The sequence below is a fragment of the Aquabacterium sp. genome, assembly GCF_049317225.1.
Taxonomy (GTDB): Bacteria; Pseudomonadota; Gammaproteobacteria; order Burkholderiales; family Burkholderiaceae_C; genus Aquabacterium.
Map to the genome: position 1 here is coordinate 115,344 of NZ_JBMOIR010000001.1, position 353,650 is coordinate 468,993.

Sequence of the window (353,650 nt, forward strand, 5' to 3'; positions counted from 1 at the left end):
TGCGTGTCAGCTTGCCGACCGCAAACTGGTGAGCCAGGCCTTCTGGATGAAGCAGGGCATCGGTGTAGTACTGGCGCGTCCGAAAATTGGTGCCGATGGCGTTGTGCACGGCCTCATAGCTGCTGTCGGCGACGGTGGTGCCATAGCGGTCGAGCAAAAACAGATGGCTGAGCTGGAAGTCCTGCGTGGTGTCCTGCAGCAGCTGGCTCATGGTGCGCACCGCTTGCTGGCGGGTGGCGGTGTCGCGTACAGCCGTACGCTGGCCCGGCGTGAGTTGCGCACTGTCGGCAATGTGGGTGTCTTGCAGGTAGCGGGAGATGGTGGCCTGACGCGACAGGGCTTTGGGCAAGGCCCCCAGTTGCTGAAAGCTCAGGGTCAGTGCGTTATGCAGTGTGTTGAGGCGTTGTTCGGCCAGGTTGAGTTGCTCGGCACGTGTGTCACGCAGATCGTGATCAATCAGCCAAGCCGTACCCAACCCGATCAGCAAGGTCCATAGGCCAACCACCAGCCACCAGTAGCCCACTTGAAGTTGGGGCAGCACATGGGGCCGGGTGTGGTGGAAAGCGTGGGGCTCTTCGGGCGCCTCGACCATGCGGTATCACTCCTCCTGCAAAGCCTGCGACAGACTTTGGTGAAGAGTGTGCCTGTTCGGCGCAGGATAAGCCAGCCGGGTGATTCCCAGCCGGTGAGTCATCTCACGGCTCAACCCTTGAGCAGCAAACGCTCGGCACGGGTCAGGTCGCGTGGGCGGCCGGACAGCACCAGCGTGTCACCCGCTTCCAGTATGCGGTCGGCGTCGGGCTGCAGCACCCGGCCGTTGGCGCAGCGCAGCGAGACCAAGGTGACCTCGGGGAGTTTGGTGTCCAGGCAATCGCTCAGGGAGGTGCCCACACACACGGCATCGGTCGACAGGGTGATGGAGGCCAGACGTTGCAGCTCGCCTTCGTCTTCGTTGTCGTCATCAGCGCCGTGGAAGTAACCACGCAACAAGCCGTAGCGCGCCACCCGCTGGTCTTGCACCAGGCGGATCACCCGGCGGATGGGAATGCCCACCAGTGCCAGCGTTTGCGAGGCCAGCATCAGCGAGCCTTCAATGGCCTCGGGCACCACGACGGTGGCCCCGGCGGCTTGCAGGGCGTCCAGGCGGGCATCGTCAATCGTGCGCACGGCCACCGGCACGGTGGGCGCGTGCTCGCGCACCAGGCGCAGGATCTTTTTGGCCGAGGCGGTGTCCGGGTAGGTGATGACCAGGGCCGACGCACGCGACAAGCCCGCCGCAACCAGGCTTTGCAGGCGGGTGGCATCGCCAAACACCACGTTCTGTCCGGCGATGGCGGCCTGGTGCACCCGGTCCGGATCCAGGTCCAGCGCCATGTAGGGGATGCCTTCCTGCTCCAGAAGGCGGGCCAGGTTCTGGCCGCATCGGCCGTAACCGCAAATCAGCACGTGGCGATCGGTGTTGATGGCCTTGGACGCGATCTTGGTCATGGCCAGCGATTGCATCAGCCAGTCGGTGGACGATACCCGCATCACGATGCGGTCGCTGTACTGGATGATCAGTGGTGTGATCAGCATGGACATCACCATGGCCGCCAGCAAGGGGCTCTCCACATGCTGGGGGATCAGGTGCTGTTCGGTGGCCAATGACAGTAGCACGAAGCCGAATTCACCGGCCTGCGCCAGGTACAGGCCGGTGCGCAAGGCCACGCCCGTGGTGGCCCCGAAGCCCTTGGCCAGGGACGTGACCAAGCCCAGTTTGAACAAGACGGGCAGGGTGCTCAGCAGCAGCACCAGCGCCCAGCTGTCGATCAGGCTGTGCCAGTCGAGCTTCATGCCGATGGTGATGAAGAACAGGCCCAGCAGCACGTCGTGGAATGGCCGGATGTCGGTTTCCACCTGGTGCTTGTATTCGGTCTCGGCAATCAGCATGCCGGCCACGAAGGCGCCCAACGCCAGCGACAGCCCGAAGTGCTCGGTCAGCCAGGCCAGCCCGAGCGTCACCAGCAACAGGTTGAGCATGAAGAGCTCGTCGCTCTTGCGGCGGGCCACCAGGGTCAGCCACCAATGCATCACTTTCTGGCCACCGGCCAGCAGCACGGTCAGCAAGGCACCGGCCTTCAAGGCAGCGAGACCCAACGTGCGGGTCAGCTCCGAGGCCGAGTCACCCAAGGCGGGGATCAGCACCAGCAGTGGCACCACGGCCAGATCCTGAAACAGCAAGATGCCCATCACGCGGCGGCCATGCTCGCTTTCCAGCTCCAGCCGGTCGGCCATCATCTTCACCACGATGGCGGTGGAGCTCATGGCCAATGCGCCACCCAGCGCGACGGCACCTTGCCAGTTGATGTTCCAGCCCAGCAATCCGCCGTCATGGCCCAGGTAGACCAAGCCTCCAGCCAGCGCCAGATGCCCCACCACGGTGGCCGCGATGGTGAGCCCGACCTGACTGAGCCCCAATCCGAACACCAGCGACTTCATGCTGCGCAGCTTGGGCAGGTTGAATTCCAGGCCAATCACGAACATCAGGAACACCACGCCGAATTCGGCCAGGTAACGCACGCCGGCCGAGTCCTTGGCCAGCGCCAAGGCATTGGGGCCAATCACCACGCCCACGGCCAGATAACCCAGCATCGGTGGGAGCTTCATGAGGCGGCACAACACCACACCGATCACAGCGGCGAACAAGTAAAGCAGCGTCAGGTCGAGCGTAGTGGCCATGTTGTCCCTAGAATCCCCCTGATCCTACCCGGCATGGCAGGGCACTTGTTTCAAAAACCCATTCCATGCCTTGATTACTTGGTTTCTCATGTCAGTCACTCCCTCTTCCCAAGCTACCACCGTGGCGCTGGCCCGTCAGGCCCTCGACATTGAAGCGCGTGCCATTCAAGGGCTGAACGAGCGTTTGCTGGGTGATGCCGGCGCATCCTTCACACAGGCTGTGCGGGCCATGCTGGCCTGCCGCGGTCGGGTGGTGGTGATGGGCATGGGCAAGAGTGGCCACGTGGGCCGCAAGATCACGGCCACGCTGGCATCCACCGGCACCCCTGCCATGTTCGTGCACCCTGCCGAAGCGCATCACGGTGACTTGGGCATGGTGCAACCGGGCGATGTGGTGCTGGCCATCTCCAATTCCGGCGAGAGCGAAGAGCTCACGGCCTTGCTGCCCGTGCTCAAGCGCCAAGGCGTGACCTTGCTGGCCATGACCGGCAAGCCCGCCTCGTCGCTGGCCCGCCATGCCGATGTCGTGCTCGACAGCGCCGTGGACCAGGAAGCCTGCCCGCTCAACCTGGCCCCCACGGCCAGCACCACCGTGCAAATGGCGCTGGGCGATGCCCTGGCCGTGGTGCTGCTGGAGTTGCGCGGCTTCAAGGCCGAAGACTTTGCCCGCTCGCACCCCGGTGGTGCCCTCGGCCGCAAATTGCTGACCCACCTGCGTGACGTGATGCGGGCAGGAGAGGCCGTGCCGCGTGTGGCCCCCGAGGCCAGCTTTGGCGACGTCATGCGCGAAATGAGCGCCAAGGGCCTGGGCGCCACGGCCGTGGTGGAGGCGTCCGGCCAGTTGGCCGGCGTGTTCACCGATGGTGACCTGCGTCGCAAGATCGAAGCGGGCGTGGACCTGCGCGCCTTGACGGCCCGCGAGCTGATGACCCCATCGCCGCGTACCATTCGCGATGACGTGCTGGCCGCCGAGGCCGTGTCGATCATGGAAGCCCATCGCATCAACACCCTGCTGGTGACCGATGCACAGGGCATCCTGGTCGGGGCCGTCAACACCAATGATCTGATGCGTGCCAAGGTGATCTGATGCGCCTCCTCGTTCCCACCCTGACCTTCCCGTCCAGCCTGAAACAACTGGGCAGCACGATCCGCGCGGCCATCTTTGATGTGGATGGGGTGCTCACCGATGGCACGCTGTTCATCAGCGAAGCGGGTGAGACCCTGAAGGCCTTTCATGCGCTGGATGGTCATGGCCTCAAATTGTTGGCGCAGGGGGGCATCACCCCCATCGTGATCACCGGGCGGGATTCGCCCTCTGTGCGTCGCCGCTTGAAGGACCTGGGCGTGACCCATGCTGTCTTTGGTGCGCACGACAAGCTCGCGGCCGCCGAACCCCTCATGGCCCAGTTGGGCGTGTCGTGGGCCGAGATGGCGGTGATGGGGGACGACTGGCCCGATTTGCCCTTGCTGGTGCGTGCAGGGCTGGCCGTGGCGCCCGCCAACGCCCATGCCGAAGTCAAGGCCGTGGCCCATCACGTCAGCGCGTTGCGCGGCGGGCAAGGTGCCGCACGCGAGTGCTGTGACCTGCTGCTGTGGGCCACCGGTCGCTATGAAGCGCTGTTGCAAGGCCATTTGCAGACGCTGGACACCACGGCGGCAGGAGCCACGCGGTGAACGCGCGCTGGTGGTTGGTGCTGGAGCGCGCGCAGGCCGCGCTGCCGGTCTTGGGCGCGGCAGCCCTGGCTGGCTTCACCTGGTGGTTGGTGCAGTCGTCGCCGCGTGAGGGGGGCGCCAGCGGGGCCAAGCCGGCCGCATCGGCGCCCGACTACGAGTTGCACCGTGCCCGCATCGTTCGGGTGGACCCGCAAGGACGCCTGGAAGCGGTGCTCGATGGCGACCGCATCCGACATTTCCCTGCCACCGAGCGCTTGCTGGTAGACGAATTGACCCTGGCAGCCCGCGATGCCAAAGGCCAGAGCCTGCACGCCCAGGCGCGCGAAGGCGAGGCCGACCAGCGCGCCGAAGTGGTGACGCTGCGGGGCCAGGTCCGCGCCAAGGCGGTGTCCTACTCAGAGCCCGGCAGCGGTTTGCGCCGTGACGCCGGCCCGGCTCACTTCAGCGGGGAAGGGTTGCGCATCGACACCTGTGCCCGCGTGGTGAGTTCCAGCACCCCGGTCAAGATGGAGCAAGACCACAGCGTGGTGCGCGCGCAAGGTTTGCGCTACGACCAGAACAGCGGCGTGGCACTCCTGCAGGGGCGTGTGGTCGGCCAGTACGACGCGCCCACCCGCTGAGCATGTCGTCTCCAAGCGGGCAGACCGCCCCCCTGTTGTTCATCACCGGGGCCTCCAGCGGCATTGGCCAGGCCTTGGCCGCGCGTTATGCCCAGGCGGGCTGGCGGTTGGCGCTGGTCGCCCGTCGGGGCCAGTTGCTGCAGCAATGGTGCACACAGCAGGGCTGGCCCGCCTCGCAATGGGTAGTTTACGAGGCCGATGTCCGTGACCTGGCGCAGATCCAGGCCGCCGCGCAGGCCTGCCTGCTGCAGCAAGGCGTGCCGGATGTGGTGGTGGCCAATGCGGGCATCAGTGTTGGCATCGATTTGAGCTACCAGGAAGATCTGGCCGTGCTCAAGGACCTGCTGGACACCAATGTGCTGGGGCTGGCGGCGACCTTTCAACCCTTCATGGACCCCATGAAGCAGCGGCGCTCAGGCTGTCTGGTGGGGATCGCCAGTGTGGCCTCGGTCCGTGGCTTGCCGGGGCATGCCGGTTATTGCGCGGCCAAAGGCGCCGTCGTGCAACTGTGCGAAACCTTGCGTGGCGAGTTGCAGGCCCATGGCGTCAAGGTGGTGACCTTGGCACCGGGCTACATCGACACGCCCTTGACGCGCGAGAACGACTACCCCATGCCCTTTTTGATGGACGCGGCCGAGTTTGCGGATCAGGCGTTCGAGGCCATTGCGCGAGGGGTACGCTGGCAGGTCATCCCGTGGCAGATGGGCGTGGTCGCCAGCATCATGCGCTGGCTGCCACGCGGTCTGTTTGACCGCATCGTGGGGGCGCAGCAGCATCGCAAAAAGCGGCGCCGCAGCGACCCCTGAGCCATCAGTGACGGCCGCCGTGGCCGTGTCCATGACCGGGAGGGCCACGACGGTCATCTTCCCAGCCACCGTGGCGATGCTCATCGTAGCGGCCTGCAGGGGGCGGCATGTCCCGCACGAAGTACACCGGCTGACCGCAGGCGTTGTAGTGGTTGCAGTAGCGTGCCCAATTCTTGGAGTGCCCGGGGGGCACACGCAGGTAGATGGGGCGTTGCTGCATGCCGTAAGGCTGCTGGCGAATGATCACCGGTTGGGGGTACACCAGCACAGGTTGCGTGTCACCAATGTCAACACGGCCGTAAAAGCCGGGTTGGTTCACGCTGACACTGACGCCCACATTGGTGGTGGCCTGTGCGGTCCCTGCCATCAACGTCGTGGCGGCGGCCAGCGCCAAGCCCATGCGGGTCAGGAAGGAAGCGGCTGAAAGAGACATGCTTGTGTGGTCCTGCAAAAGATGACCATGCCCTGCGCATGATCACGCGCCCCATATTAGGGCGTCTGAGACAAGCTGTGTGTCAGGATGTCTCTGAGTCTTTAACGCAGCAGCCATGAAAAAAGGCGACACCAGAGGTATCGCCTTTCCTGCTGATGATGGGAGCGCGACGCGGGGATACGGCGCTCAAACCATCACAAACGATCAGTAGCCGTAGCCACCGTCATTGCCGCCACGGCCACCGCCGTAACCGCCGCCGTTGCCACCACGGCCACCGCCGTAGCCGCCGCCGTTACCACGGCCACCGCCGTAGCCACCGCCGTTACCACGGTCGCCGCCGTAGCCGCCTTCGCTGCGGCCACCGCCGAAGCCACCTTCACGACGGCCGCCGCCGAAGCCGCCACCACTGTTGCCACCGCCGTAGGGGCTGCGGAAGCCAGCAGGACGCTCTTCACGAGGACGAGCTTCGTTCACAACGATGGCACGACCGGCAACGGGTTGACCGTTCAGGCCGTTGATCGCAGCTTGAGCTTCTGCATCGGAGCTCATTTCCACGAAACCGAAGCCCTTGGAGCGGCCGGTTTCACGATCCATCATGACCTTGGCAGAGGCCACGGTACCGAACTGGGAGAAAGCGTCGTTGAGTTCCTGATCACGCACGCTGTAGGCCAGATTGCCCACATAAAGTTTGTTGCCCACGAGAGAGCCCCTTTCAAAGTAACAAAGTAACCATGTGGAGCTTCAACCCATCCGGACCCATTCCAACGACGGTGCCGCTACCAGACACAGACAAAACCATTATGGGTGAAGCCAGCATATTCATCCAGCGTTTTCAACCCTTATTTTTAAGACTGTGTCAACCCGCCGGGCGAAATGTTGCCGCGAACCCTCAGATTTTTATTGGGGCTAGCCCCTATGATCGATTGATATTTGCCGGTTCGGCTCTCAATCGGCTCCCAAAACCGCTTTGACAGGGGTGTGATGGCTGACTCTGAAAGACATGAGCGAGAGGCAGGGATTGAGTTTCTCAATCCAGTGGTGCCATTTGATTGGTGGCGGGCGTTGATCCGTGTGCTGGCGAGCATCGAGGCCGTGCGCGATGGGCGCGCACTGTACGTATTGCTGGCCACTTTTTGTGGGGCGGGGCTGGCCATGGCGTGTGCGCAGGCTTCGCTGGCACGGGATGATTTGGTCTGGGCCATCGGGCAGGGGGCGGCGGCCTTGTTTGTGGCCTTCTATGGCGTGAATGCGGCGGGCTTGCTGCTGATGGATCGGGCGCTGGCACGGCCTGCGCGGGATGTGGTCGATGCGATGGAGGATGCCTTGGGTATCGGGCATCGTGTGTTGCTGACCCTGCTGTGCGCGGTCGTGGTGGGTGTGCTGCTCGCGGGGGGGCTGCTCGGCTTGTATTGGCTGAGCAGTCTGCCCAAGATCGGACCGTGGTTGTTCACACTGGTGGTGCCCCTCACGGTGGTGTGCATCAGCCTGTTTCTCATGGCAGTTGCTGTGGTGGTGGCACCGTTGACGGGCCCGACGGTGTGGGCGGGTGCTTCGGCGGTGGAGGCCATTTTCACGGTGGCCAGCATGATTCGCACCCACTTGTTGCAGGCTGCGGTACTGTCCGGGGGGCTGAGCTTGGTGACCGGCCTGGTGGGGGCCGTGAGCAGTCTGCTGGTCGTGATTGGAGGGCGGGTGATGGCCGAGGCATCGGTGTTGGTGTTGGGGGTCGACATTCCCCCCGAGGCCTTGATGGGCGGCTTGATCGGTCAAGGCATCCAGGTGCGCGATCCCAGTCATGTGGCGCCCGAAGTCCTTCAATACATTTCTGCCGCCACTGTGGGCGGCGGCGTGGTCTTTGCCATCGCGCTGGTGTTGCCAACCTTGGTGTACCTGCGCGGTGTGTGCGAGATCTATCTGACCCTGCAACGCGCGGCGTCGGACGAAGACTCGCTACGATGAGGGCTTGGATGACACAGGAGTGTGGCCCGGGCCACAGACAGATGGGTAAACCGCCGGTTTCTTCGACAGATCTTTGCCCCTGCGGATCGGGGCAGGCCTACACCGCGTGTTGCGGGCGTTATCACGAGGGGCCGCTGGCGCTGCAGGCGCCCACGCCTGAGGCGCTCATGCGTTCACGCTACAGCGCCTTTGTGCGCGATCTGCGTCCCTACCTGCTCGCCACCTGGCACCCCGATACCCGCCCGGCCGAGATCGAGCCCCCGGAAGCCGGCTTGAAGTGGCTGGGTCTGTCCGTCAAACGGGCCGAGATGACCGCCACGGATGCCGGCATGGTCGAGTTTGTGGCTCGCAGCAAGTTAGGGGGGCGCGCCTGGCGGCTGCACGAGGTCAGCCTATTTGTGCGGGAAGGCGGGCGTTGGTATTACGTGCGTGCCCAGGAGTAAGGGCTGCCACCTGAGGTACCGTGGCACGGATCAGCGGGTGGCCGCTTCCAGCGCACCCAGCCAGCGCATGGCCTGCTCTCGGCTGTTGCCGCACATCTCTTCCGAGGGTTGTAGAGACCCGCACACGGCGGGGCGTTCCGGGTGACCGAACAAGCGACAGCGCAGCGCGTCATCCAGATGGGGGCAGGGCATGCCCGCCGGCTTGCCGTGAGGCAAGCCCGGCATGGGGGAACTGATCGAAGGAGCGGTGCAGCAGGCGGCGCACCTGGGGCGGCAATCCATGGCGTGATTGTCGTGCAGTCGACGGGGTTTTGTCTGTGGGGTGGATCCCCTTGGGGTCCCCGAGACGCCCCTGCCTCGGTACAATGGAAGGTTGCCCAAAAATGAGGCAGTTTTCCAGAGGCTTTGCCCATGCTTTACCCCCAAGAATTTGATGTGATCGTGGTCGGCGGTGGCCACGCCGGTACCGAGGCCGCGTTGGCGGCTGCCCGCATGGGCTGTGCAACCCTGCTGCTGAGTCACAACATTGAGACCTTGGGGCAGATGAGTTGCAACCCGTCCATCGGTGGCATTGGCAAGGGGCATCTGGTCAAGGAGGTCGATGCGCTGGGCGGAGCCATGGCGCAGGCCACCGACGAGGGCGGCATCCAGTTCCGCATCCTCAATTCCAGCAAGGGGCCGGCCGTGCGAGCTACCCGTGCGCAGGCCGACCGTATCCTGTACAAGGCCGCGATCCGCCAGCGCCTGGAGAACCAGTCCAATCTGTGGCTCTTCCAACAGGCGGTCGATGACCTGATGGTCGAGGGCGATCGCGTGGTGGGTGCCGTGACGCAGGTGGGCATCCGTTTTCGGGCCCGCACCGTGGTGCTGACCGCCGGGACCTTCCTGGACGGCCGCATCCACGTGGGCCTGAATAACTACAGCGCGGGTCGTGCAGGGGACCCACCCGCGGTGTCGCTGTCGGCCCGACTCAAGGAGTTGCGCCTGCCGCAAGGCCGCCTGAAGACAGGTACCCCGCCGCGCATTGACGGGCGCAGCATCGACTTCAGCAAATTGAGCGAGCAGCCGGGCGATGGGGTCGGCTTGGTGGGGCAGTGGGGCGCATCGGCGGAGGCCACGCCCGATGTGCCGGTGTTCAGCTTCCTGGGCTCTTACACCCAGCACCCCCGTCAGTTGCCTTGCTGGATCACCCACACGAATCAACAAACCCACGACATCATCCGCTCCGGCTTTGACCGCAGCCCCATGTTCACCGGGGTGATCGAAGGGGTAGGGCCACGTTATTGCCCATCCATCGAGGACAAGATCAATCGGTTTGCCGACAAGGATTCGCACCAGATCTTCCTGGAGCCCGAAGGCCTGACGACCAACGAGTTCTACCCGAATGGCATCAGCACGTCCTTGCCGTTCGATATCCAGTTGAATGCCTTGCGTACGATGCCGGGTCTGGAGAATGCCTACATTCTGCGTCCGGGGTATGCCATCGAGTACGACTACTTCGATCCTCGCGAGCTGAAGTCCACCTTCGAGACCAAAGCCATCCAGGGGCTGTTTTTTGCCGGGCAGATCAATGGCACGACCGGTTACGAAGAGGCCGCCGCACAAGGTTTGTTTGCAGGCTTGAATGCGGCGCTGCAGGCCCAAGGGCGCGAGGGCTGGGTGCCACGTCGTGACCAGGCTTACCTGGGTGTGCTGGTGGATGACCTCATCACCAAGGGCGTGACCGAACCGTACCGCATGTTCACCAGCCGCGCCGAGTTCCGTTTGCAACTGCGCGAGGACAATGCCGACATGCGACTGACGGAGATCGGGCGCGAGTTGGGTTTGGTGGACGATGTGCGCTGGGGCGCCTTCAACCGCAAGCGCGACGCTGTTTCACGTGAAACAGAGCGACTGAAGTCGACGTGGGTGCGTCCCGCCACTTTGCCTGCCGCCGAGGCTGAGCGTTTGTTGGGCAAGGCCTTGGAGCGCGAATACAACTTGGGTGACCTGTTGCGTCGTCCCGGCGTGAGTTATGACAAGGTCAATGAAGTGGCTGAGATTGCTGCTGTGCGCCAGGCCAAGCTGTGGGCGGATGCGGGCAAGACGGCTGCCACGGAAGGCGTTGTTTCACGTGAAACAGTTGATCGCGGCACGCTGCGGCAAGAGATGGGTGAGACCCTGGCTGATGCCGTCATCGAGCAGGTGGAGATCAGCATCAAGTACGCGGGCTACATCGACAAGCAGAATGACGAGGTCAGCCGTGCCGCCTATTATGAGAACCTGAAGTTGCCGGCCGAGCTGGATTACATGCAGGTGTCGGCTTTGAGTTTCGAGGCGCGCCAGAAGTTGAGTAAGCACAAGCCGGAAACATTGGGTCAGGCCTCGCGCATTTCGGGCATCACGCCCGCGGCCATTTCCTTGCTGCTCATTCACCTCAAGAAGGGTCGCTTCAAGGGGTTCGTGCAGGACTCCACTGAGGCCTCGCCAGAAGTTTGATCTCACCCGTTCAAGGTTTCATGATGTCATTCAAAAAGAACGGGGCGGGGATGCGCCCCCAGAATTTCAAGCCAGCACCCCAGGTTGTGCCTTCCGTGGCGCGCGCCGTGCCCAGTCGCCCACCCGTGAGTTGGTCGCGGGAGCAGTGGCTGGCGGCATTGCCGCCGGTGCTGGCGAGTCTCAACCTGGTCTTGTCCGAGGCGCAGCAGGCGCAATTGGCAGACTACATGGTCATGCTCGCGCACTGGAACAGCACCTACAACCTGACTGCCCTGCGTGATGCGCAGGACATGCTGACCCACCACCTGACCGACTGCCTGACGGTGTTGGCACCCCTGAAACAGCACCTGACCGAGCGCGGCTTGCTGGATCGGACACCGCCTGCGCGCCTGCTGGATGTGGGCAGTGGGGGTGGTTTGCCGGGTGTCATCCTGGCCATTTGCTATCCAGGTGTGCAGGTGACCTGTGTTGACACCGTGGGCAAGAAGGCCGCTTTCATACGTCAGGTGGCGGCTGAACTGCGTTTGCCCAATCTGCGGGCCGAGCACGCACGGGTGGAGCAACTCAAGGGGCAATTCGACCTGATTACCTCGCGGGCGTTTGCGTCACTGGTTGACTTCGTGACCTTGACCCGCTCGCTGCGGGCCGAGAGCGCCGTCTGGATGGCCATGAAGGGCAAGGATCCGCTGGAAGAGAGAGACGCTTTGCCGGCGGATGTGAACGTGTTTCACGTGGAACAATTGCAGGTGCCGAATTTGGATGCCGAGCGTTGTCTGGTGTGGATGCGCTGAAGGTGGGCGACGGCAGGATGTGAACGTACGACAGGGTAGGTGAGCATGAAGTGGCAGACGTGGGTGGTATGGATGGGGTGTGCCGTCGCGACGGCATCGGCACAGGCTGCGCCAGAGGCGTCGGCCGCATCTTCGCCACGGGTGGTGCGCAGTCGTCCGGCGCCGGTCAAAGGGGCCATTCAGGATGAGGCTCGCCCCGCCGTCAGCCAGGCCCGACCGGTTCAGCCCGATCGCGGAGATCTGGGAGACATTGCGCATGACTGGACGAAGTCGGATGTGCCGACTGCCGCACCAGTGTTGACCTCGACCAAACCACCTGTGGTGACGCCTCCCGTTGTGCCGCCCGCGCCCCGGCCAGTCCCGGCGTCTCCGGTGGTGAGCAAATCGGCAGCGCCCGTCCCACCCAGTCGCGCCAAGTCCACAGCAGGGGCGGTCTCTGCATCAACACCCGTGGTACGTCAGGCGGCTCCCGCTGCATCGAAGCGGGTGGTCGCATCGGTGTCACCGCGCAAAGCATCGACGCGTGTGACCGCACCACCCGCTCGCGTGAAGCCCATTGCCCGCCTGCAGGATGCACCCAAGGCCGTGGGGAAGCGTCCAGCACATGTGGCGGTGGCTCGCGGCACCTCGCCCGTACAGGTCCAGAAGGGAAGGAAGGGGTCGATCACGACTGCCTCTCGTGTGCCAGCACGTTCGGTATCCGGCGGGAAGGCGCCCCAAAAATCAGCGGCGCCCGCCACCGTGGCCCGTGTGACCAAGTCGGTACCCGCCGTCCGGCGTCAAGGTCCGATGCCCATCGCCGGCAAGCCATCACCTCACGCCAAAGGCCCTGCCACGCATGCCGTGCATGGCATCCCGGCGCGGGCGAAAACCAAACTCGGCGTGTCTTCTGTTCAGTCGACCAAGGCCAAAGGCAAGACAGCGCCAGCGGCCAGCAAGCCTCAGAAGGCCACAGCCACGTCACGCACCCGCCCGGCACCCGCGCCATCGAAGTCACGACTCGCGCCGGCGCCGGTTCGCCGCCCTGCCCATAAGGGGCATTGATCGGTCGCGCACCGACTCAGGCCGTGCTCTCGCCCGCGGTGAGGGCCTGTTGAGCCAGACGATCCATGTTGTCGGTCACCGCACTCATGCGCGTGGCCACGACGTTGAAGGCGGCACCTGCTGGGCCGGCATGATGCGCGGCCACCATGGCGTTGAATGCCACCATCTTGGCCTCTCTGGCGACGTTGCGGATGTTGCCAATCAGGGTCTCATGCGCCAGTTGCTCGCGACGGGCGAGGAGCAGGGCCTCCTGCTCGAACACTTGGGTGATCTGATTGAGCAGTTGCAGCATCGGCGTGGCCTCTGCGACCAGCTCATCCAGTGCGGTGTCGATGTCGGTGGCCGCAGTGCCTTGACGGCGCTGCAGCAAGGCCTCTGCCTGTTTCATGAAGCGCTGGATGCGGGCGTCACCGTTGGCGGCACCAAAGAACACTTCTTGCAGCGCCGGGCTGAACAGGCCGGGCAGCTCCCTGTCGCCTTGTGTCAGCTGCAGGTGGCTGCGTCGCATCAGTTGAAGGGCTTCTTCCGCATGGGTGCGGGCCGTGCGTTGACGGGGCAGGCTGCCACCTTGCTGCAGCAGCACGATGTGCAGGATCAGTCGCTGTGACAGCATGCGCTGCCGCCCCGCCAGGTTGATCAGGACGGACATCTGGCTGGCAGAGGCCTGTCGCACGCGCTCGTCATTGGCCGAGCGTGGCGTGGGGGCAGCCGAGGGCATGAGGCGGAGGGCGGTGGCGGCTGGCGACATGGTGAGCTCCAGAGCATGAATGATGTCGGCATTCACGCAACAACCGTTCCATGTGGCAGAACGTGATGCCGGTCACGTTCCAGCAGGGGGCGCCAAGTCGATGCACCATCTTGTTCCCAACGGGGCACCGTGTACTGCCATCGAAGTGTGGGGCGAAACCTGCGGTGGCGCGCGTGGCGGGGGCACACTGCATTGATAATGCAGCCATGCCACACATCTTCTGCATCGCCAACCAAAAGGGTGGGGTGGGCAAGACCACCACCACTGTGAATCTGGCCGCTGGTCTCGCCCAGATCGGCCAGCGTGTGCTGATCGTGGACCTGGACCCGCAGGGGAATGCCACCATGGGCTCTGGCGTCGACAAGCGCACCATGGAGCGCAGTGTCTACGACGTCCTGCTGGAAGAGTCCACCATTGCGGAGGCCCGTTCACGCAGCCCCAAGGGCGGCTATGACGTCCTGGGAGCCAACCGTGAGTTGGCCGGTGCGGAAATTGAATTGGTGACCCTGGAGCGTCGGGACCGGCGCCTCAAGACCGCCATCGAGGCGGCTACGCAAGAGTACGACTTCGTGCTCATCGACTGCCCCCCATCATTGAGTTTGCTGACCCTCAACGGGCTCACGTGTGCGCACGGTGTCATCGTGCCCATGCAGTGCGAGTATTTTGCGCTGGAAGGCTTGACCGACCTGGTCAACACCGTCAAGCAGGTGCATGCCAATCTGAACCGGGAATTGCAACTCATCGGCTTGTTGCGCGTCATGTATGACCCGCGCATTACCCTGCAGCAGCAAGTGAGCGAGCAACTCAAAGTGCACTTCGGTGACAAGGTTTTCGATACCGTGATCCCGCGCAATGTGCGTTTGGCCGAAGCACCCAGCTATGGGGTGCCTGGTGTGGTGTTCGATCCGTCCAGCAAGGGCGCGCAGGCCTTTGTGGCGTTTGCCCAAGAGCTGGTTCAACGTGTGAGCCAGGGCCTGACCCAAGCTGGGTGACCTGCGCTACGCCTCCTGCCCCAGGATGCCGTCCAGGCAGCCGAGGAGGGCGGAGACGTCCAGCGGTTTGGTGATGTAGGCCACGAAGCCGCGGTCCTTGGCGGCGTGAATGCGGTCGGGCATGGCATCGGCGGACAGCGCCACCCGCGGCACGTCTTGCAGCGAGGGTTCGGCATCCAGCGCGTCGGCCAGATCAAAGCCACTCATGTCGCCGAGGTGCATGTCGATCAGCATCAGATCGGGCGTGTGCTGGCGAGCCAGTGCCAGTGCGTGCTGCCCATCGCGGCCGACGAGCAGGGTCCACTGCGGACGCAAGGTCATGACCTGTTGGAGCAAGATCACATTGATCTCGTTGTCCTCTGCGTAGAGGAGGGTGGCGGCTCGGGCGGTGGGTGCAGGCGCCACAACGACGGGGTCGGGGGCAGGTAAGGTCGGCTGCACGGCCGCAGGCAGCGTGATGCGGAACGTGCTGCCCACGCCCTTGAGGCTGAGCACGTCGATGTGGCCCTGCATCAAACGGATGAGTCGCTGCACGATGACCAGACCAATGCCGGTGCCATCCACATGGCTGCGTTCGGCGCCCAGGCGGTTGAAAGGCTCGAACAAATGGGCCTGCTGTTGCGGGGTCAAGCCGATGCCCGTGTCCTGAACGCTCACGACGACCTGACCTGCATTGAGGTGCGCGTCGATCCGCACGGTGCCGTCCGCCCGGTTGTATTTGATGGCGTTGCCAATCAGATTGACCAGGACCTGTCGCAGTCGAACACGATCAGCCTGCACGTGACAGCCCTCCGGCAGGTCCGCGATGTCGATGCTGACGTTGCGCTGGCGTGCCAGCTCGCGCAGCAGATCCACGGCGTCGTCCACGATGCATCGGACTTCCTGAGGCTCCAGTGAGAGGGGCAAGTTGCCCGCCTCGATCCGAGACAAGTCCAGCACATCGCCCAGCATGGACAGCAGGTGGTTGCCGGCCTTTTCAATCTGCGCCACATGCTGCTGCTGCGTCGGGCCAAAGACGCCGCCTGTGTCCATGCGCAGCAACTGTGCAAAGCCCAGGACGGCATTCAAGGGTGTTCGCAATTCATGGCTCATGCGTGACAGGAATTCGCTTTTCGCGCGATTGGCCTGCTCTGCAGCAGAAGCGGTGATGACCGCTTGCTCATACTGTTTGCGGTCCGTGATGTCAGCGGTGTAGCCGTACCAGGCCAGCATCCCGTTTTGCTCGCGAAAGGCCAGCCACCGGGTGCCCTTGCTGGGCAGTTGCACGCGGTACTCGTACACGATGGGGTGTTCGAGCTGGATGTTGTCCGGGCGGGTCAGCCCCTTCACGTAGTCAAGGTCCTCCGGATGGATGCGTGTGTAGTGCAGGGTCCAGTCGTAGGGGTCGATGTCGTCGCCCAGTTCGTACAGATGGCGTGCCAGGCTGCTGATGTACTGCAGCTGCGGCTCACCCTGGGCCGGGATGTTGATCTTGTAGAGCACCCCGGGGATGTTGCGGCTCAAGCTCTTGAGCAAGGCGTCTCGCTCGGCCAGCCGCAGGGCCAGTTCATGGCGTGCGGTGACGTCTTGCAGCATGCCGTACCAGACGCGGTGCCCGCGGTCGCTGTGTTGCACGCCCAGCTGAACGGCAATCCAGCGGCGCTGCCCATTGCGCAAAATGATCAGGCAGTCTCCGGCCAGCTCCTTGGCGCCCCCTTCTGCTTCCAGCTCCCACAGCCGAATTTTGTGGACGTGGTCGGGGTGCATGCGGGCCACCACCTGCATGAACAACCCTTCCGGGTCATGACGCAGGGCCGGGTCGATGTCGAACAGGGAAAACAATCGCTCGCTGGCCCAGGGAATGAAGCGGCGCCCATCGGGCAGGCGATCAAGCACCATCAGCCCGCCGGGCACGTGATGGCTCAGGCCGCGCAGGACCTCTTCATGCATCGATGCTTGCTGCCGGAGAACGGCAACTTCGGCGTGTGTGGCTTCGAGCGCTGACTGCAGGCTTTGCAAGTCAGGAGCCGACATGGGTGCGGGAGCTTGCATAGGGTTTGATTATCAAAGCCCGCGGATGTTTTGGGGTGTGTTCACAGGGGTCAGAAACAGAGGACAATCCCTGCCCTATGGCGACCAAGAAAACAAAGGGCCTCGGCATGGGCCTGGAGGCCCTGCTGGGCCCCAAAGTCAGCGACATCGCTCCTTCTGCTCCCGAAGGGGCGCCGACCACCTTGCGGCTCGATTTGATGCAGCCTGGCAAGTACCAGCCTCGTACCCGTATGGACGAGGGGTCGCTGTACGAGCTGGCCGAGAGCATCAAGGCCCAGGGCATCATGCAGCCGATCCTGGTGCGCCCGATCGGTGGTGGTCGCTACGAGATCATTGCCGGGGAACGTCGTTCGCGGGCCGCCAAGTTGGCCGGCCTGACCGATGTGCCGGTGCTGGTCAAGGAAGTGCCCGATGAAGCGGCCGCTGCCATGGCCCTGATCGAAAACATCCAGCGTGAAGACCTCAATCCGCTGGAGGAAGCGCAAGGCCTGCAACGGCTGACCAGCGAGTTTGGTCTGACGCATGAGCAAGCCGCCCAGGCCGTGGGTCGTTCGCGCAGTGCGGCGTCCAACCTCTTGCGTCTGCTGAATCTGGCTGAACCGGTGCAAAGCATGCTGATGGCCGGCGACATCGACATGGGGCATGCCCGTGCCTTGCTGCCCCTGGACAAGGCGCAGCAGATCACGACGGCCAATGAGGTCATCGCCAAAAAGCTCAATGTGCGTGAAGCCGAGAAGCTGGTCGCCAAGGTGCAGGGTGTGGCACGTCAGAAGCCCTTGCTGCGCGTGGCCGCAGACAAGTCGCGCGACGTGGTGCGCCTGGAAGAAGAGCTGTCGGACCTCCTGACGGCAGCCGTGCAGATCCGCATCAAGCGCAAGAGCCTGCGTGGCACCCAAGGCGAGGTCACGATTCAGTTCGGCAGCCTGGATGAGCTGGATGGCCTGATCGAGAAGCTGCGTGCGGGTCGCGGCGAGGCTGACGCCTGAGCGTGATGCCCCGCGTACTGGGCCGATTGCTGCAATGGCCTTTGCCGGCCTTGTGGACGTGGTCTGGGGCCTGGGCCTTGGCCATCGCCTTGCGGGCCTCTGAGGCCCCGTTATGGGCCACGCTGGGCCTGCCGATGGTGCTGGGTGTCTGCGTGACCTGGTTGCCGGGCGTGGCGGACACGTCGTGGCGACGGCTCTTCGTGGCGGGCGGGTTTCCGTTGAGCGTGCTGTTGATGGGGCAGGGCAGTGGGGTGCCGGCTTGGCTGTGGCTGTTGCCCTTACTCTTGTTGCTGGTGGCTTACCCGATGCATGCCTGGCGCGATGCACCGGTGTTCCCCACGCCAGAGGGGGCCTTGCGGACCTTGCCTGTGCATGCCCCCTTGCACGGCGCTTCGCCCAGGATTCTGGACGCGGGGTGCGGCATGGGCGATGCGCTGCGCGAGTTGCATCAGGCGTACCCACACGCCAACCTCGAAGGGGTGGAGTGGAGTTGGCTGTGGCGTGCGGTGGCCGCATGGCGTTGCCGAAGTGCGCGGGTGCGGCGGGGGGACATGTGGGCCGACGACTGGTCGGCCTTTGATCTGGTTTACCTCTTTCAGCGACCGGAGACCATGCCGCGTGCACTGGCCAAGGCGCGCGCCGAGATGCGGCCTGGATCGTGGCTGGTGAGTCTGGAGTTCGCGGCCGTGGACGAAGCCGGGCGCATCTGGCCTGCCGACGCGCACTTCACGCAAGAAGGCGGGCGTCCCGTGTGGGTCTATCGCATGGGGTCAGCACGCCAGGGGTGAGGCGTCTACACTTGCGCTTCCTTCTCGAAAGTTGACATGAGCCAGCCAAGTGACGCGGCGTTGCCGCCCTTTACCTCTGATGAGTTTCGCGCCGCTTTGGGCCAGTTCGCCACGGGCATCACCATCGTGACGGCGCGCGATGCAGAGGGCCGACTGGTGGGGCTCACGGCCAATTCGTTCAACTCGGTGTCGTTGTCGCCCCCCTTGGTGTTGTGGAGTCTGGCCAAGCAGTCGACCTCCATGCCGGGTTTCTTGTCGGCCACGCACTACGCCATCAACGTGTTGGCGGCCGACCAGCGTCTGCTGGCCGAGCGTTTTGCCAGCAAAGGCATTGATCGGTTTGAAGGCACCGCCTGGCACGCAGGTTTGTCGGGGGCGCCAGTCATTGATGGTGCGGTCGCCGTGTTTGAGTGCAGTCATCGCAGTCAGCACGACGAGGGTGACCACGTCATTTTCGTGGGCAAGGTCGAGCATTGCAGCCGCCGCATCGGGGTCGCGCCTTTGTTGTTCCACGGTGGCCGGTTTTTCAGCGATACGCTGAAGTGATCGCGGCCTGTAGCCTCACGCTGCTTCGGCGTCCTGTGCAAGCTTGTCCAGCAGTTTGAGTAGTCTCCCGACGTCCAGCGGTTTGGTCAGGTAGTCGATGAAGCCACGCTCTCGCGCTTCTCGGATCTGGTCGGGCATCACGTCGGCCGACAGGGCCACACGTGGGATGTCGGCCGTTTCAGGCTGACTGGACAGGGCATCGGACACATCCAGTCCGCTCATGTCGCCCAGGTGCATGTCGAGCAACAGCAAGTCGGGCGGGTTGTTCAGCGCGTTGGTGATGGCGTCCTGCCCACTGTGTGCCACTTCGAGTCGCCACTGGGGGCGCATGCGCATGACCTGTCGCACGAGTTCGATGTTGACCACGTTGTCTTCGGCGTACAGCACCACCCGTGCTTGATCGTTGGTGTCGCCGTGGTCGAGTGCGCCAAAGACGGACCGTCCCGTGCGAACGGCCGGTGCCGGCGCCACTTGGCTGACATGCCCCTGGGGCAGCCAGATTCTGAAACTGGTGCCGATGCCGGGTGTGCTGCTGACTTCGATGCGACCTTGCATCAGCTCCAGCAGGCGCTTGACGATGACCAGGCCGATGCCGGTCCCTTCGACGGTGGTTCGCTCTGCGCCGAGACGGTTGAAGGGCTCGAAAAGATGGCTGATCTGCTCCGCGCTCATGCCTTGTCCGGTGTCACTCACCGTGATCACGACATGGCGGTCCAGCGGCAGTGCTTCCAGCATGACACGTCCGCCACACCGGTTGTACTTGATGGCGTTGCTCAGCAGGTTGACCAGGATCTGGCGCAGGCGAACGGGGTCGGCCCGCACGCACAAACCGCTGGCCGGCGGGGCCCCCATGAGTTGCAGGCCCGCGTTGCGTGCCTGGTTCTGGATCAGGTTGAGGGCCTCATCGAACACCGGAGTCAGAGGATGTGCCCCGATGTTCATGGGCAGGCTGCCGGCCTCGATGCGAGACAGGTCCAGCACATCGGTGAGCATGGCCAGCAGATGGGAGCCGGCCTGTTCGATGTGCAGCACTTTTTCTCGCTGCGCGTCATCCAGCGGGTGTTCGGGGTCGACGCGCAGCAACTGTGCAAAACCCAGCATCGCATTGAGCGGTGTGCGCAACTCATGGCTCATGCGGGAGAGAAACTCGGTCTTCGCCTTGCTGGCACGTTCCGCGGCCTTGGCGGAATTCATGGCCTCCTGGGCACGCAGGCGGTCGCTGATGTCTTCGACGGCGGCCACATATTGCTGAGGGGTGCCGAGCTCGTCGCGCAGCAGCGTGACGTGCAGGGAGGTCCATACGGTTTGCCCGTTAGGGCGCACGTAACGCTTTTGCAGGGCGTACTGGCTTTGATAGCCCGCCAGCATGGCGTCCATCTGAGCCTGACTGATGGCGACATCGTCTGGATGGGTGATGTCGATGACGTGCAGGCCCGTCAGGTCATCGCGGCTGCGGCCGGTGATGTCTGCAAAGCACTGGTTGACCTCGATGATGTAGCCCTCCAGGTTCACGCGCGCCAAACCCACGCCGGCGAATTGGAATACGTGTCGGTAATCCAGATCGGAGGGCGATGGCGGTGGAGCGGCAGGGAACAAAGGCTCAGACATCAAGGCGCGCACGTGGAGAGCTTGACCAGAGCGGCAAGCATACTCTGCCTCAGTGCGCCGTGGCGGCCTCTTTATGGGGGGCGTCGGCTCCAGGGCCGTTCAGGTCGATGATGGTGCGATGCCGGCCTTGACGTTTGGCTTCATAGAGCGCGCGATCCGCACGTTCGATGCAGACATCAAGGGGTTCGATGTCCAGATAGGCGGTCAGCCCGGCTGAAAAGCTGACCTGGAGATCGGGCAGACTGGGGATCAGGGGGCCATCCGCCAGGGCGGCGCGGGCCCGCGCCAGCCCCATGTTGGCCAACTCCGGGGTGGTGTCGTTCATGAGCACCAGGAATTCTTCGCCTCCCCAGCGGGCCAGCACATCGGTCTCTCGCAGGGCGCTTTGCAAGATGGCAGCAAAGCGCTTGAGCACTTCATCGCCGATGCCGTGCCCGTGGGTGTCGTTGATGCGCTTGAAGTGATCCAGGTCGACCAGGGCCAGGCAGAAGCGGTGGTAGCCCGAGCGGGCCAGGCGCTTTTGGTGCTGGGCCATGACCTCGCGCATGTGCCGGCGGTTGTACAGGCCGGTGAGCTCGTCGCGTGTGGCCAGGATCTGAATGCGTGTGAGGGCGTGCGCCAGTTCGTTTTTTTGCGCTTGCAGTCGAGCACGCATGTCGCTCAGTTGCGCGGCCAAGGTGGAAATGGTGGGCAGGATGGCCGCGATCAGGATGAAATGCGCAATCTCCACCTGGTACGGGTAATTGGCGGGGTCGGTTGTCGTCTTGTAGATCATGGCGGCGCCCATCAGCGCCAGGGTGTAGGCCCCGGCCATGCGGGAGTCGCGCAGGTTCATGTTGAAAATGCCGAACACCTGCACGAGGGCCAGCAGCATCATCACCGAACCGTGGATGCGGCCCGTGACGGAGTACGCCCCCACGATGATGGTCAGCGCGGCTGCCACCTGGGGCAGGGTCAAAGCCGGGTCGCTGAAACGCAGGTTCAGACCTGAGCGCAGCACCACGTACCAAAACAGGATGTTGGCCAAGATGACCAGCGACAGGGGCCACGCCTGCGCCGGATCCATGAACCCAGATTCACAGGCATAGACCTGCAGGCCAATGCAGGCCAGAAAGACGTAAGCAGCCGTCAGCGAACGCGAGATGCGCACTTGCTGCTTGCGGTCCTTGCTCAGGACGAACTCTTTCAGGCGTTGGTACATGGTGACGTCTGGCAAAAAGGGCTGCCACTCAAGGGACATTTCGGCCTGGGTCCATGCGGCTTGAGTCGCTGTGGTGTGATCTGGTGCACGGCGCAGCCGTCATTGGGGGCCATGGATACCCTTGCATTCAAAAAAAGTGAATAAAGGCGTGAAGTCCGTGCAATCTCAAGCGTGATGCCCTTCTTTAACCTGACAGCTTGTCACGGGGCTGTGTGTTGCCACCCTCAACTGGAAGCAAAGACTCATGAAATCGTCCGCTCCTTCTTCTGCTCGTTACAGCTTCGTTGCCATCGTGCTGCACTGGGTCTTGGCTCTAGCCATCCTGAGTGCCTTCGTGGTCGGGGTTTACGTGGAGGACCTGCCCTTGTCACCCGCCAAGCTCAAGATCATCAATTGGCATAAATGGGCCGGTGTCACGATTTTGTTTTTGTCGGCCCTTCGCCTGGTGTGGCGACTGACCCACCGGCCGCCAGCCTTGCCCGCGTCCATCGAGCAGGCCATGCCGGGCTGGCAGCGCGCGGCTTATCACGGCACGCATCACCTGATGTACGCCTTGTTTTTCATCGTGCCGCTGATGGGCTGGGCTTACAGCTCCGCCAAGGGCTTCCCGATCGTGTGGTTTGGTGTGTGGCCCTTGCCTGACCTCGTTTCACCGAACCCGGATCTGGCCAAGGTGCTCAAAGAACTGCACGAGCTGTCGGCCTTGGGGCTGATGGGCCTGGTGGGTCTGCATGTGGCGGCCGCACTGAAGCATCAGTTTGTGGACCGTGATGGCTTGCTGGACCGGATGCGTCCAGGCCGTTGAACGCATTTTTTGTTGAAAGGAGCATCGCATGCTGTCTCGTCGAAATGCATGGTTGTCGGTCGCGGCCCTGGTGGGTGCGGTGCTGGCTGGGCCATCCGCGTGGGCTGCAGGCCAAGCCTTGATCCCGGCCCGCAGTGAGGTCACCTTTGTGGCCAAGCAGTTGGGCGTGCCCCTGCAGGGCCGCTTCAAGGTGTTTGCGGCGCAGACCAGTTTTGACCCCAAAGCCCTGGCCCAAAGCCAGATTGCGTTTCAGTTGGACCTGGGCAGTGTGGCGCTCAATGCCGATGCCGACACCGAGTTGCGCAAGCCGGACTGGTTCAACACCGTGAAGTTTCCGAAGGCGACCTTCCAGTCCTCAGCCATCAAGGCCGTGGGGGCGGGCAAGTTTGAAGTGGCCGGCAAGCTGGTCATCAAGGGCGTCAGCCGCGATGTGGTGATTCCCGTGCAATTGACGCAAGCGCAGGGCGTGAGCCTGGCCACGGGTGGCTTTGCGCTCAAGCGCCTGGATTTCAAGGTGGGGGAGGGCGATTGGGCCGACACCTCCATCGTGGCCAACGACGTGCAAGTGCAGTTCAAGCTGGCGCTGCAAGGCATCCCGGCACTCTGATTCGTTTTTCTGTCTGGCGCAACTCGCGCCTCTTTTCCCTCTTCAGGAGATTTCAATGAACCGTCATGTGATTGCTTCCGTTCTGGCTGCTTCGACCCTGGCCGCTGTGGGCGTGGCCCAAGCCGCTCCCGCAACCTATTCGATTGATCCCACACACACCTTCGTGACGTTCGAGGTCAAGCACTTTGGCACGTCGACCAACCGGGGCCGATTTGACAAAAAGGCCGGCACCGTCACACTGGACAAGGAAGCCAAGATCGGTTCGGTGGACATCACCATCGAAACAGGCTCGATCAACACCGGTACCGGTCCCTTCGATGCGCACCTGAAGAGCAAGGACTTCTTCAATGCGGAAGCCTTCCCCCAAGCCACGTTCAAGAGCACCAAGTTCATCTTCAATGGTGACAAGGTGAGCCAGGTGGTGGGTGACCTGACCCTGTTGGGCAAGACCCAGACGGTGGTGCTGTCGGCCAACAACTTTGGTTGCTATCAGAACCCCATGCTCAAGCGCGAAGTGTGCGGCGGCGACTTTGAAACCACCATCCAGCGCGCCAACTTCGGCATGGAGTACGGTATTGCCTACGGCATCCCCAACGACGTGAAGCTGATCATCCAGGTTGAAGCGGTCAAGCAGTAAGACCGGGTGACAAGAAGGCCTGCAGCACAGCGTGCAGGTCTTGTTGCTTGAACGGTTTGGGGAGATGGCCATCCATGCCCGCATCGCGGCATCGCGCCAGATCCCCTTCCAGCGCATTGGCCGTTAGCGCAATGACGGGCTTGGGCAGATGTTGCTGAGACTGCTCCCAGGCACGCAGACGTCGGGTGGCCTCCAGCCCATCGAGCTCCGGCATCTGGCAGTCCATCAGGACCATGTCGAATGCGCCGTGATCAGCCTGCAAGGCGCGCAAGGCGGCATGCCCGTTGTCCACCCGTGTGACCTGCATGCCGATTTGCACCAGCGCGGCTTCGGCCACGAGTGCGTTGACCGGGTTGTCTTCGGCCAGCAGCACATGACCTCGCAGCGTGCTGGGGTCGCTGGCGACAGGTGGTTGGGGGGGCGCGCTGCTGGGAGCCAGTTCCAGTGACGCGGTCGGCAGGGGCAGGGTCAGCGTGAAGGTGGAGCCCACGCCAGGGGTGCTGGTACAGGTGATGTCCCCGCCCATGGCGCGTGCCAGTTCACGGGAAATGGCCAAGCCCAGGCCCGTGCCTTGCTGGCGCTTGCCGGATTCGGCCTCGATCTGATGAAACGGCTCGAAGATCTTGTCCAGCTGGTCGGCTGCCATGCCGATCCCGCTGTCTTCCACCGTCAGCTGCATCATCGCGTCGGGCTGCTGCGAGGCGCGTTGTACGGTGAGCAGGACTTGCCCGGCCTCGGTGAACTTGATGGCGTTGCCCAGCAGGTTGTGCAGCAGTTGACTCAGGCGTGTGGGGTCGCCCTCGATCAGGCAGGGGCTGGGCAGATCAATGTGTGCGCCCAGCGTGAGACCTTTTTCCTTGGCCCGGACATCCTGCAAGGCCAGGACCTCGCGCAGCGTGGCCTGCGCATCGAAGCTGCGGTGGTCGATGCGAAGCTTGCCGGCCTCGATTCGGGCGAAGTCCAGCAAGTCGTTGATCAGGCCCAGCAGGTGTTCCCCGGTGTGCTCGATGAGTGACAACTGCCCCTCAGCTTCGCATCGCAGGGACTCAGGGGCCTGTGCCAGCTGCTGTTGGACCAGTTGGGTCACGCCCAAAATGCCGTGCAGCGGGGTGCGCATCTCGTGGCTCATGGTGGCCAGAAACTGGTCCTTGATGGCGCTGTGGTGCTGGGCGGCCTGCAACGCTTGTGCGCGCTCCTCGGCCAGATCGTCATAGGTGTAGCGCAGCCAGAGCAGTTCACTGATGCGGCGCTCGGTTCGGCGCGCTTCAATGGTCATCAGCAGGCCCAGGATCAGCACACCACCTCCGCCGAACAAGCCATAGGCATCTTGTCGGGCCAGCAGCATGATGATGGCCGGTGCCAGCAAGGGGATGTTCATGGCCAGGCTGGGCCATGCATGGGCTTGCAAGGTCAGGGTGTTGAGCGCGCAGGAGGTGGCCAGCACCGTGACGATGAGGCTGGAGGCCACCATGCTGTTCATGGGTTGCCACCAACCCGCCAGGCCCCAGGCCAAGCCCTGCAGTCCGCAGACCACCGTCAGGCTGATGAGCCAACCTTTGTGTGCAGGGGATGGCGCCCGACGCCACGCCAGGGTGTGCCCGACCCGGATGAGCGCACCTGCCGCGCACAGCAAGACCCAGATCGTGGCGTAGGGCCACTGCTCGGAGTGATGCAGCAGGGCCGCAAAGGCGATGGCCACGGCACATCCGGCCAGATTCAGGGGCAGGGCGGATGCCAGCAACAAACGCATCCGCTCGACGCGGATTTTGTCGCGCCAGGCGGGCAGGATCGCTCCTGTGGACTTCGCCTGGCCAGATCGATGATCAGAGGCTGCGGCATGGGTGGACAGCATCTGGCCTTTATCGCCGATTTCTGCCCTCCCCCATAAGAGGGTCTGTGGATCTTCCCCCTTAAGTCAGTGGGGGAGATTGAGGCAAAAGCACAACCGGGTCAGGCACCGTGACGCCGGCGGGCTAGCCCCAAGCCTAGTAGCCCCAGCCCCATCAACGCGTAGGTGGCCGGTTCGGGAATGCTGGGGATCGGGTCAACGGGGCCGGAGATGTCACCGTCGCCGGGTGGGGTGTAGGTACGGTAGGCATCTAGGCCGATGTACTCGTCCGTCGCCAGCCGAAGCGAGACCGTTCCTGTTCGACTGGCGTCGAGCAGATTGGTGAAGTCCAGGCGGAAGGCGTGGGAGAAGCTCTGGCTGAATGCGGTGCCTGTCGCGTCGGACGATGACATGTATTGTGTGCCGCCCAGCGAGGCCTCCACGTTGGACCCGGTCAGCGTGCTCCCGATGGGGTTGCCACTGTCGTCGCTGATGGCCGCGCCACTTGTCTCAACGAGTGCGATGCTGACCGAGGGCCCCCAGCCAGTGCGGCTGAATGTCCAACTGTCAAAACCTGCGGTTTGGAGCGCAGCATGGACCGCTGTGCTGTCCACACTGGTTTGGCCTGCAATCGTGCCCGTGAGGATCAGAGCGGTGTTGGGCGTCAGGGTGAATTGTCCTTCCCCATCCGTCCACGGTGCGAGCAGGGTGATGGCGCCATTGGGCATGGCCGATCTGTACACGGTGTAATCGCTGGCGGACGGCGTGCCCAACAACTGTGACAAGGTGACTTGCGTATGCAGCGTGAGGCCATCGGGCGAGCCTGAGGCGGTCAGCGTGCCGCCATTGATGTCATAGGTGCTGCTCAGTGCGGACGATGGCAGCAGGCTGTTGGTGTATTGGGGGCCAAGGTACGTGGGACCGCTCTCGGTCCATTCGGCATTCGTGGTACCCAGAATGCCCCGGGTCTCCCAGGTGACGCCAGCGGCCATGCCATCGTTGGGGGTCAGGTCGACCACCTGGACACGCAGATTGCTCACGCTGATCGAGCTACTGTAAACAACGCTGTCGCTGGATTGCGCTTGCGCGGCGCAAGACAGCGCGGCCAGCACGGTGCATACAAACGGACGGACGAGCCAAAACTGGCCCGCATGAACCCTACGCAACATGATCTCTCCTGAAATTGATGTTTGTCCCCCATGCTGCGGGAGGCAGCGAGGGGGCGTCAATCAACCGGATAGGGGGTGGATCGTGTAACGATGGTCGATATGCCGATCAGCCCTCAGTGGGGTTCAGGTTGAGGCGTTCACAGACGCGCATGGTGGCCATCTGGAACGATTGAAAATGCAAGCCAACCCGGTGAGCAATGGGGGCCAGCCCTTCCCAGATGTCTTCGGGATCCGGGATGCCGGCAGGATTGAGCAGCAATTGATCCACGGCGGCGCCGATGGCCAACAGCTTTTGGACATTTGGACGCTCCAGCATCCAATGGTCATCGCTGGCAGATCGTGCGCGCACCGTATCGGAGACATCGCGAGACAAACCCCAAGCCTGACAAAGGGCCGCGCCCAAGGCGGAGTGGCTGACGCCAAAGGCCTCGACTTCGGCCGAGCAGAGACGGGCTTCGTCCCCGTCATCGTTGTCCAGCGCGGCATAGCGCTCTCGGTCATAGGCAAACAGTACCGCGCGGCCGCTCTCGGCAAACAGGCCTGACGTGTGTGCCGCCCAGGGGTCGACATCCAGTTGGCGGGCGATGCGCCCCATGGCCAAGCCGCGCACACCGGCACGGTCCCAGATGAGTTGCAGCAGGGGGCTGGGCGGGAAGGCGCCTCGCAGGCCGATCTCGTAGGTCAGGCCGGCCACCTGTGACATGCCCAGATACCGGATGCCTTCGTGAACGGTTTCCACGCGTTTGAGCAGTCCGAACAGCGCCGAGTTGACGGTTCGCACCACGGCCGACGACAAGGCCATGTCCGTCTCGATCAAGGCGGCCAACTGGTCGATGGAGCTGTGCTCGTCAGCCATCAGCAGAGACAGGCGGACAAGCGTTTGCGGGCAAGCAGGCAGGTCGATGTTGAGGTTGCGCAGTTGCGGATCGATGCTCATGGCGGACGCCTGAAGAATGTGTTTCGCACAGAGTCTAGGCCCAGTCCTGCTTGCCGGAAAGCCAATACACCCTTGCGAGACGCGGCATTCTGCCGAATCTGACGCTCAGCGCATCAGACGCGGCATGGCCGACACAGGGTTTTAGCGAGGAATGAAACGGCGGCGTGTGCCGCGCCCCGTGACACCGCGTGCCAGGCCTTGCTCGCGGCGGAAGGCGCTGGGCGGCATGCCCTTCCAGCGACGGAAGGCTTCGATGAAGGTGGTGACATCGGCGTAGCCCAGGCGCGTGGCGATTTCGCCGTGCGTCAGGTCGGCGGTGGCCATCAATTCTTCGGTCAGGGTGGAGCGCACCTCTTCCAGCAGGCTGCGGAAGGTCACGCCTTCTGCGGTCAGGTGACGGCGCAAGGTGCGCGAGGTGACGCGCATCTCGGCGGCAATCTCTTCCATGTCCGGAATGTGGCCCGGGGTTCGCAACAGGCGGTTGCGCACCGTATCGGCCATGCCGCTTCGGATGCTGCGGGCTTCGACCAGCTTGCGGCACATGGCTTCACACATTTGTGCGGTGTGCTCGTTGGCCTGCGGCAGGGGGGAATGCATGACGGCGGCATCCAGCAGGCTGCGGTCATGAGACTGATCAAACAAGGGGCGGATGCCAAAGACCTGGGTGTACGCATCGACCAGCTCAGCCGTGGGCTCGGGCCTTTGCATCATGATCACGTTGTAAGGAACGGGCTTGCCCAGGAGTTCACGCTGCAGCGTGATGGCGGCTGAACGGTCGCGGTCCAGGATGAACTGGCGGACGTCTTCCGGCAAATGCTCGCTGGCGAGGGTAATTTGGACTTGGTTCCCCACCTGCTCGACCTTGTGTGTGGTGAGGCTGAAGGTCTGATTCAGCATGCGTGAGCCCATGCTGAACGCATCGCCCAAGGTCGGACTGCTCAGAACCGCATAGCCCCACAGGCCATAGGTGGTGATGTGATATCGCGTGCCGGCCTGCAGTCCCAGCGTCGGGACGTGGGGCAGGGCCTGCAGCAGATTGCGGATCAGCTGGATTTCCTGGCTGGCTTCGATTTCGCCTTCGCCCTGTTCCAGTTGCGCGGGCGAGATCTGTGTACCAGCCAGCAGCGCATCTAGCGAGGCGCCGTGATCACATCCCAATTGGACCAAGACTCTGGCGGTGGCAATGCCACGGCGGAAATCCCACTGGTTTTTGGCTGATGCACGCGATGGCATGACGCTCCCAAGATGTTCTTCGAAACTGACAATTGATTATGTCCGTCATCGACATCTGCAAGGCGTTCTTAACCCCAGAATCGCTACAAATTATGGGACTAATTCTGGATTTTGCGACATTCTGAGGAATCTTTACGGATGATGGCCAGCCCCTTGAGGTACTCGCCTTCCGGAAAGGTCAGTGTTGTTGGGTGATCGCTGGTGGCTTCCAGTCGGCGCAGCAGGTAGCCGTCGACGCCCGCATCCATGCCAGCCCCCGCCACGATCTTGTGGAACAACTCGCCGCCGATGCCACCCGAGCACGAGAAGGTCAGCAGCAGGCCACCTGGGTTGAGCAGGCGGAAGGCCAGTCGGTTGATGTCCTTGTACGCGCGGCTGGCGCGGTCGGCGTGCGCGGCGCTGGGCGCGAACTTGGGCGGGTCGAGCACGATGGCGTCAAAGGTGCGGCCCTCCTTGATGAAGTGACGCAGGGTGCCGTTGACGTCGGCGTCGAGCGCAGTGTGAGCGCTCGCTTCGTAGCCATTGAGCGTGACGTGGGCGCTGGCGCGGGCCAGGGCGGGACCCGAGGAGTCCACACTGGTCACGTCGGTGGCGCCCCCCTCCAGGGCCGCCACGCTGAAGCCGCCGGTGTAGCTGTAGCAGTTCAGCACGGTCTTGCAACCCAGTTGACGGACCAGCTTGGCAAACAGGCCGCGGTTGTCACGTTGGTCGAGGTAGTAGCCGGTTTTGTGGCCTTCGGCGACATCCAGGGTCAGCTTCCAGCCGTTTTCGTGGATGACGACTTCGGTGGCGCGGCGGCTGCCGTCAGCCGTGTCAGGGTGGCGCAGCCAGCCGGTCACGGCGGGCAGACCTTCGAGGTTGCGCACCCCCGAGTCAGAGCGCTCGTACAGATAAGGGCAACCGGTGGCCGCCACCAGCGCATCGGCGATGACGTCTTTCCAGCGCTCGGTGCCGGCGCTCAGGAACTGGGCCGACAGCACGTCGTCGTATTGGTCCACGATCAGGCCTGGCAGACCGTCGGCTTCGCCATGGATGAGGCGGATGCCGTTGGAGTCGATGCCCAGGCGACGGCGCATTTGCACCGCAGCCTCGACCTTGCGCTGGAAAAACTCGGCGTCGATGCGCTCGGCTTCATCAAAGCTCCAGGCGCGCACGCGGATCTGGGAGCTGGGGCTGTAGGCCGCCCAAGCCAGGAAGCGCCCGGCGGCGTCTTGCACGCGCACGGTTTCGCCCGGGTCTGCACTGCCCTTGGCGACGCTGCCCTGGAAGATCCAGGGGTGACGACGCAGCATGGAGCGCTCTTTGCCTTCGCGCAGGGTGATGACTTTCATGGCAGAACTCGGGAGAAAAAAGAAAGGGTCGATTGTCCCCGATGCCGTGGGCCTTGTCAGGACTTGCGGCGGGCGCGGGGATGGGCCGCGTCGTATACCTTGGCCAGGTGCTGGAAGTCCAGCTTGGTGTAGACCTGTGTGGTGGTGATGTGGGCATGGCCCAGCAGTTCTTGCACGGCACGGAGGTCGCCGCTGGATTGCAACAGGTGGCTGGCAAAGCTGTGGCGCAGCATGTGCGGGTGCACGTGGGTGGGCAAGCCGGCTTCTTGCGCGAGTTGCTTGAGTCGGTTGCGCAACTGGGCGGCGGTGAGGCGGCGCCCCTGCCGGCTGATGAACAAGGCGGGCACCAACGGGGCGATGAGGCTGGCGCGCACGTCCAGCCAGGCGTGCAGCGCCCTCAAGGCAGCGGCGCCCACGGGGACGGTGCGGCGTTTGTGGCCTTTGCCCAGCACGTGGGCCTCGGCCCCTGGGAGGTCGATCCAGCCAGCGGCTTGGGGGCCGCTGACCACGTCCAACCCCAGTAGTTCGGCGCTGCGCAGGCCGCTGCTGTAGAGCAGTTCGATCATGGCGCGATCGCGCGCGGCCAGCCAGGGCGCCTCACGCTCGGCGCGCGTGGCCGCTGCGGCTGAGCTGGCGGTGGCCACCGGATCCTGGGGTTGATGCTCGGCCAGGGTCACGGCCTGATCGACCGACAAAGCCTTGGGCAGAGGCTTGGGGGCTTTGGGGGGCTTGATGCCATCTGCCGGGTTCAGCGGCGCCAGGCCTTCACGCCCCAGCCATTTGAACAAGCCCCGCCAGGCCGCAAGGGTGATGGCCAGACTGCGGGGCCCCAGTCCTTGCGCATGCAGTCGGGCAATCCAGCCGCGCACGTGGTGGGGCTTGAGGGCCGCCAGTTCGAGCTGCTCTTTCTCGCAGAAGGCTTGGAGGCGCGCGAAGGCGTCGCCGTACATCGCCAGGGTGCGATCTGCCAGACGCCGTTGCACCCGGAGGTAGTCCAGGTGCTGGGCGATCAGGAGGTCGGGGTTGCGCATGCGTGGAGAAGTTGCCTGCGCAACAGACGTCAGGCCAGCAAACGGGCCAGCGCTGCACCGGCGATGTCGCCCACCTGCTGCAGGAAGTCCACGCCCATGTCGGCGGTGTAACGAGTGGGGTCGGGCGAACCCAGCACCAGCAAGCCAAAGCAATGGCCTTCGTGGTGCAGCGGGATCAGTGCCAGCGACGTGATGCTGGCGCTGTCGGGCAGCCATTTGCTGGCTTCAAAACCCGAGTTCAGCCCACAGTATGGCTGGCTCAGGCTGCTGGCGAAGCTGTGCACATCGTCACTGACGCTCAGGGTGCTGGTCAGGTCGGTCACGTCCTGGCGCAGGGGGTGCGTGGAAGTGCCCCACAGTCGCACCGCGGTTTGCGGGATCAGGAAAATGTCGCTCAACTCGGTTTGCAGCACGTCGGGTAGCGCACGGTCGTCATGGGCGAGCAACACGGCGCGTACCCACTGGTGCAGGCGGTGGGCGATGGCCTCGTTGTCCTGACCGTGACGAATCATCTCGATGATGCGCTTTTCCAGTCCGCGGATCTTGTCGCGCAGCATCTCCATCTGGCGCTCTTGCAGCGACACGGCGCGTTGGCCATGAGGGCTCACCAGCTGGATGGACGACAGCAACTGGGCGTTGCGTTCGAAAAAGCCCGGGGTGTGCACCAGGTAATTGGCAATCTCGTCTTCGGTGATGCCTTGCAGGGTCATGGGGGAATCGCTCACAGTTCAGGAACCTCGATCTCGCCTTCAAACACCGTGACGGCGGGACCGGTCATCCATACGGGGGTGCCGGGACCTGCCCAGCTGATGGTTAGGCGACCGCCGGGCATGTCGACATCGACCGTGCCATCCAGCCAGCCCAATCGGATGCCTGCCACCACGGCGGCGCAGGCGCCCGAGCCACAGGCCAGGGTTTCGCCAGAGCCGCGTTCGTACACGCGCAGGCGAATGTGGCTGCGGCTGACCACTTCCATGAAGCCGGCGTTGACGCGGCGGGGGAAACGGGCGTGCGCTTCCACTTGCGGCCCGAGCTCGTCGACCGGCGCGTGCTCGGTGCTGTCCACACGCATGACGGCATGCGGGTTGCCCATGGACACCACCGCCACATCCACCGGATGGTTGGCCAGTTGAATGGGCCACAGCTCGCAGCCGTTGACCAGCTTGGGCGTCAGGCCGGTGGCATCGAACGGCACCTCGGCGGGCACCAAGAAGGGCGCCCCCATGTCGACGGTGACCCGACCATCGGCTTGCAGACGTGGCTCGATGATGGCCTTCATGGTCTGCACGCGGATCAGGTCCTTCTGGGTCAGACCCTTGTCATGCACAAAGCGGGCAAAGCACCGGGCACCGTTGCCGCACTGTTCGACTTCACCACCGTCCGCATTGAAGATGCGGTAGGTGAAATCGGTGCCGCGCGCCGCATCACCGGGTTCGACGACCAGGATCTGGTCAGCCCCGATGCCAAAGCGCCGATCGGCGATGAAACGGTACTGGGCCGTGCTCAAGGGCAGGGGCTCGCGGGTGGCGTCGAGCACGACAAAGTCGTTGCCCGCACCATGCATCTTGGTGAAACGCAGCTTCATGGCGGGGATTATCCGTCGCAATCGCTGCGCGCGTGGCGCGCCCGGATCAATACAGGCCTGGCTCGCCGGGTGGGCGCGTCTTGAAACGCTTGTGAACCCACAGGTATTGCGCCGGCTGCTTGAGGATTTCGTTTTCGATGAAGCGGTTGAGGGCGGCCGTATCGGCTTCCACGTCTTTGGTGGGGAAGTCGTGCAGGGCAGGCATGAATCGCACGCGCCAGCCCTGGCCGTTGGGCAGCAACTCGGTGATGACCGGCTGCACCACCATGTTCAGCAGGCGCGCCATGCGGGACGGCGCCAGCAAGGTGGCGGCCTGCACGCCGAAGAAGGGCACAAAGGCGGCGTCCTGCATCCCGAAGTCCATGTCGGGAAGATTGAAGAAGCCGCGTCCATCCTTGATGGCGCGCAGCAGCGGCTTGATCGAGTCCTGACGAGGAAAGATCTCGGCATTGCCGAAACGCAGACGGCCCCGCTTCATCATCTTGTCCATCAGGGGATTGCTCTGCGATTGGTAGATCGAGGCCCCGGGGCGCTTCTGGCACAGCAGGATGGCTGCACCGGCCACGTCCAGACCGACGAAGTGCGGGCACAGCCACATGGTGGCGCGGCCCTCGGTCTGGTACACCCGTTCGGCCAGCTCGATGTCGCCCTCAATGTGGATCAGGCGCTGGATGCGAGCAGGTGAGGCCCACCACAGCACAGCCCGGTCCAACAGGCTTTGCGTGAGCCATTGGAAGTGCTGGCGCAGCAAGTGTTCGCGGTCGGCCAGCGGCATGTCGGGAAAGCACAGTTCGAGGTTGCGCAGGCCGACCTTGCGACGTGAACCCGCCAGCCGGTAGAGCACGGCGCCCAGTCCGCGAGCCATCGCGGCCAGAACAGGCAGGGGCAACCAGTGCAGCAGCCACAAAAAAGCCAGAGCCAGTCGGATACCGAGGTCGCTCATGATTGCCCCTCTCCGCTGGCCGAGGTCAGGATGTCGGCGCGAGGGCCCTTGTAGCGGTTGTAGCCCCACAGGTACTGCTCGGGTGCTTGCATGATCATTTCTTCCATGAGCCGGTTGATGGCGGCGGCGGATTGTGCCGCATCGCCTTGGGCCAGCAGGTGTTCGATGTCCGCCGGGACGCGGCGGGCGTGGACCACGTAGTCACAGCCTTGGCGCAGCCGGTTCAGCCAACTCAGGCGTTCGCCCCGCAGCAAGATCACTGCGCAGCCGGTCTGGGCCACCAGTTTGGCCGCCATGGTCATCGTGTAGGCATCGCGGCCGAAAAACGGCGCCCACGTCCCCATGCCCTCTGGTGGCACCTGATCGGGCAGGATGCCCACGGTGTCGCCCTTTTTGAGGGCGCGCAGCATCTGGCGCACGCCAGCCAGGGTGGCGGGGCTGGTCAGCATGCCGGGACGGTTGCGGGCACTTTTGAGCATCTCGGCCAGCCAGGGCTGCTTGGCAGGACGGTACAGCGCGGTGATGGGCTTTTCGGCGCCGAATCGATCGGCATAGGCCTGTGCCGTGATTTCAAAGCAGCCCAGATGCGGCGTGACCACCATCAGACCATGGCCTTCTGCCAAGGCTTGTTCGACCGCCTCGACATGCTCCCAGCGCACGCTGCGACCCAGGGCCTGGTCGCGCGGTCGGCCCCACAGGCGGGGCAATTCGCCCACCATCTTGCCGGCGTGGGCCACCGCCTGCCAGCGCTGCCAGCGTGTCAGGCCTGCCAAGCGCGCGTGAGCGACCAGGCGGTGCCGGTACGACGGGGACAGCAGGTAAGCCAGCCAGCCCATCACGCTGCCGATCAGGTGCAGCACAAACAGGGGCCAGCCAGACAGCAGGAAAAACAGTCGGGCCATGAAACGGGGTTGCCAAGCGCACGAGCGCGGGTAGGCCGCATTCTGCCCGAGACGTCGCGGACCTGTCTCCTGGCGTGGATCGGCCTTGATCTATGCCTAACTTGTCATAAAGCCACCATCTTCTTGAGGTTGTTTCGCTGACTGATTTGGCGCCGATCCACTACACTTGCATCCATCGCCGAGTTAACAGGACAACTTGCGGGGCGATTCACAAATGCCGCTAAAGCGTTCGCCGCTGCCCAGAGTGATGACTCCCAGCCCCGGCGACGCCGAGGTCAGTGAACTTTTTTCTGGAGCACACAGCGTGTCGAACGATTACCTCTTTACCTCCGAGTCGGTCTCGGAAGGCCACCCCGACAAGGTTGCCGACCAGATCTCCGATGCCATCCTCGACGCCATCCTGGCGCAGGACCCGCTCTCTCGTGTTGCCGCCGAAACCCTGACCAACACCGGTCTGGTCGTGCTGGCCGGTGAAATCACCACGCAAGCCAACGTCGACTACATCCAGGTGGCGCGTGACACCATCAAGCGCATCGGCTACGACAACACCGAGTACGGCATCGACTACAAGGGTTGCGCCGTGCTGGTGGCGTACGACAAGCAGTCGAACGACATCGCCCAAGGTGTGGACCGCGCCAGCGACGACTACCTGAACATCGGCGCCGGTGACCAAGGCCTGATGTTCGGTTACGCCTGCCAGGAAACACCGGAACTGATGCCGGCCGCCATCTATTACGCCCACCGTCTGGTGGAGCGTCAGGCTCAGTTGCGCAAGGATGGTCGGCTGCCTTTCCTGCGCCCGGACGCCAAGGCCCAGATCACCCTGCGTTATGTGGACGGCAAGCCCACGTCGATTGACACCGTGGTGCTGTCGACCCAGCACAGCCCCGATCAGTCGGAAACCGCCACCAAGATGAAGGACAGCTTCTATGAAGCCGTCCGCGAAGAGATCATCAAGCCCGTGCTGCCCCAAGAGTGGCTGACGGCGGACACCAAGTACCTGATCAACCCGACCGGTCGTTTCGTGATCGGTGGCCCGCAAGGTGACTGTGGTCTGACCGGCCGCAAGATCATCGTGGACACCTACGGCGGCGCCTGCCCGCATGGCGGCGGCGCCTTCTCGGGCAAGGATCCCACGAAGGTGGACCGTTCGGCTGCTTACGCCGCGCGCTATGTGGCCAAGAACGTGGTCGCTGCGGGCCTGGCCAAGCAGTGCCAGGTGCAGGTGGCGTACGCCATCGGTGTAGCGCGCCCCATGAACGTGACCATCAACACCTATGGCACCGGCGTCATCGCCGACGACGAGATCGCCAAGTTGGTGAACGCGCACTTCGACCTGCGTCCCAAGGGCATCATCCAGATGCTGGACCTGCTGCGCCCCATCTACTCCAAGACGGCGGCGTACGGCCACTTTGGTCGCGAAGAGCCCGAGTTCACCTGGGAGCGTACTGACAAGGCGCAAGCTCTGCGCGATGCGGCTGGCCTCCAGGGCTGACCGCGTTTCTGTGCACAATCAAAGGCCGCTTTCAGCGGCCTTTTTTTCATTGCGGGGAATCGACCATGATGACGCGAACACGGGGATGGGAAGTGGCCTGGCTGGCGGCGATGCTGGTGGGCCTGGGCTGGTCCTGGCACGGGGCCTTCGATCCAGGCGTCTGGGCCATGGAGGTGTTTCCGGTGTTCGTGGTGGTGCCCCTGCTGGCCTTCACGCGCACCCGCTTTCCATTGACGCCGTTGGTGTACGGCCTGATCCTGGTGCACGCCTTCATCCTCATGGTGGGGGGACATTACACCTACGCACGCGTGCCCCTGGGCTTTTGGGTGCAGGACTGGCTGGACCTGAGCCGCAATCACTACGACCGCTTGGGGCACCTGGCGCAAGGTTTTGTGCCCGCCATGGTGGCCCGAGAAATCCTGCTGCGGCGGACGCCTTTGAAGCCGGGCAAATGGCTGTTCTTCCTCGTGACCTGCGTGTGCCTGGCCATCAGTGCCTGCTACGAGTTCATCGAGTGGGGGGCGGCGCTGGCGCTGGGTCAGGGCGCCGACGAATTTCTGGCCACGCAAGGTGACCCCTTTGACACGCAGGCCGACATGTTCATGGCCTGGGTCGGGGCTATGGCCGCTCAGTTGCTGTTGTCACGCTGGCAAGCGCGGCAGCTTGGGGTCTTGGCGGGCCACGCGGTCGGTGTTTAGGCGAAACACGCTGACCACCTGGGTCAGGTGATCGGCCTGTTGACGCAGGCTGGCGGCCGCCGCGGCCGACTCTTCCACCAGGGCGGCGTTCTGCTGGGTCATGTTGTCCAGCTGGGTCACGGCTTGGTTGACTTGCGAGATGCCGTCGCTTTGCTCCGCTGCCGAGGTGCTGATTTCGGCCATCGTGTCGGTGACCCGCTGAATGGCCGTGACGATGTCTTGCATGGTCATCCCTGCGTCAGACACGAGCCGCGCTCCGGCATCGACCTTTTCGGTCGAATCCACGATCAGTGACTTGATCTCCTTGGCGGCCTCTGCCGAGCGTTGCGCCAAGCTGCGCACCTCTGAGGCCACCACGGCAAAGCCGCGACCTTGCTCGCCCGCACGGGCGGCTTCCACCGCAGCGTTCAGCGCCAGGATGTTGGTCTGGAAGGCAATGCCATCGATCACCCCAATGATGTCAGCGATCTTGCGGGATGCGTGGGCAATGCCATCCATGTTGGCGACCACCTGCGCCACCACCTCGCCGCCCCGCTGCGCTGCATCCGATGCAGAGGTGGCCAGCTGGTTGGCCACCCGGGCCGAGTCGGCCGTTTGCCGGACGGTGCCGGTCAGCTCCTCCATGGACGAAGCGGTTTGCTCCAGATTGGACGCCGTTTGCTCGGTGCGAGACGAGAGATCCTGGTTGCCCGAGGCAATTTCGGAGGATGCCGTGGCAATGCTGTCGGTGGAGTGCCGGATGTCACCCACCAGGTTCACCAGTGAAGCGGCCATGCCCTGCAGCGCCAGCAGCATTTGCCCCACCTCGTCTTCACGGTCGACGCGAACCTGTACGGTGAGGTCACCCTCGGCGATCCGCTGCGTCACTTCTGCCGCATGGGCCAGGGGCAACTTGATCGAGCGGATCAGCACATTGGCCCCCACGATCACCCCGATCAAGACCACCACGATCATGCCGGCCGCCATGGCCACCGTGCTGCGGCGCGCATCGGCGATCTGGGCTCGCAATGCTACGCCTTGCTCTTCCTGCATTGTGGCAAAGGCATACAAGGCCTTGGTGTACACGTCCACGGCAGGAACAAATACCTCGTTGAATTCTTTCTGTGCGCCCGCTTCGTCGCCAGCAGCCTTGAACTCGGACACCTTCTTGTGTGACCCGAGTACCTTGGCGCGCGCCTCCCCAATCAGTCGAATTTGCGTGCGATCGGCTTCGGTCAGGTCCATGGCTTCGATCTGCTTCTTGAGCCCGGTGATGTGCTCAATGATCTGATCGTTCATGGGTTTGAAGTGCGCCCCCACAGCTGGGTCTTTGCTCAGCACGGCGGCGGTGGCGCGCGCAATGGTCAGCTCAGACAGCCGGGCCCATTCCTGCACAGCCTTGAGCCGTTCAGCGGCTTGCGTCATTTGTACTTCAGCGACCTTTTGTGTGGATGCGGACCGCCAGCCCGCAAACAACACAATGCTGACCAAGGCCACGATCAAGAGGCCAACAGCCACCCACAGGCGGCGAGCGATAGAGAGTTGGTTGAAACGCATCACGATATCTCCGTAGGCTCCCTAAACGCACTGTGTTGTGTATGGATCAGTCGTTCAGTAGGCGAAACACATTGACGTGTTGCCGTAGCTGATCGGCCTGGCCGCGCAAACTCGCCGCGGTGGCGGCCGATTCTTCGACCAGTGCCGCATTTTGCTGCGTCATCTGATCGAGCAAGCCCACCGACTGGTTGATTTGGCCAATGCCGGCACTTTGCTCGGCTGCGGCCGAGGTGATTTGCCCGATGACATCGGTGACCCGCATCACGGAGGCCACGATGTCCTGCATGGTCTGTCCGGCGTTCTCGACCAAACGCGAACCTGATTCCACCTGTTCGACCGAGGCGCCAATCAGTGACTTGATCTCGCGAGCGGCTTCGGCTGAGCGCTGCGCCAACGAGCGCACTTCGCCGGCGACGACCGCGAAGCCGCGACCTTGCTCACCTGCGCGAGCGGCTTCCACCGCAGCGTTCAGAGCCAGGATGTTGGTCTGGAAGGCAATGCCGTCGATCACCCCGATGATGTCGCCAATCTTGCGAGAGGCTTGCGCGATGCTGTCCATGTTGGCCACCACCGCGTTCATGACTTCGCCGCCACGGCTGGCGGTTTCAGAGGCCGAGCCCACCAGCGCATGTGCCTGCTGGGCCGCTTGAGCGGATTCGTGCACGTTGTCGGTCAGTTGCACCATGGATGATGCAGTTTGCTGCAAGTTGGCCGACGTTTGTTCTGTTCGGTTGGACAGGTCCATGTTGCCCGCCGCAATCTCGCTGGAGGCGGTGTAAATGCCTTCCGAGGTCTGGCGAACATCCCCCACCAGGCGGTTGAGCGAGTCAGCCAGGTCTTGCAGGGAGCCCAGCAATTGACCGATTTCGTCGTAGTGACCCGGGTCAATCTTCACCGTCAGGTCGCCTGCAGCCAGGCACGAGGCGGTCTGCATGGCCAGATTCAGGCGTGCGCGGATGGATCGGATCAGCACAAACGCGCCAGCCACCATGATGCTGATCACGGTCAGACCCATGATGGCGGCCAGCGTGACGGTGCGGCTACGCTCGTCTGCGATCTGGTGGCGATAGTCGATGGCTTCTTGTGGCTGCATGGCCGCAAACGTGCGCAGCGTCTGAGCGTGGGCCTGCAAGGCCGCCATCACTTTGGGGCCATCACCCGACTTGATGGCCTGATCCAGCGCTTGCTTGGCCTGATCGGCCCGAGACAGGGCCTCGCGGTCATCGCTGTTGAGTGCCAAGGCATCCAATTGTTGGCGTAAACCGGCAATGTCCTTGTCCAGCGCGGCTTGCTCTGTCGCGAGCGTCGTGCTCAAGGGGCTGTCGCCGGCCAAGCCGGCGCTGACGGCACGGTTGGCGGCCACCTCGCTGAGGTTGGCCCATTTTTGCCCTGCGCTGAGCTTGGCGTCCAGTTCCTCAAAATGGGCCTCGGAGCGGGCCTTCAGCCCTGCCGTCCGCACACCCGAAAACCCGACAATGAACACGTTGCAGAAAATCAGGAAGGCAACGCCTGCCCACAATTTTTGAGCTGTGCTGAGATTCTTCAGGCTCATGACTTCTGAGGCTCCAGGTTTCATTCCGAGAAATGCACGGGTTTAGTGCATATCGGCTGCAACAGTGAGATCTTGAACAGGCAACAACCCTGAGAAAAAAATCGCGGGACACGGGCTTTTGAGGACGAGAACCCGCGCCGAAAGCCCTACGATGAGAGGCCTTGTCAGCTTATGCAGGCTGGCTTCTCACGTTCATGCTCAAGAAGATCTCTACTCAGCAACTGCGCGTCGGCATGTTCATCCACGAGGTTTGTGGCTCGTGGATGGATCATCCTTTCTGGCGTGGTTCGTTCAAAGTCTCCGATGCGCGCCAGATTGCGCAGCTCTCTGGTGTGTCCGAGGTGATCATCGACATCAGCAAAGGGCTGGATGTGGAGGATCCCCGCGTCGAAGTGGTGGACGATGTCGAGGTGGGTTCGGGCCAGGACCGCGCAGAGCCCAGTCCCGAAGCCGATCTGGACGATGCCCCCGCCGTGCAGCAATGCAGCCTCCAGCAGGAGGTGCAGCGTGCCGGACGTGTGATTGCGCAATCGCGCGCCGCCATGCGCTCCATGTTCCAGGACGTTCGCATGGGCAAGGCGGTCGATACCGAGCATTGCCTGCCGCTGGTGCAGGAGATCTCTGATTCGGTTGAGCGCAACCCGGGGGCCATCATCAGTCTGGCCCGTCTGAAAACCAGCGATGACTACACCTTCATGCACTCGGTGGCCGTGTGCGCGCTGATGGTGTCCCTGGCGCGTCAGTTGCATCTCAGTCCTGAAGAGTGCCGCGAAGCCGGCTTGGCGGGCTTGGTACATGACATTGGCAAAGCCATGATGCCGCTGGAGGTGCTCAACAAGCCCGGTGCCCTGACGGCGGAAGAATTCGCCATCATGAAGTCGCACCCGGAAGAAGGGCACAAGCTGCTGGTGGAAGGCAAGGGCGTGGGGCCAACGGCCTTGGACGTTTGCCTGCACCACCATGAAAAGGTCAACGGCAAAGGCTATCCGCATGGCCTCAAAGGCGACGAGATCAGCCTGTTTGCCAAGATGGGCGCGGTCTGCGACGTGTACGACGCCATCACCTCCAACCGGCCTTATAAGGCGGGCTGGGACCCGGCGGACTCCATCACCAAGATGGCCGCGTGGTCCAAGGAAGGCCATTTCGACGAGCGCATCTTCCAGGCTTTCGTCAAGAGCATTGGCATCTACCCCACCGGCTCACTGGTGAAGCTGCAGTCGGGTCGCCTGGCGGTGGTGGTGGAGCAGGGCACCACGTCCTTGCTCAATCCGGTCGTGAAGGTGTTCTTCTCGACCAAGGCCAATCAGCCCATCACGCCTGAATTGCTGGACCTCAGCAAGAGCGTGGATCAGATCGTGTCGCGCGAGTCGCCCTCTGCTTGGGGGTTCCGCAACCTCGATCAGCTCTGGATGCAGGCCTGAGCGCGATCCGGCCTGCCCGCAACAAAAAGGCACCCCACGGGGTGCCTTTTGATTTTGGACGGGGCCGAGATGCCCCAGCTTATTGCGTCGACAGGCTCAGGCCCGCGTGCTCGCGCAGCGGATGGAAGTGCACCAGTGGGTGGCGTTCTGCCGTCAGGCGCAGGTCGTAGGTCGAGGTCATCATGTAGGCCAGGGTGTCAGCCGCGTCGAGGGCCAGCTTGCTGGCGTTCTCGTCGGTGAACTTCTTCATGGCCTCGGGCGTGTCAGCCGTGATCCAGCGTGCGCCGGTGAAGCGGCAAGGCATCAGGCGGATGTCGACACCATATTCAGCCTTCAGACGGTGCTGCACCACTTCAAACTGCAGTTGACCTACGGCACCCAGCAGCATCGAGCCGCCAGCCTCGGGGCGGAAGACCTGAATGGCGCCTTCTTCTCCCAACTGCAGCAAACCAGCTTGCAATTGCTTCGATTTCATCGGGTTGGCCAGTTCCACAGTCTGGAACAGCTCGGGGGCGAAGAAGGGCAGGCCGGTGTATTGCAGGTTGATGCCATCGGTGATGGTGTCGCCCAGTTGCACGCCACCGTGCGTGGTGAAGCCGATGATGTCGCCGGCAAAGGCCTCGTCCACCGCTTCACGGCGTTGTGACAGGAAGGTCACCACCGAGGTGGGCCGCAGTTCCTTGCCCGAGCGTTGCACCTTGAGCTTCATGCCGGGCTCGTACTTGCCGGAGCACACGCGCACGAAGGCGATGCGGTCGCGGTGAGACGGGTCCATGTTGGCCTGCACCTTGAAGACCACGCCCGAGAAGTTTTCCATCTCGGGGGCGATTTCCTTGTGTGAACCGTCTTTTTCGGTGCTGAAACGGGGGCGGGGCGAGGGGGCCAGGTCCACCAGGGCGTCCAGCACTTCCTGCACACCGAAGTTGTTCACGGCCGAGCCGAAGAACACGGGGGTCTGCTTGGCGGCCAGGAACTGTTCGATGTCGAAGGTGGGGGCGGCTTCGGCCATCAGTTCCATGTTTTGCTCGGCCAGCTCCCAGTCGTGCCCGAAACGGGCGGCGAGCTTGTCACGCTCGTCCAGTGACACGACCTCGTCGTCTTCGCCGCGCTTGTCGGCGCCGGCATCAAACAGGCGCATGGACTTGGTGCGCAGGTTCACGATGCCGCCGAATTGCTTGCCCTGGCCCACGGGCCAGGTCATGGGCACACAGGGCATGCCCAGTTCTTGTTCGACTTCGTCCAGCAGCTCCAGCGGATCGCGGCCTTCGCGGTCCATCTTGTTGACGAAGGTGATGATGGGCGTGTCGCGTTGGCGGCAAACCTCAATCAGACGCTTGGTCTGGGCTTCCACACCGTTGGCCGCGTCAATCACCATCAAGGCCGAGTCCACGGCGGTCAGCACGCGGTAGGTGTCTTCCGAGAAGTCCTTGTGGCCCGGGGTGTCCAGCAGGTTGACCACGTGGTCGCGGTACAGCATCTGCATGACGGATGACGCCACCGAGATGCCGCGCTGCTTTTCGATTTCCATCCAGTCCGAGGTCGCGTGGCGTGAGGCTTTGCGGGCCTTGACCGAGCCGGCGATGTGGATCGCGCCAGAGAACAGCAGCAGCTTTTCCGTCAGCGTGGTCTTACCCGCATCAGGGTGGGAAATGATGGCGAAGGTGCGGCGGCGGCCGGTTTCGGGGGCGTAAGGAGAGGTGGACACGACAAGGGGCTCCGGGCGAAGCCCGACATGCTAGCCGATTCGCCCCTTCAGGTCACGCATTCGCCACACGTTGCGGTGCGGGCGCCAGACCGAGCAATGTCTCCAGCGGCTCGGGCTTGTGGCACAGATAGCCTTGCGCGTAATCCACCCCCAGTGCTTGCAGCTCTTGCAGCACGGCCATGCTGTCCACGAATTCGCCCACGGTTTTCAGGCCCATCACGTGGGCCACATCGCAGAAGCAGCGCACGGCGGCCCGGTCGAGCGGGTCATGGACCACGTCTTTGATGAACTGCCCGTCAATCTTCAGGTAGTCCACGGCCAAGGCCTTCAGATAGCCAAAAGATGACGACCCGGAGCCAAAGTCATCCAGGGCCAGTCGCACGCCCAGGCGCCGGATCTGCTCGATGAAATGACTGGCTTCTCCGAGCTTGGTGATGGCGGCCGTTTCGGTGATTTCGAAGCACAGCTTGTGGATGGCCAGTCCGGGGGTGGTCAGGTGGTTGATCAGGTACTGCTGGAAGCTGGGGTCGCCCAGCGATTGGCCGGACAGGTTGACCGAGAGGGAATGCACGTGACTCAGTTCACTGGCGCGGGTCTGCAGCAAATCCAGCACGTGTCGCACCACCCAGCGGTCGATGCGGGTGGCGAGATGGAACCGTTCCGCTGCGGGCAGGAAGGCCCCCGGCGGGATGATGCTGCCATCGGCATCCAGCAAGCGGATGAGTACTTCGCAGCGCATGCCTTCCTGATTGGGCAGGATGGGGTCAATGCGTTGACCGTACAGGACGAAGCGGTTTTCATCCAGCGCCTGTTCGATCCGTGTGGCCCACTGCATTTCGCCCTTGCGTGCCTGCATGGCCTGGTCGGTGTCAAACCAGGCATGGACACGGTTGCGACCGGCTTCCTTGGCGGCGTAGCAGGAGGTGTCCGCGGCCTGCATCATGGCGGCCGTCGTTGCCCAGCGCTTGTCCAGCGGAACCAGACCGATGCTGGTGCCAATGCGGAAGCGTCGTCCGTCGTGCACGAAGCGGAACTCTTCCATCTGGTCGCAGATCTTCTGGGCCACGCGTTGCGCTTGCTCGGCGGTGCAATGCTCCAGGATCACCCCAAACTCGTCGCCACCCAGGCGAGCCAGGGTGTCGCGCGAGCGTACGCAGTGCTGCAACAGGTCGGTCACCTGCTTGAGCAGCAGGTCGCCGATGGCATGGCCGCAGGCATCGTTGACGAGCTTGAACTGGTCGAGATCGATGTACATCAGCGCATGGGCGCTGTCGCGTTGCTGCGCATCTTCCAGGGCGCGGTGCAGGCGGTTCTCGAACTCGCTGCGGTTGACCAGTCCCGTAAGCGGATCGTGCGTGGCGCGGTAGCTCATTTCGTGGCCCATGCGACGCTGCTCGGTCACATCATGGAAGATCAGCACCATGCCTAGCACCAGTCCTGCTGCATCGCGAATCGGGGCGGTGGTGTCCTCGATCCCGTACTCTTGTCCGTTGCGCGAGATCAGCAGGGTCTGGCTGGGTGACTCCACCTCGTCCTCGCCGGACAGGCATCGGGTGATCGGGCAGGACTCGGGTTCGCGCGTTTCCTCGTCCACGATGTGGAAGACATCGATCAAGGGGCGTCCCTGCGCCTCCCCGGTGTGCCAGCCGGTCATGCGCTCGGCGGCAGGGTTGAGCCACTGCACCCGACCTTGCGCATCGGTCGTGATGACCGCATCGCCGATGGAGTGCAGGGTCACACGCAGCAGCTCATGCTTTTCTGCGAGTTCACGCGCCATGCGCTTGTGTTCGGTGATGTCGTAGATCGTGCCAATCAGTCGGGCGGGGCGACCTTGTCGGTCCTGGAACACCCGTGCGCGCCCATTGACCTCACGCACGCCACCGTTGGGCAGGTTGATGCGGAAGTCGATGTTGATCGGCTGGTTGGAGGTTACCGCCTCTTCGATGGCGCGCTGGATATGCGCCAGATCGTCGGGCGGGATCCGCTCGCGCCAGACCAGCGGCTCCGAGTTGGATGCGCGATTCGCTTCCCCGTAGATCTGGAACATCATGTCGTTCCAGGTTTCTCGCTGCGTGAGCAGATCGAATTCCCAGATGCCGATGCCGTTGGCCTGTGTCGCCAGAGCCAGTCGCTCCTGGTTGCTGCGCAGAGCGGCTTCCACGGCGTGCTTTTCGGTCACGTCTTCCAGCACCGCAAGCGATCGCAAGGGGTGGCCTTCTTCATCGCGCTCCATGGTGGCCGAGAGCAGCACGTCAATCAGAGAGCCATCTTTGCGCACCATCTGGTACTCGATGTTCTCGATGCGGCTGTCGCGCAGGTACTGTGGCAACACCACATTGCGCGCATAGTCATAAGACGCTTGCGTGAGGAACTCGGCCGAGTTGCGGCCAATGACCTCCCGGCGTGTGTAGCCAAGCTTGTTGAGCCAGACATCGCTCACGCTCAGCAATCGCCCGTGTGCGTCCAGCGAGTGCAGCATGGCTGGCGTGGACTCGTACAGCGAGCGCAGGCGCGCCTGGCTTTCCTTGAGCGATCGCTCGGTCAGTTTGCGCTCGGTGATGTCTCGGCCGACCGACTGCACCGCGATGACCTGACCTTGTGTGTCGTAGGTCGGGCTGTTGGTCCAGGCAATCCAGCTGACGCGGCCATGTTCGTCGACATACCGGGTCTCCAGCCCCAGGATCAGGCCGTGGGTGCACACCGTCTCGAAGTGTGAGGCGACCGCGTCCTGGTCTGCAGCCGGGACGATGTCAAAGACACTGCCACCGATCAGCGCCTCCGGGGTGCTTTCAAAATGCTCTGCATAGGCGGCGTTGACAAACAGCAGCGTGCCGTCGGGGGCGCACAGGCTGATCAGTTCGATCTGACCTTCGACGATGGCGCGATAGCATGTCTCCCCGCCCAGCACGATGTCGGGCAGCGCGGTGCGCACCTGGGTCAGCGCCAGTGCGGCAGAGGACGCCAGTGCATTGAGGACCTGGACGTCCTGATCGGCATCCGGCCGAGGCTGGTAATCCATGATGCACAGGGTCCCGATGGGCGAACCATCGTGATCCCGCAGTGCGATGCCGGCGTAATAGCGGATGGGCTGCTCGCCGTGGGCCAACCAGTCTGCCTGAAACACCGGGTCGGCATGGGTGTCGGCGACTTGCAGGACACCGTCGTGTTGCAGGGTGCGGATGGTCCAGTTCAGGTGCGGCAGTGCCCCGCGATAGATGGGCAACCCTTCATGCGCCAGGATTTCCTGCCGACTGGGGTCCACCATGCTGATCAAGGCAATGGGGGCCTGACACAACTGCGCTGCGCTCTGGTTCAAAGCCTTCACGGTGGCGTGCGCCAGCCACGACGGACCTTGCGTCGGGCTGTCGCCTGACGCAGGTTGTGTGATGGGCGAAACGGGAAAAGGCATTGGCAAATGTCTGGCCGCAGTGCAATCTTTGATTGTGCCGCTCTGAATCGGAGATGTCCCGAAAGAAAAAGCCCCCCCGAAGGGGCGAGGTGTGCGGTTTTCTGCGTTCAGGCCAATTTCATGAACCAAAAACCCGCGCGTTTTTTGGAAAACCTCTATTGCCCCTTGCGACGCTTGTGCCACCATAGGCTCAGCGATTTCTTGGATGCGATGGGGAGGCTTGTGACAGCAGTTCGTCCGTACACGGAGCCATCGGCTTTTGTGCGCATGATGTCTGTCATCTGCGTGGTGGCCAGTCTGGCGCACATCGCCTTTTTGTCGTTGCTGGTCTCGGCGGGGGCCACGTCACTGGCTTGGGTCAACGTCGGCAGTGTGTTTCTGTATGGCCTGGCTTACGTGCTGGTGCAGCGCCGTGTGCTGGTGTGGGCCCTGAATCTGATTGCCGGCGAGATCTTCCTGCATGGCGTCCTGGCGTCCTGGACCTTGGGGCTGGAGGCCGGATTCCAGTTCTACATCCTGCTGATCATCCCGGTGGGCATGCTCACCGACTTCATGCGACTGCGTCTGCGCGCCTTGACGGCGCTGGCGGCAGGGGTTGTCTACATGGCGCTGGATTACTGGCTCAAAGGGCATCAGCCGCCACACCCTTTGGCTGCCCAGACCGCCCAAGGTCTTTACTATTTCAATCTGGCTGTGACCTTGGTCATCCTAGGCTTTCTGGCGTTCATCTACCAGAGACTGGTGGGGCAAGCGCAGGCGCGTTTACAGCACCTGGCTTGCACCGATCCGCTGACGCAACTGCATAACCGACGTTTTGTAATGGATGTGGCCCACCGCGAGGCCGCTATTTTTGCCCGCTCGGGTCAGCCCCTGGCCCTGATCGTGGCCGATGTCGATCATTTCAAACGCATCAACGACGAACATGGTCACGAGGTGGGGGACGCGGTGTTGACGGCCATCGCGGCGGTCCTGCGCACCGAGGTCCGTGAGGTGGATCATGTGGCGCGCTGGGGGGGCGAAGAGTTCCTCGTTTTGCTGCCTGGCACTTCCGAACGTGAAGCGCAGGTCGTGGCCGACCGCCTGCGCCGGGCCATCGAACAGATTCGCCCGTCGGCAGACTGCGGACCCGGTGGGCTGAGCATGACCTTGGGCATGAGTGTGCTGCAGCCCGGTGAAACCATCGCACAGGCGCTGGCCCGCGCCGACAAGGCGCTCTATCAGGGTAAGCAATCTGGCCGAAATCGTGTGATTCTGGCTTCCCCCGCCTGAGCATCCGTTTTATACTGGCGGCCGCTTTCGAGGAGCGTTGCAAGGTTCGCCCGAACCCCAGGCTCGAAAGTCCTGTCTGATTTGCAACGGCGCTCACCCGCATGTGTCCCGCTGGGTGAGCTGTATCTTTAGCCATGGATTCCCGGCAGCGCACGGCGGCTTCTTCATCAAGGAGCTTTGTCCATGTCCGCTACCAACCTGATCACTGAACACAAGGGCGTGCCCTGCGTCGTCGCCGACATGTCTCTGGCCGACTGGGGTCGCAAAGAGATCAAGATCGCCGAGAGCGAAATGCCCGCGCTGATGGCCATCCGCAAGGAAAACGCCACCACGCAACCCCTGAAGGGCGCCCGCATCACCGGTTCGCTGCACATGACCATTCAAACGGCGGTGCTGGTCGAGACCCTGCAAGCCCTGGGCGCGGAAGTGCGCTGGGCCTCGTGCAACATCTATTCGACGCAAGACCACGCGGCTGCGGCACTGGTGGAAGCCGGCACGCCGGTGTTCGCCTACAAGGGCGAGTCGCTGGAAGATTACTGGGACTACACCCACCGCATCTTCGACTTCGGGCCCAAGGGCTCGGCCGGCGAAGGCCCCAACATGATCCTGGACGACGGCGGCGATGCCACGCTGCTGATGCACCTGGGCAAGAAGGCCGAGAAGGACCTGTCGGTGCTGGCCAACCCCGGTAGCGAAGAAGAGCGCATCCTGTTTGCGGCCATCAAGGCCAAGCTGGCCGAAGACAGCACCTGGTACTCGCGCAAGGCCGCCGAAATCATCGGCGTGACCGAAGAGACCACCACCGGGGTGCACCGTCTCAACGAAATGTCGGCCAAGGGCTCGCTGCTGTTCCGAGCCATCAACGTCAATGACTCGGTCACCAAGTCCAAGTTCGACAACCTGTATGGCTGCCGTGAGTCGCTGGTGGACGGCATCAAGCGCGCTACCGACGTCATGATTGCCGGCAAGGTGGCCGTGGTCTGCGGTTACGGTGACGTAGGCAAGGGCTCGGCCCAAGCGCTGCGCGCCCTGAGCGCTCAGGTGTGGGTCACCGAAATCGACCCCATCAACGCCCTGCAGGCCGCGATGGAAGGCTTCCGCGTGGTGACCATGGAGTGGGCTGCGTCTCAGGCCGACATCTTCGTGACCACCACCGGCAACCGTGACGTGATCACCTATGAGCACATGGCCGCGATGAAGAACAACGCCATCGTGTGCAACATCGGCCACTTCGACAACGAAATCCAGGTCGCCAAGCTGGAAGAGAAGTGCAAGTGGGAAGAGATCAAGCCCCAGGTGGACCACGTCATCTTTGAAGATGGCAAGCGCATCATCCTGCTGGCCAAGGGCCGCCTGGTGAACCTGGGTTGCGCCACCGGCCACCCCAGCTATGTGATGTCCTCGTCGTTTGCCAACCAGACGCTGGCGCAGATCGAGCTGTTCGCCCACAAGGACGCCTACGACATCGGCAAGGTCTACGTGCTGCCCAAGCACCTCGACGAGAAGGTGGCTCGCCTGCAACTGACCACGCTCAACGCCCAGCTGACCACGCTGACGGAAGAGCAGGCGGCCTACATCGGCGTGCCGGTGCAAGGCCCTTACAAGCCCGACACCTACCGTTACTGATCGGCGGTGCCCCCATGAGCTTCTTGCCTGAACTCACGCAGCGCGCCGATCAGCAGATCGTCTCCCAAGGACTGGCGCCGACCCGTTCGGCGGCACAGCGCCTGGTGGAGCAGGGCGCCGTCCAATGGAATGGCCCGAAGGGCTGGACCACGGTCCGCAAGGCGGGCGAATCCCTGCCCATCGGTGTGACGTTCAAGGTGGTGGACGACGCCGAGACCCGTTGGGTCTCGCGCGCCGGCCTGAAGCTGGAAGGGGCGTTGCAGCATTGCGCTGGCCGCAAGCCCACCTTGCCCCTCAAAGGCAAGGTCTGCCTCGACGTGGGACAAAGCACCGGTGGCTTCACCGAAGTGCTGTTGGCCCAGGGCGCCAAGCGCGTCGTCGGGGTGGATGTGGGCCACGGGCAGGTGCACAGCCGCATCCGCGAGCATGCGCAGGTCACCGTCATCGAGGGCGTCAATGCCCGTCACATGACGGCCGACGATCTGCAAGACAGCATGCCCAAGGGGGGCTTTGCGCTGATCGTGGGCGATCTGTCCTTCATCTCCCTGACCCTGGTGCTGCCCGCCCTGGTGCCTTTGCTGGCCACCAAGGGCGAGTTGCTCATGCTGGTCAAGCCGCAATTCGAATTGCAGCCCAGCCAGATTGGCAAGGGTGGCCTGGTGAAAGACCCGGCCAGCTATGCCGAGGTGGAGGCTCGTATTCAGACCGCTTGCGCCGAACAGGGCCTGCAGGTGGCCGAATACTTCGACAGCGCCATCGTGGGTGGCGACGGCAATCGCGAGTTCTTTGTCCGCGCACGTCGTGCTCCGGCCGGCGAGTGAGCGCTTACTTACAGAGTCTGTCCATGACGACCTCTTCTTCTACACAGGCTGATCTGCCGATCAGTCTGGAGTTCTTCCCGCCCAAGACACCGGAAGGTGCCGAGAAATTGGCAGCGGTACGCCAGCAGTTGTACGCACTGAAGCCCGAGTATTGCTCGGTGACCTACGGAGCCGGCGGCACCACCCAGGACGGTACCTTGCAAACGGTCAAGGCCATCTTGGCCGAAGGCTTTGATGCCGCGCCGCATTTCTCTTGCATTGGTGCCAGCAAGGCGTCGGTGCGCGAGCAACTGGCGCAATTCCAGTCCGAAGGCATTCGTCGGATTGTGGCCTTGCGGGGGGATCTGCCCAGTGGTTACGGTGGCTTCGGCGAGTTCCGCTACGCGAGCGATCTGGTGGCCTTCATCCGTGAGGAAACTGGCGATCATTTCCACATTGAAGTGGCCGCTTACCCCGAGATGCACCCCCAGGCGCGCAACCCCCAGGCGGACCTGAAGGCCTATGTGACCAAGGTGCAAGCCGGTGCCAACGTGGCCCTGACGCAGTACTTCTTCAATGCGGATGCCTATTTCCGCTTTGTGGAGGACGCGGAAGCCTTGGGCGCCTTCATCCCGGTGGTCCCCGGCATCATGCCCATCACCAACAGCAGCCAGCTCTTGCGCTTCTCGGACGCCTGTGGCGCAGAAGTGCCGCGCTGGATCCGCACGCGCCTGGAAGGCTTTGGCGATGACAAGGCCTCGATCCAGGCCTTTGGTCTGGATGTCGTGAGCGATTTGTGCGAGCAATTGCGTGCCGGTGGCGTGCCGGCGCTGCACTTCTACACGATGAACCAGGCCGCTCCGGTGCTGGCTATCTGCGAACGCCTGGGCTTGTAAAGCCCCCTGGCGGCCTGCGTTGCCGCCAGGCATCGGTTTTTCCTGATCTGGCTCAAATGGCCGGGGCTTAGGGGGCTCCTCGCGACAAATCCAGTCCCCGGTTTGATGCAGCACAAGTTTCTGGTGGGGCAATCTTGGTGCAATGGATTCATGGGATGCGCCACAAGGGTGCCAGTCCCGACAACCTATCTATTAAGAAGGACTCACCATGAAATCCATCTTCGCTCGTTCCTTGGTTGCTGTTGCTGCCTGCGCCGCTGTTGCTCCTGCCTTCGCTGGCGACTTCATGGTGCGTGCTCGCGCCCTGCAACTGGATCCCGCTAACGAAGCCACCGGCACTGTGGAAGCCATCGGCACGACCGTCAGCTCCAAGACCATCTGGGAAATCGACGCTTCGTATTTCTTCACGCCCAACTTCGCTGTGGAAGTGATCGCCACGACGCCTCAAAAGCATAGCGTGAACTCCACCGGTCTGGGCCCATTGGGTACCCTGCGTCACCTGCCTCCTACCGTGACCGCTCAGTACCACTTCGCGCCTGACAACGCATCGGTTCGTCCTTATGTCGGTCTGGGTCTGAACTACACCCACTTCTCCGCTGTGAACCTGGGTGGCGGCGACCTGACCGTGACCAAGCACAGCTGGGGTCTGGCTTACCAAATCGGTGCTGACTTCCCCATCACCAAGAACATCTCTCTGAACGTCGACTTCAAGAAGATCGACATCGCGACCGATGTCAAGGTGGTTGCCACTGGCGCCAAGCTGGGCAAGGTCAAGGTTGACCCCACCCTGTTCGGTATCGGTATCGGCTACCGCTTCTGATCCTTGGGATCAGCCGGGGTGTCGGCCCCGGCAGCATGAGACTTCTCGTTTTGAAGCCTCCCTTCACAGGGAGGCTTTTTTTATGCGCGTGACGACGGCCCCGCGCACCAGTACGCCACGCGATAGCTCACCGTGATGCCTTCAGGAAACTGGCGCAACACCCGGCCCAAGGGGGCGGGCTGGTGCCCGGGGCGCGGCGTCCCGGCGCCAATGCCCTTGATGGCGCGCACAAAGTCCTTGGCGTCGTCATAGCGTTCGCACAGGGTGTCGAATTCGACATGGGCATCTAACTCGGTGGCGAGTTCACGCAGGGCGCCCTCGCTCACGAAGGGGCGTACCCCGTCGGCCAGTCCCAGCTGGGCATGTGCGTCCTTCCATTCCTGAAAGGTGCCGTCCACCAGCGTGGCCACGGCGACCCGCGCCCCTTGTGCCCGCAAGCGTCGCAGGGTAGCGGGTGTGTCTTCGAACCACTGAAACACGAGACTGGACGCCACCAGATCGAAGCCGGTGGTGTCCAGCTGCTCGCCGTCAGCCGCTTTGAACTGCACGCGGGGGCGGTCTGCTGGGGGCAGCAGGGTCTGGCAGGTGGCTAACATGCTGGGCGCCAGATCGGTGGCGAGCAATTGAGCCTGTGGATAGGCCGTCAACAGGTGTCGGGTCAGGTTCCCGGTGCCGCAGCCAATTTCCAGGATGCGATGCGCCTCGGGCCACTGGTGCCGCATGCGCAGGGCCAATGCCGCCGCAGCATCGCGCTGCATGCGCGCATGCTGGTCGTAGGCCGAGGCCGCTTGGGCAAAATTGTGCTGAATTCGGTGCTTGTCCATGGGTCAGCGCCACGCTTGCACAAAGGTGAGAATGTACTGGGCACACGCGTCCGCGTGCACATGTCCCAAGGCGTGTCCGCCGTGATCGTGCCAGACCAGCTGTGTGTGAGGTGAGTTCGCAAAGCATTGCTCGGACAGGGCTGGTGACACGATGACATCGTCGCGCGCCGCCAGGGCCAGGGTGGGGCATGGCAGGGTCGAGAAGGCTTCCGTGATGTCCAGCGTCAACAAACTGGCGAGGTCGGCGCGCAGGGCGGCCACGTTCAAGGCCTGATCGGCCTCTGGGGCCAGATGGCCGAGGCCGCAGCGCTGCAAAAAATCGCTCAGCACGGCATGCGGGGCTGTGTCCAGTACTTTGAGCATGCGCTCGACCATGCGGGGCGCTTGCCCCGGTTCGCCGGCTTGGCGGGCACAAAAATGCGTGAAGCCGCACAGGCTGACCGTGCCGGACCAGGCCGGCGCAGGGGGGGCGTTGGGCGCGGTGATCCGTCCCTGCCAGGCATGGGCCCATCCGCGCGAGTGCCCGATCAGCACCCAGTGTTCTGCTTGAGACCTGTCGATGGGCTGCGCGGCATCACCAAAGTATCCTGCCTCGGTCACGACCTGCGGCAGGTCGGACAAGGCCGCCCGCAAGGGTTGCCAGAAGCGGTGGCTCAGACCCCAACCATGACAGAACACCAGCCCCACACTCATACGTCACGCAGCGCCTCGATCAGGGCGTCGATCTGCTCGCGCGTGTGGTGTGACCCGAAGGCCATGCGCAGGCGAGCGGTGTTGGGCGGGACCGTGGGGGGGCGCACCGCCGACACATTGATGCCTCGTGCTTGCAGCTTGTCCCGGGCCTGCAGTGTGCGGCGCTCGTCGCCCAGTATCACGGGCACGATGTGGGTGGTCGACAAGCCGGTGTCCAGCCCCATGGCGTGCAAGCGCGTACGCACCTCGGCGGCCATGGCTTGCAGGCGCTGGCGTTCGGCATCCAGCGCGGGCAACAAGGTCCAGGCCTTGTGCATGGCGGCCACCACCATGGGGGACAAGGCTGTGGAGTAGATGAAGCCCGTGCAGGTGTTGATGAGGTAGTCCTTCACCACCTGCTTGCAGGCGATGTAGGCCCCCGACCCACCCAAAGCCTTGCTAAAGGTGCCCATGGCCACATCCACCCGGCCGCCCTGGTCGGCGGTCAGGCCGTACCCCCGCTCACCCAGCACGCCGGTGGCATGGGCCTCATCGAGGTAGAGCATGGCCTGGTGGGCTTGGGCCAAAGACACCAGACCGGCTACGTCGATGCAGTCGCCATCCATGCCAAACACCGACTCGGCCACGATGAACTTGGGCTGATCGCTGTGGGCATGCTTGTCCAGCAGTTCCGCCAGATGGGGCAGGTCCGCATGTCGAAAGCGGATCTGCCGCACCTCGGCCACTTTGAATGCATGGTGCAGGCTTGCGTGATTGAGCCGGTCGGTGAACACCAGCGGCTCGGCACCCAGCACCTTGGCGTTGATCAGAGCGGCCAGTACCGTGGCGTTGGTCTGGTAGCCCGAGCCCAGAATCAGTGCGCTTTCCGCGTGCTTGTCTTGGGCGATGCGGGCCTCGAAGGACTCATACAGGTCCAGATTGCCCGATAGCAGGCGTGAGCCCGTGGCACCCGTGCCATATTGCGCGACTGCGTCGCGTGCGGCCGCCAGCACCTCCGGGTGGCGCGACAGTCCGAGGTAGTCGTTGCTGGAAAAATCGGCCAGCCACTGACCGGACGGAGGCGGCAGCCGGCGCTGAAGGCCTCGTGCCGCCAGGTCGGCCACATGGTCTGCGTAGGAGGAAAGAAAAGCCGTCATGCCAGAGGGGCGCCACCGTCAAAACCGAGGTCGAGGCATTCTACGCGCCCCGTCATCCCCAGATTTGCGAGGGGGTCACCACCGCCATCAGGCGGATGTCATGGGCTTGCGGGGCCAGCGCCTCGCGCGGCAGCAAGGCCTCATCCCAGGCCAGACCAATGGCCGTGACGCCAGGGTGATCCGCCAGAAAACGATCGAAATAGCCGCCGCCATAGCCCAGTCTATAGCCCTCGGCCGTGAAGCCGACGCAGGGCACCAGGACCACATCGGGGACGACAGGCTTGCCTTCCGTGCTGGGAATGCCGCAGGCATCGACAACCGTGGGGTCCTCGCCGGACCAGGGCCGAAAGTGCATGGCCACGGGCGTTTTGTCGGCATAGGGCAGGGCCAAGCGCGATCCCCACGCAGACTGGGCTGTCAGTGCAGCGTCCCTTGGGTTAAATTCCCCCTTCATGGGCCAGTACAGCCCCAGACAGTCCGGTTCCAGTTGTGCCAGGACCTCGGCCAGGCGCTTGTCCAAAGCGGCTTGTGCTGCCGGGGCTGTGGGGCCTTGGGCCCAGGTCTGTCGGGCACTCAGCAGGCGTTGTCGCAGTTCGGCGCGCGGTGAGGTTGGGGCGGTAGGGGTCATCACAGAGGCAAGACAATTGATTTTCAAAGACAAGTATGCCGTCCGCCGCGCCCGTCGCGTGTGGGCGGCCACATTGGCGGGGGCGCTGCTTTGCTTCGCTCAGCCCGGACAGGCGCAATGGGCAGATGGCGATGCCACGGTGGTGGCCGCCAAAGACGCCGCACGCACCCGTGACCGCGCGCGCCTGCTGGCCGCACGGGATGCCCTGATCGCTGCGCAGCATCCCCTGGCCCCGTGGGCCGATTACTGGTACTTCCAGATCCGTCAGGTCGAGTTGAGCCCGGCCGAGGTGGACGAGTTCCTGGCTCGTTGGCCCGAAAGCTATGTGGCCGACCGGGCCCGCAACGACTGGTTGCTGGAACTGGGGCGGCGTCAGAACTGGAGTGCCTTCCTGCGTGTGCAACCTGGTTTCCGCATGAACGATGACCGCGAGGTCGCTTGCTACGGCTTGTTGGCGCGCCAGCAAATGGGGGCGTGGGCCGGGTCGGCAGGCGACCAGCGTGAGCAGGCGCGTGCAGCCTGGTTTGCCCAAAAGGATGGCGACAACGGCTGTGACGCCATGGCCAAAACCTTGATCAGTGCCGGCATCCTGAAAAGCGATGACGTGTGGCGCAAGCTGCGCCTGGCGGTCGAGTCCGACAAGCCCAAGGCCGTGCAGCAGGCGGCGCGCCTGCTGGGAGATCCGGTGGCCCAGGCGGTGGCACGCCTGATGAGCCAACCCCAAGCCTTTCTGACCGGCGGCGATGCGGCGCAAGGCGGGGGCACCAGCGTGGCCAGCCGTTCACCCGGCGCTTCCATGGGGCCAGTCAAGGACAGCAAAGCCAAGCGGCAGGCGGCCAACAAGGCCGGCAAAGCCAAGCCCAGCCTGATGCTCTTGCCCATCGAAACGCCGCCCGAGGCGAAGGGGCCGCTGAACGTGCTGGCCTTCATCCGTTGGGCTGGCTCAGATCCCCAGGGGGCCGCGCAGGCCATCGGCGATCCGAGCGTGCGCACTCGCTGGGGCTGGCGTTCGGAAGAGGCTGCCTGGGCGTGGGCCCAGTTGGGTCGTTCGGCCGCCTGGCGCCTGCAACCTGATGCGGCGAGCTATTACGAGCGTGCCCTGACCGACCGGGCCTTGGCCGCAGCCGCCGGCGAGTTGCGCCTGGGCGCAGCGCGGGGGGATCTGGGCTGGTCCAACGAAACCCTGGCCTGGATGGCCCGTGTGGGTCTGCGCGGGGCGGTGACGGGCACACCCGCGCGCTGGACTCTGGTGGAGCAAGCGCTGGAGGCCATGCCGGCCGACATGCAGCAGGACGCCACCTGGCAATACTGGCGAGCCAAGATGCTGCAAGCCCGCGGCGGCGACGCCAACCGCCAGCACGCCCGCGAGTGGCTGGCCAAAGCGGCACACCCCTTGACCTTCTATGGGCAGTTGGCGGCTGAAGAGCTGCATGGCACCCCGGCCAAGACGCCGGTCCGTCCGCCGGCGCTGAGCGAGTCGGATCTGGCGCAGGCCCGTGCGCAGCCGGGGATCGACCGTGCCTTGCGCCTGCTCGACCTGGGCTGGCGGACCGAAGCGGTCAAGGAGTGGAACTACACGCTCAGCTACGGCAAACCCGGTGGCTTGAGTGATCGGGAGCTGCGCGCCATTGCCGAAGAGGCGTGCCGTCGGGAAATTTGGGACCGCTGCATCAACTCCAGCGACAAAACCCGGCAGGAAGTCGACCTGTCGCAGCGCTACCCCACGCCGTTCCGCGAGGACGTGCTGCGTGCGGCGCAAGACGTGGGGCTGGATCCCGCCTACATGTATGGCCTGATCCGTCAGGAGTCCCGCTTCATCGTGTCGGCCCGCTCGAATGTCGGGGCCTCGGGCCTGATGCAGGTGATGCCGGCCACGGCGGCCTGGACCGCACGCAAGCTGGGCATCGACTATCACCCGGGGCTGATCACGGACCGTTTGACCAACCTGCGCATCGGTGCGGGCTACCTCAAACTGGTGCTGGACGATCTGCAGGGCAGTCAGGCCATGGCGGCAGCGGCCTACAACGCGGGGCCCAGCCGCCCACGTCGTTGGCGGGAGGGCAACCGCATGGATGCCGCCGTGTGGGTGGAAAACATCCCGTTTTCGGAAACCCGTGACTACGTGAAAAAGGTGCTGGCCAATGCCACGGTGTACGCCGCGGTCTTGCACGGCACGCCGCTGTCTGTGCGCAACCGCTTGGGTGCGACCATCGGGCCTCGGGCCGACAGCGCGCCGCCACCCGAGATGGACCTGCCCTGATCAGCAGCGACTCAAAGCAAAAGGCCACCGTCGTCAGACCGTGGCCTTTTTTTTGCGCGCCAGACTGGCGCAGTGGTTGCGCCAGCGCTTCAGCCAGCCATCAGGCGGCGGTTAGCAGGGCGGCGGTGTCGAACACACTGCTCATGGGGGGCAGGTTCATGACCATGGGTTGAGGCGCATTCTTCGAGACCTTGACGGGCTTGGCGTTCGGGTCGTTTTGGGCCACATCGGCCTTGTCCCAGTTGCCGGCCGATTCCTTGCCCGACAGCGACATGGAATAGAACACGCGGAAGGGCACCTTGCGCTCGCCCCAGAAATCGGCGGCGTCGCGGAAGGCGTCGAGCAGTTGCTCGCGGGTTTCGCGGTCGCAGGCCGGATCGCCCGGAATCAGCTCCAGCACGACGACGAAGCCCGGCTGAGGACCCGACTTGTGAACCAGGTCGGTCATGCAGTCGTAGAGGGCGTCGAGGTTCTTGCCGAAATGATCGGGGAACAGGAAGTCACGGGCGATGATGTCCAGCACGTCCTGTTTGTCCTTGGCTTCACCCAAGTTGGTGTACAGGAAGTGCTGGCCAGATGCATTGGCCGCCTGTTGCAAGTCTTCCGGGCGGAATGCGCGGATGGATTGAACGATGTTGGGTCGAACGGATTGCAACAACATGATCGCTAGGGACCCTCGGTGCATCAAGCGGGTGCTTGCTGCCCGGTCGGGTTCAAAAGGAGGTCAAAGAACAAAGAACGAAAGGACAACTGAAGGCGTTAACGCCTCGGATCAATTTGCTGAAAACTGCTGTAGTGATCCTGGGTGTAGTAACAAGTTTCAGGTTCGCTCAAAACTTTTCCACCACAGACGATGCGCCGCGCACCGCGGTCGCGTTCACCTGGGGTTGGAACGGTGTATTCACGGTAGAAGCCGCGGGGCTGTCTGGGCAGCTGACGCTCCCGGTTGCCAAACACGCTGCCATCCTTGTCATAACGGAACGGGCCACCTGCCAGAATGCGGCGGTGCGTTTCGCGTGCCTGCGCGGGCAGACCAGACAAAGGGACGACATCGGTCGATGCAACCGTGGTGTAGTCAACCGGGTGGGTGCGACGTGCCTGCGCCTCGAAAGGCAAACAGGTGACCGCCACGCCCAGCAACCATCCCGCCAGGAAAGCCGCCGACCGCCTGGGTAAGCCTGATTTGGTCCGGCCTGACCCGATTGAGGTGGAATCCCTGTTGGAGATCTGATACAGCACAGCAGCTCTTCGTGAAAGCCGTGATGCTATAGAAATTACCTAAAAAGCTCAAGGCCCCGGCCCGCTGAAATGCGGTAAACCGGGGCCTTTTTCTGAGGCTTGGACGGCGTGTGCTATAAGCTCACGCGCTTTTCAGGTAAGCGATTAACGGCCAGCGTTGGCATCGGCCACGGTCATGGCGGTCATGTTGACGATGCGGCGCACGGTGGCCGACGGCGTGAGGATGCACACCGGCTTGGCCGCACCCAGCAGGACCGGGCCCAGGGCGATGTTGTTGCCTGCCGCCACCTTGAGCAGGTTGTAGGCGATGTTGGCTGCGTCCACGTTCGGGCAGACCAGCAGGTTGGCTTCCCCTGTGAGGGTGCTGCGTGGCATCAGTTGCTGGCGATAGGGTTCGTCCAGCGCGGTGTCACCGTGCATTTCGCCATCGATTTCCAACCAGGGTGCCTGTTGCTGGATCAGCCCCAGGGCTTCACGCATCTTGATGGCCGAAGGCTGGTTGCTCGATCCGAAGTTCGAGTGCGACAGCAGGGCGGCCTTCGGACGCTGACCAAAGCGAAGCATTTCCTCGGCGGCCATGATCGTGATCTCGGCCAATTGCTCGGCAGTCGGGTCATAGTTGATGTGCGTGTCGAGGATGTTGACCGTGCGCCCTGGCAGGATCAAGCCGGTCATGGCCGCGTAGGTCTTGACCCCTTCGCGCTTGCCAATCACCTGATCGATGTACTGCAGGTGCATGTTGGTCTGCCCCCAGGTCCCGCAAATCAGGCCGTCGACTTCGCCCTTGTGCAGCAGCATGGAGCTGATCAGCGTCAGGCGACGGCGCATTTCGATCTTGGCCATCTGCTCGGTCACGCCCTTGCGCTCGGTGAGTTGGTGGTAGGTCTGCCAGTAGTCGCGGTAGCGGGGATCGTTTTCGGTGCTGACGATGTCGTAGTCGATGCCGGCGCGCAGGCGCAGGCCGAACTTCTCGATGCGCTGGGTGATGACTTCGGCGCGACCGACCAGCGTGGGGCGGGCAATGTTTTCATCGACCACGATCTGGGCGGCACGCAGCACGCCTTCGTTTTCACCCTCGGCGTAGGCAATGCGCTTGTTTTTGGCGCGCTTGGCCACGCTGAAAATGGGCTTCATCGTGTGGCCCGAGGCGTAGACAAAGCTCTGCAGCTTCTCGCCGTAGGCCACGTAGTCGGTGATCGGGCGCAGGGCCACGCCGGAGTCGGCGGCCGCCTTGGCCACCGCCGGCGCGATCTTGATCATCAGGCGGGGGTCAAAGGGTTTGGGAATCAGGTATTCGGGGCCAAAGCTCAGGTTGGCGCCCACGTAGGCGGCTGCCACCACGTCACTTTGCTCAGCCTGCGCCAGCTCGGCAATCGCGTAAACGGCGGCAATCTCCATCTCATCGGTGATGGTGGTCGCGCCCGAGTCCAGCGCCCCACGGAAGATGTAGGGGAAGCACAGGACGTTGTTGACCTGGTTGGGGAAGTCCGAGCGACCGGTGGCCATGATGGCATCGTCGCGCACGGCCTTGACCTCGTCGGGCAGGATCTCGGGCGTGGGGTTGGCCAGCGCAAAGATGATCGGGGTGGCCGCCATCTTGGCGACCATGTCGGCTTTCAGTACACCGCCGGCGCTCAGGCCCAGGAAGATGTCGGCGCCTTCGATGACCTCGCTGAGCTTGCGTTGGTCGGTCTTTTGCGCGAAGAAGGCCTTGTCGGGGTCCATCAGTTCGGTGCGGCCTTCGTAGACCACGCCGGCCAGGTCGGTCACCCAGATGTTTTCGCGGGGCACACCCAGCTTGACCAGCAGGCCCAGGCAGGCCAGGGCGGCCGCACCGGCGCCGGAGGTCACCAGCTTGGCGGTCTTGATGTCCTTGCCCACCACCTTCAGTGCGTTGAGCAGGGCCGCGCCCACCACGATGGCGGTGCCGTGTTGGTCATCGTGGAAGACAGGGATCTTCATGCGCTCGCGCAGCTTGCGCTCGACGTAGAAGCAGTCGGGCGCCTTGATGTCTTCGAGGTTGATGCCGCCGAAGGTGGGCTCCAGCGAGGCGATGATCTCCACCAGCTTGTCCGGGTCTTTCTCATCGATCTCGATGTCGAACACATCGATGTCGGAGAACTTCTTGAACAGAACGGCCTTGCCTTCCATCACGGGCTTGGCGGCCAGAGGGCCGATGTTGCCCAGGCCCAGCACGGCGGTGCCGTTCGTGATCACCGCAACCAGATTGCCACGGCTGGTGTATTTGAAGGCAGCCGTCGGGTTCTCGACGATTTCTTCGCAGGGGGCGGCCACCCCCGGTGAGTAGGCCAGCGCCAGATCGCGCTGGTTGGTCAGCTGCTTGGTGGCCGTGACGGCGAGCTTGCCGGGGGTAGGGCGCTCATGGTATTCCAGCGCCGCCTTTTTGAGTTCAGCGCGTTTTTGTTCGGGTGTTGTCATCTTTGTTAGGCCTTTGGATACCGACGGACCTCGATTTTAGGAACTTCGCGCAGCACCTGCTCGGTGCGTGACGCAATCCGTTACGACTGGGAGGGTTCCGGCTCGGTCAGGGTTTCAATGATGGTCTGCAGCAAGACGGGCGCTGTCACAGGCTTGTGCAGCATCCGCAAGCCGGCTGCGTGGGCTTGTTGCAAACGATCCTGGGCGACATCGCCACTGATGAGCAGTGCGGGCAATCCAGGGTATTTGACGCGGAGTTGCTGAATGGCTTGCAGGCCACTGTCGTCGCCGCGAAGCCGGAAATCCGCCAGCACGATGTCTGGTGGCGTGGTGCTGGCCATCAGCAACGCAGCTTCCGTGCCATCGGCAAGCAAAGGTGTGCAGCCCATGGTGCGCAGCAGCGTTTGCATGGCCAGCCGAATGTCGGCTTCGTCATCCACGACCAGCACATTCAGTTCAGGCAAAGCCGATGGCAGCTCTGGTTCGTGGTACATGCGCGGCAAGCGCGCTTCGTCGCCCGCAGGCAGAGAGAGAACGACCCGGGTGCCCAGGCCGGGTTCTGACCACAATTCCATGTCGATCTGCAGCAGCGAGCACAGGCGCTTGACAATCGACAGGCCCAACCCCAGCCCCTTGCGTTGATCCCGCTCGGGATTGCTGACCTGAAAGAACTCCTCGAAGACATGCTGTTGCATGGCATGCGGGATGCCGCAGCCCTCATCCTTGATGGCCATGACCACCCGGTCGCCCTGTCGCTGGACGCTCACCGCAATGGTGCCGTGCTGGCTGTACTTGAAGGCGTTGTCCAGCAGATTGCGAATCACACGCCCCAGCAGCAACTTGTCACTGTCGATGCACAGGCTGTCGTCGCACTGAACCGTAAAACGCAATCCTCGGCTGTGCGCCTCGGTCGCATATTCCTGCGTCATGGGGCGCAAGACCTCGCTCAGTCGCAGCGTTTGCCGCCGTGCTTCCACAATCCCTGCATCGAGTTTGGACAGATCCAGCAAGCCGGAGAGTTGCTCACCCAGGTTGCGGATGGTGCGATCCATGTGTTGCGCGATCTCGCGCGCCGACGCTGGCAGCTCGGTGCTCTGCTGTAGGGCGGCACTGAATAACGTTAGCGTGTGCAGGGGTTGCCGGAGATCGTGACTGGCCGATGCCAGGAAGCGTGTCTTGGCCGCGTTGGCTTCCTCGGCTGTTTGCAAGGCCATGCGCAACTGCTCGTTGAGTTGCATCTGGGCGTTGCGCATGGCCACGGACTCGGACAATGAGCGGTATTGGTCGCGCGCCAGCCCGCTTTGCACGATCAGGAACGCCAGGCAAAGGAAGGACATGGTTGCGTCGATCCACCATACGGCGCCGGTGTGCGGCGACAACGCCCAACTGAGCGTCAGGCCCAGCATCACGGGGTAGGCGAAGGCGTTGTAGATGCGCGGATGCCCGTTGGTGGTGCCGATGGCGCCAGCGGTGATTCCGGACAGCAGGATGGACACGATGGCACGCTGCAAGTCGGTCATCGTGTAAAAAAACAGCACCGCGGAGCCCTGTGCCACACCGTTGACGCCGCTGAGCCAAATGGCTGTCCGCATGCGCGCGGCATGACTCATGACACGGGAGGGCAGGCTTGGCAGCACCGACCACCGCACGACCTGCATGCCGACGACAGTTGCGGTCCAGATCACTAAGGCCGGGTGCGGCACCTGATGCCAGGTGATGGCCAGCACGAAGAGTGCCGCCAAGCCGACAGGCCAAGGCACCTTGTGCGCCTGTCGTGCGATCAATTCCAGCACCTCGACTTCGGCATTCAGGGGGGCGCGATGCGCGGGCACCTGAAAGCGAGCGGGCTCGTGAGGTGTGGAAGTGGGCATGGACTTCACAACGTGGTGCGCTCAGACCCTAAGGCGCCAAACAGATTCAGTTCGTGTGCGCGGTACATGGCCTGCGCGCGATTTTGTACACCCAGCACCTGATAAACCGCCCACAAGTGCGCCTTGATCGTGCCTTCGGCCAAACCGAGGTCGGCGGCAATGACCTTGTTGGACTTGCCCTGAAGCAAGCCGCGCAACACGGCCCGCTGCCGTTCACTGAGTGGCTCAATGGGCGAGTTGGGCGGTGGCGGGGTATCTGCGGGCCTGACCAGCATGGCTTCGGGGGGCAGGTAGACCCCATGCGCCAAGACCAATTGCAGGGCCTGGATGGTCACATTGACATCGGTGCGCTTGGGCACATAGCCCGAGGCGCCTTGCTGAATCGCCGAACGAATCGTGACGGGCGACTCATCGCCCGAGATGATGACCACGGCTGCGGACTCGTAATGCGCCTTCATGCGCAAGAGACCATCCAGTCCCTCTGTGCCTGGCAGGTGCAGATCCATCAGCACCAGATCAAAACGGTCTGGGGCATGGGTCAAGGCATCGTCCAAGGACGAGGTCTGCGTCAGGCAGGCCTGAGGCGCCAGTCGCTTCAGCAGGCTGCACAGCCCCTCGCGAAACAGCGGGTGGTCATCAACAATCAGGACGCGCAGGCTGGGATTCATGTCGACATGTTAGCGACGGTTCGGTGAGGGGGTAAACCATCGTTTAAGGGAATTGAGGCCTTGGTTGATTGCATTCACGAATATTTCGCACAAAAATCAATGCTCCTATCATCAAAGGCAGCTGCTCAGGGTCTCTATCGCCCGTGCGTCGTGTGGCGCACGGGCGATTTGTTTTCCTGGGGCTATGTTGGCGCCTCTTGCCCGACAATCCCCTCATGAGCATTGGTGAATTCGACCTCATTGAGACCTTTTTCCGGCGCCCTCCAGGCGTCGGCCCGCACCGTTCGGTGGTGGGCAATGGCGACGATTGCGCCGTCATCGCCCCCGCGCCGGGCATGCAATTGGCCATCTCCACCGACACGCTGGTGGAGGGGCGCCACTTCTTGTCGACCGTCAGCCCGGCACGATTGGGGCACAAGGCGCTGGCCGTCAACCTCTCGGATCTGGCCGCCTGCGGGGCATCGCCCTTGGGTTTCACTCTGGCGTTGACCTTGCCGCGTGTCGAAGAAGCCTGGTTGCGCGGCTTTGCCAAGGGCCTGTTCGATCTGGCCGACGAGCACAATTGCGAACTCATCGGTGGCGACACCACGGCTGGTCCGCTGGCCGTTGGCATCACTGTTTTCGGTGAAGTCCCGGCGGGGCTGGCCTTGCTGCGCAGTGGCGCGCGTGCGGGGGACGATGTCTGGGTCAGTGGGCATCCCGGTGAAGCGCGGCTGGCGCTGGAGGCCTTTCGAGGCACCTTGCATCCCAGTCTGGATGCTGGTCAGTTTGACCAGGCGCGACTGGCCATGGAGCGTCCCGATCCACGCGTGGCCTTGGGTGTGGGCCTGCGCGGCGTGGCCAGTTCGGCCATCGACGTCTCGGATGGACTGCTCGGTGACCTGGGCCATGTGCTGCAACGCAGCCAAGTCGGTGCCGCCTTGTTTGTGGACGACTTTCCGGTCAGCCCCTGCTTGCAGGCGCGCTCGCGCGATGAGCAACTGGACTGCATCCTGGCTGGCGGTGACGACTATGAACTGGCCTTTACCGCACCGTCCTCGGTGCGTGAGCGCATCGAACAACTGGGCCGCAGCTTGGGGCTCTTGCTGACCCGCGTGGGGTGCATCGAGGCTGAGCCCGGCTTGCGCTTGTGGCGCGGCAGCGTGGATGCGGTGAGCGCCGTGCGTGAACCCGTGCCCAATCGCTGGACCTCGTTTGACCACTTCAAGGGAGCCGCAGCATGAGTCACGCACCGCGACACGCCACCGTCAGCATGTTGGTGCAGAACCCCGCGCATTTCATCGCGCTGGGGGCAGGCAGCGGCCTGAGCCCCAAGGCTCCCGGCACCGTGGGGACGCTGTGGGGCTGGGCCAGCTTTGTCGTCATTCAGCATGGTCTGGGGGCGGGCTTGCAGACCGATGTCATCTTGGCTGGCCTGCTGGCTGCGGGCTGGCTGGGGGGCATCTGGGCCTGCACGCACACGGCGCGCAGCCTGCATGTGGCCGATCCCGGCTCGGTGGTCTGGGACGAAATCTGGGCCTTCTGGCTGATCTTGTGGCTGATGGGGCCGGTGGACTGGGTGGGGCAGGCGCTGGCGTTTGCCGCTTTCCGTTTTTTCGATGCGGTCAAGCCGGGGCCGGTGGGCTGGGCGGACCGTTTGTTCAAGCTACGCCCGGGTGAGGCGATTGGCTGGCGCCAGGGGTTGGGCATCATGTTCGACGACCTGGTGGCCGCCTTGTGCACCTTGGTGCTGCTGGCGCTGGCGGTGGCCGTTCGCCAGGGTGGCGTCAGCGCGGGCTTGTTGAGTTGAGCAGGAGCACACCATGAGCACGGAGACCCCTTTGACCGAAGCCAGCTGGCTGGCCGAGCGTCTGCTCAGTCATGGTTGGCGGGTGGCCACGGCCGAGTCGTGCACCGGCGGGCTGATTGCGGCCACCTGCACCGAGTTGTCGGGCTCCAGCCAGTGGTTTGAGCGTGGGTTTGTCACCTACAGCAACGAGGCCAAGACGGAATTGCTGGGCGTGCCAGCTGCGTTGATCGCCGAACATGGTGCGGTCAGTCAGGCCGTGGCGCAAGCCATGGCGGTGGGGGCCTTGACCCATTCCCATGCCGACATCGCGGTGGCCGTGACCGGGGTGGCGGGCCCGACCGGCGGCACGCCCGACAAGCCCGTCGGGACGGTGTGGCTGGCGTGGGCACAGCGCAGTGGCGTGGTGCATGCCGAGTGCCTGCACCTCAGCGGCGATCGGGCAGCCATCCGTCAAGCCACGGTGGCGCATGCTTTGGCAGGCGTGCGCCTGCGTGCCACACCACTGTGAGCTTAGTGCCGAGAGTGTGCGCTCACATAGGTGGCTGCTGAGGCCAGCGTACCGACGGGAACATGCGCTCCAGGGCCGTGTCGATCACCAGTCCCCACAGGCTGTACAGCACCGAGCCCAGCAGCGCGCCCCAGAAGCTGGTGACCTGGAAGGTGTCCATCAGGCCGGATGCCATCTGAAAGGTGAGGGCGTTGATCACGAAGAGAAACAGCCCCATGCTCAACACGGTCACCGGCAAGGTCAACAGGATCAACAGAGGACGCACAAAGGCATTGAGCAGGCCAATGACCAGCGCAGCCAACATGGCTGAGCCGAAGTCCCGAACCGAAATGCCAACGTCCCATTGCGTGAGCACAACCAGGGCGCAGGCCAACAGCAACCAGCGGATGATCAGTTTCATGCGACAAGCATAGCCCAGTCGCTTGGCGGCTGCAGGCCCGCTGCGCTACAGTCGATCATCATGGTTGCAATCGAAAAATGGCCCGCCTTGTTGATCGCCCTGTTGTGCCTGGGCATGTTGCTCAGGATGGCCATGGGGCCCGTGCGTCGCGCGCGACTGGACGCCTGGTGGCGGCGTTTGGGCTCCCGCGTGCGGCCCGGCAAGCGGGTGTCGCCGGTTCGCCCCGATCTGGCGGCGCAACAGGCTCGTGAAGCGATCGAGCGGGCGCAGCGCATGAGTCGGGTGCAGCGCGAAGGCAATGTGCTCACGCCCGATGCCTTCAAGGGGCCCCGTAAGCCCCATTGAGCGGTCAGGCTGATGCGGCGGGTGGGGGCGCGCGGCGTGCCGCCACCAACTGACCGACGAGGGTGGCTGACGCAATGCCCAGTGCCAGGCAGGCCGCGGCTCCGGCAAAAATGCCCGCAGGGACATGGTGATCCATGAGCCAGCCAAACACGGGCGCCGACACGGCAAAGCCCAAATCCAGCCCGGAGTACACCGTCCCGTAGACCCGGCCCGTGGCGCCGGGGGGCGCAGCGCGCTTGATCAGCATGTCGCGTGACGGACCTGCCAGGCCCGTGCCAAAGCCGGCCAGCGCCACGCTGCCCGCAGCCACCCAGGCCGGCAGCACTTGCAAGGACGCCAGCAGCAACAAACTGGCCGCCAGCGCCATGGCCCAGCCGATGGTGCGTTCCAGCCGCTCCACCCGCGCGACCATGAAGCCACCGATCACCATGCCCACGGCGCCGCACAACATGTAGCCCGTGACCACGAAGGCGGTGGCCGCTCCTGGCAGGCCATACAGTTGTTGCAGGGCCGGACTGGCAAAGCTCTGGATGGCGCTCAGTGCCGAGGTGGTCCAGAAAAAGAACGAGAACGACAGCCACACGGCCGGTAGCGCGAGGAAGGCGAACGGGTGGGCCGTAGGCTGCCCTGCGGGGGGGCTCATGGCATGAGGCGCGTGATGGTCATTCACTGCCTCGCGCTGCCACAACAGGATGGTCAGCACCGTCAGTCCCAAGGCCGCCGTGCACAGATAGGCCAGACGCCAGTGCCCCAGGGCGCCGCTCAGCCCGATCAACACCACCGGTGCCAGGGCCCAGCCCAGGTTCCCGCTGATGCCATGCACCGAGAACGCATGACCCAGTCGGGCGGTGGATACCCGCCGGTTGAGGATGGTGAAGTCCACCGGGTGAAACGGCGCGTTGCCCAGGCCTGCCAGGATGGACGCCAGCATCAGCCCGGCATAGCTGTGCGCCGACGCTGCGGCCAGCGAGGCCCCCACAAAACAGGTGAGCGCGGCAAACAGAACGGGCCGCGCCCCCTTGCGGTCGACCAAAAAACCGGCCAGTGCCTGACCGATGCCCGACACGGCAAAAAACACCGACACCAGCAAACCCAATTGCGCGTAGCTCAGCCCGAAGTCTCGGATGAAGACCGGAAACAGCGGTGGCAGCAACATGTGATGAAAGTGCGAGGTGCCGTGGGCCAGGCCGATCAGACCGATGGTGCGGGCATCCTGCCCCGCAAGGCTGGCAGGGAAAGTGACGGGTTCGGTACGCATTAGCACACTTTACTTGCCATCACGTTATAATGCTCGGTTATCTGCAATAACCATTCGACCTCTTTCGACCCGGCTCTTGCGCACCCCTTGTCGCTGCGATGCGTCGACAAGGTGGCAGGGGGATGACCGGTGGCCTGGGGGCTCGATCCCCGTTGCTTATCTGGAGCAGCCTCATGGCCAAGGAAGAACTGATTGAAATGAATGGCGTGGTCGACGAAGTCCTGCCGGACTCGCGTTTCCGCGTCACCCTCGAAAACGGTCACCAGTTGATTGCCTACACCTCGGGCAAGATGAAAAAGCACCACATCCGCATCCTGGCGGGTGACAAGGTGTCGCTGGAGCTGTCGCCCTACGATCTGACCAAGGGCCGCATCACCTTCCGTCACATCGAGCGCAACGGCAGCTTCCAGGGTTCCGGCCCACGTCGCTGATCTGGTGCGGGTCAGGCCTTGGCGGCTTGACGCACCCGCTCAAACGGCACTCGCTCCATCAGGTAGCACAGGCAGTCCTGACGTACCACGCGGGCATCGAGTGTCAGCATGGCCGGCATCGCTGGCCGTTTCAGCCGCAGTTCCCCGTCGGCCGTGTCGAACATCGACGCGGCCACGTCCTCATTGGCCTCGTCCAAGGCTTGAAGGGGCTGCGCATGTCGCGTCTGCCCGAATGATGCCCCCGCCTGCAACTCCACAAAGTTCTTGTGATCGAGTTGGGGGTCGAAGTTCACCGCCCGATCCGGGGCGCCAAAGCCAAAGTCCACTTCCGGGGCCACCTTGACCAGCGCAAGCGTGTGGTACAGGTCCAGGTCCTGCTCACGGACCTCGTGGGGCGGGAATGCCGACAGATGCAGGCAGGCCTCTATGAACTGGGCCGCAGCGGCTTCGTTGGCCGGCACGCCGGGTTTGCCGCATTCCACCGTGACCGAAGGGCACAGCGGGCTGAAGGCCCCGGTCTGTGAGCCCGGCGGGCCCTTGAACCACACCACCGTGCGCGACATCAGCATGGCCAGGTGCAAGGTGGCGGGGTCCAGTCGGTTGACGACCCCATAGTGAGGGTTGAGGCCGGTGTTGTTGTGGATGTCGATGCTGGCGAACAGGCCGCGCTGCACCATGATGTCGTGCACCTCGGTCATGACCGCACATTCGGGCGTGCCTTCGTGTTGCACCGTGCCGGGCCACACCCGGTTGTAGTCCGGTTGCCCGTCCAGGCGTCGCACGCCCTCCTGGGCCGCCGTGACATTGCCGATCAGGATGGACAGGGCCCGCGGCAATTCACGGCCCATATGGGCCTTGAGTACCTGCTGGATGGCGACCAACCCCACATCTTCATTGCCGTGCAGCAGCACGGAGACGAACAACTCTGGCGTCCGCCGTCCCGGCAGGTGGATGAGCGTGGGGCCCGGCAGGATGCAGTGCAAATCGCGGGCGGGCGTGTCCAGAAAGCCCTCGGGCAGGGCGTGCAGGCGAGTCAGTTGAAGCGGTGCAATCGTCATGACGGAATGAGGTGAAGCCAATGGGATCACAGGGGCCACTCGTGCACGGGGGCGCCGCTGCGTTGGTGGGCCAGATAGTCAGCGGTGAGCTTGAAGAGGTCGTGATGCCGTGCATGGTGCGCCAGTTGCCAGGCGGCGCCGTTTTGCCCGGTGCGCAGACGCAGGGCCAACACGTCCAGATAGCGGTCGATGTCGGCGGCGGCAATGCCCAAGCGGTTCAAGCCTTCGCGTGCCAGCGGTAGCAGTTGGGTGAGCAGGTCTTGGGCCGACCACACCTTGCCGTCCAGCCAGGTCTGTGTGGCCTGCAGCCCTTCTCGCGCCGCAGTGTAAAAGTTGGTGCGTGCCGTGTCGAAGGGCACAAGCCGTTCGGGCGGCAAGGGTTGGGTGGCAAGCATGTGCACGGCGCCATAAAAGAAGGCGGCATTGGCCCACATGTCGATCAGGCTGGGGCCGGCTGGCATCACGCGCTGCTCCAGTCGCAAGTGGGGCTGTTGCTGCGCATCCCACCCGATCAGCAGCCGATTCCAACGCCACACCGTACCGTTGTGCAAACGCAAGTGCGCAAAGTCGTCGAGCGGCGCATTGCTGCACAAGGGCAGCAAAACGGGATAGCGAGACAGGTTGTCGTCAAACAGTTCGGTGACATCGGGGCCGACGTAGCCATGCCCGAACGTCACGCGATGCCCCGCATCGTCGTCGCCACAGGACACGGCTTGCTCGAACAGGGGGATGCGTGTCTCATGCCACAAGGCCTGACCGAACAGGAAGGGTGAGTTGGCTGAGAGCGCAATCAGGGGCCCGCTGAGGAGCGTGGCGGCGTTCAGGTAGCGATGCATGTGCTGCGCCGGCGCCTGCAGGTGGAGCTGAAACGAGGTGGTGCCCGCTTCGAGCATCACGTCGCGGTGTGTGGTGTCGAGCTGCGTCAGTCCGTCAATCTTCAGCGTCAGCGGGCGTCCACCCCGGGCCCGCAGCACCCGCTCGTTCAGCGCGCGGTAGCGACTCGCGGGCGTCATGCTGGCCAGGTTCAGGTCCACCTCACGCAACGTGGGCAAAGTCCCGATGGCCAACACCGAGCCTCCGTCTCCATGGGCCGTGTGGGCGCAGGCCGTCCAGGTCTCAGCCAGCGCTTGCGCCATGTGGCTCAGGCCCCGCTCGGTGAGGGGCTGCGGCAGACCATTGAGTTCGATGTTGAAGCGGGACAACTCCGGCACCACCAAGGGGCTGGCCAAGGCTTGGAGAAAGCGCTGGTTGCAAGGCTTGGGATAGAAGTTGCGGTCCAGCAACCACGCCTCCAGCTCGTACCCCGCCGTCATGCCGGTGCGTGCGAAGCCGCCTTGCTGAAACAACGTACGGGCCAAACGTGTTTCAGCGACCAAAGCGGATTCAAAGCGCGCTTGATCTTGTTCGGAGAAATGACAGGCGTGTATCTCTTGTCCCATGCCCCAACTCATGCAGCCGTGAGGCTTTCATGATGAACCGATTGGCTGGGGGCGTGGGCGCAGGGCGCGAGGGGCTTGATGGAGGTCAAGCGTGGTGGGTGCTGCAGCGTATTCCGTCAGCGATCAGGCTGATAGACCGCTTTGCATTGGTAAACGGGGCCGTTGTCCACACGCAGGGTGAAAAAACGCTGGCTGTCTGCTTTGGCTTGGACCGGCCAATGGGGTGTGGGGCCAAAACGTTCCAGTGTGAGGGGGGCGCCATTGTTCAGTTGGCCCAATAGCCTTTGATCTTGGGCCTCGAAAGACACCAATGGCCCAAAAGCGCGCGATGCCCTTGCCACCCGAATTGGGCGGCGGTCTGGAAAGTGCGCCGGCCAGGCTGGTCCGGAGCCATCACATTCACGAGCCATTCTTGTACGCCCATACCCATGGACTCCGATTGCTGCGTGGCCACGATCAAGCGTGAGCCATCTCGGCTTGAGCGAAAGGCGTGGATTTGCTGCAGGTAGCTGGGGTCGCCGCTCTCCGAGCATTTTTGAATCACCTGCCCCAAGCGCTAGACGACCACCTCGGTGGTCTGCTCGCCTGATTGCGATGCCGTCAGAAGGCGCCGGCAAACACGCATCCGATGGCCTGCCAGACAGACTACATCCTTGGCGGTGGGGCTGGGTGATTCGCTATGGAGTGGCTGGTAGTCGGTGCCGACACATGACGTGAGCCCACCGCCAGGGAGCGTGCCAGCCTGGACGCAGGCGATGGATGTCAAAAATGTCATGGCGATTGCCGCTCGAAGCATCATTTCGTTTTCCAGTGCCTGTTCTCAAGTCTTGCGAGATGAAACTTGCCAAAGCGGGAATGCCCAGTCACTGGGTGACGAGCAAAACGGCGGAATGATTTTGATTTGTGCTGTCGAGGTCGATGAGCGCATCTATCCCCGTCGCCAACCGAATCTTTATCAGCGCTGCTGCGGGTCAGTTTCAGATCCATCGCACTCAGCGTCTCGGGGTGGCAATGGTCAGCGTATGCGTAGCGGCGGAGCGCCGGCTGACTTCGAAACTGTTCCTATTGAATTCGCACGAATTCCCCAGATTCAATCAGCTGGAATTTGGGCTTTCCTCCTCCGCCGCTACATAGGTATGCCGCATCAAATGAGCAAGCTTCGTTGAGTTGGCCTGTCACGGTATCATTTTTGATGGCGATGTATGCTCCCCTTATTGGATCTCTGTTATTGGCCCGCTCCATATCATCCACTCTAACCAGTAGCACATCTCCCATTGGCGGGAAAATTAAAAAGACTGGGTGCAGATTATGTTGAATCGGGTTGTTGTAATCCTTGGACTCATTGTCTGCCCCGCCTGCCTGGTAGGCGTGGCTGCCAATGATCCGGGTTAGCTTGTCTTGGCTTTCGCTGGATGCGACATGAGGGAAATACAAGGGGGCACACTTCGACGTGGCCTGCGGCACTTGCTTGATGGTTTGAATTTTTGGTGCACATAGAGTCATATAGCTGGAGACACTAAATGGCAGCGGCGAAACATTCAGTCCATTTGTGATGGGGTTTTTTTTGTATTGTGTGCTTGTGCTGACATTTGTGGCGCGTGTGAAGCTGTGGAATAAGAATCCTCCATGAATGGCGATAAGTTGACGCTCGTTTACTAAGAAGCTTTGGCCCAAGTTGTTGCAGTCGCTCATCCTTGGGTCTGCTTGGTATAGCTTGGTTGATGCTTGCAGCTTAAAACCGAACTGATTGACCAAAAAGGCGCTGATGCTTGGCTCGTCTTCTCCTGATTTCAGGAGGGACTGAAAGGCACCTCCTGGGTGGTACGGCGAATGCCTAAGCTGGGTAATGCATCTTGGAGAGATGGGGGTGGCGCCGTCAAGGATTTGAAGTATTTTAGAAGGGGGGGATATGGGTGCGCTCATTGACTCGTAGTTTGCACTTCGGTCATGAAGCCATAAGCCGTCAATGGTGTCTGCCGCACAGGTGCATATATTGAATATGCAGAGCGACGCAATGAGTAATAGGTCTCTGATGTTCATCTTGTGGCTTTAGTGCGACGAGTTGTATGTGTTGTGGCGAAAAATGTTCATTTCCCCTGCTCTGCGATGGATCAGCCCGGGCACTCCGCCGTTTGTGATATTTTCAAACTCGTTGCAGCAGCCTGAATAGTCGAGTGTATTGAGTTTTGAGAGCAGCTTGGGGCATTTTTTGAAGCTGCCCATGTTGTATATTAGGCTTACAAGTGCGTCATATTCATGCTGAAAGAGAGGGGCTTGCACTCGACTTTTGATGATTTGTTCCGAAGTTTGAACATCTTGTATCAGCATAGAGTCTGCGGTGTTTTGAGTAATGCCGTGTCGGAATTCATTGAAGTAGTCGTCATCTTGGATGGATGCACAACTTTTTCTTGCAATCAAATGCCCCCAGCCGATGGTGCAAAAGTGAGCGGAATCATCGTAAGGAATCAGGCGACACTTTTCATAGCCTTTTATGAATTCAATGCCCATTTTCGAAATTGACAGTGCATTGACAGGTTTTCTCTCTTCAGATATCTGGCTCTTTGATCTGACAGGTGCATGGCCAATGCCGCCGCCGCATGCCACCAAAGCTAATCGGCCATCGCGCTTTGCGATATGGATCATCATGTCACCGTCGGCGACTGCCTGCGTCGCTGCGTAGTAGCGCGACGCTTTGTATCTCTCGTCGTAACTTCGGACGTCAACATGAACCCAACTCGTTGCACCCTGCGCCGTCGTTTCCAGGGATAGCATGTTTTTTTCTGGCCAACCCATCTGGGCACCCAATCTTCTGACAAAGATTTTCTTCCGTATTTCGTCAAGATCTCCCCCGGAGCATCTCGTAGGATTCGAGCCTCTCCTGAACTGCAAGTCGAGCGCATTCCCCATATGGTTTGTTGAAGTGCGCTGTTTGGACGTGAGGTGTCCATTTCTATAGCCTGCATTGTTGTGCCAACACCGATACCCGGACGACAGGGTGAGTAGTGAAAAGCCCAAATCCAAATCTTTTGCCCGTGTATAAAACATCGCGGCACGAAGGCTCCAAAATAGTGCGCGATGAATGCCGGGATGTTCTACCCCGTTGATGGGGGTGGTCCGATTTTTGTCCGCGAAAATGCCGACAGACGATGAGTCTTTGTGCCCGTTGCCGAATCCACTGCATTTCCCGCAGGGGCACTTCATGGCGTTGATGTGTACGGGATATTTGAGAAGAAAATCATCAAGAGCGAGAAGCAATGACCCGCACACCTTGCCTGTAGGGGCCGCGCCCATGTAGTCGGTTTGAAATTGTTTTACTGCTTCTTGAGTTGTCTCTGTAAACTCGTCGAGTGGACTGGGCGAAGATATGATTCCGCCAAATCCAGCCAGCCGGATATTTAACTCTTCTACTAACGGTCCGGTGTCACCGAGTTGGATGCATGCGCCTTGGCACGTCATCGATGCGACGGTTTTCGGTGTGCCGTTTTCGCCTCGCTCGCTCTTTAAATGAATGGTTGGGCTAGATGGTGAACGCCCGCTGATGGCTCTCGTGTGAGAGGGTGTTTTTAGTGTCTGGCCCGGGAAAATCGTCGCGTTTGTTTTGATGTTGTTGAGAGCCGCCAGCTCATCGGCCGTCGTTCCGGTTTTTTCTGCAATTTGACTGAGTGTGTCGCCTTTTTTTATCGTGTATGTCTTTCGCTGATAAAGACCTGGCGTACCTTTGTCTTCGGTCAGGGATGCATTTTCAAGTATCTTGCTGCTGGCTAACTTGACGGAGAAATTTTCAGTCCAAGGGGTGATTTCTCGGATTTTTTTCATGCCGTGCCCCACGAACCGCTCAACCTCTACCGTGAAAGGTTTCCCGATTTTGGCTTGGAATTCATGAATTCTGCCCTCGGCGTCTGTTGTGCCTTGGGAAATTATTTTGCTTCCGGCTGTTACGTGATAGCGTAGTCCACCGATGGTTCGGCCAATTGCGTCTAGGAGTTTAAGACGGATATTGCTCAGCGCACTCTCTTCGGGTTCGTCTTGCAAGGGGGGCATGGGTCAGGCTCGTGTGGTCATGTTTTTGGTGGGGGCGGGCTTTTATTGCTCACCATAGTCAAAGATCAAATCCCATTCGGCGACGGAGGGGCCAATTAATAGCGCCATCTTTTGAGCACTCTGCGCGTAGATTTTCCTAGACCGACCATGTTCGTCTAGCGTGCCGGAAACATATTGAGCGTCTTCCAGTCTGGCGTAGTAAGTGACTTCGCTAAATTTGTTTTTGGCAAAAAGATCGTATACATCCATCCGGCCGCTGTAGGTGTCTTGGAGCGTCAGCAAACTGTTTGGGGCAGGCATTCGGGGTTGTGTTTCAAGGGGGCTTCTCCCCCCACCCCCCAACTCCTTCATTGATGCCAAGAAGCTGGCCTTCCCGCTCGTGCCGATCTCGATGTTGCCGTCTTCGATCTTCACGTAGCCGCCGCTGCCGTTCAGCAAGATCCGTTGCGGAGCTGAGATCACGATGTCGGCGGCTGTGCTCTGCACGTCCACAGCTTGTGCGGCGGTCAGCGTGAACGACCCGCTTTGCGCTTGCAGGTTGACGTTGCCGGTGGCCGCGTGCAGCTTCATACCGGCGTCTTGCACGCCATGTTGCGGGTCTTTGACTTCCCCGCGCGTGAACAGGCTGATGCCGTCCTTGACTGCCCACGCATGGTGGCGCTGCGCCAGCAGACTGGCATCCTGGGCTGCAGTCAGGGTGAGGTGCTCACCCGCAGTGAGCACCGTATGGGCTGGGGTGAGGCCGGCTGCCGCGCCCGATGCGCTCAGCAGCAGGTCGGGGCGGGCGGTGGCTGCGGGGGCGCCTTGCTCGCTGTTCAGTCGATGCGCCAGACTCTGCTCGGTGTGCCGCAGGGCCTGCCATGCGGGCAAGGGCTCGTCAGCAGGCGCGGTGGGCAAATGGGCGCGGTGGGTGTGTGCATTCGTGTGCAAGGCCTGTACCAACTCGGCATGCTGGCGAAGCTGGGCTTGTGCTTCGTCACTTGCCATGGCTTGTCCTTGTCCCGATGCGGTGCCTCCGGCCTGACCGTGGGTGCTCAGGTGCAGGCCACGGCCCGCACGCAGCGCGCCTTGCGCCGCCGTGTGCAATTCCAGCCCGTGCCCCCGTGAGGCTAAGCGTTGGTTGTGATGCTGTTGCAGTAGGTGGCCCATCTGCAGCCAGGTCTGGGCCTGGGTGGTGTGCAGCAGGGTGCGCCCCTGCCCGGGGGTGTCGTCGAACACCAGTTGGTTATGGGCGCCCTGGCCGTTTTGAGAGCTGTCCAGACTCTGGCTTTTGAACCCGCTGAGCGTGGCCGGATGCGCATGGCCGGCCTGGGTGCCGGGAAACCAGGCGGGGGCATTGCCGGTGGCCCGGGCGGCGCCCGACCCGATGTCGTTGCCTTGCCCATCCGGCGTGCCTTGTCCGTTGTAGGCAGCGCCGATGACCACGGGGCGGTCGATGTCGCCCTCCAGAAAGGCCACGATGACTTCTTGCCCCACGCGTGGGATGAAGACACTGCCCCAGTTCGCCCCGGCCCAGCTTTGGGCGACACGCACCCACGTGCCAGCGGTGGCGTTGGCCGGCGCGTTGTCGTCAGCCGTGGGGCTCAGGCGGTGGCTGCTGTGTGCGCCTCGTTGCCAATGGAACTGCACCTTGATGCGGCCATCCCGGTCGGTATGCAGGGCGTCACCGTTGCCCACCACGAGGGCGGTCTGGGTGCCCCACGCCGTCGGCTTGGGGTGCAGCAGTCGCCCGTCCGGGCTGTGCTGCGCGGCACGCACCGGCACGTGCTTGCGCTGCGCTGTCAGGCTGGCCTGGTAAACCGGCTCGTCGTTGGGGTATTCAAGGCCCAGCAGGTGTTGCAGGCCCGCTTGGGCATCGGCGCTCAGGTTGTTGCGTGCGCGGTGCACCATCCCCAGCACCACAAAATCGGCGTCACCATCGTGTTCGGTGTGTGCAGCGTGATCCAATAGGGTGAAGGTCGTGCCGGGTTGCAAGGTGCGCACGGTCCCTTGGCCCTCGAAGCGCTTGCGGGCGCTGTCCAGTTGTTCGAGCTGAATGCGTGCACGGCGCTCAGCCTGCGCAGGGCTTTCGTAGGCGTACGCCCCGGGCTGATCCGTGTGGGTCAGTGAGATGGCCTGATCATGCGCCGCCGCTGAGTCCACGGTAGCCCCATGGCTGAGAACGGCGCGGTAGTCCCAACTTGCCGTGTGCAGGCGGCTGGGACCCAGTCGACGGTGGGCGTGCCATTGCGTCAGGCTGTCTTCTTTCAGCGTGGCACTGGCCTGTGTGAAGCGGATGCGGGGCTGTGCATTCGGGCGAAAGGCGCCAGCGTGGTCCGCCAGGACCAAGGTGTGCTGTCCCAGTGTGTCGGGGGCGCTCAGGTCGGCGGTGTGCTCGAACCAGCCGAACAAGCCTTCTTCGACCCACAGGCGCTGCAGAAATGCCAGGTCGCTTTCCTGGAATTGGATGCACAGCGAGCGGCGGGGGAATGCGGCGCGGTCAGCCACGTCCAGGCGCCACTGGGGCGCCAGCTTGCCCTGCGAGGCGTAGTCTTGAAAAATGGCCTCGGTGATCTCCAGCACGTTCTGGTCCTGAAACACCCATGCGTCGGTGCGGTGGGCCAGAACGGCCAGCCAGGGTTCGACGTGCAAGCGATAGCGCGCGTAGCCACCGTCGCCCCCCAGCAGCTCGAAGCGGGTCACATGGCCATGAAAGGGGCGCAACGCGCCATGGTGTGCGGTGAGCAACTCCAACAACACCGGCTGACCGATCAAGTCACCCCCCGACAGGTCAGCTCGGGTGCTCAGGGCCAGAATGGACAGGCCGAAGCCGGCGGTGGGAGCAGGGGTGCCGGGCTGCGGCGCCAGGTTGGGGCGCCATCCCTCGCCGGGCAGAAGCGTTTCGACGAGGGTGGCTCGCTCGGCCAGCAGGGCGTCAGCCCCCAGCGGGGTATGCAAGCGCAGCAGGCGGGTGTGTTGGTTCGGGCCCCACGAGGCCAGTTCGGCCAGCCAGTCGCCCAGCCGGTCTCGGACCGCGCCGCCCAGCGCCGTCTGAATGCCGGAAAGATCCGTCATGTGTCCATCCCTGATGTGTCTTTGTGGTGCGCACTCGGTGCTCACCCGACGGTGGCCTGATGCGGATGGCGGGACGGTAGCGGAAAACCCGCTTTGATGCGGCCGGTTTCCCCCGCATGGGGGCCGGTGTGCACCAGCAATGTGCAAGCAAATGTGAGCCGTGTATGCCGGTGTGGCGTCCGGCCGTGCAAAGCAGGCCTGATCCTTGCAGCGGGTTGATTTGCAACAATCGGTCAGACTTGGACTGGCGCGTTGGTGGCGCACCGATTTACAGTAGACGGCACTCACAGGAGATGGACACCATGACCATGCAGAAGACCTCAGCCTTTTCCTTGACCAAGCTGGCGGCTGCCGCCGTGTCGCTGCTGACCTTGGGTGTGGTGGCGACGCAGCCCGCACATGCCGAGGAAGAGAAGGTCCTCAACATTTACAACTGGTCGAACTACATTGCCCCGGACACCATCGCCAATTTCGAGAAGGAAACCGGCATCAAGGTCCGCTACGACAACTTCGACAGCAACGAAATCGTCCATGCCAAACTGGTAGCGGGCAAGACGGGCTACGACATCGTGGTGCCCTCGTCGTACTGGGCCAAGATGCAGGCCGATGGGGGTTTGCTGCAAAAGCTCGACAAGAGCAAATTGCCCAACCTGAAAAATCTGGATCCGGCCTTCCAGGCCCAACTGGGGATGATGGATCCCGGCAACCAGTACATGGTGGACTGGCTGTGGGGCTACACCACCGTGGGCATCAACGTGGACAAGGTCAAGGCTGCGCTGGGCAACATGCCCATGCCCGAGAACGCCTGGGATCTGATCTTCAAGCCCGAGTACATCAGCAAGCTCAAGACGTGTGGGGTCTCGATCCTCGACTCCCCCACCGAGCTGGTGCCGGCTGCGCTGCACTACCTGGGCAAACCGGCGTTCAGCAAGAACATTGCCGACTATCAGGCGGTGCCGGCTTTGCTCAAGAGCATCCGTCCCTATGTGACCTTGTTCAGCTCGTCGGGTTACATCAACGACATGGCCAACGGGTCGATCTGTGCGGCCTTCGGCTATTCGGGTGACATCAACATCGCCAAGAACCGGGCCATCGAAGGCAAGACGGGTCAGCACATCCAGACCCTGACGCCCAAGACCGGTGGGGTCGTGTTCATGGACGTGATGGTGATCCCGGCCGATGCGCCCCATCCGGAAAACGCGCACAAGTGGATGAACTACATCATGCGTCCTGAAGTGCATGCGGGTTTGACCAACAAGGTGTTCTACGCCAACCCCAATCTGGCGTCGCGCAAGTTCATCAAGCCTGAAATCGCCAATGACCCGGCGGTGTACCCGCCAGAGGCCGACATGAAGAAGATGGCGCAACCGACGGCGGTGAACAACGACATCCGCCGTCAGATGACGCGCATCTACACCTCGTTCAAGACAGGGCTGTGAGCATGGTGGGGCAGGCCGCAGACGGTTTTCTGAGCATCCGTCATCTCGTCAAGGAGTTTGTCAGCGACGATGGCGGGTCGTTCCGCGCGGTGGATGACATCTCGCTGGACATTCGCCAAGGCGAGATCTTTGCGTTGCTGGGGCCGTCTGGTTGCGGCAAGACCTCGCTGCTGCGGATGTTGGGTGGGTTTGACCTGCCCACGTCCGGCGCCATCATCCTGGGTGGGCAAGATCTGGCGCAGCTGGCGCCGTTCGAGCGGCCCATCAACATGATGTTCCAGAGCTATGCGCTGTTCCCGCACCTCTCGGTGTGGGAAAACATCGCGTTTGGCCTCAAGCGTGAAGGCTTGTCCAAGGACGTGGTGGCCGAGCGCGTGGAGGCCATGCTCAAGCTGGTGCAGTTGGGCAAGTTTGCGCAGCGCAAGCCCCACCAGATGTCCGGCGGACAACAGCAGCGTGTGGCCCTGGCCCGCTCGCTCGCCAAGCAGCCCAAGTTGCTGTTGCTGGACGAGCCGCTGGGTGCGCTGGACAAGAAGCTGCGCGAAGAAACCCAGATCGAGCTGGTGAACATCATCGAGTCGGTGGGCGTGACCTGCGTGATGGTGACCCACGATCAGGAAGAGGCCATGACCATGGCCAGCCGCATCGGGATCATGAGCGAGGGCTCGATCCTGCAGGTCGGCACCCCCAACGAGATTTACGAAACCCCCACCAGCCGCTTTGTGGCCGACTTCATCGGCAACGTGAACCTGATGGACGGTACCTTGGCGGTGGACGAGGCCAGCCACGTCGAGATCCAGTGCGACGATGTGCGCCATTGGGTCGGGCATGGCATCACCGGTCACGAAGGCATGCCGGTGACCGTGGCGTTGCGCCCCGAGAAAATCCGCATTTCGCCTCGCCCGCCCGTGCCCGGTGAAGAAGACCTGGCGCCTGCGCCGCTCAATCAGGTCAAGGGCAAGATCAAGGACATGGTCTACTTTGGCAGCGACACGCTGTATCACCTGCAGATGCCCAGTGGGGCCATCCTGAAGGTCAGCCAGAGCAACACCGAGCGCCATCCGGACGACCACCTGACTTGGGATGACGAGGCCTATGCGTGGTGGACGCCGTCGGCCCACGTGGTCCTGACGCAGTAAGAGGGCGCGATGAGTTCAGTCCGCCCCAAGCTCAAATGGTCTGAACGCCCCGTCGTGGGCGTGCCATACCTGTGGCTGCTGGTGTTCTTCCTGCTGCCCTTTTTGATCGTGTTGAAGATCAGCGTCTCTGAAATGGAGATGGTGAGCTTTGGTGACATCGTCACCTGGGCAGACGGGGTGCTGAACATCAAGATCAAGTTCAGCAATTACCTGTTCATCACCCAGGACGATCTTTATTTCAAGACCTATCTGGCCAGCCTGAAGTACGCCGCCATCACGACGGTGCTGTGCCTGATGATCGGCTACCCCTTCGCCTACTTCATGGCCCGCGCTGCGAAGGCTTGGCAGCCGGCCTTGCTGATGATGGTGATGTTGCCGTTCTGGACATCGTTCTTGCTGCGTGTGTATGCGTGGAAGGCGTTGTTGAGTGAGGGCGGTTGGGTGGCACGTGTGCTGGATGCCTTGCATGTGGATCAGGTCTTGATCCTGGCTGGGCTGATTCCGGGGCCGGGGCAGTACCTGAATACGGCGTTCTCTCTGGTGCTGGGCATGACCTACACCTACTTGCCCTTCATGATCCTGCCGCTGTATGCCAATCTGTCCAAGATGGACATGCGTTTGCTGGAGGCCGCATCCGATTTGGGGGCAACGCCGTGGACGGCCTTCTGGAAGGTGACCGTGCCCTTGTCTCGGGCGGGCATCGTCGCCGGTTCGATGCTGGTGTTCATTCCTTGTGTCGGGGAGTTCGTGATCCCCGAATTGCTGGGCGGACCGGAGACCTTGATGATCGGTCGCGTGCTGTGGGATGAGTTCTTCTCGAACAACGATTGGCCGATGGCCTCGGCCGTGGCCGTGGTCATGATCTTGCTGATCCTGGTGCCCTTGGCCTTGTTCAACAAGGCGCAGTCCGACTCGCAGGAGGGGCGGCGATGAGAAAGGCGCTGATTCCCTCTTGGCAGCGCGCGGGACGCTGGGCATCGCGGGTGTGGTTGACGGCAGGCTTTGCCTTCCTGTATCTGCCCATCGTGGCGCTGGTGGTGTACTCGTTCAACGATTCGCCGCTGCCGACCGTGTGGGGTGGTTTCACCCTGGAATGGTTCCGCAAGCTGGTGCATGACACCGAGTTGCTCGAAGGGCTGTGGCTGTCACTCAAGACGGCATTTTGTACCGCCACCGCAGCCGTCGTGCTGGGCACCTGTGCCGCCTGGGCGCTGAGCAAGCACAAGCGTTTTGGTGGCCGCACCTTGATGGTGGGCATGATCAATGCCCCGCTGGTGATGCCCGAGGTGATCATCGGCCTGTCTTTGCTGCTGATGTTGGTGTCGGTCCAGCGCGTGTTGGGCTTTCCGGAGCGCGGCATGTTGACCATCTGGATGGGCCATTTGCTGGTGGGCATGGCCTATGCCACGGTGGTCATCCAGGCCCGATTGCAGACCCTCAATCCCCAACTGGAAGAGGCAGCGCAGGATCTGGGGGCACGGCCCTTGCAAGTGTTCTTTCTGGTGACGCTCCCGATGATTGCGCAATCGCTGGCTTCGGCATGGTTGCTGACCTTCACTCTGTCGCTGGACGATGTGGTGCTGGCGGCGTTTCTGTCGGGGCCGGGCTCGACGACGATGCCGCTGGTCATCTTCTCGCGTGCACGACTGGGGCTGGATCCCAGCGTGAATGCCGTGGCGACCCTGGTCATTGCCGTGGTGGCCGTGGCCGTGGTCGGAGGCAGTTACCTGTTGGCGCGCGCTGAGCGTCGCCGTACCCAAGAGATGGCCCAGGCCGCACGGTCCTGAGCGAGAGCATGTCCATACACAAGGAGCACCGCACCATGAAGCGCACCCTGACCTGGTCCCTGATGCCGGTGGCATTGGCCATCTGTACGGCTTTTCCGGCCCCAGCCATGGCCCAGAGCAACCAGGAGTTGCTCAAGGAGTTGCGTGCGCTGAAGGCCCGAATGGCCGAGCTGGAAAAGAAACTGGAGGCGCAAGCGGCTGCCCCTGCCGCGGCACCTCAGGCGGCCGTTGCGGCGTCGACGGCTCCGGCAGGCATGACCGAGGAGCAGCAGCAAGAGTTCAACCGCATCGCGGTGAAGACCGAGGCGCTGGAAGACTCGCGGGACATGCTGGGCTTCAAGGGCTTGAAGGTTTCGGGCTACATGGACCCGACCTTCATCTACAACCGTCGTCAGGACCGGGCAGGCTTCCAGTTTTTGAACTCGGTGGGCGAAGGTGGCTACACCTATGACGACTCGTACATGGGTACGGTGGCGCTGGACTTCCTGAAGGAAACCGACAGTGGCGCGCGCTGGCACCTGACCTTGTCACCGCAGCGCAGCACGCAGGCGGTGTCCGAGGGCAGCAACTCCATCCTGCACGAGGCCTCGGTGTCGATTCCCTTGAGCGACCTGCAGACGCGTTTCATCGCCGGTCACATTCCTGACTGGTCAGGCTATGAGTATCTGCAGCCGACGCTGAACAAGCTGGTGACGCACAACCTGCTGTTTGATCTGACCTTGCCCACTGCCTACACAGGGGCAGGCATGGAGTTGACGCGCGACAAGTGGATCATCAAGAGCGTGCTGGCCAACATGAACGGCAGCAAGCGCAATGCCCGTGAGAAGACCCCCGTGCTGGCCTACCGTGTGGACTATGCCAAGGGCGAGTTCCAGGGCTTTGGCTTTGCGGGTGTGCATGGCATGGCAGCCAACAACACCGAGAACGTGTTGGATGGGTCGGGGGAGGTTGTTTCCCAGCGTGATTCCCGCGTGGATCTGTTCGAATTCGATGCGTATTTCATCCGGGGTGACTGGACGGTGCAAGGTCAGTTGAGCTTGGGGCGTCAGAAGAAGGCTTCGATCACCGCAGATCCGGACACCGGGGCGCTGCGTGATGCGTACTGGACCGGTTTCTCGACCTTGGCTGCGTACAAGTTCGAACCCTGGCTGGAAGGCATTGCCCGCTTCGATTACATCTTCAACAAGAAGAATGGCGGGGGCTTGCTGACGTATGCGACGCCGGATGGCATCAACGGCATCGGGCCGGATCAACTCAGTGGCGATGCCAACAAGGGTGTCAATCGCGGTGCCTTGACCTTGGGCTTGGGCTACAACTTCAACCTGAACACTACCTTCAAGTTCGAATACCGCTATGACTGGGCCACTGGTGCGGTGTTCGAAGATGCCAAATCAGGCGGCTACAAGAAGAACAACCAGTTGTTGAGCACGGCCGTGGTCGTCAGCTTCTGATGTGGCGACACGCATGAAAACGGGGCCCTTGCGGCCCCGTTTTGCATGGTGCGCCAGCCGGGCTCACACGCCCAGTTTGTCCCTCAAGTCGTAGTACATCGCGCCCATGGCGGTGAGGGGCACGCGCAGCAGTCGTCCACCAGGGAACGGGTAATGCGGCAGGTTGGCGAAGGCGTCGAAGCGGGTGGCTTGCCCGCGAATGGCTTCGCTCAGGACGCGCCCGATCAGGTGGGTGAAGGTGACGCCGTGGCCGGAGCATCCTTGCGAGAAATAGATGTTGGGCGAGAGGCGGCCCACCTCGGGCAATCGGGTCAGGGTGAGCAGGAAGTTGCCCGTCCAACCGTAGTCGATGCGCACATCCTTCAGTTGCGGGAAGGTCTTCAGCAGCTTGGGGCGGATGATGGCTTCGACGTGAGCGGGATCGCGTGCGCCGTAGATCACTCCGCCTCCGTACAGCAGGCGTCGATCGGCCGACAGGCGGAAGTAATCCAGCAGGAAGTTGCAGTCTTCCACACAGTGATCGGTGGGCAGGATTTCGGGGAAGCGGTCGCCCAGTGGTTCGGTCGCGATCACCTGTGTGCCGCAGGGCATGGAGCGTGAAGCCAGGCGTGGCTCCAGGTCACCAATGTAGGCATTGCAGGCCACGATGACGAAGCGAGCCTTGACTTGCCCGGACGCGGTGTGCACCACGGCCGGATCGCCTCGGTCGACGCGTGTCACGGGGGATTGTTCGAAGATGCGGCCACCCAGTGACTCCAGGGCCGCGGCTTCACCTTGTGCCAGACGCAAGGGATGGACGTGGCCCGCGCTGCGGTCGAGCAGCGCGGCCTTGTAGCGTCGCGAGCCGATGTGCCGTTCGGCTTCTGCCGCATCCAGCAAGTCAAGCTCACGGTGCCCCAGGCGCTCCCAAAGCGCCTTGTGGTGTTCCAGTTGATGCACCTGTTTGGCGCTCAGGGCCGTGAACATGCCGCCGGGCTTGAAGTGGCAATCGATCTGGTACTGGGCAATGCGCTCTTTGATGATGCGGGCGCCTTCGAACGCCATGCTGCCCAGCGAGGTGGCGGTGGCGGGGCCGTAACGGGCTTCGATGACATCAATGTCGCGGGAATAGCTGTGCACCAACTGGCCGCCGTTGCGGCCCGATGCGCCCCAACCCACGCGCGAGGCTTCGAGCACGATGACCTTGAAGCCGGCTTCGGCCAGATGCAAGGCGGAGGACAGGCCGGTGTAACCGGCACCGATGATGCAGACATCGGCGTCCAGGGCGCCGACCAGCGCCGGGCGGTCCGGTTGAGGCAAGCCGCTGGCGGCGTAGTACGAGGGGGCGTGCCGGCTCGGATCGTGGCTGGCACAAGGGGCGGTGGCGGTACGCATGGTGACGGGTCCTGTCAGACGTGCAAGAGCAGGTGCTCGCGCTCCCACGGCGAAATCACTTTCATGAATTCGCTGTGCTCGGTTTCCTTGACCTCGGTGTAGACGCTCACGAACTCGTGGCCCAGCACGTCGGCCAGATCGGTTTCGTTGCGCAACAGCTCGATCGCTTCACCCAGGCTGCGTGGCAGGGCGTAGTCGCCCAGGTACGCGTCGCCCCGGCATTCGGGCGTGGGCTCGATCTGCTTCATGATGCCCAGATAGCCGCATGCCAGGGTGGCGGCCAGCGCGACATAGGGGTTGGCATCGGCGCCGATCACGCGGTTTTCGATGCGGCGTGCGGCCGGGGGCGCCAGGGGCGAACGGAAGCCCACGGTGCGGTTGTCCATGCCCCACTGGATGTTGATGGGGGCGGCGGCAAAGCGCACCAGGCGGCGGTAGCTGTTGACATAGGGGGCCAGCAAGGCCATGGCTGCAGGGATGTAGCGCTGCAGACCACCGATGTACCAGTAAAACGCTTTGGAGGGGGTGCCGTCGGGGTTGCTGAAGATGTTGGCGCCCGTGACCTTGTCCACCACGCTTTGGTGCACATGCATGGCGCTGCCCGGCTCGTTGGCGATGGGCTTGGCCATGAAGGTGGCGTACATGTCGTGACGCAGGGCGGCTTCACGCACGGTGCGCTTGAAGAAGAACACTTCGTCGGCCAGCGACATCGGGTGGTCATGGAAGAAGTTGATCTCCATCTGCCCGGCACCGATTTCGTGGATCAGCGTGTCCACGTTGAGTTGCATGGCTTCGCAGTAGGCGTAGATGTCTTCAAACAGCGGGTCGAACTCGTTGACCGCATCGATCGAGTAGGCCTGGCGCGAGGTTTCCGCGCGGCCGCTGCGGCCCTTCGGCGGTTTCAGCGGCAGGTCGGGGTCCACGTTGCGCTCGACCAGATAGAACTCCAGTTCGGGCGCCACCACGGGGGACCAGCCTTGGGCGTCGAACAGATCACAGACCCGTTTGAGGACCGAGCGGGGGGCAAAGGGGATGAGCCGGCCATCCCGGTCGTAGCAATCGTGGATGACTTGCGCGGTGGGGTCGGCGGCCCAGGGCACGATGCGGGCGGTGGTGGGGTCGGCCCGCAGGTGCATGTCGTGGTCGGTGGCGCTGATGACGTCGTAGTAGGGGCCGGACTCGGGCATTTCGCCCGTGACGCCCATGGCGACCACGATTTCAGGCAGGCGCATGCCCCGGTCTTCGGTGAAACGGTCACGCGGCAGGATCTTGCCGCGGGCGACGCCGGTGAGGTCGGGCACCAGGCATTCCACCTCGGTGACACCTTGCTGATGGAACCATTGCTCCAGGTCGCTGAAGGAGCGACAGGGGGGCGTGTTGTGGGACATGGCAAACGCTCGCTTTCAGGCAGTGGATCGGGGCGGGCGGGCAGAGGGCTCGCGGCACAGCTTCGTGCGCTCAGCGCGAAGGTGGCCGGTGACGATCGCGCCAGTCCTGGCAAGCTTGACCAAAAGCCGTGAGAATGGCCATGGACACGGGGTTGGTGGCCGCTTGCCACTCGGGGTGCCATTGCACGCACAGGCTGAAGCCTGGGCTCTGAGAGATGGAGAACGCTTCGACCAGCCCGTCTGGGGCGAGGGCTTCGACGCGCAGGCCGGGTGCCAGGCGCTTGATGCCCTGCCCGTGCACGCTGTTGACCTGCACCGACGGGGTCTTCAGGATCTTGATCAGTTGGCCGTCGGGCGACAGGTGGACGGGGTGGGCCGGGCCGTATTGCACTGCCACGGGAACCTCGTCGCCGCCGGCGCGGTGGTCGTTCAGACCGGGCTGCTCGTGCACGGCCTGGTGCAAGGTGCCCCCCAGCGCGACATTCGCTTCCTGAAAGCCGCGGCAGACGCCCAGCAGGGGCAAGCCCCGCTCAACGGCCAGGCGAATCAGCGGCAAGGTCCATTGATCGCGGGCGGGGTCGAGCGGGAGCGAAGGGTCGTGCACCGGCTCGTCGAAGTGGCTGGGGTCCACATTGGAGGGCGAACCGGTCAGGAACAGGCCATCGGCCATGTCCAGCCAGTCGGCCAGCTCGTCAGGATGGGCCGCAGGCACCACCACGGGGAGGCAGCCAGCCAGACGCACCGCCGTGACGTACTTCTGGCCAACCATGTGGAAAGGGTGACGTCCCAGCGGGCGATTGCAGGCGGGGATCAGCACCCGGGGCGCGTGGCGGGGCAACGCCTGAGCCAACGGTGTAGCGTGAGCGGGGGGCTTGGCAGCTTCGATGTGAACCATGTGGGCTGTTGGAACCGCGATGACCAAACGATAGCCGGAAACGAATCCGACCGGAAGCCCTGGTAACCACGCAAGAACCGGTCCAGCCTATGTCAACGTGTGAGCCATTCCACAATCGGGCGCCATTGCGCCAGGTCTTTGTCGACCTTGTGGGGCGGGACGTCCCACAGACTCAGGCCATGGGCCGCCAGATGGGTGTAGTTCTGGGTGTCGCGCAACTGGGCCAGCCAAGGGATGTCGAGCGTACGCAGAAACGCTTGCAGGTGTTCGGCCGCCTTGGTGTGGTCTTTGACCCGGTTGGCCACCACCCCCAGTTGCAGCTTGCGGGCCCGTTTTTGCTGGTGCAGCGCCGACAGGAAGTCTTGCGTGGCGTAGATGTCGAAGACGCTGGCCTGCAGCGGCACGATCACCTTGTCTGCAATTTTGCAGACGGCTTCCAGGCGTTTGCCGTGCAGGCCGGCCGGTGTGTCCAGCACCACGTGGGTGATGCCTTTGGGCGGGCGCGCGATGTCGTCCTTGTCAATGTCCCAGCTGGCCACGGTGGGCAGATGGCTGGGGCGCAGTTGCAGCCACAGACGCGACGACTGCTGGCGGTCGATGTCGCCCAGCATGGTCGCGTGACCCTGGCGGGCAAAGTAGCCTGCAATGTTGCTTGACAGCGTGGACTTGCCCACGCCGCCCTTGGGGTTGGCGACCACGATCACCGGCATGCTGTTGACTCCTGTTGACGACAGGTGGAGGCGCTGAAGTGCGGCTCATTATCGGGGCTGACCGTGCGAACTGTGTGACGCTGGCACCTTTTTGGCTAGAGTGGAGAGGGGAGCCGCCGAATGGCTTCCGGGACAGGAGTGTGCAGATGACCGCTTTTTCTTCTCCCAGTGCCCAGGCACGCATCTGGCGCGATCGCGCCGACGCGCTCGTGGCCGAGCAGCGCCTGGATGGACGTGCATGGATCGACGGACAGCGGGTGGCTGCCCAGGGCGGGGCGACGTTCGATTGCGTGTCGCCCATCGACGGTCGGGTTCTGGGCCAGATTGCCCGTGGGCAGGCGGCCGATGTGGATGCGGCGGTGCAGGTGGCCCGCCGCACGTTTGAGGCAGGGGTTTGGTCTCGTCAGGCGCCGGTGGCTCGCAAAAAAGTGCTGCAGCGCTGGGCCGAGCTGATGGTTCAGCACAAGGACGAACTGGCTCTGCTGGAAACGCTGGACATGGGCAAACCCATTCAGTACAGCCTCAGTGTGGACGTGCCGCTGGCGGTGCGTTGCATCGCCTGGTATGCCGAAGCGATCGACAAGGTGTACGACGAGGTGGCCCCGACGGGCCCGGATGCCCTGGCCATGATCCAGCGCGAGGCGGTGGGGGTCGTGGGGGCCATCGTGCCCTGGAACTACCCGATGCTGATGGCCGCCTGGAAGCTGGGGCCAGCCTTGGCCACGGGCAACAGTGTGGTCATCAAACCCTCGGAAAAATCGTCTCTGACCGCCATGCGCATGGCCGAACTGGCGCACAAGGCGGGCTTGCCGGCCGGTGTGCTCAACGTGGTGCCGGGCTATGGCCATGAGGCGGGCGAGGCGCTGGCCTTGCACATGGACGTTGATGCGCTGGGCTTCACCGGGTCCACCCGTGTGGGGCGCAAGATGCTGACTTACGCCGCCGAGTCCAACCTCAAGCGCGTGTTCAACGAACTGGGTGGCAAGTCCGCCTTCGTGGTCTTTGACGACGTGGGCAGCGTTCAGCGTGCCGCCAAGGCGGTGGCCGGGTCCTTGTTTTTCAACCAGGGCGAGTCTTGCAATGCACCGTCTCGCCTGGTGGTGCACGAGGCCGTGGCCGATGCCGTGCTGGAGGAGGTGCTGGCCATGGCCCCGCACCACCAGCCGGCGGATCCGCTGGATCCCTCGACCGTGATGGGCGCCTTGGTCGATGCCGGGCAGTTGCGCACCGTGCTGGGTTACATCGACCAGGGCAAGGCGCAGGGTGCGCGTTGCGTGGCCGGTGGCGAACAAGTGCTGGCCGAAACCGGGGGCTACTACGTGCAGCCCACGGTGTTTGACGGTGTGCGCAACGACATGACCATTGCCCAAGAGGAAATCTTCGGGCCAGTCCTCAGCGTGATCCGCTTTCAGGATGAGGCCGAGGCCATTCAGATCGCCAATGGCACGCCCTACGGTCTGCAAGCCAGTGTGTGGAGCCAGGGGCTGGACCGGGCCCATCGCGTGGCGCGGGCCATCCGGGCTGGAACGGTGCATGTCAACCAATACGACGAGGATGACATGACCGTGCCGTTTGGAGGCTTCAAGCAGTCCGGCAACGGGCGCGACAAGTCCTTGCATGCCCTGGACAAGTACACCGAGCTCAAAACGACCTGGATTCGCATCAACCCGGCCTGACTTGGGGCGACAATTGCGGAATGTCCTCCGCCGTTCAGCTTGATATCGCCTGCTTGTGTGCCGATTGGTGCGGCACGTGTCGTGAATACGCCGACACCTTTGCTGCCCTTCAGCAAGCCTTGCCGGGACACCGCTATCGGTGGATCGACATCGAAGACGAATCGGACCTGGTTGGTGATGTGGACGTGGAAACCTTCCCGACGCTGCTGGTGGCGGCGCAAGGGCATGTCCTGTTTGCGGGTCCTGTTTTGCCGCGCTTGGCCGATGCACAGCGCCTGGTCGAGGTTCAGCAAAGCCGGGCCGCTGAAGCCATGACGTCAGGCCGCTGGCCCGCCGCGACCGCGCAAGGCGTACCGGCCGATCAGTGGGTGGCGTTCAGTGCGGTGGCGTTGTCGCTGGCGCGTGCCGAAGACTGATCCGCTTCGCCTTCATCCACCGCTTCGGACAACACCCAGGCCGCCATGGCCGAACGCAGCCAATCATCCACGGCGCGTGGCGCTCGTGCAGCGAGGGCGGAAGTCTTGACGGATGGGGTAAGGGTTAGCGAGTCCATGATCGTCGTCCTGGGCCATCTGAAGCGATGACGCCTTATTCCTATCGACCATGTTGGTGCATCTGTGAAGGCTGAGCCCGCGGATCAACGGGGCAAATGTCACGCATTTTTGTGGGCACTGCAGGACGTACCCCAAATCAGAGCAATCAGCGTGTGGCGCCGACTGGCTTGGCTGTTTGAGCCAGTTGGAGTGCCAAGCGGCGCAAGGCTTCCCAGGCGTCGTCCGGCCACTGCGGGTGGCGCAGGCCTTTGACGATGCCGTCCACGGTGCTGGCGTTGGCCACCAGGCGAGCCAGGGCGGTGGCCTTGGCTTGCGGCAAGATGCGTTCGAACAGGCGTTCGCGCGGGCCCCAGACACGTTGCTCGCGCAGCACCATGGGCAGCGGCTTGCCACCATCCAGGGCCGTGCGGGCGCGGTACAGCCCCAGGATGTCTTCGGCCAGGGCCCAGTGCACCAGCACGGCGGCCTCGCCTTCGGCCTGCAGACCGTCGATCATGCGCAGCGTGCGTTCAATCTGACCCGACAGCACGGCTTCGCTGAGCTTGAACACGTTGAAGCGCGCCACATCGACCACGGCCTCTTCGATCTGCTCGATGGTGAGGGTGCCGGGCGGGTGCAGCAGGCCCAGTTTGACGATTTCCTGATGGGCGGCGAGCAGATTGCCTTCGACCCGGTCGGCGAAAAACGCCAGGGTCCGCTGCCCGGCTTCGCCGGGTTCGACCTGCTGACCTTGCGCGGCCAGGCGTTGGGCGATCCACAAGGGCAGTTGCTGGCGCTCAATCGGGTCGCAGCGCACGCTCACGCCGACCCCATCCAGTGCGGTGAACCAGGCGCTGCTCAGTTGGGTCTTGTCGAGGCGAGGCAGCGTGACCAAGGTGATCACGCCGTCGTTGCCCACGGCCGCATCGCAATACTGTTGCAGGGCTTGAGAGCCCTCTTTGCCCGGCTTGCCGGACGGAATGCGGATGTCGATGAACTGGCGATCACCGAACAGCGACATCTCGCTGGCTGCCCCCAACAGACTGGACCAGTCGAAGTAGGCGCCGCTCACGGTGTGAATCTGCCGCTCGGTGTAGCCCGCCGCCTTGGCGGCTGCCCGGATGGCGTCGCCGGCCTCCTGTGCCAGCAGGGCTTCATCGCCGTGCAGGATGTAGATCGGCTTGAGCGCGCCACCCGATTTGCTCAGGTGGTTGGCAAGCTGGTCATGGCGCAGTTGCATGAGGCAGAGGCCGTCCTGAGCGGATCAGGGCCGAGCCAGCGAGCTGGCGCTGACCGATGAGGCGGCGCTGGCCGGGGTGGCTGGTGCGACCAGATCAACCTGGCGGATGGTGGCCAGACGGCGCAAGACCTGTCCGACGATGTCGGTCTGCATGGCCTTTTGCAAGGCGGCCGACTCGTCCTGCTTGGACAGCGCATCCTTTTCGTTGTAGCTCAGGTCGCGTGCCAGCCCCACTTCGGTGGAGGGCATCAGGATGCTGCCATCGGCGCGTTTGACCCGAAAGCGCACGCTGGTGCGCACGCTCATGACCCGCACCTGCCCATAGGCCGTTTTGGTCACGACCACCATGTCGCGGTTGTCGGCTTGCGCGTCAAACACCACGTGGCTGCTGGGCACGGTTGCGGCCGAGGCCGCTTGGGTGGCCGCGAGGGTGCTGTCCACCACGCGCACGCCACTGGCTTCCAGGGCGCGCGCCAACTCGTTGGCCAGAGGTGAGTTGCCGGCAAAGCCGGTGAGTTGAATGGTCTGGAACGCCATGGTTTGACCGCCACGGCGCAGCTGGAAGCCGCAACCGCTCAGGGTGCCCAGGAGCAGGCCGGCGCTCAGGCCAGCCACCAGGGTGCGTTGGAGCAGGGGGCGGCGCTGCATGATCAGACCACCAGGTTGACCAGACGACCCGGCACCACCACCACCTTCTTGGGCGGCTTGCCTTCGCTGAACTTGGCGAACTCTTCCGTGGCCAGCGCAGCGGCTTCGATCGTGGCCTTGTCGGCTTGTGGGCTGACCTTGATCGAACCACGCAGCTTGCCGTTGATCTGCAGCATCAGCTCGATCTCGTCTTGCACCAGGGCCGAGTCGTCGACCTTGGGCCAGGCGGCGTCGAGCAGGTCACCCATCTTGCCGGCGTAACCCAGCTGGCTCCACAAGCCGTGAGACAGGTGAGGCGTGGCCGGGTAGAGCGCGCGCAGCAAGATGCCAAAGCCTTCGATCAGGGCGATCTGGCCGTCGGCCGTGTCGGTGGCCTTGAAGCCTTCCAGCGCGTTGAGCATCTTCATCGCACCCGACACCACGGTGTTGTACTGCATGCGCTGGTAGTCGTAGTCCACCTGCTTGAGCACGGTGTGGATTTCCAGGCGCAGGGCCTTGGCATCCTTGCCGAACGCCACGTCAGCCAGCGAGGCAGCCTGTTCGGTCAGCGCGGCGGTGCCGGCATCCGTCAGGCCTTGCAGCTTCATGCCGAAGTTCCACACGCGGCGCAGGAAGCGGTAGCTGCCCTCCACGGCCGCGTCGTTCCACTCCAGCGTCAGCTCGGGCGGGGCGGTGAACATCGTGTAAATGCGGGCCGTGTCGGCGCCGTACTTCTCGATCAGTTCTTGCGGGTCGATGCCGTTGTTCTTTGACTTCGACATGGTGCCCACGCCTTCGTAGTCGATGGCGGTGCCCACCGGCAGCTTGCCGTCGGCGCTGTCGACTTCGTTGATCAGCTTGGCGCCAATGACCTTGCCAGCCTCGTCCATGACGTGCTCGACATCATGCGGCCAGAAGTACTCTTTGCCACCCTTGGCCGTGCGACGGCTGTAGATGTGGTTGAGCACCATGCCCTGCGTGAGCAGCTTCTTGAAGGGCTCATCGACCTTGACCAGACCCAGGTCACGCATGACCTTGGTCCAGAAGCGCGCGTACAGCAAGTGCAGGATGGCGTGTTCGATGCCACCGATGTACTGGTCCATGGGCATCCAGTAGTCGGTGCGCGCGTCCACCATCTGGCCGTGGTTGTCGGCGCAGGTGTAGCGCATGAAGTACCAGCTCGAGTCCACGAAGGTGTCCATCGTGTCGGTTTCGCGCTGGGCAGGCTTGCCGCACTTCGGGCAGCCGACGTTGAGGAAGTCGGGGCGCGACTTGAGCGGGTTGCCGCTGCCGTCCGGCACCACGTCTTCGGGCAGCACGACCGGCAGGTCCTTTTCAGGCACGGGCACAGGGCCGCAATCGGCGCAGTGGATGATGGGGATGGGGGTGCCCCAGTAGCGCTGGCGGCTGATGCCCCAGTCGCGCAGGCGCCAGGTGGTCTTCTTCTCGCCAATGCCCTTGGCGATCAGGATCTCGGCCACCTTGTTGACGGCGTCCTTGTAGCCCAGGCCATTCAAGACGTCGGAGTGGACGCACACGCCCTTTTGCTTGTCGCCGTACCACTCGGCCCAGGCGTCGGTGCTGAAGGTTTCGCCTTCCACGCCAATGACCTGCTGAATGGCGATGCCGTACTTCTTGGCAAAGGCGAAGTCACGCTCATCGTGGGCGGGCACGCCCATCACGGCGCCGTCGCCATAGGACATCAGCACATAGTTGCCCACCCAGACTTCGACCTGCTGGCCGGTGATGGGGTGGGTGACGAACAAGCCCGTGGGCACGCCCTTCTTCTCTTGCGTGGCCAGTTCGGCCTCGGTGGTGCCACCGTGCTTGCACTCGTCGATGAAGGCCTGCACCTCGGGCTTGGAGGCTGCGGCGTGCAGGGCCAGCGGGTGCTCGGCTGCCACGGCGCAGAAGGTCACGCCCATGATGGTGTCGGCGCGGGTGGTGAACACCCACAGCTGACCGTTGTTGATCTTCTGGCCGTCGGCGCCGGTGATGTCGTGGCTGAACGCAAAGCGCACGCCTTCGCTCTTGCCAATCCAGTTTTCCTGCATCAGGCGCACGCGCTCAGGCCAGCCCGACAGGTAGTTCTTGTCTTCAGGGTCCGCCACGGCACCCAGCAGCTCGTCGGCGTACTTGGTGATGTTCAGGTAGTAGCCGGGGATCTCGCGCTTTTCCACCAGGGCGCCTGAACGCCAGCCGCGGCCGTCGATCACCTGTTCGTTGGCCAGCACGGTCTGGTCGACCGGGTCCCAGTTGACGGTTTGCGTGCGGCGCTCGCAGATGCCGGCTTCCAGCATCTTGATGAACAGCCACTGGTTCCACTTGTAGTACTCGGGCTGGCAGGTGGCGATTTCGCGCGACCAGTCGATCGCCAGACCCATCGCCTTCATCTGCTTCTTCATGTAAGCGATGTTGTCGTAGGTCCACGCGGCGGGCGGCACCTTGTTCTTCAAGGCTGCGTTTTCAGCGGGCAGGCCGAAAGCATCCCAGCCCATGGGCATCAGCACGTTGTAGCCGTTCATGCGCAGGTAACGGGTCAACATGTCGTTGATCGTGTAGTTGCGCACGTGACCCATGTGCAGCTTGCCCGAAGGGTAGGGCAGCATGGAGCAGGCGTAGAACGACTTCTTGTCCTTGGTTTCGGTGACGCGGTAGGCGTCGTTGGCTTCCCAGTGCTGTTGGGCACGGGCTTCGACGGCACGCGGGTCGTAGGTCTGGTTATCGTTTTGTGCGCTCATAGGACGACTTGGTGAAAGGTCACCGCCAAGACAAGAGAGGCTGGCAGCCGGATTCCGGACAGGAATCCAGCTCCAGCCTGTGAAGGTGGAATCTGCTGATTATAGGAAGGTGTGGCTCAGGCGAGGCCTTCGGCCTTCAGCGCGGCCTGCACGGCCGGGCGCGCGGCCACGCGTGCCAGGAAAGCGGTGAGGTTCGTCCAGCCGCTCAGATCAAGCTGAATGAACTTGGCCCAGCCCAGCACGACGAAGAGGTAGGCGTCGGCCACGCTGAAGTGGTCGCCCAGCAAGAAGGGCTGACCCGCCAGTTGGGTGTCGGTGTAGGCCAGTCGGCGCTGCAGGTTGGCGCGGGCCATCTCTTTCATCTCCGGTGTGGCGGCCGGGTTGAAGAAAGGGCTGAAGTTCTTGTGCAGCTCGGTGCCGATGAAGGTCAGCCAGCTTTGCAGTTGGTAGCGGGCCAGGGTGCCGTTGGCGGGGGCCAGTTTCTTCTCGGGCACCAGGTCGGCCAGGTATTGCACGATGGCGGGCCCCTCGGTCAGCAAGGTGCCGTCGTCCAGTTGCAGGGCGGGCACATAGCCCTTGGGATTCAGGGCCGCGTAGTCGGCGCCGCTGGCGGTGACCTTGGTTTTCAGGTCCACCACTTCGGTTTCATAGGCCAGTCCGGCTTCTTCCAACACGATGTGGGGGGACAGGGAGCAGGCGCCGGGCTTCAGAAACAGCTTCATGGGGATCTCCGCAGGAAAAAAAGGGTGTTGCCGGATTGTGCGGCGAGTCCCTATTCCTTGTGCAACGGCAGGCCAAACACATGGTCAAACAGCCAGTTGAACCAGAAGGTGTAGACCAGAAACAGCAAGACCAGCCCCAGGTCGGCCACCAAGGCTTCCCACCAGGTCATGTGCAGCAGCCAGGCGATCACCGGGACGGTCATGATGACCAGTCCCCCTTCAAAGCCGATGGCATGCGCCAGGCGACGTCGCACGGTGCGGGCTGGGCTGGCTTGCCGGCGCTCCCAAGCTTCGAACAAGGTGTTGAACACCACATTCCAGATGAGTGCTTGCGCCGAGGTCAGCAAGCCCAGCGCCAGGCCTTGCTGGGCTGCTTGTCCGGTGACCAGGGGCACCAGCAGCGTGATCAGGCTGATGGCCAGGGCTTCGTACAGCAGGGCGTGCACGATTTTGCGCCGCGGTCCCCGCAGCGGAAACCACCACGCCATGTCAGTGCGTGCAGGCTTGTCGCACGGCGCGAGCCCACTGGTCCATCAATTGGTCGGCCCGATCCCGGGACAGGGTCGGGTAGAACGTGCGTTCGGCTTGCCACAGGCGTGCAATCACCTGGGTGTCGGCATAGATGCCGGTGGCCAGTCCTGCCAGATAGGCCGCGCCCAGGGCCGTGGTTTCGACCACGCGCGGGCGCACCACGGGGATGCCCAGCAAATCGGCCTGGAACTGCATGAGCAGGTTGTTGACGCAGGCGCCGCCGTCCACGCGCAACTCGGTGACGGGGCGTCCGCCCGTCGCGACCGCGTCGCGGCTCATGGCCTGAAGCAGGGCCGCGCTCTGGAATGCGATGGACTCCAGCGCTGCCCGGGCAATGTGCGCCACGGTGCTGCCACGCGTCAGGCCGACGATGGCACCCCGGGCCTCGCTGTCCCAGTAGGGCGCGCCCAGCCCGGTGAAGGCTGGCACGAACATGACGCCGCCGGCATCGGGCACGCTTTCGGCCAGGGACTGGACTTCGCTGGCCGCTCGAATGGCGTGCAGGCCGTCGCGCAACCACTGCACCACCGCGCCCCCGATGAACACACTGCCCTCCAGCGCGTAGGCGGGCTGTTGGGGCAACTGGGCCGCGGCGGTGGTGAGCATGCCGTTGGCGGAGTGGCTGGCGTGGGCCCCGGTGTGCATCAGCATGAAGCAACCGGTTCCGTAGGTGTTCTTGGCGAGCCCCGCCTCAAAGCCTGCCTGCCCAAAGAGGGCGGCTTGCTGGTCGCCGGCCATGCCGCCAATGGGCAGCGCCCCGAGGCCAGGCAGATCCAGATGGCTGCCCCAGATGCCGGGAGCCACCTCGCCATACAGGTGGCTGGATGGGTGGACGGTGGGTAGCACCTCGCGGGGGATGTCCAGCCGCTCGAGCAGGTCGTCGTCCCAGTCCTGGGTGTGGATGTTCCACAGCATGGTGCGCGAGGCGTTGCTCACGTCCGTGGCGTGGACCTGGCCGCCCGTGAGTTTCCACAGCAGCCAGCAGTCGACCGTGCCGAAAGCCAGTTCTCCGCGCTGAGCCGCCTCGCGGGCACCGGGCAGCGTGTCCAGCAGCCACTTGAGTTTGCTGCCCGAGAAATACGGGTCGATGACGAGGCCCGTGCGCGCACGGACCGTGTCGGCCCAGCCGGCTTCTCGCCATTGGGCGCATTGGGGTTCGGTGCGACGGTCTTGCCACACGATGGCGCGTGCCACGGGCTCGCCCGTGTCCCGACGCCACAGCACCGTGGTTTCACGCTGGTTGGTGATGCCCACGGCACGCACTTCGCGCAGATCGTGGCCCTGTGCGCGCAACTGCATGAGCGCGCTGTGGGCGGTGTCCCGCTGGGTTTGCCACAGCTCCAGCGGGTCGTGCTCGACCCATCCGGGTTGTGGGTAGTGCTGTCGGATTTCTTGCTGGGCGCTGGCCAGGATGTGGCCTTGCGCGTCAAACACGATGCTGCGGGAGCTGGAGGTGCCCTGGTCGAGCGCAAGGATCAAGGACATGTCATCAGGAGGCGATGGTCAGCAGGGTGCCCCATTCCTGCATCTGTTGGGCAAAAGGCGCAGGCGGCAAGGCCTCGGTGAACACCCGGCGGATGCCTGGCACCTTGCCGACTTCGGCGAGCGCGGGTTGGCCGAATTTGCTGACGTCGGCCACCAGCCAGGTTTCGCGGGCCTGATCACGCATGGCCTGGGCCACGGGCATTTCACGCTGGTCCCGGTCTCGGATGCTGCCATCGGCGTCGATGCCCAGGGCCGTCATGATGGTGATGTCCACCTTGAACTGTTTGAGGAAGTCCACGGTGCTGTCGCCTTCCAAGGCGCTGTCTCGGGAGCGCAAGACCCCGCCCGCCACGTGCACCTTGCAATCCGGGTGCTCGCTCAGCAGGCTGGCGACATGCAGGTTGTGGGTGATCACGCGCAGCCCGTTCTTCTTGAGCAGTTCGCGGGCCACGGCTTCCACAGTGGTCCCGATGCCGAGCATCAGCGTGCTGCCGTCCGGAATGGCGGCCGCCACCGAGCGGGCAATGCGGGCCTTGGCATCGGCCTTGAGGGCCTGGCGCTCTTTCCAGGCGCCGGCAGCCACGGCTTCACGCGGCAGACTGACCCCGCCGTGAAAGCGCAAGAGCAAGCCGGCTTCTGCCAGACGCTGCACATCCCGGCGCACGGTCTGCATGGTCACGTCCAGTCGCTGGGCCAGGCGCTCGACCGAGACCGCACCACGCGCACGGACTTCGTCAAGCAGCGCTTGCTGGCGCGGATTGGGGCTCCACGGGGAAACGGGCATGGACGAAGTCTCCTTGATCAATTAGGTTGCTTTTGTGTTGAGACAGGATTAAAAGCGAACGTATTCGATCACAAAGCTGCACCAGACAGCAATGACAAATTTCAGAGAGTGTGACCTGCGCATAAATCACGGTCAGCCGGGTTTCCTACCGGGTCGTCACGCTATTGCTTTCAGTCGAAATGAAAAAAGTGAAGCCCCTGAGCTAAGCTCTCAAAGTTGAAACAAATTGTGACAAACATCGTGGCCCCCATGTCTGAGTCGGCTGATCGCCCAGTGATCCTGGTGGTGGATGACACGCCAGAAAATCTGGTGGTCATCGGCGAGTGTTTGATGGCCGATTACCAGGTGCGGGTGGCCAATTCAGGGCAGCGTGCACTCGAGTTGGCGAACACCTTGCCTCGCCCGGATCTCATCTTGCTGGACATCATGATGCCGGGCATGGATGGCTACACCGTGCTGGGACGGTTGAAGGCGGATGTCAACACCAGTCAGATTCCGGTGATTTTTGTGACGGCCCTGGGCGCCACGGAAGACGAGGCGTATGGGTTGAACCAAGGCGCCGCAGACTACATCACCAAGCCCGTCAAACCGGCGATTGTCAAAGCACGCGTACAGACGCACCTGCAACTCAAACAGGCCCGCGACATCCTGCATGACAAGAATGCATGGCTTGAGCAGGAAGTGGAGCGGCGTGTCGAGCAGTACCACAAGCTGCAGGATGTGGTGCTGCGTGCTTTGGCCTGTCTGGCCGAGGTACGAGACAACGAAACCGGCAATCACATTCTGCGCACGCAGGCTTATGTGCGCGAATTGGCCATGGAGATGGCCACGCTGCCTCGCTACGCCGAGGTTCTTACCGCAGAAGTGATTGACGCCTATGCCAAAGCGGCTCCCCTGCACGACATTGGCAAGGTCGGCATTCCTGACAACATTCTTCTCAAGCCGGGCAAGCTCACACCTGAAGAGTGGGTGGTGATGATGACCCACGCCCAGATTGGGGCCGATGCGATCGTGCGCGCCATCCAACTCGAACCGGATCAGGAAGCCTTGAGTTTTCTGCATGACGCCATCGACATCGCTCGCCATCACCACGAAAAGTGGGATGGCTCGGGCTATCCCGATCACCTGAAGGGGGAAGCAATTCCGCTGTCGGCGCGGTTGATGGCCCTGGCGGACGTGTTTGATGCCCTCATCAGCAAGCGCACCTACAAGGACGCGTACAGTCTGGATCAAGCCGAAGCCATCCTGCTGCAAGGACGGGGGCAGCACTTCGATCCGGACGTGGTGGACGCCTATCTGCGTCGCCGTGAGGCCTTTGCGCGCATTGCAGCGAAGTTTGCCGAGAGGCCGCCCGAAGGTACGGCTGGAGCGCAATCATGAAGCGCAGTCGCTGGTTATTGGCGGTGGCCATCGTGTTGCTGGCGGGCGTATTGACGGTCGAGATGTTGACCTGGCTGGCTCACGATACCTGGCAGGAACTCTGGGTGGACCATCCGTGGATGCTGGAGATGGTGGTGTTGCTGGGCATGGGGTTGGCGGCTTTGCTGCTGCATGCCTGGTGGCGCAACAACCAGTTGCGTCAGGCGCGCACAGCGCTGACCGAACAAGTGGCGGCGCTGGACGCCGAACGCGCCCGATTGCGCACCCTGCTGCATGCCTTGCCCGATCTGGTCTGGATGAAGGATCCTGATGGGGTCTACATGTTCTGCAACCCGGGGTTTGAACCATTATGTGGTGCCCCCGAAGCGGCAGTGGTGGGGCGCCGCGATGAAGCCTTTGCGCCACCAGCGGTGGCCCAAGCCTTCCGCAAAGATGACCGCATCGCCATGGGCAGTGACAAGCCCCATGTGTTCGAAGAGTGGTTGACCTTCAAAGACGGCAGCTACACCGGGCTGTACCGGACGCACAAAGTGGCGGTGCGTGATGCACAGGGGCATGTGCTGGGTGTGTTGGGCGTGGCCCGAGACATCACCCGCGAGACCCAAGCCATTGACGAACTGCACGAGCGCGTGGCCGAACGCCAGTGCATGAATGAAGTGCTGCGCCTGACGGAAGACGAGGCACTGGATCCAGTGCAGATGTGGCAACAATTGGCGGCGGTGTTGCCACGTGGCTGGCATGACCCGGAGCGGTGTGCCGTGTCCATCGTGCTGGATGGAACGGTATATGGCGCGCCCATGCCAGAGGCGGAGGCGCATTGCCAGATCCGCTTCCCGTTTGGTGACGTGGTCCAGCCCGGCCTGATCGTTGGCCGCTGCCTCAAGCCCACGTGTGGTCCGTTGCCTCAAAAGCAAGCCTTGTTGCAAGCCGTGGCCGAGCGATTGACGCGCATGCTGTGGTTGCGCCGTGAGCGGGCTCTGGCACGCCGTCGTGAAGACATCTTTTCCGCCATTGTGTCGCTGGCAGAAGACGGCATTGCCTTGGTGGATGTCGAGACCTTGGGGTTCGTCGAATTCAACGATGCGGCGTGCCGTCTCATGGGCTACACCCGAGATGAAATGAGTGGCCTGGGCTTGCCCGATGTGCAAGGGGCCATGAACGAAGCCGAGATTCGGGACATGATCTCGCGCCACAAGCCCAACGAACATCAAGAGTTCGACACGCTGCGACGTCGCAAGGATGGCTCGTTGGTTCACATCCATGTGAGCGTGAAGTTGCTGACACTCGACGGTCGCCTTTATCTGTCTCAGATCTGGAGCGACATCACTCAGCGCATGGTGGCGCAGCGCGCCTTGATGGACGAACGGGCGAGACTGCAAAACATCCTGGATGCCACGCATGCTGGTGCGTGGGAATGGGTGATGGATCAGCCGGAGATTCACATCAATGCACGCTTTGCCGAGATGCTGGGCAGCACCTTGGCGAGCCTGACCCCCTTGACGCTGGCCCGCTTTTCGCCTCGAGTGCACCCCGACGATTTGCCGGAGTTGCGCCAGCGCTGGATTCAGCATCAGGAGGGTGTGACCAGCTACTTTGAGACCGAGTTCCGTGTGCGCCACGACGCCGGGCACTGGATTTGGGTGGCAGGGCGAGGACAACTGCTTCGTCAGGTTGATGAGCATCATCCCGGCGTCTTCAGCGGCATCTTGCTGGACATCACCGATGTGCGAGAGGCCGACGAGCGCCTGCGTCAAAGCGAAGAGCGCTTCCGCCGCTTGTTCAAGGAGTCTCGGCAACCTCAGTTTTTGGTCGAAGACGGGTGTTTTGTGGATGCCAACCAGGCCACGCTCGACATGTTGGGCTGCAGCAGCTTGGCGGACATTCTGGGTAAGCGGCCGGATGACTTCTCGCCGACCCATCAGCCTGACGGCAAGTTGTCACGCGATGAGGTTCCTCGCAAGGTCGAGCAAGCCATGTCGCAGGGCAGCTTGCGGTTTGAGTGGGTGCACACCAAGCTCGATGGCTCACCTTTTGATGCAGAGGTGCTGGTGACCATGATCGAGGTCGACGCAAAGCGCGTGCTTCACGTCGTGTGGACCGACATCACGGCGCGCAAGCATCTGGAAGCCCAGAGGCAGCAGTACGAACTGATTGTTCGATCATCCGAAGACGCCATCATCAGCACGGCGCTGGATGGCCGCATTCAGAGCTGGAACCCAGGGGCGGAGCGTATCTATGGCTACCAGGCCGAAGAAGTCATCGGGCAGCCGATGGCGCTGATGCTGCCGCCGGGTCGGGATCAGGAAGAGTCAGACATTCTGGCGCGCATTCGCCGAGGCGAGAAGGTCGAGCATCTCGAGTCTGAACGGGTGCGCAAGGATGGCCAGCACATCTTTGTTTCGGCCACGATTTCACCCATTCATGATTTACAGGGGCAAGTCATCGGCGCGTCCAAAATTGCGCGCGACATCACCGAAAAGCGAGAAATCGAAGAGACCATTCACAAGCTGTCTCTGGCGGTGGAGCAGAGCTCCAACGGCATCATGATCACCGACTTGGCGGGCCGCATCGAGTACGTCAACGAGTGCTTCTGTCAGACGACCGGTTACGGGCGGGCCGAGGCCATTGGCCGTTTTCCGCGCATGTTGCAGTCGGGGCGCACCGCCACGGCAACCTACGAAGACTTGTGGGCCACCTTGCTGCGTGGTGAGGTCTGGCACGGGGAGTTCATCAATCGTCGCAAGAATGGACAGGAATACGTCGAGGCCGCCAGCATCTCGCCGATGCGCAATCTGCAAGGGCAGGTGACGCACTATGTCGCCGTCAAAGAGGATGTGACGCAACGCAAGCGCGACGAGGCCGAACTGATCCTGCACCGTCAGCATCTGGAAGAGCTGGTGCAGACGCGGACGCTGGAGCTGGAGCAGGCCATGCAGGCGGCCGAAACCGCCAACCGCGCCAAGAGCACCTTCCTGGCCAACATGAGCCACGAAATCCGCACGCCCCTCAACGCCATCATTGGCTTTGCACACCTGCTCAAACCTCAGTTGCAGTCACCAGAGCAGTTGGCGCGGGTCGACAAGATCATGTTGTCGGGCAAGCATTTGCTGGGTGTCATCAATGACATCCTGGATTTGTCCAAGATCGAGGCTGAGCGCTTGCAACTGGAGCAGCATGCCTTCCTGATTCCAGCCACGATCGATCATGTGTTCAGCATGATGAGCGAGCGCTACCGTGCCAAGCATTTGACACTGCAGACCGACATCGATCCGCAGTTGTACGGCATGGCCGTGGAAGGCGATCCTCTGCGGCTGGGACAGATTTTGATCAACTATCTGGCCAACGCCGTGAAGTTCACTCACGAAGGCGGGGTCGTGTTGCGTGCGCAGTTGATTGCCCGCCAGTCGGATGAGATCCGTGTGCGGTTTGAAGTGCAAGACACCGGCATCGGCATCAGTGCCGATGACATGGAACGCCTGTTCTCTGCTTTTGAGCAGGCCGAGGCGTCGACCACGCGCAAATACGGCGGAACAGGACTTGGCCTGGCGATTTCGCGCAAGTTGGCACGCCTGATGGGCGGTGACGCCGGTGTGGACAGTGAGTTGGGCAAAGGCAGCCGCTTCTGGTTCACGGTTTGCCTGAAACCTGGTGACCGCGCCAAGCTTCCGCAAGTGACCCCGCGCGTGGCTGCCGAGTTGCGCGCGGGGGCCCATGTGCTGCTGGTGGAAGACAACCAGATCAATCAGGAAGTGGCCTCCGAGATCCTGAAGAGCTTTGGTTTGAGCGTGGATCTGGCAGGCAACGGACAGGAAGCCTTGACCCTGTTGCAGGATCACGCCTATGACCTGATCCTGATGGACATGCAGATGCCCGTGATGGATGGCGTGACCGCGACGCAGAAAATTCGTCTGCTGCCGAAGGGGGGTGATGTTCCCATCGTGGCCATGACGGCCAATGCGTTCACGGAAGACCGCTTGCGTTGCGAAGCCGCGGGCATGAATGGCTTTGTGGCCAAGCCGGTGGAGCCCGACATGTTGCGGCAGGTGCTGTCGCAGTGGCTGGCCGTGTCGGAGGCGCAGCGCGCCAGCGACCGAATGCCGCTGGCGGTCACTTGGCCGGCCGGCGTCATCGATACCGATGCCGGGGTGGCCTACCTCGGGGGTCGGCGAGAACGCTATTTGCAAATGCTCAAGACTTTCCGTACGGCCCATGCGCACGACATCCAGCGCATGGAAGCGCTGTTGCGTGATGAGCATTGGGGCGAGTTGCAGCGTGCAGCCCATTCGCTCAAGTCGGTGGCGGCCATTTTGGGCATGCGTGCGTTGCGTGATGCCGCTGAAACCCTGGAGTTGGCGTACCACGCTGATGTGGATGCCGTGGCGTGGCAGCCCTTGCTATCGGCTGTTGAGGCTGCGCTCCGTCCTGTGATGGCGCACATAGATCAGATTCTGTCCTTGTCTGACGAGTCACCAGTCATGCCGGCCACCTCGCCCGAGCTGGTGGCAGGCCTGAGAAGACTGCATCAAAGTCTGGTGCAAAACGACATGCAGGCCTATGTGACCTGGCGCGAGTTGGGGCCGCCCATGCGGGCCGCATGGCCCGACGAAACCTGGAATGAGTTGAATCGTGCGATTGAGGCGTTTGACTTCGCAGCCGCCTTGACCACGCTGGACACCGCATTGACGCTGGATCAGGGGTGGCAATGAGCGATACCAACAGTTTCCATCGCGCCAACAGTCTGCTGGGTTCGGATCAGAGCTGTGATGTGTTGGTGGTTGGCGGCGGGATCAACGGTACCGGCATCGCGCGTGATCTGGCCGGACGGGGGTGGCGTGTCGTCTTGTGTGAGCAAGACGATTTGGGCGCGCATACCTCGTCGGCGTCCTCCAAACTGATTCATGGCGGACTGCGCTACCTGGAGTACCGGGAATTTGGCCTGGTGCGCAAAGCCCTGCTCGAGCGGGAGCGACTGCTGCGCTCCGCTCCGCACATCATGTGGCCCATGCGGTTTGTGTTGCCGCACGATGCCCACATGCGCCCCGCATGGATGATTCGGCTGGGCCTATGGTTGTATGACCACTTGGCGCCCAGACGCTTCCTGCCGGGCTGTGAAACGGTGGATCTGAACCATTCTCCGTTGGGGGCACCGTTGCAGCCACAGTGGCAGCGTGGCTTTGTCTATTCTGATGGCTGGGTAGACGATGCCAGACTGGTCGTGCTGTGTGCGATGGATGCATCCGAGCTCGGGGCCAGCATCCTCACACGGACGCGCTGTACAGCCATCACACCCGATGGCGATGGATGGTGCGCCACCCTGCAGGCACAAGGTGCACGGGAGCCCACGACCTTGCGGGCCCGAGCCGTCGTCAATGCCGCAGGGCCTTGGGTGGAGCGCGTGTTGCGCGATGGCATGGGCGTGCGCAGCAACCCGACACACCTGCGGCTGGTCAAGGGCAGCCACATCGTGGTGCCGCGCTGCACAGCGCATGACCACGCCTACATCTTGCAGGGGGAGGATGGCCGCATCGTGTTCGTGATCCCTTACGAGCAGGACTTCACCCTCATCGGCACCACCGATGTGGCGTTCCAGGGCGATCCATCGGCCGTGCGCATTGACGACGATGAAGTTGCCTACCTTTGCCAAACGGTCAATCGCTATCTGAAGCAGGCCGTGACACCGCAAGACGTTCGGTGGAGCTACGCCGGGGTGCGCCCCTTGCTGGACGACGCGCAGAGCTCGGCCTCGGCGGTGACACGAGACTATCGACTGCAGGTGAGTAACGAACCTGCGCCCTGGCTCACCGTGTGGGGCGGCAAGATCACGACCTTTCGGGTACTGGCTGAGCAGGCGGCGACGCAGGTGGGGGAGTTGCTGGGCTCCCGTCGCTTGCCCTGGACCGCACACGCGTGGCTGCCGGGTGGCAACTTGCTGGAGCATGTGAACACCGAAGAGGTGTTGATTCATCCTCAGGCCGCCTTTGCCGGTTTACAGGCGCATCTGCTGCGCCAGTTGCCCTGGCTGGACGATGCCCTGGCATCCCGGTGGTGTCGCGCTTATGGTGGCCGGGTGTTTCGGATGCTGGCGCATGTCTCGCATCCTGATGCACTGGGGCGGGAGGTGTCGCCCGGCTTGCATGAGATCGAGCTGAGCTACCTCAGAAGGCATGAGTGGGCCAGAACGGCCGAAGACATCCTGTGGCGCCGCAGCAAGCTTGGCTTGCATTACTCCCCCAGTGAGCGGCAAGCCGTAGCAGACTGGCTGACCGCACAGGGGTGAGTACCCTCACTCCTCTTCGCGCGGCATCAGAAAGTGGCCGCGCGCATTGGCCACAGGGCGTTGTGGGTCATCCTGCCAGATGGACACTTGAGCCAGCGCCACGCGGTTGCCTTGACGCACGGTGGTGCATTGCGCAAAGGTGTCGACCGGCTTGGCCGAGCGCATGTACGCAATGGCAAAGTCGACGCTGCGCGGTACGCCAATGCCTGGATTGGTGTCGATCAGGTGCAGCAGCATGGCGGTTTCACCGAAACCGGCCAGCACGCCACCATGAATGGCGGGCAGCATCGGGTTGCCGACCAATTCAGACTTGAAGGGCAGGCGGAACACCGGCCCGGCATCAATTTGCGCTTGCTTGTGGATGTTCAGGAACTCCACGTAGGGCGAGCGGCCGCCAGCCAGGGCCGGGACCTCGGGGGTGTCGGCGGCCACGCTGGTGATGAAATGACTGGTCTCCACGCTGGTGGGGGCGATCAGGTTGGCGGCTGCTTCAGACGGCGTCGGGGTCGACTTCAGATCTTTGCGCCGCGTGTTGGCCGTGGCGCGCATGAAGGTGGCGTTCACCGTGGCGACCGGTTCAGACTGGCCCAACTGGAACAACTCACCTCGTACGAAGGCCACGCTGCGCGACAGTCGATGGCACTCGGCGCGGCAAATCGTGTTGATGTTGGCCACAGGCGGGCGCAGGTAGTCCATGCGCAGGTCCAGCGTGGCGAAGGGCTCCATCTCATCCAAAGCACAGCCCACGGCCACACCGCAGGCGGTGTCGGCCAAGACGCTGAGGCAACCCGGGTGGATCAGGTTGCGTGTCGTGTCACCTGTCCAGGTGTCGCGAGCGGGCAGCAGCAGGCTCGCGTGGCCTTTGCCCATGTCCACCACCTGCATGCCTGAATGGGCGGCATACGGGATGCCGGAGATGAAGGCCTGAACCCAGGTGGTGCGGGAGTCACCGCTGAAGATGCTCATGATGTGGACTGCCTCAGTGAAAACACGTAGAGGCGTCATTGTCCACAAACTCGACGGCCTTGTGTCTCGTTGCGGCAGAAATTGACAATCAAGGTCACATTTTCCGCATCTTCTGGCAGATTAGCGCAGCCTGAACTGGTCCACTGCGTCGACGAGCGCAGCGGTTTCCTGGCGCACCGCATCGACGGTTGCAGCAGATTCTTCGGCCAGGGCCGCGTTCTGCTGGGTGGCCTGATCCAGGTGCGACATGGCCTGGTCGATCTGACGGATGCCGCTGGCCTGTTCGCTCAGCGAGTGGGTAACCTGCGCGATCAGGTGCGAGACCTCCTGAACGGCCGCCACGACTTGCCCGATGGTCTGGCCGGCGTGATTGACCAGGTCGGAGCCGGCTTCCACCTTTTCCACCGAGGCACGAATCAGCGAGGCAATTTCCTTGGCTGCGGTGGCGCTGCGCTGGGCCAGCGTGCGGACCTCACCGGCCACCACGGCAAAGCCCCGCCCTTGTTCGCCGGCACGTGCGGCTTCCACGGCCGCATTCAGCGCCAGGATATTGGTCTGGAAGGCAATGCCATCGATCACCGAGATGATGTCTGCAATTTTTTGAGACGACTGCAGGATCTCGTTCATGCTGGCCACCACCTGCTTGACGGTTTCGCCGCCTTGCTCAGCCACGCTGGCAGCTGATGCGGCTTGCGCGTTGGCGGTCTGAACGTGGTGCACGCTTTCCTGCACCGAGCCATTGAGTTGTTCAACGCTCGAGGCGGTCTTCTGAATCGTCGCAGCCTGCTGCTCCGTGCGCTGCGACAAGTCCACGTGACCGCTGGCCACTTCGTTCATGCTGGAGGCCACGGCCTCGGATCGTTGGCGCACATCGTCCACCACACGAGCCAGACTGTCTTTCATGTCCGACAGCGCCTGCATCAACTGCCCCATCTCATCGCTTGAGTGCACATAAACGGGTGTGGCCAGATCACCCGTGGCAATTCGCTGTGCCGTTTGCAGGGCCTCGGTCAAGGGGGCCATGGTGGCGCGTCGGATCAGCAGGAAACTGGCACACAAGGCTGCCAGGCCGATCAGATTGAGCACGATGACCGTGGTACGGATGAAGCTCACGGCATCACTGACCAGCAGGACGAATTGGTTGCTGTTGTCCATGACCTGCGCCATGTCGCTGCTGAGCGCTTCGACCAGCGCCGCATCGACCGGTCCGTTGCTGGCTTGAATGGTCTGTCGCATGTGCCGCAGTTCGCCCACATCCTTGATCGGCAGATCAATGACGGGTGCAAAGCCAATGACGCGGAATGCCCAGATTTCAATGCCGAACAACTCTTTGTCGACACTGCTGGCGATATCGATGGCGCGGTCAATGTGTTTCAGCAGGTCGGCGCGCGTGGTCTGGCTCTTGTCGGGGGCCATGCGAGCCATCTCCAGTTGGTGCGACAAAGACAGCGCAGCACTGATGTGCTCACGTTCGAGGTAATGGAAAGTGGCAGCTTTGCTCAGCAAGCGGATGCCGAGCAAGACCACCGCTGAGACGGCCAGCACGATACTCAGGCCGACAATGAACTTCTGACGGAGAGTGAGATGGGAGGGCATCGAGAATGTCCGAAATACGCTGTAACAACGGTATATCGGTCACCGGCACGCGAGACTGAAGTTTGAGATCTCAGGGCTTGGGCTGCAGATGAATGGCCAGTCCGCTTGATGTCACTTGAATGTCTTTCACCTCATAGCCCAGGCGGTGGGCCGTTTGCAGGTCTTCGGGCTTGAACTGGTGGATCGTGTAGTCCTGCAGACGGTCTTCCGCCAGCAGGGCGCCAAGGCGCGTCAGACCACGCTGATAGGCCTCGGGGACGCCGGCAATCTGCACCTGGTCCACCTGGACCTGGGTGAGGCGGATGCTGTGATCCGTGGGCACATAGCGCAGGCCAAAGCTCACCTGAATTTGCCCTTGGTAAGACTGGCCCATCAAGCGGTCACGCGCCTGCACAGGGATGGCCGCACGCACCCGGTTGGTGTCGGCCTGCATGGTCAGGCTGGGGCGGGTGGCTTGCACCTCCAGCAGGTTCAGCACCCGTTGACTGACCGGGAAGCGTTTGTCGAGCTTCTCGGTCAGTTCCTGTTGCGAGATCTCGACCGTGCGGGGGCCCAGCAGACTGGCGCAGGCTGCCAAGCCCAGCACCGGCAAGCTCATCCACACCCAACGTCGCTGGCGGCACACTTCAGTCATCACGTGCATCTCCTGTTCAAACTGGCTGGGCTGTTGCGTCGGTCTCGTCTGGCGTCAGGCCTGTCCATTGCGGCAAACGCAGCACCGTCACCCCCGCCTGCTTGAAGGCCCGCTTGCCGAGTTTGAGCAGTGCGGCATCTTTGCTGAACAGCCAGCGTGCTCGCACCTGCATGGCCAGGTCGATGAAAACCTGATCGTCCGGGTCCTTGCAGCGCAAACCGCAGCGCGGTGGCTCAGCCACGAAGGTTGCGTGCTGGAACACGGTCAGCGTCAGCATGGGGTCTGGGGTCCAGGCCTTGAGGTAGCTGCGCGGCCAGACCTGGTGCCACTCCTGCTCCATGGACGGACAAGTCACCCACCGCACCTGTCCGGCCAGGATGGCTTCGACGATGGGCTGGGCGGACGGGTCCTTGAACACCCGCCAGTCCAGCAGCGCATTCGTGTCCAGGATGACGATGGGGCGCGGGTCCTGTGCCGCCAGCGACGCGCCGTCGGGCAGGCTGCCGGGTGGTGCGCTCATTCGGCGCGGCTGATCACGCCGCCACCCAGGCACACGTCGCCCTGGTAGAGCACCGCAGACTGGCCGGGCGTGACCGCCCATTGGGCCTGCGGGAAGCGCAAGGCGATTTCACTGCCGGTGGCCAGCAGGACGTCGCAGGGGGCATCGGCCTGGCGGTAGCGGGTCTTGGCACCCAGGGACTGTGTGCCCACAACAGGGCCGCGACCATCGACCCAGCTCAGGTCATCGGCCAGCAAGGTGTGTTGCTGCAGCCAGGGGTGGTCATGACCTTGCACCACGTACAAGGTGTTGGTGGCCATGTCCTTGCGGGCCACGAACCACGGATCGTGCTCCCCACCGCCGCGCGGTGCGCCCTTTTCCTTCACGCCACCAATGCCAATGCCTTTGCGTTGGCCCAGCGTGTAGAAACTCAGGCCCACGTGCTCGCCCAGCTTGCGGCCCCGGTCGTCCTTGATGGGGCCTGGCGTGTTCGACAGGTAACGGTTCAGGAACTCGCGGAAAGGGCGCTCACCAATGAAGCAGATCCCGGTGGAGTCCTTCTTCTTGGCGTTGGGCAGCTTGATCTCGTCGGCAATGCGGCGCACCTCGGTCTTGGGCAGCTCGCCCACCGGGAACATCGTCTTGCTCAACTGCGCCTGATTCAGGCGGTGCAGGAAGTAGCTCTGGTCCTTCAGCGGGTCCAGGCCTTTGAGCAGTTCGTAGCGCAGGCCGTTTTCGTACGCGGTGTCGGCCACCGAGCGCACCCTGGCGTAGTGGCCCGTGGCGATCTTTTCGGCGCCCAGGCGCATGGCGTGGTCCAGGAAGGCCTTGAACTTGATCTCGGCATTGCACAGCACATCCGGATTGGGCGTGCGACCGGCCTGGTATTCGCGCAGGAACTCGGCGAACACACGGTCCTTGTAGTCCGAGGCGAAGTTGACGTGCTCGATCTCGATGCCGATCACGTCGGCCACCGACGCCGCATCCAGGAAGTCCTGACGGCTGGAGCAGTACTCGCTGTCGTCATCATCTTCCCAGTTCTTCATGAAGATGCCGATGACCTCGTGGCCTTGCTGCTTGAGCAGCCAGGCACTGACGGCGGAATCCACGCCGCCACTCAGGCCCACGACGACGCGTTGCCTCTGTTGCATGTCAGATCAGAAAAAAGCTCAGGAAGCCCGATGGTACGACGGCGCCGAAAACACACTCTCGTGCACGGTCAGAATGTCGAGCGGGTAGCGCTGGCCGGCCAGGTAGCTTTCCATGCACTCCAGCACCAGCGGGCTGCGGTGGCGCTCGGGGCAGGCGCGGATTTCGTCGGCCGTCATCCACACGGCGCGCACGATGCCGTCGTCCAGCGACAGTGCGGGGTCGGTGTCACCCACCGAACCAAAAAAAGCCAGACGCAGATAGGTGATGTCTTCGCCGGTGCGCGTGCGACGGAATCGGGACATGTACATACCCAGAAAGCCTTCCGGGGTGAACTCGCGCGCGGTCTCTTCCAATGTTTCGCGGATCACGCCCTGGATGGGGGATTCACCCGGATCCAGGTGGCCCGCGGGGTTGTTGAGCAGCAGCCCGTCGGAGGTTTCTTCCTCGACCAGCAAAAAGCGGCCATCGCGCTCAATGAGCGCTGCAACAGTGACGTTGGGCTTCCAGCGCACCTTGGGGGTGGCGGGCGCATTGGCAGGCGGAATCGCCTTCAACAGATCGGCGGTGTTCATGAGCCAGACATTATCCGCCAATAGGGTGACGTTCGTGTGTCGGCGCTGCGAACGTGATTCCCCCTTGCTGGGGGGCATGCAAACTGACAACGAATGCCGTCAAATACGCCTTGTAACTCGGGCAAGTCAATGTGCCTTGACAGACCCTAAGGGGAGAAACCCCGATAAGTTTGTGTATGCTGGCACGTTTGGCATGTTCCTAGACGCCCGAAGCACGCGGCGCAACCCCCTTAGCAGGAGATACGGATGTTCATTGGCGTACCCTTGGAGACCACAGTCGGCGAGACCCGCGTGGCGGTGACCCCGGAGACCGTCAAGAAATTGAAGGCGCAAGGTCACACCCTGTTGGTGCAGTCCGGCGCGGGCGTGGCCGCCAGCGTGACGGATGAAGCCTATGTGGCCGCCGGCGCCGAGATCACGGATGCCGCCGGTGCCCTGGGCGCCGACATGGTGCTCAAGGTCCGCTCGCCGTTTGCAAACGAGCGTGCGTTGATGAAGCCCGGCGCGGTGTTGGTGGGCATGCTCAATCCGTTTGACAAGGATGGTCTGCAAGCCCTGACCGATGCCAAGTTGACGGCATTTGCCCTGGAGGCAGCCCCTCGCACCACCCGTGCGCAGAGCATGGATGTGTTGTCGTCGCAGGCCAACCTGGCGGGCTACAAGGCCGTCATGATTGCCGCCGACAAGTACCAGCGTCTGTTCCCCATGTTGATGACTGCTGCCGGGACCGTGAAGGCCGCGCGCGTCGTCATCCTGGGCGTGGGCGTGGCCGGTTTGCAGGCGATTGCCACGGCCAAACGTCTGGGCGCCGTGATCGAAGCCTCGGATGTTCGTCCCTCGGTGAAGGAACAGGTCGAGTCGCTGGGCGCCAAGTTCATCGACGTGCCGTATGAAACGGCCGAAGAGAAGGAGGCTGCCGAAGGCGTGGGCGGTTACGCCCGCCCGATGCCGCAATCCTGGCTGGACCGCCAGAAGGCCGAAGTGGCCAAGCGTGTCGCCCAAGCTGACATCGTGATCACCACGGCCCTGATCCCCGGTCGCGCCGCCCCCGTGCTGGTGACCGAAGAGATGGTCAAGTCCATGAAGCCCGGCTCGGTCATCGTGGACCTGGCCGCGCCTGCCGGCGGCAACTGCCCGCTGACCGAACCCGGTCAAACCGTCATCAAGCACGGTGTGACCCTGGTGGGCGAAACCAATTTGCCAGCGCTGGTGGCGGCTGACGCCTCTTCGCTGTACGCACGCAATGTGATCGACTTCTTGAAGCTGGTCATCAACAAGGAAGGTCAGTTCCACATTGACCTGGAAGACGACATCGTCAAGGCGTGCTTGATGTGTCGTGACGGCCAACTGCTGCGCGCTTAAGAAGTACCGCCGCACAGTCTGCATAGAGAAGGAGTACCCCATGCAACGCAACATGCTGCGCGCCAAGCTGCACCGCGCTACCGTCACCGAAGCCATTCTGGATTACGAAGGCTCTTGCGGGATTGACGAAGACCTGATGGATGCAGCTGACATGAAAGAGTTCGAGTACATCGAGCTCTACAACGTCAACAACGGCGAGCGTTTTGCCACCTACATCATCAAGGCGCCTCGTGGCACCGGCACGATTTCCCTCAACGGCGCGGCCGCTCGCAAGGCCACCGTGGGCGATCTGCTGATCATCTGCACCTACGCGCCCATGACCGAAGCCGAAGTGGCCAGCTACAAGCCCAAGGTGGTGCTGCTGGATGCCGGCAACAAGGTCAAGGAAATCCGCAAGTTCGATTGATTTCAACATCCTCCCAGGAGACAACGCGATGGAAGCCATTTCCCACGTCGTCATCAACCTGACCATCTTCGTGCTGGCCATTTATGTGGGCTATCACGTGGTCTGGAACGTGACCCCCGCTCTGCACACGCCCTTGATGGCGGTGACCAATGCCGTGTCGGCCATTGTGATTGTGGGCGCCATGCTGGCGGCCGCTCTCACCGTGACGACCTTGGGCAAGGTCATGGGTGTGCTGGCTGTGGCACTGGCAGCGGTCAATGTGTTCGGGGGCTTCCTCGTCACACGCCGCATGCTGGAAATGTTCAAGAAGAAGGACAAGAAGGCGGGGGCCAAGTAAATGAGCATGAACCTGATTGCACTGCTGTACCTGGTCGCCTCGGTGTTTTTCATTCAGGCCCTCAAGGGTCTGAGCCACCCCACGACCTCGATTCGCGGCAACCTGTTTGGCATGACCGGCATGACCATTGCCGTGCTGACCACCATCGGTCTGATCCATGGTCAGGTCCAGGCCTTGCAGCTGAACTTTGCCGAAGGCATTGGCTACGTCCTGGCGGGTCTCGTGATTGGCGGTGGCGCGGGCGCCGTGATGGCCAAGCGCGTCGAAATGACCAAGATGCCCGAGCTGGTGGCCTTCATGCACAGCATGATCGGTCTGGCTGCGGTGTTCATCGCCGTGGCGGTGGTGGCCGAGCCTTACGCCTTCCAGATCGTGGCCAAGCCGATTGGTGATGTCCTGGCTGAGATCCCGGTGGGTAACCGCCTGGAGCTGTCCTTGGGCGCGGCCATTGGTGCCATCACCTTCTCGGGTTCGGTCATTGCGTTCGGCAAGCTGAGCGGCAAGTACAAGTTCCGTCTGTTCCAGGGTGCCCCCGTCATCTTCAAGGGCCAGCACATGCTGAACCTGGTGCTGGGTCTGCTGGCGGTAGGCTTGATCGGTACCTTCATGGCCACGCAACGCATGGACGTGTTCGTGGCCCTGATCGCGCTGAGCTTCATCCTGGGTGTGCTGATCATCATCCCCATCGGCGGTGCAGACATGCCCGTGGTGGTGTCGATGCTCAACAGCTACTCGGGCTGGGCCGCAGCCGGGATCGGTTTCTCGCTGAACAACCCGATGCTGATCATTGCCGGTTCGCTGGTGGGCTCGTCCGGTGCCATCCTCTCGTACATCATGTGCAAGGCGATGAACCGTTCGTTCTTCAACGTGATCCTGGGTGGCTTCGGTGGTGATGCCGGTGCCGCCGCAGCCGGTGGTGCGCAACAGCAGCGCTCGGTGAAGAGCGGCTCGGCTGACGATGCTGCCTTCATCCTGGGCAATGCGGAAACCGTGATCATCGTGCCTGGCTACGGTCTGGCCGTGGCCCGTGCTCAGCACGCGGTCAAGGAACTGGCGGCCAAGCTGACCGAAAAGGGCGTGAGCGTGAAGTACGCGATTCACCCTGTGGCCGGTCGCATGCCTGGTCACATGAACGTGCTGCTGGCCGAGGCCGAGGTGCCTTACGACCAGGTGTTCGAGATGGAAGACATCAACGCCGAGTTCGGTCAGGCCGATGTGGCCATCATTCTGGGTGCAAACGACGTGGTCAACCCCGCGGCGCACGTGAAGGGCAGCCCGATCTACGGCATGCCCATCCTGGAAGCCTACAAGGCCAAGACCGTGATCGTGAACAAGCGTTCGATGGCCTCTGGCTATGCAGGTCTGGACAACGAACTGTTCTACATGGACAAGACCATGATGGTGTTCGGTGACGCCAAGAAGGTGGTCGAAGACATGGTCAAGGCCGTCGAATAAGGCGCCTTGCCAAGCCGAAAAAACCGGGCCATGTGCCCGGTTTTTTCATGGGCGTTTGACTCAGTCAGGTTCCAGCTCGGTGTGGGCGGCCACCGCGCAGTTGCGTCCCGCACGCTTGGCGGCATACAGGGCCCGGTCTGCGCGCTCCAGCAGGTGCTCGATGCGCTCTTGGCTTTGCCAGAAGGCGTAGCCTGCCGAGAAGGTGATGTGCAGGTCGGGCAGGGTCTCGACCGCGGTGGTCTGCGTGAGCGCGTTGCGCAGACGCTCAATGATCTGTTGCGCCTGGGTTTTGGCATCCGCGTCTGGTAGCAGCACCAGAAACTCTTCGCCCCCCCAGCGCCCGATCCAGTCGGTCTCACGGAGGGCCTCGCGTGCCACGCGCCCGAAGGCCATCAAGACCGCATCACCGACCTGATGACCGTGCTGGTCATTGATGGCTTTGAAATGGTCCAGATCGAGGAGGATCACGCCAAAAGAGCGGCCACTCAGCAGGGCTCGGCGGTGTTCTTGCTCCAGCAGGCTGTGCAAATAGGGGCGGCTGAACAAGCCGGTCAATCCATCGTGGTGCGTGACACGCTCCAACTCACGCTGGGCGGCAGCCAATTGGCGGCGCTCGATCGCCACGCGCTCCCTCAGCTTGGCAAACTTGCGTGACTGAACGGTGATCAAGCCCAGGATGAACGCCGCTGTCAGCACCTTGACGGTTTGGGAGGCCGGGTTGAACTGCGGCAGAGGCGTGAACGTGCCGACGAGCAACACGCACATCAGCATGCCGATGAGGGCCGCGCCGATGAAGACCACGACCCGAGAGCTCAGGTTGATGAAGCCAAAGACCAGAATCAAGCCAAGTGACAGGAGCAGTGGTGCGCGGGCTGTGGGCACGGTGGCGTAGCCCAGTGAGGCGATCATGCCGCCCCACAGGATCTGGGGCGCCACCAGGCCCGGGTCCTTGAGGTGGCGTGTGGCCCCCATGCGAACCAGTGGGTAGGTGACAAAGATGGCGGGAAACATCAGGGTCAGGAAAACCAAGCCCAGTTCGGCGCTCATACGCCCCTTGGGAATGGTGAACGTGAGCATGAGCACGGACCAGCACAAGTACACCAGCGAAGCCAGCAGGCACAGAAAGGTTCTGTCGCGCATGCGTGGGTCGGTGCCCAGCAGCCAGTCAGATAACCGAGAGGATGCGTGGCTCATGCGGGCTCGGCCTCCACGGTTCTGCCACGTCCTTCCGCCTTGGCCCGATACAGTGCGCGGTCTGCGAGTTCCAGTTGACGGTGCAAGGGGCCATCGCCCTGGGGCTGGCATAGGCCGGCTGAGAAGCTGACGGAGAGGTCGCTTGCCAGCGCAGACCAGTTGTGCAGACGCAAGCTGTCTTGCAGCAAGTCCAGACGCTTGCGGGCCACGCTCAGCGACGTCTCGGGCATCAGCAACAGGAATTCTTCCCCGCCCCAGCGCGCCAGCAGATCGGTAGCGGGCAGTTGTGTCGTGCTGATGTGTCCGAACGTGCGCAACACAGCGTCACCCACGGCATGGCCGTGCGCGTCATTGATGTGCTTGAAGTGATCCAGATCCAGAATGGCAAAGCAAAACGGTTGCCCCGTTCTGCGCAGACGCCGCCATTCGTTTTCGAGCAAATTCTGCATGTGGCGGCGGTTGATCAGTCCGGTCAAGGCATCTCGGACCGAGGCCTCGGCCAACTGCGTCACCGTTTCGGCCAGTTGGGTCCGCTGGGCGAGCATCTGGCTGCGCCAGTGGTAACTTTTCAGTGAGACCAGTCGCATCACCGGCATGATCACCGCCCCCATGCCCAGGCTGACCCATTCGGACACGGCGTCAATGCGGCCCTCATGCATGTGGTCGTGGAGGGCAGTGGCGAGTGCCATCAGGCTCAAGGACCCGAGCGAGGCCATCAGCAATTGCCTCACCGACAGCCGATTGATGTCGAAGAGCATGAGCAGGCACAGCCACAGCAGCGCCAGGCCCCGAGCCACATCAATGGCCGTGTAGGAAATGACCACGGCCACGCAGCCGCAGAGCACCTGTGGAAAGGTCAGTGAGGGGTCGGCGGACCCTAGCGTCGCGCGGCTTTTCAGCAAGACGTAAAGGGTGACCAGGCTCAGGGAGCACCATGCGCTGAGCAGGTAAGCGGCCCAAGGCTTGACGGCCCCCATCGCGAGACCGACGTAGGCCGCACTCAGCCCAATGGCGTAGGGCAAGACGGTGAGCCTCAAGCGCCGCAGGCCTTTGCTGCGTGCCAACGGGGCCGACGCACGGTCCAGCGCCAACAGGCGAGACGGCGTCTCGCCCAGATGGGGGGTCGCGGTGGACGCATTCGCCATGGACAAGTCGACTCATCAGTGCAGGGAATTCATCATGCCACCGAAGGTTTGCGCGAGCGGAGGCGCCTTGACGCTCCCGTCAATTCGTGCACAGATGCAAACCGGGTTTCAGGGAAAGTCCTGAGGGGATTCGACGGGGCAAGCGGCGCAATCCACGCCATTTAGGTGGTCGATTAGGGTGATTTTTCACTGCTTTGCATCGACAAAGCATTCACAATGAGTTCGGGGTCGCACTTGCGGGGGCCCCGAGGGTCGTAGTCGTCCGCAAGATCTTGTTCCAGATCGAGACCGTAGACCCATGAACCAGCTTGCCGCCAGCCAGCCAGCCGATGTGCCGACCGAGGGTGACCGGTACCGGTTCTTTCCGGTGCTGATACCGTTCGTTTTCAGCTTGTTGGCGTTGGCGTTCACAGATTTCACGCTACGCTGGCAGGAAGAGTTGAGCCGGCAATCCGAGTTTTCGTCCTATGCCGCCCGCCTGCACGAGCGGCTCCGAGAGCGCGTGCGGACCTATGACGAAATCCTGCGCGGTGCAGCGGGTCTGTTCCGGGCCTCCAGTGATGTCAGTCGTGCCGAGTGGCACGCCTACGTGGCCAGCCTGGCTTTGGACGAGGGCTATGTGGGCATTCAGGGCCTAGGCTATGCCAAGCATCTGAGTGCTGCCACGGCGCCGGACTATGTGAACGGTGTCCGGGCGGAGGGCTTTCCGGAGTTTGCGATCAGTCCTCCCGGGGCACGCGACACCTATGGCGTGATCACGTATCTGGAGCCGTTTTATGGGCGCAATATCCGTGCGTTCGGGTTTGACATGCTGTCCGAGCCGGTTCGCCGCGAGGCCATGCTGCGTGCCCGTGACAGCTCAGACATTGTCTACAGCGGTCGCGTGACCTTGAAGCAGGAAACCGATGTGGATGTGCAAGCTGGCTTCCTGGCTTACCTGCCGGTTTACCGTGGGGGGGCGCGTCCGCCCACGGTGGAGCAGCGGCGAGCGGTGTTGCAGGGGTGGGTGTATGCACCGTTTCGCCTCAAGGACCTGATCGATGCCGTGTTGCAGGGGGACCGGCAGGCCGTGTCCATCCGTTTGAGTGATCGCGGTCATGATGGGCGAGCCATTGAGTCCCTGCTGTTTGACAGCCGTGCCGGCATGGCCAGCAAGGATGACCCGTGGCTGCGAGACCTGGCGGTGACCTTGCCCATGGAGATCAATGGGCGAGTCTGGTCTGTGCGCTACGAGCCCGCGTCGGGCTATCAGCAGGCCGACCAGACCCGCTATCGGTGGCTGGCCATGCTGGGCGTGGGGGTCACGGGCTTGCTGTTGTGCGTGCTGACGTGGGTGTGGCTGAACACCCGCCTGCGCGCCGAAGCCTTGGCGGCGGGGATGACCCGTGTCATCTCCGATGGCGAGGAGCGTTTCAAGCTGCTGGTCGAGGGGCTGAAGGATTACGCCATCGTGATGCTGGATGATCGCGGCACCATCATGACGTGGAACGCCGGGGCGGAGCGCATCAAAGGTTGGTCGGCGGCAGAGGTGGTTGGCCGTCATTTCAGCATTTTCTTCACGGACGAAGACCGTGTCGCCGGTGTCGCCGAGAAGGCCTTGGCCACGGCGTTGATCACGGGGCGCTACAGCGAAGAGGGGTGGCGCATTCGCAAGGATGGATCGTTGTTTCGCGCCAGTGTGCTGATCACGGCGATGCGCGATGCGGCCGGCCAGATCACGGGGTTTGCCAAGGTCACTCGCGATGTCAGTGAGCGCTACAAGCAGGAAGAAGGCTTGCGGCTGGCCGCCACCGTGTTCCGGTCGACACAGGAGGGGGTCGTCATCACCGACGTCAGTGGCTGCGTGGTGGCAGTCAATCCGGCCTTCGAGCGCATCACCGAATACGCCGAGGCCGAGGTCATGGGGCAGCGCTTGAGTCTGCTGGCATCCGGGCGGCATCAACGTGAGTTCTTCCAGCGGATGTGGCGAGACATTCTGGACACGGGGGGCTGGCAAGGCGAGATCTGGAATCGCCGCAAGGGCGGGGAGATTTATCCCAGTTGGCTGGCCATCAGTGCGGTGCGCAATGAGCGCGGTGAACTGTCCAACTTTGTGGGTGTGTATGCAGACATGACACGCATCCCGCATGCAGAGACCCAGATCGAGCGCCTGGCCCACCATGACCCGCTGACTGGCTTGCCCAATCGCATGCTGTTGCAGTCACGATTGGGGCATACCTTGGAGCGCATGCACCGGACGCAGCACACCTGTGCCGTCATGTTCCTGGATCTGGACCGTTTCAAGGCGGTCAATGATCAATATGGGCACGAGGCAGGCGACGAATTGCTCAAAGAAGTGGCTCGCAGCTTGCGCCTGCACCTGCGTGAGAACGACACGGTGGCGCGTCTGGGGGGCGACGAGTTTGTGGTGGTCCTGGAGGACCTCACCAGCGCGGAAGGTGCCATCCTGGTGGCGCGTGCCATCGTCGATCGCTTGAACAAGCCCTTCCGTCTGTCATGTGGGCATGATGCCAACATCGGGTGCAGTGTGGGGATCAGCATCTATCCCAACGACGGGGATGATGTGGATGCGCTGATCCGGCAGGCGGATATTGCGATGTACAAGGCCAAACAGGCTGGCCGCGGCACCTGGTGTCTGTACCGCGGCGAGCCGTCTCACTGAGTCGGGTCAGGCCGCTTGTGCCTGTGTGCCGCTCAGCACGCCATGGGCCGAAGCGGGGTTGAGACCCAGAATCTGGCGAGCCTCGGCGGGTGAGGCCACTTCACGGCCAGCACGGCGCGCACACGCTGCCAAGGCTTCGATCAAGGGGCCGTTGCCGGTGGTGCGCTCGCCGCCGGGCAGGTAGAACGTGTCTTCCACGCCAGTGCGCAGCATGCCGCCCAGATCGGCGGTGGCCTGGTGCACCGGCCAGATTTCTTCACGGCCAATGAGGGTGGTTTGCCAGAAGGTGCCGGGCTCGCGGTACTTGACCAGCAGCTTGAGCAAGTCGGCATCCACCGGCATGCCCGAGGCGACGCCCATCACGAAGTTGTACTCCAGGTGGTCGGTCATGCCCGCCTTCTTGTACATGCCCACGGAGCGGACGATGCCCACGTCAAAGCATTCGAATTCGGGGCGAGTGCCGGTCTCGTGCATGACGTCGATCATGGCCTTGACCTTGTCGACCGTGTTGTCGAACAGCATGGGCGGCCAAGCCCATTGCCCGTTCTCTTTGATCTTGAGGTAGTTGAGGCTGCCCGCGTTGCAGGCGGCGATTTCAGGGCGCACAGCACGGATGCAGGCGGCCGGACCGGAGATGTCGGCGCCCACCACGCCCGTGGTCAGGTTGATGATGACGTCGGGGCAGGCTTCGCGGATGGCTGTGTCAATCTCGGATGCCACGGCGGGGTCCCAACTGGGGAAGCGCCCCATGCCGGGCTCCTGGCGACGCAGGTGCACGTGCATGATGGCCGCGCCGGCATCGTAGGCTTCGCGGGCAGCGGCGGCCATTTCCTTAGCCGTCACAGGCACAGGGTGCTGGGTGGGGTCGGTCAGCACGCCCGTGAGCGCGCAGGTCAGAATGGCCTTGTCCATCAGTCTTCCTTGGTGAGTTCGATGTCGATCAGCAGGGTTTTGGCCTGCACCTGTTCGCCCGGGGTGGCATAGACCGCCTTGACCACGCCCGGAGCCTGCGCGGACAGCCACATTTCCATTTTCATGGCCTCGATGCTGAGCAGCGCCTGGCCTTCCGTGACCTTGTCGCCGGCCTTCACCAGCACCTGGGCCACCGTGCCCGCCACCGGGGCCAGACCTCGGCTGGGATCCTGACCGGCGCCCTGATCGGGCCAGGCCGACACTTCGGTGAAGGTGAAGATCGCTGCGTCCTGCACCAGGTGCAGGGTGTCGGCGACCCACACCGCACGAAGGCGACGCTGGATGCCGTCCAATTCATAGCGTAGCCAGCCCGTCGCTGCATCGTGCGAGATCAGGCGCAGCGCGGTCGCTGGGGCCGTGGGGGTGGGGTGAACCAGATAGGTGTCGCCGCAGCCATGATGAACGCGCAGGGTGCGCCGGGCGTCGGCACACTGCAGGGGCAGGTCATAGGCTGCCACGCTGGCGGCGCGCAGGCCGGTGGCGTGCCCTTCGTGATGAACCGCGTGCAGGGCCGCCGCAATGAGCCAGCAGGTGTCGCTGGCCACCGGGCGTTGCAGCAGGGGCTCCCCGTCGATTTGCCACTGATCAATCAGGGTGGTCGTCATGCTGCCTTCGCGGAAGCGAGGGTGGTCTACCAAGTCCCGCAAAAAGCGCGCGTTGTGCTGCAAGCCCAGCAGCGGCGCATCGTCGAGCGTGGCGATCAGGCGGCGGATGGCGTCGTCACGGTCACGGCCATGCACGATGAGTTTGGCCACCATGGGGTCGTAATGCGGTGTGACCTCGCCGCCTTCGCGAATGCCTGCGTCAATGCGCACGCCGTCGTACAAAGCCTGCTCCGGACGCCACCAGGCAATGCGACCGGTTTGGGGTGCAAAGTTGGCATAGGGGTCTTCGGTGTACAGGCGGGCCTCGATGGCGTGTCCGCTCAGTGTGATCTGGTCTTGCGTCAGCGGCAGAGGCTGACCGGCAGCCACCCGCAGTTGCCACTCGACCAGATCCAAGCCCGAGATCATCTCGGTCACCGGGTGTTCGACCTGCAGGCGGGTGTTCATCTCCAGGAAGTAGTAGTTCAGGTCCTGGTCCACGATGTACTCGATGGTGCCCGCGCCACAGTAGTGGATGGCCTGGGCGGCCAGCACGGCATCGCGCCCCATGGCTGCACGCATCTCGGGACTCACCACCGGGGAGGGCGACTCCTCGATCACCTTCTGACGGCGGCGTTGGGCCGTGCAGTCACGTTCGCCGATGTACACCGCATTGCCGTGGCCGTCGGCAAACACCTGGATTTCAATGTGGCGGCCATTGAGGATCAGGCGTTCCAGCATGAGCGTGCCGTCGCCAAAGGCACTCTGGGCTTCACGGCGGGCACTGGTGATTGCCTGGGGCAACTCTTCTTTGTGATGCACCAGGCGCATGCCGCGGCCACCGCCGCCACTGACGGCCTTGACCAGCAAGGGAAAGCCCAGCCGTTCGGCTTCACCGATCAGGTGTTCGTCGTCTTGGTTGGCGCCCAGATAGCCGGGCGCGGTGGGGACGCCGGCTTTGATCATCTCGGCTTTCGCGCCGGCCTTGTCACCCATGACGCGGATGGCTTCCGGAGAGGGGCCGATGAATATCACGCCCGCATTGCGGCAGGCTTCGGCAAAGGCGGCGTTCTCCGACAGGAAGCCGTAGCCGGGGTGAATGGCGTTGGCGCCGGTGCGACGGCAGGCATCCAGCAGCACGTCTCCCTTCAAATAGGACTCGGCCGCAGGTGCCGGGCCAATGCAAACCGCTTCGTCAGCCAGACTCACATGCGGTGCCTGGGCATCGGCGTCGCTGTAGACAGCGACCGTGCGGTAGCCCAGCTTGCGGGCAGTGCGGATGACGCGGCAGGCAATTTCCCCGCGGTTGGCAATCAGGATCTTTTTCAGCATATGACTTGCATCCTCAAGCGGATGGGGGGACCCAGCGGGGCTTGCGCTTTTGCATGAAGGCCTGGGTGCCTTCCTGGCCTTCTTCACTCAGCACGGCTTGGGCAAACAAAGCAGCGGCGTCATCAATCAGGCTGTCAGCGGGTGACTGGCGGGCACGCTCCAGCAAGCGCTTGGTGGTGGCAATGGCCTGAGGGCCGCACGCCAGGATGCGTGCCAGGGTTTGTTGCAAGGCGTCTTGAAGGGCCGCCTCATCGGCATGCACTTCATGAACGAGTCGGATGGTCAGGGCTTCGCGGGCATCCACGCGTGCCCCCGTGACCGACAGGCGTTTGGCCTCGGCATAGCCCAGTCGCTCCACCAAGAAGGGGGCGATTTGGGCGGGGATGATGCCCAGCGAGGTCTCTGGCAGGCGAAAGCTCACGTTGTCTCGTGCCAGGCTGACGTCGGACACGCAGGCCAGACCAAAGCCACCACCCATCACGGTGCCTTCCAGCACGGTCACGATGGGCAGACTGGATCGGGCATACGCCAGGCACAACTGACCAAACGCGGCATTCACCACTTCGATCGGGTTGCGCTCGGTGACGGCCTGCCCGGCATCGACTTGGGCCTGCTGCGCGGCCAGCTTCATGCGGGCCTGGGCCATGTCGCCAATGTCGCCGCCGGCACAGAAATGGCCGCCCTGGCCGCGCAGCACCACCACACGGGTGTCGGGGTCCGCTTCGGCTGCTTTCAAGGCGGCGAGCAGTTCATGCACCATGGTGAGTGACATGGCATTGCGAACTTCCGGCCGGTTCAAAGAAATGGTGCAGACACCTTGGGTGGTCTGAACCTGAATGGTGGCGTGGCTCATGGGTGGACCTTGCGTGGGTGCAGTGAATCGGCGCGACTCAGCGAGCCTTCTTGGGCAAGGTGCCCTCCAGCTTGGCGATGATGCCGAGCATGATTTCGTCGGCACCGCCGCCAATGGAGACCAGGCGGCCATCACGGTAGGCGCGGGCCAGCGGGTTGTCCCAGGTGAAGCCCATGCCGCCCCAGTACTGCAGGCAGCTATCGGCCACTTCACGCACCAGGCGGCCGCACTTCAGCTTGGCCATGGAGGCCAGTCGGGTCACATCCTTGCCCGCCACGTATTCTTCGACCGCACGGTAGGTGAGCGAGCGCAGCAACTCGACTTCGGTACGCAACTCGGCCAGGCGGAAATGGATCACCTGGTTGTTGATCAGCGGCGTGCCGAAGGTGTGACGATCCTTGCAGTAGTCGATGGTCTGGTCGATCAGTCGGTCCATCATCAGCAGCGAATTGGCTGCGCCGTACAGACGCTCTTCCTGGAACTGCAGCATCTGCATCATGAAGCCCGTGCCTTCAACGCCAATCAGGTTGCGTTTGGGCACGCGCACGTTGTCGAAGAACAGCTGGGCAGTGTCAGAGGCTCGCATGCCGAGCTTGTCGATTTTTTGACGCTCGATGCCCTTGGCATCCATGGGCACGATGATGAGCGACTTGTTCTCATGCACCTTGCCTTCTGAGGTGTTGGCCAGCAGGCAGCACCAGTCGGCCTGCATGCCGTTGGTGATCCACATCTTCGAGCCATTGATGACGTAGTCGTCGCCATCGGACTTGGCTGTGGTCTTCAGTGCCGCCACATCCGAGCCACCACCCACTTCGCTCACGCCGATGCAACCCACCATGTCCCCGGCAATCGCCGGAGCCAGGTATTCCTTCTTCAAGGCTTCTGAGCCAAATCGGTGCAGGGCGGGGGTGCACATGTCGGTTTGCACACCAATCGCCAGGGGTACCCCGCCGCAATTGGCCACGCCAAAGGCTTCGGAGGCGACGGCGGCATACGAAAAATCCAGTCCCATGCCACCGTAAGCGGTGTCGTACTTGATGCCCAGCAGGCCCAGGTCGCCGGCCTTCTTGAACAGTTCGTGGGCCGGGAAGAAGCCGGCCTTTTCCCACTCGTCGCAGAAGGGGTTGATCTCGTTGTCGACAAAGCGCTTGACAGTATCGGCAATGGCGCGGTGCTCGGCCGTGAACAGCATGGTGGTCTCCTCGGTTCTCGTGGGGAAGGGTTCGCTTACAGGCGTGCGATGCCAAAGGTATTGGGGCGCAGGGGACGTTGCTCGGCCTCGGCGGCCATGTCCAGACACATCGCCAGGACGCGGCGGGTGTCGCGGGGGTCGATCACGCCGTCGTCCCACAGGCGGGCTGTGCCGAACAGCACGTTCGATTCGGCATCCAGGCGCTTGCGGATCTCGGCCGACATGCCTTCCAGCATGGCGTCGTTCACGGGCATGCCGGCACGTTCCATCTTGCCGCGCGTGACGATTTCCATCACCTTGGCCGCCTGGGCGCCGCCCATCACGGCCGTGCGGGCCGAGGGCCAGCTGAAAATGAACCGGGGGTCAAAGCCCCGGCCGCACATGCCGTAGTTGCCGGCGCCGAACGAACCGTTCAGGGTCACGGTGAACTTGGGCACGCGGGCATTGGCCACCGCCTGAATCATCTTGGAGCCGTGCTTGATGGCGCCGCCATGTTCGGCGGCCGAGCCCACCATGTAGCCGGTGGTGTTCTGCAGGAAGATCAGTGGCGTGCCCGACTGGTCGCACAGTTGGATGAACTGGGCTGCCTTGGTCGAGCCCGTGGGTTGAATCGGACCGTTGTTGCCCAGAATGCCCACCAGATGACCGTTGATGCGTGCGTGACCGCACAGGGTCTCGCTGCCGTATTCGCTTTTGAATTCCAGGAAGTCGGAACCATCGACGATGCGGGCGATGATCTCGCGGGTGTCGAAGGGCTCGCGGTCGTCGGCCGGGATGCAGCCCAGCAACTCCTGTTCGTCGTACAGGGGGGCGACGACATCCGGGCGTGGCGAGGTGGCGGTATCCCACTTCAGTTTGTCGACGAGGTCGCGGGTCAGGGCAATCGCGTGGGCGTCGTTGTCGGTCAGGTATTCGCCCAGGCCGGTCACGCTCGCGTGCATCTCGGCGCCGCCCAGGTCTTCGTCTGTGGCATCTTCGCCAATGGCGGCCTTCACCAGTGGCGGGCCGGCCAGGTAGATGCTCGAGCGCCCCTTCACCAGCACCACATAGTCCGACAGGCCGGGCAGGTAGGCGCCGCCTGCGGTGGACGAGCCATGCACCACGGCGATTTGCGGGATGCCCATGGCCGACAGGCGCGCCTGGTTGGCGAAGCTGCGCCCGCCGTCCACAAAGATCTCGCTCTGGTACATCAGGTTGGCGCCGCCACTCTCGACCAGCGTGATGACGGGCAGCTTGTTGTCCCGGGCGATCTCCTGGGCGCGCAGCCCTTTCTTCAGGCCCATGGGCGACACCGTGCCTCCCTTGAGGGCCGAATCGCTGGCCGTGACCAGGCAGCGCTTGCCGGCCACGATGCCGATGCCGATGATCGTTCCGCCCCCCAGGATGCTCTTCTTGCCGTCGTCGTCGTGCATGCCCAGGCCAGCCAGCGTCGACAACTCCAGGAAGGGCGTGCCACGATCCAGCAAACGGGCCACGCGTTCACGAGGCAGCAATTGCCCGCGCTTTTCAAACTTGTCTCGCTTGTCGGCCGAACCGTCACGCACCTGGGTCTCCAGGTTGCGAACCTGGTCCAGGCGCTCGGTCATCCGCGCGACGTTCGTGCGGTAGGCGTCCGATTTGATGTTGAGTGCAGATCGCAGGGCAGGCATCTTGAAACCAATCTTGATGAGTCCTGCCCAATGTAGATTTGGTTGACGTTAACGTCAACCGGATGCTTATCAGGTAAACTACCTATGCCGGTCAACTGGCCGGGTCGTTACGCTGCTTCCGTGTTCATGAAGTGCGTCAAGCGGCATGCGTCATGACTGTTCCAACTCCTGCCTGGGTGGCCCAAGTGAAAGCGAATACCGAAAACAAGCCAATGGTGGATGACGAAGTGCAACTGGGGTCCCAGCCGTCTTGGGCTTTTGACGAGGCAGACGATCACGAGGTGGATGCACTGATGGGCATCGCCGAGGTGTGCGAGCTCTACAAGGTGTCGCCGCGCGCCTTGCGTTTTTACGAAACCAAGGGCCTTCTGGCACCGCGCCGCATCAACGGGACGCGGGTGTACAACAAGGTGGATCGTGCGCGTCTGACGCGCATCCTGCGTGCCAAGTCACTGGGGACACCGCTGGCCGAGATCAAGCACTATCTCGATATGTACGGGCAGCACGGGGAAGGTCGCATCCAGCAGTTGCAGTTCGTCATCGACAAGACCGATGCTTCGATCGCTGAACTGGAGGCCAAGCGTGCGCAGATTGACGCCTCACTGGCGGAACTGCGGGCCATCAATGCACGCTGCCGCCAGACGCTGAACGACAAGAAAAAAAGCCACGCGTGATGCGTGGCTGTGAGCGCGTCAGCGCACGCCGCTGACGAACATTTTCCAGCGCTGTTCATTGAGGCGTTTGGCCTCATACAGCGCTTGCTCGGCCTGCTCTTGCAGCGCTTTCACCGACTCGGTGGCGTCGTTGTAGGCCGCCATACCGACGGAAATGCCCACGCCCACGGTGTCACCGCTGCTCAGCGTGATGGGGGTGGACACCGATTTGACGATGCGGCGTGCCAGGATTTCGGCCGATTCTTCGCCACCGTGACGCATGACCACGCCGAATTCGTCGCCGCCAAAACGGGCCAGTACGTCACCCAGACGCACCTGCTGACTCAGGCGATTGGCCACTTCGCGCAGCACCTCGTCACCTGCGCCATGGCCGAAACCATCGCTGATGTCCTTGAAGCCATCCAGATCCATGTAGACCACGGTGAACGGCTCGCCTGTCCGCATGGCATGGGCCAACTCCACTTCCAGCGCGCGGTTGAACTGGGCGCGATTTGCCAGGCCAGTCAAATGATCGGTGGACGCCAGATGTTGCAGTTCGCGGTGCTCCCGACGGCTTTGCAGCAGGTTGGACGCCACCTGGGCCAGGGCGTGTAGCGCCTCGGCCTGACCTTCGCTCAGGCCCGTGTGCGGGGAGGTGTCCAGCAAAGCCAGGGTGCCCACCGCCAGCCCCTCGGCATCCACCAGGGGGGCACCAGCGTAAAAGCGCAGATGCGGTTCGTCCACGACCAAGGGGTGTTTGGCAAACACCGGGTCTTGGGTGGTGTCGGGTACGACCAGGATCTGGTCGGGCGACATGATGGCGTGGGCGCAGGGGGACTCTTCTCGCGTCAACTCCGCCACGTCCACGCCCACACGGGCCAGGTAGCACTGGCGATCGACGTCAATCAGCGAGATGACGGCGGCGGGCACGCCAAAGGTGTGCGCGGCCACGCGGCACAAGGCGTCCAGATCCGCATCCGGCGGGCTGTCCATCAAGCCGAGCTTGTGCACCGCCTGCAGGCGCTGCACTTCGTTGTGAGGAACAGGATAGGAGAGCTCTTGATCCGCCATGGCATGACCCGGTGAGGAAAACTGAATCGGTTCGGTGATGGGTTATCGGCAGCCCCTACCAAAACCAAAGCCCCGGCGAACCCCTTGTTCAAAGGGGATCGCGAGCATCAAGCCTTCTTCAGGAATTCGGACTTCAGCGACATGTTGCCCACACCGTCGATCTTGCAGTCGATGTCGTGGTCGCCGCCAACCAGGCGGATGCTCTTGACCTTGGTGCCTTTCTTCAGCACCAGTGAGGAGCCTTTGACCTTCAGGTCCTTGATCAGGATCACTGCATCGCCGTCGGCCAGCGGAGTGCCATGGGCATCCTTGATCACCAGTTCGGTATCAGCTTCTTCGGCCTGAGCGGCCACCGGCCACTCGTGCGCACAGTCCGGGCACACGTAGTTGTCGCCGTCCTGATAGGTGTTCTCCATGGCGCAGACGGGGCAGGCGGGAATCGTGGACATTGCGGGCACTTTCTTCAGACCAAAACCCGTATTGTCGCAGGGGGAATGTGGGTGGAGGCACGTACACTGCGCGCATGCCTTTTGTTGCCCTTGGTCTCTCCTCCTCCCTGGCTGGCGTCGCTGCCGATCAGGGCTTTGTTCATCCCACGCCCATCCAGAGCGAAGCGATTCCGGTCATTCTGGCGGGGCAGGATGTCCTGGGCTTGGCGCAAACCGGTTCCGGCAAGACGGCTGCGTTTCTGTTGCCACTGTTGCAGCAGATGCTGCAGCGTCCCCGTAGCACGCCGCGCCGTTTGCAAACCCTGATCCTGGTGCCCACACGCGAGCTGGCCGTGCAGGTGGGCGACATTGCGCGCGAACTGATGCAGGGGCTGACCCCGGCCCTCAAGGTGGTGACGGCGTTTGGCGGGGTGTCCATCAACCCGCAGATGATGGCCTTGCGTGGTGGGGCCGATGTGGTGGTGGCCACCCCGGGGCGCTTGCTGGACCTGGTGGATCACAACGCGCTGTCTCTGGGGACAGTGGCTGCCCTGGTGCTGGACGAGGCCGATCGCTTGCTGGCGCTGGGCTTTGCGGATGAGTTGGCGCGCATCCTGGCGCTGTTGCCCGCGCGACGGCAGAACCTGTTTTTCTCGGCCACCTTCGCGCCAGAGGTGCAGGCGCTGGCTCAGACCCTGTTGCACAACCCGCTGCGCATCGAGATCGAGCAGGCGCCAGAACACCGTCCTGACATCACGCAACGCGCGATCGAAGTGGATGCGCCGCGTCGAGCGCAGCTGCTGCGTCACCTGATTCAGTCCAGCGACTGGGGCAGCACCTCGCGCGTTCTGGTGTTTGCGGCCACCAAATATGCTACGGAACTGGTGGCCCACAAGTTGCACCGTGCCGGTATCCATGCGGCGGCATTCCATGGCGATCTCAGCCAGGGGGCGCGCCGCCAGGTGCTGGAAGCGTTCAAGGCAAGCGAACTGCAGGTGGTGGTCGCCACCGACGTGGCCGCCCGAGGCATCGACATTGCCCAATTGCCGGTGGTGGTCAACTACGATCTGCCTCGCTCGCCGGACGACTACATCCATCGCATCGGTCGCACCGGGCGTGCGGGCGCCAGCGGCCTGGCCATCAGTTTCATCACCCCGGATGCCGAAGCGCATTTCCGCCTGATCGAAAAGCGGCAGGGCCTGCGCGTGTCCCGTGAGCGTCTGGAGGGTTTCGAGCCCACCGAGGCGCCGGTGACCGACGTCACGCCTGACGGCTCTCGAGGGCTGGATCCTCATGGCGGGATCAAGGGCCGTCGTCCCAGCAAGAAAGACAAGCTGCGCGCAGCTGCTGCCAAAGCGGGCAAGGCCTGATCGCCGGCGGAGCCACTCGGGACGAGGCTATGCATTCGACATCGCGCGCCACACAATGTCGAAAAAATCATCGAACTGCTCGATCAGGGGACGTTTCTCGCCCCGCACGATGTGCATCAGGATGACGCGACCAATGATGCCCATGAACACGTCCAGCAGCACCTTGGAGGACACCTTGTTGTTGAGCACGCCGCGCGCCTGACCATCTTTCAGCACGCCGCGGAAGGCACCCATCAACTCTGGGCTCTCGTAGATCCCGATCTGGTTGTGGCGGGATACCGGCACCGCCGTGAAAAACAGCTGGATCACGGCAGGGTGCTTGTCCATGTAGTCCACCGTCACCCAGCAGGTCTTGCGCAGGCGCTCACGCACGTCGTCAATGCCCTGAAGGTGGTCGAGCATGCGCTCGGCCAGTCGCCCCAGCATCACGTCCAGCATGGCGTAGACCAGCACCTCCTTGCTGCCGAAGTACTTGTAAATCGTCTGCAGGGAGACATGCGCGGTGCGGGCCACGTCGATCAGGCTGACAGCGTGGAAGTCCTTTTGCGAAAACAGGGTCAACACCGCCTGTTCAACCCGGTGAAGGGTGTCGGGGCGCATGGTGGCCAGCACAGCGCGGTGCGCGTCATGGCTGGCAGGGTGATCCTGAGGGGCTAATGCAGTCACGGGGAAACGAAGCTTTCCAAGTTGGTAATCAATATTACCAAATGAACGATCGTTCGCAAAAATCGGGGGACACCTCTTGCCGGTTTGGCTGCGCTTGTTCAAGATGTTCCAAACGCCAATGTCGCGATGCCTAATGGCATTGCGTGCGACAAAGTCAAAAGTTTTGTCGTGCTGGATGTCTTCTGTACGGGTTTCTACTAACGGTAATCAAGATTACCGATTTGTGTGTCTGCATGGTCGATGTCTCGCTCACTGGCGGTGCATTGAACACAACAGCTCACATCGCCCATACCGAGGAGACCGTCCATGCCCATCCACAACTTTGCATCCACCTGGATGACCGACGAGCACAAGATGCTGCTGGAGTCGGCGACCCGCTTCTTCAAAGAACAGTGGGGCCCCAAGGATGAGGCCTGGCGTGCTCAAGGCATGATGGACCGCGAAGCTTGGCTGGAAGCCGGTGCCAATGGCTTCCTGTGCGCATCCATGCCCGAGGAGTACGGTGGCGCGGGCGGTGATTTCGGCCACGAGGCCGCACTGATCCTGGCCCAAGGGGCGGCAGGCCAGTCCGGCTTTGGCGGCTCGCTGCATTCGGGCATCGTGGCACCTTACATCCTGCATTACGGCACCGAGGAGCAGAAACAGCGCTGGCTGCCCAAGCTGGCCACGGGTGAACTCATTGGCGCCATCGCCATGACCGAGCCTGGCACGGGCTCTGACCTGCAGGGTGTGCGCACCACCGCCATCCGTGAGGGGGACACCTACAAGATCAACGGCAGCAAGACCTTCATCACCAATGGTCAACTGGCCAACCTCATCGTGGTGGTGACCAAGACGGACAAGAGCAAGGGTGCGCAGGGCGTGTCGCTCGTGATCGTGGAAACCGACACCGTGACCGGCTTCCGTCGTGGGCGCAACCTCGACAAGATCGGCATGGATGCGCAGGACACCTCCGAACTGTTCTTTGACGATGTGGTAGTGCCGGCTGAAAACCTGCTGGGCATGCAGGAGGGCATGGGCTTCTTCCAGTTGATGCAAGAACTGCCCCAAGAGCGTCTGATCGTGGCGGTGGGCGGCGTGGCGGCCATGGAATTGGCCATGCAGGAAACACTGGCCTACACGAAAGACCGTCAGGCCTTCGGCAAGCCCATCTTCCAATTCCAGAACACCCGCTTCAAACTGGCCGAGTGCCAAGCGCTGCTGATGGCTTCACGGGCCATGGTGGATGCGGCCATGGTGGCGCATCTCAAGGGTGAGTTGGGCGTGGAGCGCGCCGCTTTGCTCAAGTACTGGATCACCGACCAGCAATGCAAGCTGATTGACGAGTGTCTGCAGCTCTTCGGTGGCTATGGCTACATGAAGGAATACGTGATCGCTCGCCTGTATGCCGATGCCCGCGTGCAGCGCATCTACGGTGGCACGAACGAGATCATGAAGGAACTCGCTTCGCGCTTCCTGTGACCCCTCATCCCTGAGATCCTCTTCCGGAAGGAACGTTCATGATCGAAGCCTACATTTACGACGCTGTGCGCACGCCGCGCGGCAAGGGCAAGAAAGACGGCAGCCTGCATCAGGCCACACCGGTCTGGCTGTTGAGAACGCTGCTGCAGGCATTGCAGCAACGCAGCAACCTCGATACCTCCCTGGTGGACGACGTGGTGCTGGGCTGTGTCACGCCCGTGGGTGAGCAGGGAGCTGACATCGCCCGTACCGCCGTGCTGGATGCCGGCTGGGCCGAATCGGTGGCCGGGGTGACCTTGTCCCGTTTCTGCGCCTCGGGGCTGGAGGCCGTGAACCTGGCGGCCGCCAAGATCATGTCGGGCATGGAAGACATGGTGGTGGCTGGCGGTGTCGAGTCCATGAGCCGTTGGCCCATGGGCAGCGACGGCGGCGCGTGGGCCATGGATCCGCGCGTCAATACCGCACTGAACTTCATTCCGCAAGGGGTGAGTGCCGACCTCATCGCCACGCTCGAAGGTTTCAGCCGTGCCGATCTGGATGCGTATGCGGCCGAGTCTCATCGCCGTGCGGCCGCTGCGCAGGCGGATGGGCGCTTTGACCGCTCCGTGGTGGCCGTGCAGGACCTTAATGGCTTGACGATGCTGTCCAAGGACGAAACCATTCGTCCCGGTACCTCTGTGGAATCGTTGGCCAAATTGATGCCTTCGTTCGAGATGATGGGCACCATGGGCTTTGATGCCACCGCGCTCGACAAGTACACCACCATCGAGCGCATCCAGCACGTGCACCATGCAGGCAACTCGTCCGGCATCGTGGACGGGGCTGCATTGGTCCTGCTGGGCAGCAAAGAAGCGGGCATCAAGGCGGGCCTGAAGCCCCGCGCCAAGGTGCGCATGTGTTCGGTGATCGGCTCCGAGCCCACCATCATGCTCACCGGTCCCACGCCGGCTTGCCTCAAGGCGCTGAACAAGGCACGCATGCAGGCCAGTGACATTGACCTATGGGAAATCAACGAAGCCTTTGCCACCGTGCCCATGAAAACAGCGCGTGATCTGGGTGTCTCGTTGGACCGTGTCAACGTCAATGGCGGGGCCATTGCCATGGGACACCCCTTGGGCGCCACCGGCGCCATCATCCTGGGCACGGCCCTGGATGAACTCGAGCGCAGCGGCAAATCGACGGCCATGGCCTCGCTGTGCATTGGTGCCGGCATGGGCATCGCCACCATCATCGAACGCGTCTGATTCGGGAGGACGACCCCATGACAGCATCTGTCGCCACCCAGGCATTCACGCTGGACATCGATGCCGACGGCATCGGTCTGGTCACCATCGACATGCCCGATCGGGCCATGAATGTCCTCAACCCCACCTTGACGGCACCGTTTGCAGAACTGGTGACGCGCCTGGAAACGGACGCGGCCCTCAAGGGACTGGTCATCACGTCGGCGAAGTCCACGTTCATCGTGGGCGCCGACATCGATCAGCTCACTCAGATCACCCGTGCTGACGAAGCCTACAAGCTGTGTGAAAGCCTCAAGGGCATGCTGCGCCGCATGGAGAAGTGCGGCAAGCCTGTGGTGGCCGCCATCAATGGCACGGCCTTGGGCGGAGGCTTGGAGCTGGCCCTTGCTTGCCATGCACGCATCGCGCTGGACAGCCCCAAGACCAAGCTCGGTCTGCCTGAGGTCAAGCTGGGCTTGCTGCCGGGCGGTGGTGGCACGCAGCGTGTGCCGCGCCTGATCGGCATCCAGAAGAGCTTCGAGTTGATCACCCAAGGTAAAGAGCTGACACCTGGCAAAGCCAAGGATCTGGGTCTGGTGACCGATCTGGCTGGCTCGCTGGATGAGCTGATTGCCAAGTCCAAGGCCTGGTGCCTGGCCAACCCCAAGGCCTCGGCCCCATGGGATAACAAGGGCTTCCGCATTCCTGGCGGCGACAGCAAGAGTCCTTCGGTCGTGCAGATGCTGGCGATTGCACCGTCCATGGCCAACGCCAAAGCGCATGGCAACTATCCGGCGCTGACGCACATCATGAGCTGCCTGTTCGAGGGTTGCCTGCTGGATTTTGATGCTGGCTCGCAAGTGGAGTCGCGCTACTTTGCCGCCTGTGTGGTGTCGCAAGTTTCCAAGAACATGATTGGCACCCTGTGGCACCAGCTCAATGCCATCAAGAAGGGGCAATCTCGCCCCAAGGGGCCGCCTCCCTCTCAGGTCAAGAAAGTCGGCATCTTGGGTGCCGGGATGATGGGGGCGGGCATTGCCTATGTGTCGGCCAAGGTTGGCATGGACGTGGTGCTGCTGGACACCAGCCTCGAGAATGCGCAAAAAGGTAAAGCCTACTCGCAAGGCTTGCTGGACAAGGCCATCAGCCGCGGCAGGAGCACGCCTGACAAGCGCGATGCCCTGCTGGCGCGCATCCACACGACCACGTCGTATGACGACTTGGCCGGTTGTGACCTGGTGATCGAGGCCGTGTTCGAGGACCGCGACATCAAGGCCGCATGCACGCAAAAGACCGAGGCGGTCATCGCGCCTGACGCAGTGTTTGCGTCCAACACCTCAACCTTGCCGATCACGGGGCTGGCCAAAGCCAGCGTGCGTCCGGCCCATTTCATTGGTCTGCACTTCTTCTCACCCGTGGACAAGATGCCCCTGGTGGAGATCATTGTCGGCGCGGAGACATCTGATGAAACCTTGGCGCGCGGTTTTGATTACGTGCTCCAAATCGGCAAGACGCCCATCGTGGTCAACGACAAGCGCGGTTTCTATACCTCGCGTGTGTTCGCCACGTATGTGATGGAAGGGCTGGCGATGGTGGCCGAGGGCGTCCATCCACGCTCGGTCGAAGTCGCTGGTTTGAAGGCGGGCATGCCCATGCCGCCGCTGGCCTTGCAAGATGAAGTGTCACTGAGCTTGTCGTTGCACATCTCCGAGCAGACCCGCAAGGACCTGGCCGCTGAGGGCAAGCCCTATCCGGCCCATCCGGGGGAGGCCGTCTTGCAGGAAGTGTGCGGTGTGCGCGGACGTGTGGGCAAGAAGAGTGGCCAAGGTCTGTACGACTACCAGGGCAAGGACAAGACACTGTGGCCCGGTCTGCTGGAGATCTATCCGCCCAAGGCCGACCAGCCCCCTCAGCAAGAGCTGGTGGACCGCCTGATGTTCATTCAGGCGAACGAGGCAGCGCGCTGCTACGAAGAAAACGTGGTGCGCTCGGTGGCGGATACCAACATCGGGTCCATCTTCGGCTGGGGCTTTGCGCCTCACCAGGGCGGTGCCTTGCAGTTCATCAATGCGATGGGGGCGCAGCGGTTCGTCGAGCGCTCGCGTGAGCTGGCCCACGCGCATGGCGCTCGATTCGAACCGGCAGCGGTGATCGTCAAAATGGCGCAAGAGGGCGGCCGCTTCGAGGACGTGCTGTGAGCCCTCTGGCGTCCTTGCTCAGTGGCTTGACCGTGGTGGACCTGACCCGCAACCTGCCGGGTCCGTTCAGCACGCGCATGCTGGCCGATCTGGGGGCCACCATCATCAAGGTGGAACCGCCGGAAGGCGACCCCACGCGCCCACTGGGCGCCATGTTCAAGGCATTGAACCATGGCAAGGAATGTCGGCAGATCGATTTTCGCCAGCAAGCCGATCTGGCTCGTCTGAGAGACTGGCTGGCCACTGCCGACGTCATGGTCGACAGCTTTCGGCCCGGCGTGTTGCAGGCTTTGGGGCTGGACTACCCCACCTTGCATGCCCTCAATCCGCGCCTGGTCATGGTGTCCATCACGGGCTATGGTCAGCAAGGGGAATGGGCGCAGAAGGCGGGCCATGATCTGAATTTCATGGCCATGTCGGGGGTCCTCGATCAAGTGCGGTCCACGGATGGCACCTTGGCCATCTCCAATGTGCAATGGGGAGATCTGGCGGGTGGATCGGCCATGGCGACGATTGCTGTCCTGGCTGGCGTGCTGGAAGCCCAGCGCGAAGGCCGGGGCCGCCATCTCGATGTCAGCATGACGCACGGGCTGTTTGCGCACCTCGTGGTGCCGCAATCCACTGCCACCTTGCTCGCCCCGATCCTGGGTCATCGACCACAGGCTGGGGAAGATCTGCTCAATGGCGGCTTGCCTTGCTACAACGTGTACCGCACCGCCGATGACCGCCATCTGGCTGTCGGTGCACTCGAACACAAGTTCTGGCGTGAGGCCTGCGAGGTCTTCGGGCGCCCGGACTGGGTGGATCGCCACTGGCAGCGCGGTGTCATGCCGGGTTCAAGCGATTGCGAAGCTCTGAAACAAGAGGTCGCGGCCCTGGTTGCCAGCCAGACCTTGTCGTGGTGGGTGGCCCATTTTGCGCATGCGGATGCGTGCGTCACCCCGGTGCTCACCATGGAGGAAGCGCGCGCTCATCCGCTGTTTGCCGGGCGAACCACTGTGCAGGCGTGGTCCGTCGTGCCCTGAGGGCGTTACGGGCCGTTGCACATTCACCCCATTGGAGGGGCGGGCAGCGCGTGCCCTGACTTCTAGACTCCCTGGCCAAATCATTTGAATCCCAGGGACATCATGAACTTGCCGGGCTCCTCAGGCTGGCTGGAGCGGCCGTCGCTGCGCGCCTTTGGCATCGACTGGCTGGCCCTGCTGCAGACTTGGCGAAGCGATGCACGCCTCTATCGCTTGGACAGTGTCAGCGATGCGCGTGCGTTGCCAACCGAGTTGATGGTCGAGCGCTTTGTGCTCGACGAAGCCGTGTCCGAGCCTTTCTCGCTCCACATCCAGGCCTTGGTGCTGGATGCGCATGTGGAACTCAAGCAGTTGTATGCGCGGCCCGTCACCCTGTGGACGACCTTGGCCGATGGGCGGCGCACCCGTCGCAGCGGCTACGTGACCGATGCCTGGTCGCTGGAGGCGGACGGTGGACTGGCGCGCAAAGCCTTGTTGGTGCGCCCCTGGATGGCCCTGCTGGGTCACACATTGAACAGCCGCGTCTGGCAAGACCAGACCGTCATGGACATCGTGGATGGGGTGCTCGCCGAGCATCCGGACATTGCCGCCTGGCGCTGGGATGACGACGTACGAGCCCACGTGGCGAACGGACTGTTTGCGCGCAATGAAGGCTTGCGCAGCTACTGTGTGCAATATCGCGAATCCGACCTCGCGTTCATCCAGCGTCTGCTGGCCGAGGAGGGGATTGCCTGGCGTGTGGTCGAAGACGATCAGGCGCCCGGCGGGCACACGGTGGTCTTCTTTGTATGCAGCGGTGCGCAGGATGAGGATGCCACCAGTGCCTCTGCCCTGGGCGGCCCCGGCATCCGCTTTCACGGCAGCAGCAGTCAGGAAGAGCAAGACAGCATCCAGGCGCTGATGGCCGTTCGGCAACTGGCGCCCACAGCCACGGTGCTGCAGGGATGGGACTACAAGGCGAACGCCGCCATCACCACCGAAGTGAGCACCGACCACGAATGGGCCAGCGATGAGGTGCGCAGTCTGCAAAACTGGTTGAGCGCCTACGATCCGACGGGGGACTTTCTCTGGAGCAATCAAGCCGAAGCGCAATTTGCTGCACGTTGCTTGCAAGAGGCGCACGAGGCCCGATACAAGACCTGGTTGGGACATGGCACCGTGCGCACCTTGCGAGCCGGGACCTGGGCAGCCGTCACCCAGTCGACGCAGGACCAAGCCTTCTTCTTCACCCGAGTGCGCGCCTTGGGCATCAACAACCTGCCCAAGGATGCACAAAACCAGATCGAGCGGTGTCTGGGCGAGGCGCCTTGGCCCGATGACAGTGTCTGGATGGCGGCGCAGGCCGGATCAGATTGGTCGCTCGATGATGCGACGTGGCGTCAGCGCGCGGTTGCCACGGGATTTGCCTGCCAGTTTGAAGCGGTGCGCCGAGAGGTGCCCTGGCGTCCTGTCTTGATGGATGAGACAGGCTTTCGCCCTCGTCCTCGCCCCACCGCACTGGGCATGCAAACCGCGATCGTGGTGGGGCCAGAGGGGGATGAGCGAGCCCATGGCGCAGACGAGGTGTACACCGATGCCCTAGGGCGTGTGCGTGTGCGCTTTCATTGGCAAGACGGTGAGCCGCGTGCGCGCAGTGCCCGTGACAGTTGCTGGTTGCGTGTGGTGCAGCGCTCGGCTGCGGCGGGGGGCGGACATCAGTTCATTCCGCGCGTGGGGCAGGAAGTGCTGGTGGGATTTTTGAATCACGACATGGACCGGCCGTTTGTGCTGGCCTCGCTGTACAACGGGCAAGGCGCCTCGGGCGAGCCGCCCACCCCCGGTGGCGAGGATGCCGTGGCAGATCGTCGTGCGCTGGCTGATTCAACCGACCATCAGCCTGCCAGTCAGATGAATGTGGTGGGACAGGGGTCGGGAGGGCACAGTCCTGCCTGGCATGGTGCAGCCCCAGGTGTGGCCGAGGAAGGGGCGCTCGCTCAGAACAACGCGGCAGCCATGAGTGGCGTGAAGAGCAAGGAGTGGGGCGGCTCTGGCTTTAATCAGTGGGTGATGGATGACACCCCAGGGCAGCTGCGCACGCAACTGCACAGCACGCAGCACCAAACCTGGCTGCAGATGGGGCACTTGCTGCATCAGGCCGACAACCACCGAGGCAGCTTCCGCGGCTTGGGGTTTGAGTTGCGGACCGATGCCTGGGGAGGGGTGCGCGCTGCACGTGGTGTCTTGCTGAGCACCTACGGCCTGAACAACGGCTTGGGCCAAACAGGTGAAGGCGCGGGCGACAATGCCGCCGGTATCGCGCTGGCCAAGCAGATGCAGCAGCTGGCCAGCACATTCCACCAGGCCGCCAGCACGCACCAGACCGTGGGCCTGGCCAGCGCGGCAGGTAGCAGCAAGGCCAACCAGAGTGCGCTTGAAGACGCACTGGCACCGGTAGCAGCCCTCACAAAGAGCCTGAGCGGCATGGTCAGCCACACCAGCTTGCCCAATGCCGTGGCACACGCGGCAGACAAGCACACTGGCACCGAGCCCGACAAAGTGCCCCACATGGCAGACCCTAACATCGCCATCGTTGGCAAGGCTGGCATTGGCATCACGGCTGGCCAGGATCTGCACATCAGCAGCAACGACACAACAACAGTTGGCTGCGGCCAGGACACCCACTTTGCCGTGGGAGGGCAGGCCAGAGTGCACACAGGCCAGGCCATCGGGATCCTGGCGGGTGCCATTCAGCCAGGCAGCGAAGCGGCAGGTAAAGGCCTCACCCTGATCGCCGCACAAGGGCCGATTGACATGCAAGCCCAGGCCGGGCCCGCGCAGATCGCGGCCAAGCAAACGTTGGAGCTGAAGACGGCCAATGGCGTGGTGAACATTGCTGCGGCCAAGAAGGTTGTGCTTGCAGTGAGCGGCGGCGCCAGCATCACGATGGAGTGCGGCAACCTCACGGTGCAGTGCCCTGGGAAGATCACGGTGAAGGCGGGAACCAAGTCAATGGTGGGGGGGGACCGTGTGAATCATATATTCCCAGATATGCCCGCAAACGAGATGTATGCAGCCGCCTTCGTCGTGAAGGATTCACAAGGTCATCCGGTGGCTGGGAAACGGTATGTAATGACCCTGCCCAGTGGCGAAATGCGAATGGGTCAGACCGACGCACACGGTCAAACCGTCAAGGCTTCCAGCAGCAGCCCGCAGCCCGTTGAGCTCGCACTGCTTGACGGTGATGAATGGCACCAGACAGAAGTCAACTCAGCGCATCAAGAGATGGATAAATATTGGAGCCAAGCCGAATGATGTCGAAATCAAGAAATTTGCTGTTTGCGGTTTCAACACCATTTTTATCCTTTGGCCTTGCGACGTCAGGCTGTGCCAGTTCAAGCATGGAGGAGTGGATAACAACTATTCCATGCGGAGGGGCTCAATACACAGTGACTTCTTATTGCAAGGCGTCAGGTGATACGTTTGAGCTCAATACGTGTCGGCCGGGTCAACAACTTGCCACCGGGAAAATGTCGATTGAAATTCCTTCTTCGTCACGTACGGTGAAGCATCCATCGCTTTTTGCCACCCATTGGCAGTGTGTAACGACCCCCACGGGCTCATATCTGTTGCTTGATTTCTCGTCAGGCACAGGCCGTACTGCCAAAGATGAATCCGTCGAGTTCTACGACGACCAGCTCCGTCGAGTCTCAGACCAAGCAATCATTCGCAGTATCAACAAGCATTCGGACAACGCGACCCAAGGCTATGTGAAATCGATCTACCCAGGGGAAGGCAACTGACGTGGCAACGATCTACGAATTCCTGCGTACTCAGAGGGGGAAAGCTTACAACGACAAGCAGATTGAAAGCCATTCGTGGCTTGTACTGAGCCCATATATTGAGAAGCAACCCAATGAAATTGCAGGCCAGTCGCGTGTTTGGGGAGACATTTCTGCCGGCAACCAGGCGTTGGTTATCGATCTCATCATTGAAATCTGCACACGCCACAAGCTTGCGTATAGAGAAATAGCCTTTGTATTGTTGATGGTCCGGGTAGAGTCTGGGTTTAATCCCGACGCGGCAGCTGGCACTACATCCGCAGCAGGCCTTGCGCAGTACACAAAGGCCACAGTGACCGAGGCGCGCAAACCCCACCTGTCAAAACATTTTCTGGGGTTTGAGCTGGATCTCACAGGCAAGAATGTTTTTGATGCGGAGCGAGGTGCGTATGGCGCCCTGCTGTCCTATTTGCTTTGCAAGCAAAGAGCCGCCAAATATTTCCCGGAGGCAATCGAGGAGAATATTTACCTCTTCCATCATGAAGGCTGGTACCTGAATCCAACAGGTAAAGATGCCGATGCCAACATAGTTGCCGTTCGCAAGATCATCAAGGCAGACATTCTTGGGCGGCTCGATGAGGCAGAGAAACTACTTCAGCAAAAGACAAAGGTGCAGTTCACACTCAATACGGCGGACAACAAGCCGTATGTGAATCAACCCTTTACGGTCGTGCTGCCAGTCCACAAAGGCGGGCAACAGCCTGCAGCGGTTCAACATCTGCATGCGGTGAAGGTGGTGACCGGTGTCACTGACGGACAAGGTCGCACCCCCACCTTTGAGGTGGCTGGACTTTCTGAAGTCGTGTTTTCCATCCTGAACGTCAACTATAAAAAATTGCTCCACTTGTTTCCAGGGAGAGGGACGGGGCAAATTACTTCATACAAAGTTGGCAAAGGTGATTCGCTGTCTTCCATTGCCAAATCGCACAAGACGACAGTTGATGCACTCGCCAAGGCCAATCGCATCAAAGATGTCAACCAACTCAGCTTGGGCCAAGTGTTGCGAATTCCAAGCTCTAGCGGTGGCTCTACTCCGGCATATTGGTGGCGTCGCCCAGAGATGGACTGGCTGGCTTCAGTCATCGCGTCTCATATTGGCGCAGAGGGCCTGGAGGACACCTCCGCCGTGATCGAGCACAAGCGTAGCCATGTGGCGCTTCCAACGGGCAACAAGGCGCATGACAGCGCGGTCCCGCACAACAACATCATGATTGCGGGAGGCAAGAACGAAGCGCAGCTTGCTTCGGCCAAGCGCAGCCAGAAGACTCCGCATGTAACCAATGAGGCACAGAGCGCTAAAGCCGTTTTCGTCGAAGGTAAGAGCAAAACAGAAAAGAAGGTCATAGAAGGACTGCTCTACCCTCTGGCGATCAAGGCTACTGCGGACTATCACGCCGACGCTCGGCGATTTGGCTCAAATCGTGCAAGCGGACGAAAGCATGCAGGCATTGACCTCTACGCTCCCTCAGGGACGGTCGTACGCGCAATGTCCGCTGGAAAAGTGCTGCGTGTTTACCCGTTTTACTGCGAGACCTACGCCATCGAAATTGATCACGGCAACTTCGTGGCTCGTTACGGCGAAGTCGACAAGCACAAGTCGAATATTTTCGTGAAGGCAGGTGATCAGGTGCAACGGGGCGAGCAAATCGGCCTGGTTGGACATCTGGTTGGCATCAAGGTTCCCAGCAACATGCTGCACTTGGAAATGTATGCATCTACGGGAGATTCGCCACTGACCGTCAAAGACAATCCACCCTATCAGCGTCGAAAGGATCTGATTGATCCGACTCCGTCGATTGACGTTGCATCAATGGAATAACTACATGCACCTCAGAGCTTCTTTTTGTTTGACGCTTTTAGTCTCGCTGTGGGGCTCAGCCTGCACAACCGCGACGGCTGCTGAGCCCAATATTGCACCTCTTGCATCGGCTACAACTGCTGTTGCGCCAGTTGTTCAAAGCTGGCAGACGCTTGTGACATCGCTGGCACTTCATCCTGAAGTATTGACTCAAAACTGGGCTGGTGTGCGCCGAGTATTGCCAGCGGGTTGCTTTCAAAACGCGGGCAGCCGTGATCTCAATTGCCCACCCTTGGAGGGTGTTGTCCGTGTATCAGTGGACCCTGGCCCTGCTGGCATGATCGACGTCGTTCTCAAAGCCCCCGCAGATTGCGATCAAATCTATGCCTTGATGAGTCGTCATCTTGGCAAAGGTGCATTGGAGAACAACGACAAGTGCAGCGCGGAGTGGAGCCTGAAACGCTGGGTCAAGCGAGCCAGCGCAAATCTTTCTAAAGGACGGAAAGACCCCTCGCAGCTGTACTTGCAATTTGCCGTAGAACAAGGACCATGATCTGAGGCTGAAGATCGAAAACCCGCAAGCGGAGAGCCGTCAACACAATCAACTGCTGGTCGGGGACTTGGCTGCATTGGCTTATCGCCAATCACGGGTGCAGGTTGATCGCCGATCTGTGGCGTATCGGCCTTTTTACGGACCGGAAGATCGCTTGCGCATCAACCAGTGGCAAGGCATTCGGGCCAACTCACGCACGGCGCTGGATGCGTGGGAGCAGTTTGCCCTCGGGCACTTTGAGCAGGTGGTGCCCCTCCCAGACGAGGCCGTCAGGTTCTTTGATGACTATGTGCATGACTCATTTGCATCGTTTTACCTGGCTGGAGAGACCTCTGAATACGACAAGCGCAAGCGCGTACAAGAGATCATGCGGAAAGATCCTGACGATCTGAATGCCTTCGAAACACGCGTGCGAAGCCTGACCTTGCGCGCGCATGCTGCGTTGGAGAAGCGGGGCCGGGGGGAGTCGTTGACGACGGAAGAGGCTCGACTGGCCGATGAGGCGCAATACGGAACGCCGTACCCCGTGATGAAGGACGCGGATGCGGGCGATCTGATCTGCGGCATCGACAAGCTGGCCGTTCGGACGCAAACGGCTACGCGCCGAGAAGGTGGTGGCTACATCCTGCGGCGGGGCTACTACCCGCACAGCGGCTTCTTCATCCGTCGCAGCATCCATGAAGACGAATTGATGACGCAGCCTAATGAGGATGGTGTGGCGGTGAATTACGTCTGGAGCGATAACCTGGCCGTCGATGTGCCGCGAGCCATGGTCAAACAGACCGCGATGGCCGCGGCCGCGTCGCGTCAGGACGCCCCTGAATTGATCTCTTGATCAGGCTTGTTGTCCCCCTCCGCCATCACCCCATACCACCTCGCTCAGGCTGCGCTGCATGAGCACTGCGCCGTGGCGCACCGATAGCAGCGCTTGTCCTTGCGTGCGCAGGACCTCGTAGTCGGTGTCGGCGGACAGCACGACGAAGTTGGCCGGGCGCCCCGCGGCCAGACCGTAGCCTGAGCCCAGGTGCATGGTGCGTGCGCTGTGTTCGGTCACGAAGTCGAGGCTGCGTTGCAGGTCGTCGTAGCCCAGCATGTGGCAGATGTGCAGGCCCGCGTCCAGGATGCGCAGGATGTTGCCATTGCCCAAGGGGTACCACGGGTCGACGATGGAGTCTTGCGCGAAGCACACATTCAGCCCGGCCCGGTCGAGCTCGGGCACGCGTGTCAGGCCCCGTCGCTTGGGATAGGTGTCGAATCGGCCCTGGAGATGGATGCTTTCGGTGGGGCAGCAGATGAAGCTCAGGTCTGCCTGCTTGAGCAGGCGGAACAGCTTGGAGCAGTAGGCGTTGTCATACGAGCCCATCGCGGTTGTGTGGCTGGCCGTGACCTGGGCACCCATGCCACGCACGCGGGTGGCTTCGGCCAGCACCTCCAGAAAGCGCGAGGCCGGGTCATCTGTTTCGTCGCAATGCACGTCGACCAGGCGGTCGTGGCGTTCGGCCAAGTCCATCAGAAAGTGAATGGACGACACGCCCTGGTCCCGCGTGTTTTCGAAGTGCGGAATGCCGCCGACCACGTCGACGCCCATGGCCACGGCCTCGGTCATCAAGGCGCGGCCATTCGCAAATGACTCGATGCCTTCTTGGGGGAAGGCGACGACCTGCAGGTCCACCCACGGGCGGGCCTCGTCGCGCACTTCGAGCATGGCACGCAGGGTGCCCAAGCCCGGTTCCGTCACATCGACATGGGTGCGGACGTGTTGAATGCCGTGGGTGGCAAGCATGCGGATGGCGCGGTGCGCGCGCGATTTGGTGTCTTCGTGGGTCACCAGGGCTTTGCGCTCGGACCAGCGCTCGATGCCTTCGAACAGGGTGCCACTGAGGTTCCACGCCGGCTCGCCAGCCGTCAGGGCCGCATCCAGGTGGATGTGCGGCTCGACCAGGGGCGGGATCACCAGGCGCGACTGCGCATCCAGCCCGTCTAGTCCGGGGGCGCATGTGTCGGGTTGCGGGGTGATGGCGGTGAAGACGCCGTTGCACCAGTGCAGGGTGAAGAGACCGGTTTGGTGGCGCAGTCGGGCATTGACGATGTGGTTCATGTCATGACTCCTGGTGATGTAGGCAAGGCATGCAAACGCCATGCCGCGTGGGGGCATCGCGTCATGCTCTGCATGTCAGCTTGACACAGAGTAAGCTGCGCTTCATTCAAGGAGAGCCGAGTCATGTTGCAAGGTGTGGTCCGGGCCCAGGCCCGAGGTGCTTGGGGTGTGCGTCAGTGGGGCGCGGCATGCGTGCTTGCGATGGCGTCGTGGGGTGTGCATGCGGCGGACAATGCGGCGTGTCCGTCTTTGCTGGACAAGACCTTCCCGCGCCTGCAGGATGAAAAGCCGCAGTCCTTGTGTCAGTACGCTGGCAAGGTGGTGCTAGTGGTCAACACGGCCAGCTATTGCGGCTTCACCGGGCAATACAAGGGACTGGAAGACCTGTATGCCCGCTACAAGGAGCAGGGTTTGGTGGTGCTGGGTTTCCCATCCAATGACTTTGGCCAGCAAGAGCCGGGCTCCAGCAAAGAGATTGCGGATTTTTGCGCCAACACGTTTGGCGTGAAGTTCCCGATGTTTGCCAAGAGCCACGTGACGGGCAAAGAGGCCAATCCGCTGTTCGCGGAGTTGACCAAGGTGTCGGGCACTCGCCCAAAGTGGAACTTCTACAAGTACCTGATTGCCCGTGATGGCAAGTCCGTCGAGGCGTACAACAGCCTGACCGGGCCAGACAGCAGCAACTTGATTGCAGACATTGAGAAGGCGCTGGCGGCGAAGTGATGCTCGGTGCGAATCGGCAAAAAAAAGCCTCACCGGGTGGTGAGGCTTTGCAAACCCTGAGTTGTTGTGCCGTTGTTCTGGTTCGCTCCCTTGATCTGACTTTTCGTGTGATGACAGCACTTGAGTCGGACTGTAATGAGTTTTGTGCAGAGCAGCATCCCCCTCTGGAGGGTGCGTTCCGGGTAAACCGCCTGTTCGCGGGGCGGTAATGACGTGCAATCCGACACGCGGAAGGCTTCCGTGTGAGGGCCGTCTATCAAGTGCGCTCCGGGCAAGACGAAGAAGTGGTCATCATGGGTTGACGTCTGGCATGTGGACCCCCACATCTGGAGCAAGCCCGACGACCGAGGAGTCTTTGTCCATGCACATGCTTTACAACTCTGACAGTTACGCTGTTGTCGAGATCGAAATGCCGACGACCGGTCTGCAGGCTGTGCATGATTCGCACGCCAGCCTCACCCGGGGTGGCTTTGAGATCGTGGACAAATTTGCGCGCAAGGAAATCTTCATCGAAGGGGCTCTGGCAGAGACTTTCAAGGAGGGGGTAGAGGCCTTGATCGAGAGCGCGCCCAGCATTGAAGAATTCGACGCCTATCTGGAGCGTTATGCCGGCATGGCCCAGCAGCCAGTGATCGTGCATTGACGGTAGATCATGAGTAGCGTCTGGATCGGGCTGCTGGCAGTGGGCGCATTGCTGGTGGGGGCGGCTGGTGCCTGGATTTGGCACCGGCGGTACAAGCCGCGAGCCAGTGAGACCACACAGCACCGTGCGGAGGTGGCGGCCGATGAGGCCGCGCGTGCGGTCACGCATGATCCGTTGACGGGCTTGGCCACGCGTTTGTTGCTGGAAGATCGATTGGCCGCCGCCGCCATGCGTGCGGACATCCGTGAGCAGCACATGGCACTGCTGTATGTCGATCTGGATGGATTCAAGGCCATCAACGATTCCATGGGGTACCGACGCGGCGATGAGCTGTTGTCCGAAGTCGGGCGCCGCTTGCTGTGCATCGGCCGGTCCACCGATGTCGTGGCACGCCTGGGGGCCGACGAGTTTTTGATGCTGCTGGATGGTGACCCGGATGCGTCGTCGTCTGCGCTGGTGGCCGATCGGGTTCGTCAGAGTTTGCAGGAGCCGTATCACGTCGGTGGCCGAGAGGTTCACTTGTCATGCTCGATCGGCATCGTGCTGTATCCGGACCATGGGCCCCGTGCGCGCTTGATTGCGCGGGCGGATGCGGCCATGTTGGCGGCCAAGCGCGCGGGCGGCAACATGCATTGCTTCTATGAGCGTCGCATGGAGGCCGATCAGGATGTGGCCATTGAGTTGCAACGCGATTTGCGGCGTGCGATCGAGACCAACCAGGGCTTGATGCTGCACTATCAGCCCAAGATCGACACGGTCAGCCAACAGGTGACGGGGGCCGAAGCCTTGCTGCGATGGCAGCACCCGACGCGTGGCATGGTCAGCCCGGTGGAGTTCATTCCGATTGCTGAACGCTTTGGCCTGATCGGTGCATTGGGGGCCTGGGTGATTGATGAGGCGTGTGGACAAATCAAGACCTGGCGCGGCATGGGCTTGAGCATGCGGGTGGCCATCAACCTGTCGATGCATCAGTTGCGGCAGTCGGATCTGGTCGAAAAAGTCGCTGAGGCGTTGCGACGACATCAGGTGCCGCCGGATCTGATCACGTTCGAAATCACCGAGTCGGCCGCGATGGAGGATGCGCAAGCCTCCATGCGGCTTTTTGAGCAGTTGGCCCAAATTGGCGTGTCCTTATCGATTGATGACTTTGGTACGGGCTATTCCAGCTTGAGCCATTTGCGCAAGCTGCCGGCCACGCAACTCAAGATCGATCGCAGCTTTGTGCAGGATCTTGGGGGCGAGGAAGACGCCCGGGCCATCGTCAAGGCGGTGATCAAACTGGCGCACGCCTTGGGGCTGGAGGTGGTGGCCGAAGGCGTGGAAACGCGCGACCAGCAAGACATCCTGACCGACTTCGGGTGCGATCAGTTGCAGGGCTATTTATATGCCCGACCCATGCCCGCCAAGCATCTCCAGTTGTGGGCCCTGGGGGATGACAAGAACACGGCACACCCGTCTTTCCGCGATTCCTTGTTCAATCAGGATGGGGAAGCGGATGCTTCCGGCAACGAGCATCCGCCTTATCACTAGGGGGTCGGGAGGTGTCGTCCTGCGCAGCGGCCTGACGACTCTCTAAAATAGCGGCATGAACACGTCAGCTTCCCCCATCGCGCCGGTCGAGCGCCGCCCCTACACCCGTGCCGCACAGCTGCCTGAGATCATGCGTCAGCGCATCGTGGTGCTGGATGGCGCCATGGGCACCATGATCCAGCGTTACAAGCTGACCGAAGCCGATTACCGCGGTGCCCGCTTCGCCGAGCACGCGACCGACCTCAAGGGCAACAATGAGTTGCTGCAGCTGACCAAGCCCGACGTCATCCGCGAGATCCATGAGCAGTATCTGGCGGCGGGGGCCGACCTGATCGAAACCAACACCTTCGGGGCGACCACGGTGGCGCAGGATGATTACCACCTGCCCGAGCTGGCCTATGAGATGAACGTGGCCGCCGCCAAACTGGCGCGGGCCTGCTGCGACAAGTACAGCACGCCCGACAAGCCCCGCTTTGTGGCCGGCGCCATTGGCCCAACCCCGAAAACCGCGAGCATCAGCCCGGACGTGAACGACCCCGGCGCACGCAACGTCGATTTCGACACGCTGCGCGCGGCGTATTACGAGCAAGCCAAGGCCTTGATGGAGGGTGGCTGTGACGTCTTCCTGGTCGAAACGATTTTCGACACCCTCAATGCCAAGGCGGCCATCTTCGCCATCGACGAGCTGTTCGAGGACACCGGTGAGCGTCTGCCCATCATCATCTCGGGCACGGTGACGGACGCCTCGGGGCGCATCCTGTCGGGGCAGACGGTCGGGGCGTTCTGGAATTCGGTGCGCCATGCGCATCCGCTGGCGATTGGCCTGAACTGCGCTTTGGGCGCCACCTTGATGCGGCCCTACATCGAGGAGTTGTCCAAGATCGCGGGCGATACCTTCATCAGCTGCTATCCCAATGCTGGTTTGCCCAATCCCATGAGCGACACCGGGTTTGACGAGACACCCGAGATCACAGGCGGGCTGGTGGAAGAGTTTGCCAAGGCAGGCTTCCTCAACATCGCCGGGGGCTGCTGCGGGACCACCCCGGATCACATCGCGGCGATTGCCCAGCGCGTGAGCGCCTGGAAGCCACGCTGCCTGCATGGCGGCACCACGGGCTTCCTCAGCGGTCTGGCTGCCTGATTGGGTCTGGCGTGTGGCTCAGTGGCGCTCGTGATGGCGCCGCAGGGCATTGAGGGCCTCGACCACCGCATGGGTGGCACTCATGAAGGCCGAGCCCCCATCGAGCATGCGCATGGCTTTGTCCTTGTCCCCGCGGTTGACCACTTCGGCCACGGCCCCGGCGGCCAGGTGAAACTCGCGGTGGCGTGCCACCAGGTTGGTGAAATCGGGGGCATTGCTCCAGCGTTGACCGCCTGGGCCGTGCACCCACTTGCCCACTGCGCAGCAGTCGTCGCGTGAGATCGCTGCGGCATCGAGTTGATCGCCGCTGCTGATGGCATTGCGCAAGGTCGTCTTCCATTTGCCATGGGCCGCAATGGCAGCGCGGAAGTCGAGGTTTTCTTCTGCCGTGATGCGGGCTTGCGCTTGCTTGCGCAGGTCCACCGCATCGGCCTCAGCCAAGGTGGCGTCCTCGGTGTGCAAGCGCAGCAGACCCAGGATCTTGCCGGCATGACCCACTTGGTTTTGCAGGTTTTCGGTGGAGGCGGCAATCTCTTCCACCATGGCCGCATTTTGCTGGGTGATGCGGTCCATGTTGCTGACGGAGTCGCTGATCATGGCCACACCGCGCTGCTGTTCTGTGGCGGTGTTGGCCAGTTCGCGCAACAAGGTGGTGACCTGCTCCACCGATTGCAGCGCCTCGGCCATGCGTTGTGTGGCGGTTTGCGTTTCGTTGTTGCCAGCAGCCACCCGCTCGACTGACTCGCCGATCAACTGACGGATTTCCCGCGCAGCGTCGGTGGTGCGTTGCGCCAGCGACCGCACTTCGGTGGCCACCACGGCAAAGCCCCGACCAGCATCGCCTGCTCGGGCAGCTTCGACGGCGGCGTTGAGCGCGAGGATGTTGGTCTGGAAGGCCACGCCTTCAATCACATGGATGATGTCGCCCACCCGCTGGGAGGACTGGTTGATTTCACTCATGGCTTGCGACACGCGCTGGACCGAGTCCTGACTGCGTTGCGCTTGTGCAGACATGTCGGCGGCCAGTTGAGCGGCCTGGCTGACCGATTCAGCCGCTTGGCTGGCGGTGCCATTGATTTCCTCGGTGGTGGACGCCGTTTGCTCCAGGCTGTTGGCTTGAACCTCGGTCCGCGCAGACAGATCGAGGTTGCCGGAGGTGATCTCCTGGATGGCGCCACGCAGGTTGTTGATCTCCATGGTGGTGTCGGCGATCACGGCACGGATGTTGACGCTGAGTTGTCTCAGGGACATCTGCAGTCGGCCCAGTAGCCCGTCTCCCGATGTGTCGACTTCGGTGCTCAGATCGCCAGCGGCCATGATGTCCAGATGGTCGCGCAGACTCAGATACGGGCGAAGGATCATCACGCGGCAGCCCCATGTGGCTGCCAGGCACAGCGCGGTGGCAGCAGCGGCCAGCCAGGGCAGCGGCAAGACGGTGCTCAGGCCGACGATGGTGGCGACCGTGGCCAATTGCAGCAGCGTGGACGGGCCGTGCCAGACCTGCTCCAGTGTGCCTCGCAAGCGGTGGGCGAGCCCCTTGTTCTGGACGCGGCCTTGGTACAGCGTGATGCGGCTGCGTCCCTGTTCTGCGTCGGCGTTGAGCTTGGCGTAAAGCGCTTCGGCGGCGGAGATTTCGTCTCGTGTCGGACAGTTGCGGACCGAGAGATAGCCTTGAATCTCGCCGGTGCCATTGCGGCGGATGGGGATGCTGCTGGCCTTGACCCAGTAGTGATCGCCATTCTTGCGACGGTTCTTGACGATGCCCACCCAAGGGCGCCCTGATTGGATGGTCTCCCACAGATCCCGAAAGGCTTCAGCAGGCATGTCTGGGTGGCGCACGACGTTGTGTGGCTGCCCTTGGAGTTCATCCATCGTGTAGCCACTGACCTTGATGAACGCCGCATTGCAGTAGGTGATGCGGCCTTTCAAGTCAGTGACGGACACCAGCGAGTAATCGTCTGAGAAGGTGAATTCCTTCTGGGTGACGGGCGTATTCAGACGCATGAGAACTCTCCGAATCATGCTGACGGCCTCGCATCCACTGCAATGCGGAAACGCCGGTCAGAGTTCGGAATATCGGTCTCACCCCTTGAATCTTGAGTCGTTGATGTGGTTTATTGATTTGTGATTGAGAAAAGATTGACGGAACTGATGTGAGTTAAAAAAACAAGGCGTGTTCACGCGCGCTCGTGGTGGCGCCGCAAGGTATCCAGCGCTTCCACAACCGCACTGGTGGCCTTCATGAAGGGCGATCCGTTTTGCAGCAAGCGCAAGGCTTCCGTGCGGTGGCCTCCGTTGACTGCCTCGGCCACTTCGCCCGCGCGTGCATGGAACTCCCGATGCCGCTGCACCAGATTGACGAAATCCGGCCTCGTGCCCCACTCGTGACCACCCGGACCATGCACCCATTTGCCCACGGTGCAGCAGTCATCCCGTGAAATGGTGGCAGCATCCAGCTGTTCACCGCTGTCAATGGCGTTGCGCAGCGTGGTTTTCCACTTGCTGTGTGCCGCGATGGCCGCACGGAAGTCCAGATGGGTGCTGTCACTCAGCCGCAGCTGAGCCTGCTTGCGCAGGTCCACGGCATCGACATCCGCCAAGGTCCCGTCATCAGGGCGCAGACGCATCAAGCCCAGCACCTTGCCGGCGTGTGCGATCTGGTTTTGAAGATCGGTGGTGGATGCGGCGATTTCTTCCACCATCGCTGCATTTTGTTGCGTGATGCGGTCCATGTCGTGCACGGACTCGCTGATGGAGGCCACACCCCGCTGTTGCTCGCTGGCCGTTTCAGCCAATTCGCGCAGCAAGGAGGCCACTTGTTCGACCGATTGCAGCGCCTCGGCCATGCGTTCGGTAGCAGTGTTGGTCTCCGCATTGCCGGCGGCCACGCGTTCGCCAGACTCGCCAATCAGCTGCCGAATTTCGCGCGCGGCTTCGGTGGTGCGCTGGGCCAATGAGCGGACCTCGGTTGCGACCACCGCAAAACCGCGGCCGGCTTCGCCCGCGCGTGCTGCTTCAACAGCGGCGTTGAGCGCGAGGATGTTGGTCTGGAATGCCACCCCCTCAATGACATGAATGATGTCGCCCACCCGTTGCGAGGACTGGTTGATGTCGTTCATGGCGGTGGACACCCGCTGCACCGAGTCCTGGCTCCGCTGAGCCTGTGCCGCCATATCGGATGCGAGCCGGGCGGCCTGACTGACGGAATCCGCTGCCTGGCTGGCCGATTGATGAATCTGGGAGGTGGTTGAGGCGGTCTGCTCGAGGCTGTTCGCCTGGATTTCGGTGCGAGACGACAGGTCCAGGTTGCCGGACGTGATTTCCTGAATGGCGCCGCGGAGGTTGTTGATCTCCATGTTGGTGTCAGCCGTCACCGCCCGAATGTTGGCGTGCAACTGGTTCAACGACATTTGCAAGCGGCCGAGCAAACCCTCTCCGGACGTGTCCACCTCGGTGCTCAGGTCGCCAGAGGCCATGGTGTCCAGGTGGTCGCGCAGGCTGAGAAAGGGCTTCAGGATCAGGACGCGGCTGAACCATGCCACCGCCAGGCACAGTGCCAACCCCATGGGAACCAACCATGCCAGCGGGACAGCCGTGCTCAGGACCATCAAGGCGCATGTGACCACCAACTGGACGAGTGTGGACGGGCCATGCCAGATGTGTTCCAGCGGCCGGGTCAGTCTGGCCAGCCAGCCATGCTTCACCACGCGACCTTGGTGCAGGGTGATCCCGCCGGCGCCGCGTTCTGCCTGCGCATTCAGCACGGCATACAACTGCTCCGCCCCTTGGATTTCTGCACGTGTCGGCGGGTTGCGCACCGACAGATAGCCCACGGTGGTGCCCGTCTGGTTCTGGCGAATGGGTATGGCGTTGGCTTTGACCCAGTAATAGTCGCCATTTTTGCGGCGGTTCTTGACGACGCCCACCCATGGGCGGCCGGACTCCAAGGTCGCCCACATGTCACGGAAAGCCTCGGCGGGCATGTCCGGATGACGGATCAGGTTGTGCGGCTGACCCAGAAGCTCATCAAGTGAGTAACCGCTTACTCTCACGAAAGCGGCGTTGCCATATGTGATGCGGCCCTTCAAGTCGGTCACGGAGACCAGGGAGAAGGACTCGGAGACGAGATATTCCTGATTGCTGACGGGCGTGTTCAGGCGCATGGTGACCCTCAGAAAAACCGAGTTGGCGTTGAACCGATCAGCGCCAGGGTGGTTTTCGGAAAATCGGCAGTTGCGCCTTAACCTTGAGCGTTAAACCTGATGCCGGTTAATTTCAGCCCGCGTACGGGTCGGCAAAGCCCAGCTTGGCCATGATTTCGCGCTCGCGCTGCTCCATGGCCTGGGCCTCATCTTCTTCGATGTGATCCCAGCCCTGTGCATGCAACGCGCCATGCACCAGCATGTGGGCGTAGTGTGCGATCAGGTCCTTGTTTTGCTCCTGGGCTTCGCGCTCGATCACGGGGGCACACAGGATCAGGTCGGCCATGACGACGGGTTCGTGCGCGTAATCGAAGGTCAGCACATTGGTGGCGTAGTCCTTTTGCCGATAGTCGCGATTGAGGGCCTGGCCTTCCTCGGCATCGACGATGCGCACGGCGAGTTCTGCATCGTTTTCCAGTGCGGCCTTCAGCCAGCGGGCCACTTTGTGGCGGGGCAGTTGGTCGCGGTGGCGCTTGTCTGCAAATTGCAGGCTCAGGGTCAGGTCGATGCTCATGGGGCGGACGATTCGTCGGAGTCGGGGCGCGCCGAAGCACGCGTGTTGCGGGAGGGGCGGCTGGCGCGCGGGACCTCGGTCGGGGCCGGCGGTGCGGGGGGCAAGCCCTCGTGGCCTTGGGCGGCCTGGGCCGCGTCATACGCTTCCACGATGCGGGCCACCAGAGGATGGCGCACCACGTCGGCGGCGGTGAAGCGGGTGAATGACACGCCTTTCACCCGTTTGAGGATGCGCTCGGCCTCGATCAGACCACTGCGTGCGCCGCGCGGCAAGTCAATCTGGCTGACGTCGCCGGTGACCACCGCCCGCGAGCCAAAGCCGATGCGGGTGAGGAACATCTTCATTTGCTCGGGCGTGGTGTTCTGGGCCTCGTCCAGGATGATGAAGGCGTGGTTCAGCGTGCGACCGCGCATGAAGGCCAGCGGGGCGATTTCGATGAGCCCCTTCTCGAAGGCCTTGGTCACCCTGTCAAAACCCATGAGGTCGTACAGCGCGTCGTACAGCGGGCGCAGATAGGGGTCGACCTTTTGGGTCAGGTCTCCGGGCAGGAAGCCCAGGCGCTCGCCCGCCTCGACCGCCGGACGGGTCAGGATGATGCGTTGCACCGCACTGCGCTCCAGCGCATCGACCGCGCAGGCCACGGCCAGGAAGGTCTTGCCGGTGCCGGCGGGGCCAATGCCAAAGCTCAGGTCATGCGACAGGATTTGGCGCAGGTAGTGAACCTGATTGGGCGTGCGGCCTTGCAGATCGGCGCGGCGTGTGTGCAGGGTGGGGCCGTCCGGGTCGGCGCCGGCATCGTGTGGTGCTGGCTCGTTGGTGTCGGATGGGGCCTTGCCTTGTTGGGCGCGCTGCTGGGCGGCCAGGCTGGACGTGATGGCCAGTTGCACCATCTCCGGACTGATCGCGCGATCGCTGCGGGCGTAGAGCGCCTCCAGCAACTCGACCACGCGCTGCGGCACGCCTTTGGCGCCTTCAATGCGGAATTGCTCGCCCCGGCGCGTCATGGTCACCCCGAAGGCGGCCTCGATGGTTCGCAGATGCTCGTCCAGCGGCCCGCACAGACGGGCGAGTCGGGAGTTATCCGGAGGAGAAAAGCTGTGGCGCAGTTGCATGGAGGTCCGATATGGGGTAATCGATATAAATTGTCGCTTGCCCTGCGCGTCAGCGGGTGACATCTATTGAGAAAATGACGACATGAATCTGGCGCGGGCATTACATGCGTCAGGACAAATGGGGTACGGAGTCGTCTTTGAGCATGCTGGGTCACGCGTGGCAATCCTGGGCCCGCTTTTTTAGCCAGGAGTGGGTCTCCGAAGGAGAGGGCGGCGTGGAAGCGACGGCGACGGAGCCTGCCCCCACCCCCTCGCGTCGTCGAGTCTGGCTCGTTGCATTGGCCGGCTTGCTGTTGGCCGCGCTGGCAGGTTGGGGTTTGCTGGTTCTCAACAGCGAGGCGGTGCGTCGCAGTCACCCGGCGGTGGCGGTCTTGCTGGATTCGCCCGTGAAGACCTTGTCTCAGCCTTGGGTGGTCGAGAGCCCATCGGCGCAGTTTCCCCTCAATGTGCCCGCTCGCGTCATCGCGCTGCCCGATGAGTGGTCCATCAATCACCCGGGCTACCAAGGCTCGGTCTGGTATCGCTTTCGATTTGATCCCAGTGCATCGGCTGCCCCCGATGAGTTACAGGCCCTCTATGTCGAGCGCGCCTGCTCGAATGTGGAAGTGTTTCTGAACGGGCAGTTGCTGTACCGCGGCGGGCGCATGAAGCTGCCCTATGCCCGCAACTGTTTCCGCTCGCACACCATTCCTTTGCCGGCGGCCTTGCTCAATGCTTCGGGCAACCTGGTCGACATCCGGGTGGTGGGCTATCCGATCGACGAGGTCACGGCCCGCCAGCGTGCGGGGGGGCTGGCTGCAGTGCGTGTGGGGCCCCTGCCCCATATCCGCCAGCTGGAAGCCGAGCAGGAGTTCTGGAGCTCTACCTTGTCGCAGGTGCTGGGTGGCATTCTGGCGGTGCTGGGCGTGTTTGCCTTGGGGATGGCGTGGGTGCGCCGCCTCGACTATCTGGTCTATTTCGGCTTGCTGACCATTGGCTGGGCCTTGATGACGGGGCGCTTCTGGCTGGGGGACTTGCCCATGCCGAATGCCACCAGCGAGATGCTGATGGCCTTGCTGTTTGCGCCGATGGCGGCCTTTGCGGTCAAGTTCTTGCTGAGCTATGCGGGGGCCCGCATCCAGAACGTGATCAGCGAGGCGTGGATGCGCCGCATCAATGCGGCCCTGTGGGCGCAGTGCGTGTTGCTGCCCATGAGCCTGCTGCTGGCGGGCACGCATCGCCTGTTTGCGGGGTCGCGCATCTGGTACTTGCTGTTTGCGGTCGAGGTGTTTTTCTCGGTGGTTTTCTTCTTGTGGCTGGCCGGCAAGAAGCGACGCCCGGAGTTCTGGTTGATGTGCGGGGCGCTGGGCATCGTCACCACGGTGATGGGCATCGAACTGGCCTACCAATATGGGTTGATCCGCCTGTGGGGCATCCATGTGACGCACTTCGTGATGCCGCTGCTGTATGCCTCGGTGGCCGTTCGCTTGATCCAGGTCTATGCCAAGGCCTTGCGGACCGCAGAGGGGGCGCGTGCGCAGTTGGAGCGCCGGGTCACCGAGATCAGCGATGAAATCGAGCGCAACTTCAGTCAGATTGCCGAGCTGCGTGCCGAGCAAGTGGCCGAGAAGGAGCGCAAGCGCATTGCTTCCGACCTGCATGACGACCTGGGCGCCAAGCTGCTGACCATTGTGCACACGGCCGACAACGACCGCATCTCGACGCTGGCGCGCGAAGCGCTGGAAGAAATGCGCCTGTCGGTGCGGGGTCTGACCGGGCGTGCCATGGTGCTGTCCGATGCGCTGGCCGACTGGCGTGCCGAGGTGGTGTCCCGCCTGCGTCAGGCCGGCATCGAGTGCGAGTGGCGCAACCCCAATGACATCATTGAGGAGCCGCTGTCGTCGCGCACCTATGTGCAGACCACGCGCATCCTGCGCGAGGCCGTGAGCAATGTGATCAAGCACAGCGAGGCGTCGCACGTCATCATTTCGGCCGAGGTGCATCTGGATCTGCACGACTTCGTGCTCGTCATCCAAGACAACGGCAAAGGCATCCCGATGGAGCTGGATGGCCGCCTGGATCGGGGGCACGGCATGACCAGCATGAAGCACCGTGCCAAACAGCTCAACGGGCAGTGTCTGGTGGAGTCGGGGCCAGGATTTGGCACCGTCATCCGACTGACCTTGCCGCTTGAAATCGCGACCATGCAACAGGCCCTGACCGGGGGAGGCTTGCCGTCTCCCGGCACTGCTAGCATGATCAACCAGAATCGCGCATTCTGAGGTGCGCACGAACAATGAGAAGTGAGGCTTAGAACACCATGAAACAAATCCTTTTGCTTGAAGACCTGCCCGAAATCCGTGCCTGGCTCAAGACCCTGGCTTTGCAGGTGTTTCCTGGTGCACACATCAGTGAAGCCTCGCGCGTGCACGATGCGCTGGAACTGGTCAATGCCGTGCGCTTTGACGTGGCCTTGTGCGATCTGGGCCTGCCCGATGGCTCGGGCGTGGAAGTCGTGCAAGCCTTGCGCGAAAAGCAGCCCGAAGTGCAGTCGGTCGTGGTGACCATCCACGAAGATGACGACCACCTCTTCCCCGCCTTGCAAGCGGGCGCGTTTGGCTACCTTCTCAAGGAACAACCCCGCGAGCAACTGGCCGAGCAACTGCACCGCATCAGCCAGGGTGAGCCCCCGCTGTCGCCCTCGATTGCGCGCCGCGTGATCCAGTACTTCACAGCGCAGGCCCGCATGAAGCCCGCCATGGCCGAGCCCGACAACGTCACGCCGCACGTGCAACTGACCGAGCGCGAGAACGAAGTGCTGCTGCGCGTGGCCAAGGGTTTCACGCTGCCCGAAATCGGTCAGCAGCTGAACCTGTCGCGTCACACCATTGCCGACTACGTCAAGCAGATCTATCGCAAGCTCAACGTGTCGTCGCGTGCCGAGGCCGCGCTGGAGGCGCAGCGTCTGGGCCTGTTCCGCCGCTAAACTGGCGGCATGATTGCCCGCCTGACCGGGGAGCTGGCTGCCAAGGCCCCTCCCTATGTGCTGGTCGACGTCCACGGCGTCGGCTACGAAGTCCAGGTGCCCATGAGCACCTTCTACAACCTCCCCGAACTGGGTGCCAAGGTCACCTTGCTCACCCAGTTCATCGTGCGTGAGGACGCGCAACTGCTGTTCGGTTTCCTGACCGCCGGCGAGCGCGAGTCCTTCCGCGAGCTGATCAAGATCAGCGGGGTGGGGCCACGCATTGCGCTGGCGCTGCTGTCTGGCCTCAATACCGAAGAGCTGGCACAGGCCGTGTCGGCGCAGGATGCCAGCCGCCTGGTCAAGGTGCCGGGGGTGGGCAAGAAAACCGCCGAGCGTTTGCTGCTGGAGCTCAAAGGCAAGCTCGCGCCGGTGCTGTCGGCGCCGGGATTCTCGGTGGCCAATGACGCGCAGGGGGACATCCTGCAAGCGTTGGTGGCCCTGGGCTATTCCGACAAGGAAGCCCAGGCGGCGCTCAAGGCCTTGCCGGCCGATGTGTCGGTGAGCGATGGCATCAAGCTGGCACTGAAGTCGCTGGCCCGCTGACAGCGGCCACGCGCTCTCGGTATCATCGTCGGCATCATGAAACGCACTGTCGTGAGGCGCTTAGCCGGCGCCGTTCTGGCCTGCGCTGCCGCGAGCGTGCAGGCCCACAAGCCTGATGTCATCCCGGCGCATGCGGCGGGCCGTCCCTTGTCTGCCTCGTCGTTTTGCGAGGTGATGACGCGTCGCTTGCCCAATGTGTCGCGGGCCGTGTGCGCACGCGCCCAACTGCAGGCCATGCCTGTTCGCTCTGTGAGCGGCAACCAGTTGGTGCAACGTGATGTGGTGTCACCCCATGCGCGCTTGCGCGTGCTGGTGGTGGGGGGCATTCATGGTGACGAGTTGTCGTCCACGGCGCTGGTGCTGCACTGGATTGGCGCAGCGATGGAAACGCCGTCCAACATTCACTGGCGTTTTGTGCCGCTGATGAATCCCGACGGCATGCTGCAAAGCCGGCCTTCACGGACCAACGCACGGGGCGTGGATCTCAATCGCAACTTTCCGACGCCCAATTGGGACAAGGAAGCACCCATGTACTGGAAAGAGCGCACGCGCAGCGATCCGCGACGCTTCCCGGGTGGCAAGCCCTTGTCCGAGCCCGAATCCAAGTGGCTGCATGACGAGATGGAGCGCTGGAAGCCTGACTTGATCGTGTCGGTGCATGCGCCCTATGGTGTGCTCGATTTTGACGGGCCGACGGTGCCGCCCAAGCGACTGGGTCGCCTCTATCTGGACCAGGTCGGCATCTTTCCCGGCAGTCTGGGCAATTACGGCGGCGTGTACAAGAAGGTGCCGGTGGTGACCATCGAGTTGCCCAATGCCCTGCGCACGCCGCAAGACGCGGAGATCCGCCAGATGTGGCTGGATCTCCTGCGCTGGACGGCTGACCGACTGGGCGCCGACTGATCTGGGCCGTCCGCGCGAGGGCTGTCAGGGGCGAGGGGGTGCGGCCTGCGTGCTGGGCATGTGTGCCAGGATGCCCAGCAAGCGCTGAATCTGCAGCGGTTTGACCAGATAGTGGTTGAAGCCGGTTTGCAGGGCGCGGGCAATGTGCTCGGGCAGGGCGTCGGCGCTCAGGGCAATCAGTGGCAGGGTTTTGAAATCGGCCTGCGCCCGCAGTCGGCGGCACAGATCCAGTCCGCTGCCATCGGGCAGGTTGATGTCGACCAGCGCCACATCCGGGCGAATGCTTTCAATGCTGGCGAGCCCTTCGCCGGCCGTTTCGGCCGAGTACAGGCGCACCTGCGGATAGGCCGCAAACATGGCTTCGACCAGACTGCGGTTGAGCGCGTTGTCTTCGATGTGCACCACCCGCAGGGGGGGCAGCATGATGGCCGGTTCGGCCCCGCGGGCATAGGTGGATCGCAAGGCGCCAGGCCCCTCGGCCAGCGGCAGTCTCAGCGTGAACACGCTGCCATGACCCAAGGTGCTGCTGACGTCGATGCGGCCATGCATCAGTTCAGCCAGACGCTGAGAGACGGCCAGACCCAGGCCATTGCCGTGGGCGCGCCCCGATGGTGAATCCAATCGCGCAAACGGCTGGAAGATGCGGCTCAGGTCGTCTTGCTCGATGCCAAAGCCCTGATCCTTGACCTCGATGATGGCCACGCGTTCGTCGGGGGCGGCCTTGGCCTGCATCCAGACCGTGGCACCGGGTGGGCTGTACTTGATGGCATTGCTCATCAAGTTCATCAGGATGGAGCGGGTGTGCTGGGCATCGGCCCAGACCGGCGGACACTGGCTGTCGACCACCACCGTGACGTCCTGAGACTGGTCTTCCAGTGCCGCCCGCACTTCGCGCAGCAACACGGTCAGCTCGACGCGTTGCGGTCGGATGCCCAGTGGCTTGTCTTCGAGGCGGGCATATTCCAGTGACTGGTCGAGCAGGTTGAGCAGTTGCTGCCCCGCGGCATGGATGTGGCCAACCTGACGGCGCTGCAAGTCGGGCAGTTCGTCGTCGCGGCTCATGTCGAGCAGTTGCGTGAACCCCAGGATGGCATTGAGCGACGAGCGCATGTTGTGACTCATGCGCGAAAGGAACTCGGCCTTGGTGGCCAGCGCCACTTCCAACTCCAGGCGCTTGGCGTGTTCGGCATCGGCACGCCGACGGTCGCTGATGTCGGTCAGCACTTCGATGTAGCGGTTGACCTGTCCGTCCGGGCCATGAATGGGCTGCACCGATCGGGTCACCCAGAACGGTTCACCGTCTTTGCGGTGGTGGCACACCTCCAGCTTTTCGATGCTGCTGCCTTGGGCCACGGCTTGGTTGATGCGGGTGATGGTGGCGTCGTCGGTGTGTGGGCCGCTCAGCAGTTCTTCGGGCAGCAGGCCATGGCACTCGGTCAAGGTGAAGCCGGTCAGGCGGGTGAAGGCGGGGTTGATCCAGGTGATGCAGCGGTGCGCATCGCAAATCAGGATGGCGTCGGTGACGCGATCCGCCACCAGCGCCAGTTCCTGGTTGGTGCCTTGTGCGCGCTGCAGGGCGATCTGAACCTGTCGCAGGATCTGGCCTTGCTGCTCGAAGGCGTCCTGACGCTGTCGCACTTCTTCAAGCAGTCGCTCGGGGTCGTCCGCCACGGATTCGGAAATGCCCGCAGGCAGGGATCGGCGTGATGCGGTCGTCTTGCGCGCCGTATCCGGCGGCACCACGGAGGTGAGTTCAGGCATGTCGGTCTCCTCGTTGTTCTGGGGTGAGGTGATGCAACGTCCCGCGCACGTGGTGGGCACGAGCGCGCTGACGACCGATCCTGCTTGGTTTCAGCGCCGGGAGTCCGAGTGTAGGCACTTCACCGGCACTTGACCATGCGGCAGACCCTGAGGGTGAAGGGGTTGCCCGTGTGTCGGCGCACGGGTCCCTTGCCTTGATCAGGTGCCGGGCTTGAGTTCGACGGTGTCGATCAGTCGCTCAGGCCCGCGACGCAGGCCGCCGCCGTCATAGTGGGTGACGTTCTGGCGCTCAAAGAATTGGACGGTGATGCCGTTCGCGTGGGCCTCGCTCATGGCTTGGCGGGCAGCCTGGATCAAGGTGTCACGGTCAGCCAGATCGGTCACCTCGTACACCACGAGCGTGGGCTTCTTGCCCGCGCCAGGGTGGGCGTACAACACCTTGCCGTGTCCTGTCTTGTCGGCCTCCGCGTGGGGCGGGAAGTGTCCGTAGGCCGTCGTCACGTCCTGAGCCACCTGGTTGGCCACATCCGCATCCGAGAAGTCGGGGATGTGGAACGCGGTCCAGAACAGAAACGAAAGAACGCAGGCACCCACCAGGGCGACTGCGCGAATGGCCATTTTGATCATGGTGGGCGGGGACGGCTAGGAAAGCTTTCAGCATAACCCGCTCAGCTTTCATATTCCTTTTACTCGGGATCAGGCATGCTGTGTCCATGAGCACCTTGCATGACCTTCAGGCTGCCGCCCGACAGACCTTGGTGTCGGTGGCCACACAGCCGATTGCCCAAGGACTGTCGAGCCTGCAGGCCTCGGCACAAGGATTGACGTCAGCCGAAGCACGAAGTCGCTTGGCACGAATCGGGCCCAATGTGGTGGTGGCTGATGCCCGGGTGGGTTTGCTGCGACAGTTGGCGCAGCGCATCGTGAATCCGCTGAACATCCTGCTGCTGGCGCTGGCGCTGGTCTCGGTGTTGACAGGTAATGTCGAGTCGGCCGTCATCATCACCCTGATGGTGGTGCTCAGCCTCACACTGGCGCTGGTGCAGGAGCGACGCTCAGGGCGGGCCGCGGAGGCCTTGCGGGCCATGGTGCACACCACGGCCACGGCGCTGCGCCCGGATGCCGGGGCAGATGCTCAGGCGGCGGGCGGGCAGGAAGTGCCCATGGAGGCGCTGGTGCCGGGTGATGTCGTGCGCCTGTCGGTGGGCGACCTGATTCCGGCCGATGTGCGCCTGCTGTCGGCTCGGGACTTCTTCGTCAACGAGTCGGCGCTGACGGGCGAGTCCATCCCGGTTGAGAAAACAGCCGAGGTGGCCGCATCGCAAACAGAGCTGCTGGCGCTGCGCAATGTGTGCTTCATGGGGACCCATGTGGCCAGTGGTGCCGCCACCGCGGTGGTGGTAAACACCGGGGCGCGTGCCATTTTTGGTGGCATCGCCCAGGCCATGGCGGGCGAGCACGTGCAGACCAGCTTTCAGATGGGCATCAACCGCTTCATCTGGCTGATGCTGCGCTTCATGGCAGTGATGGTGCCGCTGGTGTTCCTGATCAACGGGCTCACCAAAAGGGACTGGCTGGAGGCCTTGCTTTTCGCCTGTGCCGTGGCCGTTGGCCTGACGCCCGAGATGTTGCCCATGCTGGTCACGATGAACCTGGCCAAGGGTGCATTGACCATGTCGCGCAAGAAGGTCATCGTCAAACGCCTGGATGCCATCCAGAACTTCGGGGCCATGGACGTGCTGTGTACCGACAAGACGGGCACGCTCACCCAGGACCGTATCATTCTGGAAAAGTACATTGACCTGGATGGGCAGCCCAGCGAGCGGGTGCTGGAGTTGGCCTACCTCAACAGCTATTACCAGTCCGGCCTGCGCAACATGCTGGACGTGGCCGTGCTCAAGTACGTGGCGGTGCACGAGCGCCTGCATGCCGAAGGCGAGTACCAGAAGGTCGATGAGTTGCCGTTTGACTTTCAGCGCCGCCGGATGTCTGTGGTGGTGGCGCGAGGGGGTGAGCGCCTGCTGATCTGCAAGGGCGCCGTGGAAGAAGTGTTCAGCGTGTGCCGGGACGGCATCGTGGGAGGGCAGTCAGTGGCGCTGGATGACAGCCACCTGGCTGCGCTGCAGGCCGAAGCCCATCGTCTCAACGAAGATGGTTTTCGGGTGCTGGCTATAGCCTGCCGCCCCATGACGGCCGATACCCACACCATGTCTGTGGCCGATGAGTCGGGTCTGACCCTGCTGGGCTATGTCGCGTTTCTGGATCCGCCGAAAGAGTCCGCGCAACCCGCCTTGGCGGCGCTGAAGCGCCATGGCGTGGCCGTCAAGATCCTGACCGGTGACAACGAGGTGGTGACGCGCAAGGTGTGCCGGGAAGTGGGGCTGCACGTCGAGCGGGTGCTGCTGGGACACGAGGTCGAGGCCCTGAGCGACATCGCCTTGCAGGAAGCCGTGGGCGACACGCAGGTGTTTGCCAAGCTCTCGCCCGATCAGAAGGCGCGGGTCATTGCTGCCTTGCGCGCGTGCGGGCATGTGGTCGGCTACATGGGCGATGGCATCAACGATGGCCCGGCACTCAAGGCAGCCGATGTGGGCATTTCGGTCGACACGGCGGTGGACATTGCCAAGGAGTCAGCCGACATCATCTTGTTGGAAAAGAGCCTGCTTGTGCTGGACGACGGGGTGATGGAAGGCCGCAAGGTGTTTGCCAACCTGCTGAAGTACATCCGCATGGGGGCGAGCTCCAACTTCGGCAACATGTTCAGTGTGCTGGGGGCGAGCGCCTGGTTGCCGTTTCTGCCCATGGCGCCCATTCAAGTGCTGACCAACAACCTGCTGTATGACTTGTCACAGTCGGCCATTCCGACGGATCGAGTCGACTTGGAGGAGTTGCGCGGGCCCCGGCGGTGGGACATCGGGCACATCGCGCACTTCATGGTGTGGGTGGGGCCCGTCAGTTCGGTGTTTGACTACGTGGTCTTTTTGCTGATGTTCTATGTTTTCCAGGCGCAAACGCCTGAGCAGGCGGCTTTGTTCCATACCGGGTGGTTTGTGGAGTCCCTGCTGTCGCAGACCCTGGTGATCCACATCATTCGCACCGGGCGTTTGCCGTTCGTGCGCAGCCGGGCCAGCCGGCCCTTGCTGTGGACCACCCTGGCCGTGTGCGGGGTGGGGCTGAGCCTGCCATATTCGCCCTTGGCCCCGGCCTTGGGCTTGGTGGCGTTGCCAATGGCGTACTGGCCTTGCCTGGGGCTCATCTTGGTGAGCTACCTGGGCGCCACCTTCGCCATGAACACCTGGTTTCGGCGGCGTTTCAGTTTATGAGTTGGCGGCCTGACGCAGTTGCTGCAGGCGTGTCAGCAGGGCCTCGTCATCGACCTCGACAGTGTGGGCAGCGCCGCCGTAGATGCAGCCATCGTTGCCATCCAGTGTGAGGATCTCTCCCTCCTGAAAGGTACGCTCGCCCAGTTGGACGGTGCGGGCGCCTTCGTCGATGTGCAGGGCCGCACACCCGACCAGACACACTTTGCCCATCTGGCGTGCCACCACGGCGGCGTGTGAGGTGCGGGCGCCGCGTGCGGTGAGCAGGCCTTGGGCGTGTTCGAGTGCGGCCATGTCGCAGGTTTCGGCATCTCGGCGGACCAGGATGACGGCGGCGCCACTGGCGTGGCGGGCCTGCGCCCGTGCCGCGTCCAGTGCAATTTCGCCTGTGGCCACGCCATTGCAGGCCGTGGCGCCTTGACCCAAGGGTGTGAGGGGCTCCCCGCCGATGGCCACCACGCGGACTTGCCGCAGATCGGCCGCCTGCAGGGTGGCTGTGCGCTGTCGCGCCTCGTCCTGGTTGATGAGGCCTTCGGTCCACAGGTCCAGCGCAATGCGGGCTGCAGCTTGCGGGGTGCGCTTGCCGTGACGGGTCTGCAGCATGTACAGCTGGCCGTCTTGCACGGTGAACTCGAAGTCCTGCATGTCGCCCAGCGTGCGTTCCAGTTGCGCAGTCGCGGTGCACAGGGCATCCCAGGTGGCGGGCAGGACCGTGGCCAGTTCATCGTGGCCATGGGCGCTGCGGCGGCCGGACACCACGTCTTCGCCTTGCGCGTTGAACAGAAAGTCGACCCAAAGGCGGGGCTCGCCCGTGGCCGGATCGCGTGTGAAGCCCACGCCGGCGCCAGAGCGGCCGCCCGCGTTGCCAAACACCATGGCTTGCACGGTCACGGCGGTGCCCAGGTCATCGGGCAGTTCGTGCAGGTGGCGGTAGGCCACGGCTTTCTCGGATTGCCACGAGGCCAGCACGGCCCCGATGGCATCGGCGAGTTGCTGGGTGGGGTCCTGTGGAAATGGCTGGCCGTGTGCGCGGGCATAGGTGGCCAGATAGCGGCGGGTGAGTTCGCGCAGCTCGGTGAAGTCCAGGTCGCGCTCGTCGCGGCCGGCCGCGAGGTCGTGCAGGTCTTGCTCGAACAGGGCCGCATCCAGACCGGCCACCACTTCGCCATAGGTGGCGATCAGACGTCGGTAAGCGTCCCAGACCAAGCGCGGGTTGCCTGTTTGCCGGATGAGGCCATGCACCGTGGCATCGCACAGGCCGATGTTGAGCAGCGTTTCCATCATGCCGGGCATGGACACCGGTGCCCCCGAGCGCACCGCCAGCAGCAGGGGGCGGCGGGTGTCGCCGAGCACGGTGCCGCAGCGGGCTTGTAGCGCCTTGAGTCCTGGCATCCAGGTGCTGGCGTGCGTGGCGGAGGCGCGAGACGCCTCACTGTGACAAGCGGCGGTGGGGATCACGAAGGCGGGCGGGACGGTCAACCCCATCTGTGCCATGCGCAACAGGTTCCAGGCCTTGAAGCCCATGGTCTGGGCGCTGGCGGTGGGCGTGGCATCGGCTTGGGTGGCGGGGCTTCCGCAGCCAATCAAGTACAGCGACAGCTCGGGGGTGCTCATGGGCGCACCTCGGCCTGGCTGAGGACCACATCGCGCAGGCTGTAGGCGGCTGTCAGCAAGCGATCCGAAGCCAGCTCCAGCGTGCAGGCCAGGTCGTTGGCCAGCATCAGGCTGGGGGCGTCGTCGATGGCATGCAGCAAGGTGCGACGCGCCTGACGCAGCAGCTCGTCGCACCGCTTTTCGGCATGCAGCACGGCCCAGGTGGTCGACAAGAAGGCGTCGGTGTCGCTCGCATCCGATTCGGCACTCAGGGTGCGGGCCATGGCCAGGGCCTTGATGTGATCCTGCACGGCTTGCAGCACCGTTTGCGCCAGTCGGGTCAGGGCTTGTCGAACCTCGTGGCTCCAGCCTTGCTGATGATGGTCGGCGATCAGGTCCATCATGAAGGCAGCTTCCTCCAGGGCATCGGCCACATCGTCCGAGATGGCCAGCAGGTGGGCCACCGGGCGCCAGTGGGGTTGGCGGGCGGCTTGTTCACGCGCCTGCATCACGAGATGATCGGCATGGCGTTCCCAGACTTTGGCACGCGCGCTGAGTTCCCGGGCGGTGTCGTGCAGGCCGCCATGGCAGTGGGTGAGGGCATCGCTCACACCTTGCGCCAGTGCGTGGCAGTACGCGGCGTGCTCGTCCAGCAGGTCGAACGCCATCGTGCGGCGCTGGGCCTGACGGGCCAGCAGCAGTCGGGTTTCATCGGCCACCAGGGCCACGGGCTGCCCGCGCAGCAAGGCCTGTGTGGCCAGTCGCATCACGTCCAGCAAAAAGGCCTGGGCCGCTGGCTCACCCAGCACCGCATCTAGCCGGTCACCGATGCGGAACGCCCCTTCCAGGGCCTGCATGGCGCCAAACACCAGTTGCTCGCCGCCGGCCTTGAGCCAGGCCATGTGGCCGACCTCGGCATCGGCAGCCGCACGCAACACGGCCAGGGCCCCGGTTTTGCTGACAAAGTTCAGCAGACGTTTGCGGGCGCGGTTCCAGTCAATGAGGAAGACGATGCGGGCACCCAGCTCGGTGAGTGTGTGCTGCAGGTGCGCTTCGTCGGTGCAGTCAAAGGTGGCGGTGCCCACGGTGTAGGCCTCGCCACCATTCAGTTCAGAAGACAGGTGGGATTGCGGCGTGTGCCATTGCGCCCCCAGTGCGCCGAGCAGGCACTGAAAGAAGGTGAAGCGGGAGAGATGCAGGTCGGAATAGGTCAGCGTGACGCGCAGGGCTTCCACCTGGATGACCAGCACATGGGCATCGTTGGTACCGATGTCGTTTTGCACCAGCAGGCGCTCGCCGTCACGGGTGGCGGCGGTGTCCAGCCCGGGGTGGTCAAACTTGAGGGGCGCGGTGCGATGCAGGCCTTGCATGAAGGCTTGCACGCGGGGACGGTCGGTGTCGCTCAGGTGCCAGACGTGTGCCCCGTCGATCTCCTCGCTGGCCAGATCGGCCGCCAGATGGTTGATCTGCTTGTGCAGGTCCATCACCAGGATGTGCAGGCTGTCACCGTGCTGGCGCTGGCCATGGGTGAGGTGACGCAATTGCTCTGGGTCCAGCCGCTCGCCGTGCAAGGCGTCCAGCCAGTCTTGCCACTGGGGCACGCGGGTGGCCAGGTCGGCGGGCACCGCCGGGTCGGCCAGCACCGGGCGGGCCATGGTGACCAGGTCGTCGTGCAGGGCGGCTGCCAGCCGGTCCAGTTCGGGCACCAGCAACACACCGTCGACCAGGCTGGCGCCAGCGGGCAGTTCGTGCAGCCAGGCTTCTTGTTTGAGTCCGGCCGCAGCCAGTTCGTGGTGCAGGTCGGCCACATCGCCATGCGGGTGTTCGGCGTGGTGCGCGGCCATTTGCAGCACCGTCAGGTAGAGCTTGAGCCGATCGTTGGCCGCCAGCGCGGCCTTCACCCATACCGGCATGAGCAGACTCAACTGCCCCATCGATGCCACTGCCTGACTTTTCTGCATGACCTGCTCCGACCAAAGTGCAGCAGTCAGTCTGGCGTGCGTGTGTGACGCATTCGTGGCAAGTCGGATAATGCGAGCCCATGCCCGTCATGCCTGTCATGACCCATTGAGGAGCCTCCCGCATGTTCAAGCACGTTGACGCCTACCCCGGCGACCCCATCCTCACGCTCAATGAGGATTTCCAGAAAGACCCCCGCCAAGGCAAGATCAACCTCAGCATCGGCATCTACTTCGACGAAGAAGGCCGTTTGCCCGTGATGCAGGCCGTCCGCCAAGCGGAGTCGGCCCTGTTGTCCCACATCGGACCCAAGCCCTATCTGCCCATGACCGGCAACCCGGCCTACCGTCAGGCCGTGCAGGAGTTGTTGTTTGGCGCCCAGCATGAAGCCGTGACCAGCGGCCGCATCGCCACCATCCAGACCCTGGGTGGGTCGGGCGGCCTGAAAGTGGGCGCCGACTTCCTCAAGCGCTACTTCCCCAACTCGCAAGTGTGGGTGAGCGACCCCACTTGGGACAACCACAAGGCCATCTTTGAAGGTGCGGGCTTCCAGGTCAACACCTACCCGTATTACGACGCCGCGACCAAGGGCCTGAAGTTCGACGCCATGCTCTCGGCCATCGACAGCCTGCCGGCCCAAAGCATCGTGCTGCTGCACGCCTGCTGCCACAACCCCACGGGTGTGGACCTGAACCAGGCCCAATGGTCGCAGCTGATCGAGGTCATCAAGACGCGCGGCCTGCTGCCCTATCTGGATATTGCGTACCAAGGCTTTGGTGACGGCATCGACGAAGACGCCTTCGCCTTGCGTGCCCTGGCCGATGCCGGCGTGAGCTTCTTCGTGGCGAACTCGTTTTCCAAGAGCTTCTCGCTGTACGGTGAGCGCGTGGGCGGTCTGAGCGTGGTTTGCCCCGACAAGGCTCAGGCTCAGCTCGTCATTGGTCAGCTGATGTCGGCTGTGCGTCGCAACTATTCCAGCCCCCCCACCCACGGCAGCGTGCTGGTGGCCAAGGTGTTGCAGACGCCTGAATTGCGTCAGCAATGGGCCGACGAGCTCACCGCCATGCGCGAGCGCATCAAGATCATGCGTCAGCGTCTGTACGACGGTGTGGTGGCCAAATTGCCGGGCCGCGATGTGCGCTACTTCATCGACCAGCGTGGCATGTTCAGCTACACCGGCGTGAGCCCGGAACAAGCCGGGGCGCTGCGCACCGAGTACGGCGTGTACGTGCTGCGCTCGGGGCGCATGTGCGCCGCCGGGCTGAATGCCAACAACGTGGACCGCGTGGCCGAAGCCTTCGCGGCCGTGCTGGCTCAGGACTGAGCCAGCTTGAACCAGCCCACCGCTTCCGTCAGCTTGCTGGTTTGATCCTGCAGGCTCGCGGCGGCAGCGGCTGATTCTTCCACCAATGCCGCGTTCTGCTGCGTCATGGCATCCAGGTGCGTGACGGCCTGGTTGACGTTGCCGATGTCATTGGCCTGCTCTACCGCGCTGGCTGCGATGCGGGCAATGGTCTGGTCAACCTGCTCCACACTGGTCAGGATGGCACGCATCGATTCACCGGCGTTCTGAACCAGACGGGCACCGGTGTCCACCCGTTCGCCCGATGCGGCGATCAAGGACTTGATCTCGCGTGCGGCTTCGGCGCTGCGACCCGCCAGGGTGCGCACCTCGCTGGCCACCACGGCAAAGCCACGCCCTTGTTCACCTGCTCGCGCCGCTTCCACGGCCGCATTCAGCGCCAGGATGTTGGTCTGGAAAGCAATGCCGTCGATCACGCCGATGATGTCGCCAATCTTGCGTGAGCTGGCCTCGATGTCCTGCATGGTCTGCACCACCTCGCTGACCACCTGGCTGCCTTGCTCGGCGTTTTGACGAGCCGAGGTGGCCAGGGCATTGGCTGTGCGCGAGGCTTCGGTGTTTTCCTGCACCGCTTGCAGCAGCATCCCCACGGACGAATTGGTTTCCTGCAGACGTGCCGCCGTTTGCTCGGTGCGCTGACTCAGGTCATTGCCACCCGCGGCGATTTCCTGGCTGGCCGTGAGCATGCTGTCCACGCTGTTGCGGACCTGACCCACGGTCTGATTCAAGCCATCCGACAAGGTCTTCAGGGCCGACATCAGCTCCCCGATCTCATCGTCCACACGCCATCGAATGGCTTGGCTGATGTCGCCATTGGCCATCGCCAGGGTGTAGTCTCGCGCCTTGCTCAAGCGGGTGGTGATGGACTGACTCATGCTGTGCATGACGAACCACAGCACGGCCGCGGCAATCAGGCATACCGGCACGAAGATGGCCACGCGTTGCATGTACGCCGCTTGCAGGTCTTCCTGGTACACGCCGGAGCCGATCACCCAACCCCAAGCGGGGAAGGCCGCCATGTAGGTCTCCTTGACGGCAGGCTTGCCGGTGCTGGGCTTGACCCAACGGTAGGTGTGGATCCCGCCACCCGGTTGCAGCCCCGCAGCCAGGAGTTCTTTGAAGAGGGGGTTGCCGTCCGCGTCGGTGATGGCCGTCATGTCCTTGCCGTCCAGCTTGGGCTGATCGGCGTGCATGACCATGCGCACGTCTTTGTCCAGAATGAACAGATAGCCGTCTTGCCCCTCGCGCATGTTGCGCAGAATGGCTTTGGCCTGCTCCTGCGCCTGAGGGGGGCTCAGGCGACCGCCGTCCACCTCACCTTTGAGGTAGGTGAGCACCTTGATGCTGCTGTTGACGTGATCGCGAATGTTTTCACGATGGTCCGCCATGCTGAGGCGGTAGAGGTTGAACAGCAAGAAACAAGTGATGGTCATCACCACGGCCGCTGTACCAATCGTGGTGGCACGCAACTTGGCCGCCAGCGATGCTTTGTAAACCCATGACGCCATCCAGGGACTCCGATCCAAACCTATGTCTAGGACTTCATCGGAAACCCTGAGGAAGACTGGAGTCAGGGTTCACCCTCGGTGGGCGTGAATGATGCCAGATTGTTCAATTTTCTGGACCCATTAGCTTGATGGGGCAGAGTTCGATGTTCTCTTCGCCATCGTTGACCCAGATGGTGCCGTCCTGAACCGTCATCTGCAGTTGCATGCTGCGTTGGGCCAGTTTGGCCAGCGCCTGGGATTGCTCGGAGGGGACCTGCCAGACCGTCAGGTTGCTGGCACGGGTCAGCTTGGTGGCAATGCCATCCCACCAGATCGGCGTGCTGTTTTGAAAGGCGAACAGGGTGACGCGGCGGGCGCGACCCGCCGCCTTCATCAGTCGCTTGTCGTCAGGTTGGCCCACTTCCACCCAGTGCAGGATTTCATCCGAGAAGTTCTTGTGCCACAGCGCGGGCTCATCGGGCTCCCACATGTCCTTGGCCAACTCCAGTGTGCCTTCCGAGGTGTCTTCGGGCCAACCCAGCGCCAAAGCCAGCACGCGGATCATCATGCGCTCGTCGGCTTCGGAGGGATGGCGGGCAATGGTCACGCCAATGTCGGCGTACACATTGCGGTCCATGTCGGCCAGATTGATCTGGGCCTTGTAAATGGTGGCTTTCAGGGCCATGGGGGTACTTCTTTCAGAGAGGCAGTGTGTCGAGCCACTGCTGGAGGTCATCAAAGACGGTGCTTTGATCGGGTTCGTTGAAAATCTCGTGGAACATGTGCGCGTAGGCTTTGCTGCGCACCTTGTCGTGCGGCGCAAGTTGGGCAAAGCGCGCGCTGCCGGCAGGGTTGACGCAGCGGTCTGATCCGCCGTAGATCAGCAAGGTGGGCACTTGCCAGTGCGGTGCCTGCGCCATGACATGGCTGCCCCCGGCCAGCATGAAGTTGACCAGGCGGCCGCAGGCGCGGTCGTGCACCAGCGGGTCGTTGACGTAAGCCTTCACCACATTGGGGTCATGGCACACCCACTCGGGCTTCAAGCCGTTCGAAACGGCCAGGGTGGGGGCCAGTTTGCCCACCGAGCCCAGCAAGGCCTTCTGGAAACCATTCAGTCCCAAGTCCAGTGCAGGCGATGAGAGCACCAGTGCATCCACCGACTGGGCCCAATCGGCGTTTGGGGTGGGGGACAAGGTCTCAGACACATAGCGCGCGGCGATCAGCCCACCCATGCTGTGCCCGATGAGCAGCAGCTTTTGCGTTGGGTAAGCGCGTCGGACCTCGGTGAGCACTTGTCCCAGATCGGACAAGAAGGCCGAGTCGGTGGGGAGCAGGCCGCGCCCGCCACCCGACTGCCCATGGCCACGGTGGTCGTAAGACACCACGGGCCAGCCCCAGCGGTTCAGGTACGCGGCAACATGGTTGTAGCGCCCGCTGTGCTCGCCCAAGCCGTGCACGATCACCGCCACGCCCGCCGGCTGTGCTCGGTCTGCCAAAGGCCAGTGACGCAGCACGAGCTTGGTCTTGTCGGTGCTGGCCGTGAGGGAAGAAGGGATGCTGTAAGGCATGGGGTGCGTGCTCAAAGTGCGTCGTGATCAGGGAGGGTCAGGCCGCCTGCAAGGCGCGCCACCAACCCAGACCGGCAGACGTGCCGCCGGGGCCGGACTGCCGGGGCTTGTACTCGCAACCGATCCAGCCTTGCCAATTCAGGGCGGCCAGTTCGGCGAACACGTGAGGGTAATGCAACTCCCCGGCATTCGGCTCCCCTCGATCAGGGACCGCCGCGATTTGCAAGTGCCCCACGCGGCCCGTGGGCAACCACTGCCGCAGTTGCATGGTGAGGTCGCCCTCCATGATCTGGCAGTGGTACAGGTCCATCTGTACTTGAAGGTGGGGCGAGCCAATCGCTTGCACCACGTCGTGGGCCTGCCGTTGTTTGCTCAGCAGGTAGCAGGGCATGTCTCGTGTGTTGATGGGCTCGATCATCAAGGTGCGGCCGGCCTGTGCCGCGCGCTGAGCGGCCCAACTCAGGTTCGACTGATACCGCGTCCATGCCGCAGTTGATGAGGCCGGATCGCTCAAGCCTGCCATCACATGGATGCGAGGGCAGTCCAGTGCCGCAGCCAACTCCAGCGCTTGATCGACGCTGGCGCGAAACTCGTCTTCCCGGCCACTCAGGCAGGCCAAGCCTCGCTCACCTTGTGCCCACGAACCAGGTGCCGCATTGAACAGTACCAACTGCAGCCCGTTGTGGTGCAACCGGTCGCGCACTTCGGTCATGGGGTGCTCGTGCGGGAACAGGCACTCGACGCCTTGGAAGCCATCGTGTGCAGCGGCTTCAAAGCGGTCCAGAAAGGGCAGGTCGGTGTACAGCCACGACAAATTCGCGGCGAACTTCAGGGAAGAGGGCGCAGACATGGGCGCTAGGGTAGCCCAAAAAATAAAACCGGCAGGGAGTGCCTGCCGGTTGGGGGCGGCGCTGCGGACAGCGCCTGCGGGACGTTCGGTTGTTTAGAAGGTTTCCCAGTCGCCATCGTCGGCGGCGCTGGCCATCGACTTGCTGGCCGGTGCATCCAGTGCCGGGGTGTGGCGAGGTGCGGCCGATGCCTTGGGCTTGGCCGCCGTGCTGGGCTCCAGACGTGGCGCGGGCTTGCTGGCGGCGACCTTCGGTGCCGGTGCGGCAGGGGCCTTCGGTGCAGCAGCAGGTTGCTGCATGGGGGTCAAGTGGCTGAAGCTGCTGCTGGCAGTGCTTTGATGCGTCTCGTGACGACCACCGCCCAGCTTGAAGGCAGCGACGGCTTCGGCCAAGCGAACGGCCTGGTCCTTCAGGCTTTCGGCAGCGGCTGCAGATTCTTCCACCAGCGCGGCGTTTTGCTGCGTCATCTGATCCAGTTGCGTCACCGACATGTTGACCTGGCCGATGCCGGTGCTTTGTTCGGTCGATGCGGCGGTGATTTCGCCAATGATGTCCGACACGCGCTGCACGCTGGTCAGAATCTCTTGCATGGAACCGCCGGCATCCTTCACCAGACGAGAACCCGACTCCACCTTTTCGCTGGAGGCGTTGATCAGGGTCTTGATTTCCTTGGCGGCTTGCGCGCTGCGCTGAGCCAGGGTACGCACTTCACCGGCCACCACGGCAAAGCCGCGGCCTTGTTCGCCAGCACGGGCGGCTTCCACCGCGGCGTTCAGCGCCAGGATGTTGGTCTGGAAGGCGATGCCATCGATCACGGTGATGATGTCGGTGATCTTGCGGCTGGCAACGTCGATCTCCGACATATTGGCCACGACCTGCGACACGATCTCTTCACCACGGTGGGCTGCGGTGGCGGCGCCCGAAGCCAGCTGATTGGCCTGGCGAGCGGCGTCTGCACTCTGACGGACGGTGCCGGTCAGTTGTTCCATCGAACTGGCGGTCTGTTGCAGGTTCGATGCCGTGTGCTCGGTCCGCACCGACAGGTCATGGTTGCCGGTGGCAATTTCGGTCGAGGCGGTCGAGATCGAATCGGTGGCCTGGCGGATCACGCTCATGGTGTCACGCAGCTTCAGGGTCATGGTCACCACCGAGGCGCGCAGGGAATCGGTGTCACCCGGCTTGTGGTGCAGGTTCAGGTCCAGATCGCCCTCGGCGATGCGGCTCACCATTTTGCGCAGGAAGTCGGGCTCGTCACCCAGGTCATGCCAGACCGAGTTCACGATGGCGCCCGAGGCCACACCCAGCACGGTCAGCACGATCAAGCCGGTGATCACGATGACCCACAGGTTGGTGCGCACACCGCTGGCAGCCGTGTCTTCGGCCGACTTGATGGCCAGTTCGGCTTCCGACTTGCGTTGGTCCAGCAACTTTTGCAAGGTGCCCAGCGAGCTTTGCATCTTGGACACCAGATCGCCGGGGGGCTGGCTGGTCAGCAAAGCGCGGGTCGCACCGATGGACGCGGTCTGGTAAGCGTCAAACGCTTCGATCAGCTCGCGTGCAATTTGGGTTTTCTCTGGCAGTTTTTCCATGCCGGCCAAGGCATCGTGTGCGGCCGACACCATCACCTGGGTGTCCTTGAGCTTGTCTGCGTCACCTTCGGCCGCAGCGGCTTGCAGGGTCAGGCGCAGTTGTTCGGAGCTGCGATCCACCGTCTGGACAAAACTCGCATGAGGGTTATCCACCTCCTGCAGGTGTGCCAGAACGTTCGATGTGCGATTGCCCACGATGAAACTGACAGCCACGCCGACCATGAATACGGCGGCGGCGCTAGCGGGGAGCATCCAGATTTTTGTACGAAAGTTCATTGTGCCTCCTGGCCCGGTGACTGCCTTGACCTACTAATACAGACTGACCGTTACACGTTGTCGGCATCATCAGATGAAAACTGAAATGCAAATTTGAGAAAACTTGGCGTTTTCGGTCGCAAAACGTGTGAAATGACAGTGTTCCTACAATCTCGGCATGTCCTCCAGTAAAACCGACCAGGCGAAAGAGCCTGTCACTCGCCGCCTGCTGTTCTGGGTTTCCCTTCTGTATTTCTCAGAAGGATTACCCCTGGGGGTGTTTTACGACCTTTTTCCGGTCAACTTAAGACAAGCCGGGGTAAGCCCCTCGGACATTGGGCTGCTGAGTCTGCTGGGCTTGGCCTGGACCGTCAAGTTTCTCTGGGCACCACTGGTAGACGCCTGGCGGGGGCACCGCCTGTGGATCGCCGGGGCCAACTGGGGCATGGCCGTGGTGTTGTCCTTGCTGGCCTGGCAGCCTCAGGCGCTGGCGCAAGGGGCCACCTGGCCCTGGATGCTGCTGGCGGCCTTCACCATGCTGTCCGCCACCAACGACATTGCCACCGACGGCTACACCATCGAAATCCTGAGCAAAGGCCAACTGGGCGTGGCCAATGGCCTGCGCATCGGCTTCTACCGCGTCGGCATGCTGGCGGCAGGCGCCTTGCTGGTGGTGGCGGGGTGGTCGGGCACGCCCGAACTGCCCAACTGGTCGGCCGCGTACGGTCTGGGCGCCGTGTTGATGTTGTTCAACGGCTTGCTGATCTTGAGCGCACCGCCGCAGCCGCCTCGTCCCGTGCGTGACCCCTCGTCCACCTTCAGTGAATGGGCCGTGCTGCGCGAACAGCCGCTGTGGCTGGTGGCCCTGGGCCTGGTCATGCTGGGCTTGCTCTGGCCGGTGCTGGGCCCCTTGGGTAAAACCTTCGGTTGGGCCAGCATTCAGGCCATCAGCGGCACGTGGTGGTTCAAAGGCGCGGTGCCGGTCGGGCTGATGTTTGTGGGGGCCAGCCTGATGGTGCGCGCCGCCCGGGGGCCTCAGGCCCATGCCTTGGTCGAGGGGCCGGTGTTTGGCGCGTGGGTGGAATTGCTCTCGCGCCCCGGCATGCTGGCGGTGCTGCTCTTCATCCTGACCTTCAAGCTGGGTGACGCGGCCATGGGCTTCATGGTCAAACCCTTCTGGGTGGATGCCGGATTCACGCCGGCCCAAATCGGGCTGGTGAGCGTGAATGTGGGCTTGGGCTTGTCGATTGCGGGTGGCTTGGTCGGTGGCTGGTATGTGGACCGCGTGGGCATTTTCAAAGGCCTGTGGGTGCTGGGCATTGCGCAAGCCTTGTCCAACTTGGGCTACACGGCGGCAGCCTGGTATGTCCCGGTGGTGGCGCCTGGCGAGCAAGTGAGCGTTCACTATCAAATGGCGGTGTACACAGCCAGTGGCTTGGAGAGCTTCACCGGGGGCCTGGGTACCGGGGCCTTCATGGCGTTCTTGATGGGCATTACCAGCAAGGCACGCGCCACCACCGAATACGCCATCCTGTCGTCCATTTTTGCGTTTTCGCGGGCCGTGGCCGGTTGGGCGGGCGGTCTGGGCGTGGAGCACATGGGCTACGCGGCCTTCTTTTTCCTCACCTTCTGGCTGTCTTTCCCGTCCTATTTCTTGCTGCCCGCCGTTCGGCGTATGCTCGAGCGCCCTGAGGTGCGTTGATTCATCAACCTTGGTCTTTGCCATCTGAGTTGTCTATGCAAATTCGTCGTCTGTTTTCGCTGAGTACCGTCTCGCTGGCGCTGGTGGCCCAACTGGCTGTGGCGCCGGTCTGGGCGCGTGAAGGGGTGGATGTGCCCCGTCAGCAGTCGGGCTTTACCCGCTTGGTTTCCGCCGAGCAGGTCGAACAAGCGGCGACGGCGCAGTACCAGCAGATGGCCACCGAGGCGCGCAATCAGAACGCCTTGCTGCCCGACAACCACCCTCAGGTGGTGCGTCTGCGCGCCATCGCCAAACGCATCATTCCGTACAGCCTGGAGTGGAATCGACGCGCCAACCAGTGGCAGTGGCAGGTCATGGTGCTCAACAGCAAAGAGCTCAACGCTTTCTGCATGCCGGGGGGCAAGATCGCCTTCTACACCGGTATCCTCGATCAGTTGCAGCTGACCGATGACGAAGCCGCCATGGTCATGGGCCACGAAATTGCCCACGCCTTGCGTGAGCATGCCCGCGAGCGCATGGGCAAGACATCGGCCACCAAACTGGGCGCCAGCCTGATCTCGGGTCTGCTGGGTTTGGGCAGCGTGGGCGACAGTCTGCTGAACATGGGCGGGCAGTTGCTGACCCTGAAGTTCAGCCGCGAGAATGAAACCGAGGCCGATCTGGTCGGCATGGAACTGGCGGCCCGCGCGGGCTACGACCCGCGTGCGGGCATCAGCCTGTGGAAGAAGATGGCTGCCGCCAACAAGGGCGCACCGCCACAGTGGCTGTCCACCCACCCGGCCAGCGACACCCGCATCCAGGACATGGAAGAAGCCCTGCCGCAGGTGATGCCGCTGTACGAGCGAGCTGCCAAACCTGACCGGCGCTACGATGCGCCGAAGAAGACCGGGGCAGCCCACCTGAGCCAGGAACCCCTGGCGTATTGGGGTGTGGCTCAGTAAGCGGGTGTGATCAGAAGCGCTTGGCCACGCTGAGGATCAAGCCCATGCGGTCAATGCGCTTCACATCGCCGTCTTCATTGACGGTTTTGGCGTAATAGCTGTCACGCATCAGCCCGCCCACCACGTCGGCTTCAAACTCGAAGCCCCAGCGGTTGTGGATCACGCCAAATTTGTAGTCCACCGTGTTCAAGAACGAGAAGTTGTTGACGGCGGTGTAGCCAATGTGGGTCAGCACCTTGGTGTTGCTGGCCACGGGAATGCGTGCTTCCAGCTGAATCAGTTGGGACCCACGGCTGTGGTGGGTGCCGCGACCATAGCAGTCCATCGCCTTGGACAGGGTGGCATCGCCTTCGGCCATGGCGGTCATGGCTGCACTGCCGCACACCACCGACGTGTTGTTGCCGCGGAAGTCCTTGCTGGCGACCACCAGGTAGCGACCTTCGATGATGCCGTAGCCAAACTCGAAGATGCCAAAGGTGGTGTCAAAGCGGGTGTTGACCGTGTCGGCTGATTCCAGCGGGTTGCGTGGTGCGTCCTTCACCTTGGCGCGGGGGAAGGCTTCCAGCACCCCACCGACACCAAAGTGCCAGCCTGACGGGTTGCCCCAGCGGTAGCCAATGGCTCCCACTGCGGTGGTGCCGCCGTCAGGAAAACTCTCCTTGGCCACATTGCCCAATTGCAGGAAGCCCACCATGCCGCTTTCGTGCGCCACATTGAACGTCAGCTCCGCACCCGGGCCCAGGTAGGTGTCAGACAGGCCGTTGGTGCGACGGTCGCTCAGCACCTTGGCTTCGATGTCCAAGGCGTACGACGCGATCTGCGGTTCACCGGGTTCGGCTGCAACGGCGATGTGACTCGCCATGGACAGGGTCAGGGCAGCTGCCGCGGCAGCAAGGGGTCGGACGTGGGTCATGGTGGTGCTCCTCTTGGTCGGTAATCGGCAACTCAACGGGGTTTGCAGCCTGCGGGGATGCTGCTGGCGCGGGTCATCTCTTCGGTCTCACCCAGCAACTCCACACCCACGAAAGCGCGCAGCAGCAGGCTGCTCTTCTCGGTGCGAACGGTGGCCTTGTAGTACTTCTTGGTCCGTGGGTCGAAGGCCCAGCCTTCACGCCAGGCTTCGCCATCAAAGCGCTTGAGCTTGGCGATCGTCACACCGCAGGCATCGGCAGGCGTTCCGGCATCCTTGTCCCAAACGATGGTGCCGCACAGAGCCCCGGCCACATCGGTGCAGTCCTTGAACTCGATGATGGCGGCCTTGTCGCCACTGAGCCAAAGCCCCTTGGCCTCTTCGCCTGGCACCGATGCGTGGCTCACAGAGCCCAGTGTGGCCAAAGCCAGCACACCCATGCGCGTGCGCCATTGCAAGTGCTTCATGTCGATCTCCTCGTATGCAGAACAGGGATAGGGCCCACTCAGGCCATGGCCGGGAAAGCGGGCCACCGCGTGCTCAGGCGGCCTTGCTCCAGCACGGCGATGTCCCCAAATTGCTGTAGCACCGCTTCGCTTTGAGTGGGACGGAAAAACACGAAGTCATCCGGCTGCAGGCCTTGCAGGCCCGATCCCACCAGGATCTGCTGGTTGGATGACTTGCCGATCAGGCCGCTGTTGCTCAGTCCTTCCGGCGAGACTGGCTGCGCCAGCCAGTTGCCGCCATAGGTGAACACCGACGCCCGTTGGTTCGGATCCCACCACTGCAAGGCCTGGCTGGCCCACTCGGCACCGTAAGGAGCGGTGAAGTGGTCTGATGCTTTGATGACCGGCGTGGCGATGAACGCGGCGGGCAGCAGGTCATCCAGCAGCGGCGTGTCAAAGTCAGAGGGCTTGACCACGGCCGACCCAACAGCCAGCTCATTGGCTGCGCCAGTTCCGTCATGCAGTCGATAAGTGGGCGAGCCACCTGTATTGAAGGTCAGCGGCTCAATGGGGATCATCAGCCCGCTGCCCAGCATCACATCCAGAGATTCTTTGTAGCGCGCCTTGGCATGGTCGCGTGCGCGCTGGCGGTTGCCGGCGAGCGCGGGCACCTTTTCCGTGTGGGCGTCATAGCCCATCAGGCCCGCCCAGCGCAGCAAGGGCTCTTCCTTGATCTGCTGCGCCATGTGCCGCAAGGTGTCGTCACTGTTCACGCCACCGCGGTGCAGACCCACATCAATCTCGATGTTGACCTGAATGGGGGTGCGCAACTCGTGAGCAAGGTTGCGATACTGGGCCAGTCGCTCAGGTGTGTCGATCAGCCATTGCAGTTGTCGTGCGGGTTCAAAGCCATTGGCCGTGCGTTCGCGGTAATACGCAGCGGCGGCGGCCACGGGCAAAGGCTTGCCCAACAACACGTTCACATGGGGGCGCTCTTTGGTCAGAAGTTGCAGATACGGCAAGCTGAACACCATCTGCCGATTGGTGCCGCACTGCTTACTCAGTTCATCCAGCAATAGCAAGCAGGGAAGGGACTTGTTGACCAGTCGCAGTGCCATGCGGCCACCGATATGGGCCGAAATGCGCTGTGCGTTGGCGCGAACACGATCCAGGTCCAACACCAGCGTCGGGGTGCCAATGCCAGCGTCCTTCAGCACCTTGTTGAGATGGGCAAAGTAGGCCTGGTGAGGCGCTCCGTGCACGCCGGGCCGAACGGCCACCACGCCCGCTGCCACAGTCGCCGCACCGGCCCCGATCAGAAAGTGTCGTCGCGTTGTCGTCGCCATGAGCCGTTACGCCTTGAGAAAGAGCTTGCGCAGGTGCGCGTTGAGCATTTGCCCCTGTGGGTCGAACTGCTGACGCACACGCTGGAAGTCTTGCCAGCGGGGGTACATCGTGGACAACTCTGCGGCCCCCATCAGGTGCAACTTGCCCCAGTGAGGGCGACCCTGGTGCGCGCGGAACAAGGGGTTGATGTCAGACAACAGGTATTGGTAGGGCTCGTCGGCTGATGCATGAACGGCGATCGAGCAAGTCTCGCGCTGATAGAACGGACTCAGCCACGCATCGTCGGCCTTCACGAAGCGGAATTCCAGCGGGAAGTACACCTCGTTGCGCTGCTCCAGCGTGCGGATGACCTGACGCAGGCAGGGAATGCCTTGCTCGCGCGGCATGTGCCATTCCGACTCGTTGAACTTCATGGGGCGCACGGTCGACAGCAAGCGCCATGAACGATGGCGGGCTTCTTCCACCGTGTTGGGGTCGATCAGCTTTTGCGCCACCCACTGACGCACACTGGGGACGCGACCCAGCCAGTCGCGCAGCTTGCGCAAATCGGCCAGCGTCGAGTCATCCAGCGCGGGCGGAATGTGGAAGTCCTGCCCGTTGTAAATGTCATGCGTGATGCCCACCCCATAGCCGGTGAAGGGCAGGTAGTACATCTCGAAGTTGCGATGCTGGCGGGCCAGATCGGTGGCCACGCCCAGCAACGATTCAATGGGCTGGACCCACACGCGCTTGGCCAGGTTGTAGGCCGGCAGCACACGCATCGTCACTTGCGAGATCACGCCCAAGCTGCCCACCGACACGCGTGCCGCGGCCAGCAACTCGCCGGGTGATTTTTCGTTGATCTCCACCACCTCGCCACCGGGCTTGACGATGCGCAGCCCCACCACATCGGCATGGATGGGCGGCAAGGTCATGCCCGTGCCGTGTGTGGCGGTGGAAATGGCGCCCGAGATGGATTGCACATCGATGTCGGGCAGGTTGCGCAGCCCCAGACCGAAGCGATCCAGCTCGCGAGACAGCACGCCGAGGCGCGTCCCGCCGTGGATGGTGGCGGTCATGGCCGTTTTGTCCACCGAGATGACGCCCGACAAGCGATCCAGCGAGATGATGGTGCCCGTGGTGGGAACCAGCGCGGTGAACGAGTGGCCCGAGCCCACGGCGCGGATTTCGCCACGCGCCTTGCGCATCAACTCGATCAGCTCAGCCTCGTTCGCGGGGGTGGACATGGCCGCAGGGTTGGCCTGCTGCAAGCCCGACCAGTTGTGCCAAGTGGGCCGCGTGCCGGTGGCGGGCGCCTCGGCATGGGCTTCGTCTGCCGAGCCGATGAGGCCCAGTGCATGGGCCACAGCCAGGGCAGAGCCGCCTTGCAAGACCTGGCGGCGGGTAGGGTGAGCGTGATCAGTTGCCATGGGATGAGCTCATGAATGCAATGAGGGCTTGCAGATCGTCGTCCGTACAGTCGGCGCACAGGCCCTTGGCCGGCATGCCGTTGAAGCCTTCGCGAGCGTGTTGCAGCAACACCTGCGGACCTTGTTTCAGGCGGGGGCGCCATGCCGGCTCAAAGCCGGCCAGTGGTGCAGCGCTGCGTGTGCCGTGGCAGGTCACACACGAGCGGTCGTAGATGGCGGCCAGGCGTAAATCGGTGGGGCGCGCCTGCTCGGCGCGCTGCAAATCTTCAGCGCTGGGTTCAACGGGCTTGTCCTGACAGCCACCCAACAGGCCGACTGCCAACATGCCACTGAGCACGATTGCTCGAAAGCCACCAAAACGTTTCATTGCAAAACACTGTCAGAAAAAAATACACTGTTATCAGAATATTCTTCCAACTGACGCGGGTTTATTCAGATAAACCCTCGCGCCATAAAGCGCCTGGTCAGTGACACTGGGCGTGCTGAGGAGACTGGGTCGTGACCATGACAACCCGAGACGTGCGCAAGCAGCGTGAAGCTGAACAGCGCCGCAAAGCCATCATCAAAATCGTGCGCAAGCTGATCCGCAAAGGCGGCATCGGCGAAATCTCTCTGCGCAAAGTGGCAGAGATGGCCGGCTATTCAACGACCGTGGTCTATTCGCTGTTTGAAGACAAGGCCATGCTCATCACGCAGGCCATGGACGAAGACCTGCTGGAACTCACGCGGGTGCTGGATGCTGCCGCACGCGCCGAGGCCGACCCCGTGGCGCGCCTGCGGGCAGTGGGCCGGGCCTATGTGAAATTTGGCCTGGCACACCCCGACGAGTACGCCTTCGTGTTCATGCAGCGGCGCCCGCATGCGCCCACCAATCAGGCCCGCGTGCAGCACGGTGATCCGGCGCAAGACCCGTATGCCTTTGCGCGCGTGCTGTTTCAGGACCTGGCGCAGCATGGCCTGGTGTCCAGCCACCCTGATGACATCGACCTGATGACCCAACTGTTTTGGGAAGGTCTGCACGGCATGACCTCTCGCCACTTGGTGATGGGGGCGGATGACGAATGGTTCCCCAGCCTGCCCATGGACCACCACCTGGAGGCCATGATGGATGTGCTTTATCACGGCCTGTCACATCGCTTTGCCCCCAAGGCCAAGCGATGACCTGAGCGCGTTGCGCGCTCAGCCCGTCAACGCAAGAACGGGTTGTATTGGCGCTCTTCGCCCAGCGTGCTTTCGGGGCCGTGGCCGGGGGTGAAGGTCACATCGTCGCCCAAGGCAAACAAGCGTGTCTTGATGGCGTTGATCAGGTCGGCATGGTTGCCGCCCGGAAAGTCGGTGCGGCCAATGCTGCCGGCAAACAGCACATCGCCCACGAATGCGTGGCGCGTGCTGGGCTCGAAAAACACCACATGGCCAGGCGTGTGGCCGGGACAGTGCAGTACTTGCAGCGTGCAGTGGCCAATTTGCACCGAGTCACCCTGTTGCAGCCAGCGGGTGGGCGTGAAAGGCTCGGCTGGTGGAAAGCCAAACATCTTGCTTTGCTGCGGCAGGCCGTCAATCCAGTACTGGTCGCCAGTGTGCGGGCCAATGATGGGCAGGTCCAGTTCACGCGCCAGCGTGCCGGTGCCGCCCGCGTGGTCAATGTGGGCGTGGGTCAGCCACAAGGCCTTGAGCGTCAGTCCGCGCTCTTCCACGGCTTCCAGCAGTCGACCAATGTCGCCACCCGGGTCCACCAAAGCGGCCTCGTTCGTCTCATCACACCAGATGAGCGAGCAATTTTGTTCAAACGGTGTGACGGGGATGGTGAGGCGGTGGAACATGGTGGCGAGATCGAAATGATGCGGCGAGGTTTCGGTCCGCAGCAGAGATCATGCGCGGATCTGAAACGGATGCGCCGAGCGTAGCATTTTCGGGCGTGGTGACGCAGCGGGGCGCAAAAAGCAGGATGGCGGCTTTGCTGCGGTAGCTGCCCGTGATTCATCCAGATCGAACTTACGCTGACTGCCTCTATGCAGTCATTGAGTTTGACGTAGCTACGCAATTCACCTCCTCGGCCTCACAAAGCGATAGCCAATCCCTGCCTCAGTCAACAGATGCTGAGGCTTGGATGGATCAAGTTCGACCTTCTTGCGTAAATTGGCCATGTGCACTCTGACATAGTGCATGTCTTCGTCATGCCCTGGCCCCCAGACTGCTTTCAGCAGTTGATGATGTGTGACAACTCGATCTGGCTGCTTGGTGAGGTGGGTCAGCAACTTGTACTCGATGGGTGTCAGATGAATCGGCTCACCTTTTCGCTCGACAAGTCGGTTGAGCAGGTTCAAACGGATCTCACCAAACCGGATTTCCGTTTCTCCTGAGGGGGTCTGATGAAGATGACGCCTGAACTGAGCCCTCATGCGGGCCATCAATTCACCCGCACCAAAAGGTTTGACCAGGTAGTCGTCGGCGCCAGCATCCAGCGCCAGGATCTTGTCGCCCTCACTGCTTCTGGCAGACAGCACCACGATGGGTACGGGTGACCAAGTCCTGATCTCTCGGATCAGTTCCACGCCATCCCCATCCGGCAACCCCAGGTCCAGCACGATCACGTCTGGGCGCCGGGTGCCAGCTTCGATCAATGCGCGTTTTGCAGAATCAGCTTCGAAGACCTCGCAACCTTCCGACTCCAGCGTGAGGCGAACAAATCGACGGATATCGACCTCGTCTTCGACGATCAGAACTCGAGCGTGGATGTCACCCATGGAGATGCCCTGCATTCGCTTGTGTCAACAATTCGCTGCCGTCATCGGAGGGCGGCAGCCCCTGAGGCAGGGTAATGGTGAAGCGTGCGCCGCCTTCTTCGCGATTGGTTCCGGTGATCGCACCGCCATGGGCCTGCACGATTGCCCGACAGATAGCCAGGCCCAGGCCCACACCGGGGGTGGCACTCTCTTTGTTGCCTCGCTCGAATTTCTCGAAGATGGACGCCTCTTTGCCCGGTGGCAAGCCCGGGCCGCCATCCTCGACGTTGATCACGACCTGGCCACTCTCGACTCGCGCCCTGATCCCGACCGGCGTACCTTCTGGTGTGTACTTGGCTGCATTCTCCAGCAAGTTCACGAGAACACGCTCAAACAGCACCGCATCGAGGTGCAGCAATGGCAAGTTGCCGGCCAGATCTACGCTAACAGGCCTTTGGCCAAGCTGTGCGTCGCACAGAGCTAAAGCACTCCCCACAACCTCTTCCAGTGGCAGCCACTGCCTGTTCAGTTGAACAGCCCCGGCCTCAAGGCGAGCCATGTCCAGCAAGTTACTCACCAAGGCGCTCATGCGCACAGCAGATTGCCGGATCGCCCGGCCGATCAGCATTTGCTGTTCTGTTGGCGCCGGGGTGGTCAGCTCCAGCGTATCCGCCAGCCCGACCAAGGACGCCAGGGGGGTTCTCAAATCATGCGAAATGGCCGACAGCAATGAATTACGCAAGCGTTCAGATTCGATCTGAACGGTGCTGGCTTGCGCCACTTCTATGTAGTGAATACGTTCCAGGGAGATCGCCAACAAGGACGCACAAGTCTCCAGCAGTTGCCTCTGTTCCGGACTGGGCAAACGGTCTTTGACGGGCTCGATGATCAGGACACCTCGTGTCCGCATGATGGCCTTGAGCGGCACCACCATGCAAGGGCTTGCAGGCAGGGTATCCGTGCCTCTGCCTGCCAGGGTACTTCTGTCAAATGACCATTGGGCGATGCCCATGTCCACGGATGCCGTACCTCCGGAAATCTCGTGTAGATGCCCTGCATCGTCAGCCACCAGCAAGGTGGCAGGCACACCAAACTCGGCGCTGACGAATCGTTGCCCCAGCTCGGCCACCTGCTCCGGTAGGAGCGCTGAAGCCAGGTCCTTGGACATGGCATACAGGCTCCGCACGCGATGCTCTCTTTGCGTGGCAGCCTCAGCCTGGACTTTCAGGCCTGCCGTGAGTTGCCCAATGGCCAGCGCTACTGACAACATCACGGCAAACGTCACGAGGTACTGCACATCACTGACGGCAAACGAAAATCGCGGCGGCACAAAGAAGAAATCGAACAGCCCTACCCCCATGAACGCGGCCAGGACGGCTGGACCTCGCCCGAAACGCAGTCCCACGCCCACCACGACCAACAGAAAGATCATGACGATGTTGGACAACTCCAGCACAGACACCAAGGGGGTTGCCAGCAAGGCTGCGGCAATACAGGCCACGCCTGCTGCGGCGTAGCCGGGCCAGACGGCACTGGAAGGCGCCGAGTCCGGGGGCACCGATGATGCCGCCTCGCGAGAACCCCGGGGCAAGGAAACCTGCAGCACATCCAGGTCATCGGCCACGACCGCGACCTGATCGGCGAGCGCCTTGCGCCAGGGCAGGCGTCGTTCATGCCTGCCCATGACCAGACGGGACAAGTTGTGCTCCCGCGCATAGCGCACCAGTGCGGAGGCCGCATTTGGCGCAGACAAGGTGGCAATCGTGCCGCCCAGTTGTTCGGCCAATTGAAGTACCTTGAACGTGGCCTGCTGCACAGATCGGGCTTGCCTCAATTGGGAGGGCGTTTCAACGTGCACGGCATGCCACTGAACACCCAACTGCCCCGCCAACCTGGCGCAGCTTCGAATGATCTTCTCGCCACCATCACCCGGGCCGATGCACGCCAATAGCGCCTCGCGGTTTGGCCAGACTGCTTGAACCGAAGCAACCCGTCGATAAGCCTGCACTTCCCCATCTACACGATCGGCTGTGCGCCGCAAGGCCAGCTCACGCAGCGCAAGCAAATTGCCTTTCCTGAAAAAGCTGCCGGCAGCCCGCTCAGCCTGTTCCGGCAGGTAGACCTTGCCTGCTTTCAATCGCTCCAGCAGTTCATCGGGCGGCAGGTCCACCACCACAACCTCGTGTGCCTGGTCGAACAGGCGGTCAGGGACGGTTTCCCACACCTGGATGCCGGTGATACCGCTGACGATGTCGTTGAGGCTCTCCAGATGCTGGACGTTCATCGTCGTCCACACGTCAATGCCTGCAGCCAGCAACTCCTCTACATCCTGCCAGCGCTTGGGATGACGGGAGCCTGGCGCATTGCTGTGTGCCAGTTCATCCAGAAGTACCAGTGCATTCTCGTGTTCAGCGCCAAATGCCAGTGCGGCGTCGATGTCAAATTCGGTGAGCACCTTGCCCTTGTAGGGCACTTGTTTCAGTGCCAGACGGGGCAGCCCCGCCGCCATGGTTTCGGTGTCGGCTCGCCCATGCGTTTCAACCAAACCCACGATCAAAGGCGTGCCTTGCGCCAAAGCCGCTTTGGCGGACAAGAGCATGGCAAATGTTTTGCCCACACCCGCTGATGCGCCGAAGAAGATCTTCAACTGACCGCGTTGAGCCTTGACCTCGTCCTCGATGACGCGTCGGAGTAAGGTGTCAGGGTCCGGACGATCTGAATACGCTGCCATGGTGGTGTGCATGTGACGATAAGGCCACATCCATGTTAGGCGGCCACGCATCAAGATGACCGTAAGACTGGTGCTGCAGACATTAAGAAAATATAAAGATTTGGCGGAAGCACATGCCCCCAACCGTGCTGTTGCTGGCATTCTTTGCGGGTGTGCCCAGGGTTTGCGCTTGGATTGGCGGGCTGACCCGAGAAGATTTCCAGCGCGAAGACTCACCGAGTGCACGCGTAACTGACCATCGGCACCCTGGGTAGGCCGGCCGCCCAGTGCTGGTAGACGCGCCGGGCGAAGCGATGAACCTCAGGCAACGCCTGTGGCATCGCGGACAAGATGCATTGAGCCGACTGCACGGCAGGCCCTTTGGCTGAAGCCAGCTCGGACGCGCTTTGCGCACACCAAGTCTGAATGATGTCTTGTGTCACCTCGAAATGGCACTGAAACGCAAGATGCTTCCCAAGCCGAAACGCCTTGTTGATGCAATAAGGGCCAAACAGCAGGCGATCGGCGCGCGCAGGTATGCCAAAGGTGTCGTAGTGCCAATTGAAGGCAGGCACGAGATCAGCACCAAACAACTCCTTGGCAAACGGTGTGGTTCGCAATGTGCTCCAACCAATATTGGGCCAGGCATTGCGCCTAACCGGGGCGCCAAGCGTTTTGGCCATCAACTGGGCGCCGAAGCAATGCCCCAGCAAGGGCACATCGGCCTCCAGCGCAGACAGACACAGCAGCACCTCTCTGTTAATCCAGCGAAGAGGCTCGTTCACGCTGTGCTGGCTACCCAGGAACACAACGCCACTGTAGTCCTTGGCATGGATGGGCACATCGTCACCTTCGTCTGGCATGAAGGTCACAGTCGGAATATGCTGCTCGGTCAGATAGTCCAGAAGCCGGCCTGGTCCTTGCGTTCGTTCATGCTGGATAAGGGCCACGGGTCTCATATGAGCGTCTGCACACCAGTTTGCAGGCGTGCCTTGGTTGCGATGAATGCAATCTAGAAGGCCTACCGCCAAGGCGGTGTCCAGATTTCTCGCTTCGCTGTCAAGTTCGTGTCAAGACAGGTCGGCAAGGTGATGGCCTTGATGTTTCCTTGATGTCAGCCATTGAAAACTTGGCCACTTCTTGATGCGCCTATTTCTACGATGGCTTCATTCATCGTTAGGAGGCGTCCATGGATGTCGTTTTTATTGCGCTGAGCGCCGGCTTCTTGCTGATTCTTGTCGGCATGGCCAAGGGCTGCGCCCTCTTGGGAGGAGCTTCGAAATGAGCTGGCTCTATGTACTTTGCGGGGTGATCTCGGTGGGCCTGCTGGTCTACCTCATCGCCGCCTTGCTGAAACCGGAGAACTTCTCATGAGCACGCATGGTTGGACATTGCTCGCCGCCTACAGCGTTGTACTGCTGTTGCTGGCATTTCCACTTGGGCGCTATATCGCCACGGTGATGGAAGGGCGCCTGCCTTTGGCGGGCAGGATAGAGTCCGCGCTTTACCGGCTTTGCGGCGTCAAGGCCGATTCAGAAATGGGGTGGCTGCAATATGCCCTGGCCATCCTCGTTTTCAATGCCTTGGGTGTGCTCGCCGTTTACGCCTTGCAACGCCTGCAGATATGGCTACCTCTGAACCCTCAGGGCATGGCCAACGTTACGCCTGATTCGTCGTTCAACACCGCCATCAGTTTCGTGACCAACACGAACTGGCAGGGCTATGGCGGAGAAACCACCATGAGCTACCTGACGCAGATGCTGGGTCTGGCCGTGCAGAACTTTCTGTCTGCGGCAACCGGCATCGTGGTCGTCGTGGCACTCATTCGTGGGTTTGCCAGACACACCGCCAAGAGCATCGGCAACGCCTGGGTCGACCTTACCCGCGTCACGTTGTGGATCTTGCTACCCATTTCATTTGTCTATGGCTTGTTCCTGGTTCAACAAGGTGTCGTGCAAAACTTTAATGCCTACAAGGACGTCAAGACGCTGGAAGCAGTGCATTACCAAGAAGCCAAATCGGGCCCTGACGGGCAGCCCCTCAAGAACGAAAAGGGCGAACCGGTCATGGAGGACAAGAGCACGGATACCCAGACGCTGGCCATGGGGCCCGTGGCCTCCCAGGAAGCCATCAAGATGCTGGGCACCAATGGCGGGGGCTTCTTCAACGCCAACTCGGCCCACCCCTTCGAGAACCCGACGGCATTGAGCAACTTCGTTCAGATGCTGTCCATCTTCCTGATCCCCGCGGCCTTGTGCTTCACCTTTGGTCGCATGGTGCAAGACCAGCGCCAGGGTTGGAGCGTGCTCATTGCCATGTTCGTCTTATTCCTCGCCGGGGCGATTGGAGCCATGCATTTCGAGCAGATTGGCAACCCGCAGTTGAAGGCTTTGGGCGTTGATCAGGCGCCAAGCGCCCTACAAGCCGGCGGCAACATGGAAGGCAAGGAAGTTCGATTCGGGATAGCCGATTCCGCACTGTTCGCCACCATCACCACCGATGCATCGTGTGGCGCTGTCAATGCCATGCACGATTCGTTCACGCCGCTGGGCGGCATGATTCCAATGGTGAACATGCAACTAGGCGAGGTGGTGTTCGGTGGTGTCGGGACAGGGCTGTACGGGATGTTGGTCTTTGCCATCCTGGCGGTGTTCATCGCCGGCCTGATGATCGGGCGTACACCGGAGTACCTGGGCAAGAAGATCGAGTCGTACGAAATGAAGATGACCTCGATCGCCATCCTGGTCACGCCTCTGCTGGTTCTGGCAGGGACGGCGATTGCCGTGATGTCGGAGGCTGGCCGGGCAGGCATTGCCAATCCTGGCGTGCACGGGTTCTCTGAAGTCCTGTATGCGCTGACATCGGCGGCCAACAACAACGGCAGTGCCTTTGCTGGTCTGTCAGCCAACACGCCGTTCTACAACGTGCTGTTGGCCGTGGCCATGTGGTTTGGCCGCTTTGGCGTGATCGTACCCGTGCTGGCCATCGCTGGGTCCTTGGCTGCCAAGAAGCGCATCGCCGTCACGGAGGGAACTATGCCCACACACGGCCCGTTGTTTGTGGTGCTGCTTCTGGGCACTGTGCTGCTAGTGGGCTTATTGAACTACGTACCGGCCTTGGCGCTCGGCCCGATCGTTGAGCACCTGATGCTCTGGAAGTGAGGCAAAACATGACTCGCACAACATTCAATCTGTTTGACCCCACATTGGCCAAGCCGGCCGTGGCGGACGCGTTCAAGAAGCTGGATCCCAGGGTGCAGTGGCGCAACCCCGTGATGTTCGTCGTCTATGTGGGCAGCATCTTGACCTCGGTGCTGTTTGTTCAATCGCTTGGCGGAAAAGGCGAAGCCTCATCGGGCTTCATCCTGGCTATCGCCTTGTGGCTGTGGTTCACTGTGTTGTTTGCCAACTTTGCTGAAGCACTCGCTGAGGGCCGCAGCAAGGCACAAGCGGCTTCACTGCGTACCCTCAAGAAACAAACCTGGGCCAAGAAGCTGGAAGAGGCGCGCGCCGATGCCAAGTGGCACCCGATTGAATCTACCCAGTTGCGCAAGGGTGACCTGATCATGGTGCAGGCCGGGGACGTCATCCCGGCCGATGGCGAAGTCGTGGAAGGCGTGGCCTCTGTGGACGAAAGCGCGATAACCGGCGAGTCTGCACCGGTCATCCGCGAATCTGGTGGTGACTTTTCTGCTGTCACGGGTGGGACGCGCGTCCTGTCTGACTGGATCATGGTTCGCGTGTCCGTCAATCCCGGCGAGACCTTTGTGGACCGCATGATCGCGATGGTGGAAAGCGCCAAGCGCCAGAAGACGCCCAATGAAATCGCGCTGACGATTTTGCTGGTCGCGCTCACCATCGTCTTTCTGGCCGTGACCGTGACCTTGCTGCCCTACTCGATGTTTGGCGTGGACGCAGCCAAAGCTGGCACGCCGGTCTCAGTGACTGTTTTGATCTCGTTGCTGGTTTGCTTGATCCCGACCACCATCGCCGGCCTGCTTTCGGCCATTGGTGTGGCGGGCATGAGCCGCATGATGCAAGCCAATGTGATTGCCACGTCGGGCCGTGCGGTGGAAGCCGCAGGCGACGTGGATGTGCTGCTCATGGACAAGACCGGCACCATCACCCTGGGTAATCGGCAGGCATCGGCGTTCTTGCCTGCACCCGGTGTTGGCAAGGCGGATCTGGCAGACGTCGCACAGCTCGCGTCGCTGGCCGATGAAACGCCTGAAGGTCGCAGCATCGTGATCCTTGCCAAGCATCAGTTTGACCTCAGAGCACGGGACCTCCAGGCGCTGCAAGCCACGTTCGTGCACTTCTCTGCACAGACCCGTATGAGCGGCGTGGATCTTGGTACACGCCAAATCAGAAAGGGGTCCGCAGACGCCATTCGCAAGCACGTGATGTCACTTGGCGGACAGTTCCCTAAACAGATCGACAGCATCGTGGAGGAAGTGGCGCGCCGTGGCAGCACACCTCTGGTTGTGTCGGATGACGCGCGCGTGCTGGGCGTGATCGAACTCAAGGACATCGTCAAAGGCGGGATCAAGGAGCGCTTTGCCGAGTTGCGCCGCATGGGCATCAAGACGGTGATGATCACCGGGGACAACCGCCTGACGGCCGCCGCCATCGCCGCCGAGGCCGGCGTGGATGACTTCCTGGCTGAAGCGACGCCTGAACAGAAGCTGGCCCTGATTCGCCAGTACCAGGCAGAAGGCAAGCTCGTGGCCATGACCGGCGACGGCACCAATGACGCCCCAGCGCTGGCCCAGGCCGATGTGGCCGTGGCCATGAATTCGGGCACACAAGCAGCCAAGGAGGCCAGCAACATGGTGGACCTGGACAGCAACCCGACCAAGTTGATCGAGGTGGTGGAAACCGGCAAACAGATGCTGATGACCCGAGGTTCACTGACTACCTTCAGCATTGCCAACGATGTGGCCAAGTACTTCGCCATCATCCCTGCAGCCTTTGTCAGCACCTACCCCCAACTGGCGGCATTGAACGTGATGGACCTGGGCAGCCCAGCTTCTGCCGTGCTGTCTGCGGTGATTTTCAATGCCTTGATCATCATCGTGTTGATCCCGCTGGCTTTGAAGGGAGTGGCCTATCGCCCCTTGGGCGCGGCCATTCTGCTGCGACGCAACCTGCTGGTCTACGGCCTGGGCGGGGTGATCGTGCCCTTCATCGGCATCAAGGTGATTGACCTCATCCTCGTGGCCACTGGTCTGGTTTGAACTGGAGTTCAACATGAAAACACTCATTCGTCCGGCGGTCAGCCTGTTCGTGGTGCTCAGCGCCGTCACAGGCGTGCTTTACCCATTGGCCGTCACCGGTGCCGCGTCGGCCCTGTTCCCCCATCAGGCGCATGGCAGTCTGATCGTCAAAGATGGTGTGGCGGTGGGCTCATCGCTCATTGGCCAGAACTTCAGCGAGCCCAAATACTTCTGGTCTCGTCCATCGGCGACAGGCCCCATGCCCTACAACGCAAGCGCCTCATCTGGATCGAACCAGGGCCCCTTGAACCCGGCTTTTGTGGATGCGGTCAAGGGGCGCATTGCCGCATTGAAAGCGGCCGATCCTGACAACCATCTGCCTGTTCCCGTTGATCTGGTGACAGCCTCTGGCAGCGGTCTGGATCCACACATCAGTGTGGCAGCAGCTCGCTATCAGCTGGAGAGGGTGGCTCGCATTCGTCATGTATCGCCCGCCACGGTGAGTCAAGTCCTAAATCGCCACATCGAATCACCGCTCATGGGCATTTTTGGCGAGGAGCGCGTCAACGTACTGGAACTCAACCTCGACGTGGACCGACTCACCTCCATGTAATGGGCTGCTGCACGCAACGCTCATGTGCCACCGAAGTGTTCTGAGCCGTGAACGAAATCAAACCCAGCGTGCTGATCGTGGACAAGGCGCCAGAGATGCGGCGCCTTCTTCATCGGCTATTGGTTGCAGAAGGCCTTCACGCCATCGACGCAAGCGATATGGCGGCTGCGCGATACCAGGCTGGCAGCAAGTATCCCAACGCCATGATCCTGGACACGGATTTGCCAGACGGCCGTGGCATCGACTTGATTGCCGATATTCGCGCCCGTTCGGACATCCCTATCCTGATATTGACGGAGCGAGATCGTGAAGAGGACCGCCTCGCCGCATTCGAAGTTGGTGCCGACGACTATGTTCTGAAGCCCTTTAGCAGCAGAGAGTTGCTGGCCAGGCTGAAGGCTCAGTTGAGGCGACAGGCGGCTTGCATCAGAGTGGGAAGCAACCTCCTCAAGTTCGATAACCTAGAGATTGATCTGGCGCTTCGAGTCGTGAGCAGGTCGGGGCAGCCACTTCATCTCACGCCGCTTGAATATCACCTTCTGACCCTGCTTGCCCGCCACCCTGGTCGTGTGTTCCTGCACCAGGAGTTGTTGAATTTGATCTGGGGCGGCATGCATGACCAAGATACGCATTACCTGCGTGTGCACATGAGGAACTTGCGCAAGAAGGTCGAGCTTGATCCTTCAAACCCCAAGCACTTGTTGACCGAGACACATATTGGTTATCGCTTCGTGCCTTGACGTTCTGGCTGTTTATCACCCACCGAGTTGCATGGAAGGGATCGGGCTTTTCCCCAATTCACGCCACACACAACTGCACTCAACTTGGCAAAAGCCCACATGCCCTCCATCACCACGGACTCATCGACATGCGGTGACGGGATGGCACCACCAAGCCACGCGCAGATTGCGCCCAATGCGGAAAAAATGAAGCCAGCATTACTGTCGTACCAAGCCACCAGGGCCACGGGTACGGCATAGAGAATGACGTTTCGCAGTGCGCCATCCAGCGAAAGATTCAACACAGACAGAATCAGCAGCCAAGTGCCGGCCACGGCACACGCGTACCAAAGGCGCTGTCTATGTGAAGCCTGTCTGATGGGGTGCATGGTGTCCTACCGGCGTGAGCCGCTCGCCCACTGAACTTGGTTTGCGTACTGATTGGACATTAGGGAGCATAAATATCTTGCAAAGTTTTGGAGGGCCTGACCCTGTCCCAGGTATCCGTACCGTTCAGTAACAGAATGGACCGGCATGATGTGCCCTTCGAGGGCCTGGGAGTTCATGCCATGAGGAAGAGCAAGTTCACCGAGGAGCAGATGGCCTACGCGCTGAAGCAAGCGGAGTTGGGCATCAGCGTTGATGAGGTCTGTCGCAGGATGGGCATTAGCAGTGCCACGTTCTACAAGTGGCGCCAGAAATACGCGGGGGTTGGTCCATCTGAGTTGCGGCGCATGCGCCAGCTTGAGGAAGAAAACCGCAAGCTCAAACAGATCGTGGCCGACCTGAGCCTGGACAAGGCCATGCTGCAGCACATCGTCTCAAAAAAAGCCTAGGGCCTTCGCGGCGGCGCGAATTGGTGCCGGAGCTGATGCGATTGTTTGGCTGCAGCCAGCGCAACGCCATGCGCGTGGCCAATGTGTCGCAGGGCAGTTTCTTTTACAAGCCGGTCAAGAAGGACGAGACCGTGCTGCGAATGCGCATCAAAGAGATCACCAGCACGCGCGTGCACTATGGCTACCGCCGTGTGCATGTGCTCCTGCGCCGCGAAGGCCACCCTGACAACGTCAAACGGGTGTATCGCCTCTATCGGGATGAAGGGTTGTCGCTAAGGCTCAAACGGCCCAGGAGGAATAAGGCCGCTCAGTTGCGCCAGCCCAAACAGGTGGCACATGCCATCAACGAAATCTGGAGCATGGACTTCGTAGCCGACAACTTATTTGACGGACGCAAGCTGCGCATGCTCACGGTCGTGGACCTGTTTACCCGGGAGTGCCTGGCCATCGAGGTGGGGCAGAGCCTGAAGGGAGAGGATGTCGTGCATGTACTCAGCCGCATCGCAAGCCACCGAGGTCAACCTCGGACGATCAAGACAGACAACGGTAGTGAGTTCATATCCAAGACCATGGACAAGTGGGCATATGAGCGTGGCATTGAGCTGGACTTCAGCCGACCAGGCAAACCGACAGACAACGCCGCGGTCGAGAGCTTCAACGGACGGCTGCGCCAAGAATGCCTGAACGAGCATTGGTTCTTGTCACTAGCCGATGCAAGTGCCAAGATTGAAGCTTGGCGCAGGGATTACAACAAGAATCGTCCCCACTCTGCGCTGGAGTGGGCCACGCCAACCGAATTCGCCCGCCGTAGCCGCCTGCAGGCGGCTACGGCGATGTCAGAGGAGCCGGACAGTTCTACTTCTGATCGGTACTGATTCGGGGACAGGGTCAGTTGACGGACCTCACTTCCATTCAGTTGGTACGGCTACGAGGGAGCACGTCAGCCGCCAATCACCGCCACCGACACCACGGCAATCACCACGCTGGCCCCAGGCGGGCGCGCGAGAAGATCACCAGCGGCAAGGTGGTGGCCCCGGAGCACGCATCCTCAAAGTACCCTGATTGCTTGCGCTCTTCATGGATGGTTCGCAGATCTGTCCCGTACGCAGCATGAAGACAGTGCGAAACATTAGCAAATGCTAATCAACGAACTTGCACATTTAGAACCAACGAAGTCGTATGAGGATCGATGGCAACTTAATGCGCAGGCGTATAAGTCTTTGATAGATATGAACAAAGACAGAGTGCCAGGTCGCCAAGTTTTCTATAAGTGCTATAACAGTAGCCTTAAAAAGCAAATCAAAAAGCAAATCAGAAAAGAGGCGCTTTCTGGGCTATACCGGGTGTCAGGATGGCAAGCACGAAGATAGAAGAACTCACTCTCCGCATCGAAGTCTTGCTTCGTGGCCAAGCCGGGTTGACGGCACGGGACATGCGTGAGCGCCTTGATGTGCCACCGGCGACGCTGACGCGGGCGCTGCGAGAAATGCCTGATCTCTTGCGTCTGGGCGCTGGCCCAAGGATGCAATACGCCTTGCGCGATGAGGCAAGGCACCACATCGAGGCACCCATCTTCAGGGTCAGTCCAGAGGGGCGTGTTTCCCAGTTGGGGCAGTTGGTGCCTGTGCGGCCCGATGGTTTTGTTCTGATCCGAGAGGGCGAGCCCACTCGTCCGAGTTTCCACGAAGGGTTGCCCTGGTGGATGAATGACATGCGCCCGCAAGGCTTCATTGGAAGAATGTTTGGCCGCATGTACGCTCAAAACTTGGGTTTGGGCGCTGACATCAAGGCGTGGACGGATACCCAAGTGCTTCAGGCATTGCTGGTTCATGGCGGGGACAGCACCGGCAATTTGCTGGTTGGCCAGAAGGCGATCCAGGCATTCCTGTCGATGCCGCAAAGTCTTCCGCTTCAGGAGGTGGATAAGCCAACTCGCTACGTCGAGATGGCTGCCGATGCACTGAATGGCGAAGCCTATGGCTCATCGGCTGGCGGCGAGCAGCCGAAGTTCACGGCCTACGTTGAGTTTGCCGGTGCGCCTGCTCATGTTCTGGTCAAGTTCTCAGAAGCAGCAGACAACGACATCACGCGGCGGTGGCGGGATCTGCTTTGTGCCGAACACCTTGCACTGGAAACCTTGAGGGCCAACGGAGTGGAGGCTGCCCAAAGCCAGGTGTATGACTTTGACGGCCAGCGCTTTTTAGAGGTGAAGCGCTTTGACCGGGTGGGCGAGCGTGGGCGCAGGGCGATGTTTTCGCTTGAAAGCCTGGCGGCAGAGTTCTCTGGCAAGACGGACTGGATTCAGGCGGCCAAGGCCTTGAGGGAGCAAAAGGTCATCAGGCCCAAGGCCAGCGATGGCACCGAACTTCTTTGGGCATTTGGGCACTTGATCGGCAACACCGACATGCATCAGGGCAACGTATCGTTCATTTCCGACACGAGTCGCCCTTATGACCTGGCTCCGGCCTATGACATGTCACCCATGTGCTTTGCGCCCAGAACAGGTGGTGGCATGAGCCAAAACGCACCCGTGTTGAATTTCATGGCCGATGTGAGGCTGACCGTGTGGAAGCAAGCGCTTGCCATGGCAAGACAGTACATGGAACGTCTGCAGGCTGATGAGAGATTGTCAGAGGCCTTCAAGCCCTGCATCCATGCGCTCGGGCAGCATGTGCATCAAGCAGGTCAGTTGATCGACAACATTGGCTAGACGCAAGCGGCCTAACCTGTTTGATGGGGCGCCATCAAGTTGTAGCCCATCATTTGGCCGTTTGTCGATGACCCAAGGCCGGTTGCTTCGCCACCTCTGCCATCAGCCAATCTCTGAAGGCTTTCACGCGTGGCTTCGCCGCGCTCGACGCGCTGTACACAACGTAGTAAGCCATGGGGGATGCCATCCTGACCTCAGGCAGCAAACGAACCAGCCGGCCTGACACGAGGTCGTCTTGAGACATGACGCTGCGCGCCAGCGCAACGCCCAGCCCGTCAATGGCTGCTTGCAACACGGCGGCTGAGTTGTTGATCTTTAAACCTCGCCGTGTGGGCACGTCTTGGCCGCCGGCTGCGTGGAGCCAGGACGCCCAGCTTGGAAAGCCGCTTTGGCCATCCATCGAGAGATCGTGGATGAGCGTCACATGTGCCAGATCGCGTGCGTGCCTGATCCGAGGGATCTGCTTGAGCAGGACGGGTGAGCAGACGGGATACAACTCCTCTGTGAGCAGCTTCTCGGCCACCAGGCCGGGCCATTGTCCTGTGCCGTATCGGACGCCGATGTCGATGCCCTGAGAGGCGAAGTCGACGGGCTTGAGGCTGGTGTCAATCCGCACGTCGGTATCTGGGCAAGTCAGCTGAAACCGCTCCAGCCGGGGGAGTAACCATTTGGCGGCAAATGCCGGACTCACGGTCACGGTCAGCACACCGTTCATGGATGCTTCGCTGAGCTTTTCCAAGCCATCAGCCAAACGATCCAGCCCCGCACGGATGTCAGGGAGGGCGCGCTGCGCAGCCTCCGTCGGGATGAGGCGCGTGCGTCCACTGGGCTGTCGAACAAAGACGGGCGCTTGCAGCCAGTCCTCCAAGGTGCGAACCAATTGTCCGACCGCGGCGGGTGTGACATGCAGTTCATGGGCTGCCGCCGAAAAGCTTTGATGCCTTGCAGCAGCTTCGAAGGCCCGCAGGGCATTCAGGTGGGCGAGTGTCTTCATTCGATCAAGAAATTCTTTGTCGTGCAGAAAGTTCTTCTCGATTGCAACCCGTCGTCAGACATGCGTCAATGTGGCGCCACTGCTCTGGAGCCTTGGATGCGCATTCATGACGATTTTTCATGTACCGTTGAAGTTGTCCCCGATGAACACGTCTGGGTGCCTTCACCTCAGCCCGGTGTGTCGCGCATGATGCTGGACCGCATGGGTGCCGAACATGCACGTGCCACGTCCTTGGTGCGCTACGAACCTGGTGCGAGTTTTGCTGCACATTCTCACCCAGGCGGTGAAGAAATTCTGGTGCTGGATGGCACCTTCTCCGACGAGTCTGCCGACTATCCGGCAGGGTGGTATCTGCGTAATCCGGCCGGCTCGGCGCATCAGCCGCATAGCGCGACTGGCGCACTCATCTTTGTCAAACTCTGGCAGATGGACGCCGACGACGCAGCCTGTGTTCGGCTGGACACCCGGGTGCCGGCCAACTGGCACCTGCAGCATGGCCGCAAAGTGTGTGAGTTGCATGCGCATGGGCGCGAGCAGGTTCGCCTGATCCGCGTACCAGCCGGTGCTGCCTTGTTTGCCGAGGCCATACCCAGTGCCGAGGTGCTGGTGTTGAGCGGGGCCATTCAGGGGCTGCGCCGAACCTTGGGGCCCACAGGATGGCTGCGTCTGCCGCAAGGGCACTATCCCACGGTCTGTGCAGGGGAACAGGGGGCCACCGTCTGGGTCAAAACCGGCCATCTGACGCGTGAGGTCGGAGGCCGCGCATGACCGCACTGCGGGCCGATGTGGCCATCATTGGTGGAGGACTGGCCGGCTTGTGTGCAGCCCGGCGCTTGCGTGCTTTGGGTCAGCATGATGTCGTCATTCTGGAGGCCCGGTCACGTTTCGGTGGCCGCATTCAGTCGATGGGCCTGCCGAACAGCCCGGACCGCTTTGACGTGGGCGCGACCTGGTTCTGGCCTGACATGCAGCCCGAGGTGATGGCGCTGGTCATGCAACTGGGTTTGACCGTGGATGCGCAACATGAGCAGGGCCACTGGACGTTCGAGCGGCGCGCAGATTTGCCTGCCGTGCAAGCGGCCGGCTACGCGTTGTCACCACCGGCCATGCGATTGCGTGGCGGCATGATGGCTTTGGTCGATGCGCTGGTCGCAGAAACCCCCTTGGCTTCGCAGCGCCTGGGGCACGAGGTGACGGCCCTGTCGCGGCACGGCGACCGCGTGCATGTCCAGGCGATCCAGGTCAGTGGCGAGCGGGTGGACCTGGACGTGGGCAAGGTGCTGCTGGCGCTGCCACCTCGTCTGGTGGCTGAGCGAGTGAGCTTTTCGCCGCCCCTGCCGGCGGCCTTGCATCGCGCATGGCAGCAGTGCGCCACCTGGATGGCGCCCCATGCCAAATATGTGGCGGTGTACCCGACGCCGTTCTGGCGAGACCGTGGGCTCAGTGGTGCAGCACGAAGCGCGGCAGGGCCGATGGCGGAAATCCACGATGCCTCCGCATCCCAGCACGGGGCCTTGTTTGGTTTCTTGGGGGTGCCAGCCGTTTGGCGCGAAACGGTCGAGCAGGCGGACATGATTCGACTCTGTCGGGCGCAACTGTGCCGTCTATTCGGTGCGCAAGCGGAGCACCCCGTGGCGGAGTTCCTTCAGGACTGGGCACGAGACCCTCACACGGCGACGGATGCAGACCGGACGTCCACAGGTGAGCATCCTCAACGCCCCAAGGCCGAGTCGGATTCGGGCGAGTGGGTCGGGCGGCTGTTCGGGGCGGGCAGCGAATGGTCTCGCTCGCATGCAGGCTATCTTGCCGGCGCGGTTGACGCAGCCGAATCAGCGGTCGATGCGCTCTTGCGCAAACGGCTCGATCCCTGATGGTGGCGCGCTGTGCCATGTCAGCGTGGCCAGCGCAAGAATTCACTCAAGAATGGACGTGTTTCAGCCGAAATGACGTTGGGTGCGCAAGTCATCTTTGGTTTTGCCCGATGAACTCATAAGGCGCTGGGTATGCAACCCCTCACTCACTTGATCTACGCCAGTGCAGAGACCCGCCGTTTGTCCGAGCAGGATCTGGCGGCACTGCTGGAGGCATCCCGAGCGAGCAACGAGCGCATGGGCCTGACCGGGATGCTGCTGTATGCCGATGGCAGCTTTTTCCAAGTCTTGGAAGGTCCTGCCGATGTGGTCGCGGCGCTGTACAAGAGGATCGAGCGCGATTCGCGCCATACCCGTCTTACACGCATCATCAGCGAACCGATTCCGCGGCGAGCTTTCGGTGGTTGGAGCATGGGGTTCTCCAACTTGTCATCCACTGCGTCAGCGTATGCAGATGGCATGAACGATTTTTTCGGGGCAGCGCAGTCCTTCAATGACGTGAGCTACGGCCGAGCGAAAAAGCTGCTGGCAGCTTTTGCAGCCGGGCGCTGGCGATCTGCACAGAATGACTTCGATATCGCGGGGCGGTTTTACTCATGAGCGCGACCAGCAACCCTGTCGAACGTGGTCTGAATCTGGATGACTTTCCGGCGTTCAGTTATGCCTACCAGCCCATTGTGGATGGGTTGACGCGGGAAGTCTTTTCATACGAGGCACTGATTCGTGGACCGCGGGGCGAGTCGGCGAAAGACGTCCTGGATCGGGTGGGAGAGGGTATCAAGTACCAGTTCGATCAGGCAAGTCGGATCGCTGCGATCCAGTTGGCTGCGTCACTCGGCTTGACCGCCCACATCAACGTCAACATATTGCCCGGCAGCTTGTTTGCCGCAGATGTCTCGATCGACGCGACGCTCGAGGCCATCGCAGATCACACGAAGTTTGCAGGGCTGCTCAATGCCTATCGCGGGATGGGCTTGAAGGTGGCGATTGACGATTTCGGAGCAGGCATCTCGGGCCTGAATTTGTTGGCCGATTTCCAACCCGATCAGATCAAGATCGACATGAACCTGGTCAGGGGCATTGAAGGGGATGGGCCACGCCAGGCGATCGTCAGAGCCATCATGCAGGTCTGTTTCGACCTCGGCATTGATGTGATTGCCGAGGGCATCGAAACGCAATCCGAATACCTCTGGTTTTCGAATCAAGGTGTGAGGTTGTTTCAAGGCTATTTGTTCGCCAAGCCCGGGTTCCAACAATTCCCAACCTTGCGGTATGGCGGCTTGTGAGTCTTGCGAAGGCACGAGGCTCAGTAGCGCCCGCCGCCGTAGCCGCCCGAGCCATAGCCCACATCCGAACGCTTGGTTGCGGTGTAACCGGTGCTGCTGTATCCGCCTGACTGCTGACGATCTTCACGGGGACGGGCCATCGTCACGACAATCGCACGACCTTCGACCGACATGCCGTGCAAGGCCGCGATGGCTGCCTGGGCGAATGCAGCCGAGGACATCTCTACAAATCCAAAACCCTTGGATCGGCCGGTGTCACGATCCATCATGATCTTGGCGGAAGAGACATCGCCAAACTCGGCGAAGTTGCTGCGGAGGTGATGGTCGGTAACGGAATAGGGCAAGTTGCCCACGTAAATTTTGCTGCTCATGGAGAAGTCTTTCTGATGTGGGTGCGCTGTTCGAGCGCTGGTGCGCATGTGGATGCGCAGCAAATGTGGCGAGTCAAGTCTCTGTGAAACGCCGCGCTTTAGCACTTGGCCAAGGGCGGAAGGCATGTCTCCAGCCATCCCTGCGTGACTGCAAAGAGTCGAGCCGCCTCGCGCGATGCAAATGTCTTGTCAAAGCGGAACACGCGGCAGTAGCTTCCGTTGCCTTGAGCGCGCTGTACTGCGAAAGACGCTTGAAAGCGGCCGCAGTTGGTGGGGTGTGTCGCGGGCGAAACGACGTACTGGCCCATGGGAATGTTGACGTGTGAAATCGGTAGCAATCAATAAGCAGGGCGGAGGGCGCCTGCGTGAGCAACGAATGGCTCGGTGGCCGCAGATCGGCTGGCCAAGAGGGCGACAAAGGTCGCAAGAAAAAGGCGGCTGGCGACATACGAAACCCTGATTCTGTGGGGCAGTGTCGCTGCGCACTTTTTCTTTGTATCACTGTTTGAGCCTGTCCGTCAAGTCGCGCAGATTTGATCGGAACCACGGGACCTGTTGGGCGTACGTCCTTATGGACGTCGTCGCGGCCAGCCGCTTGCTGTTTTAGCGCCACGCCAAATATAAATACACACAACGCATGTTTCGGCGTACGATGAGTTCGCTGATATGCACAAGACCGTCCGCTCTTAGGTCTTTCTGCTCTCGCTGGTGTCCTTCCAGTCTCTGAGTCGAACCCCCCTTGAAGATTTTCTTGGCGTTTCTTCGCTAGGCGCGATCCTGCGCCTGATAACTTCAATAGGAATTCGATATGACGATGCAAACAGGTACTGTGAAGTGGTTCAACGAGGGCAAGGGTTTTGGCTTTATCGCCCCTGATGACGGCGGCAAGGATCTCTTTGCCCATTTCAAAGAGATTCAAGGGGGTGGTTTCAAGACCCTGAACGAGAACCAGCGGGTGCAATTCGAGGTGACCCAAGGTCAAAAAGGACCACAGGCGTCGAACATCCGTAGTTTGAGTTGATCTCTGCGGGAGCAAGGCTAGAGGCCGAGTTCTTCGACCTGATCGCGCGGCTTTGCCGCGCTTTTTTTTTTGCTATTTGGGGGCAGCGGTGAAGAATTTGCAAGAAGCTACTGAACGCATTTGCGAGCTGAAGGGGAGTCTGATCGCGCTTGATGCGCTATTGCCATCGGTGATTGATGCCTTGCCCGAAAGCGCCCTCGCCAACTTGGTGACATCTTTCGATGCGCATGCTGAAATCGCGCGCACCGCGATGCTGCATTCGGAAATGTCTGATGTGGTGCTCATGACGTTCGAGCAGGAAGTCGCGCGAAACCGTGCGCTGCTGCAGCGAAGCCAAAAGTCAGCCTCGCACGTGATGTGGACAGGCGCCGCAGATGCCTTGCTGCTGACGACCACGCAGATCACGACTTTCTTGGGTGGCCAGGCGCTTAGTTGCGCGAGTGGGTTCTTCTTTCGCCGTGACGGCAATCTGTTCCTGGTAAGTAACCGCCATGTCTTTGCCGATGCTGGAAACGGACATTTTCCCGATCGGGTTGAGATCGGTTTGCATACGGATGCACAGAACCTCACCTCACATACAGTGGTCTCGCTGCCGTTGTACAAAGATGGGTTATGCCTATGGCGTGAAGCGGTGGACACGGGTGGAGTGGTGGATGTGGCTGTCCTCTTGATGCCGGCATCCCTGCTGCCTATCGAGGCCATTTTTCTTGCGTTCGACGAAACCCATTTGGAACCCACCGGCAGCGACGTTGTCATCGGAGACGCTTTGACGATCGCAGGCTTCCCGCTCGGCTTTCATGACACGATTCATCATTTGCCCGTGGCGCGCAGTGCGTCCCTTGCATCGGCCTATGGCGTTCGGTTTCAGCAGCAGGGTTACTTTTTGACCGATGCGCGTACACACCGGGGGAGCAGTGGCTCACCTGTCGTTCGCCGTCGTCAGTTGAATTCGCCCATTTGCTGGCAGTTGCTCGGTGTGCATTCAACCCGGATGGACATGAAGGACAGAGATGTCGTCCGCGATGAATCGCTCGGGTTGAACTGCGCTTGGTACGCCGATGTCTTGTTGACGCTCACGGCGAACGCGTGATGGCACGGCGCTGGGGTCTGGCCAATTCTGGGTGAGCTTGTGACTTACTGAACCTGCAGCACTTCAAACTGCTGCCTGACTTGTGCGATCTGGATGAACACGTCATCGCCCTCGCATTTGCCCAGCATGGCCCGACCCAAGGGGGATGCACTGCTGATCACCTGAACGAGCTGGGCGCGGCAGACCAACTTCATGCTCCCCCCATCAGGGCCGAGAAAGAGACATTGCTGCTGCTCGTTGGCATCGACCAGACAGACCAGCGCACCGAGCTGTATGCCTTTGCTGGCGTCGTAGGGGAGTGGACGAAATTGGCGCCATTGGGCCATCGCCTGGCGAATGGCTTCAGCGCGCCGAGCCTGCCCTGTGGCCAGGTACGCGGCTTCGAGACCCAAGGTGTCGTATTTGTTTTCGGCAATGTTCTCTTCGTGCGTCGCTGTTTCATGGGCCACTCGCGCGGCCTGTTCGACTTGGAGCAGGTCTTCGGCGAGCTGCTCCAGCACCTGTTGTCGCAGCAAGAATTTATCCATGATGAAAGGTCGACAACTCGAAGATGCGGGGGCAAGTCTTGATTATGAAGGGCGATGCCAGCCACCGCTGTCGCCCATTGCCGGCACGTACTTTTTCACGCAGGCAGAGTTCTGCGGGGCTGAAACGCTTTTGATGCGGCGTTTCATTGCACACCATCACAAAAGAGAGGGCGGATATGTTGCGCAAGTTCATTCTGGGCGCAGCGATCAGTAATTGCAGGTCTACGTGATGGGCCACACCGACGGGCAGGGCGCACTGGAGCCAATGCGACCGAAGATGGGCGCGCGCGCAATCGGCGAGTGGAATGGGTGGTGCGCTGACGGCGATGACTGTGCGTCCACAGCCCAGCTTGGCTTTTGACAACGAAATCGCGTTTGCTTATGAATCCAGCAACTTGACGTTCATCGTGATTTGCGCCGTGAACACCGTCTTGCCCGCGGTGTCAAAAATTTCCACGGGCACCACCTTGTCACCGGGGGCGGCCCAGTCAATGGCGGAGCCGTCTGACACGGCTGTGAGGTCCGTCTTGGCTTTGGCCTGGTATGCCACGGTCATGCCGGATGGAATCCAGCGCGTCCCTTCCGGCAGGGACACGTCGGTCATGATCCCGCCCACCAGCTCGGCGGCGTTGCACAACGCAATTGCGTGAACGCAGCCCAGGTGGTTGGTGATCTCTTTGCGAAAGGGGATGTGCGCTTCAGCGCGGCCGGGCCGCAGGCTCAACAGCTTGGGCTCGATGGTGCTGAAGTAGGGCGCCATCTCACACACCATTTTGCTGAATTGCTCAGCCCCCACGGCTTGGAACACTTGAAGCGATTGACTCATGAATGGCTCCCCTTTGAATGAAGCCTCACCTTAGCAAACGCGTGTCGGCCCGAAACCCCGTCAAGCCCTATTGACGTGAGCGGTCATTTGCATCACATCGCTCAGCCGTGTGTTCAGCGCCGCCCACTGTGCGGTCTGCGCTTGCAGTTGGGCGGCGCTCAGTTCGCCAAACAACTGAGAAGCCACCAAAGCCTGGGCGTGCTCAAACGTGTGCAGCGCTTGCTGCCCCTGCGGGGTCAGCCACAGGCTGTAGCTGCGCTTGTCTTGGGGGTGGGGCTGGCGCTCCAGCAGGCCTTCTTCCAGCAGCATCTTCACCAGGCGGGTGATCTGGGCTTTGTCTCGTCCGCTGCCTTCGGCCAGCGCTTGCGGCGTGATGCCGGGCTGACGGGCACACAGTTGCAGCATGCGCAGGCCCATGGGCGGTGTCCTCGCCTGATCCGACAAGGTCTGAACAATGGCGGCCTTGACACTGCCGAACAGGGTCAGCAACTGTTCCAAGGCTTTCACCTGTGCGATGGCATGGTCTTTTTCCGGCATATGGTTGACGCTATCAACTAATTATCGAATAATGTTGACATTATCAACCATTTGCCAGATAAGGACAGACGATGACATCACATCGCTACAAGATCACCGTAGAAAAACTGGATGACCCCGATGCACCGACGGCGGCCCCACCAGCCCCGCTGCAGTTCGAGGCCGGCAGTCACGACGACATCTTTGTGGTGGCTGAGCGCCTTCGTGCGCACCAAGCCATCGATCCGCAAGAAGCGGCCCGAATGGCCGTCGGGATCAAGTTGTTTGGTGGCTTGCTGCTGGAAAAGCGAACCCAATCACCGTTCAAGGAACTGTTCCCCGCTTTTGGCGACTTCATGAAGCAGCTGAAAAAGGGTGTGAAGTGATCAGTGCTTGGGGTAGTGCGTGATGTGCCGAATCGATCGGTACAGCGGCGACAGCCGGTCGTACATCCTCAGGTAAACCTCTTTGTAGAGCCTGTCGTACAGATGAGCGGTGGCATCGTCAGGTTCAAACCGCGTGCCTCGGTGTGACATGGCCGATACAGCTGTTGCATGATCGGGGTAAGAGCCTGAGCCCACGGCGGCATTGATGGCCGCACCCAGACCAGACGCTTCGTAGGTGTGAATGCGCTCGGCCGGCAGGCCGAAAATATTGGCCGTGATCTGCATGATGCGATCACTTTGTGAGCCACCGCCGGCCACGCGCAACGCGGTGATGGTTTGGCCGTTGCGCTTCTGAAGCTGGTCTTTGCCATGTCTCAGGGCATAGGCCAAACCTTCGATGATTGAGCGATACAGGTGCGCGCGGGTGTGCACATCACCAAACCCGATGACCGCGCCCTTGGCCTCAGGCCCTGGGAATTTCACGCCGGGGTTCCAGAATGGTTGCAGCACCAGTCCCATCGATCCTGGTGGTGAGGCGTCCAGCAACTCATCAAACAGCAACTCGGGGGCAATGCCCCGCTCTTCGGCCTGACGCACTTCGTGTGCTGCAAATTCGCGTTTGAACCAGTTCACCATCCAGTAGCCACGCTGCACGATGATTTCGGAGTTGTACGCGTGGGGTACCGCAGCGGGGTAGGCCGGCAAGAAGGGCATGGGCTCGACATACTTCGCATTGCCCGTGTTGATGGTGGCTGTGGTGCCATAGCTGATGCAGGCCACATCAGGGCGGATACCGCCGCAGGCCAGTACCTCGCAAGCCTTGTCGGCACCGGCGGCGTAGAGGGGCAGGCCTTCGGGGATGCCGGTGTGCGCGGCGGCGCTCGCCGAGATGCGTCCCAGCGTTTGAGCTGCTTGCACCAGTGGCGGTAATTGCTCGGGCCGTACCGTCAGCGCTTTCCACTTCAGGTCGCCGGGGCGTGCCCAGGCTTGGCGTTTGTGATCAAACGGCACATAGCCCACTTGTGAGGACACGGCATCCTGCAACTGGCCGGTGAGCAGATGGCTCAAATACGCAGAGAGCTGCACAAAGTGACGCGTGCGCTGCCAGTCTTGAGGAAAGTCGGCCGCGAGCCAATTGCACTCGGCTTTGGAACGCAGTTGATACAGCATGTGTGACATGCCGGCAGCCGCGGCACCCCATTGCATCCAGAACGGCAGAGGCGGATAGCGGTCGGTGCGACGTGAGTCCAGCCAGATCGTGGCGGGGCGAACGGGCTGCAGGTCTTCGTCCAGGCAGATCATGGTGGCGCGCTGGCACGTCAGGGCCGCGGCGACCACGCGGTCGCGCAAGGTTGGGTGCTGTTGCCACAGGCCTTGGCAGGCCCGTCCCAGGTGGTGCCAGAAATAGTCGCCGTTTTGTTCGGCCCAGTTGGGCTGCTTCGAAAAGTAGGGCGTGATGTGTTGCTGTGCCTTGGCCACCAATTGACCGTGCTTGCTAAACAGCATGGCGCGCACACTTTGCGTGCCTTGATCGATTGCCAGGAAGAGCGGTTCGTCAGCCATGATGCCTCCTCTCTGTCTTGGCATGCACAGGTGGCCGGTAGTGATGCATCAGGATGTCCTGATAGCGCTGCCATTCTTGTTGCCATGTGGCATCGTGCCAGCCAAGCCAGCGTGCGCAGGCTTCTCGAACGGTGCTCAGTTGCGCGGGGCTCAGAGCGCCTTGCACATTGCCAACGCGCAGGCGTCGAAGCAACAGGTCATCCAGGTGCGCCACCATTTCGTGTTGCAGCGCCCAGTCCACGTGCGCTGCAAATTGCGCGCCGTGGGCAGTTGCCCGCAACGGGTGGTTGAGCCCGAGCGGCACGGTCACCTCATGGTTGAAGCAACGCTGGACGCGATCAACATGGGCTCGTTGATGGCTGCGTCGGTCGAGCAATCCGGCGGCCAACAGTGCATCAAGCGCAATTTGCCTGAAGGTGGTGAGCTTGCCGCCTGAGACCGAGATCACGCCATCGTGTTGCCACACCAGGTGGTCTCGACGTTCCTTGGAGGGATCGCGACCTCTGCCTGAGGCAATGATGGGTCTCACGCCGGCCATGGTGCTCAGCACGTCTGCGGTGTTCAGCGATGTGGCGGGCATCTCATGGCGAACGACTTCCAACAGGTAATCGATCTCTGCCTCGGTGGCCGTGGGCTCGACCAGGTCAGGGGCATGGTGATCCAGATCGGTGGTGCCGATGCAGGTCTGGCCTTTCCAGGGGAAGACAAACACAGGACGCTGGTCTCGCGGGTGCAGGAACGTCAGGCATGCCGACACGGGGAGCCTGGCGTGTGCGACGAACAGGTGTGTGCCACGCTGAGGGCGCACCACGGGCGGTGTGCCGGACAGCTGATCGGCCCACAAGCCCGTGGCGTTGAACACATGTCGCGCAGCGATGGCGGTGGCGCGACCGTCTACCTCGTCGTGTACCGACAGGGTGTGCAGCCCACCGGGGTGTGCACGATGGATTGATCGCACGGCGGTGTAGTTGCGCGCCTGCGCCCCTTCCAGGCAGGCTTCCTGCAGAACCCGGATCACCAGTCGGCTGTCATCGGTGAGGGCATCTGTGTAGCGCATGGCACCCAGCAAACCGTCTGGCTGCAGTTGAGGGTAGTGCGCCAGCAACGCTCGTCGAGGAACCCACTGATGGTCTCGGATGCCCGCGAGCCAGTCATACAGCTTGAGCACCAGGGTCAGCGGCCAGCGGCCCGGAAACTGGCCAGCCCGAACGGCAAACAGATAGGGCATGCGGACGACCAGATCTGGCAATTCGTCGAGCAGGCGCTCGCGTTCCTGCAGTGCGTGGCGGGTCAATCGAAGATCGCCTTGAGCGATGTAGCGCAGGCCACCATGAACCATTTTCGAGGAGCGACTGGAAGTGCCCCAGGCAAAGTCCTTTTGTTCCAGCAGCAAGGCCCGATGCCCCCGTCGTGCGGCTTCGAGCAGGATGCCCGCGCCGGTGATGCCGCCACCAATCACCACCACATCCCAAGGCTGATCTTGCCCTAGCGCCGACAGTGGGGGGCGTTGTGCCAGCAAGGTCGATGCGCGAGCCTCAATCATGAAAGTGCCCCAGGCAGCCCTTGTTGAGCAATTCATCCTGATCAAAGTAGCGCAGCACCTGCCCCACGGCCGCCATGCCGAGCGGGCCCTTTTCGGCGGGTAGCCAGGGCGCATGATCCCGGCCTACGCCGTGCTGGTGACTGATGGTGCCCCCCATTTGAACCACGGCATCCGATGCCGCGGACTTCATGGCCTGCCAACGCGCTTGTGTGGCCTCGTAGGTGTCCGAGTTGCGGAAGAAGTAGGTCGTGTAGATGCTGGAGCCCTGCGTGTACATGTGCGACAAATGGGTGAACACGTGGGCGCGTTCACCTTCTCCGCAATGACGCTGAATGGCTTGCTCGATGGCATGCGTGGTCTCGGTCACCTTGGACCAGTTCACCGCCGTTTCCAGGGTGTCCACCGAGTAACCGTGCTCCCAGAAGCCGTGCCGCAGGTGCGGTGAGCGGAAGCGGGCATGCTCCCAGCGCTTGCCCATGAAGGTGCCGGTGTACAGCGCCCCGCCCGCACGAACCCGGCGCTTGATCTCGCCAATCAGGTAGCGAGCGTGTCGCTGACTGCCCGTCACGCCCATGGTGATCATGCATTTGCCGTCCGGGCACCCTCTGAGGGCTGTGTAGCGATGCAGCAGCTTGGCTTGCCACGCATCGGCGCCGAGGACCAGATGGGTACGCGTTTCTTCCGGGTTGGACAGCCGCAGCATCGACAACGGCAATTTTTCCTGAACCATGTTTCGGACCAGTTCCAGCGCGGTGTCCCAGTTCGGGGCAAAGGCTACGTGGAAAGACTCATGCTCGGGCAGGCGCTGCACCCGCACGTCTACTTCGGTGATGACGCCCATGCGACCTTCGGTGCCCATGAAGATCTCGCGCAGGTCGGGGCCCGCGGATGACGCAGGCACGCTGGGGATGTTGAGCGTGCCGCGCAGGGTTTCAATGCGCCCGCCCGCAAACAACTGCTCGATGCGACCGTAGCGCATGGATTGCTGGCCCGACGAGCGACTGGCGACCCAACCACCCAAGGTGGACAACTCGAACGACTGAGGAAAATGCCCCAGTACGTAGCCGCGCTCGGCCAGTTGCCGCTCGATCTCGGGCCCCGGGGTGCCCGCGCCCAGGCGGGCGATCTGGCTCACCGGGTCGAGGGCCAGCAGCTTGTTCATGCGCGCCAGCGACAGTGTCAGGATCGGACGCTCCAACGCCTGCGGCGTGATGTGACCGGCTACCGAGGTGCCGCCGCCGTATGGGATGACGATCACGCCCTGAGCCTGCGCCCACTGTAGCAACTCGCGAACCTGGTCCGAGTGAATGGGTTGGGCCACCCCATCCGGGAAGGCGCCAAAGTGTCCAGACCGCATCGCATACCAGTCCGGCAGGCTTTGTCCGCGCGCATGACGGATGCGTGTCTCGGGGTCCTGAGCCACCAAGGGGTGCGCCGGTAGGCGGCTGGGCGGAACGGAGGCCATCACATCAGACAGTGTGGCATCGGGCAAGAGTCGGCCAGCCCCCAGCAGGCTCTGAATATGAGCCAAACCAGACGGTCGAAGCGGAAAGTGGTGTGCCTCATCTCCCCAGCCGTTCCATCGTCTTGCCATGTCTGCATCCTCTCAATTCATCGCGAACGAGTTGAATCCTAGGCAGGCGGGCGTGCGGCGTATTGACAAAACGTGCCATCTTGGTGGCGGCGTAGAACGCTGCTGGAACAGCGGCATACTTCGGTATGCCCCGTATAAAGTCTCCAGAAGCCACCCGGTCCCAGCCAGCGCAGATGCATGTTGTGGGGTTGGGCGCGTCGGCAGGTGGCCTGGATGCCTTACAGGCCTTTCTGCGCGCGATTCCTCCTGATAGCGGAATGGCGTATGTGGTGGTACAGCACATGGCGGCCCACCATGCAACGATGTTGGGCGTGCTGTTGCAGCGTGTGACCACCATGCCAGTCCAGGCGGCCACGCAATCGCAGCCTTTGGCTCCTGATCATGTCTATGTGATTGAGCCTGGCTGTGAACTCACGGTCCGTCAGGGCCAGCTTCATGTGGATCCGCCATCCTTGTCCGAAGGCGTTCACCTGCCCATCGATGCGCTGTTCCAATCCATGGCAGCAGATCTGGGAGCGTTCGCCGTGGGGGTGGTGCTGTCGGGCATGGGGGGCGATGGTACCGAGGGCTTGCGTGCCATCAAGATGTGCGGGGGCCTGACGCTGGCGCAGTTGCCAGAGTCGGCCCAGTTCGATGCCATGCCCCGGCGTGCCATCGAGTCCGCCTGTGTCGATGTTGTCGATGTGCCAGCGGAGATGCCGGCCCGCATCCTTCAATCCATTCGCGCCACCCTTCATCCCGCCAAGGTGTCGGTCCTGGCGCAGGACGCGGCCTTGGCCGTCATCCTTTCGCTGGTGCGAGAGCACTGCAAGCACGATCTCTCGTTGTACAAAGCCAGTACCCTGATTCGCCGGATCGAGAGGCGTTTGGCGGTGCATGGCTTGGCCTCGTTGGATGCCTATGCTGCGTTCCTGAGACAGAATGCGCAAGAACTCGACATCTTGTTTGCGGAGATGCTCATCGGGGTCACGAGCTTCTTTCGTGATCCGCCGCTGTGGAAGTCACTCCAAGACAAGGTGCTGCCTGATCTGATCGCACGGCGGGGGCATGATGCGCCGTTGCGTGCATGGATCGTGGGCTGCTCGACTGGGGAAGAAGCGTATTCGCTGGCCATGGTGTTTCAGGAGGTCAAAGAGGCCTTGCCGGATGCGGCAGCCTGTACCTTGCAGATATTCGCCACGGACTTGAACGCCGAGGCCATTTCGGTGGCGCGCAAAGGCATCTATCCGCTCAAAGCAGTCGAGCAACTGTCGGCGTCCCGTGTGGCACGGTTCTTCACGCAACAGGACGGCTGTGTTCAGATTGATCAGCGTATCCGTGACATGGTGCTGTTCGCTCAGCATGATGTGAGCCTGGATCCGCCCTTTACCAAGCTGGATCTGCTGTCTTGCCGGAATGTGCTGATTTACTTCAACAGTGAGTTGCAACAGCGGCTGATGCCGCTGTTCCATTACAGTCTGCGTCCCGGGGGCGTGCTGGTGCTGGGCAACTCTGAAACTGTGGGGCGCTCGAAAGACCTCTTCATGCCCCAATCTCCCAAAACCGGGGTGTATCTGCGTGGTGATCATGTCTTGCATGCTGGGGCTGTGGACTTCCCCGTCAACCGACATGCGCTGGCGCGTCGCCATCCTCAGGAGCACATTGTGTCCAACCCTCCCAAGCCGCATCTGACCAACCTGCAGTCTTTGGCCGATCAGTTGCTGTTGCAGACGCTGTCTCCCCCTGCGGTGCTGGTCAACCAGAGCGGAGACATCCTCTACATCAACGGGCGCACCGGCAAGTATCTGGAACCTGCGGCGGGCAAGGCCAACTGGAACATCCACGTCATGGCCCGACCGGAAATCCGGACCCAGTTGGCGGTGGCCATCCGGCAAACGCTGCATGAAGGCTTGCCGGTGGAGGTGCGGGGGCTGAAGCTGGAGGGCGATGCCCGCCACACCCTTCACATCACGGTCATGGCAGTTCGTGAGCCCAAGGCCCTCGAAGGATCCGTGATGGTCGTGTTCAAGGAACAGTTGGCGCCCCGTCGATCCAGATTGGGCAAGGCGGCGATGACCGATGGTGAGGATCCAGCCATCGCCAATGAGCTGGCGCGCGCCCGCGAAGAGATTCAGGCACTTCGACAGGAGATGCAAGCGTCCAAAGAGGAGTTGCAGGCCGCCAATGAAGCGTTGCAGTCTATCAATGAAGAGCTGCAGTCGGCCAACGAGGAGCTGACCACCTCCAAGGAGGAGGCGCAGTCCATGAACGAAGAGATGCAGACCATCAATGGCGAGTTGCAAGCCAAGCTGGATGACCTCGCGCTGGCGCAGAGCGACATGCAGAACCTGCTCAACAGCACCAACATCGCGACACTCTTTCTGGACAGTCAGCTCAATGTGCGCCGCTTCACGGAGCAGACCACGCACATTTTTCATCTCAGAGAGGGTGACATTGGCCGTCCCCTGACAGATCTGGCCAACACGCTGATCTACCCGGATCTTTATCAGGATGCCAAGGACACTGTGCGGACCTTGATCGCATGCGAGAAAGAAATTTCGACCCGGGATGGTCGGTGGTTCTCTGTGCGCATCATGCCCTACCGAACACTGACCAACATGATCCAGGGGGCGGTGCTGACATTCGTGGACATCACCGTTTCCAAAACGGTGGAGTCCCATCGGCGGAGTGACTGAGCAGTCGTTCGTATTCAAGACTGACGACGCGATAGCACTCGCAACTACGTGCCAGCAAGCTGTCACGATCCAGGACCTGTATGCGTCCTCTGGCGTAGCGGATGATGCCTGCACGCTGGAGTCTGAGGGCCGCATCGGTGACACCTTCTCTGCGAACACCCAGCATGTTGGCAATGATCTCCTGTGTCAGGAGGATGTCGTCTGGTCCTGTGCGGTCCATGACCATCAGGAGCCAGCGGCACAGTTGCTTTTCCAGTGTGTGTAGGCGATTGCACACGGCCGTCTGAGCCATCTGTGTCATGTAGGCTTGTGTGTAGCGAAGCAGGAGCAGTGTGACGGGCGAGGATCGAGAGAACTCTCGCATCAGGGTGTCGGTGCGCATCCGAAAGCCTGTGCCAGCCTTGAGCATGCGGGCCTGACCGAGATTGGTTCGTCCGCCCAGGATGGCGGCTGTACCGATGACCCCTTCTCGGCCAATGAGGGCCAGTTCCGAGGTGTCGCCATCCTGGGTGATGTAGCGCTTGGCGACGATGCCGCTGGTGAGAAAGTACGCATGCGTTAATGCATGGCCTGATTCATATAAGACCAACCCTTTGGGCAGGTCCAGACGTTCCAGGTGACTCGCCCAGCGTGCCTTGTCTTCTTCAGACAGGGCGTCGATGAGTCGGTTGCTGAGTTGATTTGCTGAGCCGACCATCGCACATCCAGTTCGGATCTTTCGGAAGGGCAGGATATCTGCTCCAGATACAAGAACGCAAGGGGTTGCCATGTGCGTGCGCTAACGCACAGACCGGACTTGGGTTGGAGGCTACCGTGAGCAATTGCGCCGGAATTCTCGTAGGAGCGAGTCATGACCGAGAGGGCCAACAAGCTGATCTATCTGGGCGATCTGCGCCGCCGTGCCCAAGCCAAGCTGGAGGCAGGCGGTCAGCAGTCCAGTATGGCTGACAGTGCATCCAGGGCACTGGGGGTGGTGCATCAGCTGGCTTTGTCGGCCAGCACGGCGCAGCATGCGCTCGCACTTTTGCATGAGTTGCAGGTGCACCAGGTCGAGATCGAGATGCAGTCGGACGAGCTGAGGGCGGCCCTGGCTCGCACCGAGTCTTTGTTAGCGCAGCAGCGCCAATGTCATGATCACTTGCCGGTTGCGTGTTGCACGGTGGATGAGGGATCGAGAATCATCGACATCAATCACACTGGGGCAGTATGGCTTGGCGGGACCCGAGAGACCTTGATCGGGCAGGCATTAATGACCTTCCTGTCGCCAGACAGTCAAACGATTTTGGGGGCGCAATGGCATGCGCTTGCGGTCGATGGCCACGGGTCGACGTGTGAGGTGACCCTGTTGCCACAAGGGGCGCTTGCCCGCCACGTGTTGAGCGTCATCAGCAAGGTGCCTTCCGACGAGGCTCGCTTCAATGTGGTCATGATGGCGCGACCGATCCGTTCTGGCGAGTAGGTCGTCCAGCTTGTCACTGGCGTCCCGAGCCGTTGGCGGCATGCCCATTGCCAGTGTGCGGGTCGGCGTAGAACGCGTATCCGGTGTGTTCGCGCTTGGCTTGATACATGGCCATGTCCGCTGCGCGAAGCAACATGTCGCTGGTCTGACCACACTGCGGGAAGCGAGCGATGCCGATGCTGGGTGGTACGCTGATGAACAGGTCGCCCAGCTTGACTGGGGAAGACACGGAGTCATACATCTTGCATGCGAGGCTGCTCAGTTGCGCGTGATCGCCCGCATCCAGCAGAAGGCATGCAAACTCGTCTCCGCCCAATCGTCCCACCATGTCCTCTGAGCGGACCGCGCGCATCAGGCGTGCTGCCACCACGCCGAGCAACTCATCACCCACGGCATGACCGTGGGTGTCATTGACGGCCTTGAACCCATCCAGATCAATGAAGAAGACGGCCAGCGAGGCGCCAGTTAGCGTGGCGTGAGTCAGTGCTTGCGTCAGCCTCTGGCAAAAGTAATGCCGATTGGGCAGCGCCGTCAGGCTGTCATGCAGAGCCTGATGGCGTGCCCTCGACTCGTCGGCCCGGCTGCCATCCAGTTCTGCGCGAAGCTGGTCAAAGTCTGTCCGCGCCTCAAAGGCTTTGATCTCGAGTTGCTGGCGTCGGGCGTGCTCGTGCTCCAGCGCACGCTGAAGTTGATCCAGCGCGGGCTCACAGGACTCCACCATCTTGGAGATCCAGTCCTGCACCTCGGTGTCCCACTGAGGATGCTGCCCTGCATCCTTTGCCGTACGCAGTCTGCATTTCACGGAATGGATCAAGCTCATCCAATCTGAATGTGGGTGAGGCGTTGACCAGCCGTTGCCCGTCACGGCACTCAGGCCTGACCACGTTGAGGGGGCAGAGAGGACGCGAGGCGGCTCTTTCGATCTGCCGTCATCCGGGTTGAGCATAAGCATCATCCTCATGAGTCATGGGGACCGTGCGCTGAGGCTCAGCGCTCCCTGTGTGTGAATGGGTTATATGCGAGCAGTGTGAGAGGGGTGACGTTTGCCGACTGTCTGCTATCGCACATAAGCACAAGATGTATGGGTGGGGGCTAGCTGGCCTGCTCACGCGGGAGCAGGCGGTCATACTCTTTTTTGACGACGCCATAGCATTCGCAGGTGCGTGCCTCGAGGCCGGCCCGACTGTGCACAACGATGTGCCCACGGGCGTAGCTGATCAGTCCCAGTTTTTGGAGTTTGATGGCGGCCTCGGTGACGCCTTCTCTGCGGACCCCCAGCATGTTGGCAATCAACTCTTGCGTCATCGAGAGTTCGTTGCTGCTCAGCCGGTCCAGGCTGAGCAGGAGCCAGCGGCACAACTGCTTCTCCAGAGAATGGTGCCGGTTGCAGACTGCTGTCTGAGCCATTTGCGTGATCAGGGCCTGCGTGTAGCGCAACAGCACGTGCATGATCGCGCCCCCGTGGTCGAAGGCCGCCTTGAGGTCGGGCGCTTTGAGCCTGTAGCCATATCCTGCACTCTGGACCACGGCTCGGCTGGGTGTCGAGTCGCCCCCCATGAAAAGGGAGATGCCGACGATGCCCTCGTGTCCGACCACGGCGATTTCGGCGGATGCACCGTCTTCCATGACGTAGAGCAGCGAGACGATCGACGTGCAAGGAAAGTAAACGTATTTCTGCGTGCTACCGGATTCATAGATGACTTGCCCCAGAGGCATCTCCACGTACTCGAGGTGATGCTGGATGCTCATCCAATCCGGTTCAGGCAACACGGACAGTAGTCCGTTTTTCAGAGGGTCCGGATTGACCGCCATCCATTTCCTCCTGTATGGGTTCGCCATGAGCGCACCACCACTATAGACAGCGACATCGTATCGGTATGTTCGCCATCGCACAGACATTTATCAGGGATTGATGAGGGCTGTGCACAGCCCCCTCAGTCGCAGGAGCGGGTTGTGTGCGCTACAGCACAGACCATGGAGAGGGGCAAGACCATATTGCCCTTCACAGAGGACGCATCACCATGGATGCGGATGCAAAAACAGTTACCGGGGAGCATACACATGAACTATTCACCCACGTCCATGGCGGGGGGGCGGCAGGCCCCATTTTCGCGGATGGAGTCTCTGCGACACGGATTTCTGGAGTGCCTGGAGATGATTGAGCAGCATCAGGAAATGTCGCTGCCATCAGGTTTCATCGCGGACTATCAGGCGCTGGGGTGGATCGAGATCAAGGATGGTGTGGTTCAGATCACGGACATGGGGATGAGCATCGTCCGGTTCATGAAGAAGCGGTCCCACAACGGAGGTCGCGCATGACTGCCATGCCTAGCATGATGTCTCAACAATCATTCCTGGATTGGGATGAACTTGCGTTGCAGCCTCAGCGGTTTTGCAGACACTCGCTGCAGCTTCGGTATGGCCGTGGCGGGGATGTGGACCTGCTCTCTGTCCAGCAGTGCGCAGCGCAAGTATTGGCGTCGACCGAACAGGACAGTGTTGCCTGGTACGCACGCTTCTTGTCCGCGCAGCAGCAAGGCTTTATTCCATCAGGGCGCGTGCTGTCCGGTGTCCTGGATACCTTGCATCAGACAGCGATCAGCTGCTTTGTTCTGCCCGTGTGCCGGGACAGCGGCGGGGATGGACATGCCACGGCAGGTCTGGAGATGGCGCTTACCGACGCAGTGCTGACCATGGGCGCAGGTGCTCGGGTTGGCTATGACTTTTCATCGATTGATCCGAGTCATCACGGGAGTGAGCTGGAGGAGACCGAGGTCGGGGGTGTCGTGCGGGTATTGCGGCAGTTCGCACAGGTCAGTCGGCTGATGGGGGCGCAGGGGCGCGAGGCACAGATGGCAATGTTGAGGTGTGATCATCCTGACATTGAGGCTTTCTTGCTCGAGCGTGTGTATGGCGGGCGCGGTGGCTTCAGATCAGCTATTGGTGTCAGCGATGCCTTCATGCATGCGGTGCAGGCTGGGATGGATATTGATTTGACGCCCCCGCGGGCTCGCAACGGAACGGATTGGGGGCGTCGCGATGCGCGGGCATTGTGGGCCAGTATCTTGCTATGTGCCTATGAGCGCGCAGAGCCAGGGTTGTGCTTTGTCGATCGGATGCGCGCGCATGACAATTTGTCTTACTGCGAGTCAATCTCGGCGAGCAGCCCATTGGGTGAACAGCCCTTGCCGCCGTATGGCGGCGGGTGTCTTGGCTCGATTGACTTGACACGCTGTGTGTTGAATCCCTTCACGTCGGAGGCTGAATGGGATGTGCCACGCTTGCGCAGCCTGGTTCCGGTCGCAGTTCGGATGCTGGACAACGTGCTGGATCTGACGCTGTGGCCATTGGAGGCGCAACGTCAGGAGGCCATGCATACGCGCAGAATCGGATTGGGCGTGACGGGCCTGGCGGACGCATTGGTCATGTTGGGGCTGCGTTACGGTTCGGTGGCATCGTGCCAATCTGCTGCCGGCGTGGTGTCACTCATTCGAGATTTGGCTTATGGCGCATCCTGTGCGCTCGCCAAAGAGAAGGGGGCCTTTGCGGCGCTGGATGTGTCCGCGTATTTGGCTGAGCCACACGCGGCATCTCGTCTGCCTGAGTCTCTGAAAGATGAGATTCGGCGGTCGGGTTTGCGCAATTCGCATTTGATGGCCATTGCGCCGGCCCGCTCCATCAGCGTGGCCTGTGCCGACAACACCAGCCCCGGGATCTCGCCCCCTGATCAGTTGGAGGGGATGCAGTACCTGACCTCAGAAGATGGCTCGCAGGGGGCCTATCAGTTGATCAACCATGTCCTGCGTCTGCTGCGGCAGCTACCGCTGTCGCAGTCAGGCAGATACTTGCGACTACTGGAACAGTCCCAAGAGGTAGAGCCAGAAGAGCAACTGGTCATGGTGGGCGCCTTGACGCCCTTTGTGGACGGCGGCATCGCCAAGACCTTGACGATCGGGCCTGCGGTCAGCTTCCAGCGATTCCAGGCCTTGGCGTGGCAAGCTTGGTCGTCGGGGCTCAAGAGCGTTCACTTTGGGGCGTCGGCCCCTGCTTAGCGACGTGGCATCAGCGTGGCGGCGACCTTGAGGCGATCACGAAGGACGTCCAGCGGGGACAGACCGCTGCCCGTGAGTTGGCGCGTGATGGCGGCCTTCAGAGGTGGCAGGTGTTTGGACACGCGCAGAATGGCGCCGCGTACCAGGTGCGCGGCCGGCAGATCGTTGGTGAACAATTTGACGATGGCGTTGGTACCCAGGTAGATGGGCAGCGTGACGCGTTGGTGCTCGCTGGCGTAGGTCTGCAAGGCACGGCTGTCGCCCAGATCCCGGCCAGACTGGCGTGCGGCCACGAGTTCGCGCGTCAGCGTTTCGATGCCATACAGGCCAAAGTTGTAGCCGTGCGCTGTCACCGGGTGCATGCCGACAGCGGCGTCGCCAATCAAGGCGAAGCGATCTGCCCAGAAGCGTTGGGCATAGACAGCCACCAACGGGTAAGCATGGCGCTGTCCGGCGGTGCGCATGTCACCCAGGCGATGACCGAATTCGCTGTCCACGGCTTGGGCAAAGGCCTCATCGCTCAATTGCATGATGGCTTCGGCGCCGTCGGTGCTGACGGTCCACACGGCTGAGGCTTGTCGGCCTGCCATCGGCAGAATCGCCAAGGTGTGGCCATGGAGGAAACACTCGTGGGCAATGCCATCGTGGTCGTGCTCATGTGCCATGCGGCAAACGATGGCCGTTCGCCCAAAGTCGAGCATGCGGGCGCCGATGCCGGCCATCTTGCGCACGGTCGAGAAGCGGCTGTCGGCAGCCACGACCAGGGGGGCGCTCAGCTGACTGCCGTCTGCCAGGGTGACCGTGGCACGGTCGGTGGTGCGATGCATGGCCGTCACGCGGGCATCGCCTTGCAGAGTGATCCAGTCGGCGCGTGCCATGGCGCCGGCGTAGCAGGCTTCACGGATGCGGTGATTGGGGACCAGCCAGCCCAAGGCCTCATGCCCTTCATCCTGGGCATCAAAGGGCAACACCAGAGGTGAGTTGCCGCTGGTGACCTGCGCCTTTTTGAGGGGGGCCACTTCGTCTGCAGGCAGGCGGTTCCACAGGCCCAGCACACTCAGCACGCGGCGGGCACGGTGGGTCAGGGCGATGTCGCGGCCATCTTCGGGGGGATGCGCCAGGCTGGACAGGGGAGCTTGCTCCAGCACCCGCGTGCGGATGCCAGCATCCGCCAACGAGCAAGCCAGGGCCAGACCGGCCGGGCCCGCGCCCACGATCAGAACATCGGTGTCCATTGACGCATTCATGACAAACCTTCTTGTATGACAAATCCCCGCCAGCAGGCGGGTGCGTCATCCTAGGGGGAGCGTCGTTTGGCGTCCTTGATCCGGGTCAGCTTGTTTTGATCCTGTGTGCCCTCACCTTCGCCCCCAGCGTGCAGTCGGCGCTCGCATCACGTTTGCCGTCGATCGTCATCGCCGATGTGTGACAGCGGCAGCGGACTCCTCCCTCAGACGTTTGGCAGCGGCCACCATGTTCTGCAATGCTGGGATCACTTCCTGCCATTGGCGTGTCTTGAGACCGCAGTCGGGGTTGACCCATAGACGCTCGGCGGGGATGCGGGATTGGGCTTTGCGCATCAGGTCCACGATCTGATCCTGGCTGGGAATGTTGGGTGAGTGGATGTCATACACCCCGGGGCCGATTTCATTGGGATAGGCAAAATGCTCAAACGCATCGAGCAACTCCATGTCTGATCGGGAGGTCTCGATGGTGATCACATCGGCATCCATGGCGGCAATGGCGTCCATGATGTCGTTGAACTCCGAATAGCACATGTGCGTGTGGATCTGGGTGTCATCGCGCACCCCGTTGGCCGTGATCCGGAAGGCCTCAATGGCCCAAGTCAGATACGTGGCCCACTGTGTGCGCCGCAAGGGCAACCCTTCGCGCAAGGCAGCCTCATCGATCTGAATGATGCTCACACCGGCGCGCTCCAGGTCCAGCACCTCTTCCCGAATGGCCAAAGCCAGTTGCAGACAGGTTTCCGAGCGTGGCTGATCGTCCCGAACAAAGGACCAGTTGAGCATCGTGACCGGCCCCGTCAGCATGCCTTTCATGGGGCGTTGCGTCAGTGATTGGGCAAAGCGTGTCCACGCCACCGTCATCGGTGCGGGGCGACAGATGTCTCCAAAGAGGATGGGGGGCTTGACGCAGCGCGAGCCGTAGGACTGCACCCAACCAAACTGGCTGAAGGCATAGCCTTCGAGTTGCTCGCCAAAGTATTCGACCATGTCGTTGCGCTCGGCTTCGCCGTGAACCAGCACGTCCAAGTCCAAGGCCTCCTGCTCGGCCACGCTGCGCGCAATCTCGGCCTGCATGGCGATTTGGTAGCGCGTGGCATCCAGCTCACCCGACTTGTAAGCGCGGCGCGCCTGACGTATTTCGGTGGTCTGCGGGAAAGAGCCGATCGTGGTGGTGGGGTAGGGCGGGAGGCGCAGCCGCTCGGCTTGCAGACGTGCCCGGACGGCATAAGGGTGTTGGCGTTGCCCCATGTCGGCGTGAATCTTGGCGACGGCCTCCTTGACTTCAGGCTGATGGACGCGGGGTGAGACTCGGCGGGATTGCACATCGGATGTGTTGGCTTGAAGTGCCGCGTGCACAGACTCGCGCCCGTGGTTCAAGGCCTGCGCCAGCGTTCGAAGCTCGGCCAGTTTTTGGGCGCCGAACGCGAGCCAGCGCTGCACGTCGGTGGGGAGGTGCTGCTCGCTGGACAAGTCAACCGGGACATGCAGCAAGGCACAGCTGGGGGCCAGCCACAGCCGATCGCCCAGTCGGTCATGGATGGGCGCCAACCAGTCGAGGGTGGCATTCAGGTCGGTCTTCCAGATGTTGCGGCCATTGATCACCCCCAGCGACAGGACCTTGTGGCTGGGCAGCAGGTTCAGCAGCGCAGGCACGTCTTCTCGACCGGTGATGGCATCCAGATGCAGGCCGGCAACGGGGAGGGTGGCTGCCAGATGCAGGTTGTCCTGCAAGGGGCCGAAGTAGGTGGTGAGCAACAGCTTGGCCCGGCAGGGTTTGAGCTGGTGGTACGCCGTTTGAAATGCATGCTTCCAGTCGGCGTCCAGTTCGGTCACGAGAATCGGTTCATCCATCTGGATCCAGGTGGCACCGTGCTGCACCAGCACCTCGATCAACTCCGCATACACATTCAGCAGTTGCGGCAGCAGACTCAGTTTGGACGTGCCATCTTTGGACTTGCCCAAGGCAAGGTAGGTCACGGGCCCGATCAGCACGGGCTTGGCAGCGTGACCTTGTGCGAGGGCCTCTTGCAATTGAGACACCAGCCTGTCGGCATGCAAGGCAAAGCGTGTGTGGGTATCAAACTCGGGGACGATGTAGTGGTAGTTGGTGTCGAACCATTTGGTCATTTCACCCGCGGCCACAGCATGTGCGGTGCAGCAAGCCTGGGCTTGGTGGTCGGGCGCCGAGCGTCCGCGTGCCACACGGAAGTAGGCGTCCAGTTCGGTGCCGTGGCCATGCAGCGCGCGCGCAGGCAGGTTGCCCAGTGTCTGGCTCATGTCCAGAACCTGGTCATAAAACGAGAAGTCGCCAACGGGCAGCCAGTCGAGGTCGGCTTGCAGGGCCCAGTGACGCTGACGCAAGGTGTGCCCCTGTGCGTGCAGGTCGGAGGCGGACGATTGCCCCTTCCAGTAAGACTCCAGGGCGAACTTCAATTCACGCTGGGCGCCAATGCGAGGAAAGCCCAGGTTGTGTGTCGTGATCATGGTGGGATCGTGCTCGATTCATTGCAGAAGCCGCGAGACTACGGATCACAATGCATGAAGTAAAATGGTATTAATTCAATCATCCATGAATTTGGCTCATTCAAGTGCTGGAGCGTATCCACCTGACCATCGTTCAGGAAGTTGAAAAACGAGGCTCGCTGACGGCGGCGGCGGATGTGTTGTGCCTGACGCAGTCGGCGCTCAGCCATGCGATCAAGAAGCTGGAGCAGCAACTCGGCACAGACATCTGGTTGAGAGAGGGGCGGCGGCTTCGCCTGACGCAGGCTGGGCAGCAGGTGCTGGCGCTGGCCAACCGCGTGTTGCCGCAACTGGTCTGGGCCGAAGAGCGCTTGCAACAGTTTGCCAAGGGGCAGCGCGGCACCTTGCGCATTGGGATGGAGTGTCATCCTTGCTACCAGTGGCTGCTGAAAGTGGTGTCGCCCTATTTGTCTGCGTGGCCAGATGTCGATGTGGACGTCAAACAGAAATTTCAGTTTGGCGGGATGGGGGCCTTGTTCGGCTATGAGATCGACCTGCTGGTGACCCCTGACCCCTTGTTCAAGCCAGGCTTGCACTTTGAGCCTGTGTTCGATTACGAGCAGGTGCTGGTGGTGGCAGCCTCGCATCCCTTGGCGGGCGCCCATCATGTGACCCCGCGTCAGGTGGCCAAAGAGGTGCTCATCACGTATCCGGTGTCCCCCGATCGTCTGGATGTGTACACACAGTTCCTGACCCCTGCCGGCGTGGCACCACGTCAGCACAAAACCATTGAGACGACGGACATCCTGCTGCAGATGGTGGCCAGTGGCAGAGGGGTATCCGCCTTGCCAAGATGGTTGGTGGCGCACTATGCGCAGACCATGCCTGTGGCGCCCGTTCAACTGGGTGCACGCGGCATTGCCAAGCAGATCTACCTGGGCGCGCGGGAGTCCGATGTGGACATCGACTATCTTCGCGCGTTCATCGACATCGCCCGTCAGACCGCGTCGGTCGCGTGAGCCTTTCGCCCGACATAGACCCGAATCGGCACGGTGTAGTGCACCTGCCCCTGGGCATCTCGACGCGCGTGAATGCCCAGTCGGTTGATGCCGATGTCATCGGTCACCATGTCCCGGATGCGAGGGACGTCCTCGTCAGCGGGAAAGGATGCCGCCAGTTGGGCTTCGAGTTCGATCTCGACCTCGTACGTCGCAAAGTGACAGTCCGTCAGCCCCGACGAGGCAAAGAGCGCAAGGCTCTCGCTGATGGACAGCGCATGCGTGTGAGAGGGGTCGCGTAAGGTCTCCAGTTCGTCATAGGCAGCAGTCTGCTCGTCTGGCATGACCACATCGGCGACCACAACGCGGCCACCGGGGGTGCACACGCGCATCATTTCACGCAGCGCTTGCTGGACATCGTGCAAGTGATGGAAGCTGTAGCGCGTTACCACGAGCGAGAACGAGTGGGCTGCAAAGGGCAACTGCAAGGCATTGGCCTCTTGCCATTGGAGGTTGCTCAGACCTTGTGCAAGCTGGCGCTGGCGAGCCTGCTGCAACATGCCGGGGGTGATGTCAACGCCGGTCACCGCTCGGGCGACCCGGGCCAGTTCGCAGGCGACGATGCCGGGGCCGCAGGCCACGTCCAGCACGGTGTCGTTCGCGGTGATGTCGCTCATGCGCAGCAAGGTGTCGATGGCACTGAAGTGCCCCGGGATCTGCGTAAACGGGATGGACTGTCGTGTGAATTGGTCGATGATGATGTCAAGATGATCGGGGGGCGAGGTGTGCATGCTCAACTCCTGAGGGGTGATGCCGCATCCTCCCGCGATCCATGACAAGGCGATTCAGCCAGCATGACAACCCATCAAGGAAAACTGACAAAACTCAGGCCGATCACGCTGGGATTCCGCGAGGAGCCCGAGCGCCCGGTCATGGGCTTGTGCATGACCGTTGACAACGCGGTCTGCCAGGCCCCGCATGCCCACCCGCGAGGGCAACTGCTGTATGCGAGTCATGGCCTGGTGCGCGTGAGCACCCCGGCAGGTGCCTGGTTGGTGCCGCCGTCTCAGGCGGTGTGGATCCCGCCGCATGTGCTGCATGAGGTGACCTTGCCCGGCGCGGTGACCTTGCACAGTTTGTTTGTGTCGGAAGCTGCCGCAGCCCATCTGTTTGGCAAGTGCTCGGTGATCCAGGTGTCTTCACTGTTCAGGGAGATGATCCTGCGTGCCGGCAGCCTGGGGGCAGACTATCAGCCAGACACGCCTGCGGATCGCTTCATGCGCGTGCTGCTCGATGAGATGGCACAAGCCACGGTGACGGAAATCGGACTGCCCATGAGCACGGAGCCGCGTGTCAAACGTGTGATGGACACCTTGGCCGAGCGGCCAGGCTTGGCATTCTCGATGGCTGAACTGGCGCAGGTGGCGTGTGCCAGTGAGCGCACCTTGGCGCGTCTGTTTGCCAAAGAGGTGGGGATGTCCGTGGGGGATTGGCATCGCCGTCTGATGGTGCAGTACGCCTTGACGTCGCTGGATGCGGGGCACAGTGTGCAGCGGGTAGCCCTCTCTCTGGGGTACACCGATTCCAGCAGCTTCATCGAAATGTTCCGGGGCGTGATGGGACGGGCGCCCGGGCAGTTTATCGGGCAGCGGGGCGCGCGTCACGGGGGCGCGAGCTGAAACTTTCTGCGATAGGCGGCGGGTTGCAGTCCGACTCGATTCTGGAACAGGCGCCGGAACGAATTGCTGTCTTCATAGCCCACCGCAAAGGTGATGCGGTCGAGCGCCATGCGTGTCGATTCCAGCAGGTGCTTGGCCTTTTCGAGGCGCAGGGTTTGCAGATAAGCCAATGGGGTATAGCCGGTGGCATCCTTGAAGCGTCGTTTGAAGTTGCGAACGCCAAAGCCAAATTGTTGAGCCAGATCGTCGATCAGGATGGGCTCGGCAAAGTGGGTGTCCAGCCAGTTCTGGACGCGCAGGATCTCCACGTCACCATGGCTCTTGGGCATTGACCACAGGACGTAGGGGGTCTGTTCGTGGCGTGTGTGATCAATCAGCAGGTAGCGGCTGCATTGCTGTGCCAACGCCAAAGAAGCAAAGCGCCGGATCAGATGCAGCATGACATCCATGCCTGCACTGGCGCCTCCGCTGGTCACCAGTCGGTTGTCTTCGCACAGGATCTGCTGGCAGTCGAGGTGTACTTGCGGGTATTGCCGCGCAAACAGTGATGCAAACGCCCAGTGCGTGGTGGCGCGCAGACCATCCAGCAAGCCGGACTCGGCCAGCAGAAATGTGGCCGTACACAGTGTCGCAATGGTGGCGCCCTGCCGATGCTGCTTGCGCAGCCAGGTCCGGTATGGCGCAAATGCGGGCATGGCCTCGCGCAGCGTGAACAGGAAGCCCGGGATGATGACCAGATCTGTTTGACGGATGTTGGACAGTGCTGTGTCCGCATGGAGGGTCTGGGTGCCCGTGGAACGAACCGGCTGGCCGGTCAGCGAGGCTGCTGTGACCTGAAAGGGCGGTTGATCACTGGTGCTGAAGGCATTGGCAGCGGCCAGCAGTTCAGCCGCCATGGTGGCACTGGCGGCCGAACAGTGCTCGGCAAGGAGCAGCGTGACATGCATGAGAGGCTTGTGCGTGTTTCGCATGAAATATGTCGTTTATGCATCTACCTTATCAGAGAGCGTATCGCTAGAGTGACGAAGGTTTTCACAAGCAGTCTCACCATGAATCTCTGGTTTCGCCTTTTCCTGATGTTGTGTCGTCGTCCTTGGCGACAGCCCGCCCATGGTCTGGATACCACGGTGGTACGCATGCGGGTTTGGCCGCTCGATCTCGACTTCAACCGCCATGTCACCAACGGGCGTTACTTCACGATGGCCGATGTGGGTCGCATGCACTACGTCTTGCGCACGGGGGCCTACAAAGTGGCCCTGCAGCACAAGGCCTTGCCGATCGTGGGTGACACGTGGGGCAAATTCCGGCGGGAGTTGCGGCTGTTCGAAGCCTTTGAAATTCACACACGCATGCTGGGCTGGGACGATAAATGGAGCTTTGTCGAGCATCGCTTTATCCGCCATGGCCGTGTGGTGGGCGTGGTGGTGATTCGCGGGCTGTTCCGCTCACCCAAGGGCACGGTGTCACCCGTGGCGTTTGTGCGCGGCATGGGGTTGCCTGAGCAGTCGCCGCCACTGCCAGCCTGGCTTCAGGCCTGGTCAGACAGTTGCGATGGCATGAGCCATCAGTTGCGAGAAGACGAAGCCAGGCTCAGGTGATGGTGTCCGTGTGCGGTCTCGACGCGGTTGCGACCCATGCGCTTGGCATGCAGCAGGGCATGGTCCGCAGACTCTGTCAGCGATGCGGCCGAATCAAACAAGGGGTAAGACGCCATGCCAGCGCTGAATGTGGCGTGCAGTGTGCCACCCGGATGCGCGTGGGGTAGGGCAGAGAAATCGCTGCGGATGCGATCAATCACCGTCTTGGCCTGTTCCGGGCAAACGCCTGGCAGGGCAATCAGAAACTCTTCCCCACCGTAGCGCCCGATCAGGTCGCCTGAGCGCAGGCGACCCTTCAGCAGCCACGCCAGCGAACGGATGACCTGATCGCCCACGGGGTGTCCGTAGGTGTCATTGATCGATTTGAAGTGATCGATGTCGATCATGGCCACCGTCAGCAGCGGTTGTTCGCTGTTCTCGGTTTGCGTGAGCAAGGCATTCAAGCGTGCCTTGGCGGCGGTGTGATTCAGCAGGCCTGTCAAACCGTCCAGGCGTGTCGAACGCTGCGTTTCACGAAAACGTTGAATCTTGGTCTTGACCACGGCCGCCAGCAACACTGGATTGAAGGGCTTGGTCAGGAACTGGTCGCCACCCAGTCGCAAGGCTTCCACTTGCATGCCGACATCGGTGGCGCCAGACAGGTAGACGATGGGGACCGTGCTGTATGCAGACATCTGGCGCAGGACACGAGTGGCCTCCACACCATTGAAGCGAGGCATGTACATGTCCATCAGCACCAGATCGGGCCGATAGGTCTCAAGTGCCTCGATCAGGGTGCCCGGATCGCGGATGACCAGGCTGTCGATGCCGTGCTGAGCCAAGGTGCGCTGAATCAGCGCGCCCGCCACGCGCGAATCTTCGACCACCAGCACGCGGTGCTTTTCCTGTTCCAGGTTTTGCACCAGATCCAGGATGCGGTCCAGCACCATGGCGGTTTGCTCATCTGCGGGGATGGCCACGTCGATGCCTGCGCGCATCAGGGCCACGATGGGCTCGATGGCCGACTGGGCGCCCAGGTAAAGCAGTTGGCTGGCAGGACAGGCTGCGCGCACCTGCGCGATGAAGTCGAAGTCGGACGCAGAGGTTTCGAGGTCGGCAGGAATGAAGAGAACCGCCAAGGGCATGTCCTCGGTGGGGAGCGCATCGCCCCACGCCATGTCCAGAACCTGAAATCCGAAGTAACGCAACTGCTTGCACAAGGCATCGGCCATGTCGCCATGCTCGGTCGGGCTGAAGAGCCACACGGATCGCGGCTTGATCCAGTCCACATCCGTGGGGGCGCCTGTGGCCGATTCATCGTGCCGACGATTCGGTTCCGGGACGTGCGGCTTGGCCGTGGCGACGGCCCCGAGCAGCGCGTCGAGTTGGCGCTGCAGGATGCTGATGTCCTGCTCCGTCAGCGGGTGCGAGCTTTCTGAGCCCAGGCGAGCAAGGACGACACCTTCCAGTCCTTCGCAGATGCGGACCAACCCGGGCAGGCGCATCCGATTGAGATGTTCGGCGAGGCTGTTGACCGCCACGGCGAACTCGATGAACTGCTCGAAACGCCCTTCCGAGACATAAAAACCCCACCGTGTCCGAAGGACATGGAGGCGATCGTCTAGGGAATTGGGCGGCACTGCGGTCATGGTTGGCGAACTAAATGCTATGACATTATCGATTCCGATGGAGGGGGCAATGTCCACTTCGTCACGTTCTCGCTCCGATTTTTGTGTGCGTGTTTTCCCGGTGTGTGAGGGACTGCGCATCAACATGGGGAAAGCGGCTTCAGTTTGCGGATCGTTTACCGACAAGCCTTGTATCGTGTGTGTACAGGGCGGCGACCTGAAGGTGGGCGCCGGCATGGTGATGTGGCTCAGACAATTCAGCTTCTTGCGCCGGCTTCAGGCTTTGGCGGTGTTCAACATCGCGGCTGTGATGCTGTGTGTCGCGGCAGGGGTTTACAGCGCCTCACAGTTGACCCGTATCGGCGAGGATGTGGGGCTGAGCAAGGATGCGGTGGCAGACATCCTCCCGCCGCCGATGTATTTGATTGAAATGCGCTTGGTGCTCTCTCAATTGGTGGAGGGCAGCATTTCGGTGTCGATCGGCAAAAGCGAAGTGGCGCGATTGGCCAAGGAGTACGACGACCGCGTGCTGTACTGGCAGCAGAAAGAAGGGGTCCCCCCTCCGGTGAAGGCGCGCTTGATGGGCGCGCAACATGACGCGGCAAAGGCGTTCATTGCCAAGGCCCGTTTGATTTCTGAGCAGGCTGAACACATGGGGTCGGAGGATCTGCGGATGATGGTGCCGGAGATCAACGCGCTGTATCTGGCCCAGCGGCACGAGGTTGACGAAACAGTCAAGGTGGCTTCTGGTGTGGCAGAGGCCAGCATGAGCGACTTCGTGTCCGTGATTCGGCTCAGCAAGGTGATTCTGGCCGTGGTGCTGGTGGTAAGCATCGTGCTGTCGGTGGTGCTCTTCAGCACCACCATCCGATCGATTTTGCGACCACTGCGGCAATCGGTGTCGGCCGTGGACCGGATGGCCCAAGGCGACCTCACGGAAGACATTCAGCCGGAAGGGCGCGATGAGATGACCGTGCTGTCAAGTGCCTTGCTGCGACTGCAGCAATCGCTGAAGCAGACCGTTCAGGTGGTGCAAGGCAATGCGATGGTGGTGGCAGAAAGCAGTCGTGGCATGGCCCAGCAGAATCAGGATTTGAGCGATCGTACGCACCAGCAGGCCGAGTCACTGCAGCAAACCAGCACCACGCTGGGTGCGTTGAGCCATGCGGTCGGGGACAACGCCTACCACTCGGCACAAGCCAGCGAGTTGGCGACGGGGGCATCCGAGGCTGCTGCGCGCAGCGGTGCCGTCATGGGGCAGGTGGTGGACAGTATTCGCGACATCCAGGCCAGCAGCCGGCAAATTGGCGAAATCATCGGGCTCATCGACAGCATTGCGTTTCAGACCAATATCCTGGCGCTCAATGCGGCCGTGGAGGCGGCGCGTGCAGGGGAGCAGGGGCGCGGGTTTGCGGTCGTGGCCAGTGAGGTCCGCATGCTGGCGCACCGCAGTGCCGAGGCCGCCAGAGAGATCAAGCAGTTGGTCACGACCAGCGGCGAGCAGGTGGAGCGCGGCACCTTGCTGGTGGACGAGGCGGGCGTGGCCATGCGCGAAACGGTCGAGGCCATCGTGAATGTGGCCCGGATTGTTCAGGACATCACGGTCTCGACGCAGCATCAGACGGAAGGCGTTGGGCAGGTGGAGGGCTCGCTGGCGCAAATCGATCACCACACCCAGCAAAACGCGGCACTGGTCCACGACCTCGTCGGCACGGCGGCGCAGTTGAGAGAGCAGGCGCAATCGCTGCTGGATGCCATTTCTGCATTCCGGGTTTAACGGAGTCGCACCGGGAGGTGCGTCATCATCTCGTCGCCATCTCTGCGCATCATGGCCAGATTTGCCGACAAGTAGGGTTGACTGGGTGTAACGGCCGGTTAGCAACGGTGATAATCAAACCGTGCCATGTGTATTTGTCTAACCGAAGTTGTCATCGATGTTGCGTATCCGGACTGTTTGCAAGTTGCTGGGCTTCTGTGCCGTGCTGGGTGGTGGGGCCTCACTCTCACTTGCACAGGGCGTTGATCGGGTTGCCTCCGAGGAGGATTACTTTGCCAACGTCCCGGTGGTGTTGACGGCCAGTCGCCTGGAGCAGCCGCTTAACGAGGCGCCCGGTGCCATGACCGTCATTGATCGCAACACCATTCGCTTGTCCGGTGCTCGGACGGTCGCGGATGTGCTGCGTCTGGTGCCGGGCTATTTTTCGGGTGGCTGGAATGGCGCCAACCCGGTGGCGGCGTATCACATCCCGGTCGATGACTACGGCACCCGGAATCTGGTCCTGATCGATGGTCGTTCGGTTTACTCGTCCGCGTACCTTGGCGACACCCACCGAGGCATGCTGGATGTGATGCTCGAAGACATCGAGCGCATTGAAGTGCTGCGCGGTGCCAACTCGGCAGCCTATGGCGCCAACGCGATGTTCGGGGTGATCAACATCATCACGCGCCACAGTGCTGACACGATCGGCGGTGAGGTGTCACTGACCTACGGGGACAGTGGCATTCAGGACAGGCGTGCGAGACTGGGCTTTGGCGATGAGCGGGCCAGTTTCAGGCTGTCTGTGGGCGATCAGCGGGACAGCGGCTATTTGAATGTCTTTGACGATCTGTCGTTGAGTCACTTGCACGGCCGGGCAGATTTCAAGCCCACGGTGCGAGACGATGTGATGCTGACCGCTGGGGTGACGTATCAGAGTGGCGGCGAGGGCTTTGCGGTCGATGCCTATAACCCCTTGCACACGGTGTACACCAATGACGTCTATTTGAATGGGCAATGGCGTCACCAACTGTCGGACGCCGATGAGCTGCAGTTCTCCATCAACTACATGGAGGACTGGCGCAAGGACGTGGCCTATTCCACCGATGCGTTTCATATCCTCATGGATTACGGCGGTATTGGCGAGCGCACCAACATGGAGGTTCAGCGCAAGACGACGCTGTCGCCCACCGTTCGCACGGTCGTTGGCGTGGGCTACAAAGACGAGAAGACGCGGTCCTTGCCTTTGTATGCCACAGACGACTGGCAGTCCTTCCATGAAGAGCGTGTGTTTGGGACGCTGGAGTGGCGCTTCACGCCAACGTGGCTGCTCAACGCGGCTTTGTTTGTGGGGCAACACAGTCAGGCCGGGCTTTATAAAGCGCCTCGCCTGATGCTGAACTGGCTGCCAACACCGGAGCACACCTTCCGAGCCGGGGTGACCGAGTCCATGCGGACCCCCAGTTTGTCGGAATTGAATGCCGATATCCGCTATTACTTGGGGGGCGTGTTGGTAGCGCAGGAATTTGCGGCCCGAGGACTGGCTCGACCAGAAAAGCTGCGGAGCCAGGAAATCGGCTACCTCGGACGTTTTCCCAACCAGAACCTGACATTGGACGTTCGCTTGTACAACGAGCGTTTGGTGGGGTTCATCGGTGTGGAAAAGTACGACAACGCCGCGACCGGCATCGATGATGTCAAGGACTACATGAACAAGCCTGGGTTCGAAATCCGTGGGCTGGAGTCCCAAATGCGCTGGAAGCCGTTTGAGGGCAGTGAAATCTGGTGGAACCAGAGTTTCTCGACATTGGATTGGGAGAATCCTGTGCTGAACGCCCGTCGTGAGCGTCGTCCGCCTCAGCATGCTTCGACGCTGGCGTGGTTTCAGCGTTTGCCAGGGCAATTCCAGTTGTCCGTCGTATATCAGTTCTTGGGCAGCATGACCTGGCGTGATCAGCGCGACTGGCTGGCCGCCGCGCACCGTACGGACGTACGGTTGGCTTACCCCTTCCGGGTGGGGCGAGCCAAAGCTGAGGCCTCATTGACTGTACAGTCCGCAGAGGGGAGTCGGCCCTTCTTCCTTCCAAGAAGAAATCTGGAAGTCGGGCGCCGCACATTCATGAATATCAGCATGGAGTATTGATCTGATTCGCAGACGTCATGCACTGGCTTTCGCTGCCGGCAGCTTGTTTGCTGCGGGGGCAGGCCGTGTGCTGGCTGCGTCAGACGCCATTTGGGTGCTGCTGTCAGATAACTCCTGGGCTTATGCCGAAGCTGCCTCGGCCATTCAGGCCGAGTGGCGCCAGAATGGTCGAGGCAAAGACCTGCTGGTTTTGAATGGGCGGGAGTTGCCGGTGGGATCCCCGCCTGCAGCTTTGGTGACCTTGGGCAGCTCGGCGTTGCGCATCGCCATGGAGCGGGCCGAGGCCCATGCAGACTGGGCACGCGTGCCCGTGGTGGCCGGCTTGTTGCCGCGGGATGGTTTTCAGACGGTCTGGAAGCATCCGCCTGCCTGGGTTTCTGCGGCCTATCTCGATCAGCCCGTGGAGCGCTACCTCGATCTGATCGCTCGTGCTTTTCCTCGTCTGCGCCGTGTTGGCGTGTTGATTGGTGCTGACGCGACCGCAACACGTGCTGCCCTGAGCAAAGCCGCCAGTGATCGGGGGCTGCATTTGGTGCTGGGCACGATCGCCAGGTCAGATACGGTATACGCCAGTTTGCGTGCGGTGCTGGCTGACTGTGATGTCTTGCTGGTCTTGCCTGACAGTGCCGTGGTGGATGCCTCTGCACTTCAGAATTTGTTGATTGCTGCGTATCGGCAGCGGGTGCCGGTGGTGGCGTATTCGCCGTCGTTGGTGAAAGCTGGCGCGACCTTGGGGTTGTATGCCAGTCCGGCACAGGTTGGAAAACAGGTGGCTGCCTTGTTGCGGCTTTCCGTGAGTTCGCAGAGTTGGCCTGCCCCCCGATTGGCCGATGGTTTCACCATTGCCGTGAATGAGCAGGTTTGTCGGTCAATGGGGTTGGATGTGCCAGATGCTGCCGAATTGACGGAAGCCATCAGGCGCCAGGAGGTTGGACGGTGACGCTGAAGTTGGGTGGTATCCGGGCGCGCCTGTGGATTGCAACGGCCTTGCCCGCCATGTTGGTGATTGGGCTGCTGGTTGTGGGTTTTGCCTCGCGCTATGGCGAGCGCATGGCCGATGCGCTGAAAGATCGCGCGATCGCGTCAGCCAGACAGTTGGGCAGTGCCGCAGAGTTCATGCTGTTTGCGGGAGACCGCGAAGGGCTGATCCGATTGGCCGAAGCCGCCATGCGCAGTGATGCACAGTTGCGTGCGGTCATCATTTACAACGCCCAAGGCCAGGTCCGCGCGTCGGTGGGGCAGCCCATGTCCCAGATGCCCCGCCTGGATGGCGCGCTGCAAGTGGTCACCGGCAAGAACCTGCTGGTGGCTCAACCCATCTACCCCACCGCCGTGCCGGTGGATGATCCTTACGCGCCGCCCATGGCAGGGGCTGCTCGCGTGGCCAAAGCGCAGGTGCTGGGGTATGCCGTGCTCGAAATGTCGATGCTGACGCTGGAGCAACAAAGGCGTGAGCTGTTGACATGGTCCTTGGCCACAGCAGCAGGGGGCCTGTTGCTCGCGGGCATTCTGGCTTCGGTGATTGCCTCAGTGGTGACGGCGCAGATCGGGCGCATCAACCGGGTGGTGGTTCAGGTGGGGCGTGGGCATCTGGATTCGCGCGTGGAAGCTGAGCGCGCGGGCATCTTGCGCCCTCTGGCGGTCGGGATCAATTTGATGATCGCGCGCATCGCCACCACGCAGGAAGAACTGCAGCAGCAAATTGAGCATGCAACACAGGAGTTGCGTGTTCAAAAAGATGCGGCTGAGCAAGCCGCTCGGACGGATGCCCTGACGGGGGTGGCCAGCCGCCGCGCCTTCACGGAGGCCGCCGAGGCCGAAATGCAGCGGGCCATTCGGTATCGCACGGAATTGTCTTTGCTCATCATGGACCTGGATCACTTCAAGGCTGTGAATGACACCTACGGCCACATGACGGGTGATGCTGTGTTGGTCAGCTTTGCGCAAACCGTGTTGCAGCAGGTGCGTTCTGTGGACTTGGTTGCGCGACTGGGCGGCGAAGAGTTCGTGGTGCTGTTGCCCAACATCAGTGCCGAGCGATCTCAGGCTTTGGCTGAGCGGATCCGTGAGGCCGTCGATGAGCACATGCTGATGGTGGACGGAAAGCCCTTGCGCTATACCGTCAGCGTGGGCGTGGCCCAATTTGATCCGCGTGAGTTGAGTTTGTCCGTGTGGCTGGCTCGGGCGGATTCAGCACTCTACCGTGCCAAGGCCGAGGGGCGTAACTGTGTGCGGATTGACGAAATTCCCATGGGGTAGCTCTCGACACATGTCGGGAAAACAGACGGATACATGTGGAGTATTTAACAGCATCGTGATGTCGAGCGGGCGCCTACACTCGACCGACTGTATGGTGTCCCACCGTGGTTGCACAAAACCGTTGCCTTATGAATTCCACACACATGCGTCGTGTTGCGATGGACGAGGATTTGCTCGACCAGACGCTCGGAGCCTGGCAAACGCAATGGCCTGATGTGGCCGTCATGGCCCTTTTGCCCGAGCGCGAGGTGGCGCGGTTGCCTGTGTTGCAAGGCATCTGTCGACGTCGCGGCATGTCGTTGTTTGGCGGGGTGTTTCCGCAGCTGATCGATGGCGATCAGCTGGTCAGTGATGGCGTGTGGTTGTTGGCGCACGAGCGTGGTGCCACCTACACGTTGGTGCCTGATTTGCCCGACGATGCAGCCGAGGCTGCTTTGCGCATTGCCAATGCCTTGTCCGCCGTGAGCGTGCCAGATGAGGGGCAAGGGCCGCCGACGCTGTACCTGATGTTTGACAGTGAGTTGCAGCACATCGCGTCCATCCTGGAGGGGCTGTATCAGCGGGTGGCGGATCGCTTCCGGTATGCCGGTGTCTGTACGGGATCTGAAACCTTTGAGCCCATTCCCTGTCTGTTTGACGGAGATCGGCTGATTGCGCGAGGCGTGCTGTGTGCGCTCTTGCCGGCAGCAGCTCAGACGGCGTTGGCACATTGTTACCCGGTGCCAGAGCACGTTTTGAGCGCCACAGCCACGCAAGGTAATCGCATCGTCAGCATTGACTGGCAGCCAGCGTTCGAGGTGTACAGAGACTTGGTCCGCAAACACTATGGTGTCGAGCTGACGAAAGAGAACTTTTATACGTATGCCGTGCACTTCCCCATTGGTTTGCTGCGAGCGAATGGCGATGTGCTGGTTCGGATTCCCGTGCAACTCAAGGAGGATGGTTCGCTGATCCTCAAAGGTGAAGTGCCTGAGCATGCCATGTTGGTGGTGCTGCGTGGGCCAGATGCCTTGGGTACGGCGTGCGTGGATGCCCTGGAGGTTGCGCTGGGCCCCCATGCCAAGGGCAAGAACGCTTGCCTGTTTTATTGCGCGGGGCGTCGCATGCACATGGGAGAAGCGGTTCATGGCGAACTTGCCGCCATGCAGGCTCGCCTGCATGCGCCGGTCATGGGGGGCGCACTGTCCCTTGGGGAAGTGGGGAATCCGGACGTGTGGGGGTATCCCATGTTTCACAACGCAGCCTTGGTCTGCACCACGTGGCAAGGGCGATGAAGCGCGAGCATGTTCTTCCTGTTCTGTATGACCTGACGCTGACCATCGGCAGTGAGGTGCATGTCCAGCCGCTGTTGGGGCGGGTCTTGCAGCGTTTGTTGTTTCACACGTCGTTTCCTGTCGGGGTCGTACTGTTGAGCGAACCGGGGCAAGGTGCGCTGCGGTGTGAGGTGGCGTTGGGCGATCAACTGTTGAGCGCGCAGCAAGGGCAAGTCTTGTCGTTGCCTGATGCTTACGCCGAACCTGCATCGGGGTGGTTGGGCGAATCCGATGTACGTGCCCTTGGCGGCGCCAGTCGCTTGGTCTGTGGTTTGCGGCTGCCGATTCCGGGCTGTGGCGTGATCGTGCTGTTGGCCCCCGAAATGCCACGGACCGAATTGCCGTTGGTGCAAGTGTTCAGCCCGGTGTTGCGCAACTTGGCGAGAACGGTTGAGTTGTGTCGTGGCAATGATCAGCTGACACAACGTCTTCAGGATGACCGAGACAAGGCTCGGCACGACTTGTTCGTGGCGTTGCGCCATTCGGAGGAACAGCGCCGTTTGCTGCGCCTGCTCACCGACACCCTGCCGGACTTGTTCTGGATGAAGTCGCCAGAGGGGCGCTATCTGTTTTGCAACAAGGGCTTCGAGGGCATGTTCGGCGTTACCGAAGCCCAGTTGCTCGGCCACTTCGACCGTGAATTCGTTGATGAGGCCAAGGCTGCGGCCTTTCGCTCGGACGATTTGATCGCGATGGAGGCCAGCAAGCCTCATGTGTTTGAAGAGTGGCTGGACTTTGCCGATGGCCGGCCCAGTGGTTTGTATGAAACGACCAAAGTGCCTGTCCGTACGGAGGATGGGAGTGTGCTCGGCATCATGGGCCTTGCGCGTGACATCACCGAGCGCCGCAAGACCGAGCAGCAACTCTTGCTGGCGGCGAGCGTGTTCACCCATGCGCGCGAAGGCATCATGATCACCCAGGCGGATGGCACCATCGTCGATGTGAATGAAACCTTCACGGACATCACGGGCTATCCTCGCGAAGAGGCCGTCGGGAAGACGCCGCGCATCCTGCAAAGTGGGCGGCAGACCCGTGAGTTTTATCAGTCCATGTGGAGTGATTTGGCCGCGCATGGGCACTGGAGTGGTGAGGTCTGGAACCGCCGACGCAGTGGCGAAATCTATGCAGAGCAAATCACCATCAGCGCGGTGACCGACGCCAAGGATCAGGTCACGCATTACGTGGCGCTGTTCTCGGACGTCAGCAAGCAGAAGGAGCATGAGCGCCAACTGGAGCGCATTGCGCATTACGACGCCCTGACGCTGCTGCCCAACCGGGTGCTGCTGGCCGATCGCTTGCAGCAAGCCATGCTGCAAGCCAAGCGTCGTGGTCTGCAGGTGGCCGTTGCCTACCTGGACCTGGATGGCTTCAAGGCCATCAATGACGAGCATGGTCACAGCGTGGGCGACAGTTTCTTGTCGGCGATTGCCGATCGCATGAAGCGCGAACTGCGCGAGAGCGATACCTTGGCCCGTCTGGGCGGGGACGAGTTCGTCGCCGTGCTCATTGATTTGCGCAACACGGCCGATGCCGAGCCCCTGTTGCAACGCCTGCAACAGGCCGCCTTTGAGCGGTGCGAAGTCGAGGGGCTGTCCTTGCAAGCCTCGGCCAGCATCGGGGTCACCTTCTATCGGGGGACGGACGACATCGATGCGGATCAGTTGCTGCGGCAAGCCGATCAGGCGATGTATCAGGCCAAGGTGGCGGGCAAGAACAGATGTTACATCTTTGATCCAGACAAGGATCGTGACGCCCGTGGCTTGCACGAGCACTTGCAGGACATCGCGCGGGCCTTGAAGGACGGCGAATTCGAGTTGTACTACCAGCCCAAGGTGCACCTGCGCTCAGGCCGTCTGATGGGAGCGGAAGCCCTGATTCGCTGGCGTCATCCCAAGCGTGGCATCTTGTCCCCAGCGGTCTTCTTGCCCGTCACGGAGAACCATCCCTTGGCCGTGGACATCGGCGAGTGGGTCATTGAGACGGCGCTGGTTCAGATCGGCGCTTGGCGTCAGGCTGGGCACGACATTCCGGTCAGCGTCAACATCGGGGCGCGCCATTTGCAACAAGACGATTTCATCGAGCGACTGGACATGATCCTGGCACGTCATCCCGACGTGCCGCCATCCTTCCTGCAAATCGAAATCGTCGAAACCAGCGCGTTGCAGGACATTTCCCAGATATCCCAATTGTTGGCGGCGTGTGCGTCGCGCGGGGTGCGCAGCGCGATCGATGACTTTGGGACGGGGTACTCGTCGCTGAGTTACCTCAAGCGCTTGCCGGCCCATCAACTCAAAATCGACCAGAGCTTTGTTCGGGACATGCTGGAGGATCCGGATGACCTGGCCATTTTGGAGGGGGTGATGGGCTTGGCCAAGGCCTTTGACCGAGAGGTCATCGCCGAAGGCATCGAGACCATTGACCACGGCGTCATGCTCTTGCAGTTGGGGTGTGAGTTGGGGCAGGGGTTCGGGATCTCTCGACCGCTGCCAGCTTCGGAGTTGTTGACGTGGTTGAGCCACTGGCAACTCCATCCCCGGTGGGTGGCCACGCAAACCTTGGGACCCATGGCGGTGTCGGTGCTGCGAGCCAGCATCGACGTGCGTGCATGGATCAATGCGCTCGATGCCTTTTTGGAGGGCCGCCGTGAGCAGCCGCCGGAGCTGGATCCCGGGCGCTGTCACTTTGGTCGCTGGCTGCAAAAGGCCGCGCAGCAAGCCGGCTTGAATGAGCATGACCTGCACGAAGCCGACCTGGATCACTTGCGCCTGCATGACCAGGCCACCGAATTGATGACCCTGAAGCGGGAGGGCCGCCTGGCGGAGTTGCGTGATCGCATTGTGCGGCTGCGTCAAGAGGGCGAGTCCTTGATCGGGCGCATCACAGACTGGGCTGAGCGTGGGCTGAACAAGCCGGCCTGAGCGAGCCCTCACGCGGCGATTTTTTTCGCAATCCAGCGTTGTAGCCGCCCGGGAACCATGCCACTCAGTGCGAACAAAGGTCCGGCCAGCGGGCCCACATGCCAGTGCACCGGGTAATGACTGTGGGCGCGTTTGGCTGCACGCACAATGTGCCGGGCGACGTCGTCTGGGCGAACATGCACACCCAGGCGCTCGATGCTGCGGGCGTCCATGCCCACCACCATGTCGGTTTGCACGAAGAGCGGCATCATGTCGATCACACGGATGTCGTGTCGCTGCCATTCGATGTTGAGGGCCTCGGTCAGGCCTCGTACCGCGAATTTGGTGGTGGAGTACGCCGCCAGACTGGGTTGGCCATAAGTGGCGGATGCGGACGACAGATTGATCACGGTGGCGCCGGGTGTCTGGCGCAGGTAAGGGAATGCGGCGTAGCAGCCCGTCATCACCCCCTTGATGTTGATGTCCACCAATCTGAGTTGGCGCGCCAAATCAATCGACTCGAAGTCGCCTGAGACCAGAATGCCTGCATTGTTGATCAAGAGATCCAGGCGCTGGCTGACCGTGTGAAATGATTGAAGCGCGGCTTGCCAGTCACTGATGCTGGCGACATCCAGCTTGTACGTGAGGCAGCGCGGAGACTGCGCTTCGGTCGCCAGTCGCTCCAGCCCGGCCGTGTCGACATCCGCCGCCCCCACCAGCCACCCTTCCTTGAGCAGCGCCAGAACGGTCGCGCGTCCAATGCCGTGTGCGGCGCCGGTGACGAAGGCACAGTGCGCGGAAGATGGATTGCGGGTGGGCGAAGGCGTGGTCATGGCTACTGCAAGAGATCGACGGGGGCGATCCGAACGTCGGAAAAACGCGGATCATTGCTGAGACGGGTGGCACAGCCAATGTGAGATTGGGCCGGCTGCTTTAGCTTGTGGGCCAAGCGGGCGCCTCTCAGGGTATGTCCTTGCGTGTTTGCTTGCGCCATTGCCCCGGGGCATGGCCCGTCCAGCGTTTGAAGGCTTGAGAGAACGAGGACTGGTCACTGAAGCCCAGTCGGCTGCCGATTTCGTCGAGTGACAGGGTGTCGTCCTGCAGGAGATCGCTGGCAAGTTGCTGGCGTGCGGTGGCCTGCAAATGACGGAAAGTCACGCCTTCGGCCTGCAGTCGGCGCTTCAGCGTTCGCTCGGTCGTGTAGAGCAGTCGAGCCATGCGGGGCAGGTCGGGCATGGCCTGCCCAGACGATGAGAGCAGATGCGTTTTCACCAATTCCGCCGTGCCATAGCGTCGGCGTCGCTTCTCGACCAGTGCGGCGCACAGTTGCTCGCACATGGAGGCCGTGAGCGGATTCGCATTGGGCAGTGGCCGAAGCAGATGTTGCGTGCTCAGGGAGAATGCATTCAGGTCGGATTGAAATTCAAAGGGGCAACCGAGCAGTCCGGGTGGCATGCCTCGGGTTTGCTCCGCACGTGGGGCAGGAATAGACAGCTTCAGGCTCGTGAGTTGAACCTGCTGCCCCATCAAGTCGGCGATGAGACGCGTGGCTGCGGCCAGATCCCGCAGCCCCAGGAAGGTGCGAACGGGTTCATCCACGGCCGGGGGGGCGAACTTGATGACAATCTGCTCGTCCAAGTGTGTGGTCGAAATCTGCGTGAAAGCGTAGGTCAGGGGCATGAAGCGCAACGCCAGGCTCAGCGCATCGCCCACAGTGGCGCTGCTGATCAGGCCGTACCCCCAGATGCCGTAAGTGGTGAATCCATACTGCAGGCCGACATCCAGGCCCAGCAAAGGTGGGTTTTTCAGGGCCTTGATCAGGTTGGCAATGACCAGCAACTCTTGCGTGGCCTGCACCTCGACATTGGGGTCCTGCAACTGCTCCTTGTGCAAGCCGGTACGCCTCAGCAAGGTGGGGGCACTCACGCCGTGCAGCTCGCCATAGTTGACGAGCAGGCGAATGCTGGAGGGGTCTCGAACAAAATCCCAAGTGCTCACCGTGTTTACCCTTGTTTAGGCCATATGGCCCAAATCATAAATAAGTAGACCTCGGTCAGCATTGGGGTTCTACCCGCACTGCCAGATCATTTCGACCAGTTGTTCGGACATGTCGGAGGTGAACGGTGGCATTGGATGCGTCAGATGTGCGATGGATCCTGGATGAGGTCGCAAGCTTTTGTGCCGGAGAGGTGGACAAGCGTGCCGCACGATGGGAGGAGGGGCTGACACCCCAAGCGTTGCACGCCTTGATGGGCATGCTCACGGACATGGGCGTGGTGCCGGTGGCATCTGATGCTGAGGTGCCGGGGCTGTGGTGCGATGTGTCGTCGGCATCTGGCATGACGCTCAGCCTGGGGGTGCTGACCACCATCGGTCGAAGCCATGCGGGGCTGGCGTTCGCTTGCCATCGTCGGGCCCTCGGGGCCTGGCTGCAAGCGCAATTGGGGGGCGCGTTTGTTGAACTGGATCTGACCGACGCCGCGCTGGTGACCACCGGCCATCACGGCTTGGCGAGAGGCAGCTTGGGGCGCTGGCTGACGAGGGGCGCCGTGACGGTGGAGGACGATGCCATGCTGGCTGACTGGCTTGGGCGTCCTGACGCTGCGTCCGTGGTGGTGGCCATGCCCGACTGGCGCGATGTGGTCTGGCCCGTTTGGCGGGATGGTGTGGTGCAGTGGGCGTGGGTCCGTCATGAAGGATTGCAGGTCAAGCAGGACGTGGCACCGCACGGCTTGTCGGACCTGACCCTGTCCAAGGTGCTGCTGCGTGAGAGCTGCGAGATGGTGGTCTCCAACTTGTCTGGCGATGTGGCGAGACAGGTGTTGTCAACGGTGCTGAAGGTGGATTGGTTGGGCTTGGTGGCCATTGGCCTGGGGGTGACGCAGCGCGGCGCTCTCTTGGCGAAGGACTTCGCCGGTTTGCGTCGACAAGGTGGCACCACGATTGAGCAGCATCCGGCGGTGCAAATCATGTTGGGCGAGATCCATGCCGCAGAAAGAATGGTGTCTGGCTTGCTGAGAACCTGCCAGGTGCCCGTTCACGAGGTGGATCTGCAGGATGTGGTGACGATCCGCATGCAGGCCTGCGAAGCCTTGGTGCACGCCAGTCATCAGGTGATCCAGGTGCATGGTGGTGTGGGCTACATGCGTGACGCTGGCCCCGAGCGCCTGCTGCGAGATCAAAACATGTTGCGGCAACTGAGTGGTGGCGTGTGGGGGCTGCCCATGGCCTTGCAGGCCTTGCAAGAGGAGGTCGCATGATGCGCGAACGCATTCATCTGGACGGGCATCTGGCCTTGAACCATGTGCTGTCCCCGCGCTGGCAATTTGAGCAATTGCCCGCTTTGAGTCGGTGGGCGACGGCCTATCCTCAACTGGATCTGTGGGAGACCGATACCCGGCACTTGCCAGCGGCCTTGCGTGCGCTGCGGCGTCGCGCCAAAGACTTTGCGGCGCAGCATCTGCAGCCCTTGTCCGCCGAGATGGATCTGGCGGCTCACCTGCCTGCCGGTGCGTGCCACCCGGAGTTGGCCGACCTGCTGTCCGAAGCCGGACGCCAGGGCTGGCTCAGCTATGTGTTGCCCGCACCTCTGGGGGCGATGTCGTGGCGAGCCATGCCGTACCCCATGATCTGGCAATGCAGCTTGGTGGTGGAGGAGTTCTCGGCCGCCTGCGGTGGGTTGATGCTGCTGTTGTCGGCCCATCACCTGGGCACCATGCCGATCCTGGTCTCGGGTGAGCTCAGCAAGATCTGGAAGTTCTTGCGCCCGGTCTACCAGTCGTGTCAGCGTGGTGAGCCGCACCTCATGGCCTTTGCCATCACCGAACCCGGTGCAGGTTCGGATGCCGAAGACGGGCATGGTGCTGCGCAGTACCGGCCGGGTGTGGTGGCGAGGCCGGTGCCAGGGGGCTGGTTGCTCAATGGACGCAAGTGCTACATCAGTGGAGGGGATCTGGCCAAGTCGTTGACGGTCTTTGCCGCGCTGGCGGGGGAGAACATGTCGTCGTGGACCTGCTTTCACGTTCGAGCCGACAGCCCGGGCTTCAAGGTGGTTCGCACCGAGCTCAAGATGGGCATGCGTGCTTCTGGTGCGGCCGAGCTGGAGTTCTCTGACGTGTTCGTGCCGGACGATGCGGTCATCGGGGGCTTGCGCCGCGGCTGGGTGCTCAATCGCGCCACGCTCAATGCCTCGCGCATTCCTGTGGCCGCCATGGGCGTGGGCTTTGCCCGTGCCGCCACCGAGGTCGCCATCGAGTTTGCGCGCACCTATCGTTTGGGCGGCAAGCCCCTCATCGATTACCAGGAAGTGCAATTGCACCTCGCCACCATGCTGGCAGAGACGCGTGCCCTGCGCAGCATGGTGTGGCAAGAGGCGCGTCATGGATGGACGCCACGCCAGTTGCAGGCGTCAGCGTGCAAGTTCCAGGCGACAGATCGGGCCCAGCGCATCTGTGAAATGGCGATGGACCTGTTGGGCGATCACGGTTGCGCGCACGAGGCACGCATCGAGCGGATCGCCCGCGATGTGCGACTCACGCGCATTTTTGAAGGCACGAACCAGATCAACCGGCTGTCCTTGATGGAGGACTGGCAGGCGCAGTTGCTGGACACCGAACACCCCGTAGGAGTATGAGATGACCCCTTCTCCCTGGAACCAAGACATTTTCTTTCAGTACCCCGTGACCCCCTTCCAGACCAGTTGCGGCGAGATCGACCTGCCCATCCTGTATTTCGATTGCTCGATTGCCATGGCGCTTTTTCTGGTCGATCTCGACAAGGCTGCGTCGCTGGTGCAGGACCCAGAACTGGATGTGGTGCCCTTTGCGGGCGGCAAAGCCATGGTGGGTGTGGCGTTTTACGAATACCGGCGCACCGCGATTGCGCCCTACAACGAGGCGGGCATCGCGATTGCCGTGGCGCCCAAGGGTGCCGCCGTGCCTGCAATGCCCCTGCTGTCTTACCTTCGTCCGTTGGACAAAAACCCGCTGGGTTTCCATGTGGTCGACCTCCCGGTGACCACCGATGCAGCGTGTGCCGCAGGCAAGGAAGTGTGGGGCTATCCCAAGTTTGTGACCCCCATTCTGTTCCAACGCCAGGGGCGGCAATTCACCGGCATCGTGACCGATCCGGCTGATCAATCTGACCTGGTCCGGGTCGACGGGTGTGCCGGTTTGGGCGTGGCAGGTCCGCTGCTGGACCTGGTCCTGTACTCCAGGCTGAACGGGCCGCTGTTGCGCACGCTGGTCAACACGCGTGGCGGAGCAGAAATGCGTTTGCCGGGCAGCCTGCGCCTGCATGTGTCGCCGACATCGCGCCACCCCATGGCACAGCGTCTGCGCGCGCTGGGGCTCGACGGCGCGAAGCCGATTTGCGCCAGCATGAGTGATCGCTTGCAGTTGCGGCTCAATGCAGGGGCCCCGGTGCCGTCACGCTGAATGCCCTGAGCGCAGGCTGGGACTTCAGCCTGCGTCATGTGCCTGTCATGGTCATCCATCAAGGTAGCGAGCCTTTGGCTTACTTGGTGTTACATCATGACAGTTCAGAATGCTCGGCGACAGTTTGTGATTCAACTGGGCGCACTGGCCGCCGTCGGGAGCAGCGGCATGGCGTTGACCGGCTGCGGTGGTGGCGACGATGCCCCCGAGTTCAACTACGGCGTGGCCAGCGGCGACCCATTGAGCGACCGTGTGATCTTGTGGACGCACGCCAAGTATCCCGACAGTGATGGCATGGTCGACCTGACCTGGGAGGTCGCGACGGACAACACCTTCAAGACGGTGGTGAGCCATGGCACGGCCCAGGCCACATCGGCAAAGGCTTTCACGGTCAAAGTGGATGCCACGGGTCTCAGTCCCGCGACGGAATATTTCTATCGCTTCCGTCAGGGAAGCCATCAGTCGGCCATTGGCCGCACGCGCACCCTGCCCACCGGATCGGTGGACGAAGTGGTGCTGGCGGTGTTCTCTTGTGCGAACTACCCGGCTGGCTACTTCAATGTCTACGCTGAGGCCGCAAAGTCCAACGCGCAGTTCGCCATTCATCTGGGCGACTACATCTATGAATACGGCGCCACCAATGCCGATGGCTCGCCCGCCTATGCCTCTGCGCAGGCCAAGAGCCTGGGGCGGGTGGTCGAGCCAATGTCCGAGTTGCTGACGCTCAACGACTACCGTCGTCGCCATGCGCAGTACAAGTCCGACCCCGACGCCAAGACCTTGCATGCCCGCATGCCGATGATTGCGGTGTGGGACGACCATGAAGTGGCCAACGACAGCTACAAGGATGGGGCTGAAAACCACGACGCCGCCACCGAAGGCTCTTTTGCGGTGCGCAAGCAGGCCGCCATGCAGGCGTATCACGAGTGGATGCCCATTCGCACCGGCAGCGACGCATCGGTGATCTTCCGTTCCTTCGACTTCGGCAACCTGCTCAGCCTGCACATGCTCGACACCCGTCTGTACGGCCGCGACAAGCAGGTGACGTTCAGCGAGTTGCTGGATCCGAGCAAGGCCGCTTCGGCCACGGCGACCTTGTCGTCGTCGACGCGCCAAATGATGGGTGCTTCGCAGGTGTCCTGGCTGCAAGGGCAGTTGGCCTCCTCGACGGCCACCTGGCAGGTGTTGGGCCAGCAAGTGCTGATGGCGCGCATGGCCTTCCCCTTGTCCATCCTGACCGCACTGAACCCTGAGAACACGTCGCCTGAAGCGCTGGCTGCGGCACAGGCCGCGATCACCGCGTACCTGACGGCCAAGGCCACCCCTGCGGCCTCTCGCACGCCCGAGCAGCAAGCCCTGATGGCGCAAACCAAACTGGGCTACAACCTGGATGCTTGGGACGGCTACCCCGCGGCGCGCGAGACTCTCTTGATGACGGCCTACAGCTTGGGCAAGCGCCTCGTTTGTCTGGCCGGTGACACCCACAACGCGTGGCATGCGGATTTGACCCTGGCTGGCTACGCGAATCCCGCACTGGCCGGCGTCAAGGTGGGCGAGGAATTTGCGACCAGCAGCGTCAGCTCTCCCGGTCTGGAAGAGTATCTGTCGGCATTGCCACCCGCGCAGATCAAAGGCATTTTTGAAGGTGTGGTGGATGACCTGCATTGGATGGACCCATCTCGCCGGGGCTTCCTCAAGATGACGTTCACACCGAGTGCGGCCACGGGGGCCTGGGTCTTCGTCAACAGCATCACCTCGCACACCTACAGCGTGGCCACGCCGACCACCGATGAGGTCCGCTCTTTCAGCCTGATGGCTTGAAGCGTCAGCAACATAGGGTAGTGGTATGACCGCTTTGCAGCGCAGTTGGGCTGTGTCGTCTTTTGCAGAGCCGCCCGTACATGCCATGCGCATGCGATCCGGGCGGTGGGCGGCCTGGTCCGCTCGCGTACGTTGGTGGCTGAGTGCGCCGTGGCGGCAATCATTGACGTCCGCGTTGATGATCGAACCGGCCTGGCAGGCCTTGGTGCTGGACAACCCCTTGTGCCTGCGCCCCGTGATGCGTTGCTATGTGGACCGACGTGTGCCGCTTTGGCGGCGGCCCGACTGGGCCGCAGCGGATTTCGCCGCGGCGGGTCAGCATTTTTCGACGCGCCAAAAGATGGATCTGGCGGCGGGCCGCGAGAGCATCTTGGTGGACCTGGGGGAGGGCTTCCGGCTTGAGATGGCCTTCAACAGCTTGTACCCCGAAGAAGGCTTGTGGGCCTTGCGTCTGGTGCACGGCGATGCCACGCACGTGTTCCAGTTGACTTTCAGCTTCTTGCCGCATGGCCGGATGTTGGTGGGCTCGGTACAAGGTGGCGCCTCGACCGAGACGACCCCTGTCCCGGAGGTGATCAAGCGGTTCACCAAGCACTTCCACGGACTGCGTCCGCAGGTCTTTCTGGTCGAAGCGCTGGGGGTGTTGGCGCAAAGATGGCGCCAGTCGGTTAGCTTCGTGTCACCCCGGTATCAGGCCAAGAGCCGGTGGTACCGGGTGCCGAAAGGCATCTCGTTTGACTACGAGGCCCTGTTTCGGGACTGCAGCATGGTGCCCAAAGGGGCAGGCCGCTGGGGCTTGCCGCTACCGATGCCCCGCCGCGAGATGAGCGACATCGATGCACGCAAACGCGCCATGTATCGTCGGCGCTATGCATGGCTGGACGATGTGGCGCAGCGCCTGCGTGTGGGCTCCGACGTGTGACAAGGCGGGATACCAATCAGGGATAAAGCGCGGCGAGGAGGGGGCGGCACCGGGATGGTGCGCTGTGCGATGGCACACAAATTGCGTGTGATTCGTCGTGCCCCAACGTGTTGTCGCGTCGTGGGGCGTCACGGATTCCGCTAACGGCGGCGGAAAGCAGTCCGGTGGTTCTGATTTGTAGAGCACCGATTCAGTTCTGCTTTCTCCGGATGTCGATCAAAGGACTGAGGCCAGATCGGCATGCACCGGAACGAAGCTGTCGTTTGTTTGCGCCCCGCGCACCTTAGTCGGAGTCCCTATGAAAATCGTCGTTGTTGGCCATGGCATGGTCGGGCACAAATTCCTGGAAAGCCTGGCAGAGACCGGCTTGAAGGGTGTGGAAGTCACGGTGCTGTGCGAAGAGCCGCGCCCCGCCTACGACCGCGTGCACCTGTCTGAATACTTCTCGGGCAAGACAGCGGATGACTTGTCGCTGGTCGAATCCGGCTTTTTTGAGCGCACGGGTTTCAAGCTGCGTCTGGCCGCCAAGGCGGTGGCCATTGAGCGACGCACCAACACGGTGACCACCGCCGACGGCGAAACCCTGCAGTACGATAAGCTGGTGTTGGCCACCGGCTCGACGCCCTTCGTGCCGCCCATCAACGGGCGTGATCGCGAGAAGTGCTTTGTGTACCGCACCATCGAAGACCTGGAGGGCATGAAGGCCGCAGGCGCCAAGGCCAAGAACGGCGTGGTGGTGGGCGGCGGGCTGCTGGGCCTGGAATGTGCCAAAGCCTTGCGTGACATGGGGTTGGACACCCATGTGGTCGAGTTTGCCCCGCGCCTGATGGCCGTGCAGGTGGACGAGGTCGGTGGCCGCGTGCTGCGCAACAAAATCGAAGCGCTGGGCGTACATGTGCTGACCAGCCACAGCACCGTCAAGATCGTCGATGGCGCCGAGCACAAGCACCGCATGATGTTTGAAGACGGCAGCTATCACGAGACCGACATGATCGTGTTCTCGGCCGGTATCCGCCCTCGTGATGAACTGGCCCGCCAGTGTGTGCTGGCCATTGGCCCGCGCGGTGGCGTGGTGATCGACGATCACTGCCGCACCAGTGACCATCACATCTACGCCATTGGCGAGTGCGCCTCCTGGAACGATCAGACTTTTGGCCTGGTCGCTCCGGGCTATGACATGGCCCGCGTGGTCGCCAAGCACATCGCAGGCGATGAGTCGGCCGCCTTCACGGGTGCCGACATGAGCACCAAGCTCAAGCTGATGGGGGTAGACGTGGCCTCGATTGGCGATGCCCATGCCAAGACCCCACACTGCCGCACCTTCCAGTACGTGGACGAGGTCAAGCAGGTCTACAAGAAGATGGTGGTCAGCCAGGACGGCAAGCAATTGCTGGGCGCCGTGTTGGTCGGCAATGCCGATGAGTACGGCACCTTGCTGCAGATGACCCTCAACCAGATCCCGCTGCCGGAGGATCCCGAGTTCCTGTTCCTGCCCGCCAGCGATGGCAAGGCCAAGCCCGGCCTGGGCCCTGACGCCTTGCCGGACAGCGCCCAGATCTGTTCGTGCAACAGTGTGAGCAAGGGCCAGATCTGCTCGGCCGTGGGCGAAGGCATCACCAGCATTGCGGACCTGAAGGCGTGCACCAAGGCTGGCGCCACCTGCGGCGGCTGCGTGCCCCTGGTGACCCAGGTCATGAAGGCCGAGATGAAAAGGCGCGGCATGGCGGTCAACAACCATGTCTGCGAACACTTTGCCTACTCGCGTCAGGAGCTGTACCACCTCATCCGCGTGGGCCAGATCAAGACCTATGACGAATTGCTGGCCAAGCACGGCAAAGGCCTGGGTTGCGACATCTGCAAGCCCACGGCGGCCAACATCCTGGCATCGGTCTGGAACGACTTTGTCCTCAAGAAGGACCTGGCCCGACTGCAAGACAGCAACGACTACTTCCTGGGCAACATCCAGAAGGATGGCACCTACTCGGTCGTGCCGCGCATGGCCGGCGGCGAAGTCACGCCCGACGGCTTGATCGCCGTGGGGCAGATCGCCAAGAAGTACGGCCTGTACACCAAGATCACAGGTGGCCAGCGTGTGGACATGTTTGGTGCGCGCGTGGAGCAACTGCCCCTGATCTGGGAAGAGCTGATCGCCGCTGGCTTCGAATCGGGTCATGCCTATGGCAAGTCGTTGCGCACCGTGAAGAGCTGCGTGGGCTCGACCTGGTGTCGCTATGGTGTGGACGACAGTGTCGGTTTGGCCGTGGAACTGGAAAACCGTTACAAGGGTCTGCGCGCACCACACAAGATCAAGTTTGGCGTGTCGGGCTGCACCCGCGAGTGTGCCGAAGCGCAGGGCAAGGACATCGGCGTCATCGCCACCGAAAAGGGCTGGAACCTGTACATCTGCGGCAACGGCGGCATGAAGCCCCGTCACGCCGAGCTGTTCGCCTCGGATCTCAGCAAGGCCGATCTGATCAAGCTGATCGACCGTGTGCTGATGTTCTATGTGCGCACCGCCGATCGCTTGCAGCGCACCAGCACCTGGCGCGAGAACCTGGAAGGGGGGCTGGACTACCTCAAGGGCGTCCTCCTTGATGACAGCCTGGGCCTCAATGCGGAGCTGGAAGCCCAGATGCAGCATGTGGTCGACACCTACCAGTGCGAGTGGAAGACGGCCATCACCGATCCGGAAACCCGCAAGCGCTTCCGCTCCTTCGTCAACAGCGACGTGAAGGACGAGCGCATCGTGTTTGTGAAGGAGCGCGGCCAGATCCGTCCGGCGCGTGCAGACGAACGTGCCGATGCATCGGCCGAGGCTGCGGTCTAAGCCGGGGAACAGGAGAGAGAGATGAATGCCGTCATGAAAATGAATGCGCCCGCTGTGGGCCTGTGGACCGACGTGTGTGGTGCCGACGAGATCTGGCCGGACACCGGGGTGTGCGCGTGGGTGGAGGGGCGCCACGTGGCGGTCTTCCGAGTGGGCCAGGAGCAGTACTTCGCCATTGACAACGTGGACCCCAAGTCCGGGGCCAGCGTGTTGTCGCGCGGGCTGGTCGGCAATCTGGGCGAGCGGGTGGTCGTGGCCTCGCCGCTCTACAAGAACCACATTGACCTGCGAACGGGCGAGTGCCTGGAAGACCCAAGTTGTAGCGTGGCCGCCTATTCACTGCGTGTCACGGGGGGGCGAATCGAGGTGGCCATCACCTGACTGGAGTTGATGAGCCCATCTCTGCGCGCAAATTGGCGACAATGGCCGCAGAGCGTCTTTGTGTTTTTGCCATGCCTGTGTCCGTGTCTCAATTCGTCTTACGTGCCCGACAGCTGGAGCTGGAAGCGTTGCAGCAACTGGCTGTGCGCATCGATCTGGTCGATCTGGTCGGGCAATTGATTCACGCGCTGCAGCATGAACGCGGCGCGACCAGCATTTATTTGGCCTCGTCGGGCGAGCGGTTTGTGCCGGAACGGCAGGCTGCCATGTCGGCATCCCAACAGATCGAGCAGGCGCTCCATGCCGGCTTGTCGGCCCAGTTGCTGCCGGAGCAGGGCGCGTCGGCCAAGATGCTGTCCTTGATGGCGTGGGTGGCACTGGATCTGGATGCGCTCACGGATTTGCGGTCTCGCGTGGCTCAGCGCAGTTGCTCTGCGCATGACGCGGTGGCCGCCTTCAGCGGTGTGATCGCGGGTTTGCTGGAATTGATCGTGTTGGTGGCCGATGCCGCTTCCAACCCGGCGATTTCCAGGTTGCTGGTAGCCTTTGTGCACCTTGTTCAAGGCAAGGAGGCTGCGGGGCAGGAGCGTGCCGTGGGCGCTCAGTTGTTCGCCTCGGGGCAGTGTGACGAGGCCGAACAGCAGCGCGTGGTCCAACTCATCGAAGCACAAGAGCGTGGCCTGAGCGTTTTTGAAGAGTTTGCCGACACGGCCCTGAAAGAGCGTTGGCAACGCTACCAACTGGTGCCCAACATGGCGCAGCTGGAGCGTTTGCGCCGCACCTTGTGCGTGACGCGTGACGGTGCGGCCTTGGACCAGTCCATGAGTGAGAACTGGTTTGCGGCCGCCACCGCCCGCATCACCGAGATGTGGCAAATTCAGTCCGAGCTGGTGGCGTGTTTGTCGGGCGCGTGCGCCACGCAGATCGAGCAGGCTCGACAAAGTTTGCAAGACTCCGAGAGCCTCGTCACGCAGCTGAAAGCCAATCCCCCTCAGCATGCCTTGGCCGTGGCGCGTTTCTTCCAGACCAAGTCAGGGCAGCAGGGCGTGCCCGCGTTGCCACTCAAGCTGGATTCGGAAACCAAACCTGTGCCGGCCAGCGCCGCGAACGACCCCTCCATGCACGTGTTGCTGGATGTGCTCAAAACGCAATCGGCTCGACTTGCCAGCATGGAGGTGGAGCTGGAGAGCGCACGACGTGCGTTACACGAGCGCAAGTTGATTGAGCGGGCCAAGGGGGTGCTCATGGCGCGATTGGGTTTGACGGAAGACGCCGCTTTCCGTGCCTTGCAAAAGGCCTCCATGGATCACAACCGCAAGCTGCTGGACGTGGCGCAGGCGACCTTGTCGCTGCCCGATGTGGTGTTTGGCGAACGAGCCGGAGATGCCACCAAGCGGTGAGCGACCTGACGTAACATGTGGCGCATGATCAAGGCGCGACAGACTCTTGCCAGTCTCCTGTGTGTGGCCAGCTTCACGGCGTGGGCGCAGGGGCAGCCCCCCGCCAAGCCTGCCGGGGATCCGTTTTACGCCGAGGCCTCGGATTGCACGGCAGCCTTGAAGGCGCGCGTGGTCGAGCGCCAGGCGCAGCCGCGCTCCGCAGCCCGAGATAAAGCCATCCTCTCGGACACCGAGTTGGGATTTGCTTTCATCGGGGTGGCCTACAAGAAAGGCCTGCGTAATCCGGAAGCGGATCAGATGCTGCAAGCCGCTGAAGCCCGATGGAAGGCGCTGCGCAAGGCGGATCAGCAAGTGCGCCAGCAAGCCTGCACCACCAAAGGGCAGCAACTCATGCGCGACCTGTCCGTGCTGGAGCGATTTGTGGTGCGCAACCGGGCGCAAGCGCGCGTGGACAAATTGCTGGACAAGGACAGCACATCAGCGGCGCCCAAGGCGCCGTGAGTCAGGCCCTGCTGTCGTGCGGGGTCAGAGCCAGCGCAACGCCAGGGCTGCAATCAAGGTGGGCGGCAGCGCAGCCAGCAGCAGGCCCAGGGGCTGAATGGCCTTGTCGGTGAACACGTCCTTCAGGATGGCCGCTCCCGCCGGATTCGGGGCGTTGGCAATCAGGGTGAGCCCCCCGCCGGTGACGGCACCTCCTACCAGAGCCAGCTTGAAGTCCAGGGGTAAGCCCTGCACCAAAGAGCCCAGATAGGTCAGCGCAGCGTTGTCGGTGATGGCCGTCAGCGCAGTAGCCCCCCAGTAAACCGTGTCGCTGCTCATGGACATCAGAACGGGCTCCAGCCACCACTGTTGCAAGCCGCCCAGCACCACCAGTCCGCCCAGGAAGAATGCCACGAGCAAGGCCTCACGCAGGATCAGTGGATTTTGATGGCGTGGATAAGCCTGCGCAATGCCCAGGAAAAACAGGAACAGCCCCATGAACACGGCGGGATGGTGCGCAAAGGCCACCACCAGCGCCAAAAAAGCCAGATGCGTGATCACCAATGTCCAGGGGGCCGACCCGGCTTCGGCCGCAGCAGGTGGGGGCGCTTGCCGCAGTTCTTGCTGGCACACCAAGGTGGCCAGTGCTGCGTTCAGTGCCACGGCGATCGCGGACTTCCAGCCGAAATGGGTCAACATGAAGATCAGATCCCAACCCCAGGTCCCTGCCACCATCAGCACGGGAGGCGCCGCAAAGTGGGTGAGGGTGCCGCCGATCGAAATGTTGACGAACAGCACCCCCAAGGTCACATATTGAAGGCGGGTGGAGGGCTTGTGTGCCAGCGAGGTGTCCCTCAGCATGAGGGCGGCCATCGTCATGGCGGCGGGCTCGGTGATGAACGAGCCCAGCAACGGCACCAGTGACAACAGCAGAAAGTACAGCGCAACGGGCTGCGGCAAGGGCAAGCCGCGGGCGATCAGCCTGACCAACCGGCCGGCCAGTTGCAGGATGGGGCGCGTGGCAGCGATCACCATGATGGCGAAAACAAACAGCGGCTCGGTGAAGTTGCGAGACTCGATGTAGTGAATGGCCGTTTCACCCCCGCTGCTGCCAAACATCACCAGCATCAGGACCAGCGCCCAGAAGCCGAAGACCACCTCGACTTCGCCCAACAGGTGCCAGATGCCAGCATGGCGAGGCTGACGGTGCGCCAGGCGCTCAAAGAACTTGGTCGAAAACGTGTGCAAGACGGCCAGACCAAACAGGAGGGCGCCCGTCAGTTGGATGAAGGTGGGTTGATTCATGTGACGAGTATCCGTGGTCGTCTCGTGGTTTGCGGCATGCAGGGAAATGATCGTGGCATAGTCTGCCATGCATCTTTTTGCAACGCTGCCGCGAGAAATCGTTCTCGGTGCAGTCGAGTTGGCAGGCCTGGTGTCACGTTGAGGCATGACGAGCAGGCACACTGAGGACGCACACAATTTCAGGATGGAGCACCCCAGTTCAGCGTGAATGGGGTGGAAGTTGCGATCAGCATGAGCTCTGCACGCGCACGCACGCCCTATTCACGCGGTCTGTTGATCGCGGTGGCTCTCTTTTTGTTTTTTGACCTCAGCGCCATCGCACTGAATTTCTGGCAGTCGCTGGAAGTGGAGCGTGGGGCAGTGGCCATCAACCTGGCAGGGCGGCAGCGGATGTTGTCGCAACGCATGGCAAAGTCCCTGCTCCAGCTGGAGCATGACCTGCAGTTCGGACTGTCGACCGACCGCGCGCAGCGCGAGTTGCGCGACGCTTATGAGCTGTTTGATGGCACCCTGAGTGGCTTTGCCGAGGGGCGCGACACGCTGGATGGATACGGCCGCCCGGTGTATCTGGAGCCGGTCCGCGCCAGCAGCGTGACGGTGGTGCTGCAGGAGGCCATGACCTCATGGGCACCCTGGCGCAGCCGCTTGCAGCGCGTGATGGATGCCCGCCCCGATCAGCTGCCACAGGTGATCGGCCCTGCGATGCCGTATGCACGGGCCGACAACTTGCTGTTGCTGGATCAGATGAACCGCCTGACCGGTGCCCTGGAGGCGTGGACACAGCAAGAAGCCGGGCGCATCCGATTGCTGCTGGGGGTCACCTTCTCTCTGGCGTTGGGCACCTTTTTCTTTTCCATGTGGCTGTACGCCAAGCGGATGCAGATGACCCGCTTGCAGCATGACCTGCTTGATGAGGTGCTGCACAAGGTGTCTGCGGCCGTGGTGGTGCTGGACACCGATGCGGACACGATTTTGCGCACCAATGACACCATGGCCCGCATGTTCGGCTATGGTGAAGAGGCCTTGGTGGGGCTGCGTGTGAGCACGTTGTTGCGGCCACAGGGCGAGGATCTGGTGGGGCATCGCTCGGATGGCAGTACCTTCATCGCCAGTACCGAACGTCATGAAGCGATGTGGGAATCGCGCAAGCTGTTCGTGGAAACGGTGATGGACGTGACCACCCAGCGCAGCACCGAGGCGCATCTGAGTGGCCTGGCCTACAACGATCCTTTGACCAACTTGCCCAATCGCCTGTTGTTTGATGATCGCCTGCAAGTTGGCATGGCCCGCGCACGTCGTGAGCAGGGCCGCCTGGGCTTGTTGTTCATTGATCTGGACGGGTTCAAGGCCGTCAATGACGCACATGGCCACGATGTGGGCGACCTCTTGCTCAAGGCCGTGGCGATGCGCCTGCAGCAAGCCCTCCGCGCCAGTGACACGGTATCTCGCCGGGGAGGCGACGAGTTCACGCTCATCCTGCACGACGTGGCGGATCGCGAGGCTTGCCAGCGCGTGGCCGATAGCCTGACGGAGCAACTCACTGCGCCATTTGTGCTGCAAGGGCAGTCCCTGCGCGTGGGCGCCAGCATCGGCATTGCCGTGTTTCCCGACGATGGTGCCGATGCCGACGCACTCATGGCCGTCGCCGATGCAGACATGTATCGCAGCAAGCGAGCGCGCACAGCGGTCGTACGTGCCTGAGCACGAGATGGTGTTTTCTCGCGGTTGCGGGATGGGCCAATGCGCGTACGCTTGGCGTATGGGCCCACAGCTTGGCGCGCCCTGAAAGAGGATGCTTGATGTCGCCGACGCCTGCTTTTGTCTCGGATGCCTTGTTTGACCTGGCACCCGTGCCGCTGTCATGGACGCCTATGTCCGCAGACGGCACCCCGATCGCCTCGTACTGGAACCGGGCCTGGTGTGACACGTTTGGCTATGCGTTGGCGCACATTCAGGGCAAGCAGGGCAATGCGTTCAACCTCTGGCGGGATGCGCGACTGCGTGAGTCTGTCCTGGCGCGGGCCCATGCAGAAGGCACCAAACAAGTGGTCGAGGCAGACATGCGAGTGGCCGATGGTCGATGGCTGCGTGTCATCGTCACGGTGCAGGCAGTCCATGTTCAGGGGCAATACAGCCTGTTGACGGCCTACCAGGACGTCACGGCACAACGAGAACTGGACGAGGAGCGTGCCCGAGCCGAATCCAGCCTGCGAGAGTTCCGCGAGATGGTGGAGAGTGCGAACGATGCCATGCTGCTCGTGGAAGACTTCCACATCATCGAGTGCAATCCTGCGGCAGAGCGGCTCTATGGTTTGCCCAGAGAACGGCTGATCGGCTCTCGGCCCCAGGATCTGTCCCCAGGGCATCAGCGTGACGGGGCCAGCTCCGATGAGGCGGCCGTGGCCTTGCTGACCAAGGCCTTGTCGGGCGAGCGCCAGCAGTTTCGGTGGCAGCACAAGCGACCGGATGGCAATGTGTTCACTGCCGAGGTGACGCTCAACCCGGCGCGCGCCATGCATTGGCCCGGCGAGTCGCCCCGCTTGCGAACGGTGGCTGTGTTGCGCGATGTGACCGATTCAGAGCGTGCGGCAAAGGCACTTCAGGCGAGTGAGCAACGTTTTCGACAGCTCTTCGAGCGTGCGCCCGTGGCGTTGGCGTTGCTCGAACCGACAGGGGCCGTGCATGCCGTCAATCGACGCTGGTGCGACCTCTTCGGATATCACGCTGACGAGATTCCGACGATTGATGACTGGTGGTCCAAGGCGTACCCCGATGAGGCTTACCGTTTGCAAGCGCAGTCGGCCTGGCAGTTGGGCTTGGACGCAGTGGATCAACCCGGCGGGGAAATTCGGTCCACGGAGTTCCGCATTTGCTGCAAGAGTGGGCAGTATCGCCATGTGCTCATTGGCGGCGCCATGATTGGCCGTGAGTTGATGACCAGCTTCTACGATGTCACCGACATTCGGCTGGCCCAGCAAGCGTTGGAAGAGCTGAACGCCACGCTCGAAAAGCGGGTGGATGAGCGCACGGAAGCCCTGCGCGCGGCCATTGACGATTTGAAGCGAACCCGTGATGACCTGGTCCGATCAGAAAAGCTGGCCAGTCTGGGGGCGTTGGTGGCCGGGGTGGCGCACGAGTTGAACACGCCCATTGGCAACGCGGTCATGGTGGCCAGCACTTTGGCCGATCACAACAAGCGATTTGCCGAGCAGGTGCAACAGGGGTTGCGCCGTTCGGTGCTGGAACAGTTCCTCGCGAACTGGCAAGAGTCCACGGAGGTCATCGAGCGCAATCTGCGCCGCGCCGCCGAGTTGATCGCCAGCTTCAAGCAGGTGGCCGTTGACCAGTCCAGTTACCAGCGTCGTCCGTTTGAACTGGCAGAGGTGATCCACGAGATGCGCCTGACGCTGAGCCCCACGTTGCGGCGCAGCCAGGTGGAACTGGACGAAGATGTGGCTGTTCATGTGCGGATGGACAGCTATCCCGGTCCGCTGACGCAGGTGCTCATGAATCTCGTGAACAACGCAGTGGCGCATGCCTTTGAGCACGTGACACACCCCAAGGTTGTGCGCATCGTGTGTCGGATGCTGGATGCGCAGCGTGTCCGCATTCAAGTGCAGGACAACGGCTGCGGCATCGACGAGGCCAATCTGGCGCGCATTTTTGATCCGTTCTTCACCACCAAAATGGGGCGGGGCGGCTCCGGGCTGGGTTTGCACATTGTGTACACCCTGGTGACGGATCTGCTGGGTGGCACCGTCCAGGCTCAGAGTCAAAAGGGGCAAGGCAGTTGCATCACCCTGGAGTTGCCCTTGGTCGCGCCAGACAAGAGCGCGGCACTGGGGTGAGCGCTCAACCGAACAGGTAGGCCAGAACCCACGCCACGACTTCAAAGCCGATCAACATGCTGAAGACGATGGACGACACCATGGCGCCCGCTGCTGCGCCACCGTAATTGCTGTGACGGGTTCGCAAGAACATGACCAGCGGTACCGCGCAGCACAGCACGGGGTATCCCAGCAGCGTCAGCCAGTACACCCATCCGGTTTGCGTGGCAAAAATCCAGGCCAAGCCGGCCGTGACGACCAGGCTCATCACCGGCAGGATGTGATCGAATAAATCCAGCTTGAACGCGCGTGACATCTCAGGTTCCCATGGCGGCCGACAGGCTCGCAAAGAGCCTAGCACCCGAGAGGCACGCGCGATCTGATTTACTTCAGGTCGATGACGAATTGATCGCGGGCGCGGCGCACCTTCTTCAGGTTGACGAGCCAGTCGCCCTCTGCGGCGCGGTAGCCCAACGGCAGGAGCACCACCGAGCGCAGGCCCCGCTCACGCAGGCCCAGGATGTCGTCCACCTTGGCGGGGTCGAAGCCTTCCATGGGCGTGCAGTCCACTTCCTCGTAAGCTGCGGCGATCAAGGCAGAGCCCAGGCCAATGTAGGCCTGACGCGCGGCATGCTGGTAATTGGTTTCTGCGTCGCGCTTGGGGTAGGTGTTGAGCAGCATCTGGCGATAGGCTTCCCAGCCTTCGTTCTTGAAGCCGCGTTCTTCGTTGACCAGGTCAAACATGCTGTTGATGCGCTCGGTGGTGTAGTTGTCCCAAGCCGCAAAGACCAGCAGGTGAGAGCCGTCGGTGATCTGCCCTTGGTTCCAGGCATGGGGCTTGATCTGCTCGCGCAAGGCTGGGTTGGTGACCACCAGAACCTGGTAGGGCTGCAAGCCGCTAGATGTGGCGGTCAGACGCACTGCTTCCAGAATGCGCTCAACCTTTTCTTCGGGTACAGCCTTGGCCGGGTCCATCTTCTTGGTGGCATAGCGCCATTGCAGTTTGTTCAGCAGATCAGACATGTCGACGGGTCTTTCAGGTGATGGGATGACAACGCGCCCTTCAGGGCACATGGGCGCCATGTTCGCAACTCTTTTCCGGGTCCGTGACCGTAGGGGCTTTGCACAGGTCGACTGACTGTGCTAATCCGTCCCTTGGACGAGGGAGGTTTCAGGCCGTCAGAGGGTAGTCCCCGTAGGCATTTGCCGCCAAGCCGTGGCAAAACATCACTTGCGACTGTTTGATGCATGCCGCTGGTTGAACCCCGGAGGGCGCCCATGAGCCACACACTGTTTCACGACCCTGACCCATTGAGCGTGGTGCGAGCCGGTCGCTGGTTTTCGCAGCTGACGCAGGCGCAGTCCGAAGTTCTGCTGGCGTGCTCGCAGGTACGGTATGCCGCAGCCGGTGAGGCGCTCTTTGTTCGGGGCGACGAATTCTGTGGCTTGTATTGCGTGTTGCAAGGGCGGGTGCGCCTGAGCATGCCCGATGCGCAGGACCACGACAAAGTCATCGGCTGGGTCCGGCCCTCCCAGTGGCTGGGCGAGTTGTCGCTGTTTGACCGCCAGCCCCGTGCATTGGATGCCATCGCAGACTTGCCGACGGCCCTTCTGCATCTGAGTGCCGCCGACATCGATGAGCTGCTCACGCAGGAGCCGACCATGGCGACCGCTTTTGGTCAGTTGCTGGCCAGCAAGTTGCGCGTGATCATTCACGGCCTGGCCAGTGATGAACCCTGGCCTCAGCACATTCGCAAGATCACCCAAACTGCGCGCCCAGTCGGTGCTCGTGTGTTGCCGTTTGCTCGACGGACCTCAAAGTGATGCCGGGGCTGCCAATGGCAGCGTGAACAGGAAGCGTGCACCTTCACCCGCCTGACTGTGCGCCCAGATGCGCCCGCCGTGCCGCTCCACGATGCGGCGCACAATGCTCAGCCCCACGCCATGACCTTCAAAGTCGCTGCCGTGCTGACGCTGGAAGGGCTGAAAGAGTTGTTCAGCCTGTTCTGTGCTGAACCCGACACCGTTGTCCTGGATGTAGATGACGATTTCTCCGTCCTGCCGCAGGCTACCGACCTCGACTTGCGGGCGTTCACGTGTTCGGCTGAATTTGATCGCGTTGCTGAGCAGGTTGATGAACACCTGGCTGAGCAAATCGGGGTCGGCCAGCACAACGGGGAGTGGGCGTCGGATGACCACTGGCGGTGGTGGCGCGGTTGGGTCGGCATCCCTCAGCCGATCCACCATCAAGGGCACGAACTCGTTCAGGGCCAGGGGCTGCTGGGCCAGTGGGGTGTTGTCGACGCGGGCCAGGGCCAGCAATGCCGACACCAGCCTGGCTGAAGACTCTGCCTGCGCCTGGATGGCCGCCAGCAAGCGCTCGGCTTTGTCAACATCCTGATGCCCCAATGCATCCCTTGCAATCTGCGCGATGCCTGCGATGCCACCTAGCGGGCCCCGCAAATCGTGCGACACGCTCCGGTTGAAGCTTTCGAGCCCCTCGACCATCTGCCGCAATTCAGCCGTACGGGCTGCGACCCGCAATTCGAGCGACTCATTGAGGTCTCGCAGCGCACGCTCCGCCGAGGTGCGTTGTGCCAGTTCGGCGCGCACCTGACGCTGGGCACGCATCAAGCCTGTGCTCAGCAGGGTGATGCCCACAATCGCTGTGGGAATGGCCGCCAGGTAGCGCAGCAGTGTGGCATCCAGCCAGCCCATCAAGGAAGCGCTCACGAAGGTCGGGAACAGAATCATCGTGATGAACACCCATCCGTGCCCCGAATAGGGTTCATGACTCGTGGCCCATGCCGCCATGATGGCCCAGCCCGTTACGAACACGGCAAAGACGACACCGGCCTGCATCACGCTCAGCCCGGGCACCGCCCCCCATAGCAGCGCGGCCACGGCACCTGTGATGGCGATCCAGCGCGCAGCATGCGCCGCGCGAGGGTTCAGACCGATGTAGTGGCTCATCCCCTCTGTCATGGCAATGAGCGAGGGTGTCAGAAACACCATGGCCCATGTGCTGGTCAAGCCATGTGACGGTTGGGTCAGGGGGTGCAGCGCATAGCGCAGCGTGTGAAAGAGAAAGGCAATCGCGAACCAGGCCGCCCAAGGCTGTTGGTTGTCGCGCCATTGCAAGGCATACAGCAAGGTGAGGGTGCCCAATGACAGGGACCCCACCAGGGCATACAGCTCATGAGGTGACATGGCTTCTCCCGCGCCCCTCTTGGTGAGGCGTGCCCGGACCATCTTACGCCGATGAAATTTCTGGTGTCAGTGGGCGTGTGGCGGGAGATACCCTGTGTACGGGGTGCGGGAGCACCCCGGCTTGAGGGGCTCAGAGGGCTTTGGCCTGGCTCGACTGGCTTTGTGACCAGAAGGTGTGCAGTTCGTCCTTGAACACCACGCTGGCCACCAGTGCAGTGATCAGCAAGGCGACGACCACGTAGGCCTTCCACGGCGACTTCTTGTCGCCATAGGGGTCGGTCAGGGCACGCTCGGCGCCAGCGGGCAACTGGGCCATGTGGGTCAACGCGGTGCCAAATGGAATGTTGATGCGCGCGCGGGTATTGACCGCCCAGCCATTGGCATCCAGGATCGGGCCCAGATTACGCTTGCGCAGCTTGAAGTAAGCCATGAGCATGGCAGGTCCTGAAATCAGCACCATCAAGCCCATCAGAGCCAGCGGCATCTGCCAAGCCTTCAATCCAATGAACCCGGTGACCACCGACGCCAGGGCCGTTCCGATGGCGCCCACAGCCAACCCGATGGCCGCAAAGATCCCCGCGAATTTCGCGACATCAAAGGGCGCAGGCTGTTGTGGGGCAGGGGTTGGCGCTGCGGCGTGCGCGGTGGTGACTTTGTCGCCTGCCTTGGTGATGGCCTGCGTGGTCAAGTCATCCGATGCCTTGGCGCGTGCGGCCGCGAATTTCTGGGCCTGTTCCGCCACCAGGCTGGCTGCCTTGCGATAGGGTGTCCAGAAGGCCTGACGGATGCTGATGGGGTGTTCGACGATGCGGGTGATCGTGGCATCCCAGTCGCGTCCCAGTCGGTCGTAGAACACGCCATTGCGCCCCACCATCAATTGCTCCGAATCGCCCGACGTGAAGGCGGCTGCAATCGTCATCTTCTCGCCCTGGCGGGTGCATTCACAATAAGCCAGGTACACGCCAGACAGGGTGGCCAACGCGGCATGGCGCCCCGGGTCCAGAACCTTCACGCACAACTCGCAACTGCGGCCGTCCAGGTACAGCGTACCGGCCTGGAAGCAGGCTTTGTCGCGTCGTGTGTAGAAGTCGGTGAACGACACAAAGTTGTTGGCGAGTCGGGACAGGTCGCGGGTGTAGCGCACCAGACGCTCCACGTCGCCAATCGATGCTGCCTCGTCTGCAGCTGCTTCGTCTTGGGCCAGCAGGTCCAGCAAGGCTTGTTGGGTGCCGGCAGCCAGATGCGTGTCCAGCATCGCGTCATCCAGGCTGTCCAGTGGGGTACTTGGCTTGGCAGACAACCACGTGGCGTATGCGGCAAAGCGCTGCTTCAGGGCCTGCCAGTCCGATTCGGTCAAGCTGCTCACAGCGCCCAGCAGCGGCGTGCTCACCAGCGACACGAACTGTGCCATCGCCCCCGACCAGGCCGGGTTCAGATTGGCCTGAAGTGGCAGGGCAGCATCGCGCGCCACGTAAGCCAGTGGCAGGGCGGCCATGTCGGCCTCCCCTCCGGCCGACAGCAACTGCGCCCCCAGTGCTTTGAGCGCGTCTTCGCTGCCGTTGAGCAGTTGGGCTGCGCGGGGATCGAACGCCGCCAGTTGGCAACGCATGAAGAAGTCGTCGATCTTGTCGCGTACCGCAGTCAGGGCACTGAAGGCGAGCTCGGTGTCTGCGCCCAATGGCAGGCAGTCAGGTTGACTGGCAGGGGTGCGTCGCCATGCCTGCAGCGCTTGACCTTCTGCGTAAAAGCGTTCCACCAGGGCGCGGTTGACACCCATGTCACCACTTCGGTCTGGCGTGCCGCCCAAGCCATCGATGATGGCGCCGATGGCCGCCTGCACGGCCGGCGACTGACCGGCGGCGGTGATCACGCCGTCGCCATTGAACGCCATGCCCGCAAAAATGCGGGCGTTGTCCCCACAGTCCTCGACCGTGATGTCGGTCGCATCGGGCTTGCCAAGACTGGCCAGAATGCGGCGGGCTGTCATCAGCAGGCGCCGCCCGGCATCGTGTCCGTCATCGAGGGCAGACAACGGCAACGGGCCTGCCTGCACCAAGGTGTCCGATGATTTCAGATGCGACACTGCCCAAGTGATGGCTTCGATCAGCTCGGGCGCGCGCACATGGCCGTCTCGATCACTGTCGATGAGTGCCAGGGTCTGCTGATCCAGCTCCAGCCCCTGTGTGGGGCACGACAGCGCCACCCACAGCTTTTGGTCCAACTGCGCCAGATTGGCGAGGTCTGCGCCCGTGTCCAAACGCACCTGGTCAAAACCGCCCGCACGGAAAAAACGCCAACGGTGGGTGGTGGAGGTCATGCGCTGCTCGCTTCCTAGTTTTGTTACAAGGTGAAATCGTAGTCCACAGTCAGGGGCGCGTGATCGCTAAACCACTGATCTTTGTAGACATTCGCTTGCCGTGCGGCACTGGCCAGGCCGGGGGTGGCCAAGTGATAGTCAATGCGCCACCCGACGTTCTTGGCGCGGGCCTGGCCTCGGTTGCTCCACCATGTGTAGCAGGTGTCCGTGGCGTCAGGATGCAGGGTGCGATACACATCCACCAGCCGGGTGGTGCCAGCGGGGTCCAGCAGCTTGGTCATCCATGCACGCTCCTCGGGCAGGAAGCCGCTGTTCTTCAAGTTGCCTTTCCAGTTTTTCAGATCAGCTTCCTGATGGGCGATGTTCACGTCGCCGATCAGGATGTATTCGCGCTCTCCGCGCAAGGCGGCCAGATGCGGCTCGATCATGTCCAGGAAGCGAAACTTGGCTTCCTGGCGGTCTTCGCTGCTGGACCCGCTGGGAAAATAGCAACTGATGAGTGACAGCTTGCGGCCGGGCTTGTCAAAGCGCAACTCCACATAGCGTCCCTCCGGGTCGAACTCGCCGCTTGGGTCGGCGCTGCCCAGGCCCACGATCACGTCCGAGGGCTCATGGCGGGTGTACAGCCCCACGCCCGAGTAGCCCTTCTTCTCGGCGTGATGAAAGTGGCCATTCATCCCGGCAAAGGCTTTCAAGGGCTCGGGCATGTCATCCACATGCACCTTGAGTTCCTGCACGCCCATACAATCGGCTGAAACACTTTCAGCCCAGGGCACCAGCCCCTTGGTCGCCGCCGAGCGGATGCCATTGACGTTGAGAGACACGAGACGAAACACAAGATACCCATCATCATGAGCAACACCTCTTCCAACGACTCCCTGGCTCAGGACTTTGTGGCCTTTGCCGTGCAATCCAAGGTGCTGCGGTTTGGAGAATTCAAGACCAAGGCCGGGCGTCTGTCGCCCTATTTCTTCAATGCCGGCTTGTTCGATGACGGCGCGAAGCTGGGCCGTCTGGCTGAATTCTATGCACGCCGCCTGATCGCCTCCGGTCTGGCGTTCGACATGCTGTTCGGCCCCGCCTACAAGGGCATCACCCTGGCTGCCGCCGTGTCGATCGAACTGGCCCGACTGGGGCACAACAAGCCCTTCGCCTACAACCGCAAGGAAGCCAAGGACCACGGCGAAGGCGGTACCCTGGTGGGCGCACCCGTGCAGGGTCGTGTGCTCATCATTGACGATGTGATTTCCGCAGGCACCTCGGTGCGTGAGTCCATTGACTTGATCGTCAAGGCGGGCGCCACCCCCGCTGGCGTCACCATCGCGCTGGATCGCCAGGAAAAAGCCACGGCGAACGGGCAGGACTCCGCTGAGAGCGCCGTCCAGCAGGTCGAGCAGCACTACAAACTGCCGGTTGTGGCCATCGCCACCCTGCGTGACCTGCTGCAATACCTTGAGACGCAGTCGGATCCTGCCTTGACGGCCTTCCACCCCGCCGTTTTGGCATACCGTCAACGTTACGGAGTCTGAGGCGTTCTATATGATGGTGGTCATGACACCTGCTGTGTGAAGGCCTCGGAGAGTTCATGCCTTTGTCCCTGATGCGTCGTCTTGTTCTTTGGCGTTTGCTGGTGCCGGCTGCTGCGGCAGGATGCGCCATGTCTGCCGCGGTTGCGGCAGAGCAGGGGATTTACAGCTGTGTGGACGCCTCCGGAAAACGCCTCACGTCTGACCGTCCGATTGCCGAGTGTCTGGACCGTGAGCAGCGTGTCCTCAACAAGGACGGGTCGCAGCGCCGCGTCTTGCCTCCGCGCATGAATGCGGAAGAGCGCGCGGCAGAGGAAGAGCGCCAGCGACAACGTGATCAGCAAGAGGCCGCGCGCAAGGACGCCGTCCGACGCGACCGCAACCTGATGATGCGCTTCCCCAACGAGGCGGCGCACGGCAAGGCGCGCGAGTCGGCCATGGATGATTTGCGCAAAGCCATCCGCAACAGTGAGTTGCACTTGCGCGAACTGCAGACCGATCGTGAGCCCCTGGACGCCGAAGCGGAGTTCTACAAAGGCAAGCGTTTGCCCGGCAAGCTGCGCACGCAACTCGAAGCCAATGACGCACAGCAGCAGGCCCAGCGCGACATCATCCAGCAGCAACGCGCCGAGATGGTTCGCCTTAATGCGCTGTATGACGCGGAGTTGGCGCGCCTGAAGAAACTGTGGGCCGGTGCGGCGCCGGGCAGTGTGCCCGCCGATGAGGCCCTGCCGACCCGCTGAGTTCTGGACTCCCCTTCAGCATGAAAAAAGGCCGGTGGTGACACCGGCCTTTTTGCTGGAGCGTGAGCCGATCAGCCCGCCAGCTTCTTCTTCAACAGCTCGTTGACGGAGGCGGGATTGGCTTTGCCCTTGGTGGCCTTCATGGCCTGACCCACGAGGGCGTTGAACGCCTTTTCCTTGCCTGCTCGGAACTCGTCGACCGACTTCGCATTGGCTGCCAGGATGTCGTCGAGGATCTTCTCCAACTCGCCCGTGTCACTCATCTGCTTGAGGCCCTTGGCTTCGATGACCGCGTCCACGCGCGCCAGATCGTCACCGTGGCCTTCGCCGCTCCACAAGGCTTCAAACACCTGCTTGGCGCCGTTGTTCGAAATGGTGCCATCGGCAATGCGTGAAATCATCGCGGCCAGCAGCGCGGCGCTGATGGGCGATTGCTCGATGGTCTGCTCGGCCGCATTCAGGCGGCGAGACACCTCGCCCATCAGCCAGTTCGACACCAACTTGGGCTGCTGACACGCCTGCGCCGCGGTTTCGAAGAAGGCGGCAAACGCCTTCGACTGCGTCATCATCGTCGCGTCGTACGCGGGCAGGCCGTAGTCCTTCACGAAGCGCTCGGCCATCACACGTGGCAACTCAGGCATGCGGCCCTTCACGCGCTCGATCCACTCGGGCGCGATCACCAGCGGGGGCAGGTCGGGGTCGGGGAAGTAGCGGTAGTCGTGCGCGTCTTCCTTGGTACGCATCGCGCGCGTCTCGCCCGTGTCCGGGTTGAACAAGATGGTGGCCTGCTCGATGGCCCGGCCGTCTTCGATCTCGTCGATCTGCCAGTTGATCTCGTAGTCAGCCGCCTGCACGATGTGCTTGAAGCTGTTGAGGTTCTTGATCTCGCGGCGCGTGCCCAGCGGCGCACCGGGGCGGCGCACCGACACGTTCACGTCGCAGCGGAAGGAGCCTTCCTGCATGTTGCCGTCGCAGATGCCCAGCCACACCACCAGGGTGTGCAGCGCGCGTGCGTACTCGGCCGCTTCCTTGCTGGAGCGGATGTCCGGCTCGGTCACGATCTCCAGCAGCGGGGTGCCGGCGCGGTTCAGGTCAATGCCTGACGACTTCTCGCCGTTGAAGCCCGCGAAGTCATCGTGCAGCGATTTGCCCGCATCTTCTTCCAAATGGGCGCGCACCAGGCGCACCGTGAACGGCTTGTCGTCCACGAAGAAGCTCACCGAGCCGCCTTGCACGACGGGGATCTCGTACTGGCTGATCTGGTAGCCCTTGGGCAGGTCGGGGTAGAAGTAGTTCTTGCGCGCAAAGATCGAGCGCGGGGCCACGTGGGCGCCCACGGCCAGACCGAACTCGATGGCACGGTCGACCGCACCTTCGTTCATGACGGGCAGGGTGCCGGGCAGGGCCAGGTCCACGGGGCACGATTGGGTGTTCGGCTCGGCGCCGAACTGGGTGGACGCGCCCGAGAAGATCTTCGATGCGGTGGACAGTTGCACGTGGGTTTCCAGGCCGATGACGACCTCGTAGCCACGGATCAGGGGGGAACTCATGGTGTGTGTCTCGTCTCGGTGGATCAAGCCAGGGCAGCCGGGGCGCGCTGGTGCCAGTCGGTGGCCTGCTGGAAGGCGTGCGCGGTGTGCAGCAGTTGCGCCTCTTGCCAGTAGTTGCCGATCAACTGCAGGCCCACGGGCAGGCCGTGTTCACCCAGGCCGCAGGGCACGCTCATGCCGGGCAGACCGGCCAGCGACGCCGGCAGGGTGAAGATGTCGGCCAGGTATTCCTGCACCGGGTCGGTGGACGAACCAATCGGGCGCGCCACCGTGGGCGAGACCGGACCGGCAATCACGTCGCAGACCTGGAACGCGGCCTGGAAGTCGTCCGCAATCATGCGGCGCAGCTTTTGCGCCTGCAGGTAGTAGGCATCGTAATAGCCGTGCGACAGCACATAGGTGCCGATCATGATCCGGCGCTTGACCTCGGCGCCGAAGCCTTCGGCGCGGGTCTTGCGGTACATGTCGTTCAGATCGCCGTACTTGGCAGCGCGGTGGCCAAACTTGACGCCGTCGTAGCGGCTCAGGTTGGACGAGGCCTCAGCGGGGGCAATGATGTAGTACACCGGGATCGACAACTCGGTGCGCGGCAGACTGATGTCCACCAGGGTGGCGCCCAGGCTCTCGAGTTGAGCCAGTGCGGCGCGGTTGGCGGCCAGCACATCGGCGCTCACGCCTTCACCAAAAAACTCCTTGGGCACGCCCACGCGCAAGCCGGTCAGCGGCTTGTCGGCGGTCGCGCCTGCGCGCTGCGCGCTCAGTGCGGCCACGAAATCGGGCACGGGCTGCTGGGCGCTGGTGGCATCGCGCTCGTCAAAGCCGCTCATGGCTTGCAGCAGCAAGGCGCAGTCTTCGGCGGTGCGAGCCATGGGGCCAGCCTGGTCCAGCGACGAGGCAAACGCGATCATGCCGAAGCGTGAACAGCGGCCATAAGTGGGCTTGATGCCAGTGATGCCGGTCAGCGCCGCGGGTTGGCGGATCGAGCCACCGGTGTCGGTGCCGGTGGTCGCAGCAACCAGGCGGGCGGCGACAGCCACAGCCGATGCGCCGGACGATCCCCCTGGAATGCGGGTGGTGTCCCAGGGGTTGCGGGCCACGCCGTAGGCGGAGTTCTCGTTGGCGCCGCCCATGGCGAATTCGTCGCAGTTGAGTTTGCCCACCGAAACCACACCAGCGGCCTTCAGTTTGGCCACGACGGTGGCGTCAAACGGGCTTTGGTAGCCCTTGAGCATCTTGGATGCGGCGGTGGTGGGTTGGCCCTGCGTCACAAAAATGTCCTTGTGCGCGATGGGCACGCCATCCAGGGCGCCCAAGGACTGGCCGGCCGTACGGCGGGCATCCGAAGCCGCGGCCGCAGCCAGTGCGCCTTCGGCGTCCACGTGCAGGAAGGCGCCCAGCTTGGTGTGGGCCGCGATGCGGTCCAGCACATGCTGGGTCAGGGCGACAGAGGTGGTCTGGCCGGAGGCCAGGGCCTGGCTCTGCTGGGCCAGGGTCAGGTCGTGCAATGCGCTCATTCGATCACCTTCGGCACCAGGAACAGGCCACCGTCTTGAGCGGGGGCGTTGGCCATGTTGGCCTCACGGTTGTTGGCTTCGGTGACGGCATCGGCGCGCAGGCGCAGCGTCACGTCCTCGATGGCCGACAGCGGGGTGTAGAGCGGTTCGACGCCGGAGGTATCGACGGCACGCATTTTCTCGACGATGTCGAAAAACTCGTTGAGTTGGGTCAGCATCGCAGCCTGCTCATCGTCGCGCAATTCGAGGCGCGCGAGTTGGGCAATGCGACTGACGTCTTGAGAGGTCAGGGCCATGGCAATTCCAGGGGTAACAGACGGTTGCACTGCCAAGTAAATGGCAGGCCATGGGGTATTATCCTAGGTTATCCACAAACCCTTTTGCCTCCTTGTGTGGTCAGCTGGGTGCGATTGGATAAACCCCAAGATTTTCGGACGTTCGGCCAGGAGCGTCGCGGACCTCACGCAGGCCGCCTCCGGGTCGGGTGTCTCCACTTTTTCAGCAGGTCTTGTCGCGTGTTTGCGCAGCGAGGGCGTGAGTGTTTCCGCCCCAGTCCGCAGGATAGGACAAGACCTCACCCGGAGTTCTGTGCATGTACGGCATGTTTCGCAAGTATTTCTCGACCGACCTGGCCATTGACCTGGGTACGGCCAACACGCTGATCTATGTGCGTGACAAGGGCATCGTCCTGGACGAGCCCTCGGTGGTGTCGATTCGCCACGAAGGCGGCCCCAACGGCAAGAAGACCATTCAGGCCGTGGGTCACGAAGCCAAGGCCATGCTGGGCAAAGTGCCTGGCAACATCGAGGCCATCCGCCCGATGAAGGACGGCGTGATCGCCGACTTCACCGTCACCGAGCAAATGCTCAAGCAGTTCATCAAGATGGTGCACCCCCGCTCGGTCCTCAAGCCGTCGCCTCGCATCATCATCTGCGTCCCCTGTGGTTCGACCCAGGTCGAGCGCCGCGCCATCCGTGAGTCGGCGCTGGGCGCCGGCGCCTCCGAGGTGTACCTGATCGAAGAACCCATGGCCGCCGCCATCGGTGCCGGCCTGCCTGTCTCCGAGGCCTCCGGCTCCATGGTGGTGGACATCGGTGGCGGCACCACCGAAGTGGGCGTCATCTCGCTGGGCGGCATGGTCTACAAGGGCTCGGTCCGCGTCGGTGGTGACAAGTTCGACGAAGCCATCATCAGCTACATCCGCCGCAACTACGGCATGCTGATCGGTGAGCCTACTGCCGAGGCCATCAAGAAGGAAATCGGTTCGGCTTTTCCCGGCTCCGAAGTCAAGGAAATGGAAGTCAAGGGCCGTAACCTGTCTGAAGGCGTGCCACGCAGCTTCACCATTTCGTCCAACGAGATCCTCGAAGCCCTGACCGACCCGCTCAACCAGATCGTGTCGGCCGTGAAGAACGCGCTGGAGCAAACCCCTCCCGAACTGGGCGCCGACATCGCCGAGCGCGGCATGATGCTGACCGGTGGTGGCGCGTTGCTGCGTGATCTGGATCGCCTGCTGGCCGAAGAAACCGGTCTGCCCGTGCACGTGGCCGAAGACCCGCTGACCTGCGTGGTCCGTGGCTGCGGCATGGCCCTGGAGCGCATGGAGCGCCTGGGCAGCATCTTCACTTCCGAGTAAGTCACCCCTTCCGAGACGAGGGCCCCGGTGCATGCTGAGGCCCTCGTTGTTGTTTGTGGAGCCTGAAAGCCGCCCTCATGCCGCTGGCCACACTCGAACGATCGCCGCCGCCCTTCTTCAAGCAAGGGCCATCGGCGTTCACCCGTCTGATGTTTTATGCGGCCCTGGCAGTGCTTCTGATGGTGGCGGACAGCCGCTGGAAGATGACGCAGCCGTTGCGTGCAGCCATCGCCACGGGGTTGCAGCCCATTCAGTTTGCGCTGCTGGCGCCCGTGCGAGCCTGGGACAACGTGGTGCACTACTTCTCTGGCATGGACGAGGCTCGCGCCTTGCAAGCGCGGGCGCAACTGCAACTGACGCAGCAGGCCGAGCGCGTGGTGCGCATGAGTCAGCTGGAGCGAGAGAATGCGCGCCTGCGCGCCTTGCTGGGTTTGCGCCCGCGCATCGAGGTGCAGACCGAGGCGGCGGAAATCCTCTTTGACGCCCCCGACCCGTTCACGCGCAAAGTGGTCATCGATCGCGGTAGCAGCCATGGCGTGGCGCTGGGCTCACCGGTGATCGACGAAACCGGTGTGCTGGGGCAAGTCACGCAAGTGTTCCCGCTGACCTCTGAAGTCACGCTGGTCACGGACAAGGATGCGGCCGTGCCGGTCATCAATGTGCGCACGCAGCAGCGAGGGGTGGCCTACGGCCAGCCTCAGTCACGCGGCATGGAGTTGCGCTTCATGGCGGGTAATGCCGATGTGCAAGCCGGCGACGAGTTGCAGACGTCGGGCCTCGACGGCATCTACCCAAGTGGCCTGCCGGTGGCCAAAGTCCTGCATGTCGAGCGACGTGCCGATTCGGCTTTTGCGCGCATCAGCCTGAAGCCCTTGTCCAGTCCGGACAGCACCCACCACGTGCTCCTGCTGGCGCCAGCCTCGACGCAGATGCCCGAGCGTCCACTTGGTGCCGCCTCGTCGGCCTCGCTGCCTGTCGGTGGGCAGAGCAAAGGCGGTTTGCGTGCGGCCAGTTCCGTGAGCGTGTCGCGATCAGGAGAGCAGCCATGATGCGTCGTGGCAGCGAACTGCTGCTGCCGGTGAACCCGGTCTTCGTCTGGTTTTCTTTGTTGCTGGCGACCTTGCTCAACATGCTGCCCTGGGGGCGCTGGGCAGGCATGCCCGACTTCCTGGCCGTGGCGTTGGTGTTCTGGAATGTGCACCAGCCGCGTCGCGTCGGCGTGGGGGCTGCGTTCTTGTTCGGCGTGATCATGGATGTGCATCAAGGCGCCTTGCTGGGGCAGCACGCCTTGGCCTACACCTTGTTGAGCTTCTTCGCCATCACGGTGCATCGTCGCTTGCTGTGGTTCTCGGTCAGCGGTCAGGCCGCGCAGATTCTGCCCTTGTTTGTCGCCGCTCATGCGGTGTCCTTGGTGGTGCGCTTGATGGCCGGGGCCAGCTTCCCCGGCTGGGCCTTGACCCTGGCGCCGTTGTTCGAAGGGCTCTTGTGGCCTGTGGCTGCGTTCGTGCTGTTGGCGCCCCAGCGCCGCCCGCCCGATCGTGACAAGAACCGCCCGCTCTGAGGGCGGGCACCGAACACCGCGTCGCGCATGACCGAACTCAAGAACGTCGAGGCCGAACTCAGCCGCTTCCGCATCCGTTTGTGGGCGGCCGCGGGCTTCGTCCTGTTCTGCTTCGGCTTGTTGCTCTACCGGTTGGTGGTGCTCCAAGTGGTGCGGCACGATGACCTGGCTGCGCAGGCCGAGAACAACCGCATCGCGGTGGTGCCGATCGTGCCCAATCGGGGCTTGATTGTGGACCGCCATGGCGTGGTCTTGGCCAACAACTATTCGGCCTACACGCTGGAAATCACCCCGTCCAAGGTAGATGATCTGGAGGGGACGATCGATGCCTTGTCCCACATTGTGGACATCCAGCCCCGCGATCGTCGCCGCTTCAAGCGCTTGCGGGAAGAGTCTCGCAGTTTCGAGTCCATCCCGATCCGCACACGCCTGACGGACGCCGAAGTGGCTCGCTTCACCGCGCAACGCTTCCGTTTTCCGGGGGTGGATATCCAGGCACGTTTGTTCCGCCACTATCCCTATGGCGAGTTGGCCAGCCACGTGTTGGGCTACATCGGTCGCATCAACCAGCGCGAAGCCGAGGCCATGGAAGACTGGCCGGACGAAGACCGTGCCAACTACCGCGGCACCGAGTACATCGGCAAGTTGGGCGTCGAGCAAAGCTACGAGCGCGAACTGCACGGTATCACCGGCTTTGAAGAGGTGGAAACCAGTGCAGGCGGTCGGGCTGTTCGTCGCTTGCGCTCCAACCCGGCCACGCCGGGTAACACCATCCATCTGTCGATTGACATCAAGCTCCAGGCCCTCATCGAGCGTCTGTTCGGCAGCCGTCGCGGCGCCCTGGTGGCGATCGACCCGCGCAACGGGGATGTGCTGGCCTTCGTGTCCAAACCCACCTTTGATCCCAACCTGTTTGTGGACGGGATTGACGTGGACAACTGGAAGGACCTGAACGAGTCCGCCGACAAGCCCTTGCTGAACCGGGCCTTGCGTGGCACCTACCCCCCCGGCTCGACCTACAAGCCCTTCATGGCGCTGGCGGCCTTGAATACGGCCAAGCGTGATCCGCGCACCATCATCATGGACACCGGGGTGTTCAACTTTGGTGGCCATGCTTTCCGCAGCCCGGAGAACGAGCGCGGCGGCGCCATGGACATGCGTCGCGCCATCGTTGAGTCCAGCAATGTGTACTTCTACTCGCTGGCCAATGAAATGGGCGTGGATCTGATCCACGATCAGATGTCGCCTCTGGGCTTCGGTCGCCAGACTGGCATTGACCTCAAGGGCGAGGTTTCGGGAATCCTGCCGTCCACCGACTGGAAGCGCAAGGCCTACCGTCGGCCCGAGCAGCGCAAATGGTATGCCGGGGAAACCATCTCGCTGGGCATTGGCCAAGGCTACAACAGCTTCACGATGCTGCAGATTGCCACAGCCTTGTCGACCGTGGTGACGAATGGTCAGCGGTATGAGCCTCGCCTCGTGAGTCACATTGAAGATGTGGTGACCCGCGAGCGCCGGCAAGCCGAGCGCGCCACCTTGGATCCGGTGCCGTACAAGCCCGAGCACACGGCGCTCATCAAGGATGCCATGTACGGGGTGACCCAGCAGGGCACTTCAACGCGTGTGTTCATGGGGGCAGGCTATGCCAGCGGCGGCAAGACCGGGACCGCGCAGGCGGTGGGGCTGCGGCAAGGCGAAAAATATGTGGCCTCCCGCATGGACGAATACCGGCGGGACCACTCGCTTTACGAGGCTTTCGCGCCCGTGGATGCGCCCCGCGTGGCCATGGCCGTGATTGTTGAAAATGCCGGTTTCGGTGCCGCAGCGGCGGCGCCCATTGCGCGTCGTGTGCTGGACTACTTGCTGCTAGGTATCTATCCGAGCGAAGAGGACATCCTGGCGGTCCAGCAAGGTCGCGGCGTGGCGCCCACTGGCCAACCTCGCAAGGTGTCTGATGTGCCTTTGCCGCTGGGGCGAGATGCCTTCGGTGGCACGGTGACCGGCCTGACTGCAGATGCTTTGTCGGCCAATGGCATTCCAGTGCCACGTGCAACGCCGGCAGCCTCTGCGCCGGGCTCCGCCCCATCCAGCCCTGAGCCCGCTCACCCGCTGCCGGTGGTGCCCACCGCCCCCGCTTCGGCCGCGTCTGTCGTGATGCCTGCAGCCTCGAAGGAATCGCCATGAAAGTCGCCTTTGACAAGCCTTCCTGGCTGCAGCGCCTCAAACCCATTTTTCAAGGGTTTGATCTGCCGTTGATTTTCATCGTGTTGTGCATGTGCGCGCTGGGGCTGGTGAACATGTACTCGGTCGGGTTTGACCACGGCACACGGTTCATGGATCAGTTGCGCAACATCCTGCTTGCGGGTTTCCTGTTGTTCCTGGTGGCGCAAGTGCCGCCGCAGCGTTTGATGTCTCTGGCGGTCCCCATCTACACATTCGGGGTGTTTTTGTTGATTGCCACAGCGGTGTTTGGCATCACGAAGAAGGGGGCGACACGGTGGTTGAACGTTGGCGTCGTCATCCAGCCCTCTGAAATCTTGAAGATCGGCGCCCCCCTGATGCTGGCTTGGTGGTTTCAGCGTCGGGAGGGACAGTTGCGTCCGCTGGATTTTGCGGCCGCGGGCGGGCTGTTGCTCATGCCTGTGGCGTTGGTGCTCAAGCAGCCGGACTTGGGGACGGCCTTGCTGATCCTGTCGGGGGGCTTGTATGTGATCTTTTTTGCCGGCTTGAGTTGGCGTCTGATTTTGCCGGTGCTGGCCGCCGGGGCCATTGGCATCAGCCTCATCGTGGGCTACCAGACGGATCTGTGTCAGCCCGACGTGAAATGGATGGGACTGCACGATTATCAGAAGAACCGGGTTTGCACCTTGCTGGACCCGACGACCGACCCGCTGGGTAAAGGCTTCCACATCATCCAGGGCATGATCGCCATCGGGTCGGGTGGGGTCAGCGGCAAGGGGTTCATGAAGGGCACCCAGACCCACTTGGAGTTCATCCCCGAGCGCACCACGGACTTTGCCTTTGCCGCCTATTCCGAAGAGCAGGGGTTGATCGGGGGGCTGGCCTTGATGGTCGGATTCTTGGCGCTGATCTTCCGGGGGCTGGTGATTGCCTCGCAGGCGCCCACCCTGTTTGCCCGACTGATGGCGGGCAGCATTTCGCTGAGCTTCTTCACCTATGCTTTTGTCAACATGGGCATGGTGAGCGGCATCTTGCCCGTGGTGGGGGTGCCCTTGCCCTTCATCAGCTATGGCGGTACGGCCATGGTGACCCTGGGGCTGGCGCTGGGCATTTTGATGTCGATCGCGCGCAGTCGTGGCCTGATGCAGCGTTGACGCTGTCTGAGTACCATTCACGTATGAGCACGCTCCGATCTTCCCCCCTTCGCCACGACGCCTTGGATCGCCTGATCATGTCGGTGGACACGGCGATGCGCACGGCCTTGGCCACGCACTCGGCGGCACGGCCTCTGCCGGAAGCCGCCGAGCCGGATGGCGAACTGTCGGCCGAAGACAAGCGCTTGTCGGCGGCGCTGATGCGGGTCAATCATGTGGGCGAGGTGTGTGCGCAGGCCTTGTACGCCTCACAGGCCTGGGGCACGAACGATCCCGCGTTGAAAGCCCAGTTCGAGGAAGCGGCGCGCGAAGAGAACGATCACCTGGCGTGGACCGAGGCGCGTTTGAGTGAGTTGGGCGGACGCACCAGTCTGCTCAACCCGCTCTGGTATGCCGGCGCGTTTGGCATCGGCTTGTTGGCCGCCAAGGCGGGGGATGCCATCAGCCTGGGCTTTGTGGTCGAGACCGAACGACAAGTCGAGGCCCACCTCAACAGTCACATGGACAGTTTGCCCGCAGGCGATCACCGCTCGCGCGCCATCGTGGCGCAAATGCGCGACGACGAGGTGGCGCACGCTGATGCAGCCCTTCAGGCCGGTGGCGCCCCGCTGCCTGCGCCGGTCAAAGGGCTGATGCGGTTGGCGGCCAAGGTCATGACCACCGTCGCCCACCGCATCTGACGACCTGACGAAATCAGGCTGAGACGATCTCGAAGCTGGTCGTGATCTCGGCGGTCTTGCCGATCATGATGGATGCCGAGCAGTACTTCTCGTGCGACATCTGGATGGCGCGGGCCACGGCGGTTTCCGTCAGGTTCACGCCCGTGACGATGAAATGCATGTTGATCTTGGTGAACACCTTGGGGTCGGTGTCGGCGCGATCGGCCGTCAACTTCACTTGGCAACCGCGCACATCGTGGCGACCGCGCTTGAGGATCAGCACCACGTCATAGGCGGTGCAACCGCCGGTGCCGGCCAGCACGGTTTCCATCGGGCGAGGCGCCAGATTGCGTCCGCCGCCTTCGGGGGCGCCGTCCATGTTGATGATGTGGCCGCTACCGGTTTCGGCCATGAAGGCCATGCCCGAGGCGGGTTGCCAGTTGATCGTGCATTCCATGCTTGAGTCCTGTTGACGCGTGCGTCAGGGACGCTATTGCGTCAATCCTGCACACTTGATACACTTTGTAGCAGCAGTAAGGAACTTTTTGCAAACCGCAGAGTCCCAACACTGCTTTGTTTTTTTGTCTCCTCCACTTTACCGTTCAAACGGCAATTCCAACCCGAGATGCATGTCTCGGGTTTTTTTTTGTCTGTACGGTACGAGCCAGTGAAGAAAGTGAGCGCTCGCTAATCTCGGTGGGCGCGTGCGGCCTCGGCTGAGGCTTTGGCCTTTGCGGCCATTTCTTCACGCAGACGCTTGAGTTTCTCCCGGGGGTCTTCCTTGGGACCGCCGCCTTCACCCAGTTTCATTTCGGCAATGAAGCGGCTGGGCATGGCCTGCACATACTCGCGGCCTTTCTTGCGTCGTTTGAGCACGCTCACGGCCAATGTCAGGCGGGCCCGTGTGATGCCCACGTACATCAGCCGGCGCTCTTCTTCGACCTGTTGCGGCGTGATGTCACCTTCCTCCCGCGAGAAGGGCAGGGAGCCTTCGTTGACGCCAGCCAGCACCACATGGGGCCACTCCAGACCTTTCGAGGCGTGCAGGGTCGACAGGGTGACTTGCTTCTGATCGCTCTCGCGCTCGGCCAGGCTGGTGATCAGCGAAATCAGCTGTGCCACCTCCAGCACGCTCTTCTTCTCGGTCTCGACGGTCATGCCACCGTCGTTCTCGATGGCCCCGCCGCATCGCTTGGCCACCCAGTCCACAAAGTCCAGTACGTTGGTCCAGCGGGCGGCCGCCACCTTTTCGTTTTCTTCGTTGTCGTACAGGTGCTGCTCGTAGCCAATGTCCTTGAGCCAGTCGAGCAGCCAGACCTTCGCGGCTTCGGAACCATAGGTCTGGCGCGCGCGGTATTCCAGGTCGTTGATGAATCGGCCAAACTCGTGCAGCCCTTCCAGCGCGCGCTTGTTCAGGCTGGCGTGCAGCGAGTCGGCAAACAGGGCCTCGAACAGGCTGACCTTCCACTTGCCGGCAAACTCGCCGAGGGCGCCCAAGGTCTGGTGACCAATGCCGCGTTTGGGGGTGGTCACAGCGCGCAGGAAGGCGGGGTCGTCGTCGTTGTTCAGCAGCAGGCGCAGCCAGGCGCACAGGTCCTTGATTTCGGCCTTGTCGAAAAAGCTCTGCCCACCAGACACCTTGTAGGGAATGTTGGCCTTGCGCAGTGCCTGTTCAAACGGGCGGGCCTGGTGGTTGGCGCGGTACAGGATGGCAAAGTTGTTCCAGTCCGTTTTGCTCGGGTCACCGGGGTGCAGTTCCAGCAAGCGGTTGCGCAGGGTGACAAAGTGGGCCACGGCGCGCTCGGCTTCGTGCTCTTCGTTGTCGCACTCCATCAGCTTGACCGGCTCGCCTTCCCCCAGGTCCGACCACAGCGTTTTCTGGAACAGCTTGGGGTTGGTGGCGATCACATGGTTGGCCGCCCGCAGGATGGCCGACGTGGAGCGGTAGTTCTGCTCCAGCGGGATCACCTTCAAATTGGGGAAATCTTGCGGCAGGCGCTTGAGGTTGTCCAGCGTGGCACCCCGCCAGCCGTAAATGGACTGGTCGTCGTCGCCCACAGCGGTGAAGATGCCTTCCGGACCCACCAGTAACTTCAGCAATTCGTATTGCGTGGCGTTGGTGTCCTGATATTCATCGACCAGCACATGGCGCAACTGACGCTGCCACTTGCTGCGCACCGCTTCGTGCTCTTGCAGCAGCTTCATGGGCAAGCCGATCAGGTCATCGAAATCCACCGCCTGGTACGCCAGCAAGCGCTCCTCATAGAGCTTCATCACCCGGGCGGCGATTTGTTCGTCATCGTCCTGGGCTTGGGCGAGGGCCTGCTCGCTGTTGAGCCCCATGTTCTTCCACAGGCTGATGGTCCATTGCCAGTGGCGCGCCAGTTTGGCGTCGGTGGTGCTGCCGGCGTCTCGCAGGATGGACGTCACGTCGTCGCTGTCCAGGATCGAAAACGCGGGTTTGAGCCCCAGCGCCGCGCCATCTTCGCGCAGCAGCTTCACGCCCAGCGAGTGGAAGGTGCACACCAGCAGCTTGCCCGCGGCTTTCGGCCCGATCAGGCTCTTGACGCGCTCGCGCATTTCCGCGGCGGCCTTGTTCGTGAAGGTGATGGCCCCGATCTGCGAGGGGGCCAAACCGGCTCCCGGCCCGGGCTGGAGCAGGCGGGCGATTTTGTGGGTGATCACGCGGGTCTTGCCGGACCCCGCGCCCGCCAGCACCAGGCAGGGGCTATCGAGGTGGTGCACAGCAGCCATTTGGGCCGGATTCATAGAGGGCGGGGCGTACGAAGGAGACGAAGACATCGGGCAAGCACTACGAGCTTACCTACTCAACGGGGCGCGTGAGCGCATCCGCAGCAGGCAAGGGTGCCAAGGATAGTGCAAGCAGCCCCTTGAATGCGTGTCGGGATGTGATCCCCGACTCAGGTGGTTGGGGTGGGTAACCAAGGGTGAACCCGTGACACGAGCAGCATGCTCGCTCATACCATCAATCATCATGCCGGGCTTGCCTCCAAGATGCTTAGTCTGGCGGCCGTGGGTGAATACACCCGGAGATGACGATGATCCATCCGTTAAAGAAGTGTTTGGCGCTAGGGAGCTTGTTGGCCGGCTGCGCTGTGACGACCACAGTGCAGGCTGCTGCATACACCTACGAATTCAAAACGTTCTTTGACACCTCCACCACTGACAACGTGGTTGACACCAAGACACTGAACTACTCGGTGGCAACCCTGCAGGTCAGCGATGTGTCAGGTGGTGTGGTGTTGACTCTGAAGCAGAACACCAGCGCTTTTCCCGCATTGATGACCTCCGGGACGTTCGTGGAAGCACTTTGGCTGAACGCTTCGTCGGGCGGGGTCAATAGCTTGTCGGGGATCGGTCTGACAAGTTCGTCTGGATACGTGTCGTCGGGCTTGACGCAAGACGCCGGGTATACCTACAAATGGAATCTGGACTTCCAGGACGGCACGTTCTCGGAAGGATCGTCTACATCAGTCCAACTGACTGGTGCAGGCATCACGGCAGACAGCATCGTGGCAGCCAAGGCACCCATCATGCTGGATTTGGCAAATGTGGGTGGGGTGTACGGTAGCGCAGCCAACAGTCACGTTCACTTCGTGGTGGGGAAAGCGGTTGCGGCAGTGCCAGAGCCTGGGACGGCTGTGTTGATGGGCTTGGGCGTCTTCGCCATGGCGGGGCTGAAGCGCCGTCGAGCTTGAATGAACGGCCTGAAAAAAACCCGCCGAGGCGGGTTTTTTGATTCTGGTGGGCCGGGCTTCACAGACTGGCCACGAACTCCCCCAGCACCTCGGCAAAGGCCCCCGGTTGTTCGACGGCGCTCAGGTGCGCGCACCCCTGCAGGGTCACCATTTGCGCATGGGGCACGCTGCGCGCCATGACCTGCATGTGCTGGGGGGGCGTGCTTTCGTCTTCGCTGCCGGCAATCAGCAGGGTCGGCACCTTGATCTGACTGAGTTGCGCCGCATAGTCCGCGCTGCACAGAGCGGCTGCGCATGCGGCATAGCCTTCAGGGTCGGTTGCCTCCAACAGGCGTTGGTGACGTGTCACGGTTGCCCCCTTCATTTCGCGGAAGGCGGAGCTGAAAAAGCGCTGCATGGCCCCAGTGCTGACGGCTTGGATGCCGTGAGCCTCAACCGCTGCGATGCGTTGCCCCAATGCTTCCCGACCGGCTTGGTCATAACCTGAGGTCGTGTTGGCGAGCACCAGTGCCTTGATTTTCTCTGGGTGGCGCAGAGCCAGTTCTTGACCAATCATGCCCCCCATCGACAGGCCAACCCAGATGACGGGCTCACCGCCTGCGACTTCGTCAATCAGGCGTGCCGCATCGGCAGCCAACTCTGCCAGGGTCACGCCATCGTGTGGCATGGCGGAGCGTCCGTGTCCCCGCGTGTCGGGGCAAATGACGCGACAGGTCGACGCCGCTTCGTTCGCGACGAGATCCCACATGGAGCTGTCTTGGCCCAGTGCATGACTGAACACAATCGTGTGCTGCGGCTGGCCGTTGCGCGCGTCGCGTACGGTGGCGTGCAGCTTGGGGCGTGTGCTGGTAAAGACTGAGCGACCGACACCGGGGTGCCATGACAGATCCGCTGGATGCGGAGGGGGCTCCATGCCCAACTCTCGCATGATGCCCAGTGCCTTGGCAAAGCCTGTGTTGGCCGCGGGGACCCCGGCATAGATGGCAATCTGGATCAGCGCCTCGCGAACCTCCTCGGGGGTCAGTGTGTGGGCGTTGCCAGGCGTCAGCGAGCCACGCATGTGAATTTCGAACTCGTCCCAGCGGCCCAGCGCGCAGGTCACCGCCATCACAATGATGCGACGGGTCTTCCAGTCCAAGCCTGGACGCCCCCACACACCGTGCCAGGCGTAGTCCGTGATGAAGTGTTGAAAGCCTGCGTTGAAAGCGTTCGCTTTGGCGACGGATTTATCAACCCAGGCATCGCCCAGTGCCGCACGGCGGTTGCGCATGCCGCGCTCAAAAGGGTGGTCGAACGGGTACTCGAGGTGATCGGACATAACTTGCGCGCAAAAATGAAGCGAGATAGCCGCCATTGTGCAGGCTGGGTGGCCGTTTGACGGGCGTTGGTGCAGTGAACCGTGCAGGATCGGTTATGGTGCGGGGCATGAACCACGTTGCTTTTGCTCAGCGCATCGTGCGTCGCATCGGCGGCGTACTGGGCGTGTTGTTACTTGTCGCCGGGTGTGCGTCGGGCCCTGGGCCCGATCGTCGGCCTGTTCCTGGCGTGCCGGGGAGCTTCCCGGACAAAGATGGTGCGCCCATTGACGCACCGCCTAACCTGGCCAGCCTGCCTGACCCCGTTCCTCGAATCGAGCCGATCAGGTCCGGAGGTCCCAACAAGCCCTATACCGTGTTGGGGCAATCGTATGAACCGGTTGTGGGTGACATCCCCTGGAAAGAAACTGGGACCGCGTCTTGGTACGGTACCAAGTTTCACGGGCGCCGCACGGCCAGTGGTGAGCTCTACAGCGTTTATGGACTGACTGCCGCGCATCGAACCCTGCCGATTCCCAGTTATGCGCGTGTCAAAAGTTTGAAAACGGGCAAGTCGGTCATTGTCCGCATCAACGATCGCGGGCCGTTTCATTCAAGTCGGGTGATTGATCTCAGCTACGCGGCAGCGGTCAAGCTGGGCATTGAGCGTCACGGCAACTCTCAGGTCGAGGTTGAGCGGCTGACCTTCGACGATATTCGGGCAGGATCCTGGCAGCCTGACGCGCGCGCGGTTGATCCGGTTGTGGCATTTGCCCCGTCAGGTGCGTTGGGTGAGTCCGCGCCCACCCCCGTTCGGGAGCCGATGGCGCCCGAGACAAAAACGTTGCCGCCTCCATCTGATGTGAGCAGGGCAGCAGAGGCTGCAGGCAGGGCGCATACTGTGGCAGCGCGGGGCTTCTGGGTGCAGTTGGCCGCCTTGGCACGCCAGGAGGGCGTAGATCGCATGCACAAGCGTGTGTCAACAGACCTCAGCAGTTTGTTGCCCATGCTGGCTGTTTTTCACGAGGCCCCGTACTACAAGCTTCAGGTCGGGCCTTACGCCACGCGCTCTGAAGCGCATGCTGCGGCAGAGCGGGCGCGACACATGCTGCAGATTGTTCCGATGGTCATTGAGCGCCGCTGATTCTCTGATGCCGTACCTTGGTTTGTTGTTGAATGCCTTCGTCTGGGGGCTGTCGTGGTGGCCATTGAGGCAATTGCAGAGCATGGGGCTGCACGCCATCTGGGCCACCCTTGTCTTCTTTCTGTTGGGCACCCTCCTGATCAGTGCCTGGCAGCCTCAGGCGTGGCGGACACTGCGCCAGACACCGACGCTGTGGTGGCTGGCGCTCGCTGCAGGCGGAACCAACGCGGCGTTCAACTGGGGCATCTCCACGGGCGAGGTGGTCCGTGTGGTGCTTTTGTTCTATCTCATGCCCCTGTGGGCGGTGGGGCTGGCTTGGTGGCTCTTGGGCGAGCGGGTCACCCTCTCGGCGCTCGTGCGCATCGCGTTGGCCTTGATCGGGGCTTTGTTGGTGCTCAAGCCGGAGTCAGGTGGGTGGCCTCGCTTCAATGGCCTGGCCGACTGGCTGGGTTTGGCGGGTGGCGCAGGCTTCGCCTTGACGAACGTACTGTTGCGTCGTCACGCAGAAACCCCATCCTCGGCACGAGCCCTCAGCATGTTCCTGGGCGGCATCGCACTGCCCGGGTTGTTGGGCATGCTGCTGATGCCCCAAGGACTGGTCACCCCGTGGCCGGCGCTTGAAACCGGGTGGTTGCCCGCCGCTTTGGCCATGGGGGCCGTGTTCTTTTGTTCCAACCTGGCCATGCAATACGGCGCGGCCAATGTGCCCGTTCACATCACCTCAGTGGTGATGTTGACCGAGGTGGTGTTTGCCGCATCGTCCGCAGTCTTGATCGGTGGGGAAACCTTGCGCCCCATGGAGTTGCTGGGGGGGGCATTCATCTTGGTGGCCGCATTGTTGGCCACGCGTGATGAAGCCTGAGTCGCGCTGCTGCAGGCGACCCAGGCGCCGAGGTCGGCTTAGCCGCGCTGTTTGCGACTGTGGTTGTGGACTGTGTCCACAAGGACTTGCACGTTTTCAGGTGGGGTGAACTGGCTGATGCCATGTCCCAGGTTGAAAACGTGGCCCGACGTTGCGCTGGGCTTGCCAAAGCTGTCCAGCGTACGGATGACCTCAGCTTGGACCTGCTCCGGCTGAGCGAACAGAACATTGGGGTCCAGGTTGCCCTGCAGTGCCACACGGTCGCCGACCTTGGCGCGTGCTTGCCCCAAGTTCATGGTCCAGTCCAGGCCAACGACGTCGCAGCCACTGTCGGCGATTTCATCAATCCAGATGCCGCCACCCTTGGTGAACACAATGTGCGGGATGCGGTAGCCGTTGTGTTCCTTCTTCAGTTGTCCCAGCACACGCTTGGTGTAGGCCAGACTGAATTGCTGGAACGCGCCATCTGCCAAGACGCCGCCCCACGAGTCGAAAATCATGGCGGCTTGCGCGCCTGCTTCGATTTGCGTGTTCAAGTACAGTGCCACGGCATCGGCGTTGACGGCCAAGATGCGGTGCATCAGATCCGGGCGCTGGTACATCAGCGTCTTGACCAGTCGGTAGTCATCCGAGCCGCCGCCTTCCACCATGTAGCAGGCCAGGGTCCAGGGGCTGCCCGAGAACCCGATCAGGGGCACCTTGCCCACACCATTTTCATCGGCCAGGGCCTTGCGGATGGTGCCCACCGCGTCAAAGACGTAGCGCAGTTTCTCCATGTCCGGCACGGCCAATTCGGCCACGGCAGCCTCGTCTCGCACCACTTTGGCGAACTTGGGTCCCTCGCCTGCGGCAAAACTCAAGCCCAGCCCCATGGCGTCGGGCACAGTCAGGATGTCGGAAAAGAGGATGGCGGCATCAAGGTCATAACGACGCAGGGGCTGCAGCGTGACCTCACAAGCCAATTCTGGATTGGTGGCCAAACCCATGAAACTGCCGGCGACATCGCGCGTGGCGCGGTATTCGGGCAGATAGCGGCCAGCTTGCCGCATCAGCCAGACGGGGGTGTAGTCCGTCGGCATGCGCAGACAGGCGCGCAAGAAACGATCATTGGCCAGCGGTGGCAGCGAAATGGAGTGAGGGGTTGCAGCAGTCATCCCGCAATTGTAGGTGGGGGGTCACTGATACATATTGATATGCCACGGGGGTATCGTCACTTCGCTGCCTAAATATGCAGGAAGTCCCGCCAGGCTGCGCTCCGATTGGGGCTGCTTGGCGAGCTGCCGGTGGATGGCCTCCAGTGTTGCGATGGGGGCCTGTGTCGAGACGAAATTGGCAAGCCACGCCGGCACCTGCCCGCCGAGGTCCACCCGGGTTCGGAATTCGATCCGAGTCCAACCCCCCTTCAGTGGTGTCAATCTGAATTGGTTGCGAAGGTGAGGGATGCGGATCACACCAGCCTGAACGGGGTAGTCGCTGACCTCCCGGCTGTCCACCACGATGCTGCCATCGCTGTCTTGGCGGATCCTGGCCCGAGCCAGCAGGTCACGGTCTGCGGTTGGCCATGCACCTTTGAACCTCAGATAGACATGGTCTGCCGGGCGGTCGGACGGTTGTGTCGCGGATGCGCATTGGAAGATCCAGGCGCACATTTGGCGGGGATCTGTGATCAATGCTAGGGTGCTCAACACGGAGTAATGCGCCTCGGTTTGTCCTCTGAACTCTTTGACGGGGCTGCCATCTACTTCGCGCACCCACGCTTGCACGGCGTCCCGCCGGTTTGCACCCGACTGGATGTTCTGCCACTCACCGGCGGCCTGCGCGGGCGCAGTGGTGAGCGCCCACAGGCAGAGCGCCCCCAAACAACCACTGACTGCGCGAAACATGTTGCCCCCTGATCTGGTTGAATCGGCGTCTACGGCGCCTTCGGAGCGGCGCAGATTCGCATGTCGGCGTTGTTTTGAAAGTAGGGGAATCGATGACGACAGGCATCAAAACCCGCAGATCGGTGGTGACCTCAGCCCCGGTTCGCCTGCAATCGCGCAAAACACTTGGATGATTCCGGGTAAGTGCGTATAATCTTTAGGTTTTGCCGACATCTGGGTCGGTGTTTTTGCGCCAGAGAGTGACAAGCCATGCCTGCTAACCAGGATTCTGACTTCGAACTATCCGACTGGTCCAAAGACATCGATCCGCCCGTGGAAGCGCTGACGCGAGAGGAGGCTCAAGCCCTGATCGCTCGCAATCCTTCAATGTCTGTGTGGCAGGTTGTTGCTGCGCAGGCTCTGTTTGGGTTGTCAGTGGCGCTGTTGTGGGGGGGCTTGTCGCGCAGTGTGTCTGCTCTGCTGTCGTCGCTTTATGCGGTGGCTGTGGTGGTGGTGCCCAGTTTGCTCATGGCGCGCGGGGTGTTTGGACGCAATGCGAGGCGAGGGGTTGGGCGCCTCCTGGTGTGGGAGGTGCTCAAGCTAGGGCTGATCTGTGCCTTGCTGGCGCTGGCTCCCAAGCTGATCAGGCCACTGGACTGGGTGGCCTTGATGGTGACCTTGGTGTTGGTGTTGAAAGTTGTTGGGGTGGTGCTGTTGATCGGACGGCGCCACGAAAAGAAATCTTGATTTAACGAGAGTTGCTGATGTCTGACGCTGTCGCTGCTACGGCCGAACACGCGGCCCACCACGGCCCCACCGCTCCGGAATACATCGGGCACCACCTGCGCCACCTGCAGAACTTCACTGAGAAGCAGGCCATCGTTGACTGGAACTACATCAACCTGGACTCCGTGTTCTGGTCTGTGGCTCTGGGTCTGCTGGGTGTGTTCCTGCTGTGGAAAGCTGCCCGCAAGGCTACTTCTGGCGTTCCTGGTCGCTTCCAGGCTGCGGTGGAAATGCTGGTCGAGCTGGTGGACACCCAAGCCAAGGGCATCGTTCCCAATGAAACCTCTCGCAAGGCTGTTGCGCCTGTGGCGCTGACCGTGTTCGTGTGGATCTTCTTCATGAACGCGATGGACTTGCTGCCTGTCGATCTCTTGCCCCGTATTTGGGAAGAGTATTACAAGGTGGCCGGTCATGATCCGCATCACGCTTTCATGCGTAGCGTTCCGACCGCCGACTTGTCCATCACCTTGGGCATGTCGATCTCCGTCCTGCTGATCTGCTTGTACTACAACATGAAGATCAAGGGCATCGGCGGCTTCATCAAAGAATTGTTCACTGCCCCCTTCCACGCTCACAGCGTGGGTGGCACCATCGCCCTGGCCCTGCCAAACTTCTTCCTGAACCTGGTTGAATTTGGCGCCAAGACGATCTCTCACGGTATGCGACTGTGGGGCAACATGTATGCTGGCGAATTGGTGTTCATGCTGATCGCTTTGCTGGGTGGTGCCATTGGCGCAGCGCTCACCTTCGGTGGTGCGGGCCTCTGGATCCTGGGTGTGCTGGCAGGTTCGGCCTGGGCCATCTTCCACATCCTGATCATTGCGCTCCAGGCCTTCATCTTCATGATGTTGACCCTGGTGTACATCGGTCAGGCACATCAAGGTCACTGATCCCCTTCGGTCACCTGAAATACGTTTCTTTCTTTTTTCTTTACTTAACCTACCTTTCTTTTAGGAGCAATCATGGAACTGGTGTTGGCTAACGTCGCTATCGCTTGTGGTCTGATCATCGCACTGGGCGCCATCGGTGCTTGTATCGGTATCGCCCTGATGGGTGGCAAGTATTTCGAAGCCACCGCTCGTCAGCCTGAGCTGATGAACGAACTGCAAACCAAGATGTTCCTGCTGGCTGGTCTGATCGACGCGGCTTTCCTGATCGGTGTTGGTATCGCCATGCTGTTCGCTTTCGCGAACCCCTTCATCGCCGCTCTGGCCAAGTAATCGGTCCCTTCTCGACTGAACATCCCAATTAACCGAGAAAGGTCCGAGCCGTGAATCTGAACGCAACGCTGTTCGCGCAGATCGTGGTTTTCGGGATCCTGTGGTGGTTCACGATGAAATTCGTGTGGCCCCCGATCACGAAGGCTCTCGACGAGCGCGCAAGCAAGATCGCTGCAGGTCTGGCTGCTGCCGACAAGGCTAAGCTTGAACTGGCGAACGCCAACAAGAGCGTCCAGGAGCAGCTCGCCCAATCCCGCGACGAAATCGCTCAACGTATCTCTGACGCTGAAAAGCGCGCAGCAGTCATCGTTGACGAGGCCAAGAAGCGTGCTTCTGACGAAGCAGCCAAGATTGTTGCTGACGCCAAGGCTGAAGCCGATCAACTGGCGGTGCAAGCCCGTGAAGCCCTGCGTGAGCAGGTCGCTGGTCTGGCCGTCAAGGGTGCCGAGCAGATTCTGCGTCGCGAGGTGTCGGCTGAGGTCCACGCGGACCTGCTGAACCGCCTGAAGTCGGAGCTGTGATCATGGCCGAGCTTGCCACCATTGCCCGTCCTTACGCCGAAGCACTGTTCAAGGCTGCTCCCGAGGCAGAGCAATCTGCCTGGGTGGCTCAAGTCACTGCACTGGGTCAAGTCGCTCGCGACGCCCAACTGCAGAGCTTCGCCGACAACCCTCGTGCCACGCAGGAGCAAGTCTTCAGCGTGATCACTGAGGCTGCCAAGGTGGCTTTGGCTCCGGCCGTGGCCAACTTCCTGCGTACCGTTCTGGAAAACGGTCGTCTGCCGGCTCTGCCGGTGATGGCCGAGCAGTTCCAAGCCCTCGTGCAAGCCCGCCAGGGTGTGTCCGAAGCACGCATCTACAGCGCCTACCAAATCAGCGACGCGCAAGTTGCTGACATTCTGGTGCCGCTGGAAAAGCGCTTTGGTCGCAAGCTGGAAGCCAAGGTTGAGGTCGAATCCGATCTCATCGGTGGCGTGCGCGTGGTGGTCGGCGACGAAGTGCTCGACACTTCGATCAAGGCCCGCCTGGAACGCATGAAGTCGGCACTCCTGGCCTGATCCGGAGCCCGGCCTCACAACGAATAGTCGCTCAACCCCACCGGTGGTCCTTGCGCCACCGGTTGTCGTCAACGAGGTTTGCCTTCGAGCAGCCCTTGACCAGCCTGGGAGCAAAGCAATGCAACTGAATCCCGCAGAAATTTCCGAACTGATCAAGAGCCGCATCGATGGTCTCGGCGCGGCTGCCGACATTCGCAACCAGGGTACCGTCATCTCCGTGACCGACGGTATCGTCCGCGTGCACGGCCTGTCCGATGCCATGCAAGGCGAAATGTTGGAGTTCCCCGCAGACGCCTCCGGCGTCCCCACCTACGGCCTGGCCCTGAACCTCGAGCGCGACTCCGTCGGCGCCGTGATTCTGGGTGGCTACGAGCACATCTCCGAAGGCGACGTGGTCAAGACGACCGGCCGCATTCTGGAAGTGCCCGTGGGCCCCGAGCTGGTTGGTCGCGTGGTGAACGCTTTGGGTCAGCCTATCGACGGTAAGGGCCCCATCAACGCCAAGCTGTCTTCTCCCATCGAGAAGATCGCCCCTGGTGTGATCGCGCGCCAATCCGTTGACCAACCCCTGCAAACCGGTATCAAGTCGATCGACTCGATGGTGCCGGTTGGTCGTGGTCAGCGCGAGCTGATCATCGGTGACCGTCAGACTGGTAAGACCGCTGTCGCCATCGACGCCATCATCAACCAGAAGGGTCAAGGCGTGACCTGTATCTACGTTGCCATCGGTCAGAAGGCATCGTCGATCAAGAACGTCGTGCGCTCGCTGGAACAAGCTGGCGCCATGGAATACACCATCGTGGTGGCTGCCTCGGCCTCTGACTCGGCTGCCATGCAGTTCGTGTCGGCCTACTCTGGCTGCGCCATGGGTGAATACTTCCGCGATCGTGGCCAAGACGCCCTGATCGTTTATGACGACCTGTCCAAGCAAGCTGTGGCTTATCGTCAAGTGTCGCTGCTGCTGCGTCGTCCTCCCGGGCGCGAAGCTTTCCCAGGCGACGTGTTCTACATCCACTCCCGCCTGCTGGAGCGTGCCGCTCGCGTGAACGCCGACTACGTCGAAGCGTTCACCAACGGTGAAGTGAAGGGCAAGACCGGTTCTTTGACCGCCCTGCCGATCATTGAAACGCAAGCCGGTGACGTGTCCGCTTTCGTTCCGACCAACGTGATCTCGATCACCGACGGTCAGATCTTCCTGGAAACCAACCTGTTCAACGCTGGTATCCGTCCTGCGATCAACGCCGGTATCTCGGTGTCTCGCGTGGGTGGCTCCGCTCAGACCAAGGTCATCAAGAGCTTGTCCGGTGGTATCCGTACCGACTTGGCTCAGTATCGTGAACTGGCCGCCTTCGCGCAGTTCGCTTCCGATCTGGACGCTGCGACCCGCAAGCAGCTGGACCGCGGTGCCCGCGTGACCGAACTGCTGAAGCAGGCTCAGTACGCACCTCTGTCGGTCTCCCTGATGGGTGCCACTTTGTTCGCCGTGAACAAGGGCTACATGGATGACGTGGATGTCAAGAAGATTCTGGCCTTTGAAGCTGGTCTGCACCAGTTCCTGAAGACCAGTCACGCTGCTCTGCTCGCCAAGATCGAAGAGAAGAAGGCCCTGGACAAGGACGGCGAAGCCGAACTGCAATCGGCCATCGTCGCGTTCAAGAAGACCTTCGCCTAAAGGAGCGCACCATGGCCGTAGGCAAGGAAATTCGCAACAAGATCAAGAGCGTCGAGAACACCAAGAAGATCACCAAGGCCATGGAAATGGTCGCGGCTTCGAAGATGCGCAAGGCGCAAGATCGCATGCTTGCGGCTCGCCCCTACGCTGAAAAGGTGCGCAGCATCACGGCCAACCTGGCTCACGCCAACCCCGAGTACGTCCATCCCTTCATGCAGCAAAACGCTGGCGCGAAGAAGGTGGGTCTGATCGTGGTGAGCACAGACAAGGGTCTGTGCGGTGGTTTGAACACGAACGTTCTGCGTGCCGTAACCAACAAGCTCAAAGAGCTCGAAGGTCATGGCGTGCAGGCGGACGTGGTCGCCATCGGTAACAAGGCTTCCGGCTTTTTCAACCGCATGGGTGCCAACGTGGTGGCCAGCGTGGTCGGCATGGGGGATACCCCCCATCTGGAAAAGCTCATCGGCCCGGTCAAGGTTCTGCTCGACGCTTACACCGCTGGTCAACTCGACGCGGTTTACCTGTGCTACACCCGCTTCATCAACACGATGAAGCAGGAGCCCATGGTTGACCAACTGCTGCCTTTGGCAGGCGACGAGTTCGCAGGCGAACCGACTCATGCATGGGAATACATCTATGAGCCGGACGCCAAGGTGGTCATCGACGAGCTGATGGTCCGTTACGTTGAGGCGCTGGTTTACCAGGCTGTGGCAGAGAACATGGCTTCGGAGCAGTCGGCCCGCATGGTGGCCATGAAGGCCGCTACCGACAATGCCGGCAATGTGATCAAGGAACTGAAGCTGGTCTACAACAAGACCCGCCAGGCCGCGATCACGACCGAACTGTCCGAGATCGTTGCCGGTGCGGCGGCGGTCTGATCCGAAGATTTTGAATTGATTGAAGGAACGAAAAATGGCTGACACGCAACAAGCAGTGGGCAAGATCGTTCAGTGCATTGGCGCCGTGGTGGACGTGGAATTCCCACGCAACCAAATGCCCAAGGTGTACGACGCCCTGAAGATGGAAGGCTCCGCGCTGACCCTCGAAGTGCAACAGCAAATGGGCGACGGCATTGTCCGTACCATCGCGCTGGGTTCGTCCGACGGCCTGCGCCGCGGCATGCAGGTGTTCAACACCAATGCTCAGATCACCGTCCCCGTGGGCCAGGCTACCCTGGGCCGCATCATGGACGTGCTGGGTAACCCCATCGACGAACGTGGCCCCGTGGACCAAGCCCTGACGGCTCCGATCCACCGCAAGGCTCCTGCTTACGAGGAACTGTCGCCCTCGACCGAGTTGCTGGAAACCGGCATCAAGGTGATCGACTTGATCTCGCCTTTCGCCAAGGGCGGCAAGGTGGGTCTGTTCGGTGGCGCCGGTGTGGGCAAGACCGTGAACATGATGGAACTCATCAACAACATCGCGAAGGGCCACGGCGGTCTGTCGGTGTTCGCTGGTGTGGGTGAGCGTACCCGTGAAGGTAACGACTTCTATCATGAAATGTCGGACGCTGGCGTGGTGAAGCAGGACAACCTGTCTGAATCCAAGGTCGCCATGGTGTACGGCCAGATGAACGAGCCTCCAGGAAACCGTCTGCGCGTTGCGTTGACTGGTCTGACCATGGCCGAAGCCTTCCGTGACGAAGGCAAGGATGTGCTGTTCTTCGTGGACAACATCTACCGTTACACCTTGGCCGGTACCGAAGTGTCCGCTCTGCTGGGTCGTATGCCTTCCGCCGTGGGTTACCAACCTACGCTGGCTGAAGAAATGGGCCGTCTGCAAGAGCGTATTACGTCGACCAAGGTCGGCTCGATCACCTCGATCCAAGCCGTGTACGTCCCTGCGGATGACTTGACCGACCCGTCGCCTGCGACGACTTTCGCTCACTTGGACTCCACCGTCGTGCTGTCTCGTGACATCGCTTCGCTGGGTATCTACCCTGCGATCGATCCGCTGGATTCGACCTCGCGTCAGCTGGACCCCAACGTGGTGGGCGAAGAGCACTACGGCGTCGCCCGTGCTGTGCAGAACACGCTGCAGCGCTACAAGGAACTGCGCGACATCATCGCGATTCTGGGTATGGACGAACTGGCTCCGGAAGACAAGCTCACCGTTGCCCGCGCTCGTAAGATCCAACGCTTCCTGTCGCAGCCGTTCCACGTCGCTGAAGTGTTCACCGGCGCGCCTGGCAAGTACGTGTCCCTGAAGGAAACCATCCGCGGCTTCAAGATGATTGTGGCTGGCGAATGCGATGCTCTGCCTGAGCAAGCCTTCTACATGGTGGGTACGATCGACGAAGCCTTCGAAAAGGCCAAGACGATGCAATAAGCATTGCACTCGGATCGGGTCCGGCCTCGTGTCAGATTCGATCCGGTTGCCTGCTTTCGCGCCGTCCGGAGTCGAGCTCCTGCCCTGCGCCTGACGGTGCAAATCGTTGAACCCATTTTGAAAGCTCAATATGTCCACCATTCACGTTGACGTTGTTTCCGCCGAAGAGTCGATCTTTTCGGGCGAAGCCACGCTGGTGTCCCTGCCGGGTGAGGTGGGTGAGCTTGGCATCCTGCCGCGTCACACCCCGCTGATCACCCGCATCAAGCCGGGCGCCGTGCGCATTCAGCGCGCCGACAACAACGAAGAAGAATTCGTCTTCGTGGCTGGCGGCATTCTGGAAGTGCAACCTCACTGCGTGACCGTGCTGGCCGATACGGCCATCCGTGGTCATGATCTGGATGAGGCCAAGGCCACTGAAGCCAAGCGTTTGGCTGAAGAGGCTGTGCAGAATGCCCAGAGCGATCTGGACTTGGCACGCGCCCAAAGCGAACTGGCCGAGATGGTTGCTCAACTGGCTGCTATCCGCCGCTTCCGCAAGAAGTGATCTTTGCCGCGGTGCTTCGGCACCGTGTCGCATCCCAAAGGCCCACCGCGCAAGCTGTGGGCTTTTTTCTTTGGCGCTGCGCTTTCGTGCAGTCTTAGACGCACCAAGCCGATCAGGCTTCACCTTGTTCGACGGTTGCAATGCCGGGGACGAGTAGACTGTGAGGCTCTTTCTGCCCTTTTCGGTTTTCGGAGTTTCTGATGTCCACCGCGCGTACCGCCGCCAAACCCACCGCCAAGCGTGCGGCTGCCAAGCAGCAGCCCGGCAAGGCTCCTCGCAAGGCCGCGAAAGCACCTGTTCTGACCGTGCAGGACTATCTTCAGAAAATCTTGACCAGCCGTGTGTACGACGTGGCGGTGGAGAGTTCTCTGGACGAGGCTCGGAATCTGTCGCGGCGGTTGGGGCATCAGGTCTACCTCAAGCGTGAAGACCAGCAACCGGTGTTCAGCTTCAAGCTGCGCGGCGCCTACAACAAGATGGCGAAGCTCAGCAAGCAGCAGTTGGCCAAGGGGGTGATCTGCGCTTCCGCCGGCAATCACGCCCAAGGGGTGGCGCTGGGGGCCAAACGACTGGGGTGCCAGGCCACGATCGTGATGCCGACGACCACGCCGCAGGTGAAGATCGACGCGGTGCGTGCGTTTGGCGGAGAGAACGTTCAGATCGTGCTGCACGGCGACAGCTACTCTGATGCGGCAGGCCACGCGAAAGAGCTGGAAAAGAAGAAGGGGATGACCTTTGTCCATCCCTTTGATGACCCAGATGTGATCGCGGGGCAGGGCACCATCGCCATGGAAATCCTGCGCCAGCATTCCGGCCCGATCGATGCGGTGTTTGTTGCCATCGGGGGCGGCGGGCTGATCAGCGGCGTCGCGGCGTACATTAAAGCGGTTCGCCCCGAGATCAAGGTCATCGGGGTCCAGATGAGCGACTCGGATGCCATGGCCCGGTCGGTCAAGGCGGGCAAGCGCGTGACGCTGGATGACGTGGGCTTGTTCTCCGATGGGACGGCCGTGAAGCTGGTCGGTGAAGAAACCATGCGCTTGGCCAAGGACCTGGTGGACGACTTCGTGATCGTCAACACCGATGCGGTGTGCGCGGCCATCAAGGACATCTATCAAGACACCCGCTCCATCGTAGAGCCCGCCGGGGCGCTGGGGGTGGCGGCGCTGAAGCAGTACGCTGAGCGTCATGGCGGACAAGGGAAGACCTACATCGCGATCAATTGCGGTGCCAACATGAACTTTGACCGCTTGCGCTTTGTGGCCGAGCGGGCCGAAGTCGGTGAAGAGCGCGAGGCCTTGTTGGCGGTCAGCATCCCTGAAGAGCGGGGTTCTTTCAAACGATTCTGCGAGACGATTGGTCCACGCAGTGTCACCGAGTTCAACTACCGTATCTCCGACGAGAAGCAAGCTCACGTGTTTGTGGGGCTGACCACGAAGGAGAAGGGCGAGTCCAAGAAGATCGCCCGTCAGTTCGAGCAGCAAGGGTTCAACACCGTGGATTTGACCCACGATGAGTTGGCCAAGACCCACATCCGTCACATGGTGGGGGGGCGTTCATCCCTTGCAGAAGGGGAGCGCCTGTTCAGCTTCGTGTTCCCCGAGCGGCCGGGCGCCTTGATGACCTTCCTGACCAGTTTGCCGCCGGGCTGGAACATCAGCCTGTTCCACTATCGCAACCAGGGGGCCGACTACGGTCGCATTCTGGTGGGCCTGCAAGTGCCCAAGGCAGAGACCAAGTCCATCAAGTCGTTCCTGGACAACTTGGGCTACATCTGGGTCGATGAATCTCGCAATCCGGTGTACCGCTTGTTCTTACGCTGACAGGGATCAGTCTCGGTTGGTGTGACCAGCCGGGTGCTGGGGTGGCGGCGGCATGCCGCCCCCCGCTTGCACGGTAGGCTGCGCGCCCATGGGCCCAGCCTGTGCATAGGCCGAGCCTGCATTGCGCACCACCCCGGTGGGGGCTGGCAGTGTTCCGGTTGCGGCCATCGGCAAGGTTGGCAACGTCAAAGTGATGGATGGCGCGGCATCGGAGCGGCCGATTTGCGCCTGACGCTGAGACACACTTTGCAGGACCAGATCGCCATCCACTGTGCCGCCGATTCGGACGGCCCGTGCTGGCTTGCCGTCCACGGAGATCAGTGCCACGCCACCGCTTTGTTCGGATCCACGCGGTGCCACGGCACCAATCAGCCGAATGCGACCCGCCAACTGTGATGCAGCGTTGGGCTCGACGCTGGATGCTGCTTTTGCAGGACCTGCGAGCAGTCGCTGGAAGTCGCCCCGTACATCGCTCTCCAGTGACACGCGATGGGCGTGAGGAGGAACGGCGGCAGGGTGCGCCAGCCAGCGCAGGCCCCAGTACGCCAAACTGGCTGCGACTGCGGCCCAAGTGATGAGTGCAAAGATGCGTGACGCCATGATCTGACCATTATGATGGGTGTTCATTGCGCCAGCCTGGCTAAACGACGCATCAAACCTCGGGTTCATCCCGCATCATGGGGGCTGTGCGCTCGGGCATGCTGGCGCGCCGGGATGCTTCAAGGGAGATGCGAAGCACCTGTGGACCGTTCAAGTCTGTTTAGGATCGACACATGAAGTTTGTGCAAATGCCGCAAGGGGGGCAGAAGGCCATGCGCGCCCTGCAACGAGGTTTCACACTGATCGAGCTGATGGTGGTGCTGGTGATCATCGGGCTGCTGGCCGCGCTGATCGTGCCCAACGTGCTGGATCGTGCCGATGATGCACGCGTGACCGCCGCACGCACTGACGTGAGCAACATCATGCAGGCGCTGAAGCTCTACAAGCTGGACAATCAGCGATTCCCGAGCGGTGAGCAAGGCTTGCAGGCGCTGGTGACCAAGCCGACGGCCGCGCCGATTCCGCCGAACTGGAAGTCGTATCTGGAAAAGCTGCCGAATGATCCATGGGGGCGCCCTTATCAGTACGTGAACCCAGGTGTGAAGGGCGCAGTCGACGTGTTCAGCTTTGGTGCAGATGGTCAAAGCGGTGGTGAAGGCCGCGATGCCGATATCGGCTCCTGGCAGTAAGCGCGGGCGCGCCCGCGGCTTCACGCTACTGGAGTTGATGGTGGTGGTGGCCATGCTGGCCATTGCCACGGCCGTGGTGAGTTTTGCGGTGCCGGATCCGTCTTCGACGCGTTTGGAGCGCGAGGCCGCTCGGCTCATTGCTTTGCTGGAGTCGGCTCGTACGCAGGCGCGGGCCGGGGCCATGACCGTGTTGTGGGTGCCGCAGGCCAAGGGCAGCGAGGCAGACTATCAGTTTCTGGGGCTGCCAGCGGCGTTGATGCCGCCGTTGAAATGGCTGGAGCCCGAGGTGCGCGCCGAAGTCGTCGGTGCGCGCAGCATTGTGCTGGGGCCTGAGCCCGTGATTGGGGCGCAGAGTGTGCTGCTCCGCCTGGATGACAAGCAAATCATCGTGGGAACCAAGGGACTCGGCCCATTCGAGGTGCTGAATGGTCAATCCACCGAGGACAGCTTGCCCGGAGAGGAAGGGAGCGCCAATGCAACGTCACCTTGAATGGGGTCGCGGAATGACCTTGATTGAGGTGTTGGTGGCCCTGGCCATTGTGGCCATGGCCTTGTCTGCCGGCATCAAGGCGGCCGGCGGCTTGAGCATCAATGCGCAACGCATGAGCGATTTGACGCTGGGTCAGTGGTGCGCTGAAAACCAGTTGACCGGGCTGAAGCTGGCGAAGACCTTTCCGCCTGAGGGGGACAGTGATTTTCAATGTTCGCAACTTGGCCGGCGGCTGCCTGGGAAGATGATGGTTCGCGCCACGCCCAATCCGAATTTCCGGCGTGTCGATGCGCAAGTGCTGGATGAGCAGGGCGCACCGATCGTCAAGTTGTCGACGGTTTTGCCGCGATTCTGAGGCGATGTCCGTGAGCACTGTGCGTCGTCATCTCATCCCTCATCGGCAAGCCCTGGGTTTCACGCTGATCGAGGTGTTGGTGTCCATCTTGATCTTGTCCGTTCTGGCAGCATCCGCCTGGAAGGGCATGGATGCGATCACGCGGGCACGTGAGATCTCGGATGACAACCTGAAGCGAACCCTGAGACTGCAGGCGGTGATGACGCAACTGGAGACGGATCTGGCGCAGGTCACGGACACGCAGATCGTCAAGGGGCTTCAGTTTGATGGCGCGAATCTGATGATGACGCGCCGAACCGGTGCGGGTGTTCGTGTGGTGGTCTGGTCGGTGCGAGACGGACGCCTGCAGCGGTGGGCCAGTGCGGATACCACGCAGGTGGGGGCTTTGCAGAATCATTGGCGCGCAGCCGGGCAGTTGCAAGGGCGAGAGCCCGGCACCTTGGTTGCCCTGCGTGGGGTGCTGCAATGGCAGGTGTACTGCTTCCGGGGTGGCGCCGTCACCAACTGTCAATCCAGCGGCGATGTGGTCAAGAGCGGTGCCCCCTCGGGCGCGGTGGCGGCGCGAGAGCAGTTGCCCACCGCCGTCCGCGTGCAAGTCAGTTTGAGCGAGGGCAGCGGGTTTTCGGGTCTCTTGACGCGGGATCTGATGCTTGCGCCTCAGCCGGGCCAGAACTGAGGGATGGCATGACGGCAAGCAGGAATCTTCGATTGGTGCGGACCCCTTGGCGCGTGCGTGATGAGCGTGGCGCGGCCTTGTTGATGGCCATGGTGATCGTGACGCTGGTGGCCACGTTGTCAGCCTCCATGGTCTGGCAGCAGTGGCGAGCCGTTCAGGTCGAGGCGGCTGAGCGTGTACGGTCCCAGGCAGGTTGGGTGCTGAGTGGTGCGCAAGATTGGGCGCGCATGATCTTGCGGGAAGACCAGCGAAACGGCGGGCCGGATCACTTGGGGGAGCCTTGGGCCATTCCGTTGGCGGAAGCACGCTTGTCCACGTTCCTGGCCGCAGATGCGGCCAACAATGCGAGGGCCGGTGAGCAAGATGATGCCCCAGAGGCCTTCTTGTCGGGCAAGGTGGAGGATGCGTCCGCTCGGTACAACCTGCACAACCTGGTCAATGATCAGGGTGATGTGGTGCCTGAAGAGTTGGCGGTGTTTCGGCGCTTGTGCGAAGCGGCCGGTTTGTCGCCCGCGCTGGCGGACGGTGTGGCCAACTCTTTGCGTCAGGCGTCGTTGGCCACGAAGTCTGGTGATGCGTCTGCGCTGGACAAGCTGGGCGGTGACGAGGGGCGGAACAAAGCGCCACTCTTGCCCCGGAGTGTGAGTGAGCTCACCTGGCTGGGGCTGGACGCTGGCACCGTGGAGCGGCTGCGTCCTTTCATCACCCTGTTGCCCGACGCTTCTCGTGTGAATGTGAACACGGCCAGCAAAGAGGTGATTGCCGCTGCGGTGGATGGGCTGGATTTGGCGCGTGCATCGCGCATCGTGCAGGAGCGTCAGCGCAATCCGTTCAAAACTGTCGATGCGATCACGGCCATCCTTGGGGCGGGCCGATGGAATGTGGATCGTCTGGCGGTCACGTCTGACTTCTTCGAGGTGAGTGGTCGTCTGCGGATGGATGACAACGTGATCGAGCAGCGTCAGTTGCTGCAGCGTGTCGGTGCTGATGTGCTGGTGCGACAGCAGTCGCGGTTTTCGGGCTTGGAGTCATCATCCGGTATGACTGCGACCCCATGATCGGGGTGTGCAGGGTGCCAAGCAGGTATGAATCCTTAAAGGGACGCTGCGAAGGCACTTCTACAATCGTCGGGCGCGCCAACCGGTGCGTTTCAAGGAACATTGAACATCTGAACGTCCGGGCATGAGCATTCTCATCATTCAATTGCCTGCACGCGCGCGTTTGAGCGGCGATGCGGAGGCTGCGGACGTCGGTGCGTCGTCATGTGGCGCGGCGGAGTACAGCTTCGTGCTGACCGATGACGGCATCAACGCCGTCAGGCAGGGGCGTGCAACGCCTGCCATGCTGCCCAGTGCTGACAGTGTGATTGCGGTCATGCCTCCCACGGATGTCAGTTGGCATCGCTTGACCTTGCCGAAGGCGCCTCAGGCGCGCTTGCGTGCAGCGTTGGCGGGCTTGCTTGAAGAGTCGTTGCTGGATGATCCGGACAACCTGCATTTCGCGGTGGCACCGGAAGCCAAAGTCGGGCAGATGGCGTGGGTCGCGACCTGCGATCACACCTGGCTCACGGCACAACTGATGGCGCTGGAGAAGGCGCGGGTGAGAGTCGATCGGGTGGTTCCCGGTGTGGCGCCAGATGATCCGCCTGCTGCCTATTTTCACGAGCCCGGAGAGAGCGGGCCGGCGGCAGGGGATCCGAGCTCGCCAGTGTTGCTGACATGGTCGTCGCCCGAAGGGGTAGCAACGTGGCCCTTGGCGGGGAGCTTGTCCCGCCAATTGCTGCCAGATCCCTTGCCGGCGCAGGCCCGTTTTTACGCCACGCCTCCTGTGGCATCACAGTCAGAGCGGTGGCTGGGCCGTGCCGTCATGGTTCAGACGCAGCAGGCCTTCATGTTGGCTGCGGGGCGTTCGTTATGGAATCTCCTGCAGTTCGAGTTGACGCCTCGTAGCAAAGGACTGCAGGTCTTGTCAGACCGCTGGCGCCAGTTTCTCGGGCCGCAGTGGCGCCCGGTGCGGGTGGGCCTGGTGGCCTTTGTGGCGGTTCAACTGGTCGGGTTGAATCTGTGGGCCTGGCAGCAAAAATCGCAGATCAAGACGCGTCGTGCGCAGATGGTTCAGGTCCTCAAAGAGGCGCACCCACAGGTTCAGGTGGTGGTCGATGCGCCGGCGCAAATGCAGCGCGCGACGGAGACACTGCGTGCTCAGGCTGGACAGCCTGGTGGCAATGATCTGGAGGCGCTGATGGCCGCGTTGGCCAGTGTGTGGCCACCAGAAAAGCCCACGGCTCAGTTGCAGTACGACGGCAGTAGCCTGACCGTGGCGTTGCCCGCTGGGTGGCGCGCTGACGAGATGGCGCAGTTGCGGACACGCTTGTCTGCGCAAGGACTGGCCGTGAGCAGCGAGAGTGATGCGCTGGTCACGGTGCGTCGCGCGGTGCATCCTTGAGTTCGACAGGAAAGCAGATGGCTAAACAGTTTGTGCAACTCGAAGCGCTCCGTGCCCAGTGGCAGTCGACTTGGTCGGCCATGGCGCCTCGGGAGCGGCAGTTGTTGAGCGTGGCAGCAGCCTTGGCACTGCTCACGCTGGTGGTGATGGTGGGCGTGCGCCCGGCGGTCAAGTCGCTGGCGCAGACGCCGGCCCAGTTGCGTGAGCTGGATGCCCAGTTGGATCAGATGCGCCGTGAGGCCGAAGAGGCACGGGTGCTGAAGCAACGCCCCCCTGTGCCACCGGTGCAAGCTGAGGCGGCATTGAAGGCTGCCACCGAGCGTTTGGGCGATGGTGCCCGGCTGATGACGCAGGGTGATCGTGTAACGGTCAACTTGACGGGCGTGTCGGGCAAGGCTTTGGCATCGTGGTTGGACGAAGTTCGCTCTGGTGCGCGCGCGCGTCCCGTCGAGGCCGCCTTGCAGCAAAGCGCAGTCGGGGTGTACAACGGCACCATCACACTGGCCTTGTCTGGCCAGGGGGAGCAGTGACCTTGCCTGCAAAGTCACGCATGGCTGGGCTGCCGTCGCTCTTCGTTCGCCGGCCTCGTTGGTTGCAGGGTGCGGCTGCTGCCACCACGCGGGCTTTGGATTCGACGTTCGAGTCCGAGCGGTGGGAGAGCATGCGTCGTGCCGGGCGCCGTTGGGGCTGGCTGGGGGCGGGCCTGGGGGCTGTGGCGGGGCTGGTGATGTGCGCGCCTGCCAGTTGGCTGGCGAATGCGGTCACCGGCGTGACGTCTCAACGTCTGTTGTTGGCCGATGCCGATGGCACGGTGTGGCAAGGCAGTGCCGTGGCGGTGCTGAGTGGTGGGCCTGGTAGCCGAGATGCGCGTGTGTTGCCCGGGCGACTGCATTGGCAGTTGGGATGGCGCGAGCGGGGGCTGAGTCTGGTGCTGCAGCAGGACTGTTGCATGCCCGAGCCCGTTGCGATTCACATCAAGCCATCGTGGGGCCGCGTGGATGTGACGGTGGGGACTCGCCCAGATCCGCGATCGGCCGTGCAGGCGTCTGGTGAACTGGGGCATTGGCCGGCGGCATGGCTGGGAGGCTTGGGGACCCCTTGGAACACCTTGCAACTCAGCGGTGCGTTGCGGGTCTCATCGAACCAGTTGTCTGTGGCGTGGGCCAAGGGGCAGTTGCAGGTTTCTGGTCAGGTTGATATCTGGTTGGATCATGTGGCGTCACGTGTGACCACGTTGAACCAAATCGGGTCTTACAGACTCTTGCTGCAGGGCCATCCGCAAGGACCCGTGCAGATGTCCATGCGCACCCTGGAGGGGGCGCTGCAATTGTCTGGCGAGGGCCAGATTGGACCGCGAGGCGTGCAGTTTCGCGGCGAGGCCCGTGCGAGCGAGGCGGAGCGCGGTGCCTTGGACAATTTGTTGAACATCATCGGGCGCCGCGAAGGCGACCGTTCTGTCATTTCGATCGGATAAGTCATGAAGCACCAACTTCTGCTGACTCGCCCCCGTGCCACGGCGCTGGTGATGGCGCTGGCCTTGACCTTCGGGCCGGGTGGGCTGTTGCCTGCCGGGCTGGCCATGGCAGCGACCAAGTCGGCCGTTCGCAAAGAAGGGCCGACCGTCACCCTGAACTTTGTGAATGCCGAGATTGACGGCGTGGCCCGGGCGATGGCTGCCATCGTGGAACGCCAGATCCTGGTCGACCCGCGCGTCAAGGGCAACATCACGCTGTACAGCGATCAGCCGCTGACGCCGCGAGAGGCCTACCTGAATTTCCTGGCAGCCCTGCGCGGACAGGGGTTCACGGTGGTGGAAGTGTCGGGCCTGCTGAAGGTGGTGCCCGAGGCCGAGGCCAAGTTGCAGACAGGTACGGTGGATGTCGGGGCGGTGAAGCGCTCGGGTGATCAGGTCATCACGCAGATTTTCCGTGTGCAGTACGAAACCGCTAATAACCTGGTGACGGTGCTGCGCCCGCTGATCAGCCCGAACAACACGATCAATGCGAATGCCGCAACCAACACGCTGGTGATCACCGACTACGCGGACAACCTCAAGCGCATCGCGCAAATGATTGCGGCGCTGGATGTGCCGGTGGCCACGGACATGGAAGCGATTCCGCTGCAATACGCGATTGCATCGGATCTCGCGCCGGTGGTGCAAAAAATGGCCGATGGCAGCGGTTCGGCCGCCACGCCAGGCGGTGCCGCAGGGGGGAGCCCCAGTACCTTGGTGATGGCCGATGCACGCACGAACACGTTGTTGGTGCGTGCGCCCAATGCGGCGCGCATGGCCTTGGTTCGCACGCTGATTCAGCGATTGGATCGCCCCGGGACATCAGGGCTGGGCGGCAGCGGCATCCATGTGGTGTACTTGAAGAACGCTGACGCGGTCAAGCTGGCGCAGGTGTTGCGCGCTGCCTTCCCGAGTGCCAATGGTTCGACCAGTGGCGGTGCATCGGGTGCCAGCGGGGCGGGCGCTTCTTCGTCATTGAATACGGGCACCGGGGCGAGCACGGCTGCGGCCACGTCCACGCAGTCCGGGACCGCGTCTTCGCAGAGCTCGTCACCTGTGGCGGCTTCGGCGCAGCCGTCGACGGGGGGCTTCATTCAGGCTGATCCGGCCACCAATTCGCTCGTCATCACGGCGACCGATTCGATGTATCGCCAGTTGCGCGCGGTGATTGATCAACTGGATGGTCGTCGCGCGCAGATTTACATCGAGGCGATGATCGTGAAGGTCGACGCCGAGAAGGCCGCGCAACTGGGTGTTCAGTGGGCGGGGGCGGCAGGTAGCAACAAGATCGTTGGTGTGGGGACCAACCTGGGCACAACAGACATTTCGTCGTTGACCAGCGCCATCGCCACGGCCAAGAGTGGCGGCATTCCATCGGTGGGAGGCTTGACGGTGGCCCTGGCTCGTCGGTTGAGCGACGGTACGTACAGTCTGGGCGCTTTGGCCAACTTCCTGCAGACCGAAGCGGGCGGCAATATCCTGTCCACACCGAATCTGGTGACGCTGGACAACGAAGAGGCCAAGATCGTTGTGGGTGAGAACGTGCCCTTCGTCACGGGCAGCTACACGAACGCCGGCACGACCTCATCCGGAACGGTGAACCCTTTCCAGACCATCGAACGCAAGGACGTGGGTTTGACGCTGCGAGTGCGGCCGCAAGTGGGTGAGGGCGGTACGGTGCGCATGACCATCTTCCAGGAAGATGCGCGCGTGTCGTCCACCTCGACCACCAGTGGCCCCACCACGTCCAAGAGTTCGATCGAGAGCACCGTGGTGGTGGACGACGGGCAGGTGCTGGTGCTGGGCGGTCTGATGAAGGACGAGTACAGCGACGAGGCCTCGAAGGTGCCCTTGCTGGGCGACATCCCCGTGGTGGGCAACCTGTTCAAGAGCCAGGAACGCAGTCGCAAGAAGACCAATCTGATGGTGTTCTTGCGCCCGATCGTGATGCGCACACAGGAAGCGGCCAATGCCTTGACGATGGACCGTTACGACCTGATGCGCCAGCGTCAGGCCGACAGCAAGCCGGCGGAGCACCCGGTACTGGGCATCAACGAGGTGCCGATGCTGGATCCGCTCAAGCTCAGCAATCAGTTGAGCATGCCCTCGGTGCGTCAGCCACTCGATGAGCCCAATGGACCGACGCCGACGGTGGTGATGCCGGCCGACTCGCGTTATGCACCCAAGCTGATGCCGACGCCGTCGGTTCCGGCAGGCCAGTAAGCGGGGGCGCGCGTCATGGCTGTTCGCCACCCTTTGCCTTATGCGTTTGCGAAGACCCAGGGCGTTTTGCTGGAATGTGACGGGCCTCGCAGCACGCTGTGGGCCAGCCTCACCGTGTCGCCCTCGGCCTTGTCGGAGGTGATGCGCGTCCACGCGGTCGACGTGATCGAGCATGAGGCCCCTGATGCCTTGTCGCAGCGCATTGCGGCGGCCTATGCTGGCGGTGAAGGCAGTGCAGCGGCTGTGGTCGGAGAGGTGGAAAGTGCCGTCGACCTGTCTCGCATGATGCAAGACCTGCCTGCCGTGGAGGACCTGCTGGAGTCCAGCAACGATGCGCCCATCATTCGGATGCTCAATGCGTTGCTGACCCAGGCGGCCAAAGACGGCGCGTCGGACATCCACATCGAGCCCTATGAGCGCTCGTCGGCGGTGCGCTTCCGCGTCGATGGCACGCTGCGCGAAGTGGTGCAGCCCAACAAGGCGCTGCATGCGGCGCTCATCTCGCGCCTGAAGATCATGGCCGAGCTGGACATCTCCGAGAAGCGCTTGCCGCAAGACGGGCGCATCAGCTTGCGCATTGGCGGCCGCGCAGTGGATGTGCGGGTGTCGACCTTGCCGTCGGCCCATGGCGAGCGCGCGGTGCTGCGGATTCTGGACAAGGGCGACACCAGCAAGTTCACCCTCGAATCCTTGGGCATGAGTGGCGACACGCTGGAGCGCTTCAAGCGGTTGCTGCGTCAGCCGCACGGCATCGTGCTGGTCACCGGTCCGACGGGCTCGGGCAAGACCACCACCCTGTATGCTGGCTTGAGCACGGTGGATGCCGCCACCACCAATGTGCTGACGGTGGAAGACCCGGTCGAATACGAGTTGCCCGGTATCGGTCAGACACAGGTGAATGCGAAGATCGACCTGACCTTCGCGAAGGCCCTGCGTGCCATCTTGCGCCAGGACCCGGACGTCATCATGATTGGTGAAATCCGTGACTTCGAAACCGCACAGATTGCCGTGCAGGCCTCTCTGACCGGTCACTTGGTCTTGGCTACCTTGCACACCAACGATGCACCCAGTGCCGTCACCCGTTTGACCGACATGGGCATCGAGCCCTTCCTGCTGTCGTCGTCCTTGCTGGGGGTGCTGGGACAGCGCCTGGTTCGCAAGCTGTGTCCGCATTGCAAGCGTCAGGATGGTCATGGCAAGTGGCACCCGGTGGGCTGCAGCGAGTGCGGCATGAGCGGCTACAAGGGCCGAACCGGTGTCTACGAGTTGATGGTGGCCGATGACGAGATTCGCGAGCTCATCCACAGCCGTGCCGCCGAGGCCCGTCTGGCCGAGGTGGCTCAGGCGGCTGGCATGAAAACCATGCGAGACGATGGCGATCGTCTGGTGGCCGAAGGCGTGACCTCTCTGGAAGAGGTCTTGCGCGTCACACGCGAATAAGCAAGGCGAGGTTTTCAACATGCCAGCCTTCCGTTTTGAAGCCCTCGACGCGTCGGGCAAGACCGTCAACGGGCTGGTTGAGGCCGATAACCCCAAGGCGGCGCGCACGCAATTGCGCGCCCAGCAACTGGTTCCCTTGAAGGTGGATGTGGTGGTCATGGCCGCCGAGGGGGCTGCGCAGGGGGCCACCCAGCTGTTCGCGCGCCGGGTGTTCAACCCGACCGCCTTGGCCATCTGGACCCGACAACTGTCGGGTTTGGTGGTGGCAGGCCTGCCGCTGGAGCGTGCCTTGACCGCCTTGGCGGACGAGGCCGAAGACCCGCGTCAGCGTGAGCTGGTGGCGCACTTGCGTGCCGAGGTGAATGCCGGTGCGCCCTTTGCCCAAGCCTTGTCGGGTTCGCCCCGCGAGTTCGACGATGTCTACCGTGGTGTGGTGGCTGCCGGTGAGCAAAGCGGTCAGTTGGGCCAGGTGCTCGAGAAGCTCGCCACCGATCTGGAAGAACAGCAAGCCTTGCGCAGCAAGCTGATTGGGGCCACCCTGTATCCGGCCATCGTGTCGGTGTTCGCCGTGGTGATCGTGGTGGCCTTGCTGGTGTTTGTGGTGCCGCAGGTGGCGCAGGTGTTTTCCAGCAGCAAGCGGGCTTTGCCCATGCTGACGCAATTCATGCTGGGGTTGAGTGCCTTCATGCGCAACTGGGGATGGTTGCTGGCGCTGGCGCTGATCGGTGGGGGCGCTGGCCTCATGGTCGCGCGCCGTGACGAAGGATTTCGCGAGCGATTCGATGCGGCTTGGTTGGGGCTGCCCATCATCGGTCGGCTGGCGCGGGGGTACAACGCCGCGCGCTTTGCCGGCACCCTGGCCATGCTGGCCGGATCCGGCGTGCCGATTCTGAAAGCCCTGCAAGCGGCGGCGGAGACTTTGTCCAATCGTGCCATGCGGGCTGATGCCATGGATTGCCTGGTTCAGGTGCGCGAAGGCGCGCCGCTGGCTTCGGCCTTGGCCGCCAAAAAGCGGTTTCCGGGCTTGCTTGCCATGTTCGCGCGACTGGGAGAGCAGACCGGGCAATTGCCCGTGATGCTGCAGCGTGCGGCCAACCAACTGGGTGCGGAGGTGCAGCGCAAGGCGCTGGCCATCGCCACGGTGCTGGAGCCCCTGTTGATCGTGGCCATGGGCCTGATCGTGATGCTGATCGTGATGTCGGTGATGATGCCGATCATGCAGATGAACACCTGGGTGAAGTGAGCCATGCCAGCCAGTCTCAACGGTCGCCTGGTGGTGGCCATTTCCTCGCGCGCGCTGTTTGACTTTGAAGAGGAGAACCACCTCTTTGAAGGCAGCGATGACCGCGCCTACATGGCCTTGCAGCAGCAAAAGCTCGATGAGCCTGCCAAGCCAGGTGTCGCGTTTTCGCTGGTGCGCAAGCTGTTGGCCTTCAACACGCCGGAGCAGTCGCGGGTCGAGGTGGTGATCCTGTCTCGCAATGACCCGGTGTCGGGCATGCGGGTGTTCCGGTCGGCCCATCACTATGGCTTGCCGATTGAGCGTGGTGTGTTCACCCGAGGCGAAAGCCCCTGGCGATACCTGCGCCCCTTGCAGGCGCACTTGTTCTTGTCCGCCAATGACGCCGATGTGCGTTCGGCATTGGCGGTCGGCGTGCCGGCCGCTCGGGTCTTACCCCATGCGGCGCGGGCAGCCGAGGGCCATCCGAACGAAGTGCGCATTGCGTTTGACGGCGACGCAGTGCTGTTTTCCGATGAGGCCGAGCAGGTTTACCAGCAAGGCGGCCTGGAGGCCTTTCAGGCGCACGAAGTGGCCCTGGCCCGCCAGCCCTTGCCGGATGGCCCGTTCAAGCCCTTGCTCGAAGCCCTGCATGTGCTGCAGCAAGCCGAGGCACAAGGCGCCACTGGTGGCATGCGCCTGCGAACCGCATTGGTGACCGCGCGCGGGGCGCCGGCCCATGAGCGCGCCATCCGCACCCTGATGAATTGGGGCATTGACGTGCACGAGGCGCTGTTTTTGGGTGGGTTGCCCAAAGGCGAATTTCTGCGGGAGTTCGAACCCGACTTCTTCTTTGATGACCAGGCGGGGCATGTCGAGAATGCCGCGCCGCATGTGCCATCGGGCCATGTGGCAGCCGGGGTGACCAATGCACGGAAAGGGTGATCATGGCCGATGAGCTGTCAGATTTTTTTGCCCCGCCCCCGTTCAAGATCGACGAGGCCTTGGTGAGCTTGCGCAGCAAGGTGCGAGACATCAAGCCGTTGACGGAGAAGGTCAGTGGTGCCGTGGTGACGTTCAGCCTGCGGCAGATGCCCGTGGTTGAAATGAGCCTGACACCAGGCGTGTCTGCGTCGGGCCAGCCTGCGATGGTGCTCAAACAGGCCAAGCGGCCCAGCCCGCGCCCGGAGTGGCAAACCCACACACTGGCGTCCAGCGCCGAGGTGCGCAAATGGCTGGATCAGCTCCAGCTCAGCGTGAAGCGCTGGGACGACGAAGACTGAGCGGGATCCCGCTGTGACACCGGTCAGTCGGTGTGGCGGCGGTTCATCTTGGCGCGGAACAGTTCGGCGATGCTCACTTCGCGACGTCCAGGGATGACCTCGTAGCTTTCGCCTGCGCGGATCGCGCCATCCTGAATGACGGACAGGTAGAAGCCGCAGTAGCCGGATTGCGCCATCATCTTCGTGGCTTGTTTAAAGCCCATGATGGCGTCGAACTTGAAGCACGGCTTGCGAGGTTCGCTGATGGCCAGCACGCAATTGGCAAAGCGCAACTGATCGCCGACAAAGGCATCCGCTTCCAGCAGGCCGGTCAAGGTCAGGTTCTCACCCATCATGCCGTGGGGCATGGGTTCGTTCCAGTCCTGGACTTTGGCCTGTGCCCGCACCGTTTGCCAGAACGCATAGTGCTCGTGCGGGTAGGCATACAACGCCTTGCTCAAGCCGCCGTGCACGCTGAGGTCCGCCTGTTCATCGCCGGCCAAACCCAGTGGGCGAACGTCCACTGCATGGGGCGCGTCGAGCGTGCTGACGGCACGCTTGCGGATGCCCGTGAGGATTTTGCGGCCGTCAATCTCGATCGGGGTGGCGACCGCTGTGTTCACGGACAGCAGGTGGCGCGGAAGCAGGCTGGGCATGGCGGGCAAATCAGACAGCAGTCGACAGGGCGACAGTATGCGCCACTCAGTGCCAGGCGGTGACCTGTGTGGCCATGGCCTTGAATCCCACCACGCAGGGATGCCCCGGGGCCCAGCCCATTTGCTGAATGGCCTTGCGGGTCAGCATGGCCCACACGTGAACCGGTGGACGTGACTGATCGCCGCTGAAGTCCAGCGCATGGTCCAGCGCCACCACCACGGCGCCATAGCTACCGTGTTCGCCAGCCAGCATCACCTGTGTCACGATGCCCCTCAGGTGATTGCTGCTGCTGGTGTCCGCTGGCATCTCTTGGTGCAAGCTGAGGTCACGCGCGCGCAATTTCAGCCGTACCTTGCTGCCCACCGGGAACAAAATGGCTGGGACCGCGACGCGTTGCCCGCAGACCTCGAGCTCACTGAGCAGCCATTCGATGTCATGTCGCTTGACCTCGCCCTCCAGCACGCTGCCGGCCTGCTCGCCGTCCAGGAACGTGCCGAACGACACATCGGACAGAATTTGCGCCACGGCGCCTGCGCTGGCCGTGCGGCCCTCGTGGATAACCACCATGTCATCCGCCATGGCGATGACCTCGTCCATGCGCGTGCTGACCAGCACGACCGGAAGTTGGCATCGACGCGGGACTTCTGCCAGCAAGCTCAACAGCGGTGCGCGGTCGGCTGCGGGCAGTGCTGAGAGGGGATCATCCAGCAGCAAAGCATGAGGGGCGGACAGCAAGGCTCGCCCAAGTGCCACGCGAAAGCGCTGTGCGTGGGTGAGTTGCGTGGGAACGTGGTCCAGCACGTGCGCAATGTCCAGCCAGCGAGCGAGGTCATGGACATCGGTGCGGGGTGTGTGCGAGGCGGCTCGGTAGCGGAATGTCAGGTTGCCTTTGGCCGACAGGTGCGGCAGCAGAGGGGCTTGCGCGCTGAGCCACGCCAAGTGGCGCTTGTGTGGGGGGCAGTTCACCTTGGCGGCTGAGTCGTAAATCACTTCGTTGCCCAAGGCAATGCGCCCACCACGTGCCGGGATCAGCCCCGCTGCTGTCTGCAGTACTGCACTCAGGCTGGAGGCCTCGTGCCCGACCAATGCGCAGGTGCGGCCCGGCAGAACGCGAAACTGAGTGCGCACGTCCAGCCCCGGGAGTTGCAGGCGCAACTCCACGCTGAGGCTGCGGGGGAGGGGGCGTGCCGTCATGGTCGATGTGCTCGCGAGGCCTGTGTGCGCCAATGCCTGCGTGTCCATTCACTCAGCGCCACAGCCATCATGGCGAGCGCGACAGAGCAGGTTGCCAGGGGCCATGCCTGCGAGGGCGTTTCGCGCCAAAGCGCCAAGGGCACGGTGGCAGCGCGTGTGGCGTCTGGCAGCAGCGTGGCCAACATGATGGTGGCCCCAGACTCACCCCAGGCCGCAGCAAAGCCGAGCGCCCAGGCTGAGGCCACGGCTGGCCATCGGGGGCGCCACCAGGCAGACCACCAGGATTGCCAGGGCGAGGCACCCAAGGTGCGCACCGTCGCCAGCAGTTCGGGGCATTGCGCCTCAAAGGCTGGCCGCAGCATGCGGATCATCATGGGTGTGACCATGACGCTGGCGACCAGCACGGCGCCATCCGGGACGAGGCGCAGCGTCCAGCCCAACCACTCATGGAGCAGCTGGCCGCCCGCGCCGTGGGCGGAGAATGCCGACCACAGCAGAAATCCGACGACGACGGGCGGCAGACCGACGGGGAGCAAGATCAGGCTGTTCATAAAAGGGTGATCGGCCCGCTGGCTTTGGCTCATCCAGCCCGCCAAGGCCACCGCCAAAGGGCCGGAGACCAGCAGGGACCACAAGGCCACCTGCCCGCTGAGCATCAAGGCATCCAGGCTACTCGGGGACACCGCCTCAGCCCTTGGGCGCGGCAGCCGGCTGCCAGCCTGCACCCGCGCGCTTCATGACGCCTTGGGCCAAAGGCCATTGCAGCCAGCTGACCAACAGCTTGGCACCAGGATGCCGCACGCGAAACGAGCACGCTACCTGAACGGCCAGCTGCATCGAGGCCCCACCTTGCATCCAGACCTTCAGCTTTTCCCCCTTGGGTGGCAGCTTTTGCCATTGGGCTTGCGTGATCAGCCGATAAGCGGGGGGGCGAGAGCGACCCGGCGTGGGCGTCACCGCCGGCAGCTTGGCGATCTGGCCTTGCGTCCAACGGTCGGCCAGTGCGCTCAGGGCGGAACCGGGTTCCGTGGGGCGCCATTGCGCGGCACCCGCGGCACAGGCCGCCATGATTTGACGCAAGGCACGGCCGGGGTCGGTTTCTCCGCGGATGCCAGCGACATCATCTTCCGGGCCCACGATCAGGACGTCGGTGCGCGCAATGGTCTGACGGCTGTGGATGAGGCCTTGCTTGTCGAGTTCGTCGGCGCGTGGGTGGTGCAGGAACAGCCCCGCGTCCACATGGCCTTGTTCAAGCTGGTCCAGCAGCACGCGCGTTTCCATGGCTTGCCATCGCGCCGACCAGCCCAAGTCCTGCCGCATGGCCGCTTGCCACTGCGAGGTCAGGCCCGTGCTGATCAGAATGGGGTCGGTGCCCACCAAGGGACTTTCTGCGCGGGGGGCGACCCGAGGATTCGCCCAGAGTGGCGTCGAGCCCAAGGCCAGCGAAGTCGAGGCCCATTGAATGACAGTTCGGCGATCCAGTTCAGACATGCGATGACACAAGAGAGAGCGAGGTGAGCAGGGCACCACAGGTGTCCAGCATACAAAAATCAGAACGCGGTGTGATCGAGTTCTCACCCCGCACAGAGGGGCAGGGCATCCCCCCATCCAGCAGGGGGACCCCAAAACGCTCCAGATGTTTTAGAATACGCGGTTACCAACTCAGCAACCGTAGGCGCCATGCGTGCCCGTGTTGGTAGTGCTGGACGGGGTGTCGATAACGTTGCAAGTGCTTGATTCTGATCAAAAAAAGCATGTCAGCAGCGTTGCCGAGACCCTGTTTTTTATTTTTTGGAGTTTGTCATGACTGCTGCTGTTCAGGTGAATGCACCTGCATACGTCAAGAACCAGAAGCTGATTGCCTGGGTGGCCGAGATCGCCGCTCTGACACAGCCCAAGGACATTGTCTGGTGCGATGGCACCACCGAAGAGTACGACCGCCTGTGCGCCCAACTGGTGGCTGCCGGCTCGTTCAAGAAGCTGAACCCTGAAAAGCGCCCCAACTCCTACCTGGCCTGGACCCACCCGTCCGACGTGGCCCGCGTGGAAGACCGCACCTTCATCTGCTCTGAGCGCAAGGAAGACGCCGGCCCCACCAACAACTGGTGTGAGCCTGCGGAAATGCGCGCCAAGCTGCAAACCGGCGAAAATGCCCTGTTCAAGGGCGCCATGAAGGGCCGCACCATGTACGTGGTGCCCTTCTCCATGGGTCCTCTGGGTTCCAACATCGCCCACATCGGCGTGGAACTGTCTGACAGCGCCTACGTGGCCGTCAACATGAAGCTCATGACCCGCATGGGCAAGGGCGTGATCGACGTGCTGGGTGCGGACGGTGAATTCGTGCCTTGCGTGCACACCGTGGGCGCACCGCTGGCCGAAGGTCAACAAGATGTGGCGTGGCCTTGCAACCCCGACACCAAGTACATCGTCCACTACCCCACGACCCGCGAAATCTGGTCGTACGGTTCGGGCTACGGCGGCAACGCGCTGCTGGGCAAGAAGTGCTTTGCCCTGCGTATCGCTTCGACCATGGGCCGTGACCAAGGCTGGCTGGCCGAGCACATGCTGCTGCTGGGCGTGACCAACCCCGAAGGCCAGAAGTACCACGTGGCGGCTGCATTCCCATCGGCTTGCGGCAAGACCAACTTCTCCATGCTGATCCCGCCAGAGGGTTACAACGGCTGGAAGGTCACCACCATCGGTGACGACATCGCCTGGATCAAGCCTGCTGCCGACGGCAAGCTGTACGCCATCAACCCTGAAGCCGGTTACTTCGGCGTGGCTCCTGGCACCAACACCCTGACCAACTTCAACTGCATGAAGTCGCTGGACCGTGACGTGATCTTCACGAACGTGGCCCTGACCGACGACGGCGACGTGTGGTGGGAGTCGATGACCGACGAGGCCCCGGCTCACCTGATCGACTGGCAAGGTAACGACTGGACCCCTGCCATTGCCAAGGAAAAGGGCACCAAGGCGGCTCACCCCAACGCCCGCTTCACCGTGGCTGCCACCAACAACCCTGCGCTGGACAGCGAGTGGGACAACCCCGCTGGCGTGCCCATCGACGCGTTCATCTTCGGTGGCCGTCGTTCGACCACCGTGCCGCTGGTGACCGAAGCCCGTGACTGGACCGAAGGCGTCTACATGGCTGCCACCATGGGTTCGGAAACCACCGCTGCGGCCTTCGGCGCTCAAGGCGTGGTCCGTCGCGACCCGTTCGCCATGTTGCCTTTCATGGGCTACAACATGAGCGACTACTTCCAGCACTGGCTGAGCCTGGGCGCCAAGCTGCAAGCCGCTGGTCACGCTCTGCCCAAGATCTACTGCGTGAACTGGTTCCGCAAGGGCGCCGACGGCAAGTTCGTGTGGCCTGGCTACAGCGAAAACATGCGCGTTCTGGAGTGGATGCTGGGCCGTCTGCAAGGCAAGGCCAATGGCGTGGAAAACGCTTTCGGCATCAGCCCCACGTACGAAGACATCAACTGGAATGGCCTGAACTTCACCAAGGAACAGTTCCAGTCCGTCATCGGCATCGACAAGGCCGCGTGGCAGCAAGAACTGAAGTTGCACGACGAGCTGTTCACTCAGCTGTCGTACAACCTGCCTGCTGAAATGCCTGCCACCAAGGCCAAGCTGGAACAGCGCTTCGCAGCCTGATGGGTGCGTTTCGCTGAATGAAAACAGGCCCTTCGGGGCCTGTTTTGCTTTTGGGGACGCAAGGGATTCCCCCGGCTGAGGGGAGTTCCGTGTAACCCACCTGTTTGCGGGGTGATGTTATCCGGGGGGCGTGTGCTTCAATGCATTCACGACCTCGCGATTTTCGTTGTCTGATCTCTCCCGGTTTGGTGGACGTCAGCAGTTGTCTGCGAGTCGCTTAACTTCTGGGAGATCAATCATGAAATTGAAGCACGTTGTAGCTGCGGTTGCGTTGGCCGCATCTGGCGCGTCGATGGCGGCCACGAACCTGACACTGAGTGTCTACGATGGTACGAACTACGGGGCATTCTTGTCCGGCGAAGGGGACACCACCTTCAAGTTCACACTGGACGATGTCTATGATGCCACCGCCATTTTGTCCATCAGCCTGACCGGTGCTGGTGTGTCCAATCCAGTGGTCTCGATCAAGCTGGATGGCGCAAACTTTGTCCAAGACGTGGATGTAACCAGTGCTTATTTCGGGTACTACGTTTACAGCAAGACCCAGGGAAGCTTGGTGTCTGGGGATCACTTCATCACGGTTGACCTGCTGGACCCCGCCCCCGGTAAGCCCAGCGTGCCGTTCAGTGGTTCGTTGACACTGGACTACGTTGGCGGCAGCGATCCGACTCCGGTCCCTGAGCCAGAGTCCTACGCCTTGGCCTTGGCCGGTTTGGGCGTGGTCGGCATGCTGTCGCGTCGTCGCAAGGCCGCTTGATCGACCGAACCGCTGACCGCTGATGAAAACCGGGCTCTGGCCCGGTTTTTTTATGTCCGTGCGCACGCTGCTTGCCGAAGTGGTGCGATGCGGCATGGTGCTGACGAGGGTTATCCATTCGGGGCTTGAGCCGATGGCCTCGGCGCGGCGGCTTCCTACACTGGCTGGCACAGCTTAATCCTGTGGGAGCCAGCATGACAGCGATGACATTCCCCCCGGCCGCCGCGAGCGTACGGCGGCTCGGGTGGTGGCAATATCTGACGGTGTTTGCGGCGTTGCCGGCGCCGCAGGCCATCCCTCAGCATGTCGATTTTCTGGCGGAGTTTGTGGGGCCGGCCTGGCTGCGCTGGAGTGCCGGACCGTCCCTGCGTCTCACGGCGCTGGCGGGGTGGTCTGGCAAGCGCTTTGATCATGGCCGTACGGTCAACCTGGTACGCGACGGGGCGGACGGTCCCGTGCGAGAGTCTCTCCCCATGCAGTCGGCCTTGGCGCTCTCGTCGTTAGACGGGCGCATGGCCGTGCGCTTGCAATACCCCCACGATGCCGGCGTGCCTTGGTGCTGGGCAGTCGACGAGTTGCGCCCGCTGAGCGACGGCTGCTGGCTGGGCATGATGCATGTCGCCTTACCCGGTCTGCGGCATTTGCGGCTTCCGTTTTTGTTGACGCCTGTCCAGCGAGGATGAGATGCACGACGTGGATTGCGTGGTGATCGGATCGGGCTTTGGTGGGGCGGTCAGTGCCTTGCGGATGGCCGAAAAAGGCTATTCGGTGGTGGTGCTGGAGCAGGGACGCCGCTTGCAGCGTGACGATGTGGTAGCGGGGGGGCGCAGTGTGCTGCGCCTGATCTGGGCGCCAGCACTGGGTTTGCGGGGCTACTTTCGCCAGTGGATTTTCCCGGATGTGGCCGTGGTGGGCGGGGTGGCTGTGGGCGGTGGCAGCCAGGTGTTTGCCGGCGTGCTGTTGCGTCCTTCGGAGACCACGTTTGCGTCACCGGATTGGCCGCGCACCGTGCGGGACTGGCATCAGGCCTTGCGCACCCATTACGACACGGCCGAACGGATGCTCGGCGGCGCCCCCAATCCGGGGCGTGGGCTTCAGGACGCCTTGTTGCGCAACACCGCGCAGGCCATGCAAGCCGAGGGCAGCTTTGGGGGCATCGCATCGCAGGCGATTTACTTTGGGCAGCATGGCGAGGGGGTTGACCCGTTTTTTGGTGGCGAGGGCCCCCGGCGGGAGGGGTGCCGACATTGCGGTGAATGCTTGTCGGCCTGCCAGCATGGTGCCAAAAACAGCCTGGATCTGAACTACCTGCATCTGGCCGAGCAGAAGGGCGTGCGCATCGTACCGAACACTCGGGTGACGAACATCGTGCCACAGGCCGATGGGCGATACCGTGTGGCGGTGCAGGGCCCTGCGGGGGGCGCAGCCTATGTCGCCAGCAAGGTGATCGTCTCGGCGGGCGTGGTCGGCACGGTGTCGCTGCTGTCGCATTGTCGGGATGTGTCGCGGACCTTGCCGGCGCTACCGCGTGCGCTGGGTCAGCGTGTGCGCACCAACAGTGAATCCATCGTGGGCGTGCTGTTGCCCAAGGGCCAGATCGCCAATCAGGACGGGGCCGCCATCACCACCCATTTCTACCCTGATGCGCGCACCCACATCACGCAAAACCGATTCCCGTCGAGCTTCGCATACATGCGATGGACCTGTGGTCCGCTGGTGGCGGCCGACACGCCGCGTGCGCGCCGCTGGAAAACCTTGCTGGCGATGGCGCGGCAGCCCGGGCGGGTGTGGCGCAACTGGGCGGCGACAGACTGGCCTGCGCGGGCCGTGATGCTGACGGTCATGCAGAACGTGGATACGCAACTGGCGCTGGTGCGCAAGCGGCATCCGCTGATGCCGTGGCGTACGCGGCTCACCACCCAGCGGGACGCCGGGACACCGCATTCGCTGGCCTTCATTCCGCAGGCCCTGAAGGCGGCCCAGCATCTGGCGCAAGTCAGCGGGGGCGAGGCCATTTGTCCTTTGCTGGAAAGCGTGGGCAACAAAGCCGTGACGGCCCACATCCTCGGCGGTGCGGTGGTGGCCGATGGCCCGGATCAGGGCGTGATCGACGCACGCCACGAGGTGTTCGGCTACCCCGGTCTGTATGTGGTCGATGGCTCAGCGGTGCCGGCCAATCTGGGCGTCAATCCCAGCCTGACCATCACGGCCATGGCCGAACGGGCCATGAGCCTGATGCCCGCCAAGGCGCCTTCACAGGGGCACGCCTGCCCCTGAGTCGGGCATCAGATGACGTCGGCAGGCGGGCGACGCTGCAGCACGCCGATCGGGGGCGCCCAGCGTGCGCCCTTGGGCTTCTTGGCTGTGACCAGGGTGACATCGGCCGGCTCGAACACTTCGACGTTGTGCGTGATGGGCGTGGTCAGCACGTACTGTGCACGCGTGGAGCGCAGGAAGTGCCCGACCAACTGGATGTTGCGCACGTCCAGATGGGCGAAGGGTTCGTCAATGAAGACGAAGCCGCCCGGCGTTTCGTCGTCCTTCATCAGGCCCACGAGGAGGATCAGGGACTTGATGACCTGCTGACCGCCCGAGGCTTCGCCGTCGTTGAGGCCAATGCTGCCCTTGCCATCGAAGTTGAAGTGCACCTTCAACTCGGCCTGTCGCAGCACCGTGTCATCGCCATCGAGGTGCGGCAACTCGGCGTTGACTTCGACGCCCGCCAGATGGCCCAGTTCGGTGATGTTCTTGCGGTAGCGACGCACGGTGACCTTGAGCACGTCGGTGTAGCGTGCCCGGGCGTTGTCCACGGCGATGGCGGCGGCCACGTTGGCGGCTTTGCGCTGGTTGAGCTCGTCTTCCTGGCGCAGCACGTTGGCATTCATCAGCGTGAGCTGCTCGATGACAGTGGGATCGGTTTCCCACTGGCCTTCGGTCAGCTCACGTTCGACGGCTTCGGCGCGCAGGCGGGCCTGCGTGACGTTGCCGTACTTGCCTTGCATCTCGGTGATGCGGGTGGGTTCACGCCAGCGGCGGGGCAGCTGCAACTTCACTTCGCGTGACATCAGGGCTTGCGCCATGATGTCGTCGAATCGGATCTGCCATTCGCGTTCGTGCTGGGCGCTTCGACTCTCCAGATGAGCCAGTCGCTCTTGCGCCTGCTTGTACGCATGCTGCGCATTGGTCTGTTCCACCAGGGCGCGCTTGAGTTGGGTCTCGGCCTGTTGCCAGCGCTCGCCGGCGTCCACGCGGGCTTGCTTGAGCACGGGCAACTGACGGCGTGCTTCGCCAAATTCGGCTTCGCGTTCGGCCAGTTCGGCCGCCGCGGTGAAGCCCTTGGCGGCTTGGCGGGCATCTTGCAACTGGCGATCGAAGAAGGCCTGATCGCGCACCAGTCGGGTCATCTCTTCATCGAGCTGCGCCAGACGGTTTTCGATGGACTGGCGTCGTGTCGCGATGGCGGTGGCGCCGAACTGATGCTGGCTGGGGTCCACCCAGACCGAACGACCACCACGGTTGTCCCGGTGGTAGGCCTCGGGGGTGATCCATTCACCACCGGCCTTCACGCCGGCGTCGGTGTTGGCCACGCGTCGGATGTTGCCGAGCTGGCGCAGCAGCCAGTGCGGGGCCGGGGCAGAGAAGTTCAGCACCGCCAGCAGGCTGTCGGCGTCGGGCTTGGCGGGCGCGTCGTCGGCATCGGCCACGATGTAGTGGCGGAAACGTTCCTTCTCGGCCAGGGCCATGGCCTGCGCTTCTTGGCCGGATTGGGCCAGCACCACGACCCATCGGCTGCCTCGCAGCACGCCTTCGGCGGCCGCGCGCCATTTTTCATCGGTGATCTCGATGATGTCGGCGATCAGGTGATGGGCGATGCCGGCTTCGTCCAGCACACGGCGGAAGCGTTGCACCTCGGGGGGCGGGGGCGCCTGGCGCTGGCCCTTGAGGGCATCGTAGGCGCGCTGAGCGTCGTCGCGCTGGTCTTTCAGGCGCTGCCATTGTGTGGACAGCTTCTGTTTGTGTTCGCTCAGTTCGGCAATGCGCAGCGTGAGTTTCTCGCCGTCGCCTTCGACCACGGCCAGACCTTGCAGTTCGTCCGCACGCTTGACCAGGGCCTCGACCGGACGCTCGGCGTCACGGGCTTCTTCTTGCAGGCGACGCGCGGTGCGGACCTGAGCTTCCAGTTCTTCGACCCGCGCAGCGGTATCGGTCTGGTCTTGCAGGCGCTGCAGCAGGTCTGACTTGACCTGGCTGTGCTGGCGGCGGTCGTCGGCGGACTGCAGGCGTTGGCGATGCAGTTCGCGCAGCTTGTTCGCGAGGGACTTGCGCGTTTCGTGGCTGGCCAGCACCGGCACGACTTCGGTCGCCAGGGTTTCACGCTCCTGGCATTTGAGTTCGTACTGGCGATAGAGATTGACGCGCGACTCGAGTTCGGCGCGCTGGGCCTTGCCGTGGGAGAGTTCGCGCTCGGCACCTTCCACTTCCTGCAGCAGTTGCTTTTGGTGGGTGCGAGCTTCGTCGTAGCGATCGAGCACGTCCTGGTCGCCGAACACGTCGAAGACCAGGCGCAGCAATTCCTTCGGGCTGTATTCGCACAGGCGGTCGGTCTGACCTTGTTCAAGGGCGAGCACCTTGGCGATGGCGCGCGACAGGCCTGCACCTTCCAGCCGCTTGCGCCAGTTGTCGATGCCGAGCCACTCGCGGTCGCCCCGCTCGATCAGTTGTTCGATGCTGACGTCACCTTCCACCATGAGGTAGCGGCGCGTCCAGTCACCCCCGTTGCGGTCGATGCGGCAGGCCAGGGTCACCACATCGCTGTACAGCAGGCAGCGGGCAAAGGGCCGGTTGGAGGACTGGCGGTTGCGGGGACGGTTGTCGACGGTGGCACGCAGCCAGGCGCTGTCGGCGTTGGCGTGGCGGGCGTAGGTCTTGTAGTTGCGTCCCCCCGAGCAGTCCAGGCCCAGCAGGGTGCGCATGGCATCGAGCAGGGTGGTCTTGCCCGAGCCATTGGGGCCGGCGACGGTGATGATGGACCCGTCCAGGGGCAGGGTCAGGCGCTGGCAGTAGTCCCAGTGCAGCAGTTCGAGGCTTTGCAGGTGAAACATCGGGATCAGGCCTCGCGGGGGGCGTCAGGGGCAGGGGGCTCAGTGTCGCTGGCCAGCAGCGCGGCGTCTTCGGCCAGTTCGTCGTCGTCGGGCAGTTCTTCCAGCGGGGGCTGGGTCAGGGCCAGGGGCAGGTTGTCGGCGAGTTGCTTGGCCTGGGCCAGCACGTCACCCAGGGCGCCTTGCAGGATGCGTTGGGACAGCGCGTCGTAGTCCAGCAGCAGGTCGAGCAGCGGGCCTTCTGCAATGTCCTCGCCCTTGCGGACGATGAAACCATGGTTTTCGAGCCGCTTGAGGTTGGCGTCCATGCGGGTCTTTTTGCCCAGTTGCACGCCGAAGTCGGCCAACAAGGCGCGGTACGACACCAGTGGGCTGACGCTGGCGGCCGTGGGCAGCGGCTTGTCTTTGCCGAACATGTCGTTTTGCTCGCTGCCGTGGGCACTGGCCGCGCGGGCTTGCTGGCGTTCGCGCTTGGGCAGCACGATGAGCGACCACAGCACGACCAACAGGGAGACCGCATCGCGCGGCAGGTCGATGTTGTTGTGGCTGTTGAGGCCCGATTCACCGAACACGGCGGTTTCAGCCGGACGCAGCAGGGCGACGCTGACGTGGTCGGCGTAGAGGTTGTCGATCAGGCGCAGACCCACCTGAGCCAGACGGTCCTGTGTGGCGGCCCAGAGGTCGGCGTCGATCAGTGCGCGTTTGACCTTGGGGTGCTGGCGGGGCAGCCAGCGGCGTGCCAAGAGTTCGGCGGCCAGCAGGGCCGCGTCATCCATGTGTGAGCTCATGCGTCGGAAGCGGTGTCTTCAACGGGGCGGGGACTGATCAAGCCTTCGCTGATCAGGGCCACGGCCTCGTCGGTGGTCGGTACGTGGCGGGGGGTGAGTTGCCATTGCCAAGGTGCACGGGCGAGATCGCCCGTGGTGCCTTTGAGCGTTTGGGCCTGCGCATCGCCCAGCAAGGGCATGAGTTGCAGGCGGTACGCGGCTTGGGCAAAACGTCCCCCCAGGATGGCTTCGTGCAAGGGGCGGCTGCCCGGGGGCGGGGCCGCTTCGTCGGTGGGGTCGGTTTGGGGCGGCAGTTCTGCCAGGTGCTGGGTCCAGTTGCCCAGCAGGTCGATCAGCGCCGAGAGTTCGCCGGGCAGGCTCAGGGTGTCGAGTTGGCCGGCGGCCGCTTCACTGGGCGGTGGCAGGCCGACGCTGCGCTCGGGGTCGGGCCGGTCGCGCTCGAATTCGCCTTCGGTGACGTCGATCAGGTCGTGCTGACTGACGAAGACTGGGCGCACGGGCACCGACAGGGCGTTGCCCAGCAGTTCGTACAGCGCGGGGTGGGTTTGTAGCCAGGATCGCACATCGGACGTGGTCAGACCGGTGGAGCCCAGCGTGACACGCTGGCGGTCGGCTTGCTGCAGGGCGCGGGTGAACTGGCTGGCCATGGCCAGCAGGCGGGCCTGTTCTTGGCCGATGGCGCGGGCTTCGCGCTCCAGTCGGGGGTCTTCGTGCTCGGCGCGGATCAGCGCAGTCAGGGCCTGACCGGCGCGGTCGACCAGTTGCAGCGCCCGGTCAAAGCGCGGTTGTGCGGCACGCAGGCGGGCTTCGGAGCCGCTGGCAATGGCTTCGGCGAATTCGTCGTGCAGTCGCGCCAGGGATGCATGCAGGTGCCGCAACTGGTTGGCGTTGACCAACCCCAGTTGCTGGGCGCCGGCCACTTGTGCCAGCAGCGGGGCCAGGTCGTCTTCAGCGTCGTCGGCCGGGGGCGGGGTGGTCAGCGGCGTCAGCAGGCTGTGCACCTGCTGGGCCAGGGGCGTGAGTTGGTAGTCGAGGGCCGAGGCGTCCCAGCTCAGCAGGTTGAGGTCGCGCAGGCGCTTGAGCACGGTTTCGAGCGCATCCGGCCAGACGGCATGAAACAACTGGTGGATGTCTTCACGCGACAGGCGGGCTTGCGGCTGGCAGGCCAGTTCCATGAAACACCACAGGCGCAACTGCACCATGGCCGCCGGGCCATGGAAAAGACCCCGCAAGGCTTCGAGCAGCTCGGCGCGACGGGTCAATGCCCAGGCCAGCGCTTGCAGGGGGGCAAATTCGGGGTCGCGGAAGTAGCTGTCGAAGCTGGGGCTGTCGGGCGACTCGACAGGCGCGGCGTGGCTGGCGTCCAGGCGCGGCGTGTCGGAGGGGAACGCTTCGGTCATCCCGCCATTTTGCCGGATGCCACCGGCTCCGGACGCCCCCTGACGGACGGTTTGCACAGGGGGATGTCCGGAGCGCCGATTTCAGCGGTCCATGATTTGCGTTTCGAGCTTCAATCGGGCAGCCAGGGCTACGGGGTCGAGCAACTGGATGAGCAATTTGCCGGCATTGGCGCGAATGAGGTGGCTGACCAGACCTTGTGCCGCCCCCATGGCGGGTGCGGACGAGAGTTGGTTGTTCTCAAAGGCGGGCACGGCGTGCAGGTCGCCGACCAGCAGCCCCACCTCCATGTCGCCTTGCCGCAGCACGATGACCTGGGCGCCGCGGTCTTCGCAGCGAGGCAGCCCCATCAGCGTGAACAGGTCAAACACCCACAGGTATTTGACGATGCGGCCTTCGCGCTGACGGGCCAGCATGCCGATGCGGTGTTGCGAGCCCTCCAGCGTCAGGCGCTTGAGCTCGGTGGCGGGCAGGGCCTCGACCACGGAGGCTGCGGGCAAGGCAAACAGACTGTCGTCCACAAAGAAGGTGGCGTACTGATCACAGTGCGACAGCATCTTGCGCTCCAGCTGGGCGGCTTCGCGGCGGCGCGCGGGCGTCAGTTGGGCGGTTCGAACCTCGCCGAGCGGCCAGTAGCAGACGGCCAGGACGTCGTTGTGATACCCGTCGGTGACCTTGTATTCGCGGTAACCGTTGGAGACGCAGGCGGCCATGACGACGTACTGATCGTCGCGGATCACAACACGGGCCAGGCTGTGGCCCTTTTCCAGCTTGAGCAAGTCGGGAGGCAGGGCGAAGCGTGAGCCAATCGGCAGCGTTGCATCGGTGCTGGACAGCACGGCGCCATTGCGATCCAGGTAGACCGCTTGAGAGGCCGCTTGCTGCGGCAGGCCGTCTTTCAGCATGGCCTTGAATTCGATCTCTGCATCGAACACGATGCCGATGCCGCCAACCACTTGCTGGTCGTGTGGGTCACGGATGGCCGCGTGGTACACGTAGGTGGGGCGATCGCCATACAGGGCGCAGGGCTCGAAGGCGCTCACGTGGTAGTCCTGCTGGTCTCTCAGCGCCAAGGTGCTGGCCAGCGCCGCATCGTCGATGCGTTGGCCCACGACGGATACGCCTTCCACATCGGCGGGCTTGGAGGCAGCCACGATCTGTCCGTGGCGGTCGTAGACCACCAACTGGGTGTACACGGTGTAGAGCCCGTTGATGTAGGCCAGAATCTGCTGGATATGCTGGGCGTCGGCTGAGCTCAGCGCGGGCGCGGACAGGGCTTGTTGCAGCGTGGGGGTCATGGCCCACCAGCGGCAGTCGTTGGCGCGCTCGTACAGGTTGCGATCGAGCAGGTCGACCATCAGTCGAGCGGTGAAATCGGCCGACTCCAGGTTGGATGCCAGGGCGGCGTCGTACAAGTCGCGAATGGACTGGGCAAACACCGCATTGCTGCGTGCACCGTTGTCGCTGATCTGGCCGAGCACCGACTTCAAGGCGCGCAGGTCGCGTTGATCGCCGGCTGCCATGACTTCGCCGTTCCACACCACCCGACGCACGGTTTCGGCGGTCTGAATGATCTCGAACAGAGGGGGGCAGAACGTGGCGGCGTGCGACAACAGGCCTTCGGCAATGACTTCGTCGAGTTGCGCCAAGATGCCAGGGCCTTCCCGGTCGAAGGCCACCTCCAGCGGCACCATCACTTGCCCCTGCCAGCCTGTGGGCCCCGGGTAGCCTTGGTAGCCCTTGGCAGCAAAGGTCTGGGTCAGGTACTTGCGGCCCGCGTGGATGCACAGGTCCGCTTGACCCGATCGGTTCACCGGCACTTTGGTGCCACGGGGCACCCAGCCCTCGTCCGCACTGGCCAGCACACGGTTATGTTCATCCAGCAGCAGGATGTTGCAGCGGCCTTCTTCACGGTGTCGGGCGGCGAAGATGCCTTCCATTTCGGTGTTGAAGCCGAAGACCAGGCACAGCACGCCCACCACCGTGCCGGTGTGCGGGTGCAGCATGCGGTGAGAGTAGATCAGGGCCGGTTGTCCGCCGGGGCGCAGGTCGCTGGGGCGGAAGGTCTCGACATAGCCTTCGCTGTCCATTGTGGCTCGGATCAGCGGGTCATGACTGCCCTCGATGGGCGATTGCGGGTCGATGTGCGCCAGCACGGCCCCTTTGGGGTCCAGCAGGATGATCTCGTCGTAGACGGTGTACTTGTCGCGGTAGGCTCGCAGACGGTCCACGGCGGCCGCGCGGTCGGTGCGCAGGCCTGCGGCGTATTCACACAATTCGTGGTCGGTGGCGAGGAAGCCCACATCGGCCGTGCGTTCGTACAGGTTGCGCACCACGATGTCGATCACGTCGCGCGCCTGGGTGCCGACTTCGGCCATGACGTTGTCGACGCGCTGGCGCACCAGACTCACCACGAGGTCTTTTTCCAAGCTCTCAAAACCCTGGCGGGTGGCGGCAATCATGGGCAGCAGACCGCTGGCATCGTCGCCGCAATTCATTTCAGCCATGGCTTCGATGACGCGCCACATCAAATTGAGCTCTCTGAGGGAGCTTTCGCAGCGCACCACGTCGCGCATGTATGGGAGAAAGTTGTCGATGTTCATGGCGGGAGCCCGGTGGTTCATGCAACCCTATCGAGCAAGAGCCGCGCCCGCTTGATGGCATTCATTCACGAAAAATGGGATGGAGTGTGGTCTAGTACCGAAGATTGCAGAATGCGTGCAATCGTTGTGCGTGAAGACCGGGCCGCCATTCGTCTTAGGATGTGCTCATCCTCACGTTTTGAGTTGGTATGAGCCAGATCCTGACCCTGACCATGAACCCGGCGCTGGACATCTCCACGTCGATTGACCGTGTGCGGCCTGTGCACAAACTGCGCTGTGGGGAGGCGCAATGGCATCCGGGCGGTGGCGGGATCAATGTCGCACGTGTCTTGCACCGTCTTGGTGCGGATGTCCGGGCCATCTATCCAGCGGGTGGTGCCATCGGTCAGACCCTGAGCCGTTTGCTGGCCGAAGAGGGTGTGTCGGCCGAGGTGGTTCCCATTGCTGGCGACACCCGCGAGAGCTTTTCGGCGCATGAGACTGCATCCGGGCAGGATTTCCGTTTCGTGTTGCCCGGCCCGACCTTGAGCGAAGCCGAATGGCAGCAGTGCCTGGATGCCGTCACTGCCCGCGTGACTGCCGGGGGCTGGGTGGTGCTCAGCGGCGGGCTGCCACCGGGCGTGCCGGCGGATTTTTATGCCCAGGTGGCCCACCATGTGCGGCGCGTGGGCGGGTGTCTGGTGCTGGATTCCAACGGCGCAGCGCTGGCGCAAACGCTGGCCCAAGGGGTGTACCTGGTCAAACCCAGTCTGCGGGAGCTCTCTGAGTTGACGGGGGCCCCCTTGCCGGACGAGTCGGCGCAAGTGGCGGCGGCCCGGGCCGTGATCGACGCCGGGCAAGCCCAGATCGTGGCCGTGTCCTTGGGTGAAGAGGGCGCCATGCTGATCACCGCGGACTACGCCCTGCGCGCACCTGCCTTGACCGTGAAGGTGGCCAGCACCATTGGTGCGGGGGACAGCTTTGTGGGCGGGCTGGTGTGGGCCCTGTCGCAGGGGCACCCTGTGGCCGAGGCCTTCCGCTATGCCATGGCCACCAGCGCAGCGGCCTTGCTGTCGAGTGGCACCGCCCTGTGTGATCCGGGGGATGTCGCACGCCTGCACGAGCAGGTTCAGATCCGGATGATCTGATCGCCCACAGGCGGAGGGCGCTAACATGCGCGTCTGATGAGCGCATTCCCCACCCTCCACTGGTCCGTCGACGGCCAGGATTGTTCGGCCCGTTGGCGCAGTGAGTCGGGGGTGCCCGCACCCCGGCGCGTCATGCGCGTCGACGACCAGACCCCGGCCGACACGGCCTACCGCCTGGCCTGCGAAGGCACGGCCTTGCTGTGGCAGGGCGACTTTCACAACGGGCGGCAGTTGCTGCAGGCCTTGGCACGGCGCATGGACAAGCGCGCAGCCACGGGGCGCCGCACGCCATCGCGTGAGGCTGCCACAGGGCCGGCGCAGGCATTTCACCTGCATCGCAAGCGGCAGGCCGAGCGTGCGCGCACATTGGGCATGCTGTTGATCCCGGTGTCTGCGGGTCACCAGATTCCCTTGCGTCGTGCACCGGATGTCGCCCAGGCCTGCCAGGAAGCCTATGGCGATGCCCAGGAAGACTACGTCATCGCCCTGCGTGAGTTGCAGGGCCTCATCGGGGCGCACGAGTGGCGCAAAAAGGGTGTGCCGGTGCCTGCACTGGGCGCCGCGATCCATCCGCATTACGGTGTGTTTTCGCCCGTACGCGGCGAGTACCTCGATCTGGTGAAGCAGGCCCCGCTGCCAGCGGCCGTGGCGCAAGACAGCCGCGCCTACGACATCGGCACGGGCACCGGCGTGCTCGCGGCCATCCTGGCCCAACGCGGGGTGCAGCATGTGGTGGCGACCGACATGGCGCCGCGGGCCCTGGCCTGCGCGCACGACAACCTGTCGCGATTGGGGCTGACTGCGCAGGTGACCTTGCAGCAAACCGACTTGTTCCCGCCGGGGCAGGCGCCCTTGATCGTTTGCAATCCGCCATGGGTGCCTGCGCGGCCCAACTCATCGGTCGAGCAGGCGGTGTACGACCCCGACAGCCAGATGCTCAAGGGCTTCCTGGCCGGGCTGGCATCGCACCTCAGCGTGGGCGGCGAGGGGTGGCTGATCCTGTCGGATCTGGCGGAGCACCTGGGCTTGCGCAGTCGTGCGGACCTGCTGCAGTGGATCGACCAGGCCGGGCTGCAAGTGGCGGGCCGACTGGACATCCGGCCTCGTCACGGGAAGGCGTACGATCCAAAAGATCCCTTGCATGCGGCACGTGCCGCAGAAGTCACCTCTTTGTGGCGACTGGTGCCCCAAACCGCCGCCGCAAGCTGAGCGGCTCGTGCCAGAATCCGCCCCCTTGATCCTGATTTGGACTCGGTTGCGAGTCCCTCTTACCCGCTCAACTGTGAGCAGAAAGCGTTTGCCGTGGACCTGAAAGTGCCCATCACCATCATCGACGAACTCAGCGAGGACGAGATCCAGTCCACGGGCCTGCTGGACATGGCCAGTGGCGACATCTCGAAGGTCGATTACGAAGACTACAACGTGGCCACCGAAGACCTGCCTGCCCGCCGCTCGGACTATGAGTTCACCAGCGGCATCCTGAGCAACCGTGGCAAGGACGTCGAGTTCCGCATCGACGTGAACCGCACCACCGGCCAGTACTCGGTAAGCGCCAACGAGCTCGAAGAAATCAAGACGCGCGCGGCCTCCTTGTTCGCCGCCAAGCCCAACTGATCTGACGATCGGAGGCGCCGAATTGCCCAGCCTGCGCAGTCATCTTCTGGTTGCCCTGCTCAAGCTGATTCGGCGCAAGCGCATCTATGCCTCCGTTGAAGGCTTGATGCGCGGCATTGCAGACGTGCGCGCCGAAGGCCCGCACCGTCCCTCTGCGACCCTGCAGACCCGGTTGTCGATTCAACTGGGTTCGCACCAGGGGCATGACGTGTACACCGTGTCCCCGCGCGAGGCTGCGCCCTCATCGGCCGCGCCCGTGCTGTACTGGCATGGCGGGGCCTATGTGCGCCCCATCAACCGCTACCACTGGGACCTCATTGCCGACCTGGTGACCCAAACCGGGCGGACCTTTGTGGTGCCTTTCTACCCGCTGGCCCCCGAACACCCGGCCCCTCATGTGATCGCATGGGCGATGTCGCTCTGCGCCGCGTGGCAGGCGCACCGGCCCACGCAGCCCTTGGCGTTCATGGGGGATTCGGCGGGCGGTGGTCTGGCCTTGGCGCTGACCTTGGCCCTGCGCGACGACGACCTGCCCTTGCCCTCCTCGCTGGCGCTGATTTGCCCCTGGGTGGATGTGCGGGTGCCGCACCCACAGGCCGAACAGACGGCCCGGATCGACCCCATGCTGGCGCTGGCGGGCGCCCGGGAAGCCGGACGGCTGTATGCCGGCGAATGGGGCACGGCCCACCCCTATGTCAGCCCCTTGCAGGCCGACTTGCGGGGCCTGCCGCCTGTGACCTTGCTCGTGGGTGCACGAGACATCCTCTCGCACGATGCCTTGGCGCTGGCCGATCGTTTGCGCGACGCGCAGGTGCCTTTGCACCTGTCGGTGGCGCCCGGCATGGTGCACGTCTGGCCGGTGCTGCCGATTCCCGAGGCGCATCAGGCCCGAAGCTTGCTGGTGCAAAGATTGAACGATGACACCAACGCATCATCCAGCCCGTCGGCTTGATGTCACACCACGCAGCCCCCAGCTGTGCGATAGTGAAGTCGTTCTCCCAGCCACAGGAGGCCGTATGCTGTTGCTCGACGAGATGCTTGACCTGCAACTTCTGACCGCGGACCAGCACCGTGACATCGGTGCGTGGGTGCGTCAGGCCCGTACGCCCGAGCGCATCCTGCAGATGCCGGCGCATTTGTGGCGCGTGCTGGAAAACGCCAGCCTGCTGATGGATTTCGAACCCGACGGCGCGACGCGGCACTGAAGCCGCATCGCAGACCGCATCAGCGAGGGCTTACAGAATGTGGGTGACCAGACGGAAGTCTGGGTCATCCGGGTAGGCCTTCACCGAGAAGCCCAGGCTGCGCATCAATTTGAGCATGCTCGAGTTGTTGGTCAGCACCAGCCCGATGATTTCATGCAGGCCCTTTTCACGGGCCACGTCCATGATGGCTTCCATCAGGCGTGAACCAATGCCCTTGCCGGCCAGATCGTCGGCCACCAGCAGCGAGAACTCGCAACTGGTCTGGTCCGGGTTGGTGATGTAGCGCGACACACCGATGATGCGCTCGGTTTCCGTGATCTCGCCTTCGTCGTTGGCGTGGCGCTCTTTCACCACGGCCACCAGGGCCATCTCTCGGTCGTAGTCGATTAGCGTGAAGCGGGCCAGCATGGGGGCGGGCAACTCGTTCATGGCCGACGCAAAGCGGAAATAGCGGCTTTCGGACGACAAGCCCTGCACCAGCGCCTGCAGCATCTGCGCATCGTCTGGGTGAATCGGGCGAATCGTGTACTCGCCACCCCCGCGCATGGGCAGCAACTGCTCATAGCGCGCCGGGTAGGGCAAGATGGCCAGGTGGTTGTAATTGCTGTGGCGACCGCTGACGGCCTGTGGCGCGTTGTCGATCACGATGCGGGCATCCACCGACACAGCCCCATGCTCGTCCACGATGATGGGGTTGATGTCCATCTCGCGCAGTTGCGGCAGCTCGCACACCATTTCGGAGACGCGCAGCAGCAGCTGTTCCAAGGCCTCCATGTTGACGGCATGGGCGCCGCGCCATTCCCCCAAGGTCTCGGCGACGCGAGAACGGTCGATCAGTCGTCGCGCCAGGAACTGGTTGAGCGGCGGCAACTCCATCGCCCGGTCATTGATCAGCTCGATCATGGTGCCGCCGGCGCCAAACACGATCACCGGGCCGAACGGCTCGTCGGTGACCATGCCGATGTAGATCTCGCGGCCACGCCGCGTGCGCGCCATCTTCTGCACCGTGACGCCGTTGATGCGGGCATCGGGCTGCAGGCGTTTGACGCGCTCGATCATGTCGTTGAAGTTGTCACGCACGGCCGTGCCGTTCATGAGGTTGAGCACCACGCCCTGCACGTCGGACTTGTGGCTGATGTCGGGCGAGTCGATCTTGAGTGCCACCGGGAAGCCCAGTTGCATGGCGATCATCATGGCCTCGCTGGCACTGCGGGCCAGAATGGTTTCGGTCACCGGGATGTGGAAGGCCGACAGCAGTGTCTTCGACTCCATCTCCGTGAGCACCTTGCGGCGCTCCGTCAGCACGCTTTCGATGACTAGGCGCGCGCCTTCAATGTCTGGTTGAGCCAGTGCAGACAGGGGAGGGGGCGTCTGCTGCAGCAGCAACTGGTTTTGCGCGAAGTTGGCAATGTTGCCAAACGCGCCCACGGCGGCTTCGGGTGTGCGGAAGGTGGGGATGGATGCTTCTTTGAGCACGGCTCGTCCGCCACTCACCGAGGCATCGCCCATCCAGCACGTCAGCAAAGGCTTGCCCAAACTGCGGTTGGCCTCGGCCAGTGCCTTGGCCACCTCGGCCGAGTCCACGCCGGCACGTGGCGAGAAAATCGCCAGCACACCGTCAATGTGTTTGTCCTTGGCGGCAGCGGCCACGGCCAGCCTGAAGTGCTCGGGCGTGGCGTCAATCGAGAGGTCAATCAAATCGGTCAGCGATGCCAACTCGGGCAGTTGAGGCTTCAGCCCCTCGGCCAATTCGGGCGACAGCCGACCCAGCTGCAGCGAAATTTCGTTGACCCAGTCGGCGGCCAGTACGCCCGGCCCGCCGCCGTTGGTGATGACGGCCAGGCGCTTGCCCACAGGGCGGTAGCGCGAAGCCAGGCACTTGGCGGCCGAGAACAGTTGCACGAAGGACTTCACACGCACGGCACCGGCGCGGCGCAGGGCGGCATCGAACACATCGTCGCTGCCGACGATGGCACTGCTGTGCGTCTGCGCTGCCTGATTGCCCTCTGGCTTGCGCCCGGCTTTGAGGATCACCACCGGCTTGGCGGTGGCGGCCGAGCGCAGCGAACTCATGAAGCGGCGGGCGTTCTGAATGCCTTCCACGTAGATGATGATGCTGTGCGTCTGGCGGTCGGCGGCCAGGAAGTCCAGCACGTCGGCGATGTCCATGTCGGTGTGCGGCCCGATGGATACCACCGAGGAGAAGCCCACCGCATTGTTGGCAGCCCAGTCCAGCATGGAGGCCGTGAGGGCCCCGGATTGCGACACCAGGGCCAGTGAGCCCTTGCCGGCCAGCGGGCCGGAGATGCTGGCGTTGAGCAGCGAGGGGGGGCGCTGGATGCCGGCGCAGTTGGGGCCGAGCAGGTAAATGCCGGCTTCGCGCGCCACCTTTTTCATCTCTTCGGCCTGCTCGGCGGTCACGCCGTTGGACAGCACCATTGCGGCCTTGCAGCCGACGCGTCCGGCCAGCTCAATGGCGGGACCCACGTCGGCCAGCGGCAGGGCGATCACGGCCAGGTCAGCGCGGACTTGTGCCAAGTCAGCCAAGGTGCCGCTGGTTTCACGGATGTCGATGAAACGGTAGGTGCCGGTGTAGCGCTGGGCACGCAAAGCGGGGTGCAGCAGCACGGCTTGGGGCGTCAGGCTTTCAGGGTGATCCGGAGAGCCGGCAAAGATGGCGACCGACCTCGGATCGAACAGTGGGGTGAGGTAATGCTTGTCCATGGCTTCAATCTGCTCCAATCAGGGCGCGAACGTGGGCTGCGGTGCTGCGAGCCAGCGGGCTCATCACGTACCCGCCTTCCAGGCAGGAGACCACACGTCCCTTGCAGTGGCGCCAGGCCACCTCCATGAGTTGCTGGGTGACCCAGGCATAGTCGGCTTCGACCAACCCCAAGTTGCCCATGTCATCTTCGCGGTGGGCATCAAAGCCTGCCGAGATGTAGATCAACTCCGGCCGGAATTGATCCAGCGCTGGCAGCCACTGTGTGGTCACCGCCTCACGGAACGCTTCACTGCCCGATCGCGTGGGCAGGCCCACATTGACCATGTTGGGCCCGGTCGCATCTTCGCCATTGAAGGGGTAAAGGCCCTTCTCGAAGATGGAGCACATCAGCACGCGTTCGTCACCGCGGAAGATGTCTTCGCTGCCGTTGCCATGGTGGACATCGAAATCGATCAGGGCCACGCGCTGCAGGCCGTGAACGTCCAGGGCATGCCGGATGCCCACGGCGACGTTATTGAAGAAGCAAAAACCCATGGTGGCGGCACGCTCGGCGTGGTGCCCGGGCGGGCGCACGCAGCAGAAGGCGCTGGCAGCCTCGCCTTTGATCACCAGGTCGGTGGCCATGACGGCCGCACCTGCCGCCCGCAGTGCCGCAGGCAAGGTGAACGGGTTCATGGCGGTGTCCGGGTCCAGTTGGTGATAGCCCTCTTTGGGTGCAGAAGCAATCAGTTCCTGAACGTACAGGGCTGAATGGGCGCGCGAAAGCTGTTCTTCCGTGGCCAGTGGTGCGTCATAGGGCACCATGTAATCCAACAGCCCTTTGGTCAGCAGCATGTCATTGATGGCGGCCAGACGTTCTGGGCATTCGGGGTGCTGAGGGCCCATCTCGTGGCGGGCACAGTCTGCGTGGGTGATGTACGCGGAGAGCAAGTCCAACTCCTGGTGGGAATAGGTCAAAAGTGCTCCGAACAGTCTACGCCTTTGCCGCTTGCGAGCCTATCCAGAGTCCCCCCTGTTGCGCAATGGTGCGTGATACATGACTGGCCGCGTCAGTCATTGTGCGCACAGCGGCAACTTCGTATAGTTAAACGGAGAGAAGAACGAGAGGAGGACGCCATGCGGATGCGTTGGTGGTTGCACACGGGCGTGGTCAGCTTGCTGGCCCTGCTGGCCGTGGTCATATTCAAAGTGTCATCTCAGCCATTGAGTGACGATCAGTTGCGCGACGTGCAGGCGCGCGAAAGCATTTTCGTGATGCCGGAGCCCTCACTGTCGACCGATGTGGTGACGCAGTCCCTCATGCGTTTTTTTGACGGCCGGGTGTTTGCCTTGGATCTGTCGGCAGAGAGCTTTCAGTCCGTCTGGTTACAAGCTGCGGGGGCCACGCTGGACACCTCGCTGTATGACGGGCGTGGTGTGACCCAGTTGATGGTGGTGGCCCCCCCTTCTGACTACACCTTCTCCGTGAACCAGGTGCTGCAGCAAGTAGGCGGGCATTACAACGGCGGCAATGTGGGCGAGTTGTCCATCAACCGTCTGGACATGAGTGGTGCCCGTATCTGGGTCTGGAGTCACTGAGTGCTGACACCCAGCTCCACCATGCCGTACATGGGCGTAGAGATCCATGGGCGCCAGAGCGCCTCTGTGGCTTGCCCTGTCAGGCCATAGCACTCTGACACGCTGCGTGAGGACAGCAGGCGCAGCCGTGGATGCGGCGCCGTCAACTCATCCATGCTGCGCAGGCCCCACCGAAATTCGGCACCCGTGCGACTGACACTGGGGTGGTACTTGGCCATGCCAATCGCGACATGCGACATGGTGTCGAGGACGAAGCGGGAGCCCGCCGGGGCGTGCTCGCCGAATTCCCGCAGCACGTTGGCGACCTGATCGGGCGTCAGGTACATCAACACCCCTTCACACAGCAGAAAGACGGGCTTGGCCTGCGGGCCGCTGGGCAGGCCCAGTCGCTGCCACCATCCTGGCTCCTTCAGGCAACTGCTGCCTTGGGTCTGCCGGCGCGAGTGCATGGGAATCAAGGGTTGGCGCAGGACCATCACGGCCGGCAGGTCCACATCCATCCAATGGTTGCGACCTTGATCGAACCACTGGAAATGATCGGACAAGCCGCACCCCAGACAGACGCCCAGGCTCTCGGGGTGATGCGCAAAGAAGTCTTGGCCCGCCTGTTTTAGCACCTGTGTGCGCCACAAGATGTTGAGCACGGTGGCGCGGTCAGACAGGTAGGTGCTGACATCCACGTTCAGCTCGGACAGGGTGGCGGCTGCCTGCCGGTCCTGACAGGCCATCCACGGGAAACTCGCGCCGCCCTGGGCACGCGCGGCCAGCGGAATCAGCAAGGTGCTGGATACCGCATCCAGTGTGATGTCCATGGTCTCCTCCTGCCTCGTTCGGGCGGTAGGGCGCGACGCAGAATCGCCCTCATGTCCGTTTATGTCTGTGGTGCATATGCGTCGCGTCCATTGTCATCCATGTAACGAGCGCCACCATCCCGGGTAATACTTGCCGCGTCAAGTTTTTTCCGTTTGTTGCAATCCATGATGCCGCCGAATGCCTCAGAACAAGTTGATCTACTTCTGGCTTTGATGCAGTTGGAGGAGATCGGGCCCGATCGGTTCCAGGCGCAAAGCGACGACATCGGAACGCCTGCCGTGTTTGGCGGGCAGGTGTTGGGCCAAGCCTTGATGGCGGCCAGTCGCACGGCCCCGGAAGGTCGTGCCATCCATTCCTTGCACGCGTATTTCCTGCTGCCGGGCGAACACATGCCCATTCAGTACGAGGTGGACCGTGTGCGCGATGGGGGCAGTTTCAGCATGCGTCGGGTGACGGCGCGTCAGCGTGACAAGATCATCTTTGAATTGACCGCCTCCTTCCAGACGGCTGACACTGGCCCGGAGCATCAGTTCCCCATGGTCCAGGTGGCCGGACCCGAGGGTTTGGCCAGTGAATACGCCCAACGCCAGGCCATCTTGCCGATGCTGCCGGCTTTTTTGCGCGAGAAAGCGCTGGCCCCTCGCGGGCTGGAGTTCCGTCGTGTTCAGGACGTGGACATCTTGAATCCCAAACCGAGGCAGGGCGCCACCCAAATCTGGGTCAAAGCCATGGATGCGTTGCCTGATGACCCTCTGATCCATCGCGCTTTGCTGGCGTACGCCTCAGACCACGGCTTGCTGTTGGCAGCCATTGCGCCCCATGGCTTGAGCCTGCTGCGAGGTGACATCCGCTTGGCCAGCATCGACCACGCCATGTGGTTCCATCGCGATTTCCGCCTGGATGACTGGCTGCTGTACGACATCGATTCACCCAATGCGGGTGGTGCGCGCGGTTTATGCCGTGGACACTTCTACACCCGTGACGGGCGGCTGGTCGCCTCGACCGCGCAAGAGGGGATGATGCGGCCCTGGATCAAGAAGCCGACCGCTTGAGCCACGCGGACACGATCGCTTCGGGCGCTTGCTCTCCCCCCAACACCTCGGTGCACTCATCTGCATCCAATTGGTGTGGCGCGTGCCGCTGTTGAGCCAGGACGTGGATGTCGGCATCCGAGGGGTCTTGTCCTTGCGCCTGCCGTGCGATCAAGCGCCGTTCCAGTTCGGCGACCGGAGCCTCGCAATGCGCGATGGCAAAGGGTGCGTGCAGTTGCTGCGCCAAGGCCCGGAAAGCGTCGCGTTGCGCCCGCTTCAAAAAGCAGCCATCCACGATCACGCGCCAGCCGGCTTGCAGGGCCATCTGACTCAGGCTGCGCAGGTGCTGGTAGGTTTGCTCGGAGGCCATCGTGCTGTACAGCGATTGGGGCGAGGTGTGCGCAAACAGGCGCTTGCGTTCGACATCCGAGCGCAGGCGAACACACAAGGTGTGCCGCAGCAGTTGCCCGCTGAGGTGGCTTTTGCCTGAGCCTGACAGGCCGTGCATGATGAGCAGCCGTGCATCGCCGGCGGCCATCAGACGGTGCGCCAGACGCAGGTAGGGCTGTGCTTCGGCCGCGTGATCCTGGCCGCGCAGGTATGCGACCAGTGCACGCACCAATGCCCGGTACACCATGGCATGTCGCAGCAAGGGTAGACCGTCATGATCCCCGCTGGCGTCGAGGTAGGCGTTGAGCCACATGCAGGCCAGGTCGGCGCGATCATGAGCCATCAGATCCATGGTCAGGAAGGCCATGTCCTGCATGGCATCGATCCAGCGCAGTTCCAGATTGAAGTCAATCCCGTCAAAGGCCTGAAGTTGGTCTTCTTGCAGGATGAGATTGTCGAGGTGCAGGTCGCCATGAGCTTCCACCACGTGACCGTCGCGCTGGCGTTGCAGCCACAGCGGGTGCAAGCGCTGTGCTTGCTCGGCCAGCCAGGTGGTGATGGGCGCCAATGGTTCGGCGGGGTAAAACGCAGCCAGTTGGGCCACCACGGCATCCACCGTTCTGACCAGATTGTCGGGGGCGCCCAGATGCGGCGCCGGCAAGGGGCCGCGTGCGGCACGGTGAAAGCGCGCCAGGGTTTGGGCGAAATCTTCCAGGTGGCGGGCTTGCAGGCGTCCTTGCTTCAAGGCGGTGCTGGCCAATGCGTCGGCGGCAAAGGCCTGCATGTGCACGGCGTAGTCCAAGGTAGCGCCGGTGCCGCCGACGTAGGGCTGCGCCTCGGTGCCGGTGATGGCTTGCACGCCCAGGTACAAGGCAGGTGCCAGGCGTCGGTTCAGTCGCCATTCTTCTTCGCAGAGATGGCGGCGGGTGCTGAGCAGTCGGGCATCCACGAACGGCAGGCAGACCGGCTTTTTGATTTTCCAGGCGTGCTGCCCATGAATGAGCACCCACGAGATGTGGGTTTCGATCAACTGGGCGCCCCATTGCTGCTGCAGCGCCGTCACCATGGCCCGGCTGCGCGCCATGAGCGGGCTGGCATCGTCGGGTGGGGGGGCTGCGATGGGCATGCCGAGAACTTACCCCTTGCCGCAGGACTTGTCACGCGTTGGCGAGCAAGTCATCCTCAGGGTGCCAGCGCTGCCAGTAAGACAGGGCGATCCGGTAGGTGTGCAGTTGCACGCGGACGGTGCTGTGGATGTCGTGGCCGTAGCCGCCGGCCATGGTCAGCACCACAGGCAGGCGCCGCAGCCAGGCCCAATCCAGTACGGCGCGATCCCGCTCGGCCATGCCGTCGTCGCTGAGCTTGAGTCGCCCGAGGCGATCGCCCTCGTGTGGGTCGGCCCCCGCCAGGTAGATCACCACATCTGGCTGAAACCGCTGATCGAGTTGTTCCAGCGCGTGGTGCAGGGCGGGCAGGTAGTCACTGTCGGTGCAACCATCGGTCAGTGGCACATCGAGGTCGCTGGCTTCTTTGCGAAACGGGAAGTTCTTGTCGCCATGCAGGGAGAGCGTGAACACTGTGTCATCGCCCTGGAAGATGTTGGCCGTGCCATTGCCCTGGTGCACGTCCAGGTCCACGATGGCCACTTTCAGGCCTGGGCGCCGTGCCTGCATGGCCCGTGCCGCCACGGCAGCATCGTTGAAGACGCAAAAACCGCTGCCTTTGTCGGCATACGCGTGGTGCGTGCCGCCGGCCAGGTTGGCCGCCACCCCGGCACCGTTGAGCACGGCCTCGGCGGCCTGCAAGGTGGCCCCGACGGAACGCCGGGCGCGTTCGGCCATGGCCGGGCTCCATGGAAAGCCGATCTCACGTTGCTCGGCTGCGGTCAGGCTGCCCTGTGTGACGGCCTCGATGTAGCGCGCAGTGTGCACGCGGGCCAGGTCGGCATCGCAGGCGGCGGTGGCTTCGGCCAACTGCACAGCGGGCAGATGCTGGACCAAGGCGTCGCGCAGCAGGGCGTACTTGGCCATGGGGAAGCGGTGCCCCACTGGCAGGGGCAACACGAAATGATCGGCGTAAAAGGCTTGCATGGCGGCTGGCGATGGCCGTTCAGAAGAAGGCCTGGATGCCGGTCTGGGCCCGCCCCAGGATCAGCGCGTGGATGTCGTGGGTGCCCTCGTAGGTGTTGACCACTTCCAGGTTCACCAGGTGCCGGGCCACGCCGAATGTGTCGCTGATGCCGTTGCCACCCATCATGTCGCGGGCCATGCGGGCAATGTCCAGGGCCTTGCCGCAGTTGTTGCGTTTCATGATGGATGTGATCTCGACCGAGTCCGTGCCTTCCTCCTTCATGCGCCCCAGTCGCAACGCGCCTTGCAGTCCCAGCGTGATCTCGGTTTGCATGTCGGCCAGCTTTTTCTGCACCAGTTGATTGGCGGCCAGGGGGCGCCCGAACTGCTGACGGTCCAGCACGTACTGGCGGGCACGGAACCAGCAATCTTCGGCCGCGCCCAAGGCACCCCAGGCGATGCCGTAGCGGGCGCTGTTCAGGCAGGTGAACGGCCCCTTGAGTCCACGCACCGTGGGGAAGGCGTTGTCCTCGGGCACGAACACATCGTCCATCACGATCTCACCGGTCACCGAAGCCCGCAGGCCCACCTTGCCCTGGATGGCCGGGGCGCTCAGGCCCAGCCAGCCCTTTTCGAGCACAAAGCCCCGAATCTGATCTCGTCGCCCTTTGGGGCCCTCTTCTTCACACTGCGCCCACACCACGAACACATCCGCGATCGGCGCATTGGTGATCCACATCTTGCTGCCTCGCAAGGTGTAGCCGCCATCCACCTTGGTGGCGCGGGTCCGCATGTTGGCGGGGTCGGAACCGTGGTCGGGCTCGGTCAAGCCAAAGCAGCCAATCCACTCGCCCGACGCCAGTTTTGGCAGGTAGCGGCGGCGGGCACCTTCGGTCGCAAACTCATGGATGGGGACCATGACCAGCGAGGACTGCACGCTCATCATCGAGCGGTAGCCCGAGTCCACACGCTCGATTTCGCGGGCAATGAGGCCATAGCTCACCGCGTTAAGGCCCGCGCCGCCGTAGGCCTCCGGAATGGTCGCGCCCAGCAAACCTAGTGCGCCCATTTCCCGAAAGATGGCGGGGTCGGTGCGTTCGTGCCGGAAGGCGTCCACCACCTGCGGAGCCAGACGGCCTTGGGCGTAGTCTCGTGCCGCATCGCGGATCAGTCGCTCATCTTCTCGGAGTTGCTGGTCCAGCAGCAAGGGGTCGGCCCATTGGAAGGGCGTGGCAGAGGCGCTCATGAAAAACGGTCCTTGTGGCAAAGCGAGGGGCGGTGACGGGTCCGATCTTGCCTGAAAGTCGTGCTACCGTGCCCGCCTTGTCAGCCTCGTGAGACCCTCACCATGACCCTGCAATACCTTGAATTTGACTACGCCGAAGACACCGATGGCATCGGGACCTTCGAGGCCATGGCCAGCGTGGGCCCCGAGCATGTGCAGGCCGTTTTGGGTGAGATGACCCAGGTGCTGGCCTGGGCGTTCGAGCATTTTGGTGAAGCCCATGGCCCCTTGGAAGATGGCTTCGTCTGGGACCATGACCTGCAGGGGCAGCAAGAGTTCACGCTGGAAGAGGTGCTGCATTTCGACGAGCGCAACAGCCGGGTGGTGGTGCAACAGCACGCACCGGGCATGCCGCGTCACACCTACACCTTGTCGATCAGCGGCAGCCCCGATTTTTGTGACGCGCTGCGGACGCGATTCGACCTCGGCTGAGTTGGGTTTGTGGCAGGATGCCGGCCCCGTTCGTTGTGATCCCTGAATTGTTTGCCCATGACCATCACCGTCCTTGAAGAACTGCGCGCCTACATCGACCCGCTCACCCCGGAAGAGCACGAGGCGCTGGAGCGCAGCATCCTGGCCGAAGGCTGCCGTGACGCCCTGGTCTTGTGGGGTGACGTTCTGGTCGACGGGCACAATCGCTATGGCATCTGCCAAAAGCATGGCATCCCGTTTCAGACGGTGCAGAACCCGCGTTTCACCTGCATGGAAGACGTGCACCTGTGGATGATCGAGCAGCATCTGGGGCGGCGCAGCGTGTCGGACTTCCAGCGCGGCGTGCTGGCCTTGCGCAAGAAAGAGATCCTGGCGTCGCGGCGCGAGGCCTTGCAGGCAGCCTTGGCGGCGGCGCAGGCCGAAGCCGCTGCGGCAGCGGGCGAGACCCCTTCTGGGTCGGCACCCGAGATCAGCCCTGAGGCACGGCAAGAGCTCGAAACGCTGGAAACCCGCGAGGCACTGGCTCGCGCCGCACGTCTGAGCAGCACCACGGTCAGTCACATCGAAAAAATTCAGAAGCAGGCTGCCCCGGAGCTGGTCGAGGCCGTGAAGGCGGGCACCATTTCCATCAACGCCGCCGCTGCCGTGGCCACCTTGCCGGTGGACGAGCAAGTGGCTGCGGTCGCCGGTGGCAAAAAAGAATTGCAGCAAGCCGCTCGCCAGGTGCGAGAGGCCCGCGCGCGGCCCAAAGCGCCCGAAGCGAATGTGTCGCCCGACGACGCACCGGCTGCGGCGCACTCGGCCTCCGAAGGTGGGGACGGCCCGCGCCCCGGCGAGTCGCCTGAAGAAACAATTGCCCGACTGCTGCAGACCGTGGCCGCCCTGCGGGCCCAACTGGCACAGACGCGTGGCGAGACAGCGCCCTGGTGAGACAGATCAAAGCCCTGCAAGCGCCGTGCTGCAGGCTTCGTGGTAAGTTCATCGCACCCCACATATTTGCGTGCTGAACACATGACCGCGAGCTTTGATTTCTGGCCGGAGCGGGCCCCATGAGTGCATTGACGACGCCTTGGTGGCGCCAGCGCCGCGTTGCCTGGGCTGCGGCGGCGGTGCTGTGTCTCTCTGTGGTGGCTTGGGCGAAGTGGCGCCCCGTTGAGTCGGATGCCGTGCCGGTGGCGCGACAAGCCCTGATGCGGACGCTGCAGTTCACGGCGCGCGTCAAGACCCCTGCGCGTGTCGAGGTGGGCGCCACCGTGACCGGACGAGTGCAACACGTGCTGGTCAAAGAAGGAGACTGGGTTCAGGGCGGTGCTCCGCTGCTGCAACTCGAATCCGACGAATGGCGAGCGAACTGGGCGCAAGCCCAAGGTAACCTGCAGCAAGCGCAAGCGCGGTTGCAAGGGCAGCAAGCCTTGTCGTGGCCGAGTGCCAAAGCCGCACTGGCGCAGGCCGAAGCTAATTTACAAGTGGCGGAACGTGACTTGGCTCGGGTGCAAGACCTGGTGGCCTCGCAGTTCTACAGTCAGGCCCGACTGGATGAAGCGCGCCGGAATGTGGACGTGGCCCGCGCACAGCGTGATGTGGCTCGTTCGCAGGTGACAGCCAATGGCGTGACCGGCAGCGAGCAGCAGGCGGCTGCGGCGCAACTGGAGGCGGCCAAGGCCGCCGTGGACGTGGCCCGGGCGCGGCTGGATCAGGCCGTCATCCGAGCGCCCGGCGCCGGGCAAGTGCTCACGCGCATGGTCGAACCTGGCCAAATCGTTCAACCTGGAAAAGGTTTGCTGTCCTTGTCGGTCACGGGCCCCACAGAACTGGTAGCCCCTGTGGATGAGCGCTATCTGGGGCAGTTGATTGCTGGTCAGCGTGCTCGGGTGGTGGCCGATGCCTATCCACAGCAGGCCTTTCAGGCGCGGGTGGATCGCTTGTCTCCCACCGTCAATGCCCAGAGTGGCTCGGTGGAGGTGACCTTCGTGGTCGACGGGCCTCGTCCCAATTTCTTGCGGGAAGACATGACCTTGTCGGTCGAAGTGGTGACCGGCCAGAAAGCCGATGTGATGGCCGTGCCTTTACGGGCCGTGAGAGACGTCGTGCCGAGTGCGCAAGGCGAGCGGGGCGTGGTCATGGTGCTGGAAGGCGGGCGGGCGCACGCACGCAGCGTGACACTGGGGTTGCGCAGCTTGTCCCATGTTGAAGTCACGCAGGGATTGAAGGATGCCGAGGTGATCTTGTTGGATCCGACGGTCACCGAAGGAACGCGCGTGCGCGCGCACCGAATGTCGGCGCAAGCCATGAGCACAGCGCCGGTCGGGCTGTCCAAGGACGGGGCCGCCGGCATCTCGTCCACCTTTGCACGATAAGCATTGGCGCCCCTCATGCGGTTCAAGTCCTTCTCTCTTGGCTTCGAGTGGCAAGTGGCGCTTCGTTTCTTGAAGGAAGGCCGCTTTCAAAGCCTGCTCATGATCGTCGGGGTGGCTGCGGGCGTGGCCGTCGTCACCTACATTTCGGCGCTGATCAGTGGCCTGCAACGCAACACACTGGACAAGACTTTGGGCGCTCAAGCGCACATCACCCTGTCGCCACAGGACGAAAAGGTCACGCCAGCACTGCCCCCAGCGGCTGCGGGTGAAATCCGCTGGACGGACACGCAGGCCCGGGCTCAGCGCCTGCAAACCTTGACCAACTGGCAGGGTATGGTGACCCTGCTCTCTCAGCGTGAAGGGGTGTCGGCGGTGTCGCCCATGGTTGGGGGGGCGGCACTGGCGCGCAGGGGCGAAGCCACCCGTGCCGTGGCGTTGTCCGGGGTCGATTTGGCTCAGTACGACCGCATCGTCAGCTTGCGGCAAAAGCTGGTGACGGGACAGTTGGTCTTGTCTCCAGGTGACGCCATCATTGGTCAAACCCTGGCCGACGATCTGGGCGTCCGGGTGGGGGATCGCATCACCGTGTCGACGAACGACCGCAGCGAATCTCTGCGCTTGACCGGCTTGGTCGATCTGGGCATCAAGGACCTCAACCGGCGGGTGGTGATCGTGCCCTTGCGTTCGGCGCAGACCATGCTCAATTTGCCCGGCGGGGTCACGCAAATTGATCTGCGGGTCGACGATGTCTGGCAAGCCAAAGCTTTGGCCCAGACCCTGGCGCGCGAGTTGCCTACCAAAGTCGAAAGCTGGCAGGAAGCCAATGCGCAACTGGTGTCGGCCCTGAACGCCCAAAGTGTCAGCACCATGTTGATCCGATCGGTGGTGATGCTGGTGGTGGTGCTGGGCATTGCCAGTGTGTTGGTGGTGTCCGTGGTGCAGAAGCAGCGCGAGATCGGGATCCTGCGTGCCATGGGGAGCTCCCGCGCGCAGATTCAGCGGGTGTTCCTCCTGCAAGGCACGGTGGTGGCTGCACTTGGGTCCGTGTTGGGGGTGGTGTTGGCGGTGGCGCTGATCAAGGCCTTCACCACGTTTGTGAAGGGCTCAGATGGCCTGCCCTTGTTCTCCATCTCTCTGGCACCCGGCATGGCCATGCAGATCGTGGGCGTGACCTTGTTGGCTGGCGTGCTGGCTGCCGTCGCGCCTGCACGTCGCGCCGCGCAAATGGACCCTGCCCAAGCCATTCGCTTGTGAAAGACATGAGATGAGTGCGACGCCCCTGGTTCAATTGACGCAACTGCGCAAGTCCTACAACGTGGGGCAGGCCAACGAGGTCGAGGTGCTGCACGGTCTGAATGTGACCCTGCACGCGGGTGAGTTTGTGGCCCTCATCGGCCCATCGGGTTCCGGCAAGAGCACCTTGCTCAACATTCTGGGCTTGCTGGAGCGCAGCACCTCCGGGCAATACACACTGGCTGGGCAGCACACCCAGGACCTCGACGACGATGGCCTGACCCGGATGCGTCGAGACACCCTGGGCTTTGTCTTTCAGTTTCACCACCTTTTGCCGGCATTTTCTGCGCTGGAAAATGTCTGCTTGCCCGCCTTGTCCCGGGAGGGGCGGGTGTCGGATCGGGCGCGTGAGCGCGCCACGCAGTTGCTCGAAGCTGTCGGGCTGAGCCATGCTCTTCACCGCAAACCGGCCGAGTTGTCTGGCGGGATGCAGCAGCGCGTCGCCATGGCGCGGGCCCTCATGCTCGAGCCTCAACTGGTGCTGGCAGACGAGCCCACAGGGAACCTCGATACGCAGTCGTCTGCAGAGGTGTTTGCCTTGATGCGCCGCATTCACAGCGACGCCGGCACCACTTTCCTGATCGTGACCCACGATCCGCGCCTGGCCGCGCAATGTGACCGTGTCATTGACCTGGTCGATGGCCGCGTGGACCGGGATGAGTTCCGCCAAGTGTGACATCCTCACGCTAGGGTTGCCACTTATTCGAGGGGTAGAAGGCGCGCCCCGACGTGGATACAGTTGTTACGTCAGGGTTTGAAAAACAAAAAAACAGCGTCAAACCCCGGGGTGTGGGCATGCAACCGCCGCGCACCTGTTGTCACCTTGAGCAGTACGGTGACCGACACGGTTGTGGTGTCTTAACTTTGCAGGGGGCGCGTGGTGATCACGCGAAGCGACATGACAAGCATCAAGTCTGCTGTGGCATTGGCCGTGATGGCCGCAATGGGAACCGTGGCGCACGCCGAGCAAATTGCTTACGGTGGTATCGCGACTGGTTATGGGGAAACCGTCGACATCGAGTGGGATAGTTGGGGCGGTGTTGATCAGACCAAAGCGGGTTTGATGACACTGAAGGGCAGCACAGGAACTGCGCTGTATGAGGCGTTTTGTGTCGAGTTGGCCCAATACACTTCAACAAGCCTTAAGACGTACACATCTTCGACGTTCACTGGCCCCGCAGGGACGAACCTGACCAAGCTGTTTAGCTCAAGCTTTGGTTCGGTGGACACCGCGCGTGAGTATGCAGCGTTCCAGGTCGCCATCTGGGAAATCACGCATGAGTTCGAAGCCAACTCGTTCAGCGTCACCCCTCCCGGGGCGGGGCAGGACTTCAATATTGCAGGCGGGCAACACGACGGTGCGAAAACCAGCGAAGATGCAGCGGTAAGAGATTTGGCTAACGGTTATTTGTTGGCCGCGACCCACTATTCTGGTGTGGCGACTTATTCGCTGACCAAGCTGTCCCACAATTCCTATCAAGACTTCGTGACGTGGGAGTACACAGGTGGCGATCAGCCCAGCGTGCCTGAACCCAGCACGGTCAGTTTGATGTTGGCGGGCTTGGGCATTGCCGGCATTGCTGCACGCCGTCGTCGCCAAGACTGATCGGAAGTCACGACCTCCACACACAAAGGGGCCCCTTGGGGCCTCTTTGTTTTCAGCTTGACATCAACGTTGTCATTCGCTGGCCGGTGTGATGCCAGGATGCTCGCCCTGCTCGTACACCACGTTGGCTCGCCCCACCAGCAGCGGGTCAGGTTGCGGGATGTGGTCGATGTCGCGATTGGTGAACGGCAACTTGTGCAGCACGTAGCGCATGGCATTCAGGCGTGCGCGCTTCTTGCAATCGCTCTTGATCACCGTCCAGGGGGCGTCGGCCGTGTCGGTATGGAAGAACATGGCTTCCTTGGCGCGCGTGTAGTCATCCCACTTGTCCAGTGAAGCCTTGTCGATGGGGGACAGCTTCCACTGCTTGAGCGGATGGGTCTCGCGCTCCTTGAAACGGCGGCGCTGTTCCTTCTGACTCACAGAGAACCAGAACTTGATCAGATGCACGCCAGAGCGAACCAGATTGCGCTCGAACTCCGGCGCTTGGCGCATGAACTCCTTGTACTCGGCATCGGTACAGAATCCCATGACGCGCTCGACGCCCGCGCGGTTGTACCAACTGCGGTCAAACAGCACGATCTCGCCCGCCGTGGGCAGATGCTGCACATAGCGCTGGAAATACCACTGGCCCTTTTCGTGGTCGGATGGCTTTTCCAAGGCGACCACACGTGCACCCCGTGGATTCAAGTGCTCCATGAAGCGCTTGATGGCGCCGCCCTTGCCGGCCGCATCTCGGCCCTCAAACAAGATGACCACCTTTTGGCCAGTGGCTTTGGTCCAGGCCTGTAGCTTCAGCAGCTCGACTTGCAGACGGTATTTCTGCTTCTCATAGCTCTTGCGAGACATGAGGTTTTTGTAGGGGTAGGTCGAAGCATCACGCCAGTTCGGTGCCAGCACCTCGTCCGGATCCACGCGCACAGGCGGTTCAACCAGCGAGCCGCGCAGGGCATGGCGCAGTACCGCGGCATCGTCGGGGGAGGTGCCCTTCAGCACCGTGGTGATCACTTCCGCCAATGCTTCGGGGCGAGTGTGCGTCACGATGTCCTTCAGCGCGGCCACCTGATGCTGCTGGCTGGCCTCGGTAGCCTGTGCGGCCACAAACTGTTCGACACCTTCCGGTGTGTGCGACGGGCTGATGTCCCCAGAGCTGGCGCGACGCACCGCGGCATTGCGGGTCTTGGCGGCGGGTGTGCGCGTGGTTCGAGTCGTTTTGCGTGCCGTGGTGGATTTGGTGGCCATCGTCTGCGGTCTCCTGTGCTGATTCGGAAATATCAAACCGCCAGACTACGCCTGTGTACAAATGATGACAAACGAAAGTGTGAGCGTGTCGCTGGGTATTTCTTGCATTTGCGGCACTTTGACGCATCGGGCCAATCGATCGATGTGGCTTCAATGGGACGCGTTACCATGTCGATCATTCTTTGACCGCCTTTGACACTTTGCCCATGACCGCACCCAATCGCTTGGCTCGCACTGTTCGCCAATTTGACAAATTGCCCGCTCCGCTGCGTACTTGGGCGATCAGCAAAGTGCTGGGACGTGCGGTGCCGTTGGTGGGAACCGCAGGCTTGCGCTACGAAGCGATCGATACCGAGCGCGTGGTGGTCAGCATTCGCAACCAGCGCAAAGTGCAAAACCACATTCAGGGCGTGCACGCCGCCGCGATGGCCCTGCTGGCGGAAACCGCAACCGGCTTTTGTGTGGGGATGAACGTACCTGACGACAAACTGCCGCTGATCAAAACCATGAAGGTCGATTACCTCAAGCGCTCGCAAGGCGACATGCGTGCAGAGGCGCACTTGACCGAGGCCCAGATCAAGCAGATCCGTACCCAGGACAAGGGTGAGGTCACCGTGGCCGTGAAGATCACCGACGCGTCCGGGCAGGAGCCCATCCAGGCACAAATGGTGTGGGCCTGGGTTTCCAAGAAGCGTGACTAAGGCATGGCGGACGTGCTGTGGCTTGTGAAGACAAGCAAGTGTCCGCTTTTGTCATCAAACACCTTGTTTTCCCGAGGTGACGCCAACTATTCCTGATGGTCACAATCGGTTCCGTTGCGGGCAAACGTTCCGCCGAGGAGACGAGTGGTGAAAACAAGATTCATGTTGGCGGCGGTGTCTGCTGCTGTGCTGTTGAGTGCTTGCGGTGGCGGCGGCAACTCGGGTGATACCAAGACCCAGGCTTCGGCCGTCACAGTGGTGGGGGCCAGCCTGGCTGACTCCGGCACCTTTGGCTACAAGTTCACCGTTCAGGCGGCGGGCGGCACCAGCTACAAGGTGTATTCCGAGCGCATCGCCGCCACTTATGGCATCAACGGCTTTTGCAATGCCTACTCCGGCGTGAGCTTCACGCGTGTCACGGGGTGCACAAACTTTGCGGTGGCCGGGGCTCGTGTGAACTACACCGTCACCAGCGGCGGGACGACCACGGCCGTCGAGAGCGTGCCCATGTCGCAAATCAAGCAACTGGTCGATGCGGGCAACGCCGGCTTCTCCAGCAAAGACGTGCTGATCGTGGGCGAGGGCTCGGCCAATGACATGGCCACGGTGCTGACATCATTGAGTACACCTGCCACGTTCCAAGGGATCATGCTGACCTTGTTGTCTGGCAGCGCGTTCTCCACGGCCATGACGCAAGACCCCACCGGGGCGGCTGCTGGCGTGCTGTACTTCCAGGCCCTGGCGGACAAGCTGGTTGATTCTGTTGTGACCAATGCCTTGGACAAAGGCGCACAGCGTGTGGCCATCCTGAACATTCTGGATGTCACCCGAACCCCTCGCTTCCAGGCGGTCCTGGCGGGGCTCGACACAGCCAGCGCAACGGGGCTGAAAGCCATCGCCACCGCATGGATTCAGGCCTTCAACGCGCGCCTGGCTGCGAACGTGGCCAGCCATGCCGGCAAAGTGGTGATCGTGGACTTCTACACTAACTTCAACAGCGAGATGGACTCGCCGTCGCAGTATGGTTTGAGCAATGTCTCACAAACCGTCTGTGATCAGATCGTCAACCATGGTGGCACCCTGGCCCCTGGCGTGACCGGGTTGGATACCCCCTCCACGGTGGTCGCGTGTACCGATACCAATGCCTCTGCCATCACCCCGACAGCGGGTGCCGATGGCACCACCACCTGGTGGCAAAAGTACCTCTACGCTGACAGCTTCCACCCGACCCCGTACGGGCATCAGTTGCTGGCTCAGATGGTGGCCAAGCGTTTGACCGAAGCCGGCTGGCTCTGAGCAGGAGGACAAGATGACTCAGCAATTGCGTAATGTGTGCGTGGCCGTGCTGGCCTGTGTGGCAGGCATGCAAGGGGCCCAAGCGCAGTCCGCGGGCACCTGGATGCTGCGGGCGGGTCCCATGCTGATCTCCCCGCAGGTGAACAGCGGGGAGATGACGGCCCCGTCTTTGCCCGATACCCGCATCAAGGTGGACAGTGCGGTCACCCTGGGCGGCGGCATCAGCTACATGTGGTCCGACCACGTGTCGTTCGATGTGCCACTGGCCGTGCCGTTTACCCATCACATCAAGGGTGATGGCGCCATTGGCAATGTCGGTGAAATCGGCAAAGTCGATGTGGTGCCGGCCACCTTGTTCACCCAGTATCGTTTTTACGATGCCAAGTCGAAATGCCGGCCTTATGTGGGCTTGGGGCTGACCTATGTCTCGTTCATCAAGGAAACGGGCAATGGCACGCTGACGGCCATCACCGATCCAGGTGGCCGCACGACGATGCGTGTCAGTGACAAGTTTGCCCTGACGCCTCAGATTGGGTTCACATACGCAGTCAACGACAAGTTCTTTGTCGAGACCATGGTCGGTCAGACCTTGTTGAAGGTGACCGCCACGCTCAGCACGGGCCAAAAGATCGATGCAACGCTGAACCCCGTCATTGCGGGCGCCTACGTCGGCTATCGCTTCTGATCTGATTCAGGCCGCATGGCAGCCCCGTTGCCACCGAGCGTGGTGACGGGGCTGTTGTCTTTCAGGGGGCGTCGGCCTTGGCCGTCACGGCCTTGCCGCTGCGCAGTCCCAGCTTGGCCATCAGCGCCTGGTCCTTGTCGAACTCAGGGTTGCCGGTGGTCAGCAGCTTGTCGCCGTAAAAGATCGAGTTGGCGCCCGCCAGGAAGCACATGGCCTGCACGGCTTCGCTCATTTGCTGACGACCTGCCGACAAGCGAACACGGGCCTTCGGCATGGTGATGCGGGCCACCGCGATCGTGCGCACAAACTCCAGCGGATCCAGTTGCGGCGTCTCGGCCAGAGGCGTGCCAGGCACCCGCACCAAATCGTTGATGGGGACCGATTCCGGGTAGGTCGGCAGGTTGGCCAGCTGCGCGATCAAGCCTGCACGGCCTTCACGCGTTTCACCCATCCCGATGATGCCGCCGCTGCACACCTTGATGTTGGCGTTGCGGACGTGGCCCAGCGTGTCGAGGCGATCTTGCAGATCCCGCGTGGTGATGATGTCGCCGTACAGCTCGGGCGCGGTGTCGAGGTTGTGGTTGTAGTAATCCAGCCCCGCATCTTTCAGTGCCGAGGCTTGACTGTCGGTCAGCATGCCCAGGGTGCAGCAGGCTTCCAGTCCTTCGGCCTTGATCACGCCGATCAGCTCGGCCACCTTTTCGATGTCGCGGTCTTTCGGGGCACGCCAGGCCGCGCCCATGCAGAAGCGGCTCGCACCAGCATCACGCGCAGCCACCACGGCCTCGCGCACTTGCTCGGGCGACATCAGCTTGCTGGCTTCCACGCCGGTGTCATAGGACGCAGACTGAGGGCAGTAGCCGCAGTCTTCCGGGCAACCGCCCGTCTTGACGGACAACAGCGTCGCGTGTTCGATTTCGTTGGGGTCCCAGTGCTCACGGTGCACTTGCTGAGCCTGCCACAGCAAATCGTTGAAGGGCAGGTTGAACAACGCCAGCACTTCGGCGCGAGGCCAGCGGCCGTTCAGGAAGTCCGGGTCTGTGCAATCCCCTCCGCAGCCATGGCTGTTGAGAACGGATTTCTTGGGCACGAGCTGAATGGGCTTGGCAGCCTGATCAGCAGCAGGAACAGAAGTCGTGCACTGGGACATGAGCGAGGTCCGCGCCTGAACGCGGCTGGTGTTAAAACAGGAACGGGTGCCAGTGTAGCCCTCTTGTCGGGTGACATGCTTGACGTCAAAAGAAGCTGTTTGACGCATGCTGGTATTGCGTCAGGTTTAAGCTTGCGCCATGCGCTTTGAACACCTGATTGAAATTAATTCTCCGGCGAGCAACCTGCAAATGGTGACGCCCACCTTGACCCGATCCCAGCTCTGGCGGGGCTTGATGGCCCGTGCGCTGACGCCTCAGCGGTTTCCCATGGGGCCCGAGTCCTGCGAGTGGCAGGAAACCGAGCCAGGTGTGTACCGGCGCAAGCAGGTCTTTGGACCGCATCAGTTGGTGGACGAGGTCGTGGTCACGCCAGAAACGGAACTGGTCTTTACGCCCGAAGCACATGGCGACACTGCGCCCATCCGTCTTACCATGCGCATTGAAGAGCCACAGGCGGGCCAGATGGTGCTGCGCTTTGTGTATGAAGCCTTGGCCGAACAAACCGCCGAAGAGGCTTACTACAACGACTACCGTCACAACGCCTGGCTGCACAACGACCGCGACATGGTTCGTACCTTGAGACAGTGGCTGCTGGAAGACGGTCTCTGATTGCGGCGGATCCACTGAAGGCAACGGTGCCTTCAGCATGTCCTGTCCCCGAGGCAATGCGCTTGAACGGCTGAAAGCGTGTTCGCGCATTGCTCAACAGATAGACCGGCACCTGTCGAGTCGCTGGCTGTCAAACACGACCACAGCCCCGGGTTGCTCCCGCCAGTGCTTGGCATGGGAGGGCTCTTTGCGGGGCTTCGTAGGTGAAACTGCGGCCGCAGCAACTGAACGGCCAGCTGTGCCGAAGTTCGCCGGATATCGCTCAAATTCCCGAATTCGGCAAAACCGGGTGTGGCAACGGTGGGGCAGGCATGGGCGACAAAGCCAAGCCAGCTTGCCAGGCGGTGCGCAGGGCCTGCAAGGCCTGGCGCATGGCTGAGGGCGTGTTCCCCAGCCCGCGAACGATGCAGGCGGCAGCAGGGCGGCAGCGCGCCACATCCTGAACGTCATCAGGCCTCAGCAGGCCGCCAATGGCCACCACAGGGGCCGGGCTGTGGGCGACCCACCAACTCAGATTGTCAAGCCCTTGTGGGCGCCACGGCATGTCTTTGGTCGTCGTGGGGTGAACCGGTCCGCAAGCGATGACGCTGGCCCCGCAACCGGCCGCGCGTGCCAACTCCCACAAGCTGTGGGAGCTCAATCCCAGTGTGATGGCGTGACGTACCGACAGCAAGTGCGCGCGATCGTTTGCGGTGAGTGAGAGCAAGTCCTCCTGCCCCAAATGCAGCCCCCATCCAGGCATGAGTTCGTGGGCCATCCCGGCCTCCAGCGCGTCTTGCCAATGGTCATTGATGAAGAGCTGAACGCTGTGTCGCTGAACGGCCTGCAACGCTGCGTTGATGTGAGTCCGCGCACCCTCGTGCGACTTGTGTCGCAACTGTATGCATTGCAAGCCTGCATGGGCAGCATGCTGCACCTGATCGCTGTCCGGCACGATGCCATAGAGCCCGTTGCCGGGTGGCACGAAGGGCGCAAACGCGCGCGTGCCGTGGACGAGGGCCCAGGGTGGGTCTTCTGCCAGCCCCAGCCAGGGCAGTGGTACGCCGTCTGCCCGGGGTGATCGGGCAAAGCCGGCGCGTGCAATGACCGGGCCGGGGCCGCTGCCCGCCACACGTGCGTTTTGCAAGGCGTCTCGCGTCAGCAGATTGGCCAGCACTACCGCATCGGCTTCGACGTGCCCCAGCGCCAGAGCACTGGCTACGCCACTGGCAAAAGTGCAGCCTGTGCCGTGGGCGTGTTGGGTTGGAATGCGGGGGGCGACCATCCAACCTGATGCGTGGGGCGTGTCCAGCCAGTCCCGGCAATGTGGCCCGGTGCCGGCTGCGTCGCCACCCGTGATCACCACGCTACGCGGCCCCATGGCTTTGAGTCGTCGTGCCAATGCGGGCAACGCGTCATCACGCCCCTCGTGTGTGTGCGTCATGCCGAGCAGGACGCGCGCTTCGGCTCGATTGGGGGTGATCACCGTGGCTCGCGGGAGCAGCAGGTCTCGATAGGCCTGAACCAGGGGGGCGTCCGCAAACGAGGCCCCGCCTGCAGAGGCGCCCAGCACCGGATCGATCACCAGTGCCAGTTGCCGGTGTGGATCGACGTCAGGCGGTGCATGTGCGCGCCAGCGATCCACCCATGCCGCCACCTGTTCGATGGCTTGTACGCTGCCCAGCAGGCCGGTCTTGATCACCGATGGTGGCAGGTCTTGCGAGAGCGCTTCCAGCTGTGCCGCCAGCACCTCGGGGGGCGTGGGGCTCACGGCCTGAACCCCAAGAGAGTTTTGCGCCGTGGTGGCGGCGACCACCGGGCAGCCATGCACGCCCAGTGCATCGGCTGCGCGCTGATCGGCGCTCAGGCCTGCACCGCCTGCACTGTCGTGTCCGGCAATGCACCAGATCAAGGGTGAACGTGACATGACTCAATCCAGTAAAAAGGGCTGGCCGCTGACCGGCGTGGTGGCCACCGCCATGTCGCTGCAGGCCATCAAACCGGCCAAATGCCCCTCTCGCCCGCCCTCGATGGCCCGCTTGAACGCACGAGCCATGCGGACTGGGGCGCCAGACTGCGATACGGCCGAGTTCAGCAGCACCGCGTCCATGCCCAACTCCATGGCCGCTGCCGCATGAGAGGGGGCCCCCAGGCCGGCATCCACGATGAGGGTCACGCCTGGCAGGCGCGCACGCAGGGTCCGCAGTGCCCACGGATTCATCAAGCCCATGCCGGACCCGATGGGCGCTCCCCATGGCATCAGGACCTTGCAGCCGGCATCCAGCAGCCTGCGGGCGGTAACCAGATCGTCGGTGCAATAAGGCAGCACTTCAAAGCCTGCACGCACCAGTTGTGCGGCCGCCTGGACCAGCTCGAATGGGTCCGGCTGCAGGGTCTGCTCGTCGCCCACGACCTCCAGCTTGATCCAGTTCGTGTTGAGCAACTCTCTCGCCATGTGCGCAAGGGTCACGGCCTCGTGGGCGCTGCGGCAGCCTGCGGTATTGGGCAGCATGTGCGCACCGTGATCCCGTGCCGCCTCGCGGATGATTTGCATGAAGCCATTGTCTCCAACGCCTGGCACGCCCAGTGTGCGCTTGAGACCCAGTGTGAGTACTTGACTGCCTGATGCCTGAATGGCCTGGCGCAGGCTCTCGGGAGAGGGGTAGCCTGCCGTGCCCAGCAGGAAACGGCTGTGCAGGCAGGTGTCACCAATTTGCCAGGTGTCGATGGGGTGATCTGTGGGGTGAGTCATGTCATCAACCGCCGGTGATGGGTGCGAAGCACAGCACGGCATCGCCGTCCTGAAGAATGTGTTGTGCGCGTGCGTGTCGCGGAACAAAAGTGCCGTTGACGGCGGTGGCAACCTGCTCAGGTGTCAGAGACTTGGGGCTCAAAATGTGATGCAGTGCTTCATCCAGATGGGTCTGGGGCGGCAGTGACAGTGGGCCCGTGTCAGTGTGGATGGTGATGGTCGGTGTCATGCGATGAGTGCCTCCATGCGTGCGAGGGCTTGGTCGATCAGGGCTGGTGCCAGGAGCCAACCGTGGCGATAGAGTCCGTTGATGCGTGTCAGGCCGCTTTCGACGTGCACCAGCGGGCGGTTGTCGGGCAATGCCGGTCGGAGGTTGCTGTCCAGCTTCAGGATGCGAGCCTCAGCCAGAGAGGGAACAATGCTGTGTGCGGCCGCCAGCAATTCGACTGTGCTTCTCAGTGACGGTGGTGAGCGGTCTTCGCTCTCGATTTCACTGGCGCCCACGATGACCAGGTCGCCCGGTCGTGGCACCAGGTACACACGGTAGCGAGGGTGCAGCAGGCGGACAGGGCGATGCAGCGCCACCCCTGGCGCATGCAGCCAGATGACTTCGCCTCTGACGCCTCTCACGGGCAGGTCGGGACGCGCGCCTGCGCCTCGCACATCCATGACCCAATCGAAGCGCATGGTCTCTGACACGGTTTCCCCGGGGCGCAGTACGCACAGCGCCCCGGGGCGGACCGTGGTGACCCGGTGCCCCCAATGCCAGTGGGCAGTTTGGGCGCAGGACTGCAGTCGCTTGAGTGTGCCCACCGTGCAGATGGCGCCTTCGCCTGGTAGCAGCCAGGCGTGCAAGGGACCACTGCTGCCGTGCAGACTGGGCTCCAGTTCGCGCAGGGATTGGGCATGCAGTCGCTGAGGCTGATGCAGCCAGGGGCGGGCACCCGACTCGATGCGATCCAGCACCCGACGAGCCGAGCCCCAATCGCTGCCATGGGCCACCAGCAAGCTGCCGGCACGTGCGAAATGCAAGGGCGCTTCGTGTGACGCTGACAGTGTGGTCACGATCTGCTGCCAGCGTTCAATGGCGATCCAGCCCAGCTCGGCCACATCGGGGTCTGATGCGTCCAGCTCAGCCAGAGGGCTGAGCATGCCTGCCGCCGTGAAACCAGCAGCCCCCTGGCCATCGAAGCTGGGCGAGGACGTCGCAGCTGGATCGAACACGCTGACCTGATGCCCCTGCCGGGACAGTTGCCAGGTCAGCAGGCGCCCCAACAGGCCGGCACCTGCGACGCCAATGCGCAAGGGCTTCGCCATGTCACACCTCGTGGGCTGGGTGAACGGGCTGGATCGGGATGTACAGCTCGCCACCCACCTGCTTGAACTCTGTCGATTTGTGCGCCAAGCCGTGTGTCAGTGCATCGCCCTCCGCCATTCCTTGTGCCGCGGCGAAGTCCCGAACTTCCTGTGTGATCTTCATCGAGCAGAACTTGGGGCCACACATCGAGCAGAAATGCGCCACCTTGGCGGCATCCTTGGGCAGGGTCTCGTCGTGGAAGCCCCGTGCGGTGTCCGGGTCCAGGCCGAGGTTGAACTGGTCTTGCCAGCGGAACTCAAAGCGCGCCTGAGACAAGGCGTCATCGCGCGCACGGGCGCCGGGGTGACCCTTGGCAATGTCCGCCGCATGCGCGGCAATCTTGTAAGCGATCAGGCCTTGCTTGACGTCATCGCGGTTGGGCAAGCCCAGGTGCTCCTTCGGCGTCACGTAACAGAGCATGGCCGTGCCCATCCAGCCAATCATCGCGGCCCCAATGGCCGAGGCAATGTGGTCGTAGCCGGGCGCCACGTCAATGGTCAGCGGGCCCAGGGTGTAGAACGGTGCCTCGTGACAGCGCTTGAGTTGCTCGGTCATGTTGGCCTGGATCAGGTGCATGGGCACGTGGCCCGGGCCTTCGATGATGGTTTGCACATCGTGCTGCCAGGCAATCTGGGTCAGCTCACCCAGAGTCTTCAGTTCGGCAAACTGTGCTTCATCATTGGCATCACTGAGTGAGCCTGGTCGCAGACCATCCCCCAACGAGAAGGTCACGTCGTAGGCCTTCATGATTTCGCAGATCTCGTCGAAATGCGTGAACAGGAAGTTTTCCTGGTGGTGAGCCATGCACCACTTGGCCAGGATGGATCCGCCGCGCGACACGATCCCCGTGCGACGCTGGGCCGTCATCGGAATGAAGGGCAGGCGTACACCGGCATGGATGGTGAAGTAGTCCACCCCTTGCTCGGCTTGTTCGATCAGCGTGTCGCGGAAGATGGCCCAGGTGAGGTCTTCGGCCACGCCCCCCACCTTTTCCAGTGCCTGGTAGATGGGCACGGTGCCAATGGGCACGGGGCTGTTGCGCACAATCCAGTCGCGCGTGGTGTGGATGTGCTTGCCGGTCGACAGGTCCATCACGGTGTCGGCGCCCCATCGGATCGACCACACCAGCTTTTCCACCTCTTCCTCGATCGAGGAGGTGACCGCCGAGTTGCCGATGTTGGCGTTGATCTTCACCAGGAAGTTGCGCCCGATGATCATGG

General features: G+C 62.4%; 309 protein-coding genes, 1 pseudogene and 1 riboswitch (1 of these 311 running past the window's edge). Of the genes and pseudogenes, 164 read left to right on the plus strand and 146 right to left on the minus strand.

Going from position 1 to position 353,650, the window contains the following annotated elements; genetic code table 11:
* Both ACOYNB_RS00420 and ACOYNB_RS00425 read right to left on the minus strand, forming a co-directional pair.
* Positions 1-592: the 5' portion of a response regulator gene (locus ACOYNB_RS00420; protein WP_422837140.1), read on the minus strand. The gene continues 3,500 nt to the left of window position 1, outside the view; only the first 592 of its 4,092 coding nucleotides appear in the window; it begins with the start codon at positions 590-592; its stop codon lies beyond the left edge, outside the window.
* A 110-nt stretch (positions 593-702) separates the two neighbouring features.
* A complete protein-coding gene (locus ACOYNB_RS00425) occupies positions 703-2,718 on the minus strand; it encodes a cation:proton antiporter (protein ID WP_422837141.1) in 2,016 nt (671 codons plus the stop codon).
* Between the two features lie 88 nt (positions 2,719-2,806).
* Here ACOYNB_RS00425 and ACOYNB_RS00430 point away from each other — a divergent pair, with 88 nt between their 5' ends.
* Genes ACOYNB_RS00430 through ACOYNB_RS00445 form a run of 4 tightly spaced genes read left to right on the plus strand, consistent with a single transcriptional unit; the run spans position 2,807 to position 5,818 of the window.
* Positions 2,807-3,805: a KpsF/GutQ family sugar-phosphate isomerase gene (locus ACOYNB_RS00430; protein WP_422837142.1), complete on the plus strand. Its 999-nt coding sequence runs from the start codon at positions 2,807-2,809 to the stop codon at positions 3,803-3,805.
* Complete coding sequence (locus ACOYNB_RS00435) at positions 3,805-4,392, plus strand: KdsC family phosphatase (protein ID WP_422837144.1); 588 nt, start codon at positions 3,805-3,807, stop codon at positions 4,390-4,392. The genes ACOYNB_RS00430 and ACOYNB_RS00435 overlap by 1 nt, the downstream gene beginning before the upstream one ends.
* The gene (gene lptC, locus ACOYNB_RS00440) at positions 4,389-5,012 is read left to right on the plus strand and encodes an LPS export ABC transporter periplasmic protein LptC (protein ID WP_422837145.1); all 624 of its coding nucleotides are present in this window, start codon (positions 4,389-4,391) and stop codon (positions 5,010-5,012) included. The genes ACOYNB_RS00435 and lptC overlap by 4 nt, the downstream gene beginning before the upstream one ends.
* 2 nt (positions 5,013-5,014) lie before the next feature.
* The gene (locus ACOYNB_RS00445; RefSeq protein WP_422837146.1) at positions 5,015-5,818 is read left to right on the plus strand and encodes an SDR family oxidoreductase; all 804 of its coding nucleotides are present in this window, start codon (positions 5,015-5,017) and stop codon (positions 5,816-5,818) included.
* A gap of 4 nt (positions 5,819-5,822) precedes the next feature.
* Here ACOYNB_RS00445 and ACOYNB_RS00450 read toward each other — a convergent pair whose 3' ends face one another.
* Together ACOYNB_RS00450 and ACOYNB_RS00455 are read right to left on the minus strand one after the other, a co-directional pair.
* Positions 5,823-6,251, minus strand: coding sequence for a hypothetical protein (locus tag ACOYNB_RS00450; protein ID WP_422837147.1), 429 nt, complete (start codon positions 6,249-6,251; stop codon positions 5,823-5,825).
* Positions 6,252-6,455: 204 nt separating this feature from the next.
* A complete protein-coding gene (locus ACOYNB_RS00455) occupies positions 6,456-6,950 on the minus strand; it encodes an RNA recognition motif domain-containing protein (protein ID WP_422837148.1) in 495 nt (164 codons plus the stop codon).
* A gap of 282 nt (positions 6,951-7,232) precedes the next feature.
* Here ACOYNB_RS00455 and ACOYNB_RS00460 point away from each other — a divergent pair, with 282 nt between their 5' ends.
* Both ACOYNB_RS00460 and ACOYNB_RS00465 read left to right on the plus strand, forming a co-directional pair.
* Positions 7,233-8,210 (plus strand): hypothetical protein, encoded by a 978-nt coding sequence (locus ACOYNB_RS00460; protein ID WP_422837149.1) that lies wholly within the window; start codon positions 7,233-7,235, stop codon positions 8,208-8,210.
* Between the two features lie 41 nt (positions 8,211-8,251).
* The gene (locus ACOYNB_RS00465) at positions 8,252-8,653 is read left to right on the plus strand and encodes a YchJ family protein (RefSeq protein WP_422837438.1); all 402 of its coding nucleotides are present in this window, start codon (positions 8,252-8,254) and stop codon (positions 8,651-8,653) included.
* Positions 8,654-8,683: 30 nt separating this feature from the next.
* Here ACOYNB_RS00465 and ACOYNB_RS00470 read toward each other — a convergent pair whose 3' ends face one another.
* Positions 8,684-8,935, minus strand: a complete 252-nt coding sequence (locus ACOYNB_RS00470) for a YkgJ family cysteine cluster protein (RefSeq protein WP_422837150.1) — start codon at positions 8,933-8,935, stop codon at positions 8,684-8,686.
* Positions 8,936-9,064: 129 nt separating this feature from the next.
* Here ACOYNB_RS00470 and mnmG point away from each other — a divergent pair, with 129 nt between their 5' ends.
* From mnmG to ACOYNB_RS00485, 3 genes are read left to right on the plus strand one after another with little or no spacing between them, the layout of a single operon-like run.
* Positions 9,065-11,131 carry a tRNA uridine-5-carboxymethylaminomethyl(34) synthesis enzyme MnmG gene (gene mnmG / locus ACOYNB_RS00475; RefSeq protein ID WP_422837151.1) on the plus strand — a complete coding sequence of 689 codons (2,067 nt, stop codon included), beginning with the start codon at positions 9,065-9,067 and terminating at the stop codon, positions 11,129-11,131.
* A 20-nt stretch (positions 11,132-11,151) separates the two neighbouring features.
* A complete protein-coding gene (gene rsmG, locus ACOYNB_RS00480) occupies positions 11,152-11,922 on the plus strand; it encodes a 16S rRNA (guanine(527)-N(7))-methyltransferase RsmG (RefSeq protein WP_422837152.1) in 771 nt (256 codons plus the stop codon).
* A 45-nt stretch (positions 11,923-11,967) separates the two neighbouring features.
* Positions 11,968-12,966, plus strand: coding sequence for a hypothetical protein (locus tag ACOYNB_RS00485; RefSeq protein ID WP_422837153.1), 999 nt, complete (start codon positions 11,968-11,970; stop codon positions 12,964-12,966).
* A 16-nt stretch (positions 12,967-12,982) separates the two neighbouring features.
* Here the strand turns inward: ACOYNB_RS00485 and ACOYNB_RS00490 are convergent, their stop codons facing one another.
* Positions 12,983-13,714, minus strand: a complete 732-nt coding sequence (locus ACOYNB_RS00490; protein WP_422837154.1) for a type IV pili methyl-accepting chemotaxis transducer N-terminal domain-containing protein — start codon at positions 13,712-13,714, stop codon at positions 12,983-12,985.
* Positions 13,715-13,920: 206 nt separating this feature from the next.
* On the opposite strand from ACOYNB_RS00490, the gene ACOYNB_RS00495 reads away from it, so the two are divergent.
* Positions 13,921-14,706: a ParA family protein gene (locus tag ACOYNB_RS00495; protein WP_422837155.1), complete on the plus strand. Its 786-nt coding sequence runs from the start codon at positions 13,921-13,923 to the stop codon at positions 14,704-14,706.
* A gap of 6 nt (positions 14,707-14,712) precedes the next feature.
* On the opposite strand, the gene ACOYNB_RS00500 is transcribed toward ACOYNB_RS00495, so the two are convergent.
* Positions 14,713-16,737 carry an ATP-binding protein gene (locus tag ACOYNB_RS00500; protein WP_422837156.1) on the minus strand — a complete coding sequence of 675 codons (2,025 nt, stop codon included), beginning with the start codon at positions 16,735-16,737 and terminating at the stop codon, positions 14,713-14,715.
* 77 nt (positions 16,738-16,814) lie between these two features.
* Here ACOYNB_RS00500 and ACOYNB_RS00505 point away from each other — a divergent pair, with 77 nt between their 5' ends.
* From ACOYNB_RS00505 to ACOYNB_RS00515, 3 genes are read left to right on the plus strand one after another with little or no spacing between them, the layout of a single operon-like run.
* Positions 16,815-17,723: a ParB/RepB/Spo0J family partition protein gene (locus ACOYNB_RS00505; protein ID WP_422837157.1), complete on the plus strand. Its 909-nt coding sequence runs from the start codon at positions 16,815-16,817 to the stop codon at positions 17,721-17,723.
* 5 nt (positions 17,724-17,728) lie between these two features.
* Positions 17,729-18,511, plus strand: a complete 783-nt coding sequence (locus ACOYNB_RS00510; RefSeq protein ID WP_422837439.1) for a class I SAM-dependent methyltransferase — start codon at positions 17,729-17,731, stop codon at positions 18,509-18,511.
* Between the two features lie 36 nt (positions 18,512-18,547).
* Entirely contained in the window at positions 18,548-19,057 is a 510-nt protein-coding gene (locus ACOYNB_RS00515) for a flavin reductase family protein (protein WP_422837158.1), read from the plus strand.
* A 15-nt stretch (positions 19,058-19,072) separates the two neighbouring features.
* Here ACOYNB_RS00515 and ACOYNB_RS00520 read toward each other — a convergent pair whose 3' ends face one another.
* Positions 19,073-20,665 carry an ATP-binding protein gene (locus tag ACOYNB_RS00520; RefSeq protein WP_422837159.1) on the minus strand — a complete coding sequence of 531 codons (1,593 nt, stop codon included), beginning with the start codon at positions 20,663-20,665 and terminating at the stop codon, positions 19,073-19,075.
* 49 nt (positions 20,666-20,714) lie between these two features.
* A complete protein-coding gene (locus ACOYNB_RS00525; protein WP_422837160.1) occupies positions 20,715-21,866 on the minus strand; it encodes a GGDEF domain-containing protein in 1,152 nt (383 codons plus the stop codon).
* A gap of 244 nt (positions 21,867-22,110) precedes the next feature.
* Here ACOYNB_RS00525 and ACOYNB_RS00530 point away from each other — a divergent pair, with 244 nt between their 5' ends.
* Genes ACOYNB_RS00530 through ACOYNB_RS00540 form a run of 3 tightly spaced genes read left to right on the plus strand, consistent with a single transcriptional unit; the run spans position 22,111 to position 23,915 of the window.
* Positions 22,111-22,671: a cytochrome b gene (locus tag ACOYNB_RS00530; protein ID WP_374257085.1), complete on the plus strand. Its 561-nt coding sequence runs from the start codon at positions 22,111-22,113 to the stop codon at positions 22,669-22,671.
* A 28-nt stretch (positions 22,672-22,699) separates the two neighbouring features.
* Positions 22,700-23,278, plus strand: coding sequence for a YceI family protein (locus ACOYNB_RS00535; protein ID WP_422837161.1), 579 nt, complete (start codon positions 22,700-22,702; stop codon positions 23,276-23,278).
* A gap of 55 nt (positions 23,279-23,333) precedes the next feature.
* On the plus strand, positions 23,334-23,915 hold the full coding sequence (locus ACOYNB_RS00540; protein ID WP_422837162.1) for a YceI family protein: 582 nt from the start codon (positions 23,334-23,336) through the stop codon (positions 23,913-23,915).
* Here ACOYNB_RS00540 and ACOYNB_RS00545 read toward each other — a convergent pair.
* The 10 genes from ACOYNB_RS00545 to ACOYNB_RS00590 form a co-directional block, all read right to left on the minus strand.
* Positions 23,905-25,767 (minus strand): ATP-binding protein, encoded by a 1,863-nt coding sequence (locus tag ACOYNB_RS00545; RefSeq protein ID WP_422837163.1) that lies wholly within the window; start codon positions 25,765-25,767, stop codon positions 23,905-23,907. The two genes, ACOYNB_RS00540 and ACOYNB_RS00545, sit on opposite strands and share 11 nt — an antisense overlap.
* A 98-nt stretch (positions 25,768-25,865) precedes the next feature.
* A complete protein-coding gene (locus ACOYNB_RS00550) occupies positions 25,866-26,912 on the minus strand; it encodes a PEP-CTERM sorting domain-containing protein (protein WP_422837164.1) in 1,047 nt (348 codons plus the stop codon).
* A gap of 106 nt (positions 26,913-27,018) precedes the next feature.
* Entirely contained in the window at positions 27,019-27,849 is an 831-nt protein-coding gene (locus tag ACOYNB_RS00555) for an HDOD domain-containing protein (protein ID WP_422837165.1), read from the minus strand.
* A 141-nt stretch (positions 27,850-27,990) separates the two neighbouring features.
* The gene (locus ACOYNB_RS00560; RefSeq protein ID WP_422837166.1) at positions 27,991-29,082 is read right to left on the minus strand and encodes an AraC family transcriptional regulator; all 1,092 of its coding nucleotides are present in this window, start codon (positions 29,080-29,082) and stop codon (positions 27,991-27,993) included.
* Positions 29,083-29,180: 98 nt separating this feature from the next.
* Positions 29,181-30,413 (minus strand): class I SAM-dependent rRNA methyltransferase, encoded by a 1,233-nt coding sequence (locus tag ACOYNB_RS00565; protein WP_422837167.1) that lies wholly within the window; start codon positions 30,411-30,413, stop codon positions 29,181-29,183.
* Positions 30,414-30,469: 56 nt separating this feature from the next.
* Positions 30,470-31,444, minus strand: a complete 975-nt coding sequence (locus tag ACOYNB_RS00570) for a tyrosine recombinase XerC (RefSeq protein ID WP_422837168.1) — start codon at positions 31,442-31,444, stop codon at positions 30,470-30,472.
* Positions 31,445-31,473: 29 nt separating this feature from the next.
* Positions 31,474-32,154: a DUF484 family protein gene (locus tag ACOYNB_RS00575; RefSeq protein ID WP_422837169.1), complete on the minus strand. Its 681-nt coding sequence runs from the start codon at positions 32,152-32,154 to the stop codon at positions 31,474-31,476.
* 11 nt (positions 32,155-32,165) lie between these two features.
* Positions 32,166-33,029 carry a diaminopimelate epimerase gene (dapF, locus tag ACOYNB_RS00580; protein ID WP_422837170.1) on the minus strand — a complete coding sequence of 288 codons (864 nt, stop codon included), beginning with the start codon at positions 33,027-33,029 and terminating at the stop codon, positions 32,166-32,168.
* A gap of 46 nt (positions 33,030-33,075) precedes the next feature.
* Positions 33,076-33,972 (minus strand): lipid A biosynthesis acyltransferase, encoded by an 897-nt coding sequence (locus tag ACOYNB_RS00585; RefSeq protein ID WP_422837171.1) that lies wholly within the window; start codon positions 33,970-33,972, stop codon positions 33,076-33,078.
* A complete protein-coding gene (locus ACOYNB_RS00590; protein WP_422837172.1) occupies positions 33,969-34,874 on the minus strand; it encodes a lysophospholipid acyltransferase family protein in 906 nt (301 codons plus the stop codon). Before ACOYNB_RS00590 ends, ACOYNB_RS00585 begins: the two co-directional genes overlap by 4 nt.
* 304 nt (positions 34,875-35,178) lie before the next feature.
* On the opposite strand from ACOYNB_RS00590, the gene metK reads away from it, so the two are divergent.
* Both metK and ACOYNB_RS00600 read left to right on the plus strand, forming a co-directional pair.
* Positions 35,179-36,369: a methionine adenosyltransferase gene (gene metK, locus ACOYNB_RS00595; RefSeq protein WP_422837173.1), complete on the plus strand. Its 1,191-nt coding sequence runs from the start codon at positions 35,179-35,181 to the stop codon at positions 36,367-36,369.
* 65 nt (positions 36,370-36,434) lie between these two features.
* Positions 36,435-37,067: a DUF2238 domain-containing protein gene (locus tag ACOYNB_RS00600; protein ID WP_422837174.1), complete on the plus strand. Its 633-nt coding sequence runs from the start codon at positions 36,435-36,437 to the stop codon at positions 37,065-37,067.
* Here ACOYNB_RS00600 and ACOYNB_RS00605 read toward each other — a convergent pair.
* A complete protein-coding gene (locus tag ACOYNB_RS00605) occupies positions 37,011-38,603 on the minus strand; it encodes a methyl-accepting chemotaxis protein (RefSeq protein WP_422837440.1) in 1,593 nt (530 codons plus the stop codon). The genes ACOYNB_RS00600 and ACOYNB_RS00605 overlap by 57 nt on opposite strands.
* 46 nt (positions 38,604-38,649) lie before the next feature.
* Positions 38,650-40,155, minus strand: coding sequence for a methyl-accepting chemotaxis protein (locus ACOYNB_RS00610; protein ID WP_422837175.1), 1,506 nt, complete (start codon positions 40,153-40,155; stop codon positions 38,650-38,652).
* 194 nt (positions 40,156-40,349) lie between these two features.
* Here ACOYNB_RS00610 and ACOYNB_RS00615 point away from each other — a divergent pair, with 194 nt between their 5' ends.
* Entirely contained in the window at positions 40,350-41,576 is a 1,227-nt protein-coding gene (locus tag ACOYNB_RS00615; RefSeq protein WP_422837441.1) for an HD-GYP domain-containing protein, read from the plus strand.
* A 79-nt stretch (positions 41,577-41,655) separates the two neighbouring features.
* Here the strand turns inward: ACOYNB_RS00615 and ACOYNB_RS00620 are convergent, their stop codons facing one another.
* Together ACOYNB_RS00620 and ACOYNB_RS00625 are read right to left on the minus strand one after the other, a co-directional pair.
* A complete protein-coding gene (locus tag ACOYNB_RS00620) occupies positions 41,656-43,281 on the minus strand; it encodes a peptide chain release factor 3 (protein ID WP_422837176.1) in 1,626 nt (541 codons plus the stop codon).
* A 52-nt stretch (positions 43,282-43,333) separates the two neighbouring features.
* Complete coding sequence (locus ACOYNB_RS00625) at positions 43,334-46,690, minus strand: PAS domain S-box protein (protein WP_422837177.1); 3,357 nt, start codon at positions 46,688-46,690, stop codon at positions 43,334-43,336.
* A gap of 267 nt (positions 46,691-46,957) precedes the next feature.
* Here ACOYNB_RS00625 and ACOYNB_RS00630 point away from each other — a divergent pair, with 267 nt between their 5' ends.
* From ACOYNB_RS00630 to ACOYNB_RS00650, 5 genes are all read left to right on the plus strand, one after another.
* Complete coding sequence (locus ACOYNB_RS00630; protein ID WP_422837178.1) at positions 46,958-47,959, plus strand: GGDEF domain-containing protein; 1,002 nt, start codon at positions 46,958-46,960, stop codon at positions 47,957-47,959.
* Between the two features lie 23 nt (positions 47,960-47,982).
* Positions 47,983-48,061, plus strand: a riboswitch (S-adenosyl-L-homocysteine riboswitch).
* Positions 48,062-48,142: 81 nt separating this feature from the next.
* Positions 48,143-49,585 (plus strand): adenosylhomocysteinase, encoded by a 1,443-nt coding sequence (gene ahcY, locus ACOYNB_RS00635; protein WP_422837179.1) that lies wholly within the window; start codon positions 48,143-48,145, stop codon positions 49,583-49,585.
* A gap of 14 nt (positions 49,586-49,599) precedes the next feature.
* Positions 49,600-50,406, plus strand: a complete 807-nt coding sequence (locus ACOYNB_RS00640; protein WP_422837180.1) for a TlyA family RNA methyltransferase — start codon at positions 49,600-49,602, stop codon at positions 50,404-50,406.
* A gap of 23 nt (positions 50,407-50,429) precedes the next feature.
* Entirely contained in the window at positions 50,430-51,281 is an 852-nt protein-coding gene (gene metF, locus ACOYNB_RS00645) for a methylenetetrahydrofolate reductase [NAD(P)H] (protein ID WP_422837181.1), read from the plus strand.
* Positions 51,282-51,489: 208 nt separating this feature from the next.
* Entirely contained in the window at positions 51,490-52,101 is a 612-nt protein-coding gene (locus ACOYNB_RS00650) for an OmpW/AlkL family protein (protein ID WP_422837182.1), read from the plus strand.
* Positions 52,102-52,181: 80 nt separating this feature from the next.
* Here the strand turns inward: ACOYNB_RS00650 and ACOYNB_RS00655 are convergent, their stop codons facing one another.
* From ACOYNB_RS00655 to ACOYNB_RS00670, 4 genes are read right to left on the minus strand one after another with little or no spacing between them, the layout of a single operon-like run.
* Positions 52,182-52,925, minus strand: a complete 744-nt coding sequence (locus ACOYNB_RS00655) for a methyltransferase (RefSeq protein WP_422837183.1) — start codon at positions 52,923-52,925, stop codon at positions 52,182-52,184.
* 3 nt (positions 52,926-52,928) lie between these two features.
* On the minus strand, positions 52,929-53,618 hold the full coding sequence (locus ACOYNB_RS00660; protein WP_422837184.1) for an alpha/beta fold hydrolase: 690 nt from the start codon (positions 53,616-53,618) through the stop codon (positions 52,929-52,931).
* Complete coding sequence (locus ACOYNB_RS00665; protein ID WP_422837185.1) at positions 53,615-54,754, minus strand: aminotransferase class I/II-fold pyridoxal phosphate-dependent enzyme; 1,140 nt, start codon at positions 54,752-54,754, stop codon at positions 53,615-53,617. Before ACOYNB_RS00665 ends, ACOYNB_RS00660 begins: the two co-directional genes overlap by 4 nt.
* 52 nt (positions 54,755-54,806) lie before the next feature.
* On the minus strand, positions 54,807-55,382 hold the full coding sequence (locus ACOYNB_RS00670) for a 5-formyltetrahydrofolate cyclo-ligase (RefSeq protein ID WP_422837186.1): 576 nt from the start codon (positions 55,380-55,382) through the stop codon (positions 54,807-54,809).
* Positions 55,383-55,398: 16 nt separating this feature from the next.
* Here ACOYNB_RS00670 and ACOYNB_RS00675 point away from each other — a divergent pair, with 16 nt between their 5' ends.
* Complete coding sequence (locus tag ACOYNB_RS00675) at positions 55,399-57,642, plus strand: transglycosylase SLT domain-containing protein (RefSeq protein WP_422837187.1); 2,244 nt, start codon at positions 55,399-55,401, stop codon at positions 57,640-57,642.
* A gap of 274 nt (positions 57,643-57,916) precedes the next feature.
* Here the strand turns inward: ACOYNB_RS00675 and ACOYNB_RS00680 are convergent.
* The 5 genes and pseudogenes from ACOYNB_RS00680 to ACOYNB_RS00700 form a co-directional block, all read right to left on the minus strand.
* Positions 57,917-58,303, minus strand: a pseudogene (locus tag ACOYNB_RS00680) (barstar family protein); the annotation flags it as partial.
* A 98-nt stretch (positions 58,304-58,401) separates the two neighbouring features.
* Positions 58,402-58,782: a ribonuclease domain-containing protein gene (locus tag ACOYNB_RS00685; protein WP_422837188.1), complete on the minus strand. Its 381-nt coding sequence runs from the start codon at positions 58,780-58,782 to the stop codon at positions 58,402-58,404.
* 243 nt (positions 58,783-59,025) lie between these two features.
* On the minus strand, positions 59,026-61,320 hold the full coding sequence (locus tag ACOYNB_RS00690; protein WP_422837189.1) for an NADP-dependent malic enzyme: 2,295 nt from the start codon (positions 61,318-61,320) through the stop codon (positions 59,026-59,028).
* A gap of 80 nt (positions 61,321-61,400) precedes the next feature.
* Positions 61,401-63,191: a hybrid sensor histidine kinase/response regulator gene (locus tag ACOYNB_RS00695; RefSeq protein WP_422837190.1), complete on the minus strand. Its 1,791-nt coding sequence runs from the start codon at positions 63,189-63,191 to the stop codon at positions 61,401-61,403.
* A gap of 5 nt (positions 63,192-63,196) precedes the next feature.
* Positions 63,197-63,859, minus strand: coding sequence for a response regulator (locus ACOYNB_RS00700; RefSeq protein WP_422837191.1), 663 nt, complete (start codon positions 63,857-63,859; stop codon positions 63,197-63,199).
* Positions 63,860-64,080: 221 nt separating this feature from the next.
* Here ACOYNB_RS00700 and thiL point away from each other — a divergent pair, with 221 nt between their 5' ends.
* From thiL to ACOYNB_RS00715, 3 genes are read left to right on the plus strand one after another with little or no spacing between them, the layout of a single operon-like run.
* On the plus strand, positions 64,081-65,082 hold the full coding sequence (gene thiL, locus ACOYNB_RS00705; RefSeq protein ID WP_422837442.1) for a thiamine-phosphate kinase: 1,002 nt from the start codon (positions 64,081-64,083) through the stop codon (positions 65,080-65,082).
* On the plus strand, positions 65,079-65,648 hold the full coding sequence (locus ACOYNB_RS00710) for a phosphatidylglycerophosphatase A (RefSeq protein ID WP_422837193.1): 570 nt from the start codon (positions 65,079-65,081) through the stop codon (positions 65,646-65,648). Before thiL ends, ACOYNB_RS00710 begins: the two co-directional genes overlap by 4 nt.
* 13 nt (positions 65,649-65,661) lie before the next feature.
* Positions 65,662-66,156, plus strand: a complete 495-nt coding sequence (locus ACOYNB_RS00715; protein WP_422837194.1) for a CinA family protein — start codon at positions 65,662-65,664, stop codon at positions 66,154-66,156.
* A gap of 22 nt (positions 66,157-66,178) precedes the next feature.
* On the opposite strand, the gene ACOYNB_RS00720 is transcribed toward ACOYNB_RS00715, so the two are convergent.
* The gene (locus tag ACOYNB_RS00720; protein ID WP_374257964.1) at positions 66,179-66,556 is read right to left on the minus strand and encodes a phage holin family protein; all 378 of its coding nucleotides are present in this window, start codon (positions 66,554-66,556) and stop codon (positions 66,179-66,181) included.
* Between the two features lie 60 nt (positions 66,557-66,616).
* On the opposite strand from ACOYNB_RS00720, the gene ACOYNB_RS00725 reads away from it, so the two are divergent.
* Positions 66,617-66,901, plus strand: a complete 285-nt coding sequence (locus ACOYNB_RS00725; RefSeq protein WP_422837195.1) for a hypothetical protein — start codon at positions 66,617-66,619, stop codon at positions 66,899-66,901.
* A 4-nt stretch (positions 66,902-66,905) separates the two neighbouring features.
* On the opposite strand, the gene ACOYNB_RS00730 is transcribed toward ACOYNB_RS00725, so the two are convergent.
* Positions 66,906-68,159 carry an MFS transporter gene (locus ACOYNB_RS00730; RefSeq protein WP_422837196.1) on the minus strand — a complete coding sequence of 418 codons (1,254 nt, stop codon included), beginning with the start codon at positions 68,157-68,159 and terminating at the stop codon, positions 66,906-66,908.
* A 173-nt stretch (positions 68,160-68,332) separates the two neighbouring features.
* Here ACOYNB_RS00730 and infA point away from each other — a divergent pair, with 173 nt between their 5' ends.
* Positions 68,333-68,590, plus strand: coding sequence for a translation initiation factor IF-1 (gene infA, locus ACOYNB_RS00735; protein ID WP_374257959.1), 258 nt, complete (start codon positions 68,333-68,335; stop codon positions 68,588-68,590).
* A gap of 11 nt (positions 68,591-68,601) precedes the next feature.
* On the opposite strand, the gene ACOYNB_RS00740 is transcribed toward infA, so the two are convergent.
* From ACOYNB_RS00740 to ACOYNB_RS00760, 5 genes are all read right to left on the minus strand, one after another.
* On the minus strand, positions 68,602-69,648 hold the full coding sequence (locus tag ACOYNB_RS00740) for a M14 family metallopeptidase (RefSeq protein WP_422837197.1): 1,047 nt from the start codon (positions 69,646-69,648) through the stop codon (positions 68,602-68,604).
* A 26-nt stretch (positions 69,649-69,674) separates the two neighbouring features.
* Positions 69,675-71,087: a hypothetical protein gene (locus ACOYNB_RS00745; protein ID WP_422837198.1), complete on the minus strand. Its 1,413-nt coding sequence runs from the start codon at positions 71,085-71,087 to the stop codon at positions 69,675-69,677.
* 1,062 nt (positions 71,088-72,149) lie between these two features.
* On the minus strand, positions 72,150-73,127 hold the full coding sequence (locus tag ACOYNB_RS00750; protein ID WP_422837199.1) for a hypothetical protein: 978 nt from the start codon (positions 73,125-73,127) through the stop codon (positions 72,150-72,152).
* A 9-nt stretch (positions 73,128-73,136) separates the two neighbouring features.
* Positions 73,137-75,128, minus strand: coding sequence for a glycoside hydrolase family protein (locus tag ACOYNB_RS00755; protein ID WP_422837200.1), 1,992 nt, complete (start codon positions 75,126-75,128; stop codon positions 73,137-73,139).
* A 42-nt stretch (positions 75,129-75,170) separates the two neighbouring features.
* Complete coding sequence (locus ACOYNB_RS00760; protein WP_422837201.1) at positions 75,171-78,182, minus strand: type VI secretion system Vgr family protein; 3,012 nt, start codon at positions 78,180-78,182, stop codon at positions 75,171-75,173.
* A 308-nt stretch (positions 78,183-78,490) separates the two neighbouring features.
* Between ACOYNB_RS00760 and ACOYNB_RS00765 the strand changes: the two genes are divergently transcribed.
* From ACOYNB_RS00765 to ACOYNB_RS00785, 5 genes are read left to right on the plus strand one after another with little or no spacing between them, the layout of a single operon-like run.
* Complete coding sequence (locus ACOYNB_RS00765; protein ID WP_422837443.1) at positions 78,491-79,621, plus strand: polyamine ABC transporter substrate-binding protein; 1,131 nt, start codon at positions 78,491-78,493, stop codon at positions 79,619-79,621.
* A gap of 2 nt (positions 79,622-79,623) precedes the next feature.
* Entirely contained in the window at positions 79,624-80,760 is a 1,137-nt protein-coding gene (locus tag ACOYNB_RS00770; protein WP_422837444.1) for an ABC transporter ATP-binding protein, read from the plus strand.
* Between the two features lie 9 nt (positions 80,761-80,769).
* Complete coding sequence (locus ACOYNB_RS00775) at positions 80,770-81,693, plus strand: ABC transporter permease (protein WP_422837202.1); 924 nt, start codon at positions 80,770-80,772, stop codon at positions 81,691-81,693.
* Entirely contained in the window at positions 81,690-82,547 is an 858-nt protein-coding gene (locus tag ACOYNB_RS00780; protein ID WP_374259232.1) for an ABC transporter permease, read from the plus strand. The genes ACOYNB_RS00775 and ACOYNB_RS00780 overlap by 4 nt, the downstream gene beginning before the upstream one ends.
* 35 nt (positions 82,548-82,582) lie before the next feature.
* Positions 82,583-83,998, plus strand: a complete 1,416-nt coding sequence (locus ACOYNB_RS00785; protein ID WP_422837203.1) for a DUF3138 family protein — start codon at positions 82,583-82,585, stop codon at positions 83,996-83,998.
* Between the two features lie 63 nt (positions 83,999-84,061).
* Here the strand turns inward: ACOYNB_RS00785 and ACOYNB_RS00790 are convergent, their stop codons facing one another.
* From ACOYNB_RS00790 to ACOYNB_RS00805, 4 genes are all read right to left on the minus strand, one after another.
* Complete coding sequence (locus ACOYNB_RS00790) at positions 84,062-85,372, minus strand: NAD(P)/FAD-dependent oxidoreductase (RefSeq protein ID WP_422837204.1); 1,311 nt, start codon at positions 85,370-85,372, stop codon at positions 84,062-84,064.
* 14 nt (positions 85,373-85,386) lie between these two features.
* Positions 85,387-86,760: a glutamine synthetase family protein gene (locus ACOYNB_RS00795; RefSeq protein WP_422837205.1), complete on the minus strand. Its 1,374-nt coding sequence runs from the start codon at positions 86,758-86,760 to the stop codon at positions 85,387-85,389.
* Positions 86,761-86,830: 70 nt separating this feature from the next.
* A complete protein-coding gene (locus tag ACOYNB_RS00800; protein ID WP_422837206.1) occupies positions 86,831-87,655 on the minus strand; it encodes a gamma-glutamyl-gamma-aminobutyrate hydrolase family protein in 825 nt (274 codons plus the stop codon).
* Between the two features lie 92 nt (positions 87,656-87,747).
* Positions 87,748-88,365 (minus strand): ParA family protein, encoded by a 618-nt coding sequence (locus ACOYNB_RS00805; RefSeq protein WP_422837207.1) that lies wholly within the window; start codon positions 88,363-88,365, stop codon positions 87,748-87,750.
* Positions 88,366-88,511: 146 nt separating this feature from the next.
* On the opposite strand from ACOYNB_RS00805, the gene ACOYNB_RS00810 reads away from it, so the two are divergent.
* Positions 88,512-90,041 (plus strand): aldehyde dehydrogenase, encoded by a 1,530-nt coding sequence (locus tag ACOYNB_RS00810; protein WP_422837208.1) that lies wholly within the window; start codon positions 88,512-88,514, stop codon positions 90,039-90,041.
* Between the two features lie 20 nt (positions 90,042-90,061).
* Positions 90,062-90,457 carry a thioredoxin family protein gene (locus ACOYNB_RS00815; protein ID WP_422837209.1) on the plus strand — a complete coding sequence of 132 codons (396 nt, stop codon included), beginning with the start codon at positions 90,062-90,064 and terminating at the stop codon, positions 90,455-90,457.
* Here ACOYNB_RS00815 and ACOYNB_RS00820 read toward each other — a convergent pair.
* The 8 genes from ACOYNB_RS00820 to ACOYNB_RS00855 form a co-directional block, all read right to left on the minus strand.
* Positions 90,403-90,594 (minus strand): hypothetical protein, encoded by a 192-nt coding sequence (locus tag ACOYNB_RS00820; protein WP_422837210.1) that lies wholly within the window; start codon positions 90,592-90,594, stop codon positions 90,403-90,405. The genes ACOYNB_RS00815 and ACOYNB_RS00820 overlap by 55 nt on opposite strands.
* Before the next feature lie 146 nt (positions 90,595-90,740).
* Complete coding sequence (gene holA, locus ACOYNB_RS00825) at positions 90,741-91,814, minus strand: DNA polymerase III subunit delta (RefSeq protein WP_422837212.1); 1,074 nt, start codon at positions 91,812-91,814, stop codon at positions 90,741-90,743.
* A 24-nt stretch (positions 91,815-91,838) separates the two neighbouring features.
* Positions 91,839-92,462 (minus strand): LPS assembly lipoprotein LptE, encoded by a 624-nt coding sequence (gene lptE / locus ACOYNB_RS00830; protein WP_422837214.1) that lies wholly within the window; start codon positions 92,460-92,462, stop codon positions 91,839-91,841.
* A gap of 2 nt (positions 92,463-92,464) precedes the next feature.
* Positions 92,465-95,182, minus strand: coding sequence for a leucine--tRNA ligase (leuS, locus tag ACOYNB_RS00835; protein WP_422837215.1), 2,718 nt, complete (start codon positions 95,180-95,182; stop codon positions 92,465-92,467).
* Positions 95,183-95,298: 116 nt separating this feature from the next.
* Positions 95,299-95,904, minus strand: coding sequence for a glutathione transferase GstA (gene gstA, locus ACOYNB_RS00840; RefSeq protein WP_422837216.1), 606 nt, complete (start codon positions 95,902-95,904; stop codon positions 95,299-95,301).
* 50 nt (positions 95,905-95,954) lie between these two features.
* The gene (locus ACOYNB_RS00845) at positions 95,955-96,392 is read right to left on the minus strand and encodes a PACE efflux transporter (RefSeq protein WP_422837217.1); all 438 of its coding nucleotides are present in this window, start codon (positions 96,390-96,392) and stop codon (positions 95,955-95,957) included.
* A gap of 1 nt (position 96,393) precedes the next feature.
* Positions 96,394-97,920, minus strand: coding sequence for a glycerol kinase GlpK (gene glpK, locus ACOYNB_RS00850; RefSeq protein WP_422837218.1), 1,527 nt, complete (start codon positions 97,918-97,920; stop codon positions 96,394-96,396).
* 4 nt (positions 97,921-97,924) lie between these two features.
* A complete protein-coding gene (locus ACOYNB_RS00855) occupies positions 97,925-98,704 on the minus strand; it encodes a DeoR/GlpR family DNA-binding transcription regulator (RefSeq protein WP_422837219.1) in 780 nt (259 codons plus the stop codon).
* Between the two features lie 249 nt (positions 98,705-98,953).
* Between ACOYNB_RS00855 and ACOYNB_RS00860 the strand changes: the two genes are divergently transcribed.
* Genes ACOYNB_RS00860 through glpD form a run of 3 tightly spaced genes read left to right on the plus strand, consistent with a single transcriptional unit; the run spans position 98,954 to position 106,361 of the window.
* The gene (locus ACOYNB_RS00860) at positions 98,954-100,084 is read left to right on the plus strand and encodes an HD-GYP domain-containing protein (protein WP_422837220.1); all 1,131 of its coding nucleotides are present in this window, start codon (positions 98,954-98,956) and stop codon (positions 100,082-100,084) included.
* Entirely contained in the window at positions 100,081-104,790 is a 4,710-nt protein-coding gene (locus ACOYNB_RS00865) for a PAS domain S-box protein (RefSeq protein WP_422837221.1), read from the plus strand. The genes ACOYNB_RS00860 and ACOYNB_RS00865 overlap by 4 nt, the downstream gene beginning before the upstream one ends.
* Positions 104,787-106,361: a glycerol-3-phosphate dehydrogenase gene (gene glpD, locus ACOYNB_RS00870; RefSeq protein ID WP_422837222.1), complete on the plus strand. Its 1,575-nt coding sequence runs from the start codon at positions 104,787-104,789 to the stop codon at positions 106,359-106,361. Before ACOYNB_RS00865 ends, glpD begins: the two co-directional genes overlap by 4 nt.
* 6 nt (positions 106,362-106,367) lie before the next feature.
* Here the strand turns inward: glpD and ACOYNB_RS00875 are convergent, their stop codons facing one another.
* From ACOYNB_RS00875 to ACOYNB_RS00900, 6 genes are all read right to left on the minus strand, one after another.
* Positions 106,368-107,327 carry a PaaI family thioesterase gene (locus tag ACOYNB_RS00875; protein WP_422837223.1) on the minus strand — a complete coding sequence of 320 codons (960 nt, stop codon included), beginning with the start codon at positions 107,325-107,327 and terminating at the stop codon, positions 106,368-106,370.
* A 120-nt stretch (positions 107,328-107,447) separates the two neighbouring features.
* A complete protein-coding gene (locus ACOYNB_RS00880) occupies positions 107,448-108,923 on the minus strand; it encodes a methyl-accepting chemotaxis protein (protein WP_422837224.1) in 1,476 nt (491 codons plus the stop codon).
* Positions 108,924-108,993: 70 nt separating this feature from the next.
* A complete protein-coding gene (locus ACOYNB_RS00885; RefSeq protein WP_422837225.1) occupies positions 108,994-109,557 on the minus strand; it encodes a hypothetical protein in 564 nt (187 codons plus the stop codon).
* A 16-nt stretch (positions 109,558-109,573) separates the two neighbouring features.
* Positions 109,574-110,077: a PIN domain-containing protein gene (locus ACOYNB_RS00890; protein ID WP_422837226.1), complete on the minus strand. Its 504-nt coding sequence runs from the start codon at positions 110,075-110,077 to the stop codon at positions 109,574-109,576.
* Positions 110,074-111,207, minus strand: coding sequence for a tRNA 2-thiouridine(34) synthase MnmA (gene mnmA / locus ACOYNB_RS00895; protein WP_422837227.1), 1,134 nt, complete (start codon positions 111,205-111,207; stop codon positions 110,074-110,076). Before mnmA ends, ACOYNB_RS00890 begins: the two co-directional genes overlap by 4 nt.
* 18 nt (positions 111,208-111,225) lie before the next feature.
* Positions 111,226-111,780, minus strand: a complete 555-nt coding sequence (locus tag ACOYNB_RS00900) for an NUDIX hydrolase (protein ID WP_422837228.1) — start codon at positions 111,778-111,780, stop codon at positions 111,226-111,228.
* A gap of 246 nt (positions 111,781-112,026) precedes the next feature.
* Between ACOYNB_RS00900 and ACOYNB_RS00905 the strand changes: the two genes are divergently transcribed.
* The 4 genes from ACOYNB_RS00905 to ACOYNB_RS00920 are packed head-to-tail and all read left to right on the plus strand — an operon-like array spanning position 112,027 to position 115,340.
* Positions 112,027-113,142 (plus strand): Re/Si-specific NAD(P)(+) transhydrogenase subunit alpha, encoded by a 1,116-nt coding sequence (locus ACOYNB_RS00905; RefSeq protein ID WP_422837229.1) that lies wholly within the window; start codon positions 112,027-112,029, stop codon positions 113,140-113,142.
* A gap of 40 nt (positions 113,143-113,182) precedes the next feature.
* A complete protein-coding gene (gene panD / locus ACOYNB_RS00910) occupies positions 113,183-113,548 on the plus strand; it encodes an aspartate 1-decarboxylase (protein WP_422837230.1) in 366 nt (121 codons plus the stop codon).
* Between the two features lie 28 nt (positions 113,549-113,576).
* Positions 113,577-113,885: an NAD(P) transhydrogenase subunit alpha gene (locus ACOYNB_RS00915; protein WP_374255638.1), complete on the plus strand. Its 309-nt coding sequence runs from the start codon at positions 113,577-113,579 to the stop codon at positions 113,883-113,885.
* Complete coding sequence (locus ACOYNB_RS00920) at positions 113,886-115,340, plus strand: NAD(P)(+) transhydrogenase (Re/Si-specific) subunit beta (protein WP_374255640.1); 1,455 nt, start codon at positions 113,886-113,888, stop codon at positions 115,338-115,340. It begins immediately after the preceding gene.
* Positions 115,341-115,400: 60 nt separating this feature from the next.
* Here the strand turns inward: ACOYNB_RS00920 and ACOYNB_RS00925 are convergent, their stop codons facing one another.
* Positions 115,401-116,534: a GGDEF domain-containing protein gene (locus ACOYNB_RS00925; protein WP_422837231.1), complete on the minus strand. Its 1,134-nt coding sequence runs from the start codon at positions 116,532-116,534 to the stop codon at positions 115,401-115,403.
* Entirely contained in the window at positions 116,531-117,679 is a 1,149-nt protein-coding gene (locus ACOYNB_RS00930; protein WP_422837232.1) for a diguanylate cyclase, read from the minus strand. Before ACOYNB_RS00930 ends, ACOYNB_RS00925 begins: the two co-directional genes overlap by 4 nt.
* Before the next feature lie 298 nt (positions 117,680-117,977).
* Here ACOYNB_RS00930 and ACOYNB_RS00935 point away from each other — a divergent pair, with 298 nt between their 5' ends.
* A complete protein-coding gene (locus tag ACOYNB_RS00935; RefSeq protein ID WP_422837233.1) occupies positions 117,978-120,341 on the plus strand; it encodes a CHASE domain-containing protein in 2,364 nt (787 codons plus the stop codon).
* 6 nt (positions 120,342-120,347) lie between these two features.
* On the opposite strand, the gene ACOYNB_RS00940 is transcribed toward ACOYNB_RS00935, so the two are convergent.
* The 5 genes from ACOYNB_RS00940 to ACOYNB_RS00960 are packed head-to-tail and all read right to left on the minus strand — an operon-like array spanning position 120,348 to position 126,923.
* Positions 120,348-121,253: a 3-keto-5-aminohexanoate cleavage protein gene (locus ACOYNB_RS00940; protein WP_422837234.1), complete on the minus strand. Its 906-nt coding sequence runs from the start codon at positions 121,251-121,253 to the stop codon at positions 120,348-120,350.
* A complete protein-coding gene (locus ACOYNB_RS00945) occupies positions 121,253-123,229 on the minus strand; it encodes an acetyl/propionyl/methylcrotonyl-CoA carboxylase subunit alpha (RefSeq protein ID WP_422837235.1) in 1,977 nt (658 codons plus the stop codon). The genes ACOYNB_RS00940 and ACOYNB_RS00945 overlap by 1 nt, the downstream gene beginning before the upstream one ends.
* 13 nt (positions 123,230-123,242) lie before the next feature.
* Entirely contained in the window at positions 123,243-124,082 is an 840-nt protein-coding gene (locus ACOYNB_RS00950; RefSeq protein WP_422837236.1) for an enoyl-CoA hydratase/isomerase family protein, read from the minus strand.
* 37 nt (positions 124,083-124,119) lie between these two features.
* Entirely contained in the window at positions 124,120-125,274 is a 1,155-nt protein-coding gene (locus ACOYNB_RS00955; RefSeq protein ID WP_422837237.1) for an acyl-CoA dehydrogenase family protein, read from the minus strand.
* A 35-nt stretch (positions 125,275-125,309) separates the two neighbouring features.
* Positions 125,310-126,923: an acyl-CoA carboxylase subunit beta gene (locus tag ACOYNB_RS00960; protein ID WP_422837238.1), complete on the minus strand. Its 1,614-nt coding sequence runs from the start codon at positions 126,921-126,923 to the stop codon at positions 125,310-125,312.
* Between the two features lie 152 nt (positions 126,924-127,075).
* Here ACOYNB_RS00960 and ACOYNB_RS00965 point away from each other — a divergent pair, with 152 nt between their 5' ends.
* Positions 127,076-127,597 carry a MerR family transcriptional regulator gene (locus ACOYNB_RS00965; protein WP_422837239.1) on the plus strand — a complete coding sequence of 174 codons (522 nt, stop codon included), beginning with the start codon at positions 127,076-127,078 and terminating at the stop codon, positions 127,595-127,597.
* 18 nt (positions 127,598-127,615) lie between these two features.
* Here the strand turns inward: ACOYNB_RS00965 and ACOYNB_RS00970 are convergent, their stop codons facing one another.
* Both ACOYNB_RS00970 and ACOYNB_RS00975 read right to left on the minus strand, forming a co-directional pair.
* Positions 127,616-128,647 (minus strand): sensor domain-containing diguanylate cyclase, encoded by a 1,032-nt coding sequence (locus tag ACOYNB_RS00970; RefSeq protein WP_422837240.1) that lies wholly within the window; start codon positions 128,645-128,647, stop codon positions 127,616-127,618.
* Between the two features lie 107 nt (positions 128,648-128,754).
* Positions 128,755-129,096, minus strand: a complete 342-nt coding sequence (locus ACOYNB_RS00975) for a zinc ribbon domain-containing protein YjdM (protein ID WP_422837241.1) — start codon at positions 129,094-129,096, stop codon at positions 128,755-128,757.
* A 74-nt stretch (positions 129,097-129,170) separates the two neighbouring features.
* Between ACOYNB_RS00975 and ACOYNB_RS00980 the strand changes: the two genes are divergently transcribed.
* Positions 129,171-130,445: a DEAD/DEAH box helicase gene (locus ACOYNB_RS00980; RefSeq protein WP_422837242.1), complete on the plus strand. Its 1,275-nt coding sequence runs from the start codon at positions 129,171-129,173 to the stop codon at positions 130,443-130,445.
* A gap of 27 nt (positions 130,446-130,472) precedes the next feature.
* On the opposite strand, the gene ACOYNB_RS00985 is transcribed toward ACOYNB_RS00980, so the two are convergent.
* Complete coding sequence (locus tag ACOYNB_RS00985; protein ID WP_422837243.1) at positions 130,473-131,111, minus strand: TetR/AcrR family transcriptional regulator; 639 nt, start codon at positions 131,109-131,111, stop codon at positions 130,473-130,475.
* 306 nt (positions 131,112-131,417) lie between these two features.
* Between ACOYNB_RS00985 and ACOYNB_RS00990 the strand changes: the two genes are divergently transcribed.
* The 9 genes from ACOYNB_RS00990 to ACOYNB_RS01030 all read left to right on the plus strand — a co-directional run bounded on the left by ACOYNB_RS00990 (position 131,418) and on the right by ACOYNB_RS01030 (position 144,022).
* Positions 131,418-132,572, plus strand: a complete 1,155-nt coding sequence (locus ACOYNB_RS00990; RefSeq protein ID WP_422837244.1) for an acyl-CoA dehydrogenase family protein — start codon at positions 131,418-131,420, stop codon at positions 132,570-132,572.
* 38 nt (positions 132,573-132,610) lie between these two features.
* Positions 132,611-133,816: an acetyl-CoA C-acetyltransferase gene (locus tag ACOYNB_RS00995; RefSeq protein ID WP_422837245.1), complete on the plus strand. Its 1,206-nt coding sequence runs from the start codon at positions 132,611-132,613 to the stop codon at positions 133,814-133,816.
* 17 nt (positions 133,817-133,833) lie between these two features.
* Complete coding sequence (locus ACOYNB_RS01000) at positions 133,834-135,993, plus strand: 3-hydroxyacyl-CoA dehydrogenase NAD-binding domain-containing protein (protein ID WP_422837246.1); 2,160 nt, start codon at positions 133,834-133,836, stop codon at positions 135,991-135,993.
* Positions 135,990-137,018: a CaiB/BaiF CoA transferase family protein gene (locus ACOYNB_RS01005; protein WP_422837247.1), complete on the plus strand. Its 1,029-nt coding sequence runs from the start codon at positions 135,990-135,992 to the stop codon at positions 137,016-137,018. Before ACOYNB_RS01000 ends, ACOYNB_RS01005 begins: the two co-directional genes overlap by 4 nt.
* Before the next feature lie 102 nt (positions 137,019-137,120).
* Complete coding sequence (locus tag ACOYNB_RS01010) at positions 137,121-140,309, plus strand: type VI secretion system Vgr family protein (RefSeq protein ID WP_422837248.1); 3,189 nt, start codon at positions 137,121-137,123, stop codon at positions 140,307-140,309.
* On the plus strand, positions 140,306-140,797 hold the full coding sequence (locus ACOYNB_RS01015) for a hypothetical protein (protein WP_422837249.1): 492 nt from the start codon (positions 140,306-140,308) through the stop codon (positions 140,795-140,797). The genes ACOYNB_RS01010 and ACOYNB_RS01015 overlap by 4 nt, the downstream gene beginning before the upstream one ends.
* A gap of 1 nt (position 140,798) precedes the next feature.
* A complete protein-coding gene (locus ACOYNB_RS01020) occupies positions 140,799-142,655 on the plus strand; it encodes a LysM peptidoglycan-binding domain-containing protein (protein ID WP_422837250.1) in 1,857 nt (618 codons plus the stop codon).
* Positions 142,633-143,187, plus strand: a complete 555-nt coding sequence (locus ACOYNB_RS01025; RefSeq protein WP_422837251.1) for a hypothetical protein — start codon at positions 142,633-142,635, stop codon at positions 143,185-143,187. The genes ACOYNB_RS01020 and ACOYNB_RS01025 overlap by 23 nt, the downstream gene beginning before the upstream one ends.
* Before the next feature lie 67 nt (positions 143,188-143,254).
* Positions 143,255-144,022 carry a hypothetical protein gene (locus tag ACOYNB_RS01030; protein ID WP_422837252.1) on the plus strand — a complete coding sequence of 256 codons (768 nt, stop codon included), beginning with the start codon at positions 143,255-143,257 and terminating at the stop codon, positions 144,020-144,022.
* Here ACOYNB_RS01030 and codA read toward each other — a convergent pair whose 3' ends face one another.
* Positions 144,023-145,285, minus strand: coding sequence for a cytosine deaminase (gene codA / locus ACOYNB_RS01035; RefSeq protein WP_422837253.1), 1,263 nt, complete (start codon positions 145,283-145,285; stop codon positions 144,023-144,025). It lies immediately after the preceding gene.
* Between the two features lie 123 nt (positions 145,286-145,408).
* On the opposite strand from codA, the gene ACOYNB_RS01040 reads away from it, so the two are divergent.
* From ACOYNB_RS01040 to ACOYNB_RS01055, 4 genes are all read left to right on the plus strand, one after another.
* A complete protein-coding gene (locus tag ACOYNB_RS01040) occupies positions 145,409-146,008 on the plus strand; it encodes a glutathione peroxidase (RefSeq protein WP_422837254.1) in 600 nt (199 codons plus the stop codon).
* A gap of 361 nt (positions 146,009-146,369) precedes the next feature.
* Complete coding sequence (locus ACOYNB_RS01045; protein ID WP_422837255.1) at positions 146,370-146,651, plus strand: BTH_I0359 family protein; 282 nt, start codon at positions 146,370-146,372, stop codon at positions 146,649-146,651.
* A 9-nt stretch (positions 146,652-146,660) separates the two neighbouring features.
* Positions 146,661-148,181, plus strand: a complete 1,521-nt coding sequence (locus ACOYNB_RS01050; RefSeq protein ID WP_422837256.1) for a putative bifunctional diguanylate cyclase/phosphodiesterase — start codon at positions 146,661-146,663, stop codon at positions 148,179-148,181.
* Positions 148,182-148,236: 55 nt separating this feature from the next.
* The gene (locus ACOYNB_RS01055) at positions 148,237-149,322 is read left to right on the plus strand and encodes a homocysteine S-methyltransferase family protein (RefSeq protein WP_422837257.1); all 1,086 of its coding nucleotides are present in this window, start codon (positions 148,237-148,239) and stop codon (positions 149,320-149,322) included.
* Between the two features lie 18 nt (positions 149,323-149,340).
* On the opposite strand, the gene ACOYNB_RS01060 is transcribed toward ACOYNB_RS01055, so the two are convergent.
* The 4 genes from ACOYNB_RS01060 to ACOYNB_RS01075 all read right to left on the minus strand — a co-directional run bounded on the left by ACOYNB_RS01060 (position 149,341) and on the right by ACOYNB_RS01075 (position 155,150).
* Positions 149,341-151,326: a methyl-accepting chemotaxis protein gene (locus tag ACOYNB_RS01060; RefSeq protein ID WP_422837258.1), complete on the minus strand. Its 1,986-nt coding sequence runs from the start codon at positions 151,324-151,326 to the stop codon at positions 149,341-149,343.
* 173 nt (positions 151,327-151,499) lie between these two features.
* The gene (locus ACOYNB_RS01065) at positions 151,500-153,485 is read right to left on the minus strand and encodes a methyl-accepting chemotaxis protein (protein ID WP_422837259.1); all 1,986 of its coding nucleotides are present in this window, start codon (positions 153,483-153,485) and stop codon (positions 151,500-151,502) included.
* A 112-nt stretch (positions 153,486-153,597) separates the two neighbouring features.
* Positions 153,598-154,038, minus strand: coding sequence for an rRNA maturation RNase YbeY (gene ybeY / locus ACOYNB_RS01070; protein WP_422837260.1), 441 nt, complete (start codon positions 154,036-154,038; stop codon positions 153,598-153,600).
* A complete protein-coding gene (locus ACOYNB_RS01075) occupies positions 154,035-155,150 on the minus strand; it encodes a PhoH family protein (protein ID WP_422837261.1) in 1,116 nt (371 codons plus the stop codon). Before ACOYNB_RS01075 ends, ybeY begins: the two co-directional genes overlap by 4 nt.
* Positions 155,151-155,293: 143 nt before the next feature.
* Here ACOYNB_RS01075 and ACOYNB_RS01080 point away from each other — a divergent pair, with 143 nt between their 5' ends.
* Genes ACOYNB_RS01080 through ACOYNB_RS01095 form a run of 4 tightly spaced genes read left to right on the plus strand, consistent with a single transcriptional unit; the run spans position 155,294 to position 159,603 of the window.
* Positions 155,294-157,411 carry an ATP-binding protein gene (locus ACOYNB_RS01080; RefSeq protein WP_422837262.1) on the plus strand — a complete coding sequence of 706 codons (2,118 nt, stop codon included), beginning with the start codon at positions 155,294-155,296 and terminating at the stop codon, positions 157,409-157,411.
* 38 nt (positions 157,412-157,449) lie between these two features.
* Positions 157,450-158,115, plus strand: coding sequence for a response regulator (locus ACOYNB_RS01085; RefSeq protein ID WP_374255693.1), 666 nt, complete (start codon positions 157,450-157,452; stop codon positions 158,113-158,115).
* 9 nt (positions 158,116-158,124) lie between these two features.
* Positions 158,125-158,700 (plus strand): Holliday junction branch migration protein RuvA, encoded by a 576-nt coding sequence (gene ruvA, locus ACOYNB_RS01090; RefSeq protein ID WP_422837263.1) that lies wholly within the window; start codon positions 158,125-158,127, stop codon positions 158,698-158,700.
* 36 nt (positions 158,701-158,736) lie between these two features.
* On the plus strand, positions 158,737-159,603 hold the full coding sequence (locus ACOYNB_RS01095) for a M14 family zinc carboxypeptidase (RefSeq protein WP_422837264.1): 867 nt from the start codon (positions 158,737-158,739) through the stop codon (positions 159,601-159,603).
* Positions 159,604-159,627: 24 nt separating this feature from the next.
* Here the strand turns inward: ACOYNB_RS01095 and ACOYNB_RS01100 are convergent, their stop codons facing one another.
* Positions 159,628-161,364, minus strand: coding sequence for a PAS domain-containing hybrid sensor histidine kinase/response regulator (locus tag ACOYNB_RS01100; protein ID WP_422837265.1), 1,737 nt, complete (start codon positions 161,362-161,364; stop codon positions 159,628-159,630).
* Positions 161,365-161,562: 198 nt separating this feature from the next.
* On the minus strand, positions 161,563-161,982 hold the full coding sequence (locus ACOYNB_RS01105; RefSeq protein ID WP_422837266.1) for a hypothetical protein: 420 nt from the start codon (positions 161,980-161,982) through the stop codon (positions 161,563-161,565).
* A gap of 95 nt (positions 161,983-162,077) precedes the next feature.
* On the opposite strand from ACOYNB_RS01105, the gene mgtA reads away from it, so the two are divergent.
* Positions 162,078-164,687, plus strand: a complete 2,610-nt coding sequence (gene mgtA, locus ACOYNB_RS01110; protein WP_422837267.1) for a magnesium-translocating P-type ATPase — start codon at positions 162,078-162,080, stop codon at positions 164,685-164,687.
* Here the strand turns inward: mgtA and ACOYNB_RS01115 are convergent.
* Together ACOYNB_RS01115 and ACOYNB_RS01120 are read right to left on the minus strand one after the other, a co-directional pair.
* Positions 164,682-166,298 carry a PEP/pyruvate-binding domain-containing protein gene (locus ACOYNB_RS01115; RefSeq protein WP_422837268.1) on the minus strand — a complete coding sequence of 539 codons (1,617 nt, stop codon included), beginning with the start codon at positions 166,296-166,298 and terminating at the stop codon, positions 164,682-164,684. The genes mgtA and ACOYNB_RS01115 overlap by 6 nt on opposite strands.
* Entirely contained in the window at positions 166,295-168,238 is a 1,944-nt protein-coding gene (locus tag ACOYNB_RS01120; protein WP_422837269.1) for a DUF47 domain-containing protein, read from the minus strand. The genes ACOYNB_RS01115 and ACOYNB_RS01120 overlap by 4 nt, the downstream gene beginning before the upstream one ends.
* A gap of 122 nt (positions 168,239-168,360) precedes the next feature.
* Here ACOYNB_RS01120 and ACOYNB_RS01125 point away from each other — a divergent pair, with 122 nt between their 5' ends.
* Positions 168,361-169,560 (plus strand): aromatic amino acid transaminase, encoded by a 1,200-nt coding sequence (locus ACOYNB_RS01125; protein ID WP_422837270.1) that lies wholly within the window; start codon positions 168,361-168,363, stop codon positions 169,558-169,560.
* On the opposite strand, the gene ACOYNB_RS01130 is transcribed toward ACOYNB_RS01125, so the two are convergent.
* The 5 genes from ACOYNB_RS01130 to ACOYNB_RS01150 form a co-directional block, all read right to left on the minus strand.
* Entirely contained in the window at positions 169,551-171,107 is a 1,557-nt protein-coding gene (locus tag ACOYNB_RS01130; RefSeq protein ID WP_422837271.1) for a methyl-accepting chemotaxis protein, read from the minus strand. The genes ACOYNB_RS01125 and ACOYNB_RS01130 overlap by 10 nt on opposite strands.
* A 103-nt stretch (positions 171,108-171,210) precedes the next feature.
* Positions 171,211-171,771, minus strand: coding sequence for a YaeQ family protein (locus ACOYNB_RS01135; RefSeq protein ID WP_422837272.1), 561 nt, complete (start codon positions 171,769-171,771; stop codon positions 171,211-171,213).
* A 13-nt stretch (positions 171,772-171,784) separates the two neighbouring features.
* A complete protein-coding gene (locus ACOYNB_RS01140) occupies positions 171,785-172,654 on the minus strand; it encodes a lysophospholipase (protein ID WP_422837273.1) in 870 nt (289 codons plus the stop codon).
* Positions 172,655-172,691: 37 nt separating this feature from the next.
* Positions 172,692-173,504: a 2-oxo-tetronate isomerase gene (gene otnI / locus ACOYNB_RS01145; protein ID WP_422837274.1), complete on the minus strand. Its 813-nt coding sequence runs from the start codon at positions 173,502-173,504 to the stop codon at positions 172,692-172,694.
* A gap of 93 nt (positions 173,505-173,597) precedes the next feature.
* A complete protein-coding gene (locus tag ACOYNB_RS01150) occupies positions 173,598-175,367 on the minus strand; it encodes a methyl-accepting chemotaxis protein (RefSeq protein WP_422837275.1) in 1,770 nt (589 codons plus the stop codon).
* A 157-nt stretch (positions 175,368-175,524) separates the two neighbouring features.
* Here ACOYNB_RS01150 and ACOYNB_RS01155 point away from each other — a divergent pair, with 157 nt between their 5' ends.
* On the plus strand, positions 175,525-177,048 hold the full coding sequence (locus ACOYNB_RS01155) for an MFS transporter (protein WP_422837276.1): 1,524 nt from the start codon (positions 175,525-175,527) through the stop codon (positions 177,046-177,048).
* A 35-nt stretch (positions 177,049-177,083) separates the two neighbouring features.
* The gene (locus tag ACOYNB_RS01160) at positions 177,084-177,989 is read left to right on the plus strand and encodes a M48 family metallopeptidase (protein ID WP_422837277.1); all 906 of its coding nucleotides are present in this window, start codon (positions 177,084-177,086) and stop codon (positions 177,987-177,989) included.
* Positions 177,990-177,999: 10 nt separating this feature from the next.
* Here the strand turns inward: ACOYNB_RS01160 and ACOYNB_RS01165 are convergent, their stop codons facing one another.
* Genes ACOYNB_RS01165 through ACOYNB_RS01185 form a run of 5 tightly spaced genes read right to left on the minus strand, consistent with a single transcriptional unit; the run spans position 178,000 to position 182,468 of the window.
* A complete protein-coding gene (locus ACOYNB_RS01165) occupies positions 178,000-178,902 on the minus strand; it encodes a hypothetical protein (RefSeq protein WP_422837278.1) in 903 nt (300 codons plus the stop codon).
* A 32-nt stretch (positions 178,903-178,934) separates the two neighbouring features.
* Complete coding sequence (locus ACOYNB_RS01170) at positions 178,935-179,366, minus strand: DUF2147 domain-containing protein (RefSeq protein WP_422837279.1); 432 nt, start codon at positions 179,364-179,366, stop codon at positions 178,935-178,937.
* A gap of 38 nt (positions 179,367-179,404) precedes the next feature.
* Entirely contained in the window at positions 179,405-180,691 is a 1,287-nt protein-coding gene (locus ACOYNB_RS01175; RefSeq protein ID WP_422837280.1) for an alanine racemase, read from the minus strand.
* 6 nt (positions 180,692-180,697) lie between these two features.
* A complete protein-coding gene (locus ACOYNB_RS01180; protein WP_422837281.1) occupies positions 180,698-182,101 on the minus strand; it encodes a D-arabinono-1,4-lactone oxidase in 1,404 nt (467 codons plus the stop codon).
* Entirely contained in the window at positions 182,091-182,468 is a 378-nt protein-coding gene (locus ACOYNB_RS01185; RefSeq protein WP_422837282.1) for a c-type cytochrome, read from the minus strand. Before ACOYNB_RS01185 ends, ACOYNB_RS01180 begins: the two co-directional genes overlap by 11 nt.
* A gap of 137 nt (positions 182,469-182,605) precedes the next feature.
* Here ACOYNB_RS01185 and ACOYNB_RS01190 point away from each other — a divergent pair, with 137 nt between their 5' ends.
* Complete coding sequence (locus ACOYNB_RS01190) at positions 182,606-183,262, plus strand: TetR/AcrR family transcriptional regulator (protein WP_422837445.1); 657 nt, start codon at positions 182,606-182,608, stop codon at positions 183,260-183,262.
* Positions 183,263-183,288: 26 nt separating this feature from the next.
* Here ACOYNB_RS01190 and ACOYNB_RS01195 read toward each other — a convergent pair whose 3' ends face one another.
* The 4 genes from ACOYNB_RS01195 to ACOYNB_RS01210 all read right to left on the minus strand — a co-directional run bounded on the left by ACOYNB_RS01195 (position 183,289) and on the right by ACOYNB_RS01210 (position 188,493).
* Positions 183,289-183,921, minus strand: a complete 633-nt coding sequence (locus ACOYNB_RS01195; protein WP_422837283.1) for an MBL fold metallo-hydrolase — start codon at positions 183,919-183,921, stop codon at positions 183,289-183,291.
* Positions 183,922-184,143: 222 nt separating this feature from the next.
* A complete protein-coding gene (locus ACOYNB_RS01200) occupies positions 184,144-184,845 on the minus strand; it encodes a response regulator (RefSeq protein ID WP_422837284.1) in 702 nt (233 codons plus the stop codon).
* A complete protein-coding gene (locus tag ACOYNB_RS01205) occupies positions 184,838-187,555 on the minus strand; it encodes a DUF4118 domain-containing protein (protein ID WP_422837285.1) in 2,718 nt (905 codons plus the stop codon). The genes ACOYNB_RS01200 and ACOYNB_RS01205 overlap by 8 nt, the downstream gene beginning before the upstream one ends.
* Positions 187,556-187,767: 212 nt before the next feature.
* Positions 187,768-188,493, minus strand: coding sequence for a type 1 glutamine amidotransferase (locus tag ACOYNB_RS01210; RefSeq protein ID WP_422837286.1), 726 nt, complete (start codon positions 188,491-188,493; stop codon positions 187,768-187,770).
* A 322-nt stretch (positions 188,494-188,815) separates the two neighbouring features.
* On the opposite strand from ACOYNB_RS01210, the gene kdpF reads away from it, so the two are divergent.
* From kdpF to ACOYNB_RS01235, 5 genes are read left to right on the plus strand one after another with little or no spacing between them, the layout of a single operon-like run.
* Positions 188,816-188,908, plus strand: coding sequence for a K(+)-transporting ATPase subunit F (gene kdpF, locus ACOYNB_RS01215; protein ID WP_422837287.1), 93 nt, complete (start codon positions 188,816-188,818; stop codon positions 188,906-188,908).
* Positions 188,905-190,695 carry a potassium-transporting ATPase subunit KdpA gene (gene kdpA, locus ACOYNB_RS01220; protein ID WP_422837288.1) on the plus strand — a complete coding sequence of 597 codons (1,791 nt, stop codon included), beginning with the start codon at positions 188,905-188,907 and terminating at the stop codon, positions 190,693-190,695. The genes kdpF and kdpA overlap by 4 nt, the downstream gene beginning before the upstream one ends.
* Before the next feature lie 8 nt (positions 190,696-190,703).
* A complete protein-coding gene (kdpB, locus tag ACOYNB_RS01225; RefSeq protein WP_422837289.1) occupies positions 190,704-192,770 on the plus strand; it encodes a potassium-transporting ATPase subunit KdpB in 2,067 nt (688 codons plus the stop codon).
* A gap of 13 nt (positions 192,771-192,783) precedes the next feature.
* The gene (gene kdpC, locus ACOYNB_RS01230; protein WP_422837290.1) at positions 192,784-193,362 is read left to right on the plus strand and encodes a potassium-transporting ATPase subunit KdpC; all 579 of its coding nucleotides are present in this window, start codon (positions 192,784-192,786) and stop codon (positions 193,360-193,362) included.
* A 47-nt stretch (positions 193,363-193,409) separates the two neighbouring features.
* Positions 193,410-194,102, plus strand: a complete 693-nt coding sequence (locus ACOYNB_RS01235; protein ID WP_422837291.1) for a response regulator — start codon at positions 193,410-193,412, stop codon at positions 194,100-194,102.
* On the opposite strand, the gene ACOYNB_RS01240 is transcribed toward ACOYNB_RS01235, so the two are convergent.
* Positions 194,084-194,416, minus strand: coding sequence for a hypothetical protein (locus tag ACOYNB_RS01240; RefSeq protein WP_422837292.1), 333 nt, complete (start codon positions 194,414-194,416; stop codon positions 194,084-194,086). The genes ACOYNB_RS01235 and ACOYNB_RS01240 overlap by 19 nt on opposite strands.
* 234 nt (positions 194,417-194,650) lie before the next feature.
* Here ACOYNB_RS01240 and ACOYNB_RS01245 point away from each other — a divergent pair.
* A protein-coding gene (locus ACOYNB_RS01245) for an IS3 family transposase (protein ID WP_422837446.1) occupies positions 194,651-195,792 on the plus strand; the annotation gives its coding sequence in 2 pieces (ribosomal slippage) (positions 194,651-194,912 and positions 194,912-195,792; 1,143 coding nt in all).
* A gap of 476 nt (positions 195,793-196,268) precedes the next feature.
* The gene (yjjJ, locus tag ACOYNB_RS01250; protein WP_422837293.1) at positions 196,269-197,627 is read left to right on the plus strand and encodes a type II toxin-antitoxin system HipA family toxin YjjJ; all 1,359 of its coding nucleotides are present in this window, start codon (positions 196,269-196,271) and stop codon (positions 197,625-197,627) included.
* Between the two features lie 49 nt (positions 197,628-197,676).
* Here yjjJ and gcvA read toward each other — a convergent pair whose 3' ends face one another.
* A complete protein-coding gene (gcvA, locus tag ACOYNB_RS01255; RefSeq protein ID WP_422837294.1) occupies positions 197,677-198,621 on the minus strand; it encodes a transcriptional regulator GcvA in 945 nt (314 codons plus the stop codon).
* A 96-nt stretch (positions 198,622-198,717) separates the two neighbouring features.
* On the opposite strand from gcvA, the gene ACOYNB_RS01260 reads away from it, so the two are divergent.
* From ACOYNB_RS01260 to ACOYNB_RS01275, 4 genes are all read left to right on the plus strand, one after another.
* Positions 198,718-199,389: a cupin domain-containing protein gene (locus ACOYNB_RS01260; protein ID WP_422837295.1), complete on the plus strand. Its 672-nt coding sequence runs from the start codon at positions 198,718-198,720 to the stop codon at positions 199,387-199,389.
* A complete protein-coding gene (locus tag ACOYNB_RS01265; protein ID WP_422837296.1) occupies positions 199,386-200,492 on the plus strand; it encodes a flavin monoamine oxidase family protein in 1,107 nt (368 codons plus the stop codon). Before ACOYNB_RS01260 ends, ACOYNB_RS01265 begins: the two co-directional genes overlap by 4 nt.
* A gap of 132 nt (positions 200,493-200,624) precedes the next feature.
* Complete coding sequence (locus tag ACOYNB_RS01270) at positions 200,625-201,092, plus strand: BLUF domain-containing protein (RefSeq protein ID WP_422837297.1); 468 nt, start codon at positions 200,625-200,627, stop codon at positions 201,090-201,092.
* Positions 201,089-201,778 carry an EAL domain-containing protein gene (locus tag ACOYNB_RS01275; protein ID WP_422837298.1) on the plus strand — a complete coding sequence of 230 codons (690 nt, stop codon included), beginning with the start codon at positions 201,089-201,091 and terminating at the stop codon, positions 201,776-201,778. The genes ACOYNB_RS01270 and ACOYNB_RS01275 overlap by 4 nt, the downstream gene beginning before the upstream one ends.
* A 20-nt stretch (positions 201,779-201,798) precedes the next feature.
* Here ACOYNB_RS01275 and ACOYNB_RS01280 read toward each other — a convergent pair whose 3' ends face one another.
* On the minus strand, positions 201,799-202,149 hold the full coding sequence (locus tag ACOYNB_RS01280; protein WP_422837299.1) for an RNA recognition motif domain-containing protein: 351 nt from the start codon (positions 202,147-202,149) through the stop codon (positions 201,799-201,801).
* Between the two features lie 98 nt (positions 202,150-202,247).
* Entirely contained in the window at positions 202,248-202,457 is a 210-nt protein-coding gene (locus ACOYNB_RS01285; protein ID WP_422837300.1) for a hypothetical protein, read from the minus strand.
* A gap of 500 nt (positions 202,458-202,957) precedes the next feature.
* Between ACOYNB_RS01285 and cspE the strand changes: the two genes are divergently transcribed.
* Together cspE and ACOYNB_RS01295 are read left to right on the plus strand one after the other, a co-directional pair.
* The gene (gene cspE / locus ACOYNB_RS01290; protein WP_422837301.1) at positions 202,958-203,170 is read left to right on the plus strand and encodes a transcription antiterminator/RNA stability regulator CspE; all 213 of its coding nucleotides are present in this window, start codon (positions 202,958-202,960) and stop codon (positions 203,168-203,170) included.
* 52 nt (positions 203,171-203,222) lie between these two features.
* Positions 203,223-204,260: a S1 family peptidase gene (locus ACOYNB_RS01295; RefSeq protein WP_422837302.1), complete on the plus strand. Its 1,038-nt coding sequence runs from the start codon at positions 203,223-203,225 to the stop codon at positions 204,258-204,260.
* A gap of 44 nt (positions 204,261-204,304) precedes the next feature.
* Here ACOYNB_RS01295 and ACOYNB_RS01300 read toward each other — a convergent pair whose 3' ends face one another.
* Entirely contained in the window at positions 204,305-204,787 is a 483-nt protein-coding gene (locus ACOYNB_RS01300; protein WP_422837303.1) for a GreA/GreB family elongation factor, read from the minus strand.
* Between ACOYNB_RS01300 and ACOYNB_RS01305 the strand changes: the two genes are divergently transcribed.
* Positions 204,786-205,001, plus strand: a complete 216-nt coding sequence (locus ACOYNB_RS01305) for a hypothetical protein (protein WP_422837304.1) — start codon at positions 204,786-204,788, stop codon at positions 204,999-205,001. The two genes, ACOYNB_RS01300 and ACOYNB_RS01305, sit on opposite strands and share 2 nt — an antisense overlap.
* 165 nt (positions 205,002-205,166) lie before the next feature.
* Here ACOYNB_RS01305 and ACOYNB_RS01310 read toward each other — a convergent pair whose 3' ends face one another.
* Together ACOYNB_RS01310 and ACOYNB_RS01315 are read right to left on the minus strand one after the other, a co-directional pair.
* A complete protein-coding gene (locus tag ACOYNB_RS01310; RefSeq protein WP_422837305.1) occupies positions 205,167-205,613 on the minus strand; it encodes a hotdog fold domain-containing protein in 447 nt (148 codons plus the stop codon).
* A gap of 60 nt (positions 205,614-205,673) precedes the next feature.
* Positions 205,674-206,150, minus strand: coding sequence for a MarR family winged helix-turn-helix transcriptional regulator (locus ACOYNB_RS01315; protein WP_422837306.1), 477 nt, complete (start codon positions 206,148-206,150; stop codon positions 205,674-205,676).
* Between the two features lie 71 nt (positions 206,151-206,221).
* On the opposite strand from ACOYNB_RS01315, the gene ACOYNB_RS01320 reads away from it, so the two are divergent.
* The gene (locus ACOYNB_RS01320) at positions 206,222-206,515 is read left to right on the plus strand and encodes a DUF3861 domain-containing protein (RefSeq protein ID WP_422837307.1); all 294 of its coding nucleotides are present in this window, start codon (positions 206,222-206,224) and stop codon (positions 206,513-206,515) included.
* On the opposite strand, the gene ACOYNB_RS01325 is transcribed toward ACOYNB_RS01320, so the two are convergent.
* Genes ACOYNB_RS01325 through ACOYNB_RS01335 form a run of 3 tightly spaced genes read right to left on the minus strand, consistent with a single transcriptional unit; the run spans position 206,516 to position 211,215 of the window.
* The gene (locus tag ACOYNB_RS01325) at positions 206,516-208,078 is read right to left on the minus strand and encodes an FGGY-family carbohydrate kinase (protein ID WP_422837308.1); all 1,563 of its coding nucleotides are present in this window, start codon (positions 208,076-208,078) and stop codon (positions 206,516-206,518) included. It abuts the gene before it with no gap.
* Positions 208,071-209,621: a glycerol-3-phosphate dehydrogenase/oxidase gene (locus tag ACOYNB_RS01330; protein WP_422837309.1), complete on the minus strand. Its 1,551-nt coding sequence runs from the start codon at positions 209,619-209,621 to the stop codon at positions 208,071-208,073. The genes ACOYNB_RS01325 and ACOYNB_RS01330 overlap by 8 nt, the downstream gene beginning before the upstream one ends.
* Entirely contained in the window at positions 209,614-211,215 is a 1,602-nt protein-coding gene (locus ACOYNB_RS01335; RefSeq protein ID WP_422837310.1) for an FAD-binding oxidoreductase, read from the minus strand. The genes ACOYNB_RS01330 and ACOYNB_RS01335 overlap by 8 nt, the downstream gene beginning before the upstream one ends.
* 173 nt (positions 211,216-211,388) lie before the next feature.
* On the opposite strand from ACOYNB_RS01335, the gene ACOYNB_RS01340 reads away from it, so the two are divergent.
* Positions 211,389-213,890: a CheR family methyltransferase gene (locus tag ACOYNB_RS01340; RefSeq protein ID WP_422837311.1), complete on the plus strand. Its 2,502-nt coding sequence runs from the start codon at positions 211,389-211,391 to the stop codon at positions 213,888-213,890.
* Here the strand turns inward: ACOYNB_RS01340 and ACOYNB_RS01345 are convergent.
* Positions 213,847-214,587: a Crp/Fnr family transcriptional regulator gene (locus ACOYNB_RS01345; RefSeq protein WP_422837312.1), complete on the minus strand. Its 741-nt coding sequence runs from the start codon at positions 214,585-214,587 to the stop codon at positions 213,847-213,849. The two genes, ACOYNB_RS01340 and ACOYNB_RS01345, sit on opposite strands and share 44 nt — an antisense overlap.
* 153 nt (positions 214,588-214,740) lie before the next feature.
* Here ACOYNB_RS01345 and ACOYNB_RS01350 point away from each other — a divergent pair, with 153 nt between their 5' ends.
* Complete coding sequence (locus ACOYNB_RS01350; protein WP_422837313.1) at positions 214,741-215,349, plus strand: PAS domain-containing protein; 609 nt, start codon at positions 214,741-214,743, stop codon at positions 215,347-215,349.
* 13 nt (positions 215,350-215,362) lie between these two features.
* Here ACOYNB_RS01350 and ACOYNB_RS01355 read toward each other — a convergent pair whose 3' ends face one another.
* Positions 215,363-216,169, minus strand: a complete 807-nt coding sequence (locus ACOYNB_RS01355) for a diguanylate cyclase domain-containing protein (RefSeq protein WP_422837315.1) — start codon at positions 216,167-216,169, stop codon at positions 215,363-215,365.
* 272 nt (positions 216,170-216,441) lie between these two features.
* Positions 216,442-217,161, minus strand: coding sequence for a Crp/Fnr family transcriptional regulator (locus ACOYNB_RS01360; protein WP_422837316.1), 720 nt, complete (start codon positions 217,159-217,161; stop codon positions 216,442-216,444).
* 249 nt (positions 217,162-217,410) lie between these two features.
* On the opposite strand from ACOYNB_RS01360, the gene ACOYNB_RS01365 reads away from it, so the two are divergent.
* Positions 217,411-217,668, plus strand: a complete 258-nt coding sequence (locus tag ACOYNB_RS01365) for a hypothetical protein (protein ID WP_422837317.1) — start codon at positions 217,411-217,413, stop codon at positions 217,666-217,668.
* Positions 217,665-219,401: a ribonucleoside-diphosphate reductase, adenosylcobalamin-dependent gene (locus ACOYNB_RS01370; RefSeq protein WP_422837318.1), complete on the plus strand. Its 1,737-nt coding sequence runs from the start codon at positions 217,665-217,667 to the stop codon at positions 219,399-219,401. The genes ACOYNB_RS01365 and ACOYNB_RS01370 overlap by 4 nt, the downstream gene beginning before the upstream one ends.
* Here ACOYNB_RS01370 and ubiM read toward each other — a convergent pair.
* Together ubiM and metE are read right to left on the minus strand one after the other, a co-directional pair.
* On the minus strand, positions 219,398-220,648 hold the full coding sequence (gene ubiM, locus ACOYNB_RS01375) for a 5-demethoxyubiquinol-8 5-hydroxylase UbiM (protein WP_422837319.1): 1,251 nt from the start codon (positions 220,646-220,648) through the stop codon (positions 219,398-219,400). The genes ACOYNB_RS01370 and ubiM overlap by 4 nt on opposite strands.
* 165 nt (positions 220,649-220,813) lie before the next feature.
* Positions 220,814-223,132: a 5-methyltetrahydropteroyltriglutamate--homocysteine S-methyltransferase gene (gene metE, locus ACOYNB_RS01380; protein WP_422837320.1), complete on the minus strand. Its 2,319-nt coding sequence runs from the start codon at positions 223,130-223,132 to the stop codon at positions 220,814-220,816.
* 104 nt (positions 223,133-223,236) lie between these two features.
* Here metE and ACOYNB_RS01385 point away from each other — a divergent pair, with 104 nt between their 5' ends.
* The gene (locus tag ACOYNB_RS01385; RefSeq protein ID WP_422837321.1) at positions 223,237-224,130 is read left to right on the plus strand and encodes a LysR substrate-binding domain-containing protein; all 894 of its coding nucleotides are present in this window, start codon (positions 223,237-223,239) and stop codon (positions 224,128-224,130) included.
* On the opposite strand, the gene ACOYNB_RS01390 is transcribed toward ACOYNB_RS01385, so the two are convergent.
* Positions 224,109-224,900 carry a class I SAM-dependent methyltransferase gene (locus ACOYNB_RS01390; RefSeq protein WP_422837322.1) on the minus strand — a complete coding sequence of 264 codons (792 nt, stop codon included), beginning with the start codon at positions 224,898-224,900 and terminating at the stop codon, positions 224,109-224,111. The two genes, ACOYNB_RS01385 and ACOYNB_RS01390, sit on opposite strands and share 22 nt — an antisense overlap.
* Before the next feature lie 63 nt (positions 224,901-224,963).
* Between ACOYNB_RS01390 and ACOYNB_RS01395 the strand changes: the two genes are divergently transcribed.
* Entirely contained in the window at positions 224,964-225,788 is an 825-nt protein-coding gene (locus ACOYNB_RS01395; protein ID WP_422837323.1) for an AraC family transcriptional regulator, read from the plus strand.
* On the opposite strand, the gene ACOYNB_RS01400 is transcribed toward ACOYNB_RS01395, so the two are convergent.
* Positions 225,770-226,759: a GlxA family transcriptional regulator gene (locus tag ACOYNB_RS01400; protein WP_422837324.1), complete on the minus strand. Its 990-nt coding sequence runs from the start codon at positions 226,757-226,759 to the stop codon at positions 225,770-225,772. The two genes, ACOYNB_RS01395 and ACOYNB_RS01400, sit on opposite strands and share 19 nt — an antisense overlap.
* A 78-nt stretch (positions 226,760-226,837) precedes the next feature.
* Between ACOYNB_RS01400 and ACOYNB_RS01405 the strand changes: the two genes are divergently transcribed.
* On the plus strand, positions 226,838-227,386 hold the full coding sequence (locus tag ACOYNB_RS01405) for a thioesterase family protein (protein WP_422837325.1): 549 nt from the start codon (positions 226,838-226,840) through the stop codon (positions 227,384-227,386).
* On the opposite strand, the gene ACOYNB_RS01410 is transcribed toward ACOYNB_RS01405, so the two are convergent.
* Complete coding sequence (locus ACOYNB_RS01410; RefSeq protein WP_422837326.1) at positions 227,353-229,014, minus strand: diguanylate cyclase; 1,662 nt, start codon at positions 229,012-229,014, stop codon at positions 227,353-227,355. The two genes, ACOYNB_RS01405 and ACOYNB_RS01410, sit on opposite strands and share 34 nt — an antisense overlap.
* A 49-nt stretch (positions 229,015-229,063) precedes the next feature.
* Between ACOYNB_RS01410 and ACOYNB_RS01415 the strand changes: the two genes are divergently transcribed.
* From ACOYNB_RS01415 to ACOYNB_RS01440, 6 genes are all read left to right on the plus strand, one after another.
* Positions 229,064-230,770 carry a methyl-accepting chemotaxis protein gene (locus tag ACOYNB_RS01415; protein ID WP_422837327.1) on the plus strand — a complete coding sequence of 569 codons (1,707 nt, stop codon included), beginning with the start codon at positions 229,064-229,066 and terminating at the stop codon, positions 230,768-230,770.
* A gap of 157 nt (positions 230,771-230,927) precedes the next feature.
* Positions 230,928-232,892, plus strand: a complete 1,965-nt coding sequence (locus tag ACOYNB_RS01420; protein WP_422837328.1) for a TonB-dependent receptor plug domain-containing protein — start codon at positions 230,928-230,930, stop codon at positions 232,890-232,892.
* Between the two features lie 43 nt (positions 232,893-232,935).
* Positions 232,936-233,832, plus strand: a complete 897-nt coding sequence (locus ACOYNB_RS01425) for an ABC transporter substrate-binding protein (RefSeq protein WP_422837329.1) — start codon at positions 232,936-232,938, stop codon at positions 233,830-233,832.
* Entirely contained in the window at positions 233,829-235,151 is a 1,323-nt protein-coding gene (locus tag ACOYNB_RS01430) for a diguanylate cyclase (protein ID WP_422837330.1), read from the plus strand. Before ACOYNB_RS01425 ends, ACOYNB_RS01430 begins: the two co-directional genes overlap by 4 nt.
* 143 nt (positions 235,152-235,294) lie before the next feature.
* The gene (locus ACOYNB_RS01435) at positions 235,295-236,425 is read left to right on the plus strand and encodes an FIST signal transduction protein (RefSeq protein WP_422837331.1); all 1,131 of its coding nucleotides are present in this window, start codon (positions 235,295-235,297) and stop codon (positions 236,423-236,425) included.
* Positions 236,422-239,382, plus strand: a complete 2,961-nt coding sequence (locus ACOYNB_RS01440; protein WP_422837332.1) for an EAL domain-containing protein — start codon at positions 236,422-236,424, stop codon at positions 239,380-239,382. The genes ACOYNB_RS01435 and ACOYNB_RS01440 overlap by 4 nt, the downstream gene beginning before the upstream one ends.
* Positions 239,383-239,390: 8 nt before the next feature.
* On the opposite strand, the gene ACOYNB_RS01445 is transcribed toward ACOYNB_RS01440, so the two are convergent.
* Both ACOYNB_RS01445 and ACOYNB_RS01450 read right to left on the minus strand, forming a co-directional pair.
* The gene (locus ACOYNB_RS01445) at positions 239,391-240,194 is read right to left on the minus strand and encodes an SDR family oxidoreductase (protein WP_422837333.1); all 804 of its coding nucleotides are present in this window, start codon (positions 240,192-240,194) and stop codon (positions 239,391-239,393) included.
* Positions 240,195-240,321: 127 nt separating this feature from the next.
* Positions 240,322-241,359, minus strand: coding sequence for an AraC family transcriptional regulator (locus ACOYNB_RS01450; protein ID WP_422837334.1), 1,038 nt, complete (start codon positions 241,357-241,359; stop codon positions 240,322-240,324).
* A gap of 125 nt (positions 241,360-241,484) precedes the next feature.
* On the opposite strand from ACOYNB_RS01450, the gene ACOYNB_RS01455 reads away from it, so the two are divergent.
* The 9 genes from ACOYNB_RS01455 (at position 241,485) to ACOYNB_RS01495 (ending at position 252,648) form a co-directional block, all read left to right on the plus strand.
* Positions 241,485-242,621, plus strand: a complete 1,137-nt coding sequence (locus ACOYNB_RS01455) for an acyl-CoA dehydrogenase family protein (RefSeq protein WP_422837335.1) — start codon at positions 241,485-241,487, stop codon at positions 242,619-242,621.
* On the plus strand, positions 242,618-243,994 hold the full coding sequence (locus ACOYNB_RS01460) for an acyl-CoA dehydrogenase family protein (protein ID WP_422837336.1): 1,377 nt from the start codon (positions 242,618-242,620) through the stop codon (positions 243,992-243,994). Before ACOYNB_RS01455 ends, ACOYNB_RS01460 begins: the two co-directional genes overlap by 4 nt.
* A 1-nt stretch (position 243,995) precedes the next feature.
* Entirely contained in the window at positions 243,996-244,796 is an 801-nt protein-coding gene (locus tag ACOYNB_RS01465) for an acetoacetate decarboxylase family protein (RefSeq protein ID WP_422837337.1), read from the plus strand.
* Between the two features lie 96 nt (positions 244,797-244,892).
* Complete coding sequence (locus tag ACOYNB_RS01470; protein ID WP_422837338.1) at positions 244,893-246,617, plus strand: alkaline phosphatase D family protein; 1,725 nt, start codon at positions 244,893-244,895, stop codon at positions 246,615-246,617.
* Positions 246,618-246,642: 25 nt separating this feature from the next.
* Positions 246,643-247,539: a DUF535 family protein gene (locus tag ACOYNB_RS01475; RefSeq protein ID WP_422837339.1), complete on the plus strand. Its 897-nt coding sequence runs from the start codon at positions 246,643-246,645 to the stop codon at positions 247,537-247,539.
* Between the two features lie 298 nt (positions 247,540-247,837).
* Positions 247,838-250,366, plus strand: coding sequence for a nitrite reductase large subunit NirB (gene nirB, locus ACOYNB_RS01480; protein ID WP_422837340.1), 2,529 nt, complete (start codon positions 247,838-247,840; stop codon positions 250,364-250,366).
* A gap of 21 nt (positions 250,367-250,387) precedes the next feature.
* On the plus strand, positions 250,388-250,747 hold the full coding sequence (gene nirD / locus ACOYNB_RS01485) for a nitrite reductase small subunit NirD (protein WP_422837341.1): 360 nt from the start codon (positions 250,388-250,390) through the stop codon (positions 250,745-250,747).
* 71 nt (positions 250,748-250,818) lie between these two features.
* Complete coding sequence (locus ACOYNB_RS01490; RefSeq protein WP_422837342.1) at positions 250,819-252,147, plus strand: nitrate- and nitrite sensing domain-containing protein; 1,329 nt, start codon at positions 250,819-250,821, stop codon at positions 252,145-252,147.
* Between the two features lie 15 nt (positions 252,148-252,162).
* Positions 252,163-252,648: a hypothetical protein gene (locus ACOYNB_RS01495; protein WP_422837343.1), complete on the plus strand. Its 486-nt coding sequence runs from the start codon at positions 252,163-252,165 to the stop codon at positions 252,646-252,648.
* Positions 252,649-252,672: 24 nt separating this feature from the next.
* On the opposite strand, the gene ACOYNB_RS01500 is transcribed toward ACOYNB_RS01495, so the two are convergent.
* Entirely contained in the window at positions 252,673-253,932 is a 1,260-nt protein-coding gene (locus ACOYNB_RS01500) for a putative Na+/H+ antiporter (protein WP_422837344.1), read from the minus strand.
* A 231-nt stretch (positions 253,933-254,163) separates the two neighbouring features.
* Between ACOYNB_RS01500 and ACOYNB_RS01505 the strand changes: the two genes are divergently transcribed.
* Together ACOYNB_RS01505 and ACOYNB_RS01510 are read left to right on the plus strand one after the other, a co-directional pair.
* Positions 254,164-255,633: a diguanylate cyclase domain-containing protein gene (locus ACOYNB_RS01505; protein ID WP_422837345.1), complete on the plus strand. Its 1,470-nt coding sequence runs from the start codon at positions 254,164-254,166 to the stop codon at positions 255,631-255,633.
* Positions 255,634-255,731: 98 nt separating this feature from the next.
* Positions 255,732-257,780 carry a PAS domain S-box protein gene (locus ACOYNB_RS01510; protein ID WP_422837346.1) on the plus strand — a complete coding sequence of 683 codons (2,049 nt, stop codon included), beginning with the start codon at positions 255,732-255,734 and terminating at the stop codon, positions 257,778-257,780.
* A gap of 4 nt (positions 257,781-257,784) precedes the next feature.
* On the opposite strand, the gene ACOYNB_RS01515 is transcribed toward ACOYNB_RS01510, so the two are convergent.
* Together ACOYNB_RS01515 and ACOYNB_RS01520 are read right to left on the minus strand one after the other, a co-directional pair.
* Positions 257,785-258,075 carry a hypothetical protein gene (locus tag ACOYNB_RS01515; protein ID WP_422837347.1) on the minus strand — a complete coding sequence of 97 codons (291 nt, stop codon included), beginning with the start codon at positions 258,073-258,075 and terminating at the stop codon, positions 257,785-257,787.
* Positions 258,076-258,143: 68 nt separating this feature from the next.
* Positions 258,144-258,782 (minus strand): NAD(P)H-dependent oxidoreductase, encoded by a 639-nt coding sequence (locus ACOYNB_RS01520; protein WP_422837348.1) that lies wholly within the window; start codon positions 258,780-258,782, stop codon positions 258,144-258,146.
* Positions 258,783-259,037: 255 nt separating this feature from the next.
* Between ACOYNB_RS01520 and ACOYNB_RS01525 the strand changes: the two genes are divergently transcribed.
* Positions 259,038-259,583 (plus strand): Crp/Fnr family transcriptional regulator, encoded by a 546-nt coding sequence (locus ACOYNB_RS01525; protein ID WP_422837349.1) that lies wholly within the window; start codon positions 259,038-259,040, stop codon positions 259,581-259,583.
* Here ACOYNB_RS01525 and ACOYNB_RS01530 read toward each other — a convergent pair.
* The 3 genes from ACOYNB_RS01530 to ACOYNB_RS01540 form a co-directional block, all read right to left on the minus strand.
* A complete protein-coding gene (locus tag ACOYNB_RS01530) occupies positions 259,575-260,969 on the minus strand; it encodes a sensor histidine kinase (RefSeq protein WP_422837350.1) in 1,395 nt (464 codons plus the stop codon). The two genes, ACOYNB_RS01525 and ACOYNB_RS01530, sit on opposite strands and share 9 nt — an antisense overlap.
* Before the next feature lie 130 nt (positions 260,970-261,099).
* Entirely contained in the window at positions 261,100-263,286 is a 2,187-nt protein-coding gene (locus ACOYNB_RS01535) for a hypothetical protein (protein WP_422837351.1), read from the minus strand.
* Positions 263,287-263,309: 23 nt separating this feature from the next.
* The gene (locus ACOYNB_RS01540) at positions 263,310-264,122 is read right to left on the minus strand and encodes an exodeoxyribonuclease III (RefSeq protein WP_422837352.1); all 813 of its coding nucleotides are present in this window, start codon (positions 264,120-264,122) and stop codon (positions 263,310-263,312) included.
* A 15-nt stretch (positions 264,123-264,137) separates the two neighbouring features.
* Here ACOYNB_RS01540 and pyrE point away from each other — a divergent pair, with 15 nt between their 5' ends.
* Together pyrE and ACOYNB_RS01550 are read left to right on the plus strand one after the other, a co-directional pair.
* Entirely contained in the window at positions 264,138-264,815 is a 678-nt protein-coding gene (gene pyrE / locus ACOYNB_RS01545; RefSeq protein ID WP_422837353.1) for an orotate phosphoribosyltransferase, read from the plus strand.
* A 56-nt stretch (positions 264,816-264,871) separates the two neighbouring features.
* Positions 264,872-265,555, plus strand: coding sequence for a DUF4124 domain-containing protein (locus ACOYNB_RS01550; RefSeq protein WP_422837354.1), 684 nt, complete (start codon positions 264,872-264,874; stop codon positions 265,553-265,555).
* Between the two features lie 71 nt (positions 265,556-265,626).
* On the opposite strand, the gene gatB is transcribed toward ACOYNB_RS01550, so the two are convergent.
* From gatB to gatC, 3 genes are read right to left on the minus strand one after another with little or no spacing between them, the layout of a single operon-like run.
* On the minus strand, positions 265,627-267,105 hold the full coding sequence (gatB, locus tag ACOYNB_RS01555; protein WP_422837355.1) for an Asp-tRNA(Asn)/Glu-tRNA(Gln) amidotransferase subunit GatB: 1,479 nt from the start codon (positions 267,103-267,105) through the stop codon (positions 265,627-265,629).
* A 23-nt stretch (positions 267,106-267,128) separates the two neighbouring features.
* Positions 267,129-268,619 carry an Asp-tRNA(Asn)/Glu-tRNA(Gln) amidotransferase subunit GatA gene (gene gatA, locus ACOYNB_RS01560; protein ID WP_422837356.1) on the minus strand — a complete coding sequence of 497 codons (1,491 nt, stop codon included), beginning with the start codon at positions 268,617-268,619 and terminating at the stop codon, positions 267,129-267,131.
* The gene (gene gatC / locus ACOYNB_RS01565; protein ID WP_374257138.1) at positions 268,616-268,915 is read right to left on the minus strand and encodes an Asp-tRNA(Asn)/Glu-tRNA(Gln) amidotransferase subunit GatC; all 300 of its coding nucleotides are present in this window, start codon (positions 268,913-268,915) and stop codon (positions 268,616-268,618) included. Before gatC ends, gatA begins: the two co-directional genes overlap by 4 nt.
* Before the next feature lie 296 nt (positions 268,916-269,211).
* Between gatC and ACOYNB_RS01570 the strand changes: the two genes are divergently transcribed.
* From ACOYNB_RS01570 to coq7, 6 genes are all read left to right on the plus strand, one after another.
* On the plus strand, positions 269,212-270,255 hold the full coding sequence (locus ACOYNB_RS01570) for a rod shape-determining protein (RefSeq protein WP_374257139.1): 1,044 nt from the start codon (positions 269,212-269,214) through the stop codon (positions 270,253-270,255).
* A gap of 77 nt (positions 270,256-270,332) precedes the next feature.
* Positions 270,333-271,304, plus strand: coding sequence for a rod shape-determining protein MreC (gene mreC, locus ACOYNB_RS01575; RefSeq protein ID WP_422837358.1), 972 nt, complete (start codon positions 270,333-270,335; stop codon positions 271,302-271,304).
* Entirely contained in the window at positions 271,301-271,816 is a 516-nt protein-coding gene (mreD, locus tag ACOYNB_RS01580) for a rod shape-determining protein MreD (RefSeq protein WP_422837359.1), read from the plus strand. Before mreC ends, mreD begins: the two co-directional genes overlap by 4 nt.
* Before the next feature lie 27 nt (positions 271,817-271,843).
* Positions 271,844-274,000 carry a penicillin-binding protein 2 gene (gene mrdA / locus ACOYNB_RS01585; RefSeq protein ID WP_422837360.1) on the plus strand — a complete coding sequence of 719 codons (2,157 nt, stop codon included), beginning with the start codon at positions 271,844-271,846 and terminating at the stop codon, positions 273,998-274,000.
* The gene (gene rodA, locus ACOYNB_RS01590) at positions 273,997-275,151 is read left to right on the plus strand and encodes a rod shape-determining protein RodA (RefSeq protein WP_422837361.1); all 1,155 of its coding nucleotides are present in this window, start codon (positions 273,997-273,999) and stop codon (positions 275,149-275,151) included. The genes mrdA and rodA overlap by 4 nt, the downstream gene beginning before the upstream one ends.
* 23 nt (positions 275,152-275,174) lie before the next feature.
* Positions 275,175-275,831: a 2-polyprenyl-3-methyl-6-methoxy-1,4-benzoquinone monooxygenase gene (gene coq7, locus ACOYNB_RS01595; RefSeq protein ID WP_422837362.1), complete on the plus strand. Its 657-nt coding sequence runs from the start codon at positions 275,175-275,177 to the stop codon at positions 275,829-275,831.
* Positions 275,832-275,844: 13 nt separating this feature from the next.
* Here coq7 and ACOYNB_RS01600 read toward each other — a convergent pair whose 3' ends face one another.
* Positions 275,845-276,267, minus strand: coding sequence for an OsmC family protein (locus tag ACOYNB_RS01600; protein WP_422837363.1), 423 nt, complete (start codon positions 276,265-276,267; stop codon positions 275,845-275,847).
* A gap of 230 nt (positions 276,268-276,497) precedes the next feature.
* The gene (locus ACOYNB_RS01605; protein WP_422837364.1) at positions 276,498-278,612 is read right to left on the minus strand and encodes a UvrD-helicase domain-containing protein; all 2,115 of its coding nucleotides are present in this window, start codon (positions 278,610-278,612) and stop codon (positions 276,498-276,500) included.
* 257 nt (positions 278,613-278,869) lie between these two features.
* On the opposite strand from ACOYNB_RS01605, the gene ACOYNB_RS01610 reads away from it, so the two are divergent.
* Positions 278,870-279,529, plus strand: a complete 660-nt coding sequence (locus ACOYNB_RS01610; protein ID WP_422837365.1) for a PEP-CTERM sorting domain-containing protein — start codon at positions 278,870-278,872, stop codon at positions 279,527-279,529.
* A gap of 58 nt (positions 279,530-279,587) precedes the next feature.
* Here ACOYNB_RS01610 and ACOYNB_RS01615 read toward each other — a convergent pair whose 3' ends face one another.
* The gene (locus tag ACOYNB_RS01615) at positions 279,588-280,847 is read right to left on the minus strand and encodes an alpha/beta fold hydrolase (RefSeq protein WP_422837366.1); all 1,260 of its coding nucleotides are present in this window, start codon (positions 280,845-280,847) and stop codon (positions 279,588-279,590) included.
* Between the two features lie 107 nt (positions 280,848-280,954).
* Here ACOYNB_RS01615 and ACOYNB_RS01620 point away from each other — a divergent pair, with 107 nt between their 5' ends.
* Positions 280,955-281,968 carry a septal ring lytic transglycosylase RlpA family protein gene (locus ACOYNB_RS01620; RefSeq protein WP_422837367.1) on the plus strand — a complete coding sequence of 338 codons (1,014 nt, stop codon included), beginning with the start codon at positions 280,955-280,957 and terminating at the stop codon, positions 281,966-281,968.
* A 7-nt stretch (positions 281,969-281,975) separates the two neighbouring features.
* A complete protein-coding gene (locus ACOYNB_RS01625) occupies positions 281,976-282,830 on the plus strand; it encodes a DMT family transporter (protein WP_422837368.1) in 855 nt (284 codons plus the stop codon).
* Between the two features lie 38 nt (positions 282,831-282,868).
* Here the strand turns inward: ACOYNB_RS01625 and hemE are convergent, their stop codons facing one another.
* The gene (hemE, locus tag ACOYNB_RS01630; protein ID WP_422837369.1) at positions 282,869-283,984 is read right to left on the minus strand and encodes a uroporphyrinogen decarboxylase; all 1,116 of its coding nucleotides are present in this window, start codon (positions 283,982-283,984) and stop codon (positions 282,869-282,871) included.
* 21 nt (positions 283,985-284,005) lie between these two features.
* On the minus strand, positions 284,006-284,713 hold the full coding sequence (locus ACOYNB_RS01635) for an START domain-containing protein (protein WP_422837370.1): 708 nt from the start codon (positions 284,711-284,713) through the stop codon (positions 284,006-284,008).
* Positions 284,714-284,962: 249 nt separating this feature from the next.
* Here ACOYNB_RS01635 and ACOYNB_RS01640 point away from each other — a divergent pair, with 249 nt between their 5' ends.
* From ACOYNB_RS01640 to ilvA, 10 genes are all read left to right on the plus strand, one after another.
* Positions 284,963-285,439 carry an ATP synthase subunit I gene (locus ACOYNB_RS01640; RefSeq protein WP_422837371.1) on the plus strand — a complete coding sequence of 159 codons (477 nt, stop codon included), beginning with the start codon at positions 284,963-284,965 and terminating at the stop codon, positions 285,437-285,439.
* Positions 285,440-285,456: 17 nt separating this feature from the next.
* Positions 285,457-286,368: a F0F1 ATP synthase subunit A gene (gene atpB, locus ACOYNB_RS01645; RefSeq protein ID WP_374257161.1), complete on the plus strand. Its 912-nt coding sequence runs from the start codon at positions 285,457-285,459 to the stop codon at positions 286,366-286,368.
* A 72-nt stretch (positions 286,369-286,440) separates the two neighbouring features.
* A complete protein-coding gene (gene atpE, locus ACOYNB_RS01650) occupies positions 286,441-286,698 on the plus strand; it encodes a F0F1 ATP synthase subunit C (protein ID WP_339582213.1) in 258 nt (85 codons plus the stop codon).
* A gap of 50 nt (positions 286,699-286,748) precedes the next feature.
* Positions 286,749-287,219 carry a F0F1 ATP synthase subunit B gene (locus tag ACOYNB_RS01655; RefSeq protein ID WP_422837372.1) on the plus strand — a complete coding sequence of 157 codons (471 nt, stop codon included), beginning with the start codon at positions 286,749-286,751 and terminating at the stop codon, positions 287,217-287,219.
* A 2-nt stretch (positions 287,220-287,221) separates the two neighbouring features.
* Positions 287,222-287,755, plus strand: a complete 534-nt coding sequence (locus ACOYNB_RS01660; protein ID WP_422837373.1) for a F0F1 ATP synthase subunit delta — start codon at positions 287,222-287,224, stop codon at positions 287,753-287,755.
* Between the two features lie 118 nt (positions 287,756-287,873).
* The gene (gene atpA, locus ACOYNB_RS01665; protein WP_422837374.1) at positions 287,874-289,427 is read left to right on the plus strand and encodes a F0F1 ATP synthase subunit alpha; all 1,554 of its coding nucleotides are present in this window, start codon (positions 287,874-287,876) and stop codon (positions 289,425-289,427) included.
* Between the two features lie 11 nt (positions 289,428-289,438).
* Positions 289,439-290,305 (plus strand): F0F1 ATP synthase subunit gamma, encoded by an 867-nt coding sequence (gene atpG / locus ACOYNB_RS01670; protein WP_422837375.1) that lies wholly within the window; start codon positions 289,439-289,441, stop codon positions 290,303-290,305.
* A 34-nt stretch (positions 290,306-290,339) separates the two neighbouring features.
* The gene (atpD, locus tag ACOYNB_RS01675; protein ID WP_422837376.1) at positions 290,340-291,755 is read left to right on the plus strand and encodes a F0F1 ATP synthase subunit beta; all 1,416 of its coding nucleotides are present in this window, start codon (positions 290,340-290,342) and stop codon (positions 291,753-291,755) included.
* A gap of 130 nt (positions 291,756-291,885) precedes the next feature.
* Complete coding sequence (locus ACOYNB_RS01680; RefSeq protein WP_374257171.1) at positions 291,886-292,302, plus strand: F0F1 ATP synthase subunit epsilon; 417 nt, start codon at positions 291,886-291,888, stop codon at positions 292,300-292,302.
* 200 nt (positions 292,303-292,502) lie between these two features.
* On the plus strand, positions 292,503-294,125 hold the full coding sequence (ilvA, locus tag ACOYNB_RS01685) for a threonine ammonia-lyase, biosynthetic (RefSeq protein WP_422837378.1): 1,623 nt from the start codon (positions 292,503-292,505) through the stop codon (positions 294,123-294,125).
* A 6-nt stretch (positions 294,126-294,131) separates the two neighbouring features.
* Here ilvA and ACOYNB_RS01690 read toward each other — a convergent pair whose 3' ends face one another.
* The gene (locus ACOYNB_RS01690; protein WP_422837379.1) at positions 294,132-294,752 is read right to left on the minus strand and encodes a hypothetical protein; all 621 of its coding nucleotides are present in this window, start codon (positions 294,750-294,752) and stop codon (positions 294,132-294,134) included.
* Between the two features lie 146 nt (positions 294,753-294,898).
* Here ACOYNB_RS01690 and gspG point away from each other — a divergent pair, with 146 nt between their 5' ends.
* From gspG to ACOYNB_RS01755, 13 genes are all read left to right on the plus strand, one after another.
* Entirely contained in the window at positions 294,899-295,354 is a 456-nt protein-coding gene (gspG, locus tag ACOYNB_RS01695) for a type II secretion system major pseudopilin GspG (RefSeq protein WP_374257176.1), read from the plus strand.
* Complete coding sequence (locus ACOYNB_RS01700) at positions 295,329-295,844, plus strand: pilus assembly FimT family protein (protein ID WP_422837380.1); 516 nt, start codon at positions 295,329-295,331, stop codon at positions 295,842-295,844. Before gspG ends, ACOYNB_RS01700 begins: the two co-directional genes overlap by 26 nt.
* A complete protein-coding gene (gene gspI, locus ACOYNB_RS01705; RefSeq protein WP_422837381.1) occupies positions 295,828-296,199 on the plus strand; it encodes a type II secretion system minor pseudopilin GspI in 372 nt (123 codons plus the stop codon). The genes ACOYNB_RS01700 and gspI overlap by 17 nt, the downstream gene beginning before the upstream one ends.
* Positions 296,200-296,209: 10 nt before the next feature.
* Positions 296,210-296,875, plus strand: coding sequence for a PulJ/GspJ family protein (locus ACOYNB_RS01710; RefSeq protein WP_422837382.1), 666 nt, complete (start codon positions 296,210-296,212; stop codon positions 296,873-296,875).
* Between the two features lie 8 nt (positions 296,876-296,883).
* Entirely contained in the window at positions 296,884-297,933 is a 1,050-nt protein-coding gene (gene gspK, locus ACOYNB_RS01715; protein ID WP_422837384.1) for a type II secretion system minor pseudopilin GspK, read from the plus strand.
* Between the two features lie 124 nt (positions 297,934-298,057).
* Entirely contained in the window at positions 298,058-299,320 is a 1,263-nt protein-coding gene (gene gspL, locus ACOYNB_RS01720) for a type II secretion system protein GspL (protein ID WP_422837385.1), read from the plus strand.
* Between the two features lie 17 nt (positions 299,321-299,337).
* Positions 299,338-299,850 (plus strand): type II secretion system protein GspM, encoded by a 513-nt coding sequence (gene gspM / locus ACOYNB_RS01725; protein WP_422837386.1) that lies wholly within the window; start codon positions 299,338-299,340, stop codon positions 299,848-299,850.
* 20 nt (positions 299,851-299,870) lie between these two features.
* Positions 299,871-300,794 carry a type II secretion system protein N gene (gspN, locus tag ACOYNB_RS01730; protein ID WP_422837387.1) on the plus strand — a complete coding sequence of 308 codons (924 nt, stop codon included), beginning with the start codon at positions 299,871-299,873 and terminating at the stop codon, positions 300,792-300,794.
* Between the two features lie 3 nt (positions 300,795-300,797).
* Positions 300,798-303,056 (plus strand): type II secretion system secretin GspD, encoded by a 2,259-nt coding sequence (gspD, locus tag ACOYNB_RS01735; protein WP_422837388.1) that lies wholly within the window; start codon positions 300,798-300,800, stop codon positions 303,054-303,056.
* A 15-nt stretch (positions 303,057-303,071) separates the two neighbouring features.
* A complete protein-coding gene (gene gspE / locus ACOYNB_RS01740) occupies positions 303,072-304,496 on the plus strand; it encodes a type II secretion system ATPase GspE (RefSeq protein WP_422837389.1) in 1,425 nt (474 codons plus the stop codon).
* 19 nt (positions 304,497-304,515) lie between these two features.
* Complete coding sequence (gspF, locus tag ACOYNB_RS01745) at positions 304,516-305,739, plus strand: type II secretion system inner membrane protein GspF (protein WP_422837390.1); 1,224 nt, start codon at positions 304,516-304,518, stop codon at positions 305,737-305,739.
* Between the two features lie 3 nt (positions 305,740-305,742).
* Positions 305,743-306,660: a 5'-nucleotidase gene (locus ACOYNB_RS01750; RefSeq protein WP_422837392.1), complete on the plus strand. Its 918-nt coding sequence runs from the start codon at positions 305,743-305,745 to the stop codon at positions 306,658-306,660.
* A 2-nt stretch (positions 306,661-306,662) separates the two neighbouring features.
* Positions 306,663-306,998, plus strand: a complete 336-nt coding sequence (locus tag ACOYNB_RS01755; RefSeq protein WP_422837393.1) for a hypothetical protein — start codon at positions 306,663-306,665, stop codon at positions 306,996-306,998.
* Positions 306,999-307,021: 23 nt separating this feature from the next.
* Here ACOYNB_RS01755 and ACOYNB_RS01760 read toward each other — a convergent pair whose 3' ends face one another.
* The 4 genes from ACOYNB_RS01760 to ACOYNB_RS01775 are packed head-to-tail and all read right to left on the minus strand — an operon-like array spanning position 307,022 to position 310,319.
* Positions 307,022-307,633: an MOSC domain-containing protein gene (locus ACOYNB_RS01760; protein WP_422837394.1), complete on the minus strand. Its 612-nt coding sequence runs from the start codon at positions 307,631-307,633 to the stop codon at positions 307,022-307,024.
* A gap of 46 nt (positions 307,634-307,679) precedes the next feature.
* On the minus strand, positions 307,680-308,828 hold the full coding sequence (locus ACOYNB_RS01765) for an ATP-binding cassette domain-containing protein (protein WP_422837396.1): 1,149 nt from the start codon (positions 308,826-308,828) through the stop codon (positions 307,680-307,682).
* Entirely contained in the window at positions 308,825-309,511 is a 687-nt protein-coding gene (locus tag ACOYNB_RS01770) for a molybdate ABC transporter permease subunit (protein WP_422837397.1), read from the minus strand. The genes ACOYNB_RS01765 and ACOYNB_RS01770 overlap by 4 nt, the downstream gene beginning before the upstream one ends.
* Positions 309,512-309,515: 4 nt before the next feature.
* Positions 309,516-310,319 carry a hypothetical protein gene (locus ACOYNB_RS01775; RefSeq protein WP_422837398.1) on the minus strand — a complete coding sequence of 268 codons (804 nt, stop codon included), beginning with the start codon at positions 310,317-310,319 and terminating at the stop codon, positions 309,516-309,518.
* Between the two features lie 312 nt (positions 310,320-310,631).
* Between ACOYNB_RS01775 and ACOYNB_RS01780 the strand changes: the two genes are divergently transcribed.
* From ACOYNB_RS01780 to ACOYNB_RS01795, 4 genes are all read left to right on the plus strand, one after another.
* Positions 310,632-312,488 (plus strand): phosphoenolpyruvate carboxykinase (GTP), encoded by a 1,857-nt coding sequence (locus tag ACOYNB_RS01780; RefSeq protein ID WP_422837399.1) that lies wholly within the window; start codon positions 310,632-310,634, stop codon positions 312,486-312,488.
* 238 nt (positions 312,489-312,726) lie between these two features.
* On the plus strand, positions 312,727-313,245 hold the full coding sequence (locus ACOYNB_RS01785; protein ID WP_422837400.1) for an FxDxF family PEP-CTERM protein: 519 nt from the start codon (positions 312,727-312,729) through the stop codon (positions 313,243-313,245).
* 203 nt (positions 313,246-313,448) lie between these two features.
* Positions 313,449-313,928, plus strand: coding sequence for a hypothetical protein (locus tag ACOYNB_RS01790; RefSeq protein WP_422837401.1), 480 nt, complete (start codon positions 313,449-313,451; stop codon positions 313,926-313,928).
* A gap of 1 nt (position 313,929) precedes the next feature.
* Complete coding sequence (locus ACOYNB_RS01795; protein WP_422837402.1) at positions 313,930-315,522, plus strand: GMC oxidoreductase; 1,593 nt, start codon at positions 313,930-313,932, stop codon at positions 315,520-315,522.
* Positions 315,523-315,530: 8 nt separating this feature from the next.
* On the opposite strand, the gene ACOYNB_RS01800 is transcribed toward ACOYNB_RS01795, so the two are convergent.
* From ACOYNB_RS01800 to ACOYNB_RS01815, 4 genes are all read right to left on the minus strand, one after another.
* Positions 315,531-318,347 carry an ATP-binding protein gene (locus tag ACOYNB_RS01800; protein WP_422837403.1) on the minus strand — a complete coding sequence of 939 codons (2,817 nt, stop codon included), beginning with the start codon at positions 318,345-318,347 and terminating at the stop codon, positions 315,531-315,533.
* A gap of 5 nt (positions 318,348-318,352) precedes the next feature.
* Positions 318,353-319,132 (minus strand): hypothetical protein, encoded by a 780-nt coding sequence (locus tag ACOYNB_RS01805; RefSeq protein WP_422837404.1) that lies wholly within the window; start codon positions 319,130-319,132, stop codon positions 318,353-318,355.
* Positions 319,129-320,532, minus strand: a complete 1,404-nt coding sequence (locus ACOYNB_RS01810; RefSeq protein ID WP_422837447.1) for a hypothetical protein — start codon at positions 320,530-320,532, stop codon at positions 319,129-319,131. Before ACOYNB_RS01810 ends, ACOYNB_RS01805 begins: the two co-directional genes overlap by 4 nt.
* Positions 320,533-320,613: 81 nt before the next feature.
* Positions 320,614-323,133 carry a chemotaxis protein CheW gene (locus ACOYNB_RS01815; protein ID WP_422837406.1) on the minus strand — a complete coding sequence of 840 codons (2,520 nt, stop codon included), beginning with the start codon at positions 323,131-323,133 and terminating at the stop codon, positions 320,614-320,616.
* A gap of 188 nt (positions 323,134-323,321) precedes the next feature.
* Here ACOYNB_RS01815 and ACOYNB_RS01820 point away from each other — a divergent pair, with 188 nt between their 5' ends.
* The 5 genes from ACOYNB_RS01820 (at position 323,322) to ACOYNB_RS01840 (ending at position 327,079) form a co-directional block, all read left to right on the plus strand.
* On the plus strand, positions 323,322-324,260 hold the full coding sequence (locus tag ACOYNB_RS01820) for a 1-phosphofructokinase family hexose kinase (protein WP_422837407.1): 939 nt from the start codon (positions 323,322-323,324) through the stop codon (positions 324,258-324,260).
* 36 nt (positions 324,261-324,296) lie between these two features.
* Entirely contained in the window at positions 324,297-325,469 is a 1,173-nt protein-coding gene (locus ACOYNB_RS01825) for a methyltransferase (protein WP_422837408.1), read from the plus strand.
* A 36-nt stretch (positions 325,470-325,505) separates the two neighbouring features.
* Positions 325,506-325,874 (plus strand): hypothetical protein, encoded by a 369-nt coding sequence (locus tag ACOYNB_RS01830; RefSeq protein ID WP_422837409.1) that lies wholly within the window; start codon positions 325,506-325,508, stop codon positions 325,872-325,874.
* Between the two features lie 22 nt (positions 325,875-325,896).
* The gene (locus tag ACOYNB_RS01835; protein ID WP_422837410.1) at positions 325,897-326,826 is read left to right on the plus strand and encodes an alpha/beta hydrolase fold domain-containing protein; all 930 of its coding nucleotides are present in this window, start codon (positions 325,897-325,899) and stop codon (positions 326,824-326,826) included.
* 64 nt (positions 326,827-326,890) lie between these two features.
* A complete protein-coding gene (locus tag ACOYNB_RS01840) occupies positions 326,891-327,079 on the plus strand; it encodes a hypothetical protein (protein ID WP_422837411.1) in 189 nt (62 codons plus the stop codon).
* A 30-nt stretch (positions 327,080-327,109) separates the two neighbouring features.
* On the opposite strand, the gene ACOYNB_RS01845 is transcribed toward ACOYNB_RS01840, so the two are convergent.
* Together ACOYNB_RS01845 and ACOYNB_RS01850 are read right to left on the minus strand one after the other, a co-directional pair.
* Positions 327,110-329,803: a GNAT family N-acetyltransferase gene (locus ACOYNB_RS01845; RefSeq protein ID WP_422837412.1), complete on the minus strand. Its 2,694-nt coding sequence runs from the start codon at positions 329,801-329,803 to the stop codon at positions 327,110-327,112.
* A gap of 4 nt (positions 329,804-329,807) precedes the next feature.
* Positions 329,808-330,734 (minus strand): histone deacetylase family protein, encoded by a 927-nt coding sequence (locus ACOYNB_RS01850; protein WP_422837448.1) that lies wholly within the window; start codon positions 330,732-330,734, stop codon positions 329,808-329,810.
* A 186-nt stretch (positions 330,735-330,920) separates the two neighbouring features.
* On the opposite strand from ACOYNB_RS01850, the gene ACOYNB_RS01855 reads away from it, so the two are divergent.
* Positions 330,921-331,382: a hypothetical protein gene (locus tag ACOYNB_RS01855; protein ID WP_422837413.1), complete on the plus strand. Its 462-nt coding sequence runs from the start codon at positions 330,921-330,923 to the stop codon at positions 331,380-331,382.
* Here ACOYNB_RS01855 and ACOYNB_RS01860 read toward each other — a convergent pair.
* Positions 331,376-332,194, minus strand: coding sequence for a class I SAM-dependent methyltransferase (locus tag ACOYNB_RS01860; protein WP_422837414.1), 819 nt, complete (start codon positions 332,192-332,194; stop codon positions 331,376-331,378). The two genes, ACOYNB_RS01855 and ACOYNB_RS01860, sit on opposite strands and share 7 nt — an antisense overlap.
* A 165-nt stretch (positions 332,195-332,359) precedes the next feature.
* Here ACOYNB_RS01860 and ACOYNB_RS01865 point away from each other — a divergent pair, with 165 nt between their 5' ends.
* Positions 332,360-333,247, plus strand: a complete 888-nt coding sequence (locus ACOYNB_RS01865; RefSeq protein WP_422837415.1) for an acyl-CoA thioesterase — start codon at positions 332,360-332,362, stop codon at positions 333,245-333,247.
* Here the strand turns inward: ACOYNB_RS01865 and ACOYNB_RS01870 are convergent.
* From ACOYNB_RS01870 to ACOYNB_RS01880, 3 genes are read right to left on the minus strand one after another with little or no spacing between them, the layout of a single operon-like run.
* Positions 333,228-334,742, minus strand: coding sequence for an AAA family ATPase (locus tag ACOYNB_RS01870; RefSeq protein ID WP_422837416.1), 1,515 nt, complete (start codon positions 334,740-334,742; stop codon positions 333,228-333,230). The two genes, ACOYNB_RS01865 and ACOYNB_RS01870, sit on opposite strands and share 20 nt — an antisense overlap.
* Positions 334,743-334,773: 31 nt before the next feature.
* Positions 334,774-335,706: a histone deacetylase gene (locus ACOYNB_RS01875; protein ID WP_422837417.1), complete on the minus strand. Its 933-nt coding sequence runs from the start codon at positions 335,704-335,706 to the stop codon at positions 334,774-334,776.
* A 19-nt stretch (positions 335,707-335,725) separates the two neighbouring features.
* Positions 335,726-336,931, minus strand: a complete 1,206-nt coding sequence (locus ACOYNB_RS01880) for an acyl-CoA dehydrogenase (RefSeq protein ID WP_422837418.1) — start codon at positions 336,929-336,931, stop codon at positions 335,726-335,728.
* 102 nt (positions 336,932-337,033) lie between these two features.
* Here ACOYNB_RS01880 and ACOYNB_RS01885 point away from each other — a divergent pair, with 102 nt between their 5' ends.
* The 6 genes from ACOYNB_RS01885 to ACOYNB_RS01910 all read left to right on the plus strand — a co-directional run bounded on the left by ACOYNB_RS01885 (position 337,034) and on the right by ACOYNB_RS01910 (position 342,658).
* Complete coding sequence (locus ACOYNB_RS01885) at positions 337,034-337,402, plus strand: hypothetical protein (protein ID WP_422837419.1); 369 nt, start codon at positions 337,034-337,036, stop codon at positions 337,400-337,402.
* A gap of 57 nt (positions 337,403-337,459) precedes the next feature.
* Positions 337,460-338,332: a plasmid replication/partition related protein gene (locus tag ACOYNB_RS01890; RefSeq protein WP_422837420.1), complete on the plus strand. Its 873-nt coding sequence runs from the start codon at positions 337,460-337,462 to the stop codon at positions 338,330-338,332.
* A gap of 119 nt (positions 338,333-338,451) precedes the next feature.
* Positions 338,452-339,759 carry an efflux RND transporter periplasmic adaptor subunit gene (locus ACOYNB_RS01895; protein ID WP_422837421.1) on the plus strand — a complete coding sequence of 436 codons (1,308 nt, stop codon included), beginning with the start codon at positions 338,452-338,454 and terminating at the stop codon, positions 339,757-339,759.
* 15 nt (positions 339,760-339,774) lie between these two features.
* Entirely contained in the window at positions 339,775-341,013 is a 1,239-nt protein-coding gene (locus tag ACOYNB_RS01900) for an ABC transporter permease (RefSeq protein WP_422837422.1), read from the plus strand.
* Between the two features lie 10 nt (positions 341,014-341,023).
* Positions 341,024-341,728 (plus strand): ABC transporter ATP-binding protein, encoded by a 705-nt coding sequence (locus tag ACOYNB_RS01905; protein ID WP_422837423.1) that lies wholly within the window; start codon positions 341,024-341,026, stop codon positions 341,726-341,728.
* A gap of 222 nt (positions 341,729-341,950) precedes the next feature.
* On the plus strand, positions 341,951-342,658 hold the full coding sequence (locus tag ACOYNB_RS01910; RefSeq protein ID WP_422837424.1) for a PEP-CTERM sorting domain-containing protein: 708 nt from the start codon (positions 341,951-341,953) through the stop codon (positions 342,656-342,658).
* A 72-nt stretch (positions 342,659-342,730) separates the two neighbouring features.
* Here the strand turns inward: ACOYNB_RS01910 and ppk2 are convergent, their stop codons facing one another.
* Complete coding sequence (gene ppk2 / locus ACOYNB_RS01915) at positions 342,731-343,900, minus strand: polyphosphate kinase 2 (protein WP_422837425.1); 1,170 nt, start codon at positions 343,898-343,900, stop codon at positions 342,731-342,733.
* Positions 343,901-344,106: 206 nt separating this feature from the next.
* Between ppk2 and ACOYNB_RS01920 the strand changes: the two genes are divergently transcribed.
* The 3 genes from ACOYNB_RS01920 to ACOYNB_RS01930 all read left to right on the plus strand — a co-directional run bounded on the left by ACOYNB_RS01920 (position 344,107) and on the right by ACOYNB_RS01930 (position 346,582).
* Positions 344,107-344,601, plus strand: a complete 495-nt coding sequence (locus ACOYNB_RS01920; protein WP_420817359.1) for a DUF4442 domain-containing protein — start codon at positions 344,107-344,109, stop codon at positions 344,599-344,601.
* Positions 344,602-344,748: 147 nt separating this feature from the next.
* Positions 344,749-345,897: an SGNH/GDSL hydrolase family protein gene (locus tag ACOYNB_RS01925; protein WP_422837426.1), complete on the plus strand. Its 1,149-nt coding sequence runs from the start codon at positions 344,749-344,751 to the stop codon at positions 345,895-345,897.
* 13 nt (positions 345,898-345,910) lie between these two features.
* Positions 345,911-346,582: an OmpW/AlkL family protein gene (locus tag ACOYNB_RS01930; protein ID WP_422837427.1), complete on the plus strand. Its 672-nt coding sequence runs from the start codon at positions 345,911-345,913 to the stop codon at positions 346,580-346,582.
* Positions 346,583-346,643: 61 nt separating this feature from the next.
* On the opposite strand, the gene bioB is transcribed toward ACOYNB_RS01930, so the two are convergent.
* Entirely contained in the window at positions 346,644-347,732 is a 1,089-nt protein-coding gene (gene bioB / locus ACOYNB_RS01935; protein ID WP_422837428.1) for a biotin synthase BioB, read from the minus strand.
* A gap of 139 nt (positions 347,733-347,871) precedes the next feature.
* Between bioB and ACOYNB_RS01940 the strand changes: the two genes are divergently transcribed.
* Positions 347,872-348,342, plus strand: coding sequence for an AtaL-like protein (locus ACOYNB_RS01940; RefSeq protein ID WP_422837430.1), 471 nt, complete (start codon positions 347,872-347,874; stop codon positions 348,340-348,342).
* A 262-nt stretch (positions 348,343-348,604) separates the two neighbouring features.
* On the opposite strand, the gene ACOYNB_RS01945 is transcribed toward ACOYNB_RS01940, so the two are convergent.
* The 5 genes from ACOYNB_RS01945 to thiC all read right to left on the minus strand — a co-directional run.
* The gene (locus tag ACOYNB_RS01945; RefSeq protein WP_422837431.1) at positions 348,605-350,248 is read right to left on the minus strand and encodes a bifunctional hydroxymethylpyrimidine kinase/phosphomethylpyrimidine kinase; all 1,644 of its coding nucleotides are present in this window, start codon (positions 350,246-350,248) and stop codon (positions 348,605-348,607) included.
* 3 nt (positions 350,249-350,251) lie between these two features.
* Entirely contained in the window at positions 350,252-351,073 is an 822-nt protein-coding gene (locus ACOYNB_RS01950; RefSeq protein ID WP_422837432.1) for a thiazole synthase, read from the minus strand.
* A gap of 4 nt (positions 351,074-351,077) precedes the next feature.
* The gene (gene thiS / locus ACOYNB_RS01955; protein ID WP_422837433.1) at positions 351,078-351,302 is read right to left on the minus strand and encodes a sulfur carrier protein ThiS; all 225 of its coding nucleotides are present in this window, start codon (positions 351,300-351,302) and stop codon (positions 351,078-351,080) included.
* The gene (locus ACOYNB_RS01960) at positions 351,299-352,390 is read right to left on the minus strand and encodes an FAD-dependent oxidoreductase (protein WP_422837434.1); all 1,092 of its coding nucleotides are present in this window, start codon (positions 352,388-352,390) and stop codon (positions 351,299-351,301) included. Before ACOYNB_RS01960 ends, thiS begins: the two co-directional genes overlap by 4 nt.
* A gap of 1 nt (position 352,391) precedes the next feature.
* On the minus strand, positions 352,392-353,650 hold a 1,259-nt coding region (thiC, locus tag ACOYNB_RS01965; RefSeq protein ID WP_422837435.1), incomplete at its 5' end, for a phosphomethylpyrimidine synthase ThiC.

Excerpts from the sequence above, each read along its gene's own strand:
- ACOYNB_RS00425 (WP_422837141.1), bottom strand. The coding sequence starts at position 2,718 with ATGGCCACTACGCTCGACCTGACGCTGCTTTACTTGTTCGCCGCTGTG.
- ACOYNB_RS00430 (WP_422837142.1), top strand. The coding sequence starts at position 2,807 with ATGTCAGTCACTCCCTCTTCCCAAGCTACCACCGTGGCGCTGGCCCGT.
- ACOYNB_RS00435 (WP_422837144.1), top strand. The coding sequence starts at position 3,805 with ATGCGCCTCCTCGTTCCCACCCTGACCTTCCCGTCCAGCCTGAAACAA.
- ACOYNB_RS00445 (WP_422837146.1), top strand. The coding sequence starts at position 5,015 with ATGTCGTCTCCAAGCGGGCAGACCGCCCCCCTGTTGTTCATCACCGGG.
- ACOYNB_RS00450 (WP_422837147.1), bottom strand. The coding sequence starts at position 6,251 with ATGTCTCTTTCAGCCGCTTCCTTCCTGACCCGCATGGGCTTGGCGCTG.
- ACOYNB_RS00460 (WP_422837149.1), top strand. The coding sequence starts at position 7,233 with ATGGCTGACTCTGAAAGACATGAGCGAGAGGCAGGGATTGAGTTTCTC.
- ACOYNB_RS00465 (WP_422837438.1), top strand. The coding sequence starts at position 8,252 with ATGGGTAAACCGCCGGTTTCTTCGACAGATCTTTGCCCCTGCGGATCG.
- ACOYNB_RS00470 (WP_422837150.1), bottom strand. The coding sequence starts at position 8,935 with ATGGATTGCCGCCCCAGGTGCGCCGCCTGCTGCACCGCTCCTTCGATC.
- mnmG (WP_422837151.1), top strand. The coding sequence starts at position 9,065 with ATGCTTTACCCCCAAGAATTTGATGTGATCGTGGTCGGCGGTGGCCAC.
- rsmG (WP_422837152.1), top strand. The coding sequence starts at position 11,152 with ATGATGTCATTCAAAAAGAACGGGGCGGGGATGCGCCCCCAGAATTTC.
- ACOYNB_RS00485 (WP_422837153.1), top strand. The coding sequence starts at position 11,968 with ATGAAGTGGCAGACGTGGGTGGTATGGATGGGGTGTGCCGTCGCGACG.
- ACOYNB_RS00490 (WP_422837154.1), bottom strand. The coding sequence starts at position 13,714 with ATGTCGCCAGCCGCCACCGCCCTCCGCCTCATGCCCTCGGCTGCCCCC.
- ACOYNB_RS00495 (WP_422837155.1), top strand. The coding sequence starts at position 13,921 with ATGCCACACATCTTCTGCATCGCCAACCAAAAGGGTGGGGTGGGCAAG.
- ACOYNB_RS00500 (WP_422837156.1), bottom strand. The coding sequence starts at position 16,737 with ATGCAAGCTCCCGCACCCATGTCGGCTCCTGACTTGCAAAGCCTGCAG.
- ACOYNB_RS00505 (WP_422837157.1), top strand. The coding sequence starts at position 16,815 with ATGGCGACCAAGAAAACAAAGGGCCTCGGCATGGGCCTGGAGGCCCTG.
- ACOYNB_RS00510 (WP_422837439.1), top strand. The coding sequence starts at position 17,729 with ATGCCCCGCGTACTGGGCCGATTGCTGCAATGGCCTTTGCCGGCCTTG.
- ACOYNB_RS00515 (WP_422837158.1), top strand. The coding sequence starts at position 18,548 with ATGAGCCAGCCAAGTGACGCGGCGTTGCCGCCCTTTACCTCTGATGAG.
- ACOYNB_RS00520 (WP_422837159.1), bottom strand. The coding sequence starts at position 20,665 with ATGTCTGAGCCTTTGTTCCCTGCCGCTCCACCGCCATCGCCCTCCGAT.
- ACOYNB_RS00525 (WP_422837160.1), bottom strand. The coding sequence starts at position 21,866 with ATGTACCAACGCCTGAAAGAGTTCGTCCTGAGCAAGGACCGCAAGCAG.
- ACOYNB_RS00530 (WP_374257085.1), top strand. The coding sequence starts at position 22,111 with ATGAAATCGTCCGCTCCTTCTTCTGCTCGTTACAGCTTCGTTGCCATC.
- ACOYNB_RS00535 (WP_422837161.1), top strand. The coding sequence starts at position 22,700 with ATGCTGTCTCGTCGAAATGCATGGTTGTCGGTCGCGGCCCTGGTGGGT.
- ACOYNB_RS00540 (WP_422837162.1), top strand. The coding sequence starts at position 23,334 with ATGAACCGTCATGTGATTGCTTCCGTTCTGGCTGCTTCGACCCTGGCC.
- ACOYNB_RS00545 (WP_422837163.1), bottom strand. The coding sequence starts at position 25,767 with ATGCTGTCCACCCATGCCGCAGCCTCTGATCATCGATCTGGCCAGGCG.
- ACOYNB_RS00550 (WP_422837164.1), bottom strand. The coding sequence starts at position 26,912 with ATGTTGCGTAGGGTTCATGCGGGCCAGTTTTGGCTCGTCCGTCCGTTT.
- ACOYNB_RS00555 (WP_422837165.1), bottom strand. The coding sequence starts at position 27,849 with ATGAGCATCGATCCGCAACTGCGCAACCTCAACATCGACCTGCCTGCT.
- ACOYNB_RS00560 (WP_422837166.1), bottom strand. The coding sequence starts at position 29,082 with ATGCCATCGCGTGCATCAGCCAAAAACCAGTGGGATTTCCGCCGTGGC.
- ACOYNB_RS00565 (WP_422837167.1), bottom strand. The coding sequence starts at position 30,413 with ATGAAAGTCATCACCCTGCGCGAAGGCAAAGAGCGCTCCATGCTGCGT.
- ACOYNB_RS00570 (WP_422837168.1), bottom strand. The coding sequence starts at position 31,444 with ATGCGCAACCCCGACCTCCTGATCGCCCAGCACCTGGACTACCTCCGG.
- ACOYNB_RS00575 (WP_422837169.1), bottom strand. The coding sequence starts at position 32,154 with ATGACCCTGCAAGGCATCACCGAAGACGAGATTGCCAATTACCTGGTG.
- dapF (WP_422837170.1), bottom strand. The coding sequence starts at position 33,029 with ATGAAGCTGCGTTTCACCAAGATGCATGGTGCGGGCAACGACTTTGTC.
- ACOYNB_RS00585 (WP_422837171.1), bottom strand. The coding sequence starts at position 33,972 with ATGAGCGACCTCGGTATCCGACTGGCTCTGGCTTTTTTGTGGCTGCTG.
- ACOYNB_RS00590 (WP_422837172.1), bottom strand. The coding sequence starts at position 34,874 with ATGGCCCGACTGTTTTTCCTGCTGTCTGGCTGGCCCCTGTTTGTGCTG.
- ACOYNB_RS00600 (WP_422837174.1), top strand. The coding sequence starts at position 36,435 with ATGATGACGCGAACACGGGGATGGGAAGTGGCCTGGCTGGCGGCGATG.
- ACOYNB_RS00605 (WP_422837440.1), bottom strand. The coding sequence starts at position 38,603 with ATGCGTTTCAACCAACTCTCTATCGCTCGCCGCCTGTGGGTGGCTGTT.
- ACOYNB_RS00610 (WP_422837175.1), bottom strand. The coding sequence starts at position 40,155 with ATGAGCCTGAAGAATCTCAGCACAGCTCAAAAATTGTGGGCAGGCGTT.
- ACOYNB_RS00615 (WP_422837441.1), top strand. The coding sequence starts at position 40,350 with ATGCTCAAGAAGATCTCTACTCAGCAACTGCGCGTCGGCATGTTCATC.
- ACOYNB_RS00625 (WP_422837177.1), bottom strand. The coding sequence starts at position 46,690 with ATGCCTTTTCCCGTTTCGCCCATCACACAACCTGCGTCAGGCGACAGC.
- ACOYNB_RS00630 (WP_422837178.1), top strand. The coding sequence starts at position 46,958 with ATGATGTCTGTCATCTGCGTGGTGGCCAGTCTGGCGCACATCGCCTTT.
- ahcY (WP_422837179.1), top strand. The coding sequence starts at position 48,143 with ATGTCCGCTACCAACCTGATCACTGAACACAAGGGCGTGCCCTGCGTC.
- ACOYNB_RS00640 (WP_422837180.1), top strand. The coding sequence starts at position 49,600 with ATGAGCTTCTTGCCTGAACTCACGCAGCGCGCCGATCAGCAGATCGTC.
- metF (WP_422837181.1), top strand. The coding sequence starts at position 50,430 with ATGACGACCTCTTCTTCTACACAGGCTGATCTGCCGATCAGTCTGGAG.
- ACOYNB_RS00650 (WP_422837182.1), top strand. The coding sequence starts at position 51,490 with ATGAAATCCATCTTCGCTCGTTCCTTGGTTGCTGTTGCTGCCTGCGCC.
- ACOYNB_RS00655 (WP_422837183.1), bottom strand. The coding sequence starts at position 52,925 with ATGGACAAGCACCGAATTCAGCACAATTTTGCCCAAGCGGCCTCGGCC.
- ACOYNB_RS00660 (WP_422837184.1), bottom strand. The coding sequence starts at position 53,618 with ATGAGTGTGGGGCTGGTGTTCTGTCATGGTTGGGGTCTGAGCCACCGC.
- ACOYNB_RS00665 (WP_422837185.1), bottom strand. The coding sequence starts at position 54,754 with ATGACGGCTTTTCTTTCCTCCTACGCAGACCATGTGGCCGACCTGGCG.
- ACOYNB_RS00670 (WP_422837186.1), bottom strand. The coding sequence starts at position 55,382 with ATGACCCCTACCGCCCCAACCTCACCGCGCGCCGAACTGCGACAACGC.
- ACOYNB_RS00690 (WP_422837189.1), bottom strand. The coding sequence starts at position 61,320 with ATGACAACACCCGAACAAAAACGCGCTGAACTCAAAAAGGCGGCGCTG.
- ACOYNB_RS00695 (WP_422837190.1), bottom strand. The coding sequence starts at position 63,191 with ATGCCCACTTCCACACCTCACGAGCCCGCTCGCTTTCAGGTGCCCGCG.
- ACOYNB_RS00700 (WP_422837191.1), bottom strand. The coding sequence starts at position 63,859 with ATGAATCCCAGCCTGCGCGTCCTGATTGTTGATGACCACCCGCTGTTT.
- ACOYNB_RS00710 (WP_422837193.1), top strand. The coding sequence starts at position 65,079 with ATGAGTCACGCACCGCGACACGCCACCGTCAGCATGTTGGTGCAGAAC.
- ACOYNB_RS00715 (WP_422837194.1), top strand. The coding sequence starts at position 65,662 with ATGAGCACGGAGACCCCTTTGACCGAAGCCAGCTGGCTGGCCGAGCGT.
- ACOYNB_RS00720 (WP_374257964.1), bottom strand. The coding sequence starts at position 66,556 with ATGAAACTGATCATCCGCTGGTTGCTGTTGGCCTGCGCCCTGGTTGTG.
- ACOYNB_RS00725 (WP_422837195.1), top strand. The coding sequence starts at position 66,617 with ATGGTTGCAATCGAAAAATGGCCCGCCTTGTTGATCGCCCTGTTGTGC.
- ACOYNB_RS00730 (WP_422837196.1), bottom strand. The coding sequence starts at position 68,159 with ATGCGTACCGAACCCGTCACTTTCCCTGCCAGCCTTGCGGGGCAGGAT.
- infA (WP_374257959.1), top strand. The coding sequence starts at position 68,333 with ATGGCCAAGGAAGAACTGATTGAAATGAATGGCGTGGTCGACGAAGTC.
- ACOYNB_RS00740 (WP_422837197.1), bottom strand. The coding sequence starts at position 69,648 with ATGACGATTGCACCGCTTCAACTGACTCGCCTGCACGCCCTGCCCGAG.
- ACOYNB_RS00745 (WP_422837198.1), bottom strand. The coding sequence starts at position 71,087 with ATGGGACAAGAGATACACGCCTGTCATTTCTCCGAACAAGATCAAGCG.
- ACOYNB_RS00750 (WP_422837199.1), bottom strand. The coding sequence starts at position 73,127 with ATGAACATCAGAGACCTATTACTCATTGCGTCGCTCTGCATATTCAAT.
- ACOYNB_RS00755 (WP_422837200.1), bottom strand. The coding sequence starts at position 75,128 with ATGCCCCCCTTGCAAGACGAACCCGAAGAGAGTGCGCTGAGCAATATC.
- ACOYNB_RS00760 (WP_422837201.1), bottom strand. The coding sequence starts at position 78,182 with ATGACGGATCTTTCCGGCATTCAGACGGCGCTGGGCGGCGCGGTCCGA.
- ACOYNB_RS00765 (WP_422837443.1), top strand. The coding sequence starts at position 78,491 with ATGCAGAAGACCTCAGCCTTTTCCTTGACCAAGCTGGCGGCTGCCGCC.
- ACOYNB_RS00770 (WP_422837444.1), top strand. The coding sequence starts at position 79,624 with ATGGTGGGGCAGGCCGCAGACGGTTTTCTGAGCATCCGTCATCTCGTC.
- ACOYNB_RS00775 (WP_422837202.1), top strand. The coding sequence starts at position 80,770 with ATGAGTTCAGTCCGCCCCAAGCTCAAATGGTCTGAACGCCCCGTCGTG.
- ACOYNB_RS00780 (WP_374259232.1), top strand. The coding sequence starts at position 81,690 with ATGAGAAAGGCGCTGATTCCCTCTTGGCAGCGCGCGGGACGCTGGGCA.
- ACOYNB_RS00785 (WP_422837203.1), top strand. The coding sequence starts at position 82,583 with ATGAAGCGCACCCTGACCTGGTCCCTGATGCCGGTGGCATTGGCCATC.
- ACOYNB_RS00790 (WP_422837204.1), bottom strand. The coding sequence starts at position 85,372 with ATGCGTACCGCCACCGCCCCTTGTGCCAGCCACGATCCGAGCCGGCAC.
- ACOYNB_RS00795 (WP_422837205.1), bottom strand. The coding sequence starts at position 86,760 with ATGTCCCACAACACGCCCCCCTGTCGCTCCTTCAGCGACCTGGAGCAA.
- ACOYNB_RS00800 (WP_422837206.1), bottom strand. The coding sequence starts at position 87,655 with ATGGTTCACATCGAAGCTGCCAAGCCCCCCGCTCACGCTACACCGTTG.
- ACOYNB_RS00805 (WP_422837207.1), bottom strand. The coding sequence starts at position 88,365 with ATGCCGGTGATCGTGGTCGCCAACCCCAAGGGCGGCGTGGGCAAGTCC.
- ACOYNB_RS00810 (WP_422837208.1), top strand. The coding sequence starts at position 88,512 with ATGACCGCTTTTTCTTCTCCCAGTGCCCAGGCACGCATCTGGCGCGAT.
- ACOYNB_RS00815 (WP_422837209.1), top strand. The coding sequence starts at position 90,062 with ATGTCCTCCGCCGTTCAGCTTGATATCGCCTGCTTGTGTGCCGATTGG.
- ACOYNB_RS00820 (WP_422837210.1), bottom strand. The coding sequence starts at position 90,594 with ATGGACTCGCTAACCCTTACCCCATCCGTCAAGACTTCCGCCCTCGCT.
- holA (WP_422837212.1), bottom strand. The coding sequence starts at position 91,814 with ATGCAACTGCGCCATGACCAGCTTGCCAACCACCTGAGCAAATCGGGT.
- lptE (WP_422837214.1), bottom strand. The coding sequence starts at position 92,462 with ATGCAGCGCCGCCCCCTGCTCCAACGCACCCTGGTGGCTGGCCTGAGC.
- leuS (WP_422837215.1), bottom strand. The coding sequence starts at position 95,182 with ATGAGCGCACAAAACGATAACCAGACCTACGACCCGCGTGCCGTCGAA.
- gstA (WP_422837216.1), bottom strand. The coding sequence starts at position 95,904 with ATGAAGCTGTTTCTGAAGCCCGGCGCCTGCTCCCTGTCCCCCCACATC.
- ACOYNB_RS00845 (WP_422837217.1), bottom strand. The coding sequence starts at position 96,392 with ATGGCGTGGTGGTTTCCGCTGCGGGGACCGCGGCGCAAAATCGTGCAC.
- glpK (WP_422837218.1), bottom strand. The coding sequence starts at position 97,920 with ATGTCCTTGATCCTTGCGCTCGACCAGGGCACCTCCAGCTCCCGCAGC.
- ACOYNB_RS00855 (WP_422837219.1), bottom strand. The coding sequence starts at position 98,704 with ATGCCCGTTTCCCCGTGGAGCCCCAATCCGCGCCAGCAAGCGCTGCTT.
- ACOYNB_RS00860 (WP_422837220.1), top strand. The coding sequence starts at position 98,954 with ATGTCTGAGTCGGCTGATCGCCCAGTGATCCTGGTGGTGGATGACACG.
- ACOYNB_RS00865 (WP_422837221.1), top strand. The coding sequence starts at position 100,081 with ATGAAGCGCAGTCGCTGGTTATTGGCGGTGGCCATCGTGTTGCTGGCG.
- glpD (WP_422837222.1), top strand. The coding sequence starts at position 104,787 with ATGAGCGATACCAACAGTTTCCATCGCGCCAACAGTCTGCTGGGTTCG.
- ACOYNB_RS00875 (WP_422837223.1), bottom strand. The coding sequence starts at position 107,327 with ATGAGCATCTTCAGCGGTGACTCCCGCACCACCTGGGTTCAGGCCTTC.
- ACOYNB_RS00880 (WP_422837224.1), bottom strand. The coding sequence starts at position 108,923 with ATGCCCTCCCATCTCACTCTCCGTCAGAAGTTCATTGTCGGCCTGAGT.
- ACOYNB_RS00885 (WP_422837225.1), bottom strand. The coding sequence starts at position 109,557 with ATGACTGAAGTGTGCCGCCAGCGACGTTGGGTGTGGATGAGCTTGCCG.
- ACOYNB_RS00890 (WP_422837226.1), bottom strand. The coding sequence starts at position 110,077 with ATGAGCGCACCACCCGGCAGCCTGCCCGACGGCGCGTCGCTGGCGGCA.
- mnmA (WP_422837227.1), bottom strand. The coding sequence starts at position 111,207 with ATGCAACAGAGGCAACGCGTCGTCGTGGGCCTGAGTGGCGGCGTGGAT.
- ACOYNB_RS00900 (WP_422837228.1), bottom strand. The coding sequence starts at position 111,780 with ATGAACACCGCCGATCTGTTGAAGGCGATTCCGCCTGCCAATGCGCCC.
- ACOYNB_RS00905 (WP_422837229.1), top strand. The coding sequence starts at position 112,027 with ATGTTCATTGGCGTACCCTTGGAGACCACAGTCGGCGAGACCCGCGTG.
- panD (WP_422837230.1), top strand. The coding sequence starts at position 113,183 with ATGCAACGCAACATGCTGCGCGCCAAGCTGCACCGCGCTACCGTCACC.
- ACOYNB_RS00915 (WP_374255638.1), top strand. The coding sequence starts at position 113,577 with ATGGAAGCCATTTCCCACGTCGTCATCAACCTGACCATCTTCGTGCTG.
- ACOYNB_RS00920 (WP_374255640.1), top strand. The coding sequence starts at position 113,886 with ATGAGCATGAACCTGATTGCACTGCTGTACCTGGTCGCCTCGGTGTTT.
- ACOYNB_RS00925 (WP_422837231.1), bottom strand. The coding sequence starts at position 116,534 with ATGAGCCACGCATCCTCTCGGTTATCTGACTGGCTGCTGGGCACCGAC.
- ACOYNB_RS00930 (WP_422837232.1), bottom strand. The coding sequence starts at position 117,679 with ATGGCGAATGCGTCCACCGCGACCCCCCATCTGGGCGAGACGCCGTCT.
- ACOYNB_RS00935 (WP_422837233.1), top strand. The coding sequence starts at position 117,978 with ATGAACCAGCTTGCCGCCAGCCAGCCAGCCGATGTGCCGACCGAGGGT.
- ACOYNB_RS00940 (WP_422837234.1), bottom strand. The coding sequence starts at position 121,253 with ATGGACAAGGCCATTCTGACCTGCGCGCTCACGGGCGTGCTGACCGAC.
- ACOYNB_RS00945 (WP_422837235.1), bottom strand. The coding sequence starts at position 123,229 with ATGCTGAAAAAGATCCTGATTGCCAACCGCGGGGAAATTGCCTGCCGC.
- ACOYNB_RS00950 (WP_422837236.1), bottom strand. The coding sequence starts at position 124,082 with ATGAGCCACGCCACCATTCAGGTTCAGACCACCCAAGGTGTCTGCACC.
- ACOYNB_RS00955 (WP_422837237.1), bottom strand. The coding sequence starts at position 125,274 with ATGCTGTTCACGGCCGAGCACCGCGCCATTGCCGATACTGTCAAGCGC.
- ACOYNB_RS00960 (WP_422837238.1), bottom strand. The coding sequence starts at position 126,923 with ATGCCTGCCCTGCGATCTGCACTCAACATCAAATCGGACGCCTACCGC.
- ACOYNB_RS00965 (WP_422837239.1), top strand. The coding sequence starts at position 127,076 with ATGACTGTTCCAACTCCTGCCTGGGTGGCCCAAGTGAAAGCGAATACC.
- ACOYNB_RS00970 (WP_422837240.1), bottom strand. The coding sequence starts at position 128,647 with ATGGCGGATCAAGAGCTCTCCTATCCTGTTCCTCACAACGAAGTGCAG.
- ACOYNB_RS00975 (WP_422837241.1), bottom strand. The coding sequence starts at position 129,096 with ATGTCCACGATTCCCGCCTGCCCCGTCTGCGCCATGGAGAACACCTAT.
- ACOYNB_RS00980 (WP_422837242.1), top strand. The coding sequence starts at position 129,171 with ATGCCTTTTGTTGCCCTTGGTCTCTCCTCCTCCCTGGCTGGCGTCGCT.
- ACOYNB_RS00990 (WP_422837244.1), top strand. The coding sequence starts at position 131,418 with ATGCCCATCCACAACTTTGCATCCACCTGGATGACCGACGAGCACAAG.
- ACOYNB_RS00995 (WP_422837245.1), top strand. The coding sequence starts at position 132,611 with ATGATCGAAGCCTACATTTACGACGCTGTGCGCACGCCGCGCGGCAAG.
- ACOYNB_RS01000 (WP_422837246.1), top strand. The coding sequence starts at position 133,834 with ATGACAGCATCTGTCGCCACCCAGGCATTCACGCTGGACATCGATGCC.
- ACOYNB_RS01010 (WP_422837248.1), top strand. The coding sequence starts at position 137,121 with ATGAACTTGCCGGGCTCCTCAGGCTGGCTGGAGCGGCCGTCGCTGCGC.
- ACOYNB_RS01015 (WP_422837249.1), top strand. The coding sequence starts at position 140,306 with ATGATGTCGAAATCAAGAAATTTGCTGTTTGCGGTTTCAACACCATTT.
- codA (WP_422837253.1), bottom strand. The coding sequence starts at position 145,285 with ATGAACCACATCGTCAATGCCCGACTGCGCCACCAAACCGGTCTCTTC.
- ACOYNB_RS01040 (WP_422837254.1), top strand. The coding sequence starts at position 145,409 with ATGTTGCAAGGTGTGGTCCGGGCCCAGGCCCGAGGTGCTTGGGGTGTG.
- ACOYNB_RS01045 (WP_422837255.1), top strand. The coding sequence starts at position 146,370 with ATGCACATGCTTTACAACTCTGACAGTTACGCTGTTGTCGAGATCGAA.
- ACOYNB_RS01050 (WP_422837256.1), top strand. The coding sequence starts at position 146,661 with ATGAGTAGCGTCTGGATCGGGCTGCTGGCAGTGGGCGCATTGCTGGTG.
- ACOYNB_RS01055 (WP_422837257.1), top strand. The coding sequence starts at position 148,237 with ATGAACACGTCAGCTTCCCCCATCGCGCCGGTCGAGCGCCGCCCCTAC.
- ACOYNB_RS01060 (WP_422837258.1), bottom strand. The coding sequence starts at position 151,326 with ATGCGTCTGAATACGCCCGTCACCCAGAAGGAATTCACCTTCTCAGAC.
- ACOYNB_RS01065 (WP_422837259.1), bottom strand. The coding sequence starts at position 153,485 with ATGCGCCTGAACACGCCCGTCAGCAATCAGGAATATCTCGTCTCCGAG.
- ybeY (WP_422837260.1), bottom strand. The coding sequence starts at position 154,038 with ATGAGCATCGACCTGACCCTGAGCCTGCAATTTGCAGACAAGCGCCAC.
- ACOYNB_RS01075 (WP_422837261.1), bottom strand. The coding sequence starts at position 155,150 with ATGCAACTGCGCCACAGCTTTTCTCCTCCGGATAACTCCCGACTCGCC.
- ACOYNB_RS01080 (WP_422837262.1), top strand. The coding sequence starts at position 155,294 with ATGCTGGGTCACGCGTGGCAATCCTGGGCCCGCTTTTTTAGCCAGGAG.
- ACOYNB_RS01085 (WP_374255693.1), top strand. The coding sequence starts at position 157,450 with ATGAAACAAATCCTTTTGCTTGAAGACCTGCCCGAAATCCGTGCCTGG.
- ruvA (WP_422837263.1), top strand. The coding sequence starts at position 158,125 with ATGATTGCCCGCCTGACCGGGGAGCTGGCTGCCAAGGCCCCTCCCTAT.
- ACOYNB_RS01095 (WP_422837264.1), top strand. The coding sequence starts at position 158,737 with ATGAAACGCACTGTCGTGAGGCGCTTAGCCGGCGCCGTTCTGGCCTGC.
- ACOYNB_RS01100 (WP_422837265.1), bottom strand. The coding sequence starts at position 161,364 with ATGCCTGAACTCACCTCCGTGGTGCCGCCGGATACGGCGCGCAAGACG.
- ACOYNB_RS01105 (WP_422837266.1), bottom strand. The coding sequence starts at position 161,982 with ATGGCCATTCGCGCAGTCGCCCTGGTGGGTGCCTGCGTTCTTTCGTTT.
- mgtA (WP_422837267.1), top strand. The coding sequence starts at position 162,078 with ATGAGCACCTTGCATGACCTTCAGGCTGCCGCCCGACAGACCTTGGTG.
- ACOYNB_RS01115 (WP_422837268.1), bottom strand. The coding sequence starts at position 166,298 with ATGAGCACCCCCGAGCTGTCGCTGTACTTGATTGGCTGCGGAAGCCCC.
- ACOYNB_RS01120 (WP_422837269.1), bottom strand. The coding sequence starts at position 168,238 with ATGCAGAAAAGTCAGGCAGTGGCATCGATGGGGCAGTTGAGTCTGCTC.
- ACOYNB_RS01125 (WP_422837270.1), top strand. The coding sequence starts at position 168,361 with ATGTTCAAGCACGTTGACGCCTACCCCGGCGACCCCATCCTCACGCTC.
- ACOYNB_RS01130 (WP_422837271.1), bottom strand. The coding sequence starts at position 171,107 with ATGGCGTCATGGGTTTACAAAGCATCGCTGGCGGCCAAGTTGCGTGCC.
- ACOYNB_RS01135 (WP_422837272.1), bottom strand. The coding sequence starts at position 171,771 with ATGGCCCTGAAAGCCACCATTTACAAGGCCCAGATCAATCTGGCCGAC.
- ACOYNB_RS01140 (WP_422837273.1), bottom strand. The coding sequence starts at position 172,654 with ATGCCTTACAGCATCCCTTCTTCCCTCACGGCCAGCACCGACAAGACC.
- otnI (WP_422837274.1), bottom strand. The coding sequence starts at position 173,504 with ATGTCTGCGCCCTCTTCCCTGAAGTTCGCCGCGAATTTGTCGTGGCTG.
- ACOYNB_RS01150 (WP_422837275.1), bottom strand. The coding sequence starts at position 175,367 with ATGAACTTTCGTACAAAAATCTGGATGCTCCCCGCTAGCGCCGCCGCC.
- ACOYNB_RS01155 (WP_422837276.1), top strand. The coding sequence starts at position 175,525 with ATGTCCTCCAGTAAAACCGACCAGGCGAAAGAGCCTGTCACTCGCCGC.
- ACOYNB_RS01160 (WP_422837277.1), top strand. The coding sequence starts at position 177,084 with ATGCAAATTCGTCGTCTGTTTTCGCTGAGTACCGTCTCGCTGGCGCTG.
- ACOYNB_RS01165 (WP_422837278.1), bottom strand. The coding sequence starts at position 178,902 with ATGACCCACGTCCGACCCCTTGCTGCCGCGGCAGCTGCCCTGACCCTG.
- ACOYNB_RS01170 (WP_422837279.1), bottom strand. The coding sequence starts at position 179,366 with ATGAAGCACTTGCAATGGCGCACGCGCATGGGTGTGCTGGCTTTGGCC.
- ACOYNB_RS01175 (WP_422837280.1), bottom strand. The coding sequence starts at position 180,691 with ATGGCGACGACAACGCGACGACACTTTCTGATCGGGGCCGGTGCGGCG.
- ACOYNB_RS01180 (WP_422837281.1), bottom strand. The coding sequence starts at position 182,101 with ATGGCAACTGATCACGCTCACCCTACCCGCCGCCAGGTCTTGCAAGGC.
- ACOYNB_RS01185 (WP_422837282.1), bottom strand. The coding sequence starts at position 182,468 with ATGAAACGTTTTGGTGGCTTTCGAGCAATCGTGCTCAGTGGCATGTTG.
- ACOYNB_RS01190 (WP_422837445.1), top strand. The coding sequence starts at position 182,606 with ATGACAACCCGAGACGTGCGCAAGCAGCGTGAAGCTGAACAGCGCCGC.
- ACOYNB_RS01195 (WP_422837283.1), bottom strand. The coding sequence starts at position 183,921 with ATGTTCCACCGCCTCACCATCCCCGTCACACCGTTTGAACAAAATTGC.
- ACOYNB_RS01200 (WP_422837284.1), bottom strand. The coding sequence starts at position 184,845 with ATGGGTGACATCCACGCTCGAGTTCTGATCGTCGAAGACGAGGTCGAT.
- ACOYNB_RS01205 (WP_422837285.1), bottom strand. The coding sequence starts at position 187,555 with ATGGCAGCGTATTCAGATCGTCCGGACCCTGACACCTTACTCCGACGC.
- ACOYNB_RS01210 (WP_422837286.1), bottom strand. The coding sequence starts at position 188,493 with ATGAGACCCGTGGCCCTTATCCAGCATGAACGAACGCAAGGACCAGGC.
- kdpF (WP_422837287.1), top strand. The coding sequence starts at position 188,816 with ATGAGCTGGCTCTATGTACTTTGCGGGGTGATCTCGGTGGGCCTGCTG.
- kdpA (WP_422837288.1), top strand. The coding sequence starts at position 188,905 with ATGAGCACGCATGGTTGGACATTGCTCGCCGCCTACAGCGTTGTACTG.
- kdpB (WP_422837289.1), top strand. The coding sequence starts at position 190,704 with ATGACTCGCACAACATTCAATCTGTTTGACCCCACATTGGCCAAGCCG.
- kdpC (WP_422837290.1), top strand. The coding sequence starts at position 192,784 with ATGAAAACACTCATTCGTCCGGCGGTCAGCCTGTTCGTGGTGCTCAGC.
- yjjJ (WP_422837293.1), top strand. The coding sequence starts at position 196,269 with ATGGCAAGCACGAAGATAGAAGAACTCACTCTCCGCATCGAAGTCTTG.
- gcvA (WP_422837294.1), bottom strand. The coding sequence starts at position 198,621 with ATGAAGACACTCGCCCACCTGAATGCCCTGCGGGCCTTCGAAGCTGCT.
- ACOYNB_RS01260 (WP_422837295.1), top strand. The coding sequence starts at position 198,718 with ATGCGCATTCATGACGATTTTTCATGTACCGTTGAAGTTGTCCCCGAT.
- ACOYNB_RS01265 (WP_422837296.1), top strand. The coding sequence starts at position 199,386 with ATGACCGCACTGCGGGCCGATGTGGCCATCATTGGTGGAGGACTGGCC.
- ACOYNB_RS01270 (WP_422837297.1), top strand. The coding sequence starts at position 200,625 with ATGCAACCCCTCACTCACTTGATCTACGCCAGTGCAGAGACCCGCCGT.
- ACOYNB_RS01275 (WP_422837298.1), top strand. The coding sequence starts at position 201,089 with ATGAGCGCGACCAGCAACCCTGTCGAACGTGGTCTGAATCTGGATGAC.
- ACOYNB_RS01280 (WP_422837299.1), bottom strand. The coding sequence starts at position 202,149 with ATGAGCAGCAAAATTTACGTGGGCAACTTGCCCTATTCCGTTACCGAC.
- ACOYNB_RS01285 (WP_422837300.1), bottom strand. The coding sequence starts at position 202,457 with ATGGGCCAGTACGTCGTTTCGCCCGCGACACACCCCACCAACTGCGGC.
- cspE (WP_422837301.1), top strand. The coding sequence starts at position 202,958 with ATGACGATGCAAACAGGTACTGTGAAGTGGTTCAACGAGGGCAAGGGT.
- ACOYNB_RS01305 (WP_422837304.1), top strand. The coding sequence starts at position 204,786 with ATGATGAAAGGTCGACAACTCGAAGATGCGGGGGCAAGTCTTGATTAT.
- ACOYNB_RS01300 (WP_422837303.1), bottom strand. The coding sequence starts at position 204,787 with ATGGATAAATTCTTGCTGCGACAACAGGTGCTGGAGCAGCTCGCCGAA.
- ACOYNB_RS01310 (WP_422837305.1), bottom strand. The coding sequence starts at position 205,613 with ATGAGTCAATCGCTTCAAGTGTTCCAAGCCGTGGGGGCTGAGCAATTC.
- ACOYNB_RS01315 (WP_422837306.1), bottom strand. The coding sequence starts at position 206,150 with ATGCCGGAAAAAGACCATGCCATCGCACAGGTGAAAGCCTTGGAACAG.
- ACOYNB_RS01320 (WP_422837307.1), top strand. The coding sequence starts at position 206,222 with ATGACATCACATCGCTACAAGATCACCGTAGAAAAACTGGATGACCCC.
- ACOYNB_RS01325 (WP_422837308.1), bottom strand. The coding sequence starts at position 208,078 with ATGGCTGACGAACCGCTCTTCCTGGCAATCGATCAAGGCACGCAAAGT.
- ACOYNB_RS01330 (WP_422837309.1), bottom strand. The coding sequence starts at position 209,621 with ATGATTGAGGCTCGCGCATCGACCTTGCTGGCACAACGCCCCCCACTG.
- ACOYNB_RS01335 (WP_422837310.1), bottom strand. The coding sequence starts at position 211,215 with ATGGCAAGACGATGGAACGGCTGGGGAGATGAGGCACACCACTTTCCG.
- ACOYNB_RS01340 (WP_422837311.1), top strand. The coding sequence starts at position 211,389 with ATGCATGTTGTGGGGTTGGGCGCGTCGGCAGGTGGCCTGGATGCCTTA.
- ACOYNB_RS01345 (WP_422837312.1), bottom strand. The coding sequence starts at position 214,587 with ATGGTCGGCTCAGCAAATCAACTCAGCAACCGACTCATCGACGCCCTG.
- ACOYNB_RS01350 (WP_422837313.1), top strand. The coding sequence starts at position 214,741 with ATGACCGAGAGGGCCAACAAGCTGATCTATCTGGGCGATCTGCGCCGC.
- ACOYNB_RS01355 (WP_422837315.1), bottom strand. The coding sequence starts at position 216,169 with ATGAGCTTGATCCATTCCGTGAAATGCAGACTGCGTACGGCAAAGGAT.
- ACOYNB_RS01360 (WP_422837316.1), bottom strand. The coding sequence starts at position 217,161 with ATGGCGGTCAATCCGGACCCTCTGAAAAACGGACTACTGTCCGTGTTG.
- ACOYNB_RS01365 (WP_422837317.1), top strand. The coding sequence starts at position 217,411 with ATGAACTATTCACCCACGTCCATGGCGGGGGGGCGGCAGGCCCCATTT.
- ACOYNB_RS01370 (WP_422837318.1), top strand. The coding sequence starts at position 217,665 with ATGACTGCCATGCCTAGCATGATGTCTCAACAATCATTCCTGGATTGG.
- ubiM (WP_422837319.1), bottom strand. The coding sequence starts at position 220,648 with ATGAATGCGTCAATGGACACCGATGTTCTGATCGTGGGCGCGGGCCCG.
- metE (WP_422837320.1), bottom strand. The coding sequence starts at position 223,132 with ATGATCACGACACACAACCTGGGCTTTCCTCGCATTGGCGCCCAGCGT.
- ACOYNB_RS01390 (WP_422837322.1), bottom strand. The coding sequence starts at position 224,900 with ATGCACACCTCGCCCCCCGATCATCTTGACATCATCATCGACCAATTC.
- ACOYNB_RS01395 (WP_422837323.1), top strand. The coding sequence starts at position 224,964 with ATGACAACCCATCAAGGAAAACTGACAAAACTCAGGCCGATCACGCTG.
- ACOYNB_RS01400 (WP_422837324.1), bottom strand. The coding sequence starts at position 226,759 with ATGCGAAACACGCACAAGCCTCTCATGCATGTCACGCTGCTCCTTGCC.
- ACOYNB_RS01405 (WP_422837325.1), top strand. The coding sequence starts at position 226,838 with ATGAATCTCTGGTTTCGCCTTTTCCTGATGTTGTGTCGTCGTCCTTGG.
- ACOYNB_RS01410 (WP_422837326.1), bottom strand. The coding sequence starts at position 229,014 with ATGACCGCAGTGCCGCCCAATTCCCTAGACGATCGCCTCCATGTCCTT.
- ACOYNB_RS01415 (WP_422837327.1), top strand. The coding sequence starts at position 229,064 with ATGTCCACTTCGTCACGTTCTCGCTCCGATTTTTGTGTGCGTGTTTTC.
- ACOYNB_RS01420 (WP_422837328.1), top strand. The coding sequence starts at position 230,928 with ATGTTGCGTATCCGGACTGTTTGCAAGTTGCTGGGCTTCTGTGCCGTG.
- ACOYNB_RS01435 (WP_422837331.1), top strand. The coding sequence starts at position 235,295 with ATGCGTCGTGTTGCGATGGACGAGGATTTGCTCGACCAGACGCTCGGA.
- ACOYNB_RS01440 (WP_422837332.1), top strand. The coding sequence starts at position 236,422 with ATGAAGCGCGAGCATGTTCTTCCTGTTCTGTATGACCTGACGCTGACC.
- ACOYNB_RS01445 (WP_422837333.1), bottom strand. The coding sequence starts at position 240,194 with ATGACCACGCCTTCGCCCACCCGCAATCCATCTTCCGCGCACTGTGCC.
- ACOYNB_RS01460 (WP_422837336.1), top strand. The coding sequence starts at position 242,618 with ATGATGCGCGAACGCATTCATCTGGACGGGCATCTGGCCTTGAACCAT.
- ACOYNB_RS01465 (WP_422837337.1), top strand. The coding sequence starts at position 243,996 with ATGACCCCTTCTCCCTGGAACCAAGACATTTTCTTTCAGTACCCCGTG.
- ACOYNB_RS01470 (WP_422837338.1), top strand. The coding sequence starts at position 244,893 with ATGACAGTTCAGAATGCTCGGCGACAGTTTGTGATTCAACTGGGCGCA.
- ACOYNB_RS01475 (WP_422837339.1), top strand. The coding sequence starts at position 246,643 with ATGACCGCTTTGCAGCGCAGTTGGGCTGTGTCGTCTTTTGCAGAGCCG.
- nirB (WP_422837340.1), top strand. The coding sequence starts at position 247,838 with ATGAAAATCGTCGTTGTTGGCCATGGCATGGTCGGGCACAAATTCCTG.
- nirD (WP_422837341.1), top strand. The coding sequence starts at position 250,388 with ATGAATGCCGTCATGAAAATGAATGCGCCCGCTGTGGGCCTGTGGACC.
- ACOYNB_RS01490 (WP_422837342.1), top strand. The coding sequence starts at position 250,819 with ATGCCTGTGTCCGTGTCTCAATTCGTCTTACGTGCCCGACAGCTGGAG.
- ACOYNB_RS01495 (WP_422837343.1), top strand. The coding sequence starts at position 252,163 with ATGTGGCGCATGATCAAGGCGCGACAGACTCTTGCCAGTCTCCTGTGT.
- ACOYNB_RS01500 (WP_422837344.1), bottom strand. The coding sequence starts at position 253,932 with ATGAATCAACCCACCTTCATCCAACTGACGGGCGCCCTCCTGTTTGGT.
- ACOYNB_RS01505 (WP_422837345.1), top strand. The coding sequence starts at position 254,164 with ATGAGCTCTGCACGCGCACGCACGCCCTATTCACGCGGTCTGTTGATC.
- ACOYNB_RS01510 (WP_422837346.1), top strand. The coding sequence starts at position 255,732 with ATGTCGCCGACGCCTGCTTTTGTCTCGGATGCCTTGTTTGACCTGGCA.
- ACOYNB_RS01515 (WP_422837347.1), bottom strand. The coding sequence starts at position 258,075 with ATGTCACGCGCGTTCAAGCTGGATTTATTCGATCACATCCTGCCGGTG.
- ACOYNB_RS01520 (WP_422837348.1), bottom strand. The coding sequence starts at position 258,782 with ATGTCTGATCTGCTGAACAAACTGCAATGGCGCTATGCCACCAAGAAG.
- ACOYNB_RS01525 (WP_422837349.1), top strand. The coding sequence starts at position 259,038 with ATGAGCCACACACTGTTTCACGACCCTGACCCATTGAGCGTGGTGCGA.
- ACOYNB_RS01530 (WP_422837350.1), bottom strand. The coding sequence starts at position 260,969 with ATGTCACCTCATGAGCTGTATGCCCTGGTGGGGTCCCTGTCATTGGGC.
- ACOYNB_RS01535 (WP_422837351.1), bottom strand. The coding sequence starts at position 263,286 with ATGACCTCCACCACCCACCGTTGGCGTTTTTTCCGTGCGGGCGGTTTT.
- pyrE (WP_422837353.1), top strand. The coding sequence starts at position 264,138 with ATGAGCAACACCTCTTCCAACGACTCCCTGGCTCAGGACTTTGTGGCC.
- ACOYNB_RS01550 (WP_422837354.1), top strand. The coding sequence starts at position 264,872 with ATGCCTTTGTCCCTGATGCGTCGTCTTGTTCTTTGGCGTTTGCTGGTG.
- gatB (WP_422837355.1), bottom strand. The coding sequence starts at position 267,105 with ATGAGTTCCCCCCTGATCCGTGGCTACGAGGTCGTCATCGGCCTGGAA.
- gatA (WP_422837356.1), bottom strand. The coding sequence starts at position 268,619 with ATGAGCGCATTGCACGACCTGACCCTGGCCCAGCAGAGCCAGGCCCTG.
- gatC (WP_374257138.1), bottom strand. The coding sequence starts at position 268,915 with ATGGCCCTGACCTCTCAAGACGTCAGTCGCATTGCCCAACTCGCGCGC.
- ACOYNB_RS01570 (WP_374257139.1), top strand. The coding sequence starts at position 269,212 with ATGTACGGCATGTTTCGCAAGTATTTCTCGACCGACCTGGCCATTGAC.
- mreC (WP_422837358.1), top strand. The coding sequence starts at position 270,333 with ATGCCGCTGGCCACACTCGAACGATCGCCGCCGCCCTTCTTCAAGCAA.
- mreD (WP_422837359.1), top strand. The coding sequence starts at position 271,301 with ATGATGCGTCGTGGCAGCGAACTGCTGCTGCCGGTGAACCCGGTCTTC.
- mrdA (WP_422837360.1), top strand. The coding sequence starts at position 271,844 with ATGACCGAACTCAAGAACGTCGAGGCCGAACTCAGCCGCTTCCGCATC.
- rodA (WP_422837361.1), top strand. The coding sequence starts at position 273,997 with ATGAAAGTCGCCTTTGACAAGCCTTCCTGGCTGCAGCGCCTCAAACCC.
- coq7 (WP_422837362.1), top strand. The coding sequence starts at position 275,175 with ATGAGCACGCTCCGATCTTCCCCCCTTCGCCACGACGCCTTGGATCGC.
- ACOYNB_RS01600 (WP_422837363.1), bottom strand. The coding sequence starts at position 276,267 with ATGGAATGCACGATCAACTGGCAACCCGCCTCGGGCATGGCCTTCATG.
- ACOYNB_RS01605 (WP_422837364.1), bottom strand. The coding sequence starts at position 278,612 with ATGTCTTCGTCTCCTTCGTACGCCCCGCCCTCTATGAATCCGGCCCAA.
- ACOYNB_RS01610 (WP_422837365.1), top strand. The coding sequence starts at position 278,870 with ATGATCCATCCGTTAAAGAAGTGTTTGGCGCTAGGGAGCTTGTTGGCC.
- ACOYNB_RS01615 (WP_422837366.1), bottom strand. The coding sequence starts at position 280,847 with ATGTCCGATCACCTCGAGTACCCGTTCGACCACCCTTTTGAGCGCGGC.
- ACOYNB_RS01620 (WP_422837367.1), top strand. The coding sequence starts at position 280,955 with ATGAACCACGTTGCTTTTGCTCAGCGCATCGTGCGTCGCATCGGCGGC.
- ACOYNB_RS01625 (WP_422837368.1), top strand. The coding sequence starts at position 281,976 with ATGCCGTACCTTGGTTTGTTGTTGAATGCCTTCGTCTGGGGGCTGTCG.
- hemE (WP_422837369.1), bottom strand. The coding sequence starts at position 283,984 with ATGACTGCTGCAACCCCTCACTCCATTTCGCTGCCACCGCTGGCCAAT.
- ACOYNB_RS01635 (WP_422837370.1), bottom strand. The coding sequence starts at position 284,713 with ATGTTTCGCGCAGTCAGTGGTTGTTTGGGGGCGCTCTGCCTGTGGGCG.
- ACOYNB_RS01640 (WP_422837371.1), top strand. The coding sequence starts at position 284,963 with ATGCCTGCTAACCAGGATTCTGACTTCGAACTATCCGACTGGTCCAAA.
- atpB (WP_374257161.1), top strand. The coding sequence starts at position 285,457 with ATGTCTGACGCTGTCGCTGCTACGGCCGAACACGCGGCCCACCACGGC.
- atpE (WP_339582213.1), top strand. The coding sequence starts at position 286,441 with ATGGAACTGGTGTTGGCTAACGTCGCTATCGCTTGTGGTCTGATCATC.
- ACOYNB_RS01660 (WP_422837373.1), top strand. The coding sequence starts at position 287,222 with ATGGCCGAGCTTGCCACCATTGCCCGTCCTTACGCCGAAGCACTGTTC.
- atpA (WP_422837374.1), top strand. The coding sequence starts at position 287,874 with ATGCAACTGAATCCCGCAGAAATTTCCGAACTGATCAAGAGCCGCATC.
- atpG (WP_422837375.1), top strand. The coding sequence starts at position 289,439 with ATGGCCGTAGGCAAGGAAATTCGCAACAAGATCAAGAGCGTCGAGAAC.
- atpD (WP_422837376.1), top strand. The coding sequence starts at position 290,340 with ATGGCTGACACGCAACAAGCAGTGGGCAAGATCGTTCAGTGCATTGGC.
- ACOYNB_RS01680 (WP_374257171.1), top strand. The coding sequence starts at position 291,886 with ATGTCCACCATTCACGTTGACGTTGTTTCCGCCGAAGAGTCGATCTTT.
- ilvA (WP_422837378.1), top strand. The coding sequence starts at position 292,503 with ATGTCCACCGCGCGTACCGCCGCCAAACCCACCGCCAAGCGTGCGGCT.
- ACOYNB_RS01690 (WP_422837379.1), bottom strand. The coding sequence starts at position 294,752 with ATGAACACCCATCATAATGGTCAGATCATGGCGTCACGCATCTTTGCA.
- gspG (WP_374257176.1), top strand. The coding sequence starts at position 294,899 with ATGAAGTTTGTGCAAATGCCGCAAGGGGGGCAGAAGGCCATGCGCGCC.
- ACOYNB_RS01700 (WP_422837380.1), top strand. The coding sequence starts at position 295,329 with ATGCCGATATCGGCTCCTGGCAGTAAGCGCGGGCGCGCCCGCGGCTTC.
- gspI (WP_422837381.1), top strand. The coding sequence starts at position 295,828 with ATGCAACGTCACCTTGAATGGGGTCGCGGAATGACCTTGATTGAGGTG.
- gspK (WP_422837384.1), top strand. The coding sequence starts at position 296,884 with ATGACGGCAAGCAGGAATCTTCGATTGGTGCGGACCCCTTGGCGCGTG.
- gspL (WP_422837385.1), top strand. The coding sequence starts at position 298,058 with ATGAGCATTCTCATCATTCAATTGCCTGCACGCGCGCGTTTGAGCGGC.
- gspM (WP_422837386.1), top strand. The coding sequence starts at position 299,338 with ATGGCTAAACAGTTTGTGCAACTCGAAGCGCTCCGTGCCCAGTGGCAG.
- gspN (WP_422837387.1), top strand. The coding sequence starts at position 299,871 with ATGGCTGGGCTGCCGTCGCTCTTCGTTCGCCGGCCTCGTTGGTTGCAG.
- gspD (WP_422837388.1), top strand. The coding sequence starts at position 300,798 with ATGAAGCACCAACTTCTGCTGACTCGCCCCCGTGCCACGGCGCTGGTG.
- gspE (WP_422837389.1), top strand. The coding sequence starts at position 303,072 with ATGGCTGTTCGCCACCCTTTGCCTTATGCGTTTGCGAAGACCCAGGGC.
- gspF (WP_422837390.1), top strand. The coding sequence starts at position 304,516 with ATGCCAGCCTTCCGTTTTGAAGCCCTCGACGCGTCGGGCAAGACCGTC.
- ACOYNB_RS01750 (WP_422837392.1), top strand. The coding sequence starts at position 305,743 with ATGCCAGCCAGTCTCAACGGTCGCCTGGTGGTGGCCATTTCCTCGCGC.
- ACOYNB_RS01755 (WP_422837393.1), top strand. The coding sequence starts at position 306,663 with ATGGCCGATGAGCTGTCAGATTTTTTTGCCCCGCCCCCGTTCAAGATC.
- ACOYNB_RS01760 (WP_422837394.1), bottom strand. The coding sequence starts at position 307,633 with ATGCCCAGCCTGCTTCCGCGCCACCTGCTGTCCGTGAACACAGCGGTC.
- ACOYNB_RS01765 (WP_422837396.1), bottom strand. The coding sequence starts at position 308,828 with ATGACGGCACGCCCCCTCCCCCGCAGCCTCAGCGTGGAGTTGCGCCTG.
- ACOYNB_RS01775 (WP_422837398.1), bottom strand. The coding sequence starts at position 310,319 with ATGTCTGAACTGGATCGCCGAACTGTCATTCAATGGGCCTCGACTTCG.
- ACOYNB_RS01780 (WP_422837399.1), top strand. The coding sequence starts at position 310,632 with ATGACTGCTGCTGTTCAGGTGAATGCACCTGCATACGTCAAGAACCAG.
- ACOYNB_RS01785 (WP_422837400.1), top strand. The coding sequence starts at position 312,727 with ATGAAATTGAAGCACGTTGTAGCTGCGGTTGCGTTGGCCGCATCTGGC.
- ACOYNB_RS01790 (WP_422837401.1), top strand. The coding sequence starts at position 313,449 with ATGACATTCCCCCCGGCCGCCGCGAGCGTACGGCGGCTCGGGTGGTGG.
- ACOYNB_RS01795 (WP_422837402.1), top strand. The coding sequence starts at position 313,930 with ATGCACGACGTGGATTGCGTGGTGATCGGATCGGGCTTTGGTGGGGCG.
- ACOYNB_RS01800 (WP_422837403.1), bottom strand. The coding sequence starts at position 318,347 with ATGTTTCACCTGCAAAGCCTCGAACTGCTGCACTGGGACTACTGCCAG.
- ACOYNB_RS01805 (WP_422837404.1), bottom strand. The coding sequence starts at position 319,132 with ATGAGCTCACACATGGATGACGCGGCCCTGCTGGCCGCCGAACTCTTG.
- ACOYNB_RS01810 (WP_422837447.1), bottom strand. The coding sequence starts at position 320,532 with ATGACCGAAGCGTTCCCCTCCGACACGCCGCGCCTGGACGCCAGCCAC.
- ACOYNB_RS01815 (WP_422837406.1), bottom strand. The coding sequence starts at position 323,133 with ATGAACATCGACAACTTTCTCCCATACATGCGCGACGTGGTGCGCTGC.
- ACOYNB_RS01820 (WP_422837407.1), top strand. The coding sequence starts at position 323,322 with ATGAGCCAGATCCTGACCCTGACCATGAACCCGGCGCTGGACATCTCC.
- ACOYNB_RS01825 (WP_422837408.1), top strand. The coding sequence starts at position 324,297 with ATGAGCGCATTCCCCACCCTCCACTGGTCCGTCGACGGCCAGGATTGT.
- ACOYNB_RS01840 (WP_422837411.1), top strand. The coding sequence starts at position 326,891 with ATGCTGTTGCTCGACGAGATGCTTGACCTGCAACTTCTGACCGCGGAC.
- ACOYNB_RS01845 (WP_422837412.1), bottom strand. The coding sequence starts at position 329,803 with ATGGACAAGCATTACCTCACCCCACTGTTCGATCCGAGGTCGGTCGCC.
- ACOYNB_RS01855 (WP_422837413.1), top strand. The coding sequence starts at position 330,921 with ATGCGGATGCGTTGGTGGTTGCACACGGGCGTGGTCAGCTTGCTGGCC.
- ACOYNB_RS01860 (WP_422837414.1), bottom strand. The coding sequence starts at position 332,194 with ATGGACATCACACTGGATGCGGTATCCAGCACCTTGCTGATTCCGCTG.
- ACOYNB_RS01865 (WP_422837415.1), top strand. The coding sequence starts at position 332,360 with ATGATGCCGCCGAATGCCTCAGAACAAGTTGATCTACTTCTGGCTTTG.
- ACOYNB_RS01870 (WP_422837416.1), bottom strand. The coding sequence starts at position 334,742 with ATGCCCATCGCAGCCCCCCCACCCGACGATGCCAGCCCGCTCATGGCG.
- ACOYNB_RS01875 (WP_422837417.1), bottom strand. The coding sequence starts at position 335,706 with ATGCAAGCCTTTTACGCCGATCATTTCGTGTTGCCCCTGCCAGTGGGG.
- ACOYNB_RS01880 (WP_422837418.1), bottom strand. The coding sequence starts at position 336,931 with ATGAGCGCCTCTGCCACGCCCTTCCAATGGGCCGACCCCTTGCTGCTG.
- ACOYNB_RS01885 (WP_422837419.1), top strand. The coding sequence starts at position 337,034 with ATGACCCTGCAATACCTTGAATTTGACTACGCCGAAGACACCGATGGC.
- ACOYNB_RS01890 (WP_422837420.1), top strand. The coding sequence starts at position 337,460 with ATGACCATCACCGTCCTTGAAGAACTGCGCGCCTACATCGACCCGCTC.
- ACOYNB_RS01895 (WP_422837421.1), top strand. The coding sequence starts at position 338,452 with ATGAGTGCATTGACGACGCCTTGGTGGCGCCAGCGCCGCGTTGCCTGG.
- ACOYNB_RS01900 (WP_422837422.1), top strand. The coding sequence starts at position 339,775 with ATGCGGTTCAAGTCCTTCTCTCTTGGCTTCGAGTGGCAAGTGGCGCTT.
- ACOYNB_RS01905 (WP_422837423.1), top strand. The coding sequence starts at position 341,024 with ATGAGTGCGACGCCCCTGGTTCAATTGACGCAACTGCGCAAGTCCTAC.
- ACOYNB_RS01910 (WP_422837424.1), top strand. The coding sequence starts at position 341,951 with ATGACAAGCATCAAGTCTGCTGTGGCATTGGCCGTGATGGCCGCAATG.
- ppk2 (WP_422837425.1), bottom strand. The coding sequence starts at position 343,900 with ATGGCCACCAAATCCACCACGGCACGCAAAACGACTCGAACCACGCGC.
- ACOYNB_RS01920 (WP_420817359.1), top strand. The coding sequence starts at position 344,107 with ATGACCGCACCCAATCGCTTGGCTCGCACTGTTCGCCAATTTGACAAA.
- ACOYNB_RS01930 (WP_422837427.1), top strand. The coding sequence starts at position 345,911 with ATGACTCAGCAATTGCGTAATGTGTGCGTGGCCGTGCTGGCCTGTGTG.
- bioB (WP_422837428.1), bottom strand. The coding sequence starts at position 347,732 with ATGTCCCAGTGCACGACTTCTGTTCCTGCTGCTGATCAGGCTGCCAAG.
- ACOYNB_RS01940 (WP_422837430.1), top strand. The coding sequence starts at position 347,872 with ATGCGCTTTGAACACCTGATTGAAATTAATTCTCCGGCGAGCAACCTG.
- ACOYNB_RS01945 (WP_422837431.1), bottom strand. The coding sequence starts at position 350,248 with ATGTCACGTTCACCCTTGATCTGGTGCATTGCCGGACACGACAGTGCA.
- ACOYNB_RS01950 (WP_422837432.1), bottom strand. The coding sequence starts at position 351,073 with ATGACTCACCCCACAGATCACCCCATCGACACCTGGCAAATTGGTGAC.
- thiS (WP_422837433.1), bottom strand. The coding sequence starts at position 351,302 with ATGACACCGACCATCACCATCCACACTGACACGGGCCCACTGTCACTG.
- ACOYNB_RS01960 (WP_422837434.1), bottom strand. The coding sequence starts at position 352,390 with ATGGCGAAGCCCTTGCGCATTGGCGTCGCAGGTGCCGGCCTGTTGGGG.